General features: G+C 65.5%; 451 protein-coding genes, 8 tRNA genes, 3 rRNA genes, 1 other RNA gene and 10 pseudogenes (2 of these 473 running past the window's edge). 206 read left to right on the plus strand and 267 right to left on the minus strand.

The window, feature by feature from the left end; translation table 11 throughout:
- The 3 genes from P1K32_RS06425 to P1K32_RS06435 form a co-directional block, all read left to right on the plus strand.
- Positions 1-22: the 3' end of a 50S ribosomal protein L16 gene (locus tag P1K32_RS06425; protein ID WP_276251858.1), read on the plus strand. 512 nt of this gene lie to the left of the window's left edge; only the last 22 of its 534 coding nucleotides appear in the window; its start codon lies off the left edge, out of view; its stop codon occupies positions 20-22.
- Between the two features lie 764 nt (positions 23-786).
- Positions 787-987, plus strand: coding sequence for a hypothetical protein (locus P1K32_RS06430; protein WP_276251859.1), 201 nt, complete (start codon positions 787-789; stop codon positions 985-987).
- A 50-nt stretch (positions 988-1,037) separates the two neighbouring features.
- Entirely contained in the window at positions 1,038-1,901 is an 864-nt protein-coding gene (locus P1K32_RS06435; RefSeq protein ID WP_276251860.1) for an ATP-grasp domain-containing protein, read from the plus strand.
- Between the two features lie 28 nt (positions 1,902-1,929).
- Here P1K32_RS06435 and P1K32_RS06440 read toward each other — a convergent pair whose 3' ends face one another.
- Entirely contained in the window at positions 1,930-2,316 is a 387-nt protein-coding gene (locus tag P1K32_RS06440) for an Hsp20/alpha crystallin family protein (protein ID WP_276251861.1), read from the minus strand.
- A gap of 187 nt (positions 2,317-2,503) precedes the next feature.
- Here P1K32_RS06440 and gap point away from each other — a divergent pair, with 187 nt between their 5' ends.
- A complete protein-coding gene (gene gap / locus P1K32_RS06445) occupies positions 2,504-3,511 on the plus strand; it encodes a type I glyceraldehyde-3-phosphate dehydrogenase (protein ID WP_276251862.1) in 1,008 nt (335 codons plus the stop codon).
- Between the two features lie 113 nt (positions 3,512-3,624).
- A complete protein-coding gene (locus P1K32_RS06450) occupies positions 3,625-4,833 on the plus strand; it encodes a phosphoglycerate kinase (protein WP_276251863.1) in 1,209 nt (402 codons plus the stop codon).
- 66 nt (positions 4,834-4,899) lie between these two features.
- On the opposite strand, the gene P1K32_RS06455 is transcribed toward P1K32_RS06450, so the two are convergent.
- On the minus strand, positions 4,900-5,058 hold the full coding sequence (locus P1K32_RS06455; RefSeq protein WP_276251864.1) for a hypothetical protein: 159 nt from the start codon (positions 5,056-5,058) through the stop codon (positions 4,900-4,902).
- Between the two features lie 139 nt (positions 5,059-5,197).
- Here P1K32_RS06455 and P1K32_RS06460 point away from each other — a divergent pair, with 139 nt between their 5' ends.
- Together P1K32_RS06460 and P1K32_RS06465 are read left to right on the plus strand one after the other, a co-directional pair.
- Positions 5,198-5,719 carry a DUF6789 family protein gene (locus P1K32_RS06460; protein WP_276251865.1) on the plus strand — a complete coding sequence of 174 codons (522 nt, stop codon included), beginning with the start codon at positions 5,198-5,200 and terminating at the stop codon, positions 5,717-5,719.
- 51 nt (positions 5,720-5,770) lie between these two features.
- Entirely contained in the window at positions 5,771-6,478 is a 708-nt protein-coding gene (locus P1K32_RS06465) for a creatininase family protein (protein WP_276251866.1), read from the plus strand.
- Here the strand turns inward: P1K32_RS06465 and P1K32_RS06470 are convergent, their stop codons facing one another.
- The 3 genes from P1K32_RS06470 to P1K32_RS06480 form a co-directional block, all read right to left on the minus strand.
- A complete protein-coding gene (locus P1K32_RS06470; RefSeq protein WP_276251867.1) occupies positions 6,479-6,925 on the minus strand; it encodes a DUF5790 family protein in 447 nt (148 codons plus the stop codon).
- Between the two features lie 103 nt (positions 6,926-7,028).
- Positions 7,029-8,096, minus strand: a complete 1,068-nt coding sequence (locus tag P1K32_RS06475) for a DUF7544 domain-containing protein (protein ID WP_276251868.1) — start codon at positions 8,094-8,096, stop codon at positions 7,029-7,031.
- 39 nt (positions 8,097-8,135) lie between these two features.
- Positions 8,136-8,492, minus strand: coding sequence for a dihydroneopterin aldolase family protein (locus P1K32_RS06480; RefSeq protein ID WP_276251869.1), 357 nt, complete (start codon positions 8,490-8,492; stop codon positions 8,136-8,138).
- Between the two features lie 129 nt (positions 8,493-8,621).
- Here P1K32_RS06480 and azf point away from each other — a divergent pair, with 129 nt between their 5' ends.
- Positions 8,622-9,395 (plus strand): NAD-dependent glucose-6-phosphate dehydrogenase Azf, encoded by a 774-nt coding sequence (azf, locus tag P1K32_RS06485; RefSeq protein ID WP_276251870.1) that lies wholly within the window; start codon positions 8,622-8,624, stop codon positions 9,393-9,395.
- Positions 9,396-9,423: 28 nt separating this feature from the next.
- Here the strand turns inward: azf and P1K32_RS06490 are convergent, their stop codons facing one another.
- Positions 9,424-9,996, minus strand: coding sequence for a type IV pilin domain-containing protein (locus tag P1K32_RS06490; protein ID WP_276251871.1), 573 nt, complete (start codon positions 9,994-9,996; stop codon positions 9,424-9,426).
- An 86-nt stretch (positions 9,997-10,082) separates the two neighbouring features.
- Positions 10,083-10,574, minus strand: a complete 492-nt coding sequence (locus tag P1K32_RS06495; RefSeq protein ID WP_276251872.1) for a metallophosphoesterase — start codon at positions 10,572-10,574, stop codon at positions 10,083-10,085.
- Positions 10,575-10,874: 300 nt separating this feature from the next.
- On the opposite strand from P1K32_RS06495, the gene P1K32_RS06500 reads away from it, so the two are divergent.
- Positions 10,875-11,135: a DUF7533 family protein gene (locus tag P1K32_RS06500; protein WP_276251873.1), complete on the plus strand. Its 261-nt coding sequence runs from the start codon at positions 10,875-10,877 to the stop codon at positions 11,133-11,135.
- Here the strand turns inward: P1K32_RS06500 and P1K32_RS06505 are convergent, their stop codons facing one another.
- From P1K32_RS06505 to P1K32_RS06515, 4 genes are all read right to left on the minus strand, one after another.
- A complete protein-coding gene (locus P1K32_RS06505) occupies positions 11,136-12,977 on the minus strand; it encodes a UvrD-helicase domain-containing protein (protein ID WP_276251874.1) in 1,842 nt (613 codons plus the stop codon).
- A 140-nt stretch (positions 12,978-13,117) separates the two neighbouring features.
- Positions 13,118-13,276 (minus strand): DUF7563 family protein, encoded by a 159-nt coding sequence (locus P1K32_RS17775; protein ID WP_419181063.1) that lies wholly within the window; start codon positions 13,274-13,276, stop codon positions 13,118-13,120.
- A gap of 88 nt (positions 13,277-13,364) precedes the next feature.
- Positions 13,365-13,664, minus strand: a complete 300-nt coding sequence (locus P1K32_RS06510) for a DUF7521 family protein (RefSeq protein ID WP_276251875.1) — start codon at positions 13,662-13,664, stop codon at positions 13,365-13,367.
- Positions 13,665-13,687: 23 nt separating this feature from the next.
- Positions 13,688-14,038, minus strand: coding sequence for a winged helix-turn-helix domain-containing protein (locus tag P1K32_RS06515; protein ID WP_220589469.1), 351 nt, complete (start codon positions 14,036-14,038; stop codon positions 13,688-13,690).
- Positions 14,039-14,169: 131 nt separating this feature from the next.
- On the opposite strand from P1K32_RS06515, the gene P1K32_RS06520 reads away from it, so the two are divergent.
- Positions 14,170-14,667, plus strand: coding sequence for a PadR family transcriptional regulator (locus P1K32_RS06520; protein ID WP_276251876.1), 498 nt, complete (start codon positions 14,170-14,172; stop codon positions 14,665-14,667).
- Positions 14,668-14,842: 175 nt separating this feature from the next.
- On the opposite strand, the gene P1K32_RS06525 is transcribed toward P1K32_RS06520, so the two are convergent.
- The 9 genes from P1K32_RS06525 to rnpB all read right to left on the minus strand — a co-directional run bounded on the left by P1K32_RS06525 (position 14,843) and on the right by rnpB (position 21,707).
- A complete protein-coding gene (locus tag P1K32_RS06525; RefSeq protein WP_220589468.1) occupies positions 14,843-15,022 on the minus strand; it encodes an HVO_0416 family zinc finger protein in 180 nt (59 codons plus the stop codon).
- Between the two features lie 86 nt (positions 15,023-15,108).
- Positions 15,109-16,296 (minus strand): cation:proton antiporter, encoded by a 1,188-nt coding sequence (locus tag P1K32_RS06530; RefSeq protein WP_276251877.1) that lies wholly within the window; start codon positions 16,294-16,296, stop codon positions 15,109-15,111.
- A gap of 1 nt (position 16,297) precedes the next feature.
- Positions 16,298-16,786 (minus strand): cation:proton antiporter regulatory subunit, encoded by a 489-nt coding sequence (locus P1K32_RS06535; RefSeq protein ID WP_276251878.1) that lies wholly within the window; start codon positions 16,784-16,786, stop codon positions 16,298-16,300.
- Positions 16,787-16,847: 61 nt separating this feature from the next.
- Positions 16,848-18,911, minus strand: coding sequence for an excinuclease ABC subunit UvrB (uvrB, locus tag P1K32_RS06540; protein WP_276251879.1), 2,064 nt, complete (start codon positions 18,909-18,911; stop codon positions 16,848-16,850).
- Between the two features lie 55 nt (positions 18,912-18,966).
- Positions 18,967-19,392, minus strand: coding sequence for a type II toxin-antitoxin system VapC family toxin (locus P1K32_RS06545; protein ID WP_276251880.1), 426 nt, complete (start codon positions 19,390-19,392; stop codon positions 18,967-18,969).
- Positions 19,392-19,655 carry an AbrB/MazE/SpoVT family DNA-binding domain-containing protein gene (locus tag P1K32_RS06550; protein WP_276251881.1) on the minus strand — a complete coding sequence of 88 codons (264 nt, stop codon included), beginning with the start codon at positions 19,653-19,655 and terminating at the stop codon, positions 19,392-19,394. The genes P1K32_RS06545 and P1K32_RS06550 overlap by 1 nt, the downstream gene beginning before the upstream one ends.
- 38 nt (positions 19,656-19,693) lie before the next feature.
- The gene (locus P1K32_RS06555) at positions 19,694-20,299 is read right to left on the minus strand and encodes a rubrerythrin family protein (protein ID WP_276251882.1); all 606 of its coding nucleotides are present in this window, start codon (positions 20,297-20,299) and stop codon (positions 19,694-19,696) included.
- A gap of 45 nt (positions 20,300-20,344) precedes the next feature.
- Positions 20,345-21,313: a hypothetical protein gene (locus tag P1K32_RS06560; RefSeq protein WP_276251883.1), complete on the minus strand. Its 969-nt coding sequence runs from the start codon at positions 21,311-21,313 to the stop codon at positions 20,345-20,347.
- 36 nt (positions 21,314-21,349) lie between these two features.
- Positions 21,350-21,707: RNase P RNA component (gene rnpB / locus P1K32_RS06565), an RNA gene on the minus strand.
- A 90-nt stretch (positions 21,708-21,797) separates the two neighbouring features.
- Between rnpB and P1K32_RS06570 the strand changes: the two genes are divergently transcribed.
- The gene (locus P1K32_RS06570; RefSeq protein WP_276251884.1) at positions 21,798-22,274 is read left to right on the plus strand and encodes a DUF7979 domain-containing protein; all 477 of its coding nucleotides are present in this window, start codon (positions 21,798-21,800) and stop codon (positions 22,272-22,274) included.
- A 30-nt stretch (positions 22,275-22,304) separates the two neighbouring features.
- On the opposite strand, the gene P1K32_RS06575 is transcribed toward P1K32_RS06570, so the two are convergent.
- Positions 22,305-24,068 carry a nitrite/sulfite reductase gene (locus P1K32_RS06575; protein WP_276251885.1) on the minus strand — a complete coding sequence of 588 codons (1,764 nt, stop codon included), beginning with the start codon at positions 24,066-24,068 and terminating at the stop codon, positions 22,305-22,307.
- Positions 24,069-24,164: 96 nt separating this feature from the next.
- On the minus strand, positions 24,165-24,503 hold the full coding sequence (locus P1K32_RS06580) for a DUF8134 family protein (protein WP_276251886.1): 339 nt from the start codon (positions 24,501-24,503) through the stop codon (positions 24,165-24,167).
- A 266-nt stretch (positions 24,504-24,769) separates the two neighbouring features.
- Here P1K32_RS06580 and P1K32_RS06585 point away from each other — a divergent pair, with 266 nt between their 5' ends.
- From P1K32_RS06585 to P1K32_RS06600, 4 genes are all read left to right on the plus strand, one after another.
- Positions 24,770-24,919: a hypothetical protein gene (locus P1K32_RS06585; protein WP_220589458.1), complete on the plus strand. Its 150-nt coding sequence runs from the start codon at positions 24,770-24,772 to the stop codon at positions 24,917-24,919.
- Between the two features lie 102 nt (positions 24,920-25,021).
- Positions 25,022-25,687, plus strand: a complete 666-nt coding sequence (locus P1K32_RS06590) for a DUF7119 family protein (protein ID WP_276251887.1) — start codon at positions 25,022-25,024, stop codon at positions 25,685-25,687.
- Between the two features lie 34 nt (positions 25,688-25,721).
- Positions 25,722-25,795, plus strand: a tRNA-Lys gene (locus P1K32_RS06595).
- A gap of 392 nt (positions 25,796-26,187) precedes the next feature.
- Positions 26,188-26,400: a DUF8123 family protein gene (locus P1K32_RS06600; protein WP_276251888.1), complete on the plus strand. Its 213-nt coding sequence runs from the start codon at positions 26,188-26,190 to the stop codon at positions 26,398-26,400.
- Positions 26,401-26,518: 118 nt separating this feature from the next.
- On the opposite strand, the gene P1K32_RS06605 is transcribed toward P1K32_RS06600, so the two are convergent.
- Both P1K32_RS06605 and P1K32_RS06610 read right to left on the minus strand, forming a co-directional pair.
- A complete protein-coding gene (locus P1K32_RS06605; RefSeq protein ID WP_276251889.1) occupies positions 26,519-27,358 on the minus strand; it encodes a hypothetical protein in 840 nt (279 codons plus the stop codon).
- 157 nt (positions 27,359-27,515) lie between these two features.
- The gene (locus P1K32_RS06610; protein WP_276251890.1) at positions 27,516-27,974 is read right to left on the minus strand and encodes a DUF7311 family protein; all 459 of its coding nucleotides are present in this window, start codon (positions 27,972-27,974) and stop codon (positions 27,516-27,518) included.
- Between the two features lie 202 nt (positions 27,975-28,176).
- On the opposite strand from P1K32_RS06610, the gene P1K32_RS06615 reads away from it, so the two are divergent.
- The gene (locus tag P1K32_RS06615; RefSeq protein WP_276251891.1) at positions 28,177-28,992 is read left to right on the plus strand and encodes a DUF7310 family coiled-coil domain-containing protein; all 816 of its coding nucleotides are present in this window, start codon (positions 28,177-28,179) and stop codon (positions 28,990-28,992) included.
- Between the two features lie 78 nt (positions 28,993-29,070).
- On the opposite strand, the gene P1K32_RS06620 is transcribed toward P1K32_RS06615, so the two are convergent.
- A complete protein-coding gene (locus P1K32_RS06620; RefSeq protein ID WP_276251892.1) occupies positions 29,071-30,792 on the minus strand; it encodes a secretion system protein in 1,722 nt (573 codons plus the stop codon).
- Between the two features lie 5 nt (positions 30,793-30,797).
- Positions 30,798-32,714 (minus strand): type II/IV secretion system ATPase subunit, encoded by a 1,917-nt coding sequence (locus P1K32_RS06625; protein WP_276251893.1) that lies wholly within the window; start codon positions 32,712-32,714, stop codon positions 30,798-30,800.
- A 146-nt stretch (positions 32,715-32,860) separates the two neighbouring features.
- Here P1K32_RS06625 and P1K32_RS06630 point away from each other — a divergent pair, with 146 nt between their 5' ends.
- From P1K32_RS06630 to P1K32_RS06655, 6 genes are all read left to right on the plus strand, one after another.
- Complete coding sequence (locus P1K32_RS06630; protein ID WP_276251894.1) at positions 32,861-33,217, plus strand: DUF7857 domain-containing protein; 357 nt, start codon at positions 32,861-32,863, stop codon at positions 33,215-33,217.
- Between the two features lies 1 nt (position 33,218).
- Complete coding sequence (locus tag P1K32_RS06635; RefSeq protein ID WP_276251895.1) at positions 33,219-33,908, plus strand: MinD/ParA family ATP-binding protein; 690 nt, start codon at positions 33,219-33,221, stop codon at positions 33,906-33,908.
- A 64-nt stretch (positions 33,909-33,972) separates the two neighbouring features.
- Positions 33,973-34,461, plus strand: a complete 489-nt coding sequence (locus P1K32_RS06640) for a DUF7283 family protein (protein WP_276251896.1) — start codon at positions 33,973-33,975, stop codon at positions 34,459-34,461.
- On the plus strand, positions 34,433-34,903 hold the full coding sequence (locus P1K32_RS06645; protein WP_276251897.1) for a DUF7285 family protein: 471 nt from the start codon (positions 34,433-34,435) through the stop codon (positions 34,901-34,903). The genes P1K32_RS06640 and P1K32_RS06645 overlap by 29 nt, the downstream gene beginning before the upstream one ends.
- 269 nt (positions 34,904-35,172) lie before the next feature.
- Positions 35,173-36,534, plus strand: coding sequence for a DUF7284 family protein (locus tag P1K32_RS06650; protein ID WP_276251898.1), 1,362 nt, complete (start codon positions 35,173-35,175; stop codon positions 36,532-36,534).
- Positions 36,531-40,922 carry a DUF7286 family protein gene (locus P1K32_RS06655; RefSeq protein WP_276251899.1) on the plus strand — a complete coding sequence of 1,464 codons (4,392 nt, stop codon included), beginning with the start codon at positions 36,531-36,533 and terminating at the stop codon, positions 40,920-40,922. Before P1K32_RS06650 ends, P1K32_RS06655 begins: the two co-directional genes overlap by 4 nt.
- A 190-nt stretch (positions 40,923-41,112) precedes the next feature.
- On the opposite strand, the gene P1K32_RS06660 is transcribed toward P1K32_RS06655, so the two are convergent.
- From P1K32_RS06660 to P1K32_RS06700, 9 genes are all read right to left on the minus strand, one after another.
- Entirely contained in the window at positions 41,113-42,417 is a 1,305-nt protein-coding gene (locus P1K32_RS06660) for a DUF7125 family protein (protein ID WP_276251900.1), read from the minus strand.
- A gap of 69 nt (positions 42,418-42,486) precedes the next feature.
- On the minus strand, positions 42,487-43,392 hold the full coding sequence (locus P1K32_RS06665; RefSeq protein ID WP_276251901.1) for a transcription initiation factor IIB: 906 nt from the start codon (positions 43,390-43,392) through the stop codon (positions 42,487-42,489).
- A gap of 659 nt (positions 43,393-44,051) precedes the next feature.
- A tRNA-Cys gene (locus P1K32_RS06670) sits at positions 44,052-44,127 on the minus strand.
- A 46-nt stretch (positions 44,128-44,173) separates the two neighbouring features.
- A complete protein-coding gene (locus tag P1K32_RS06675; protein ID WP_276251902.1) occupies positions 44,174-44,431 on the minus strand; it encodes a DUF5789 family protein in 258 nt (85 codons plus the stop codon).
- A 94-nt stretch (positions 44,432-44,525) separates the two neighbouring features.
- A 5S ribosomal RNA gene (gene rrf, locus P1K32_RS06680) occupies positions 44,526-44,648 on the minus strand.
- A 134-nt stretch (positions 44,649-44,782) separates the two neighbouring features.
- A 23S ribosomal RNA gene (locus P1K32_RS06685) occupies positions 44,783-47,712 on the minus strand.
- A 202-nt stretch (positions 47,713-47,914) separates the two neighbouring features.
- A tRNA-Ala gene (locus P1K32_RS06690) sits at positions 47,915-47,986 on the minus strand.
- A 108-nt stretch (positions 47,987-48,094) separates the two neighbouring features.
- A 16S ribosomal RNA gene (locus P1K32_RS06695) occupies positions 48,095-49,565 on the minus strand.
- The 16S, 23S and 5S rRNA genes sit together here with 1 tRNA gene alongside, the layout of an rRNA operon.
- Positions 49,566-50,256: 691 nt before the next feature.
- On the minus strand, positions 50,257-50,565 hold the full coding sequence (locus tag P1K32_RS06700) for a non-histone chromosomal MC1 family protein (protein WP_220588064.1): 309 nt from the start codon (positions 50,563-50,565) through the stop codon (positions 50,257-50,259).
- Positions 50,566-50,793: 228 nt separating this feature from the next.
- Between P1K32_RS06700 and P1K32_RS06705 the strand changes: the two genes are divergently transcribed.
- From P1K32_RS06705 to P1K32_RS06715, 3 genes are read left to right on the plus strand one after another with little or no spacing between them, the layout of a single operon-like run.
- Positions 50,794-50,991, plus strand: coding sequence for a hypothetical protein (locus P1K32_RS06705; RefSeq protein WP_004516407.1), 198 nt, complete (start codon positions 50,794-50,796; stop codon positions 50,989-50,991).
- Between the two features lie 50 nt (positions 50,992-51,041).
- Positions 51,042-52,094: a quinone-dependent dihydroorotate dehydrogenase gene (locus tag P1K32_RS06710; protein WP_276251903.1), complete on the plus strand. Its 1,053-nt coding sequence runs from the start codon at positions 51,042-51,044 to the stop codon at positions 52,092-52,094.
- Positions 52,095-52,144: 50 nt separating this feature from the next.
- Complete coding sequence (locus P1K32_RS06715; protein ID WP_276251904.1) at positions 52,145-52,900, plus strand: alpha/beta fold hydrolase; 756 nt, start codon at positions 52,145-52,147, stop codon at positions 52,898-52,900.
- Positions 52,901-52,942: 42 nt separating this feature from the next.
- Here P1K32_RS06715 and P1K32_RS06720 read toward each other — a convergent pair whose 3' ends face one another.
- Both P1K32_RS06720 and pheT read right to left on the minus strand, forming a co-directional pair.
- Entirely contained in the window at positions 52,943-53,155 is a 213-nt protein-coding gene (locus P1K32_RS06720; protein WP_276251905.1) for a hypothetical protein, read from the minus strand.
- Positions 53,156-53,368: 213 nt separating this feature from the next.
- A complete protein-coding gene (gene pheT, locus P1K32_RS06725; RefSeq protein ID WP_276251906.1) occupies positions 53,369-55,225 on the minus strand; it encodes a phenylalanine--tRNA ligase subunit beta in 1,857 nt (618 codons plus the stop codon).
- 433 nt (positions 55,226-55,658) lie between these two features.
- On the opposite strand from pheT, the gene P1K32_RS06730 reads away from it, so the two are divergent.
- Complete coding sequence (locus P1K32_RS06730; protein WP_276251907.1) at positions 55,659-56,903, plus strand: MFS transporter; 1,245 nt, start codon at positions 55,659-55,661, stop codon at positions 56,901-56,903.
- A 133-nt stretch (positions 56,904-57,036) separates the two neighbouring features.
- Here the strand turns inward: P1K32_RS06730 and pheS are convergent, their stop codons facing one another.
- The 5 genes from pheS to P1K32_RS06755 form a co-directional block, all read right to left on the minus strand.
- Positions 57,037-58,548 (minus strand): phenylalanine--tRNA ligase subunit alpha, encoded by a 1,512-nt coding sequence (pheS, locus tag P1K32_RS06735; RefSeq protein WP_276251908.1) that lies wholly within the window; start codon positions 58,546-58,548, stop codon positions 57,037-57,039.
- Positions 58,549-59,188: 640 nt separating this feature from the next.
- Complete coding sequence (locus P1K32_RS06740) at positions 59,189-60,814, minus strand: tryptophan--tRNA ligase (RefSeq protein ID WP_276251909.1); 1,626 nt, start codon at positions 60,812-60,814, stop codon at positions 59,189-59,191.
- Between the two features lie 207 nt (positions 60,815-61,021).
- Entirely contained in the window at positions 61,022-61,414 is a 393-nt protein-coding gene (locus tag P1K32_RS06745) for a response regulator (RefSeq protein WP_276251910.1), read from the minus strand.
- 175 nt (positions 61,415-61,589) lie between these two features.
- The gene (endA, locus tag P1K32_RS06750) at positions 61,590-62,585 is read right to left on the minus strand and encodes a tRNA-intron lyase (RefSeq protein ID WP_276251911.1); all 996 of its coding nucleotides are present in this window, start codon (positions 62,583-62,585) and stop codon (positions 61,590-61,592) included.
- Positions 62,586-62,646: 61 nt separating this feature from the next.
- Positions 62,647-63,369, minus strand: coding sequence for a PDDEXK family nuclease (locus P1K32_RS06755; RefSeq protein WP_276251912.1), 723 nt, complete (start codon positions 63,367-63,369; stop codon positions 62,647-62,649).
- A gap of 97 nt (positions 63,370-63,466) precedes the next feature.
- Here P1K32_RS06755 and P1K32_RS06760 point away from each other — a divergent pair, with 97 nt between their 5' ends.
- Positions 63,467-63,973: a hypothetical protein gene (locus tag P1K32_RS06760; protein ID WP_276251913.1), complete on the plus strand. Its 507-nt coding sequence runs from the start codon at positions 63,467-63,469 to the stop codon at positions 63,971-63,973.
- Between the two features lie 63 nt (positions 63,974-64,036).
- Positions 64,037-64,687 (plus strand): HAD family hydrolase, encoded by a 651-nt coding sequence (locus tag P1K32_RS06765; protein ID WP_276251914.1) that lies wholly within the window; start codon positions 64,037-64,039, stop codon positions 64,685-64,687.
- 48 nt (positions 64,688-64,735) lie between these two features.
- On the opposite strand, the gene P1K32_RS06770 is transcribed toward P1K32_RS06765, so the two are convergent.
- Together P1K32_RS06770 and P1K32_RS06775 are read right to left on the minus strand one after the other, a co-directional pair.
- Positions 64,736-64,984 (minus strand): DUF8028 family protein, encoded by a 249-nt coding sequence (locus P1K32_RS06770; protein WP_276251915.1) that lies wholly within the window; start codon positions 64,982-64,984, stop codon positions 64,736-64,738.
- A gap of 225 nt (positions 64,985-65,209) precedes the next feature.
- Positions 65,210-67,579 (minus strand): DEAD/DEAH box helicase, encoded by a 2,370-nt coding sequence (locus tag P1K32_RS06775; protein WP_276252175.1) that lies wholly within the window; start codon positions 67,577-67,579, stop codon positions 65,210-65,212.
- A gap of 168 nt (positions 67,580-67,747) precedes the next feature.
- Between P1K32_RS06775 and P1K32_RS06780 the strand changes: the two genes are divergently transcribed.
- From P1K32_RS06780 to P1K32_RS06830, 11 genes are all read left to right on the plus strand, one after another.
- Positions 67,748-67,891, plus strand: coding sequence for a hypothetical protein (locus P1K32_RS06780; RefSeq protein WP_276251916.1), 144 nt, complete (start codon positions 67,748-67,750; stop codon positions 67,889-67,891).
- A 192-nt stretch (positions 67,892-68,083) separates the two neighbouring features.
- On the plus strand, positions 68,084-69,238 hold the full coding sequence (locus P1K32_RS06785; RefSeq protein WP_276251917.1) for a hypothetical protein: 1,155 nt from the start codon (positions 68,084-68,086) through the stop codon (positions 69,236-69,238).
- Positions 69,239-69,277: 39 nt separating this feature from the next.
- Entirely contained in the window at positions 69,278-70,207 is a 930-nt protein-coding gene (lipA, locus tag P1K32_RS06790) for a lipoyl synthase (RefSeq protein ID WP_276251918.1), read from the plus strand.
- Between the two features lie 91 nt (positions 70,208-70,298).
- The gene (pdhA, locus tag P1K32_RS06795; protein WP_276252176.1) at positions 70,299-71,405 is read left to right on the plus strand and encodes a pyruvate dehydrogenase (acetyl-transferring) E1 component subunit alpha; all 1,107 of its coding nucleotides are present in this window, start codon (positions 70,299-70,301) and stop codon (positions 71,403-71,405) included.
- The gene (locus P1K32_RS06800; protein ID WP_419181065.1) at positions 71,396-72,385 is read left to right on the plus strand and encodes an alpha-ketoacid dehydrogenase subunit beta; all 990 of its coding nucleotides are present in this window, start codon (positions 71,396-71,398) and stop codon (positions 72,383-72,385) included. Before pdhA ends, P1K32_RS06800 begins: the two co-directional genes overlap by 10 nt.
- A 2-nt stretch (positions 72,386-72,387) precedes the next feature.
- Complete coding sequence (locus P1K32_RS06805) at positions 72,388-74,094, plus strand: 2-oxo acid dehydrogenase subunit E2 (RefSeq protein ID WP_276251920.1); 1,707 nt, start codon at positions 72,388-72,390, stop codon at positions 74,092-74,094.
- Positions 74,095-74,173: 79 nt separating this feature from the next.
- Complete coding sequence (locus tag P1K32_RS06810; RefSeq protein WP_276251921.1) at positions 74,174-75,151, plus strand: replication factor C small subunit; 978 nt, start codon at positions 74,174-74,176, stop codon at positions 75,149-75,151.
- A gap of 91 nt (positions 75,152-75,242) precedes the next feature.
- Positions 75,243-75,860, plus strand: a complete 618-nt coding sequence (locus P1K32_RS06815) for an archaellin/type IV pilin N-terminal domain-containing protein (protein ID WP_276251922.1) — start codon at positions 75,243-75,245, stop codon at positions 75,858-75,860.
- Positions 75,861-75,972: 112 nt separating this feature from the next.
- Entirely contained in the window at positions 75,973-78,756 is a 2,784-nt protein-coding gene (alaS, locus tag P1K32_RS06820; protein ID WP_276251923.1) for an alanine--tRNA ligase, read from the plus strand.
- A 114-nt stretch (positions 78,757-78,870) separates the two neighbouring features.
- Positions 78,871-79,647 carry an alpha/beta fold hydrolase gene (locus P1K32_RS06825; RefSeq protein ID WP_276251924.1) on the plus strand — a complete coding sequence of 259 codons (777 nt, stop codon included), beginning with the start codon at positions 78,871-78,873 and terminating at the stop codon, positions 79,645-79,647.
- A 79-nt stretch (positions 79,648-79,726) separates the two neighbouring features.
- Positions 79,727-80,440, plus strand: a complete 714-nt coding sequence (locus P1K32_RS06830; protein ID WP_276251925.1) for a type 1 glutamine amidotransferase — start codon at positions 79,727-79,729, stop codon at positions 80,438-80,440.
- Here P1K32_RS06830 and P1K32_RS06835 read toward each other — a convergent pair.
- The 3 genes from P1K32_RS06835 to P1K32_RS06845 form a co-directional block, all read right to left on the minus strand.
- The gene (locus P1K32_RS06835; protein ID WP_276251926.1) at positions 80,437-80,916 is read right to left on the minus strand and encodes an HPP family protein; all 480 of its coding nucleotides are present in this window, start codon (positions 80,914-80,916) and stop codon (positions 80,437-80,439) included. The genes P1K32_RS06830 and P1K32_RS06835 overlap by 4 nt on opposite strands.
- Before the next feature lie 113 nt (positions 80,917-81,029).
- A complete protein-coding gene (locus P1K32_RS06840; protein WP_220588098.1) occupies positions 81,030-81,194 on the minus strand; it encodes a DUF6757 family protein in 165 nt (54 codons plus the stop codon).
- Between the two features lie 83 nt (positions 81,195-81,277).
- The gene (locus P1K32_RS06845) at positions 81,278-82,051 is read right to left on the minus strand and encodes a PHP domain-containing protein (RefSeq protein ID WP_276251927.1); all 774 of its coding nucleotides are present in this window, start codon (positions 82,049-82,051) and stop codon (positions 81,278-81,280) included.
- A gap of 132 nt (positions 82,052-82,183) precedes the next feature.
- On the opposite strand from P1K32_RS06845, the gene P1K32_RS06850 reads away from it, so the two are divergent.
- On the plus strand, positions 82,184-82,471 hold the full coding sequence (locus tag P1K32_RS06850; protein WP_276251928.1) for a DUF5789 family protein: 288 nt from the start codon (positions 82,184-82,186) through the stop codon (positions 82,469-82,471).
- A 56-nt stretch (positions 82,472-82,527) separates the two neighbouring features.
- On the opposite strand, the gene P1K32_RS06855 is transcribed toward P1K32_RS06850, so the two are convergent.
- The 6 genes from P1K32_RS06855 to P1K32_RS06880 all read right to left on the minus strand — a co-directional run bounded on the left by P1K32_RS06855 (position 82,528) and on the right by P1K32_RS06880 (position 86,169).
- On the minus strand, positions 82,528-82,764 hold the full coding sequence (locus P1K32_RS06855) for a ribbon-helix-helix domain-containing protein (RefSeq protein WP_220588101.1): 237 nt from the start codon (positions 82,762-82,764) through the stop codon (positions 82,528-82,530).
- Positions 82,765-82,957: 193 nt separating this feature from the next.
- Positions 82,958-83,368 (minus strand): DUF8057 family protein, encoded by a 411-nt coding sequence (locus P1K32_RS06860; protein ID WP_276251929.1) that lies wholly within the window; start codon positions 83,366-83,368, stop codon positions 82,958-82,960.
- Positions 83,369-83,435: 67 nt separating this feature from the next.
- The gene (locus tag P1K32_RS06865) at positions 83,436-84,122 is read right to left on the minus strand and encodes an RAD55 family ATPase (RefSeq protein WP_276251930.1); all 687 of its coding nucleotides are present in this window, start codon (positions 84,120-84,122) and stop codon (positions 83,436-83,438) included.
- 76 nt (positions 84,123-84,198) lie between these two features.
- Positions 84,199-84,906 (minus strand): Nmad3 family putative nucleotide modification protein, encoded by a 708-nt coding sequence (locus tag P1K32_RS06870; RefSeq protein ID WP_276251931.1) that lies wholly within the window; start codon positions 84,904-84,906, stop codon positions 84,199-84,201.
- 30 nt (positions 84,907-84,936) lie between these two features.
- Positions 84,937-85,185, minus strand: a complete 249-nt coding sequence (locus P1K32_RS06875; RefSeq protein ID WP_276251932.1) for a DUF7577 domain-containing protein — start codon at positions 85,183-85,185, stop codon at positions 84,937-84,939.
- Between the two features lie 81 nt (positions 85,186-85,266).
- Positions 85,267-86,169 (minus strand): acyltransferase, encoded by a 903-nt coding sequence (locus P1K32_RS06880; protein WP_276251933.1) that lies wholly within the window; start codon positions 86,167-86,169, stop codon positions 85,267-85,269.
- A gap of 150 nt (positions 86,170-86,319) precedes the next feature.
- On the opposite strand from P1K32_RS06880, the gene P1K32_RS06885 reads away from it, so the two are divergent.
- Positions 86,320-87,330 (plus strand): CPBP family intramembrane glutamic endopeptidase, encoded by a 1,011-nt coding sequence (locus tag P1K32_RS06885; RefSeq protein WP_276251934.1) that lies wholly within the window; start codon positions 86,320-86,322, stop codon positions 87,328-87,330.
- Positions 87,331-87,400: 70 nt separating this feature from the next.
- Positions 87,401-88,453 (plus strand): aldo/keto reductase, encoded by a 1,053-nt coding sequence (locus P1K32_RS06890; protein WP_276251935.1) that lies wholly within the window; start codon positions 87,401-87,403, stop codon positions 88,451-88,453.
- Between the two features lie 341 nt (positions 88,454-88,794).
- Here P1K32_RS06890 and radA read toward each other — a convergent pair whose 3' ends face one another.
- The 5 genes from radA to htpX form a co-directional block, all read right to left on the minus strand.
- A complete protein-coding gene (gene radA, locus P1K32_RS06895; RefSeq protein ID WP_276251936.1) occupies positions 88,795-89,844 on the minus strand; it encodes a DNA repair and recombination protein RadA in 1,050 nt (349 codons plus the stop codon).
- A 129-nt stretch (positions 89,845-89,973) separates the two neighbouring features.
- A complete protein-coding gene (locus P1K32_RS06900) occupies positions 89,974-90,390 on the minus strand; it encodes a hypothetical protein (RefSeq protein WP_276251937.1) in 417 nt (138 codons plus the stop codon).
- A 2-nt stretch (positions 90,391-90,392) separates the two neighbouring features.
- On the minus strand, positions 90,393-91,010 hold the full coding sequence (gene pspAB / locus P1K32_RS06905) for a PspA-associated protein PspAB (RefSeq protein ID WP_276251938.1): 618 nt from the start codon (positions 91,008-91,010) through the stop codon (positions 90,393-90,395).
- 123 nt (positions 91,011-91,133) lie between these two features.
- Entirely contained in the window at positions 91,134-91,418 is a 285-nt protein-coding gene (locus P1K32_RS06910; RefSeq protein WP_276251939.1) for a HalOD1 output domain-containing protein, read from the minus strand.
- A gap of 82 nt (positions 91,419-91,500) precedes the next feature.
- Positions 91,501-92,373 (minus strand): zinc metalloprotease HtpX, encoded by an 873-nt coding sequence (htpX, locus tag P1K32_RS06915; RefSeq protein ID WP_276251940.1) that lies wholly within the window; start codon positions 92,371-92,373, stop codon positions 91,501-91,503.
- A gap of 107 nt (positions 92,374-92,480) precedes the next feature.
- Here htpX and P1K32_RS06920 point away from each other — a divergent pair, with 107 nt between their 5' ends.
- Complete coding sequence (locus tag P1K32_RS06920) at positions 92,481-93,374, plus strand: NAD-dependent epimerase/dehydratase family protein (protein WP_276251941.1); 894 nt, start codon at positions 92,481-92,483, stop codon at positions 93,372-93,374.
- Positions 93,375-93,414: 40 nt separating this feature from the next.
- On the opposite strand, the gene P1K32_RS06925 is transcribed toward P1K32_RS06920, so the two are convergent.
- Positions 93,415-94,116 carry a TVP38/TMEM64 family protein gene (locus P1K32_RS06925; RefSeq protein ID WP_276251942.1) on the minus strand — a complete coding sequence of 234 codons (702 nt, stop codon included), beginning with the start codon at positions 94,114-94,116 and terminating at the stop codon, positions 93,415-93,417.
- A 122-nt stretch (positions 94,117-94,238) separates the two neighbouring features.
- On the opposite strand from P1K32_RS06925, the gene P1K32_RS06930 reads away from it, so the two are divergent.
- Both P1K32_RS06930 and P1K32_RS06935 read left to right on the plus strand, forming a co-directional pair.
- Positions 94,239-95,366, plus strand: a complete 1,128-nt coding sequence (locus P1K32_RS06930) for a 60S ribosomal export protein NMD3 (protein WP_276251943.1) — start codon at positions 94,239-94,241, stop codon at positions 95,364-95,366.
- Positions 95,359-96,448: pseudogene (locus tag P1K32_RS06935) on the plus strand (class I SAM-dependent methyltransferase). Before P1K32_RS06930 ends, P1K32_RS06935 begins: the two are co-directional and overlap by 8 nt.
- Before the next feature lie 183 nt (positions 96,449-96,631).
- On the opposite strand, the gene P1K32_RS06940 reads toward P1K32_RS06935, so the two are convergent.
- Entirely contained in the window at positions 96,632-98,356 is a 1,725-nt protein-coding gene (locus tag P1K32_RS06940; protein WP_276251944.1) for a helicase C-terminal domain-containing protein, read from the minus strand.
- A 122-nt stretch (positions 98,357-98,478) separates the two neighbouring features.
- Here P1K32_RS06940 and P1K32_RS06945 point away from each other — a divergent pair, with 122 nt between their 5' ends.
- The 4 genes from P1K32_RS06945 (at position 98,479) to P1K32_RS06960 (ending at position 100,085) form a co-directional block, all read left to right on the plus strand.
- Positions 98,479-98,751 carry a zinc ribbon domain-containing protein gene (locus P1K32_RS06945; RefSeq protein WP_276251945.1) on the plus strand — a complete coding sequence of 91 codons (273 nt, stop codon included), beginning with the start codon at positions 98,479-98,481 and terminating at the stop codon, positions 98,749-98,751.
- Positions 98,752-98,905: 154 nt separating this feature from the next.
- Complete coding sequence (locus P1K32_RS06950; RefSeq protein ID WP_166967680.1) at positions 98,906-99,100, plus strand: cold-shock protein; 195 nt, start codon at positions 98,906-98,908, stop codon at positions 99,098-99,100.
- A gap of 278 nt (positions 99,101-99,378) precedes the next feature.
- A complete protein-coding gene (locus P1K32_RS06955) occupies positions 99,379-99,678 on the plus strand; it encodes an amphi-Trp domain-containing protein (protein WP_276251946.1) in 300 nt (99 codons plus the stop codon).
- The gene (locus P1K32_RS06960) at positions 99,678-100,085 is read left to right on the plus strand and encodes a hypothetical protein (protein WP_276251947.1); all 408 of its coding nucleotides are present in this window, start codon (positions 99,678-99,680) and stop codon (positions 100,083-100,085) included. The genes P1K32_RS06955 and P1K32_RS06960 overlap by 1 nt, the downstream gene beginning before the upstream one ends.
- A gap of 1 nt (position 100,086) precedes the next feature.
- Here P1K32_RS06960 and P1K32_RS06965 read toward each other — a convergent pair whose 3' ends face one another.
- Positions 100,087-100,296 (minus strand): DUF7561 family protein, encoded by a 210-nt coding sequence (locus tag P1K32_RS06965; protein WP_276251948.1) that lies wholly within the window; start codon positions 100,294-100,296, stop codon positions 100,087-100,089.
- A 75-nt stretch (positions 100,297-100,371) separates the two neighbouring features.
- Here P1K32_RS06965 and P1K32_RS06975 point away from each other — a divergent pair.
- Together P1K32_RS06975 and P1K32_RS06980 are read left to right on the plus strand one after the other, a co-directional pair.
- Positions 100,372-101,282 (plus strand): annotated as a pseudogene (locus P1K32_RS06975) (YkgJ family cysteine cluster protein).
- A gap of 75 nt (positions 101,283-101,357) precedes the next feature.
- The gene (locus P1K32_RS06980) at positions 101,358-102,089 is read left to right on the plus strand and encodes a DUF7530 family protein (RefSeq protein ID WP_276251951.1); all 732 of its coding nucleotides are present in this window, start codon (positions 101,358-101,360) and stop codon (positions 102,087-102,089) included.
- Here P1K32_RS06980 and P1K32_RS06985 read toward each other — a convergent pair.
- On the minus strand, positions 102,076-102,249 hold the full coding sequence (locus tag P1K32_RS06985) for a DUF5786 family protein (RefSeq protein WP_276251952.1): 174 nt from the start codon (positions 102,247-102,249) through the stop codon (positions 102,076-102,078). The genes P1K32_RS06980 and P1K32_RS06985 overlap by 14 nt on opposite strands.
- Before the next feature lie 1,374 nt (positions 102,250-103,623).
- On the opposite strand from P1K32_RS06985, the gene P1K32_RS06990 reads away from it, so the two are divergent.
- The 3 genes from P1K32_RS06990 to P1K32_RS07000 all read left to right on the plus strand — a co-directional run bounded on the left by P1K32_RS06990 (position 103,624) and on the right by P1K32_RS07000 (position 105,880).
- Positions 103,624-104,598, plus strand: coding sequence for a DUF5784 family protein (locus P1K32_RS06990; RefSeq protein ID WP_276251953.1), 975 nt, complete (start codon positions 103,624-103,626; stop codon positions 104,596-104,598).
- A 127-nt stretch (positions 104,599-104,725) separates the two neighbouring features.
- The gene (locus P1K32_RS06995) at positions 104,726-105,394 is read left to right on the plus strand and encodes an AIM24 family protein (RefSeq protein WP_276251954.1); all 669 of its coding nucleotides are present in this window, start codon (positions 104,726-104,728) and stop codon (positions 105,392-105,394) included.
- 42 nt (positions 105,395-105,436) lie between these two features.
- Positions 105,437-105,880, plus strand: coding sequence for an acyl-CoA thioesterase (locus P1K32_RS07000; RefSeq protein ID WP_276251955.1), 444 nt, complete (start codon positions 105,437-105,439; stop codon positions 105,878-105,880).
- 2 nt (positions 105,881-105,882) lie between these two features.
- Here the strand turns inward: P1K32_RS07000 and P1K32_RS07005 are convergent, their stop codons facing one another.
- The 5 genes from P1K32_RS07005 to P1K32_RS07025 all read right to left on the minus strand — a co-directional run bounded on the left by P1K32_RS07005 (position 105,883) and on the right by P1K32_RS07025 (position 108,394).
- Complete coding sequence (locus P1K32_RS07005) at positions 105,883-106,035, minus strand: hypothetical protein (protein WP_276251956.1); 153 nt, start codon at positions 106,033-106,035, stop codon at positions 105,883-105,885.
- Between the two features lie 25 nt (positions 106,036-106,060).
- Positions 106,061-106,246: a hypothetical protein gene (locus P1K32_RS07010; RefSeq protein WP_276251957.1), complete on the minus strand. Its 186-nt coding sequence runs from the start codon at positions 106,244-106,246 to the stop codon at positions 106,061-106,063.
- Positions 106,247-106,254: 8 nt separating this feature from the next.
- Entirely contained in the window at positions 106,255-107,262 is a 1,008-nt protein-coding gene (locus tag P1K32_RS07015) for a restriction endonuclease (RefSeq protein ID WP_276251958.1), read from the minus strand.
- Positions 107,263-107,630: 368 nt separating this feature from the next.
- Positions 107,631-107,702, minus strand: a tRNA-Thr gene (locus P1K32_RS07020).
- A 53-nt stretch (positions 107,703-107,755) separates the two neighbouring features.
- Positions 107,756-108,394 (minus strand): DUF7114 family protein, encoded by a 639-nt coding sequence (locus P1K32_RS07025; protein WP_276251959.1) that lies wholly within the window; start codon positions 108,392-108,394, stop codon positions 107,756-107,758.
- 60 nt (positions 108,395-108,454) lie between these two features.
- On the opposite strand from P1K32_RS07025, the gene P1K32_RS07030 reads away from it, so the two are divergent.
- From P1K32_RS07030 to P1K32_RS07040, 3 genes are all read left to right on the plus strand, one after another.
- On the plus strand, positions 108,455-109,132 hold the full coding sequence (locus P1K32_RS07030; protein ID WP_276251960.1) for an enoyl-CoA hydratase/isomerase family protein: 678 nt from the start codon (positions 108,455-108,457) through the stop codon (positions 109,130-109,132).
- A gap of 43 nt (positions 109,133-109,175) precedes the next feature.
- Positions 109,176-109,898, plus strand: coding sequence for a DUF3105 domain-containing protein (locus tag P1K32_RS07035; RefSeq protein WP_276251961.1), 723 nt, complete (start codon positions 109,176-109,178; stop codon positions 109,896-109,898).
- Between the two features lie 618 nt (positions 109,899-110,516).
- Positions 110,517-112,493: a DUF460 domain-containing protein gene (locus tag P1K32_RS07040; RefSeq protein WP_276251962.1), complete on the plus strand. Its 1,977-nt coding sequence runs from the start codon at positions 110,517-110,519 to the stop codon at positions 112,491-112,493.
- A 206-nt stretch (positions 112,494-112,699) separates the two neighbouring features.
- Here the strand turns inward: P1K32_RS07040 and P1K32_RS07045 are convergent, their stop codons facing one another.
- Positions 112,700-113,239: a hypothetical protein gene (locus tag P1K32_RS07045; RefSeq protein ID WP_276251963.1), complete on the minus strand. Its 540-nt coding sequence runs from the start codon at positions 113,237-113,239 to the stop codon at positions 112,700-112,702.
- Positions 113,240-113,396: 157 nt separating this feature from the next.
- Between P1K32_RS07045 and P1K32_RS07050 the strand changes: the two genes are divergently transcribed.
- Positions 113,397-114,419 (plus strand): AAA family ATPase, encoded by a 1,023-nt coding sequence (locus P1K32_RS07050; RefSeq protein WP_276251964.1) that lies wholly within the window; start codon positions 113,397-113,399, stop codon positions 114,417-114,419.
- Positions 114,420-114,436: 17 nt separating this feature from the next.
- On the opposite strand, the gene P1K32_RS07055 is transcribed toward P1K32_RS07050, so the two are convergent.
- The gene (locus P1K32_RS07055; protein WP_276251965.1) at positions 114,437-114,790 is read right to left on the minus strand and encodes a hypothetical protein; all 354 of its coding nucleotides are present in this window, start codon (positions 114,788-114,790) and stop codon (positions 114,437-114,439) included.
- 244 nt (positions 114,791-115,034) lie between these two features.
- On the opposite strand from P1K32_RS07055, the gene P1K32_RS07060 reads away from it, so the two are divergent.
- The 8 genes from P1K32_RS07060 (at position 115,035) to P1K32_RS07095 (ending at position 121,856) form a co-directional block, all read left to right on the plus strand.
- Complete coding sequence (locus P1K32_RS07060; protein ID WP_276251966.1) at positions 115,035-115,343, plus strand: 30S ribosomal protein S24e; 309 nt, start codon at positions 115,035-115,037, stop codon at positions 115,341-115,343.
- On the plus strand, positions 115,344-115,475 hold the full coding sequence (locus P1K32_RS07065) for a 30S ribosomal protein S27ae (RefSeq protein WP_276251967.1): 132 nt from the start codon (positions 115,344-115,346) through the stop codon (positions 115,473-115,475).
- Positions 115,476-115,481: 6 nt separating this feature from the next.
- Entirely contained in the window at positions 115,482-117,230 is a 1,749-nt protein-coding gene (locus P1K32_RS07070; protein ID WP_276251968.1) for a bifunctional N(6)-L-threonylcarbamoyladenine synthase/serine/threonine protein kinase, read from the plus strand.
- Positions 117,231-117,283: 53 nt separating this feature from the next.
- Positions 117,284-117,700, plus strand: a complete 417-nt coding sequence (locus P1K32_RS07075; RefSeq protein WP_276251969.1) for an EamA family transporter — start codon at positions 117,284-117,286, stop codon at positions 117,698-117,700.
- Positions 117,701-117,969: 269 nt separating this feature from the next.
- Positions 117,970-118,245 carry a DUF5808 domain-containing protein gene (locus P1K32_RS07080; protein WP_276251970.1) on the plus strand — a complete coding sequence of 92 codons (276 nt, stop codon included), beginning with the start codon at positions 117,970-117,972 and terminating at the stop codon, positions 118,243-118,245.
- A 170-nt stretch (positions 118,246-118,415) separates the two neighbouring features.
- Positions 118,416-119,066 (plus strand): non-canonical purine NTP pyrophosphatase, encoded by a 651-nt coding sequence (locus P1K32_RS07085; RefSeq protein WP_276251971.1) that lies wholly within the window; start codon positions 118,416-118,418, stop codon positions 119,064-119,066.
- A 228-nt stretch (positions 119,067-119,294) separates the two neighbouring features.
- Positions 119,295-120,056: an SDR family NAD(P)-dependent oxidoreductase gene (locus P1K32_RS07090; RefSeq protein ID WP_276251972.1), complete on the plus strand. Its 762-nt coding sequence runs from the start codon at positions 119,295-119,297 to the stop codon at positions 120,054-120,056.
- 96 nt (positions 120,057-120,152) lie between these two features.
- The gene (locus P1K32_RS07095; RefSeq protein ID WP_276251973.1) at positions 120,153-121,856 is read left to right on the plus strand and encodes a methyl-accepting chemotaxis protein; all 1,704 of its coding nucleotides are present in this window, start codon (positions 120,153-120,155) and stop codon (positions 121,854-121,856) included.
- On the opposite strand, the gene P1K32_RS07100 is transcribed toward P1K32_RS07095, so the two are convergent.
- The 3 genes from P1K32_RS07100 to P1K32_RS07110 form a co-directional block, all read right to left on the minus strand.
- A complete protein-coding gene (locus tag P1K32_RS07100) occupies positions 121,853-122,323 on the minus strand; it encodes a DUF7384 family protein (protein WP_276251974.1) in 471 nt (156 codons plus the stop codon). The two genes, P1K32_RS07095 and P1K32_RS07100, sit on opposite strands and share 4 nt — an antisense overlap.
- 549 nt (positions 122,324-122,872) lie before the next feature.
- Positions 122,873-123,532 (minus strand): potassium channel family protein, encoded by a 660-nt coding sequence (locus P1K32_RS07105; protein WP_276251975.1) that lies wholly within the window; start codon positions 123,530-123,532, stop codon positions 122,873-122,875.
- Positions 123,533-123,722: 190 nt separating this feature from the next.
- Positions 123,723-124,715, minus strand: coding sequence for a DUF7282 domain-containing protein (locus tag P1K32_RS07110; RefSeq protein ID WP_276251976.1), 993 nt, complete (start codon positions 124,713-124,715; stop codon positions 123,723-123,725).
- A gap of 168 nt (positions 124,716-124,883) precedes the next feature.
- Here P1K32_RS07110 and rnz point away from each other — a divergent pair, with 168 nt between their 5' ends.
- The 3 genes from rnz (at position 124,884) to P1K32_RS07125 (ending at position 128,515) form a co-directional block, all read left to right on the plus strand.
- A complete protein-coding gene (rnz, locus tag P1K32_RS07115) occupies positions 124,884-125,801 on the plus strand; it encodes a ribonuclease Z (RefSeq protein WP_276251977.1) in 918 nt (305 codons plus the stop codon).
- Positions 125,802-126,131: 330 nt separating this feature from the next.
- Positions 126,132-127,208 (plus strand): Gfo/Idh/MocA family protein, encoded by a 1,077-nt coding sequence (locus P1K32_RS07120; protein WP_276251978.1) that lies wholly within the window; start codon positions 126,132-126,134, stop codon positions 127,206-127,208.
- 134 nt (positions 127,209-127,342) lie between these two features.
- Entirely contained in the window at positions 127,343-128,515 is a 1,173-nt protein-coding gene (locus tag P1K32_RS07125) for a tubulin/FtsZ family protein (RefSeq protein ID WP_276251979.1), read from the plus strand.
- A 17-nt stretch (positions 128,516-128,532) separates the two neighbouring features.
- On the opposite strand, the gene P1K32_RS07130 is transcribed toward P1K32_RS07125, so the two are convergent.
- Positions 128,533-129,507 carry an aldo/keto reductase gene (locus P1K32_RS07130; protein WP_276251980.1) on the minus strand — a complete coding sequence of 325 codons (975 nt, stop codon included), beginning with the start codon at positions 129,505-129,507 and terminating at the stop codon, positions 128,533-128,535.
- Between the two features lie 76 nt (positions 129,508-129,583).
- Between P1K32_RS07130 and P1K32_RS07135 the strand changes: the two genes are divergently transcribed.
- On the plus strand, positions 129,584-129,955 hold the full coding sequence (locus P1K32_RS07135; protein ID WP_276251981.1) for a VOC family protein: 372 nt from the start codon (positions 129,584-129,586) through the stop codon (positions 129,953-129,955).
- Positions 129,956-129,994: 39 nt separating this feature from the next.
- On the plus strand, positions 129,995-130,240 hold the full coding sequence (locus tag P1K32_RS07140; RefSeq protein WP_276251982.1) for a DUF7577 domain-containing protein: 246 nt from the start codon (positions 129,995-129,997) through the stop codon (positions 130,238-130,240).
- 225 nt (positions 130,241-130,465) lie between these two features.
- On the opposite strand, the gene P1K32_RS07145 is transcribed toward P1K32_RS07140, so the two are convergent.
- The 4 genes from P1K32_RS07145 to ilvA form a co-directional block, all read right to left on the minus strand.
- Positions 130,466-130,547: transfer RNA gene (locus tag P1K32_RS07145), tRNA-Ser, on the minus strand.
- Between the two features lie 26 nt (positions 130,548-130,573).
- The gene (locus P1K32_RS07150; RefSeq protein WP_276251983.1) at positions 130,574-130,777 is read right to left on the minus strand and encodes a DUF7981 family protein; all 204 of its coding nucleotides are present in this window, start codon (positions 130,775-130,777) and stop codon (positions 130,574-130,576) included.
- Positions 130,777-131,154 (minus strand): Rid family detoxifying hydrolase, encoded by a 378-nt coding sequence (locus tag P1K32_RS07155; RefSeq protein WP_276251984.1) that lies wholly within the window; start codon positions 131,152-131,154, stop codon positions 130,777-130,779. The genes P1K32_RS07150 and P1K32_RS07155 overlap by 1 nt, the downstream gene beginning before the upstream one ends.
- Positions 131,155-131,191: 37 nt before the next feature.
- Complete coding sequence (ilvA, locus tag P1K32_RS07160; RefSeq protein ID WP_276251985.1) at positions 131,192-132,403, minus strand: threonine ammonia-lyase; 1,212 nt, start codon at positions 132,401-132,403, stop codon at positions 131,192-131,194.
- 245 nt (positions 132,404-132,648) lie between these two features.
- On the opposite strand from ilvA, the gene P1K32_RS07165 reads away from it, so the two are divergent.
- Positions 132,649-134,280, plus strand: coding sequence for a potassium channel family protein (locus P1K32_RS07165; protein ID WP_276251986.1), 1,632 nt, complete (start codon positions 132,649-132,651; stop codon positions 134,278-134,280).
- Positions 134,281-134,603: 323 nt separating this feature from the next.
- Here P1K32_RS07165 and P1K32_RS07170 read toward each other — a convergent pair whose 3' ends face one another.
- The 4 genes from P1K32_RS07170 to citZ all read right to left on the minus strand — a co-directional run bounded on the left by P1K32_RS07170 (position 134,604) and on the right by citZ (position 136,744).
- Positions 134,604-134,849, minus strand: a complete 246-nt coding sequence (locus P1K32_RS07170; RefSeq protein ID WP_276251987.1) for a type II toxin-antitoxin system HicA family toxin — start codon at positions 134,847-134,849, stop codon at positions 134,604-134,606.
- Positions 134,850-135,056 carry a type II toxin-antitoxin system HicB family antitoxin gene (locus P1K32_RS07175; protein WP_276251988.1) on the minus strand — a complete coding sequence of 69 codons (207 nt, stop codon included), beginning with the start codon at positions 135,054-135,056 and terminating at the stop codon, positions 134,850-134,852.
- Positions 135,057-135,192: 136 nt separating this feature from the next.
- On the minus strand, positions 135,193-135,582 hold the full coding sequence (locus P1K32_RS07180; protein ID WP_276251989.1) for a hypothetical protein: 390 nt from the start codon (positions 135,580-135,582) through the stop codon (positions 135,193-135,195).
- 16 nt (positions 135,583-135,598) lie between these two features.
- The gene (gene citZ, locus P1K32_RS07185; RefSeq protein ID WP_276251990.1) at positions 135,599-136,744 is read right to left on the minus strand and encodes a citrate synthase; all 1,146 of its coding nucleotides are present in this window, start codon (positions 136,742-136,744) and stop codon (positions 135,599-135,601) included.
- A 282-nt stretch (positions 136,745-137,026) separates the two neighbouring features.
- On the opposite strand from citZ, the gene P1K32_RS07190 reads away from it, so the two are divergent.
- Positions 137,027-138,259 carry a potassium channel family protein gene (locus tag P1K32_RS07190; protein WP_276251991.1) on the plus strand — a complete coding sequence of 411 codons (1,233 nt, stop codon included), beginning with the start codon at positions 137,027-137,029 and terminating at the stop codon, positions 138,257-138,259.
- Here P1K32_RS07190 and P1K32_RS07195 read toward each other — a convergent pair.
- Together P1K32_RS07195 and P1K32_RS07200 are read right to left on the minus strand one after the other, a co-directional pair.
- The gene (locus tag P1K32_RS07195; RefSeq protein WP_379690945.1) at positions 138,234-138,491 is read right to left on the minus strand and encodes a DUF7536 family protein; all 258 of its coding nucleotides are present in this window, start codon (positions 138,489-138,491) and stop codon (positions 138,234-138,236) included. The two genes, P1K32_RS07190 and P1K32_RS07195, sit on opposite strands and share 26 nt — an antisense overlap.
- Before the next feature lie 91 nt (positions 138,492-138,582).
- Positions 138,583-140,394, minus strand: a complete 1,812-nt coding sequence (locus tag P1K32_RS07200) for a type IV pilin N-terminal domain-containing protein (RefSeq protein ID WP_276251992.1) — start codon at positions 140,392-140,394, stop codon at positions 138,583-138,585.
- A gap of 233 nt (positions 140,395-140,627) precedes the next feature.
- Between P1K32_RS07200 and P1K32_RS07205 the strand changes: the two genes are divergently transcribed.
- Entirely contained in the window at positions 140,628-141,584 is a 957-nt protein-coding gene (locus P1K32_RS07205) for a succinylglutamate desuccinylase/aspartoacylase family protein (RefSeq protein WP_276251993.1), read from the plus strand.
- On the opposite strand, the gene P1K32_RS07210 is transcribed toward P1K32_RS07205, so the two are convergent.
- The 3 genes from P1K32_RS07210 to P1K32_RS07220 all read right to left on the minus strand — a co-directional run bounded on the left by P1K32_RS07210 (position 141,581) and on the right by P1K32_RS07220 (position 143,476).
- The gene (locus tag P1K32_RS07210) at positions 141,581-141,784 is read right to left on the minus strand and encodes a hypothetical protein (protein WP_276251994.1); all 204 of its coding nucleotides are present in this window, start codon (positions 141,782-141,784) and stop codon (positions 141,581-141,583) included. The genes P1K32_RS07205 and P1K32_RS07210 overlap by 4 nt on opposite strands.
- Positions 141,785-141,841: 57 nt before the next feature.
- Positions 141,842-142,057, minus strand: coding sequence for a DUF7511 domain-containing protein (locus tag P1K32_RS07215; RefSeq protein ID WP_276251995.1), 216 nt, complete (start codon positions 142,055-142,057; stop codon positions 141,842-141,844).
- Between the two features lie 153 nt (positions 142,058-142,210).
- Positions 142,211-143,476: a tRNA(Ile)(2)-agmatinylcytidine synthase gene (locus tag P1K32_RS07220; RefSeq protein WP_276251996.1), complete on the minus strand. Its 1,266-nt coding sequence runs from the start codon at positions 143,474-143,476 to the stop codon at positions 142,211-142,213.
- 223 nt (positions 143,477-143,699) lie between these two features.
- Between P1K32_RS07220 and P1K32_RS07225 the strand changes: the two genes are divergently transcribed.
- Entirely contained in the window at positions 143,700-144,671 is a 972-nt protein-coding gene (locus P1K32_RS07225; RefSeq protein ID WP_276251997.1) for a transcriptional regulator, read from the plus strand.
- 107 nt (positions 144,672-144,778) lie between these two features.
- Here the strand turns inward: P1K32_RS07225 and P1K32_RS07230 are convergent, their stop codons facing one another.
- Entirely contained in the window at positions 144,779-145,027 is a 249-nt protein-coding gene (locus P1K32_RS07230) for a glutathione S-transferase N-terminal domain-containing protein (protein ID WP_276251998.1), read from the minus strand.
- A gap of 149 nt (positions 145,028-145,176) precedes the next feature.
- Positions 145,177-145,701, minus strand: coding sequence for an orotate phosphoribosyltransferase (gene pyrE, locus P1K32_RS07235; RefSeq protein WP_276251999.1), 525 nt, complete (start codon positions 145,699-145,701; stop codon positions 145,177-145,179).
- Positions 145,702-145,817: 116 nt separating this feature from the next.
- Here pyrE and glmM point away from each other — a divergent pair, with 116 nt between their 5' ends.
- Together glmM and P1K32_RS07245 are read left to right on the plus strand one after the other, a co-directional pair.
- Entirely contained in the window at positions 145,818-147,176 is a 1,359-nt protein-coding gene (gene glmM, locus P1K32_RS07240) for a phosphoglucosamine mutase (protein WP_276252000.1), read from the plus strand.
- 155 nt (positions 147,177-147,331) lie between these two features.
- Positions 147,332-147,649: an RPA12/RPB9/RPC11 RNA polymerase family protein gene (locus P1K32_RS07245; protein ID WP_276252001.1), complete on the plus strand. Its 318-nt coding sequence runs from the start codon at positions 147,332-147,334 to the stop codon at positions 147,647-147,649.
- A gap of 166 nt (positions 147,650-147,815) precedes the next feature.
- Here P1K32_RS07245 and P1K32_RS07250 read toward each other — a convergent pair whose 3' ends face one another.
- From P1K32_RS07250 to P1K32_RS07260, 3 genes are read right to left on the minus strand one after another with little or no spacing between them, the layout of a single operon-like run.
- Positions 147,816-148,928 carry a DUF7118 family protein gene (locus P1K32_RS07250; RefSeq protein WP_276252002.1) on the minus strand — a complete coding sequence of 371 codons (1,113 nt, stop codon included), beginning with the start codon at positions 148,926-148,928 and terminating at the stop codon, positions 147,816-147,818.
- The gene (gene hisI, locus P1K32_RS07255; RefSeq protein ID WP_276252003.1) at positions 148,928-149,290 is read right to left on the minus strand and encodes a phosphoribosyl-AMP cyclohydrolase; all 363 of its coding nucleotides are present in this window, start codon (positions 149,288-149,290) and stop codon (positions 148,928-148,930) included. Before hisI ends, P1K32_RS07250 begins: the two co-directional genes overlap by 1 nt.
- A 58-nt stretch (positions 149,291-149,348) precedes the next feature.
- Positions 149,349-150,353 (minus strand): A24 family peptidase, encoded by a 1,005-nt coding sequence (locus tag P1K32_RS07260; protein ID WP_276252004.1) that lies wholly within the window; start codon positions 150,351-150,353, stop codon positions 149,349-149,351.
- A gap of 296 nt (positions 150,354-150,649) precedes the next feature.
- On the opposite strand from P1K32_RS07260, the gene P1K32_RS07265 reads away from it, so the two are divergent.
- The gene (locus P1K32_RS07265) at positions 150,650-151,384 is read left to right on the plus strand and encodes a hypothetical protein (protein WP_276252005.1); all 735 of its coding nucleotides are present in this window, start codon (positions 150,650-150,652) and stop codon (positions 151,382-151,384) included.
- 84 nt (positions 151,385-151,468) lie between these two features.
- Here P1K32_RS07265 and fer read toward each other — a convergent pair whose 3' ends face one another.
- The 3 genes from fer to P1K32_RS07280 form a co-directional block, all read right to left on the minus strand.
- Positions 151,469-151,858 carry a ferredoxin Fer gene (gene fer, locus P1K32_RS07270; RefSeq protein ID WP_276252177.1) on the minus strand — a complete coding sequence of 130 codons (390 nt, stop codon included), beginning with the start codon at positions 151,856-151,858 and terminating at the stop codon, positions 151,469-151,471.
- 81 nt (positions 151,859-151,939) lie between these two features.
- Positions 151,940-153,145, minus strand: a complete 1,206-nt coding sequence (locus tag P1K32_RS07275) for an inorganic phosphate transporter (protein ID WP_276252006.1) — start codon at positions 153,143-153,145, stop codon at positions 151,940-151,942.
- A 78-nt stretch (positions 153,146-153,223) separates the two neighbouring features.
- Positions 153,224-154,051 (minus strand): hypothetical protein, encoded by an 828-nt coding sequence (locus tag P1K32_RS07280; RefSeq protein ID WP_276252007.1) that lies wholly within the window; start codon positions 154,049-154,051, stop codon positions 153,224-153,226.
- Between the two features lie 120 nt (positions 154,052-154,171).
- Here P1K32_RS07280 and hisA point away from each other — a divergent pair, with 120 nt between their 5' ends.
- Positions 154,172-154,906 carry a 1-(5-phosphoribosyl)-5-[(5-phosphoribosylamino)methylideneamino]imidazole-4-carboxamide isomerase gene (gene hisA, locus P1K32_RS07285; RefSeq protein ID WP_276252008.1) on the plus strand — a complete coding sequence of 245 codons (735 nt, stop codon included), beginning with the start codon at positions 154,172-154,174 and terminating at the stop codon, positions 154,904-154,906.
- Between the two features lie 4 nt (positions 154,907-154,910).
- On the opposite strand, the gene P1K32_RS07290 is transcribed toward hisA, so the two are convergent.
- Entirely contained in the window at positions 154,911-155,975 is a 1,065-nt protein-coding gene (locus P1K32_RS07290; protein WP_276252009.1) for a TrmB family transcriptional regulator sugar-binding domain-containing protein, read from the minus strand.
- Positions 155,976-156,035: 60 nt separating this feature from the next.
- Between P1K32_RS07290 and P1K32_RS07295 the strand changes: the two genes are divergently transcribed.
- A complete protein-coding gene (locus P1K32_RS07295) occupies positions 156,036-157,238 on the plus strand; it encodes an MFS transporter (protein ID WP_276252010.1) in 1,203 nt (400 codons plus the stop codon).
- Between the two features lie 76 nt (positions 157,239-157,314).
- Positions 157,315-158,193 (plus strand): universal stress protein, encoded by an 879-nt coding sequence (locus P1K32_RS07300; protein ID WP_276252011.1) that lies wholly within the window; start codon positions 157,315-157,317, stop codon positions 158,191-158,193.
- On the opposite strand, the gene P1K32_RS07305 is transcribed toward P1K32_RS07300, so the two are convergent.
- Both P1K32_RS07305 and P1K32_RS07310 read right to left on the minus strand, forming a co-directional pair.
- On the minus strand, positions 158,190-158,618 hold the full coding sequence (locus P1K32_RS07305; protein WP_276252012.1) for a GIY-YIG nuclease family protein: 429 nt from the start codon (positions 158,616-158,618) through the stop codon (positions 158,190-158,192). The two genes, P1K32_RS07300 and P1K32_RS07305, sit on opposite strands and share 4 nt — an antisense overlap.
- A gap of 9 nt (positions 158,619-158,627) precedes the next feature.
- Complete coding sequence (locus tag P1K32_RS07310; RefSeq protein ID WP_276252013.1) at positions 158,628-158,918, minus strand: hypothetical protein; 291 nt, start codon at positions 158,916-158,918, stop codon at positions 158,628-158,630.
- A 132-nt stretch (positions 158,919-159,050) separates the two neighbouring features.
- Between P1K32_RS07310 and P1K32_RS07315 the strand changes: the two genes are divergently transcribed.
- Both P1K32_RS07315 and P1K32_RS07320 read left to right on the plus strand, forming a co-directional pair.
- Positions 159,051-160,307: an MFS transporter gene (locus P1K32_RS07315; protein WP_276252014.1), complete on the plus strand. Its 1,257-nt coding sequence runs from the start codon at positions 159,051-159,053 to the stop codon at positions 160,305-160,307.
- 55 nt (positions 160,308-160,362) lie between these two features.
- A complete protein-coding gene (locus P1K32_RS07320; RefSeq protein ID WP_276252015.1) occupies positions 160,363-160,992 on the plus strand; it encodes a rhomboid family intramembrane serine protease in 630 nt (209 codons plus the stop codon).
- A gap of 226 nt (positions 160,993-161,218) precedes the next feature.
- On the opposite strand, the gene P1K32_RS07325 is transcribed toward P1K32_RS07320, so the two are convergent.
- Positions 161,219-161,956 carry a ribonuclease H-like domain-containing protein gene (locus tag P1K32_RS07325; protein ID WP_276252016.1) on the minus strand — a complete coding sequence of 246 codons (738 nt, stop codon included), beginning with the start codon at positions 161,954-161,956 and terminating at the stop codon, positions 161,219-161,221.
- A gap of 287 nt (positions 161,957-162,243) precedes the next feature.
- Here P1K32_RS07325 and P1K32_RS07330 point away from each other — a divergent pair, with 287 nt between their 5' ends.
- Entirely contained in the window at positions 162,244-162,621 is a 378-nt protein-coding gene (locus tag P1K32_RS07330; protein ID WP_276252017.1) for a universal stress protein, read from the plus strand.
- Here P1K32_RS07330 and P1K32_RS07335 read toward each other — a convergent pair.
- Both P1K32_RS07335 and P1K32_RS07340 read right to left on the minus strand, forming a co-directional pair.
- Positions 162,618-163,346: an AAA family ATPase gene (locus P1K32_RS07335; protein ID WP_276252018.1), complete on the minus strand. Its 729-nt coding sequence runs from the start codon at positions 163,344-163,346 to the stop codon at positions 162,618-162,620. The two genes, P1K32_RS07330 and P1K32_RS07335, sit on opposite strands and share 4 nt — an antisense overlap.
- 85 nt (positions 163,347-163,431) lie before the next feature.
- Positions 163,432-163,854, minus strand: a complete 423-nt coding sequence (locus P1K32_RS07340) for an HIT family protein (RefSeq protein WP_276252019.1) — start codon at positions 163,852-163,854, stop codon at positions 163,432-163,434.
- Positions 163,855-163,947: 93 nt separating this feature from the next.
- Between P1K32_RS07340 and P1K32_RS07345 the strand changes: the two genes are divergently transcribed.
- On the plus strand, positions 163,948-164,316 hold the full coding sequence (locus P1K32_RS07345; RefSeq protein ID WP_276252020.1) for a MarR family transcriptional regulator: 369 nt from the start codon (positions 163,948-163,950) through the stop codon (positions 164,314-164,316).
- Positions 164,309-164,650, plus strand: coding sequence for a hypothetical protein (locus P1K32_RS07350; protein ID WP_276252021.1), 342 nt, complete (start codon positions 164,309-164,311; stop codon positions 164,648-164,650). The genes P1K32_RS07345 and P1K32_RS07350 overlap by 8 nt, the downstream gene beginning before the upstream one ends.
- Positions 164,651-164,673: 23 nt before the next feature.
- On the opposite strand, the pseudogene P1K32_RS07355 reads toward P1K32_RS07350, so the two are convergent.
- The 8 genes and pseudogenes from P1K32_RS07355 to P1K32_RS07390 form a co-directional block, all read right to left on the minus strand.
- A pseudogene (locus P1K32_RS07355) lies at positions 164,674-165,290 on the minus strand (uracil-DNA glycosylase).
- Between the two features lie 129 nt (positions 165,291-165,419).
- Positions 165,420-166,022, minus strand: a complete 603-nt coding sequence (locus P1K32_RS07360; RefSeq protein ID WP_276252022.1) for a type IV pilin domain-containing protein — start codon at positions 166,020-166,022, stop codon at positions 165,420-165,422.
- 114 nt (positions 166,023-166,136) lie between these two features.
- Complete coding sequence (locus P1K32_RS07365; protein ID WP_276252023.1) at positions 166,137-167,468, minus strand: glutamate-5-semialdehyde dehydrogenase; 1,332 nt, start codon at positions 167,466-167,468, stop codon at positions 166,137-166,139.
- On the minus strand, positions 167,461-168,300 hold the full coding sequence (gene proB / locus P1K32_RS07370; RefSeq protein ID WP_276252024.1) for a glutamate 5-kinase: 840 nt from the start codon (positions 168,298-168,300) through the stop codon (positions 167,461-167,463). Before proB ends, P1K32_RS07365 begins: the two co-directional genes overlap by 8 nt.
- A complete protein-coding gene (gene proC / locus P1K32_RS07375; protein WP_379690953.1) occupies positions 168,293-169,066 on the minus strand; it encodes a pyrroline-5-carboxylate reductase in 774 nt (257 codons plus the stop codon). Before proC ends, proB begins: the two co-directional genes overlap by 8 nt.
- Positions 169,067-169,416: 350 nt before the next feature.
- Complete coding sequence (locus tag P1K32_RS07380; RefSeq protein ID WP_276252026.1) at positions 169,417-169,785, minus strand: DUF7344 domain-containing protein; 369 nt, start codon at positions 169,783-169,785, stop codon at positions 169,417-169,419.
- A gap of 63 nt (positions 169,786-169,848) precedes the next feature.
- Entirely contained in the window at positions 169,849-170,133 is a 285-nt protein-coding gene (locus P1K32_RS07385) for a helix-turn-helix domain-containing protein (protein ID WP_276252027.1), read from the minus strand.
- Positions 170,055-172,892 carry a PAS domain-containing protein gene (locus P1K32_RS07390; protein WP_276252028.1) on the minus strand — a complete coding sequence of 946 codons (2,838 nt, stop codon included), beginning with the start codon at positions 172,890-172,892 and terminating at the stop codon, positions 170,055-170,057. Before P1K32_RS07390 ends, P1K32_RS07385 begins: the two co-directional genes overlap by 79 nt.
- A gap of 182 nt (positions 172,893-173,074) precedes the next feature.
- On the opposite strand from P1K32_RS07390, the gene ileS reads away from it, so the two are divergent.
- A complete protein-coding gene (ileS, locus tag P1K32_RS07395; protein ID WP_276252029.1) occupies positions 173,075-176,278 on the plus strand; it encodes an isoleucine--tRNA ligase in 3,204 nt (1,067 codons plus the stop codon).
- Between the two features lie 12 nt (positions 176,279-176,290).
- On the opposite strand, the gene P1K32_RS07400 is transcribed toward ileS, so the two are convergent.
- The 5 genes from P1K32_RS07400 to P1K32_RS07420 all read right to left on the minus strand — a co-directional run bounded on the left by P1K32_RS07400 (position 176,291) and on the right by P1K32_RS07420 (position 181,456).
- The gene (locus P1K32_RS07400; RefSeq protein ID WP_276252030.1) at positions 176,291-177,145 is read right to left on the minus strand and encodes a ribose-phosphate diphosphokinase; all 855 of its coding nucleotides are present in this window, start codon (positions 177,143-177,145) and stop codon (positions 176,291-176,293) included.
- A gap of 72 nt (positions 177,146-177,217) precedes the next feature.
- Positions 177,218-178,177 carry a methyl-accepting chemotaxis protein gene (locus tag P1K32_RS07405; RefSeq protein WP_276252031.1) on the minus strand — a complete coding sequence of 320 codons (960 nt, stop codon included), beginning with the start codon at positions 178,175-178,177 and terminating at the stop codon, positions 177,218-177,220.
- An 81-nt stretch (positions 178,178-178,258) separates the two neighbouring features.
- Positions 178,259-179,104, minus strand: coding sequence for an HVO_0234 family beta-propeller protein (locus tag P1K32_RS07410; protein ID WP_276252032.1), 846 nt, complete (start codon positions 179,102-179,104; stop codon positions 178,259-178,261).
- Complete coding sequence (hemL, locus tag P1K32_RS07415) at positions 179,101-180,480, minus strand: glutamate-1-semialdehyde 2,1-aminomutase (protein ID WP_276252033.1); 1,380 nt, start codon at positions 180,478-180,480, stop codon at positions 179,101-179,103. Before hemL ends, P1K32_RS07410 begins: the two co-directional genes overlap by 4 nt.
- A 145-nt stretch (positions 180,481-180,625) precedes the next feature.
- A complete protein-coding gene (locus tag P1K32_RS07420) occupies positions 180,626-181,456 on the minus strand; it encodes a formate/nitrite transporter family protein (RefSeq protein ID WP_379690956.1) in 831 nt (276 codons plus the stop codon).
- 551 nt (positions 181,457-182,007) lie between these two features.
- Between P1K32_RS07420 and cynS the strand changes: the two genes are divergently transcribed.
- Entirely contained in the window at positions 182,008-182,445 is a 438-nt protein-coding gene (gene cynS / locus P1K32_RS07425; protein WP_276252035.1) for a cyanase, read from the plus strand.
- Between the two features lie 374 nt (positions 182,446-182,819).
- Here cynS and P1K32_RS07430 read toward each other — a convergent pair whose 3' ends face one another.
- Positions 182,820-185,258 (minus strand): DUF2309 domain-containing protein, encoded by a 2,439-nt coding sequence (locus P1K32_RS07430; protein WP_276252036.1) that lies wholly within the window; start codon positions 185,256-185,258, stop codon positions 182,820-182,822.
- A 270-nt stretch (positions 185,259-185,528) separates the two neighbouring features.
- Here P1K32_RS07430 and P1K32_RS07435 point away from each other — a divergent pair, with 270 nt between their 5' ends.
- The 3 genes from P1K32_RS07435 to P1K32_RS07445 all read left to right on the plus strand — a co-directional run bounded on the left by P1K32_RS07435 (position 185,529) and on the right by P1K32_RS07445 (position 190,170).
- Positions 185,529-186,977, plus strand: a complete 1,449-nt coding sequence (locus P1K32_RS07435; protein WP_276252037.1) for a proton-conducting transporter transmembrane domain-containing protein — start codon at positions 185,529-185,531, stop codon at positions 186,975-186,977.
- Between the two features lie 233 nt (positions 186,978-187,210).
- Entirely contained in the window at positions 187,211-188,977 is a 1,767-nt protein-coding gene (locus tag P1K32_RS07440; protein WP_276252038.1) for a nitrite/sulfite reductase, read from the plus strand.
- Positions 188,978-189,465: 488 nt separating this feature from the next.
- Positions 189,466-190,170, plus strand: a complete 705-nt coding sequence (locus P1K32_RS07445; protein WP_276252039.1) for a hypothetical protein — start codon at positions 189,466-189,468, stop codon at positions 190,168-190,170.
- A 31-nt stretch (positions 190,171-190,201) separates the two neighbouring features.
- Here the strand turns inward: P1K32_RS07445 and P1K32_RS07450 are convergent, their stop codons facing one another.
- From P1K32_RS07450 to P1K32_RS07465, 4 genes are all read right to left on the minus strand, one after another.
- Positions 190,202-190,843, minus strand: a complete 642-nt coding sequence (locus tag P1K32_RS07450) for a chemotaxis protein CheC (protein ID WP_276252040.1) — start codon at positions 190,841-190,843, stop codon at positions 190,202-190,204.
- Positions 190,844-191,056: 213 nt separating this feature from the next.
- Positions 191,057-191,515 carry an HTH-type transcriptional regulator Lrp gene (gene lrp, locus P1K32_RS07455; RefSeq protein ID WP_276252041.1) on the minus strand — a complete coding sequence of 153 codons (459 nt, stop codon included), beginning with the start codon at positions 191,513-191,515 and terminating at the stop codon, positions 191,057-191,059.
- 10 nt (positions 191,516-191,525) lie between these two features.
- Entirely contained in the window at positions 191,526-191,882 is a 357-nt protein-coding gene (locus P1K32_RS07460; protein ID WP_276252042.1) for a nitrogen regulatory protein GlnK1, read from the minus strand.
- Entirely contained in the window at positions 191,875-193,206 is a 1,332-nt protein-coding gene (locus tag P1K32_RS07465; protein ID WP_276252043.1) for an ammonium transporter, read from the minus strand. Before P1K32_RS07465 ends, P1K32_RS07460 begins: the two co-directional genes overlap by 8 nt.
- A 952-nt stretch (positions 193,207-194,158) precedes the next feature.
- On the opposite strand from P1K32_RS07465, the gene P1K32_RS07470 reads away from it, so the two are divergent.
- Both P1K32_RS07470 and P1K32_RS07475 read left to right on the plus strand, forming a co-directional pair.
- Positions 194,159-195,751, plus strand: coding sequence for a methyl-accepting chemotaxis protein (locus P1K32_RS07470; protein WP_276252044.1), 1,593 nt, complete (start codon positions 194,159-194,161; stop codon positions 195,749-195,751).
- Positions 195,751-197,094: a PAS domain-containing sensor histidine kinase gene (locus P1K32_RS07475; protein ID WP_276252045.1), complete on the plus strand. Its 1,344-nt coding sequence runs from the start codon at positions 195,751-195,753 to the stop codon at positions 197,092-197,094. Before P1K32_RS07470 ends, P1K32_RS07475 begins: the two co-directional genes overlap by 1 nt.
- Before the next feature lie 2 nt (positions 197,095-197,096).
- Here the strand turns inward: P1K32_RS07475 and hemB are convergent, their stop codons facing one another.
- A complete protein-coding gene (gene hemB / locus P1K32_RS07480; RefSeq protein ID WP_276252046.1) occupies positions 197,097-198,077 on the minus strand; it encodes a porphobilinogen synthase in 981 nt (326 codons plus the stop codon).
- 85 nt (positions 198,078-198,162) lie between these two features.
- On the opposite strand from hemB, the gene P1K32_RS07485 reads away from it, so the two are divergent.
- Positions 198,163-198,789, plus strand: coding sequence for a DedA family protein (locus P1K32_RS07485; protein ID WP_276252047.1), 627 nt, complete (start codon positions 198,163-198,165; stop codon positions 198,787-198,789).
- On the opposite strand, the gene P1K32_RS07490 is transcribed toward P1K32_RS07485, so the two are convergent.
- Complete coding sequence (locus tag P1K32_RS07490) at positions 198,786-199,709, minus strand: hypothetical protein (RefSeq protein ID WP_276252048.1); 924 nt, start codon at positions 199,707-199,709, stop codon at positions 198,786-198,788. The two genes, P1K32_RS07485 and P1K32_RS07490, sit on opposite strands and share 4 nt — an antisense overlap.
- A 59-nt stretch (positions 199,710-199,768) precedes the next feature.
- Entirely contained in the window at positions 199,769-200,689 is a 921-nt protein-coding gene (locus P1K32_RS07495) for a hypothetical protein (protein WP_276252049.1), read from the minus strand.
- Between the two features lie 201 nt (positions 200,690-200,890).
- On the opposite strand from P1K32_RS07495, the gene P1K32_RS07500 reads away from it, so the two are divergent.
- The 3 genes from P1K32_RS07500 (at position 200,891) to P1K32_RS07510 (ending at position 202,795) form a co-directional block, all read left to right on the plus strand.
- Positions 200,891-201,511 carry a conditioned medium-induced protein 4 gene (locus P1K32_RS07500; RefSeq protein ID WP_276252050.1) on the plus strand — a complete coding sequence of 207 codons (621 nt, stop codon included), beginning with the start codon at positions 200,891-200,893 and terminating at the stop codon, positions 201,509-201,511.
- A gap of 45 nt (positions 201,512-201,556) precedes the next feature.
- Positions 201,557-202,216, plus strand: coding sequence for a CRISPR-associated protein Cas4 (locus P1K32_RS07505; protein ID WP_276252051.1), 660 nt, complete (start codon positions 201,557-201,559; stop codon positions 202,214-202,216).
- Positions 202,217-202,336: 120 nt separating this feature from the next.
- Complete coding sequence (locus P1K32_RS07510) at positions 202,337-202,795, plus strand: HalOD1 output domain-containing protein (RefSeq protein WP_276252052.1); 459 nt, start codon at positions 202,337-202,339, stop codon at positions 202,793-202,795.
- 28 nt (positions 202,796-202,823) lie between these two features.
- On the opposite strand, the gene P1K32_RS07515 is transcribed toward P1K32_RS07510, so the two are convergent.
- The 3 genes from P1K32_RS07515 to P1K32_RS07525 are packed head-to-tail and all read right to left on the minus strand — an operon-like array spanning position 202,824 to position 204,210.
- Positions 202,824-203,420: an L-threonylcarbamoyladenylate synthase gene (locus tag P1K32_RS07515; protein WP_276252053.1), complete on the minus strand. Its 597-nt coding sequence runs from the start codon at positions 203,418-203,420 to the stop codon at positions 202,824-202,826.
- Positions 203,417-203,932, minus strand: coding sequence for a redoxin domain-containing protein (locus tag P1K32_RS07520; RefSeq protein ID WP_276252054.1), 516 nt, complete (start codon positions 203,930-203,932; stop codon positions 203,417-203,419). Before P1K32_RS07520 ends, P1K32_RS07515 begins: the two co-directional genes overlap by 4 nt.
- Positions 203,932-204,210 carry a glutaredoxin family protein gene (locus P1K32_RS07525; protein WP_276252055.1) on the minus strand — a complete coding sequence of 93 codons (279 nt, stop codon included), beginning with the start codon at positions 204,208-204,210 and terminating at the stop codon, positions 203,932-203,934. Before P1K32_RS07525 ends, P1K32_RS07520 begins: the two co-directional genes overlap by 1 nt.
- Before the next feature lie 90 nt (positions 204,211-204,300).
- Between P1K32_RS07525 and P1K32_RS07530 the strand changes: the two genes are divergently transcribed.
- The gene (locus tag P1K32_RS07530) at positions 204,301-205,674 is read left to right on the plus strand and encodes a hemolysin family protein (protein ID WP_276252056.1); all 1,374 of its coding nucleotides are present in this window, start codon (positions 204,301-204,303) and stop codon (positions 205,672-205,674) included.
- Between the two features lie 146 nt (positions 205,675-205,820).
- Here the strand turns inward: P1K32_RS07530 and P1K32_RS07535 are convergent, their stop codons facing one another.
- Both P1K32_RS07535 and P1K32_RS07540 read right to left on the minus strand, forming a co-directional pair.
- Positions 205,821-207,020, minus strand: coding sequence for an inorganic phosphate transporter (locus tag P1K32_RS07535; protein WP_276252057.1), 1,200 nt, complete (start codon positions 207,018-207,020; stop codon positions 205,821-205,823).
- 73 nt (positions 207,021-207,093) lie between these two features.
- Positions 207,094-207,333 carry a hypothetical protein gene (locus P1K32_RS07540; RefSeq protein ID WP_276252058.1) on the minus strand — a complete coding sequence of 80 codons (240 nt, stop codon included), beginning with the start codon at positions 207,331-207,333 and terminating at the stop codon, positions 207,094-207,096.
- A gap of 142 nt (positions 207,334-207,475) precedes the next feature.
- On the opposite strand from P1K32_RS07540, the gene P1K32_RS07545 reads away from it, so the two are divergent.
- The 3 genes from P1K32_RS07545 to P1K32_RS07555 all read left to right on the plus strand — a co-directional run bounded on the left by P1K32_RS07545 (position 207,476) and on the right by P1K32_RS07555 (position 208,925).
- A complete protein-coding gene (locus P1K32_RS07545; RefSeq protein ID WP_276252059.1) occupies positions 207,476-207,931 on the plus strand; it encodes a hypothetical protein in 456 nt (151 codons plus the stop codon).
- 114 nt (positions 207,932-208,045) lie between these two features.
- Positions 208,046-208,684: a helix-turn-helix domain-containing protein gene (locus P1K32_RS07550; protein ID WP_276252060.1), complete on the plus strand. Its 639-nt coding sequence runs from the start codon at positions 208,046-208,048 to the stop codon at positions 208,682-208,684.
- Positions 208,685-208,718: 34 nt separating this feature from the next.
- On the plus strand, positions 208,719-208,925 hold the full coding sequence (locus tag P1K32_RS07555) for a hypothetical protein (protein ID WP_276252061.1): 207 nt from the start codon (positions 208,719-208,721) through the stop codon (positions 208,923-208,925).
- Positions 208,926-208,929: 4 nt separating this feature from the next.
- Here the strand turns inward: P1K32_RS07555 and P1K32_RS07560 are convergent, their stop codons facing one another.
- Positions 208,930-209,640 (minus strand): DUF5828 family protein, encoded by a 711-nt coding sequence (locus tag P1K32_RS07560; RefSeq protein WP_276252062.1) that lies wholly within the window; start codon positions 209,638-209,640, stop codon positions 208,930-208,932.
- A 173-nt stretch (positions 209,641-209,813) separates the two neighbouring features.
- Between P1K32_RS07560 and P1K32_RS07565 the strand changes: the two genes are divergently transcribed.
- Positions 209,814-210,506, plus strand: a complete 693-nt coding sequence (locus P1K32_RS07565) for a type 1 glutamine amidotransferase domain-containing protein (protein ID WP_276252063.1) — start codon at positions 209,814-209,816, stop codon at positions 210,504-210,506.
- Positions 210,507-210,517: 11 nt separating this feature from the next.
- Here the strand turns inward: P1K32_RS07565 and P1K32_RS07570 are convergent.
- Positions 210,518-211,201, minus strand: a pseudogene (locus P1K32_RS07570) (RNA-guided endonuclease InsQ/TnpB family protein); the annotation flags it as partial.
- Positions 211,202-211,375: 174 nt separating this feature from the next.
- Here P1K32_RS07570 and upp point away from each other — a divergent pair.
- Positions 211,376-212,053: a uracil phosphoribosyltransferase gene (upp, locus tag P1K32_RS07575; protein ID WP_276252064.1), complete on the plus strand. Its 678-nt coding sequence runs from the start codon at positions 211,376-211,378 to the stop codon at positions 212,051-212,053.
- Positions 212,054-212,269: 216 nt separating this feature from the next.
- Here upp and P1K32_RS07580 read toward each other — a convergent pair whose 3' ends face one another.
- The 8 genes and pseudogenes from P1K32_RS07580 to leuS all read right to left on the minus strand — a co-directional run bounded on the left by P1K32_RS07580 (position 212,270) and on the right by leuS (position 219,155).
- Positions 212,270-212,875, minus strand: a complete 606-nt coding sequence (locus P1K32_RS07580; RefSeq protein WP_276252065.1) for an IMPACT family protein — start codon at positions 212,873-212,875, stop codon at positions 212,270-212,272.
- Positions 212,876-212,907: 32 nt separating this feature from the next.
- A pseudogene (locus P1K32_RS07585) lies at positions 212,908-213,269 on the minus strand (2Fe-2S iron-sulfur cluster-binding protein).
- Positions 213,270-213,773, minus strand: a complete 504-nt coding sequence (locus tag P1K32_RS07590) for a TrpY family transcription regulator (RefSeq protein WP_276252066.1) — start codon at positions 213,771-213,773, stop codon at positions 213,270-213,272.
- A 40-nt stretch (positions 213,774-213,813) separates the two neighbouring features.
- Positions 213,814-214,716, minus strand: coding sequence for a hypothetical protein (locus P1K32_RS07595; RefSeq protein WP_276252067.1), 903 nt, complete (start codon positions 214,714-214,716; stop codon positions 213,814-213,816).
- Between the two features lie 320 nt (positions 214,717-215,036).
- On the minus strand, positions 215,037-215,624 hold the full coding sequence (gene hisB / locus P1K32_RS07600) for an imidazoleglycerol-phosphate dehydratase HisB (protein ID WP_276252068.1): 588 nt from the start codon (positions 215,622-215,624) through the stop codon (positions 215,037-215,039).
- Positions 215,625-215,698: 74 nt separating this feature from the next.
- Positions 215,699-216,127, minus strand: coding sequence for a type II toxin-antitoxin system VapC family toxin (locus P1K32_RS07605; protein WP_276252069.1), 429 nt, complete (start codon positions 216,125-216,127; stop codon positions 215,699-215,701).
- Positions 216,127-216,375: an AbrB/MazE/SpoVT family DNA-binding domain-containing protein gene (locus P1K32_RS07610; protein ID WP_276252070.1), complete on the minus strand. Its 249-nt coding sequence runs from the start codon at positions 216,373-216,375 to the stop codon at positions 216,127-216,129. The genes P1K32_RS07605 and P1K32_RS07610 overlap by 1 nt, the downstream gene beginning before the upstream one ends.
- Before the next feature lie 62 nt (positions 216,376-216,437).
- Complete coding sequence (gene leuS, locus P1K32_RS07615) at positions 216,438-219,155, minus strand: leucine--tRNA ligase (RefSeq protein ID WP_276252071.1); 2,718 nt, start codon at positions 219,153-219,155, stop codon at positions 216,438-216,440.
- 147 nt (positions 219,156-219,302) lie between these two features.
- Between leuS and P1K32_RS07620 the strand changes: the two genes are divergently transcribed.
- Positions 219,303-219,956 (plus strand): lactate utilization protein, encoded by a 654-nt coding sequence (locus tag P1K32_RS07620; RefSeq protein ID WP_276252072.1) that lies wholly within the window; start codon positions 219,303-219,305, stop codon positions 219,954-219,956.
- 106 nt (positions 219,957-220,062) lie between these two features.
- A complete protein-coding gene (locus P1K32_RS07625) occupies positions 220,063-221,247 on the plus strand; it encodes an inorganic phosphate transporter (protein WP_276252073.1) in 1,185 nt (394 codons plus the stop codon).
- Between the two features lie 5 nt (positions 221,248-221,252).
- Here the strand turns inward: P1K32_RS07625 and P1K32_RS07630 are convergent, their stop codons facing one another.
- From P1K32_RS07630 to P1K32_RS07640, 3 genes are all read right to left on the minus strand, one after another.
- Positions 221,253-221,684 carry a universal stress protein gene (locus tag P1K32_RS07630; RefSeq protein WP_276252074.1) on the minus strand — a complete coding sequence of 144 codons (432 nt, stop codon included), beginning with the start codon at positions 221,682-221,684 and terminating at the stop codon, positions 221,253-221,255.
- Positions 221,685-222,003: 319 nt separating this feature from the next.
- Positions 222,004-222,076, minus strand: a tRNA-Gln gene (locus P1K32_RS07635).
- A 90-nt stretch (positions 222,077-222,166) separates the two neighbouring features.
- Entirely contained in the window at positions 222,167-222,784 is a 618-nt protein-coding gene (locus P1K32_RS07640) for a homing endonuclease associated repeat-containing protein (protein ID WP_276252075.1), read from the minus strand.
- 67 nt (positions 222,785-222,851) lie between these two features.
- Between P1K32_RS07640 and P1K32_RS07645 the strand changes: the two genes are divergently transcribed.
- Together P1K32_RS07645 and P1K32_RS07650 are read left to right on the plus strand one after the other, a co-directional pair.
- Positions 222,852-223,460 carry an IMP cyclohydrolase gene (locus P1K32_RS07645; protein ID WP_276252076.1) on the plus strand — a complete coding sequence of 203 codons (609 nt, stop codon included), beginning with the start codon at positions 222,852-222,854 and terminating at the stop codon, positions 223,458-223,460.
- 74 nt (positions 223,461-223,534) lie between these two features.
- Positions 223,535-224,230: a metallophosphoesterase family protein gene (locus P1K32_RS07650; protein ID WP_276252077.1), complete on the plus strand. Its 696-nt coding sequence runs from the start codon at positions 223,535-223,537 to the stop codon at positions 224,228-224,230.
- 59 nt (positions 224,231-224,289) lie between these two features.
- On the opposite strand, the gene P1K32_RS07655 is transcribed toward P1K32_RS07650, so the two are convergent.
- Entirely contained in the window at positions 224,290-224,463 is a 174-nt protein-coding gene (locus P1K32_RS07655) for a hypothetical protein (protein WP_276252078.1), read from the minus strand.
- Between the two features lie 131 nt (positions 224,464-224,594).
- Here P1K32_RS07655 and P1K32_RS07660 point away from each other — a divergent pair, with 131 nt between their 5' ends.
- On the plus strand, positions 224,595-224,927 hold the full coding sequence (locus P1K32_RS07660) for a DMT family transporter (RefSeq protein ID WP_276252079.1): 333 nt from the start codon (positions 224,595-224,597) through the stop codon (positions 224,925-224,927).
- Between the two features lie 205 nt (positions 224,928-225,132).
- On the opposite strand, the gene P1K32_RS07665 is transcribed toward P1K32_RS07660, so the two are convergent.
- On the minus strand, positions 225,133-226,308 hold the full coding sequence (locus P1K32_RS07665) for an aspartate kinase (protein ID WP_276252080.1): 1,176 nt from the start codon (positions 226,306-226,308) through the stop codon (positions 225,133-225,135).
- A 142-nt stretch (positions 226,309-226,450) separates the two neighbouring features.
- Here P1K32_RS07665 and P1K32_RS07670 point away from each other — a divergent pair, with 142 nt between their 5' ends.
- Positions 226,451-226,852, plus strand: coding sequence for a hypothetical protein (locus P1K32_RS07670; protein ID WP_276252081.1), 402 nt, complete (start codon positions 226,451-226,453; stop codon positions 226,850-226,852).
- Positions 226,853-227,009: 157 nt separating this feature from the next.
- Here the strand turns inward: P1K32_RS07670 and P1K32_RS07675 are convergent, their stop codons facing one another.
- Both P1K32_RS07675 and P1K32_RS07680 read right to left on the minus strand, forming a co-directional pair.
- Positions 227,010-227,972: a YndJ family protein gene (locus tag P1K32_RS07675; RefSeq protein WP_276252082.1), complete on the minus strand. Its 963-nt coding sequence runs from the start codon at positions 227,970-227,972 to the stop codon at positions 227,010-227,012.
- Positions 227,969-228,640, minus strand: a complete 672-nt coding sequence (locus tag P1K32_RS07680) for a DUF4166 domain-containing protein (RefSeq protein WP_276252083.1) — start codon at positions 228,638-228,640, stop codon at positions 227,969-227,971. The genes P1K32_RS07675 and P1K32_RS07680 overlap by 4 nt, the downstream gene beginning before the upstream one ends.
- Before the next feature lie 213 nt (positions 228,641-228,853).
- Here P1K32_RS07680 and P1K32_RS07685 point away from each other — a divergent pair, with 213 nt between their 5' ends.
- Positions 228,854-229,012 carry a hypothetical protein gene (locus P1K32_RS07685; RefSeq protein WP_276252084.1) on the plus strand — a complete coding sequence of 53 codons (159 nt, stop codon included), beginning with the start codon at positions 228,854-228,856 and terminating at the stop codon, positions 229,010-229,012.
- A gap of 32 nt (positions 229,013-229,044) precedes the next feature.
- Here P1K32_RS07685 and P1K32_RS07690 read toward each other — a convergent pair whose 3' ends face one another.
- The 5 genes from P1K32_RS07690 to P1K32_RS07710 form a co-directional block, all read right to left on the minus strand.
- Positions 229,045-230,787 carry a histidine kinase N-terminal 7TM domain-containing protein gene (locus P1K32_RS07690; RefSeq protein WP_276252085.1) on the minus strand — a complete coding sequence of 581 codons (1,743 nt, stop codon included), beginning with the start codon at positions 230,785-230,787 and terminating at the stop codon, positions 229,045-229,047.
- A gap of 95 nt (positions 230,788-230,882) precedes the next feature.
- Positions 230,883-232,259, minus strand: a complete 1,377-nt coding sequence (gene thrC / locus P1K32_RS07695) for a threonine synthase (RefSeq protein ID WP_276252086.1) — start codon at positions 232,257-232,259, stop codon at positions 230,883-230,885.
- A gap of 282 nt (positions 232,260-232,541) precedes the next feature.
- Complete coding sequence (locus P1K32_RS07700; RefSeq protein ID WP_276252087.1) at positions 232,542-233,525, minus strand: CapA family protein; 984 nt, start codon at positions 233,523-233,525, stop codon at positions 232,542-232,544.
- Between the two features lie 69 nt (positions 233,526-233,594).
- Positions 233,595-233,981: a helix-turn-helix domain-containing protein gene (locus P1K32_RS07705; protein WP_276252088.1), complete on the minus strand. Its 387-nt coding sequence runs from the start codon at positions 233,979-233,981 to the stop codon at positions 233,595-233,597.
- 51 nt (positions 233,982-234,032) lie between these two features.
- Positions 234,033-234,269, minus strand: a complete 237-nt coding sequence (locus P1K32_RS07710; protein ID WP_276252089.1) for a DUF8001 family protein — start codon at positions 234,267-234,269, stop codon at positions 234,033-234,035.
- Positions 234,270-234,759: 490 nt separating this feature from the next.
- Between P1K32_RS07710 and P1K32_RS07715 the strand changes: the two genes are divergently transcribed.
- The gene (locus P1K32_RS07715; protein WP_276252090.1) at positions 234,760-235,488 is read left to right on the plus strand and encodes an SDR family oxidoreductase; all 729 of its coding nucleotides are present in this window, start codon (positions 234,760-234,762) and stop codon (positions 235,486-235,488) included.
- Between the two features lie 73 nt (positions 235,489-235,561).
- On the opposite strand, the gene P1K32_RS07720 is transcribed toward P1K32_RS07715, so the two are convergent.
- The 13 genes from P1K32_RS07720 to P1K32_RS07780 form a co-directional block, all read right to left on the minus strand.
- Entirely contained in the window at positions 235,562-235,711 is a 150-nt protein-coding gene (locus P1K32_RS07720) for a hypothetical protein (RefSeq protein WP_276252091.1), read from the minus strand.
- A gap of 449 nt (positions 235,712-236,160) precedes the next feature.
- Positions 236,161-237,054 (minus strand): ornithine carbamoyltransferase, encoded by an 894-nt coding sequence (argF, locus tag P1K32_RS07725; protein ID WP_276252092.1) that lies wholly within the window; start codon positions 237,052-237,054, stop codon positions 236,161-236,163.
- Positions 237,055-237,056: 2 nt separating this feature from the next.
- Positions 237,057-238,112 carry a [LysW]-lysine hydrolase gene (locus P1K32_RS07730; RefSeq protein WP_276252093.1) on the minus strand — a complete coding sequence of 352 codons (1,056 nt, stop codon included), beginning with the start codon at positions 238,110-238,112 and terminating at the stop codon, positions 237,057-237,059.
- Positions 238,109-239,236, minus strand: coding sequence for an aspartate aminotransferase family protein (locus P1K32_RS07735; protein WP_276252094.1), 1,128 nt, complete (start codon positions 239,234-239,236; stop codon positions 238,109-238,111). The genes P1K32_RS07730 and P1K32_RS07735 overlap by 4 nt, the downstream gene beginning before the upstream one ends.
- A 46-nt stretch (positions 239,237-239,282) precedes the next feature.
- Positions 239,283-240,119 carry an acetylglutamate/acetylaminoadipate kinase gene (locus P1K32_RS07740; RefSeq protein ID WP_276252095.1) on the minus strand — a complete coding sequence of 279 codons (837 nt, stop codon included), beginning with the start codon at positions 240,117-240,119 and terminating at the stop codon, positions 239,283-239,285.
- An 18-nt stretch (positions 240,120-240,137) separates the two neighbouring features.
- Positions 240,138-241,175, minus strand: coding sequence for an N-acetyl-gamma-glutamyl-phosphate reductase (gene argC / locus P1K32_RS07745; protein WP_276252096.1), 1,038 nt, complete (start codon positions 241,173-241,175; stop codon positions 240,138-240,140).
- Positions 241,172-242,107: a lysine biosynthesis protein LysX gene (gene lysX, locus P1K32_RS07750; protein ID WP_276252097.1), complete on the minus strand. Its 936-nt coding sequence runs from the start codon at positions 242,105-242,107 to the stop codon at positions 241,172-241,174. The genes argC and lysX overlap by 4 nt, the downstream gene beginning before the upstream one ends.
- 51 nt (positions 242,108-242,158) lie before the next feature.
- Entirely contained in the window at positions 242,159-242,323 is a 165-nt protein-coding gene (lysW, locus tag P1K32_RS07755; RefSeq protein ID WP_262179133.1) for a lysine biosynthesis protein LysW, read from the minus strand.
- A gap of 162 nt (positions 242,324-242,485) precedes the next feature.
- The gene (gene argH / locus P1K32_RS07760; RefSeq protein WP_276252098.1) at positions 242,486-243,985 is read right to left on the minus strand and encodes an argininosuccinate lyase; all 1,500 of its coding nucleotides are present in this window, start codon (positions 243,983-243,985) and stop codon (positions 242,486-242,488) included.
- Positions 243,986-243,989: 4 nt separating this feature from the next.
- Positions 243,990-245,237, minus strand: coding sequence for an argininosuccinate synthase (locus tag P1K32_RS07765; RefSeq protein WP_276252099.1), 1,248 nt, complete (start codon positions 245,235-245,237; stop codon positions 243,990-243,992).
- Between the two features lie 380 nt (positions 245,238-245,617).
- Positions 245,618-246,367 (minus strand): DUF7345 domain-containing protein, encoded by a 750-nt coding sequence (locus tag P1K32_RS07770; RefSeq protein WP_276252100.1) that lies wholly within the window; start codon positions 246,365-246,367, stop codon positions 245,618-245,620.
- 3 nt (positions 246,368-246,370) lie between these two features.
- Positions 246,371-247,114 (minus strand): hypothetical protein, encoded by a 744-nt coding sequence (locus P1K32_RS07775; protein ID WP_276252101.1) that lies wholly within the window; start codon positions 247,112-247,114, stop codon positions 246,371-246,373.
- A 134-nt stretch (positions 247,115-247,248) separates the two neighbouring features.
- The gene (locus tag P1K32_RS07780) at positions 247,249-248,322 is read right to left on the minus strand and encodes a helix-turn-helix transcriptional regulator (protein ID WP_276252102.1); all 1,074 of its coding nucleotides are present in this window, start codon (positions 248,320-248,322) and stop codon (positions 247,249-247,251) included.
- 91 nt (positions 248,323-248,413) lie between these two features.
- Between P1K32_RS07780 and P1K32_RS07785 the strand changes: the two genes are divergently transcribed.
- The gene (locus tag P1K32_RS07785) at positions 248,414-248,602 is read left to right on the plus strand and encodes a DUF7554 family protein (protein WP_276252103.1); all 189 of its coding nucleotides are present in this window, start codon (positions 248,414-248,416) and stop codon (positions 248,600-248,602) included.
- Positions 248,603-248,694: 92 nt separating this feature from the next.
- Positions 248,695-249,204: a 2'-5' RNA ligase family protein gene (locus P1K32_RS07790; RefSeq protein WP_276252104.1), complete on the plus strand. Its 510-nt coding sequence runs from the start codon at positions 248,695-248,697 to the stop codon at positions 249,202-249,204.
- Between the two features lie 109 nt (positions 249,205-249,313).
- On the opposite strand, the gene P1K32_RS07795 is transcribed toward P1K32_RS07790, so the two are convergent.
- Positions 249,314-249,679, minus strand: a complete 366-nt coding sequence (locus tag P1K32_RS07795; RefSeq protein WP_276252105.1) for a hypothetical protein — start codon at positions 249,677-249,679, stop codon at positions 249,314-249,316.
- Positions 249,680-249,847: 168 nt separating this feature from the next.
- Here P1K32_RS07795 and P1K32_RS07800 point away from each other — a divergent pair, with 168 nt between their 5' ends.
- The 3 genes from P1K32_RS07800 to P1K32_RS07810 all read left to right on the plus strand — a co-directional run bounded on the left by P1K32_RS07800 (position 249,848) and on the right by P1K32_RS07810 (position 254,206).
- Complete coding sequence (locus P1K32_RS07800) at positions 249,848-250,270, plus strand: PPC domain-containing DNA-binding protein (protein ID WP_276252106.1); 423 nt, start codon at positions 249,848-249,850, stop codon at positions 250,268-250,270.
- The gene (locus P1K32_RS07805; protein WP_276252107.1) at positions 250,270-253,899 is read left to right on the plus strand and encodes a DNA polymerase II large subunit; all 3,630 of its coding nucleotides are present in this window, start codon (positions 250,270-250,272) and stop codon (positions 253,897-253,899) included. Before P1K32_RS07800 ends, P1K32_RS07805 begins: the two co-directional genes overlap by 1 nt.
- A gap of 97 nt (positions 253,900-253,996) precedes the next feature.
- On the plus strand, positions 253,997-254,206 hold the full coding sequence (locus P1K32_RS07810) for a hypothetical protein (protein ID WP_276252108.1): 210 nt from the start codon (positions 253,997-253,999) through the stop codon (positions 254,204-254,206).
- Between the two features lie 22 nt (positions 254,207-254,228).
- Here the strand turns inward: P1K32_RS07810 and serA are convergent, their stop codons facing one another.
- Together serA and P1K32_RS07820 are read right to left on the minus strand one after the other, a co-directional pair.
- Positions 254,229-255,815, minus strand: coding sequence for a phosphoglycerate dehydrogenase (gene serA, locus P1K32_RS07815; protein ID WP_276252109.1), 1,587 nt, complete (start codon positions 255,813-255,815; stop codon positions 254,229-254,231).
- Between the two features lie 92 nt (positions 255,816-255,907).
- Positions 255,908-256,075, minus strand: a complete 168-nt coding sequence (locus P1K32_RS07820) for a DUF7556 family protein (RefSeq protein ID WP_220588286.1) — start codon at positions 256,073-256,075, stop codon at positions 255,908-255,910.
- 414 nt (positions 256,076-256,489) lie between these two features.
- Here P1K32_RS07820 and P1K32_RS07825 point away from each other — a divergent pair, with 414 nt between their 5' ends.
- Genes P1K32_RS07825 through P1K32_RS07835 form a run of 3 tightly spaced genes read left to right on the plus strand, consistent with a single transcriptional unit; the run spans position 256,490 to position 259,696 of the window.
- The gene (locus P1K32_RS07825) at positions 256,490-257,335 is read left to right on the plus strand and encodes a CBS domain-containing protein (protein ID WP_276252110.1); all 846 of its coding nucleotides are present in this window, start codon (positions 256,490-256,492) and stop codon (positions 257,333-257,335) included.
- A complete protein-coding gene (gene glyS, locus P1K32_RS07830; RefSeq protein ID WP_276252111.1) occupies positions 257,332-259,104 on the plus strand; it encodes a glycine--tRNA ligase in 1,773 nt (590 codons plus the stop codon). Before P1K32_RS07825 ends, glyS begins: the two co-directional genes overlap by 4 nt.
- Position 259,105: 1 nt before the next feature.
- On the plus strand, positions 259,106-259,696 hold the full coding sequence (locus P1K32_RS07835; protein ID WP_276252112.1) for a dolichol kinase: 591 nt from the start codon (positions 259,106-259,108) through the stop codon (positions 259,694-259,696).
- Here the strand turns inward: P1K32_RS07835 and P1K32_RS07840 are convergent.
- Both P1K32_RS07840 and P1K32_RS07845 read right to left on the minus strand, forming a co-directional pair.
- On the minus strand, positions 259,693-260,571 hold the full coding sequence (locus P1K32_RS07840; RefSeq protein ID WP_276252113.1) for a UbiA family prenyltransferase: 879 nt from the start codon (positions 260,569-260,571) through the stop codon (positions 259,693-259,695). The two genes, P1K32_RS07835 and P1K32_RS07840, sit on opposite strands and share 4 nt — an antisense overlap.
- 39 nt (positions 260,572-260,610) lie before the next feature.
- Positions 260,611-262,299, minus strand: a complete 1,689-nt coding sequence (locus tag P1K32_RS07845) for a histidine kinase N-terminal 7TM domain-containing protein (RefSeq protein ID WP_276252114.1) — start codon at positions 262,297-262,299, stop codon at positions 260,611-260,613.
- Positions 262,300-262,435: 136 nt separating this feature from the next.
- On the opposite strand from P1K32_RS07845, the gene P1K32_RS07850 reads away from it, so the two are divergent.
- Positions 262,436-264,925, plus strand: a complete 2,490-nt coding sequence (locus P1K32_RS07850) for a DEAD/DEAH box helicase (RefSeq protein ID WP_276252115.1) — start codon at positions 262,436-262,438, stop codon at positions 264,923-264,925.
- An 88-nt stretch (positions 264,926-265,013) separates the two neighbouring features.
- The gene (locus P1K32_RS07855) at positions 265,014-265,562 is read left to right on the plus strand and encodes a redoxin domain-containing protein (RefSeq protein WP_276252116.1); all 549 of its coding nucleotides are present in this window, start codon (positions 265,014-265,016) and stop codon (positions 265,560-265,562) included.
- Here P1K32_RS07855 and P1K32_RS07860 read toward each other — a convergent pair.
- Positions 265,559-266,368, minus strand: a complete 810-nt coding sequence (locus P1K32_RS07860; protein WP_276252117.1) for an Sjogren's syndrome/scleroderma autoantigen 1 family protein — start codon at positions 266,366-266,368, stop codon at positions 265,559-265,561. The two genes, P1K32_RS07855 and P1K32_RS07860, sit on opposite strands and share 4 nt — an antisense overlap.
- Positions 266,369-266,508: 140 nt before the next feature.
- On the opposite strand from P1K32_RS07860, the gene mdh reads away from it, so the two are divergent.
- On the plus strand, positions 266,509-267,423 hold the full coding sequence (gene mdh / locus P1K32_RS07865) for a malate dehydrogenase (RefSeq protein ID WP_276252118.1): 915 nt from the start codon (positions 266,509-266,511) through the stop codon (positions 267,421-267,423).
- Between the two features lie 111 nt (positions 267,424-267,534).
- Here mdh and P1K32_RS07870 read toward each other — a convergent pair whose 3' ends face one another.
- From P1K32_RS07870 to P1K32_RS07880, 3 genes are read right to left on the minus strand one after another with little or no spacing between them, the layout of a single operon-like run.
- Positions 267,535-268,167, minus strand: coding sequence for an OapC/ArvC family zinc-ribbon domain-containing protein (locus P1K32_RS07870; RefSeq protein WP_276252119.1), 633 nt, complete (start codon positions 268,165-268,167; stop codon positions 267,535-267,537).
- Positions 268,167-268,550 (minus strand): DUF2073 domain-containing protein, encoded by a 384-nt coding sequence (locus tag P1K32_RS07875; RefSeq protein ID WP_220588297.1) that lies wholly within the window; start codon positions 268,548-268,550, stop codon positions 268,167-268,169. The genes P1K32_RS07870 and P1K32_RS07875 overlap by 1 nt, the downstream gene beginning before the upstream one ends.
- 4 nt (positions 268,551-268,554) lie before the next feature.
- Positions 268,555-269,196, minus strand: coding sequence for an Era-like GTP-binding protein (locus P1K32_RS07880; RefSeq protein ID WP_135303491.1), 642 nt, complete (start codon positions 269,194-269,196; stop codon positions 268,555-268,557).
- 1,122 nt (positions 269,197-270,318) lie between these two features.
- Between P1K32_RS07880 and P1K32_RS07885 the strand changes: the two genes are divergently transcribed.
- Positions 270,319-271,863 (plus strand): Cdc6/Cdc18 family protein, encoded by a 1,545-nt coding sequence (locus P1K32_RS07885; RefSeq protein ID WP_276252120.1) that lies wholly within the window; start codon positions 270,319-270,321, stop codon positions 271,861-271,863.
- Between the two features lie 25 nt (positions 271,864-271,888).
- Here the strand turns inward: P1K32_RS07885 and P1K32_RS07890 are convergent, their stop codons facing one another.
- Both P1K32_RS07890 and P1K32_RS07895 read right to left on the minus strand, forming a co-directional pair.
- Positions 271,889-272,509, minus strand: a complete 621-nt coding sequence (locus tag P1K32_RS07890) for a S26 family signal peptidase (protein WP_276252121.1) — start codon at positions 272,507-272,509, stop codon at positions 271,889-271,891.
- Between the two features lie 60 nt (positions 272,510-272,569).
- A complete protein-coding gene (locus P1K32_RS07895; RefSeq protein WP_276252122.1) occupies positions 272,570-273,184 on the minus strand; it encodes a S26 family signal peptidase in 615 nt (204 codons plus the stop codon).
- Between the two features lie 97 nt (positions 273,185-273,281).
- On the opposite strand from P1K32_RS07895, the gene P1K32_RS07900 reads away from it, so the two are divergent.
- Together P1K32_RS07900 and P1K32_RS07905 are read left to right on the plus strand one after the other, a co-directional pair.
- Positions 273,282-274,862: a DNA-directed DNA polymerase II small subunit gene (locus P1K32_RS07900; RefSeq protein ID WP_276252123.1), complete on the plus strand. Its 1,581-nt coding sequence runs from the start codon at positions 273,282-273,284 to the stop codon at positions 274,860-274,862.
- A 329-nt stretch (positions 274,863-275,191) separates the two neighbouring features.
- Entirely contained in the window at positions 275,192-276,484 is a 1,293-nt protein-coding gene (locus tag P1K32_RS07905) for an O-acetylhomoserine aminocarboxypropyltransferase/cysteine synthase family protein (RefSeq protein ID WP_276252124.1), read from the plus strand.
- 16 nt (positions 276,485-276,500) lie between these two features.
- Here the strand turns inward: P1K32_RS07905 and serB are convergent, their stop codons facing one another.
- Genes serB through P1K32_RS07925 form a run of 4 tightly spaced genes read right to left on the minus strand, consistent with a single transcriptional unit; the run spans position 276,501 to position 280,124 of the window.
- Positions 276,501-277,133, minus strand: a complete 633-nt coding sequence (gene serB, locus P1K32_RS07910) for a phosphoserine phosphatase SerB (protein ID WP_276252125.1) — start codon at positions 277,131-277,133, stop codon at positions 276,501-276,503.
- Between the two features lie 54 nt (positions 277,134-277,187).
- Complete coding sequence (locus P1K32_RS07915) at positions 277,188-277,592, minus strand: PIN domain-containing protein (RefSeq protein WP_276252126.1); 405 nt, start codon at positions 277,590-277,592, stop codon at positions 277,188-277,190.
- Positions 277,592-277,819, minus strand: coding sequence for a DUF7557 family protein (locus P1K32_RS07920; RefSeq protein ID WP_276252127.1), 228 nt, complete (start codon positions 277,817-277,819; stop codon positions 277,592-277,594). The genes P1K32_RS07915 and P1K32_RS07920 overlap by 1 nt, the downstream gene beginning before the upstream one ends.
- A gap of 58 nt (positions 277,820-277,877) precedes the next feature.
- A complete protein-coding gene (locus P1K32_RS07925; RefSeq protein WP_276252128.1) occupies positions 277,878-280,124 on the minus strand; it encodes an ATP-dependent DNA helicase in 2,247 nt (748 codons plus the stop codon).
- A gap of 309 nt (positions 280,125-280,433) precedes the next feature.
- Between P1K32_RS07925 and P1K32_RS07930 the strand changes: the two genes are divergently transcribed.
- Positions 280,434-281,162 carry a hypothetical protein gene (locus tag P1K32_RS07930; RefSeq protein WP_276252129.1) on the plus strand — a complete coding sequence of 243 codons (729 nt, stop codon included), beginning with the start codon at positions 280,434-280,436 and terminating at the stop codon, positions 281,160-281,162.
- A gap of 6 nt (positions 281,163-281,168) precedes the next feature.
- Here the strand turns inward: P1K32_RS07930 and P1K32_RS07935 are convergent, their stop codons facing one another.
- The 3 genes from P1K32_RS07935 to P1K32_RS07945 all read right to left on the minus strand — a co-directional run bounded on the left by P1K32_RS07935 (position 281,169) and on the right by P1K32_RS07945 (position 284,029).
- Positions 281,169-282,563: a permease gene (locus P1K32_RS07935; protein WP_276252130.1), complete on the minus strand. Its 1,395-nt coding sequence runs from the start codon at positions 282,561-282,563 to the stop codon at positions 281,169-281,171.
- A gap of 13 nt (positions 282,564-282,576) precedes the next feature.
- Complete coding sequence (locus tag P1K32_RS07940) at positions 282,577-282,945, minus strand: SHOCT domain-containing protein (protein WP_276252131.1); 369 nt, start codon at positions 282,943-282,945, stop codon at positions 282,577-282,579.
- A 103-nt stretch (positions 282,946-283,048) separates the two neighbouring features.
- Entirely contained in the window at positions 283,049-284,029 is a 981-nt protein-coding gene (locus tag P1K32_RS07945) for a cation diffusion facilitator family transporter (RefSeq protein ID WP_276252132.1), read from the minus strand.
- A gap of 66 nt (positions 284,030-284,095) precedes the next feature.
- Here P1K32_RS07945 and P1K32_RS07950 point away from each other — a divergent pair, with 66 nt between their 5' ends.
- The 4 genes from P1K32_RS07950 (at position 284,096) to P1K32_RS07965 (ending at position 286,524) form a co-directional block, all read left to right on the plus strand.
- On the plus strand, positions 284,096-284,605 hold the full coding sequence (locus tag P1K32_RS07950; protein WP_276252133.1) for a metallophosphoesterase: 510 nt from the start codon (positions 284,096-284,098) through the stop codon (positions 284,603-284,605).
- 113 nt (positions 284,606-284,718) lie between these two features.
- Complete coding sequence (locus P1K32_RS07955) at positions 284,719-284,850, plus strand: DUF7859 family protein (protein WP_268899159.1); 132 nt, start codon at positions 284,719-284,721, stop codon at positions 284,848-284,850.
- 43 nt (positions 284,851-284,893) lie between these two features.
- Entirely contained in the window at positions 284,894-285,973 is a 1,080-nt protein-coding gene (locus tag P1K32_RS07960; protein ID WP_276252134.1) for an aminopeptidase, read from the plus strand.
- Positions 285,974-286,149: 176 nt separating this feature from the next.
- Positions 286,150-286,524, plus strand: coding sequence for a YccF domain-containing protein (locus P1K32_RS07965; protein ID WP_276252135.1), 375 nt, complete (start codon positions 286,150-286,152; stop codon positions 286,522-286,524).
- Positions 286,525-286,538: 14 nt separating this feature from the next.
- Here P1K32_RS07965 and P1K32_RS07970 read toward each other — a convergent pair whose 3' ends face one another.
- Both P1K32_RS07970 and P1K32_RS07975 read right to left on the minus strand, forming a co-directional pair.
- Complete coding sequence (locus P1K32_RS07970; RefSeq protein WP_276252136.1) at positions 286,539-287,507, minus strand: J domain-containing protein; 969 nt, start codon at positions 287,505-287,507, stop codon at positions 286,539-286,541.
- Between the two features lie 488 nt (positions 287,508-287,995).
- Positions 287,996-289,024 (minus strand): radical SAM protein, encoded by a 1,029-nt coding sequence (locus tag P1K32_RS07975; RefSeq protein ID WP_276252137.1) that lies wholly within the window; start codon positions 289,022-289,024, stop codon positions 287,996-287,998.
- Between the two features lie 124 nt (positions 289,025-289,148).
- Between P1K32_RS07975 and P1K32_RS07980 the strand changes: the two genes are divergently transcribed.
- From P1K32_RS07980 to P1K32_RS08015, 8 genes are all read left to right on the plus strand, one after another.
- On the plus strand, positions 289,149-290,954 hold the full coding sequence (locus P1K32_RS07980) for a vWA domain-containing protein (RefSeq protein WP_276252138.1): 1,806 nt from the start codon (positions 289,149-289,151) through the stop codon (positions 290,952-290,954).
- Positions 290,955-291,002: 48 nt separating this feature from the next.
- A complete protein-coding gene (locus P1K32_RS07985) occupies positions 291,003-292,331 on the plus strand; it encodes an MFS transporter (RefSeq protein WP_276252139.1) in 1,329 nt (442 codons plus the stop codon).
- Between the two features lie 37 nt (positions 292,332-292,368).
- On the plus strand, positions 292,369-292,848 hold the full coding sequence (locus P1K32_RS07990) for a phosphate-starvation-inducible PsiE family protein (protein WP_276252140.1): 480 nt from the start codon (positions 292,369-292,371) through the stop codon (positions 292,846-292,848).
- A gap of 58 nt (positions 292,849-292,906) precedes the next feature.
- Positions 292,907-294,007: a DUF373 family protein gene (locus P1K32_RS07995; protein WP_276252141.1), complete on the plus strand. Its 1,101-nt coding sequence runs from the start codon at positions 292,907-292,909 to the stop codon at positions 294,005-294,007.
- Positions 294,007-294,303 (plus strand): hypothetical protein, encoded by a 297-nt coding sequence (locus P1K32_RS08000; protein WP_276252142.1) that lies wholly within the window; start codon positions 294,007-294,009, stop codon positions 294,301-294,303. The genes P1K32_RS07995 and P1K32_RS08000 overlap by 1 nt, the downstream gene beginning before the upstream one ends.
- Positions 294,284-294,967: a glycosyltransferase gene (locus tag P1K32_RS08005; protein ID WP_276252143.1), complete on the plus strand. Its 684-nt coding sequence runs from the start codon at positions 294,284-294,286 to the stop codon at positions 294,965-294,967. The genes P1K32_RS08000 and P1K32_RS08005 overlap by 20 nt, the downstream gene beginning before the upstream one ends.
- Positions 294,968-294,994: 27 nt before the next feature.
- Positions 294,995-296,764 (plus strand): sensor histidine kinase, encoded by a 1,770-nt coding sequence (locus P1K32_RS08010; RefSeq protein WP_276252144.1) that lies wholly within the window; start codon positions 294,995-294,997, stop codon positions 296,762-296,764.
- 411 nt (positions 296,765-297,175) lie between these two features.
- Positions 297,176-297,250, plus strand: a tRNA-Arg gene (locus P1K32_RS08015).
- A 228-nt stretch (positions 297,251-297,478) separates the two neighbouring features.
- Here the strand turns inward: P1K32_RS08015 and P1K32_RS08020 are convergent.
- The gene (locus P1K32_RS08020; RefSeq protein WP_276252145.1) at positions 297,479-298,816 is read right to left on the minus strand and encodes a type IV pilin N-terminal domain-containing protein; all 1,338 of its coding nucleotides are present in this window, start codon (positions 298,814-298,816) and stop codon (positions 297,479-297,481) included.
- Positions 298,817-298,884: 68 nt separating this feature from the next.
- Positions 298,885-300,459 (minus strand): globin-coupled sensor protein, encoded by a 1,575-nt coding sequence (locus P1K32_RS08025; RefSeq protein WP_276252146.1) that lies wholly within the window; start codon positions 300,457-300,459, stop codon positions 298,885-298,887.
- 255 nt (positions 300,460-300,714) lie between these two features.
- Between P1K32_RS08025 and P1K32_RS08030 the strand changes: the two genes are divergently transcribed.
- Both P1K32_RS08030 and P1K32_RS08035 read left to right on the plus strand, forming a co-directional pair.
- Positions 300,715-301,164: a TRAM domain-containing protein gene (locus P1K32_RS08030; protein ID WP_276252147.1), complete on the plus strand. Its 450-nt coding sequence runs from the start codon at positions 300,715-300,717 to the stop codon at positions 301,162-301,164.
- A gap of 40 nt (positions 301,165-301,204) precedes the next feature.
- Complete coding sequence (locus tag P1K32_RS08035) at positions 301,205-301,987, plus strand: SDR family oxidoreductase (protein ID WP_276252148.1); 783 nt, start codon at positions 301,205-301,207, stop codon at positions 301,985-301,987.
- A gap of 328 nt (positions 301,988-302,315) precedes the next feature.
- Here the strand turns inward: P1K32_RS08035 and P1K32_RS08040 are convergent, their stop codons facing one another.
- Positions 302,316-302,543, minus strand: a complete 228-nt coding sequence (locus P1K32_RS08040) for a hypothetical protein (RefSeq protein WP_276249227.1) — start codon at positions 302,541-302,543, stop codon at positions 302,316-302,318.
- A 49-nt stretch (positions 302,544-302,592) separates the two neighbouring features.
- Entirely contained in the window at positions 302,593-302,880 is a 288-nt protein-coding gene (locus P1K32_RS08045) for a DUF7091 family protein (protein ID WP_276249228.1), read from the minus strand.
- A 169-nt stretch (positions 302,881-303,049) separates the two neighbouring features.
- Here P1K32_RS08045 and P1K32_RS08050 point away from each other — a divergent pair, with 169 nt between their 5' ends.
- Both P1K32_RS08050 and P1K32_RS08055 read left to right on the plus strand, forming a co-directional pair.
- Entirely contained in the window at positions 303,050-303,991 is a 942-nt protein-coding gene (locus P1K32_RS08050) for a replication factor A (RefSeq protein ID WP_276249229.1), read from the plus strand.
- Positions 303,992-304,600 carry an RPA family protein gene (locus P1K32_RS08055; protein ID WP_276249230.1) on the plus strand — a complete coding sequence of 203 codons (609 nt, stop codon included), beginning with the start codon at positions 303,992-303,994 and terminating at the stop codon, positions 304,598-304,600.
- Here P1K32_RS08055 and P1K32_RS08060 read toward each other — a convergent pair.
- Entirely contained in the window at positions 304,597-305,013 is a 417-nt protein-coding gene (locus P1K32_RS08060) for a VOC family protein (protein ID WP_276249231.1), read from the minus strand. The genes P1K32_RS08055 and P1K32_RS08060 overlap by 4 nt on opposite strands.
- A gap of 294 nt (positions 305,014-305,307) precedes the next feature.
- Between P1K32_RS08060 and P1K32_RS08065 the strand changes: the two genes are divergently transcribed.
- Both P1K32_RS08065 and P1K32_RS08070 read left to right on the plus strand, forming a co-directional pair.
- Positions 305,308-305,748, plus strand: a complete 441-nt coding sequence (locus P1K32_RS08065) for a DUF8146 domain-containing protein (RefSeq protein ID WP_220588336.1) — start codon at positions 305,308-305,310, stop codon at positions 305,746-305,748.
- Positions 305,749-305,877: 129 nt separating this feature from the next.
- Entirely contained in the window at positions 305,878-306,369 is a 492-nt protein-coding gene (locus P1K32_RS08070; protein ID WP_276249232.1) for a hypothetical protein, read from the plus strand.
- A 50-nt stretch (positions 306,370-306,419) separates the two neighbouring features.
- On the opposite strand, the gene P1K32_RS08075 is transcribed toward P1K32_RS08070, so the two are convergent.
- Positions 306,420-307,082 carry a helix-turn-helix domain-containing protein gene (locus P1K32_RS08075; protein ID WP_276249233.1) on the minus strand — a complete coding sequence of 221 codons (663 nt, stop codon included), beginning with the start codon at positions 307,080-307,082 and terminating at the stop codon, positions 306,420-306,422.
- A gap of 86 nt (positions 307,083-307,168) precedes the next feature.
- Between P1K32_RS08075 and P1K32_RS08080 the strand changes: the two genes are divergently transcribed.
- Positions 307,169-307,987: an SDR family oxidoreductase gene (locus P1K32_RS08080; protein WP_276249234.1), complete on the plus strand. Its 819-nt coding sequence runs from the start codon at positions 307,169-307,171 to the stop codon at positions 307,985-307,987.
- On the opposite strand, the gene P1K32_RS08085 is transcribed toward P1K32_RS08080, so the two are convergent.
- The 3 genes and pseudogenes from P1K32_RS08085 to P1K32_RS08095 all read right to left on the minus strand — a co-directional run bounded on the left by P1K32_RS08085 (position 307,980) and on the right by P1K32_RS08095 (position 309,147).
- On the minus strand, positions 307,980-308,435 hold the full coding sequence (locus P1K32_RS08085) for a DUF5814 domain-containing protein (RefSeq protein ID WP_276249235.1): 456 nt from the start codon (positions 308,433-308,435) through the stop codon (positions 307,980-307,982). The genes P1K32_RS08080 and P1K32_RS08085 overlap by 8 nt on opposite strands.
- 49 nt (positions 308,436-308,484) lie before the next feature.
- Positions 308,485-308,652: pseudogene (locus tag P1K32_RS08090) on the minus strand (helix-turn-helix domain-containing protein); the annotation flags it as partial.
- 27 nt (positions 308,653-308,679) lie between these two features.
- Complete coding sequence (locus tag P1K32_RS08095; protein ID WP_276249236.1) at positions 308,680-309,147, minus strand: hypothetical protein; 468 nt, start codon at positions 309,145-309,147, stop codon at positions 308,680-308,682.
- Between the two features lie 86 nt (positions 309,148-309,233).
- Between P1K32_RS08095 and P1K32_RS08100 the strand changes: the two genes are divergently transcribed.
- Positions 309,234-310,274 carry an ABC transporter ATP-binding protein gene (locus tag P1K32_RS08100; RefSeq protein WP_276249237.1) on the plus strand — a complete coding sequence of 347 codons (1,041 nt, stop codon included), beginning with the start codon at positions 309,234-309,236 and terminating at the stop codon, positions 310,272-310,274.
- Positions 310,271-311,128, plus strand: coding sequence for an ABC transporter permease (locus P1K32_RS08105; RefSeq protein WP_276249238.1), 858 nt, complete (start codon positions 310,271-310,273; stop codon positions 311,126-311,128). The genes P1K32_RS08100 and P1K32_RS08105 overlap by 4 nt, the downstream gene beginning before the upstream one ends.
- Positions 311,129-311,198: 70 nt before the next feature.
- Here P1K32_RS08105 and P1K32_RS08110 read toward each other — a convergent pair whose 3' ends face one another.
- From P1K32_RS08110 to P1K32_RS08125, 4 genes are all read right to left on the minus strand, one after another.
- Positions 311,199-311,771: a hypothetical protein gene (locus tag P1K32_RS08110; RefSeq protein WP_276249239.1), complete on the minus strand. Its 573-nt coding sequence runs from the start codon at positions 311,769-311,771 to the stop codon at positions 311,199-311,201.
- A 124-nt stretch (positions 311,772-311,895) separates the two neighbouring features.
- A complete protein-coding gene (locus P1K32_RS08115) occupies positions 311,896-312,777 on the minus strand; it encodes a halocarboxylic acid dehydrogenase DehI family protein (protein WP_276249240.1) in 882 nt (293 codons plus the stop codon).
- A gap of 127 nt (positions 312,778-312,904) precedes the next feature.
- The gene (locus P1K32_RS08120; protein WP_276249241.1) at positions 312,905-313,519 is read right to left on the minus strand and encodes an OsmC family protein; all 615 of its coding nucleotides are present in this window, start codon (positions 313,517-313,519) and stop codon (positions 312,905-312,907) included.
- 195 nt (positions 313,520-313,714) lie between these two features.
- A complete protein-coding gene (locus P1K32_RS08125; protein WP_276249242.1) occupies positions 313,715-314,272 on the minus strand; it encodes a sugar O-acetyltransferase in 558 nt (185 codons plus the stop codon).
- Between the two features lie 128 nt (positions 314,273-314,400).
- Here P1K32_RS08125 and P1K32_RS08130 point away from each other — a divergent pair, with 128 nt between their 5' ends.
- The 3 genes from P1K32_RS08130 (at position 314,401) to P1K32_RS08140 (ending at position 317,141) form a co-directional block, all read left to right on the plus strand.
- Positions 314,401-315,492, plus strand: a complete 1,092-nt coding sequence (locus tag P1K32_RS08130; RefSeq protein ID WP_276249243.1) for a DUF7537 family lipoprotein — start codon at positions 314,401-314,403, stop codon at positions 315,490-315,492.
- Positions 315,493-315,619: 127 nt separating this feature from the next.
- A complete protein-coding gene (locus tag P1K32_RS08135) occupies positions 315,620-316,636 on the plus strand; it encodes an amidohydrolase family protein (protein ID WP_276249244.1) in 1,017 nt (338 codons plus the stop codon).
- A 91-nt stretch (positions 316,637-316,727) separates the two neighbouring features.
- The gene (locus P1K32_RS08140; RefSeq protein WP_276249245.1) at positions 316,728-317,141 is read left to right on the plus strand and encodes a DUF7979 domain-containing protein; all 414 of its coding nucleotides are present in this window, start codon (positions 316,728-316,730) and stop codon (positions 317,139-317,141) included.
- Positions 317,142-317,227: 86 nt separating this feature from the next.
- On the opposite strand, the gene P1K32_RS08145 is transcribed toward P1K32_RS08140, so the two are convergent.
- The 3 genes from P1K32_RS08145 to P1K32_RS08155 form a co-directional block, all read right to left on the minus strand.
- Positions 317,228-317,689, minus strand: a complete 462-nt coding sequence (locus P1K32_RS08145) for a type II toxin-antitoxin system VapC family toxin (RefSeq protein ID WP_276249246.1) — start codon at positions 317,687-317,689, stop codon at positions 317,228-317,230.
- Positions 317,682-317,966, minus strand: a complete 285-nt coding sequence (locus P1K32_RS08150) for an AbrB/MazE/SpoVT family DNA-binding domain-containing protein (RefSeq protein ID WP_276249247.1) — start codon at positions 317,964-317,966, stop codon at positions 317,682-317,684. Before P1K32_RS08150 ends, P1K32_RS08145 begins: the two co-directional genes overlap by 8 nt.
- 104 nt (positions 317,967-318,070) lie before the next feature.
- Positions 318,071-318,877, minus strand: coding sequence for an aldo/keto reductase (locus P1K32_RS08155; protein WP_276249248.1), 807 nt, complete (start codon positions 318,875-318,877; stop codon positions 318,071-318,073).
- Positions 318,878-318,980: 103 nt separating this feature from the next.
- Here P1K32_RS08155 and P1K32_RS08160 point away from each other — a divergent pair, with 103 nt between their 5' ends.
- Together P1K32_RS08160 and P1K32_RS08165 are read left to right on the plus strand one after the other, a co-directional pair.
- Positions 318,981-319,709 carry a competence/damage-inducible protein A gene (locus tag P1K32_RS08160; RefSeq protein WP_276249249.1) on the plus strand — a complete coding sequence of 243 codons (729 nt, stop codon included), beginning with the start codon at positions 318,981-318,983 and terminating at the stop codon, positions 319,707-319,709.
- A 116-nt stretch (positions 319,710-319,825) separates the two neighbouring features.
- The gene (locus P1K32_RS08165) at positions 319,826-319,993 is read left to right on the plus strand and encodes a DUF1289 domain-containing protein (RefSeq protein ID WP_276249250.1); all 168 of its coding nucleotides are present in this window, start codon (positions 319,826-319,828) and stop codon (positions 319,991-319,993) included.
- Between the two features lie 73 nt (positions 319,994-320,066).
- Here the strand turns inward: P1K32_RS08165 and P1K32_RS08170 are convergent, their stop codons facing one another.
- The 3 genes from P1K32_RS08170 to P1K32_RS08180 all read right to left on the minus strand — a co-directional run bounded on the left by P1K32_RS08170 (position 320,067) and on the right by P1K32_RS08180 (position 323,257).
- Positions 320,067-320,822, minus strand: a complete 756-nt coding sequence (locus P1K32_RS08170) for a DUF4397 domain-containing protein (RefSeq protein ID WP_276249251.1) — start codon at positions 320,820-320,822, stop codon at positions 320,067-320,069.
- A gap of 393 nt (positions 320,823-321,215) precedes the next feature.
- Positions 321,216-322,721: a phosphoenolpyruvate carboxykinase (ATP) gene (locus P1K32_RS08175; RefSeq protein ID WP_276249252.1), complete on the minus strand. Its 1,506-nt coding sequence runs from the start codon at positions 322,719-322,721 to the stop codon at positions 321,216-321,218.
- 158 nt (positions 322,722-322,879) lie between these two features.
- On the minus strand, positions 322,880-323,257 hold the full coding sequence (locus P1K32_RS08180) for a tautomerase family protein (RefSeq protein ID WP_276249253.1): 378 nt from the start codon (positions 323,255-323,257) through the stop codon (positions 322,880-322,882).
- A gap of 270 nt (positions 323,258-323,527) precedes the next feature.
- On the opposite strand from P1K32_RS08180, the gene P1K32_RS08185 reads away from it, so the two are divergent.
- The 6 genes from P1K32_RS08185 (at position 323,528) to trmB (ending at position 330,589) form a co-directional block, all read left to right on the plus strand.
- Positions 323,528-323,749: a hypothetical protein gene (locus P1K32_RS08185; RefSeq protein ID WP_276249254.1), complete on the plus strand. Its 222-nt coding sequence runs from the start codon at positions 323,528-323,530 to the stop codon at positions 323,747-323,749.
- Positions 323,750-323,820: 71 nt separating this feature from the next.
- The gene (locus tag P1K32_RS08190; RefSeq protein ID WP_276249255.1) at positions 323,821-325,437 is read left to right on the plus strand and encodes an SLC13 family permease; all 1,617 of its coding nucleotides are present in this window, start codon (positions 323,821-323,823) and stop codon (positions 325,435-325,437) included.
- Between the two features lie 14 nt (positions 325,438-325,451).
- Positions 325,452-326,693 carry an MFS transporter gene (locus P1K32_RS08195; RefSeq protein ID WP_419181066.1) on the plus strand — a complete coding sequence of 414 codons (1,242 nt, stop codon included), beginning with the start codon at positions 325,452-325,454 and terminating at the stop codon, positions 326,691-326,693.
- A 24-nt stretch (positions 326,694-326,717) separates the two neighbouring features.
- Entirely contained in the window at positions 326,718-328,985 is a 2,268-nt protein-coding gene (locus P1K32_RS08200; protein ID WP_276249257.1) for an NADP-dependent malic enzyme, read from the plus strand.
- 77 nt (positions 328,986-329,062) lie between these two features.
- On the plus strand, positions 329,063-329,506 hold the full coding sequence (locus P1K32_RS08205; protein ID WP_276249258.1) for a universal stress protein: 444 nt from the start codon (positions 329,063-329,065) through the stop codon (positions 329,504-329,506).
- Positions 329,507-329,536: 30 nt separating this feature from the next.
- Complete coding sequence (trmB, locus tag P1K32_RS08210; RefSeq protein WP_276249259.1) at positions 329,537-330,589, plus strand: HTH-type sugar sensing transcriptional regulator TrmB; 1,053 nt, start codon at positions 329,537-329,539, stop codon at positions 330,587-330,589.
- A 43-nt stretch (positions 330,590-330,632) separates the two neighbouring features.
- On the opposite strand, the gene P1K32_RS08215 is transcribed toward trmB, so the two are convergent.
- The 3 genes from P1K32_RS08215 to P1K32_RS08225 form a co-directional block, all read right to left on the minus strand.
- Positions 330,633-331,664, minus strand: coding sequence for a family 43 glycosylhydrolase (locus P1K32_RS08215; RefSeq protein ID WP_276249260.1), 1,032 nt, complete (start codon positions 331,662-331,664; stop codon positions 330,633-330,635).
- A 378-nt stretch (positions 331,665-332,042) separates the two neighbouring features.
- A complete protein-coding gene (locus P1K32_RS08220; protein WP_276249261.1) occupies positions 332,043-332,909 on the minus strand; it encodes a DUF6920 family protein in 867 nt (288 codons plus the stop codon).
- Positions 332,910-333,005: 96 nt separating this feature from the next.
- Positions 333,006-333,962 carry a CPBP family intramembrane glutamic endopeptidase gene (locus tag P1K32_RS08225; protein WP_276249262.1) on the minus strand — a complete coding sequence of 319 codons (957 nt, stop codon included), beginning with the start codon at positions 333,960-333,962 and terminating at the stop codon, positions 333,006-333,008.
- 100 nt (positions 333,963-334,062) lie between these two features.
- Here P1K32_RS08225 and P1K32_RS08230 point away from each other — a divergent pair, with 100 nt between their 5' ends.
- From P1K32_RS08230 to P1K32_RS08240, 3 genes are read left to right on the plus strand one after another with little or no spacing between them, the layout of a single operon-like run.
- Complete coding sequence (locus P1K32_RS08230; protein WP_276249263.1) at positions 334,063-334,404, plus strand: helix-turn-helix domain-containing protein; 342 nt, start codon at positions 334,063-334,065, stop codon at positions 334,402-334,404.
- A 1-nt stretch (position 334,405) separates the two neighbouring features.
- Positions 334,406-334,726, plus strand: coding sequence for a hypothetical protein (locus P1K32_RS08235; protein ID WP_276249264.1), 321 nt, complete (start codon positions 334,406-334,408; stop codon positions 334,724-334,726).
- Positions 334,727-334,746: 20 nt separating this feature from the next.
- Positions 334,747-335,028 (plus strand): DUF7521 family protein, encoded by a 282-nt coding sequence (locus P1K32_RS08240; protein ID WP_276249265.1) that lies wholly within the window; start codon positions 334,747-334,749, stop codon positions 335,026-335,028.
- Between the two features lie 116 nt (positions 335,029-335,144).
- Here the strand turns inward: P1K32_RS08240 and P1K32_RS08245 are convergent, their stop codons facing one another.
- The 10 genes from P1K32_RS08245 to P1K32_RS08290 form a co-directional block, all read right to left on the minus strand.
- Positions 335,145-335,924 carry an ATP-grasp domain-containing protein gene (locus P1K32_RS08245; RefSeq protein ID WP_276249266.1) on the minus strand — a complete coding sequence of 260 codons (780 nt, stop codon included), beginning with the start codon at positions 335,922-335,924 and terminating at the stop codon, positions 335,145-335,147.
- Positions 335,925-336,089: 165 nt separating this feature from the next.
- Positions 336,090-336,779, minus strand: coding sequence for a glycerophosphodiester phosphodiesterase (locus P1K32_RS08250; protein ID WP_276249267.1), 690 nt, complete (start codon positions 336,777-336,779; stop codon positions 336,090-336,092).
- 94 nt (positions 336,780-336,873) lie between these two features.
- Positions 336,874-337,554, minus strand: a complete 681-nt coding sequence (locus P1K32_RS08255) for an NTP transferase domain-containing protein (protein WP_276249268.1) — start codon at positions 337,552-337,554, stop codon at positions 336,874-336,876.
- Positions 337,542-338,528: a CDP-glycerol glycerophosphotransferase family protein gene (locus tag P1K32_RS08260; RefSeq protein WP_276249269.1), complete on the minus strand. Its 987-nt coding sequence runs from the start codon at positions 338,526-338,528 to the stop codon at positions 337,542-337,544. The genes P1K32_RS08255 and P1K32_RS08260 overlap by 13 nt, the downstream gene beginning before the upstream one ends.
- A 622-nt stretch (positions 338,529-339,150) precedes the next feature.
- Positions 339,151-339,909, minus strand: coding sequence for an HNH endonuclease (locus tag P1K32_RS17670; RefSeq protein WP_349682115.1), 759 nt, complete (start codon positions 339,907-339,909; stop codon positions 339,151-339,153).
- A 219-nt stretch (positions 339,910-340,128) separates the two neighbouring features.
- Complete coding sequence (locus P1K32_RS08270) at positions 340,129-342,165, minus strand: ATP-binding protein (RefSeq protein WP_276249271.1); 2,037 nt, start codon at positions 342,163-342,165, stop codon at positions 340,129-340,131.
- Positions 342,166-342,345: 180 nt separating this feature from the next.
- Positions 342,346-343,437 (minus strand): DNA cytosine methyltransferase, encoded by a 1,092-nt coding sequence (locus P1K32_RS08275; protein ID WP_276249272.1) that lies wholly within the window; start codon positions 343,435-343,437, stop codon positions 342,346-342,348.
- A 78-nt stretch (positions 343,438-343,515) separates the two neighbouring features.
- Positions 343,516-344,145, minus strand: a complete 630-nt coding sequence (locus P1K32_RS08280; RefSeq protein ID WP_276249273.1) for an HhH-GPD family protein — start codon at positions 344,143-344,145, stop codon at positions 343,516-343,518.
- Between the two features lie 69 nt (positions 344,146-344,214).
- Positions 344,215-344,991 (minus strand): hypothetical protein, encoded by a 777-nt coding sequence (locus P1K32_RS08285; protein ID WP_276249274.1) that lies wholly within the window; start codon positions 344,989-344,991, stop codon positions 344,215-344,217.
- 245 nt (positions 344,992-345,236) lie between these two features.
- The gene (locus P1K32_RS08290) at positions 345,237-346,349 is read right to left on the minus strand and encodes a DNA cytosine methyltransferase (RefSeq protein WP_276249275.1); all 1,113 of its coding nucleotides are present in this window, start codon (positions 346,347-346,349) and stop codon (positions 345,237-345,239) included.
- A gap of 170 nt (positions 346,350-346,519) precedes the next feature.
- Here P1K32_RS08290 and P1K32_RS08295 point away from each other — a divergent pair, with 170 nt between their 5' ends.
- From P1K32_RS08295 to P1K32_RS08305, 3 genes are all read left to right on the plus strand, one after another.
- The gene (locus P1K32_RS08295) at positions 346,520-348,427 is read left to right on the plus strand and encodes a hypothetical protein (protein ID WP_276249276.1); all 1,908 of its coding nucleotides are present in this window, start codon (positions 346,520-346,522) and stop codon (positions 348,425-348,427) included.
- Between the two features lie 80 nt (positions 348,428-348,507).
- Positions 348,508-349,452 (plus strand): hypothetical protein, encoded by a 945-nt coding sequence (locus P1K32_RS08300; protein WP_276249277.1) that lies wholly within the window; start codon positions 348,508-348,510, stop codon positions 349,450-349,452.
- A 1-nt stretch (position 349,453) separates the two neighbouring features.
- A complete protein-coding gene (locus P1K32_RS08305; RefSeq protein WP_276249278.1) occupies positions 349,454-350,152 on the plus strand; it encodes a DUF6339 family protein in 699 nt (232 codons plus the stop codon).
- Between the two features lie 22 nt (positions 350,153-350,174).
- On the opposite strand, the gene P1K32_RS08310 is transcribed toward P1K32_RS08305, so the two are convergent.
- The 7 genes from P1K32_RS08310 to P1K32_RS08335 all read right to left on the minus strand — a co-directional run bounded on the left by P1K32_RS08310 (position 350,175) and on the right by P1K32_RS08335 (position 361,964).
- Positions 350,175-350,909, minus strand: a complete 735-nt coding sequence (locus P1K32_RS08310) for a DUF6339 family protein (RefSeq protein ID WP_276249279.1) — start codon at positions 350,907-350,909, stop codon at positions 350,175-350,177.
- 31 nt (positions 350,910-350,940) lie between these two features.
- A complete protein-coding gene (locus P1K32_RS08315) occupies positions 350,941-352,002 on the minus strand; it encodes a hypothetical protein (protein WP_276249280.1) in 1,062 nt (353 codons plus the stop codon).
- Positions 352,002-353,897: a hypothetical protein gene (locus P1K32_RS08320; protein ID WP_276249281.1), complete on the minus strand. Its 1,896-nt coding sequence runs from the start codon at positions 353,895-353,897 to the stop codon at positions 352,002-352,004. Before P1K32_RS08320 ends, P1K32_RS08315 begins: the two co-directional genes overlap by 1 nt.
- Before the next feature lie 180 nt (positions 353,898-354,077).
- The gene (locus tag P1K32_RS17865) at positions 354,078-355,598 is read right to left on the minus strand and encodes a DUF8048 family protein (RefSeq protein WP_473092375.1); all 1,521 of its coding nucleotides are present in this window, start codon (positions 355,596-355,598) and stop codon (positions 354,078-354,080) included.
- 530 nt (positions 355,599-356,128) lie between these two features.
- Positions 356,129-356,386 (minus strand): hypothetical protein, encoded by a 258-nt coding sequence (locus P1K32_RS08325; protein WP_276249282.1) that lies wholly within the window; start codon positions 356,384-356,386, stop codon positions 356,129-356,131.
- A gap of 86 nt (positions 356,387-356,472) precedes the next feature.
- Positions 356,473-359,340: a UvrD-helicase domain-containing protein gene (locus tag P1K32_RS08330; protein WP_276249283.1), complete on the minus strand. Its 2,868-nt coding sequence runs from the start codon at positions 359,338-359,340 to the stop codon at positions 356,473-356,475.
- Entirely contained in the window at positions 359,337-361,964 is a 2,628-nt protein-coding gene (locus P1K32_RS08335) for a PD-(D/E)XK nuclease family protein (RefSeq protein ID WP_276249284.1), read from the minus strand. Before P1K32_RS08335 ends, P1K32_RS08330 begins: the two co-directional genes overlap by 4 nt.
- Positions 361,965-362,114: 150 nt before the next feature.
- Between P1K32_RS08335 and P1K32_RS08340 the strand changes: the two genes are divergently transcribed.
- Positions 362,115-363,485: an NAD(P)/FAD-dependent oxidoreductase gene (locus tag P1K32_RS08340; protein WP_276249285.1), complete on the plus strand. Its 1,371-nt coding sequence runs from the start codon at positions 362,115-362,117 to the stop codon at positions 363,483-363,485.
- Between the two features lie 18 nt (positions 363,486-363,503).
- On the opposite strand, the gene P1K32_RS08345 is transcribed toward P1K32_RS08340, so the two are convergent.
- Positions 363,504-363,797: a hypothetical protein gene (locus P1K32_RS08345; RefSeq protein WP_276249286.1), complete on the minus strand. Its 294-nt coding sequence runs from the start codon at positions 363,795-363,797 to the stop codon at positions 363,504-363,506.
- A 106-nt stretch (positions 363,798-363,903) separates the two neighbouring features.
- Here P1K32_RS08345 and P1K32_RS08350 point away from each other — a divergent pair, with 106 nt between their 5' ends.
- A complete protein-coding gene (locus tag P1K32_RS08350) occupies positions 363,904-364,314 on the plus strand; it encodes a DoxX family protein (RefSeq protein ID WP_276249287.1) in 411 nt (136 codons plus the stop codon).
- 13 nt (positions 364,315-364,327) lie between these two features.
- Here P1K32_RS08350 and P1K32_RS08355 read toward each other — a convergent pair whose 3' ends face one another.
- Together P1K32_RS08355 and P1K32_RS08360 are read right to left on the minus strand one after the other, a co-directional pair.
- On the minus strand, positions 364,328-364,537 hold the full coding sequence (locus P1K32_RS08355; RefSeq protein WP_276249288.1) for a hypothetical protein: 210 nt from the start codon (positions 364,535-364,537) through the stop codon (positions 364,328-364,330).
- 130 nt (positions 364,538-364,667) lie between these two features.
- On the minus strand, positions 364,668-365,138 hold the full coding sequence (locus tag P1K32_RS08360) for a plastocyanin/azurin family copper-binding protein (RefSeq protein WP_419181045.1): 471 nt from the start codon (positions 365,136-365,138) through the stop codon (positions 364,668-364,670).
- 229 nt (positions 365,139-365,367) lie between these two features.
- Between P1K32_RS08360 and P1K32_RS08365 the strand changes: the two genes are divergently transcribed.
- Entirely contained in the window at positions 365,368-366,048 is a 681-nt protein-coding gene (locus P1K32_RS08365; protein WP_276249290.1) for a class I SAM-dependent methyltransferase, read from the plus strand.
- Between the two features lie 98 nt (positions 366,049-366,146).
- Positions 366,147-366,878: a halocyanin domain-containing protein gene (locus tag P1K32_RS08370; protein ID WP_276249291.1), complete on the plus strand. Its 732-nt coding sequence runs from the start codon at positions 366,147-366,149 to the stop codon at positions 366,876-366,878.
- Positions 366,879-367,014: 136 nt separating this feature from the next.
- Here P1K32_RS08370 and P1K32_RS08375 read toward each other — a convergent pair whose 3' ends face one another.
- Positions 367,015-367,764, minus strand: a complete 750-nt coding sequence (locus tag P1K32_RS08375) for a sugar phosphate isomerase/epimerase family protein (protein ID WP_276249292.1) — start codon at positions 367,762-367,764, stop codon at positions 367,015-367,017.
- Between the two features lie 83 nt (positions 367,765-367,847).
- Here P1K32_RS08375 and P1K32_RS08380 point away from each other — a divergent pair, with 83 nt between their 5' ends.
- On the plus strand, positions 367,848-368,465 hold the full coding sequence (locus P1K32_RS08380; protein WP_276249293.1) for a class I SAM-dependent methyltransferase: 618 nt from the start codon (positions 367,848-367,850) through the stop codon (positions 368,463-368,465).
- Between the two features lie 9 nt (positions 368,466-368,474).
- Here the strand turns inward: P1K32_RS08380 and P1K32_RS08385 are convergent, their stop codons facing one another.
- From P1K32_RS08385 to P1K32_RS08400, 4 genes are all read right to left on the minus strand, one after another.
- Positions 368,475-369,326 (minus strand): eIF2B alpha/beta/delta subunit family protein, encoded by an 852-nt coding sequence (locus P1K32_RS08385; RefSeq protein WP_276249294.1) that lies wholly within the window; start codon positions 369,324-369,326, stop codon positions 368,475-368,477.
- 550 nt (positions 369,327-369,876) lie between these two features.
- On the minus strand, positions 369,877-371,058 hold the full coding sequence (locus tag P1K32_RS08390; RefSeq protein ID WP_276249295.1) for a site-2 protease family protein: 1,182 nt from the start codon (positions 371,056-371,058) through the stop codon (positions 369,877-369,879).
- Positions 371,059-371,105: 47 nt separating this feature from the next.
- Positions 371,106-371,810: a DUF7504 family protein gene (locus P1K32_RS08395; RefSeq protein ID WP_276249296.1), complete on the minus strand. Its 705-nt coding sequence runs from the start codon at positions 371,808-371,810 to the stop codon at positions 371,106-371,108.
- On the minus strand, positions 371,807-372,709 hold the full coding sequence (locus P1K32_RS08400; RefSeq protein WP_276249297.1) for a GAF domain-containing protein: 903 nt from the start codon (positions 372,707-372,709) through the stop codon (positions 371,807-371,809). Before P1K32_RS08400 ends, P1K32_RS08395 begins: the two co-directional genes overlap by 4 nt.
- Before the next feature lie 157 nt (positions 372,710-372,866).
- On the opposite strand from P1K32_RS08400, the gene P1K32_RS08405 reads away from it, so the two are divergent.
- Positions 372,867-374,900, plus strand: coding sequence for a DEAD/DEAH box helicase (locus P1K32_RS08405; RefSeq protein WP_276249298.1), 2,034 nt, complete (start codon positions 372,867-372,869; stop codon positions 374,898-374,900).
- Positions 374,901-374,925: 25 nt separating this feature from the next.
- Here the strand turns inward: P1K32_RS08405 and P1K32_RS08410 are convergent, their stop codons facing one another.
- Together P1K32_RS08410 and P1K32_RS08415 are read right to left on the minus strand one after the other, a co-directional pair.
- On the minus strand, positions 374,926-375,063 hold the full coding sequence (locus P1K32_RS08410) for a hypothetical protein (protein ID WP_276249299.1): 138 nt from the start codon (positions 375,061-375,063) through the stop codon (positions 374,926-374,928).
- Positions 375,064-375,272: 209 nt separating this feature from the next.
- Positions 375,273-375,950: a hypothetical protein gene (locus tag P1K32_RS08415; protein ID WP_276249300.1), complete on the minus strand. Its 678-nt coding sequence runs from the start codon at positions 375,948-375,950 to the stop codon at positions 375,273-375,275.
- A gap of 519 nt (positions 375,951-376,469) precedes the next feature.
- Between P1K32_RS08415 and P1K32_RS08420 the strand changes: the two genes are divergently transcribed.
- From P1K32_RS08420 to P1K32_RS08430, 3 genes are all read left to right on the plus strand, one after another.
- Complete coding sequence (locus tag P1K32_RS08420; RefSeq protein WP_276249301.1) at positions 376,470-376,694, plus strand: hypothetical protein; 225 nt, start codon at positions 376,470-376,472, stop codon at positions 376,692-376,694.
- A gap of 74 nt (positions 376,695-376,768) precedes the next feature.
- On the plus strand, positions 376,769-378,628 hold the full coding sequence (locus P1K32_RS08425; RefSeq protein ID WP_276252179.1) for an SLC13 family permease: 1,860 nt from the start codon (positions 376,769-376,771) through the stop codon (positions 378,626-378,628).
- A gap of 56 nt (positions 378,629-378,684) precedes the next feature.
- Positions 378,685-378,757: transfer RNA gene (locus tag P1K32_RS08430), tRNA-Pro, on the plus strand.
- Between the two features lie 337 nt (positions 378,758-379,094).
- Here P1K32_RS08430 and P1K32_RS08435 read toward each other — a convergent pair.
- Genes P1K32_RS08435 through P1K32_RS08445 form a run of 3 tightly spaced genes read right to left on the minus strand, consistent with a single transcriptional unit; the run spans position 379,095 to position 380,086 of the window.
- Positions 379,095-379,373: a hypothetical protein gene (locus P1K32_RS08435; RefSeq protein WP_276249302.1), complete on the minus strand. Its 279-nt coding sequence runs from the start codon at positions 379,371-379,373 to the stop codon at positions 379,095-379,097.
- A 54-nt stretch (positions 379,374-379,427) separates the two neighbouring features.
- Entirely contained in the window at positions 379,428-379,730 is a 303-nt protein-coding gene (locus tag P1K32_RS08440) for a DUF7521 family protein (protein WP_276249303.1), read from the minus strand.
- Positions 379,727-380,086, minus strand: a complete 360-nt coding sequence (locus P1K32_RS08445; RefSeq protein ID WP_276249304.1) for a helix-turn-helix domain-containing protein — start codon at positions 380,084-380,086, stop codon at positions 379,727-379,729. The genes P1K32_RS08440 and P1K32_RS08445 overlap by 4 nt, the downstream gene beginning before the upstream one ends.
- A 205-nt stretch (positions 380,087-380,291) precedes the next feature.
- On the opposite strand from P1K32_RS08445, the gene P1K32_RS08450 reads away from it, so the two are divergent.
- From P1K32_RS08450 to P1K32_RS08470, 5 genes are all read left to right on the plus strand, one after another.
- The gene (locus tag P1K32_RS08450; protein WP_276249305.1) at positions 380,292-381,143 is read left to right on the plus strand and encodes a halocyanin domain-containing protein; all 852 of its coding nucleotides are present in this window, start codon (positions 380,292-380,294) and stop codon (positions 381,141-381,143) included.
- A gap of 657 nt (positions 381,144-381,800) precedes the next feature.
- Entirely contained in the window at positions 381,801-382,367 is a 567-nt protein-coding gene (locus P1K32_RS08455) for a metal-dependent hydrolase (protein WP_276249306.1), read from the plus strand.
- 251 nt (positions 382,368-382,618) lie between these two features.
- Complete coding sequence (locus P1K32_RS08460) at positions 382,619-386,803, plus strand: LAGLIDADG family homing endonuclease (protein ID WP_276249307.1); 4,185 nt, start codon at positions 382,619-382,621, stop codon at positions 386,801-386,803.
- Positions 386,803-387,075, plus strand: coding sequence for a DUF7854 family protein (locus P1K32_RS08465; RefSeq protein ID WP_276249308.1), 273 nt, complete (start codon positions 386,803-386,805; stop codon positions 387,073-387,075). The genes P1K32_RS08460 and P1K32_RS08465 overlap by 1 nt, the downstream gene beginning before the upstream one ends.
- A gap of 51 nt (positions 387,076-387,126) precedes the next feature.
- Complete coding sequence (locus P1K32_RS08470) at positions 387,127-387,690, plus strand: DUF7504 family protein (protein ID WP_276249309.1); 564 nt, start codon at positions 387,127-387,129, stop codon at positions 387,688-387,690.
- 47 nt (positions 387,691-387,737) lie between these two features.
- Here the strand turns inward: P1K32_RS08470 and P1K32_RS08475 are convergent, their stop codons facing one another.
- Positions 387,738-389,054: an outer membrane protein assembly factor BamB family protein gene (locus P1K32_RS08475; RefSeq protein WP_276249310.1), complete on the minus strand. Its 1,317-nt coding sequence runs from the start codon at positions 389,052-389,054 to the stop codon at positions 387,738-387,740.
- Between the two features lie 248 nt (positions 389,055-389,302).
- On the opposite strand from P1K32_RS08475, the gene P1K32_RS08480 reads away from it, so the two are divergent.
- The 5 genes and pseudogenes from P1K32_RS08480 to P1K32_RS08495 all read left to right on the plus strand — a co-directional run bounded on the left by P1K32_RS08480 (position 389,303) and on the right by P1K32_RS08495 (position 391,956).
- Positions 389,303-389,638, plus strand: coding sequence for a DUF7855 family protein (locus tag P1K32_RS08480; RefSeq protein WP_276249311.1), 336 nt, complete (start codon positions 389,303-389,305; stop codon positions 389,636-389,638).
- Entirely contained in the window at positions 389,635-390,456 is an 822-nt protein-coding gene (locus P1K32_RS08485) for a DUF7856 family protein (protein ID WP_276249312.1), read from the plus strand. Before P1K32_RS08480 ends, P1K32_RS08485 begins: the two co-directional genes overlap by 4 nt.
- 33 nt (positions 390,457-390,489) lie before the next feature.
- Positions 390,490-390,702: pseudogene (locus tag P1K32_RS17870) on the plus strand (DUF7857 domain-containing protein); the annotation flags it as partial.
- Positions 390,703-391,073: 371 nt separating this feature from the next.
- On the plus strand, positions 391,074-391,295 hold the full coding sequence (locus P1K32_RS17875) for a DUF8080 domain-containing protein (RefSeq protein ID WP_473092380.1): 222 nt from the start codon (positions 391,074-391,076) through the stop codon (positions 391,293-391,295).
- Positions 391,249-391,956 (plus strand): MinD/ParA family ATP-binding protein, encoded by a 708-nt coding sequence (locus P1K32_RS08495; RefSeq protein ID WP_379691016.1) that lies wholly within the window; start codon positions 391,249-391,251, stop codon positions 391,954-391,956. The genes P1K32_RS17875 and P1K32_RS08495 overlap by 47 nt, the downstream gene beginning before the upstream one ends.
- On the opposite strand, the gene P1K32_RS08500 is transcribed toward P1K32_RS08495, so the two are convergent.
- Positions 391,935-392,795 (minus strand): transcription initiation factor IIB, encoded by an 861-nt coding sequence (locus tag P1K32_RS08500; RefSeq protein WP_276249314.1) that lies wholly within the window; start codon positions 392,793-392,795, stop codon positions 391,935-391,937. The two genes, P1K32_RS08495 and P1K32_RS08500, sit on opposite strands and share 22 nt — an antisense overlap.
- 170 nt (positions 392,796-392,965) lie before the next feature.
- Between P1K32_RS08500 and P1K32_RS08505 the strand changes: the two genes are divergently transcribed.
- From P1K32_RS08505 to P1K32_RS08515, 3 genes are all read left to right on the plus strand, one after another.
- On the plus strand, positions 392,966-393,460 hold the full coding sequence (locus tag P1K32_RS08505; RefSeq protein ID WP_276249315.1) for a DUF7858 family protein: 495 nt from the start codon (positions 392,966-392,968) through the stop codon (positions 393,458-393,460).
- Positions 393,461-393,615: 155 nt separating this feature from the next.
- Entirely contained in the window at positions 393,616-395,139 is a 1,524-nt protein-coding gene (locus P1K32_RS08510) for a glutamate-cysteine ligase family protein (protein ID WP_276249316.1), read from the plus strand.
- Entirely contained in the window at positions 395,136-395,363 is a 228-nt protein-coding gene (locus P1K32_RS08515) for a hypothetical protein (protein WP_276249317.1), read from the plus strand. Before P1K32_RS08510 ends, P1K32_RS08515 begins: the two co-directional genes overlap by 4 nt.
- On the opposite strand, the gene P1K32_RS08520 is transcribed toward P1K32_RS08515, so the two are convergent.
- Genes P1K32_RS08520 through P1K32_RS08540 form a run of 5 tightly spaced genes read right to left on the minus strand, consistent with a single transcriptional unit; the run spans position 395,349 to position 398,756 of the window.
- Positions 395,349-395,798, minus strand: a complete 450-nt coding sequence (locus tag P1K32_RS08520) for a TIGR00725 family protein (protein WP_276249318.1) — start codon at positions 395,796-395,798, stop codon at positions 395,349-395,351. The genes P1K32_RS08515 and P1K32_RS08520 overlap by 15 nt on opposite strands.
- Before the next feature lie 40 nt (positions 395,799-395,838).
- A complete protein-coding gene (gene phaC / locus P1K32_RS08525) occupies positions 395,839-397,305 on the minus strand; it encodes a class III poly(R)-hydroxyalkanoic acid synthase subunit PhaC (protein ID WP_276249319.1) in 1,467 nt (488 codons plus the stop codon).
- 4 nt (positions 397,306-397,309) lie between these two features.
- Positions 397,310-397,852 (minus strand): poly(R)-hydroxyalkanoic acid synthase subunit PhaE, encoded by a 543-nt coding sequence (locus tag P1K32_RS08530; protein WP_276249320.1) that lies wholly within the window; start codon positions 397,850-397,852, stop codon positions 397,310-397,312.
- Positions 397,853-397,900: 48 nt separating this feature from the next.
- Positions 397,901-398,452 carry a hypothetical protein gene (locus P1K32_RS08535; RefSeq protein WP_276249321.1) on the minus strand — a complete coding sequence of 184 codons (552 nt, stop codon included), beginning with the start codon at positions 398,450-398,452 and terminating at the stop codon, positions 397,901-397,903.
- A 7-nt stretch (positions 398,453-398,459) separates the two neighbouring features.
- A complete protein-coding gene (locus tag P1K32_RS08540; protein ID WP_220588406.1) occupies positions 398,460-398,756 on the minus strand; it encodes an AbrB/MazE/SpoVT family DNA-binding domain-containing protein in 297 nt (98 codons plus the stop codon).
- A gap of 299 nt (positions 398,757-399,055) precedes the next feature.
- Here P1K32_RS08540 and P1K32_RS08545 point away from each other — a divergent pair, with 299 nt between their 5' ends.
- Positions 399,056-399,604, plus strand: coding sequence for a MaoC family dehydratase (locus P1K32_RS08545; RefSeq protein ID WP_276252180.1), 549 nt, complete (start codon positions 399,056-399,058; stop codon positions 399,602-399,604).
- On the opposite strand, the gene P1K32_RS08550 is transcribed toward P1K32_RS08545, so the two are convergent.
- The 4 genes from P1K32_RS08550 to P1K32_RS08565 form a co-directional block, all read right to left on the minus strand.
- Positions 399,601-400,449 (minus strand): alpha/beta fold hydrolase, encoded by an 849-nt coding sequence (locus P1K32_RS08550; protein ID WP_276249322.1) that lies wholly within the window; start codon positions 400,447-400,449, stop codon positions 399,601-399,603. The two genes, P1K32_RS08545 and P1K32_RS08550, sit on opposite strands and share 4 nt — an antisense overlap.
- 69 nt (positions 400,450-400,518) lie before the next feature.
- Positions 400,519-401,841, minus strand: a complete 1,323-nt coding sequence (locus P1K32_RS08555; RefSeq protein ID WP_276249323.1) for an oxidoreductase — start codon at positions 401,839-401,841, stop codon at positions 400,519-400,521.
- A 227-nt stretch (positions 401,842-402,068) separates the two neighbouring features.
- Positions 402,069-402,575 (minus strand): KEOPS complex subunit Cgi121, encoded by a 507-nt coding sequence (gene cgi121, locus P1K32_RS08560; RefSeq protein ID WP_276249324.1) that lies wholly within the window; start codon positions 402,573-402,575, stop codon positions 402,069-402,071.
- Positions 402,575-404,995, minus strand: a complete 2,421-nt coding sequence (locus tag P1K32_RS08565) for an ATP-dependent DNA helicase (RefSeq protein WP_276249325.1) — start codon at positions 404,993-404,995, stop codon at positions 402,575-402,577. Before P1K32_RS08565 ends, cgi121 begins: the two co-directional genes overlap by 1 nt.
- A gap of 86 nt (positions 404,996-405,081) precedes the next feature.
- On the opposite strand from P1K32_RS08565, the gene P1K32_RS08570 reads away from it, so the two are divergent.
- The 6 genes from P1K32_RS08570 to thsA all read left to right on the plus strand — a co-directional run bounded on the left by P1K32_RS08570 (position 405,082) and on the right by thsA (position 412,270).
- A complete protein-coding gene (locus tag P1K32_RS08570; RefSeq protein ID WP_276249326.1) occupies positions 405,082-406,329 on the plus strand; it encodes a response regulator in 1,248 nt (415 codons plus the stop codon).
- Positions 406,330-406,435: 106 nt separating this feature from the next.
- The gene (locus P1K32_RS08575; protein WP_220588413.1) at positions 406,436-406,681 is read left to right on the plus strand and encodes a ferredoxin; all 246 of its coding nucleotides are present in this window, start codon (positions 406,436-406,438) and stop codon (positions 406,679-406,681) included.
- A gap of 71 nt (positions 406,682-406,752) precedes the next feature.
- Complete coding sequence (locus P1K32_RS08580; RefSeq protein WP_276249327.1) at positions 406,753-408,231, plus strand: MATE family efflux transporter; 1,479 nt, start codon at positions 406,753-406,755, stop codon at positions 408,229-408,231.
- Positions 408,232-408,674: 443 nt separating this feature from the next.
- Positions 408,675-409,223, plus strand: coding sequence for a KH domain-containing protein (locus P1K32_RS08585; protein ID WP_276249328.1), 549 nt, complete (start codon positions 408,675-408,677; stop codon positions 409,221-409,223).
- 199 nt (positions 409,224-409,422) lie between these two features.
- A complete protein-coding gene (locus P1K32_RS08590; protein ID WP_349682135.1) occupies positions 409,423-410,418 on the plus strand; it encodes an ATP-binding protein in 996 nt (331 codons plus the stop codon).
- 172 nt (positions 410,419-410,590) lie between these two features.
- Positions 410,591-412,270 carry a thermosome subunit alpha gene (thsA, locus tag P1K32_RS08595; RefSeq protein WP_276252181.1) on the plus strand — a complete coding sequence of 560 codons (1,680 nt, stop codon included), beginning with the start codon at positions 410,591-410,593 and terminating at the stop codon, positions 412,268-412,270.
- Positions 412,271-412,714: 444 nt separating this feature from the next.
- Here the strand turns inward: thsA and P1K32_RS08600 are convergent, their stop codons facing one another.
- The 5 genes and pseudogenes from P1K32_RS08600 to P1K32_RS08615 form a co-directional block, all read right to left on the minus strand.
- Positions 412,715-412,975, minus strand: coding sequence for a hypothetical protein (locus P1K32_RS08600; protein WP_276249330.1), 261 nt, complete (start codon positions 412,973-412,975; stop codon positions 412,715-412,717).
- A 179-nt stretch (positions 412,976-413,154) separates the two neighbouring features.
- Positions 413,155-414,483 (minus strand): pentapeptide repeat-containing protein, encoded by a 1,329-nt coding sequence (locus P1K32_RS08605; RefSeq protein ID WP_473092376.1) that lies wholly within the window; start codon positions 414,481-414,483, stop codon positions 413,155-413,157.
- A 12-nt stretch (positions 414,484-414,495) separates the two neighbouring features.
- A pseudogene (locus P1K32_RS17880) lies at positions 414,496-414,693 on the minus strand (pentapeptide repeat-containing protein); the annotation flags it as partial.
- On the minus strand, positions 414,600-414,992 hold the full coding sequence (locus tag P1K32_RS08610; RefSeq protein ID WP_276249331.1) for a hypothetical protein: 393 nt from the start codon (positions 414,990-414,992) through the stop codon (positions 414,600-414,602). The gene P1K32_RS08610 and the pseudogene P1K32_RS17880, both read right to left, overlap by 94 nt.
- A 366-nt stretch (positions 414,993-415,358) precedes the next feature.
- Entirely contained in the window at positions 415,359-415,889 is a 531-nt protein-coding gene (locus P1K32_RS08615) for a pyridoxamine 5'-phosphate oxidase family protein (protein ID WP_276249332.1), read from the minus strand.
- Positions 415,890-415,998: 109 nt separating this feature from the next.
- On the opposite strand from P1K32_RS08615, the pseudogene P1K32_RS08620 reads away from it, so the two are divergent.
- Positions 415,999-416,937 (plus strand): annotated as a pseudogene (locus P1K32_RS08620) (AEC family transporter); the annotation flags it as partial.
- An 11-nt stretch (positions 416,938-416,948) separates the two neighbouring features.
- On the opposite strand, the pseudogene P1K32_RS08625 reads toward P1K32_RS08620, so the two are convergent.
- From P1K32_RS08625 to lrp (P1K32_RS08635), 3 genes and pseudogenes are all read right to left on the minus strand, one after another.
- A pseudogene (locus tag P1K32_RS08625) lies at positions 416,949-418,465 on the minus strand (MATE family efflux transporter); the annotation flags it as partial.
- On the minus strand, positions 418,462-419,055 hold the full coding sequence (locus tag P1K32_RS08630) for a TetR/AcrR family transcriptional regulator (RefSeq protein ID WP_276249333.1): 594 nt from the start codon (positions 419,053-419,055) through the stop codon (positions 418,462-418,464). The gene P1K32_RS08630 and the pseudogene P1K32_RS08625, both read right to left, overlap by 4 nt.
- A 276-nt stretch (positions 419,056-419,331) precedes the next feature.
- Positions 419,332-419,787, minus strand: coding sequence for an HTH-type transcriptional regulator Lrp (lrp, locus tag P1K32_RS08635; RefSeq protein WP_276249334.1), 456 nt, complete (start codon positions 419,785-419,787; stop codon positions 419,332-419,334).
- 126 nt (positions 419,788-419,913) lie between these two features.
- Between lrp (P1K32_RS08635) and glnA the strand changes: the two genes are divergently transcribed.
- Positions 419,914-421,269, plus strand: coding sequence for a type I glutamate--ammonia ligase (glnA, locus tag P1K32_RS08640; RefSeq protein WP_276249335.1), 1,356 nt, complete (start codon positions 419,914-419,916; stop codon positions 421,267-421,269).
- Here glnA and P1K32_RS08645 read toward each other — a convergent pair.
- Entirely contained in the window at positions 421,266-422,174 is a 909-nt protein-coding gene (locus tag P1K32_RS08645) for a phosphatase PAP2 family protein (protein ID WP_276249336.1), read from the minus strand. The genes glnA and P1K32_RS08645 overlap by 4 nt on opposite strands.
- Positions 422,171-423,400: a YihY/virulence factor BrkB family protein gene (locus P1K32_RS08650; protein WP_276249337.1), complete on the minus strand. Its 1,230-nt coding sequence runs from the start codon at positions 423,398-423,400 to the stop codon at positions 422,171-422,173. Before P1K32_RS08650 ends, P1K32_RS08645 begins: the two co-directional genes overlap by 4 nt.
- A gap of 193 nt (positions 423,401-423,593) precedes the next feature.
- Between P1K32_RS08650 and P1K32_RS08655 the strand changes: the two genes are divergently transcribed.
- On the plus strand, positions 423,594-424,001 hold the full coding sequence (locus P1K32_RS08655) for a hypothetical protein (RefSeq protein ID WP_276249338.1): 408 nt from the start codon (positions 423,594-423,596) through the stop codon (positions 423,999-424,001).
- Between the two features lie 52 nt (positions 424,002-424,053).
- Here P1K32_RS08655 and P1K32_RS08660 read toward each other — a convergent pair whose 3' ends face one another.
- Both P1K32_RS08660 and P1K32_RS08665 read right to left on the minus strand, forming a co-directional pair.
- Positions 424,054-425,157, minus strand: coding sequence for a tRNA (guanine(26)-N(2))-dimethyltransferase (locus tag P1K32_RS08660; RefSeq protein WP_276249339.1), 1,104 nt, complete (start codon positions 425,155-425,157; stop codon positions 424,054-424,056).
- A gap of 309 nt (positions 425,158-425,466) precedes the next feature.
- Positions 425,467-427,149, minus strand: a complete 1,683-nt coding sequence (locus P1K32_RS08665) for a histidine kinase N-terminal 7TM domain-containing protein (protein ID WP_276249340.1) — start codon at positions 427,147-427,149, stop codon at positions 425,467-425,469.
- Between the two features lie 463 nt (positions 427,150-427,612).
- On the opposite strand from P1K32_RS08665, the gene P1K32_RS08670 reads away from it, so the two are divergent.
- Entirely contained in the window at positions 427,613-427,960 is a 348-nt protein-coding gene (locus tag P1K32_RS08670) for a hypothetical protein (protein ID WP_276249341.1), read from the plus strand.
- A gap of 279 nt (positions 427,961-428,239) precedes the next feature.
- On the opposite strand, the gene P1K32_RS08675 is transcribed toward P1K32_RS08670, so the two are convergent.
- The 7 genes from P1K32_RS08675 to P1K32_RS08705 all read right to left on the minus strand — a co-directional run bounded on the left by P1K32_RS08675 (position 428,240) and on the right by P1K32_RS08705 (position 433,527).
- Positions 428,240-428,974, minus strand: a complete 735-nt coding sequence (locus P1K32_RS08675) for an acetoacetate decarboxylase family protein (protein ID WP_276249342.1) — start codon at positions 428,972-428,974, stop codon at positions 428,240-428,242.
- Positions 428,974-429,819 (minus strand): SDR family NAD(P)-dependent oxidoreductase, encoded by an 846-nt coding sequence (locus P1K32_RS08680; protein ID WP_276249343.1) that lies wholly within the window; start codon positions 429,817-429,819, stop codon positions 428,974-428,976. The genes P1K32_RS08675 and P1K32_RS08680 overlap by 1 nt, the downstream gene beginning before the upstream one ends.
- Positions 429,820-430,116: 297 nt before the next feature.
- The gene (gene hisH / locus P1K32_RS08685) at positions 430,117-430,767 is read right to left on the minus strand and encodes an imidazole glycerol phosphate synthase subunit HisH (protein ID WP_276249344.1); all 651 of its coding nucleotides are present in this window, start codon (positions 430,765-430,767) and stop codon (positions 430,117-430,119) included.
- Positions 430,768-431,281: 514 nt separating this feature from the next.
- On the minus strand, positions 431,282-431,869 hold the full coding sequence (locus P1K32_RS08690; protein WP_276249345.1) for a uracil-DNA glycosylase: 588 nt from the start codon (positions 431,867-431,869) through the stop codon (positions 431,282-431,284).
- A 25-nt stretch (positions 431,870-431,894) separates the two neighbouring features.
- The gene (locus P1K32_RS08695) at positions 431,895-432,458 is read right to left on the minus strand and encodes an endonuclease dU (RefSeq protein WP_276249346.1); all 564 of its coding nucleotides are present in this window, start codon (positions 432,456-432,458) and stop codon (positions 431,895-431,897) included.
- The gene (locus P1K32_RS08700; protein WP_276249347.1) at positions 432,455-432,646 is read right to left on the minus strand and encodes a DUF5786 family protein; all 192 of its coding nucleotides are present in this window, start codon (positions 432,644-432,646) and stop codon (positions 432,455-432,457) included. The genes P1K32_RS08695 and P1K32_RS08700 overlap by 4 nt, the downstream gene beginning before the upstream one ends.
- Positions 432,647-432,807: 161 nt before the next feature.
- Positions 432,808-433,527 carry a ThuA domain-containing protein gene (locus P1K32_RS08705; RefSeq protein WP_276249348.1) on the minus strand — a complete coding sequence of 240 codons (720 nt, stop codon included), beginning with the start codon at positions 433,525-433,527 and terminating at the stop codon, positions 432,808-432,810.
- Between the two features lie 738 nt (positions 433,528-434,265).
- Here P1K32_RS08705 and P1K32_RS08710 point away from each other — a divergent pair.
- On the plus strand, positions 434,266-434,874 hold the full coding sequence (locus P1K32_RS08710) for an MBL fold metallo-hydrolase (protein WP_276249349.1): 609 nt from the start codon (positions 434,266-434,268) through the stop codon (positions 434,872-434,874).
- Positions 434,875-434,924: 50 nt separating this feature from the next.
- Positions 434,925-435,809, plus strand: a complete 885-nt coding sequence (locus P1K32_RS08715; RefSeq protein ID WP_276249350.1) for a hypothetical protein — start codon at positions 434,925-434,927, stop codon at positions 435,807-435,809.
- A 142-nt stretch (positions 435,810-435,951) separates the two neighbouring features.
- Here the strand turns inward: P1K32_RS08715 and P1K32_RS08720 are convergent, their stop codons facing one another.
- Complete coding sequence (locus P1K32_RS08720; protein WP_220588446.1) at positions 435,952-436,101, minus strand: 50S ribosomal protein L40e; 150 nt, start codon at positions 436,099-436,101, stop codon at positions 435,952-435,954.
- A gap of 81 nt (positions 436,102-436,182) precedes the next feature.
- On the opposite strand from P1K32_RS08720, the gene P1K32_RS08725 reads away from it, so the two are divergent.
- Complete coding sequence (locus P1K32_RS08725; RefSeq protein ID WP_276249351.1) at positions 436,183-437,244, plus strand: enolase-like domain-containing protein; 1,062 nt, start codon at positions 436,183-436,185, stop codon at positions 437,242-437,244.
- Positions 437,245-437,400: 156 nt separating this feature from the next.
- Here P1K32_RS08725 and P1K32_RS08730 read toward each other — a convergent pair whose 3' ends face one another.
- Entirely contained in the window at positions 437,401-437,910 is a 510-nt protein-coding gene (locus P1K32_RS08730) for a DUF367 family protein (protein WP_276249352.1), read from the minus strand.
- Positions 437,911-438,037: 127 nt separating this feature from the next.
- Here P1K32_RS08730 and P1K32_RS08735 point away from each other — a divergent pair, with 127 nt between their 5' ends.
- From P1K32_RS08735 to P1K32_RS08745, 3 genes are all read left to right on the plus strand, one after another.
- Positions 438,038-439,795, plus strand: coding sequence for a redoxin domain-containing protein (locus tag P1K32_RS08735; protein ID WP_276249353.1), 1,758 nt, complete (start codon positions 438,038-438,040; stop codon positions 439,793-439,795).
- Positions 439,788-440,177: a nuclear transport factor 2 family protein gene (locus P1K32_RS08740; RefSeq protein ID WP_276249354.1), complete on the plus strand. Its 390-nt coding sequence runs from the start codon at positions 439,788-439,790 to the stop codon at positions 440,175-440,177. The genes P1K32_RS08735 and P1K32_RS08740 overlap by 8 nt, the downstream gene beginning before the upstream one ends.
- A 153-nt stretch (positions 440,178-440,330) precedes the next feature.
- Positions 440,331-440,786, plus strand: coding sequence for an NUDIX hydrolase (locus P1K32_RS08745; RefSeq protein ID WP_276249355.1), 456 nt, complete (start codon positions 440,331-440,333; stop codon positions 440,784-440,786).
- On the opposite strand, the gene serS is transcribed toward P1K32_RS08745, so the two are convergent.
- Positions 440,783-442,165: a serine--tRNA ligase gene (serS, locus tag P1K32_RS08750; RefSeq protein WP_276249356.1), complete on the minus strand. Its 1,383-nt coding sequence runs from the start codon at positions 442,163-442,165 to the stop codon at positions 440,783-440,785. The genes P1K32_RS08745 and serS overlap by 4 nt on opposite strands.
- A 220-nt stretch (positions 442,166-442,385) precedes the next feature.
- On the opposite strand from serS, the gene P1K32_RS08755 reads away from it, so the two are divergent.
- The 3 genes from P1K32_RS08755 (at position 442,386) to P1K32_RS08765 (ending at position 445,957) form a co-directional block, all read left to right on the plus strand.
- Positions 442,386-443,291 carry an MBL fold metallo-hydrolase gene (locus tag P1K32_RS08755; RefSeq protein ID WP_276249357.1) on the plus strand — a complete coding sequence of 302 codons (906 nt, stop codon included), beginning with the start codon at positions 442,386-442,388 and terminating at the stop codon, positions 443,289-443,291.
- A 107-nt stretch (positions 443,292-443,398) separates the two neighbouring features.
- Complete coding sequence (locus P1K32_RS08760; RefSeq protein WP_276249358.1) at positions 443,399-445,279, plus strand: cation:proton antiporter domain-containing protein; 1,881 nt, start codon at positions 443,399-443,401, stop codon at positions 445,277-445,279.
- 90 nt (positions 445,280-445,369) lie between these two features.
- Positions 445,370-445,957 (plus strand): DUF5789 family protein, encoded by a 588-nt coding sequence (locus tag P1K32_RS08765; RefSeq protein WP_276249359.1) that lies wholly within the window; start codon positions 445,370-445,372, stop codon positions 445,955-445,957.
- Positions 445,958-445,966: 9 nt separating this feature from the next.
- On the opposite strand, the gene P1K32_RS08770 is transcribed toward P1K32_RS08765, so the two are convergent.
- A protein-coding gene (locus P1K32_RS08770; RefSeq protein ID WP_276249360.1) for a thiolase family protein crosses the window boundary here: on the minus strand, positions 445,967-446,501 show its end. The gene runs 596 nt beyond the window's last position; 535 of the gene's 1,131 nt are visible here — the last part of the coding sequence; its start codon lies off the right edge, out of view — the gene reads right to left on this strand; the stop codon is at positions 445,967-445,969.

Consider the following 446,501-nt stretch of genomic DNA (forward strand, 5'->3'; position numbering starts at 1 on the left):
CGAAGAGCTGCTTATCTCCTAGCTCTTTTTGCACCGTCACGAGCGCCGCGAAGCGGCGCTCGTTCGGGCAAAAACGCGCAGAAAAATCGCGTCGTGTCTGTTCACGGGCGCGAAGCGCCCGTTCACACGGTCCGAGGGACCTTCGGTCCCTCGCTACTCCCTTCGCGCACCTGCGGTGCGCGGCAGTCCGCGCGCCGCGGTAGAACCGGCGGCGATGCCGCCGGATGCTTCTTGCTCACTGACTTGTCTTTTTTAACAGCAGGCCTGCCCTTCCCCGTCGACGCGCAATGAAACGCGCGTCCCGGCCACAGCAACCGCCACCAGTACGCAGGACGCGTGTCGCTCGCGTCCGCGAGCGACCGGGGAGAGCGAGGAATCGAGCGCAGCGAGATTCCTCGTAACGGAACGGTGAACGTAGCGAGGGGCGTGCGTAGCACGGCCCTCGATGTGGAACGGGGAACGAAGTGACCCGTGGAACAAAGTGAACCGTGGAGGACTGGGGGCCGATACGTGAGCGCGCTCCGTCGCGCTGGCACCTGCGGGCCTGGTGGACTGAAAGGGCGAACGCGCTCGGGGTCGCTGGGCGACCCCTGTCGAGCGAGCGCCGCGAGCGAGATATGTCGCCCAGCGGGCGCGAGCGGGTGAGGGCTTTCGAGCGGTCGTGAGTGTCGCGGTAGCAAGAGCACGGACAGGGGAGGGCTCGTAGGAGAATACTGGACGGACCGAACACATCGTCTGAGGCCGCCTTGGAGAAATAGTATTCAGCTAGCAGAACGTAGCAACAGTATGGCACTCAGATTACTGCTGCTCGCGCTGGGGCTGGCCGAATTGCTCGCGCCGCGGAAAGTCGTCGACTTCTGGATGAATCTGGCGACGACGGAGTCGGACGTGGAACTGCGGTCGTGGGTGTACACCGTCGCGCGCCTGGAGGGGCTCGTCATCGTCCTGTGGGTGCTGGCGGCGAGGCGCGGTGACGACGACGAGTAGGAGCGCGCGACCACAGCCTTTGATGCGGTGACGGGTCCAAGAGAGAGCGAATGCTACGCCTCGCGGTCGCCACGAACAGCGAGACCTTCGAGCGGATGGGCGAGCCCCTGGCTGACCGGGGCATCGAGGTCGGTCACGTCGCCACCAGCGAGCGGGCGATGCCACTCACGGAGAATCCCTTCGAGGCGTACGACGTGGGCTTCGTCTACCCCTCGCGAATCATGGAGGGGGCCGTCGCTGACGCGTTTCTGGACGTGCCCTGGGTCAACGACCGCGAGGCCATCCTCCGCTCGCGCAACAAGGCCGACGTGTTGACGCGTCTGGGCCGGGCCGACGTGCCGGTCCCCGAGTCGGTCGTGGTGTCGAACCCGGCCGACGAGTCGGCGCTGGTGGCGGCCTTCGAGCGAGTGGAGCCGCCAGTGGTCGTCAAGCCAAATTCGACGACCCGCGGGGTCGGCGTGACGACCGCGCACGACCTCGATTCCTTCCTGGGTATCGCGGACTATCTTGACCTGGTCCACGACTACCGGGCGACCGGCGACCAGTCGTTCCTGGTCCAGGAGTACCTCCCCGACGCGACCGACTACCGGGCGATGGTCGTCGACGGCGACTACGTCGGCGCGGTCGAGCGCAGACTGCCGGAGGACGAACGCGAGCGGGGCCGCTGGAAACACAACGTCCACCGCGGTGCGGTGGCCGAAGGGGTCGAACTCCCGGACGAACTCCGGCGGCTTGCCGAACGGACCGCCGAGGTCCTCGACATCGACTACCTGGGCGTGGACCTGCTCGTGAGCGGCGACCGAGCGGTGGTCAACGAGACCAACGCCCGACCGACCATCGACAGCGCGACGAAGTACGAGGATGGGTTCTGGGACCGACTGGCGGCGCTGATTCGGGAGACGGCGGAACGATAAAACGGACTGCGAAAGCGCGGAGACGGGGCTACAGTTCGATGTCGGCCGAGTCCTCTTCGCGGTCGAAGGTGACCTCGAGGACACCGTTGTTGTAGGTCGCCGAGGCGGAGTGTTCGTCGACGCGGCTGGGGAGGGTGAGACGTTCGTGGTACTCGCGGTGGTGTGTCCCGGCGTCGATGGTGAGGACGCTCCCGTCGCATTTCAGGTCGATACCGTCTTTCTCGACGCCGGGAATGTCGGCGACGACGCGGACTTCGTCGCTCGTCTCGTGGACATCGACGTGGAGGTCACCGCCGTCGGCGGCGCCGTCGCGGTCGATGTGGACGTCCCCTTCCGAGCCCATCATCTCGTCCATCATCCGCTCTATCTCCCGGAAGAACTCGTCGAAGGGGTCGTCGTTATCGTCCCGTCTCATCAGTAGCGAGTGGTATGTGCGACGGTCCCAAAAGCCTTCTGACGGCCCCAGATTGTGAGCCGGATGCCAGAACTGTCCAGCGACTGGGCCAAAGCCGTGACAAACCACCGCATCGATAGACAGAACGGCTGGTATCCCGAACTAACTTCGAAAACCCTTTACTCGGGGTCAGCGCTTGTCTAGAGGAATGAGTGACCCAGTTCGCGTCGGTCTGAACGGCTTCGGCCGTATCGGTCGCAACGTAATGCGTGCCTCGCTGGACAACGACAACGTCGAGATCGTCGGTATCAACGACGTCATCGACGACGAGGAAGTCGAGTACTTCGCCAAGTACGACACCGTCATGGGCGAGCTGCCCGGTGCAAGTGTCGACGACGGCGTTCTGACCGTCGAGGGAACCGACTTCGAGGCGGGCGTCTTCCACGAGACAGACCCGACCCAGCTCCCCTGGGACGACCTCGACGTCGACGTCGCCTTCGAGTGTACCGGCATCTTCCGCACGTACGACGACGCGGCCCAGCACCTCGAGGCGGGCGCCGACAAGGTGCTCATCTCCGCGCCGCCCAAGGGCGAGAAAGAGGTCAAGCAGATCGTCTACGGCGTCAACCAGGACGAGTACGACGGCGAAGACGTCGTCTCGAACGCCTCCTGTACGACGAACTCCATCACGCCGGTCGCGAAGGTGCTCGACGACGAGTTCGGCATCGTGTCCGGCCAGCTGACGACCGTCCACGCTTACACGGGCTCGCAGAACCTCATCGACGGCCCCAACAGCAAGCCCCGCCGGCGCCGCGCCGCCGCGGAAAACATCATCCCGACCTCGACGGGCGCCGCACAGGCGACCACCGAGGTCCTCCCACAGCTCGAGGGCAAGCTCGACGGGATGGCCATCCGCGTCCCGGTCCCGAACGGCTCCATCACCGAGCTGGTCGTCGACCTCGAGGACGACGTGACCGAGGAAGACGTCAACGCCGCCTTCGAGGACGCCGCCACCGGCGAGCTCGAGGGCGTCCTGGGTGTCACGAACGACGAACTCGTCTCGACTGACATCCTGGGTGACCCCTACTCCACGCAGGTCGACCTCGGCCAGACGAACAACGTCAACGGCCTGACGAAGATCCTGACCTGGTACGACAACGAGTACGGCTTCTCGAACCGCATGCTCGACGTCGCCGGGTACATCACCGAGGCGTAACGCGGTCCGACTTCTGTTATTTTTCGCGGCGTTGAGTTGCAACTGTCGTGTTTTTTCGTACCAAATAGTCACACTCGGAAACGGTTAAACGGTCGGCGGGAGAGTTTTCGGGTATGACGTTCCAGACGCTCGACGACCTCGACGACGGACAGCGCGTCCTCATCCGCCTCGACCTCAACTCGCCGGTCGAGGACGGGGAGGTACAGGACAACCGGCGTTTCGGTCGCCACGCCACCACCATCAGCGAACTCGTCGACCGCGACTTCGCCGTCGCCGTCATGGCCCACCAGGGCCGCCCGGGCGACGACGACTTCGTCTCACTCGACCAGCACGCCGAGATTCTCTCGGACCACATCGATTCCGACGTCGACCACGTCGCGGACACCTTCGGCGACGAGGCCGTAGACGCCATCGACGACCTCGAGGGCGGCGACGTGCTCGTGCTCGAGAACACACGGATGGCCGACGGCGAGCTCCCCGAAGAGGAGCCCGAGGTCAAGGCCGAGACTGAGTTCGTCCAGGCGCTGGCCCCGGAGTTCGACGCCTACATCAACGACGCCTACTCGGCGGCCCATCGCTCCCACGCTTCGCTCGTGGGCTTCCCGGTCGTGATGGACGCCTACGCCGGCCGCGTGATGGAGACCGAGTACGAGGCAAACACCGCCATCGCCGAGAAGGAGTTCGACGGCCAGGTCACCATGGCCATGGGCGGGACGAAAGCCACCGACGTCATCGGCGTCATCGACCACATCGGCGACAAGATAGACGACTTCGTCCTGGGCGGTATCGCCGGCCAGCTGTTCCTGCGGGCCCAGGGGTATCCCATCGGCTACGACGTCGGCGACATGGACCTCTTTACCACCCAGTGGGAGAACAACCAGGAGATAATCGAGGAGATTCTCGAAGAGCGCGGCGACCAGATCACGGTCGCACACGACGTGGCCTACGGCGAGGACGACGAGCGCGTCGAGGTCGACGTCGATGACATAGACGAGAAGGGCCTGGGCATCATGGACATCGGCACCGACACCGCCGAGGAGTACGCCGACCTGGCCCGGGAATCGGACGCCGTCTTCGTGAAGGGCGCACTGGGCGTCTTCGAGGACGAGAATTTCTCGACGGGCACCGTCACCGTACTGGAGGCCATCGCCGAGACGGACTGTTTCTCCGTCGTCGGCGGCGGTGACACTTCTCGCGCTATCACGATGTACGGAATGAGCGAGGATTCGTTCGACCACGTCTCCATCGCCGGGGGCGCCTACATCCGCGCGCTCACCGGCGACGAGCTCGTCGGCGTCGAAGCGCTGCGCAACTACGCGTAGAGAGCGGTTGCACCGACGGTCATTCGATACCCGCGACACGTCCGAACGATGGCGGTGGCAAACGGCTCAGCTGGGACGGGACCGCCGCGTCTCCGCGTGACGACGCTCCCAGTCGTCGTCGAGGTCCTCGACGACGACCGCTCGTCGGTCGTCGTCTGAGCGACAGCGGGCGTGGCGGGCTATCCAGTCGTTGCCGTCGTCTGTCGTTGTCGGCCGCTGTGACATATCACGCGATAGGACCACCCACAGTAAATTTCTTCCGGCAACATTTGCTACAAATTCACTCGGACCTGAGTGAGTGACAGTAGTCGTTGCCGGAGTGGGTGCGCGAACGTTTTTCTCCGTTGACACGCTATAACAACCCATGCCAGACACGCCACCGGAGTTTCAGGAATCACCAGACAGCGACGCCGTTACCGAGGACGACGAGTTCGACAATCTCCGGGGGATTCTCGCCGACGGCGTGGTGGGTGCGGCCGGTGGGCTGGTCGGGACGGCGATGATGACCGTCGTCTTTCTCATCGCCCAGTCTGTCGGGGCCTTCGAGTTGACCGACTTCGCCATCCTCATGGAACTGCTCGGGCTGAGCGAGGTCGTACCGCCGGTCCTGTTTGGCTTCCTGCTCTTTCTCGGCGGCGGGATGGTCCCGTGGCCCCTTCTCTTTGCGTCGCTGAAGGCCTACCTCCCCGGCGAGTCCAGTCCGGTCTCCGGGGCGTTCTTCGGTGCGGCGATGTGGACCGGCTTCGTGCTGGCCTTTTACACCGGCCAGACCGGACTGGCGCTCGTGCTGTACGCTCTCCTGACGCTGGTGGCCCACGTCGTCTACGGAATCGGCCTCGGTGCCGTCTTCGACTACTTCGAGACCCGGTCGGACTCTATCGTCTGAGCGGGCGACCGGGACCCCTACGTTTGTGTGCCCCCGCGCCCACGTCGGCGTATGCACCTCAGCGACGCCACGTGGCCCGAAACCGAGGCCACAGATACCGACCTCGCACTGTTGCCGGTCGGCAGCACCGAACAACACGGCCCCCAGGCCCCGCTGGGAACTGACTCGCTGACTGCACAGGCCGTGGCCGACGCAGCCGAAACCGAATACGACGACGAAGTCGTCGTCGCCCCGCCCATCCAGGTCGGCGTCGCCGAGGAACACCGCGACTTCCCGGGGACGCTGTGGGTCAGCGAGGACACCTTCCGTGATTACGTGCGCGAGACAGTCGCTAGCCTGGCCCACCACGGCTGGACCCGCGTGATTGTCGTCAACGGCCACGGCGGCAACGTCGACCCGCTACGGGAGGTCTGTGCCCGAATCACGCGCCACGACGAGGCGGACGCGTGGGCGTTCACCTGGTTCGACGCCATCGACGCGCCGGATATGGGCCACGGCGGACCCGTCGAGACGAGCCTCCTGCAGGCGACCCACCCCGACCTCGTGCGCGATGACCGCATCGAGGCGGCGGCCGAGGGCGGAGCCGACAGCTGGGGCGAGTGGGTAAGCGGCGTGAACCTGGCCTACGACACGAGCGAGTTCAGCGAGAACGGCTGCGTCGGCGACCCCGGTGCGGGGAGTCGAGAACGGGGCGAGCAGCTGCTGGACGAGGCGACGACGGCGCTGCTGGCGCTGCTGGACCGCGTTTCGGAGCGATAATTACGCTTCGGCCTCTCCGGCGTCCGCGTCTGTGTCGGCGTCCGCGTCAGCGCTCTCGTCCTCGAACTCCTCTAGGGTACTCCGGAGCTGCGGGATGGTCGAGGTCAGGTCACCCACCTGCTCGCGGGCGTCTTCGACGTCGCTGATGAGGTCCTCGACGGTCTCTATCTCCTCGGCCAGGTCGTCGGCATCCTCGAAGGCGTCAGCGCGTTCGCCCATCGTGTACCACTTTTTCGCGTCCCGCAAGCTGTCCTCGGCATCGACGACGTCCAGCGCGCCCTTGAGCGCGTTGAGCACGCCCAGTGTGTTGTCGGCGTCGACGTCCCAGACGGCGTCGCCGTCCGGGAGCGCCCCGCGGGCCTCGGCGAGCGACGCCTCGACGTCGCTGCGCATCTCGTTTGCCGCCTCGCCGAACAGCTCGTCGTCGTCCAGACTGGTCTGACTCATAGGTAGCACTTGACGTGGGAAGGGATTAAAAGCCCGCCTGAAAGTGAAAGTGAAACCGCACGACACGAGTGGGCCGGTTTTCCAGAAACCGAAACTATCCTTATCAGACACCTTCGGACGGCACCGCGTCGACATCGGGCTCGTCCACTCTGATATCCTCCCGAACCTCGGGCACCGGGTCCAGCTCCTCGTCAATGTCGCCCAGCACGAGCATCGCGTAGTAGCGCATGAACGCCTGCAGGGGCACCTGGATGAGGTTGGTCGCCAGCAAAAAGAGGAGGGCGAACAGCACCCCGGTTATACCGAGTATGGCCAGCCCGAGCGTCGTTCCGTGGAGGGCGAACCAAGCCACCGCGCCGATCAGGACGAACGGAATCGCCAGGAGCAACATCGCGACGACGCCGAGAAGACTCCCGACAATACCGACGCCGATGGCCAGTACGATAGAGAAGACGAGATAGCCGAGATACTGCTTGAGGTTGCGACGCATCGAGCCCAGCAGTCGCTTCCAGCTCCCGAGCAAACCGCGTTCGCTCGTGAGCATCATCGGAACGACGAAAACGTTGGTAAAGCCCGTGAGCAGCCCCTGGAAAAGCCCTATCACGAGGAAGAAGACGATAGCCAGCGGAAGCAGCCCCAGCACTGCCCCAGCAGTGACGTTGTCGAGACTCCCGCTGAAGGCGGTGGCGAAGATGGCAAACAGGAGGCCGACGACGAGGGTGAGCGATACCAGGGAGACGACCAGTCGGAACACGAACAGACGCAGGCCGTTGCCGACGTTCTCTCGGAGGGACTGCCGGACGTGGACCTCCCGGGTGATGAGCGACTGGGCGAAGACGAACTCCATGAAGTTACTCAGGAGTCCAAACACCAGCACGAGGAGGAACGCCAGGCCGACGATGACGAGCAGTTCCGTCCCGAACTCGGCAAGAAACCCGTCGAGCGTCGAGGGCACTCCGTCGGGGAAGGTCTGGCCGGCCCCGTCACCTGCGGGCTGGTCCTCGCCCCCGAAGTTCCCGGTGTTCTGGAGCCCGTTGAACCCGCCGCCACCGCCGCCGATGAAGAAGACGACGACCGCCAGCTTGAGCCAGGTCCGGGCGGCGAAGGGCAACAGGAACGACTTCGTCGCGTCTATCGCGTCGCCGATATCGTCGATCGCGTGGAGGGACATTATCGTGAGTGCACAGCGGTCGCGTGTAAAATTTTCGCACTACTGAGACGGTTTCGCAACCGAATCGACCTGCATCAGCGGATACCCGTCTTCCATCGCCATGCTCGTCTCCACGACACAGCCCTCGTAGTCGATGGTCATCGAGACGTCAAGGAAGCGCCCGGTCAACTCGGTGTAGTCGGCGCCCGATTCGTCGAGGGCCACCCGAAGGGGCTCCTCGCGGACGGAGACGGTCACTGACTCGCAGTGTGGCTGGTTCTCGATGGCCTCCGCCATCGCCCTGGCCAGCGAGTCGGCGCTGTCGGGGCTCACCGGCGTCCCGGCGAACTGGTGGTAGAGCGAGCCGAACTTGATACCCGCCTCGAAGCAGGCGACCTGCGGGGCCGTGGGGTCCATACCGGTACAGTGAGTGGGGCCGGCCCAAGAAGGTCGTGTTCTCGGCCCCGCCCGGACGGGTCGCCGGCACACCGGAACATAGCCGAACCGCAAGCTACCTATTGTGTCATGACTATCCACCCTATACGAATGGACGACCCGGTTCTACTCACAGGTGCGGGCGGCGCGGTCGGGGAGGCCATCCTCGAAGGCCTCGAAGAGGATTATTACTGGAAGCTGATGTTCCACAATCCGCCCGCAGAGCAGCCCAACCACGAGTACCTCATCGGCGACGTCGACAACCCCGACGACGTCAGAGAGGCCGTCGAGGGCGTCGGCGCGGTCATCCACCTCGCGGGCGACCCCCGCCCGGAGGCGCCGTGGGACTCGGTGCTGTCGAACAACATCGACGGGACCCAGAAGCTCTACGAGGCCGCCGTCGAGGAGGGCGTCGAGAAGTTCGTCTTCGCCTCCTCGAACCACGCCGTCGGCTCCTTCGAGACACCGGACCGCACGCCGGATATGTACCGCCCCGAGGACGACTTCCGCCTCGACGGGACGGAGTTTCCCCGCCCCGGGAACCTCTATGGCGTCTCGAAGGCCACCGGCGAGGTGCTGGGCCGGTACTACCACGACACGTACGGCATCAAGGTGTGTAACATCCGCATCGGCAATCTGACCCGGGGCCACCCGCCCATCGACTACGAGCGCGGCCAGGCGATGTGGCTCTCCTACCCCGACTGCGCCCACATCCACCAGTGTGCCCTGGAGGCCGACTACGAGTACGAGACCGTCTACGGGATTTCGGACAACGACCGGAAGTACTACTCCATCGAGCGCGCCAAAGAGGCCCTCAACTACCGCCCGCAGGACAACTCCGCGCACTTCGAGGGCGAAGACCGAGTCGTCGAACCGGACGTTTGAGCGACGAATCACCGCATCTCGTAACTAGCTACGTTGCCGTCAGTTCCTGTTTGATGACGATAGAGTTTGTCGGCGTGTGAATCACGCGAACGGTCACCTCGTCGCCAGAGTCCAGTCGACAGCCACCCTCGTCTTCGTCGTTTTTGATACGGAATTCGAACGACGAACCCGCAGTAAACGTATCGCCCGTGTCCTCGTGGAGTGCCCCAGCATCCCACGCCTGTCCCGGCTGTCCCTGACTGATGAGTTCGCCCCGGAGATTGCTGTCGGCGAACGGTATGAATGTCGGCGTGTTTCGGGTCGCGGGGAGATTGACGAGACGGCTCGTCTTGCTACAGGCCCGGACGGCGATTTCGAGTTCCGACACCGGGATGGAGTCGCCCGCGACGTGGGTAATGCGGACAATCTGGTCGTCAGACCCGGCCCTATCGCCGGCGAACTCGCCGCTCGACTCGGATACCGCCGGGCCCGGGTCCCGAGTATCTTCGGCGACGCCGAGCGCGAACACCGAGACGACCGCCGCGAGTACCACGACGATAGCGACGAAGAGGAGGTTCGAGACGACGGGCGTGGCGGCACGCGTCGAAGGAGGGAGCCGCATCTGGCCACACCAACCAGCGTCGCACACTAAGTGGTTCGTCTGGTTTCAGGAACTGAGACGGCTCGGCCGGCGAGCCAGGGGCACCCTTACCCCAGTTCGTGAAACTCTAGTTCGCCGCTCTCGGTGTCCAGCGTTGCGACAGAGAACGCGCCCGGCGCCGGCGGAATCGCAATCCCGCCGGGATTGACCCGTACCGTCCCCTCGTACTCCTCGGTCCCCGCCTCGTGGGAGTGGCCGTGGAAGACGTAGTCGTAGGTGCCACACTCGACCAGGGCGTCGACGATGGCCCCGCTGGTGCCGTGATACACCGCGATTTCCTGGCCATCCAGCGTGAGTTCGCCCATCTCGCCCATGTAGGTGCCAAAGTCGTCGACGGTGGCTTCGACGACCCACTCGCCGTCGTTGTTGCCCCGCACTGCGTAAAAGTCCCAGTCGCCGTCGAACGGCGTCACCGAGAACGGGGCGACGAAATCGCCACAGTGGACGACCGTCTCGACGCCCAACTCTTCGAACGTTGTGACCGCCGCGTCGACCTGTTCGCCGTTGTCGTGCGTGTCCGAGACGATACCGACTAGCATAATTCGTCGTTCTGTGTCTGAGGATAAGAACGTATGGCCCGCTAGCAACGGTCTCTAGTGATTGGGCTACTGAAACTGTGAACAGCCAGAAAGCCCCGCTAGCATCCCTCAGTGTCGGAGCCGCTGAGATTCAGAACAGCCAGAAAGCCCCGGCACGCTCGGGGCTTTCTGGCTACTCTAAGTCGCGGCTATCCATTCACCAGCAACTGCTAGCGGGGCTGTCAGTGGAGTCCGTGCTGTCAGGAACACTGGTCGCTACGTGACGCTGACCTTTTCTCCCGTCGTCGCAAGCACCTAGTCATGGCACGGGGAATCCTGGAGACGATCGGACTCGCGGCCACACTCGTTCTGGCCATCCCGATAGCGCTCTTTGGCGCTGAGCACCTGATTCGCGGGGAACTACTCGCAGGCGCGCTGTACGTCGGCATCGCGGTCGGGCTCGTCCTCGTCGAGCAGTATCTCACGACGCCGACGGACGTGCCGGGGATGGTCGCAGAGGAGACGGTGGGGAAAGTGGTCGAGACCGAGACGTCCGACGCCGAGCGGACAGAAGGTGAGTAATTAGTCGGCGACGACGGCTTCGCCGGCCTCGTCTAACAGTTCCTCGATAGAGCGCTCGGAGGGCGCGTTCTCCAGCAACACGTCGATGGGCAGGGTCGGCGCGCCGTCGACGAGGTTCTCCATGAGGACGAGGCGTTCGCGGGCGCGGGACATCCCCACGTAGAAGACCCGGCGCTCGTTGTCGGTCAGCGTGGGCACGGGGCTCGTGTGTTTGGTGAACTCCTCGACGTCGGGGACCTCGATACCGCGCTGTTCGACCGTGGCGGCCATCTGCTCTACGACCTTCTCGGTGAGGTCGGTGGCGACGAAGACGTGGTCGGCCTCGCGACCCTTCGCGGAGTGGATGGTGCCCAGACGGACGCGGTTGGGGTCCATCCCCTGGTAGTCACCCGCGAAGTAGGCGCCGACGGTTCGCTCCTGGAAGTTGGTGACCTTCCGGAGCATGTCGCTGGCGGAGGCGGGGTCGGGGACGAAGGGGACGTGGTCGGTGACGACGTCGGGCTCGATATCGATTTCGGCGATGTCGTCGGCCTCGCTCTCTTCCTCGATGTCTTCGAGCGCGTCGAAGAAGTCGTCGCGCTCGCCGGTGCCGAAGGCCGAATCGGCGAGCATATCGGCGAGGCGGCGGGCCTCCAGCACGGAGAGGGGCTCGTCGTTCTCTACGGCCTCGACGGCAGCGACGTACTGGCTGAGGCGGTCGGTCCACATCCGCTGGTCGGTCAGACACGAGAACGGTATCCCCTCGTCGATGAACTCATCGATGAACTGGAACATCTGGTAGCGGGCCCGAAAGAGGACCATCACAGTCTCGTCAGCCTGGTCGACGGTGCCGATGACGTTCCGTGCCAGGTCGAACATCGAGGGGTTCTGGACCGCCTCGACGCGGCCGCCCTCCTTGCGAGGGTTAAGGTCTTTCTCCTGGCGCTTCTCGATGTGGCGGACCTCGCGATTGACGACGTTGAGAATGCGCGAGGGCAACCGGTAGGAGTTGGGGAGAATTTCGTCGGTCGTGACGTCTTCTTCGAGCAGGAGGTCGGGGTCGGCGCCCTGCCAGGCGTAGACGACCTGGTCGTCGTCGCCGGCGATGAGCACCCGCTTCATGTGGGGTTTCCACTCCTCGTAGACGTCGTACTGCAGCGTCGTGATGTCCTGGAACTCGTCGATGATGAGGTAGTCGACGTTCGGGAGCAGGGAGCGCTGGGCGACCCGTTCGAGCATGTCGGCAAAGCCGGTGAGGTCGTTGTCGCCCTTGTAGGTCCGCCAGCCCCGGATGGCGGCGGGGACGTCGACGCGGTCGTCGTCGGTCGGCCACGTCGGCGTGTACTTGTTGCCGGTCTGGGCGTTGTCGTCGATTTCGGGGGGGAGCCGGACCTCCTCGTCGTCCCACTTGAACGGGACGTCGTACCAGTCAGCGACGTCACGGCGGGTGCGCTGGAGCCACTGGCTCGTCGCGATAATCTTGTTGCCGAGCGTGGTCGAGCGGGCCGACCGCCGGCGTGACCCCTCGTACTCGTCCTCGAACTCGATGCCGAACTGGTCGCAAAAGTCCTCTTTGTCGCTCTCGCCGACCACGTCGCCCCGCGAGAGATTGAGCAGTTCGTACGCCTTGGCGTGCATCGTACAGACGTTCCCCTGCAGCGCCCGGGGGGTCACGTCGAGGCGCTCGGCCAGCCGTTCGCGTATCTCGGCGGCCGCCGCACGCGTGTACGAGACCACCAGTACGTCGCGAAAGTCGACGGTCTCGTCTTCGAGCAGCTCCTCGACTCGGTCCAGCAGGGCAGTCGTCTTCCCGCTCCCCGGCCCACCGAACAGGCGGACTACCTCGGTGGTCGAATCAGTCATTGCACATATACTAGGGGTCCGGCCCAATAAACAACGTGCTTTGGAAAAACGGCGGAAACACTGTCGACGGTCGGTCGGTTGCGGCCCACCCGCACCGGCGAGTGCGGGGGACCGAGCGACAGCGTAGTCGTGTGACGATGCTACGGTTGCCGTGGTGAGCGTGCTTCTCGAATCTCCGCCCCGTCCCGGATCATATCCTCACAGGCGGGACAGACCCGGGGGTCATCAGTGTCGGACGGCGTGAACACACGGACGTAGTCCTTCGTTACGAAGGACCCACAGTTCTGGCACTCTGGCATACCCTCTCTCCGATACTGTCCCGGCGGCGGACAGCATCTACTGAGACGTTGCTGTCAACTGATATATAACTATGCTATGTCACATCTCCTACCGGTACAGCGAGACGTACAACATGGCAAAGCCGATGATAAAGGGAATCGTCTCGGCCATCTGGAAGAACACGTCGGCGAGGGCCCCGGTCTGGCCGGTCGAGAGCTGGGTGATGACGCTGGTGATGGCGACGCCCATGCTGATAAAGGCAAAGCCGACGAAGGCGTACTGGAGGCGTTCGGAGGGCCGTTTCCGGTAGGCCTGGAAGCTGATGAGCGTGATCCCGAGGGTGAGCCCGAACACGACCATCCGCATCAGTACGAGCGCTCCGCGCGCGATGGCGACCCCGGTTTGCATCGGTTAGTGCCCTCTGTGCATGGTTATTCGGGGTTTAGCTCGTCCCACAGCTGACTAAATCGGTCGGGGAGGTTCTCCTCGCGGTAGATGCGGACCTTGTACTCCTCGTCCTCTAACGAGATGACCGTCGACTCGAAGTTGGACTCGTACACCTTGTAGTGGTTGCCGTCCTCCGCGACGAGCGTGTGGTCTTTCACCAGGTCGTACTCGTCCAGGAGCTCGATACGTCGATAGACGGTCGGCAGGGAGAGGTCGCACTGCTCGGCGAGATCTTTCGCAGATTGGGCCTCCCGACTGATGGCGGCCAGCACGCGCCGGGCGTGCTGGTCACCGATTGTATCGAGGATCTCCTCGATGCTCTTGTCCTCTGCCACTACCCATTCCTACTCCCCATCTCATATAAGCGTTTACGAGCATGGAGGTTGTTTCACGCTCGGAAAACGCTGAGGGGTTTATATCATGACGGCGCCGCTACACTCTGGTGCGGATTGCGTCCAGATAAACGATGTCCGGAGACAACCTCCGTCGCGTGACGACGGGCAAGACGATGGGTGACCGAGCCGACGAGCGACTGACCCCCCTCGTCGGGTCGACCGACCCAACCGCCCATGGTAGCGCCAGTCGTGACGCCATCCCGGAGTCGGTGTTGGCTTCGGTCATCGACGATATCGCCGACGGCGACCTCGCCGTCGACGACGGGCTCGTGACCCAGAGTCTGGACGAAATCCTGCTCGCGATGATAGCGTTGTCGGACGATGAGACACACGGGACAGGGCTCATGGAGGCACTGTCGCGTCTGTTCGACGCGCAGTTGAGTCCGGGCACGGTGTATCCGCGTCTGCACGACCTCGAAGCGGATGACACGCTTACCGTTCACGAACTGGTGCAGACCAAACAGTACTCGATCGACGACGCCGAAACGGCAGCGTCACAGATCGAGGAAGCGGCATACAGGCATTTCGTCATCGGGATGTTCCTGCACGCGTCGCTCGACGCTGTCTGACATCCCACGTCTCTCTCTATCCACGCCTGGGCCGGCTCCTGACCCCAGCCGGCCCGGGTTTGGCTCCACGGAACCGAGCGAGAGCGGCCGTGCCGTCGTAGGCACGACGCGAGTACCGTGACAGTCGCGACTCACGGTGAGTCGCGTCGAGAACGAAACCGAGAGAAGGCGCAGTTCAGTTTACGGGTGTCCAGCCACACACCGAGCACTCGCTTGCGGCCGACCCGTGAAGCCCACCGCAGTCTGGACACTGTTTCTTGTTGTAGTTTTCCTCCCATCCAACGTCGTCGACCTCGTGACCGCGCTGCGAAAGGAACTCGTCGAACATCTCGTCGGATCTCGGTGCGCTCGCCATACGTGCTATGGTATACCACACCAGCATATAGAACTATCGATTGTGAGAAACGTTGCCACATCTTACCGGTCGACTCGGTCGGGAGTTCACCCGGATGAGGGGCCCAGCACGTCGGTGATAGTGTCAGCCTGTTGGATCAATATCGACCCGAGGACGCTCATCACGAGGACGTAGCCGACGGTAAAAGCCGGCAGGACCGAGGCCAGCCGGCCGGTTCCGATACCGGCCGCCAGCGTGGCGATGACGAGCGAGAACTCCCCGCGGGGGACCAGTCCCAGCCCCACGCGCAGCGAGCGACGTCGGTCGAGGCCGTAGAACCGTCCCGAGAAGGTACCACTGAGGAACTTGCCGACGGTCGTCGCGACGACCGCGACCGCGAGAAGCACGGCCACACCCGCGATGAGGGTCACGTCGGTCGTCAGCCCGATACTGAAGAAAAACACCGCCGCGAATATGTCGCGAGCGGGGGCGACGATATGTTCGATGCGTTCGACGTGGGCAGTCTGGCTGATTCCAGTACCCAGGAAGAAGGCGGCGACGGCCTCGCTGACGCCCAGTGCCAGGGCCGCGCCGGCGACCAGCGTGGTCACGCCGACGATGCGAAGGATGAACAGTTCGTCGGAGCTGGTCCGGAAGAAGCGGTCGAGCCAGCCCGAGCCGTACCACGCGATGGCGGTGAGACCGCCCAGAAAGAGGAAGGCGGTCCCGACGGAGATAGCTGCGGATTCGAGATCGCCGCCGCCGGCGACCGCCGAGAGTATCGCGAGATACACCGCGATGAGGATGTCCTCGAAGACGAGTGTCCCGAGTATCGGGCCGCTCTCGTCGTTGGCGATCCACCCCTCCTCGATAAGCGACTTGGTGATGACGGCGCTCGAAGAGATGTAGACGACGCCGGCCAGAAACAGCGTCTCCAGCAGCGTCCAGCCGAAGAGCAGTCCGATAGCCACGCCGAGACCGAAGTTGACGGCGAAGTCGACGCCACCGGCGGCGCTGATGCGCCCGCGGTCGCGCAGCAGCTGGTCGACGCTGAACTCCAGCCCGAGGAAAAAGAGGAGGAAAACGATACCGAGCTCCGCGAGCACCTGGATGAACTCGCTGTCGCTGACCAGATTGAGTGAGACCCCAAGCACCGACGAGGGCGGGTTCGGCCCGACGAGGATGCCGACCACGATGTACGCGGGGATGACCGACAGCCCCACGCGGTTGGCGAGCGCACCGGCGAGTGCAACGGCAGTCAGCGCGATGCCGACTTCGAGCAGCAGCTCGGCCATCTCAGCTGTCGTCCGACTCGACGAGCGCTTCGAATTCGGCCAGCTCCTCGCGGGTCCCGAGCGTGACGAGGATGTCGCCGGCGGTTATCGTCTCTCCCGGACCGGGGTTGGGGACGGTGTCCGAGCCGCGCTGGATAGCGATGACCGAGACACCGGTCCGCTGGCGGAGATTCGCTTCACCGAGCGTCTGCCCGGCGAGGTCGCTTTCCTGGCCCACGTCGAGCCACTCGATGACGGCCTCGCCAAGTGGCACCTCCACCTCGTCGGTCTCGACTGGCTGGAAGTACGCCCCCTGGAGGATGGCCCCGACCTCGCGGGCCAGTTGCCCCGAGAGGGTAACGAGCCGCTCGGCGTCCGCGTCGGGGTCGGGCTTGTGGAACACCTCCCGCTTGCCGTCGTGGTGTAACAGGACGACGAGCCGTTCGTCGCTGCCGATCTCCACCTCGAACTTCTTGCCGACGCCGGGGACGTCTGTCTCGTAGACCGTCATATCGGGACAACGAGCGGAGGCTGAATAAACCCGGGTGGCCCGGAAACCCGCAGCTACCCGCTCAGAAGTCGGGGCCGGGCGCCGGGACACCACCGCCCTCCTCGCCACCGCCGTCGAGGTCGAACTCCTCACGTAGCTCCCGGATGCGGTCGCGGATGTCCGCCGCGAGTTCGAACTCCAGGTTGCTGGCGGCCTCTTCCATGCGCTCTTCGAGTTGCTGTATCTGTGCCGTGGCCTCGTCCTCGTCGGCGGGCCCCTCGCCCGCGACCCCGCCAGTGTCGGTCTTGCTCCCCGGAAGGTTGGTCTCGCCGACCGCCTTCTCGATGGTGGTGGGCTCGAAGCCGTGGTCCTCGTTGTACTGCTGCTGAATGTGCCGGCGGCGCTGGGTCTCCTCGATGGCGGCGTCCATCGCTGAACTGCGCTCGTCGGCGTACAGCACGACCTCGCCGTTGACGTTGCGGGCCGCCCGGCCCATCGTCTGGACGAGCGTGGTCTCCGAGCGGAGAAAGCCCTCCTGGTCGGCGTCGAGAATGGCGACGAGCGAGACTTCCGGAATGTCCAGCCCCTCGCGCAGGAGGTTGATACCGACGAGCACGTCGATATCGCCCAGCCGCAGCGAGCGGATGAGCTCGTGCCGTTCCAGCGTGTCGGTCTCGTCGTGCATGTAGGCGACGTCGACGCCCGCTTCCTCCAGATACTCGGTGAGGTCCTCGGCCATCCGCTTTGTCAGGGTAGTCACCAGCACCCGCTCGTCGCGCTCGGTCCGCTCGTCGATGCGGCCCATGAGGTCCTCGACCTGGCCGGTCGCCGAGGCCACCTCGACGGCGGGGTCGACGAGGTGGGTCGGCCGGACAATCTGCTCGACTATCTGCTCGCTCTCCTCGCGCTCGTAGTCGGCCGGCGTCGCCGAGACGTACAGCGTCTGGTCGGTCTTTGCCTCGAACTCCTCGAAGGTGAGCGGCCGGTTGTCAAAGGCGGTGGGCAGCCGGAAACCGTTCTCGACGAGGCTCTCCTTCCTGCTTTTGTCGCCCGCGAACTGCCCGCGAATCTGGGGGAGCGTCTGGTGGGACTCGTCGACGACGGTGAGGAAGTCCTCGGGGAAGTAATCCAGCAACGTGTAGGGTGCCTCGCCGCTCTCGCGGTCCGAGAGGTGGACGGAGTAGTTCTCGATGCCCGAGCAGTAGCCCGTCTCCTGCATCATCTCGATGTCGAAGGTGGTCCGCTCCTCGATGCGCTGGGCGGCGACGGCGTCGCCCTTGCGGTCGAAGTACCGGATGCGCTGTTCGAGCAGCGCCTCTATCTCCTCGATAGCCCGCTCTAACCGTTGCTCCGGGATGGAGTAGTGCTCGGCGGGGTGAATCAACGCGGCGGGCTCCTCGCTCTTGACCTCGCCCTCCAGGGGGTCGACCTTCAGCATCCGGTCTATCTCGTCGCCCCAGAACTCCACGCGGATGGCGTAGCGCCCGTACATCGGGTAGATCTCGAGCGTGTCCCCGCGCACGCGGAACGTCCCCTGGGTGAAGTCCACGTCGTTGCGCTCGTAGTTCAGGTCCACGAGTTGCCCGAGTAGCTCGTCGCGGTCTATCTCCTGGCCCACCTCGATAGAGAGGGACATGTCGATGTAGTTGCGCGGGTCACCCAGCCCGTAGATGGCCGAGACCGAGGCGACGACGATGACGTCGTCCCGGGTGAGCAGCGACCGGGTCGCGGAGTGGCGCAACCGGTCGATTTCGTCGTTGATGGAGGCGTCCTTGTCGATGAACGTGTCCGTCTGTTCGACGTAGGCCTCGGGCTGGTAGTAGTCGTAGTAGCTGACGAAGTACTCGACGGCGTTATCCGGGAACAGGTTCCGGAACTCCTCGTACAATTGGGCCGCGAGCGTCTTGTTGTGGGCGATGACCAGCGTTGGCTTCTGTATCTCCTCGACGACCCAGGAGACGGTGTTGGTCTTGCCCGACCCCGTCACGCCCAGCAGGGTCTGGGTGTCCATCCCTTGCTCGAACCCCTCGGCCAGCTGCTCGATGGCCTCGGGCTGGTCGCCGGCGGGGTCGAAGGGCGCGTCGACGCGGAACTCGGTGTCGGCGTCCGGACGGTCGATGGAGAGGGGGCCGCCTGCGTCGCTCATTGTCTGTGGGTAGGGCTGGAGGGACTTGAGGCGCTCGCTCGCAGTTCCGGGCCCGTTATACACTGTCTTCGACAGGGTCCGTAACCGTCAGCCAGCCGAGACTGTCACCGAGGCGTTTCAGCCCCTCGTCGTGTGTCCAGAGTCGAGATACGTCGTGTCGTTCCATAGCAGCCAGGACGGTCGCGTCACGACCACCGATACCGGACTGAGCGTGTGTCTCCAGCAGGTTCGCTCCAGCGGCAACGTCACGTTCGGTCAAGTCGGCGGTCGTGACGTTCGAGAGTCGGAGGAATCGGTCGACAGTCTCCCCACTGTCCGCGAGCTGGTTCGACAGATAGTGTACAACCTCCATCTGGAGGACAGTCGTGGTAAATATCGGTTCGTTCTGGAGTACATCGTCGACGGGCTCTCGAACAGCCTCGTGCTCGTCGAGGCTTTCATCGAAATAGGATATCCAGATGTTCGCGTCGAGACAGTACATCAGGGCAGGTCGCTCGTCCAGTCCGTTTTCATCTCAAGCGGGTCGCGCGGACTCGCATCTTCCGCACGCGTCTCGTCGTTGATACACCCGGCCATCGTTTCGACGAACGATTCGCGGGAGATGCGCGGTCGGATGACGATGTGCCCGTCCGCCCGTTCGATTTCGACAGTCTCTCCGGGGCCGATGTGTAGCGACTCGCGGATGGACTGTGGAATGGTGACGCGCCCTTTCTCGTCAACGCGTCGTTCGTCGCTCGTCCCCATATTTCCCACTACAGTGGGATGTCAGATAAATATTCGGCTCAGCAGACGTCCTTCGGGTTCACACCAAGCTCTTCGAGCGTCTCGACGTAGTCGTCGTAGGCCGCCGCGACCACGTCGATGGCTGCGCCCTCCGCGGCCTCCCAGTCGTCGTCATCCTCGCAGGTCTCGTCCAGCAGGTCGGCGGCGTCCTCGCGTAGTGTCTCGACCTCGCTGCCCGCGCTGCGGTAGGTACTCGCGGTCTGGGGGTCCGCCTGCCCGGTGAAGAAGCCGGTGAGCTGCTCTTTGACCTTCTTGTCGACGAGCGTCCAGCCGACGAGCCCGCCCAGCCGCTCGACCGTGTCGTCCAGCGCGTCGAGCGTCTCGTGCATGTGGAACTCCCGGTCGGCGGGTTCGGTCTCGCCCTGTCGGTCGCCCGCGTCGCTCGCGGCGTCGGCAAAGAGGTCGCCGGCCGCGTCGGCAGCGTCGTCGGCCCACGCCTCGAAGGTCGCGGCGGCGGCGGCCTCGCGGGCCGCGGCGGCGGCGTGGATACTGTCGGGCTCCATCTCCCCGCGCGTGTCCGCGTACAGTGTCTTCGAGGAGCCCAGTCGGGAGAGCTCGGTCTGCTGGTCGTCTCGGACGGCATCGATGAGGTCGTCGGCGGTCATACCCGCGACTGGGCCCGGCGCGGGCTTGTAACCATCGGAGCCAGGTCAGCCGTGCCACGCGCCGCGTCGGTCGCTGTGGCTGGCGTCGTCCAGCCGGTCGGGGCTGTCGCCGGTGTGGAACGTCTCCACGAGCTGGGAGGCAACGTGCCAGCTCGCGGCGTCGGTGTCGAGCCCGACGAGCCGTATCTCGGCGCTCGTGTAGCTCTCGATGGCGCCGTCCTGGTCCGGGTCGGTCCCTTCGAGCAACAGACACGACCCCTCGCCTGCCGTGCAGTCGTCGGCCGAGACGCTGCTGACGGTGACGGCTGCGGCCTCGGGGTCCTCGACGACGCGGACGGAGACGTCGGCGGGAACCGCTCCGTCGGCCCCCTCGCGAACGTAATCGAGCGCGTAGTCGAGTTCCGCCCGATAGTCTTCGCCCGGCTCAGCCAGCGCAACCGTCAGTTCCGTGTCGTTCCACGGGTTCTCGCGCTCGGTGGCGTTGGGCTGTGGCAGTGTCGCCAGGTCACGCTCGTGGGCCATCACCTCGCGCGGTCGGTCGGTGTGGCCGAGGCCCAGCAGGTGGCCGGCCTCGTGGCGGACGACCAGCCGGGTCGACTCGTCAGCCAGCCCGCGCCTGACCTCGACCCTCGCCGGTCGGTCGACCCCGGTCGAGGCGTCGATACGGGGCGCACAGCCGGCCGGGAACTCGGTGTCACCGCAGTCGCCCACTGTCTCGACGAAGCGCAGGCTGACATCGACCCCGTTTTCCGACGTCTCCCCCGGTTCCAGCACCCGGAAGGCGACGTCGAAGCCGGCGTACTCGCCGGCGTTTTGCTCCCAGTAGGCGAGCCCGTCCTCGACCAGCGCCCGCTCGCGGTCGGTACCCTCGACGGCGACGGTCACGGTTTCGCCGTCGAAGGGATGCTCGTCGCTACCCGTCAACGACTCCGCCTGGTCGACGAGCGCACCACAGCCGGCCAGCCCGCCCAGGAGGACGAGGAGTGCGAGCGCGCCGGCGCGTCGGCTATCCATTGGCTATCGGTCGGACTCGGTGCACGTGTAGATTGTGGCTGCGGGGAGTAAGCCCCCTTCTGTTCGGGCCGGCATTCGGCTGAGCGACCGCGTCCAGCGCTCGCGCGCAGTGTCGGACTACCTGTCGACGCGGTCTTGCACCGGTGAGGATTCGCCGTTCCATCGGTCCGTCCAGGGGAGCGCAGTGGGCGTCAGCACACCGCGATGGCCCTCGGTGGGTTAACTCTCCCTCGCTTGCGTTCGGGATTCGCGCACCTCATCGGTCCCCGGACGACGTGTCGTTGCTGTTCCAGAGCCGACGGTCTCCCGCCCCGGGCTTGTGCCCGGTCACCTGTCCGACGGGTGGGGGGACTTTCCTCATGCCTCTCGGCACGGGGGCCGGCCTCCCGCTGCCGGTCGAACGTAGTCGAGTGGCGCTGATTAAGCTTGCTTCTCGGTCAGCGCCGGCACAAGACAGTTACCTCGGGTGGCTGAACACCCTCCAATGCCGTCGTTCCATCGGCCGGGTGGCCGGGCCGTCGTCCTGCTAGTCGTCGGTGCCGTCCTCCTCGTCGGCGGGGCCCTCGCCTACGATGCGGTCCCGGGTGAGGACTACCGCGTTGTCGTCACGGCGACCGACATCGACAACCCAGAGAACGTCACCACGCGAGAGGTTGACGTGTACACCTACGCGGAGCTATCGTCGGACGCGCAGTCGGTGTTCCGCGACGGACGGGCCGCCGACGGCGAGGCCATCATCGTCGACGCCCGCCGGTGGACCGACGAGTTCGAGTACGGAACCGACACCGACGGGTTAACTGTCGTCACGGATGACGAGACCAACTACCTCGTCATCGCCTCCCAGGAGCAGTGTCTCGGGGCGCTGTGTGACATCATCCGGGGGCTGTGTGCGCTCGTGTCGGCCGTGGGAGCGGTGGCCGTCGCCGTCGGCTGTAGACGCTGTGTCGACTGGACGACGTGAGTCGGACCGATCCCCGAGAAGACAGCGGTATCAGTCGTCGGCTTCGAGGGGCTGGCCGTTGCCGTCGGTCGGCGCGGGCGAGGACTGCATGTCGTCGTCCTCGGCGTAGGGGTACCACGTCATCTTCGTGTTGTGCATGTAGGGGTCGTGGTAGTCGGTCTCCTCGGGCTCGACGAGGTCGGCCAGCGTCTCCTCGTCGCGCGCTTCGACGAAGTCACGGAACGTCTCGCCGTCCTCGCGAAGCTCTTTGAAGTTGTTCACGAGGTTGCGGATGGCGCCGGGCACCTCGTCGGCGGGGACGCGCATCTCGACCCAGTCGGCAAAGCGGGGGTCCTCACCGAGGCCGCCACCGAGGCCGATGTCGAGGGCCTCGACCGGCTCGCCGTCCTTGCGGGTCTTCATGCCGCGCAGGGAGACGTCGGCGATCTGGGGCTGGGCACAGGAGGCGGTACAGCCCGAGAGGTGGATGTGGAAGTCTTCGTGGTCGGCGGGGAGCTCGACGTTGTCCTTGAGCCAGCGGGCATACCGAACTTGACGGTTCTTCGTCTCGACGATAGAGAGCGAGCAGTACTCGGTGCCGGTACAGGCGATAGAGCCACGCATGAACGGCGAGGGGTTCGGCGAGTAGTCAGAGAGCAGTGGCTCGCTTTTGAGGTCCGCTAAGTTCTCCTCGGGGACGTCCATGATGATGACGTTCTGGCGCTGGGTGAGTCGGACCTCGCCGGAGCCGTACTCGTCTGCGAGTTCGGCCAGTTCCAGCGTGTCCTCGGCGCCCATCCGGCCGACGAGGACGTTCAGGCCGACGTAGTAGTTGCCGTCGGGCTGTTCGTGGATGCCGACGTGGTCGTTGTGCCCCGTCTGGCCGCCGGAGTTGTAGGTGTACTTCTCGCGCATGTCCTCGCCGGCGGTCTCGAGTTCGAAGTCGACGAACTCGTCCTGGAGAACCTGGCGCATCTTCTCGGGGCCCCACTCGTCCATGAGGAACTTGATTCGGGCGTTGAAGCGGTCCTCGCGGTCCCCGTACTCGCGAAACAGCGCGGACATCCCGTGGGCGACGTCGGCGGCCTGGTCGGCCGGGACCCAGACGTCGATGTCGCGGGCGAGGCGGGCCTCCTTGCGGGAGAGGCCGCCGCCGACGCGGACGTTGAAGCCGACTTCGCCGTGCTTCTCGGCGGGCTCGAAGGCGAGGTCGTTGATGTCGCCCTGGCCACAGCCCTCGTCACAGCCGGTGATGGCGACTTTCCACTTGCGCGGGAGGTTCGAGTAGTCGTCGTTGCCCTTGAAGGTCTCGTGGAGCTCCTCGGCGACGGGCCAGGCGTCGACGTGTTCGTGTTTGTCCTTGCCGGCGACCGGGCAGCCGACGATGTTGCGCCAGGAGTCACCGCAGGCCTGCTGGGTAGAGAGGCCGACAGATTCGAGCTTCTCGAAGATATCCGGGATGTCCTCCAGCTTGATCCAGTGGAGCTGGATGGACTGCCGTGTCGTCCAGTCACAGACGGCCGGCCCGAACTCTGGGTTTTCGGCGGGACCGCGGGCGTAGTCGCGGGCGATTTCACCGATGACCTCGAGCTGGCCGGGCTTGATGACGCCGTTTGGCGTCCCGATGCGCATCATGAAATAGGACTCCTGGCCCGAGCGCTGGTGGTACAGCCCCCACCACTTGAAGCGCTCGAACCACGCGTCGTGCTCGTCCTCCGGGATGGCCTCCCATCCCTGCTCTGCGAACTCCATGAGATGCTCGCGAATCTCGTTCCCGTAGACCTCGTCTTTCCATCCTTCGACTTTGCTGGGCATGGATAGTTCTGTCTGTTGCCTAGAGAGCCACCCTTATACGACACGCCTTCTCGTCAACCGTCTCCCCCACTACCCGAAACAGGAGATTGTTGCCACCTATTCCGGGTCGCCATCAGCGGCGTGTTTGCCCGGGAAGTGGACGCTCTCGTGGACGACACCGTAGAATTCCCCCGAATCGGGGTCGACGACACGCCCGACGGTCAGCCAGTCCGTAACGCCGCTCTCGCCACAGGCGATACACTGACCGGCGATACGAGCCTCGATATTCGGGTAATCGACGCCGACTTTCACGAACCCCTCGGCGAGGAAATCGGCCAGTTCACACCCGCAGAAGTCCGTCTGCGCGAGGAGCCACAGGTCCGAGACGTTCACCTCCCGGGAGTCGTTGACGGAGATCCACGCGCCGTCGTCGAGCTGGTGAACGTCGGTTGTCATTACATCTCATTAGATTTCCGTGACACCTGAGGGCATCGGCGCTGTCAACTTTCGCCGGTGCCGGAATTATCCGGCCGCCGTCTTGCGGTGTGTGCGACTAGCCACCACGACGCTCGATCTGTCAGCAGCCGTACAAGGTAGCTGCACACGTTGCCGGTAAGCCGCAGTGTGGGTTGTTCTTACAGGAGGGTGCGGCCTTAAGGTAAGAGGGCTGTTACGAGGGAGTAGCGACACGCGACGACGTCCTCGTCGCTCCAACAGAAACGATGACGAACGCAAACCAGACGCACGACGAACCCGACGCCGAAGTAGACGAACCAACCACCGACCACCTCGACAACGTCGAGGACGGCTGTGGCTGCACCGAGATCTGGGAACACATGTCCGAGGAGCGCGAGAGCGCATCGGACGACTAGCGCTGTTTTCACTACCGTCCAGATGTGCCCGGGAGCGCCGGAGCATCGCGGCCGCACAGCCGGACGGGATACTTTTGTGCTGGGACCGCTAACGCCGTACTGATGCCAGACGACGCACCGTCGACCGACCGGGAGTCGCCGGTCGGGAAACCGGTCATCCGCGGCGACCCGACCTTCACCGGGCAACACGCCGAGGAGGCCGTCGAGTTCGACCCCGACGACCCCGAGAGCCTCGAACTCGCCGCCCGAACTGTGCGGCGCTTCTCCGAGAACACCGCCGGCGCGGACGACAACGTCTACATGCTTCGGGGCGCCGCGGCGTGTGCCGCACTCGTCCGCGGCGAGGGGTCCTACAAGGCCGCAGCCGAGCGAGCGGGCGGCGACGCCACCGTTTCCTTTATCCGAAAGTGGTCCCGCGTCCACGACCTGCCGCGCTCGGTTCGCGTCCACGTCGCCAAAGGAGAGATCGCCCCCACCGCCGCGAAACACATCGCCCGCCTGGCAGGTGAAGCCCGTCTCCTGCTTGCCTGGGCCGCGCTGGACCACGACCTGACCGTCCGGCAGATTCGCGCCGTCGCCAGCGGCGTCAACGACGGTGCGACCATCGAAGCGGCGCTCGCGGCCGAGGGCTACCGCCTCGGCGAGCTCACCATCGACATCGACGTCGACGCCTACTGCAAACTCCGACGGCGCGCCGCGCTCGATTCGACCGAGCCGAGTTCGGTCGTCACCGACTCGCTGGAATCGACGCTCGGCGACGGACCGTAAGTACTTAGCCGCCTGTTCCCCCACCTGCTATCGAGGGCCGGTAGCTCAGTTAGGCAGAGCGTCTGGCTTTTAACCAGATGGTCGGGGGTTCAACTCCCTCCCGGCCCGTGAGATATCCGCGAGCGACAGCGAGCGGTATCGAACGACCGAGGGAGGGAGTTGAACCCTGGGAGTCGCAGCGGCCGAGGGAACCGAGGCCGACCGTCTCCCTCCGGTTCAACTCCCGACGGACCGAGTCCGTCGTAGCTCGCAGTCGCTCCGCGACTGCTCACTCCCGAAAGACGCCCATGGCGTCTTTCGACCCTCGCTAACGCATGGCGTTCGCTCAGCCTCCCGACCCGCTTCGACGGCGGTCTCACGAACAACGTGAGTGAGACGTCGGAGCGACAGCATCGCTCCGGTAAACGGACGTGAGGAGTGAAGCGGCCCCGGAGTCAGAACGATGTCTCGCTGGAGCCCAGACCGGATGATTTACCACCCTCACCGTCCAGCGGTGGAACATGAACGCACTCACCGACGGACTCGACGACCCGCTGAAGCCACTGGGCGTTGCGGGTGGTATCTTCCTCGTGCTCGCTGCGGCGGGCACCGTCATCGGCGCGCCGTGGGCAACGCAGGCGACTATGGGCGGCGCAGTCGTCCAGATTTTCGGCTCGCTGCTGATGGCCGTCCTCGGGGCCGTACTCGCCTACGTCAGCTGGAACGACGAGTAGAAAAACGGGGTTTCCGGCGCAGAAACGACGAGTAGAAAAACGGGGTTCGCAGACGGACTGGCGTCGCGCAGGGACGGGAGCACCGACACCGGGTCGGCGCCGACCGCAGCAACCCGTCTCAGCCGCGGTTCGGGAGGTATGCCATCCCGAGCATCAGCACGGACGCGATGCCGCTGAGTATCGAGATGCCCCAAAGGCCGTTCTTGCGCTCGTGGAAGTAGTCCTGTGCGGCGAGAGTCTCCTGGTACTGCGAATACTTGTCGCTGCTGATAATCTTAACTGTACTCTGGTCGGGGAAGTACGCGAAGTACTGCCCGTCAGCGAGCGTGACGTTGCCACCCTCGCTGAGTTCGGCCGTCTCCTCACGCGACGCGGTCCACTCGACTGTCGCGCTGCTGTTGGTCACCTCGGAGAGAGTCGTCGTTTGCGTGCCGTCATCGGCCTCGTACGGATACTGGTCGCCGGTCGTGTACGTCACAGTCTCCGGTTCCGGGAGCCACTCCTCGACCGGCTGGGTCGAATTGTCCGCGCGATAGACGACGTAGTCGGTACCGTCCCGGGTCGCAAGCGAATTGTACACCTCGCTGTCTTCCTGGAGCAGCTGGGTCACGTTCTGCTGGGCAGTGAGTGTCAGCGTGCCCGTGGCGTTGTCGGTACTGACATCATAGGTCGTGTTGTTCCGTGTGACCTCCGACCCGTCGTCGACCGTTTCGGTGTACTGCGAGGAGTTGTTCGTCCAGGCTAGCTCGGCAGCCATCGTCCCGTCGTCGCCGGTCGGCTGGATGTTCGAGACGGTGTATGTCTGGTCCCCGCTGCTAAATTCGCTGTCGTTGGTCAGTTCCGGCCCTTCGATGTCCACCGCCGGCCGCTGACTCTCCGCGACGCCAATGTACGCGTAGGCTGCGACACTGACGACGAGGAAGAACAGGAAGTACGCCGCCGCGGCTCGTCGTTGCATACCCGGACGGTCAGTCGCGGCACGGTTTAATGATTACTTTTCGGAGGTCCCGGAGGCTGAGACCGTCACCAGCGAGACGGCGCCAGTACCGACGGGTCCCAGACAATCGGCTGTCCGTTCACAGCAGCGAGTTCGGGCAGTTGCGACAGTCGGCCGGTCAGTTGAGCCGGGTGAACCGGACGACTTTCTGGTTCGCGTTGTCCCGCTTGAGTTCGAGGACGAACGTCCGTCGCTCGCTGCCACTGAGGCGATAGGTCCCGTTATCCGGCCCGGTGATGACAGCGTCGACGCGCATCTCTCGGGAGCTACTGCCCTCGACAGCGTAGCTGATTACCGTCGTCGAGGAGCGGTGGTTAGGTTCGATTGTGACCGTCTCGACAGGGACCGACGTGAACGAGTCCTCAGGGAAATCGAGTTCAACGAGCCGCTGTGGGCCTTTCTCGCTGTTTCGCCCGATTTCCTCCTCGGTGTGCAGTGACTCCGCGGATTTTTGTACCTTGCTCAGCTCTTGACCGACGTTTTTCTGACTTCGATCGACGGCGGCGTCGTTGATAACCGGCATCGCGACGGCTACGAGCGCGATCAGCATCAGGATGGCCACGACGTGTCGCATCATGGTTTGGTTCGCGGGCGATATGACATCGGGGAGTCAGTCGGCCGTATCATACACAATTATATACCCACATTTAAATCTATACAGTGTGTACGTAACGTGTCGGCAGGTGGATAGCGTTACGGGAAATCTCCGCTGGGCGTGGTGTTTTACTTTCCTAATTTCGGCGTTTACATTTAAATGGTATTGGCTAAATAATATAGGCATGAGTAACATCGAACAGCTCGAACAACGGGTGGAGGCGGTCGAGAACGCCGTGACCCACGGGAAGACGGAATTCGAGGATATCAAGGAGGTCGCGGAGCTGACGGCAGAACTCGAGTCGATGGCGAAGAAGCTGGAGAAAATGGAGCAGCGGCTGGCGGCCGTCGAGGGGGCGACACAGTCCCTGGAGGGATACGTGGGCAACGTCAAATCGGTCAACAGTGAGACCGAAAAGCAGGCAGACGCCGCGGTCGCAGCCGTCGACCGCCTCGAATCGAAGATCGAGACGTTCGAGCGGCAGGTCAGTGTCGAGGCCTTCGAATCGCTCGCCCAGCAGGTGGAGGAACTTAACCGGGACCAGCAGCGACTGGCCGCGGAGCTGTCCAAGGCGTCCGGAACCACCGGGGAGTTCGTCTTTGGCGACCAGACCGGTGGACCCGAGCCCAGTCAGAACGGACACCCCAAGAGCGCGGTATCGACGAACGGGTCGGCGCCCACAGACCACGCGAACGGGTCGGCACCCACAGACCACGCGAACGGGTCAGCGCCCACAGACCACGCGAACGGGTCAGCGCCCACAGACCACGCGAACGGGTCGGCACCCACAGACCACGCGAACGGGAGCCGCCCGATCGACCCCGCGGCGAGCGCCCAGAACCGACACCGCCAGAGTGAGCGAGATGATCGACTCCCGCCACAGCAACAGCGCGTCGACAAACGGTACGGGACCACGTCTGACGGGGACGACGAACAGCCCGAAGAGAAGGGGGCGATGGCGAAGTTGCTGGAGAGTCTTCCCGACTGGATGACAAAGTAGTCGGCGATCCACCGGACGCTGGGGTCTCGTTCTGTCTGCTGTTCCACGGCGAGAGCGGATTCGAGACGGTGGAGAAGGTTAGATAATCAGCCCGGCCAGGACCACGGTCAGGACGTATATCGGCGTGGCGACGAGGATGGATTTCCCGGTCTCGAAGCCGATCAGTGGCGCGTCGAGCCCGTTTCTGAGGCCGATCGACAGCGGCTGCAACAGGAGGCTGAGGATGACGATATAGAGGCCGACGACGACCGCGAGCGGCTCGACGGAGAGTTTCGCGGCGTCGGCCGAGAGGTTCGCGAACGTCACACCCTGACTGACCATCGCGTTCGCCAGCGCGACAGTCGCACCGGCGACGACCGGCCCGAATATCATGGCCGTGTTCTGGAGCGTGGCGGTGACCTGCGCCAGGTCACGCTGTGTTTTCTTTTCGACTTCCTGGAGTTCTTCGATGTGTTTCGACATCGAAACGATCGTCTCGCCGGCCGGTTGCCCCTCCTCTGCCGCGATCGCGAGCAGTGCGGCGGTCGCCCGGGCGCGCGCACTCGGCACGTCCTGAAGGACGCCGTACCGACCGAGAAACGCCTGCTTGACCGTGAGGTGGAGGCGGTGCTGACGGCCAGCTGCCTTCTCGAAAATGTCGCCTGTCCGGCCTGTCAGCCGGTCACCGGCGGTCGCGATAGCCGATTCGACCGCCTCGTTGTCGTCGACCTGTCGGCCGACCGTATACAGGGCGTCCGTCAGGTGACGCTCGACGTCGCGCACCGAATCGCGGACCTCGACGACCGGTTCGTAGTGGAGATAGAGGAACAGCCCGAGCCCGATACCGAGCGCCGCTATCGGCCCGAGATACGGAACGCCGAGCGGAATCGTGACCGCGTAGGCAGGGACGGCGGCGAACACTGCGAGACCGACGCCGACAGACCAGTGTCTGTCGACATCCGGGTGAGCCCGCGTCAGGTCCGGCGGCGGAAACGCCACCGGCCGTCGGGTGAGCAGCCACACGGCCGCGACGACGACGATGCCCGGCAGGACGAGTAGATAGACGATAGCGAACACCTCGACGGTGACCGAGACCCCCGCGATCGATATCGCCGGCATCAGTGCCACGAGCGCCAGTGGGAGCATGATACCGAAGGCGTACAGCGCCGTCGTCGGCCGTCGAATCGACTCGATGAACTCGGCCATTTCGTCGCGGGTCCCGGTGAGCATCGCTTCGAGCGCGCGATCCAGCGTCTCGTCGCGTTTGTCCGGACTGGCGTCCTGGGCCGTGTTGAGCAGGTGTGCCGAACGCTGGACAGAGGGGAAGTGTTCGGCCCACTCGTTAGCGAACGTCAACAGCCCGCTCCGGGGCGAGCCGACCGAGCGCTCGATATGGTCCTCCAGATGGCCATACAGGGGCTGCTCCCCGGTGTTGGCAGCGAACCGGACCGCGCTCTCGAGGGACGGCTCTATCTTCATCCGGAGGACGATACGGCCGATGAGATTCGGTGCCTGGCCGAGCGCCTCGGTCCGGTGGACGGCGGCCATGATCGGCGGGAGCGAATGGACGACGTGGATCGTCGCCGCCGAAAGCGCAAGCATGACGGCGAAGATCGCCGGCATCGGGAAGCCGAGCAACAGTAGCGGCGCGCTGAGAAAGAACACGGCTATCCCGGCACCGAAGCCCGCTCTGACGACCGTCTCGGGCGACTCCGACCAGCGGAGATACTCTATCGCTTCCAGGAGGTCCTCGCTCGTGTCGACCTCCCACGGGTAGAGCGTGGCGAGCAGCGGTATCGCGGTCCGAAAGTACCCTGCCATCGTTCTCACCGGTTGTGGACGTAGGACCGGGCGACCTCGTCCGGTGCGACGCGGCCGTCGAGCGCCAGCGCCTCCAGATGGTCGGCGCGCTCGTCGACGGCGGTCAGGAGGTCCGAGTACGTCTCGTTCGGGCCGCTTATCTTGTCCAGAAAGCGGCTCTCGCCGCGCCGGACCCGCCCGGTCGGTTTCGCCCGGTCGCCGTCGTAGCTGTACAGTGACTCGAACCGGATATCGTCGCCAGTGGCGGTGACGCCCTCGATGGCGGACAGTCGCCGCTTGCGGCCCTCAGGGGTGTCGTAGGCCTGCATCGTCACGACCAGGTCGGTCGCCCCGAACGACGACGGCGGGACCCCAAGGTCGGAGACGACGCGCTCGTAGACCTCGTCGGCCCCGTTGCCGTGTATCGTCCCGAGGACGGCGTTCGCGTTGGCACCGACGCGCATCGCCTCATAGAGGACCTGTGCTTCCTCGCCGCGTATCTCGCCGACGACGAGCGCGCCGTCGCCCAGCCTGAGCGCCGTCTTCAGCGCGTCCGCGGGCGACAGTTCGAGTCCGTCACCGTCGCCGGTCCGGAGCGCCTGGATGTCGCGACCAACCTCCTGAAGCGGTGTGACCGGCAGCTCAGGCGTGTCCTCGATGATTACGGTTCGCGTCTCCGGGGGAAGTTCATAGAGGAGTGTCCCGAGCAGCGTCGTCTTTCCGGCACCCCGCGTGCCGGCGATGAGCGCCGCAGCGTTGCGATCGATCGCAAGCGAGAGGAACGCGGCGGCCTCCGGTGAGAGCGTGCCGTTTTTCACCAGTGCCGGCAGCGTGAATCGGTCGTCGGACTTCTCACGGAACGCGAAGCCGGTTCCGTCTGCGACCGGGTCGGTGACGCCGGAGACGCGGAGTCCGACGCCGTTGTTCAGGTCCGCTGTCGCGTCGACCGTCGGTGCGGCCCGTGAGAACGCTCGGCCGCTGGTCCGGCGGATACGAGAGCCCAGCGCGCCGACACCAGTCGGCGAGAAGCGGACGTTCGTATCCATCGATTCCCCGTCGACGGTGACTCGAACCGGGTTCCGCTCGACCGGCGACGTCGCGAACACGTCGGTGATCCGGTCGTCGGCGAAGAAGTCCTCCAGGATACCGTAGCCAGTCGTGTGTTTCTTCAGAACGGACGCCAGAAGCGGGTCGTCGGGCTCCTCGGTGACGTGTTCGATCGCGTTCGACGACGCTTTATCACCGGTGATGTCACCGTAGGCGATCGCTTCGTACCCGTCGATGACGTGGGCGCGCTGTGTCGGAGAGAGGTTCAGATCGATCGTGTCGATGTAGTAAAGCGGGATATCGTCGGGCCGGTCGTAAATCCGTGCCTCGCTCTGTGTCTCGAGCGGTCGCGTGTTCCGCAGCTGGGCTCCCGAGGGCAGCGACGTGTCGACGTGGTGGCCGGCGATCACCAGCCCGACGAGCGGGTCGATGAGACTCTCGTAGCTGTCGATATCTCTGACAGCGTCCAACAGCCCGGACTCCATGCCGATCTCGACGAGCGGCCCGGTCCGAGCCCGCAACGTCGCGCCGACCCCGAGCGGATCTCGGAGGGCCTCTTCGGCCAGCTGTTCGTCGCGTCCCTTTGACCGTTTGTGATACCGCGCGGCCGACGAGAACAGTTCGAGCGTCTGTTCGTCATAGACGTACTCGATACCGTCTGATTCGGCGGCCAGATGTGTCGCGGTCTTTTCCGTGAGCGCCTCGGTGACCAGCCGTCTGGCCGCCGGGTCTCGCACGAGGTCCCACTCGAGCCCGTTGGCGTCGACGATCAACTTCGCCTCGTCCCACCTGACAGTCATCGGGGTCGAATCCGGTGAATCGTCCCCGAGATACGCTTCGAGCCCCGCTTTCGCGACGAGCGAATCGACGGAGAGCCCCGAGTCGGTATCCGACATGACAACAGTGGTACCGTGATACAATTTAAACCTGGACCCGCGACACGCTTCGAGACCATATTATTTCAATTTATATATATAATAAAATAAGTAACACTATTTTGTTGAATCGAAGAATCTATACTCTATTACAATATGTAGTATCCATGGTTCAGGTAGAAACTGACTGCCGGCAAGTAGGCGAGATCACGCTCGTCGAAGCAGCAGTCACGAACAACCGGTCGACGCCGCATACGGCCCGTCTCGAGAGCACGCTCGACGGGCCGACGTGGCCGCCTGTTCGGGACGGGGCTGTCCTCCCGGAGTGGAACGACGGGGTGTGGGAAACGACGATCAGACCGGGTGCGACAGTCGGTGTCGGGTTCGCTACGTCGGCCGAACCACAGATACCCGCAATGGAAGTCACGTCGCTGGAGCGGGTCGAAAGAGGAGGGGAATCCGACCGGGTCGCCTCGCTGCAGGACTGGTCGCCACCCCGAGATACACAGCCGGTAGACCGGTAAGATGATTCTGGCAGTGGCCGGCGGCAAGGGTGGTGTCGGAAAGACGACTGTCTCGATGAACCTGGGGGTGGAACTAGACGCGATAGTCGTGGACGGAGATCTGACGAACGCGGATCTACCCCACACCACCGGGCCGGACCTACACGACGTCCTCGCCGGCCACGCCGAGCCGTCGGAGGCGGTGACGGAGTTCGGCCCGCTCCACTTGCTCCCCTGTGGGCGCTCGCTGGAAGGGGCCCGTGCCGCTGACCTCTCCAGGCTAGAAACCGTGGTCGAGTCGCTCGAACGACGACACGGAAACGTGCTCATCGACAGTCCCGCGGGACTGGCCCAGGACGTCGGGACGATACTCGAGATCGCCGACGCGACGGTCCTCGTAACGACGCCAGAGGAGACGGCACTGGCCGACGCGACCAGGACCAAGGAGCTGGCGCTGGAACTGGACAGCCAGATCGCAGCCGTGGCGCTCAACAAGGTGCAGGGAGACGAGACGACGGTCGAGACACGCAAGGCGGAGGTTAGGGACCGGTTCAACGTGTCGACAGTCCCGATTCCGCAGACGCCCGCAATTGCCGAGTCACAGCAGGACGAACGGCTGCTAACGGAGTTCGCTCCGGAGAATCAGGCCGTAGATTGCTTCGCCGAGCTCGGCTGGATACTGCAGCGAAACCGCGACTGGATTGTGGGGTAGAGGTCTGCCGAGCGACCGCGCCAGTCGGTCTTTGATTTATATACGATAGCGAGGCAGTCTCGGTATGGAGGCTTTCGCCGATCGGTGGGTCATGTTCATGGGACTGACACTGTTTACCACTGCCGTACTCGGTCTCGTCCTCTCGATGCAGACAGTCCCGGCACCGGATGCGAACGAGGCCGCCAACACGATCGATTCGGCCGCCGGGAGCAAGGGCGGGACCCACGCGGAGTACGACCACGACGCAGAGGAGGTTCGGGTTCGAGCACAGAGCTTCAGCCTCAGAAACGAGGGGGGAACGTCCAGCGCGACAGTCGCGTTCGGCTCGCTGGTGCCAGTGAACGTCGGTGACAACCACTACGACCGGCTCGAACAGATACTGCTGGGCGAGCAGTGGCAGGACGTGTTCGACGACGAGGCGGCGTTCCGCGAGACCAGTGAGGAAGCGACCCAGAACGCGGTCGGCAACGAGGAGTGGAGAGAGACCAGCGGGACACTCAGAGTGACCACGGAGGTAGTCGACGGTGAGCAAATCACGATCGTGGCCTTCTGAGGACGAGCGCGGGGTGTCCTCGCCAGTCGTCGTCCTCATTTCCGTGGCGATGTTCTCGCTTGCGCTCTCGATGTATATGGGCTACTCGGAGAGTGTCGTCGATATGGGCGAGAGCGAGCGCGAGATAAGCGAACCGGCACTCGAACGCGTCTGGGACGAGATTTCGGACGACGGTGCGTACAACGTCGACGAGGACCTGGAGAACGCACTCTCGGTCGAAGCGCTCCCCAGGGGTCGAGACGTGTTAGTGGCGATTACCTACGTCGATGACAGTGGCGACACAGAGGTAGTCGATAACGTCGAGTTCGCAGCCGACGGGACGGCGAGTTCCTACAGCGAGACGCCGATGCCCGACCACGTCAACGCCTCGTCCCGGCCGATCGGCGTCAGATACAATCCACAGGATGTCAGGGGCGCACGGCTTCACGTCGGTGTGGTCTGATACCGCCGGCAGTTTGCGCAGGCACACGCTCGGGGGGTAGACAGCCAATATATTTCTATGTTTTTTGTTTTAGTTTAAGTAATATAGAGCTGTAACTACAGTATGCTTGCGTTCGGAGCACGTGACACAGGATTCGGCTGCCCTCCAGCGGTCGGGGCGGGCGCCGAACAGCCGTGGAAGCGGTCCGCCGGTATCGATGCGGGTTCGGGTGAGCGAGTGACCGATAGGACTTCGGTGAGTGCGCTCCGATGAAACCCTCGAACCGCGCAGTGAGTACCTCGATCGACGTGATCATCGCGCTGGTGGTGCTGAGTGGTGCCATCACGATGCTGTTCGTCTACGGTGGGTCGTCGTCGACGCAATCACCACGGGACGAAGAGGAGGCCGACCAGCTTGCCGACCTGCTCTCTACAGCGACAGTCGAGGTCAACTACACCGTCTGGATTACCGTCGGCCAGAGTACGAACAAATACGAGTTTACCGAGAGCGGCACTATCCTCCATCATCTCCGGCGCGCGACGATGCTAAACGCGACGTTCAGAACGGACGGCACACCGCAGGCGCTGTCGCTCCTTCCGCCGTGTGAAGCTGTCGCAAATGACTACCAGGGAGTTGTCAAAGAAGAGTACCTGGACGAGAAATCTGTCAACAACGAATCGCTCGACGACGACTGGTACTCGAACAACAGGCGATTCCCGCCCCGGTTCTACAACGAGAGCACCGGGAAAATAAAACACAAGTACCAGAAGTACAGGTTCAGGGCGTTCAAACCCAAGTACATCAACGACAGCGCCGAGAACGTCACGTTCGCCGACGAGTACACCGACGCGTCGGGCAATCTGTCCGAGGCGTATCTGAACGACGACGACAAGCCGAAGATGGAGCTCTCTATCGACGTCCTGCGCTCCGAAGTCGAAGACCAGCCGTGTAATCCGACCGGAGAACTTCACCCCGAGGTTCGACAGAAGTACAACGCGACCGAGCCGGCGTCACTGGACAGCGGGGCCGACGGGCGCACACCGTTTGTCAGGACCAATTACATGCAGAAGATAGACGCGGCAATCGACCAGCGGCTCCGGACCGAACTCGAGGAGTACCGGATCGAAACCACGTGGCAGCCGTTCGACAGAGCCGACGGCAACCGACCGTACATCGCCAGCCGGAACGTCATCGGCGACACGCCTGACCGAGACCAGGAGACGAACTCCGCGCGGCTTGTCGTCCCGAGCGGGTTTCCGGATGCCACGGAGATAGCGGAGCGACAGCGCAATAGCGGTCTCGCGGGCGCACTGGGGGCAGCCATCGCCGAGGGGTATTTCCCACGTGCCGATTCGAAGTACGCACTCGAGCGCGGGGAGGTCTCCCAGGCGTACGTCACGGACCGGTATCTCCGGATAGCGTCTATCGCAGTCGATAGCGAGGAGTCACAGGTAGGCCGCGAAATAGCCGAAGGCGTCGACAAGCCGTATGAGGCCGATACGAACAGACTCAGGACGGTAATCGCCGCCCTGTTGACCCAGAAGTTCTCCGAGCAAGACATCGCGACGGCCGACGAGGACCACGTCCGACAGACGCTCTCGACGGGCAAAGTAGACGTCGTCGTCATGACGTGGGAGGAAGAAGACGAATGACGAGGACAATCAGCCTCGCGTCGGACCAGCGAGCGCGTATCCCGTTTGCGGTTATCGCAGCGCTGCTGTTGGTCTCGAGTGGCACGGTCCTGTTCTTGCTCGAGAGCCGTGACGAGCCGAAAAAGACCAAGGACCCTGCCGAATCGGCCACCGAAACCAGAAGCGCCGTCAAGTCGGCTATGAAGATGGCGGCACGGGAGTCACTCGAAAAAGCAGGTGAGAAACCGGTCACGAAGACGGCAGACACACCCGCCGGGCAGGCGATATCCGACAGTAACACGTTCGAAGAGTACGTCAAGCTGCGCTACTATCTCAACCTGCAGCGCCGCCTCGAACGTATCGAGCGCCAGCAGTCCCGTATCCGTGGTGAGAACGTCACGGTCGAGATAGCGCTTCCGAGCGCGAGATACGAGGAGGACAGCATCGACGAGGCGATCGGCCGAATCGAAATAGATAGAGAGGACAAGCCGAATCCTGATGACAGCCCGACGGACGGGACGGCGGTGGAGTACGTCGAGCTAGACGCCGGGTCGGTCCCGATAGTCATCTACGAGGACGGCGAGGAGGTCTACCGGGAGAGGATGGATATGAGCGTGACGAGCCAGTCGGCCGTCTTCGACCTCCACGAGAAGACCAGGGAGTTCGAAACGTCGTACAACGAGAACCTCTACGCCAAGATGTACCCCGCGCTGACCGGGATGATATACATGAAAGCCATCCCCGAGCGGTTCCTCGGGGACCCCACCCAGCCCTTTGCCTTCGATAAACAGCTCACAAATCTGGAAATTCGCGAGTTGGCCAACCAGTTCGCTTACGACGAGATGCGCAACGTCTACGGCACCACGCCCGGAGATACCAACGCTCGCGAGGTCTCGGGTGGCTGTCTCGCGGTCTTCTATGCGTCCCGTCTCGGCTCGCCCGTCGGTGCGGACGTAGCCCCGCCGGACACTATCTGTACGGCGATATACCAGGAGGGGCTCGAGAGCGATAACTTCCCCAGGGGCGAGAGCATCACGGCGAACTTCGAGGAGATGAAAAACGAACGGGCACAGAACCCGAAAGGTGGCGCGAAACCGCCGTTCGACGACGGGAACTACTCCGACACGACGCGAGACCTCCGTGATGAGGTGGAGTCGGTCGACGGCACCGACCTCGAGTCCCGACTGGAGAACGAATCCGAGTTCACGTTGGACCGGGATACGATTACGCGGATAGCCTTCCAGAACGTCACTGGCAGGCCCTACAGCCCAAAGCAGGGTGACGCCGACAGGATTGCCGAGGTCCAGCAGAACATCAACGCGAGCGAGGAGTTCGGCGGTGAGAGTATCGACCAGCCGACCGACCAGCCCTGGCGGGGCGGGTCCTTCTCCGACGAGGTGCGCGATGTCATAAACGACACCTATACTGTCGCGTCCGCCGTCGAGGAGGTCCACCTCGCCGAGGGGTCGCTGAACGAGTCCTCGGACAAGCGGGTCGTCGAGACCGGGGATTTCAGCGTCGAGAAACAGCCAGACGGGGCCGACGGTTCGGTCCTCGTCAGACTGCCAGTGCGAATCGAAGAGGACGGCAACTGGACCAAACGGGTCGTGTTCAACGCGACTATCTCGGCTACGGGCAACTACAACTACAACACCACAATAAAAGAGCGGGGAATCAAGTACCCGGTGTCGCCGCCGGCATACGTCGAGACGTCCCAGTATCCGACGTTCATTGGTGGACTCTGGGGCTCGACGTTCGAGGCGAGCGTGACCGGCGACGACAACGCCAACGAGTCCGAGATCGAAGGGTATCTCGAGGACACTGTCAACACTAGCGTCACCACGACAGGCGAGTTCGAGAGTGCTCTCGCGGAGGGGGTCAACAGCGAGGGGACGAAGCTGGCCCACGAGCCGGAGATGGCCTCACGAAGCGCCTTCCAGAACTGGCTCATCGGAGAACTCCAAGACACTGTCAACGAAAGCAACAACGTCACCGTCGAGCGGAACATGACCACGTACCTCGACAACGACCAGCCGACCTTCAGAAAGCTGAAGATAAACGAGTCGGAACGGTCGACGCTGGTCTACGACAGTACGCTGAACGACGGCCAGTACGAGACACCGGCCGAGCGCTCGCTCGCGGAGCTCCGAAACCGGTGGGTGAACACGACGAACTGGTATCTCGAGAAGGCGGCCCAGCGAAAGCAAAACCGGGTCGATATGCTGGAAGAGAAACTCAATGACGGCCCCGGCCCGGACGAGATAGACGAGGCCTACGAACAGGGAATCGATAACGCCAGCAGCTGGGACGACAGTTTGTACAACGACTCCCGGGGGCCCGATTCCAGTTCGCCGTACCAGATTAACGTCGAGCCCGCGTGGATGGGGTACTTCCCGGAGACAGGCGACAACATGCAGTTTTCGAACCCCCGCGACGAAGTCAGAGAGGACACCGAGAACGTCCGGTTTACCGCGATGGCGAACCGGGAGGTGTTCATGCTGCCGACGCCTGGAATGCCCATCATTCCGCTCCCGGGCTTCTGGTACGTCTCGGCCAACAACTACTACGCCCACTCGAAAGGCGAGTATGCCAGGTTCCAGGTCAAGCCACGCGCCCCCGAGAACCACATCGCTAACACGTCGTACGTCAAGCAGCCGGGACCCGTCTCGCTCGAGTTCAACGGTCTCCGGCGGCCGGTCGGTCGGGTCACCCCCATCGACTACAGCATGCACTACGAGATGCCGGTGTTGATGGTCGGGAAGACGCCGGTCCAGGACGGCAACTGGGGCATCGGTGACTACATCTTCTCGAACCTGAACCCATTCATCGACTGTACGCCGACCTTCCCCAAGACGGGGACCGGCTCACACGACGAGGACCGACACAACACGGAGTGTGGCTCCGCCGGGACCATCGGTGAGACCGTCGGTGCAGTGCTGAGTATCGGGGCCGGCTCCTTCGGCGGCGGGAAACTCACCAGGAACCTGAAACGCCACGAACACATGAAGGCGACCAGACGGCAAGACGAGGCCATCGCCAGGAACCGAGGGTTCAACGACGAGATACGCCGGCTGCAACGCGAGATAGACGAGATAGACGGACAGTTGGGGGCCCTCGACCGCCAGAACCCGCGAAGCCTCGCCCGTCGGAGTGACCCCTCCCACTACAGACCGGCAGGGGACGTCCATACCAGACTCCGCGCGCGCCAGGCCGACCAGCGACGGGACCTCACCGCCCGGCGGGAGCAGTTAGAAGACCAGATGTACGACTACAACGGGATACATGCGAGAATCGAGCATTCCCAGGCAGGTCGGTACAGAGACGTACGGAGAGAGCGGCGAGATAACTTCAACAGACAGTACGAGTACAACACGTTGGGCCACCCGAGATATCACAAAGACCTGACTCAGAACACACGAATCAAGGTCATCCGCAACGGCTGGGACGACATCCCCGAAAACGACCGACCGGAGCTGTCGTCAGATTTCAAACGGTGGCGGAAGGTGTCCAAGACCGGTATCGTGCAAGGGACGGAACGGGCGGTAGACCACGGCGTCGCGATGGCGCTTCGGGACGGCAGCTACGACCGGGTCGAATGCCCCCGGAACGCGTACAAGGACCGGGACGACTACACCACCGGCTGTGACGACGACCAGCTCGAGGTCGAGGTGTATCCGGCCGACGACGGGACCGTCGTCAGCATCGAGAGCGAGATTCAGGAGGAGCTCGGCGACAGGACGCTGCACTTCCAGACGCGGCCGGACGTGCCGGGTCCGGAGGACGAGCGCCTGCTCCTGGGCGGCAACGACGATATCGTCTACGACAACATCGACTACTCCGCCAAACAGGACACCGTTACCTTCCCGATGCCACAGAGCGTCGGCAGCTACCAGGACACCGAGTTCCAGACCAACTACAGCGTCTACCTGAACCAGACCGCGGACGGCGACTACGCCTTCCAGAACAAGACCGGCGTCGTGAAGCCGGCCAGCGGTGCCCAGGAGGCCGCCCTGGCCGATACCAACATCACGGTCGTCGAACCACAGGTCGCCGGAAACGCCCCGATGCTGCGGGTCGTCTACGACGGGTACACCTTCCTCATCGCCCTGATGGAGGGTGAAGACGTCGACTGGGAGCGCTACCGGGACGCGCTCTCGGCCGGCCCCTTCGACCCCGACGCGGTCAACGTCTTCATCGGGTCGACCCAGGCACAAAAGGAGCTGAGCAGCGAGGTCTCGCCCCGGAGCAGCGTCGTCGTCGACGAGGGCGGCGTGTCGCCGGACCACGACTGCGTCGGCGACCCCATGAGCGTCTACTACGGCGACGAGACGGGCGAGCGCATCAAGTTCCGCGTCGACGAATCGGACCGCCTCTTCGGCCCCGAGGACGAACCAAACGAGTTCTGCTGACAGCGCCGCTTTTCGTTTCAGACGCCGAATAGCCGCCGGAGCTGACGTCTCGGTGTGGTCTCGGCATCGTCGCTCCTCGAAACTGTCGACATCGAGTCTGACACACACTGCCGACAGCGACGCCACTCTGTCACATGGAGAGGATTTCCGAATTGAACCGACACCAACAGCCCGGAAACGCACTGCCGTGTCAGTCGCTCTCTTTGAGAACTGCTTCCGGCGCCGACCTCGGCCGCCGCGTGAACTGCTCGGTGACGTCGACCCACTCCGCCTGGTCGATGAGCCCATCGCCAGACTCCTTCGAAACCGATATCTGATACGTCTGCCTGGCGCCGTGCTCTGTCGTCTCACAGCGCAGTATGAGATCGGCGAAACGCTCTGTCGTCACTCGGTTTCGCGGCGTGGGCGTCCGGTCCAGCGTGTGCAACAGCGCGACGCTGTCGGTCGCACGCACCGCGTCCGACACCATCTGTAAGAACTCGTAGTAGGCCTCCCGATCCTGTTGCTCCAGCCGGTCCATGGGGTCGATGACGACGTTTATCTGGTGGGGAAGCCGCCCGAGCAGCTCGCTCCCGCGCGTGAGCAGCGCCCTCTCGTCGAGCTCACGGACCGTCGGGTCACCAGTCTGAACCAGCGACGTCTTCAGGGCCTGACGAACGTCTTCCCGGGACCGCCCGACGGGGAGATAGAGGGTCCCGCGTTCCCGCGTGATAGCGTGCAACAGCAGTTCGGACCGGCTCCCCTGTTCGGCGCTGAGCGCGACGACACTACCCGCAGGAATCCCCCCCTGGAGCTCTCTGTCGACCGGTGCGAGCCCGGTCGGGAGCCGGATATCCGGATGTCGTCGGGCGGGTGCTGAAGGGCGATTCCGGTTCGAGAGCAGTTCGGCGGCGATGTGATCGTAGGCCTCGCGGGCCTGTCTGTCACGCTCGGCCGACTGAAAGGGCGGGACCCGTCCGAGGAGCGGAACGTCGAACCGCGCTCGAAACCCGATTGGCAGCTGCTCGCTCTGGTTCAGGACGACACCCGCGACCGGCGTGCCCTGTCGCTTGGCGAGGTCGATCGTCTTCCCGGCCGACGTGAGACTCCGCTCGGTCCCCGTCGTCACGACGACGACGCGGTCGGCCGCGTCGATTGGCCCGGCAACATCGGGACCCGCGCCCGCCGGACAGTCCACGAGCGCCTCGCCAGCCGATGTCGAGAACCGGTCGAGCAAGTCTGCCAGGTCGACCATCTCTGAATCCAGCGGCGCCGGGAGCACGCCCGCCTTCGTCGCTCCCGGCAACGGTTGTGCGATCGCCGCGGCATCGTTGTTCTCCTCGACCGTGGCAACGGTCGGTTCTCGGTCGATGTCAGCGGCCACGTGAAGATTGGGGAGCTGCTGGTCGGCGTCGATAACGAACGACAGCCGCCCCGCTCTATCGAACGCCCGAGCGAGTCCGAGCGTCGTCGTGGTCTTGCCACACCCGCCTTTGGCTCCGGCAATCGCTATCATACTAGCTCTGTGTCCTCATCGTTTTTGAACCCGAACATCCGCTGTTCGGCCACGCGATAGCAACAGAGCTCACGATTCATCCCCCAGTGACTCGAGATCCGAGAGGGTAGAACGCAACGTCAGCCGGGCAACATCCGCTAGCTCACACAGGTCCTCCTGCCTGACAGCAACGCCGGACTGCTGTGCGGCCTGATAGAGACAGGCAGCCGCTACGCCGCTCGGGTTCTTCCCGCCGATGAGTGACTGCTCTCGAAGCGCAGTGACGTAGTCGCTGGCGCGCTGCTCGACAGCCACCCCCAGGTCGAGTGCCGACGCGTACCGGGTCAGGTACTCCCGCGGGTCGATCGGCCCGACCTGTAACCCGAGTTCCCGGTTCATCGCGTCGTAGGCGACCCGCAACTCGTCGCGCGTCGCCGAGGAAACCGTCGCAATCTCGTGTCGGGTCCGAGTGAGCGACTGGGTCCGACAGACGGCATAGACCGACGCCGCGGCAAACCCCTCGATAGAGCGACCGTAGAGCAGCTCCTCCTCCTGGGCAGAATCGAACAGCGCACAGGCCTGGTCGCGAATCGAGTCCGGAAGCGAGAGCGACGACGTCACCTGGCGAATCTCCGTATACGCATACAGCTTGTTTCGGTCGCTCTTCGAAGACAGGTGGGCCCGCGTGTGCTGGCGGCGCAACCGGGCGAACTGACGCTGTTTCTCGCTCGACACCTCCGCACCCGTTCCGTAGCCGATCTCCGTCGATAGTCCGTTATCGTGGCGCGCGTCTGTCGTCGGCGCGCCCGTCCGACGTTCCTGCGTCTCGCCGTCTGAACGCCCCCAGTCGGGCCCCAGATCGAGTTCGACGCCTCCGACCACGAGACCGCAGTCAGAGCAGACGACCTCGGACTGCTCCTGTCGCAGGTCGCCACCACACTCTGTACACCTTCGCGCGTCGTGTGAGTAACTGACTACTCTATTCGTGTTATGCATGTGAACCCCTCTGGTTGCTGCCTCTGAAATTTCCTCATCTAATGAAGATGAATAAATCATATACTTTCTCGATATTAAACCCACCTATTATAGTTATATTTTTTATGAATTGGGTGGCAGACGAGCACATAGTGAGACGTCGATAAATCGACTTGCCAGTAAAGGACAGCTATAGCCGGAAATCAGCCGCCACAGATTCGGTTCGGCTACGACAGTACAGGGTGGGACGAGTCGTTTTTTGTCCCTCATGCGATATTACCAGCGGTAAAATCATACCTGTCCGCGGTCGGCTGCCAACTTGATAACCACCGCGACAGGAGCAACTAACGACGATCAGTCCGCCCAGCGAAATCCGCGAGAGCACAGTAGCGAGAAGGCCACTCTGTCCGTTGCCCTCCGGTCACGCCGATATCGCGCTACTCGTCGTCAACATCGTCGCAGCCTGTTCGCGACACAGAAGGCCAAGCGCCAGATTTGAACCGGAGCGAGACTCCTCCGTTCGTCTCTCATGACTCAAATCGGCGTGGCTTCCACTCCTCACGTCCGTTTGTCGCAAAAAGCCAAGGGCCGGATTTGAACCGCGGTCACAGCGAAGCTGTTCCCTGCTTCAAATCACGACCGTTCTATGGATGTCGCTCACGACTTTGTTCGCGACAGCAAGCCAAGGGCCGGATTTGAACCGGCGATGGGCGGCTCTGCAGGCCGCTGCGTTAGGCCGGACTCTGCCACCTTGGCGCACTTGTTCGTAAACGAGTCGCTCGCTTAAGGGTAGCGAATTCCGCTAGCCCTCACCTTCAGACTGCCCGGGCTCGCCGACACCTTCGACGGGGACCGTGTTGAAAATCGACGACTGTGCCTCTTCGGCGGAGTCGAACTGGTCGTCTTCCAGACGGCCCAGCACCTCATCGAGGGGTTCGGAGCCGTCCGCGTACACGAGCTCCACGTCGTCGAACTCCTGTCGGGCAGCATCGACCGACAGCGGATACGTCGCAGATTCGAGCAGTTCCGTGAGTTCGTTCAGTTTGACATCGCGAGTCATACAGAGATGATTCTACGCGCAGCAACTTAGCTACTCGCTGTCATAAATACGAAAAGCCACCGGGGAGAGATGACTCTCCTCGGTGGCTAATGAATGGTGGCGGCGAATCGGATTTCCCAGAGGCTCGCGCACTCCAGTACTCACCGAAACGCTGGTGAGCTTATCTTCCGTGTTCGGGATGGGTACGGGAGGCAACCTCACCGCTATGGCCGCCTAACGCCGAGTCGTGGAGTCGAACCACGATGGTATACCCTTCTCGGTTGGCAGATGTTTCAGTACGTGCGATCCAGTTTGCGCCTGGACTCGGTCAGTCGACGAGATAATCGTCGGTGAATCGAGTCACAGTGCGTATGAATGATGGCTTTGAGTTGTTAGTGCTCGTGGGCTAAACGCCTCGTTACCTCGGCGCGTACACCCCGAGTCTATCGACCGCGTCTTCTACGCGGACTCTCGGCGGTGTCTCTTTTCCAAGTGGGTTTCGAGCTTAGATGCGTTCAGCTCTTACCCCGTGCTGCGTGGCTACCCGGCACGTGCTCTCTCGAACAACCGGTACACCAGTGGCAGCCAATCGTAGTTCCTCTCGTACTATACGATCGTTCTTGTCAGACACCATTACACACCCAGTAGATAGCAGCCGACCTGTCTCACGACGGTCTAAACCCAGCTCACGACCTCCTTTAATAGGCGAACAACCTCACCCTTGCCCGCTTCTGCACGGGCAGGATGGAGGGAACCGACATCGAGGTAGCAAGCCACTCGGTCGATATGTGCTCTTGCGAGTGACGACTCTGTTATCCCTAGGGTAGCTTTTCTGTCATCAATTGCCCGCATCAAGCAGGCTAATTGGTTCGCTAAGACCACGCTTTCGCGTCAGCGTTCCTCGTTGGGAAGAACACTGTCAAGTCATCTTTTGCTCTTGCACTCTTCGCCGGGTCTCTGTCCCGGCTGAGATGACCTTAGGGCGCGCTCGATATCTTTTCGAGCGCGTACCGCCCCAGTCAAACTGCCCGGCTACCGGTGTCCTCCTCCCGGAGTGAGAGTCGCAGTCACCGACGGGTAGTATTTCACTGTTGCCTCGGTGGCCCGCTAGCGCGGGTACCTGTGTAATGGCTCCTACCTATGCTGCACATCGGCGACCACGTCTCAGCGACAGCCTGCAGTAAAGCTCCATAGGGTCTTCGCTTCCCCCTGGGTGTCTCCAGACTCCGCACTGGAATGTACAGTTCACCGGGCCCAACGTTGGGACAGTGATGCTCTGGTTAATCCATTCATGCAAGCCGCTACTGATGCGGCAAGGTACTACGCTACCTTAAGAGGGTCATAGTTACCCCCGCCGTTGACAGGTCCTTCGTCCTCTTGTACGAGGTGTTCAGATACCTGCACTGGGCAGGATTCAGTGACTGTACGAGTCCTTGCGGATTTGCAGTCACCTGTGTTGTTACTAGACAGTCCGAGCATCCGAGTCACTGCGACCTGCTCCGTTCCGGAGCAGGCATCCCTTATTCCGAAGGTACGGGACTAACTTGCCGAATTCCCTAACGTCGGTTGCTCCCGACAGGCCTTAGCTTTCGCCGCTATGGACACCTGTGTCGGTTCTCGGTACGGATATCATACTCGCCTTTTCACGGGCCCCAGGTTGAACCATATTTCTCTATCTCGCCGTTCGTCCGCTTCGTGCCATTACGGCTTCCACGGAGTTTGACGATTCGACCGGGCGAAAGCCCGGCATGGTCGACCCCAGGGCGTCAGCTTTGGATGTATGATAGCACGGGAATATTAACCCGTTTCCCATTTCGTCTCAGTCGAGTTACGGTGAGACTTAGGACCGGCTAACCCTCAGCTGATCAGCAGTGCTGAGGAACCCTTATCCATTAGGCCGTCGGGGTTCTCACCCGACTATCGCTGCTACTATGGCCAGGATTTTCGTCACTAATCGGTCCACAGGAGTTCTCACCCCTGCTTCCATCCAATTAGAGCGCCAATCTACTCGATTGCCCGATAAAGGGCACGGATAGGTCTCGGTGGTGGATTTGAGTCCCGATCATTTTGGGCGCCTCAAACCTCGGCCGGTAAGCTGTTACGCTTTTCTTAGAGGGTAGCTGCTTCTAAGCTCACCTCCCGGCTGTCTAGGGCTCGAGACCACCTTCAGAGGATTACACTTAATCCACACTTGGGGACCTTAACCTATCTCTGGGTTGTTCCCCTCCTGGTGCACAGGCTTACCCCGCACACCGGAATCCCCGCGTCAAACGGCGTTCGTAGGTTTGGAGTTTGACAGGTGTGCCGACTCCTCTCGGAGGCGGTCACACCAATCGGTCGCTCTACCCCACGAACTACCTCGGCGGAGGTCATGCTTCGACATGTTTCGATTGGAACCAGCTGTTGCCGGACTCGATGGGCCTTTCACCCCTACACATAGATCACGAGAGGGTATTGTAGGACACCAACTCTAACAGGCCTCCACGTGCCTTTCGGCACGCTTCACCTTGTCCATGCGTAGATCGTCCGGATTCGGGTCGTGTCAGTGTGGCTCCCCGCCCTTGAAGACGGCGGCCCTCGTCGTAAGACTGCGGCCATGTCGGTTTCCCTGTGCCTCCCCCGATGCTCGGGTTAGACTTGCCATACAGACACACTCCCTGGCTCGTTTTTCAAAACGTACGACAGAACATCGGCTTCCCGTGAGTCTTACTGGAGACTCGCGTCTCGGTCATTCGTCAAGGGACCTTGTATGCCCTGTCGCTCCATCGCCAACTGAGTTCATGCTCTATTTCACCTCCCTTCTGAGGGTACTTTGCAGCGTTCGTTCACACTACTTGTGCACTATCGGTCTCGAGGAGTGTTTAGCCTTCGCAGTCGATGCCTGCGTTGTTCGCGAGGGATTTCCAACCCCCGCTACTCCGGAACTGACGCACAACGTACTGGCCTCGTGTACGGGGTTGTCACCCTGTATCACGCCCTGTTCCAAGGGACTTCTACGAGACGGTCTGTTGCTGAGAGTCAGTCCAAACACCACATTGGTCGTGAGACCTTCGGTTTGGGCTGTATCGCGTTCACTCGCGGTTACTGACGACATCACGTTGCGTTTTCTTGTCCTCCCGATACTGAGATGTTTCAGTTCTCGGGGTTCCTCATTGCGCGAAGCAATTGTTGAAGAGATTCTCATTCGGAGATCCTGAGTTCTTAGCCTCCGTGCGGCTCCCTCAGGCTTTTCGCAGCTTGGCACGTCCTTCTTCAGCTCTCGAGCCGAGCAATCCACCAGCTGGCATAGTAGCCAACGTCGTTGTGACTCGTATAACTGAACGAGTCCAGTGGACGCCTGGATCGCACGTACACGCGGTTTCATACTCGCCCCCAAGGTGGTAGATGGTGGGCGAATCGACCCTTCCCAACCTCGGTTTTACCCGGGATGGTGCATCTGTCGTCGTACCAGATTCGAGCGCCGTCCCACACTTAAGGGGCTCGGTTCGGAGCTGGTACGTCGTATGGACCCACTGGGATTTGAACCCAGGGCTTCCTCCTTGCAAAGGAGGTGCTCTGCCGCTGAGCTATGGGCCCGGCAGATCCGCAGGCGTGAGCCCTGATAGTTCATAGGTGCCCGGTCGGCGAGATAGTCATCGAACATCCATGTAGGTGGGTCAGGCCAGAGGCCTGATCCCGATCAGTAGGAGGTGATCCAGCCACAGATTCCTCTACGGCTACCTTGTTACGACTTAAGCCCCCTTGCGGAGCCCAGATTCGACCATCGCATGATGGCCTCATCCGGACCCCACTCGGGTGCTTTGACGGGCGGTGTGTGCAAGGAGCAGGGACGTATTCACCGCGCACTTATGATACGCGATTACTACCGAATCCAGCTTCATGCGGGCGAGTTTCAGCCCGCAATCCGAACTACGACTGCGTTTAGAGATTAGCTTCGCCTCTCGGCGTTGCATCCCTCTGTCACAGCCATTGTAGCCCGCGTGTTGCCCGGTCCATTCGGGGCATACTGACCTACCGTTGCCCGTTCCTTCCTCCGCTTTAGCAGCGGCAGTCCTCCTAGTGTACCCAACTACCTCAAGGGTATTGCTGGCAACTAGAAGTGCGGGTCTCGCTCGTTGCCTGACTTAACAGGACGCCTCACGGTACGAGCTGACGGCGGCCATGCACCTCCTCTCAACAGCTCGGGTAAGTTCGTCAAACTGACCGTCGTTACTGTTGTCGGGACCGGTGAGATGTCCGGCGTTGAGTCCAATTAAACCGCAGGCTCCTCCGGTTGTGGTGCTCCCCCGCCAATTCCTTTAAGTTTCATCCTTGCGGACGTACTTCCCAGGCGGCTCGCTTCTCGGCTTCCCTAGGGCGCAGCGCAGGCTCGTAGCCTACGGCACACCTAGCGAGCATCGTTTACAGCTAGGACTACCCGGGTATCTAATCCGGTTCGAGACCCTAGCTTTCGTCCCTCACTGTCGGGTCCATTCTCCTGAGGTGGTTTCCCCATTGGTGGTCCGTCCAGGATTACAGGATTTCACTCCTACCCCGGACGTACCCCTCAGGTCTTCTGGCCCCAAGCCAAACAGTTTCCACCGGACGCCCACGCGTTGAGCGCGTGGATTTCCCAATGGACTTGCTTGGCCAGCTACGGACGCTTTAGGCCCAATAATATCGGTCATCACTCGTGCTGCCGGTATTACCGCGGCGGCTGGCACCGGTCTTGCCCAGCACTTGTTCCTGTACCTCCCTACGGTACAGAAAAGCGAGGACTATATGCCCTCGCACTCGGAGTCCCCTTATCGCACTGTCGTGCAGTGTAAAGGTTTCGCGCCTGCTGCGCCCCGTAGGGCCCGGTATCTTGTCTCAGATACCGTCTCCAGGCTCTTGCTCTCACAACCTGTACCGATTATTGGCATGGTGGGCCATTACCCCACCATCTACCTAATCGGCCGCAGCCACATCCTATGGCGCCGGAGCGTTTCTCACTCTCTGCACTCCAGCATGAGAGTGATATCAGGGATTAGCCTCAGTTTCCCGAGGTTGTCCCTGTCCATAGGGTAGTTTGGCCACGTGTTACTGAGCTATATGCCGCGGGTCTAAACCCGCGCGACTAGCATGGCTAAATCGGACTCCAATAGCAATGACCTCCGGCAGGATCAACCGGAATGTATCCCGGCACGAAGCCGGGGGGTTAGGCGGGTCACACTCCAGATGGAGTGTGGTCGCTATCGAAGGGTGTTCGAGGACACTCGCCGACCGAGTGTCACCGAACTATCAGGGCTCACATCAGATCCCATCTTGACGGCGGACCGCAGGGGTGGAATCCTCATTTCTCCGGACCTGCATGTTCTCCCGAAGCCATCTTAAAGGCTTCGAGTTCCGGTAGCGAGTTGCCTCGCCGCAGTGTGGTGGCCGGGTTTCGTCGGCCCCGGCCAGGCCTCGTTCGCGTTCGATCCGAATACCCTGTTACACTTAAGGGCATCGGAGTTCGCTCGCGTCGAACCGCACGACGTGAGCGACCTTCGCGTTCCATCCGAACACCCTGTTACAATTAAGGGCGTCGGTTGGGACGAGGCCCGACCGGGGAAGTGTCGTCCCCGACCTCGTTCGCATTAGACTCGATGGGAGTGTCATACTTAACCTCGTCGGACGACGGCCGCTTCGGCAGGCGATTACACGGGTGAGTGACCCCCATACGGTAGACAGCAACACGGTAGCAGAACTGCAGACTTCGAACAGCTGGTACCCAATTAGTGTACGCTCTTCGTGTGCGCGCTCACGCGCGCGATAGTTCTGACACACACTGGCCACAGCGAACAGGCGCACTATCGTCCACAAAAAGTCCGTACAGAAGGGAACTAGATGTCGTCGAGGTGTTCGACGCCCTCTTTCGAGACGTTCCCTTTCGTGATGTCGCCCGGCATCCAGTCCGGTTTGTCGTCGGGCGCTGTTTCGACCCAGGCCCACGCCTCGTAGATGTGGACCTTGTGGGTGCCCTTCTCCCGGAGCCGTATCTCCTGTCGGTCTGCTTCGTCCTCGCTGTCGGCCGGGTCGAGCCGCCGGGCGGCCTTCAACGCAGCCTGCCGGGGCGTCCCGCCTGAGAAGACGCTCGATTCGTCACCATCCTCACGGAGCGCAAAGTTGCGCTTGTCGCTGTCGCGTGCCATGGTTTTCTCCGCTCCATGTCAACTCAAAACATGGCACAACATAAATATACCCCCCGAATGAGCCTCCGTCGCGGGGTACGTTTATATATTAGAACTCGAGAGATGCTGTATTCGGCCACGATTGGGCCGGAAGCGCCGCCCTGAAAGCGCGTGCGCACTCGGGTCCGGGACACGCCGCACGGTAGACTTAAGTGTATCCTACGGCGATGCACGGAATAGGATAGCGCGATGGTGCGAAAGAAGAAGCTTAGCCCGAGTGGCGCCAAAGACGAAGACGGCGAGTACCACAACGTACATATCAACATCCACGAAGACGAACTCGCCGTCGCCGGCATGGAGATCGGTGACGAGGTGTTCGTCCGGGTGCGTGACAACAAGATCATCATTCAAAAAGCCGACCCCGAAGAGGTCGAACACGATTTCTGACGTGCTGTCGCTACCCCCGGCTGCTGCCGGGAGGCGACTCGAACACCCCAATGAGACTCTACGATATCGCCAAGCCGGTTCTGTTCTCGCTCCCGGCCGAGACGGCCCACACTACCGTCCACAGCCTGCTGGAGACGGCACAGGGGACCCCGGTAGCGAGCGCAATGGCCCACCGGTACACGGTCGAGGACGAGCGCCTCGCCATCTCTGCGTTCGGTCAGGACTTTGCCAACCCCGTCGGCGTCGCCGCAGGCTTTGATAAGAACGCCACAGTGCCAACAGCCCTGGCCGCGATGGGCTTTGGCTTCGCCGAGGTCGGCGGCGTCACGGCCGAACCACAGGCCGGCAACGCCCGGCCCAGGATGTTTCGCCTGCGCGAGGACGGCGGTCTCATCAACCGGATGGGGCTGAACAACGAGGGCGCGGCCGCCGTCGGCGAGCGGCTGGCGAAGACGGACGCCCCGTTCCCGCTGGGCGTCAACATCGCAAAAAGCGAGCACGTTGGCACCGACGCGGCCCCGGCAGACTACCGCGAGACGTACGAACACGTCGCCGAGGGCGGCGATTTCTTCGTCGTCAACGTCTCCTGTCCCAACTCACAGGGGTTCGAAGAGCTCCAGAACCGCGATGCGATGACCGCCATCTTCGAAGAGCTCCAGGACGCGGGCGCCGCGCCGCTTCTGGTGAAGCTCTCGCCGGACCTCCCCGAGCCGGCGGTCGAGGACACGCTGGACCTCGTGACCGAACTCGACCTCGACGGCGTCGTCGCGACCAACACGACGACCGAGCGCCCCGAGGGGCTGCGCTCGCCCAACGCCAGCGAGACGGGTGGGCTCTCCGGGAGACCGATCGAGGACAGAGCGACAGACATGGTCCGGTTCGTCGCCGAGCGCGTCGACGTTCCCGTCGTCGGCGTCGGCGGCGTCGCCTCGGCCGAGGGCGCCTACCGGAAGCTTCGTGCCGGCGCCTCACTCGTCCAGCTCTACACCGGACTGGTCTACGAAGGGCCCTCGCTCGCCCGGGACATCAACGAGGGGCTACTCGAGTTGCTGGAGCGGGACGGCTTCGACAGCGTCGACGAGGCCGTCGGCGCGGACCTGTAGCGGATCGCAGTAGCGGGGGGTTTTAGCACCGAGGAGCGAACACGTCGAGTGTGAGCCGCGACGCTATCTCCCGATACGCCCGCCGGGCGCTCGTCTGGCTGGTCGTCGTCGGCGTCCTCACTGCGGGGGCAGGCGTCCTCTATTTCGGCACGCCACACCGCGCGTCCGACGGGAGCGTCGCCAGCGTCGAGGCGGACCCGAACGTGACAGTCACCGAGCAGGGCGGGACGTACACGCTCGAACCGTCGGGTCGGGAATCGACCGCGGGGCTCGTCTTCTACCCGGGTGCGAGGGTCCACCCGGACGCCTACGTCGCGTCGCTCGCACCGCTTGCCAGCGAGGCCAACGTGACTGTCGTCGTCCCGAAGCTACGGCTGAACCTGGCCGTGCTCGACCAGGGCGCCGCAAGCGGCTACGTGACCGATGCCGGGGTCGAGAACTGGTACGTGGGCGGCCACTCGCTGGGCGGGGCGATGGCCTGTCGATACGCGGCCGAGAACCCCGAGGCAATCGAGGGCGTGGTGCTGTACGCCTCGTACTGCGACCGTGACATCTCCGGGACCGGACTCGCGGCCATGAGCGTCACCGGCAGCGCGGACACGGTACTCGATAGCGATTCCTACGAGGAAAACCGCGAGAACCTCCCCAGCGACGCCACGATTCGGGAACTCCCGCTGAACCACACCCAGTTCGGGAGCTATCGGGGCCAGCGCGGCGACAAACCGAGCGACCGCAGCTACGCCACCGCCCACGACCGCCTGGCCAACGTCACCGTCGCGTGGTTCCGGTCCCAGAGAGGCACCTGAACCGAACTATCGGGACCCCATCGTGGCAGTCGGCGCGGACCGCTATCGGCACTCCTCGATCGGCATCGCGGTTTGGATATCGGCCGACAGCCACGCCGTCTGGCTGTCACCGGTCCCCGGACAGATGGTGAGCGTCGACGGCGCGTCGGGGTCGTCGACCATCCAATCGAGGCAGAACCACGGATACGTCTCACAGGCCGGGTTGCCGTAGCGGTCCGGGTCGCCACAGTCGGAGTGTTTCTCGGTGCTACTCATTGTCCCTCTATGTGATACTACGTGGCAATAACCCAAAAACACCCTGTAACGAGCCGGTAAGTCGGTTACGAACGGGTAACGGTACTCGAAGGCGGCGACTGGCAGTTCCAGGTCGTGCTGCTACCACCTTTTTCCGCTCGAGTCGTCTCCGACGACCACTCGCGGAAAAACGTGGGCGAAAAAGCGCTCGCTCCCGCTCCGGTCGCTCGCGGACTATTCGAGAGCGTCCAGCCGGAACTCGAAGGCGGCGACTGGCAGTTCCAGGTCGTGCTCGACGAGCACTTTCGGATGCACTTCGCCGATGACGCCGACCGTCTCCCCGTCCAGCACGACATCGGCCGCGCGCCCGTCGATGAACGTCGGGTGACTCGTCGCGGGCGTTTCGAGGTCTTTCCCGAACGCCTCAGCGATGGCCTGGAGGCGGGCCTTGGCGTCCTCGTAGGAGGCGTCGGTGCGGGCAAGCGCCCCGGCGACGGTGCGGTGTTCGCTGACGCCGGTGTTCTGTCCCTCGTCCAGGCCCGCGGCGAGCCCGATTTCGGCGAGGTCCTGCGGGTAGCGCCGGTGAGTGTTGTTCTCCAGGACCATCATGAGCGACGGGAGCGCCCACGTCCGGAGGATAGTGTAGTCCTCGCTGTAGGGCTCCTGGATGGTGACCGGGTCCGAAAGGCCAACGAGGGTATCGTCAGCGTCTGCTGCCTCCGGGTTCGGGAGATTCATTCGCTCGTAGTTCTCCGCCTCGTTAGTCATGTGGAAGTTAAGCAGGTCCTCGAAGCCCAGTCCCACGAGGGTATCGCGGGCGGCGTCTTCCAGCACGGAGCGGTCGTGGCGGCCGCCGACGGTCGAGACGTCGGGGTAGGTCGGTTCGAGGCTGTTGAACCCCAGCGCCCGGCCGATGTCGTCGACGATGTCCAGTGGGTGGATGACGTCGACCCGGTAGGGCGGAATCTCGACCTCGAAGGCGACCCCGTCGTCGGTCACGACCCGCGTGGCGTCCAGCCCGGCCCGTTCCGCGTAGTCGATAATCTGCTCGGGCTCGAGGACGACACCGAGCAGGGACTCGATGCGGTCCTTGCTGACTGTCTTCGTCCGGGTCTCGAAGTCGGGACGTTCCAGTGTCCGGCCGGCGTACTCGCCGGCGGCGTTGTCGGCGTACTCGACGTTCACGCGCTCGATGGTGCCGCCGCGGGCCTCCAGCGCGTAGCAGACGATATTGCACATATGGTCGATGGTCCACTGGTCGGTCCCGGTCAACTCGATGAAGAGGTCCCGGGAGTCCTCGCTGACCTCCGTCCGGCGGCCGTTGATGACCGGCGGGAACGAGAACAGGCCGATGGCGTCGTAGATGGCGGGCACACGGTCGAACTCGGCGACGAGGTCGCCGTATTGCTGGCCGGTGTCGTGGCGCTCGATGACCTCGTTCGGGGTCATCTCGGCGTCGGATTCCAGCGGGACGAAGGTGGCCTCGTCGGGGTCTGCGCTCGTGTAGGTAATCGCGTTGGCGCCGGTGGTTTCGACGGTGGCGTCGCCGACCATTTCGTCCTGGGGCTCCTCGCTGGCTTCGGTCGGGTCCTGTCCACCCGAGAGATCCAGACTGCTCGAGTTGCTGTCGGTCGGGCGGAGGTCGGTCCCTTTCAGCATCGTCAGGTCGTGGACCCCGATAGCGCCTTTCGCACGCTTGCGGCCCATCGTCGCGTGGAGCTTCTCCTGCAGTTGAATCAGCGATTCGAGGGCACCGTCGGAGAGGTCCAGCCCGCGGACGACCGCGCCGGTGACGTAGGGTCGGTCCTCTGGCTGGTCCTCGACCTCGATGGTCCAGTCGGCGCTGTTGGTGTTGGGGACGTAGACGCCCCGGTCGTCGCCGTAGTGATACCGGAGCGAGCGGGCCACGCCCTCGACTGAGAGGCGGTCGAGCCGGTCGGGCGCGAACTCGAGCTGGAACTCGTCGTCCTCGGTCCAGCCCTCGAACTCCAGGCCGAGGTCGAACAGGTCCGATTTGAGTTCGTCGTCGTCTTTCTCGTCGTGGCCGGTCAGGTATCGCAGTTCGTCGGGGTCGACGTCGACGACTGGCATCAGTGACGCACCTCCGGCGGACCGACGGTGCCGACCCGCCACCCCGGTGTGGACAGCCGCGACGCCGTGGGTTCGTCGTGCGGGCCGGTGACTGGTGATTGAGACGACCAGCGGGTGACACCCAGCAGAGAAGCCACAGCTAACATTAGGCCAGAGTATTCTACAGTACCAGTTAACAGTTCTTACTTCGCGGAGACAGCGGATGCGAACACCCCTGGTCGGGTCGAACTGCCGTGGACTGCCCCAGCTGCGAGTGGGACCGCCGTACCCGAAATCCCTACCGACGGAGTAGACGGCTCGATACGCCACCGTAGACCACGAGACGCCCGGCTCCAACATATTTTGCCCAGGCGACAATAGTTTTATTTATCTATATAATATCTAAATTGTGAAACGTAGCAAGCTGCATATATCTGTATTGGCTACTGCTCGTTTGGCAGACACAACAGGGAACGGGTTTCTAATCGTCCTCCTGCCGGCCTACCTCGCTGCGGGTTCGTTCTCACTGCACTACACGCTCGGCCCGATTACACTCGCCGAGAGCGCACTGATAGGGTTCGGACTCGGTATATACAGTTTGGTCAGCGCTGGCCTGCAGCGATACACGGGGCGCCTCTCGGATGCGGTCGTCCGACGTCGGCTGTTCGTCCTCGCTGGCCTGTCCATCGTCGGTATCGGGAGTTTTTGCTATCCGTTCGTCGACAGGTACCCCGCTGTCGTCGCCGTACGCGCCATGCAGGGTTTCGGGGCGGCGCTTGCCCTCCCCGCGTCGATGGCTATCGTCAGCGAGGTCTCGGAGACGGGTGACCGCGGCGAGAACATGGGCCTGTTCAACAGCGTGCGACTGACCGGGTACGTGATAGGACCGTCTGCCGGGGGCCTGTTGCTCGCCAACGGACCGTACTGGCTCACCATCGGGGGCGAGGCGAAACAGATATCCGGTTTCACAGCCGCGTTCTTCGCGGCCGGGATGTTGGCCGCTACCGGGATACTGCTGGTTGCGCTGGTCGTCCCCGAAACGGTGGGTGGGAAACGGGACAGTGACTCGGATAGCCTCGGCTCGCTTACCGGCAAAAAACAGTTCTTACACCCGGTCATCGCACTTGGCATCGCCTCGTTTTTCATCGCTATCACCCCCGATTTGATCGTCGCGTTACAGCCGGCTATCAACGAACGACTCGGCCAGAGCGAGGCGATGTTCGGGCTTGAGTACTCGGCGCTCATCCTCGCGCTCACACTGTTGATGATGCCCTTTGGCCGCGCCAGCGATAAGTTCGGTCGACGTCCGTTACTCCTGCTCGGAACAATGCTGCTCGTCCCGGCGATACTCGTCCAGGCGGTCATCACCTCGCCAGTGATGATGATCGGAGCGCGGCTGTTCCAGGGGGTGGCGATAGCCATGGGGTTCTCGCCGGCACTGGCGTTTGTCGGCGATCTCGCCGAGTCGGGCAACAGTGGGCACAGTTTGGCAATCGTCACGACGGCGTACGGATTTGGTCGCGCACTCGGCCCGATACTCGGCGGTTTCTTCGGCGGGTTCGGATACAAGTGGCCGTTCATCGCAGGCGGACTCCTGACGACGATGTCGCTCGTCATCATAGCCACACAGGTACGGAAGCCAGAGTGGGCAGCGAGCGACGAGAACCGGCTACAGAGTGACACCGACGTTATGACGTGACACGGACTCCTGGCGGAGAGTGACCCATGCGTCCCGCTCGGCCTGAAACGTCTCCACTTGTCCAACGACCACTCTGGGGCCCACTGGCAAAGAAAACAGCGGGTCCGCTACGAGAGCGACGCTCCGAACGTTCTCACCGGACGAGGGGCGTCTCACGCAGCAGCTCTAAGTCACACAGCGTCCCGTGGACGTCGCGGATGTCCTCGAAGCCGTACATCAGCATGAGCAGGCGTTCGAGCGAGAGCCCCCACGCCATCACGTCACAGTCGACACCGAGCGGCGAGAGCACCTCCTCGCGGAAGATACCCGAGTTGCCGACTTCGACGACCTCGCCGGTCTCGGGGTGGGTGCCAAAGAGTTCGAAGCTGGGCTCCGTGTACGGGTTGTAGTGGGGCTTGAACTCCAGGTCGGTGATGCCGAACTGCTCGTAGAATTCGGTAAAGGTGCCCATCAGGTCACGCACGGAGAGGTCCTCGGCCATGACCCATCCCTCAATCTGGAAGAACTCCAGTAAGTGCGTCGGGTCGAGCGTGTCGTTCCGGTAGACCTTCTCGACGCTGAAAAAGCGCTGGGGCGGTTCGAGCTCGCCGATCTCCTCGCCGGAGAGATACCGCATCGACAGCGACGTGGTGTGGCCCCGCAGGTCCAGCCCGCGTGCGACATCTTCCTCCCACGGCGAGTGGTACCCCTCACCGTCGGGGCCGACGCCCTCCCTGTGTGCCGAGCGGACGCGGGAAACGAGGTCCTCGGGGATGTCCCCGATTTCGTCCGGTCGCTCGAGGGCGAACTGGTCCCAGTGCGTGCGCGCGGGGTGGTCCTGGGGCATGAACAGGCAGTCGTTGATCCAGAACTGGGCGTCGACGTGTGGGCCTTCCATCTCCTGGAACCCCATTCCCACGAGGGTATCTTTGACCCTGTTTGCGGTCTGGCGGAGGATGTGTTCTTTCCCGTGGCTCACGTCCTCGGCGTCGGCCGCGACATTGTACTCGGTGAACTCGACGTCCGCCCACTCGCCGCTGGTGAGCAACTCGGCGGTGAGCTGGTCGACGGTCTCGGCGGCCTCGACGCCGGCCATCAGCGCGGTGACGCCCTCGTCGGTCAGCTGCACGGAGCGGACGGTCTCCTCACGGACCTCCAGCAGGCCACGCCGTTCGAGCTGGTCGAGCGCGTCGGCGTCGACCTCCTCGAGCTGGTCGTCGGCGACCGCTTCGAGCGCGTACATTTCCGTGTCCTGGCCCGGTTTCGCGTCCGGGTCGGCGGTTATCTCGCCACTGTCTATCTGGCCGTACCCCTTGCGGGCGTAGTTCGACAGCGCGATATCGACGGCGGGGCCTTCGAGCCCGGAGGCGCCGATGACCTGGCCCAGCTGGACCGGCTCCTCGTCGGCGCCGGCGTCGACAGCGGCCTCATAGAGGTCCTGTTCGGGGAGGCTCTCAAAGACGTACTGGGTGCCCTCCTCGGTCAGCGTGTAGTGTTCGATAGTCTCCTCGGTGACGGTCAGCAGGCCGTCGTCTTCGAGTTCGAACGCGGCCCGTGTCGCCGTCTCGGGTTTGAGGCCGGCCTCGTCAGCCACCTCGTCGATGCGCCTTGGGTCGTCTGCGTCGGCGGCCTGGAGGACGGCCACCTGTGCCTGTGGTCGCTTCATATGCGTGTCTCGGTCGTTGTCGGGAGTACCGCGGGTCGCTCAGTTAACGGTTCTTACTTGTTGTTCGCGGGTCGCCGCTCCCCGCTCACTTCGAGGGGCGTCCGCCAGACGCCCCTCGCTCCGGGCGGTTTCGTCCGGGCCACCGCAGCCCTGACTCCACCGCCCGTCAGAATCCGAAAAAGAACCCGAACCCCGGGCGACGCGACGGCTTGACGGCGACACTGGCAGCGTGGGATTCGGATGCCATATGCGAGCGATTGGCGCGCTGGAAAATAAGAATTGTGACCTGGGCGGCTAGTGGACGTCGTATTTGCTGGACTGAGCTTCGGCGATGCTAACAGACAGAAAGCCCCGAGCGGCGACGGTCCCGCGCCTCGCTGTGCGCGCTCGCTTCGCTCGCGTGCTTGCGTCGGCGGGGTTCCCGTAGCCGCTCGCCCCTTTCAGTCCCACCCATACCGGCTGGCCAACCGGCTACGGGTGGACTGAAAGGGGCGGCGGGCTGAACGAAGGCGGACGAAGCAAGCACCGAAGCCGACCAACGGGAGGCGAGGCGCGCAGCGAGTCCCCCGAGTTCAGCCCGCCGGGGCTTTCTGGCTCTCAGCAGTCGCCGAAGTTTCGAAAACACCGAGTCCAGTAGTTCCTAGTCCCGCGTTCGGTGCGAGTCCAGGTCGATGTCCAGCTCGTCGAGCTTGTCTTCCCACTCGGCGCGTTTTGCCTGGTGCTCTTCCAGGAAGGCTTCCATCAGCTCCGCCGCTTGCTCCTTGCAGCCGCCACAGAGCCGTTCGCCGCCGACACACTCCTCGTAGACCTCCTCGGCAAAGTCGTCGTCGTCGCCCGAGAGGAGGTACGCGTACAGTTCGTAGACGGGGCACTCGTCGGCCTTCCCGCCCTTCTCGCGCTGTTCCTCGGCGGTGGCCCGACCGCCCGTGGTGGCGGATTTGACCTTGTCGTAGCCCGCCTCGGGGTCGTCGAGCAGCGAGATGTGGGAGGCCGGAATCGAGGAGGACATCTTCCCGCCGGTCAGCCCGGTCATGAAGCGGTGGTAAATCGAGGAGGGCGGGAGGAAGCCGTAGCCGCCGGTGTCGAGTTCGACCTGGCGGGCCAGTTCGTCGGCCTCGGCGTGGTCCAGGTCGAAGGCGTCGACGTGTTCGTCGTAGACCCGTTTCTCGCCGTCGACGGCCTCGATGAGCGCCTCGAAGGCTTCGTCGGTGGCGTTGCGGTCGAAGATTCGGGTTCGGGGCCGAATCGGCTCCTTCCCGGCGTTTTCGAGTTTCTCGACGGCGGATTCGCGGGCGTCGGCGGGCGCCAGCTCGTGTTCGCGCAGCCAGTCAGCGGCCTCGACACAGCGGGGCATCTCGGGGTCCTCGGCGTAGGACTCGCGGGCGTCGTAGGCCTGGCGCAGGAGGGTCCGTTCGACGGCCTCGGCCTCGAAGCTGGCGAAGGCCTCGGTCACGCCGAAGTAGCGCATCCGCGCCGCGAGGTCCCGAGCGAGCCGCATATGGGGGTCCTGGTCCGGGCCGACCGGAATCACCGTCGGCTTGGGCTCGTCCAGTTGCGGATAGAGGATGTCGGCCATCTGCGTGACCACCGACTGCATGTGCGAGACGTCGGTCTCGCCGTCGAAGTCGTAGATGGCCTGGAGCTCCGAGAAGTTGGTCTCGGCGCCGAGTTCGAACGCGAGGTCCTGCAGTTCGCGGTTGTCGGACTGGCGGTAGAGCTCCCCTTCCTCGGGGTCGAAGCCCAGCGCGAGCAGGGAGAGGATGTAGCTCTCCGCGTGCTCGTCGATCTCGCTCCAGGAGAGCTCGCGGGCGGCGTGGGCCTCCAGGTCGGCGATAAGCGCGTAGGCGTCGGCGCCCTGCTCCTGGTGCCAGATTATCTCGTCGAACACCATCTTGTGGCCGATGTGCGGGTCGCCGGTCGGCATAAAGCCCGACAGCGAGGCGAAGGGCTCGTCGTTGCGCATCGCCTCGGCGACCGGGTCGTAGTCCCGGTGGCCGAAGATGACGCCCCGGCGCATCAGGTAGTGGGGGTTCGGGACCCCCGGGAGCACGTCGTCGAACTCCTCGATACCGAACTGCTCGAAGAGCTTGCGGTAGTCCTCGACGGTCGAGGAGCCCCACGGGTCGAGGACGGCCTCGTCGGCGCCGGCGGCGTCGGTGCCGCCATCAGTTACCGGAACAGCATCCGACTCCCGCCACGCGGCTCCCGACTGGCGGCGGTCCTCGTCGGGCGATGCGTCGTCGTGGTAGGAGTCGCGGTCGGTCATGGTTTCGGACACGGCCGGGCCGTGTTACTACACCCTTGGCTCCGGTCGGCGCAAAAAGGGTTCGCTTCCGGTGCTCGCCATCAGGTCGGAGTGGCGGTGGTTCCCAGCGCCGGAACGCCCACGGTACCACAGCGAGACCCGACCGCCTTCGCGTACTGTTCCAGCGTGCCCCCGCTTCTGTTCGCCTGGCGCGCCCGGTAGGTAGTTTTAATCGGCCATAGGGAGGTCTGTCTCGGGCACGTGGTCCATCACAGACTGCGTGAGTGTCTCTCCATCTACTGGTTTCGTTAGATAGCCCTGATACTCCTCGTCAATCCGGACAATTTCATCGACCGCGGAGATGAAGACGACCGGCACGTCCAGGCCGGCGTCGCGAATCCGTTTGAGGAACTCCTCACCGGACTGTTTTGGCATACGACGGTCACAGAAGACGATGTCGGCGTCGTCGACTGTTTCGACCGGGACGTCGCCGTCGCTTGCCGTCTGGACAGTGTATCTTTGACCGAGGTACAACGCGTAGAGTTCCCTGACCTCTTTCTCGTCGTCGATGAGTAACACAGAGGTCGTTTGCGCTGATGTATCGGGCTCTTCAGCGGTCATATACACGGTAACGGCCTGACGAATCAATACGGTTCAGCGAAACTAGTAAGGTGTTTTCTCCGGTAGCCCGTTCCGTCACCGACGTCTGTTAGACAGGCGAGCGCGACACCTGCCAAACAGGAGATATACCCACGGCAATCCAGAAATCGGGAGTGGTACGGTCTTCGTACCGTCCTCACGGCGTCAGCCGCTCGACCTGCACCCACTCGATGCCGTCGCCCACCAAGGCGAACACCATCGTCTTCCGGACGCCGTGGGCCAGCCGCACGTCCAGCGCGAGGTCCCGCGGTTCGAAGTGGTGGTCGGCGGGCACCACTCGGACGAGCAGTTCCGAGTGGCCCAGGTCGTCGACTGACTCGACGTCGGCGTAGGTCCGGAAATCAGCGCCGAACTTGAAGCCAGTCTTGGGGACGACACCCGAGTCCCGCAGGGCGGCGTAGACGGCCAGCCGGCGGTCGAAGCGCTCGCCCTCGACGTCGCGGCCCCGTTCCACCACGGCACTCTCGCCGCCATCGACACTTAGCACCCCCTCGCGTGCCATATACGCCGCCTCGACGAGCGAGAGCTGGACGGCGTCCTCGTCCAGCCGTTGCCCGTAAAAGGCCTGCTGGTAGAGCGTTTCGGGCGGGTCCCAGCACAGCACCCGCTCGGCCAGCAGCGTGCCGTGAACCTCGGGTACGTCGGCAGCGCTGGTCCCCTCGATGGACCGCCGGCCCGTGTCCAGATACGTGAGTTCGCTCTCCTCGTCGACGACGGCCAGCACGCACTCGCCCAGCGACGCCGCGGGCACGTCGTCGCGCTCGCCGACGACCCGGACGCGGTGGGCCACCGCGTCGTCCCACGGCCCCTTGCCGCGCGGGTAGACGACGAAGTCCACGCCCACGGGGTCGTCGACCCACCCCTCGCGGGCGGGCGTGAGATAGAACCCCCGGTCGCGTAGGTCCTTGTAGACCAGAAAGTCCACGGCCGAGACGGCCCCGGAGGCGAGGAGTTCCTGGACGCCCATCCCGTCGACGGCGTCGATGTCGCCGCGATAGCACAGATGGGCGGCCTCCACCGGCGCGAGGTCGAGGTCGCCGTCGCGAGCGCGGCCGTAGCCACGGGAGTCGTAGAACCGCTCGCGGGCGCGAGAACCTGCCCGGACGACGTCGCCGTCGAGCGTGAGTTGCATACAGGTGGGTGCTCGACCGAGGGTCAAATCCCCTGCGGGTCGCAGTCGCCGACCCCCGACGCTATCCCGTCTGCTCACAGCCGCTGTCCAGACACCGCCGGCCCCCGCTGGTCTCGAAAATCGGGAGCCCGCAGGCACACGTCCCGACTACGAGCCCCGACGGAACGGCGTAGCCGGTGTCACACTCGGGGTAGTTCTCACAGCCGACGATGAGGCCGCCACGGCGCAGAATCCGCAGGTCGCCGCCGCAGTGCTTGCAGTCCCATTCGCGGTCGAAGGCGGCCTGGACGCGGTCGTCGAGTGACTCGCAGTCCCGGTCGATACAGCACTCGATGGCCTCGCCGCGTTCGACCCGCATCGTCGGCAGCGAGCAATCCCCACAGCGCCCGCCGGTGACGGCGGCGTCGGTCGGCAGCCCGTAGCGGGCGCCACAGCCGGTGCAAGTCACGTCGCCGCCAGCGCGGACGAGCGTCCCCGGACAGTTCGGGCAGTCGCCGACCGGGACGCCGGCCTCCGAGGCCGGGAACCGGGCGCTACCGTGTTCCTCGTGGGCGACGACCCTGAGGAACTGCTCGCCGTCGCGGGCCGTGACGGTCCCGTCCTCGACGGCGACGCTCTCGGCCCTGGTGAGCCAGGCGACGGGCTGGTACCCCCCGGCGTCGTGGACCAGCACCGTGTTGTCGGGCTTGACCACCACCAGCACGTCACCGCGCTGTTCGCGCTCGCGGGACCCCTCGAAGACAGTCGTACACTCACCGGCCATCACGCGCGTTCCGTCGTGCATGGGACGGGCTGGTTCCGTCTCGGTATGTAAACTCTCGGCCGTGTGGCAACGTCGAGTATACGGATTTATATCACTGACCGGGCGATGACAGGAAACGATGGGCGAGAAAGAGCAATCTCCCGTGAACCCGGTCCTCGCGGGCGTCGTGCTAGTGCTTACGGCCCTGGGCTGGCTCGTTACCGAACTGTCTCCCCAGGGGCCGTTCACGACGGCAGTCGACGTCGGAACGGCACTCCTTCTCGTCGGCTTCAGCGTGTACGCGCTGATAACGGTGTACACAGAGGCCATCCCGGATATCGAGGTCGACGCGGCGAGGGCAGACTCGTCCGCCGACCAGTCCATACGACCCGAATCGAAGGCGCTCAGTGAGGCCGGCCCCAGAGACGTCGCTCGACTACTGCGTGCCGCCAGACCGCTCCCGGCGTTCGTACTTATCGCGTTGCTCCCGATTATCTTCCCACACGAGGGGCAGCTCACGGTCCCGGTCCTCGGCGTCGTTCCGTTCCCGTGGTATGGGTTCCCGATAGCGGCGCTTTTCGCGTGTATCGCCTTCTACTGGTGGTTCCTATGGATGAGTCCGCTGCCGCTCGTTCGGGGGAAATGAGAGACCGGCAGCGTCAGGGAGCGAACGCAACACGCAAACCGCTCGGGCGAGTGAGTGAACGTAATGAGCGACGCGCCGACGGCAATCTGTTTCGACATGGACGGCGTCCTGGTCCAGTCCGAGGACCACTGGGTCAGTATCCAGCGCGAGCACATCCTCCCGACCGTCGCACCCGACGACGACATCCCGCTGTCGGCCATCACCGGCCGCGATTACACCGAGGTGTATCCCGACCTCGACGGGGAGTACGACCTCGCCGTCACCCGCGAGGAGTACGAGCGACTCTTCGAAGAGGCGGGCAGGGAGATATACAGCGAACACGCCACGATGCTCGAGGGCGTCGACGACCTGCTCGCGGAGCTCCGGGCTTCGGGCACGTCGCTGGCGCTGACGACCTCGGCGCCGTGGGACTGGATCGACGTCATCGAGGACCGCTTTGGGCTGCTCCATCACTTCGACGCCGCCGTCAGCGCACAGGACATCGATGCGCCGGGCAAGCCCGAACCGCACATCTACGAACACGGCGCGAGCAGGCTGGGCGTCGAACCGGCCGACTGCTGGGCCGTAGAGGACTCCCAGGCTGGCGCTCGCGCGGCGGTGGCCGCCGGGATGACAACCGTCGGCTTCCAGGGCGACGGCGAAGAGACGGAACTCCCGATGGTCCACCATCTGGCCGGTGACGCGGCGGAGCTACGCGACGTGCTGTTCGGGTAGCGTTTCCAGTGAAGGGGAGAGTCAAAGACCGTACCCGCCCGAGGGGAGTCAGGCGTCGGCACGGTACCCTCGGCCCACAATGAGACCGAAGACGTTGGCGAAGAACACACCGGTTAGCAGGAGGAGGCGGCTCCGTCCGTCCAGTGGACTCGCGAGAAGCGCCAGATACGCCAGTGGGGCCACGACGGCGGTCCAGAACCCGACGAACCGGACCGGCCGGACGGCCATCGTTCGGAAGTCGGCACGTCCGCTGGGGAGTACGTCAGTGGGCAACCGAAGGGGCGAAGCACTGGACATTGGGTTCCTCCTCACGCCACTGTATGACCCATACCAACATATAAACGAACGACGGTTGTGGTTAATTCGCTCGGATACGTTTCGTTTGATTGATTTTAGCTGGTTTCACTGGGACCATTTACACTCGATTAGACCGAGTTAGATAGCGTTATAAATTTTATTCGTTTCTCTGAGCCCGTTATCCAGAACCGGGGTAATTTCCGGCGAGACATCCTCCACAACGGCTCACTCGACGCTGACCGTCCGAGTGGAGGTGACCGGATCGAGGGGCTGGTCCGGGAACGTCACTTCGACGGTGAAGGTCAGCTCGTCGGCGTCGGCGCCGAAGACGGCGACCGGAAGGTTGGTCTGGCCGAGATAGGCGGGTTTGGCCGTCATCTCGCGGCCGTTGACCGTCACGCGCAGGCCGGCGCGGGCGCCGCCGCCGTTGTTCGCGACAGTCACTTCACGCATATCGTGGTCGCCGGCGGCGATAGCGTCGGGGAAATCGCCCCAGTCGACGACGACGACGGGGAGGTCGCGGGCGTTCGAGACGACCTGCTCGGCGACGCCCTCGGAGAGCCCGGCCGAGACCAGTCCGGAGACGCCGGCCCGAACGATGTCGCCCGGGCTGGACAGCCCCGCGGCGGCGAGTTTGCCGGCCCGTCCCGAGCCGACGCCGTCGATGGCCGTCAGCCCGACCGCGTCGTCACTGATGCCGTGTTCGACGCGGGCCTCGACCCGGCAGGCCAGGTTGGCGAAGCGACCCGGCGCGAGGTTGTCGAGAAAGTCCCGAAGCGCCGCCAGCAGGCGCAGGGCGTTCTGACGGATGACCCAGGCGTCGCTCTTGAGTTCCGTCGGCGTGGTGCCGGTCATCCCCGAGCGCAGTATCGCCAGCACCTTCCGCTGGCCGGCGTCGAGCTCCTCGGGGGCGTCGCCACCTACCACGGCGCTGACAGCGTCCTGCTCGTCCGACCGGGCGCTGACGCTGTCGAACTCCGTCGCGCCCGCCACCGTCGAGAGCAGGGTCTCGGCGTCGATTCGGTCGGCGTCGTCCTCGCTTGCGGCCGCCTCGCAGCGCTCCGCCAGGTCGGCAAAGCGGCGGGCGGTGTCGAGTCGCAGGTAGAACTTCGAGGCGAGCTGACCCAGTCGGGTGGCCTCGATACGGAGGCCGTCCCGTTCGACGAAGCCGTCGGCGACGAGCTTGGAGAGCTCGTTGGACACCCGTTCCCGGAGGTCGCTGCCGGCGTCGTAGGCGTCGGGGGCCGATTTGGCGCGGGCGTAGTAGAACGTCGTCTCGAGCCAGCGCATCACGTCGTCGATGTCCCGGATCGTCCCCAGCGCGATTTCGGCGTTGAGGTGGGCGTCGAGTTCGCCCGCCAGCCGCGACTCTATCTCCTTGCCATCCCGCAGCAGGCGCCGGTACTTGTCCGCGTCCGAGCGGTCACAGACGACCCAGGCGTAGCCCATGTCGTCGTAGCCAGGTCGGCCCGCCCGGCCGAGCATCTGGAGGACGTCCAGCGGGCTCATGTCCACCTCGCCCTCCAGGGGGTCGTGGAGCTTGGTATCCCGGATGACGACACAGCGGGCGGGGAGGTTCACGCCCCACGCGAGCGTCGAGGTCGAGAACAGCAGCTGAATCTTCCCCTGCTTGAACCACTCCTCGACGCGGTTCTTGTCCTCCCGCGAGAGCCCCGCGTGGTGAAAGCCAACACCGTCGAGCACCGACTGGCGGAGCGTGTCGTTACTCAGGTCCGCAGCGTCGTTATGGAAGTCGTAGTCCCCGCGTGCGCCCATCGGGATGTCCCGCTCGGTGAGTTCGTCGCGGGCCTTCTTTGCGGCCTGGACGGTGTCCTGCCGCGAGGAGACGAAGACCAGCGACTGGCCCTCGTCGCGGATGTGTGGCTCCGCGAGGTCGAGCGCCCGGTAGAGCCGCCGGTACTTGTCCGCGAAGGCGTTCTCGCCGTGAGAGTAGGTCTTCACGTCGGCGTTGAGCGGCACCGGGCGGTAGTCCTCGCCGAAGGCGAAGGTCGTCTCGTCGGGAGCATCGAGCCAGTCGGCCACGTCGTCGATGTTCGGCATCGTCGCCGAGAGGGCGACGACGCGGGGGTCACAGAGCCGGCGAAGTCTGGAAACGGTGACTTCGAGCACTGCCCCGCGTCGGTCCGAATCCAGCAGGTGGACCTCGTCGATGACACAGCAGTCCACGTCGGTGATAAAGGAGTAGCGAGCGGTCTCGTGTTTGCGGGTGGCCGAATCGGCCTTCTCGGGGGTCATCACGAGGATGTCGGCGCGTTCGGCCCGGCGTGGCGAGAGGTCGCGTTCGCCGGTGACGACGTAGACGGAGTAGCCAAGCTCCTCGAAGCGCTCCCACTCGCTCTCTTTCTCGTTGGTGAGCGCGCGCAGCGGCGCGAGAAAGAGCGCCGTCCCGCCCTCGGCGAGGGTCTTGCAGATGGCCAGCTCCGCCAGGGCGGTCTTCCCGCTGGCGGTGGGCGCGCTGACGACGACGTTGTCCTCGCGGTTCAACAGGGCGGGCAGTGCCGCCGATTGCATCTCGTTGAACCGCTCGAAGGGGAAGGCGCCGACAAAGTCCGGCAGGACCTCCTCGACCGCCACCGTCGGCTCGCTGTCGGCTCTGCGTGGCACGTCAGATGGGCGGCACCGCGACGGCAAAGGCGTTTCTATGGCGGAGTGGAAGTGGTCGGCGCCGGGTGTCGGCCCGCTGGGCTTGCACTCGCCGGCCGCGAGACCACCACCGACCGGCTCGACGGTGCGAGTGGAGCCATGTCAGACCAGAACACAGCTGATTCCGAAGTGAGCCGCGAATGCGAGGAGTGCGGGAACGCCTTCCACACGGACAGGAACGACTCACCACCGTTCACCTGTCCGAACTGCAAGTCCGACAACGCGAGCCCGCTGAACGGCTGAACGGCGCGGAAGTGCCACCGGACGCTACGACCGCCGGTTGACGGTCGCCGTGATATCCTGCTCGAGCCGGAGTAACAGCGAGAGCGTGAAGGTCAGTGGGCCGTCGACATCGACGCCCAGCGCCACTCGACCGACCATCGTCGCCAGTTCGAGCTCCGGTTTTAAATACTCCCCACCCCTCCCGGAAATAAGATGGGAATTTTCGACGTACTCCGAGAGCTGCTCGGCGGAGGGCAGGCGTCGGCTGACGACGGCCGAGCGGCGGCGGTCGACGATAGCGGGACAGATGCGACCGACCGCGGAGCAGGGACAACCAACGGCGGAGCAGAGACGACCGACGACGACGGGTTCAGGATACCGGAAAACGCCACGCGGGGCGAGCGCGTCCCCTTTGGTGCACTGGCGGCCACGAGCCGGCCGGAGCTTCGCGAGAACGCCGAGGAGTTCGCCGAGTTCTGGAGCGAGTACGAGCTGGATTTCACGCCGTCGTCGATACCGGCGGTCGACGAGCTGTTCGCGACACAGCAAGACCGCGCGAACTACCTCTCTATCGACCTCGGTGACGGCTACGAGGGCGCGGTGGCACCCATGGCCAGCGAGCCGGCCTGCTACTTCGGCGAGGTGATGGTGCGCAACTACGACGCGGAGTGGACGTTCGACGAGGACTTCGGCTGGGCGCTCCAGTTCGGCAACGGCCAGATAGTCAACGTCTTCAAGACCGCCCATCAGGCCCTCGAGGGCGACCCGCCCTTCGTCATGCTCCATGACACGTTCGTCGAGGATATCGGCCTCGACGGAGCGCCCCTCGACGCCAGCGGCGGGCGCGCCACGGTCGCGGACGTCGACGAGGGTATCGACCCCGACGACTTCGACGACGAGGCGATAGCGGCGGCCGCCGGCGAGCGGGACTCCGAGGAACTAATCGCAGACGTTCGAGGCGACGCCGAGGACCTCGTCGAGGCGTGGCCGGCCTACGAGTTCGACTACTCTGTCGAGTCGCTCGAGCGGCTGGACGAACTCGTCACAGCGGAGTTCTCCGGGCCGGCCTTTGCCGACGCCGAGGTCGGGTCGACCGACGACGAGGTCTCTATACTGCTGACGGCCCACACGGTCAACGCCGGGTCCTACTTCGGGGAAGTGCTGCGGCGCGAATACGGCGGGAACTGGCGTCACACGGAGACGGACGGGTTGCAACTCGAACTCCCCATCTCGGACGGTGCGGCGCGTGTCAGCCCGATTGCGATGGCCGAGGCCTGCCTGGCAGGTGACGATACGTTCACCGAGAGATACGCGGGGGTCAGCGAGGTCCTCGAGGAGGTCGGCGACCAGCTAGAGAGTGGCGACTGAACCCAACGGCTTTTGTCCCGACAGACCTCACCTCCGACAATGAGTCGTTCGCGCAAGCCCGACTGGCTCAAGATGCGGCCGCCGTCGGGCGAGCGGTTCACCGACATCAAGCGGAGCCTCCGCGAGCGGGACCTCCACACGGTCTGTGAGGAGGCCAACTGCCCGAACATGGGCGAGTGCTGGAGCGGCGAGTCGGGCCCGGGGACGGCGACGTTCATGCTGATGGGCGACCGCTGCTCGCGAGGGTGTAACTTCTGTGACGTCGAGACCGGCGGCATGGAGGCGCTGGACCAAGACGAGCCGGAAAACGTCGCCGACGCCGTCGCCGACATCGGCCTCGATTACGTCGTCCTCACGTCGGTCGACCGCGACGACCTCCCCGACCAGGGCGCGGGCCACTTCGCCGAGACCATTCGCGAGATAAAGCGGCGCGACGACGACATCCTCGTCGAGTGTCTGATTCCCGATTTCCGGGGCGAGCCCGACCTCGTCCGGAAGATTATCGACGCCGAGCCGGACGTGCTGGCCCACAACATCGAGACCGTCGACCGACTCCAGTGGCCGGTTCGGGACCGCCGGGCGGGCTACGAGCAGTCGCTGTCGGTGCTCCGGCAAGCAAACAGAGAGAGCGATATCTTCACCAAGACCAGTCTCATGCTGGGCGTCGGCGAGTACGCCCACGAGGTGTACCAGACCCTCTCGGACCTCCGGCAGGTCGGCACCGATATCGTCACCTTCGGGCAGTATCTCCAGCCCTCGCGGTCCCATCTCGAGGTCTCTGAGTACGTCCACCCGGACGTCTTCGACACGTGGCAGCGGGTGGCCGAGGACGAGTTCGACTTTGCGTACTGTGCCTCGGGGCCGATGGTCCGGTCCTCGTACCGGGCCGGCGAACTTTTCGTCGAATCGGTACTCAGGGACGGAGAGTCGCTCGAAGACGCCCAACAGCGAGCGCAGGCGAGCGACTGATTCCCACGAAGGAAGCGGCACGGCTCGCCGCGAAAACCCTAAGCGTGCTGCGTGCCAACGTCTAGCGTATGTATCGCGCAGGGTGGTCCCACTGAGCGTCCTACAGGGCGAGCCCGGCGACCGGGTACAGATACTCGACGAAGACGGGCAGGTCGTCGACGGCGCGACCGTCCCCGACCTCTCCGACGATGCGCTCGTCGAGATGTACCGCTATCTCAAGCTCGGTCGGCACTTCGACCAGCGCGCCGTCAGTCTCCAGCGGCAGGGTCGGATGGGGACCTATCCGCCGATGGCCGGCCAGGAGGCGTCCCAGGTCGGCAGCGCGATGGCCCTCGCCGAGGGCGACTGGACGTTCCCGAGCTATCGCGAACACCTCGCGCTCGCCGTGCAGGGCTGGTCACTCGCCGACGACCTGCTGTACTGGATGGGCAACGAGGCCGGCAACGCCCCGCCCGAGGAGCTCAACGTGTTCTCGATGGCGGTGCCCATCGCCACACAGATACCCCACGCGACGGGGGCGGCCTGGGCCGCCAAGCTCCGGGGCGAGGACACCGTCGTCCTCACCTACTTCGGCGACGGTGCGACCAGCGAGGGGGACTTCCACGAGGGGCTGAACTTCGCCGGCGTCTTCGACGTGCCCGCGGTCTTCTTCTGTAACAACAACCAGTGGGCCATCTCCTTGCCCCGGGAGCGCCAGACGGCGAGCGCAACACTCGCAGGGAAGGCCGCGGCCTACGGCTTCGACGGCGTGCAGGTCGACGGGATGGACCCGCTGGCGGTGTACCAGGTCACGAGCGAGGCCGTCGCGAAGGCGCGGGACCCCCCTGACGGCGACCTGCGACCGACGCTCGTCGAGGCGGTGCAGTACCGCTTTGGCGCCCACACGACCGCCGACGACCCCTCGGTCTACCGCGGGGACGAGGAGGTCGAGCGCTGGAAGCGCAAGGACCCAATCCCGCGCCTGGAGACGTTCCTGCGCGAGCGGGGGGTGCTGGGCGACGAGCGCGTCGCGGCCATCGAGGAGTCCGTGGCCGGCGAGGTTGCCGACGCCATCGAGACGGCCGAGTCGACCGAGCGGCCCAGCCCCGAGGAACTGTTCGCCCACGTCTACGCGGAGATGCCACAGCGGTTAGAACAGCAACTCCAGTATCTGCGCGACCTGCGAGCGCGTCACGGCGACGAGGAGCTATTCCAGTGAGTACCCAGAACCTGACGCTCGTCCAGGCGGTGCGGGACGGCCTGTACGGCGAGCTGGAGCGGGACGAGGACGTCCTCGTCATGGGTGAGGACGTGGGGAAGAACGGCGGCGTCTTCCGGGCCACGCAGGGACTGTACGAGGAGTTCGGCGCCGACCGCGTCGTCGACACGCCGCTTGCCGAGTCGGGCATCGTCGGCACCGCCATCGGGATGGCGGCCTACGGCCTGCGGCCGGTCCCCGAACTCCAGTTTGCCGGCTTCATGTACCCCGGCTTCGACCAGCTAGTGAGCCACGCCGCCCGGCTGCGCACCCGGAGCCGTGGCCGCTACACCTGCCCGATGACGGTTCGGGCGCCCTACGGCGGCGGCATCCGCGCGCCCGAACACCACTCGGAGTCCAAGGAGGCCTTCTACGCCCACGAACCCGGCCTGAAAGTCGTCGTGCCGTCGACGCCGCGCGATGCGAAGGGGTTGCTCGCCGCCGCCATCCGTGACCCCGACCCCGTCGTCTTCCTCGAACCGAAGCTCATCTACCGGGCGTTTCGCGAGGCCGTCCCCGAGGAGCCCTACACTGTCGAGTTAGGTACGGCCGAAATCCGCCGCGAGGGGACGGACGTGTCGGTGTTCACCTGGGGCGCGATGGTCCGGCCGGCGATGGACGCCGCCGCGGAGCTGGCCGAGACGGGTGTCGACGTCGAGGTCGTCGACCTGCGGACGCTCGCGCCGATGGACACCGACACCATCGTCGCCTCCTTCGAGAAGACCGGCCGCGCCGCCGTGGTCCACGAGGCGCCCAAGACCGGCGGGCTGGCCGGCGAGATAATCGCCACCATCCAGGAGGCGGCGCTGCTGTACCAGGAAGCCCCCATCACGCGAGTTACGGGCTTCGACGTGCCGTTCCCGCTGTACGCGCTAGAGGACTACTACCTCCCGGAGACTGCCCGCATCAAAGACGGTATCACCCAGGCCGTCGAGTTCTGACCATGTTCGAGTTCGAGTTGCCCGACCTGGGCGAAGGGGTCGCGGAGGGCGAAGTGCTTTCCTGGCACGTCGCGGTCGGCGACGCGGTCGCCGAGGACCAGGTGCTGGCGGAAGTAGAGACCGACAAGGCCGCCGTCGACGTGCCGTCGCCGGTCGACGGCGTCGTCCGCGAACTGCACGCCGAGGTCGGCGACATCGTCGCCACCGGCGAGGTGCTGGTTACCATCGAGGAGGGCGTCGAAGCAGAGAGCGACGAAACCGAGTCAGCTGACGAGCCCTCGGAGACGGGCGAGGACGGTGATGCGACCGCCGAGGGTCGCGTCTTCGCCCCACCGAGCGTCCGCCGACTCGCCCGCGAGCAGGGCGTCGACCTCACCGCCGTCGAGGGGTCGGGGCCGAGCGGTCGCATCACCGAGGCCGACGTGGACGCGGCCGCCAGCGGGGCGGCCGACGACGACGGCCCCACGTCGGTCGTTTCGCGGGTCGATGACGGCGAGAACGACGACGGTTCGGGACCGAAATCAGTTGTTTCGAAGGTGGGCGACGATGACGCGGACGACGACAGTGGCCCGACCTCCGTGGTATCGAAAGTGAGCGACGACGAGAGCGAGGACGGCCCGACCTCCGTCATCTCGAAGGTCGACGACCAGAGCGAGGACGGCCCGACCGTCGTCGTCGACGTTCGGGGGCGCGGCGAGGGGACGGGCGACGCTGTCGACAGCGAGGGGGGCCTGACCACGATGGCCGAACCCCGAGACAACACGCTGGCGACGCCGGCCACCCGTCGGCTCGCCCGCGAACTGGGTGTCGACATCGACGCGGTGCCGACCGACGAGACCCGGGACGGCGAGCCCTACGTCGACGCGGCGGCCGTACGGGCAATCGCAGAGCGCGAGTCGGGGAGCGACAAAATCACCGACGAGGACGTCCGCGAGGTAGCCGAGCGCGTGGTCTCGGAACTCCGGGCAACGGCAGACGAGGCCGATGTGGAGCCGACGCCGGTCGCGGCGAGCGACGGGGACCGTCGGGAGCCCTATCGCGGCGTCCGCCGGACCATCGGCGAGCAGATGGCTCGCTCCCGGCGCGAGGTCCCCCACGCGACCCACCACGACAGAGTGGCCGTCCCCGGTCTCGTCGAGGCACGCGAGCGACTGCAACCCCTCGCGGAAGAGCGGGGCGTCCACCTCACCTACACGCCGCTGGTGCTGCAATGCGTCGCCGCCGCGCTGGAGGAACACCCGATTCTCGCGACGCAACTGGACACCGAGGCCGAGGAAATCGTCTACCGGAGCGACCGCGATATCGGGGTGGCGACGGCAACCGACCACGGGCTCGTGGTTCCGGTCGTGGAGAACGTCGACGAGAAGGGGCTGCTGGAACTCACAGGGGAGGTTAACGATCTGGTCTCGCGCGCGCGCAGCCGCGACATCGACCGCGAGGAGATGCAGGGCGGTGTCTTCACCGTCACGAACTTCGGCGCTATCGGCGGGGAGTACGCCGACCCCGTCATCAACGTCCCCGAAACGGCCATCCTGGGCGTCGGCGCGCTGAAAGAGCGCCCCGTCGTGGAAGGTGGGGAGGTCGTCGCAAAGCCGACGCTGACGCTGTCGCTGGCCATCGACCACCGGGTCATCGACGGTGCCGACGCCGCACGCTTCGTCGGGACACTGAAAGAGTATCTCGCGGACCCGACGCGGCTGCTGGCGTAGCGACGCCCTCGGGTCGGCAGCCAGCTCTGGCTGGCGAGCGAACGGTTCGTTTATGCCGGGCCCACGCCACCCCTGACACATGAGTGAGGCCGACGCCGAGTCGCGGGCGGGACGGGAGGAAGTGTGGATAGAGAAGTACCGTCCGCAGTCGCTCGACGACGTGATGGGTCACGAGGACATCGTCGGGCGCCTGCAGAGCTACGTCTCGCGGGACGACCTGAGCCACATGCTCTTTTCCGGGCCAGCCGGCACCGGGAAAACCACCTGTGCGACCGCTATCGCCCGCGAACTGTACGGTGAGGACTGGCGCGATAACTTCCTGGAGCTGAACGCCTCAGACGAGCGGGGTATCGACGTGGTCCGGGACCGAATCAAGAACTTCGCACGGACTAGCTTCGGCGGCTACAACTACCGCATCATCTTCCTCGACGAGGCAGACGCCCTCACGAGTGATGCCCAGTCGGCGCTGCGCCGGACGATGGAGCAGTTCTCGAACAACGTCCGTTTTATCCTCTCGTGTAACTACTCCAGCCAGATCATCGACCCCATCCAGTCTCGGTGTGCCGTCTTCCGCTTCTCGCCGCTGTCGGACGATGCGGTCGAAGAAGAGATTCGCCACATCGCGAGCGAAGAGGCAATCGAACTGACCGACGACGGGCTGGCGGCGTTAGTCTACGCCGCCGGCGGGGACATGCGCAAGGCCATCAACGGGCTGCAGGCCGCCTCGGTCAGCGGCGACGTGGTCGACGAGTCGGCGGTGTACGCCATCACCTCCACCGCGCGGCCCGAGGAGATACACGGGATGGTCCAGTCGGCGCTTTCCGGGGACTTCACCGCGGCGCGGGCGACCCTCGACCGCCTGCTGACCGAGGAGGGCATCGCCGGCGGCGACATCATCGACCAGTTGCACCGCTCCATCTGGGAGTTCGAGGTCGAGGACCGCGCGGCGGTTCGCATCCTCGAACGCGTCGGCGAGACCGATTATCGAATCACGCAAGGGGCGAACGAACGGGTCCAGCTGGAAGCGATGTTGGCCTCGCTGGCGAACCCGGAATAGGCAACAGGAGTCCGCTGAGAGTCGTTTTCACCGCCGATAATTGCTCACGCAGTTTTATACAGGTGTAGTCACCAAGCTATCAATAACTGAAATGTATGGCTTGAATAACCAAGCAGCCGACGACCGCGGGCAGGTCGGTATCGGCACGCTCATCGTGTTCATCGCGATGGTGCTGGTGGCGGCGATCGCCGCGGGCGTCCTCATCAACACGGCCGGGTTCCTGCAGAGTTCTTCCGAAGCGACCGGCGAAGGTGCGGCCGACAGCACGTCGAATCGCCTGCAAGTAGTCAGCGCGACCGGAGGGTTCCTCGAGAACGACAGCGTGGGCGTCGTGAACCTCACTGTCAAGAAAGGCCCCGGCGCGAGCAACGTCGACCTCGAAACGACGACAGTACAGTGGGTCGGGCCCTCCGGCTCGTTCTACCAGCTCGCCGAGAACGGCTCCGAAGGGAACCCCGATGGCCGATTTAGCATCGAGACCGTACAGGACACGGACGGCTCCTCGCCGGTGTTGAACGACCAAGAGGACCGCCTGAAAATACAATTGGACCTCGGCGAGGAAGACCTGAGCAGTGGCACCCCATTTGGCAACGAGATAGCGGAAGGAGAGAGCGCGACCGTGCGCATCACGACGGCGTCTGGCTCGCAAATCACGGAGGAGATTATCGTCCCGAAAACCATATCCGGTACGTCCGCGGTGCAGCTATAGTAGCATCTTTCGAGGCGGATCCTCGGACCGCAAGGAGTGAAGTAGGGCGGGGTCGGTCACGTGCTGACCCCTTCGGAACAGTTTTACCCGCTGCTGGGCCAACACTACCCCAATGAGCGACCTCGACGAGGCCTACCAACTCGACTACTTCGAGGAGGCGGGATTCCACCGGCAGGAGTGTGCCGAGTGTGGCGATATGTTCTGGTCGCGGGCCGACCGCGACACCTGTGGCGAGCCCCCGTGTGCCGAGTACGGCTTCATCGACACGCCCGGATTCGACGAGGAGTACGCCCTCGGCGAGATGCGCGAGGCGTTCCTCTCCTTCTTCGAGAAGCGAGACCACGAGCGCATCGACCCGTACCCGGTCGCGGCCAACCGCTGGCGCGACGACGTCCTGCTGACCCAGGCGTCTATCTACGACTTCCAGCCACTGGTGACCAGCGGGACGACGCCACCGCCGGCCAACCCCCTCTGTATCTCCCAGCCCTGCATCCGGATGCAGGACATCGACAACGTCGGCAAGACCGGCCGGCACACGATGGCCTTCGAGATGATGGCCCACCACGCGTTCAACGCCAAGGAGGACATCGAAGATCCCGGAGAGTACGCCTACGAGGGCGAGGTGTACTGGAAAGAGGACACGGTCCGGTACTGCGTCGAGCTGTTCGAGGAACTGGGCGCGGACGTCGACGAGCTCACCCTCATCGAGGACCCGTGGGTCGGCGGCGGCAACGCCGGCCCCGCCTTCGAGGTCATCTACCAGGGCGCCGAGCTGGCGACGCTCGTGTTCATGTCCTTAGAGCAGGACCCCGACGGCGAGTACGAGATGAAAGACGGGAACCGCTACTCGGAGATGGACACCTACGTCGTCGACACCGGCTACGGGCTGGAGCGGTGGACCTGGGTCTCCCAGGGCACCCCGACGGTGTACGAGGCCGTCTACCCCGAGATGATAGCCTTCCTCAAGGACAACGCCGGCATCGAACTCACCGACGAGGAGGCCGCCATCGTCCACAACGCCGCGAAGCTCGCGGGCCGGATGGACATCGACGAGGCCGAGGACATCGAAGCGGAGCGCGACACAATCGCCGAACAGGTCGGCGTCGACGTCTCCGAGCTGCGCGACCTCGTCGCCCCGCTGGAGGAGATATACGCCATCGCCGACCACTCCCGCACCCTCGCCTATATGCTCGGCGACGGCATCGTCCCGTCGAACGTCGGGACGGGCTATCTCGCGCGGATGGTCCTCCGACGAACCAAGCGCCTGGTCGACAGCGTCGGCGTCGACGCCCCACTCGACGAACTCGTCGATATGCAGGCCGACCGGCTGGGCTACGAGAACCGCGACACGATTCGGGACATCGTCCGGACCGAGGTCGAGAAGTACCGCGAGACCCTCGACCGCGGGGGGCGCCGCGTGCGCCAGCTCGCCGACGACTACGCCGAGAAAGGCGAGCCAATCCCGACTGCCGAACTCGTCGAGCTGTACGACTCCCACGGCATCCAGCCGGACATGGTCGAGGAGATAGCCGCAGAGCGCGGGGTCGACGTCGACGTCCCCGACGACTTCTACGCCGTCGTCGCGGACCGACACGGCGGGGAGACTGGCGACCACGAGGAGTCCGGGACCCCGTACGCCGACCGGCTCGCCGAACTGCCCGACACCGACCGGCTCTACTACGAGGACCAGCAGCGAATGGAGTTCGAGGCCGTCGTCCTGGAAGTCTTCGACCGGGACGACGACGGCTTCGACGTGGTGTTAGACCAGACGATGTTCTACCCCGAGGGCGGTGGCCAGCCGCCGGACCACGGCCACCTGTCGACCGACGACGTCACCGTCGAAGTCGAGGACGTCCAGCGGTACGACGGCGTCATCCTCCACACCGTCGACGACGACCCCGGCAAGGGAGAGTTCGTCCGCGGGCAGGTCGAAGCCACCCGGCGCAAACGGCTGATGCAACACCACACGGCGACCCACATCGTCGTCCACGCCGCCCGGCAGGTGCTGGGCGAGCACATCCGCCAGGCCGGCGCCCAGAAGGGCGTCGACTCCTCGCGCATCGACGTCTCCCACTACGACTCCGTCTCCCGCGAGCAGGTCAAGGAAATCGAGTCCGCGGCCAACGACATCGTCCAGGACAACGTCCCGGTGACCCAGCAGTGGCCCGACCGCAACGAGGCCGAGGCCAAACACGGCTTCGACCTCTACCAGGGCGGTATCCCCGCGGGCGAGCAGATTCGACTCATCCAGGTGGCCGACGACATCCAGGCCTGCGGTGGCACCCACGTCGCCCGCACCGGCGACATCGGGACCATCAAGCTGCTGAACACGGAACGGGTCCAGGACGGCGTCATCCGGCTCACGTTCGCGGCCGGCGACGCGGCCATCGAGGCCACCCACCGAACCGAGGACGCCCTCTACGAGGCCGCCGACGTGCTCGACGTGGCCCCCGACGACGTCCCCGACACCGCGGCCCGCTTCTTCGACGAGTGGAAGGCCCGCGGCAAGGAGATAGAGGAGCTGAAAGAACAGCTCGCACAGGCCCGCGCGGCCGGCGGCGCGGACACCGAAGAGGTCGACGTGGCCGGGACCACCGCAGTCGTCCAGCGCATCGACGCCGACATGGACGAACTCCGCGCCCAGGCCAACGCCGTCGTCGAGCAGGGCCAGATAGCCGTCCTCGGCTCCGGTGCCTCGGGCGCCCAGTTCGTCGTCGCCGTGCCCGACGGCGTCGAGGTCGACGCCGGCGAGGTCGTCGGCGAACTCGCCGGTCGCGTCGGCGGCGGCGGTGGCGGCCCCGCGGACTTCGCCCAGGGCGGCGGTCCGGACGGCGAGAAACTCGACGACGCGCTCGACGACGCCGAGGCGATTCTCCAGTCCGTCGCGAACGTGTAGCACGCCGGTTTTCGCGTTTTCTGCCGTGGGGCACGTGTCGAGCAGCGGCGGACGCCAGCTGGAGTATCGTCGAACCGAAACACCCACCCGGTCGCCGGGCCAACTCGCTGCCAGATGCCGACAGCAACCAACGACGGCGTCTCGCTGCACTACGAGACGACTGGCGACGGCCCCACCGTGGTCTTCGTGGGCGACGTCTCTTACGGCGCGTGGCTGTGGGGCTGGCACCACGACGCCGTCGCGGGCCCCTACGAGGCGCTCGTGTGGGACCTCCGCGGGACCGGCGAGTCCGACGCGCCGGCGGGCCCCTACGACGTGGGGACGCTGGCGGCGGACCTCGAAGCCGTCCTGGCCGACCACGGGGTCCGGAGCGGCCACCTCGTCGGCGCGGGGCTGGGCGGGATGGTCGCCCTGCAGTACGCCCACGAGTACGCCAGAGCGCGAACGCTGACACTGTACAACACGACGGCAAGCGGGAGCGACGTCGACGCCGACGCGCTCGACTCGCTCGCGCTGGGCAACGGCCCCGAGCAGTCGCTCGACGGCGCGTTCTCCCCGCAGTTCCGCGAGAACGCGACGGCGGTCGTCGACCGCATCACCGACTGGCGACAGACCGAGGACGCGACCGGGGACGCTTTCGCCGCCCAGGCGACGGCGATGACCGACTTTTCGGCGCCGCCGCTGTACGAGGTGACCGAGCCCGCCGAGGTGTACTACGGTGTCGACGACACCGTCGTCCCCGGTGACGCGGCCGAGCGGCTCGGGGCGGACCTTCCTCGCGGCGAGGCCACGGCCGTCGAGGGACGCCACCTCTCCTTCGTCGAGCACTCGCGAGCGGTGACCGACCGGTTGGTCGCGTTTCTCGACGAACACACCGAGAGCGAGCGGTGACGCGGCAGGCGTCACCGACCGTGGCAGATATGCCCGTCGAAACGTGGCCTTTTAGTGCTCGAACCGCTGGATACACCCAATGAGTCTGCGTATCGCCCTGCTGAACGCGGCCCACGACGGCGAGGACAACCGCCGGAACTTCCGGCGGGAACTCGATGCCGACCTCGTGGAGTACGACGTGACCGAACGTGAACTGCCCGACCACTTCGCGTTCGACGCCTGTCTCGTCACCGGCTCGCGGGCCTCTGTCTACTGGGACGAGCCGTGGATCGCCGACCTCGAGTCGTGGGTCGACGACGCCATCGACGAAGGCGTGCCCTTCCTTGGAGTGTGTTTCGGCCACCAGCTGCTTGCGCATACGCTGGGCGGTACCGTCGCGCCGATGGACGACTACGAGATCGGCTACCGAACCGTCGAACACGACGGGGCGAACCCGCTGCTTTCCGGCGTCGGCGAGGAGTTCACCGTCTTCACGACCCACTCGGACCACGTCGCGGAGCTGCCGCCGGGCGCGAGGCAGTTCGCCGAGAACGACTATGGCGTCCACGGCTTCCGCAAGGGGGACGTCTTCGCGGTGCAATTCCACCCCGAGTACGACCCTGCGACCGCCGAGGACGTGGCCTCGGGCAAGGACCTTCCCGACGAGCGTATCGAGCGCGTCCTCGACGGCATCACCGAGGAGAACTACCAGGCCGCCTGTGAGGCCAAGCAGCTGTTCGACAACTTCACCGACTACGTCCGCCGGCAGCGCGTCGCCGCCGCCGAGAGCGAGCAAGTCGCGAGCGACGACTAGGCAAGACGGTTCAACAGCGCCTGTTCTCCGACCAGCACGCCCACCGCCAGCATAATAATCGCGCCCTCCAGCGGCGCGGCGATGATACCCAGCCCGACGATGAGCGTCGTCGCACAGGCCGGGGCGTGGCCGGTGTCGGTGAGGGCCATCCCGGCCGTGGTGAGCGCGACGGCGGCGACGCCGCTGGCCGCGAGTCTGAGACCGGCCATCGAGGCGGCGCCCACCGACGCGGTGATGACGACACCGCTGGCGATGGCGTGATACGCCACGAGTCCGGCGACGACGCCGACAGCGTGCCCGCCCAGCACCCGCCGGGGCGCCGACTGCCGGGCCGACGGCTGGGTGGCAAAGAGGTACGCCGTGGGGCCGAGACTCGGGAAGAGAAAGGGCAGCCCGCTGAGCCAGACGACCGCGCCCAGCGCCGCCAGCAGAGCGCCGGCGTGGCTCGCCCGTCGGACCCAGGAACCGTCGGACACTGTGGCGAAGGTCCCCCTGGGAAGGGAAAGATGTAGCGTTCGACGGAAGTCAGTTCGGGCAGTACAGAATCGACAGATTGGCCGGACTGACGTTACGAGCGGACGACCGGACGTTACTCTCGCCGGTCGATGTCGAGCTCCTCGTCGAGGTCCTCGAGCCAGTCGGCGTTTTCGAGTTCGGCCATCTGCTCGCGGAAGTGCGTCTTGCAGACGCCGACCTTGACCCCGTCGCTGTCGACGGCGATGTCCGCGTCGCGGTCGCAGTAGTGACACTGCATACACGAACCATTGACCCGTGGGGCATTGAACCCTCGGATTCCGTCTGCCGGCCGTCAGACGGAGGGCGGTGGCGATACCCGTATCAGCTGATGGCGTCCCGGACCCGCGCCCAGGCATCGCCGTCGAGACCCGCAACACCGAGTCGCTCGTCGTGGGCGTCACTCCCGCCCGTCGGGACCAGGTCGTACCGCTCGATGGCGTCGTCGAGCCGTTCGGTGTCGACGGAACGGCCGTAGGGATACCACCGCTCGACGGCGTCCAGGTCCTCACAGCGGGCAAGCGCGGCCACGGTGTCGCGGTACCGGAAGGGGTGGGCCAGCCCGACCAGTCCGCAGGCGTCGGAAAGCAGCTCGCGGCCCCGGTCGAAGTCGGGGACCTCGCGGGGGACATAGCAGGGGCAGTCGACACCGACGAGGTCGTCGAACGCCCCCTGGTAGCTGTAGTCGGTCGCCTCGGCGATGGCCCGGGCGATGTGGGGCCGGCCCAGCCCCGCACGGGGTTCGACCGGCAGCGAGACGTCCAGGCGGGCCTCGACGCAGTCGATGATAGCCCGACCGCGCTCCCGACGGTTGTGCTGGATGCGCTCGCACTCTTCGACGAGCGAGTCAGTGGGCTCGACGCCGTAGCCCAGCAGGTCGAGTCGCTGCTCGCCGGCGTCGACGCGGAGCTCGATGCCGTGGACGATGGTGAGACCGTCGCGGGTCGTCACCGGGCCCTCGAGGGCGGGCTGGACTCGGTCGTGGTCCGTGACGGCGACTATCTCGACCCCGGCGTCGGCGGCCGCGTCCGGGAGCGTCGAGAGCGTGAGCGCGCCGTCCGAGCGCGTCGTGTGTACGTGGAGGTCCGCGACGACCATATCCCGACATCGGCGTCCAGCGGCAAGCCAGTTGCTCTCCGGTCCGTGTCACACTGACCCAATTAATGCAATTAAGGAATATTATCATTATAAACCATGAGGTTTATGTCCCATGAGTCGCTTCCCTGTGGTATGACGATGTGGACAGACGCGGAGGAGGCGTTCAACGCACAGCAGTACCCGATCACCACCGAGGAACTCATCGAGGCCGAGGGCGACCTGACCCTCGAACTCCCAAACGGCACTGAGAAACTGGCCGACGTGCTCTCCCGGTCGGCCCCGGAGACGTTCGAGTCGGCCGAAGATGCCCGCCTGACGGCGCTCGCCGGCGTCTCGGGCAAGGCCATCGGTCGGAAGGGCTACTCGGACCGGGACCCGGTCTGCATGGGCGAGGACGGCCCGGAAGAAGTCTCGTTTTAGAGCGGCAGCGGCCCCAGCTCAACGTTTTTTCCGAAGCGATACCCGACCAGCGGCGCCTAGAACCCGTAGTCGTCGTCCATCTGGGCGGGGTCCTGCTGCTCGGCCGCGGTCTGGCCGAACATCTCGTCGTCGACCGGCTCCTCGGACTCCTCTGTGGTGACGTTGTACGCCGAGATACCGCGTTTCAGCAGGTCCTCGACGGCCTGGTCGCGGTTCAGGAACTCCCCCTGGTCGACGAGACGCTGGATGTCGGAGTCGACCTGGTCCGGCAGCGACAGTTTGATTCGGCTCATGTGAGCCGGCTTATCCTGTCGAGTATATAACCCTGTTGCCGAGGGCGGCCTGGCGCACCGCGCGGCTCTGCGGTTCACTTCGTTCGCCGGTTCGCTTCGAGACGCTTCACTACGTTCAGCGTCTCGCTAGTCCTCCGCGGGTCACTTCGTCCCCCGCGTCGGTATCCGAGATATCGACTGAGTCGATATCTCGCTATCTATCCAGAAAGTCGGGGCGGTCGACCGTCTCGGTGCTGTCGACCTCCTGCTTGTCGAGTAACTCGCCCGAGTCGAGCGCCTCGGGAAGGCTGTCGCGCTTGGGCTCGGGGATATCGTCGGGGTCGACCGTCGTCACCTCGCCCTGTACCAGTTCGGCCCAGACGGCGTCGGCGTCGTCGCTGTCGGGGTCGGCGGCGGCTTTCGCCTCGTTGCGACCCTCCTCGTAGGCGAGTTCGACCATACTGCGGTGGTACGCCGAGTCCATCTCGGCGTAGATGGCTTCGAGCTCCTCGCGATTGAGTTCGCCCAGCCGCTCTGCGACGCCGATGGCGTAGGCCCGGGTCGTCGCCTCGTCTTTCCCCAGTGTCTCCCACTCGGTGTCGAACTCCGCCTCGTAGCGGCTCATAGTGATCCTTGCAGTGAATTACCGGGACGCGCTGACCCTGTCCGGAAACAATCTGGGACTATCACTATCATGAGTCTATTTTCTCGTCGGCGTGGACCTGCAGGCCGCGGTCGGAGAAGGATATCTTGCGGATGTCACAGTCGATGGCCGTGCCACGCATCTTGATAACCTGTACGCCGCGGGTCATGCTGCCGCCCTCGAGGAAGTTGTGGAAGAAGATGACGCCGTGGGCCAGATAGTGCTCGTCGCTGTAAGAGGAGGGGTCGGTCATCTCCGAGATGAGCAGGGTGGTCGCGTCGGTCTGTTTCAGCGCCGAGAGAAAGCCCGTTATCTCGCTGTCGATGTCGTTCATGAAGTGTTGCAACAGCATGGTCGAGTCGATGACCACCCGCTGGATGTCGTTCTGTTCGATGTAGGCCACCAGCCGGTTCGTCAGGCCGCCCTCGGTCCCGAACTGGGTGATGGTGCGCTTGCCGCTCTCGGTGACGAGGTTGAGAAACTGGACGGCGTCGGACTGCATCGCCCGGTCGAACCCGAACTCGTAGCCGGCCATGTCCTGCATCAGTTCCTCTTTGGTCTCGTGCATCGTGACGTAGAGACAGGTCTCGCCTTCCTTGGCGCCCTGTGTCATGAACTGCGAGCAGAAGGTGGTCTTCCCGCTGCCTGGCGGGCCGCTGACGACGTACAGTCGGTCGGGCAGCAAGCCCCCCTCGACGAGTGTGTCGAACCCGGGGACCCCCGTGGAGAGTCGCATAGTCTCAGCATCTACTCCTCTGGACATATGTGTTGGTGTCACGTTTTCACTGGTGATAACTCTCCCGGCCGGCGCGTCAGTCGAAGACGGCGCCGGGGTGGTCGTCGGCGAAGGCGAGCAGTTCCGCCGTGGCGTCGGCGTCGAACCGCATCGGCCGGCGCCACCAGGGCCCCTTTCCGGAGTCCGAGGATCGCTCGGTCACGAGCCAGTTGGCGTCGGTCCCCCCGGAGGGCGCCGACAGCGGGACGACCGTCTCGTATAGTCGCGAGCCGTCTGGGTCGCCCAGCAGGAGGATGCGGGCGTCGAAGTCGGCCCGCTTGACGTGGGCGTTCGAGTCGAAGACGGCCCGCTCGGCGGCCGGGAGGTCGCGATACGCCTCGCCCGTGACCGGGTCCCGGGCCAGCCGGAAGTGGCCGATGACGTGGGCACCCCACTGGGGCGATGCCCAGTCAGGTGGCTCGCCGGTCGTCGACAGCGTCGCGTAGAAGACGAGGTAGTCGCCGGCCGACAGTTCCGAGAGCGGGCCGGCCTTGACGCCGTGTTCGTCGCCGTAGGTGTAGCGCTCCCCGCCGACCTCGGGGAACTCGGGGTCGAAATGGACGGGGCGGTCGGCGACGCCGCTCACGTCGGTATCCAGCTCGAGGTCGGCGTAGGTCGGCACCGGGTCGGCGGTCGGTTTCGCCTCGGGAATCGGGATGTACTCGAAGGAACCGTCAGGGAAGAGTGGGCCGCGAAAGCCGGGCTCGTTGGTGTTGGCACCGACATTGATGGCGATAGCCCGCATAGTCGCCAGTCGACGCCACCGGAAAAAGGCCTACCGGAGGGACTCGGCACAGCTCCCACAGTACCGAATCATCCGGTGGGACTCGTTGACAGCGCCGCAGTGCTCGCAAGCGATGGTCTCGGCCGTATCGCTGGTGACCCGCCGGCCGCCGTCGGCCCGCGTGGCGCGCCCGTCCGTGGGCTGTGGAGATGTCGTCTGCGCGCTGAAATGCCGGTAGAGCAGCACCTGCAACAGCCCGAACCCGAGGACGTACGCCGTGAGCCACACCCAGGGTTGCATGAGTGATACTGGGCGAAATTACTACTTTGGTGTTCCCCACCAGTTTTCAGATGTGATACTTGGGCGGGAGGTTTCCCGTCCTCAGCGGTCCGGCGGCGAGAGGTCCCGCTGGAACTCGTCGAAGACCGTGATATCGTCGGGAATCTCGACGTCGAGCTCGCGCTCGGCGCGGCGGTCGACGTTGGCGTCCTCCAGCGGGTCGGCGACCGACTCCCAGCCGTCCTTGACGGCGATGGACCTGGCAGGTGTCCCGGCCGCGATGTGGTGGGCCGGGATGTCCTTCCCGGCGATGGATTTGGCCGCGAGGATGGCGTTTTCCCCTACCCGGACACCCGCACGGACCATCGAGTCGTAGGTCAGGCGCACGTCGTCCTCGACGATGGTGTGGTAGTTGTCGACGTGGGTCTGGTCGACGCCGTCGTGGTCGTGGCTGTAGATGTGCGTATCGTCAGAGATAGAGACGCGGTCCCCGATGGTGAGCTTCCCGCGGTCGTCGAGGTGGACGTCGTCGTGGACGACGACGTTGTCGCCGATCTCGATGTTGTGACCGTACGTAAAGGAGATGTTCTTGAAAAATCGGCAGTTCTCACCGCAGGACTCGAAGAGATGGTCGGCGAGCATCCGCCGGAATCGAAGGGCGAACTCGACGTTGTCGGCCATCGGCGTCGCGTCGAACTGCCGCCAGAGCCACTGGAGGTGTTTCGAGCGTTTGAACTTGGCCTCGTCTTTCTCGGCGTAGTACTCGCTTTCCAGGGTCGTGTTGCAGGGGTCATACCCCTGGAGGCGGACGCGTTCTGCAGGCGAGATGTCCTCGCCGGATTGCCAGCGCTCGTAGGCCTCGCGGTCGCCGTGGAGGTCGATGAGCACGTCGGTGACCACGTCACAGGTGTCCTCCTCGCCCGAGAGTCGCTCGTCGACCTCGTCGATAAAGGCGCGGAGTCCCTCCTCGGCCAGCGGCGGCAGCGACACGTGGCGCTTCGTCATGTCACAAGCCTGGCCGCGAGGGCAGATAGTGGTTTCCGTTACGTCGCCACCAGTGAGTTACACCAGTGTCACCACCCCGCTGTCGGCGGGCCAGTGGCCGCGCGTCGTCGGAGCATATCTTATAAACCGCCCCCGGCCCTCTCCACCGGCATGGCCAGGTCGGATTTTATCATGGAGGTGCGGGGCTACTTCGTCAACCCCGCCGAGAAGCGGCTCCGGGCGCCGTGGCGAATCGGCCTCTGGATACTACTTGCCGGCTTCGTGGCCGTCCTGTTCACGCTTCTCTTTGCCGTCGTCCCCGCGCCGACCGGGGAGACCGGACTGGTCGGGGCGGTGTACGCGCTGGCCGAACTCGGCTGGGGCTTTCTCGCGATGGGCGCGGCCGGGCTCGGCGTCGGCTATCTGCTGGACCGGCGCACGCTCGCCGACTTCGGGCTGGGGCTTGACGGCCAGTGGTGGCGCGACGCCGGCTTCGGTATCGCGCTCGGCGTCGCCCTCCCGACGCTCGTGCTGGCGGTCCAGCTCGCCGTCGGCTGGACCGCTGTCACCGCCGTCCTGCCGACGACAACGGGCGGGACCTTCGGCCTCGGCTCCACCAGCGCCGCCCTCGGGCTGGCGCTGCTGGTCCCCTTTTTCATCGTCCAGGCCACCGCCGAGGAGATTCTCGTCCGGGGGTACCTCCTGACGAACCTCGCGGAGGGCGCCGCCGGCGCCGTCGGCAAGGCGGCCTCAACGGCGGCCGCCACCGTCCTGACCGGCGCGCTCTTTGGCCTCCTCCACTGGACCAACCCCAGCGCCACACTGCTGTCGGTGACGAACATCACGCTTTACGGCGTCCTGCTCGGGGCCTGTTACGTTCTCACCGGCCGGCTGGGTATTGCCTGTGGCTTCCACGTCGCCTGGAACTACGCGCTCTCGCTGTGGAACTTCCCGGTCAGCGGCCTCGAAACCGGCGTCGCCCTGGTCGGCACCGAATCGACGGGGCCCGAACTGGTGACGGGCGGTTCCTTCGGCCCCGAAGGCGGGCTCGTCGCGCTCCCGCTACTGGCGCTGGGGTCGGGGGCGCTCTACTGGTGGGTCCGCCGGGAGTACGGCCGCGTCGAGATTCTGGGCAGTATCGCCATCCCCGACCTCCGGATTCCGACGCGGGGCGGTAAGTAGCGACACCGGCGCGGCTGTTTTCGACAGACAAACCACGACCGATAAGTGTGGACCGCCCTAACACGCCCCTATGAAGTACGATACGCTCGGGTCGACGGGAATCGAAGTCTCGGAAGTCGGCTTCGGTGCCTGGGTCGTCGGGACGGACTGGTGGGGCGACCGAACGCACGAGCAAGCTATCGAAATGGTGCAACACGCCGTCGACCAGGACGTCACGTTCTTCGACACCGGCGACGTCTACGGCCACGGCGACAGCGAGAAGCTCGTTGGCGAGGCCCTCGCCGAGGTCCGGGACGAAGTCACCGTCTCCACCAAGGTCGGCTACGACTTCTACAACAATCCGCAGGCGGGCCACGGCGAGCTCCCGAAGAAAGTCACGCCCGAGTGGATTCGCACCGCCCTCGACCGCTCGCTCGACCGGCTCGACATGGACCACGTGGAACTCCTGATGCTCCACAACGCCAACGTCGACGAGGTCACGCCGGACGTCCTGGAGACGCTCGACGAACTCCGCGAGGAGGGGAAAGTCGAGGCCATCGGCTGGGCGCTTGGTCCCTCTATCGGCTGGCTGGCCGACGGCGACGCGGCTGTCGCCGAGGAGTTCGACGCACTCCAGACCGTCTTCAACCTCTTCGAGCAGACGCCCGGCCAGCATTTCATCGACACCATCCGCGAGCACGAGGCGGACACGTCGGTACTCGCTCGGGTCCCCCACTCCTCGGGGCTGTTGAACGAGCAGGTCACCCCCGACACCGAACTCGAAGAAGGCGACCACCGCGGCCACCGACCCACCGAGTGGTACGAGACCGGCTGGGAGAAGGTGGAGACGCTGCGCTTTTTGGAGCGTGACGGCGAGCGCACCATGGGCCAGGCCGCCATCCAGTGGCTGCTCGCTCACGACGAAGTGGCGTCGGTCACCCCCACCTTCCGCACGAACGGCGACATCGACGAGTGGGCCGGCGCGCCCGACACCCCACCGCTGTCGGACGAGGAGTACGACCGCGTCCAGGAGCTGTACGCGGACAACTTCGGTATCGACCGCGACGACGGGATGGACGCCCTGCGTTCCTCGGTCGGCGGCGAAGATTTAGACGGCACCGGGATGAAGTCTGCCGGGGACTAGCCGCGGACGTTTCATCGCCGACTTACCGCGCGAGGAACGCACCGAATCTGCAGTCGACAATCCACCCCTCGGGACACGGTCGAGTCAGTTCGCCGTCGTGTGGTTTTCGGTCACAACCCCCTCGTTTCGACAGGAGATGTATCGCCGTCCGGCGGTTTGCTGTCGTGAAGACTACTTTCACCACGGTGCGTCAGACGCCCGAAAGACGCGGGACTGCGGCGGGTTCCACGTGAAACGAAGGGGTTCGGGGTACGGGGACACGACCCAAGACGGCACACCGACCGGCACTGCCGCTGACCGAGACAGCACAGAAAAAGGACCCGAGCGGAAACAGCGTCTCGCTACTCGTTTTTCAGGCCGGCGCCCTCGACGCGCATAACGCCCTCGCCGTCGGGGAGGTTCGGCGCGTCGACGAGTTTGACGATGCGCTTGTTCCCCTTGGACTTGCGGAGGTAGATACGGAAGGTGGAGGTGTGACCGAGGATGTTCCCACCGATGGGCTGGGTCGGGTCGCCGAAGAAGGAGTCGGGGTTCGACGCGACCTGGTTGGTGACCAGCACGGCGGTGTTGTTGAGGTCGCCCACGCGCATCAGGTCGTGGAGGTGCTTGTTGAGCTTCTGCTGGCGGTCGGCGAGCTGGCCACGACCGACGTACTCGGCACGGAAGTGCGCGGTCAGGGAGTCCACCGCGAGTAGGCGGACCGGGAACTCGTCGTCCTGGCTCTGGCTGGCAATCTCCTGGGCCTTCTCGGCCAGCAGAATCTGGTGGTTGGAGTTGAACGCCTTCGCGACGTGGATCTTGTCCAGCACCGACTCGACGAGGTCGGCCATCAGGTCGTCGTCGGTCGCGTCGGCGGCCTCGTCCTCGCCGACGACGCCGTGGAGCTTCATCATGTCTTCGAGCGCCTCGTCGGTCTGGCCCTCGACCATCTGCTCGATACGCTCGGGGCGGAACGTGTCCTCGGAGTCGATGAAGATGGCACTGCCCTCGAGCCCGCCGTGTTCGGCGGGGAGCTGGACGTTGACGGCGAGCTGGTGGGTCACCTGGGACTTCCCGGCCCCGAACTCGCCGTACACCTCGGTGATGGACTGGGTCTCGACGCCGCCGCCGAGCAGCTCGTCGACCTCGTCGACGCCCCAGGAGAGCTTGCCGATCTGTTCCCGGCGCTCTAGTACTGTGGCGCCCGTCTCGAAGCCGCCGATGTCGGCGGCGTCGCGGGCCGCGTTGATGATGTCGGAGGCCGAAGACTCGCCGATGTCGGCGGTGTTCGACAGCTCGCTCGGGGAGGCGACGGCGATCCCCTGGTAGGAGTCGAATCCGTTCTCTTTGAGCTTCTCCGCTGTTGCTGGCCCCACACCCGGCAGGTCTTCGAGGTCTGCTGCTTCGGACATGAACGTGGCTTACGCCCGATGGGATATAAACCCCCGTTAACAGTGTGGTGAAAGTGAAACTGCCAGACTGCGGCGGGAGACGGGAGCACGATATCGGGACTTTTAGAAGCGAAGGGGCGACACGGCGGGTCAGCCGACGACCAGCGAGACGACGATACACGCAAAGCCGAGGAAGACGAGCCCGTTGACGGCCAGCGCCGACAGGGGCAACAGTCCCACGTTGCCGAGCGTGCCCAGAACGGCGAGGACGACGCCGACGGTCAGCAACGGACCGCCCGCCCGGAGCGCCCAGTAGCCCCCGCTGACCACCGAACGTAGCGTGGTGAGGGCACCGCCGTCGGGGTTTGTCGCCGATTCGAAGCCGTCGAGCGCCTCGCGGGAGATAGTGAGGACTTCCCCCGTGTTCGCCCGCCGGCCGTCGCCGTCGGAGACGCGAAGGAGCGTCACGCTCTCGGGGCGGGTGCCGACGACGCGGTAGACGGCATCGTCGTCGTCGGGGTCGGTCGAGCGCAGGTGGTCGTAGACAGCGATGTCAGGGGCTGACATCGTCACTCCCACGGGTGGTCGCCCGCGCGGTCAGGCCACAGCGGGTACCAGAAGGCCTTGTCCTCCTCGACGCTGAGTTCGCCGTCGAGCTTGCTCTCCAGTTTGAACTCCGTCGCCTGGTCGCGCTCGTGGTCGGTGTCGGGGTCCGGGGCGAACGGGTAGTACGCCCCCCGGCGGAAAGAGTAGACCCAGTACGCCGGGTCGCCGCTGCGTTCGTCCTCGAAAGCAAACAGCGCCGCCAGCAGCCGGGAGCCGTAGCGCCGTTCGATGAGCGTGTCGGCGGCGAAATGGATAGAAGTGACGAGGTCGTCGAAGTCCCCGTCGTGGAGGACGACCCAGCGGTAGCCGTGGCTGTCGCCGACAAAGTCGGCCTCGGTGCCGGTCTCGGCCTCGCCGGCGTCGAGGATGGCCTCGACTTCGTCGGTGGCCGCCTGGAAGTCGGTGCTGTCCACGTCACCGAAACACAGCGCCGCCTCGCCGGTCGGCTCGTAGCCCAGCTCGGCCTCCATCGTGACGTGGGCCGTCGACATCCCGAAGAGGTCGTCGGGGTCGGCGTCCCGGGTCGCATCGGCCTCCGCGCGCATCCCGAGGACGCTCTTGAGTCCGGAAAGCAGTCCCATACCGATACATCGGGTGCGAGCGGTAAGGCGGTTGCCGTCCCGGCGGTACCGAGGGGCGGACTGCGAACTATCGAAGCAGGTTCCCTGTCAGTGTCGGACCGTCACTCGGGGCCGGTGGTGGCCTCAGTTGCGGCGTCGGTGTCGCCGCTGTCCGGCGGTATCTATCGGCGCGTCCCCGAGACGGCGACGACTGACGCGAATCCGGCCGTGACCACCGACACGGACCTCACAGTCGGCGTAGGTGAACGCACAGGTCCCCGAGAACTGCCCGTCAAGGAGCGCGTCGAGCGAGTCGACGTCGATGGTCTCCTGCAGCGGCGGGAGGGCCGTCGGTTCCACGTCTCGAATCGCCGCGACACGGGTGACTATCTTGTGGGCGGCGTCCTCCGGAGGGGTAGCTGTCGCCATCGTGGATTACTATTGACAACTGTTCACATATGAAAATGTCGCTCGGATTGTAAATTTTGATAACTGGACCGGCGCTGTATGATTACAGTTCCCGCTCCAGCTGTCGGAGCCGTTCGATTCGCTTCTCGGTCGAGGGATGCGTACTGAACAGGCGGCCGATAAAGCCCGAGCGGATTGGGATGATGAAGAACGCGTTCATCTCCGACTGGCCCCGGAGGTCCTTCTCGGGAACTTTCTCCATCCCGCTGTCTATCTTCATCAGCGCGGTCGCCAGCGCCGCGGGGCGACCCGTAATCGAGGCGCCGCCGCGGTCGGCGGCGAACTCACGGTACCGGGAGAGCGCGCGGATGAGCAGGAACGAGATAATCCACACCACCAGCGAGAGGAGGATGGCGACGAAGACGGGGGCCTGCTGCTGGCCGCCACGCGAGCGCCCGCCCGAGAACAGCCAGCCCCACCGGACCACGAGGAAGGCGATGGTCGAGAGGAACGACGCGATGGTCATCACCATCACGTCGCGGTTCTTGATGTGGGCGAGCTCGTGGGCCAGCACCCCCTCCAGTTCCTCGTCGTCGAGGAGGTTCATGATGCCCGTCGTCACGGCGACGGCGGCGCTGTCCTGGGAGCGGCCCGTCGCGAAGGCGTTGGGTGTCCGGGAGTCGGCGACAGCAATCGTTGGCTTGGGGAGGTCGGCCTGCTGGGCCAGCCGCTCGACTTGCCGGTGGAGCTCGGGGTACTCGTCGGGGTCGACCTCGCGAGCGCCCATCGAGTACAGCGCGAGCTTGTCGCTGAAGAAAAACTGCGCGCCCATGAACAGCGCCATAACGAGAATGATGAGCGCGATGCTATCGAAATACAGCACGAGGACGCCGAGGAAGACGATGTAGAGCCCAAAGAGGAGGAACATCGTCAGGGCCATCCGCCCGCGGAGTCCCCAGTCGGTTTGCCACTGCATATGTTAGCTAGGTGACCAAGCGGCTAAAACCCCGCTATCGTGTGCACATGACACACTCTCCGGACGACGCCCGCAGGCATATGTACGAACGCCTACAACGACAGCCCATGACCGAGACAGTCGTCGTCACGGGCGGGCTGGGTCGCTCGGGCCGCTGGATATGTGACCGCCTCGCCGAGGACTACCGCGTCGTCTGCGTCGACCTGGACCACCCCGGCTGGGAGATAGCGACGCGGGACCGCATCGACTTCCGGGCGGTAGACGTGACCGACGGGGGCGAGGTCCGGGACCTCGTGAGCGAACTCTCCCCCGCCGCTGTCGTCCACTGGGCGGCGCTCCCCTCGCCAGAGCGCCACGCCGGGAGCCGCGTGTTCGAGACCAATATCGAGGCGACTTACACTGTCCTCGACGCGGCCGGCCGCGCGGGCGCCGATATCGTCTGGGCGTCCTCCGAGAGCGCTTACGGCCTGGCGTTCGCCGCGGAGACGCCGCTCCCCGCCTACCTCCCGATGGACGAGGACCACCCGATGGTCCCCGAGGACCCCTACGGTACCTCGAAGGTGGCCGGCGAGGAAGTCGCGAAGATGGTCGCCCGCCGCGACGGCGTCAGCGTGGCGTCCATCCGGCCCTCCTGGATCCAGTACCCCGGCGAGTACACCTGTCGCGACGTGGCCGAGGGCGATTTAGCGGGGGGTGCGGGCAACTGCTGGTCCTACGTCGACGTGCGGGACGTGGCGGGTATCGTCGCTGCGGCGCTGGACGCCGAGTTCGACGGCCACAAGGCGTTCCACGCCGCCGCGGCCGAGAACTACGTCGGCCGCCCGACCGCCGACCTCGTCGAAGAGTGCTGGGGCGAGGTGCCCGCCCGGTGTGAACTGACCGGCGAGCAGTCGGCGCTGTCGACGGCGAAAGCTGACGGTCTGCTGGACTGGACGCCCGAGTACTCCTGGCGGGAGGCGGCCGACGCGGACGTCGACGAACCGAGCCTGCTGGCCGAGTGAGCCGACCGCCACGACACCGTGCCCGCACAGAGGGAGCGTCTCAGAACGGACTGCGCTCCCGCAGGCGCACCACCCCGTCACGTATCGCCTCGCGCTTGTAGTAACCGACGGCGGAGGCGGCGATCAGACCCCCGAGTATCGCGATTCCCTCGAGGAACTCGCCGCTCGCGAGTTCGCCGCCGGCGTAGACGGTGAGCACGTACGCCGGGAGGCGGCCGATAGCGATGGCGAACATGAACGTCCGGAGCCGCCACTCGGTCAGTCCGGCGAGAAAGCAGACGGCGTCGTCCGGGAGTCCGGGGATGACGACGAAGACGACCAGTCCCGGGACGCCGACGCGGTCGACGAACCCGTCGAAGCGGGCCACGACGTCGTCGTGGAGGACGTCTTCGACGAACGTCCGGCCGTACCGGTCCGCGAGCGAGAACGCGATAGCACTCCCGAGAAGCACGCCAGTGACGCTGTAGACGGTACCGGCCAGCGGCCCGAAGAGGTAGCCGGCGACGAGCGCGACTACCTGGCCGGGAATCGGCGCGAAGATGACCTGGCCGGCCTGAACGACGATGAAGACGGCCGGAGCCAGCGCGCCGAAGCTGTCTATCCAGGCGCGGAGTTCGACCGGGTCGAAGAGGAACGGGGCGTATCGTCGAACCGACAGGTAGAGGACGAGGAAGCCAGTCAGGACGAGAAGCGAGACCAGGACGCCGCGTTTCCGGGACTCGGCGGACGAGAATAGCTGCATCCCGTGTCGGATATGTCCTTTCGTTGACTTGAGTGTTCGCAGGGCTGTCTGCACTGTCGACGGCGAGCGCCGACGGCCGACAGAACGCAATACGTAACAGCCCGAATCCAGTACACAGGGTAATGAGCCGGTCTGGAGCCTTCTGTCCGAAGTGTGGCGACGAGTTCGAGCCACCCGAGGACCGCCCCGCGCTCCCGGGCGCACAGCGGGACTCCGAGCGAGTCCTCTGTGACGCCTGTTACTTCGAGGAGTTCGACCTGGTGGACGCCCCCGAGACCATCGAGGTTCGGGTGTGTAGCCAGTGTGGGGCGGTCCACAAGGGGAACCGCTGGGTCGACGTGGGCGCGGACGACTACACCGACATCGCCGTCGAGCAGGTCAGCGAGGCCCTGGGCGTCCACGTCGACGCCGAGGCCGTCGACTGGCAGGTCGCGCCCGAACAGCTCGACCGCAACAACATCCGCATGCACACCGAATTCTCGGGCGTGGTTCGGGGGACGCCGGTCCACGAGCAGGTGAGTGTCCCGGTGCGCATCTCGCGGCAGACCTGCAAACGCTGCGGGAAGATAGCCGGCGGCTCCTTTGCCAGTGTCGTCCAGGTGCGCGCGGACGGCCGGAACCCGACCGGCGAGGAGGTCGAGCGGGCAAAGACCATCGCACAGGAGTACATCGCCGAACGCGAGGCGACGGGGGACCGCAACGCCTTCATCACGGAGACCAACGAGGTCGACGACGGGCTGAACATGAAGATATCGACGAACCAGATGGGCCACGGCATCGCCAAGCGCATCACGGCCCAGCTGGGCGGGGGCTACTCCGACTCGAAACGACTCATCACCGAAGACGAGGACGGCCAGAAGCTCTACCGGATGACCTACGCGGTGCGGCTGCCCCGGTATCGCCAGGGCGAGATAATCGACCCCGAGGACGGCGACGGTCCCGTCCTCGTGCGCTCGGTGCAGGGGAACCTGAAGGGCGTTCGCCTGGCGACCGGCGAGCCCTACGAGGCCCGCTTCGAGGAGGGCGAGGCGCCCGACGCCCGCCGGCTGGGCTTTCGCGAGGACGGCGAGCCGACGACGCTCGTGGCCGTCGAGGACGACAACGCCGTCCAGGTGTTAGACCCCGAGACCTTCGAGAGCGTGACCGTCCCTCGACCTTCGTATATGGACACCGACGCCGACGAGGTGCCGGTCGTCAAGAGCCACGCGGGGCTGCACGTCCTGCCGGCGGCCGAGCGCGACGATGAGTGAGGAGCCGGCGGAGACGGGTTCCGAGGACGACTCCGATGCGTCCGACACGGCGGCCGGGGCCGACCTCGGTACCCGCCACCTGGCCGTCGTCGTCGCAAAGCCCCGCGCGGAGTCGGTCATCGACGCACTGGAAACGGAGGGCGTCTACGACGACGGCCGGAGCGTCCAGTCGTGGGACGACGACGGCGTCGCCGTCCCGGTGACCGCGCCGCCCGAGACCGTCGAGGTGCGCGAAATCGTCCAGCAGGTCGGCGAACGCCGCCTGCGCTCGCTGTCGGACCACCTCCGCCAGCGCGGGTGGAGCGACGACGAACTCGACGCCGCGCCCGCCTCGTGGGCGGTCGTCGGCAGCGTCGTCCTGGTGGCGATGGGGAGGCCCCCGACCCGCCGAGGTCGGCGAGGCGCTGCTCGCGCTCCACGGCGAGGCCGACACCGTACTGGCCCGCAACGGTATCAGCGGTGCCCACCGCGAACCCGACGTGACCGTCGTCGCCGGTGAGGGCGACACCGAGACGGTCCACACCGAACACGGCACCGAGTACGCGCTGGACCTCGCCGAGGTGATGTTCTCGCCGGGCAACAAGGCCGAGCGGGTCCGGGTGGGCGACCGAGTGGAGACAGGCGAGCGCGTGCTGGATATGTTCGCCGGCATCGGCTACTTCACGCTGCCGATGGCACGGGCCGGCGCCGAGGTCACCGCCGTCGAGCGCAATCCGACGGCGTTTCGCTATCTCGTCGAGAACACGATGCGCAACGGCGTCGACGGGCTGGTCCATCCCTACCGGGCGGACTGCCGCGAGGTAATCGACGCGGGTCTCGACGGCGGCCCCGTCGACCGCGTGGTGATGGGCTACTACGAGTCCTGGGAGTATCTCGACCACGCGCTGGCCGCGCTCGCACCGGGCGGGACGCTCCACATGCACGAGACCACGCCCGAGCAACTGGTCTTCGAGCGGCCCGTCGAGCGACTGGAAGCGGCCGCGTCCGAGGCCGGCCGCTCGGTCGAGATACTCGATACCAGGCGGGTCAAGAGCCACAGCGAGGGAGTCTCACACGTCGTCGTGGACGCGAGGGTGTCGTGAGAGCACCTCCCCAGTGGATACGCCACGGCTGGCCGGTCGCACAGCACAGCGATGTTGGGAGTGTCGCAACGCCTAATTGGGTGTCCGCGAAAGGAGCGGTATGGACAGACAGCAGATACTCGCCATCATCCTGGTCTTTCTGATGGTCGGCTCGTCGTTCGTCTACGGCGCGGCCTTCCTCATCTAATCCCAGACGTCGGAGAGGGGGTGACTGCCGCTGGATCGGGACTGCGAGCGGTCGCGGCGCCGTTTCGCGCTCGCCGAGACGCCCGCGAGCGCCCGGTCCGGTGCGAACTCGGGCAGGTCGGGCTCGGAGAGGCGGTCGACCTGCTCGGCGAACCAGTCGGGCATATCGGGGCGGGCGCGCTCGAATAGGTCGAGCAGCGACGCGTCGGCCAGATAGGTCGCGCCGTGGTCGTCGGGCGCACGCACCACGCGCCCGCAGGCCTGGATGACGGTCCGCAACGCCGTCCGGTAGTACCAGCCCCACTGACCGTCCTCCAGGCGCTGGGCCACCCGTGAGTCGCGGGTGTTCGGATACGGCGCCTTGCACAGCACCTGCCACCGGCAGAGGTCCCCCTCCAGATCGAGGGCCTCCTCCATCTTCACCGAGAGGAAGCAGTCGGGGTTGTCGCTGCGCTTCCAGGCCGACAGCGCCCCGTCGCGGTCCTCGGAGTCGTGGCTCCGGACGCGGGGCCCGACACCGAACTCCGTGAGCAGTTCGTCCAGTCGCTCCTGAATCGCATACGAGTGACAGTGGACCAGCCCCTTCTCGTCGGGGTGGCGGGCCATCGCCCGGACGATGGCGCGGGCGACCTTCGGGAGCGTCTCGTCGCGGTGCTCGTAGGTCATCTTCCCCTGTGTGATATCGTACAGCGGGCGGTTCTGGACGGGGAACGTGTGGCCCACCTCGACGAGGGCGACATCTGCCGGGTCCAGTCCGACGTTCCGACAGAAGGCGTCCTTGTTCAGGATGGTGGCCGACAGGAGGGCGAACTGGTTACCGCGGTCCCAGACGGTGTGTTTGAGGTACTTCTCGGGGTTCATCGGCTTGACCGTCACCGGCGCGCCCTCGCCGCCGTTCTGGTCGACGACCCACGTGGTCGCGCTCTCGGGGTCCCGGTAGTCCTCCTGGAACCACGAGAGGTCGCTTCGGAGCTTATTCAGCGAGTCCCGCTCGGCCACCTCGTCGGGGGAGAGCTCGGCGTTGCCCCGTAGCTCCTTCACCCGGCGCTCGGTGACGTGTTCGATGCGCTCGGCAAATTTGACGGCCTCGTCGAGCCCGTCCAGGTCGGGGACGTCAAGGTCGCCCCAGAACGGAATCGTCGAGGGCGACAGCTCGATGGTGGCGTACATCTCGGCCCACTCGCCCAGGCCGTGGGCCTCGTCGATGACGACCACGTCCCGCTTGCCGAAGACGTCGCTGCCGGCAGTCTGCATGAAGTAAGCCAGCGTCATGGCGGCGATGCGCCGGTTCGAGGCGATAGCGCGGTCCGAGAAGTACGGACACCGATGCTTGACCTGGCAGTCGAACTCCCGTTCACGGACACAGGGTGCCTGGTCGACCGGCGTGTCCGTCTCGCCCGGCAGGATGCAGTCGTAGTTGTTCTTCCCGCGGATGACACAGAGGTCTTCTAACAGACTGTCTTCGGCCACGTCGTCGAGCTGTGAGACCTGCGGCGTGGTGTAGTAGGCGTCGACGACCTGTTCGGGGGCGGCCTCACCGGCGGTGCGGGCCGTGCCCGCGATGGCTCTGGCGAGCAGGGACTTGCCGCTCCCGGTCGGTGCCCGCACCAGCACCACGTCCTTGCCGCGCTCGAAGGCCGCGCGGATGTCCGAGAGGGCCTGCTTCTGGTTGCCCCGGTAGCTCGGAGCCGGGAACTCGTCGTGAATCCGCGCCGGGTACACGAGCGAAGCGAACGGCCGGGTGGGGGTAAACCTTTCTTGTCGGTCGGCGACGTGGAGTGTGACACCCGAGACCAGAAATCAGGCTCCAGAAGGATTATTGAAATCAGTCGAGAACGCCCGGTATGAGTGGGAACGGCGGCTGGTCGAGAGGCTACGAGAAGGAGTCGCCCACGGAACCGGCGGAAGAGCCGCCCGACGGCCACTGCCCGAAGTGCGAACACGAGGAGGTAGACGTCAGCACTATTTCGATGACAGAAGGGACAGCACAGCGGCTGGTCGGCATGGACGCAAGCGCGTTCAGCGTCGTCTCCTGTACGCGCTGTGGCTACTCGGAGTTCTATCGCGGCGGCGGGCGTCGGAACCCCGTCAGGTATTTTCTGGTGACCGACGAGTGATGGCGGCATATCGCTGTGCCGGGCCGTCGGTTCCCGTGGGCGGCCACGACCACTGGCCGCTCCGACCGGTCGTGGCGCCTGTTCACACACGCACGGTCGTGTGAGTGGTACCCTCGGAACTCTTATACATATACCCCCTGTACATTTGTTTGTAATGGCAAACGGTAAGGTTGATTTCTTCAACGACACAGGCGGCTACGGTTTCATCTCGACTGAGGACGCGGACGAGGACGTTTTCTTCCACATGGAGGACGTTGGCGGTCCGGACCTCGAAGAAGGCGAGGAGATCGAATTCGACATCGAACAGGCCGACAAGGGCCCCCGCGCGACGAACGTCGTCCGCAACTAACTCGGATTTCCGGTCGCCTCGGCGACCTCATCTGATACTTTGTTTTATCGACGCTGACCGGCGAGCAGTGGCGCAGACCTGATACGACCAATTAAAACACGGGGTTGGACTGCCGGGCCAGCAACTGGCCAGCCCGATATACGGCCATCGACCACGAACCCGGAACCGCCGGACCAGTCCCCGCGGCCGGCCCTCCACCCCCTGGCGACGGTTCCCCACCGTCGTCCGCTCCGTCCGAACACAGTTTAATTAGTTGACAGCTCGTAGCAACCTGTACGATGTCAGACACGACCAGCCACGAGACGCAGTTGACCAGAGCGGAGACCGCACAGTTCCTGCGTTCCATCGCGGACGAACTGGACGCCGACAAGGACCGCATCCGTGTCGCTATCGGGAACAAGCGCGTCCAGCTCTCGCCGCCCGAGCGCATCGCCACAGAGGCGACGGTGACCGAGCGCTCACGCCGCCTCCGGAAGGACGTCGAGGAGCTGGAACTGCGGTTCAAGTGGACCCCCACGAAGGCGACGGCGGAGGCGGCGGCGGACGGAGGGACGCCGGACGACACCCGGTCAGAGTGATGGCCGGACCAGTGGCAGCGCCGGTCCTGCAGGGAGCGGTCGCGACGGCGTCCATCGTCAGCGGCGTCCTGGTCTTCCTCGTGAGCCTGCTCGTCGGCACGGTAGCGATAGCGCTCGGTGCACAGGTACTCGTCGACCGGGACACCGGGTTCCGGCGAGCGGCCGTCACCGCCCTGTTCGGCGCGCTCGTCTACGCGCTGGTGGGCGTCTTCTTCGGCTGGATTCCGCTGCTGGGTCCGATACTGATGTTGCTCGCCTGGGTCGGCGTCATCAACTGGCAGTACCCCGGCGGCTGGGGGACGGCGCTGGGTATCGCCTTCGTCGCCTGGATCGTGGCAGTGCTGATACTGTACGGGCTCGCCCTGCTGGGTATCGCGACCGACGCCTTCGGGATTCCTGGTGTGTAGTTCAGTCCTCCAGCGCCGCGACGTCGCTTGCCGTCACCTCGCGGTCGTCTGGCAGCCTGTCGATGCAGTCATAACAGAGCAGGTGCTCGGTGCCGTCGCCCAGTTCCAGGATAATCCCCTCGGTCGGGCGGCTCTCCTGTGTCCAGATGTTGGCGATACCGCCGCCGATGGACACCGAGTCGTCACAGCCGTCACAGGTGTCCGATGCCATGCCCTGACTTGCGGCCTCGCGCCTAAGGACCTTCCTTTTGGTGTCGGCCCACCTACACGAACACAGGGACGTCGACTGCGAGGGGTGTGTATCGACTGGCGGCCCCTCACCGACTGCGATATCGACCACGAGCGGACCGGGCCGTTCGACCCGCTGGACGACACGTACAACCTCGTTCCGCTCACGCGTGGGGAGATTCGGCGGTTCGTCGAGGCGGGGCACGGCGACGCCTTGCGCCCGCGGCTCTGGCGGGCCAACGACGACCGGAGTGTCACGCTCGGCGGGGTCGACGTGGCGGCCATCGACGGGCGGCCGGTGTTCTTCGTGGGCCTTCGGAAGCCACCCAAACCAGTCGCCCCTTTCGACCGGCCGACGACGTGGCTCCGGAGCTGTGTCTTTCTGGACCCGACGACGCTGCAGTTACTGGTGGCTGTAAGTTCGTAACGATATTCGCCACCCGGGGTGGCGAATTACGTCAGTTTGTTACAGCCACCAGTAAGTGTCGCATCCACGGCGGCGACCTGTACCCAGACGCCTGCAACACCTACCCCGGCGAGAACCTGCTGCTTGCGACCGAGACCGAGTGTGAACGCGTCGAGGCGGTCCACGGCGGCCGACGGCTGCTCGACGACGAGCCGCCCGACGTCTCCCCCCTGTTCGGCCCCGGCGCGGTCGGCGAGCGCGTCTTCGCCCACCCCGACCCCGACCGGGTGACCGGACGCATCGAGCGGTTCCGCGACGGGGAACTGACCCGTGAGGACCGCGCGGAGTTCGTCGCCGTCGCCGCCGCCTCGAGTCCCGGAACGCTCGCGGTCAACGACGACCGCTACGAGCAGGCGCTCGAACGGATTCTGCGGGCCGACTCGTGGGTCGGTCGCGCTATCGACCGGTGGGGTGGGGCGGCCGACGCGGTGGGCGAACGCGCCGCCGACGCTCCCGAGCCCGGTGACGTGGAGGACGGCGCACCCCCGACACCCGGGTGGTGAGCGGGGCGACAGGGCATTTTAACAGCCTGCGGCCCTCCCTGTGGGTATGCACGCACAGCCGGGCGGGGGCAAGTGGTGAGCAACGAGACCCCCCGTCCCGACTACGGCGAGACGTGGGTGTACGAGAGCATCGTCGGCGCCTTACCGGGTATCCGCCTGCCGACGTGGGCCGCTCTGGCCATCCAGCTGGTCGTCTTCGAGGTCGCCGTCGTCGGTCTCTCGTGGTACTACGACACCTGGAACGTCGCCATCGCGGCGACAGCGGTCATCTTCGTCGCCACCGTCGGCAGCGTCGAGATGCTCCGCATCAGCACGCTCGTCCGCCGTATCGACGTCCCGCCGACCTACCGGGCGCTGCTCTTTTCCTCGAACATGGAGGTCGTCCTCTCGGTGCTCGCCTACATCGCCCTGCTGACCCACATCTTCGTCTTCGATCCCCAGACTGCGAGTTCGCCGCTGCTGAACACGCTCTTTGGCCCGGAGCCGCCGGTGCTGGTGGTATATCTCATGTTGCTCATCCTCTGGGACATCTGCTACCGCATCGGCACCGGCTGGTGGGCCAGCGTCACCGGCCTCTGGCGGTCGCTGCGCTTCCAGTTCGAGCCCGACACTGCCCGGGTGTTCCAGCGTGCCGACATCGAGACGTGGGGCTTTGGCGTCCTCCAGCTCGTGCTCGTCCCGTTCGTCCTGAACCAGCCGGTGTTGCTCGCGGCCCTGCTGGCTCACGTGACCGCCGTCACAGTCGTCACTGGCGTCTCCGTGGCGCTGTTGCAGGTCAGGTCCAGAAACGGCTTTAGTCTGAGTTGATCTGTTTGAACTGGTCCAGGAGCTCCTCGGTCGACTCGTCGCCGTCGTAGCTCACCTTGCCGTGGTAGGCTGTCCGGTCGTCGTCCTCCGAGAGGTCGACCTCGTTGTTCTTTCGCTCACGGCGTTCGTGTTCGTCGTCGTCGTATGCTCCCATCGACATAACTTACCACACCTAACGTAGTGTGGTAGAGATTATCAATCTAACGCCGAACCTTTTTGTGTCGTTCGAGAGAGCGAAGTCGTCCGAGAGAGCGGAGCTCTCTCGTGATGCTGCAAGACCGGAGGTCTTGCACAGATCGCGAATCTCCGATTCGCTCACTTCCGAAAATCTTCAATTTTCGGACGACTCTCTCGTGATGACGAAAGGCGCGAAGCGCCTTCCGAACCACGTCGGGTGTCCTCGCGAGCCAGAGGCTCGCTGCGGGCACCCTGCTTAAAAAACGTCCTCAGAAATCAGAGATTTCTGATGGGCTGCGGTAGAGCTTCGCTCTCCCGAACGTTCCTGAAAAAGCCGCGAATCGCCAGAGGCGATTCGCGTGAACCGCGCTCGCTGTGCTCACGGGTCACGCTGTTCCCCGTTCGCAACGAGGGTTCGCGTTGCTCACCCTCGCTGTGCTCGCGCGGACAGAAGCAACCTCATAGCGGCGGCTGCAGGGACATGTAACTTCATGTATCACGAGCCACACACTTACCGCGACCACGCATCAGAGTTCGATCAGAGCCATCATGCAAGATACAGAGGGTATATCTTGTACGTCAGTCGGTGCCAATATCACAAGGCTGAATTCTGTTTCACCAAATTAATCGAGAGCCATTTTGAGAACCCCACCGGTAAGAACGCTTCTCGGAAAGGTTGTGTAGCGAACGGTTTCGTCGGATGCGACAAAAGCTACTCACTCCGATCCATTAGGGTTCTCGCTACGGCTAGAGCCCTCCCGTAATGTTTAGCAAAGTGGTGTCCGAAGGTGGCGATAACGAATAAGGATGATTACAGAAGGTCCTAGTATTGGCTACACTGTGGCTCTTGGTGTTGTAATAGGTATATACGCCTGGAATAAAATCAGGTCCCATTTTGCTGATTCTTCGGACAGTTCGGAAAATGTCGACAGCCGGTAACTACCGGTTGTCAGCATCCAAGAGACCTTCGCGCAGTGATTAGTGATGCTTTCGCTGAGTGTTATCAACGCAACAATAGAGTTCGGTGCGCATTACCGCATTAATGAAAACCCAGTGAAGGTTCGCAAGACATTCGCTGGTATCACCGGGTGTCGCGGCGCTGGTCGTCGGTGAGGGTGTGGCCACAATCTGTACTGATCGATCAGCACCGGTCAAATCTGACGGTTCTCAACTGCAAGATACGCGCGCTGCATCTTGCACGGCGCTCAGAGAATCTACTGACATTGTCAGGACTGCTGGCGGTCCATACACAAGCGTCCCGTCCATCCGCTCTATGGTATACTGGATGGGACAAATAAAGCGGCCACAGTGCCGACCCAACGGAACGCACAAGACCACTGACCGGGTATACCACAACGTGGCTGGCCCGATTCGATTTCGACATTCGACGGAACGCTGGAACGAAGACCGTGTCCGGCGTGATTTACTCTCCCCGCTTGACGATACGTTCGGCGCGGAACTGAACGGCCCGTGGTTCGCCCCACCAGAGGGGTGGGCGGCCCGCAGGCTGGAGATGGACAACGGCGACCTGGCACTCTTTATCTGGAACGGCCAGGAGGCCTACTGGCTGGGCAACACCCAGACCCCCGAGACCCTCTGGCGGACGGACAAGCAGCGCTTCGAGCGCAGTCCCGAGGCCATTTCGGCGTGGGCCCAGCGGGAACTGTTCGCCCAGCTGGAGGTCGAGGACCCGTGGCTCACCGAGTACGAGGCGCTCGCGTACTTCTTCCTCCCCGTGTTTCTCTCGAAGGACGGCCGCGACTCCACGCGGACGTTCTTCCGTGACCACGCCGCCGGGTTCCCCGACGCCGACCGCGAGGCGGGGTTGCAGTTCTACGACGATTTCCTGGCGACGGGCGTCCTCGACGACTACCGCTACACGATGGCCAGCAAACTCGGCACGAGCCAGGGATTCGACCTCGCGCGGATGCAGGCGACGATGGGGGAGTTCAACACCGCGAAGCTGCTCGTCGACGCGGGCAACGACATCGTCCCCGAGGTCGAGCTCAAATCCGGTCACTCCGTGGACTTCCGCGTCGAGGACACCCTCGTCGAGGTGACACGCCCCCGGCCGCCCAACCGGCGGAAAGTCGACACCGCCATCGGGGCGCTGAAGGTCTCCGGTGACGCCAAGACACGCGACCAGCTGGCGGCCCACCCCGGGGCCGTGCTGGTCGTCGACTGCAGTTCCTTCCACGACGACGAGTGGGCGCGGGTGCTCGCCGAGAGACCGAGCGTCGGCTACGAGCCCCTCGTCGCCTTCCGCTACCGCCCCGACGGCCGCCTCGAGGGGTACGCACGGGGCTCTGTCCCCTTCCCGCTCCCGTTCTGACGGTCCAGACGACAGTCCGCGTTCGTATTCGGCCAGCCGGCGGTAAATCCACGCTCGAATAAGGCAAAATTTTCGTACGTCCACAGTGAACCGGGCGGTAGCGGCCGACCACTCGGCCGGGAGACACATGGACGTAGACCAATTCATCAGCGATAACAGGCCCGACGAGGGTGGCGACACCTTCCAGCTAGAGAACAGCAAGCTCCTTGATATCGCCGTCGACGGCTCGGTCACGGCAAAGGCCGGCTCGATGGTCGCCTACGAGGGCGACCTCTCCTTTACCGGCAGCTCGAACGCCGAGGGCGGCATCACGGGGTTCATCAAGTCGAAGGCGACCAGCGAGGGGACGCCCGTCATGGAAGTGGAGGGGACCGGCCACCTCTACGTCGCCGACCAGGCCAAGGATATCCAGGTGCTGGACCTCGACGCCGGAGAGTCCATCTCGATAAACGGCAACGACGTGCTGGCCTTCGAGTCGAGTGTCGACTACAGCATCTCGACCATCGGCAGCCTCTCCGCGAGCTCCGCGGGCGGCCTGACGAACGTCTTCCTCGAAGGGCCGGGGAGCATCGCTATCACGACCCACGGCACCCCGCTCGTGCTCACGCCGCCGGTCAAGACCGACCCGCAGGCGACGGTGGCCTGGAGCGCCAACAACTCCCCGTCCAGCAGCGTCAACCGCAACCTCACGGACATGATAGGCCAGTCTTCCGGCGAGCGCTACCAGCTGGAGTTTACGAACCCCGACGGGTTCGTCGTCGTCCAGCCGTTCGAGGAAGCCAACCCGCAGCAGTAGCGACACAGCCCGCTTTTATCTCTGGCCGCTGTATGCCGTCCCATGCCCCACGTCGCCGAGACCCACATCGTCAACCGCGAGCGCGTCCAGCCGACCCACGCCAACAACTACAACTCTGCCCACGGAGGACTCGTGATGAAGTGGATGGACGAAATCGGCGCGATGTCGGCCATGCGAGCCGCCCAGCAGTCCTGTGTCACCGCCCAGATGTCTCGCGTCGACTTCGAGCGTCCAATCCCCATCGGCGACAACGCGCTCGTGGAGTCCTACGCCTACGAAACCGGCCGGACGAGCGTGCGGGTGCGGATAGACGTCAGCGCGGAGAACCCCCACACCGGCGAGACCGAGCCGACCACCTCCGCCTACGCCACCTTCGTCGCCGTCGAGGACGGCAAGCCGACGCCGGTCCCCGACCTCGACGTCAAGGGCGAACGCTGCAAGGAACTCAAGGAGAAGGCGCTGGCCGAGGAACCGAACCGAGAGTGAGGTCAGGTTCGCAGTTCCCGACCCAGCGCGGAGCCACTGGCCCCGCCCAGCGCGCCCAGGACCGCGCCGACAGCGAACCCTATCGCCGCACCGTTTCTCGTAAAGGTGGCCGCGATATCCGAAAAATCGGCCGTCGCCGCTCCGTGGGCCGGCATCGCTACCATCATGACCGATACCGACTCAGCCGCCTTCGTCGTGACTCCCAGCTTCCAGGGCAGCGTCAAGCGACGCAACGACATCTCGGATCTCCTGTGTGTACTCTCCCTCTGTACCGGCGTCTTCGAGTTCGTCCCTGTAATCGCGGAGCGTGTCGGCGGCCGAAGCGACGGTCATCCGCGAGAGCGTGACACTGTTCGATTGGGCCATGCGATAATCTATGTCAGGACGAACGTTTTGCTGTGTCCATCGGCAACCGTGTCGACGTCTGGCAACACTGTGAGCCACTGCGCGACGGTGCTCGACCGACGTGCGACGCTCGATTGAGACAGTGTCGTCTCCGCCGCCAGCGTCGCTTTCAGACCGTCGTAGGATAGTTCGCCGTCCCGCTTGAGTTCCTCGTATACGCGCGTGACAATCTCGACCTCGCGGACTGCGTCAACCAGCAGCTTCTCGGCGGCCTGCGTGTCATCGCGTTCGTGCAGCCTGAGATACTTCGTCCCAGCACTCGTGAGTCCCCAGCGGCGTACTTCGCGGCCGTCCACCAGTTTCGGTGTGTCCTTGTGAACGAACCCCAGCAGCCATCCCGCAGTCCCGTACAGGTCGGCGTGTCTCGAGTCGAACTCCGCGACCTCGCCGTGTATCGCGCTCTTCGTGCCGTCCGTCGTCTCGATGGCGTTCAGGAACCGACGGAGTGTCTCGAAACTGTTCGCGAGCGGGACTTCGCTCGAGGGGACCGTCGCTTCCTGTTCTGGCTCTTCGAGTGCGTCCCAGAACTCGCCGTCGACCTCGTACCCAGATTGCTGTTCGCTCACCCCGATCTGATGCTGTACCATCGTCTTCGCGAGACGCTCGCCATCGACAAGCTGAATCTGCAGCTCGTCGGCTGCCGCCACGGCGGGTTCGGTGAACGAACTGGACGTGATATACGTCCCGGTCTGATAGTTCGCCTGCGTCAACGCACCGCTGAACCGCTGGATGTAGCTGTTCCCGACAGTGTTTCCCTCGGCGTACCGCTTGACCTGTGCCCCGAACAGCGCGGTAAAGACGTCCTCGTCGATACGGCCCTCGATATCGATCCCCTCGTCCTGGCGGAACGCCGTCACCTGCACAGACTCCGTCTGCAACCGACGAGCGAGAACCATCTTGCACAGAACTTCGAACAGCTCCGGCGTCGTCTCGTACATCCGGTCGCGGAGATGGTCTCGCATAGACGCCGCCTTCATGCGTTACTGCTGCGTCTACGCGCATATAAGCATGTACGCCGATATTGGGGTGTCACTTCGCGCAGTTTACGCTAGCGGCTCGTGGTGACGGGGTAGTGGCCGGAATTTGAACGACGCGAAGACGGTCGCTCGCTCCGCTCACGCTGCCTCTTCTCTCGATTCAAATCCCGCTTCAGCTTCGTACAGCGACACGGGACGCGGCGCGATGAAACGCGCCGCTCGTAGTTTGTGTGCAGAAAGAGCCTAGGCCGGAATTTGAACCAGAGGAAGACTCACTGCGTTCGTCTTCCAGGGATTCAAATTCCGTGTCCGGCTTTCCACGCGCGACGGACCCGTCGCTGTCGCTTCCGGGTCAGTCGCTTAGAGAAAGCCTAGGCCGGAATTTGAATCCGGGGTCTCGTCCTTACCAAGGACGCGCTTTACCGCTAAGCTACCCAGGCGCACTTTTCTCTATCCGGCAATTGTCTTTAGGCGTTTCGATTCGTGCCCGCAGTCAGTGGTCGGCGGCGGCTTCGGTCCCCTGATTTGCCCCGGTGTGACCGGCCAGTTCCTCGGCCACCCCACCGCTCAGCACGGTCTCGGCCTCGGGCAGCCCGTCGGCGGCCAGGTCGACGCCGACCGCGCGCAGTTCGGGCGTCGGTTCCTGGCCACCAGCGGTGAGGCCCGCGACGACGGCGAGGTCGCAGATGTCGACCTCCAGATTGCCGTCCAGGTCGTCGTCGCCAGTCGTCCGCAGTTCGGTCTGGTCCTTCCCGAACTCGCGGACCACGTCGACGGCGGCCGCGGCGGCGTCGGTCCGGGCCAGCAGGTAGAACCCGCGGGAGACGAGGATGTCGGCGATGAGAATGTCCAGGTCGGCGGCGTCGCGGTCGCCGGTGGTCCAAGGGTCGTCGCGGGCGAGCCGTCGGGTCAGCGTGAGGCCCTCGTAGATGAGCTGGACGCCGGCGGCGCGGTCCGCGTCGCTGTCGGCGGCCGGGATGCCGCGAGCGGCCGCCTCGGCGACGAGCGTCAGCACGCCCGGGGCGAGCGAGGCGTCGTCGAGCCGGGCGGTGAGACGGTCACGGAGTCGCTCGGGTTCGACGTCGTCGACACCCGCCAGCGCGGCACGGCGGACCGCCGCCACTTCCTCCATTGCCGAATGGTAGCGGTGGCAAGGGCAAAGACCTTTGGAAACACCACCGTCAGCGGTGACATGATACGGACGACGGTCGAGGGCGACGTCTGCGTACTGACGCTCGCGCGACCGGGACAGCGCAACGCGCTCGACAGCGAGGCCCTTCGTGATCTGGAACGGGCCGTCGCGGACGCGACCGAGCCGGTCATCTATCTCCGCGGAGAGGGGACGGCCTTCTGTGCCGGCGCGGACCTGGCGGAGGTACGCGCGCTCGATGCGGACGCGGCGGCCGACTTCGCCGCGCTGGGCCAGCGGGTCGCGAACGCGCTGGAAGGCTACGACGGCGCGGTCGTGGCCGGTATCGACGGCGCGGCCAGAGGCGGGGGCGTCGAGCTGGCGCTTGCCTGCGATATCAGAGTCGCCACGCCCGCGGCGACGTTCGCCGAGACGGGCGTGAAACTCGGGCTCTTTGGCGCGTGGGGCGGGACGACGCGCCTGCCCCGCGTCGTCGGCGAGGGCGAGGCGCTCGACCTCGCGCTGTCGGGCCGGACCGTCGACGCCGAGGCGGCCCTGCGGATGGGACTGGTCTCGCGGGTCACCGAGGACCCCCGTGCCGTGGCCGACGAACTGGCCGCCGTCGACGGCGGCGCGCTCCGGAGGCTGAAGGGACGACTGCGGGACGACGCCGACCAGGCGGCCGGCGACGAGCGCGAGCGCGCGGCGTTCGCCGAGCTCGTCGAATCCGCTGCGTTCTAGGTAGCAGTACGTTCAAAACCCCCCGCTGCATACGGTAGTCCCAATGGTGGACTGCGATTACTGCGGGGAGTCGTTCGACGGCGAGGATTCGTACCTGGACCATCTCGCCGACGACCACGACGGAGAACTCGGCGCCATCGACCAGCGGCGCGTCGACAGCCGAAAGAGCGACGACGAGTCGGGCATCTCGCTGATGGCGCTGGCGGTTGCCATCGGCGCCGCCATCGCCGTCGGCGCGACGCTCTACCTGTCGTTCTTCTCGGGCGGCGGCGGCGATGGCGTCTCGCCCGACGGCATCGAGAGCGAGTCGCTGAAAGACTCGGGCGACAGCGAGACCCTCTCCTCGGTCGAAGAGTTCGAGAGTGAAGGGAGCGAGCACGTAAGCGAGGGCCAGAACATCGACTATGAGCGGTCACCGCCGCTTTCGGGCCCCCACTACGACAGGCCGACCGAGGGCGGGTTCTACGAGGAGTCCCAGTCGGCAGGTAACATCGTGCACTCGCTGGAACACGGTGCCGTCGTCATCTACTACGACGAGGGCGCGCTGAACGAGTCCAGCCGGACCAGCCTCCAGGAGTTCGCTGCGACCCACACCGGTACCTGGCGTAGCGTCATCGTCCTCCCGAACCCCAACGAGAACCCAGAGTCCGACTTCGTCCTGACCGCGTGGCGCAACCGGATGTACATGGACAGCTACGACGCACAGACCGTCTACGAGTTCCTCTCCGAGTTCATCGGCCGCGGTCCCGAGAATCCGGTTCGCTAGGCTGGTTTCGTTTTACAGTTGAGGTTTGAATCGAGGGTATTACTGGACCAGATACTGTTGTGCACAGCCAGAAAGCCCCGGCTGTCATCGGAAGCGAAGCTTCCGATTGCCCGCGAGAGCTACGCTCTCGCCCTGGCTAGACTCGGGGGCCTCGCTGTGCTCCTCGGCCTTCGGCCTGCGGTGTCTGCTCACGGGCCGAAGGCCCGTGAGCACGTGCCGAGGCGCGTAGCGCCTCGCGCCTTGCGTCGGCCGCCTTCGTCTAGCCAGCCGCCCCTTTCAGTCCCACCCAGCGTTGTTTGACCAACTGGCTACGGGTGGGACTGAAAGGGGCCGCCCGCTCGACGCACGAGGTCGCTCGAAAGGCGCAAAGCGCCTTTCGTGATGACGAGAGAGCGAAGCTCTCTCGAACCACGAAGTAAGCACCGCAGGGAACGAAGTGACCGAGGAGCACAACGAGCCGCAGTAGTCGAGCGGGCGGGGGCTTTCTGGCTGTCCGCAGTGCTGTCGATGTCCAATCGTACCGTGGCTTTCTCGCTCTCAGCACCAACTACCGCGACACCAACCACAACCCCTGGCCGCGGAACGACATTTATTATCACGCACCCCCTTGCCGCCCCCGTGAACCGTACGGCAGCGCTCGACGCCGTCATCTTCGGGGTAGATATCCAGAGCGGTGACGTCCGCGGGGACGCGCCCTCCTACGCGCTCGTGGTGTTCAACGGCGACGAACTCAAGCGGGACGTCGTCTCACGGCGGAAACTCAGGCGGCGAATCGAGAGCGAGGAACCCGCCATCGTGGCGACGGACAACATGTACGAACTGGCCGCCGACAAGGACCAGCTGGTCCACTTCCTCGGGTCGCTGCCAGACGAGACGAAACTGGTGCAGGTGACCGGCGACGAGCGACCGGAACCGCTCTCGCGGGTGGCCAAGCGCCACGGTGTCCCCTACGGCAAAGAGCCCATGAAGGAAGCGGAGGCCGCCGCCAGGCTCGCCGCCGCCAACGTCGGCCAGGAAGTCTCTGCCTTCACCGACACGACGGAAGTGAAGGTCTCTCGGGGCCGCTCGACCGGAAAAGGAGGGTGGTCGGAGGACCGCTACACGCGACGCATCCACGGCGCGGTCAAGACCCAGGCCCGCGAGGTCGAGTCCGAACTCGACGCGGCCGGCCTGGCGTACGAACGGGACGTGACCGAGAAGTACGGCGGCTTCTCGAACGCCGTCTTCCGGGTCGAGGGGCGGCCCCAGGATATCCCCGTCTCCACCCATCGGTCGGGCGACACCCGCGTCGAAATCGAGCGGGTGCGCCGGGACGGGATCGAGTTCCGCCCGCTGGCGAAACGGCGGGACCACGTCGTCGTCGGCGTCGACCCCGGCACCACGACGGCGGTCGCCATCGTCGGGTTGGACGGCGAAGTTTTGGACGTCTACTCCTCGCGGACCAGCGACCAGGCCGACGTCATCGAGTGGATAATCGAGCGCGGCCGGCCGGTCGTCGTCGCCGCCGACGTGACGCCGATACCCGAGACCGTCGAGAAGTTCCGCCGCTCGTTCGACGCGGCGGGCTGGGCGCCCGAACGCGACTTGCCGGTCGACGAGAAGAAACACCGGACCCGCGAGGAGGGGTACGACAACGACCACGAGCGGGACGCGATGGCCGCCGCGCTCTATGCCTTCGACGGCCACGAGAGCCAGTTCGAGCGAGTCGCACAGAAGGTGCCCGCGCGCCACGAGGTCGGCCCCGTCGTCGCCCGGGTCGTCGCCGGCGAGGAGTCAGTCGAGTCGGTGCTGCGGGACATCGAGGGCGAGGACGAACCCGAAGAGGACGCCGCCAGCCACCAGCCGCGGGAACTCACCGCCGACGAGAAGAAGATAAAACGGCTACAGGCCCGCATCGACCGGCTGGAAGACCACGTCGAGGAGCTCAAGGGGACCATCCAGCAGAAGGACGAGCAACTGCAGGAGAAGGACAAACAGCTGGAGAAAGCGAGACAGGAGGGGCGCCGGGAGGTCCGCAAGGACCGCGAGGTAACCAGACTGGAGCGACGCAACGAGGCCCTCGAACGCACGGTCGAGGAAGAGAAACAAAAGCGCAAACAACTGGGCGAGAAACTGGAGCGGCTCAAGGAGCTCTGGAAGCTCGACCACTCGAACTTCGCCGACGTCTCCGAACACGAGGAGGGGCTGGTCCCGGTGAAGGTCGTCGAGCAGTTCACCCGCAGCGCCATCGACGAGGCCGACGAGCAGTTCGGGCTCGCGGCGGGCGATATCGTCATGTTCCGGGACGCCTCCGGGGCCGGGAAATCCACGGCCGAGCGGCTGGCCGACGTCGACCCGCGGCTGGTGCTGCGCAACGAGAATCTCTCCGAGGCCGCCGACGAGGTGCTGTTCGACCACGAGATTCCCGTCGCCCCGGCCGAGATGGTTCCCGTCCAGGAGGTCGACGAACTCGCCATCGCCCGCGAGGAGGCCGTCGAGGACGCTATCGAGGACTGGCACGAGCGAGCCGAGGAGCGCCGCCAGGAACAGAACGCCGAGATGGTCGACCAGATTATCAGCGAGCATCGGGCCGACAGGCCCGTGAGTGGGGAGTAGTCGGCACGGGGGCAACGAATCCGATGACAGCAGCGCAGAGTGACGTGTCACTCGGCGCATCCGACGGACAGACGACCGTGCGCCGATGTCGAGACGGAAGCCATGCGGCCTCCGGTCGGAGAGAGCCCCGAACCACCGTGAGGGGGAGACGGGACTCACCGATGGGCCGGCCGCTGACAATGCTGAGAGACCCGATAGCGGCGAGCTTAGCTGACCACTCTGTAGAGCAAGTCCCCGACAGCGTCGAAGAACCATATATAAAAGAAGTACCCCGCGAGCCCCAGCAGCGGATACAGATACCAGACGAGTGAGACAGAACCGACCACGGGCAGACTGAACGGCACGCTCACCCCGATAAGCGTAGCAGTCGAAGTCATACCAGCGACCCCAGCCAGTAGTTTGACGGTTGATAGGTATCCGGCCGGCAGGCCGCCCTTCGCAAGCGCCGTTACCTCGGCAGTCTCTGAGGGGGGCTCACGCGAGTGTGGGTCGTCATCCTCGGCGGTAGAAGCCTCACGACGAATCTTCGCCCGCTTTCGCGATTCGGAGTTCCTGTAGCGATACCACAGGAGGAGGGGGCTGGTGCCGAAGACGCCGAGCGAATAGACGAGCCGTGCGAGCGGGGTGAAGACGGCTATGTCCGGATACACCAGTGCGAACAAGAGCCCCCAGAACGCGAGCGCGACAGAGAGCGCTGCAACGACGACGAAGCCTTTGGTCACCGTCCCAGTCGATTCCTCGGCCACCGTATTGTTCGACATTCGAATCTTATTAAAAAAAACATAGCGCATCAGTCTGTGGAGACAACCTGCGACGCCACACGTCGTAACGAGTGTCGCGGGACTCGGAAAGCCGACCAACCGCGGAATATTTGACGGCCCCTCGCCTACGCCCAGCCAACAGATGGACGCGCCGCTGTGGACCGAGACGCACGCGCCGGCACTCGAAGACATCCCACAGCCGGAGGCTCGCGAGCACCTCCAGGGAGCGCTTCAGGAACCCATGAACCTGCTGGTCCACGGGCCGAAAGGGGCGGGCAAGACCGCCGCCGTTCGGGCCTACGCCCGCGAGGTCCACGAGAACCCCGACGCCGACTTCACCGAACTCAACGTCGCCGACGTGTTCGACATGACAAAAAAGGAGGTCGCCAACGACCCCCGGTTTTCGTCCTTTATCGACAGCAAGCGCCGCCGGGACTCCTCGAAGGCCGACCTCATCAACCACGTGCTGAAGGAGTCGGCCAGCTACACGCCGATGTCTGGGTCCTACAAGACCATCCTTCTCGACAACGCCGAGGGGATGCGCGAGGACTTCCAGCAGGCCCTGCGCCGGGTGATGGAACAGTACTACGAGGCGACGCAGTTCGTCATCGCCACGCGCCAGCCCTCCGCACTGATTCCGCCGATTCGCTCGCGCTGTTTCCCGGTCGTGATGCGCGGCCCGACCCACGCCGAGGCCGTCGGCGTGCTGGAAACTATCGTCACCGAGGAGGGCGTCGACCACGACGACGACGGGCTGGAGTACGTCGCCGGCTACGCAGAAGGGGACCTCCGGACAGCGGTGCTTGCCGCCCAGACCACCTACGAGGAGACCGGCGAGGTGACGATGGAGACGGCCTACGAGACGCTCACGGGACTGGAAGCGGACGACGCCGTCGAGTCGATGGTCGAGGCCGCCGAGGAGGGGCGGTTCACCGACGCGCGCTCCGAGCTCGATGACCTGCTCGTCGACGAGGGCTATGGAGCTGATGACGTAATTGAAGAACTGCTCGACGTGGCCCGCTCGCGGTACTCGGGAAAGCGGCTGGCAGCGGTCCACGAACTCGCCGGCGAGGCCGACATGGCGCTGACCGAAGCGGCCAACGAGCGGATTCACCTCTCGCGACTGCTTGCGGATATCGGCCAGCTCCGATACGGGCAGGGGTGAACGGCCTCGGACCAGCCTCAGCCCAGCGACCCGGTTCCGGCCCGCACGTCCCGGATGTCCTGGACCAGGTCGGCGACGACGTGGACGTACAGCGACGCGGCGGCCAGGGCCGCGAGCGTCGGTGCGAGCGCCCAGAGCACAGCGACTACGGGTCCACCGACGAGCATGTGGCTGAGCAGGCGGTCGAGCTTACCGAGTTCGCACTCGTAGAAGATGGACTCCTGGTCGACGAACACCGCCTTCGGGTTCCGGAGACAGTAGCGAATCGCCCGCGGGTCGCCCGTGTTGTACCAGGCGACGAGGAAGTGGTCGAAGTCGATGCCGACCCCGACGACTGCAGCGAAGGTGACCCAGCCGAGTCCGGTCAGCAAGTCCAGCCCGGCGTAGAGGCCGGCGGCCAGGCCGACGGCGACGGAGAGAAGGAAGTGGTGTTTCGAGTAGATAGGAACTCCCTCGGGAGTCTGTTCGCACAGCCAACACTTATCGGATGGGGTCGGCGATGGCAGTTACGAGTGTCGTCGCTGGGCGACCGTGGTAGCACGAAGCGTGTGAGAGCGGAGTAGTGGCTTCGAAATCCTTTTAGGCGCTACGACGGGAATCTATGGACAACGAACCATGGAAATCGACATCATCGAGGAAGACGAGAATCCCATGTTGCACCGAACGGACGTCCGCTTCGAGGTCGTCCACGAGGAGGCCACGCCCTCCCGACTCTCCGTGCGTGACTCCCTCGCAGCCACGCTGAACAAGGACGCCGAAGAGGTCGTCATCCACAAGCTCGACACGAAGTTCGGGATGCGAAAGACCATCGGCTACGCGAAGGTCTACGAGAGCCCCGAGCACGCCCGCGACGTCGAGCAGGACCACATGCTCGAGCGCAACAAGATTGTCGCCGACGGCGAAGAAGAGGCGGAGGAAGCATAGATGCCCCGCTCCGATTACTACGAGGACGGCGAGCTAACGAAGGAGATGTGCCCGCGCTGCGGTGACACGGTGCTTGCCGACCACGACGACCGCCAGCACTGCGGGAAGTGCGGCTACACCGAGTGGAAGTAGGGCGCGATGCGGATTCTCGGTATCGAGGGAACCGCCTGGGCAGCCAGCGCTGCGGTCTTCGAAACTGACGATCTGGACGACCCCAGCGACGACCACGTCTTCATCGAGACCGACGCCTACCAGCCCGATAGCGGCGGCATCCACCCGCGTGAGGCCGCCGAACACATGGGCGAGAAGATTCCGCAGGTGGTCGAGACGGCCATTTCCCACGCCCGAGAGCGTTCCGGCGCCGACGAGGACGCCCCGTTCGACGCGGTCGCCTTCTCGCGTGGGCCCGGCCTCGGTCCCTGCCTGCGCATCGTCGCCACCGCGGCGCGAGCGGTCGCCCAGCGCTTTGACGTGCCGCTGGTCGGCGTCAACCACATGGTTGCCCACCTGGAGGTGGGCCGGCACCGCTCGGGCTTTGACTCGCCCGTCTGCCTGAACGCTTCCGGCGCGAACGCCCACGTGCTGGGGTATCGCAACGGCCGCTACCGGGTACTGGGCGAGACGATGGACACCGGTGCGGGCAACGCCATCGACAAATTCACTCGGCATATCGGCTGGCAACACCCCGGCGGCCCGAAGGTCGAACAGCACGCCAGAGAGGGCGAGTACCACCCGCTACCCTACGTCGTCAAGGGGATGGACTTCTCCTTTTCGGGGGTCATGAGCGCCGCGAAGCAAGCGGTAGACGACGGGGTCTCCGCGAGCGATGTGAGCGGAGGCTCGTCAGACGAGCGTCGCGAGTCTGACGGCGTGCCCGTCGATAACGTCTGCCGCGGCCTCGAAGAGACCATCTTCGGGATGCTCACCGAGGTCTCCGAGCGGGCGCTCTCCCTTACCGGCGCGGACGAGCTGGTGCTGGGCGGCGGCGTCGGCCAGAACCAGCGCCTCCAGGGGATGCTCGAAGCGATGTGCGAGCAACGCGGCGCAGCGTTTTATGCCCCGGAGAACCGCTTCCTGCGGGACAACGCCGGGATGATAGCGATGCTGGGCGCGAAGATGTACGCCGCCGGCGACACCCTCGAAATCGCCGAGTCGGCCATCGACTCGAACTTCCGGCCAGACGAGGTCGAAGTGACGTGGCGAGGGCGGGACCCCGTGGGTCCCGCCGGACAGGCGAGCGGGCGACGCCCGCGAGCAGACCAGGAGTCCGTCGACCGACGCGACCGGAGTGAAAGCGAGGTCCAGGGGGCGGAGGCGACGGTCACCATCGAGGCCGACCGCGTCATCAAGGAGCGCAACCCCAGGAGCTACCGGCATCCCGCGCTCGACGAGCGGCTGCGGACCGAGCGCACCCGGCAGGAAGTACGGCTGACAAGCGAGGCTCGGCGCAGCGGCGTTCCGACGCCACTCGTGCTGGACGTCGACCCAGAGTCGGCCCGCATCGTCTTCCAGCGCGTCGGGGCGGCCGACCTGCGCGAGCGCCTCGGCGCCGAGACCGTAGCCGCAGTCGGCGGACATCTCGCCCGCATCCACGACGCCGGCTTCGTCCACGGCGACCCGACGACGCGGAACGTCAGAGTCGGGGGCAACGGGACGGCTGACGGTCGGTCGGTGTTCCTCATCGACTTCGGGCTGGGCTACGCCACTGGCGAGCCGGAAGACCACGCGATGGACCTCCACGTGCTGTCCCAGTCACTCGCCGGCACCGCCGATGACCCCGAAGCGCTGTTTTCGGCGGCACGCGAGGCCTACCGCGACGAGAGCGACCACGCGGACGCCGTCTTCGCCAGCCTGGCCGACATCGAGGGTCGCGGCCGCTACCAGTAGGGCGGACGACCGAGCCGGAACGCACACCTTTCTGGCCGCCGTAGCCGCGCCAGATGCGCTATCTCGTCTGGGCTATCATCGCGCTGCTTGGCTACACGGCGGTCCCGCCGCTGGTGAAACTCGCGACCGCGGACATCCCCAGTGACGTGGTCCTGTTGATATCCAACGGCATCCTCGTCATCGCCGCCGCGGGCATCATCCTCACCGCGGACGTCTCGGTGACACCGTATCTCACCCACGAGCGGTCCATCTACGCCTACGGTGCGGGCATCGCACTGACGGTGGGTATCATCTCGTACTACCGGGCGCTCGCGGCCGGCCCGGTCAGCGTCGTCGTCCCCATCTTCGGGATGTTCATCGCCACCAGTTCCATCCTCGGTATCGCCTTCCTCGACGAACCCCTGACCGGCCGCAAAGTCGCCGGTATCGGGCTGGCCGTCGCCGCTATCTACCTGACTTCGGTGGAGTAAGGCGGTCGCGGTGGCCGTGGCAGCGCTCCGTCGCTGCCACCGGGGAAGGGCAGGGCTGCCGAGAGAGCAAACCAGAGCGAGGCGGTAGTAGCATCCGGCGGCCTCCGGCCGCCGGTTCACGCGAATCGCCGCTGTGCGGCGATTCGCGCCTTTTTCATCGACGTTTTTCAAGGAGTGGTGCCCACAGGGCCGCGAAGCGGCCCGAGGACACCCGACGCAGAAAAAGGTCGGGGGGAAGGAATTTAGTCCACCCGCGAGTACAGTCGCATATGGTAGACAAACCCCAGTCTGGGGAACTGTTCGGCGTCCCGTACAACTTCGAGCGGCCCAGCCTGAAACGGCTCGTGTCGTCGTACTGGAAGCCCGGCGAGGACATGCTCGTCGAGAAGCCCTTTGGCATCGGGTACACGCTGAACCTGGCAAACTGGCGCGCGTGGATCGTACTGGCGGTCGCCGGCGCGATGCTGTATCAGGAGCGCCGGGGCGACGGCGAGGAGTTCGAGGGCGAAGAAGCCGACGAGCCAGTCGAAGTCGTCGTCGACTGATACTGCCGGCTGTAAGTTCGTAACGATATTCGCCACCCGGGGTGGCGAATTACGTCAGTTTGTTACAGCTGGCAGTATGACCCGCCAACTCGTCGGCGGGTAGATGCGACCGGCGCAGCCGGGAGCCAGTTTTCGACGCCTCTTTTGTGTGGGACCGCCCTGGTAGCGGTATGCTCAACTTCGTAACGACCAACCCCGGGAAGGTCCGGGAGGCGACGGCCTACCTGGACGACGAGGTGGTCCAGTTCGACTTCGACTACCCCGAGGTACAGGCCGACGAGCTCGGGGCGGTGGCGGCCCACGGCGCCCGCGAGGCCTATCGGGCGGCCGACGGACCGGTCATCGTCGACGACGCCGGCCTCTTTATCGACGCCTTCGACGGGTTTCCGGGGCCCTATTCCTCCTACGTCGAGGACAGAGTCGGCATCGAGCGCGTCTGGCGCATGACCGAGCCCGAGAACGACCACGGTGCGGCGTTCAAGACTGTCATCGCCTACTGTGACGGGGACGATTTCGCCGCGACCCCCGAACCAGTCGACCGCGACGAGCGGCGCGGCCAGGACATCGCCGCCGCCGACCGCGGCGGGGCGACGACGGACGCACAGGTCGAGGGCGGCGAGGACGCGCTGCCGGTCAAGCTGTTCGAAGGGCGGGTCCCTGGCGAAATCGTCGCCCCGCGCGGCGAGGGCGGCTTCGGCTTCGACCCCATCTTCGAGCACGACGGGACCACGTTCGCGGAGATGAGCACCGACGAGAAAAACGCCGTCTCCCACCGCGGGCGGGCGCTGGCGAAGTTCGCGGAGTGGTACGCCGAGCGATGAGCGAGGCGTCCGTCGAAAGACGCGCCAGCGTCTTTCGGAAGTTGCAACGCCGGAGCGACGCGACGGCGTTGCACCCCGAACCGCGACCACGCGGTGAGTGGGAGGCCGTACGATGAGCGAGGCGTCCGTCGACAGATGGGACAGCGTCTGTCGGACGTTGCGGCGACGGCGCGACGTGGCGCTGTTGCAACGCCGCCGGCGCGTCCGACGTGACGGGGCGGTGGAACGATGAGCGAGCCCGGCACCGCGCTCGTCACGGGCGCCTCGGCGGGCATCGGCGCGGCGCTGGCCCGGGAGTTCGCCGCCCACGGGCACGACGTGGTGCTTGTGGCCCGGCGGGAGGAGCGCCTGGAGCGGCTCGCCGGAGAGCTGGAAGCCCAGGGCGTGACGGCCACGCCGATCGCAATGGACTTAGACGATGCGGCGGCGGCGATGGACCTCCACGAGGCCGTCACCGACCGTGGGCTCGATATCGACATCCTCGTCAACAACGTCGGCGTCGGCACGTACGGGCCCTTCGCCGACAGCGACATAGACGCCGAGCGGACCCAGCTCCGGCTCAACGTCGTGTTGCCGGTCGAGCTCACGCGGCTCTTCCTCGACGACTGCCGAAAAGTGCTGAACGTCGGGTCGATGGCGGGGATGGCACCCGGCCCCGGACTCTCGACGTACTACGCGAGCAAGGCCTACGTCAACAGTTTCACCGAGGCCATCGCCGAGGAGCTCCGGGGCGAGGTCGACGTGACGCTGGTCTGTCCCGGGCCGGTCGATACGGAGTTCGCCGACCGGGCGGGGATGGGCGAGTCGTCGGTGGGGTCGGTCAGCTCGAACACGCCCGAGAACGTCGCTGAAGCGGCCTACAGGGGCCTGATGGGCGGCGAAACCGTCGTCATCCCGAGCCGGGCGATGCGCGCCGTGGACCTGCTGTCCCGGGTCGCGCCACGGCCAGTCGTCCGGCGTGTGACCCAGTGGGTCAACAGCGGGCGGTAACGCGTTTGCCCCCACGAGAGTCGTGTCTGGCCCTGCATTATCATGTATTGATAATAGCGGTCGAGATTGAAGTAGGACAAGCTGAGATATCTCAGTATGGCAGCACCAGTCGTCGAACAGTACAAGCAGCTGATACGCCGCTCACTTGACCTCGTCGGGGTGTCCGGCTCGATAGAGCGGAAAGTGCTCGCAGCGGTGGGGCTCCAGTTTGGCGCCTCGGTGGGGCTGGCCGTCGTCGCGTTCACGCTCACCGGCCTCGCACAGTTCGTGCTCACCGGCCTCCTGCTGACCGGGGCCATCGTCGCCTTCGCCAACACCGTCTTCATCACGCGCGAGGACATGGTCGACCCGATAGTCACCCTCTCGGAGCGGGCCGACCGCATCGCGGCCGGCGAAATCGACGTCGACGTCCCCGACAGCGAGCGAGGCGACGAGGTGGCGAGCCTCCTCGCCTCTTTCGGGGCGATGCAGGCGAGCCTGGCGACGGTGGCCCGACAGGCCGACGCGCTGGCCGCCCAGGAGTTCGACGACCCGGTGCTCGAGGCGGACGTGCCCGGCACGTTCGGCGAGTCACTGGACCGGATGGCGACCAACATGGACGAGTACACCACGGAGCTCCAGGAGATGACCGCCGACCTGGAAGAACGGTCGGCGGCGCTCTCCGAGCTGGTGACCGCCTTCGGCGACGCCGCCGAGCGGGCGAAGGGCGGCGACCTCACCGCGACCATCGACGCGGAGTTCGAGGACGTCGACGAGCAGTTCCAGCAGGTCGTCACCGACTACAACGACCTGCTTGAGACGCTCGGGGACACCGTCGGCGAGGTGACGACGTTCGCGGACGAGGTCGCCGGAACCAGCGACCGCGTCACCGAGAGCGTCAGTGAGATAGACCGCGCGAGCGACGAGATAGCGCGTTCGGTCCAGGACATCTCCGCGGACGCCAGTCGGCAGGCCGAGCGCCACGACGCCGTGGCGGGCGATATGAACACGCTGTCGGCCACCGTCGAGGAGATCGCGGCGACGGCGACCGACGCCGCCGAGACCGCCGAACGAGCCGCCGAGCGGGGCCGCGACGGACGGGCAGAGGCCGCCGCGGCCATCGACGAACTGGAGCTGATGACCGCGCGCATCGACGAGATTGCGGTGTCGGTCGAGGGGCTGGTCGAGGAGATAGCCGAGATAGACGAAGTGGTCGACCTCATCACCGAGGTGGCCGAGCAGACGAACATGCTGGCGCTGAACGCCTCTATCGAGGCCGCCCGCGCAGACGCCGGCGGCGACGGCTTCGCCGTCGTCGCCGAGGAGGTCAAATCCCTGGCCGAGGAGACCCGGGACGCCGCCGGGGAGATATCGGAGCGCATCGAGGCGGTCCAGGAGAGCGCCAACGAGACGGTCGCGGACGTGGAGGCGACCAACGAGCGCGTGGCCGGCAGCACCGACAGCATCGAGGCGACGCTGCGGGACTTCGAGGACATCGTCGACGTGCTCGGGGAGGTCAACGCCGCCATCCAGGAGATATCCGACGCGACGGGCGAGCAGGCCGAGACGACCCAGGACGTGGTCGCCGCCGTCGACGAGGTGGCCGAGGTCAGCGACCAGACAAAGCGGGAGGCCGAGTCCGTCGCCGCCGCGACGGAAGAACAGACCGCGACTATCTCGGAGGTGACCGGCGAGGTCCAGTCGGTCGCCGAGCGGACCGACGACCTCCACGACCTGCTCCAGCAGTTCGACGTGACCGAGGCCCAGGCACCCACCGCCGGCGAGACCACCGAGGTCTTCGCGCCCAGCGCCGACGACTAGGCTCGCGGGTCCTGGTCCGGGCCCGGATACTCGCCGCCCTCGACCAGGTCGTACAGCGACTCGGGGTCGAACAGTTTCGCGAAGGCGTCGGGTGTCCGGACGCTGACCCGCATATGTTCTTGCAGCGCCAGCCCCGTCTTCGCGCTCCGCAGGGACTCGTTGTAGCTGAGCACGTGGGCGGCCTCGCCCCGGTAGGCCGAGGCAAGCGCCGGGTGGTCGCCCTCGGGATGGTCGACCGGCTCGCGCTCGCGCTCGATTCGCTCGCGCCAGTCGGCCGCGAGGTCGGGGTCGGCCAGGTCGGCGATGATGGCCGCTGTGTCGGCAAGCAAGGCGTCGCTGGCCACGAGCCGGACCCACGAGTGCCGGCGGACGTGGTCAAGCGCTTCCCGGGCGTCACCGCCACACAGCAGGTCTGCCGCGAGCACGTCTGCATCGGCGACGACGCGGGCGGGCGAGGCCTCAGTCATCCTCACCCTCCCGGCGCCGCGCCGCGAGCGCCTCCCGGACAGTTTCGACGCTTGTCTCGTGGTCGCTGGCGCGCTCAAACAGGTCGGCCCAGTCCATACGTCGCGTAGGAAGCGGTGACAAAAAGCCGTGCCGTCTGCCATCTGTCTGACGGGAGTTTATATTCAATCCCGTCCTCGCCCGAGATACGGGCGCGAACTGGCAGCTTACGTTCGCTACGTCTGTAGCACGTCCCATCCTCCTGTCACGCGCCCGGTTACTTGCACCCCCTTTTGCGAGACGCTGTCCCAATAGCTGCGGGAGTCTGAACAGTACCGCTGCTAGCTATAAATCCGCCAACAACGGCCGCGAATAGTGTTCTGTACAGCCAGAAACCTCCCAGTCGCTCGGCGACAGCGAGCCCCCGAGTTCAGCCAGGGCGAGAGCGTAGCTCTCGCGGGCAATCGGGCGCTTCGCGCCCGATGACAGCTGGGGCTTTCTGGCTCTGCGAATCGGCGCTGCAGCAGGAAGCAACGACCGTCCAGTTCCCGAAGCGCGTGATAGACGTAACTTCAGGCCTCGGCACGGAGCGCCGAGCGCACCTCGTCGATACCGTCGTGGCTCGTCATCACCGCCAGGCTGTCGCCGGCCTCGATGGTGGTCTGGGGGAGCGGAATCGTCATCGACTCGTGAGCGCGGCCGTGGGCGTAGATGTGCGCGTCGCCCGGGAGCTCGACCTCGACGACGCGCTTGCCGATGACCGCCGAGTCCTCGGGCACGTCGATGCTGGCGATAGAGAGCTGTTCGGTCAGGTCAGCGAGGACGTTGAAGTCCCCGCCCAGCAGCGCGGTCTTGGCACCGGCGGCGCCCAGCCGTTCGGGGTAGATGATGTCGTCGACGTCGGCGGCGTACTTCTCGTATATCTCCTCGCGGTAGTCGGCGTCGATGCGGAGGACGGTGCGACAGCCGTGCTCCTTGGCAATCATGCAGGCGGTGAAGTTGGTGTTCAGGTCGCCGGTGAGCGCGCCGATGGCGTCGGCGTCGTCGATGCCCGCCGCCTCGAGCGTCGACTCCTCGCTCCCGTCGCCGGTGACGACCTCGAAGCCGGCTTCGGTCGCCCGGTCAACCTTCGCCTGGTCCCGCTCGACGATGGCGACCTCGTGACCCTCGCTCTGGAGAATGTGTGCGGTCCGGGTCCCGACACGACCGTAGCCGACGATGACGAACTTCATGCGAGTCGATACGACAGCCAGCACCAAAAATGTGAACGTGTGACAGGGCGTCGGCGTAGCTGTGTCCCAACGGGGACCCGATTCTGGCGGTCTGAAAAGAGAAAAGAGCGATTGGTCGGCCGACTTCGGCGGTCGGGCCGAGTGATTCGAGCAGCGAAGCGAGCGGTGGCGGCTCACCGCGCCGACAGTGTTACGACGTCCCCGTAGGCGTCTCCGTCCCCTCGGTCGGCGTCGCGGTCTCGTTCTCGGTCGGCGTCGCGGTCTCGTTCTCGGTCGGCGTCGCGGTCTCGTTCTCGGTCGGCGTCGCGGTCTCGTTCTCGTCGGTGTCCTCGGCCACGGTCACGTTCGCAGTGTCCGTGACGGGCGTGTCGTTGACGAGGACGGGGCGGTCAAGCAGGCTGCCGGATTCGACGAATTCGAACATCGGTTCCTCCACATCCATCGTCTGGTTGTCGGACTCCGGGGTCTCGTTGGCCGGCGTCTCGTTAGTCGGCGTCTCGGGCGTCTCAGGCGTCTCGTTGGCCGCCATCATCCGCACCGCGTCGGTCTCGACGTGGAGCATCGCGGTGAGTTCCGCCGGGCCCTGTAGGCTCGGTTCGGTGTCGTTTGTCGTCTCGTTGGCCGACTCGTTTGCCGTTTCGTTGGGGACCGGGGCGGACGTCTGGGCCCCCTCCTCGGTGTAGTTGGCCCCCGGGACGTCGAACAGCGTGATGGTCACGTTGTTGTACTCACCGGCGGGGAGGTAATCAGAGACGCCGATGACGCTGTCGGTGGCGCTGTTTTCGAGGGTCTCGTCGTGGATGGCGACGTAGCCGGGCTGGGTCAGCGTCACGTTCGAGACGGTGACGGTCGTGCCGTTGGTCTCCTGGTCCTCGAAGGTAAGCGACGGACCGTCCTCAGTGGTCTCGTTGTCCGTCGGCACGACGCCGTCCTCAGTGGTCTCGTTGTCCGTCGGCACGACGCCGTCCTCAGTGGTCTCGTTCTCAGGCGTCAGTGGTTCGTCCTCGGTCGGCGTCTCGTTGGTCGGCGTCTCGTTGGTCGGCGTCTCCTCTGGCGACGGTGTCGGGCTCTCCGTCGGTGTCTCCTGCTGTGCTATCGGGCCGGGTACGGCACCGGCCTGTGCTGTGAGTGCCGCTGTCACGACCGCGACAGCGACGGCGACGAGTAACGTGGTCCGTTTCATGTTGTAACGCAAGCGAGGGCACAGAAGGCGGATTGATAAACTAAGCTGACAGTTCAGAATCGAAGGAACAGCCAACCGAGGAGTAATCGCCCCACAACGTGCGAAGCCGGCGATTACACGGCTGCCTTTCGACACGCGTTTACGCGGGGGCGGCCGACACCTGACAGTATGCGAGTGACGTTCCTCGGGACGAGCGGGGCCATCCCGACGACCCAGCGCAACACGAGCAGTATCTTCTGTAACCGGGACGGCGACTATCTCCTCTTCGACTGCGGCGAGGGCACCCAGCGCCAGATGATGCGCTACGGCACCGGCTTCGCCGTCGACCACCTGTTCGTGACGCACCTGCACGGTGACCACGTCCTCGGGATTCCGGGGCTGCTACAGACGTTCGACTTCAACGACCGCGAACGCCCGATAGCTATCCACACCCCGATGGGCACGCGGGGGAACGTCAAACAGCTCATCGAAGCCAACGGCACCACCCCGTCCTATCCGGTTCGTATCAACGAGGTTTCGGCCGGCGACACGGTGCTTTCTCGCCCGGAGTACGAAGTGCGGGCAATCGCGACCGAGCACCGCTGTGCCTCCGTCGGCTACGTCCTCGCCGAAGACGACCGCAAGGGGGAGTTCGACCGCGAGAAAGCCGAGGCAGAACTCGGCATCCCACCGGGACCGAAGTACTCGAAGCTCCACCGCGGCGAGGCCATCGAACACGACGGCCGGACCATCGAGCCCGAGGAAGTCGTCGGGCCGCCCCGCCCCGGCCGCACGTTCGTCTACACCGGCGACACCCTGCCGACGGACAGCGTCGTCGCGGCCAGCGACGGCGCGGACCTGCTCGTCCACGACGCGACCTTCGCCGAGGACCGACGAGACCGCGCCGAAGCGACGGCCCACTCCACTGCCCGGGAGGCTGCCGAGGTGGCCCGCGACGCCGGCGTCCGGACGCTGGCCCTGACACATATCTCGACGCGCTACGCCGGCCAGGCCGACAAGCTGGGCGCCGAAGCCCGCGAGGTCTTCGATGGCGAGGTCGTCGTCGCCGAAGACGGAATGGAGCGGCACGTGCAGTTTTCGGGGTAGGCGAGGTTCCGACCGAAGGGAGGAACCTCGACAATGCGAGCGGCGAAGCCGCGAGCAGAGCGAGGCGATGAGCAGCGAGGGACCGCCTGGCGGTCCCTCGGGCAGTCGGGCGGCTCTGGCGCCCGACGACGAAGCGAATCGCCTCGGTGCGGAACGGTGACCGATGCGGGACCGACGGTCCCGCAGGCAGTCGGGCGGCAGCGCCGCCCGACGACGCAGGGAGATTCTTCCAGGGGCGCGAGCGGGGGGAGCCACGGTGCTTTCAGGAACAATAATGCATGACAGCGGTCCAATAGTGCGAGCTTTATGCCTCCAGACGCATCGATATGCATGACTTACCGGATGGTGCACGTCGGGCTCGGTGGCCAGGGAGAGACCTGGCTCACCGAGGCGATTCCACCGAACGTCGAGGCGGGCCGAATCGAAGTCGTCGCTGCGGTCGATACCGACCCCGAGCGACACGAGCTGGCCCAGGACGAACTCGGGTTGCCCGCCGAGCGCTGTTACACCGACCTCGACGCCGCACTGACCGACCACGACGCCGACTTCTGTTCGGTCGTCACACCGCCGGCGGCCCACGAGTCGGTCGTCGACACCGCCCTCTCCCACGGGCTGGATATCCTCTCGGAGAAACCCATCGCCGACACCCTCGAGGGGTCGGTCCGCATCGCGCGGGCGGTCGAGGCCGCCGGGGCGAAGATGGGGCTGACGATGACCCACCGCTTCGACCAGGACAAGACGACGTTCCGCCGGGCCGTCGAGGACGCCAGTCCCGTGGACTACCTCACGGCCCGGTTCACCGGCAACGTCCGCGAGCGGGGCCACTACTCGCAGTACGTCCACGAGATGGAGAACATGCTCCTGCTTGACGGGGCCATCCACCATCTGGATATGCTCGCGGCGATGGTCGATGCCCCCTGTGAACGGGTGTCCGCCGAGACCTGGGTGCCGGATGGCGCGGACTACCAGGGCGACTGCACCGGACTGGTGACGCTTACCTTCGCCGACGGCACTCGCGCTCAGTACGAGGGGAGTTACGCCAACGCGACCACGCTCAACGGCTGGGGCCACGAGCAGTTCCGCGCCGAGTGTGCCGACGAGACTGTTATCCTGGACAACCGGAACGTCGAGCGGTTCGGCCGCGACGACGAGCGGGCCGGGGAGAGCGCGGGGCGGGACGACGGACACCACGTCCCGCCGGTCGAGCGGGAGACGTGGACCAACGCCTGGCTCATCGAGCAGTTCTGTGCCTGGCTCGACGGCGGCGAACCCATGCCGACCGACGTCCAGTCGACGCTGCAGTCGATGGCCATCGTCTTTGCCGCCATCCAGAGCAGCGAGACCGGCGAAGCGGTCAACGTGCCGGCCCTGCTGGAGGAGGCCCACGGCGTCACGCAGGTACAGTAGCGGGCGACGCGCGGCCGTCCGGAACGGTCGGGGCAGCGTCGGCGCCAGCGGCGTGGCCAGTAAGCAGACCTTACAGCTCGCGAGCGCCGGTAACCGAATCATAGTTAACAGACGGAGCGACGGAGCCACGGCGTATGCACGTCGCCGTCATCGGCTTCGGGAACGCCGGGGGAAAGATAGCAGACGCCATCCTGGAGTTCGAGGCCGACACCGGCCGCTCGCTGTGCAAGGACGTTCTCGCGGTCAACTCCGCCGAGATAGACCTCGCGAAACCCGACCGCATCCCCGAGGAGCGACGGCTGCTCATCGGACAGACCCACGAGCGAGTGAAGGGCCGTGGCGTCGGTGCGGACCCCGAACTGGGCGCTGAGGTGGCCCGCAGGGACCTGGGCGAAATCGACCGGGCGCTGGACAGCGTTCCGGTGTACGAGGTCGACGCCTTCCTCGTCGTCGCCGGCCTCGGCGGGGGCACCGGCAGCGGCGGTGCGCCCGTCGTCAGCCGACACCTCCGGGAGATGTACGCCGAGCCGGTGTACGGGCTCGGCGTCCTGCCGAGCACGGACGAGGGCGGGCGGGCCTCGCTGAACGCCGCCCGCTCGCTGCAGGCCTTTACCGACGCCACCGACAGCCTCGTACTCTTCGACAACGACGCCTGGCGACAGGCCGGGGAGACGCTACAGGGCGGCTACGACCACACCAACACCGAGCTGGCGCGCCGAATCACGACACTGCTCGGTGCGGGCGCGATGGACAATTCGAAAGTCTCCGAGACGGCGATGGACGCCAGTGACATCAACCGGACGCTGTCGACAGACGGGGTGAGTACTGTCGCCTACGCGAGCGCCGAGTTGGACCGGGAGAGGAAATCGGGACTGCTCGACCAGTTTCGCGCCAACGGCCACGCCGAGAGCGACACCGACTACGCCCAGAAGGTCCACGGTCTCGTGCGCCGGGCCGTCAACGCCCGGCTGACCTGCCCCGCCGACGTGGCGTCGGCCGAGCGCTCGCTCGTCGTCGTCTCCGGCCCGCCCGAGGAGCTCTCGCGCAAGGGGCTCCAGCACGCCCGCCAGTGGCTCGAATCAGAGACCGACAGCGTGGAAGTGCTGGCCGGTGACGACCCCCGGGAAGAGGCCGACCGGCTCTCGGTGGCCGTGCTCCTCTCGAACGTGACCGACGTCCCCCGCGTCGACGCCCTCCAGGAACGAGCCGTCGACGCCCAGGAGCGAATCGAGGCCGAGGAGACCGCCCGCGACGACGCGGTCGCGGAGCTGATTACCGACGAGAACGACCAGCTCGACCCGCTCTGAGACGGTTCTGTCGGGCGTTACTGGTGACCGTACACTGGAACGGGCTCGTAGGGCTCTTCCAGATACGCCACGTCCGACGCCGAGAGGTCCACGTCCAGCGCCTCGACGGCGGCCTCCAGATGCTCGATGCTCGACGTGCCGACGATGGGCGCGGTGACGTTGTCGTTCTGGAACTGCCAGGCGAGCGCTATCTGGGCCATCGTCACGCCGTAGTCGGCAGCCAGTTCCTGGACGCGTTCGTTAATCTCCTGGCTGCCCGGCCCCTCGGCGTAGGGCACCTCGGCGTTCTCCGTCTCGTGAACGCCCCGTGTCGTCGACGTGAACTCCTCGTGGGGCCGCGTGAGATAGCCAGCACCCAGCGGACTCCACGGAATCGTACCGACGTTCTCGCGGTCACAGAGCGGGTACATCTCGCGTTCCTCCTCGCGGTAGGCCAGGTGGTAGAGGTTCTGCATCGTCTCGAAGCGCGCCAGCCCCTCGCAGTCGCTCACGTGCAGGGCGCGCTGGAACTGGTGGGCCCACATCGAGGAGGCCCCGATGTGGCGGACCTGCCCGCGGGCTACAGCGTCGTCCAGTGCCCGCAGCGTCGTCTCGATGGGCGTTTCGTCGTCCCAGCGGTGAATCTGGTAGAGGTCGACGGTGTCCATCCCCAGCCTGTCGAGCGAGTTCGACAGCTCCTGCTCGATTGTCTTCCGTGAGAGTCCGCGGGCGTTTCGGTGGTCGCTCGCGCCCGGGAACCGGACTTTGGTGGCGACGACCTGCTCGTCGCGGTCGTAGTCGGCGAGCACGTCGCCCAGTATTGCCTCGCTCTCGCCCGCCGAGTAGACGTTCGCGGTGTCGAAGAAATTGACACCGAGGTCCATGGCCCGCTCGATGAGCTCGCGGCTCTCTCCCTCGTCTAACATCCACTCGCGCCCGCTCCCGAAGCTCATACAGCCCAGACAGATCTTGCTGACTTCGATACCGGTCGACCCAAGCGTTGTGTACTCCATAAAATACAACGCACATTGTAAACACAAATGCGTTCGGACCGGTACAGTCATTCCGCGGCCGACCCCATCGGCCGGTATGGAGCTTGCACACGTCGCCATCTGCGTCTCGGACCTCGACCGCGCGCTCGAGTTCTACGGCGAACTCGGCTTCGAGGAGAGTCATCGGTTCAGCCTGAACGGCGTCGAGAACGTCTACGTCGGTCGCGAGGGCGACGGGGACCTGCAACTCCGCTACGACCCGGACCGCACGACGCCTATCGCCCCCTCGCGGGCCGACACCGACCACATCGCCTTCACCGTCGACGACGTCGAAGCGACGTTCGAGACCGCGCTCGAGGCCGGCGGGTCGGCGGTGCTGGAACCCACGGAAATCGAGCCGGCGGACGCCTACGCCGCCTTCGTCGAGGACCCCGAGGGGTACACCCTGGAGTTCTACCGCGAGCTGTAGCGACCGAGGAGCTACCTCTCTGGGGACCGAAGGCGCCGCATGGTCACGGCCGGCGATCTGTACCTTCTCGCGGTGACTGTGATGGCCCTCGTCGCGCTCGCGGTGGCGATTCCGGTGTTACTCGACATCGTGCGCGAGGGGCGCGAGCGACTGCGACAGGGGCGGCCCGAGCCGCCGGTGGAGGCCGAGGAGCCGGACGATATCGACGGCGTTCAGTGTCGACACTGCGGGACGGTGAACGACGACGGCTACGCCTACTGTGAGGAGTGTTCACGGCAGCTATAGCCAGGACTAAATCCCAGTCGTTGCGGCGCTGTAGCATCCGGCGGCAAAGCCACCGGTTCACCGAGCGGGAGGAGAGCGAGCGCTCGGCCTTTTTCGCCCACGTTTTTCGAGGAGTGGGTTGCGGGCCTATGGCCCGCAACCGTATGACGTGGCGGCGAAGCCGCCACGCTGTTCCCGCAGCGAGCCGAAGGCTCGCGAGGACACCCGACGAAGTAAAAAGTGGTACGCCAGGACTGGGATTTGAACCCAGAATCCCGAAAGGGAACACGCTTTCCAGGCGTGCGCCTTACCGTTCGGCCATCCTGGCTCACCAGAGAGTCCGACGGCGTTCGGTTAAGGGCTTTCGTTTCCGGGCAGGCGGTCTCGGGCCGTGTAAGTGAGCGCCGTGGCACCGACCAGCACAGCAACGGCGACGCCGGCCTTCGCGGCGACGGTCACCCGCTGGCCGGTCGCCAGTTCGAACCCCTGCAGCAGGACGAGGAAGGCGAGGCCGCCGACGACGCCCCACAGCAGACTGGATTTCGTTCGGGGCTCCATCACTTGGCCGCGACGGCCTCGATTTCGACGGCGACACCTTTCGGGAGCGCGTCGACGCCGACGGCCGAGCGGGCGGGGGGTTCCGCGTCGAAGAAGTCGGCGTAGGTGTCGTTCATCGCGTCGAAGTCGTCGATGTCGTCGAGGAAGACGGTGACCTTCAGCACGTCGTCCATTCCGGCGCCGGCCCCCTCAAGGACCGCTTCGATGTTCTGCAGGGCCTGCTCGGTCTGTTCAGCGACGGGCGCGTCATCCAGTAGCTCGCCGTCGGGCGTCAGCGGAATCTGTCCGGCGGTAAAGACGAGGTCGTCGGTCGTCGTCGCCTGGCTGTACGCGCCGACGGCGGCGGGCGCGTCGTCGGTGTGGACGATGTCTTTCATACCAGTGAGCGGGCGGCCGAGGGGTAAAAAAGCGCCGTCAGACGAGCACCTCGACGGGGTAGCCGTGCTCGCGCAGCGCGGCGAGCAACTCGTCGACGTGGTCCGGTCCCCGCGTCTCCAGGTCCAGTTCCACCTCGGCGTCGTTCATCGCCACGTCCCGGTTGGTGCGGTCGTGCTCGATGGCGTAGATGTTGACCTGTTGCTCCGAGAGCACGCCCACGAGTTCCTCCAGGGCGCCGGGGCGGTCCTTGAGAACGGTCTTGATGCGGAGATAGCGGCCGGTCTCGACCAGCCCGCGGACGATGACGTTCGTCAGCGTGTTGAGGTCGATGTTCCCGCCACAGAGCGCCGGGACGATGACCTCGTCGTCCGCATAGTCGAACTTCTCCTCGATGACGGCGGCCAGCGCCACCGCACCGGCGCCCTCCGCGAGTGTCTTCGACCGTTCAAGCAGGGTGGTCAAAGCCACCGCTATCTCCGAGTCCGAGACGGTGACGACGCTGTCGACGCGGTCGCGGATGATCTCGAAGGTACGCTCGCCGACGGTGCGGGTGGCGATGCCGTCGGCGATGGTCTCGACGCTGTCGCGTTCGATTCGCTCGCCCTTGCGCAGTGACTCGGCCACGCTGGAGGCCCCCTCGGCCTGGACGCCGACGACGCGAATCGAGGGGTCCAGCCCCTTCAGCGCCGTGGCGATGCCGCTGATGAGCCCCCCGCCGCCGATGGGGACCACGACGGTGTTGACCTCGGGGAGTTCGTCGTAGATTTCCAGGCCGATGGTCCCCTGGCCGGCCATCACGTAGTCGTCGTCGAAGGCGTGGACGTAGGTCCGACCCTCATCGCGCTCTATCTCGTGGGCGCGCTCGGCGGCCTCGTCGTAGTCCTCGCCGTACAGCACCACGTCACCCCCGTAGCTCCGGGTCGCTTTCACCTTCGAGATGGGGGCGTGTTCGGGCATCACGATGGTCGAGTCGACGCCGATGCGGGTAGCCGCCAGCGCGACCCCCTGGGCGTGGTTGCCCGCGCTGGCCGTGACGACGCCGTTTGCGCGCTGGTCTTCGGAGAGCGTCGCGATTCGGTTAGTCGCGCCACGGAGCTTGAACGAGCCGGTGCGCTGGAACAGTTCGAGCTTCAGGTGGACCTCGGCGCCGGTCATCGCGGAGAAGGTATGGGAGTACTCGAGCGGTGTCTGCCGGGTCGTCTCGGCGACCCGGTCACGCGCCGCCTGCACGTCCTCGAGAGAGATCATGCCACCGGCTACTGCCTGTGGCGTGTTATACTGTTTGGACCGGCAAAAACGGATAGGGAGGAGCGTGTGACTGCACTCGATTCGAGCAGCCCAGGATACTTAAACCCAGCCGAAGCGGAGTGAAAGTGTAACCGCAGGGCTAGAACGCGGTCGTCCAATTTATCAGCGTATTACCATGAGAGGCCGTATTTATAAATAGCCGACCGGCAGAACTGTTTTAGGCCGCCTCGGCAACGTATGGGTAGATGGACACGTGGCAGCGGCGGACGCTGATATACGTCGTCGGGCTTGTCGGCGTGATGCTGGCGTACGCGGTGGCCTACGACTACCTGATGGCGACTGTCGAGAACAGTCCACAGCCGTTCACCCGTTCGCTTCGCGTCGTCGTCGAGACGTTCACCACGACGGGGTATGGCTCCGACGCCCCTTGGTCGACGACCGTACTGCGGTTGTTCATCGTCGTGATGGACCTCACCGGTGTGGTTCTCATTTTCATGGCGCTTCCCGTCCTCGTCTTCCCGCTGTTCGAGGAGGCGATGGCCACGACGACCCCCACCAGCCTCGAGCGCGATATCACGGACCACGTCGTCATCTGTGAGTTCACGCCACGGGGCGAGACGCTCGTCACCGAACTGGAATCCTGGGACGTCGACTACGTCATCGTCGAACCCGACAGTGACCGCGCCGACGACCTCTACGAGGACGGTTACCACGTCATCCACGCCGACCCCCAGTCCGTCGACGGGTTAGAGCGGGCCCATCTCACCGACGCGCGAGCGCTCGTCGCCGACGCCTCCGACCAGGTCAACACCAGTATCGTCCTCACTGCCCGTGAGGTCGACGAACACGTTCGCACGGTGAGCGTCGTCAAAGAGCCCGACCGCGCGAGATACCACGACCTCGCCGGGGCCGACGCCGTCCTCTCGCCGCGGCAACTGCTGGGCGAGAGCCTCGCCAGCAAGGTGACGACGGGCGTCTCGACGACGCTCGGGGACTCTATCGAGGTCGGCGAGGACTTCGACATCGCCGAACTGCCCATCCACCGCGGGAGCGACCTCGTCGGCACGACGCTGGCCGACAGCGGCATCCGCGAGGAGACCGGCGTCAACGTCATCGGCGCGTGGTTCCGCGGGCAGTTCGTCAGCCCGCCCTCCCCCGACGCCGAACTCGACGGTTCGACGGTCCTGCTGGCCTCCGGGACGGCGCGACAGCTCGAATCGCTCAAGTCGATGACCCTCTCCAGTGTCCGTGGCTTTCGCCGCGGCGAGACGGTCATCGTCGGCTACGGCGAGGTCGGCCAGACCATCGCCGACGAGCTCCAGACGGCGCGGGTCCCACACACAGTCCTGGACCGACAGGAGACGGACGGCATCGACGTCGTCGGCGACGCCACCGAACCAGCGGACCTGCGAGCGGCCGGCGTCGAGGACGCCCGCACGGTCATCCTCGCGCTCTCGGAGGACACCGACACGGAGTTCGCCACACTGGTAATCCGGGACCTCAATCCCGAGGTCGAGATTATCGCCCGCGCCGAGGAGACCGAGAACGTCACCAAAATGTACCGTGCGGGGGCCGACTACGTCCTCTCGCTGGCGACCGTCAGCGGCCGAATGCTCGCCTCCACTATCCTGGAGGACGAGGACGTCATCTCGATGGACCAGCAGGTCGAGATTATCCGGACCGACGCCGGCGAGCTCGCGGGGACGACACTAGGCGAGGCCGACGTCCGCTCGCGGACCGGCTGTACCGTCCTCGCCCTAGAGCGCAACGGCACCGTGCTGACCGATCTCGGGCCGGACGTGCGTATCCAGTACGGCGACAGCATCGTCATCGCCGGGACGGATGCGGGTGTGACGCGGTTCAAGCAACTGTACTAAAGTACCTTTTTCCCGCTCGGGTTCGCGCTCCGCGCGAACCTCTCGCGGCAAAAATCTACGCTAAAAAGGCCGGAATCTCGGCCTCCGGCCTCGATTCCGGTGAAACCGCTCGCCGACGGCGAGCGGTATGCTCGACTGCCTGCCCTTCCCCGTTCTCGTGAGCAGCGAGGGCGCACAGCGACCTCGACGCGAGCGGGCTTGCCCGCGAGCGAAGCGAACGAGAGCTCGTCAGAGCTCGCTCTGACGGCGTGTTCGCGACATAGACGCCGCTCACGGCCAGGTAGCGGACAGTTCGGCGGAAAACACGGCCGTGGCGCCGATACTCACCGGTGGTCGTCAATCCACCGGCACCACGCGCGAAAGTCGTTCGCACCACACTGTTCGGCGATGCTCTGGAGGGTTCCAATTCGGACACGGTCGTGGAGCGGCACGGTGACCGTTCGTTTCTCGCCGGTCTCGGGATGCGTGTATTTCAGAATGACGTGGTCGCCCCGGGTCCGGTCACGTCGATACCCGAACGCACGCAGCACACTGACGATTTCGCGGCCCGAGAAATCCCGGGAACCCATCTATTCGTCGTCGAACCACGGCGCGTCCGGTTCAGGAGCAGTAGTGTCGTCCCTGCGTGCCTCCTGTGTCAGTTCGACCGCTTCATCGAGGTTTTCGAGGGCCTTCTGGCGTGTTTCGCCCTGGCTTGCGACACCGGTGTCGGCATCGATAGCCGACCACCAGCCGTCGTCTTCCTCGATAAGACGAATCTCACGCCCGGTACTCATACGACAGGATAGGCCGGAATGTCGGATAAACGTTCGGCCACGACTGTGACCACTGTCGATAGCGGACTGTCTGCCAGCAGGACAGCGTCGGTAATCGGGGTTTGGGATGTCCGTTCGAGAACGGACACGGCTGTAGTTACAGCGCCCGGACCAACGAGGCCAGGCCGACGAGCAGGAGGCCGCCGACCGCACCCGCCACGACCGCGGCGAGCGTCCCCGTGACCGCGTCGCGGACGCCGGGCGCGATAGTCCCGAGGCCGAACTCGAACAGGGCTATCGCGGCGAGAGAGACGACAAACGACAGCAGTGGTCGAGAGTCACTGTCCGCCGTCCCGGCCGTCGACGACCAGTCGCGAGCTGAGAGGGCAGCGACAGTCAGCCCTGCGGCCGCGAGCGCGCCGACCTGCTGGGAGAGCGACGACGCCATGGCTGCTGGGACGACGAGGACGGCATACACCAGTCCAGCACCGACGAGTGCCAGGGCTCGAACCGTCGGGTCCTGAAAATCGGTCGACGAATCTGGCATTCCGCGGTAATGACCGCTACCGTTCCTCAAGCGACACGAACGTCGTCTCTTCGGGGTCCGGGCCGACGTAGCGGGCGCGCGGACGAATCAGCCGGTTGTCCTCGATGTACTCGACGACGTGGGCGACCCAGCCACCGACACGCGACATCGCGAAGATGGGGGTGTAGATGTCGATGGGGATGCCCATCTGGTAGTACGTCGAGGCGGAGTAGAAGTCGACGTTGGGGGCCAGGCCCTTCTCCTCCATGAGATACGCCTCGATGGTCGTGGACATCTCGTACCACTTCAGCGAGCCAGCGGCCTCGCCGAGCTCCTTCGAGCGCTCGCCGAGAATCTTCGCGCGGGGGTCCTTGACGTTGTAGACGCGGTGGCCGAATCCGGAGACACGACGCCCCTCGTCGAGGGCTGTCTTGACCCAGTCCAGCGGGTCCTGCTCGGCGTCGTCGACCTCTTTCAGCATCTCCATGACGTCCTGGTTGGCGCCGCCGTGGAGCGGGCCCTTGAGGGTGCCGATGGCAGCGGTGACGGCGCTGTGGAGGTCCGACAGGGTGGAGGCTGTGACCATCGCCGAGAACGTCGAGGCGTTGATGCCGTGGTCGGCGTGGAGCACCAGCGCCTGGTCGAAGACGTCGGCCAGCACGTCGTCTGGCACCTCGTCGTTGAGCATGTAGAGGAAGTTCTCGGCGTGGCCCAAGTCCTCGCGGGGGGCGACGGGGTCGTCGCCGTTGCGGATGCGGGTGAAGGCGGCGATGATGGTCGGAACCTTCGCGGTGATGCGCCGGCCGCGTGCGAGGTTCACGTCCTCGTCGGTCGGGTCGGCGTCCTCGGGCGCGGGGTCGTAGCCCGAGAGCATCGAGACGGCGGTCCGCAGCGCGGCCATCGGGTTCTCGTCGGCCTCGGCCATCGCGCGGACCGTCGCGAGCACGGCCTCGTCGACCTCGCGCTCTCCCGCCATCTCCGACGCAAACGCGTCGAGTTCGTCGCTGTCGGGCAGATGGCCGTACCAGAGCAGGTACAGCACCTCCTCGTAGCTGGCGCCGTTCGCGAGGTCCTCGATGGTGTACCCCCTGTAAACGAGTTCGCCCGCGTCACCGTCTATCACACTGAGACCGGATTCGGTGACGAGGACTCCCTCCAGCCCTTTCTTGAGGTCGTCGGACATACCCAAACCGTATCCGACCTGCCGGGAAAAGCATTTTCTTTCCGGGCGTTCCTGTCACACGGTCGCCGGTTCGAAACTGGACGTTCAGTCACCGCTTTGCCGACCAGGTATTCGTCTTCTAACGTATTTCGGCAGGAATGTCGGTTCTGTCGGCGGTGAGCCGAGGGCGACGAGGCGAGGTTCGTCAGAACGTCGTTCTGACGGCGCACCGCGGGAGAGGCTATCGTGAGAGAAGATACCACAGAGCGAACGCTTTTCAACGGCGGTGTCAAATCGGGAGCTATGGAGCCCACGGGGACGGTCGAGTACGAGCCGGTGAGTGTCAAGGGAGTGCTGTCGGAGATGAAAGACACCGCCGAGTTGCTCATCGACCTCTCGTATTCGGCCGTCCTGCTGGGCAGCGACGACGTGGCGGGCGAGGTACTGGAACTGGAGGCGAAGATGGATGTCCTCCAGCTTCGCGCGCGGATGAGCCTCCTGATGGCCTGCCGGTCGCCCGACGACGCCGAGTCGCTGGCCCCCGTCCTGGGGATGGTCGGGGCCGCCGAGAAGATAAGCGACGCCGCCGGCGACATCGCAAAAGTCGTCCTGGAGGATATCGGTCTGCCGGACACGATGCGTGCCGCGCTGCCCGAGGCCGTCGAGACGCTCGTTCGAGCGACCGTCACCGCCGATTCGCCCCTCGCCGGCCAGAGCCTCGGCGCGCTGAACTTAGAGACCGAGACCGGCGTGCGCGCCCTGGCTATCCGCCGCCAGGGGAGCTGGCTGCTCAACCCCACCCGGGAGACGCAGTTGCAGGGCGAGGACGTCGTGTTGCTGCGCGGCCCCGAGGACGGCGTCAGCGACGTGTATCAGGACGCCACCGGCGACGCTTACGAACCCCCCGAGCCGCCGGAGGGCGACACGCAGGACCTCGAACGCGCCGTCGACTCCATCGTCCTCATGAAGGACATGGGCGAACTCGCGGTCGACCTGGCCTACGGCGCGGTGCTGTTCGACAGCGAGGCCGTCGCCGAGGAAGTGGTCGAACTGGAAGCCGAGGTCGACGCCCTCCAGTCGCGGTTCGAGGCGTGGACGCTGCGTGCGGCCGCGGACATGGACGATCCCGTCTCGCTGCGCGGACTGGTCCATCTTGCCCGCTCGACGGAGGTCATCTCCGACGCCGCCCTCGAAATCAGCGAGGGCGTGTTACGCGGCCTGTCGACACACCCCGTCGTCGCCGAAGCGGTCCGCGAGTCCGACGAGATAATCGTCCGTGCGACCGTCGACGACGAAAGCGAGCTGGCGGACCGGACCATCGGCGACGTCGCCGTCAAGACCGAGACCGGGATGCGCATTATCGCCATCCGGCGGGGGGCCGGAGAGAGCGACCGCACGGGGAGAGAAGGCGGCGAGTGGGTCGTCTCGCCCGGCCCCGAGACGCCGCTTATGGCCGGTGACGTGTTGCTCGCGAAAGGGACCCGCACCGGCGCCGACCGCCTCGACGCGCTCACGGGGCCGAGCGAGCGAGCCTGACCGCCGAGACGACCGTAAAGAGCGCCGTCAGCAGGCCGCCAAGCGAGACGAGCAAGACAAAGGCCAGCGCGCCGTAGAGGTAGGTCGGACGGGTCGTTCCAGGGAGGACGAACAGCGCGACCAGCCCCGCCGTCACGAGGGCGGCGAGGCTGAAGCCGTACTTCGCGTTGCGCGGAACGTTCAGCGCGGCGACCATCGCCGCGGCACCGCTCTCCGGTTCGGACTCGGTCACATCCATCGGTAGGGACGGGTACAAAAAGACCCCATCGGTATCACTGCACGATAGCCGGCACGGATATCGGACGTTCGGGCCGGTCAGACAGTTAGTTGCCGTTCCCGTTTCCGTTCCCGTTCCCGCTTCCGTTTCCGTTCCCGTTCCCGTTCCCGTCAGAGTCGTCGCCCTCGTCGTCTTCCTCTTTTTCCTCGTCATCGCCGTCGCCTTCGTCACCGTTACCCTCACTGCTGTTGTCGTTCGTTCGCTCGTCTGGTGGGACACAGTTCCCGTCCGAATCGAGGACCTCACCGGGCCCTCCGACACCCTCACAGGTAATCGTCTCGTCGGCCTCGCCGGACCCGACGGTGCCACTCTCGGGGTCGAAGTCCGGGTGGACGTACGTCGTGTTCGTCGCGTTCAGGTAAACGGCCGCAATGGTGCCAGAGTTCCCTTTCCCGCCGACATCGGGTCTAATGTTGCCGCCCGAATCGTTTACCAGCACCTGCTCGGACTCCATCGTCCCGCTGTCGTCCAGCCAGACGACTGCGTCCATGCTGTCGAGTTCTTCGTAGTCGTTGACCTGCGCGTTGCCCTTACCCTTGAACTCCACGCGGTCGGCGTCGTTCGAGTCACCGTCCGATTCGTCACTCTCGTTGGGAACGTATAGCTCGTACTCGTCCTCGCTAATCGACCCCTCGAAGGGAGACGTGCTGTCGTTCTCCGGGTCAGGATCGGGATCGGGGTTCGGGTCAACTCTGTCACCGACGAGGTCAATCGCGCTCGCATTGTACGCCGGCTCGGGGTTCGGGTCCGGGTTCTGGTCAACGTCTTCAGACCACGTGTACGAGTAACAGTACGAGTAGTAGTAGTTACCGTACTCGTACTCGTACGTGTAGTTGTACGTGTACTCGTACTCGCCGTCCTCTTCTTCCTCTTCTTCTTCCTCTTCTTCCTCTTCTTCTTCCTCTGCCTCACCGTCGTCGTATCCAGGCACGCTGTCTTCTGGGGCCGAGCAGGGACCCATCGTGATATCGCCATCGTCGCTGTCATCGCTGTCGTCACCATCGTCGCTGTCGTCACCATCGTCGCTGTCGTCACCATCGTCGCTGTCATCGCTGTCGTCACCATCGTCGCTGTCATCGCTGTCATCGCTGTCGTCACCATCGTCGCTGTCATCGCTGTCATCGCTGTCGTCACCATCGTCGCTGTCATCGCTGTCGTCACCATCGTCGCTGTCATCGCTGTCATCGCTGTCGTCACCATCGTCGCTGTCATCGCTGTCATCGCTGTCGTCACCATCGTCGCTGTCATCGCTGTCATCGCTGTCGTCACCATCGTCGCTGTCATCGCTGTCGTCGCTGTCGTCACCATCGTCGCTGTCATCGCTGTCGTCGCTGTCGTCACCATCGTCGCTGTCGTCGCTATCGTCGCTGGGAGTGTCCGTTTCAGGCACCGTGAACTCGCCCAGCAGCTCGGACTGGCTGTCCTCCGTCGACATCCAGGCCACGGTCACCGTCTCCGAGCTGTTCGCCCAGACGGTCACCGTGTCACCGGACGAGAGGTCCTCGCCCGCGCTGTAGGCCGTCTCATCGGCCAGGGTGCCGCCGCTCGTCGAACTGTTGACGACGATCTGGTCCGCCGTGAGGTCGTCCGACGCCCATTCGACCGTTATCTCTATTACCCCATCGGCGTGCACGTCGGAGCCGACAGTCCCGAAGCTATCGGTCTCCGACAGCGTGTGGCTTCCCTCGTACGAGAACGCCAGGTCCGCGTTCTCGCTCGACAGCTGCGGCGTGTCGACGACACCCATAACCACGGGCGTCGCGACAGCGATACCGATCACAGTGATACCGAGCAACAGCGCGACCGCGACCACGGGACTGACCGCTCGGTCGTCAGAACGGTCCGCTCGTGAATACATAAAGGCCCCCACCTTTATTTTGAGTCGTTGTGCTAACGATAGTTCTCATTGTCTATTACTTTATATTCAGTTTTACTTAATATTTTCCCATGTGCTCGCGCTCGTCCGATCGGGTCTGGTCAGCCCCGTTCGCTGGTCGGCCGTTCCCAGTGCAGACACGGGCCCATCTGGCAGACAGGACTGGGCATACGGAATCCGAACCAGTAAAGTCGGACAACCCGAATGGACGCGTAATGGTAACTCTCGGTACGGCGAGTGCCGCTCCCGGTGAGATAGACACCGGGCGTCTGGAGGTCGGCGAGAGCCGCGACGGTAGCCCCGTCGGCCTGCCCGTCGCGGTCGTCAACGGGTCACAGGACGGCAAGACGCTCTATATGCAGGCCGCGAGCGACGGCGACGAACTGAACGGCGTCGGCGTCGTCCAGCGTGTCGTCCCGCAACTGGACCCGAGCGAGCTCTCGGGGACGATTCTCGTCTGTGGCATCGTCAACTACCACGCGTTCCAGGTGGCCGAACACCGCAACCCCATCGACGACACGAAGATGAACCGGGCCTACCCCGGCGACGCCTCGGGCACCTCCAGCGAGCGCATCGCCGCGGCGACACACGACGCCGCCGTCAGCGCCGACCTCGTCGTCGACCTCCACCAGGGGTCGACCTCGCAGATGATAGAGGAGGTGCGTGTCCGATGTGGCTCCCGGCACCGGCTCCACGAGGAGTGTCTCGAACTCGCGAAGGTGTTCGACTGTGGCTACATTTTAGACCAGAAGGGTCCCGACGGCCAGCTGGCCCGGGCCGCGCCCGACGAGGGCGTCCCGACCATCGACCCGGAACTGGGCGGCTGTGTCGGCTGGGACGGGGACTCGATTCGAAAGGGCGTCGACGGCGTCTTCAACGTGCTTCGCTACTACGACTTCCTGCCCGGCGGGTACACGCCCTCGCCACAGGCCCGCGCCACCGGGTTCGAGCAGTACGGCTCACCGGTCGGCGGGCTCGTGGACTTCCACCCGAACCTGGGGGACCGCGTGAGCCGCGGGGACACGCTGTTCGAGGTGACCGACGTCTTCGGCGAGCGGAAAGCCGAGATAGCCGCCGACTCGGCCGGTATCTTCTGGCGCTCTCGGCGCCTCCCGCAGGTCGCCACTGGCGAGTACGTCTGTTCGATCGGGACGAACATCGACACGTACTAGCGCCACAACACCAGCGACACGGGTGTGTCGGCATCGACCGAGACCCACTGTGAGTCGACCGCTGCCGGGTCGACGTCGGAGGCATAGCAGATGTACCGCTCCGTCCCGTCCGAGCGGCTCCTGACGACCGCCGGCAAGACGCCTTCGTCGGGGTCCGGCGACGGCGTCCCGCCGGACGGGGACTGGTGTTCAGTGCTCATAGACGGGCTGTGACGGGGAAACAGTATTGTTACCGGTCGGTTATCCGACCGAAGGCGTCACCGAATGTCACCGAGGTCGACGAGAAGTCCCTCGGGAACCGCCAGCCAGTGCGTCGCCTTCTCGACGTCCGGCCGGTCGTCAGGATACAGCAGGGCACGCTGGCCACCGTCGGCGGTGGGTTCCAGTTCGCTGGTGAGCAGTGCCTCGCTGAACTCGTCCTGTGGTAACGGTGGCCGCGTCTCGATATCCGATGGCGGCGACTCGCTGCTCATAAAGTCTCTACCAGTACGGAACGTATTGTTATACAATCCATAATCCGGTCCGGTGATGAGTTCGGTCGGCCTACCAGGCCCTCCGTCGAGATTACCGCGCCGGATGCAGCTCTCTGTCGAGACTACCGCGCCGGGCGTGACACTGCGCCGAAACTACCGCTCCGGATGTGTCGCCCCGTCGAATCCGCCTCGAACCAGCGGTTTCGCGATGTGGCGCCGCGCGACCGGCGGGACCTCGTACCAGCCCGGTTCGAGGTCGCGCTCGATAGGTCGGTCTACCTTGCCGTCGGCGCTGGTCGAGCAGTCCCGACAGCGATAGCCCTGGTTCCGGCCGGCCGAGGACATTGTCGCCCCGCAGTCGGGACAGGTCGGGGTCGCCGGTTCAGTCCGCACGAGCTCCCGGACCACGAACTTCTCCAGTTTCAGGGTCCCGTCGGTCACCTCGCCACAGACGGTAATCTCGTCGCCCTCACGCAGCGCCCGCACGCGGTCGCGGAACCGTTTGGTTGGTTCGAACGCGGCACACTGGAGCCGGGTCTCGCCATCGGCGATGGGGACGAAGACGTGGCCGCCCTCGCGGGTCTCGGGGGCCGCGGCGACGGTGCCGTCGACGCGGTAGGCGCTGTCCTCGGCCACCGCACCCACGGTGCCGTCCTGCAGGTGGACGTCAGTCCCCTGGTTGGTCACGAACGTCGCGGCCCGGTCGATCGGCTCGCTGTCGATGGCGTCGGCGACGGCTCGGCAAGCGTCGGGGTCGTCGCCCCGAATCCCGTAGAGAATCGGACACGGCGTCCTCGGGACGCAAACGGGGTAGCCCGACGCACGGTCGACGGTGTCCCACACCGCCGAGTAGTGTCTGTCTGCCGCCGCACGGACGCTCTCCGCATCGACGTCGCGCTCCGTCCCCCAGCGGTCGGGCTCGCGGTAGGCGATGTGTTCGTACGTCCAGTCGTCGAGTGCAGCCCAGGCGCCGACAGCAGCCAGCGCGCCGACCAGCCCCCGACCGTTGCCCCGCTGGAGCCGGGCAAAGCCCGCGGTGTCCGCGAGCAGCGTCGCAGTCGTCCGGTCCTGAATCTGCCGAATGGCCTCGACGGCGAAGTCGGCCACCCGCGGTGGGACGTCGTCTGGCGCGCAGTCGGCGACAACGGCGCCGGGGTTGGTCTTCGGGTCGTCGGTCTGTGCCAGCCCGAGGACGTCGCGGGCCAGCGAGCGCGCGCGGTCGGCGTCGAGGTCCGTGTGGACTGCGAGTGCGGCGTTCCCGCGGGTCTTGTGCTCGACGGCCGGGTTGAGCCGGACGAGCAGCAGTCGCTCGACGCGCCCGCCGCTGTCGCGTATCCGGTCGGCCAGCTCGGCGGCCGCGTAGGTCGTACACATCCCCGTCTCCCGGGAATCGGTATCGTCCAGTCCGACGACAGTCACAGACTCGGCTACTGGATTCGACGGGATAGCGGTTTCGTCGCTAGCTCGGACGGGGCTCACTTCGGGACCAGCGAAAAACAACCAGAACGCCCCGGGCGGCCGCGTTCAGACGACAGCACCGCGTCTCCAGTACTGATACCGCAGTCAGGGCGCGACTAACCCAGATTTCAGGACGGCACAACGCATATATGGGGTGAATGGCTTAAGCCCCAGTAGAGAGCAGATGTCACGGTCCGCACTGGTAGGCAACGTAACCGCCATGCTCGAGGACGCCGGGTTCCTCGTGAGCGACCGGTGTGCGATTCGACCGAAGAGCTTCGACATCGCGGCTCGTCGCGGCGAGGACGTGTTGCTCGTGAAGATTCTGGGCAATATCGACGCCTTCGACGCCCGGACCGGCGCGGAGATGCGACGGCTGGGCACCTACCTCAACGCGACGCCCATCGTCGTCGGACTACGAACGCGCGACGAGGAGCTGAAACCGGGGGTGGTCTACTTCCGCAACGGCGTCCCGGTCCTCTCGCCCGATACGGCGATGGACCTGTTCGTCGAGGAGGTGCCGCCGCTCATCTACGCGGCGCCGGGCGGGCTGTACGTCAACATCGACTCGGAGGTCCTCGCGGACGTCCGCGAGGCAAAAGAGTGGTCGCTTGGCAAGCTCGCAAAGGAACTGGGCGTCTCCAGACGGACGGTCTCGAAGTACGAGGACGGGATGGACGCGTCCGTCGAGGTCGCGGCAGAACTCGAGGAACTGTTCGACGCGCCCCTCACGTCGCCGGTCAGCGTACTCGACGGCGCCGAGGAGATACGCGACGAGGAGCCGACGCCGGACGACCCCGACGTGGCGCCCGAGGACGAACCCATCGCCACCGTCTTCACGCGCATCGGCTTCGAGGTCCACCCGACCAACCGCGCACCGTTCAAGACCGTCAACGAGAACGCCCGCCGACGCGAGCAGGTGCTGACGGGCCACTCCGCGTTCACCGAGGCCGCCGAGAAGCGCGCCCGCATCATGTCCTCTGTCGGCCAGGTGACGAAGACGCGGTCAGTGTACGTCGTCGACGAGCTGACACGGGAGTCCGTCGACGGGACGGCGCTAATCGAGGAAGGCGAAATGGAGGATATTCAGGACGCCGACGACCTGCGGGACCTCATCATGGAACGCGGTGAGGAACCCCAGGAGGACGCGGCCTGACAGTCGGTGGGTCCCACGAGGCACGCAGCGTGTCACCGAACAGCGTTGGTCGGATGCGGAAAAAGGCCGGTCACTCACGCCGTACGTGGCCGGGTCAAGAGAGAACCTTACGACCCGTACGTCTCTTCGAGATACTCGACGATATCGTCGGACTCGGGCATGCCCTCGACGCCGTTTTCGTTGTCGACGAGCACCGGGACACCGGTCTGGCCCGATAGCGCCTCGACTTCCGTGCGTTCGCCGTGGGAGCGGGGGACCATATGCGAGTCGTAGTCAAGCCCCAGCTCGTCGAGTTTCTTCGTTACCTTCGCACAGTACGGACACCCCTCCAGCTCGTAGAGTTCGAGATTCGCCATTACGCAACTATCTACACGGTCAATCGGAAAAAGCGCGTCGGTGGTGTGTCCGGACGGTGCCAGACTGCGTCGAGACGTAGGACCCCTGCTCCGCGGATCGCTCCGCTCCCCGCTTCACTTCGAGGTCGCTCCCTGCGGTCGCGACCTCGCTACGGTGCGTCGGCAAGCAGCTCCGAGGCGGTCACGAGCGATTCGAGTTCGAGGTCGGCCTCGGCGAGGTTCTCGCTGGCCCCTTCCTCGCGGTCGACGACGACGAGCACGCCCTCGACGACCGCGCCGGCGTCGCGAAGCGCCTCGGCGGCGTCGATGGCGCTCTGGCCGGTCGTTGCGATGTCCTCGATGACGACGACCGACTCGCCCTCAGTCAGGTCGCCCTCGATGAGATTCCCGGTACCGTACTCCTTCTGACTCTTGCGGGCGATGACGTAGGGCAGCCCCGTCTCGACGCTGGTGACCGCGACCAGCGGGACCCCACCCAGTGCGACGCCGGCAAGTTTGTCGTCGCCGAGGCGCTCGGCGAAGGCCGCGGCGATGAGCTCCAGACAGCGAGGGTTCGTCTCGAAGACGTACTTGTCGACGTAGTAGTTCGAGGTGCCGCCATGGGAGAGCTCGAACTCCCCGTACTTGACGGCATCAGCGTCCCGCAGCGCCGCGATGAGTTCCTGGTTGGCCATACCTGCCGTGAACGGCGAGACGGCTAATGGCTGTTGGAATCGGTGCGTGTCAGCCCGCCGATACCGTCTACAGGTGTCGACATTCATAAGCCGGTCGGCGACGCAGTTCTCCTCGAATGCACGTGTTCGGGTCGAGCGGCGTCCGGGGCGTCGCCGGCGAGGAACTGACGCCAGCAGACGCCATGCAGGTCGCACAGGCGGCGGGGAGCGTGTGGGCCGCTGACACAGACCGGGTCGCTATCGCCCGGGACACCCGGACTACCGGGCGGACCTACGAGAACGCCGCGACGAGCGGCTTCACCGGGCTGGGGTTCGACGTCGACAGGCTGGGCGTCGTCCCGACACCGGGACTGCAGGCCTACTGCGAGGCCGAGGCCGTCCCGGGGTTGATGGTGACGGCGAGTCACAACCCCCCGGCGTACAACGGTATCAAGCTCATCGGCGCCGACGGGGTCGAACTGAGCCGGGCGACCTTAGACGAGGTCGAGCGCGCGCTGGCCGCGGAGCCGAGCCACGCGTCCTGGGACCGGATGGGGACCGACCGCCGGGTCGAGCGCGCCCGACGCGACTACAGGGCCGGCGTCCTCGAGTCCGTCGACCGCGAGCGCATCGCCGGCGCCGACCTCACGGTCGTCGTCGACCCCGGCCACGGCGCGGGGTCGCTCGTCAGCCCGGACCTCTTCCGGGAGCTTGGCTGTACGGTCCACACGGTCAACGCCCAGCCCGACGGCCACTTCCCCGGCCGGAACCCAGAGCCCGTGGCGGCCACGCTCGGGGACCTGCGGAGCTACGTCAGGGCGACCGACGCCGACCTCGGCATCGCCCACGACGGCGACGGGGACAGAGCGATGTTCGTCGACGAGCGCGGCGAGCATATCGACGGCAGCGCGATGTTCGCGGCACTCGCCGCCGCGGAGCTACACGAGGGCGACGGTGTCGTCAGCGCGGTCAACGTCTCCCAGCGTATCGTCGACGTTGTCGAAGACGCTGGCGCCACCCTCTCGCTGACCCCCATCGGCTCGACGTACATCGTCAGTCGCATCGCGGAGCGCCAGGCCGAGGGAACCCACGTCGCGATCGCCGGCGAGGGCAACGGCGGCATCCTCTTTCCGGACTACCGCATCGCCCGCGACGGCGCCTACACCGCCGCCCGCTTCTGCGAACTGCTCGCGGACCACACGGCCAGCGAGCTGGTCGCGCCCTACGACGACTACTACAACGTCCGGCGGAACCTCCACGTCGACGACGAGGCCGCCCGGGAGTCGATGCTCGCCGGCATCGAGGCCCACGCCACCGAGGCGGCGGGCGACCTCGACACGACCGACGGCTGGCGGCTGGACTACGGCGACGGCTGGGTGCTGGCCCGGCCCTCCGGTACTGAGCCCGTAGTCCGGGTGTACGCCGAGGCCCGCACCCCCGAGCGGGCCGAGGAACTCGCCGGCCAGATGGTCGGCGCGGCCGAGCGTGGCGACTAGTCGTCGCCGGTGGTGTGTTCGAGGTGACCTCTCGTCCGGAGAGACGTTCCAGCGGCCTGCTGAATTCGGCCAGTACAGCCACCACGGGCAGTTGCCTGAGACTCACGACGCGGAAGTTAACACATATATCCGACACCAGTGTCTGCCCACGGTATATGCAATTCTGTGACGAGTGTGGTTCGCTGATGCACACGGAGGGCGACACGTGGGTGTGTCGCTCCTGTGAGAACGAGGCGCCGCGGGACTCGAAAGCAGAAGCGGCGATGGCGACCCAGGACGGACAGCGGGACGACGGGGCGCCCGCCGTGGCCGACGCGACCCAGGACGCCACCGAGACGATGCAGGAGCCCTGTCCGGCCGAGGACTGCGAGAGCGACCGGGCCTACTACGAGATGATGCCGAAGCCGGGCGGCTCCTACGAGGTTCGGCTGTTCACCTGCGTCGAGTGCGGCCAGAAGTGGCGCGAGTCCTGACAGCGCACGCGCTATCCAGAAACGGAGCCGAAGACCGGGCAGTGTTCGGCCCCATCGATACCCGAGAACACTCGATTCACAGGCGCAGTGAGCGGCTGGTTCGGCGTCGCCGGTACGAAAGCGGCGAAGCTGCCGCGCTGTATCCAGCGTCCAGTTCCGCACAGCACTACAAGGGGTCGTGCTCCTCGAGCGCGTCCTCGATAGCCGCTTTCTCGTCGCGAGCATCCTGCAGCTCCTCGTCGACGGCGCCGCTCGCCAGGCGCTCGCGTTCGTCGTCGGCCAGTTCCGCCCGTGCGAGCGCGCTCTCTCGGAGGCGCTCGTAGTCTTCCCGGCGGGCCAATGTGCGCACGTCCCGCAGCGCCGTGACGACGTCATCGTCGGCAAAGCCAGAGAGCACCGAGCGGTACTCGCGGACGAGCCACGGGAGGTGGTCGGCCGGCGGCGGGGGCCACCCAACAGTGAGCGGCTCGGCGTCGAGGTTGCGGAGGTAGGTCCGCCGGGTGCCGATGGCCCGCTTGAGCGCAGCGGTGTCGTCGACGTAGTGGTCGAGCTTCGAGGCGGAGTAGTCGGCGTAGTCGAGAAGCTGGGGAATCGTCTCGCTGCCGGCGTCGTAGCGCTGCACGTAGCCAAGCAGGTCCTCGGGCGGGGACTGGAACTCGACAAGCGGGTACGCGTCGGCACGGGCCACTGCCGACAGCACCTCACGGGCCGGCGCCGACGAGCGGAACTCCCGGAACGCCGCCTCGACGGCCTCGTCGTACGTTTCAATGGGGTCTCTGAGGCGCTCGACCGGCGCTTCGAGGTCCGCCTCCCCCAGCCGCTGGAGGCGCTCCAGCTCGTCGATGCGGTCGTCGAGTTCGCCCAGCCGCTTGCTGGCGTCACGGCGGGCCTCCCGGTACCGCTCGCGGGCGTCTTCCCACTCGTCCAGTCGGCCGACCACGTCGCCGACGGGTTCGAGTTTGCGCCGGGCGGTCTCGAAGTCCGACGCGCTGAGCCGGCGCTGCTGGAGGTAGTCGTCGACGGCCTCGAACGTCTCCTTCTCGGGGAGGTCGTCGTCTAAGTCCTCGGCCAGATTCGCGACCCGCCCCTCGAACTCCGTGTAGGCCTGGAAGTTCCCGCTGCCGGTGGCGGTGTCCTCGTAGCGGTCGAGCAGGTCGTGTAGTTCGCGGTACAGCTCCCGGCAGCGACGGAGCTCGTCCTCACCGACGGCCTCGACTCGCTCGCGGGCCTGGCGGCGCTGCGCGGCGGCCGCTTCCAGCCGCTTGGCAGCGTCCGGCATCAGTAGACGTCGTCGGGGTCGAACACTTCTTCGCCGACCGCCTCGCCGTCGACGGTCCGGTAGAAACAGGACTCGTAGCCGGTGTGGCAGGCGCCGCCGGACTGCTCGACCAGATACAGCAAGGCGTCGCCGTCGCAGTCGACCCGCACCTCCTGGATTTCCTGAGTGTGCCCGCTCGTTCCCCCTTTCTTCCAGAGTTCGTCGCGGCTGCGCGAGTAGTAGTGGGCGTAGCCGGTCTCACGTGTCTTCTCGAGGGCCTCCTCGGTGACGTACGCGAGCATCAGCACCTCGCCCGAGTCGGCGTCCTGGGCGACAGCGGGGATGTACTCGTTGTCGTCGAAGGCGAGCGTGACGTCAGTCATGGTCGGAGGGTCGCCTGTCGCTAGTATAGGTCTTTTGCACGGTCGTCCGACGGCACAGTCACGCGAAGCCAAGCGCCGAGAGCAAGGCATACAGCACGTCGCCGTAGGTAAGCGCCGCGACCAGCCCGACGAACATCGGGACGAGGAAGGGGATGCCCGGCGACACCCACACCTCGTCGGCGTCGGCGAGCAGCTCCAGGCCCTCCCGGAGCGTCTCGGGGTCGGTCCCGTAGGCCGACCCGTCGATGTCGTCGAGGAACCGTTCGGCGCCCCAGGGGTCGGCCGTGCCGGCGGTACCGAACTGGTTGGCAGAGCCCGCAATGGGGACGCCCCCGTCCGTCACGAACGAGCCGTCGCCGGGTGGGTTCGGCTCCTCGGGCAGCGAGTCAGGGTTTCTGTACGTCTCCGGGTCGGCCCGGAGTTCCGCCAGCGAGCCGCCGCGCCACTGGAGGTACATCCGGAGGGCGTCGAGGTCCAGTCCCGCACGCGTAAAGCCGTCGGGCGTCTCCAGCAGGCGGCCGTACTCCTCGGGGACGCGCTCGATGGCCACCGGTTTGCCGAGGAACATCGCCCAGGAGAACCGCCCCCGAACGAGGTTGCTCGCCGCGACGCCGAGCGGGTAGACCACCCCAGCCAGCACGGTGTTCGAGAGGATGGTCAGCGAGAAGACGCCGATGCGCGAGGGCTCCAGCGGGAGCGCCATCGAGGTGAGGTAGTAGGTGGGGTACACCGGGAAGAGGCCGGCGATGAGCATGAACGCCTTGGCGTCGGCCCCGCCGAAGCCGCCGATGAGCCAGAACCCGTACGCCAGCGGTGCGACGAAGCCCAGGCTGATGGCGACGCGGATGAAGAACAGGCGGTCGGGTGTCACCCCGGCCGGCCGGCCGAACGCGCCACCGTTCAGGACGGCGTAGGTGTCCCAGCACAACAGTACGACGGCCAATGCGGCCAGCGGGACCCACGTCCTGTTGGGGACGCGACGAGTCTCGATGTCGCGGTAGGCCGCCCAGCCGAAGACGGGGACGGCGAGCAGTCGCAACAGGTCCGGTATCGACCCCTGCACGACTCCCCATCCCACGTCGACTGTCCTAATGGTTCCGGTCGGTCCAGTGCTGAAAGCGAGCGCGTCGGGACGGCGAGCATCGCGAGACGGGACAACGGAGCCAGGCCGCGGGATGGGGCCGCGAGAGCGAGAATCGTACATTGTCATATATTAACGTTCCCGGTAGATTGATTACCATAGCTTGATGTTGAAAGCTGTATGGGCGGGAGACTGGCACGAATTAAACGGCGAATCGGTGGGACCGGCGAGCGGACCAGCAACCACACGAGCGACACGTCGTCCGGGAGGGCGTGAGGATGGGAATCGACAACCCGACACCGACCCAGCAGTACGTCCTCGACCTGCTGGACTCCGAGCCGGGGCTGTCGAACGCCGACATCGCCGAGGAGACGGGAACACACACCGCCGTAGTCCGGGACCTCCGGAAGGCAAAACGGGCGGCCGCGGAAAGCGACGACGACGATGAGAGCCCGGGCACGCTCTCGTCGCGGACGCGAGTGCTCGACGACCTCTCGGGAACGCAGGCGGCCGTACTCCAGCGGTTGGCGAACGACCCCGACCGGTCGAACGCAGAACTGGCCGAGGCAGTGGGGACCCACACCGCGCTGGTCCGTGACCTGCGCAGCGACGTGCAGGCGGAAGTGCTCGCCCACACCCTCCGCAATCCGGCGGCGACGAACGCCGAAATCGCCGATGAGCTGGGGACCCTCACCGCCGTCGTCAGAGACGCCCGGAGCGGGCTCGAGGCGGAGATTCTCGAACGGTCGGTGCGAAACCCCGAGCTGTCCAACGCCGAGCTGGCCGAGGAGCTCGGGGTTCACATCGCCACCGTCAGGGACGCGAGAGCGACCTACGAAGACGGCATCGAGGACATCGACCTCACGCCGAACGACGACGGGGCGACGACGGAGCCGACGGCCGAGGCACCCTCGGCGACGGCCGACGGCGCCTCGGGGATGGGGACCGAGACGATTGTCGCGGTGCTGGTGGGCGTGTTGTTGCTGGTCGCGGTCGTCCTGCTGCTGGTGTGAGGGGCCCAGCAGCTATCCAGTCTGAGAAGCCAGGGACGGATATCCCCGGAAAACCGTGCGTTCAGCGAACGCACGTGTCGGTGATTATATGACGCGGTTCTGCAGGTAGTCGAGGTGCTTGGCGTTGTAGACGATCTTGACCTCGTCGGCGTCGGGACTGCCGATACAGGTCAGTCGGACGTTCTTTTCTTCGACTTCCTCGTCGCTGAGAATCTGCTGCATGTCCATGTCGATCTCGCCTTCGAGGACGATGGCGGCACAGTTCGCACAGGCGCCGGCGCGACAGGAGAAGGGCCAGTCGTAGCCCTGGGCCTCCGCCGCTTCGAGGATATATTCGCCCTCGTTGACTTCGACGGTTCCGTGGTCCTCGTCGTCGAGGTCCAGGTCGCCCGCCTCAGCGAAGACGTCGTCGTCGTACATGTCCCAGCCGTTGTGGTCCACTACTTCGTAGTTTAGGTACTCTACCGTGGGCATCATAGCCGGGTTCGAACCCCGTCCTGTTAGACTTTGCCCTTCGAACAGCCCGGATGTACGATTATGATAGACGCAGCGTCCTCAAAACACTGGAAGAAACCGAAAGACCAGATACGCGGCGACAGTCGCGATGGAGGGAACGACGTTCTGGAGGAAGATGACGCGGGCCGTCGTCGCCGGTTCGAACAGGTCCGAGGCCTTCGGGAGGTCCTCGCGGGACTCCTCGCCGATTGGCTCGGTATCCTTCGGCTCGGGCGTCCCTTTCTTCCCGCCGACGGTCGGGGCGTCGTCGGCGTCGGCGGTCAGCGCCCCGACCGAGACGTCGGGCGCCTCGCGCTTGGTCACCGTATCCGAGAGGCGGGTCATCCGTGTCGCCCGACCCCACCCCAGCCCGACGATGCTCATCGTGGCGATGATGACGAAGCTGGCGGGGATACCGAGCGCAGAGAGGAAGGTGACGATAGTGGAGGCGACCGTGGCGACGACGATTGCGGCCACCAGCGGGAGGTCGGTGAGATCGTTGCCGACGGTGTCCATCGTCCGCCGAGCGATAGTAAAGGCCCCCAGCCCGATGGCGGCCCCGCCCAGCACGATAGCCGGGTAGAGGTCCAGCGAGCCGTTGCCGACAAGCGGCGCGACGGCGTTAGCGACGTTCGACGCCCCCGCCGAAAAGCCCATGTAACAGCCGATACCGATGACGACGGTCGTCCCGACGAACTCGCGGCGGGTCGTGTTCTCGCCCAGCGAGGGGCGGGGAATCACTCCCGAACGGTCGTACGTCAGCAGGGCGCCCTCGCTCTGGGAGACGGCGAACCACGCGACCAGTTTGGGATAGAAGTACCGCCCGATGACGCCGCTGACCCAGAACGCGAGGATGGGTGAGACGAGCCACCAGACGACGATTTCGAGCATCAGGCCGGCGTTGAGCGTCCCTTTCGCGAGTCCCAGCCCGGCGATGGCTCCCACTGCGGTCATCGACGTCGAGGCGGGGACGCCGACGACGTTCGAGAGGAACAGCGCGACGCCGATGAAAAACAGCACGACGATGCTGATAAGCGGCGAGAACTGCGTGGCCACGAGATTGCTCCCGAGGTTCTCGACGACGGCGGGGCCCACGATGAGCCCGCCGGCCATCGCGAACACTGTCATCAGCGCCGCCGCCGAGAATTTCGTGAGGGTGTTCGACCCGACGGCCGGGCCGAACGCCACCCCTGTCGAGGAGCCCCCGATGTTGAAACCGACGAAGATAGCGACGACAACGCCGAGCGCGAAGAGAACCTCGACCATACTGGGCGGTGGCCGTGACGCCGTTAAAGATTACCGACCGCGCGGCCCCCTTGTGGCGAGTGAGCAGTCCACAGACAGTTACGACTCGTCGTCACTGTCCGTCTCTGCCAGCCGCTCGCGCTTCTCGGCGGCGGTCTCCTCGACCTCGCTCGCGGTCTCCTTTGCCGCCTCGACCTCGTCGGTGACGGATTCGGCCGTTTGCTTCGCGTCGCTGGTCTTGTCCTTGACCTCGCTCGTCTTGTCTTTTACTTCGGCCGTCCTGTCCTTGACCTCGGTCGTCTTGTCCCTGGCCTCGGTCGTCGTGTCCTTGGCCTCGCTTGTCTTGTCCCTGGCCTCGGTAACCGTCTCGACGGCGTCGTCGTCACCGGTCTGTGCCGCGGTCTGTTCGACCTCTTCGGCGGACTTCTCGACGTCCTTGGCCGACCGTTCGACGTCCTCGGCGGAGCGCTCGACCTCTTCGGCGGTCTGTTCGACCTCCTCGACAGTCTGTTCGACGTCCTCGGCGGCCTCGTCGACGGTCTCGACGGCCGTCTCGACCTCGTCGGCGGTCGACTCCAGCTCCTCGGCGGTCTGTTCGAGCTGTTCGGCGGCCTCCTCGAGTTCGGCGGCCTTGGTCGCGACGTCCTCGTTCGACCGTTCGAGCACGTCCGCCATCACGAGGAACTGCAGGATGCCGACGACGACGTACGCCGAGATGGCGACGCTCGCGGCGGTCGTGATTACCGACGCGGTGGTCGCAGCGACCGGAACGATGCCGAGGGCGACGGCCCCCCAGGCGAGTGCCAGCCCGATGGCGACGACGGTGACGGCCTGTTCGAACAGCCGGTACTTCTTCTCGTGTGGACCGAACATCACGGCTTCCAACCGGCGAGCGAGCGGGGTGAGAATCAGGATTCCAGCGGACATGGTAGGGAATTCCTCTCGGGCCGGATAAGGGTGTGGGCTGGGCTGCCGGTCGAATGTGCGTGGCGAGACGGCCCCGCCGGGACCGACACCCTTTCGACGGGTCCCGCCCCACTGCCGGTCATGTTCCCGACGTTCGAGGTCGTTCCCGCGGTCGACATGCAGGACGGACAGGTGGTCCAGCTCGTCGGTGGCGAGCGCGGCACCGAGAAGACCTACGGCGACCCCGTCGTAGCGGCCAAGCGGTGGGTCGAGGCCGGGGCCCGGACGCTGCACCTGGTCGACCTCGACGGCGCCTTCGAGGGCGAACGCGAGAACGCCGACGCCATCGACGCGGTTCTCGAGGCGGTCGACGACGACGTCGACGTGCAACTCGGCGGGGGCATCCGCACCGCGGAGGACGCCATCTCCCTGCTAGAGCGGGGCGTCGACCGCGTTATTCTGGGGACCGCAGCCGTCGAGAACCCCGATATCGTCGCCGAGATAAGTGACGAGTACGCCGACAGCGTCCTCGTCAGCCTCGACGCGAAAGACGGCGAGGTCGTCGTCTCCGGCTGGACCGAAGGCACGGGGCTGGACCCGGCCGAGGCCGCACAGCGCTACGCCGACCTGGGCGCCGCGGGAATTCTGTTCACCGACGTCGACGTCGAGGGCCAGCTGGAGGGGGTGCGGACCGACCCCGTCGCGCGGCTGGTCGACGCCGTCGACATCCCCGTTATCGCCAGCGGCGGCGTCGCGACCGTCGAAGACGTGCTGGCGCTGGCGGAGGCGGGCGCGGCGGCCGTCGTCGTCGGCAGCGCGCTGTACGAGGGCGAGTTCACACTGGAAGCGGCACAGAACGCCGTCGACGAGCGGTAGCCGGCTATCCCTTGTACAGCGTGACCGACTGCGCGCCGTACCCCTCGTAGAACGGGCCGATACCGCCGCCGGGGTTGCCCGCGGCGACGCGGCCGTCGGGCGTCTCGAAGACGAGGCTGTTCTCCATCGGGAAGTCGTTCGTGGGGTCGCCGACGAGGTTCTGTCGCACCGCGACGACGGGGACCCGCTCGTAGCGTCGGTCCCCGTCCGCGTCGAGGGTCGCCAGTGTCACGTCGGCGAGCAGCTCCCGACCGGCGGCCCGGTGGAGCGCGGCGTTGGTCGCGGCGGTCCGGAGGTGGTCGTACGTCGCCGGGAGCTCGTCCGGGTCGGTGACGTAGCGGTCCTCGCCCATCGGCCAGAAGTTGGCCACGGCGTTGCCGAAGAAGCCGCCGGCGACCTCCCGCTGGGCGAACGAGAGGGCGTACTCGCGGCCGTGCCGACCGGCGAGGATGCCGTGGGCGCCGAGGACGCCGGTCGTCTCGTCGACGACGACGGTGACCGGCGGCGTGGCGTCCCAGGTGCGAACCACGTCCGCACAGGCCGCCCAGTCGGGCTCCGTCTCCGAGGACAGCGGCGAGACGGCGAGCAGGTAGACGAAGACGCCGCGGTCCCGGGCGGCGACGAGCGCCGCTTCGAGGTTCGCGAGTTCCGATTCGGGGAGGACGAGAAACGCCTCGCGCTGGGCGTCGGCCAGATACCGCCGGATGCGCTTGCGGACCGTCGCGCGGGAGTGGACGACCTCGACCGCGGCGCCGTCGTCGTCCGGCGCGGTGTACAGCGATTCGACGCTCTCCCGGAGGTCGTCCAGCCGCTCGGTGAACGACCCCAGCGCCTCGTCGGGCGGGCGCGCCCGGATGACGGTCGGGCTGGCTGTCTCGTCGATGGTGACCATCTCCCGGTCGGCGAGCCCCTCGGCGAGTTCGTAGACGTACCCCTGTGAGACGTCGGCCGCCCGCGAGACCTCGCCGGTAGTCGCCGCGCCGGACCGGAGAACGGCCAGATAGGCGTCGACTTCCTTCGCCGAGAGGCCGAAGGCACCGAGATGGTCTCGCACTGTGTCCGCAGACATGGCCGAGTATTGTGATAGAATATACAAAATATTTTTCCCTCCCTGCGGAGAGAGTCACGTATGAGCGAGGCGGCCGCCACGCAGGCACCGGACACGGAGGCAGACGGCGAGCCCGACCGGTCGGGCCGGCGCTGGTGGACGGTCGCCGTCTTCGCGTACATCACGCTGGAGGGCGCCGGGCTGCAGATGCGCGGCGCTGTCATCCCGGCGCTCCGGCGGACCTTCGACGTGCCCGAGTGGCAGCTGGGGCTGGTCGCACCTGCAGGGACCGTCGGCTACGTGCTGGCCGTGGTCGTCGTCGGCGCCGTGGCGGGCCGTCTCGACACCAGACGGCTCCTGCTGGTCGGTATCGTCGGCACCGGCGCCGGCATCCTGGTGATGGGCGTCGCGCCCTCCTTCGGGCTCTTTCTGGCGGCGCTGCTGGGCCGCGGGCTCTTTACTGGCGTCGGCCGGGGGACCGACCGGCCGCTGCTCTCGCATCTCTACCCCCGCCAGCGCGGCCGAATCTTCGGCTTCTACGATATGATGTGGGCCGTCGGCGCGACGGCTGGCCCGCTCCTCGTCGCGGCCGCCGTCGCCGCCGGGAACTGGCGACTGGCCTACTACGCGCTCGCGCTGGCCTTCGTCCCGGTCGTGGCGCTCGCCCTCCGGCTGCCGACGCCAGATATCGACGGCGGCGACGACCCGCTCGACCGGGCCGAGCTGCGTCGCATCACCCGCCAGCCGGCGGTCCTGACGATGGCGGTCGCGCTCTTTTGCTCGACGGGCTTCGAGGGCGGGCTGTTCACGTGGGTGACCACCTACGCGCAGGGACGGCTGCCCAGCTCGCTCGCGACGGCGTCGCTGTCGGTCATGCTCGCGGCCTACATCCCCGGCCGCTTTGCCTCGGGCTGGCTCTCCGAACGGCTCGGCTACGTCCGCCTGGCCGTCGGACTGGTCGGGCTGACGATTCCGGCCTTCGTCTATACGTTCTTCCTCGCGGAGGGGTACGGCCTGCTGGTCGGCCTCTTCACCATCGGGCTGGCGCTCTCGGGGATGTATCCGACGCTGCTTGCCTACGCCACCGAGGCGGTCCCCGAACACAGCGCGCCGGTCAACGCGACCGCCGCCGTCACGAGCGCCGCCGGCATCGCCGTCGTCCCCGCCGCGATGGGCTTTGTGATCAGCGACACGGGCGTCGCCGGGGCGATGCAGCTGCTCGCGCTCCCACTCGCCCTGCTCGCCGTGGTCCTGTCGTACGCGCTGTACCGGGCCGCCCGGTGAGATGCTGTGGGTTCGTCAGCCGACGGGCAGCCGGTGACAAGCCATTTAGACGTGTTTGCCATAGTCACACGTATAGATGTACGACGACGTTCTGCTTCCGTTCGACGGGAGTGATGGGGCAGCGGCGGCACTGCACCACGCCGCCGAAATCGCTCACTGGGCCGATGCGACGATTCATCTCCTGTTCGTCGCGGATACGACACGAGAGAGCGTCACTGTCGTGGAAACGGAGGTCGTCGACGCCCTCGTCCAGGAGGGCGAGGACGTGCTCGAGGACGCGGCGGAGACGCTGCGCACGCTCGGTGCGGACCACGATACTGACGTCGTCCAGGGGAATCCGGCGTCGACAATAGTCGAGTACGCCGAGCGATACGACCACGACCTGATCGTGATGCCGACACACGGTCGGACGGGGATATCACGATACCTCCTCGGGAGCGTCACCGAGAAGGTCGTCCGCCTGGCGTCTGTCCCGGTGCTCTCGGCCCGGATGCAGCCCGACGAGCAGCTGGCGTTCCCCTACGAGGATATTCTGATACCCACGGATGGGAGTGTCAGTGCCGCACACGCCGCGGCGTACGGGGTCTCCCTTGCAGCGGCGCTCGATGCGACCGTACACGTGGTATCCGTCGCCGAGAAGCGGTCGCTCGGTGTGGACGTTCGTTCGACGGTCTCTGACGAGGGACGTGAGCAGGCGGCGACCGAGGCCGTCGAGGCTGTCGCGTCCGAGGCAGCGACACAGGGGGTTACGGACACTGTCAGCCACATCGAACACGGGACACCGCTTTCGAAGATACTCGATACTATCGACTCGGCGGACATCGACGCCGTCGTGATGGGAACGACGGGAAAGCGCGGGACCGAGCGAATCCTGCTTGGCGGCGTCACGGAAAAGACCGTCCGCGCTGCGCCAGTTCCCGTCATCACAGTGAGAGACGGCGAAAACTCGAACTAACCACGCTCACTGGAAGCCACGTCGTGGGCCCGCTCGACAGCCGCCACCAGCTCCTCGCAGCCCGCACAGCCGACGAGATGCGAGCGACAGCCACAGTCAGAACAGCCGAAGTCGGGGACGGCATCGCCCACAGCGTCGACCAGCCGCCGGGCGACGACACACTCGATATCCGCGGCAGTCGTCACGACGGTCCCGACGCTGGTCGCGTCGTCGCCCAGCAGATAATCGATATGCCAGTGGCGGGCACCGTTCTCGCCGCTCGCGACGGCGCGATGGCGCTCGACGCGGGAGAAGCCGCCCGAGCCCAGCGCGCTGCCGGTGTAGGCGTACCAGCCCGCGGGGAAGGCGATATCGCCCAGCGCGCCCACCTGGATGGGGCCGTCGGTTTCGCGTTCGAGGACGAGCGTGTACGTCCCGCCGTCCATACGGCGGCGTCAGCCTGTGATAGTGGGGTCGGCGGCGTGGTCGCCGAAGCCCTGGATACGGAACTCGCGGGAGTCTGTACAGTCCTCGTTGTCGGCGGCGAGGTCACCCACGAGCCAGTTGAACGCCTTGCGGAAGTCGGCGTAGGGGGCGTCCTCGAAGCGGCCGAGGACGGCCTCGGCGGTGAGGTCTTCGTCGTACGCCTCGGCGAAGGCGGCGACGTTCTCCGCGGCGGTCTGTGCGAGGTCGGCGTCGGTGTGCTCGCCGAAGGCGTCGGCGAGGTCGTCGGTGCGGCCTGACATACGCGACGATACCGACTGGAGCCACCTATTCGTTCTGGAACCGGGAAGCGGCCCGAGAAGCGCGCATCTCACGGCCGTTTCCAAATCCTTTTGCGCCGAATCGGCCTACCCGCTCGCAGGGATGCGAGACGCATGGTGACCGAGCCATCGAGCGGTCTGGGCGCGGTCCTCGACCGGGTTCGCGGCCAGCGAGCCGTCGTCTGGGCAGTCATCACGAGCACCTTCTTCATCGGCTTCGGCGGTGGCGTCGTCTACCCCATCTTGCCGAACCTGGGTGCCGTGCTGGGGATTTCCCCGTTTCTCGTCGGCCTGATTCTCTCCGCCAACCGGTTCTCGCGGCTGGTCGCGAACGCACCGGCCGGCGGACTCGTCGACCGCGTTGGCACGCGAACGCCGTTCGTCGTCGGCATGGGAATCCAGGCTGTCGCGACCGCCGGCTACGTCGTCGCGATGGTCGCACCCGCCCCCGAGGCGTGGTTCATGATCGCCCGCATCGGCTGGGGCATCGGAAGCGCACTCGTCTTTGCGACGGCCTACACCATCGCCTCGGACGTCAGCGACGGCGGCTCCCGTGGCGCGAACATGGGCCTCATCCGCGGCGGCGTCCTCTTTGGCTTCCCGACGGGCGTGGTCATCGGCGGCGTCGTGAGCGAGGTCGCCGGCACGGTCACGGCCTTTAGCGTCGCCGCGGCCTTCGCCGTCCTCGCCAGCGCCGTGGCGTACTGGACCGTCCCGGAGACCCACGTCGAGAGCGACGCGAACCAGTCGGTCAAGCCCTGGGACGTCAACACCAGCCTGCCGGCGCTGACCGTCGGCGCGGTGAACTTCGCCGTCTTCTTCGTCTACATCGGTGCTTTCTTCGCCACGCTCGTCCTCTTCCTCGGCCAGGCCCAGCTGCGGGTGTTCGGCTTCGATGCGCAGGGCTCGTCGGGCATCTTCATGGGCGTCACCGTCGTCGCCGCCGGCCTCTCGATGTACGCCGGCGGTGCCATCAGCGACCGTCGGGGGTCGCGGGTCCCGACGCTGCTCGTCTTCCTGGTCGCCACGTCGGTCGGCTTCGCACTCCTTGCCGTCACAGAGAGCGTCCCCGTCCTCGTCGTCGCCTGCCTCCTAATCGGCGGCGGACAGGGCGGGTCGAGCGGGCCGCTGATGGCGCTGCTGGGCGACCTCGTCCCCGACGGCCAGATGGGGCGCGCCGTCGGGACGAACAACGTGCTGGGCGACCTCGGCGGGGGCTTTGGGCCCATCGTCACGCTCCCGCTGGTCGATGCCGTCGGCTTCGACCCCATCTACGTCGCCTGTGCGGCCCTCCCGCTACTGGCCGGGCTGGTCCTGCTGGCCGGCGTACGACAGGAGACAGGGGAGTTCGTCCCGCGAGTCGACTCCTGACTACGGCTCGAATGGCGGCCCGACATTCATGTACGCTGACGGCTAACAGTGGAGTATGCGCGCCCTCCGACGCAGTCCGACGCTCGTGACCCTGGCGCTCGTCCTGGCGGTGTTTGCCTGCCAGGAACTGGCCGGGCTCCTCGGCTGGCGGGGGCTGTTCGCGCTGTCGAACCCCCTGCTTTCCCGGCCCTGGACGGTGGTGACGAGCGTCTACGCCCACGCGAGCGTCTCACATCTGGTCGCCAACGCCGTCGCGCTGGCGCTTGGCGGCCTGCTCGTCGAGCGACTGACCACGAGCGCACGCTTTCACGCCTTTTTCGTCTCCGTGGGCGCACTCGCGGGCGTGACACAGGTGGCCCTCGTCGGCGTCGTCGGTCCGCTCGTTCCCGGCATGCCCGCGCAGGTCGCCGTGCTGGGCGCGAGCGGGGCCATCCTGGGGCTGTACGGCTATCTGCTCGGAGCGAATCGGGTCACGGAGCTACTCGTGGGCGGCATCGAGCTGGAACCGCGGTTCCAGCTCGCGCTCGGCGTCCTGCTGGCAGGGCTGGTAACGGTGTTGACGGCCAATCCCGGTGCGGCGCTCATCGCACATTTCACCGGGCTACTGCTCGGATTCCTCGCCGGGCGAGCGCACCTGCTGGCACCGGGAGAGAACACGCAAGGGCGTCCCCCAGCGGTAGAGTGAGACCGCGGCTCCGCGGGTCACTTCGTTCGCGGCTACGCCGCTCACTACCGAGGTGGTCACTCCGTTCCCACCTCGCTTTCCCCGCTCCGCTTCGAGGAAGGTCGCTGACTCACGGCGCTTCGCCCCGTCGTCGGGCGGCAGCGCCGCCCGACTGCTTGAGGGACCGCTGGTCCCTCTCCGTTCGTCACTCGCGGTCGCAAGCGACCGCGCACCGCTCGCTGCCTCGCTAGTACTGAAAGAGCCGTTCGTCGAGCCGCGTCGTGACTTCGTCGGCCAGCGTCTGCAGGTTGACGGTGTCCTCGCGGTTGTAGGAGATGAGCGTCTCGAGGGAGCCGTCCTGGCCGCGCTCGTGTTCGCGCCAGAGCCGGACCGCGTCTTTCCCGGAGATGTCGGGTCGGTCGCGCTCGATACCGATGTCCTGTTCTACCTGCTTGAGCCCGCCCGAGAGGCCGAGCTTCTTGCAGGTGTACATGAGGTCGAGGTGGGGGCGCTGGAGGTCGACGTCGAAGTTCGCTTCCAGGAAGGGCACGTCGAAGCGCTTGCCGTTGAACGTGACGAGCAGGTCGGCGTCGGCGAAGGCCGCCCGGAGGTTGTCGGCGGTGAGGTCGTCACCGGCGACCAGCGTCTCGGTCTCGCCGGCCTGATGCAAGGAGACGGTCGTCACCTGGTTGCGATGTTCGTCCAGTCCGGTGGTCTCGATGTCGAAGAAACAGGCCCGCTCGTCGAAGGTCTCGTAGAGGCGCCACTGCTCGCTGCTGGGGAACTGCCGGTCGAAGTAGGCCACGTCGGCGGCGTCGAGATACGCCCGGCTCTGGCGGATGAACTGGTCGATGCGGTCGCCCCGCTTGCCGCCGACGACGCTCGGTTCGAACTCGTCCCAGTGGGTGACACCCTGCTCCCAGATGGACTGTTCGGTCTGCTCGCCGACGCCGTCGACCCCGATGAAACTGTTCTCGACGCGCACGCTACTCGGTAGCGCGTGAGGGCTATGTAAATGTCTCGGGTAGCGAGGTCGCGAGCCTGCGAGCGACCTCGAAGCGGAGCGGGGAACACAGTGACCCGCGGAGCAACGCGAGGTGTCTCGAATCGCGAGCGGCGTAGCCGCGAGCAGTAGCGAGGTCCCGAACGGAGTGAGGGACCTCGATAAAGCGCAGCGATGAGCGGAGCGAACCGCGAGCAGGGCAAGGCGCGTAGCCCCTCGATAGCGAGACGGTCGAAACCCCGAAATCCTCGGGCGACCCACACGGAACCATGACAGACTACCTCATCGCCACCGCGTCGGTCCACGTGACCGCCGCGGCGGCCGACTACCTGCAGGGGCGACTCGACCCGAGCGAAGACAGCGTCGTCGTGGTCGGCGTTCGAGAACCCGGGCGCCACGAACGGGACGCCGGCGACGCGGCCAACGTCGCCCGGTCGCGGCTGGCGGCGGCGATGCCCGAGACCGAGGTCCGGGAGGGCGACCCCACGACGGAGCTGCTGGCAGCGATCAACGACCACGACCCCGACGTGGTCATCGCCGGTGCCAACGCCGGCACCGAGGGCGCGTCGGGTGTTGGGTCGACGACGGCGACGCTGCTGGAGCGACTCGACCGGCCAGTCGTGGTCGTTCCGCTGCCCGACCTCTAGCCGAGTCGCTCGAACAGCCCCGGCTCCTCGAACTCCAGGCCCAGCTCCGTGTCGAACAGGCCCTCGACAGCGGCGGCGACGGCGGGCGCGAGCTCCGTCTCCGGGTCCAGCGCGGTCGGACCGACCGGGTCGCCAGCGGGGAGTTCGTGGTCGGCGTCCGCGACGGCGACGGCGTCGGGCGCGTCGGTGCGGGTGGCGACGACGGCGTCGGCCGGGGCGTCGAGGTCCCGCAGCCGGCCGCGGTGTCTGGGCAGCAGGTCGACGCCGCGCTGGGTCGCGGGCGCGACGAGCGCGCGCCGGTCGGCGGTCGTGAGCGCGGCGACGGCCTGGTTGGCCGCGACGGGCGGCACGTCAAGCAGGACGTGGTCGAACCGGTCGGCGACGTCGGCGACGGCGGTCTCGAGGGCCCGGGCCGCGTCGGGCGCCTTCGCGCGGGCGATGCGCTCGAAGGGGGCGTGGGCCGGGCCGAACGCGACCCGACCCGACACGTCGTAGTCGGCGTCGTACAGCGCCGCCTCGACGGTGCTCTCGCCGACGGCGACGGCGGTCATATCGTCAGTGATGCGGCCCTCGACGTACGTCGCCAGTCCCTGTGTCCCGAAGGCGGCGTCGACGACCGCGACCGAGCGGTCGGCTCGGGCGAGCGTCGCCGCCGTCTCTACGGCCGTTCTGGTCGTCCCGGCGCCGCCGGCGACGCCGACCAGCGCGAGCGTCGGTGTATCCATACTGTACGTGGGACGCGGCCCGAAATAAAAAGTTCAGGACGAGCGGCGTGGTCGACCGAACGCCCGGTCGATAGCGATCAGTAAGTCACGTGCCGTCGCTGATTTCCGCCGCGATATCGTCCAGTTCGTCGTCGGAGAGGTCCGGGCGGTCGCTGACCAGCGCGTGGATGGGGCGGCCGCCGTCGTCTTCGAACCGCGGGACGATGTGGCCGTGGACGTGTGGGACCTCCTGACCGGCGGCCTCACCGTTGTTGAACGCCACCGTGCTCGCGGGCGCGTCGACCGCGTCCTCGACGGCCGGCGTCAGGCGATGTAGCGCCGCCATGACCTCGCTGCCGAGCTCCTCGGGCAGGTCGTTCAGCGACTCGTGGTGGGCTTTCGGGATGACGAGCGTGTGGGCCGGCGAGAGCGGGTTCGCATCGAGGAAGGCCAGCACGTCGTCGTCCTCGTAGACGGTGCGGCTCGGGATGTCACCGGCGACTATCTGACAGAAGATGCAGTCGTCCATAGTCGGCGGTGTGTCCGGCGCGTGCAAGAAAGTTACTCCGAGAGCCACACCGACGGCAATACATTCAATACAGTATGATACAGAGTGTGGGATATGCCTATCAGTGCGGATAGATTCGAAGATATCGAAGACGGGGCACCGGACCCGAAACCGGGGACGAACGCCGAGGCAATTCTTTCTTTCCTCGCTGCCCACGCCGACCAGGCGTTCACCCAGAGCGAAATCGCCGACGCGACAGACGTCGCGACCGGCTCCGTCGGACCGACGCTCGTACGACTCCGGGAGCGCGGCCGAGTCGACCACCGGGGAACCTACTGGCGGGTCAGCGACCACGTCGAGAGTGTCGAGCAGACGGTATCGCACGCCAGTGGCGTTGCAGCGAGCCACGAGGCAGAGCAGTTCGACTACGAAGGCTGGCAAGCCCACGCTGTCGACCCACGCGAGGAACGGAGCGGTGAGTAGTGCCGACCCGTACCAACCCGGCGACGTGGTCTGGGCGCCCGACCCGTTTCGGGACGGCAGAAATCCGCGACTGTGGCTGGTGCTGGCCAGCGATGGCCTCCCCTACAGCGGCGAGGAGTACATCTGTGTCGCCCTGACCACGAGCGACCTATCGGCGAACGTCGAAGTTGGCGACGCCTGGATAACCGGACAGCATCCGGAGAAGCGTTCCTACTGCTCACCGTGGGTGGTCGCAACGGTCAAACACGACGATATCGCGAACCCACAGGGCCGGGTCACAGCGGCGTTCACAGACCGTGTTCGTGCCGACTGCATCGAGTTCGTCTCGGACTGAAACAGTCAGTCGTGGCGGTTCGGTCACCCGTCCGTCGCTCGCTCGACAGGCTCCCGAATCGCGGCGACGTATTCCTCGCGGCTGTACCCGAGTCGCGACAGCCACAGCGCCTGGTAACTCGGTGGAGCACAGGAATCACCGGCACCCCGAGCGCGTCGCTCTTTCGCGGGTCGAGCACACTGTCCAGAAAGCCATCGAACGAGTCGTCGTCCAGTACCGTCTCCGTGGCGTGTTTCCCGGTCGTGAGAACGGCCCATGGTTCCACCGTCTCGATTTCCTCTACCAGATACGGTCGGCAGTTGGCCAGTTCCTCGCTCGTCGGGTTGCGATTGGCCGGCGGGTGGCATTTCACCGCGTTCGTGTAGTAGCAGTCGTCGTGGTCGAACCCGGCGTCGGCGAGCAGGTCGCGTATCTTCCGGCCCGACGCGCGGGAGGTGTAGGCCATCCCGGTTAGATTGCCGCCCCGCCACTGGTCGGCCTCGGGGTCGCCCGCGGTCGGGGCCTCGCCGACGACGACCACGTCGGCGTCCAGCGAGCCGTTACCCCACGAGATGCAGCTTCGGCTCTTGGAGAGCCCAGAACAGCGCCGGCAGTCCTCGGCGAGTTCGTGGCGGCTGTCGGGATCGGGGTACGTCGGCATCGCGCTCTGTATGCGGTTGGGGAGCGTATGAAGCTTGGTTCAGGCGGGAGAAGCTCTCGAGCTACGGTTGCGAACGGTGGAAATTTGCCCGGGCCGCTGACTGCTGGCGGAACCGCAAGCAGCCGCTGTTCAGGCCCCCGGTCCCTCCCACGTGTCGATCACAGCACTCCGCTCGTCTCCTTCGTAGATCACTCTGACAGTCGCGTTTCGCAGCATCGACCCGGGCGAGTACGGGTCGGGATTCCGTTTGTAGTCGACGAAGTTCGTCACCAGCGTAGTGTTGTCCGTGGCGGAAACGTCCGACGAGAATCCCATCTGTTCGTACGTGTATTCCGACTGGTACTCCCCACTGGCAGCGCCACCGTAATCTTGCAGCGCACCCGTCTGATTGATGTATTTCACCTTCGGTCCCGAGACAGATACTGTCAGATGCTCGCTGGCTATCCGGTCCCCACCGATGTGGGTTATGGTCAACATATCGCCGGTGAATCCGTCGAGCGGTGCTGTGTAGTTCGTCCCGGTGCCATCGGAGACATCGAAGTTCGATGCGCTGTAGCTCTCGTTTTGTTCGAATTCGAATTCGAATGTCGCCGACGGTATCGACTCTGTGGTCCCGATGCTGGTGAAGGTGACCGCGGCGACGGCCGCGAGGACGGCCACGATAGCAACCAGCAGTGTGACACCGACCACCTTGCTGACTGCCCGTTCGTCGCGAAGGGCTCGTTCTATCATGCGCAAATATGTGCAGTTGCCCCTATTGGCTACTCTGGCGATATCGAGAGCTGTGTCCGAAATCGGCACCCACAGCCGTCTGGCGTGACGATATCGGAAGGAAAAGTGAGGGGGCTACTCCTCGGCCAGGTGGCCCGGGTTCCACTCGCCGTTGAACTCCCGGTGGGTGAAAGGCAGCGCGTCATCGCCGGCATAGCTGGCGACCAGCTGGCCGTCGCCCTCCAGGTAGTACTTGTAGGTCGTCAGGCCTTCCAGCCCGACGGGGCCGCGGGCGTGAATCTTGCCCGTGGAGATGCCGACCTCGGCGCCCAGCCCGTAGCGGTAGCCGTCGGCGAAGCGGGTCGAGGCGTTGTGGAAGACGCTGGCGGCGTCGATCCCGGTCATGAACGTCTCGGCGGTGTCGGCGTCCTCGGTGACGATTGACTCGGTGTGTTTCGAGCCGTTCTCGTTGATGTGGGAAACGGCGTCGTAGACGTCCTCGACGACCTTGATGGCGAGTTCGAGGTCACCGTACTCGGCCCGCCAGTCGTCGTCGGTGACGGGGTCGACGTCGACGATATCCCGGGTGGCGGCGTCACCCCGGAGCGTGACGCCCTCCTCGCGGTAGCGTTCCACGGCGCCGGGGAGGAAGTCGGCAGCCACGTCCTCGTTGACGAGTAAGGTCTCGACGGCGTTGCAGACGGCGGGATACTGGACCTTCGCGTCGAGCGCGATATCTTCGGCCATCTCGAGGTCGGCCGCCTCGTCGACGTAGACGTGACAGACGCCCTCGGTGTGACCGAGCACCGGAATCTGGGTGTTCTCTTCGATGTAGGAGACGAACTCCGATGAGCCACGGGGCATCACGAGGTCGACCATGTCGTCCATCTCGAGGAGCCGGTCGACCTCTTCGTGGGCCTCGATGAGGGTGGCCCACCCCTCGGGCAGGTCGGCGGTCGCCTCGACGATGGTCTCGTAGAGGACGCGGTTGGACTCGCTGGCCTCGCTGCCACCCTTCAGGATGACGGCGTTGCCCGACTTGAGCGCGAGCGCGGCAATCTGGACCAGGGCGTCGGGCCGGGACTCGAAGATAGTGCCGACGACGCCGATGGGCACCGAGAGCTTGTACAGTTCGAGGTCCTCGTCGAGTTCGCGCGCCGCGAGGGTCTCCCCGAGCGGGTCCTCCTGCTCGGCGACGGACTCGACCATCCCGGCAATGCTCTCGAGTTTGCCCTCGTCGAGTTTGAGCCGGTCGACCAGGGCCTGTGTGTACTCGCCCTCGGCGAGCATCCGTTCGGCCTCTTCGACGTCGGTCTCGTTCGCGGCGAGGATGGCCTCGCTATTCGACCTGATGGCGTCGGCGATGTCGGCGAGCGCGGCGTTTCGCCGTGTCTCGTCGACGTTCGCGAGGCGCAGGGCTGCGCGGTTGGCCTGTGCCACCTGTTCGTGCGTGTCTGTCTCAGTCATCTAGCCCACCGTTGATAGGGACGAATATTGTGCCCACCGATTCCGCGTCGGCAACCTTCTCCAGAACCCGGGGTTCAGCCGACCCGGCGATTATCGCGGGGATGCCGTGTTCGGCCGCGTCGCGGGCGCCCCGGACCTTGGTCTGGATGCCGCCGAAGCTGTCCGTCGAACTCGCGGTGACGATGTCCTCGACGTCGGCGTAGTTGCGGCCGACGGCCTCGATGCGCTCGGCGTCGGGGTCCTCCTTGGGGTTGCCGGTGTAGACGCCGCCGACGTCGGTGAGCGTCACCAGCAGGTCGACCTCGACGCCGATGGCGATAGAGGCCGATATCATGTCGTTGTCGCCGATACGGAGCTCCTCCGTGGCGATAGCGTCGTTCTCGTTGATGATGGGGACGATGCCCCACTCCAGCAAGGTCTCGACGGTGTTGCGGAAGTTGGTGAACCGCTCGGGGTTGTCCAGGTCGTGTTCGGTGATGAGTATCTGGGCGACTTTCCGGTCGTAGCGCTCGAAGCTCTCGGTGTAGCGACGCATCAGATGGCTCTGACCCACCGTCGAGAGCGCCTGGGACTCCTCGACGGTCTCGGTGTCAGTACCGTTGCCGACCCGGCCGATGCCGGCCCCCACGGCGCCCGAGGAGACCAGCAGCACCTCCTTGCCCCGCGAGAGGAGGGCCTCGATGTCGTCGACCAGCTTGTCCAGCTTGGCGTCGTCCAGATTCGAGTCGTCGTCCGTCAGGGAGTTCGTCCCGGCCTTGACGATGACCCGGTCGGCCTCGGCCGCGAGCTGTCGGGTCGCCGCGAGCGTCTCCGTATCGACGGCCTCACTCATCGTCGAAGTCGGCCGCCAGCTCCTCGGACCGGCGTTCGGCGGCGGCGACGGCGTCGGTCATCGCCTGGTCGGCGTCGCTGTCCCACAGCACCTCCATCCCCTCGATGGTGGTCCCGTTGGGCGAGCAGACGGCGTCGATGAGCTCGTCGGCCGAGCGGTCGTCCTGGAGCACGGTCTCGGCGGCGCCCTTGAACGTCTGGGCGGCCAGCGTCTGGGCTTCCTCGTGGTCGAGCCCGCCCGCGACGCCGGCCTCGGTCATGGCCTTCACGAAGTAGAAGACGAAGGCCGGACCGCTGCCGTTGACCGCGGTGGCGATGTCCATCTGGGACTCCTCGATTTCGGCGAACTCACCGACGTCGTCGAGCAGTTCGCGGACCTCGTCGGTGAGGGCACCGGTCGCGGCGGCGGCCATGTCCCGTGTTTCGGCGGCCAGATTCGGCATGATGCGGACGACGCGGGCGTCGGTGTGAGCCTCGACAAAGTCCGTGGGGACGCCGGCGGCGATCGTGACGAGCGTCTGGTCGGCCGAGAGGTCGAGTTCGCCGAGAACGGCCTCGACGATGTCCGGTTTGACCGCGACGAAGACCACGTCGGCCTCGCCCGCCCGCGAGACGTCGTCGGTCGTCTCGTCGGCGTAGTCGGCGACGGCGGCGAGTGCGTCCGGGTCGAGGTCGCACGCGACGATAGTGTGGCCCCCGGCTTTCGAGAGCCCCGTGACCAGCGCACTGCCCATGTTTCCACAACCGATGACGCTCGTGTGTACCATTAGTAGTAGTCAAAGACAGGAACGACAGAAAGTAACTACGTTTTCCGGTGAGCGAGGGCGACCAGCGGGAGCCCTCGAAAGCGACGCGGTGACCACAGGGAACCGCGGAGCCGTGGCGAGGTGCGCGCCCGCGCGCACCTCGAAGCGAAACCGGGGAGGGACCTCCGGTCCCTCAAGCAGTCGGGCGGCAAGGCCGCCCGACGACGGGGAACACAGTGACCCGTGGAGCGAAGCGAACCGCGGAGCAACGCTTCGAACAGTAAGGAGCCTCGGACAGAGCGAGCGGAGAGGAACGAGCCGCGAGCAGCGAAACTGGCGGTCACCGCGCCGGTTCCGCCGCCGGAACTACCTCAGTGGCGGTTCCAGGCTTCCAGCGCCTCGACGACGGGCATCTCGAGCCACTCCTCGCCCTCCAGTGGCAGCTCACCCGCCGAGACCAGCCGGCGCTGCGGGTTGTAGTGGACGAGCCCGGCGGCCGCGAGCGCCGGGATGTCCGCGTGGTGGAGCCGGACCTTGTTGCGGTCGCGTTCGGCCATGGTCACGGCTTCCAGGGGCTTTTCCCCCTCGGCCGAAGCCAGTTCCGTGGCGAGTCGGCCGATGGGGACGGCCTCGTCGACGCCGCTGACGCGGGCGAGCACGAGGCGACGGCGGTGGCTGCCGAGGATGTCGAACGCGTCACCGAGGTCGCGGTCGGTAGTTGCAGTCTGTGATATCGTCATCAACAGAGACCAGGCCGGTCACGGGTATGAATTGTCTACCGGAAGAATGCGGTAGCTGAACTGTCATGGTCCGGCTTCCGACGAGCCGAACGGGTCGCCGTCGAAGTACTGCTCGAAGACCTTCCCGGAGGCGACCCGGAGGTGCTGGTGGAGCGTCGACGTGGCGATATCCAGCGTGTCGGCCAGTTCCGCGCCGGTCGTCCGACGCCGGGGCCAGTCGAAGTAGCCCGACAGGTAGGCGGCCTCGAGGACAGTCCGCTGGCGCGCGGTCAGTCCGGTGTCGGTCGTCGCGCCGGTCCGGGCCGCCGGGGCGGTGCGCTCGACCTCGCGCTTTGCGAGCAGGTCCACGTCGAGCCCGCGCTGTTCGAGCCGGTCGAGGTAGCCCCGCACGTCGGTGTCGAGCGTGACGTCGACGACGAACCGGCTTCCCCATGTTCGATAGTGCCGTCGCGTATCCGGCCGCCGGCGTCGAGCAGCCCGCAGACGGGCGTGTCGTCCTCGACGCGCAGTTCGACCAATGGGGTATCGACGCGCCGGAGCCCGGCCAGACCGGGCACGTCGTCGGCCGCTCGTTCGACGGCCGCGACCGACGTCTCGCCCACGTCGACGTACAGCAGGTCCCGGCCCGATTCGACCGGGACGACGCCGTCGAGGCGCCACTGCCCGCCGACGCGGTCGTTCAGCGCCGCGAGGGGTTCGACGTCGGCCGACACCGAGAGGTCGAGTTCGAGGAAGCCGGTCGCATAGAGGAGCCGCTTGGTCCGGATGGCCTCGATTGCCGTCCCGAGCAGCTGGCCGAGCTCGGTAAAGAGCGTCCGTTCCCGGCCGGCGAAGGCCCCGGCGTGGGTCGAGCCGACCGTCAGCACCCCGTGGACGACGCCGTCGGACTCGATGGGGATGTTGGCCAGCGTCCGGAGCCCGTGGTCGGCGGCCAGCTCGCGCAGCGCCGGGTGATGTGTCTCGTCGGTCGCCAGTCCCGAGAGGACGGTCACCGTGTTCGCCGCGCCCGCCCGTGTAATCGCCGATTCGAGGCAGGTCGCGCCCTCGGCCCGCAGCGCCGCCAGCACGTCGTCGGCGAGCCCGGCGGCGTGTTCGACCCGCTGGGTCTCGCCGCCGGTCAGCCGGGTGGTCAGCGCGACGGGGTGGCTGTCCGAGGTGGCGAGCCCGTCACAGACGGCTCGCTCGACGGTCTCTCGGTCGGTCGCACCGACGACGGTCCGGTGGACACCCCGGATGAGCGCGTTGATATCGTTCAACCGGGCGAGCTCGTCGCGCTGGGCCGCCAGCTGCTCCTCGTCGGCCTTTCGCTCGGTGATGTCCCGGAGCGCCGAGAGGTGCAGGCCGGGAGCGATGTTCGCCGTGGCCACGAAGTCCGTCACGCGGGTCTCCCCGTCCGGCCGGACGAGCGGGAACTCCCCCCGGAGCGTCCCAGTCTCGATGAAGGCCGCCCAGGCGGCCGCCACGTCGTACCCCGGCGGGGAGAAGTCGGCGACGTTCCGGCCGACGAGTTCGTCTTCGTCCAGCCCGTAGAGGTCGCAGGCGGCCTGGTTGACGTCGACATAGGTGCCTTCGTCGTCGGCGAGTACCAGTGTGTCCAGGGTCCCCTGGAAGACGGCGCGGAACTGCTGTTCGCTCTCGCGGAGCTCCTGTTCGTACTGTTTGCGCTCGGTTATCTCCTCGAAGGCGACGATGACCCGTTCGATGTCGCCGTCGCCGTTGAGCAGCGGTGCGGCGCTGACCGAGAGCCATATCTGGGTGCCGTCCCGTCGTCGGATGGTCATCTCGGTGCCGAACGTCGGCTCGCCGGTCCGGAGCACGACGTTGAACGGGAACGCCTCGTCGGGGAACGGGTCGCCGTCGGGACCGTACGACTCCCACTCCGGTTCGACCAGTTCCTCGCCGACCAGCTCACCGGGTTCGACGCCCAGAAGCTCCTCGGCCCGCTCGTTGACGCGGACGAACCGTCCGTCCGGTGTGTGGACGGCGATGCCCATGGGACTCACCCGCAGGAGCTGTTCGGTCAGGTCCCGTTCGCGCTTCAGGTCGGCCTCCCGCTGTTTGCGTTCGGTAATCTCCTCGAACGAGACGATGACGCGCTCGGTGTCGCCATCGTCGTTCAGGACGGGTGCGGCACTGACCGAAATCCAGAACCTGTCGTCCTCGCCCCGCTGGACGGACATCTCGGTTCCAAAGCAGGGTTCGCCGGTCGCGAGAACGACGTTCAACGGGAACTGCTCGTCGGGGAACGGTTCGCCGTCCGGCCCGCGTGCGTCCCATATCGGTTCCTCCAACACCACGTCGAGGAGGTCCTCGCGGTCGACTCCGATGATGTCCTCGGCGCGTTCGTTGAGGCGGACGAACCGACCGTCGGGCGTATGGACGGCGATTCCCATGGGACTCAACCGAAAGAGCTGTTCGGTCAGGTCCTGTTCTCGCCGCAGCTGGGCCTCGCGGGCCTTGCGGGAGGAGATGTCTCGGAAGTAGACCGACGCCCCCGTCGACGAGGGGAAGACACGCACCTCGACCCATCGTTCGAGGGAGTTGGTGTACGTCTCCAACGTCGACGGCTCCTGTGTCGCCATCGCGCGGCGGAACGTCTCCTCGACATCTGTCCCGGCCGTTTTTGGGAACAGGTCCCAGACGACTTCGCCGAGCAGCTCCGCACTGGAGCGGCCGATGAGTTCTTCCGCCTTCCCGTTGACGTAGGTGTAGCGCCACTCCGTGTCGAAGGCGACGACCCCGTCCTCGACGCGCGAGAGGACGTCGTAGACGCCGAGTTGCTCGTCGACGGTCCGGTGGCAGCGGTATACGGTCGCCGCCCCGGAGGCGTCGATGGCGTCGACGGTCACCGTGGTGTCCCAGACCTCGCCGTCGTCGGCCGGGATTGCGAGCGAGTCGGTTATTGGTGCGGCGCCCCGCTGGGGCGGGTCCGGGACGGAGGGCCCGAGCAGCGACGCCACCGTCCTCCCGGTGATGCTGGCCTCCGGTCGACCGAGCACGTCGGCGGCGTCGGGTCCGCTCCAGACGATAGTCCCCTCGCCGTCGCCCAGCAGCACGCACTCGCCGGTGGTCGGTCCGTTGGTCTGTGGGTCGATATCGGAATGCATAGTGGCTCGTGGTGGCACGACGTGACTACCCCCCGGTGCCTAGCCCGTGCCGATAGAGATAGGTGCAGTCCAGTACACCGACAAACATTAGTATTCTGATATGAGCGTCGAAATGATACGTATTCGGAGACAGGCTCGTCCTAACCGATTCCCCTTTAATGCCGGCGGCGAATAAGCCCGGTATGGAACGGTTCGCCGCGGTCGACGACCAGTACGACCCCGAGCGCGTGGAATCGGGGGTCTTCGACTACTGGGACGACGTCGACGCCTACGAACAGACGGTCGAGCACCGGGCCGACGGGGAGGACTTCTTCTTCGTCGACGGGCCGCCCTACACCTCCGGGGCCGCCCACATGGGCACGACGTGGAACAAGACGCTGAAAGACTGCTACATCCGCTACCTGCGGATGCAGGGCTATGCCGTCACGGACCGGCCGGGTTACGACATGCACGGCCTGCCCATCGAGACCAAGGTCGAGGAGCGCCTGGACTTCGAGAACAAGAAGGACATCGAGCGCTTCGGCGAGGAGAACTTCATCGAGGAGTGCAAGAAATTCGCCAACGAGCAACTGGAAGGCCTCCAGAGCGACTTCCAGGACTTCGGCGTCTGGATGGACTGGGACAACCCATACAAAACGCTCTCGCCGGAGTACATGGAGGCCGCCTGGTGGGGGTTCCAGCAGGCCCACGAGCGCGGGCTGGTCGAGCAGGGCAAACGCTCCATCAACCAGTGTCCCCGCTGTGAGACCGCCATCGCCAACAACGAGGTCGAGTACCACGACGTCGGCAAGCCCTCTATCTACGTGAAGTTTCCATTGAGTGAGCGGGACGGCTCGCTGGTTATCTGGACGACGACCCCCTGGACCATCGTCGCCAACACCTTCGTCGCCGTCGACGGCGACCTCGACTACGTCGGCGTCGACGCCGAGAGAGATGGCGAAACGGAGCGACTCTACGTCGCCGAACCCTGCGTCGAGGACGTGCTGAAGGCGGGCCGTTACGACGACTACGAGGTCGTCGAGGAGCTGTCCGGCGAGGACCTCGTGGGCTGGGCGTACGACCACCCGCTGGCCGAGGAAGTGCCCGACCACGCACAGGCCGAGGGGTCCGGCCAGGTGTACACCGCAGAGTACGTCGAGGCCGACCGCACCGGCCTCGTCCACTCCGCGCCGGGCCACGGTGAGGAGGACTTCGAGCGCGGGCAGGAACTGGACCTGGAGATATTCTGTCCGGTCGACGGCGACGGCACCTACACCGACGCCGCCGGAAAATACGCCGGCACCTTCGTCCGCGACGCTAACGACGACGTCATCGCCGACCTCGACGCGAACGGTCACCTGCTCTCCAGCGAACAGGGCCACTCCGTCCGCGAGGGACAGTGCTGGCGCTGTGACACGGACATCGTCCGCATCGTCACCGACCAGTGGTTCATCACGGTCACCGACATCAAAGACGAGTTACTCGAGAACATCGAGGACAGCGAGTGGCACCCACAGTGGGCCCGCGACAACCGCTTCCGGGACTTCGTCGAGGACGCCCCCGACTGGAACGTCTCGCGACAGCGCTACTGGGGGATTCCGATTCCCATCTGGCTGCCCGAAAACTGGTCGGGCGACATGGACGACGCCATCGTCGTCGGCGACCGCGAGGAGCTGGCCGAGCGCGTCGACCAGGATATCGACCCCGAGGACGTGGACATCCACAAGGGGACCGTCGACGAGCTGACCATCACCGAGGACGGTACCACCTACAGCCGCGTGGGCGACGTCTTCGACGTCTGGCTCGACTCCTCCGTGGCGACGTGGGGGACCGTCGACTACCCCGCCGAGACCGAGGATTTCGACGAGCTGTGGCCCGCCGACCTCATCATGGAGGCCCACGACCAGACCCGCGGGTGGTTCTGGTCCCAGCTGGGCATGTCCACGGCGGCGACCGGCGAGATTCCCTACAAGCAGGTGCTGATGCACGGCTACGCCAACATGCCCGACGGCCGCGGGATGTCCAAATCGAAGGGCATCCTCGTGGACCCCCACGAGGTCATCGAGGAGTACGGCCGGGACCCGATGCGGCTGTTCCTGCTCTCCCAGACCGCCCAGGGCGTCGACATGAACTTCTCCTGGGACGAGACCGCCGAGATGCAACGGCGGCTCAACATCCTCTGGAACGTCGCCCGGTTCCCGCTGCCGTACATGCGGGCGGACGATTTCGACCCGGAGGCGACGACCGTCGAGGATGTCCGAGACTCGCTCGAACTCGCCGACGAGTGGGTCCTCTCCCGGCTTCAAACTGTGAAGACGGCCATGACCGAGCACATGGACGCCTACGAGAACGACAAGGCCGCCGGCGAACTGCTCGATTTCGTCGTCGAGGACGTCTCCCGGTTCTACATCCAGGTCGTCCGCGAGCGGATGTGGGAGGAGGAGGACTCCGACTCCAAGCAGGCCGCCTACGCGACCCTCTACCGCGTGCTGGAGGAGGTCGCCGCCCTGTTTGCGCCCTTTACCCCGTTCGTCGCCGAGGAAGTGTACAGCTCGCTGACCGGCGACGCGGGTCACCCGACGGTCCACATGTGTGACTGGCCCGAGCCCGACGACGCGTTCCACGACCCCGCGCTGGAGGACGAAATCGAGGTCGTCCGCGAGGTCGAGGAGGCCGGCTCGAACGCCCGCCAGCAGGCCGAGCGCAAGCTGCGCTGGCCCGTCACCCGCGTCGTGGTCGACACGGACAGCGACGACGTGGCCGCGGCGGTCCGCTCGCAGTCGGCTATCGTCGCCGACCGGCTGAACTCGCGTGCCGTCGAAGTCGTCGGCGCCGACGACCAGTGGGGCGAACTCCACTATTCGGCCGCAGCCGACATGAGCGAACTCGGCCCGGCCTTCGGCGACGACGCCGGCCGCGTGATGAACGCGATGAACGAGGCCAGCATCGCGGAGCCGTCGCTCGACGCACTCGAAACCGAGGTGGCCGAGTCGCTCGGCGGGGACGTCGAGCTGACCGACGAGATGGTCGAGTTCCGCCGGGAGACGCCCGAGGGCGTCAGCGGCACCGAGTTTACCGCCCTCGACGGCGGCGGCACCGTCTACGTCGACACCGCCCTCACCGAGGACATCGAGAGCGAGGGCTACGCACGGGAGGTCATCCGTCGCATCCAAGAGATGCGGAAAGACCTCGAACTGGATATCGAGGCCCGTATCATCGTGGACCTCGCTATCGACGACGAGCGCGTCGACAAACTCGTTCGCGAGCACGAGGCACTAATCAAGGAAGAGGTCCGCGCCGACGAACTCGACGGCGTCGAGGACGGCCACCGCAAGACCTGGGACGTCGAGGGCGTCGAGATGGAGATTGCCGTGGCACCCGTCGCCGCTGCTGAGGCGTCGGACTGAGTTCCGCAGGAACTACAGCTCCCGGGCCACGACCGGCGCGGCGGAGACCTCGGAGACCACCCGCTCCAGCGTGTCGGTGCCGTAGACGGCCTCGACGCCCGCACTCGACAGCTTCGTCAGGGCGTTGCTCGCGAGCATCGGGTGGACGCAGGTGACGTAGACCCGCTCGGCGTCGCGGTCGTCGAGCACGGCGACGGACTCGCTCATCGTCGAGCCGGTCGCGATGATGTCGTCGACCAGCACCACGTCCCGCCCGGCGACGGCGGCATCACTGGGGCGAATCTCGATGTCGCCGCTGTCGTAGTCCCGCTCTTTCTCGAAGAAGTCCGTCTCGCCGGTCCCGTAGGCGTCCCGCACCGTCTCGGACAGTTCGATGGCGCCCTCGTCGGGCGAGAGAAAGAGTGGGTCCGTCAGGTCGGCCGGGAGCGGCGCCGCGAGCACCGACGCGGCGTCGACGTTGGTCGCGGGAACGGTAAAGAAGTCACAGACGGCGGGCTCGTGGGGGTTGACCGTGACGACGCGGTCAGTGCCCGTCGAGATGGCACGGGCCATCGCCCGCGAGGAGACAGGCTCGCCCGGTTTGAACGCCTCGTCCTGGCGAGCATAGCCCATGTACGGGACGACGGTGACGACCTCGCTGGCGCCGGCCTCGCGGACCGCGTCCTGGAGCTGAAGCAACTGGACGTGGGCGTCCGAATCGACCGTCGAGGCGACGACGACCGCGCGCTCGCCCGCGACCGCCTCGGGCACGCGGACGACGTGCTCCCCGTCGGGGAACCGTTCGTACTCGACCCGCCCGAGCGGTTCGTCGGCCGCCTCCGAGAGCGCCGCCGCAAACGCCTGTGTCTCCGCGCCGGGGATAATCATGTGTGAGGGGTAACTGGCCGGGCTAAACCGCTTTTCGATTCGGCGTGCCACCGCCGGTCAGGAGCCGACAGCTCAGGCCGTCGCGGCGTCGAGCTCCCGGGTGAGTTCCTCGACGGACTCGTTGATAGCCGCTATCTGGTCTGTCTGCTGGCTCACCTGCTGAGCGATCTGGGCCGTCTCGGTGGATATCTGGTTCGCGGCCGCCGTGGACTGGTCGACCATGCTCGCCACCTCCTCGGTGGAGGCGGCCTGCTCGTCGGTCGCGTCGGCGACCTCGGCGATGCCGGCGTTGACCTCGCTGACCGCGTCGTGTATCTCGTCGAGAATCGCGACCGCGTCGTCGACGGACTCGCGTCCGACCTCGACCCGGTCCGTGTTCGCCGAAAGCGAGTCGACGGCGCTGCCCGTCTGGTCCTTTATCTCGTGGACCATCAGCTCTATCTCGCTGGCGTGGTCCTGTGACTCCTCGGCGAGGCTCTTGACCTCGTCGGCGACGACGGCAAAGCCCTCGCCGGCCTCGCCGGCGCGAGCAGCCTCGATGGAGGCGTTCAGCGCCAGCATATTCGTCTGGTCGGCGATGTCGTTGATGACCTCGACGATTTCGTCTATCTCGCTGACGCTCTGTTGTATCTCCCGGACCTCCGAGGAGACCTCGTCGACGGCCGACTGGATGTCGGACATCGAGTCTTTGACCTCGCCGGCCCGCTCCTTGCCCTCGGCCGCCAGGTCCTTCGCCTGCGTGCTGGCCGCCGAGACCTCCTCGGAAGAGGAGGCAATCTCCTCGACGGAGGCAGAGAGGTTCGACACCTCCGAGGCGACCTGGTCCATCCCCTCGTACTGCTCGGTCGTCCCCTCGCGAATCTCGCCGATGCGGTCGGCGATGTCGAGCGCCGACTCCTGGAGCTCCGCGAGCGAGGTCTGGACCTCGTTGGCCGCGTCGTGGTCGTACTCGTCGTCGGCGGCGATATCCACGTCCGCGTCGGCCTCGATATCGTCGACCGCGTCGTCGATGTCCTGCAGTTCAGAACTCATTAATCACCCTACTATTCAGGGTTCAATATCTGATACACCACACTGGTTAGGCAGAGGTGGGTGGGAAGCCAGGGCGACCGGTCACGCCACCGCGATACCCGACACGTCTGGCACGCCCAGCGAGCGGGAGCGCCAGCCGCCGCGGCCGTCGGCGGTGGCGTCGTCGGCCGTGTTCACGAGGAAGGTCCCGTCCTCGGTGATGGCGTAGACGTCTTCGCCGTAGGTCACGTCGACGACGCGCTCGCGGACCGGGAGGTCACAGGGACGCCAGTGCGGGTCCGGGCTCCCGCCGCCGTCGTCGGCCAGTTCGTAGAGCCCGTCCGTGTCGGCGGCATGGGTTCGGTCACCGTCGGTAGCGACGGCGCCGTGTGCGCCCGACCGGACGACCGCCCAGTTCTCCCTGGGGCCGACGGTGCCCTCCGTGGCGTCCCGTCGGTAGAGCCCGTCAGCGGTGGCGGCGAAGGGGCCGGCCACGTCGGCGGCGTCGTGCAGCCCCAGATACGCACAGCCGGGCAGGCCGTAGACGCCGTCGGCGGCCGCGACGAGGTCGTCGGCCAGCGCTCGGACCGCCTCGACGGCCCCCATCTCCCACCACTCGCCGTCCTCGTAGCGGGCGACCCGTCCCTCGCCCGCGGCGACCAGCCCGTCGGCGTCGTAGCCCACCGCCGTCGCGGGGCCAAACCCCGTCTCCGCGAAGCCGTCGTCGGTCGAGACCAGCACCGCGTCGTCGGTGGCGACGGCGATTTCACCGTGCGCGCCGGCGATGTCGCGGGCCGAACATCGGTGGGAGAGACTGAACCGTCCAATCTGCCCGCCGGCAGTCTCGACGCGGGTCACGCCCAGCCCCGACGCGACGTAGGCGTGGGTCTCCGGGCGCGTCTGGCCGTACATCCGCTTCTCGGAGATCGAGATGTCGTCGTCGCTCATATGGCCTGCTTGTAGGCCTCTAAGGTCTCTTCGATGTCCTCGTCGGTGTGGGCGTCACAGACGAACTGGGACTCGAACTGGTTGGCAGTGAGGAAGACGCCCTGCTCTTTCATCGCGGGCCAGAACAGCCGCTCCCAGCGCTCGGTCTCCGCTCGCTTGACGTCGCCCCCGTTCTTCGGGCAGTGGTCGTACCGGGGACAGTCCTCGCGCTGGGTGCAACCGGCCTCGCAGTGGCCCGCGAAGGTGTCCGGCGCATCGCGGTTGTCACCGCTCGCTCGTTCCGACGTGCGTGGCACGTCGCGGGTGAAGATGACCTTGAACATCGAGTCGGTCCCGACCACGGTGTACTCGGGGGCATGGTCCTCGAGGATGTCCTGCAGGCCCGACCGGAGCTGCTCGGCAAGGCCGTTGACGTGACTGTACACGTCGTTCTCGGCGGCGTACCGCAGCGTCTCCAGGCCGGCGGCCATCGTCACGGGGTGGCCGGAGAAGGTGCCCGACTGGAAGACGTCGCCGGCGGGCGTGAACTGCTCGATTATCTCGCTCTTGCCGCCGATAGCGCCGACGGGGAAGCCGCCGCCGACGATCTTCCCGAAGGTCGTGATGTCTGGGTCGATGTCGAACTTCCCCTGGGCACACTGGAGCCCGCCGACGCGGAAGCCGGTGATGACCTCGTCGAAGATGAGCAGGGAGCCGTGGTCCTCACACAGCTCTTCGAGGGTTTCGTGAAAGCCCTCGACGGGGTGGACGATGCCGTAGTTCCCGAGGATTGGCTCGGTGAGCACCGCCGCGATGTCGTCGCCGTGTTCGGCGAACACCTCTCGGGCTGCCTCGCTGTCGTTGAACGGAATCGTGAGGGTGTGCTCGGCGAAGCTCTCGGGGATGCCCGGACTGGAGGGCGCGGTGTGGTCGCCCTCGCCCTCGACGAGCGTGGACTCCTGGGCGCCGTGGTAGCCGCTCTGCATCACGACGATTTTATCGCGGCCGGTGTAGCCACGAGCCAGCCGGACCGCCGAGACGGTCGCCTCGGTCCCGGAGTTGACGAAGCGAGTCATCTCGACACTGGGGACGTGGCGGGCGACGAACTCCGCCAGTTCGACCTCGACCTCCGTCGGGGCGCCGTACATCGGTCCCTCGGCGGCGCGTTGCTGGACCGCAGACTGGACCGAGTCGGGCATATCGTGGCCCAGCAGCAACGGGCCATACCCCATCACGTAGTCGATGTAGCGGTTGCCGTCGGCGTCGACGACGTGGCCGCCGTCGCCTTTCTGGACGAAGAACGGATAGGGACGGATGGCCCGCACCGACGAGTTGACGCCGCCGGGCATCACGGAGAGGGCCCGGTCGTACAGGTCGCGTGACTGCTCGTGGTTCATACCGCCGGCTTCGGCGCCGGGGTGAAAGAAACTGTTGGGTCAGGCCCGGAACAGACGATATCGCGTCGAGACGGCGCGGTACGCAGTGGCCGTCGCTCGGTACAGCAGTGGGCCCCGGAAAAGCGAATGCGCTACACGAAGTCGATTAGTCGTCGCTGACGGCGCCGGTGACGACGTTGTCGTCCATGCTCCAGTCCCACTCGAAGCCGTACGAGGAGGAGATGTAGTAGTACGCCGCGCCCATGAACAGGATACCGCTGGCCATGTTCCCGGCGGTGACGACGGCGAGGTTGTACCCCATACCGGCCCAGGAGACACCCTCGGCGGCCGGGGCGGCGACGTTTGCCCCGTACAGGATGGTCATGTTGGCGATGCTGTGCTCGTAGCCCGAGCCGATGAACGCGAGCAGGCACCACCAGATCATGATGAGCTTCGCCGACGTGTTCTCCAGCTGGAAGTTGCTCCAGACGGCGAGACAGACGAGCCAGTTACACAGCATCGCTCGCAGGAACAGCGGGACGAGGTCCATGGACATCTTCGAGCCGCCGATGGTACCCAGCAGCGCCTCGGCGCCCCCGAGGACGCCCGCCTGCCAGGCCATCGCACCCACGAGGATGGAGCCGAGGAAGTTCCCGACCCAGGACCAAGTCCACACTTTCATCGTGCCGGGGAGCCCGACGCGGCCCGAGAGCATTCCCATCGTCATTATCATGTTGTTCCCGGTAAACAGCTCGGAGCCCGCGACGATGACCAGACTCAGTGCCCCGCCGAACACCGCTGCCATGACGAAGCCGCGGAGCGGTTCGAACGTCGTCTGGTACATCGCGCCGCCAAAGAGGAACGTCATGACGACGATGAGCCCGAGATAGGCCCCGGCCATCATCGAGTGGACGATGTACGCCGGAAGACTCTTCTCTATCAGTTCCACCTGCGCCGCGGCCGCCTTACTGATCGAAGTAACACTTTCCTGATACATTTACGCTTCCCCCGCAGTGTTGTATTCAAAAGCTTTGTTTTTACCGCTAATTACTGAACGTTTAGCTGGATTTCTCGCCGATAACCCATTGATACGCTTGCTGACTTCGGTCATTGTGCAACAAGACTCTGTTCGAAAGAGGTGATATATAAGCGTGGTTCTTCGATTGGGTTTCATACTTTAGAATGTACTAGGAATATGGTCGGATGTCGATTTAAACATCGCCATATTTCAGAATAATTTCTCAAATGTCTCAATTTTAGGTTTTTGCGAGCGTATTTTCAACCACGATTTTCCGAGTCGGGCGCGTTCAGGCCGAGCAGTTCGGGAAACGGAAATCCTGCAACTCGTTTTAACAAAATTCCAGTTTCACACAATATTATCGTATTATGTTCTTTGATTATTCCTATCTCTTGTCTGTATTTCCACCAGTATTAGGAAAATAGTTTAATATCACCTTACTCACTCTCCAAGCGGGACAACCTCCCACGACACAACCAATGACAATCGATCGCAACACCATGGAGCCGTACGCGGAAGTTCGAAAAGATATGCGACGGAAACTGGTCGATGCCAAGGAGATGCGGGACCTCACCTTCTCCGACCTCGAAGAGGAGACCGGCATCGACAAGACGTACATCGCGTCGGCCGTCTACGATGGCGCGAGCACGACCGAGGAAGAGGCCATCGCTATCGCCGAAGCAGTGGGACTGGGCGGCGAGGAAGACGTCATCGAGGGGCTCCAGACGCCGCCGATGAAAGGGCAGGAAGAGCCGTCGATTCCGTCCGACCCCGCACTGTATCGGTTCTACGAGGTACCACAGGTGTACGGGCCCGCGATGAAGGCCATCATGCACGAGGAGTTCGGCGACGGCATCATGAGCGCCATCGACTTCGAGGTCAGCGTCGACAAGGAGATTCAGGACGGCGAGGAACACGTCGTCATCACCTACGACGGCAAGTTCCTGCCGTACAAGAAGTTCCCGTAGGCTCGTCGACCGCGACCGACCGATTTTCGACCGTATTTTCGACGACCGTGAAACGCGGTTTTCGCCGCGACGAACCGCTGGCTGCCGACGTCAGTGACGACGGGGCTTGGCGGGGTAGTGGTGCTGTCAGACAGATTTACTTTCTGCTCGGACGGGAACAGACCCATCGACCAGTTCTACAGGCTGAGCAGGCCGAATGCCTCGGGGCTTGACCCCGAGGCGGTTCACGAGCAAGCGGGCTACGAGAGATGGGGAGACGTCCTCGAGACGGACCGCTGAGAGCGGCCCCGACCGCGGCAGCTCATACTGTCGGCTGTACGTTCGTACAGATATTCGCCACCGCGAATTCCTTCAGTTTGTTACAGCCGGCAGTATCAGTCCGTGCTCGCGACCGTGATCTTGGTCGTGAGCGTCGCGTCCAGTGGCTCCCACTCCAGGCCCGGCTGGTACCGGAAGGTCGCGTCGTCCTGGGTGGGGTCGATGACCAGCAGGGAGAGCCAGTTGTTATCGAGCAGCGTGGCCAGGTCGGGGTTGCGGTCGAGGATGTCCGTGACGGTGTCGACGGGCGCGTGGATGACCGTCGACAGCCGGATGGGCGTGTGGAGGGCCTGCCGGTCGTCGGCGTACAGCGACTGCAGGGGCAACCCCATCATGAGGTCGCCGCCGTTGCCCTGCAAGACGCCGACGTTGCCCACGGCGTTGTGGGTGGTCTTTGAGCCGCTGCCGTATATCTCGTTGTCGACCGTCGAGAAGTAGTACTGGGCGTTTATCATCTGACAGACGACCAGCGGCCCCGCCATGATGTTCTCCAGGGCCTCGCCCTCGGGGTCGCCGTCCCAGTCGTACGAATGGAGGAACGAGCGCCCCGCGAGGTCGACGGCTTCGGTCAACTCCCGGGGGCCGATGACGAAGCCGGCGTTGCCCGACAGCCCGATCTCGGGTCGTGGCTGGGCCCAGTCGTCCGTGCGGGTCTCGGTCTCGCGGACGGGGTCGTCGGCCTCGATACCGAGCGTCTCCAGTCGCTCCTCGGCGGCGGCGGCCTGGGCCGTCTCCAGGTCACCCTGCAGGTCCTCGACGACGGCCTGCTGGCGCTCGGTGAGGTCGACGCCCTCGGTGAAGACAGTCACGTCGTCGGTCGTGGTGTTGTGCCGCCCGGGGAGGAAGACGGTGTCGTCGGGGACGTCGATGCCGCGTTCGGCGAGTTCCTCGCGGACCTCGGGGTTATTGCAGATTGTCGCGAGCACGCGCGCGTTCGGCGTGCCGGGACTGCCCGAACAGGCGCCACAGTCGATACTCGACTTGTAGGGGTTGTTGACGGTCTGGCTCTCGTGGCCGGTGAACACGACCACGGGGGCAAAGTCGTCCCACCCCATGAGGTCGAACGCGGCCTCCGCGTAGAACGCCTTCTGCCCGGTCGAGATGCCGATAGCCGGAGACTCGGGGCCCTCGTCGTCGGCCGTCTCGGAAAGCGTCAGCGACGAGAACGTCGCCGGGTCGCCCGGGCCGACGCTCCCGCGGGCGTCGTGGACCTTCGACGGGAACAGCGTCCGGGAGGCCAGCGCGGCCCCGAAGAAGGTCCCGGAGGCCTCGACGAAGCCGAAGGCGGCCGCCAGGTCGTTTTTCAGCGACTTGAGGAACTTGTTGCCGTCCGTCTTCAGCCGGTCCCACCGTTCGTAGGACGTCGTCGCCGGGTCGTCGGCCGGCGGCTCCTCGGTGACGTGGTGTTTCGGGTCGACCATCACCGGACAGGAGTCGGTCTGGACCTTGGACTGGTGGCCCCTGTACTCGATGGGGACGCCGAAGAAGCCGGCGTAGCCGTGGGTCTCGTAGTCGCCGGTCGCTTCGAGATGTCGGCGGATAATCTCAGAGCGGGTGTCGATACAGAAGACCAGCTGGGCGTCGGGCCGGTTGCCGTCCATCTGCGTACTCGACGTGGCAAGCCCCTTGTTGATGTCCTCCAGCAGGCCGTCCTGATAGCTGCGCTCCCACGCTGTCAGCCATATCTCCTGCAGCCGGAAGTCGACCTGTTTGGGCCGCTCGGTGCCGTCGGTCTCCGGCAGGATGTCGACGCCCATGTGTTTGGCGAGGATGAGTCGGACGCCGAGATAGTCGACCAGCGTGACGGGATACTTCTCCTGCCAGGGGTTGTTGTTCGCCTCGGCCCGCTGTTTGATGAGCCCGACCCAGCCCGGCAGAGCCGCCAGGTGGTGTTCGAAGATGTCCTCCCACTCGGACTCGTCGTAGCCGCTGAGGACTGCATACAGGGCCTCAATCGCCGTCTCCGGGGCGTCAGTCAGGCGCTTGCGGTAGTACGTCGCGATGTTGGTCTCCGACTCCGGAATTTGGCGGTCGTAGGGTGCGATTGCCCGCCAGGACCGGTAGAAACCCTGCTCGCGGTCGGGCATGGGCCAGCCGGCCTGTCCCTGGTCGAGGAAGGCCGCGAGCCACTTCGAGCACAGTCTGTTCAGCCGCTCGTCGTGGGTGTCGGCGGTCGAGCGTTCCGCCGCCTCGTGGGCCATCCGCCGCAAGAGCACCCCCGGCTCCTCGTCGATACCGTGTTCCTCGAGCAGGTCATTGAGGATGGTCGCGTCTATCTCCCCCGACTCCCAGGCCTGGCGGAACTGGTCGGCGGTCGGATAGCCACGCCCGTCGAACAGTGTCTCGGCGTCCTCGACAGCCTGCCGGAAGGGCCTGTCCTCGAACCCGGAGAGGGGGTTGGCGGCCACGTCGGAGTACAGCGGCCAGACCCGACCCAGGCGGTCCGCCGCGTGCTCTATGTGCGTCCGAACAGTCGTCGGATCGATATCGACCATCGTATAGATTACACCAGTTGGAGTTGAAAAGCGAGAGCTATATCTTAATATCTTCGCATATATGTAGACATATCTGGCTACATTCCTAAAATAATTCAAAGACACTAGGGCGGTTTCGGACCGGCAAGACCGCTACGCGCCGCCAAATCCGTGGTAAGATGTTTGTTCAGCAATTCGAGCTAATTCTTTGTGTTTTAGGAATTATACCACCACTTACCAGTCGCACACAGAAATTTTAAACGTATAAGTGGTCATCCTCCGATACCATAGATGTCCCATACGAGTCAACAGTACAGCGCCGTTCCGGTCGTCTCGACGACCCTCGTCTGGACGCTGTTTGTCGGTAGCATCGTCCTCGTCGCAGCCACCACCTGGTTCAGCATCGAGCTCGCGGCCGAACCGCTGGTCCGTATCGACGGGTTGACGAAGGTGATGTGGGTCGCAGTAACCTTCTTCAGCGGTATCGTCCAGAGCTTCTCCCGCCGGTATATGCGGGCAAACAGGGACGAGGACCTGTTTTTCGCACGCATCATGCTGTTTACCCTGGTGGTGATGGCGCTGGTCGCGGCCGACCACGTCGTCCTGTTCCTCCTCGCCTGGACGCTGATGGGGCTACTGATGGCGGAGCTCATCGGCCACGTCAGGGCCTGGCCGCAGGCGCGGGCTGCCAAGCGTCTCTCGCGACGGTACTTCCTCGCCGGGAGCGGGGTGCTGGGAATCGGCCTGCTCGCGCTGTCTGCGGGGACCGGTAGCGCCACCATCTCGGGGATACTGGCGTCGGTCGAGACGCTCCCGCGGTCGACGCTGCTGCTGGGCGCCGCGCCCATTCTGCTCGGGGCGCTCGTCCAGTCGGCGCTGGTCCCGTTCCACGGCTGGCTGCTCTCCTCGATGACGGGGCCGACGCCGGCAAGCGCCATCATGCACGCCGGGTTCGTCAACGCCGGCGGCGTCTTGCTCGCGCGGCTGGCGCCGGTCTTTGCGATACAGCAAAACGTCATGTTGCTCATCGTCGCCCTCGGTGCGGTCAGCTCCGTCCTCGCGCAGGCGATGATGCTCGTCAAGGCCGACTACAAGGGCCGGCTTGGCTGCTCGACCGTGGCCCAGATGGGCTTCATGATACTGCAGTGTGGGCTGGGCTTTTTCGCCGCGGCGGTGGCCCACCTCATCATCCACGGGTTCTACAAGGCGTATCTGTTCCTCTCGACGGGGTCGCAGGTCGTCAAGAAAGCGCCCAAGAAGAAAAAACATGGCTACCCCTCCGTCGTCACCACGGGCGTGGCGCTGGTGACGGCCGTCGCCGGCGGCGCGGTCTTTGCCCTCCTGACCGGGAAGGGAACCACGCTCACCGACACCGGCATCTTCCTCGCGGTCATCGTCGTCGTGAGCGTCTTTCGCGGCGCGACCGAGCTGCTCGACAACGAGTCACTTCCGGCCATCGTCCGGCTGGGCGGGATGCCGCTTATCATGATACCGGCGCTGGCGCTGTACGCGGGCGTGTACAACGGCGTCTACTACCTGTTGAAGGACCTCCCGATGGTCAAGGCCGGCATGGCGATGACGCCCGTTCACTGGGCGCTGCTCGGGCTCTTCCTGCTCGGTCACCTGTCGGTCCAGCTGGGCTGGCTCCAGCGCAGCCGGCGCCTCTACGTGACGCTGCTGAACGCGGCACAGGCCGACCCCGCCACGATTCCGGGCCAGGCCAGCGAGTACGAGAACTAGACGGGCTGGCCAGCCCGCCGAACAGTCGAATGTTTGTTTTTTCACAAAGACAACTAAACTCCTTAAACTCCTGTAGGCAGCTATAATTTTGAACATTTAGTTGATTCTCCGCATTACAGCATGATTGTTTCAATAGTCAGGTTTTTACTTTGCCAGTCAGTTGATTTATCCGAGTATAAGCGCATAGAGCTAAACTACGTTGTGCGGAAAATCGCTATACGAGGTAACCAACAATGGGCAACAAAGCAGAAGAAGTCAAAGGCGAGATGTACGGGGACGAGGTACGGGAGAAAATAGAGGAGTTCGCGGAGCGCGGCTGGGAGTCGATTCCGGAAGACGAGCGCGACGAGTGGTTCAAGCGGTTCCTGTTCTGGGGCGTGTTCCACCACCGCGAGGGCCAGGAGTCCTATTTCATGATGCGCCTGACCAACTGCGGGGGCGTCCTGGAGCCGGGCCAGCTCCGCGCAGTGGGTGAGGTCGCCGAGGAGTACGCCAGCGGGCCCGTCGAGAACCCCGAGTTCGGTGACGCGTGGATAGACTTCACCACCCGTCAGTCCATCCAGATGCACTGGCTGAAACTCGAGGACGTCCCGGAGATATGGGACAAGCTCGAGGGCGTCGGGCTGACCAGTCGGTCGGCCGGCGGCGACACGATGCGAAACATCTCCGGCTGTCCGGTCGCGGGCAAAGGCGAGGAGTACATCGAGTCCCGACCAATCCTGGACGAGATTCAGGAGACCATCCGCGGGGACGACGACCTCTGTAACATGCCCCGGAAGTTCAACATCTCGGTGTCGGGCTGCAAGCAGGGGTGTGCCCAGGACGCCATCAACGACATCGGGCTGGAGCCGGCCCACAAGTTCATCGACGGCGAGGAGGTCAAGGGGTTCAACGTCCGCGTCGGCGGGGGACTGGGCGGCCGCGAGCCGCGCAACGCCCGCCCGCTGAACCTGTTCATCAGGCCCGAACACGCCGTCGAGACGGTCCGGGAGTTCGTGGAGTACTACCACGAAGAGGGCAACCGGACGAACCGCTCGAAGAACCGCGCGCGCTTCTTCGTCGACGAGCACGGCACCGAGAAGATCCGCGAGGACCTGGACGAACGGCTCGACTTCGAGTTCGAGACCGCCGGCACGGACTTCCGTGGCGAGTACACCTACAACGCCGGCAAGAACAGCGAGTTCGGCGCCCACGACCACGTCGGCGTCTACGACCAGAAAGACGGCAAGAACTACGTGGGCCTCTCGGTGCCTGTCGGTCGGCTCCCCGCCGAGGACGTCGTCAAACTGGCTGACCTGGCCGAGGCCTACGGCTCCGGCGCGGTGCGGCTCACCCGCCGGCAGAACCCGCTCATCATGGACGTGCCTGACGGCAACCTGGCGAACCTGCTGAACGAGCCGTTCTTAGAGAAGTACTCGCCGGAGCCGAACCCGTTCACGCAGGGCGCGGTTGCCTGTACCGGGACGGAGTTCTGTTCGCTGGCGCTGACCGAGACCAAGGCCCGGATGGCCCGGATGCTGCGCTGGCTTGGCGACAACGTCGAGCTGCCAGGCGACGTCGACCGCATCAAGATGCACTACTCGGGCTGTACCGCCGACTGCGGCCAGGCCATGACCGGCGACATCGGGCTCCAGGGGATGCGCGCCCGCAAGGACGGCGAGATGGTCGAAGCCCTGGACGTCGGTGTCGGCGGCGGCATGGGCGAGGAGGCGGAGTTCACCGAGTGGGTCCGCCAGCGCGTCCCGGCGGACGAGGTGCCCGGCATGATTCGCAACATCGCCGAGGCCTACGCGGCGCTGCGCTCGGAGGGCCAGACCTTCAGCGACTGGGTCGCCGCCACCGGCCACGAGACCCTCGTCGAACTCGCCGAGCCCGAAGAGGTCGAGGGGTACGAGGACCCCTGCCTCAACGACGCCAAACAGTCGTGGTACCCCTTCGAGGACGGCGAGAGCCCGGCCCCGACTGACGCCGACGGCCAGCCCATCTCTGCGGACGACTGACCATGCACGAGCCTGAACCGCCCGAGACGGAGCCAGAGCACGTCCAGGAGGTGGCCTACGACGCCGCGCCGGAGCTCATCGAGTAGACGGGCCACCGCGGCTTGTCAGTGCGGCCACCGGTCCGAAGCCGGAACCCCGACGTTCGGTAGAGCGAAGTCGTTCGAAAGGCGCTTAGCGCCTTTCGTGATGAGCGTGGGACCAACGGTCCCACGAACCTGCGAACGGGCGGCTCTGCCGCCCGTGAGCAGATGACGAGAGACGCCACCGGCGTCTCTCGAACCACCCATCAGATATCTCCGATTTCTGAGGACGGCACCGCTCGTGTCCACCTGTGCCGTCGGCTCGCTTTCTGCGAGTGATACGCGGCTGTACGTTCGTACAGCTATTCTCGGTGGCGTGCGTTTGGTACAGCCGGCAGTATGGGCATCGTTCCGATACGTGCCTCTTCCTGACGGGCATTTTTGTACCGTTACAGTGATGGATTTCGTATGACCGAGGAGTTCGATACAGCCAACTCGCTGCTGGACCCGCTGCCCGGCGAAAAAGTCCCGTATGACAAACGCGAGGCTATCTGCGACGAACTCCCGCTCGGTGTCCCGACCAGCGCCGTCGTGCCCGATGCCGCTCTGGAACTCGAAACGATTCTCGACGATATCCACGTCAACGGGGGCGCCCATCTCGGAGCAGTGCGTGTCTTGCCGGACGAGCGATTCGACTGGGCCCTCTCACGGGGCTCCAGTCGACTGCTCCGTCGTCGCGTCCTCTCTTCGGCGGCGCTTGCCGAGACGCTCCCGGAACTGGAACTCTCAGCCGACCGCAAGCACGAGGCGTTCGACGATATCGAGTGGGAGCACTACCCGTCGTACACGCTTGATGGCTACCTCACGGAAAATCTCGTTGCCGGCGGGGCGTACTACAGTTTCCTAGAGCCGCCGTTTCAGGACATCGACGAGACCGTACCCGGTTACGAGCACGTTCCTGAATCCTACGGGGACCGAAAGGACGCCAAACGGCTCGCCGAGCGGTTCGTCGAAGCCGTCTTCGGCGAGCGATACGGGGAGTTCACCGTGGCGTTCACCGACGAGGGGTGGTGTGACTGGTTCCAAAATATAAGCGTCTGGAACCGGACGTACTTCTGTTTCGACCGCCGAACGCGACTGGTGTGGGTGCTGGCCGTAACGGGAAGCGATTGATACACCGGCAGTACGTTCCCAGACCGGACACTTACACCAGGTCGTCGGCCTGCGTGTCGGCTTCGACGTCGGTGTCGAGGTCGATACCCTGGATGAGGGCGACCAGGTCCGCCAGCTCTGGAAAGGTGTAGACCGTCATCCCCAGGTCGCCGTCCTCGACGGTAATCTGTGAATCGATGACGAAGACGAGTTCCGAGTCGGGCCAGCCGCCCATCTTCTCGATGATGTTTGCGGCCGGACCGAGCACGAAGTTCGGCGTCCCCATGTCGATGGTCGTGTCCAGCACGTTCGCCCAGCCGTCGATGAAGGCGGAGGTCATGATGTTGCCGATCTCCTGCATCGCGGAGCGCTCCATCTCCGAAAAGCCCTCGTCGTCGCCGCCCCCACCCATCCCGCCCATCATCGCGCCGGCGAGTCGCTTGCTGTCGGCCGGGTCGAGCATGAACAGGACGTAGCCGTAGGGCGGTTCGTTCAGCTCGACGTAGATGCCGACCTGCCGCTCGTCGCCGATGTGTGTCGTGACGTCGTCGATATCGAGGAAGTTAATCTGAGACGTGTGGACCGACGCGGAAAGCCCCGTGAGCTGTCCGAGGTGGTCCGCGACGGTCCCCGACCCCTCCTTTGCCATCTGGTTGAAGAGGTCGAGCTTTCGCACGTCGACTTGCAGGCCCATACCCCATCGAACGAGTGGACCGGCTTAATGGCACCGTCGCCACTATCAGAAGTGGTTCCTGTGGCTGTCGCTCGTCGGTGTCGGAGAACGGAGAACACACGGAGACCGTGTGTCCACCCTGCGCGGCAGTACAGCCGCGCAGGTGTGTCACACGACGCGGCTGTGTGCCGCGTCGGTAGTGCGACGCTGCGGCAATGCAGCCGCAGCGGTAGTTTACTCGCCGGTGTCGTCGACCGGGAACTGTTCGTGTTCGCGGACCGTATTCAGCACGACGGAGGTGGCTGCGGAGCGGATATCAGGGTCGGTCAGCAGTTCCTTGATGTGTGCGTTCATCTCTTCGGTGTCACGGAACTTCCCAACGGCGACGATGTCGTGGCTGCCGGTCACCTCGTACACCGCGACCATGTTGTCAAGGTCGCGGAGCCGCTCTGTCACCGTCTCGAGCCCGCTGCCATCGACCGACAGCTGGAAGACGGCAGTCACGTCGTACCCCAGTGCCTCGTAGTCGACGCGAGCGGTGTACTCCTCGATGACGCCGGTCTCGACCAGCTGGTCCATCCGTCGCGACACGGTCGTCGCGGCGACGCCGGTCTCGGCGGCGACATCGCGGGCACTCGCCCGCCCGTCGCGGAGTAGGGCGTTCACCACCTGTCTGTCGATATCGTCGACCATCGCCCGCCGCTCAGACGGCCTCGGGACCGGTCTTGCCTGTTCGGACCTGGTAGGCGTCGTCGACCGGGAGGACGAAGATCTTGCCGTCGCCCTTCTCGCCCGTGTGGGCGCCCTCGGCGATGGCTTCGACCACGTCCTCGGCGGGGATGTCCGCGACGACCGTCTCGATTTTGACCTTCTGGTGGAGGTCGACGACGTACTCCTCGCCGCGCCACTGCCCTTTCTTCGCGGGCTGTGAGCCGCGGCCGGAGACGTTCGTCACTGTCAGCGAGGGCGCGCCGACTTCCGCGAGCGACTGTTTCACGTCGCCGAGTTTGTCTGGACGGACCATTGCAACGATCATCTTGATGTCAGTTTCGTCAGTCATCTTTGGAACCTCCGTCAGTTCGCACGTCTTCGGTCATGATACCACCGTCTGCCACGACGCTCTCACCCGAGCCGAACTCGGGGTAGGTCTCGACGCCGTGTTCGCTGACGTCGAGACCTTCCTGTTCGTGTTCGGGCGTGACGCGGGCCTGACCGATGGCCTTGAGCACGGCCCAGACCGCACCGGTCGCGACAATCGTCCACGCCGCGATGGCCGTGACGCCGATGAGCTGTGCGACGAACGCGTTCGCGATGGAGTCGACGGTGCCGGGCACGGCGACGAACGGGAACATCAGCGTCCCGAGCACACCGGCGCTCCCGTGGACCGGGAAGACGGCACAGACGTCGTCGATCTTCAGGCGCTTCTCGATGAAGCTGAAGACGATGGGCAGCTGAGCGCCCGCGAGGCCACCGACGAGGAACGCGCCCCACCAGGTGGTGGTGTCCGGAATCGCGGTGATGCCGACCAGGCCGGCCAGCAGCCCGTTGGCCACGTAGAGGGTGTCGACCTTGCCGGTCTTGGCCCAGGCGACGGCCGCGGCGCCGATGGCACCGCAGGCCATCGCGATGGTCGTCGTCATCGCGACGCGACCGACGTAGGAGAACGCACCGAGCGAGAGCGCACCGTCCTCGAGGGCGAACACCGTCGCGGCGGTGCCGACGTTGAACCCGTACCAGCCGAACGCGAGGATGAGCGTCCCGAGCACGGCGAAGGTCAGCGAGTGACCGGGGATGACGTTCGCGCTCCCGTCCTCGTTGTACCGGCCCATGCGCGGACCGAGGACGTAGGCGGCGGTGAGGCCGGCGATGCCGCCCATGCCGTGGACGATCATCCCGCCGGCGAAGTCGTGGAACGCCTCGCCGCCGAAGCTGATGTACGCGCCGGACCACGTGATGCCCGTCACGAACGGGTAGATGACCGCGGCCAGCAGGAACGTGTAGGTCACGTAGGCGCGGAGTTTCGCGCGGCCGGCGACGGCCCCGGAGACGATGGTCGCCGCCGTCATCGCGAAGACGGCGCCGAACAGCCAGCTGACCCAGCTGTTGGGGTCAGAGGTCTCGAACGCCGGGACGAAGCCGCCACCGCCGACCAGTGACGAGAACCCGGCGCCGATGAGGAAGAACACCGTCACCCCGACCGACCAGGTGAGCAGGTTCTTCGTGAGCTGGTTCGCGACGTTCTTCGAGCGCACCTGCCCCGCCTCGAGCATGGCGAAGCCGGCGTGCATGAAGAAGATCAGGAACGTTACGACTAGGACCCACAGGAGGTTTACTCCCGTGACTATCGTTTCGAGGTCGCTTGCTTGGAGTGGTTCGAGTACCATGATTTCTGTCTGATTATTGCGTTTGAACGTCCAACTTTATCGGCGCGAGCGCCAACTTCGTCAAGTCGTTCACGGAGAAATCTCTGGCAAGACCAGTACATAAAGATTGGCTTTACGAAATCAGATAGTACGCGATTTAAGCATACGAACGTCCATAGTATTGCATGATATAATGGATTTAAGGTTGTTCTCCGTCAAGAAACTCGGCATCTGTCTACTGAGATTTTGGACGTTCGTAAACCCCGATTTCGCCGCTTCGAGGCCACAGCGGGGTGTTTTGCTTGCGCGCGCCGGCCCCGAGACTATCTGACCCAGTACACAGGCGGAGAACGGTCGACAAACGGTCACGAGCGGGCATCAATCTCACAATCGGCGATTCGGTGGCCGGGCGACGGTGGCGAGACTGTCAGTTCGAAAGATAACCCCGGCTAAAAATTTACGTTCGGTCAGTGTCGGTCGGCGATATCCTCGGCGAAATACGCGAGGATACGGTCGGCACCGGCCCGTCTGATACTGACGCGGCATCGAAAGCTGTGCCCAGCCGCCCCACCAGCGACGAGATGCCGGAGCCGTGAGAGACTACTGTCACTTGACCGGCAGGCCGGTTGTGGTACGGGACACGTTCGAGCGCACCGAGCCGGTCCAGCATGACGAGGGTCGCGTGCGTGAAGTGGGATGTCCGTTGCAGATAAATTTGGCATCTGTCAAGATTTCAGTCGCTAATTAGCTGGGCGATTGAACGTCCGTAAACAAATTTTTGCTAGATATTACCAAGTTTGTCCCGGAATAGGCCGTATACAGTCAATAAACTGGACCGTTATCACCCATTAGTATTATAATTCTCGGCGTAATTGAATATTCCGTACAATGACGAGAGTATATGGACGCGCGTTGTGTTGTCGTCGACAGCTGTTAATTGAACAGGGTCGGACTTCGGAGGAAAGTTGCGGGAATGCGTGACAGCCTCCGACAGTCCGCCGAAGCAGCCACCGGAGACCGCACGGTCGCGAACGCGCAGGGCGCTCTCGACGTGATTCAGACCACCTCCGCGACGGTCGACGACGAACTCGCTGCAATCGACGACCGTGCGAGCGAGCAGGCGGCCGACGCACAGTGGGTCGTCGAAGAGATATCGACGCTCTCGGCGACGATCGAAGAGATCGCTGCCACCACCAACGAAGTCAGCGAACAGAGCGAGCGGGCAAGCGCCGAGGCCGCAGAGGGCCGTGCGGCCGCACAGGATGCGATGGAGACGATGGGCGACGTCCGGGAAGTCAGTCAGGTCGTCGCCGAGGAGGTCGACGCGCTCCGAGAGCGGATCGACCGCATCGCCGATGCACTGGCCGGAATCGACCGCATCGCGGACCAGACGAACATGCTCGCGCTGAACGCCTCCATCGAGGCTGCCCGCAGCGACACTGACGCCGACGGGTTCGCCGTCGTCGCCGACGAAATCAAACAGCTCGCCGCCGAGTCACAGGAGCAGGCGGACGACATCGATGCCGCGCTGGATGCGGTCCGGGAGGCGACGGACGAAACGGTCGAACAGCTCGAATCGGCTGCCCTAGAGATCGACAACGGGGCCGAACAGGTATCGGAGGCCATGGCGAGTCTCGACGCGGTCGCGGAGACGGTTACCGAAACCGCCGAGGGCGTCAGTTCGGTCTCGAAAGCGACCGACGAACAGGCCAGTACGAGCGAGGCCATCGCACAGCGGTGTGAGACGCTTGCCGACCGTGCGACGGCCATCGACGACGACCTCGCATCGATTCGAGACGCCCGCTCAGAACAGACGAATATGCTCGGGGAAATCGACGACGTGCTGGCCGCCGTCGACGCCGACCGGCGCTCGGCGATGGCCGACGAGCCGACGCTCGAGAGCGGGGTACCGGGGTTCGACGAGCTCTGTGACGGCGGGTTCGTCGTCGGCGGACAGGCAGTCGTCCGGTACGACCCGGAGACCCCGGTCGACGGAGCGCTGGCCCAGCTCTGTGCGACGGCGCTCGCCGCCGGAACGGCGGTGTCGCTGACGCCGACGCCGACGCTCGACCGAACGACCCTCGCCGCGGCCATCGCGTCGACGGGCGGGACGCTCGACGACGCCCTCGCGGAGGACCGACTGTTCATCCTCGACGCGTTCGACAGTTGGGCCGACCGATACAACGTCTTCGACCTCGGCAGCAGTTCGCTGGGCGTGGTCAACGAAACGACCGTCAGCCGGCGCGACGACCCGCTACTCGTGGTCGGAAACATCGAGGGGGAAGTCGCCACCATCGGCGAGCAGGCGGCCCGGGAGGCCCGGTACGAGAACGACAGCGGCGTGTTCAAGCCGGACGATACGGTGCTGAACGTCATCGCGGACGATCCGGTCCCCGAGACGCTAGCCGCGTTCTACGGCGGTTCGGCGGACACGGTTGTCTCGCTCCGGCGGGAGGACGGCCGAGCGTACGTCGAACTCGCCACGGCGACGTTCGGCGCAGACGGGGAGCGACGGCCCGTCACGACCCTCTCGAACCCGCCGTTCCTCCGAGTCGGGAGCCAGTGATGTTCGCCGTCGATGGGGACTCTCGAATCTCGTTTGCCACGGAGGGGTTCGCGTCCCGACTGAATACGACGCCCGGCGCACTCGCCGGGAGGCCGGTCGATACGGTGCTTGAGACGGAGGACAGCAGTGGTATCGCCGCCGTCATCTCGGAGCTCCAGACGGCCAGGGCGGGGGTGTCACGCCGCCGTTATCTCACGCTCGTGAAACAGTGCGATTCCGTCCCCGCAACTGTCGAGTTCGCAGCCACGGGGAGCCAGCGGGTCATCGGAACAGTCCGGAAACAGCCGGACGTCGACGGGCGGTACCGACACCTGTTCCAACAGTCGACCGACGCGATTGTCTCGTTCGAGATCGTCGATATGGAGCCGGTCGTTCGGGCGGTCAACACCGCGTTCGTGGAGACGTTCGGCTACGACAAAGACGAGGTCAACGGCGAATCGCTCAACGATTTCATCGTCCCGGAGGAAGACGCCGAAGAGGCGGCCAACTACGACCGGCGGACTGCGGCTGGCGAGACCAACCAGGCGATGATTACCCGAAAGACGGTCGACGGGAAGCGGGCCTTCCTCTATCGCGGGCTGTCGTACCAGACGGCGGACAACCGGCGCTGTGGGTTCGCCATCTACACTGACGTGACCGACGACAGGCAGCTTCGCCGGCGACTACAGGTGCTCCATCGCGTGTTGCGACACAACCTTCGAAACGAGCTGACGGTGGTCGCCGGGATGGCCGACCATATCCGCAAGATAGCCGATGGGCCGGAACAGCGCCAGGCCGCCGAACGGATTCTTTCGACCACCGACCGTCTCAGCTCCGTCAGCGAACAGGCCCGAGCCCTCGAGGTCGCACTCGACAGCGACAGCGACCAGGACGTCGACGCGGCAGAGCTGGTCCGGTCAGTCGTGGCGACGTACCCCGAGCAGGGGATCGAGACGGACGTCCCCGATTCGGCACCGGTGACCGGCGGCACTGCGGTGTACGACGCGGTCGACAATCTCGTGGAAAACGCCGTCGTCCACACCCCGGCCGGGACCGATATCCGCGTCACCGTCGACAACGAGGGCAACGAGACATCCATCCGCGTCGCCGACGATGGCCCGGGAATCGCACCAATGGAGCGTGCGGCCGTCTTCGAGGACGAGGACATCACCAGCCTCAAACACGGCTCCGGCCTCGGGCTCTGGCTTGCCCGCTGGGTCGCGGAATCCGCTGGCGGCGAGTGTCAGTACGAACGGGTCGGCGGGTGGACCGTCATCGAGCTGTGGCTCCCGTCCGTCGACTGTTGCGCTCCGCTCGTGCCCGATGGTGTCGGGGAGCTGGAATCGGTCTCGACCGGACAGTAGCGTTACAGCCGGTCGGCGATGTCCTCGGCGAAGTACGTGAGGACGAGGTCGGCCCCGGCCCGTTTGATGGAGAGCAGGGACTCGTAGGCCACCGCCTCGAGCTGGAGCCACCCCTTGTCGGCGGCGGCGTGTAACATTGCGTACTCCCCGGAGACGTTGTAGGCGGCGACCGGGTGGTCGTAGTCCTCGCGGACCTGCGCGACGACATCCAGATACGGCAGGGCGGGTTTGACCATCAGCACGTCCGCGCCCTGTTCCACGTCGAGTTCGACCTCGCGGCGGGCCTCGCGGGCGTTAGCGGGGTCCATCTGGTAGTGCCGTCGGTCGCCGAAGGCGGGCGCGCCGTCGGCGGCGTCCCGGAAGGGGCCGTAAAAGGCCGACTCGAACTTGGCCGCGTAGCTCATGATGGGCACCTGGCTGTGGCCGTCGGCGTCCAGTGCCGCCCGTAACGCGGCGACCATCCCGTCTATCATCCCGGAGGGCGCGACCATATCCGCTCCCGCGCGTGCGTGGCTCACCGCAATCTTCCCGAGCAAGTCGAGCGTCTCGTCGTTGCGGACGGTGAGGTCGGGGTCAACCTGTGCGTGGTCCTCCAGGAGGCCACAGTGGCCGTGACTCGTGTACTCACAGAGACAGACGTCCGTGATGACGTAGGCGTCGGTCGCCTCGGCGATACGCCGGACCGCCTCCTGGACGACGCCGTCCTCGGCCCAGGCCCGCGAGCCCCGCTCGTCTTTCGATTCGGGGATACCGAAGACCATGACGGCCTCCACACCGGTTTCGAGCACTTCCTCGACGCGGGCGACGGCCTGCTCGACCGGCACCCGCTCGTGGCCCGGCATCGTCTCTATCGGGACCCGCTCGTCGGTCGTCGCGTCGACGAACACCGGGGCGATAAGGTCCGACGCCGATACCTCGGTCTCACGCACCAGGGGCCGCACGCCGTCGGTCCGGAGCCGGCGCGGGCGACGTGTCATATCCATATCCGACTCTGTGACCCTGAGGGCCATGAACCCACCGCTGTCCGGAGCGCAAGTAATATGTCGCCGTCAGGATATGTTTGGGACGATGGCACCCGCCACGAGCCGCAGTCCGGTCAGCGTGTTCGTCGAGGACTACGGGCTCCTGGTCGTCGCCGGGCTCTTTGCCGTACTCGGCGTCGCGGGCATCGCGCTGTACGTCTTCGGCGACACCAGCTACGCCCAGTCGCTGCTTCGGCGGTACGGACTGGTGGCGCTCCTGTTCGTATTCGTCCTCGAAGGAGCGATGTTACTCTACTTCGCCCCCAGCGAGGCGCTCGTCCCGGCGGCGGTCACAGTGTTAGCCGGGCGAGCCGAGGGGTACCACGTCCCGACAGTCGGCGCTATCCTGGCGGTGGCCGTCGTCGGCGCCACCGTCGGGCAGACGACGCTGTTCCTGCTGGCCAAGCGAGGCGGCCGGGAGTGGCTGCTCGAACGGCCGTGGTTTCGGGTCGAAGAGGCGCGGCTGGACCGCTTCGGCGAGGCCTTCGACAGGTACGGCGTCCTGGCCGTCCCGGTGAGCAACACACTGCTTTTCACTCGCGGTATGTTGACCGTGCCCGCGGGGGTGGCGGGCATGACGACCCGCCGATTCGTCGCACTCTCGGCGCTGGGAACCCTCTCGTTCGAACTGGTACTCGCAGGGACCGCGATGGGCGTGCTCGAACTGCTCTAGTCGTAGTACTCGGCGGCATCCCGCGTCCCGGTGATGATACCCTTGCGCCCTTCCTGTGTGTAGGAGATGTCCTCGACCGCCGCGAACTGCGCGTCCACGCCCCCGGAGCGGTCATCGTTTTCCTCGACGTACCGTTCGAGCGTCGCCGTGTCCACGTCACGCGGGCGGTCGTAGAGGTAGACCCACGTCTCCTCGACAGTCCCGCCGTCGAGGACACTCCGTGCGCCCTCGGCGACCAGGTTCTCGAATCGGCCGCTCCTGGCCGCGGCCGCGTCGGGGTCGTCCATCGCCGTCCCGCGGACCAGCGTGCCCGCCCCCAGCGCCTCGACGAGTGCGCCCATGTCCTCGCTCGCCTCGGCGTACCGGTCGACGTCGCCGGTCCGAGCGTCGACCACCGTCTGGAGGCGGTCGCTCGGGTCGACCGCGTCGGGGGCGTACCGGTCCACCGCCGAGACGAGCATCGTGCCGTCGGTAACCGCGAAGACCCGCCCCGTCTCGGGGTTGCGATAGCGGACGTACCCCTTGTACTCGCCGGCGCGGTCGTACCCCTCCCCGCGCAAGTCCGAGACGGCGGCCTCGCGGTCGAACTCGCCGGTGACGACGTCGACCGAGTCGACGGTGACGACGGCCGTCGCGTCGGCCCAGCCCAGCCCGACCGGCTGCCACGTCTGCTCGAAGACAGTGGGCTCGCCCCCGAGGCTGTCCCGATTGGCCGCGAGCGTTGCCACGTCGTAGTAGTCAAACCGGTAGTGGTCGGCGTTGTTCAGGGCGGCCGGCGCCGGCAGCCACTGGGTGAACACGGTCGTATCGTCGCTGTCGGACCCGAACAGGCTCGAACAGCCGGCGGTCCCCACCACGGCGCCAGCGGCGACTCCGCTCCGGGCGAGCAGGGCGCGCCTCGTCAGATTGCCGCCGGACATAGGCACTGAGAAAACTGCGAGGCAATTGATGTTTGTGATACGGCGACGAGGCCAGCGAGCTATAGCTCGTCGGTGTCGCCCGTTCCGGTGATGATGCCTTTCCGACCGTTGCTATCGTAGCTGATGTCCTCGAGGTTTTCGAACTGTCCGTCGTCACCGTCGTTCTCAGTGACCCACTCCTCTAGGTCGTCCGTGTCGACGTCGTCTTCGCTCTCGTAGACGACGACGTGCTTCAGGTCGGTGCTCTCCCCGTTAATCTTCGCCCGCTGCCCGCTGGCAACCATCGCGTCGAAGGTCCCCTCGGCCGGCTCGGCCTCGTCCGGTTCGTCCATGGTTCGCCCGTCGATTATCGTTCCGCCACCGAGCGCGTCGATGAGCTCTCCCATGTCGTCGTTTTCGTCGCCGTAGCGGTCGCCGTTTCCGGTCTTTGCGTCGACGATAGCTTCGACGGTCCCTGTGTCACCCTCCGACGCAGGTGCCGACACGAGGGCCCCGTCACCGACGGCGTACGCCTGTGACTCCTCCGGACCGAGCATGAGAGTGTACCCCTCGTGTTCGCTGTCCTCCTCGAAATCCTCGTCTTCCAGGTCCGAGATAGCGTCGTCCCGGTCGAACTCCGCTTCGACGATGAGTCCACCGAGTCCCAAGAATCCGCCGATTCCGATGGTCGTCACCCCCGAAACGTCCTCCCAGTCGATATCTACGGGGGCCCAGGTCCCCTCGAAGTTCGAGGTGTCGAAGCTCTCGTCGTCCAGTTCGTCCTCGTTGGACTCGATATCGTCCAGGTTGAGGTAGGTGAAGCTGTAGTGGTCGTCGTCACTGATGTCGTCTGGAACCGGGAGCCAGTTCGCGTACGGCGTGTTACCACCCAGCGGATTCGGGATGCTCGAACAGCCGGCGGCACCGACCAGCGCCCCGGCGCCAGCCGTCGCCAGACTCCGCCGTAACATCGTCCGTCTCGTGAAGGTCCTCTCGGTCATGACTACTGCATTAGTGACGTGATAGATTACCTTTGCGCTTCTGTTGACTACCCCATACCTTAGAAAAAGTGTCTGCAGACGGGTAGTGGTGAATATTGACGCTGAGTCGGTCGTTAGTCCAGAAAGACAATATTTTCCGAGACGGACCCTCGCCGGGCCACCAAACAGCTATATACGTCGACGTGGTAGCCTCGGGGTTGGATGGACGAGAAAACCGAACAGCTCCGAGACATCTTCATGGACGTCTCCGACGAGGCGTCGGTGACGGAGTCACAGGCGGCCGGGCGGGGGTCGCTGACCGATACCGACGAGGCGACGGTCGAGGAGCGGCTGGGCGAGACCGTCGCGCGGATGCGCGAGCGGTACGACTTCCGGACGGCCCTGGACGACCCGGCACTGGTAGGGCTGGTCCGGGGGTTCTACGCGGGCCACGAGGACGCGGCGCTTGCCGAGGAACTCGGTGTGGACGAGTCGACGGTCGTCGAAGCCCGGCTCGACCTGCATCTCCTGCGGGAGACCGACGACGACGCCGACTTCGACGTGACCGCGTTCCGGAAACGCGTCGTCGGCGGAGACGCGACCGACGAGGAGCTGGCCGCGGCGTTCGACACCGACGCCGAGACCGCGTCCCGCTACCGACGCGTGGTCGAGGCCCAGGCTGCCGCTCGGGGCGTGAGCCACCGCTTCACCAGCGAGTTCGAGGACGCACTGACCGAGGCAGGACTGGCCACACACATGACCGCCGGCGTCCAGGAGACGGGACTGGACGAGGCCACCGAGGACATCGACTCGCTGGATTCGGACGCCGACGTCTCGATGTAGCGACGCTCCGAACCTTTTTGCCCGATACCGGAACCAGCCCGGTCCATGGCCGACCACACGTTCCGCGACCTCGAGACAGCGGCCTACTGCCCGCGAAAGCTCTACTACCGCCGGCGGGACGGCCCGCCCGAGGTCCCCGAGGACATCGAGCGGATACGCCGGCTCGCCTGCGAGTACGAGCGACTGCTGACCGACGACGCGGCGCTGCTTTCCGCACCCATCGAACCCGACCCGGCGACCGTTCGCGAGCGGCTTCGGGGGGCCCGTGAGCGACTCGATGCCTGGGACGGGCTGGCCGACCCCGCCGAGACGGACGTCTATCTCGCCGGCAAGGACGCCCGCGGCATGGCTCACAAACTCGTCGCGACGGGCGAGGGGACGGTCCCGTCGCTGGTCTTCGCCGGGCGCCCGCCCGAACAGGGCGTCTGGGAGCCACAATCCGTCCGGCTGGTCGCCGCCGCGAAGGCGCTGTCCTGGGAGCGCGAACGACCGGTCGAACGGGCCTTCGCGGAGTATCCGACCTACGGCGTCGTCCGGTCGGTCGGCGTGACGGCGCGACGGGCCGGCCAGTACCGGCGAGCGCTGCGGGTCGCAGAGAGCATCGACGGCCCACCGGCCAGAACGGCCAACGACGCCAAGTGCGGACCCTGCGACTACCGCGAGCAGTGTGGCGTCAGGACGCGGTCGCTTCGCTCGCTCCTGTGATCGGAGCGCTCCGGGCCACCGAGCGAACGACTGCCACACTGAGACAGCGAGTATCGCGCCACGGCGGTGGCGATATCAATGGCGCAAAACACTACACCCCACCATAGCCTCTACTAGAGCATGGACCCCACCACGAACCGAGCGGAGAACGAAACGCCCGACAGCGCCTCTCTTGCGGCCGATGTCGTCACCGCCGTCGCCGGGAGCGCCGGCGTCGACCCGCTCGAGCTCCCGCCGCTCCACGACGCGGTCGACGCGGAGTGTCTGGCCGATTATCTCGAATACGACCAGGACGGCCAGGACGTCGCCTTCCCCTACGCGGGCTACTGCGTCACCGTGACCGCGGCCGGCGCGGTGACGGCCGTCCCGCTATCTGCCATCGCCTCGCCCGCGTCCATAGCGTCCAGACTCGCCGACTCGACGGCTGTCGACACGTCCCGCGGGTGGCAGTGGGAACCGTTCGGCGGCTACCACTCGGCACAGTACAACCGCGGGGCGGGCGAGCGGACGCTCGTCTACGGCGAGCACGGTGGGGGCGACTGGATCGAGTCGGACGAGGCCGTCCCGGTCGAAACGTAGGGCCGGACGCGTCGCCGGCGCGCGATTATTACTCGTCGAGCCAGCGCTCGACAGCGTCGGCGTTCGCGCCGCGTCGGTGAATCGTCTCGGCCTCGACGTCCACCACCGTCGAGCCGGTCCCGCCGGTCTCGCCGCCGTCGAGGACGACGGCCGCCATCTCGGTGATGTCGTCCAGCTCGTCGGCGGCGGTAGCACTGGGATTCCCCGAGATGTTCGCGCTGGTCGCGGTCACGGCCCCGGCTGCCTCGAGGAGAGCGAGCGCGATGGGGTGGTCCGGAATCCGGATGCCGACCTTCGGTTTCCCGGCCGTCAGACCGTCGGGGAGGGCCTCCCAGCGGTCGACGACCACCGTGACGGGGCCGGGGAGAAACTCGCGCATGAACCGCTCCTCGCGCTCCGTGGGACAGGTGTACGCGAGCGCGGTCCCTACGTCCGGGACCGCCATCGACAGCGGTTTGTCCCGCGAGCGGCCCTTGGCTTCGAACACCCGCTCGACGGCGTCCGGGTCAGTGGCGTCCCCGGCCAGCCCGTACACCGTCTCGGTGGGGTAGATGACTAGGTCACCGTCGCGGATGGCCGCGGTCGCCGCGTCGATGGCGTCTCCGGATTCGAACTCGTCGCTCACAGCTGTGCTTCGACGTCGTCGTAGTCGGGGAACGCGGGCCACTCCTCGCCCACCCACGCGTACTCGACGGTGCGGTCCGAATCGAGGACGAAGATAGCGGGCCGTGGCTCGGCGACGCCCGCCATCCCGTCGAGTTCCATGTCGATGCCGTAGGCCTCGGCGACGCCGTTTTTCGGGTCCGAGAACAGCCGGGCCTGCCCCTCGATGCCCCGCTCGGCCAGCAGGTCCTTGTGCGCGTAGGGCGTCGAGATGGAGAGACCGACGACGGTGGCGCCCTCGTGCCACGCCCGGTCCCGGACCTCGTTCCAGAGGTACGTCGCCGGGAACGCCCCGTCCATGGCGTGGAATATGAGGACGACAGGATCGTCGCTGTCGGCACAGACCTCGGCGAGCGAGACGTCCGCCCAGTACTCCTCGTTGACAAGGGGTCGCGTGAAGTCGGGTGCGGTCTCGCCGACCGCCGGGTGGTCGGCCGGCCCGAGTTCCACCACGTCGAAATCCAGCTCGACCATCAGGCGGCCCCCGCGTCGACGCCGGCGTCCTGTCCATACGTCCGCTCCAGATACGCGACGATGTTGGCGCTCTCGCTCATCGTGACGCCGGTCTCCTCGTCGACGATAGCCGGGACGGTGCGCTTGCCGGTGAGTCGCTTGACCACGTCACGTTCGGAGTGCATCGGTTCGACGAATCGCGACCGATAGTCGAGGCCGAGGTCGTCGAGCATCCGGACGACCCGCTCACAGAACGGGCAGGCCTGCAGTCGATAGAGTGTGATGGCTGGCTCGCTCATACGGCCGCGAGTAGGGGCGAGACGCTGGTAAGCGCTTCGCCATCGGTGACGACAAGGCTTAATCCCCGGCGATGACAACTCGGACTGTTGATGGCCTTACCCATGGCGGTCACGTTGCCCGCGGTGGCGCTCCAGACGTTCGACGTCGTCGGCGTCGCCGTCCCCGAGAGTGCCGTCCTCGTCGGCGGCATCGCCACGATACTCCTCCTCATCGTCCTGTCGGCCTTTTTCTCCTCCTCGGAGATCGCGATGTTCTCGCTGCCGGCCCACCGAACCGAGGCACTGGTCGAAGACGGCGTGCCGGGGTCGCGCACCCTCCAGCAGCTCAAGGCCGACCCGCACCGCCTGCTCGTGACCATCCTCGTCGGGAACAACCTCGTCAACATCGCGATGTCCTCGATCGCGACCGGACTCCTGGGCTTTTACCTCTCGCGAGGGCAGGCGGTGCTGGCGGCGACGTTCGGCATCACCGCTATCGTCCTGCTCTTTGGCGAGAGCGCCCCCAAGAGCTACGCCGTCGAGAACACGGAGTCGTGGGCGCTTCGCATCGCGAAGCCGCTGAAAGCATCCGAGAAGGTCCTGCTCCCGCTCATCCTCTTTTTCGACTACCTGACCCGCATCGTCAACAAGATAACCGGCGGCCGCTCGGCCATCGAGACCTCCTACGTCACCCGCGAGGAGATACAGGACATCATCGAGACGGGCGAACGCGAGGGAGTCTTAGACGAAGAGGAACGCGAGATGCTCCAGCGCACGCTGCGTTTCAACGACACCATCGCCAAGGAGGTGATGACCCCTCGACTAGACATGACCGCCGTCGCCAAGGACGCCTCCGTCCGCGAGGCCCTCGAGACGGCTATCCAGAGCGGCCACGCCCGGCTGCCCGTCTACGAGGGGAGCCTGGACAACGTCATCGGCGTCGTCCACATCCGCGACCTGGTCCGGGACTTAGACTACGGCGAGAAGTTCGCCGACGACATCGTCCTCGAGGAGCTCATCGAGCCGACCCTGCACGTCCCCGAGTCCAAGAACGTCGACGACCTGCTGACGGAGATGCGGGCCGAACGCCTGCACATGGTCATCGTCATCGACGAGTTCGGGACGACGGAGGGGCTCGTGACGATGGAGGATTTGACCGAGGAGATCGTCGGCGAGATACTCGAAGGCGAGGAGGAAGAGCCCATCGAGTACATCGGCGACGACACCGTCACCGTCAAAGGCGAGGTCAACATCGAGGAGGTCAACGAGGCGCTGGACCTCGAACTACCGGAGGGCGAGGAGTTCGAGACCATCGCCGGCTTCATCTTCAACCGCGCCGGCCGACTCGTCGAGGAAGGCGAGACCATCACCTACGAGGGCGTCGAGATACGCATCGAGCAGGTCGAGAACACCCGCATCATGAAAGCCCGCATCCTCAAGCTCGACCTCGACGAAGACGAGGCCGAGGAAGCGCAGGTCGAATAGCGAGGTTCTGACCGTAGGGAAGAACCTCGACAAAGCGATGTGGTGAGCGCAGCAAGGACCAGACCGAAAGAAGTCCTCGTAACGGAACGGGGAACGGAGTGACCCGTGGTGCAAAGTGAGCCCCAGAGCAGTAGCGATAGCCAGCCTCAGAGCAGCGAGTCGACGGCGAAGAAGACACCGTACGAGAGCGCGAAGGCGAGCACGAGCGAACCGAGCCACGCAAGCACCGTCTTGCCCATCTTGCCGCGACTGACTTCGCCGTCGCCGGCGGCGGCGCCGGAACCGACGATAGCCGAGACGATAATCTCGTTGAACGAGACCGGGAGACCGAAGAAGACGGCCGACTGCGCGATGATGAAACTCGGGATGAGCGCGGCGATAGAGCGCCGGGGGCCAAGCGACGAGTAGTCCTGTGCGATGGCCTTTATCATCCGCGGCGCGCCGGTCCAGGAGCCGATGAGCAGGCCGAGCCCGCCAAAGAGGAGCACGCCCGTAATCGGGATGACCGCGGCCGGACCGGAATCGAGCAGCGGGAGCAGCGGGCCCAGCGCGAGCCCGACCTGGCTCCCGCCGGCCGAGAAGGCGACCAGGCCGCCGAGCACGAGCAGGAAGTGCCGTTGCCCGGCCGCGGGGTCGGCGCGCACGTCCCGGTAGAGCAGGCCGCCACCGACCAGCGCCGAAAGGAGGGTGACGGCAGCTATCGTCGGCAGTATCGGCGTCCCGAGCGCCCGGCCGACCGCCCGCGCGACGGAGGCCTGGTCGGAACCGGGCGCCAGGAGGACAAAGCGGACGTTCGCAAGCAGCGCGGCGACCAACCCCCCGAGTACCGGGACGCTCACGTCTTCGGCCACGGACTCGTGGCGCAGCAGCGACGCTGTCGCGTAGGCGATACCGCCGCCGACGAAGGGAGTAGCTACCCACAGGGAGACAATCTCGATGTACTTGGCCGTCGCCGGCTGGCCGCCCATCGCCAGCCCGACGCCGACGACGGCACCGGTGACGGTGAAGGCCGTCGCAATCGGGTAGCCCGTGAAGATACCGATAGCGACGAGCAGGGCCGCCGTCACGAGCGCGACGATGGCCGCTATCGCCGAGAGACCGCCGCCGTCCGGGAACAGCACGAGACCGCCACCGACGGTCTCGGTGACGTTCGCGCCCTGCAACACCGCGCCGGCCAGCCCGAGGATGCCGACGAAAAAGCCCGCCCGCATCACTGATATCGCGTTGGCTCCGACCGCCGGGGCAAAGGGTGTCGAGCCGGACGAACCGGCCCCTATTGCCCACGCCATGAACAGACTCGCCGCCGACGCTACGATGAGCGTCACAATCACACTCGTCGCTACCATCTATAGCGGCGTTTGCACTTCCGCCCCATGAGCCTACCGTTCGACACGTGCGGTGAGCGAGCGAAAAGCGCGGTCACAGCCGGGCCGCGCAGGCCGGCGCGGCGAGTGTGACCGTCTCGGCCTCGGGGTGGATGCGCTCGACGAACCCCGCCAGGGTGCCCGCGGGCGGGACGACGACGGACCGGTCGACGCCGCGGTCGGCCAGTAGCTCGACGACGCCATGCCAGTCGACGGCATCAGGAACCGCCTCCCGCGGTCGCTGGTGCCAGGGTTCGACTGACGGGAACGGGCCGGGTGCGGCTGTTTCCGGCATCGCCGCGACCGCCGGACGCCGATTCGCCGTGGAACCTCCAGTCGAAGTAGAGGGGTATGTAAACACGTGTCATGCCAGAGCCGGCAGCTGTGCCCAACATGTTGGTCAAAATCACAACTCCCTGTCGGGCGTCGCCGGTAGTATGCAGCAATCAGACGACTCGACGACCCGGACGGCAGATAGCGTCGCCGTCTCGCGTGGCCTCTACCTGACGATGGCCGTCTCGACGCTGCTGGGGCTGGCCCACCACGTCGACCACATCGTCAGGGGTAACCACGTCGGCTGGCCGATAACGAGCCACGTCAACGCCTTCACGTACAGCCTCGCCATCTATCCGCTCATCGCCGTCGGACTCGCCCTGACGCTGTCGGGCCGGGCCGGCAACCGGTACTGGGCTGGGTTTTTCGCGTTCAGTACGGCGATGCTGGCGTACTTACACGTCAGCCCCTGGGCCATCGAGCCACCGGGCGACGTGATACTGCCATACGCCGACCCGACGCTTGGCTATCTCGCCTTTACCGTCCTGCTCGCGCTCATCGCGTCGGTCTGTCTCGGCTCACTGTACGCGGCCGTCGCGTACTACAGGGAGACAGCATGACCGATAGCCCAGCGAGGCGCTCGTCCCGACGGCGACCGGCCCGACGTTTATTCGAGGGCGGGTCGAACAGCCGACAGCGATGGCCACGAGAGAGCGAAAGCGGGGGAGCGCGTCGTGATACGCGCGCGCTTCCGCCTGGCGCTGCAGGAGGGGATGTGGGTCACGGCAGTGTCCGGGCGGTTCCCGGACGCGACGCTGCGCCTGCTGACCGGCGTCCCCATGGGCGACCGAGCACTGGAACTGGGCGAGGTCCGGGCCGACGACCCCGAACCGGTGGTCGCGGCCATCAGGAACCATCCGGACATCTCCGCGTACGAGCCCCTCTGGAGCGGCGACGGGCGCGCCATCGCCCAGTACGAGGCCAGCGAGCAGCGCCTCTACGAGTTCCTCTGGTCGTCCTCGCTCCCGCCGGAGTTCCCCATCGTCGTCCAGAACGGCGTCATGGAGTTCGACCTCACCGCGACACGCGAGCAGTTCGAGGCCTTCGGCGACGCGCTCGAGGCGGGCGAGCAGGAGTACGAGCTGCTCTCGGTCGTCCACGCGACGGACGACGGGGCGTTGCTGACCGAACGCCAGCGCGAGTCGGCCACCACCGCGCTCCGGCTGGGCTACTTCGAGGTCCCGCGGGGCGCCACCCTCGCCGAGGTCGCCCAGACCCTCGACGTGGACAAGTCGACCGCCAGCGAGACCATCCGCCGCGCCGTCGCCCGGGTGATGGGGCAGTTCCTGCTGGGCGAGGAGTCGGTGGCGTAACTGGGCGACAGATGCCGGCCGGGGGTGTGTCGGCGTGAGCCCGCTCGGACGCCGCTCGACACAGCGGACGCTGCACCTCCTGCTTTCGGTCGGGCTGGGTGCGTTCGTCTACTCGCCGCTGCGGACGGCACCGGCGGCCGTCCTCGCCGTCCAGACCGTTCTCTTCCCGCTGCTGGTGCTCTCGGGCGCCCTCATGTGGACGGGGCCAGCGCTCCGACAGCGGTTTCGGGGGCGGACCTAGGCCGCTAGTTCGTGTTGGGGTCGCCGTCCTCGCCGGGTTCGACCGCGTCGACGCCCTCGGCGGCCTCGGCCGCCTCGGTCACCTTCTCGGTGTCGACGTGCCAGCGGTCGACGTCGGAGTCGAAGTCGGCTAGCCGGTTCGAAACTCGGACCTTCAGGTCGTCGTCGTTGACGTTGACCTCGAAGACGTACTCCGGGTCCTCCTCGTCGCCGATGCGGCGGAGGTTCGCGCTCACGAGCGGGTTGTCGAAGTAGTAGGGCGCGATCTGTGTCATCACGTTGCGGTAGACGGTGTCCTCGACCTTGCGCAGGGCCTTCCGTCCGGCCGAGTCGGCCGCGCGAGCGACGTAATCGACTGACTCGCCCCACTTGTCGATTGCCTCGTCGGGTTCGTCCAGGTTCTCGTAGGACTCCGAAAGTTTCTCGCCGGCTTTCTGGAGGTCCTCGTCGGGCTCCTTGCCGGCCTGTTCGCCCTTGCCCTCGGCGACGCTTGCCTGCTCGGCCGTCTTCTCGTTGACGTCCTCGTCGAGCCGTTCGTGGGTCTTGGGTCGCCAGTCGTCGAACTCCTCGAGGGCGGCGTCGTCGATATCCGCGTCGACCTCCTCGTCGCCCAGCACATCCTGTAGTGCCTGCGTGATGCGCTCGCCGTGCTCGACAACGTCGACCCAGCCGCCGTGTGTCTTGAATCCTGAGACGCTCTCTTCGATATCTGCCATTGTAGAAAGTCGGACGGTTGGTACCGTGTGTTCGGCTGTTGACGCTGAGAGTGGTTAAGCGTTTCCGCCGCGGCGCCGGCGGACGGGCAGGCGGCCGGCGAGCGTGTTGACGAGTGTCACGACGGGGCGGCCGGTTGTTCCGTTTATCCGTCTCGCTCGCCTATTCGGTACTGATGACAACTGCACTATTCGTAGTCAGCGAGGAAGGCTACTGGGGCGAGGAATGTATCGAGCCGCTCACCACGCTCACTGACGCGGGCGTCGACATCGAGGTCACCACACCGAGTGGCAGCCCGCCGGTCATCGACGAGCGCTCCGTCGACCCCGAGGAGGTCGGCGAGGAGACCGCCGAGCGCTGTCTGTCGGTCCACGAGAACGACGAGCGCCTGAACGACCCGACGCCTATCGCGCAGGTCGACGCCGCCGACTACGACGCCGTCGTCTTCCCGGGCGGCCACGGGACCGAGTGGGACGTCAACCAGGACCGACACGCCCGGGCGCTGCTGCGGGACGCGGTCGAGGGCGACGACGGCAAGGCGATGGTCGTCTGTCACGCTGTCGGGATTCTCGGGTTCACCTGGGGCAGCGACGGCGACAGAATCGTCGACGGGCGCTCGGTCACCGGCTTCCCCAACGCGTGGGAGGAGGGCATCGTCGACGAGAACGACCGGATGCCCGACGGCCGCAAGCTCCCCTACTGGGTCGAGGACGAGGTGAAAGCCGCCGGGGGCGAGTGGGACGCCGAACTCGACGCAGACACCAGTGTCACCGTCGACGGCGACCTCGTCACGGCACGGGGTCCGCCCTCCTCGGCCGCGGCCGCCCGGACGCTGCTCGAGGAGCTTGGCGTCGAGCAGCCGGCGTAAACTACCCCACCCTACTCGCTCACGGCTTCGCCGTTCGCTTCGTTGAGGGTTCCGTCAGACTTCGTCTGACGACGTGCAGACTGTGAGTCTGCACTGGGGCTTTCGCGTGGACTCCCGCTCTGGCCGGAATCCCCGGCAGGAGGTTCATACACTCCGTTCGCGTTCGACGTCCCGCGATTCGAGCGCACGCCTACGGGTGCGCCTCCGCCGTCCCCAGTTTGGTTACGGCGGAGATACCGCAGTCCAATATTCTTCGCGGCGTTGTAGTCGGCGTGGTTCTCGTAGCCGCATTTCAGACACCCGAAGTCCTCGCCCTTGCGGTTGTCCGGGTGCGTGAACCCACAGTGTGAGCAACGACGTGACGTATTCTCCGGGTCAACCTGCTCCACGTCGATGCCGTGGAGTTCGGCTTTGTATTCGACGTACTCGTACAACCGCTCGAAGGCCCACTCGTGCCCCCACGAGGCACCCGAGAGGCGGTCGCGGATGCCGGTCAACTCCTCGAAGGCGATGACCGTACAACCGTTCTCGGTGGCTTCTTCGATGATGCCGTTGGCAATCCGGTGGAGCATCATCTTGAACCGTCCCGTCTCTTTTTTCCCAACAGACTGGATGTTCTCGTGAGCGTGACGGCTTCCGCATTGCTGGAGTGAGGCCCGCCGCTTTTCGTACTCCCGTCGCCAGTGGTCGAACTCGTGCTCTCTCCTCACGGGCCGCAGGCCCGTTCGGATGGTCAGCGGAACCTTCGGTTCCGCACGACTTGAGGCCGGAGGCTCCGCCTCGAAACTGCTGAACCGGGCACACCGCCGCCGCACGCTTTCGACTCCGTCCCCGTCAGCGTTTACTCCCCACCCGCCGAGGACCACCGTATGGCACTCGAACGGCGCGGTGACGCCTCGCTGGTCACGCACGCGCTCGCGAAGGACGAGCTCTCACGGTTGCGCGAGAAGGACACCGAACAGGTCGAGTTCCGGAAGGGGCTCGTCCGGCTGGGCCACCTCTGTGGCTACGAGATAATCGACGGCCGCATGGAGACCGAGTACGTCGAGATAGAGACGCCCCTGACCACGACGATGGGCGAGCGCGTGACGGGGCTGGACGATGTGGTCATCGTCAACGTCCTCCGGGCCGCGACCCCCTTCGTCGAGGGGTTACTCAAGGCGTTCCCCCGGGCCCGCCAGGGCGTCATCTCGGCCAGTCGGGACGAGTCGGCCGGGATGAACGAGGACGGTCAGTTCCCCATCTCCGTCGACTACGTGAAACTGCCCGACATCGACCCCGACGACACCGTCATCGTCGCCGACCCGATGCTGGCGACGGGCTCGACCATGGCGGCGGTCCTCGAACACATCACCGACCAGGGGGCCGACCCCGAGAACCTCGTCGTCCTCTCGGCGGTGGCGGCGCCGCCCGGCATCGTCCGTGTCTCGGAGGCGTTCCCCGACGTCGACCTGCTGACCGTCGCTATCGACGACGAACTCAACGAGGAGGGATTCATCGTTCCGGGGCTGGGCGACGCCGGAGACCGGGCGTTCCGGACGACGTGAGTTCGTCGGCCACACCAATCCCGGGCTGGGCGACGCCGGAGACCGGGCGTTCCGGACGACGTGAGTCGAAACGGCTTTTAGGTGGGTCCGACTATGACGGATATCTCGGGGGGCGACGGAATCGTCAACCCCCTCTTTTCCGCTGGAAACCACTAGACAGCAGTGGTATTTTTCTCCACCTGAAATAAATCTGGGCGCTGGCGCTGCTAGCCCCAGTCAGCGGTCGGTCTCGATGTCGGCCCGGCCGCTGGTCGCGCTGCGGACGCGGTCCCGCAACTCGCTGCCCTCGGCCGTCGGCACCCGGACGGCGAAGGTCACGTCGGTCTCGTACGCCGCTTCGAACTCCACGTCGGCGGACTCGAGCAGGCTCCGCACGCTACCCGAGTCGTCGTATTCGACGGTGACGACGAAGCGCTCGTGGGGGACCGACTCGACGACGCCGGCGGCGTCGACCCCCTCCTTGACCGCCCGCGAATAGGAGCGGGCCAGCCCGCCGACACCGAGGTTCGTCCCGCCATAGTATCTGGTGACGACGGCGACGACGTTCTCGATGTCCCGTTGCTGGAGGACGTTCAGCGCCGGCTTGCCCGCGCTCCCGCTGGGTTCGGCATCGTCGCTCGAATACTCACGGAACGGCGAGGCCCGGACCCGGTAGGCCGGCACGTTGTGGGTCGCGTCGGCGTACTGCCCGCGAATCTCCTCGACGAACGCCTCGGCCGCGTCGACGGTCTCGACGGGCGCGACGTGGCCGATGAACTCCGAGCCCTGTACCTCGAAGCTGGCGGCGGCCCGCTCGGCGACGGTCCGATAGCTGTCTGCCACGCCCGGCGGTAGTCGCGCCCGCCGAATAGCCCTTACCGTTGCTCGTCCCGGGTCGGCCCCGCGCCGCCACCGGTCTCCCGACTGCCCCACACCCGCTTGTCGAGCAACTGTACGCGCACCCCCTCGCGAACCCGGAGCTGGCAGGACAGGCGGGGATAGCCAAAGCGGTCGGCGAGGTCGTCGTGCCAGTGGTCGGGCTCGGGGGCTCGGCCAGCCGGACCCCACAGGTCGCACAGAGCCCGTTGCCGCCGCAGTTGAGCCGCCGCGCGTAGCGGCCGTGCGGGGACAGGTCGGCATCCAGCAGGACGTCGCGGAGAATCGACCCCTCGGGCGCGGTCAGTTCCCGGGTCTCGCCGTCGGGTGTTTCGACGGTGATGGTGACAGGGCGGGACATTTAGGCCAGCTCGATAGTCCGGACGAAGGCCATCTCCCGCAGCTCGTTGATGAGCTCGCCGGGAAGCGATTCGTCGGTGATGACGTACAGTCTGGGGTCGTCGGTGAACTCCGGGTCCTCGGAGAGGACCTGCCGGATGGAGATGTCCCGCTCGGCGATGGCCCCCGTCACCCGCGAGACGATGCCGGACTCGTCGGCCGCCCGCACGGAGATGGTGATGGCGGTCAAATCGAGCACCGGGGCGAGGTCCAGCAAACTGGGAACGGCAGAGATATTCCGAAAGATGCGCCGCAGCTCGTCGTCGGCGAGGATGGCGTCGGTCGTGGCGTTGACGACCCGGCGGTCGACGCCGACCTCACGAGCGATGCCGGTGTTGGGTATCTCGATGCCGCCCGAGACCACCCGCCCCTCCTCGTTGACCGAGAACCCCCGTTCGAGCAGCAGGCGGATGACAGCCTGCTGGCCCGGGGAGTCCTCGAACTTCTCCATAATCTCGTCGAACATGGGAGACCAATCGTGAGCAGTGCGTTTCGCTCTTGGGGTCCTAGAACTCGAAGGTGTCAGACGAGACAGTAAACACGATCCGCTTGCCCTGCTGTTCGAGACTCTCCAGAGTCTGGTCGGCGTCGGGTGCGTCCGCCCGTATCTCGTCCTCGTTGTTTTCGAATACCTCCGCAGCTCTGCTCTCGGAGTCAAACATCAGGTGGGCCGTGATGGTGGCGCCGCCGCCGCTGGCCGCGTTGATAGCGATCCCGCTTGGGGAGACGCTGACCGACAGCGAGTCGACGAACGAACCGGTCTGGACACCGGAGAGCGTCCCAAAGCTGACCACCGAGAGCAGCGTCTCCCAGCCCGTCCCGGCTGCATCGATAGACTGGGTGTCCCCGAATCGCGTGTCCAGCACCGTCTGGTAGTTGCTCGTGACGATAGCGTCCGGTCCCCAGGCGACTCCATCGTAGACGGTGTACCCCTGATACGACTCGGTGTCCGACTCCGAGACCCCGAGGTTCGAACGAATCTCGTCCTGGTCGAACGTCCCCGTCAGAAAGACGAGCCCGGAATCGTCCGACCGTTCCGTCCCGCCAAGATAGTCGATGTCCGACTGTTCGATACCGAACGTGTCGGCGATGTTTTGTATCTCGTAACGCTCGTACTCCGCCTGCGGGAACTCCGCTCGCGCCCCCTGTACGTCGAGCGCAAATGTCTCCGCAGTACCCGAGACGACCGGGTCGGACGGAATCCACCGGGCCCAGGCAGACGTCTCGGTCTGTTCGCTCGTCTCGGTCTGTTCGCTCGTCTCGGTCTGTTCGCTCGTCTCGGTTCCCGTCGACTGGTCGGTGGGGGCCCCTGTCTCCGACTCACTCAGGCGGAGACAACCAGCCATCGCACCGACACCGGCGCCCCCGAGCCCGGTGAGTAGTGCCCGCCGCGACTGTTGCTGTGTCATGGTTTGGTCTGCTTTCCAATCAGTATAAATTTTCTTTATTCAGGGTAGAATTATCGCGTTGCAGCGCCAGTCACCCGAACATAGCGGGACGCCCCGGTTCGGGACCGGACTGGAAGTCGAACGTGTCCTGTTCGGTGGCGACGACGAGCCCGCGTCCCCGCTGTTCGATACGACGGACAGCTCCCGAACTGCTCGGTGAGCGCCGGTCGGTGTCGTAGACAGTGCCGGCATGGACCTCGGAGACGAAGAGACACTGCGCCAGAAGTACTCGGTGCCGCGTCGAACACACGTCTCGTCCGTCGACATCACCGTGAGACAGCCTACAGCTCGCCTTTCGTGCTGGCCACGTCGCTGCGCCGTTCGTCGATGCGGGTCGCGTCGTCTAAGGCCCGCGCCAGTCCCTTAAACAGCGCCTCTATCTCGTGGTGGGCGTTCTCGCCGGAGACGCCACAGTGCAGCGTCAGCCCGGCGTTCATGGCGAGCGAGCGCCCGAAGTGTTTCGCCATGTGGCTGGTCATCCCGCCGACCTCGGCCTGGGAAAACTCGCCCTCGAAGCCGTAGTACGGGCGCCCGGAGATATCCACGACGACGCTGGCGACGGCCTCGTCCAAGGGCACCTTGCGGTCGGCGAAGCGGACGATACCGCGCTTCTCTCCCAGGGCGTCGGTGAACGCCTCCCCGAGCGTGATTGCCACGTCCTCGACAGTGTGGTGGTCGTCGATTTCGAGGTCGCCATCGCACTGGACCGTGAGGTCGAACAGGCCGTGGGTCGCAAAGGAATCGAGCATGTGGTCGAAAAATCCGATGCCCGTATCGATAGTCGAGTCGCCGTCGCCGTCGATGTCCAGCGTCACCTCGATGTCCGTCTCGGCCGTTTCCCGGGTGACGGCCGCCGTGCGGTCGGTCATACCCCAACGCTCGCGGGCCGGCTATTTGGGGGTTTTGTCCGTTCGGGACCAGAGCCGACAACAGGAGCGGTCCACTACTCGAACGGGTCGTCAGCAGTCGTGAGACGAGTGATATCGTCGACGCCATCGAAGCCGTCGTCGAAACTGTAGAGATACTCGATATCGAGTCGCTGCATCGCAGCGACGATGACAGCGTCAGTTAGCGAGAGCGACTCGTGACGGCGAAACAGCGAGCGACCGGCATCGAAATCCGATTTCGGTGTGTGAGTGAGGACGAAGCCACTGCTTTCGATGAGGGCATCGAGCGTCTCTGTCGCAGTCTCATGTCCGGCCCTGGCCTGGAGATAGTTTACGACTTCTTCGAGGACATCACTCAGGATAACCCCCGTCGGGAGTGTCCCCGTATCTACGCCTCGAGAAATAGCAGCGCCCCGCTCGTGATGCTGGTCCCGCGAGAGGCGGGCAGCGATGAGCACGTTCGCATCAACGACCACCCGCTCCATCAGTAGTCTCCGGCAATGAAGTCGTGGTCTGACGCCGCGTCGGTCGGTTCCTCGGTGTCGACGGGCTCTAGCTCGGAAAACGCACCGTACTGCTGTTTGACGACCTGTACGGACAGCGTCCCGTCCTCGTCGACGTGCCATCGGATCTTGTCGCCCGCTTCGAGACCGGCCTCCCGTCGAACTGCCGCCGGGACAGTGACCGAGTAGCTATCGTTCACCGTCGTTTCATCCTCCACCTCGTGGGACATATGCGTGACTCCGGGTTCCCGAAACAAATAATTTGACCCCTAATTTGGACGACTGCGTCGCGTCAGGAGATGTGAATCGCTGGCTTGTTCGGCTTCGCCTTCTCGGCCATGTCGTCGTCCTCGGTCGCACGCCGCACGGTCACCTCGGCGTCGAACTCGTCCTCGAAGAGCCAGACGGCCTGCTGGAGCACCTCTAGCTCTTGCTCGCCGTCGACGATGGGCTCAAGTCCGGCCGAGCGGTCGGCCAGGTCCGCGGCGTAGTCGGCGGCGGCGTCGCCGTGGGCCTGCATCGCCTCGTCGCTCATGATCTCGCCGACGATGGCGTCCTCTGGGTCGGCCCGCTGGGCGATACGGTAGGCCTCGTACTTCCACTCGGCGGCGACGACGAGCTCGATATGGTCGGGGTCTTCGATGTCGACGACGTCGGTGATGTCCCGGACGTCGGCAAGCGTCGTCCGGACCAGCTGGCGCTCGATGCGGTGGTCCGAGACGTCACGCAAGGGTTCGGGCCAGTCGGCCTCGGCGACCAGTCCGCCTTCCTCCAGCAGGTGCCACAGCTCCTCGGCCAGGTAGGGGGCGATGGGCGCGAGCAGTTGCGTCAGCACCCGCAGGCCGCGGCTGTAGGCGAACAGGTAGGGCGGCTCGTAGCTCGCGTACCGGCGCAGCAGGCGGGCAAAGCGCTGGAGCTCGCCGACGACCCGATGGAAGCGAAAGCGGTCGTACTCCTCGGTGACGGCCGCGATGGTGCGGTCTATCTCGCGTTCGAGATAGGCGTCGTGGGGCGCACTCTCCGTGCGGACCGGCCCGGCCGCCTGCGAGCGGCGGCGTCGGTCCCGCTGGTCGGCGAAGTCGGCGACCAGGTCGTAGCAGTCCTGCTGGAAGTCATAGGCCGTCGAGACGTCCTTGACCGTCCACTCGAAGTCCTGGGCGGGGTGGGCCGCCGAGAGGACGAACAGGCGCGTGGTCTCGGCGCCGTACTCGTGGGGGGCAACAGCGTTGCCCGCCGATTTGGACATCTTCTTGCCGCTGTGTAACACCGTCCCCTGGTTGATGAGCCGCTCGACGGGTTCGCGCCGGGAAAGCAGCCCCAGGTCCGCGAGCGCCCGCGTGAAAAAGCGGATGTAGAGCAGATGCAAGACGGCGTGTTCCTCGCCGCCGACGTAGACGTCGACGGGGAGCCACTCGTCGGCGGTCTCCTGGTCGAAGGGGGCGTCCTCGAAGTGGGGACTGAGGAACCGCAGGAAGTACCACGAGGAGTCGACGAACGTATCCATCGTGTCGGTCTCGCGGGTGGCGTCGGCCCCACAGTCCGGGCAGGTCGTCTGTTTCCACTCCTCGGCCGCATCGAGGGGGTTCCCCGTCGTCTGGACGTACTCGGGCAGTTCGACCGGCAGGTCCTCGTCGGGGACGGGGACCGCCCCACACTGGGGGCAGTGGACGATGGGGATGGGCGTCCCCCAGTAGCGCTGTCGGGAGATGAGCCAGTCCCGCAGCCGGTAGGTCGTCGCTTCCTCGACCCCGTCGTGGTCGAGCAGGCGCTCGCGGGCGGCCGTACTCGCGAGCCCGTCGTACTCGCCGCTTTCGGTCAGCATCCCGTCCGCGGTGTAGGGCTCGTCGGGCAGGTCGGTCCCGCTGCCGTCGACGGGTTCGACGACCTGCTCGACGGGGAGGTCGTGCTCGTCGGCGAAGGCGTGGTCACGGTCGTTGTGGGCGGGCACGCCCATCACCGCGCCGGTGCCAACGTCGTCTAGCACGTAGGCGGCGACGTAGACGGGAATCGACTCACCGGTGAAGGGGTGGGTCGCGGTCAGGTCGGTCTCGACGCCGGAGAGGCCGGCGTCGTCGGTGCGTGCGACTTCCTCGAGATAGGCCGCCACGTCCGGGTCGTCGTCGGCCAGTTCGTCCACGAGGTCATGTCCCGGCGCCAGCGCGAGATAGGTCGCGCCGTAGACGGTGTCCAGCCGGGTCGTAAAGGCCGACACGTCGCCGTACTCGCCCACGTCGAACGTGACGCTGGCACCCTCCTGGCGGCCAATCCAGTTGCGCTGGCTGTCCCTGACGCCCTCGGGCCACCCGTCGAGGTCGTCCAGCCCGTCGTAGAGCTCGTCGGCGTAGTCGGTGATGGTGAAGAACCACTGGTCGAGGTCCCGCTGTTCGACGGGCGTGCCACAGCGCCAGCAGACGCCGCCGGCCGCGTGGCCGTGCGTGGCCCCCTCGTAGTCGACGGCTTCGCCGTCTCCCCGTTTCGTCTCCGCCGCAACGCTGGTCTCGACCTGCGCGTCCGCGAGGACGGTCTCACAATCCGGACACCAGTTGACCGTCGCCGAGTCGTACTCGACGAGGCCCTCGTCGAGAAACCGGGTGAACAGCCACTGGTTCCACTGGTAGTACTCGGGGTCGCAGGTCGTTATCTCGCGGGACCAGTCGTAGCCAAAGCCCATCTCCGCCAGGTCGTCGCGCATCCGCTCGATACAGGCGCGGGTCCACGATTCGGGGTCCGTGTCGCGCTCGTAGGCGGCGTTCTCGGCGGGCAGGCCGAAGGCGTCCCACCCCATCGGATGGAGCACGTCGTCGCCCGCCATCCGACGGTAGCGGGCGTGGGCGTCGGTGATGGCGTAGTTCCGGATGTGGCCCATATGCAACGAGCCGGAGGTGTAGGGGAACATCCCCAGGACGTACGTCGGACTCGTGACCTCGTCGGGCGTCTCGTAGACCTCCTCCCGGTCCCAGACGTGCTGCCAGTACTCCTTGACCCGTGCGTGGTCGTAGCGGCGCGACATTCGATAGTGAGAGTGGGTCGCCGTGACACATGAGTGTTCGGCCCATGACGGTCGCCGACCCGCCCCTGGGATGGTGGTGACCCCGGTGTTACCCGGTGACGGCGGTGTCCGCGAGCGCTTTTCCCCGGCGGCCGCGACCCACTCCCTATGGCGAACAAGGACGGCTACGCCGAGACAGTCGACTACGACGAATCACTGGACACCCATCCCACCGACGACGAACTCGACGCCGCCGTCGAGAACCTCGAAGCGAGCGGCTTCGACGTGGTCGTCGTCGACGACGCGACCGCTGCGCTGGACGAACTTACGGGGCAGATTCCCGCCGGCGCCGGCGTGATGGACGGCCACTCCACGACCCTCGAAGAGATCGGCTTCATGGACCACCTGATGGAGGGCGACCACGAGTGGGAGAACCGCCACGGGGAGGTGTACGGCATCGACGACGACGCCGAGCGCCTGCGCGCCCGCCGGGAGGCCCAGGCCAGCGACTACTTCGTCGGCAGCGTCAACGCCATCGCCGCCACCGGCGAACTCGTCGCCGCCGACGCCTCCGGTAGCCGCGTCGGGGCCTACCCCTTCGCCGCCGCGAACCTCCTGCTCGTCGCCGGCACCAACAAGATAGTCGAGGACTTAGACGCCGCGCTGGACCGCCTTGAGGACGTGGCCTACCCACTGGAGAACGCCCGTGCACAGGAGGCCTACGGCCAGGGGAGCATGATCGGCAAGCAGCTTATCTACCGCCAGGAGGCCGAAGAGGGGCGCACGACGCTGGTGCTCGTCCGCGAATCGCTGGGGTACTGAACCGGCAACCAGCGCTGTATCGCGCGGCCCGTCGCGAACGCTTATCCACGCAGCGTGTCAACCTCGGGTAATGACAGCGCCAGCACGCTGGGAGGCCTGATACCCAGTGGCAGACGTCCTCTTCTGGGCGCTCGTCGTCGTGGCGACACTGACCGGGCTGGTCACAGCCTGGACCCTGGGCGCCAACAGCAACTCACCGCCCTTTGCCCCGGCTATCGGGGCCAACGCCATCTCGACGATGCGCGCGGCGTTTCTCATCGGTATCCTCGCCGCGCTGGGAGCGCTCGCCCAGGGCGGCGCTATCTCCGAGACCGTGGGCGCCGGCCTCATCGACGGCGTCCAGATAACGTCGCTGGCCGCGACCGCCGGACTGCTGACGGCGACGCTTTTCATGGGCTTTGGCATCTACAGCGGCTACCCCGTCCCGGCCGCGTTCGCGACGACCGGCGCGATGGTCGGCGTCGGGCTCTCGCTGGGCGGTGCCCCCGTCTTCGGCACCTACCAGCGCATCGTCACCTTCTGGGCGCTCGTCCCGCCGGTCTCCGGTGGGCTGGCCTACCTCACCGCGACCATCCTGCGCCGAGACGACATCCCCGAGACCGTGGGCGTGCCGCTGCTGGCGGCCGTCGTCGGCGGTATCGTCGCCAACGTCCAGCTGAGCATCCTCCCGTCCCCGCCGGGGGCGACACAGAACTCGCTTGCCGGCTTCGCCGCCATGGTCGTCCCGCTGCCCGGCGTGGTCGTCGTCGCGACGCTGCTGTTCGCGGCGGGCAGTTTCGCCTACATCCGCAAGAAGACACAGGCGTCGGTCGACGAGGGCATCAGGACCTTTCTCGTAGTGCTTGGCAGCGTCGTGGCCTTCTCCAGCGGCGGGAGCCAGGTCGGCCTGGCGACCGGGCCACTGGAAAATCTCTACGGGACAGAACTCGGACTGCCCAGTATCCTCCTGCTGGGCCTTGGCGCTCTCGGAATCCTGGGCGGCGCGTGGATGGGGGCACCGCGGCTGTTACAGGCCACAGCGCGGGAGTACGCCCAGCTCGGGGTCCGCCGGTCCATCGCCGCCCTGGTCCCGGGCTTTATCATCGCTCAGGCCGCCATCGCGCTGGGCATCCCCATCTCTTTCAACAACATCATCATCTCCGGCGTCATCGGCGGCGGGCTCGCCGGCGGGTCGGCGGGCGTCTCCCGGCGGAAAATCGGCGTCACCGTCGGCTTCTGGCTCGTCACGCTCGTCACCTCTATCGTCGTCGGCTTCGTGCTCTACCGGGGGCTCGCGCTGGTGTTGGCCTGAGTTCGCTACCGCACGACCGTCACCGTCACCGGCGCCTCGCCCACGACGGCCATCGCGACCGTCCCGAGCAACCGCCGCGTGAGGCCACTGGCCGGGCCGCCGTGGCCGCCCATCACCACGTGGTCGATGTCGTGGTCGTCGACGTACGCGAGGATGATATCGGCCGGGTCGCCCGTCTCCACGGCCGTCTCGACGGGCTGGTCGACCGCGGCGGCCTGCTCGCGGGCGCGAGCGACGAGCCGGTCGGCCCTCTCTATCGCCGCTTCGTGGCGGTCCTCGCCCGGCTCCAGCACGCCGCCCTCGCTCATCCCCGCGTCCAGCGGCGCGACGACGTCCAGTACCGTGACCCGGCAGTCGAACGTCTCCAGGGCGTGTTCGAGCGCGTCATCGGCCAGCGGCGAACCGTCCAGCGGGACGAGGACGTGGGCTGGTGGCATGGGTGTAGTGGGTCGGCGAGGGACAAGTAAGGCAGTGGCTGTCAGAGGGATGGGAACTGGTTCCGCTCCCGAGTTGGTCGCGACAAGAATAGTCCATCCTGGATTCGAACCGGACTCAGACGTGCTCGCTCACTGCGTTCGCTGTGCGCGACTGATAGGGTTCGAATCCACTAATTCCGATACTGTCGCTCCCGAGTTGGTCGCGACAAGAATAGTTCCACCAGGATTCGAACCGCCTGCAGACTCGCTACGCTCGTCTGCCGTGCTTCGAATCCCTAATCAACGAGACAGCGGCTCGCGAGTTTGCTCGCCGCAGAAATAGTTCCACCAGGATTCGAACCTGGGTCGAAGCCCCCAGAAGGCTTCAGGATTGGCCGCTACCCCATGGAACTCTGACATATTCGCCACCGTTCTGAGTTGGCAGCGTGTACACCAAGATACCAGTGTGTCGTATTTCAGTGTTGCGGAGTGGGTGGATTATGTTATTCGTCGACATCCCCCACTTCACCGTCCGGCTGCCCGACGTGCTCCGGCACCTCGTGGTGTTCCCTTCTGTGGCAGTTCGCACAGAGTAGCTCGCATTTGTCCATCTCGGCGCGGAGTTTCTCCTTCGAGTAGCCGTACGTGACCATCTCACAAATGGACATCTGCTTGCCCACGTCATCACGGTGGTGATAGTCGAGACAGGCTGGGTCGCCCTCACCACAGCGGATACAGCCCTCGCTCTGCCGTTTCCGTTCGTACACCCACGCTCGATGGCGTTCGCGTCTATCGAGTGTCCGTTCCCGATTCCACTCCCGATTCTTGTAGTGCCAGCGCTGGTCCTGGCTCAACTCCGCCCACTCCAGCCCCTCGGGTAACTCGACGTCGTCGGGTTTCGGCTCGACGCGGGTCCCCGTCGACGGATTCGTCGCCAGCCCGGCCGCCTCCTTCGCTTCGTTCCAGCCACCCATCACGCGCTGGATGGTCGCCGAGGCAGGCGTCAGTCCGAGTTCCTCGTATGCCACCTTCGTCGGCGATTCGCCCAACCTGTCGGCCGCCTCGCGAAGCGCCCGAATACACTCCTCCTCGCTCGCCACGGCGAGGGGTGGCCCCACCATCGCATTTCAACGTTCGGGCCAGGGCGACATCGACACGGCTTTGCCACGCTGGGCGCGAGAGGCCTGTATGTACGTCGGACGCTTCGTCGTCGTCGGCCCCACGGTCGGCGCCTACCGTGTCTCCTCGCGCTCGTTCCCGAACCGCCAGGCGGTGCGTCGAGACGACACCGTCACCGTCGAACCGACCCCGGACGCCCCGGAGACGGACAACCCCTATATCTCCTACAACGGGGTCCGGCTCACCGACCGCGGTGCCGTGGTCGGCAACGGCTCACACGTCGACCCCATCGCGGAGAAACTGGAACTGGGCTACCCCGCACGGGACGCACTCGCCCAGGTGTTGCTCTCGCTTGACTTCGAGAAAGACGACTACGACACCCCCCGCATCGCGGGTGTCGTCGGCGTCGACGCGGCGGACCCGACGACCGCCACCGACGGGCCGGGTGCGGTCATCGGCACCGTCCGCCGAGACGCTCTGCTGGTCGAGGAGGTCACCGAGCCGACGCTGGTGGCGACCTACGAGGAAGACAGCCCCACGGCCTTCGACCTCGCGGCCGAGAGCGCCGAGTCGGCCGCCCGTGAGGTGTACGACCACGAGTTCGAGCACGCCGTCTGTTCGGCCGGTGTCGCGGGCGAAGCGGGCGATTTCGACCTCTCGGTATACAACGGAGCGTAACTCGCCGTGGGCCTCTCACTCAGCCCCCGAGCGATGGCTGAAACTCAAGACCCCTCACACGTTATTACCACAGCATGAAGGTTGGCGTCATCTCCGACATCCACGGCAACCGCGTCGCCCTCCGGGAGGTGCTCGCCGAGATGCCCGACGTCGACCGTCTCGTCTGTGCCGGCGACGTCGTCGGGTACAACCCGTGGCACGCCGAGTGCGTCGACGCGATCCGGGGCGAGCCAGCCGCCCTCCCCGAGGGCCCCTGGCCAACCGTCCCCATCCCGACAGTGATGGGCAACCACGACCGGGCGGTGGCCGGTGAAACCCCCTTCACGTTCAACGGGATGGCACAGGCCGGCGTCGAACACGCCAGAGACCAACTCGGCGAGAAACAGCTGTCCTGGCTCGCGGACCTCCCCGCGGAGCGCCTGCTGTTCGACGACCGCGTGAAGATAGTCCACGGCCACCCCGAGGACCCCGACCACTACACCTACCCCGAGGAGTTCGGCCCCGACCTGCTCGGCGACGAGGAGTTGCTCATCATGGGCCACACCCACCACCAGCACCACGAGGTGTACGACGACGGTATCGTCTGTAATCCCGGCAGCGTGGGCCAGCCCCGGGACGGGAACTATCGGGCGGCCTTCGCCGTCGTCGACCTCGCGGAACGGACCGTCCACGAACACCGCGTCGCCTACGACACGACGGCGGTCATCGAGGCCGTCGAGGCGGCCGGCCTGCCCCGGGAGATCGGCTTCCGGCTGACGCAGGGCCGGTAGTCGTCCCCGACATCGTCGGGGAGGCCGTGTCGCGAACGCGACGATACGTCAGTTCGGTATCAGAGCACGGACCGGTCCTCGGTGGTCTCGGTCTCCTCGTCGACCACGGCGAGCAGGTTCTCGTAGGGGACGAACGCGACGAAATCGCCGTCCTCGTACAGTTCGACGCCGTGGTCACCCAGGTCGTACTCCGCGCACTCGATACTCCCGTTCTGAATGACGACGCGATACATAGTCGGGACTAGTCGGCCGATTCTTGTCACTCTTGTGTGGGTCGGCCGCGACGCGGTCGACGGAACGAGACGCCCTGCTGGGACGGCTGTCACAAGGAATATTATCTGCGGAGGTGAAATCGCCCTGTCATATGAATCCCTACGCCCTCCTCGCGGCCGGGATACTGTCCGAACTGGTCGGCACGACCGCCCTGAAACTCTCCGATGGCTTCTCGAAGCCACTGCCGAGTCTCGGCGTCCTCGTCGGCTACGGACTGGCCTTCTACCTCGTCTCGCTGACCCTCGAAGAGCTCCCGCTCGGGCTGGTCTACGGGACGTGGGCCGCTCTCGGTATCGTCGGCGTGACGGCCATCGGTATCGTCGCCTTCGGCGAACAGCTCGACCCAGCCGGTGCCGTCGGGGTCGTGCTCATCGTCGCCGGCGTCTACTGTATCAACGTCGTCTCGGAGATGTCGGTGCACTGAGCGCGGCACCGTTGTCGGGGCCGTGAAGCGCGTTTCATCGCGCGAAGACGGGGAAGGGCAGGCAGTCACCGGAAGCATCCGGCGAGCGAAGCGAGCCGGTTCACCGGCCACGAGCGTAGCGAGTGGCCGGCCGTTTTTCCCCAAGTTTTTGCGACGGGGGGTGCCCGCAGCGAAGCGAGGACACCCCCCGAAGTAAAAAGTGGGTTTAAAAGACGCCCTGGACCAGGTTCAGGGCCTGCTCGCGGTCGTCCCAGGGGACGAAGACGGAGACGGAGGTCGCGGAGGTGACCACGTCGTAAATCTGGATGTGGGCGTCGGCGAGCGGTTCGATGACCCGATAGGGCAGCGCGTGCTCGCTGGGGTCGCCGCCGGTGACGCGGATGACGGCGATGCCGTCCTCGACCGTGACCGAGGAGAGCGTGTCGTCGTCGACGATACGGTCGTGCAACAGTGCCTCGACCTCGTCGGCGTCGTCCTCGGCGACGTAGAAGGTAAGCGAGTCCATCCCCGAGGAGTTGGCGTCGATGTTGATGCCGGCGTCGCCGATAGCGGAGGCCAGGTCCGCGAGGATGCCGGGGCTGTTGCGGATGGCGCGACCGGCAACCGTCACGCAGGCCACGGGCCCCTCGTGGAGGTCGATTAGGTTCTGGAACTGGCCCTCGATGGAGGTCCCCCCAGTGAGGAGGTCACCGTGCTGGTAGTGGGCGACCCGCACACCGAGGTTCGCGGTTTTATACGAGAGCGCGGAGGGCGCCACCACTTCGGCACCGCGAAAAGAGAGCGAGCGCAGTTCGTCCACACTGATTTCGCCGACGTTGCGGGCACCCTCGACGACGCGGGGATCGCCGGTCATGACGCCCTCGACGTCGGTGACGATGACGACCTCGTCGGCGTCCATGTAGTTGCCCAGCATGACGGCGGTGGTGTCGGAGCCACCGCGACCGAGCGTCGTGATGTTGCCCTCGTGGTCCTCGGCCAGGAAGCCGGTGATAACCGGAACGACGTCTTTCATCTGGCCGGCCAGCGCGTGCGCTCGCTTTTTCGTCTCCTCGATGTCGACCTCGCCGTACTCGTCGGTGATGATGGGCCAGTCCTCGCTGCCGGGTTCGAGGAAGACGGCCTCGATACCGCGGGCGTTCAGCGCGCCTTTCAGCATCCGGACGGAGATGCGCTCGCCCATGGAGACGATCTCGGCGCGGTCCTCGGCGGCGGCGTCGTACTCGATGCCCTCGAGTAGCTCGTCGGTCGTGTTACCCATCGCCGAGGCGACGACGCCGACCTCGTGGCCCTGCTGGACCGCGGCCGCGATAGAGTCTGCGGCCCGGTTGATTCGGTCGCCACTGCCCAGACTCGTCCCGCCGAACTTCGCGATTACGCGCATCCAACCACCCGTGCTGTGTGTCCGTGAGTCATGCACGCGGGTTTGCCGTCGCTCGGGATAACTGTGTCCATCTGCCCTGCCTGCCCCAGTCATGGGACTGTCCGACACACCGTTTATTTGCGTGGGGCACACACTGTCGGGCATGGAGATACGTGACGCCGTCGAGGCCGACGCCGGGCGTCTCGCCGACCTCGCGGACAGCCCGCCCGACGTGATGCGTAACCTCGTCCACGACCGGACAGTCCGGGTGGCGACCGAGGGGGAAGACGACGTAGTGGGCTTTGTCAGCTACGACGCCAAACAGGGGACGGTCCACGTGACACAGCTGGCCGGCTCGAGGGAGGTCTGCGAGCGGTTACTGAAAGAGCCCATCGCCTTCGCCGAGCGCGAGCACATGGCCGTCGAGTTGCTGGTCACGGCCGACCAGTCCGAGGTCGAGGCCGCCGTCGAGGCCGCCGGATTCACCGATTCGGGGTCGGGGCCGAAGTTCGCCGGGGAGTCGACGGTCCGGTATCGATTGGAGCCCGAAGCCGCAGAGCAGTAGGGCGGTATCGAGCGAAGCGAGATACCGCCGAACAGGCGAGCGGTGAACGCAGTGAACCGCAAGTAGCGAGGTGTTCGCACCGCGCGCACCTCGAAGCGAACCGGCGACCGATGGGAGCCGGAGAGCAGCGAGGGTTCTCCCGTCAGTCGCTTCTCCCCTACGGGACCGCGAGCCGCCACCCGACCAGCCCGCCCAGTGCGAAGCCGAAGGCGTTGAGCGAGCCGTGCAAGGCGACCATCGTCGCGATGTCCAGTCCGAGGTCGAGCCCGGAGAAGGTCGAAACGCCGTAGCCAAGCGCCAGCGCCATCGACACCGGCAGCGCGACCGCCGACGCGCCCAGCAAGACAGCCTGGCCCCGTGGACGGGTCGGCGCGATACAGACGAGGACGTACCAGCCAAACAGTGCGACAGCGACGGTGAAGCCGCCGACGGCAACCACCTCGACCAGCGGCGAGAAGGAGATGCCCACGGCGATGATGGCCGGACCAAGGAGGATGACGCCGACGAGCGCCTGCCAGCGCGTCGAGTCCAGATGGCCGCTGCGGCCGGTGAGACCGGTGACCACGGGGAGGACGAAACCCGCGTAGTGGAAGTGCACCGCCGTCAGGAGGATGATGGTCGAACCGAACCAGAAGGTGGTATTCAGGTGATACAGCAGCAGGGCGACGGCGCCGACGGAGACGTACGCCAGCCCGGCGTCGATAGCGGTCTCCGGGAGGGCGAGGCCACCGCGGTCGAGGGTGCGAACGAGCGCGGCCAGTCCCAGCAGGCCAGTGACCAGCAGCCACGGCGCAGCGAGTGTGGCGGCCGTGGTGCCGTCGACGGCGAGTGCGAGCGACGCGGTAAAGCCCAGCGCGCCGACGGGCTGGAGCCACACCGCCGCACGGAGACACTGCCCGGCGAGGCCCGGAAACGGCGCGCGGCCGGCCATCCCCACGCCGAGGGGCACGAGTACTAAGGGAGCGAGCGCGAGTGCTCGCGGCACCGTACCCAGCGTCCCCGCCAACACCGCACCGACCCAGACGGCGGTCCCCAGGAGCGCGCTCGCGTCGGGGACGGCGACGCCGCGGACGGCGGGAACGGACCCGGTGGCGCCGGCGGTCCGCCGAGTGGTGCTCATACCGGCGGCAGCTTCGGCAGTCCCCGCGTCGGTTTGAGCGTCTCGAGGTCGTGGTCCCCGCGGCCCTCGTCGGCCTGCGTGAACGTCCCGCGGTAGCTGAGGATATGGCCCGCCAGCGGGTTCTCGACGGTCGCCAGCACGTGGTAGCGCTCGCCGGCCTCGTCGTAGCGGTCACGGACCTCGACGCCCGCGGCCATCGCGTCGGGCAGGGCGACGTAGCGGCCCTTGCGGTGGAGCCACTGGCGGCCGGCCTCGACGACTAAGGCGCCGTCCTCGACGCGGGGGTGGAGTTCGGTGGCGACGAGCCCTCCCCTGCCGAGGTAGTCCAGCAAGCGCTCGTTGCGCTCGTCCCACACCGTCACGCTATCGAAACGGCGGCGGGTGCCGTCGAAGTTGAACACCCGGCGGGTCGTCATCGCTTCGTGACCACTGAGTTCGTAGCCGACGGTCGTCACGGCGAATCGGACGTCGTGGCCGGCTTCGGGAAAGAGCATATCCCGACTCGTCATCGCGTACAGCGCGGGTAACGTGTGGACGCCACGGGAGATGTCCATCCGGCCGCGCCCGACCGTAACGCCGTCCTCGGGGCCGAGACTGTAGCGGTCCCGAACCTTCGGATGGAGGTCCGCGGCCGCTTCGCCCAGCGCCCGCTCGTAGACGCCCGTCATACGTCCCTCCGGGCACCAGCGGGAGTTGTCGGCATTGTGCGGCGCGGAGCGGGCCGGCAGTGCGCGACCATAACGTCTTGATTTCGACAGGAGCGAAAATAAGAATTTCCTGTGAAGGAGTGTCAAATGCGAGAGCCGAGACACGACAACCACAGCCCGGAAAGAGTCCGTCAACTCGTGAACGTTTATCTATCAGACACAAGTAGGGTTGGCATGGGCAGAGAGGACGCCGCAGTGCTGCTAGCCATGGCAGGAGCGTTTACCGTCGGTACTGTCGTGTTCGAACCGGTCGGCGGGGCGCTTCTCGCGTTCGTCGTCGGCTTCTACGTGATGTACGTCCGCCGCTACGAGCACAAGTACATCCCGCGGTAGCGGCCGAGCTGAGCCTGCTCGCTCGTACCGCCTCACTCGGTCAGGTCGACACCTGTTATCTCGAAGCGCGCGCCCCCGTCTGCGCCGTCGGTCACCTGGATGTCCCACCCGTGGTTCTCGGCCATGTCCCGGGCGATAGCGAGGCCGACGCCGGTGCCGTCGCCGGCGGTGGTGTACCCCTGTTCGAAGACGGCGTCGCGGTCGGCCGCCGGGATACCGTCGCCGTCGTCCTCGATGAAGAAGCCGGTCCGGTGGCCGCCGTCGGTGGCCGGCGAGCCGTCGAGCAGGCCGACGCGGACGGTCACCGGGTCGTCGTTGTGGTCGGCCGCGTTCCGGTACACGTTCTCGAAGATGTGCAACAGCCGGTCGCGGTCAGCCTGGACAGTGACGGGGTCGTCGGCGGCGACGTCGACGGTACACTCGCCCGTCTGTGCGTACCCCCAGGCCTCACGCGCACTCTCGGCGAGCGAGATCGGTCGGGTCTCCTCGACGGTCTGGCCGGCCGCCGCTATCGTCCGGAGGTCCTCGACCATCGTCTCCATGCGCTCGACCGTGCCCTCGATGGCGTCGATATGTTCCTCCCTGGGGTCGTCCCGCAGGAGTTCGAGGCGACCGCTGGCGACGGTCAGGGGGTTACGGAGGTCGTGGGAGACGACATCGGCGAACTGGTCTAACCGTTCGTTCTGCCGTTCGAGCTGTCGCCGTCGCTCGTTCTGGGCGGTGATATCGCGGAGCACGATGAGCTGGCCCGCCCGCCCCCCGGCATCCGTGTGAATCGGCGAGATGTTCAGGTGGAAGGTCCGCTCCTCGCCCCCGGTGGTGGTCGATACCTCCGCCTCGGCGTCCGTGGTGTCGCGGAACCGCTCGACCTGCTCGGGGAAGGGGCTGAAAAAGTCCGCACCGGCCATGCCGCGCCACTCCACCGGCGCGTCGACCAGCGAGCGGGCCGCGGGGTTGCAGTCGACGACCCGCCCCGCGTCGTCGAGCATGACCACGGGGTCGTCCATCGAGTTCACGAGTTGCTGGCGGCCGACGGGCGCGAGTCCCAGCAGCCGGTACCGGAAGATGGCGACGGCAAAGCCGACGCCGGTCACGCCCATCGCCATCTCGGTGAGATTCAGTTCCGGCGGGAGCAGCCCGGCAAACAGCAGGCTGTTGACCAGTGTCGGCGTCCCGACGGCGACCGCGAGGGCGGCCGCCTGGCCGTTCGAGAGGTCGCTACGATTACGGACGAGATACCGGGCCAGCACCGCGCTTCCGGCAAACAGGACCACATACGCGTGGAGCTGGAACAGGTGGAACGGCGTCCGGAACGTCCGGTCCAGGGCCACCCACTCGTCGAACATGAGCCCGAGCACCGTCACCGGGCCGCGGGTCACGAGCGTCCCGTCGAACATGAACGCCGGGTCGAGGAGCAGGATGGCACAGACGGTCGCCGTCAGGAACCCCACGTAGCCGACCGTCCACCGGTGCACCCACCCCTCTGTGTCGGTGTAGGCCAGCGCGAACCACAGGAAGGCGTAGGTCATCGGCAACACGCCGAGTGCGTTGCCCATGTTGACACCCAGCATCTTCAGCTCGGCCGTCGTCGTCACGCCGGCGAAGATGGAGCCGAGTTCCCACACCGCGATGGCGCCCATCAGGACGACGAAGGCGAGCAGTTCCGATTTGTGGCCGCGGCGGTGGTACTGCAGCGCACCGTAGCCCCCCAGTCCCACGACGAGGACGAAAACGAGAGCGTTGGCCAGCAAAATCGGGGTTATCTGGTACGCCATCGATGTGCAAGCCAGAACATACACGCTATTGAAACTAGTGCCCCAGCGCCCCCACGGCGTCAGGAGGACACCGGCTGGGTGCTTGGCCCCGGAAATCAGTCCTTCGAGCGGAGTTTCCGGAGGAGATACGCGAGCCCGAGACCGCCGGCGACCAGCGCCAGCGGCGATTTTACGGCCTTCGACGCCCCTCGCCGGACCGTCCCGCCGACGGAGCCGTCGTCGATGTGGGCCAGGATGGCGTCGGTGTCGTTTGGCACCGGCTCGGGGTCGGCGCCGGCCGCGGCGGCTGCGTCGGGGTCTTTGAGCATATGCCCCGTGGTCAGGCAGACGACGGACTCGTCGTCCTCGACGACGCCCGCCTCGCGGAGCTTGTGCAGGCCCGCGACGGAGGCGGCCGATGCGGGTTCGACGCCGACGCCCTCGCCGGCGAGTTCGCGCTGGGCCTCGGTTATCTCCTCGTCGGAGACGGCGACGGCGGTGCCGCCGGTCTCGCGGATGCCGGGCAGGGCCTTGGGCGCGTTGACCGGGTTACCGATGCGGATGGCGGTTGCGCGGGTCTCGACGTCTTCCCAGCGGTTGGTCTCGTCGTACCCTTCCTCGATGGCCTCGACCATCGGCGCGGCCCCCTCGGCCTGTGCGCCGGTGAGTTTGGGCACCTGGTCTTCGGTGATGGCGCCCGACTTGACGAGTTCGCGGAAGCACTTGTACAGCGCCGCGGTGTTGCCGGCGTTGCCCACGGGCAGGATGATGCGGTCCGGGTACTCGCCGTAGTCCTGGTAATGCTCCTCCATGATTTCGAGGCCGATGGTCTTCTGGCCCTCCAGGCGGAAGGGGTTCAGGGAGTTCAGGAGGTAGGCCTCGCCCCGGCCCGCGAGGTCCTGGACGCGGTCGAGACACTGGTCGAAGTTCCCGTCGACCTCCAGAATTCGGGCCTGGTGGAGCGCGGCCTGGGCTATCTTCCCGGCGGCGACCTTCCCGGCCGGCAGGAGGACCAGCGTCTCCAGCCCGGCGCGGGCGCCGTAGGCCGCGAGTGCCGCGGAGGTGTTCCCCGTCGAGGCACAGGCCAGCCGGTCGACGCCGACCTCCTCTGCCACGCGGACGCCGACGGTCATCCCGCGGTCCTTGAACGACCCGGTCGGGTTCATGCCCTCGTGTTTCACGCGGAGGCTGTCGACACCGGCCGACTCCTCGATTCGCGGCACCTCGTGCAGCGGGGTGTCGCCCTCTGGGAGGGTGACGCCCACGTCGAAGGGCAAGGCAGCGTGGTAGCGCCAGACGCCCGACCCCTCGCCCTCGAACTCGTCGAAGGTCGGCAGGTCGGCGTAGCGCACCTCGAGCAGCCCATCGCAGTGGTCGCAGGTGTAGCGAATCGCATCGAACGGGGCGAAGGTCTCCCCACACTCGATGCAGGTCAGCCAGACGCCATCGTCAGCCTCCGGCGGCACGTCGTCGGTGAGTTCCAGGTCAGCCATTATCGAACGGATGGCCCCATCCGGCAAAAGTCGGACGGTTACGGGCTAGGAGGGGGATTCGGATTGGACGTCGGTACAGGAGCCACCACGGAATACACGAGGGCGAAGCCAAACAGCGAACACGCCGTGCAGACCGACGACACCGCCAACAGCCAGAAAGCCCCGACAGGCTGGACTCGGGAGGCTCGCTGTGCGCTTCGTCACTCCCTCCGGTCGCTCCTGCAGTGCTTCAGCCTGTCGCCCCTTTCTGGCTATGGCTAGCTATTGGAGATACGACCGCGGTCAGCACTCCACTAACAGCGCCTCGCCCTCGCGTTCAAACGCCGTCCCGAACTCACGACTCCGCTGTCGAATCGCCTCGCGACACCACCGAGCCACGTCGCCAGCAGCCAGGTGGACGGCGCAGTTCCGTATCTCGACGGGGACGAGCCGGAGGTCCTGTGGCGTTCCGGCGTCCGAGACGGTCAGTTCGAACAGGAAGCTGTGGTCGTTACGCAGCGCGTCGTCGACGGCGTAGTCGTCGACGAAGTCGCCACAGTCGTACATGAGGAGGCCGTCGTCTGCGACCTCGATGGCTTTGAACACGTGGGCGCTGTGACCGTGGACGACGTCGACGCCCCGGTCCAGCAGCCAGTGGCCAACCTCGTGGTGGTGGTCGAACACCTCGGTGGTCATGTTTGGCCCCCAGTGCAGCGAGGCGACCAGCAGGTCGGGGTCGGTCACCAGGGCGTTGTCGACGGCAGTCGCCAGTGTCTCCCACTCAGTGGGGTCGTCGAGCGCCGTCCGGGCGACGCCGGGGCTGTCCGGACCGGCAGCGTACTCGGGAGTGTTGTCGGTCGCCGAGACGAACGCGACCGTGAGGTCGCCGACGGCCACCGTCGCGGGCGCCCACGCCTCGCCCTCGTCACGGCCCGCGCCGCTGTGGGCGATGTCGGCCGCCGAGAGCGCATCGAGCGTGTCCAGGAGCGCGGACTCCTCGAAGTCAAGCAGGTGGTTGTTCGCCAGCGTCGCCCAGTCGACGCCGGCGGCGGTGAGCGCGGGCACCGCCCACTCGGGGTCGGCACGGAAGTGGAAGGGGCGACGGGTGCGCTGCCAGGGCCGGCCCCGCGTCGACAGCGCACACTCCAGATTGACAAACAGCGCATCCAGCGCCTGCAGGCGCGACAGCACGCCGTCCCAGACGGCATCGACCGCGCGCGTCCCCTGGCGCTCAGAGACGTTGCGCCCGAGCATCACGTCACCCGTGAAACCGAGCGTGAATGGCATATGCTACCGTACGACTCGCTCGGGAAAATGACCATCGGTCGCGTCGCCGTCAGGCAGACAGGACCGCCGTCAGACCGTATCACCGTCGAAGGAATCGATGCTGTCGTGGACCGCCGCCGCCCACCCGTCCAGGGCCTCGTGCATCAGTTCGCGGGCCTCCTCGAGCGGAGTCGCAGTGTACTGATAGACGTGGCCGCCGCCGTCGAGCAGGCGGCGCTCGCGCTTTGCCAGCCCCTTCTCACGCAGTGTCGACAGCGAGCGGTTGACGTTCGAGCGGTCCCGCTCCAGGGCGCTGGCCAGCTCCTCGACGGTGCTGCCCGGCGTCGAGAGCAGCGTCCGATAGGTGCGAACCTCGTGGCTCTGGACGCCGAAGACACACGCCATCACCTCCGCGAAGTCCGGGTCGTCGGTGGCCATCAGGTCGCGGAACTGTTCGGGTGAGGGGTCGAGACTCATGTGTGAGCGGATAGACACGCCGGGCGCATAAACGGGGTCGTTACCTCGAACTCACCCGTCGTCACGCCCGTACCCCTGCTTCTGGAGGCAGCTGCGCATCTCTTCGCGGGAGTGGTGTTTGTGCAGCCGCGTCGGCGTATCGCAGTACCAGACGCCGTCATAGCGCAGTGTCACCTCGTGTGACGACCCCAGGAACTCCGTCCGGACGACGACACGCTGGCCCGACTCCAGTGCGTCCAGCAGCTCCTCGATGTCCGCCTCTCCGGCGTCGACGACAAGTGGCTCCATCGTCTGTCGGTACCGGGGCCAGAAACTTATACTGGTGGCTGTACCAAACTGACGTAATTTGCCACCCCGGGGTGGCAAATAGCGTTCCGAACGTACAGCCACCAGTAGCAGCCTCGGGAGAATGTGCCGACCTGTCACGAACGGCACAGAGGGTACCGTTTCGGGTGGAACGACTGTGTGTACTGTTCCCGAACGGAGGGGAAAGGGTGTGGTTTCGAGTGGAAACGGCGCCCTGACGGGTGGCCCGGGACTCCGCTCAGCCGAATCACGTCGACGACACAGATGACGTACACCAGCGGCGCAAAGAGGAGAAAGAGGAAGCCGATGGGGACGAACCTCAGGATAGTGGTTCCAGACGCGGCGTGGTGGCGTCGTCCCGCTCCGCGACCCGCCGGCGCCACTGGCCCGCACCCGCCGCTGACGCGGTCGCACTTCTGGTGCCCGCCGAACTGACACAACTTCTATACTCGTCTCGGTCGGGGATGTCACTATGAAAGACGACACTGTCCTGGTCACGGGCGCGAGTTCGGGTATCGGCGCAGCGACGGTCCGGCGGGTCGCCGCCGACGGAGCGGACGTGGCGCTGCTGGCCCGCAGCGAGGACCTGCTCCAGGAACTGGCCGACGAGGTCGCCGCCGACCACGGCGTCGAGACCCACGTCGTCCCGGCCGACGTTCGCGACAGCGCCGAGGTCGCGGCCGCCGTCGAGTCCACCGTCGAGACGCTCGGCCCGCTCACCGGTGTCGTCGTCAACGCCGGGCTCGCCCGCGGCAGCGACATCGAGACGATGACCGACGAGGCGTTCCAGACGATGCAGGGTGTCAACGTCGACGGCGCCTTCTTTACCGCCCGCGAGTCGCTTGCCCCGCTCCGCGAGACGGCCGGCAACATCGTCTTCATCGGGAGCTTCGCCGGGAAGTACCCCCGGCCGTTCAACCCGGTCTACGCCGCGACGAAGTGGTGGGTTCGCGGCTTCGCGATGAGCCTCGCCGCACAGGTCGGCGAGGACGACATCGGCGTCACCGTCGTCAATCCGTCTGAGGTCCGCACGGAGTTCGAGAGCGCCGACGGCACCCCCTTCGAGGAGGTGTTCGCGGAAGGCGAGGTGACCGAACCCGAGGAAGTCGCCGACGCCGTCGCCTTCGCGCTCGGGCAAGAGACGCCGACGACGGTCAACGAACTCGACGTCTATCGCCGCGACAAGTTCTCCCACTTCTGAGACCGCGGCCGTCGTCGTTCACCCGGTCGTTGGGCCGGCGCCGGGAGCGTGGCACCGACCACGCCGCCGTCCGTCAGGACTGCCCGTCGCCGCGCAGTGTGGCCTCGAAACACAGTGGACAGAGCGAGACGAACCCCGGAAGACGCTGGACCTCGCGATACGGTTTGCCGCAGTCCTCGCAATACGTCGGCGTCCCGTCGGGGAGCGAGTTCCGGCCACTCATCTGGCGGCCCCCTCTGGCAACCGCTCGCGTAGTTCGGGACGAACGGCGTCGTGACGTGTCCGGCCCTCAGACGGCGGTGACCCGTGCCGTATCTGGTTGGGAAGTTGCCACGTATTCTGACAGTTGTTGTAGCTTATAGTACGTTGCTGGGCACTCGATTCGTCCATCAATTCCATATGTACTCAGCGTCGTACTAATACCATTCTTAGAATAACTATAACAACGTATCCGATATGTATTCTTATCCAATAAGATAGAATAAGTGCGAGAGTTCCCCAGCGGCTATCGGAGAGACACGCTGTATCTGGCCCGCTAGGCTGAGACCGTTCTGAACGGACACTGCCACACAGAACGTGGGAAATAGCCGCTCGCGTCGCTCCACGGGTCACTCCGTTCCCCGTTCCGCATCGAGGGGCGTGCTACGCACGCCCCTCGCTTCGCTCGCGGTACTAGCCCTGTTCGGACAGCCACGCCAGCAGCCCTTTCTGGGCGTGCAATCGATTCTCCGCCTGGTCCCACACCACCGCGTTCTCGGACTCGATGGCGTCGTCGGTGACCTCCTCGCCGCGATGAGCTGGCAGGCAGTGCATCAGTTTGCGGTCGCCAAGCAGGTCGGTCGTGACCTGGAAGCCGTCGAACTCCGCGAGTTTCGCATCGCGTTTGTCCTCCTCGCCCATGCTGACGAAGACGTCGGTGTAGACCACGTCAGCGCCGGACACGGCCGCCTCGGGGTCGTGAGTGGTCTCTGGGGCGGTACCAAGGTCGTCGGCGCGAGCGAGCACGTCGTCGTCGACCTCGTACCCCTCGGGCGTGGCGACGGTCAGCTCGAGGTCGACCATCGCCGCGCCCAGGACGAACGACTGGCAGACGTTGTTGCCGTCGCCGACCCAGGCCACGGAGACGTCATCGAAGCCGCCGAACTGCTCTCGCACTGTCAGCAGGTCCGCGAGCGTCTGGCAGGGGTGGGCGTCGTCGGTCAGGGCGTTGATGACCGGGACGTCGCTGTACTCGGCCAGCTCCTCGACGTCCGCGTGGTCGTAGACGCGAGCCATGACGAAATCGACGTACCGCGCCAGCGCGCGGGCGGTGTCCTTGACCGGCTCGCCGTGGCCGAGATGGATGTCGTCGGGGCCCAGGAAGATGGCGTGACCGCCAAGCTGTGTCATCCCCGTCTCGAAGGAGACCCGCGTCCGCGTCGAGGGTTTCTCGAATATCATCCCCAGTGTCTGCTGGTCAAGCAGGTCGCTGGCGTCCTCGCCGTCCGGACCTTTGATATCGGCAGCGCGGTCCAGCACGGCGGTCAGTTCGTCGGTCGTGAGGTCGTCGACGTCGAGTAGGTGCATGGTTACAGCAGGCGTTCGGTCACGTCCGTGAGGACGCTGACTGCGCGGTCGTACTCCGCGAGGTCGATGTGTTCGTTCGGCGCGTGGTCGAGGTCGGAGTCGCCGGGCCCGTAGGTCACCATCGGGCAGTCCCAGGCCCGCGCGTAGACGTTCATGTCGCTGGTCCCGGTCTTTCGCAACAGTGTGGGGTCACCGCCGTGGTCCCGGATGGCCGCTCGGAACGCCCGCGCGACGCCGGTTCGAGGGCTCTGCATGACGGGCTCGACCTTGTCGTCCCAGTTGACGGTGCCGTTGCCCAGGTGGCCATCGGCCATCTCGCGTATCTCGTCGGTCGAATACTCCGGGGGCACCCGGAGTTGGACCTGCATGGTGGCCTCGACGGAGAGGCCGTCCTCGGAGGTCCCCCCGCGGAAGTCCACGGGCTTGCAGGTGACCCGCTCGAAGACAGGGTGCCACTCGTCCTTGGCGAACTCGTCTTCCACCGCGGCCCACCAGTCCATCGCGTCCTGGATGGCGTTGTTCTCCGGCCGCGAGGAGTGACCGGACTCGCTCGTAGCGACGTACGTGCCACCCAGCAGGCCACGGTAGCCAAGCGTGATACCCTCCCAGCCGGAGGGCTCGCCGTTGATGACGGCGTCGGGCTCGCTGTCCCTGTCTTCGACGAGGTAGCGCCCGCCCTTCGAGTCCACTTCCTCGCCGACGACACCGACGAAGGAGGCCCCGGTGCGGACGGCGGCGACGGCCATCGAGCACAGCGGCCCCTTCGCGTCGACGGAGCCACGGCCCCACAGCACCTCGCCGTCGTCGGTCTCCTCGACCCGGACCGGGATGTCGCCCGGCACAGTGTCGATGTGAGAGGTCAGGAGAACGCCGTCGTCGGCCGGCGCGCGGACGTTGCCGACCTCGTCTAGCCACACCTCGCGGTCGTGGGCCTCGAAGAACGCTTTGAGCCGTTCGGCGGCCTCGGCCTCGTTGCGCGAGACCGAGGGGATGCGAACGACGTCCTCCAGCAGTTCACGGGCCTCGCCGTCGGCCTCGCTGGCGACCGCCTCGCTCATCCCACGACCTCCGTCATCGCTTCGACCACGTCGTCGGCGTGGCTCTCGTCGATGGTCAGGGGCGGGAGCAGGCGGACGACCGTTCGACCGGCCGGCAGCGCGAGGATACCGTGGTTCAGCGCGAGTTGCTTGAGCGCCTTGTTCGCGCCCCGACCCACCTCGACACCGATCATCAGGCCCTCACCGCGAATCTCGCGGACCTCGTCGCCGATGGCGGCTTCGAGTTCGGTCTGGAGGTACTCGCCCATCGCGGCGGCGTTCTCGGGGACATCGTCCTCGACGATGGTCGAGACGGTCGCGCCGGCGGCCGCGGAGATGACCGGCCCGCCGGAAAACGTCGAAGCGTGGGAGCCGTAGTTCTCTGCAATCCAGTCCCGACACAGCGTCGCGCCGATGGGGAGGCCGTTGCCCAGCCCCTTGGCAGACGTTATCATGTCCGGGGCGACGTCGGCCCGCAGGGAGTTCCACAGCGCTCCCGTTCTACCCATCCCGGTCTGGACCTCGTCGAAGACGAGCGCCGCGCCGGCCTCGGCGGTTATCTCGCGGGCCGCCTCGAGGTAGCCCGGCGAGGTCGGGTTGATGCCGCCCTCGCCCTGGACGGGTTCGACGATGAACGCGGCGGTGTCCTCGTCGACGGCCTCGGAGAGCGCCTCGGCGTCGTCGTAGGGGACAAACTCCACGTCGCCGATGAGCGGCTCGTAGGGCTTCTTGTACTTGTTCTTCCAGGTGGTCGCGAGCGCCCCCATGGTGCGGCCGTGAAAGCCCTGCATCGTCGCGACAATCTTCGAGTTGCCCGTCGCCGACCGGGCGAATTTGAGCGCCGCTTCGTTGGCTTCGGTCCCCGAGTTACAGAGCCAGGTCTTCTCTATTGGGTCGGGCGCGGTGTCCGCGAGCAGGTCGTACAGCGCCGTCCGCTCGGCGTTGGGGTAGGAGGCCTGCACGTAGGTTATCTTCTCCAGTTGCTCGGCGACGGCGGACTGGACGGCCTCGTGGCCGTGGCCAAGCGGGACACAGGCGTAGGAGGCGCCCATATCGAGGTACTCGGTGCCGCTTTCGTCGTAGACGTAGGCACCGTCGCCGCGTGCTATCTGAATCGGCTTCTCGTTGAAGACGAAGCCGCTCACAGCGACGCACCTCCGGCCGTCGCGCCGTCGACGCGTGTCTCGGGAGTCATTGTTCCTCCGTTACAGCCTCGGCCTTGATATGTGTCCCGTCACCGGAGAGCGCCGACAGAATCGGTTCGTCGGCGTTGGCGTCGGCGACAACGACCTCTGGCGACCCTCCTGAAAGGGCCTCCTCGGCGGCCATTATCTTCCGGCCCATGAACCCCTCGGCGGCGTCCTCCAGGTCGGCCCAGTCGTCGCTCGTCTCGACGGACTCGATGAGCGTCGACGGGTCCTCGGGGTCCTCGTAGACCCCGGAGACGTCGGTCAGCAGGACGAGCGTCGCGTCGAGTTCGCCGGCGATGGCGGCCGCCGAGCGGTCGGCGTCCGTATTCACTGGAATCACCTCGCCGTCGTCGTCTCCGGCCATGGGTGGCGCGGCGACCGGCGTGTAGCCATCAGACAGGAGCGACTCCAGCAGGTCGCCGTTGACCTGCTTGATGGTGCCCGAGTGGTCGCCCCGCTTGATTTTCTTTTTCCCGTCCTCGACGACGCGGACGGCGGACTTCCGGGGGCCGTAGAGCAGTTTGCCGTCGACGCCGTTCAGTCCCACCGCCTCGACGCCTTCGCTCTGGAGCCCGGCGACCAGCTGGGTGTTGAGGTGGCCAAAGGCCATCTCGAACACCTCCATGGTCGTCTCGTCAGTGAACCGGCCGACGACGCCGCTTGGCGTCTCGACGTACTCCGGCTCGATGCCGAGCCGTTCGAGCGTCTCGTCGACCTTGGTGGAGCCGCCGTGAACCACGACGACGTCCTCACCATCGGATACTAACGATGCGACGTCCGCGAGCGCCCCTGCTGGGTCAACAGCACGAGCACCGCCTACCTTGATTACTACAGTCATGAAAATCCTCTCCAGGTGTTACGGTGCGCCGACGGGGTGGAGTCCCTGGAACTCCAGGCCCGCCGTCTCCTCGATGCCGAGCGCGATGTTGGCTGCGTGGACGGCCTGTCCGGCCGACCCCTTCATCATGTTGTCGATGGCCGAGAACACAACCAGCCGCTTGTTCCCGGGGTCGAGCTCGAAGCCGACCTCCGCGCGATTCGTGCCCGCGACGGCCTTCGGTTCGGGGTAGCGGTAGACGCCGCCACCGCCGGAGACGAGTTCGACGAACGGTTCGTCCTCGTACTGGCCCCGATAGGCGCCCCAGAGGTCGCCCTTCGAGACGGGGCCGTCGGGGAAGACGTGACAGGTCGCGCTGGCGCCACGGACCATGTCGACGGCGTGGACAGTAAAGGAAACGTCGACGCCGAGGAACTGCTGAATCTCGGCCTCGTGGCGGTGGCCCGTCGGAGCATACGGGCGGACGACGCCCGAGCGTTCCGGATGCGAGGAGGCCTCGCCGCCGCCGGCGCCGCCCTCGCTGGAGCCGACCTTCACGTCGACGACGATCTGCTCGTCGCCGCTCAGAATCCCGTGCTCGAAGAGGGGAAGCAGGCCCAGGATTGTGGCCGTGGCGTTACAGCCGCCCGACGCGATGAGCTCCGCTCCTTCGAGGTTCTCGCGGTTGAGTTCCGGCAAGGCGTACTCCGAGTCGGCCAGCAGCTCCGGCCGGGTGTGGCCGTCGTACCACTCGTCGTACTGGGCCTCGCTGTCGAGGCGGAAGTCCGCCGAGAGGTCGACGACGGTGTCTGCGGCGTCCTGGAATTCGTCTATCTGCTCCATCGAGACGCCGTGGGGCGTCGCCGCAAAGAGGACGTCGACGCTTTCGAGCTCCGCCGGGTCCGAAAAGCGCATCTCGGAGTGACGCAGGTTCGGGTGGGTGTTCCCGATGGTCTTGTTCTCCTTCGAGCGGCTGGTGGCCTGTGCGAGTTCGAACTCGGGGTGGCCATCGATGAGGCGAAGCAACTCGCCGCCGGTGAAACCTGAGCCACCGACGACGCTGGCCGAGTATGTCATGCAGTGGTCTCTGTGCCGCTCTTGCTTTGTGCCTTCGATTCGAGCCAGTCGACGACCTCGCCTGGCACGTCGACGTCGCTGACTTCGTTGAGCGCCTTGAACTCGACGGTGTGGTTGACCTCGTGGACCGTGTAGTCGTCGAATTCGTAGTCTCGCGGGTCGCTCTGCTCCCCGCTCGACGTCTGGGTGTCGCTTCGCGACACCCCAGTCTCCATCAGGTCGATGCCGAGCAGGCCGCCACCCACTGCGTCGGATGCCTTCTCGACCAGTTCCAAGGCCCGGTCGTCCAGTTCGAAGGTGTCGGTCTCAGCGCCCTTCGCGGCGTTGGTGAGCCAGTGGTCCGACGAGCGGACCATCGCGGCGACCGGCTCGCCGTCGACGGCCAGCACGCGGATGTCGCGGCCGGGCTTGTCGACGAACTCCTGGACGTAGAATATCTTGTGCTCGTAGTGGCCCAGCGTCTCCTTGTGCTCCAGGATGGCCTCGGCAGCGTCGCGGGAGTCGATTTTCGCCATCAGCCGGCCCCACGAGCCGACGACGGGTTTGAGCACGCAGGGGTAGCCAAAGTCCTCGATGGACTGGAGTGCGGCGTCCTTGGTGAAGGCCACGTCGGTGTCCGGCGTCGGGACGCCGGCCTCGACCAGGGCGAGGCTGTTCTTGACCTTGTCCGCACAGACCTCGGCCACGTCGGGGCCGTTGACGACGGGGACGTCGTAGGCCTCCGCGAACTTCGTCGCGTAGACGCTACGGGAGGTCGATAAGCAGCGGTCGACGACGATGTCGAGGTCCTCGAAGGCCTCGGGGGCCTCGCTGATGTTGAACTGCTGTTTGCGAACGTCGATCTTCGTGATATCGTGGTCGCGCTCGCGCAGTTCCGAGAGCAGGAGCTTCTCGTCCTTGCGGATACGCGAGTAGAGGAGTCCGATGTTCATGCTGTTTCCTCCGTGTGCGTCACGGCGGCGCCTCGCGCCACCGCCACCACCTCACTCACCCCAGTCCTCTTCGAGCTCGGGGGCGCTGTCGAGCTCGACGGGGTCGGTACCGATGACTTCGAGCTCGGCGCCACAGGTGGAACAGTCGACTATCTCTCCGACTTCGAGGCTGTCGTGCAGGGAGACCTCCGCCCCGCACTCGATGCAGTCTGCCATTGTACCTTGCTATGACCGACGTATCTACTTAAAACCATCGAACCTATCAGATAAAATTACACACCCACACTCCACTCTAATGGCGTTAGAAGTCCGTCATCCGCATGTGTCCGATTTCTGTATCAGATTTCTGGTATAATAGCCCCGCGAGGGGGTCGTCGTTCAGACATACTCCTCGACCTCCGTCTGTAGACGGTCACGTGCGCCGGAGACCGCCGCCTCGGCCGCCGCTATCTGTTCACTGTGGCTCGCCAACACGTCGTCGGCCGCCGAGAGCTGTGCCGCGACCGCTTCTGGGGCCGGGCCGCCTCTGGAGTTCCGCATCGCGACGCTCTCGGTCGGGTCGAGCGCAGCCTCGACTGCCTCTCGGTCGACGTACTCGGAGAGTGGGTCGCCCAGCACGTCCTCGGCGACCGCAGAGAGTTCGTCGTAGTCGGGGGCGTCCCGGTCTGGACCGAGTTGGGCCGCCACCTCGGCGACCACCTCGTGTGCGGTGCGGAACGGCACCCCGGCCATCGCCAGGAGGTCCGCGACGCCGGTCGCGGTGGCAAAGCCCTCGCTCGCTGCGGCTTCGAGCCGCTCGGCGGGCCAGTCGGCCGTCCCGACGGCGCCCGCCGCGACTTTGACGCTCTCGCTGGCGCTGTCGATGGCGTCCCAGGCGTGCCGTCCCGCCCGCTGCAGGTCGCGGTTGTACGCGCGGGGCTGGCCCTTGAGGTTGGTCAGTAGCCCGTTGAGTCCCGCGGTCGCGTCGCCCGTGCGCCCACGGACCAGTTCCAGCGTGTCGGGGTTCTTCTTCTGGGGCATGATGGAACTCGTCGAGGCGTAGTCGTCGTCGAGTTCGACGTGGCCCTTGCTCGCCATCACGACCACGTCCTCTGCCAGTTGCGAGAGCGTCGTCGCCAGCCCCGCGACGGCGCTGGTCACCTCGACGAGGAAGTCCCGCGTCGCCGAGGCGTCCATGGAGTTCTCCGCGACACCCTCGAACCCCAGCAGTTCGGCCGTGCGCTCCCGGTCCACGTCGAAGGGCGTCCCGGCGAAAGCCGCCGCGCCAAGCGGGTTCCGGTTGACGCGCTCGTAGGCGTCGAACAGCCGGGCAGTGTCCCGTTGCAGGGCCTGCTCGTAGGAGCATATCCAGTGAGCCACCGTCGTCGGCTGGGCGGGCTGGAGATGCGTATAGCCCGGCATCACCGTCTCGGTCTCGGCGCGAGCGACCTCGAGCAACTGCTCGCGCGCGCCCACGAGCGTCTCGAGGAGTTCGAGGACGTCCTCGCGCAGACGGTAGCGGATACACGCTGCGACCTCGTCGTTGCGCGAGCGCGCGGTGTGCATCTTCCCGCCGTCGGGGCCGACGCGGTCGATGACCGCGCTCTCGATGGCCTCGTGGACGTCCTCGCCGTCCGGCAGTTCGCCGTGGCCGGCGTCCTCGATGTCCTCGAGAGCGGCCAGAATCTCGCCGGCGGTCCCGGCGTCGACGATGTCCTGCTCTACGAGCATCACGACGTGGGCGCGGTCGACGGCCAGGTCCGCCGCGAAGATGCGCTCGTCGTCGGCAAGCGAGGAGAGAAACGAGCGGGCGGGGCCGCCGCTGAAGCGGTCGCGGCGGACGGCCGTCTGGTCGGCCCCCGCGTCAGTGCCGTCGTCGGCCTCGTGCTCCTCGCTCATCCGCTTATTCCTCCGATTCGTCGCCCGAACCGTCCGCAGCGGCCGTCCCCGTCTTTGCGTCTTCGAGGATGTCGTTTGCCAGACGCGACTGGAAGCCGTGGTACTTCGCGACGCCGGTGGCGTCCTGCTGGGTGATCCCACCGGTGATGGCCTCCTCGTCGAAGGACGCGGCGGACTCGCTGTAGACGGCGTACGCCGATTCGCGCGAGACCGGGCGGCAGTGGCCACCCTCCATCTTCACGGTCACCGTGCCGGTGACGCGCTCGTTCGTGTCGTCGATGAAGGCCTCCAGCGCGCCGGTCAGGGGCGCGTCGACGAGGCCCTCGTAGGCCTTCTGGGACCACTGCTGGTCGACCTGGGCCTTGAACTGGCGCTCTTCCTGGGTGAGCACGAGCCCTTCGAGGGCCTCGTGAGCGGTCAGGAGCACGGTCGCGGCGGGGTGTTCGTAGTTCTCGCGGACCTTCAGCCCGAGCATGCGGTCCTCCATCATGTCCGTGCGGCCGATGCCGTGGGCGCCGGCCTGCTCGTTGAGCTGTTCGACCAGTTCGACCGAGCCCAGCTCCTCGCCGTCGACGGCGACCGGTTCGCCGTCCTCGAAGGTGATTTCGACGAGTTCGGGGGACTTGCCCGAGGGGTTCTCGGTCCACTTGTAGATGTCGTCGGACGGAATCGTGCTGGGGTCCTCGAGTTCGGAGCCCTCGATAGAGCGGCTCCAGAGGTTCGTGTCGATGGAGTAGCGACCGCCGTCACCGCCCTCGACGGGCAGGCCCTGCTCGCGGGCGTACTCGTTTTCCCACTCGCGGGTCAGGCCCAGTTCGCGCACCGGGGCGATGACCTCCAGGTCCGAGTCGCGCCAGATGGCCTCGAAGCGCAGCTGGTCGTTGCCCTTCCCGGTACAGCCGTGGGCGATGCCGTCACAGCCCTCCTCCTCGGCGACCGAGAGGATGGCCTTCGCGATGACGGGACGGGCAAGCGCGGTGCCCAGCGGGTAGCCCTGGTAGTCGGCGTTGGCCTTGACGGCCTTGAGACAGAGGTCGGCGAACTCCTCTTTGGCGTCGACGACGTACTGCTCGACGCCGAGCGCTTCGGCCGTCTCCGCGGCCTCCTCGAACTCGTAGTCGGGCTGGCCGACGTCGACCGTGACGCCGATGACCTCGTCGTAGCCGTACTCCTCTTTGAGCAGCGATACGCAGACCGTGGTGTCGAGCCCGCCCGAGAAGGCGAGCGCGACGGTGCCGTTTCCGTCTGTCATGGATGTGTAGTCGGTTGTTACCGTGGTGTGACTGTCGGTTTTAGATGCGAAGGGTCGTTGTACCGAATTCGCGGTGTTCGCCGACTTCAACTCGGCGATATCCCGAAATGGTTACAACGACCCTTCGACGCGCCGGACAGCCGACCGGCCGTGGTTTGAAACGAGTCGAACCGTGGAGAGGAGAGGTAGTAGTGGGCCTAACGGGGGGCCCGCCGTCGGTTCCGGCGTCGGATAGCATCCGACCGAGCGGCGAAAACGCGAGCAGACCCGTCGCTGGCGGCGGCGAGCGCCCCAGTATCGACAGTCCGCGTCATGTATCAGCGACTACTGTAGGTCGCGTACAAATAGCTTCCGAGTCGAAAGGAGCATGTGCCGTGTTCTCACTCGCGACGACGGGCCAGCAGCGCTGTCGCGAACAGGGCGATAAGCGCACCGACTGCGCCGAATCCAGGGCCGTTCCCATCCGTGGTTGTGACCGGCGTCCGGTCAGAGGCAGGCGTCACGCTCGTCTCCCCATCCGGTGTGACGGCCGGCCCAGTCGTCGAGGTCGCGACCATGCTGAACCCGTTCAGGTCCGCGTCGGCGTCGTAGACCACTCGCCCGTCAGTCGTGTTCGACGGCCCGGGCGAGACGCTCTCCAGATTGTATTCCCCCGGCAGGACGACGACGAACTGCCGGTCGGGCTCGAAGCCGCTGGCGAAGGGTTCATCGAGCGTCAACATCCCATCTTCGGCCGCGGCGAGCCCCTCCCAGGTGACCGAGAACGTGGCGACACCGGTCGAGTCCGACTTCGAGAGGGAAAGCGAGCTGTCGGTCACGGCCATCTCGCGGTCGGTCCGGTTCTCGGTGCTGTCGGCGACGCTCGCCCAGCGGCTACTCTGGCGGGCCTCGTAGACGCTCCGGGCGGTCTCGTTCGTCTGGAGCTCTTCGAAGGCGGCCTGCTCGCTCTCCTCGTCCAGGTCGAACGTCGAGACGACCGTTATCGCCGCGTCACCGTCAGTAGCGAGGTCGACAGTCAACGACTCCTCCGGGGCGTCACCGGTCTGGACCGCACCGGCCGGCGCCACGGCCGCACCGACCAGCACGGCCGCGAGCACGACACTCGTCAGCAGCGTCTGTCTGACACGCATTACCTAGGGTTTGGGGTCGGGGTTTGTAGTTTCGTTGGCCGACTCGGTTCCCGAGCGGTCCGTGTCGCCGACCGTCGAGCCGTCAGTGTCGCTCCGGTCGGTCCCCGCGTCGGTCCGGTTGCTATCGCCCGCGGAGCGGTCGGCGGCCTCGCCGGCGCCGATGTCTTTACCCGCGCTGTCGCCGGCGACCGACCGGGCTATCTCGGCCGTCTCCGGGCCGGTCAGGTTCGCCGCGCGGTCCGAGAGCGCCCGGATGGCGTCGACGTTGACGCCGTTTTCCTCGAGCGTCTCGGCGGGGAGTTCACTCGCCGTCGCGTTGGTCTGGTTGACGAGTCGCTCGGCGTTCTTGCTCTCGGCGTGGAGCGTAGCGGTGCGGGACCGGTACTCGCCCTCGCTCATCGAACCGTTGTCGCGCGCCTCCTTGAGTCGGTCTCGCCGCTCTTCGAGCTCGCCGAGCCGCTCGCTCGTCCGGTTGAGTTGGTCGGCCAGGACGGCGGCCTTCGCGTCCGAGCTGTTGGCCCGGTCGACGCGGATGTCGTAGGCGCGTGAGTCGACGTCGCCGTCGAGTTCGGCGTCACCGACGGCGACGACGCCCGAGAGCTGGGCGCCGGGTGCGGCGGTGTCGTTCTCGCTGGTCTGGTTGGTCTCCGTTTCGGCCTCGGTCTGCTGTGCCATGACCGCCGGGACGGCGGCGACGGCGCTCACCACGAGCAGGAGCGCCAGCACAGCGGCAGTGGGTCGTCTCATCACATCCACTGCTTGGCCCCCGACCAGTATATAAACAGCCGACGTTCACTCCGCTTTGGCGCCGATTAAGTCGGATTAAACCGGCTGACAGCGGTGGGTTCCGCTGAGAGTGGGGGTGAAGCGACGATAGCGTATTATTGGTCTTCGGGTCCGTCGTCCACGTCGTCGGTGAGGTCCGTGTCCGGAAGGGTCACCACGTTCTCCCGCCCGATGCGGAACGTCTCCACGTCGTCGTCCTCGCGGAGGCCGCCGATGACCTGGCTGGTCTTCGCGGCCGTCCAGTCCAGTTCGCTCGCGACGCGCTGTTGCTTGATGCGGCCGCCGTTCTCGCGGAGGAGTTTGAGCACCTGTTCCTCGTTGCTGAGTAGCTCCGCGGGCGGCGACTCGTCGGGGTCGCTGTCCCCATCAGTCGCCGCCGGCTCGCCGCCCGACTCACCGGCCGTACCGCCAGCAGCGCTGTCGCTGTCGTCGGCGCGGACGTACCGGTGGACGGCGTACCCGAGGGCGGCGAGCACCAGCAGCGGCAGCAGTACCCCGAGAACGAGCGGCCACACGCCAGTCTGCATGACGTCGTCCTGGAACGGCTGGGACTCGTTGGTGACGACGACGCTGGGTTCGTCGTCGCCGAAGGACTGGCGCCCGCGCCAGGTGACCGACCGGTCGCGCTCCTCGTCGGGCGACGGCCGGACGTTCGCGGACCGGTACTCGGCGGGCCACCGCATCGTCAGGGAGGTGTTGCGGTCGAGATACAGCCCGGCGACGGCGTCACCGGCCCGAATGTTGGTGTCGTTGACAGCGGCGAAGTTCGTCCACCGGAACTCGTAGGTGACGACACCGTAGGACTGGCCGACGCTCTCCTGGGCGGTCTCGACGGCAACGTCGTCGATAGCCATCTCCCGACCGGTGGCGTCCTCGCCGACCCGGACAGTGGTGGTCATCCGGTCGCGGAACCGGTCGGTGTAGACGGATTCGTTCGCCCGGATGTCCGCCTGTAGCTCCTCGAAGGCCTGCTCCTCGCTGTCGTCGGCCAGACGAACGCGATAGTCGATGGTCCAGACCGCGTCGCCGTTGGCCGCGATATCGGCCGTCATCACGACCACGTCTGCGTCGACGGACTGCTGGGAGAGGCCGCCGAAACCGGCGCCGGCAGCCGTCGGTGCCAGTGCCGCAAGCACCAGGACCACCGCGACCGCGCTCACTTGTCGCATGTGTTTGTTCCGTTTTCCCGTCACCAACTATAGGGCTTGTTGCCACCGGCGGGCCACAAGGGGTTTGCCCGTTCCGCGGAAACTGCCGGCAATGGCACGTGGCAAAATCGACGTCGACACACTGTTGAAGATACTGCTGGTCCTGATTGTGGTGTGGATAGCGCTGGAGGTCGTCGGCGAGGTGCTCGGCCTGTTCGCGTGGCTGCTCGGCCCGCTCCAGCCCCTGCTCGGAGTCGTGCTGATTATCCTCATCGTCCTCTATCTGACCGGCCGGCTCTGAGCGGAGCCTCCGGCTCGGCGAGGGTCGGGAGACGCACGGCGTCTCCAGGAACTGAGCGGGCGCTTTTTAGCCTCGCCGCGACTCGCTCCGGTGTGTACAGCCTGAACGTCTCGCTTCCGTCGTCGGTGACCCGGCTCGCGGGCCGGCTGGCGCGTGAGCTCCCCCGGGCGCAGGCCCGACCGCGCGGGGAGCATACCCTCGTTGTCAAGCGCCTCGGCGGCGGGGACCACGCGGCCTACGCCCGGCTCGAGGCCCGCGCTCGCGACGTCGTCCGCGGGACCGCCCCCTTCGAGGTGCGTGTCACCGGCGTCGACTGCTTCGAGACGGCCGAAACCGGCCCCTCGCCGGTCGTCTACCTGGCCGTCGAGAGTCCCCCGCTCCGGGCGCTCCACGAGCGGTGCTGTGGGGCGTTCGACCCCGTCGCGGGGATGGAAGGCCCAGAGTACGTCCCCCACGTGACGATCGCGCGCGGGGGCGACCCCGCGGCGGCCCGGCGGCTGGTCGAGCGGGATATCGACCCCGTCACGTGGACCGTCGAGGAACTGGTCTTCTTCGACGCCGAACGGGGCCAGCCGGTGAGTCGAGTCTCGCTGCCGGCCTGATACTGGCGGCTGTCGGAGACGAACCGATGGCACCGTTTCCCGGGAGGCGACAGACCGAGCGACGATATCGGCACAACGGACGGTCCGGATGCGCGCTGTCCGCCGGCGTTCAGGCGGGCTGGGCGCGTATCGAGCGGTCGTCGACGACCACCGCGGCGTCGACAGCGGGAAGCGCACGCGCTACCGCGGTCGCCTTGCACTCGTACTCGGCGACGACGCGCCACTCCGTCACGCCGCTGGCCGCGGCCGCCCGGGCGCCCCGGACCACCGCGTCGTGGAGGGCATCACCCAGCGGGTGTTCGACGTCGACGAGCATCGCCACCCGGTCGACGCCGCCCCTCGAGACGGCTCGCTCGATAGCGCCGTACAGCCGGTCGGCCCCCCGCTCGTCGAGCGTGAGCCGTCGCGGCAGGTCGACGACAGCGGTCCCCTCTTCCACCCTGACTTCCCATTCCAATTCCCCCACGTTTGCCATCGTTTCAGGGCTAACGTCCCGGATATATAAAATTATTCTATAATAATAAATCAGGAAAACATCATATTTCGTACCGACTAGCGGACCGTCCGAGAGCGCGCCGGAGACCGACGAGGCGCCACCGGAACGTAGCAACGTTTTTCCCGTCGCCCACCTTCCCAGTCGTGTATGGATTATCGGTCCGTCGAGACAGCACAGGAGTTCGTCTGCCGGCTGGACCACGGCGCGGACTGGCGCGCCGAAATCGAATCGCTGGCCGACGCCGAAGGGATCGACGCGGCCTTCTTCTACGGGCTGGGTGCGGTCGAAGACGCCGAAGTGTGGTTCTACGACCAGGATAGACAGGAGTACGACTCGATGGTCTTCAGCGAGCCCCTGGAGGTCGCCGCCTGCGTTGGCAACATTTCGTGGCTCGAAGACGAACGCTTCGCCCACACCCACGCCGTCCTCTCGCGGCCCGACGGCGAGGCCATCGCGGGGCATCTCGACAGCGCGACCGTCTGGGCCGGGGAGCTGTACGTCAGGGCCTTCGAGACGACACTGGAGCGGGCCCACGACGAACCGACCGACCTCGACCTCTGGGAGCTATAATGCGAGAGGCCGACGAGCGCTACTTCGAGCGGCTGGAAAGCGAGCTCGACACGGCCATGGACGTCGCCGAGCGCGCCCGCGAGCGCGGGGGCGACCCGAAACCCGAAGTCGAGATACCGACCGCCCGCGACATGGCCGACCGCGTCGAGAACATCCTCGGCATCGACGGCGTCGCCGAACGCGTTCGCGAACTTGAAGGCGAGATGTCCCGAGAGGAGGCCGCCCTGGAGCTCGTCGACGACTTCGTCGAGGGCACCGTCGGCGACTACGACACCCGCGAGGGGAAAGTCGAGGGTGCGGTCCGGACCGCGGTCGCCCTGCTGACCGAGGGTGTAGTCGCGGCCCCCATCGAGGGTATCGACCGCGTCGAGTTGCTCGAGAACGACGACGGCACTGAGTTCATCAACGTCTACTACGCCGGGCCCATCCGCTCTGCGGGTGGGACCGCACAGGCACTCTCTGTGCTCGTGGCCGACTACGCCCGCGCGCTGCTTGGCATCGAGCAGTACGAGGCCCGCAAGGAGGAGATCGGTCGCTACGCCGAGGAGATAGACCTCTACGACAAGGACACCGGGCTCCAGTACTCGCCAAAGGAGAAGGAGACGAAGTTCATCGCCGAGCACATGCCCATCATGCTCGACGGCGAGGCCACCGGTGACGAGGAGGTCTCGGGCTATCGCGACCTCGAACGAGTGGACTCGAACTCCGCCCGCGGCGGGATGTGTCTCGTCCTCGCCGAGGGTATCGCGCTGAAAGCGCCCAAGATTCAGCGCTACACCCGCAACTTAGACGAGGTCGACTGGCCGTGGCTCCAGGACCTCATCGACGGGACGATAGGGGAAGACAGCGGGGGCGAGGCCGGGGAGGCAGAGGACGGCGGCGACGGTGAGGGAGAGAGCGACGGCGAGACCGCCGACGGTGACGACGGCGAGGAGCGGGCCGGCCCACCGCGGGTCGAACCGGCCAAGAAGTACCTCCGGGACCTCATCGCCGGCCGCCCGGTCTTCTCCCATCCCTCGAAATCCGGCGGCTTCCGGCTGCGCTACGGCCGCGCACGGAACCACGGGTTCGCGACCGCCGGGGTGCACCCGGCGACGATGCATCTGGTCGACGACTTCCTCGCGACGGGCACACAGATAAAGACCGAGCGGCCCGGGAAAGCCGCCGGCGTGGTCCCCGTCGACAGCATCGAGGGGCCAACAGTGCGGTTAGCGAACGGCGACGTCCGCCGCATCGACGACGTCGCGGAGGCCCGCGAGGTCGGCAACGGCGTCGAGAAGATTCTGGACCTGGGCGAGTATCTCGTCAACTACGGCGAGTTCGTCGAGAACAACCACCCGCTCGCGCCGGCCTCCTACACCGTCGAGTGGTGGGAACAGGACTTCGAGGCCGCCGGCGCGGACGTCCAGGCGATGCGGGACGATCCCGGCATAGACCTGGCCGACCCGAGCGCCGCCGAGGCGCTTGCCTGGGCCAGCGACTACGATGCGCCGCTGCACCCGAAGTACACCTACCTCTGGCACGACGTGACCATAGAGCAGTTCGGGGCACTGGCCGAGGCCGTCGAACTGGCGGACGTGACCGCGACGGATGGCGCCGTCATGGAAGACGGCGCGGCGGCCGCCGACGGCGACCTCGTCCTCGAGAACACCGACCTCGTCCGGCAGGCACTCGAACGCCTGCTGGTCGAACACACGCAGGCCGAGGACCGGCTGGTCGTCACAGACTGGCTCCCGCTGGTCCGGACACTCGGCTTCTCGCGGTCCCTGGAACGGGACTGGACTCTCGAGGATATCTCCGAGCACGCGAAGACCTACGGCGAGCAGGAGGCGGCCGACGCCATCGGCTACGTCGACGACGAACTCGGCGACGAGGCGGGCCGCAACGCCATCGAGGCGGTCAACGAGATATCCCCCTTCGAGGTCCGCGAACGGGCGCCCACTCGCATCGGCAATCGGATGGGGCGCCCCGAAAAGTCCGAGAGCCGGGACCTCTCGCCGGCCGTCCACACGCTCTTTCCCATCGGTGAGGCCGGCGGCTCCCAGCGGGACGTGGCCGCCGCGACCAAACACTCCGAATCGATGACGGAGACGCCGGGCCGCGTCGAGGTCGAGGTGGCGAGACGGCGCTGTCCGGAGTGTGGGACCGAGAGCCACGAGGCCCGCTGTCCCGACTGCGATTCGCTTTCCGAGACCATCTACGTCTGTCCGGACTGTGAGATGGAGGTCGAGCCCGACGAGTCCGGCCGCGCGGAGTGCGACCGGTGCGAGACGCTCGCCTCACCGACCCAGTACACGGAACTCGACTTGCAGGCGATATACCGCGACGCACTCGAAAACGCCGAGGAGCGCGAGACGGCCTTCGAGACGCTCAAGGCGGTGAAGGGACTCACCAGCGAGGCAAAACTCCCCGAGCCCATGGAGAAGGGTATCCTCCGGGCGAAACACGACGTCTCGGCGTTCAAGGACGGGACGGTGCGCTACGACATGACCGACCTCCCCGTCACGGCGCTCAGACCCGCGGAACTCGACGTCGACCCCGACCGGTTGCGCGCGCTGGGCTACGGGACCGACATCCACGGCGACCCCCTGACCCATCCGGACCAGCTGTTCGAACTCAAGGTCCAGGACATCGTCCTCTCGAACGGCGCCGCCGAACACATGCTCCAGACCGCCGACTTCGTCGACGACCTCCTGGCGCAGTACTACGACCTCGAGAGGTACTACGAGTTCGACGACCGCGACGACCTCGTCGGCGAGCTCGTCTTCGGGATGGCGCCACACACCAGCGCGGCGACAGTTGGCCGAGTTGTCGGATTTACGAGTGCTGCCGTCGGCTATGCGCATCCGTACTTTCACGCCGCTAAGAGGCGCAACTGCGATGGTGATGAAGATTGTGTGATGCTTCTCATGGATGGTTTGTTGAATTTCAGTAAATCATATCTTCCTGATAAAAGAGGCGGCCGCATGGACGCCCCGCTGGTCATGTCCTCCCGTATCGACCCGAGCGAAATCGACGACGAGGCCCACAACATGGACATCATGGAGCGGTACCCACGGGAGTTCTACGAGGCCACGCGGGAACTCACCGCCCCCGAGGAGGTCGAGGACATCATGACCATCGCCGAGGAGAACCTCGGGACCGACCGCGAGTACACCGACTTCCGGCACACCCACGACACCACGAACATCGCCGCGGGGCCGGACCTGTCGGCGTACAAGACGCTGGGGTCGATGGAGGAGAAGATGGACGCCCAGTTGCACCTCTCGCGGAAACTGCGCGCGGTCGTCGAAAGCGACGTGGCCGAACGCATCATCGAGTACCACTTCCTGCCGGACCTCATCGGCAACCTGCGGGCCTTTTCGCGCCAGGAGGTGCGCTGTCTGGACTGCGGCGAGAAGTACCGGCGGATGCCCCTGACCGGGGACTGCCGGGAGTGTGGCGGCCGGGTGAACCTCACGGTTCACGAGGGCTCGGTCAACAAGTACATCGACACAGCCATCCGGGTCGCCGACGAGTTCGGCGCCCGGGACTACACTAAACAGCGGCTCCAGATTCTGGAGACGAAAATCGAGTCGGTGTTTCAGAACGACCACAATAAACAGTCGGGCATCGCCGACTTCATGTGACCCGACCCTGCCAACACAGGCCGCTGACGGCCGCAAGACGACCGTACGACGGCCGTCCGATGGGTGCTTTAGTCACTCGAATCTAATCAGTCATGGTATGACAACCCACCCCGAGAGAGTGGCATCACCCCAGTCACCGAGCCTCCCCGACCGCCGCGAACGGCGGGCCGTTTCGACCACTGTCCAGGAGTTACAGGTGGCGATTCTGGAGTGCCACGTCGCCGCGCTGGAGCAGGAACTGGAGGCCGAGCGAGAGCGTCGGCAGGCCGTCGTCGACCGCTACGAGCGGCTGCTGGCCGAGCGGTGAGCACGAAAACAGAGTGCTGGGCCTACTCGTCGCCCAGCGCGACGTAGGTGGTCTCGATGATACGGCTGTCGTCGTTCAGTCGGTCGATGAGGTCGCCGGCGGGCTTCTCGTCCAGATTGTAGATGGACAGCGCCTCGCCGCCGATGGTCTCGCGGCCGTTGAACATCCCGGCGATGTTGATGTTCGCTTCACCGAGCGCGGTGCCGATGAAGCCGATGGTGCCCGGCTCGTCCTTGTTCCGGACGACGAGCATGTGGCCGTGGGGGACCGCCTCGATGCGGTGACCGTCGATGCGGACGATGCGGGACTCCTCGCCGCCGAACTGGGTCCCACAGACCGACACCGACTCCTCGCCGTCGGAGACGGCGACGGTGATGAGGCTCTGGTAGTCCTCGGCCGAGGAGGTCTTGGACTCGGTCACGTCGATGCCCCGTTCCTCGGCGATCTGGGGCGCGTTGACGGCGTTGACCTGGATATCCGAGGGCGCGAAGACGCCTTCGAGCGCGCTGGCGGTGACGTACTCCACGTCCTCGTCGGCGATGTCACCGGCGTAGGTGACCTCGACGCTGCTCATGTGGCCGTCGAACAGCTGGACGGCGATGCGACCCGCCGTGCTGGCGAGTTCGAGATAGGGCTCGACCTGTTCGAAGGTGGCCCGGTCCAGCGACGGGGCGTTGAGCGCGTTGGCGACCGGCTGGCCGTTGGCCGCGGCGATAATCTGGTCGGCCGTGGAGGTCGCGACGTTCTCCTGGGCGGCCTCGGTCGAAGCCCCGAGGTGGGGCGTGACGATGATGTCGTCGACGGAAAGGAGCGGCGAGTCCTCGGGCAGGGGTTCCTCGCCGAAGACGTCCAGTGCGGCGCCGTTGAGGATGCCGTCTTCGACGGCCTCGGCGAGCGCGGGCTCGTCGATGATGCCGCCGCGGGCGCAGTTGACGACGTAGCCGTCCTCGAGCAGGGCGAGTTCCTCCTCGCCGATCATGTTCTCGGTCTCGGGGGTCAGGGGCGTGTGGATGGTGACGAAGTCCGCCGCCTCGAGGCAGTCCTCGAGGTCGTCGACGAGTTCGGCGCCGAACTGCTTTGCTCGCTCCTCGCTGATGTAGGGGTCAAAGGTGACGATGTCCATCCCGAGGTTGCCCAGGCGCTTGGCGACCTGCTGGCCGACGCGGCCGAAGCCGACGACGCCCAGGGTCTTGTTGTTGACCTCGGTGCCGAGGAACTCCCCTTTGGCCCACTCGCCGCCCTTGAGGCGGTCGTGAGCCTGCGGGATGGAGCGAGCGGTGGCGAAAGCCATCGCGACGCTGTGTTCGGCGGCGGCGCGGACGTTCCCGTCTGGGGCGTTCGCGACGATGACGCCGTGTTCGGTGGCGGCGTCGATGTCGATGTTGTCGACGCCGATACCGGCGCGACCGACGATGATGAGCTCGGAGGCGGCCGAGAACACCGCGTCAGTGACCTCGGTGCCAGAGCGGACGATGAGCGCGTTGGCGTCCGAGACCGCGTCGAGCAGCGCGTCGCCCTCGACGTCGTAGGCTGTGACAACTTCGTGGCCCGCCTCGCGTAACCGGTCGAGTCCGGCGTCTGCGATGGGGTCTGTAACGAGTACCTTCATACCGGACCGAACTTACTGGGACGGCATAACGCTTGTTTTCTGCGCGCGTTGTTGCCACTGCTGGCGGTGGAACGGAGAGAAAACGAGACGAGCTACCGCCACTCGGGGAGCGAGGCGGCGTCTACGAGCGGGAGTGTCATGTACGCGTCGTCGGTCGAGACGTCGGCGATGATGAACGTGTCAGTCGGCCCTTCCTCGACGGAAGCCATGACCTCCGATTCGGCAGCAACCTTCGCTGGGGCAACCGTATCCGGCTCCATGCATGAGAATATGTAACACCCGTATATAAAAACTGCGGAATCCATGGACAACGCGGCGGTAGTATCACAGATATGAGTTATATCCGGTGATAATCAATGACTGAAACGAGTGGCTGATTCGACCCAAGTAGTCGATTTCTGGGACCGACACTGGAGTATCACGTTCTTATCGATAGTATCTGGGCCCTGTCGGGCGCGTCCGCTCTGTCGAGTCGACAGGTCAGTCTCCCGGCCAGAACAGCGGGTCAAGAGCGGACAGCGGGGGGATTCGGTCGATGTAGGGCACCTCCGACCGGCCGGCGTCGACGGGTCCGACCGGTCAGCGTCGGGTGCGTCACCGCGGGGGGCGAGTTCGGCGACGGCACGGCCCCGATGTTAACTACTTAGTAGGTGCGGGGCGGAGCTTTGGCCAGTATGAACGTCGCAGACGCTATGACGCCGCGCTCGGAGGTCGTCACGGTCGAAATCCCGGGCACCCGTGACGACGTGCTGGAGTATCTCCAGGAACGGAAGTTCTCCTCGGTCCCCGTCATCAAGGAGACCGACGACGGCGAACAGTTCCGCGGGCTCATCTCCCGGGACGCGCTCATCGACCGGCCCGACGAGGACCAGCTCGCGATGCTGGTCGAGGAGGTCCCGACCATCACTGCCGACGCCACCATCGAGGCGGCGGCCAAGCTGATGCTCACCGAGGAGGAGCGACGCGTCCCGGTCGTCGACGGGCGGCTGGAAGGCATCATCACGATAACGGACGTCGTCCACGCCATCGCCAACGGCGACACCGACGGCGACAGCGAGGTCGGCGACCTGGCCCGCAGCGACATCAACTGCCTCTATGCCGGCTCGCCCCTGACCGTCGCCGAACGGGAGCTGTCCTACGCCGAAGTGCCCTACGGCGTCGTGCTCGACGACGAGGGCGAGATGACCGGGATGCTCACGGTCGTCGACATCATCGACGTCGCCCGCGTCGTGGAGGGGGAGGACGACACCGGCGACTCCATCGCCAACCAGGACGACGACTGGGCCTGGGAGGGCATCAAGGCCGTCGGCGGGCGCTACATGCCAACCCGGAACGTCGAGATTCCGGTCGAGCCCGTCAGCGAGTTCATGACCGGTGACGTCGTCACCGTGTCCCGGCGTCGCACGGCCATGGAGGCCGCCCAGCTGATGATAGAGCACGACATCGAGCAGATTCCGCTCGTCTCCGGGGACGAGCTCGTCGGCATCGTCCGGGACGTGGACCTCCTGGAGGGCCTATGAACGAGGGCGATCGCCTGACAGAGCTGGCCAAACGACGAGGGTTCTACTTCCCCGCTGCGGGCGCCTACGGGGGCGCCGCCGGCTTCTGGACCTACGGCCCGCAGGGCGCCGCGCTGAAAGACAACGTCGAGGACGCCTGGCGGGACCGCTTCGTCGTCCAGGCCGGCCACCAGGAGATATCCGCGCCGGACGTGATGCCCGAGCCCGTCTTCGAGGCCTCTGGCCATCTGGACGGTTTCGACGATATGATACTCGAATGCAGCGAGTGTGGCGCCACCCACCGGGCCGACCACATCGTCGAGGACAACACCGACATCGAGGAGGCCGAGTCCCTGCCCAACGAGGAGGTCATGGATATCATCGCCCAGCAAGGCATCGAGTGTCCCTCCTGTCAGGCCTCCCTGGCCGGCGAGCCGGTCGACAACTTCAATCTCATGTTCGAGACGAACATCGGCCCCGGCACCTCCTCGCCGGGCTACCTGCGCCCCGAGACCGCCCAGGGCATCTTCGTCGAGTTCCCCCAGCTCGCCGAGTACGCCCGCAACCAGCTCCCATTCGGGGTCGCCCAGATAGGCAAGGCCTACCGCAACGAGATCTCCCCGCGCAAGTCGCTCGTACGCGTACGCGAGTTCACACAGGCGGAACTCGAACACTTCGTCGACCCCGAGGAAGACGAGCCGCCGCTGGAGACCGTCGAAGACGTCGAGCTACCCCTCTACTCGGGCGAGAGCCAGCAGGCCGACGACGGCGGCGTCGAGCAGCTGACGGTGCGTGAGGCCGTCGATTCCGGCGTCATCACCAGCGACTGGGTCGCCTACTATCTTGGCATCGCCCGGGACTGGTACGAGCGCATCGGTATCGACATGGACCGGTTCCGCTTCCGCCAGCACCTGCCCGGCGAACTGGCCCACTACGCCTCTGACTGCTGGGACGCCGAGGCCGAGATCGACGGCGACTGGATCGAGATTACCGGCTTCGCCTACCGGGGCGACTACGACCTGCAGAAACACGCCGAACACTCGGGCCAGGACTACACCGTGTTCAAACAGTACGACGAGCCCATCACGGTCGAGCGGCCCACCGTCGACCCCGAGATGAGCTACCTCGGGCCGGAGTTCGGCGGCGACGCACAGGCGGTCGCCGACGCACTCGAAGCGCTGGCCGAGAGCGACCCGGATGCCTTCGAGGGCGAGGAAGTCAGTGTCGAACTGGACGGGGAGACGGTCACGGTTCCGGTCGAGCAGACCGGTTTCAGCGTCGAGGAGATGACCGAGAACGGCGAACACATCACCCCTCACGTCGTCGAACCCTCCTTCGGCGTCGGCCGGCTCATCTACACCGTGCTGGCCCACGCCTACCGGGAGGACGAGGTCGACGGCGAGGAGCGGACCTACCTCGAACTCCCGCCCGAGCAGGCCCCGACCACGGTTGGCGTCTTCCCGCTGATGGATCGGGACGGCCTGGGCGAGTACGCCCGGGAACTGGCCGAGGCGCTCCGACGGGCCGGCCACTCGGTCACCTACGACGATTCGGGCGCCATCGGCCGTCGGTATCGTCGGCAGGACGAGATCGGGACGCCGTACTGCGTGACGGTGGACTACGAGTCGCTGGGCGAGCCGGAGGGCGACGCCGACTCCGACGACCTGCAGGCCGACACCGTCACGCTCAGGGAACGGGACTCCACGGCACAGAAGCGGGTTCCAATCGACGGCCTGGCCGAGGCCGTCCAGCAACTGGTCGACGGCGACCTGTCGTTCGACGACCTGTAATATGACCGACGAGGTCGCCAGACGGCTCGTCCACGCAACGGGCGCAGCGGTGCCGCTGGGCTATCTGTTCGGTGGCGACCTCGTGAACTGGCGGGTCGTGCAGCTGTTTCTTTCGGTCGCCCTGGTCGTCGTCGTCGTCCTCGAGTTCCTGCGGCTGTCGGTCGGGCTGGACTGGGCCATCTACGAGCGGCTCACCCGCGAGTACGAACAGGACAACCCGGCGGGATACGCGCTGTACATCGTCGGGATGGCGGTGGTCGCCTGGGCTGTCGCCGTCGGCCTGCCGATTTCGGTCGCCGTCCCGGCGATGCTAATGCTCGCCATCGGGGACCCCATCAGCGGGCTGCTCGGGTCGACCGAGGCAAGCAGCGTCAAGCAGCTGTGGGTGTTGCTCGTGATGTTCGGGGTCTGTACGCTGCTTGCGGCGCCGTTCGTCCCGATGGCGGCGGCGGTACTGGGCGGGGTCGCGGCCACCTTCGCCGACGGCGTCAAACCCACTATCGCCGGCTACGTCGTCGACGACAACCTCTCGATTCCGGTGCTTGGCGCCGTCGCGATGTGGGTCGGCCTCGTCGCCGTGCCCGGGCTCTAGGCCAGCGCAAGCGCTACCAGCCCAAGCAGGAGATACTCGCCGTCCTTGGCCAGACAGAGCGCGTCCATCCGGCCGGTCTCGCCGAGGAACCACGTCAGGCCCAGCGAGTAGCCCAGCACGGGGAGGGCACCGAGCGCGACCAGCGCCACCGGCGGAACAGTCATCAGGGTGACGAGCAGCGCCAGTGAGCAGCCCTCGAACAGCGCCAGGAGTTGCCTGGTACGGGGAACGCCCAGCACGACCGGGAGCGTGTCGACACCGGTTGCGGCGTCGCCAGTGACGTCACGGACGTTGAACACCTCGACCGAGACGAACGTGCGCAGGTAGACGAACAGACAGACCGCAATCGCGACCGGGCCGACCGCCCGACCCGCAAAAATCAGAGGGACACCAGTCACGGTCACGGCCCAGGCGAGGGCGACGAGCGTTGTGTTGACACCGAGGACGTCCTTCAGCCGCCGGCCGCCGAATGTGACGGGGAGACTGTACAACAGGGAGGCCCCGAGCGGGACACAGGCGACGGCCAGCGCGACCGGCCCACCGCCCAACCACGCGATGGCGGCGCCGAGCGCGAACGTTCCGACGGCGAGGAACGCGACGACGGCCGGATGGCTGGCGACGAACGAGGAGTGGTCGGGGCTGTTGATGGCGTCCTCTTCGAGGTCCGCGAGGTCGTTGGCGGTGTAGACGGCGAAAGAGACCAGGCCGACGACGACCGCGGGCAGCGGCGTGGCGACGCCCAGCAGCGCGCTCGCGAATCCGGTCTTGGCCGCCGCGACGGCGCCCTGGACCAGGCGGAACTGCTGGGCCCAGCGGACGAGTGCCCCGAGTTGTGCCCAGTCCCGGTCGGTCTGGTATTCACTGTGTGCTTGCATCGTCTCGCGGTACGCGTCGGGGGACCGTCATTACCGCCCCTAAGCGTTGGGGTCGGTCTCGACGGGCGAGAGGGCGCGGTCGAGGGCGAATCGGACCTCGCTCCCGCCCGCGGCCGAGGGCTCGAAAGTGAGCTCGTGGCCCGCCTGCTCGACGAAGCAGTAGACCAGCCAGAGCCCCACGCCGGCGCTGTGCTGGAGCGGGGTCTCCCCGTCTTCCAGGATGCGGCGTTCAGTTTCGGGGATACCGGGCCCGTCGTCGGCGACGGCGACGTGGACCAGTCGTTCGCTGACAGTGACAGTGACGGAGACCGAGGGCGCGGAATCGTGGTTATGCTGGATGGCGTTCTCGACGAGGTTGGAGAGCGCCGCCTGGAACCCTGTGGGACACCGGGCGAACACGCCGTCCGGGCAGTCAGTCGTCACCGCGGCGTCGGGGTACCGGTCGGCGTACCGGGTCGCGACGGCCCTGACGGTGCGGGTGACGTCGGTCGGACGGGCGGGTCGGCCGCCGGTGACGATATCCTGAATCGTCCGGAGCTTCCCGCTCGTCTCGATGATGTCGGTCGCGCTGGCGTCGATGGCCTCGAGATGCGGTCGGTCGGTCTCGTCGGCGCCGTCGCCCAGCAACTCGACGTGGCCCACGATGATGTTGATGCGGTTGGCCATGTTGTGCCGGAGGACGCGAGAGACCAGCTGGAGGTGTCGTTCCCGGCGCTGCTGTTCGGTGACGTCCGAGAGGACGACCGTCCAGCCCAGATGGTGGGGGCCGTCGGTTATCGGCGAGAGCTGCACGGAGAGGTAGGTCGCCTCCTCGCCGTCGGCGTCAGCGATTGTCGTCGGCGTGGTCGTATCGAAGAGGTCGCTCGCGTCGTCGACGACCGTCTCGATGTGGTCGCCCCGATGGGCCGACAGCGCCGGGAGCAGCGACGCGGCAGTCGGGTTGTAGTCCCGGACCCGGCGCTTCGAGTCGAGGATGACCATCCCCTCGCTACTCTGCTCGACGGCGGTATCCCGGGCCACGGGGATGATGTCGAACAGGTCCAGTTGCATCGAGACGGTGGTCGCGACGCCGAAGATAGCCAGTCCGACGGGGGTGTAGTCCAGTCCCGGTATCGGTGCCCGGTCGAACACCGAGACGAGGTTGACCAGCAGCGGGAGCGAGGCCCCGACAGTGACGAGCATCATCGGCGTCGTGTTGTAACGGCTCCGGAGGTGGAGGTTCACCAGCGCGTACACGCCCGCCGCGAAGTGACAGTAGGCCAGTCCCACGTAGAGGAAATACAGCGGCCCGAGCCCCTCGTGGACGTAGTGGGGGAAGACGGCCGTCGAGAGGGTTATCCGGTCCCAGAACAGTCCGTGGACCGGGTTCGTCAACAGCCCGACGGCGAGCGCGAGCAGCGAGACGACGACGTAGGCGGTGAGGGCGCGCTGGCGGTGCCACCGCCGGCCCGTGTACTGGGAGGCAAACACCAGAAAGAGCAGAGCGAAGGCGACGCCCATCGGCAGTTCGAGCGCGACCAGAAACCGCTCGACGATGGGGGGCATGGTCAGCTTCGCGACGGCGCTGAACGACCACAGCGCCATCAGCACCAGCAGGGAGATAAACGAGCGGATGCCGCGGTTGGGGAGCTGCGAGGCGCGGAGATACAGTGCCAGTCCGAGGAGAGCGAGCCCGGAGACGACGAAGAACGCGACGAGCGCCGCCTCGACCGGCGTTACCGGGACCATGCAATCTATACAGTACAGCCGGGCAAAACTCTTTCCGACAACTGTATTATTGAACGATTGTGCATATACATCGACCGTTTCCACTTCCACCGCGCTACCTGAACCCTTAACCTCCGCCGGGGACTACGCCACGCCAATGGCGACCACCGCCGACGGGGAGTTCCTCGAGCAGCCGCTTGTCACTGACGGCTTTCTGGAGAACCGCCGGTACCAGGTCGAACTCGCCGACACGGCGAGCGGAGACCACGCGCTGGTCTGTCTCCCGACGGGGCTGGGCAAGACGGCCGTCTCCCTGCTGGTGACGGCCCGGCGACTGCACGAGGTGGGCGGGAAATCGCTCCTGCTCGCACCGACCAAGCCCCTGGTACAACAGCACGCCGAGTTCTACCGCGAGGCCCTGACGATTCCAGACGAGGAGATCGTCGTCTTCACCGGCGAGGTCCGCCCCGACGACCGGGCCGCCCTGTTCGAGGACGCCACCGTGGTCATCGCGACCCCGCAGGTCGTCGAGAACGACCTCGTGGGCAACCGCATCGACCTGGCGCACGTGACACACTGCACCTTCGACGAGTGCCACCGCGCGACCGGCGACTACGCCTACAACTACATCGCCGACCGCTACCACGCCGACGCCGCCGACCCGCTCGTCACCGCGATGAGCGCCTCGCCGGGCGACGACGAGGAGGCCATTCTCCAGGTGTGTGAGAACCTCGGGCTCTCGGAGGTCGCGGTGATGACCGAGGACGACGCCGACGTCGCCGAGTACACCCACGACACGGACGTCGACTGGAAACGCATCGACCTCCCGGAGGTCGTCATCGAAATCCGGGACGCCATCAACGAGGTCGTCGCGGACCGGCTGGCACAACTCAAGGAGCTCGGCGTGACGAACAAGTCCTCGCCGGACCTCTCGGAGCGGGACATCCAGGGGATGCAAGCGGAGCTCCGGAAGCTGATGAACAACGACCAGAGCGAGGGGTACCAGGGGATGAGCCTGCTCGCCGAGATACGCAAACTGCGGACCGCCGTCACCTACGTCGAGACCCAGAGCGTCGAGTCCCTGCGGCGGTACTTCGAGCGGCTGAAGGAGGCCGCCCGCTCGTCGGGGGCCTCGAAAGCCGACCAGCGCCTCGTCAGCGAGCCCAAGATTCGGGAGGCGATACGGAAAGCCGAGCGCTACGACGACCTCCACCCCAAGTTCCGCCAGACCAGAATGCTGCTGGCCGAGACGCTCGGCATCGAGAACGGGGAGCGCGTCATCGTCTTCACGGAGTCCCGGGACACGGCCGAGACGCTGGTCGAGTTCCTCTCGAATCACTTCACGACCCAGAAGTTCGTCGGGCAGTCAGACACCGACGGCAGCGAGGGGATGACACAGACCGAACAACAGGAGACCCTGGAACGGTTCCGCAGCGGCGAGTTCGAGGTGCTGGTCTCGACGTCGGTCGCCGAGGAGGGACTGGACGTCCCGGAGGTCGACCTCGTGCTCTTCTACGAACCGGTTCCGACCGCGATTCGGGCCATCCAGCGCAAGGGCCGGACCGGCCGCCAGGCCGAGGGGCGGGTCGTCGTCCTGCTGGCGACCGACACCCGCGACGAGGCGTACTTCTGGAAGGCCCGCAACGACCAGAAGCGAATGAAAACGGAGCTCAACGAGCTGAAAAGTGTGGCCGGGGAACTCTCGGCCGAGCTGGACCAGACCGGGCTGGACGACTACGAGGACAGCGGGGCCGAACAGCAGGCGGGCTCGGAACCGGGAAGCGAGGCGACTGGGGCCGCCACCAACGGCGGTGCCAGCGCCGACGGCGGGCAGGCCGGACTGGACGCCTTCGCCGGCGAGGATATGACGGCCCAACAGCGCGAAGCCAGCGCCGACAGCGACGCCGCGGACGGCGAAAGCGCGGCCGACAGCGACACCGCAGACGACGGGGGAGACGACGACGGGCTGGTCGCCAAACCGGTCGGCGACGACGAGGCCGTCGAAATCGTCGCCGACCAGCGCGAGCTGGACTCGACCATCGCCCGGGACCTCTCGACGCGGGCGGGCATCGAGACGCGCCTGGAGACGCTGGCCGTCGGCGACTACGTCCTCTCGGACCGCGTCGTCGTCGAGCGAAAGACCGTCTCGGACTTCCTGGATACGCTGACCGGCGGCGACCGGTCGATGTTCGAGCAGGTCGGCGACGCCACCCGCAACTACGCGCGCCCCGTGGTCGTCATCGAGGGCGGGGACCTCTACGGCGAGCGCAACGTCCACGCGAAATCCATCAACGGCGCGCTGGCCTCCCTGGCCGTGGACTTCGGGGCGAGCGTCCTCCGGACCGACGACGAGGCCGAGACCGCCGACCTGCTGGAGACCATCGCGACCCGCGAACAGGACGACGGCGACCGCGAGGTCAGCGTCCACGGGGAGAAACAGTCCAAGACGGTCGCCGAGCAACAGGAGTACGTCGTCGCCTCGGTCGCGGAGGTCGGTCCGGTGACCGCCCGCAGTCTGCTCGAACACTTCGGCAGCGTCGAGGCGGTGATGACCGCCACCCACGACGACCTGCTCGCGGTCGACGGTATCGGCGAGGTCACGGCCGAGCGCATCCGCTCGGTCGTCGGCAGCGCGTACGAACCCTGATATATCAGACAAAAGCGTCTCCCTGTCCGCTAGCTGATAGGAAGTTTCATTTGCCAGTGCGTTCCAGGCGCACGGGAGGGGTCAGACCGTGGACGAACACGACAGTCACCAGTTCGATTTCGAACTCCCGAACGTGGGTCGCGGGGGCGAGACGGTACAGTGCTGCGAGCTGTTCGCCGACAGTGACTCCCTGCTCGTGGTGTTGCTGGGGAGTCACTACTGTTCACGGTCCCGAGAGCTCGTCCGAGCCCTGTCCGAGCGCAACGACGCGTTCCGCAGGCGAGCCACGACGGTCGTTCCCGTGTTGCCCGACATCCGCGAGCGGGCCAGGCTGTGGGACCGGCAGTACGACCTGCCGTTCCCGATGCTGGTGGACCCGGCGACCGACGGGGACAGCGAACCGGCGAGCGAGCGTGACGACACCGACACCTTCGAGACGTTCGGGCCGCTTCAGCAGTCGGTGGCGTCGCTCCCGGCCGTCGCGCTCTGTCGCCCCGAGGACGACGGGCTCCGGGTCGTCGCGACCGCGACCGAAGCGGAGCAGGACGTGCCAGTCGTCGAGTCACTCCTGGGATTCCTCGACCGTCACCGAACCGCGGACGCGACGTCGACCGGCAATACGCCGGTCGACAGCTAGAAGCGGACGGCGTCGAGCGCCTCGGCGGCCTCGCGGGCCGCTTTGAGATGTTCGCGAGCGGTGCGTGGGTCGTCGGTGTCGGCGGCCCGCTGTGCGAACCGATGGACCGTCTCCGCGAGTCGCGACTCGGCAGCCGACAGCTCCGCCGTCACCGAGTCCTCGGCGCCGCGGGCGGCGCGCTGGCCAGGGGTGGGGCTGTCGGGGGCCGGCGCCGTCTGTTCGCTGCCGGCGTCTGCCTCCGTCGGTCGCGACGCCCCGGGCGTCCGGTCCGGGTCCGCCGAGGGAATCTCCCGGGGAGTGTCACCCGTCGACCCCGCGGCGGGCGGCTGTCCGGCTGCGTCTGTCGACGTGTTGGCCGCGTCCGCATCGCCGTTCGGAGCGGTTCGGTCGGCTGTCTCCGCATCACCGTTTGCGCCGGTTCCGTCGGCTGTCTCCGCATCACCGTTTGCGCCGGTTCCGTCGGCCGTCTTCGGAGCCCCGTTCGCGGACTGTTCGTCGGCGCCGTCTCCGAACTGGACCGTGGCCTCGTCGCTGGGGTCGGCCACCTCGATGTGGTCGGCCTGGTCGTCCACGTCCTCGTCACTCTCGCCCTGGTCGCGAGCGACCGGTTTCTGACAGGTGGGGCAGAACTCCTGGCCATCGTAGCGGAAGATAGGGTCGCCACAGTCCGTACAGTGGGCGTTGGTCATCGTCGCGCCCTTCAACAGCAACTCGCTCATCTGCTCGGTCGCTTTGCGCTTTTCCTCCTCTTTCCCGTACTTCTCGCGGAGTTTCTCGCGCTCGGCTTCCTTGTCGAAGTCGCTCATATGCGTGGACAGACGGGCGAGCGGATTAGGGCTTGCGGGCCGGCGACGCGCCGTGACGAGCGGCCGGAACGGACCACCCAGCCCGGGACCGAAAGCGAGGAGAAGTGTTTACGTTCACTCGGCTACCAGTGCAACACGGCATGACAAAGGTAAGCATTGTCGGTGCGGCCGGAACCGTCGGTGCCGCTGCGGGCTACAGCATCGCCCTTCGTGACATCGCCGACGAACTCGTCTTCGTGGACATTCCCGACAAGGAGGAAGACACCGTCGGGCAGGCCGCGGACACGAACCACGGAATCGCCTACGACTCGAACACCCGGGTTCGACAGGGCGACTACGCCGACACCGCCGGCTCCGACGTGGTGGTCATCACGGCCGGCATCCCGCGCCAGCCTGGTCAGACCCGCATCGACCTCGCGGGCGATAACGCCCCCATCATGGAGGACATCCAGTCGTCGCTGGACGAGCACAACGACGACTACGTCTCCCTGACGACGTCCAACCCCGTCGACCTGCTGAACCGCCACCTCTACGAGGCCGGCGACCGGCCCCGCGAGCAGGTCATCGGCTTTGGCGGCCGGCTGGATTCGGCTCGCTTCCGCTACGTGCTGGCCGAGCGCTTCGACGCACCGACTACCAACGTCGAGGCCACGATTCTGGGCGAGCACGGCGACGCACAGGTCCCCGTCTTCTCGAAGGTCCGCGTCGACGGCCGCGACCCCGACTTTTCGGCCGACGAGCGCGAGGAGATTCTGGGCGACCTCCAGGAATCGGCCATGGACGTCATCGAGCGCAAGGGCGCGACCGAGTGGGGGCCGGCCCGGGGCGTCGCCCACATGGTCGAGGCCATCCTCCGGGACACGGGCGCGGTGTTCCCGGCGTCGGTCAAACTCGACGGCGAGTTCGGCCACGAGGACACCGCCTTCGGTGTACCGGTCCGCCTGGGAAGTAACGGTGTCGAGGAGGTAATCGAGTGGGGGCTGGACGACTACGAGCAGGAGCTGATGGCCGAGGCCGCCGAGAAGCTCCAGGAGCAATACGACAAGATAGCCTGAGGGCACCACTCGGAGAGAGCGGCCCCCGGTTTCAAGTCGAACCGGAAACCGACCGCTATAGAACTGATTCGAGCCACACACGACAGCACGGAAAGCGAACGGCGGCCCAGTTTACTCCTGAATCGGCTCGGGCACCTGAATGGAGTAGCGGCCGTCTTCCTCCAGTGCGACGATGTACTCCTCGCGGTCGTACAGCTCCATCAGGTTCAGCTCGTACTGGCCCGGCGCGACGACCTTGACCGACTCGAACTGGTTGTTCAGCTCCTCGCGCAGCTCCTTGAGGTCAGGCCGGTCGCGCGTGTCGTCGGCCGACGACTCCGAGGCTGCCGCGTCGGCGCCTGCCGGCTCGAACTGGTGGTCGCCCTCGGGAGTGTGGTCCGGAAGCTCGTCCGGCGAGACGACCTCGCCGCGGGCGCTCGCCTGCGCGGCGTCTTCGGTGTCTGTCGGACCGGCGGCTATCTGGCTGTCCGCTGTCTCGGGCTGGTCGGCACCGACGGAGGGCTCGTCGGTGCCCCCGACGATGTCCCGGACCGTCGCCGCCGTCTTCCCGACCGTCTTCGCGACGGTGCTGTTTCCGCCCGGCGGTTCGGGCGGCTCGGGTGGTTCCGTGTCCGTCGGCGGCGAGTTGTCGGCCCCCTCCGGCCGGAACTGGAACTTGTTGCCGCCGCAGTTCGGACAGCCAGAGAGCATCTCCTGGGAGCCGTCCTCGAACCCGCGGCCGCAGTTCGTACACTGGTGTGGCATTATTTCCGTGAGACCAGCGCGCTGATGAGGTTCTTGTCCTTGTGGAGCGTCTCTATCTGGTTTGCCGGACCGATGACCGTGAGCTTCTTCGTCGACTCCTTGCCCATGATGCGGTCGAGCAGGCTCGCGTCGGCGGCCTCGGACTTGGGGTAGGTCTCTATCTCGATGCCGTTGAACTCGTCGGGGCTGATCTCAGTCATCGTCACTTCGATGAGCCGGGACTCCTCGTCTGGCGAGAGCCCCTCCTCGAGAATGACGATGTTGCCATCGCGCACGCCGTCGAGGATGAGCCGAATCTTCTCCATGGACGTAAGCCCGTCCATGCGCTCCCCGCTGATGAGGTCGATCTGGACGCCGTCGCTTGGGTCTTTCACTTCTGCCATTGTATCACCCGAAGTACTCCGCTATCTTGTCGTAGACCTCGTCCATGTTGTCCCCTTCCAGGGCCGACAGCGGGATGGTCTCGTGCTGTGGGTAGGCGTTGCGGATGCGCTGGACCGACGAGTCCTCGAGGTCGATCTTGTTCGCGAGAATCAGGACCGGGAGGTCCTGGCTCTCGATGATACCGATGAGCATCGTGTTGACCTGCGTGAAGGGGTCCGTCGAGGAGTCGAGCACGTAGATGACGCCGTCGACGTCCTCGCGGAGCCAGTGCATCGCCTCGGCGACGCCCTCGGTGGCCTCGCGGGAGCGACGCACCGCGTCGTCTTTCTCCATGTCGTGTTCGAGGAACTCGGTGTAGTCGACTTTCGTCGTCACGCCGGGCGTGTCGACGATGTCGATGGTCACCTTCTTGCCGTCGCGCTCGATTTCGACGTTCTCTTTCCGGCGGGCCCGACGGGTCTCGTGGGGCACGTGACTCTCCGGGCCGACGGCGTCGCCGGTCCAGTCGCGTGCGATGCGGTTCGCGAGGGTCGTCTTGCCCGCGTTTGGCGGTCCGTAGATGCCGATACGCTTGGGGTCTTCTTCCGAGAACAGCGTCGATGCCGCCCTCGAAATGCTGTCTTTGAGATTTGTGAGCAGTCCCATCCTATCCTCCCGCCGCCCGGACGTGCCGGTATGGCGGCTTCTACCTCCAAGAGATGCGGGAATTCACTTAAGGCTACGTCAGACAAACAAAACTAATCTGACACGATTGTTGTAGGGAGTCGTCGAAGAAGGTCGGCGTCTGGAGAGTGGTCGTTCCACGCGAAACAGGGGGTGAACTAGTACGTATCTGGTAGCGTTAGTGTCCATACTGAGTACCTACCCCGCGAAAACGCGACTCAGACGGAACAGGTGACTCCGGGAAGAGAGTGAGTCGGACTGGAAACAGTCCCCCGCGGGCGAGAGCGAAACCTCGCATCTGGTCTAGGAACCGACAAGAGTGCATCACTGCCGGGAGCTGACGAGGACAAGGGGATGCCCCCCCCCACCCCTTCGTTTCAGGTGGAACGGGGAACGGGCCCGGGTGGGGACCCAGCGCGATGGGTGTTCGACGGGGTGACGGGCCGGGACGGGCGCGAGCCAGACTAGGGATTTCACGGTGGAAACTCGCTCTAGGAACAGTCTAGAAGTGTACTAGCTAGCTGAGTTATTTTTTCTTTCCAGTACGGGTTTGGTTGTATAGTATGTGATATAAATCTTTCCCAGTCCAGAGCACAACTCCAGCTCGCGCTGACCCCCACCCACCATTCTTGGCCGTTCCACCCGAAACGAAGGGGTGGGGGGGTCTAGTGGATATCGTGGTACCCCCTCGCACACCCCTCACGAGAACGCCGGTCTCGTTCCCCTACCGTTACCGATAGCACGGTCCGCAGCTCCGAACTGACTGGACCGACCCGCCCCGAGTTCCCGTGCAACACGATTCGCCCCTTTCGATTCGAACTGAAACACACCTGCCCCACACTGTGCCAGCGTCTGGTATCGGCGTCGACTATGTCGGCTAGTAGGCCCGCTGTGACGGTTGAGAACCTCCACTTCCGGTCCAGCGCCGAGGTCCGTCGGACCGAAATATTTAATATCTATTCAGCCACGGGTTCATGTGGTTCAACTGGACGCACCCGCCCGTGTGGAAACGCCCGGAGGGTGGCTGTAACACGCTCCTCACGTCCGAGCTAGCGGTTCGCAGGCGACACTCCACCTGAAACGGTGGGGTCACAGATCTCGAGAATGACTGACTCAAACGACGACCCGGAGGCGACTATCGACCCGGACGAGGACACCGATACCTCGACGGGACTCGGTTCGACAGACGACCAGCCGTCGCCCGATCTGGACGACGTCGTTCTGGACAATCTCGACACTGGTACGGGTGACGCCTCTGACGAGGCATCCCGGGGGCTGTTCGACGACCTGCTGGAAGGCGAGCCCATCTTCGAGAACAAGGAGGTGCTGCGGCCGTCCTACACGCCCCACAAGCTCCCCCACCGCGAGGAACAAATAAACAACATGGCGACCATTCTCGTCACCGCCCTGCGCGGGGATACGCCGTCGAACATCCTCATCTACGGGAAGACCGGGACGGGCAAGACCGCGAGCGCGAAGTTCGTCAGCGAGGAACTGGAGACGACCTCCCAGAAGTACGAGGTCCCCTGCGAGGTCGAATACATCAACTGCGAGGTGACCGACACCCAGTACCGGGTGCTCGCCCAGCTTGCGAACAAGTTCATCAACAAGAACGTCGACGTCATCGACGAGCGCATCGAGGAACTGGAAGACCTCCAGGCCCGTGCACGCGAAGACACGAGCGAACTCGCCGACAGCGACTACGACTCGCTTGAGGCTCTCGAAGACGCCATCGACGACCTCGAAGCCGACAAGGAGGAGTTCGAGGAAGTCCCCATGACCGGGTGGCCGACCGACCGGGTCTACAGCTCCTTCTTCGACGCCGTCGACTACCACGAACGGGTCGTCGTCATCATGCTCGACGAGATAGACAAGCTCGTCGAGAAGTCGGGCGACGACACGCTCTACAATCTCTCGCGGATGAACTCCGAACTGGAGAACTCGCGGGTCTCCATCATGGGCATCTCGAACGACCTGAAGTTCACCGACTTCCTGGATCCACGGGTCAAGTCCAGCCTCGGCGAGGAGGAAATCGTCTTCCCGCCATACGACGCGAACCAGCTCCGGGATATCCTCCAGGCCCGCGCCGACGTGGCGTTTAAAGGTAACGCGCTCACCGACGACGTCATCCCGCTGTGTGCGGCATTCGCCGCACAGGAACACGGGGACGCCCGCCGGGCACTTGACCTCCTCCGGACTGCCGGCGAACTCGCCGAACGCGACCAGATCGACAACGTCGAGGAGGACCACGTCAGACAGGCCCAGGAGAAGATCGAACTCGACCGCGTGGTCGAGGTGGTCCGCACCCTGCCCACGCAGTCGAAGATCGTCCTCTTCGCTATCATCCTCCTGGAGAAAAACGGCGTCCACAACATCAACACCGGCGAGGTGTTCAACATCTACAAGAACCTCTGTGCGGAGATAGACGCCGACGTCCTCACACAGCGTCGGGTCACTGATCTCATCTCCGAGCTGGATATGCTGGGCATCGTCAACGCCGTCGTCGTCTCGAAGGGCCGCTACGGCCGGACCAAGGAAATCTCCCTGTCGGTGCCGACCGAGGAGACCGAGGCTGTCCTGCTCAGCGACTCTCGACTCGGCGATATCGACGACGTCCAGCCGTTTGTCCAGGCCCGCTTCGACAACTGACGCCACCTGCCCCCGCGTCGAGTCGCTATGACGCCTGATTCCAGCCCAACCGAATCTCGCCCAGCAGCGGGACGCGGTACTCGGCGGTGCCGATGACCCACTCGGGTTCGACCGGCTCGCTGATGGGGCTGGAGCCGACCTGGTCGTACTGGTTGTTGTTGTCGCCTTTGGTGATGAAGCCGGCGTGGGGCGCCGGGCAGTTGGCCAGTTCGTCACAGTTGTCGGCCCCGCCGAGATGGTCGGGGTCGGTCCGACTGTACCAGTTCTCCCCCTCCTCGACGTAGAACATCGCCCGGTGGATGATGGGCGTTCGTCTGTCGCTCCCGTCGGGTTGGAAGACGATGACGTCGCCGGGGCGCTGGAACTTCCTGTAGCCGTCGGCGTCTGCCGCGGTCACGACCCCGTCTCTCTCGTTCGGTCCGGCGAAGCGCTCTTCCTCCATGACGAACACGAGGTCGCCCTTCTCTATCTGTGGGTCCATGCTCGGGCTCTCGATGGCCACGAGTGGCGGCCAGACGCCACTGACAGTAAAGAGCAATAGCCCGACCAGGATAACGGCGCCGGCGCTGCCGACGATGTCCAGCCCGTACTGGACGAACTGTGGCGGCTCGTCGTCACTGGAAGATGGCCCGTCGTCACCGGACATTCGTACACCGACTACCGGGAGCCGAGCAATCAACGTTCCGTTGTGGCTACACCCGACCAGTCAGCGGGCAGACAGCCGTACCAACCCCAGTCCGGGGACCCGAACCTCGGCGGTCCCGATGACCCACCTGGGTCGGACCACGGTGCTCTTGGTCGGCTGCACCTGGTCGTATCTCCCGTTGGCGTCGCCTTTCGTGATGAACCCCGCGTGTGGTGCCGGGCAGTTAGCCAGTTCCTCGCAGTTGTCGGCGTCGCCGATGGACTCCGGGTCGGCCCGGCTGTACCACTTCTCATCTTCTTCGACGTAGAACATCGCTCGGTGGATGATGGGCGTCCGCTGGTCGCTCCCGTTGGGAGCGAACGCGATGACGTCTCCGGGTCGTCCGAAGCGAGTATAGCCCGACGACTCGGCTGTCGCTGCGGTGACCACGCCGTCTCTGGCGCCCGGACCCGGGAAGCGCTCTTCTGCCATCACGAACACCATATCTCCCCGTTCCATCTGTGGCTCCATACTTCCGCTCTCGATGGCGACCAGTGGGGGCCAGATTCCGCTGACGGTAAGGACCAACACCCCGACGAGGACGACAGCGCCAGCACTCCCGAGGATGTCCATGCCGTACCGGACGGACTGTGGCGGCTCGTCGTCACTCGCCACCGGCTCGTCGGCACCGGTCATTCGTGGGGCCATACCGGGAGCCGAACAATCAACATTCCGCTCGGCCGACCGGTTACCGTCCGCTAGCCTTTTGCGGACCGGCCCGCTGAGAGATACTGTGCCACTCTCGACGCCGGCCCGTATCGTCAGCGAGCTGGCCAGCCGCGGCTACAACGCAGAACCGGCGGCAGTGACGCGTCTGGCCGGCGCGCCGGAGTCCGAGACAGCGCTCGAACGCGCACTGGAAACGATGCCCGACGACGCGCTGAAGCTCACCGTCGACCACGTCGATTCGGTGCTCGACCGGTCGGAATCACGGGCCGCCGCCACGTCGCCACCGGGCCAGGATGCCGAGACCGGGGGGAGCCCAGCCACGTCGACGACCGACACCGAAGACCCCTCTGTTTCAACTGGAACGGCGCCGCCGAACCCGCCCGACGTGGGGGACGGTGTTCCAGTCGAAACGAAGGGGTCTCGCGACGTCGACATCTCCCAGCGCGCCATCGAGGTCGCCAACGACATGACCGGCGACTCGACGGGCACCGGGGAGTACAACGACTTCGTGCAGGTGTTCCGGGACCGTTACGAGAAGCTCGCGAGCAAGCTGCGTGGCCGGGTGAACCACCGCCCGACCGACGCCATCGAGAACATGGCCGGGGGAAGCGAGGCCGCCCTCATCGGGATGGTTTCCGATATCCGCTCGACGGCCAGCGGTCACTGGCTGGTCGAACTCGAAGACACCAACGGAACCTTCCCCTGTCTCGTGATGAAAGACCGACCCATCGCCGACCTTGTCCAGCAGCTCCTGCTGGACGAGGTCATCGCGGTCGATGGGACCCTGGCCGACGATTCCGGGATTCTGTTCGTCGACTCGCTGCACTTCCCGGACGTCCCCCGGACCCACAGCCCCTCCACCGCGGACCGCCACGTCCAGGCCGCGCTCATCTCCGACGTCCACGTCGGCAGTCAGGAGTTCATGGCCGACGCCTGGCACCGCTTTACCGACTGGCTCCACACTGAGGAAGCCCAACACGTCGAGTACCTGCTCATCGCCGGCGACATGGTCGAGGGCGTCGGCATCTACCCCGAGCAGGACAAAGAGCTCGATATCATCGACATCTACGACCAGTACGAGCAGTTCTCGGAGTACCTCAAGGAGGTGCCCGGCGACATGGAGATTCGCATGATTCCGGGCAACCACGACGCCGTCCGGCTGGCCGAGCCCCAGCCCGGCTTCGACGAGGAACTGCGGGATATCATGTCCGTCCACGACGCCGCTGTCCACTCGAACCCCGCGCTGGTCACTGTCGAGGGCGTCACTATCCTGATGTACCACGGCGTCTCGCTGGACGAGGTCATCGCCGAACTGCCGGACGAGGAGGCCAGTTACGAGGAGCCCCACAAGGCGATGTACCACCTCCTGAAAAAGCGCCACGTCGCCCCGCAGTACGGCGGCCATACCCGACTCGCACCCGAAGACCGGGACTACCTGGTGATGGAGGAGGTCCCCGACGTCTTCCACACCGGCCACGTCCACAAGCTGGGCTGGGGGAAGTACCACAACGTCCTCGCGCTGAATTCGGGCTGCTGGCAGGCCCAGACGGAGTTCCAGAAGTCCGTCAACATCGACCCCGACTCGGGCTATGCCCCGATTCTGGATCTGGACACGCTGGATATGACGGTCCGTAAATTCGCCTGAACCTTTTTGCTGCGGGGGGGGTTCGCGATGCGAACCCCCGCTTGCAAAAACGTTCATGAAAAAAGGCCGGAAGCGCGCCAGCGGCGCGCTTCCGGTGAACCGGCGGCGGAGCCGCCGGATGCTTTCCTCGAAAGCCTTCCCTTCCCCGTCTTCGCGCGATAGAACGCGCTCACGGCCACAGCATCGGTGGCTCGGACTGGCACACTCAACCGGCGGGATGCACCTTCTGTCGTCGTCAACTCACACCCAATTTCGCCGCGACCCCGGACCACCAGCGCCCTTCGCCGGTCAGTATGGAATTAAGAGGCTCCACGCTCAGTATTGTCTGTATGAGCGACGAGGACCGCGGATTCGAGACAGACGCACTACACGTCGGCCAGGAAGAGCCCGACAGCGAAGCCCGCGCACGGGCGCCGCCCATCTACCAGACGACCTCCTACGTCTTCGAGGACGCCGAGGACGCCGCCGCCCAGTTTGCACTCGAAAAACCGGGCCACATCTACTCGCGGCTGATGAACCCCACCGTCTCCCAGCTCCAGGAGCGGCTGGCCGCACTCGAAGGCGGGGTGGGTGGCGTCGCCACCGCGTCGGGGATGGGCGCGCTGAACCTCGCGACCTTCCTGCTCGCTGACGTCGGCGACAACGTCGTCACCGCCTCCTCACTCTATGGTGGCACCTACACCTACTACACCCACACCGCGCCACGAAACGGCGTCGAGACCCGCTTCGTCGACACGCTGGATTACGACGCCTACGAAGAGGCCATCGACGAGGACACCGCCTACGTCCACTGCGAGACCATCGGCAACCCCGCCCTGGTGACGCCGGACCTCCAGCGGCTGGCCGACATCGCCCACGACCACGGCTGTCCGTTCTTCGTCGACAACACCTTCGCGACGCCGTACCTCTGTAACCCCATCGAGCACGGCGCGGACCTCGTCTGGGAATCGACGACCAAGTGGATACACGGCCACGGCACGACGGTGGGCGGTATCCTGGTCGACGGCGGTTCGTTCCCGTGGGACGAGCACGCCGAGAAGTACCCGGAAATCGGCGGCGACAACCCCGCCTACCACGGCGTCAACTTCGAGGAGCGATTCGGCGACGCCGCCTTCACCTACGCCGCCATCGCCCGCGGGCTGCGTGACCTTGGCTGCCAGCAGTCGCCCTTCGACGCCTGGCAGACGATGCAGGGCCTCGAGAGTCTCCCCGCGCGGATGGACCGCCACTGTGACAACGCCATGGCCGTCGCGGAGTTCCTCTCCGACCACCCCGAGGTCTCCTGGGTCACCTATCCCGGCCTCTCCGACCACGAGACCCACGCGGCCGCAAGCGAGTATCTGGACGGCGGCTACGGCGGCATGATAACCTTCGGACTGGAGGCGGGCTACGACGCCGCCCGCTCGACGGTGGAGTCGACCGAAATCGCGAGCCTGCTCGCCAACGTCGGCGACGCGAAGACGCTCATCATCCACCCCGCCAGCACGACCCACCAGCAGCTCACCGACGAGGAGCAGGCCGCCGCCGGCGTCAGTGGCGACATGGTTCGACTCTCCGTCGGGACGGAGGCCGTCGACGACATCATCGCCGACCTCGACCAGGCCATCGCCCAGTCGTCGTAGTCGCGGTCCGGGTCGGCTACAGCACGTCTCGCTCTTCGAGCAGCGTGTACAGCTCGTCCATCGTCGAGACGGTCACGTCACAGGCCGGCTCGACGGCGGGTTTCGGCTCGAAGCCGATAGCCAGGCCGGCGACTTCGAGCATCGGGAGGTCGTTGGCGCCGTCGCCGATGGCGATGGTCTCCTCGCGGTCCTCGCCGACGATGGCGGTCGCGACCTCCAGGGCGTCGTCTTTGGTGCCCTCGATGAGCGGCCCGCGGACGTTGCCGGTGAGCTTCTCTTCGACCACGGGCAGGCGGTTGGCGACGATGGCATCGACCTCGACGCCCTCCGCTTCGAGTGCAGCTTCGACCCCGCGGTCGAATCCGCCGGTCAGAATGGCGACGTAGACGCCGGCCTCCCGCAGCGCCGCGATGACCTCGGCTGCGCCGGGGCGCAACTGGACCTCGTCGAAGGCCGCCTGGGCCTGCTCGTCGGGCAGGTCGGCGAGCAGCTCACAGCGCTGGCGGAGGCTCTCGGCGTACTCGATCTCGTTGTTCATCGCCCGCTCGGTGATATCGGCCATGTCCTGGGCGGTGCCGTTCTGGTTGCCCAGCAGCACGGTCATCTCCGAGTCGGAGAGGGTCCCGTCGAAGTCGAAGGCGACTAGCATTGCCCGGTGGTTTCCAGTGGAGGGCCTTCTATCCTCCTCTTTCTCCCGCACAGGCTAGTAGGGGTCATAGCGAGCGATATCGAGTACCTCCTGTACCCGCTCCTCCCAGAAGTGTTTCTCCGCGGTCGCGAACGTCCCGCCGTGTTCTCGGGCGCTCGCGGCGATGAGTGTGTCCGGATGGTCCGCGGGGACGCCCCGTTCGAGTAACTGTTCCTGGACGTGCGCTGCTTCCTGTGCCGTGCGGTCTGTGATAGCGAGCACGTCCATCGAGGTCGTGACTGCCTCTCGTATCGTCTCGACGTCGCCGTCGATGTAGCCATGCACGCTCCCCATGTACGCCTCGTAGAGGACGATTCCCGACACCGCCCACGGTTCCGATTCGTGCCCGCGGAGAAACGCTTGTGCGCTCTCCTTTCCGTCTAGATAGTCACTCAGGAGATTGTTGTCGAGAACGAGCATCAGCCGTCTTCTCCGATGTCGTCGTCGAGACCGCTCTGCATCTCTGCTCTGACTCGCTCCATTCCGTCGCTCGTGTCAGTCTCGGCCCCCCCGAGTACACCGAAGCCGGCCCACTTGTCGGTCTCCGTGAGCCGCATGATGACGTCCTCGTAGCTCTCTCCCTTCCGTTTCAGGAGGGTGAGCCGTTCTTTGGCCTCCTCCGAGAGCCGAATCGTCGTCCCGCTCATAGTGGTGTATACGAACCTGCATACAATAAGCGTGTGGCCGGACCACTGGAACGGTGTCTCAGGGCTTCGGCGGCGGCCCGTCGTAGGCGTCCATATCCTGATAGAAGTTCAGCAGGGCGAACTTCAGCTTCTCGGGACCGATGTCGACCATCTCCGTTCGCTCTTCGGGCGGGAACCGGCCACGGACGGCGTAGTCGTGCATCTCCATCTCCGCCGCTTCGGTGTAGCGCTTATCGAGCAGGATGCGCGCGCCGAAGTCCTCGGGCGAGCGGACCACCCGGCCCAGGGCCTGCCTGGTCTTGCGGACCGTGGGAATCTCGACGGCGTAGCGCCAGCCGGCCTCGTCGCCGTCGACCGGTTTCCCGTGGTCGGTCTCGCCAAAGGCCGTCTGGTAGGCGTCCTGGACCGCTTCCATACGGTCGTCCAGATGCGGATAGGGCACGCCCAGCACGACGACGGTCCGGGCGTCGTCCCCGTCGTAGCTCACGCCCTCGCCCAGCGTCCCCCACAGCGACGTAAAGAGGACGGCGCCGTCGTCGTCGGTGAAGGCCTCCCGCAGGTCGCGGGCCTGTTTGCCCGGTTCGTCCAGATACCGGGTGCCCGAGACGGCGACCATCTGGTGGTAGCGCTCGGCCTCGCTGTAGGAGGGGCAAAAGACGAGCGTGTTCCCGGGGGTAAAGCGGATGATATCCTCCAGGGTTCGCGCTATCGTGCGCTGGGTCTCGGGGTCGTCCCGTTCGCTCGAAAACAGCGCCGGCCCGGAGACGGCGTAGGTCCGCCGGCGGTCCTCGGGGAACTGGTCGCCGTAGGCCATCGTCACCGGGTCGTCCAGGCCGACGACGTCTTCGGTCACGTCGAAGGGCCGGACGGTGGCACTCATCAACACGGCGGCGTGGAGGTCGTCGAACAGCTCGCGGGTCACCTGCTCCGGGATGCAGGTGTACAGCTCCGCGCGGCCGTAGACCTCGCTTGTGGACTCGTCCCGGCGGACGCTGACGACGGGGTACTGCCCGGTGGCGTCCGACTCGGAGAGCCAGTCGGCCAGAAAGCCCGCGGCCTGGAGCGTCTGGCACTCCTTTCGGGTGTCAAGCTCCCCCTCTTTGAACTGCTCCTCGTAGCGCTCGTCGAGCTCCCGACCGAGGTCCAGCGCCAGGTCGACCTCCTCGTGAAAGCCTGGCCCGCTGTAGGCCTGGAAGAACGCGAGGGTCAAATCGTCTTTCCGGTCGTCGTTCGCGATGGTGATGTCGTCCCAGTGCTCGTCGACCGCGTCGCGCGTCAGCGGGCCTTGCCCGCTTCCGTTATTCGCGGCGCTTCGCGCCGCGCTATCCCCGAACCCGAAACTCTCCTCGTAGGTCTCGACCAGCGCATCCCGGAACGTTCCCAGCACGTTCGCGGCGTTCTCGGCCCGCGAGTCTTCGACACCCGACAGCTCCTCGATGGCCTGGTCGAGGGTGTTTTCGGTCAGCGTGCGGCGGGCGTGGTCGCGGGCCGCCGACTCGACGTTATGGGCCTCGTCGAAGACGGCGATGATATCCTCTGGGTCCCGGCCGATCCAGCGGAAGAACTGCTCGCGGATGGTCGGGTCCAGCAGGTGATGATAGTTACAGACGACGAGGTCGACCCCCTCCATCCCCTCCTTGAGTAACTCGTAGCCACACAGCCCCCGGTCGCCGGCGTACTCGTAGACGTCGTCGGGCGTGCGAACGTCGTCGTAGAGCCACGCGTAGAAGTCGCTGGTGTCGACGGTGAGGTTCCGGTAGTAGTGGTCACAGGTCGACCGTTCGCTCTCGAGCTCGTCCATCTCCTCTTGCAGGTCCCGCAGCTCCTCGACGACGGCGTTGCGGGCCTCCATCGCCTCGCCGTCGCCGTCCTGGCCCGCAGCCAGCAGCTCCCCCTCGCGCTCTTCCAGCTGGGCGATGTCGTCCTCCACGTCGACGAGCTCCCGGGTGGTGTCCCGAAGGGCCTGACACTCCTCGTAGTCCACGTCGATGTGGCACATCGACCCCTTCCCGCGGAAGACGACCGCGCGAAGCCGCTCCTGTTCGGTGATAGCGCGGGCGTCCTCGACGAACTGGCGCATCTGCTGGTGGACGTTGGTCGTGATGACGACGGTCTTGCCCGTCTCGCGGGCGTGTTCCAGCGCCGGGACCAGCGACGCCAGCGTCTTCCCGGTGCCACAGGCCCCCTCGAAGAGGACGTCGTCGCCCTCCCCGAGGGCCTCGTAGATGGTAGCCATCGCCTCCCGCTGGTGGTCGTAGGGCTCCTCGAAGGGGAAAAAGCGCAGATAGCCGTCGTCTGTCGTCACTGTGGGACAGTTGGCCGCTAACGGGCAAAAGGGTTCGGCCCTAGCAACCGAATTTAGAACTGTAACTGCTGACGTCGAAGACACCTCGAACCGCTTGAAAGCCCCGACCCGCTCGACTCGGGGTCTCGCTGTGGTCCTCGTCACTCACTCCGTTCGTTCCTGCGGTCCTTACGTCGACCGCCTTTGTCGAGCGGGTCGCCCCTTTCAGTCCCGCCCACGTGGGTCGCTCGATTGGCTACAAGCTGGCTCTTTGACCGGTTGTCGTGAATCCCCCGGCAGCCACTTGCCGCAGCAGTCCTTCGTTCGCATATGCATCGCTCCCTCCTCGTCGTCACGCTCGTCGTGCTGGCGGGGTGTAGCGGCCTCGGGTTCGGGCCGAGCGCCGACGAGCCAGCAGTGACGCCCGTCCCCGTCACGACGCCGGACGCCTCGGCCGTCGAGCTGGCGCGAGCGAACGGGAGCGTCGACATCGACGCGCTCCTGGCGCGCCACGACGGGGCGCTTGCCGACCGGAGCTTCCACCGCCGCGTCGTGCGCGAGGGGCCACAGAACACCCGGGACGTGTGGGTAGACCACGAGCGTGATGTCGTTCGCGTCCAGCGGACGTTCGGCCCGGTCGTCGACGACGCTATCCTCGCCGACGGACGGCTGTATCGGGCGGCCAGCGACGACCCCGACCGGGCCTACACCAGCGAGCCGAGTAACGTCACGGTCCCGTACGTTCCCACCCGGTCCGGCGAGGCCCGCCTCCGACAGGTGCTGCTTGAGGACGGTTACCAGCGGGTCGACACGGTCCGCCGTGGCGGCCGAGACCTGGCGGTCGTCGCCGTCAACGCCACCGGACGGGGGTCGGGCGTGGACCCCTCTATCTCCGTGCAGTCGCGGCTCGCCGTCGACGCCGACGGCGTCGTCAGGGAGGTCGACCACTGGGAGCGCCGGCCCGACGGCACGGTCGTCGAGTTCGAGATGCGAGTCACCACGGGCGAGGAGCGCGTGCCGGTTCCGTGGTGGGCCGAGGATATCGGGGTGTACCGCTGACCGTCGTCAGTGGTGGTCGTGGGCCGTCCCATCGGCCGGCGGCGAGTGGTCGGCGGTGTACGCACCGGGCGCCCCCTCGAAGGCCCGTCGACACGTCTCCGAACAGAAGTGGTAGGTTTCGCCGTCGACCGTCGCACTGGGTCCGTCCTCGCCGACTCGCATCCCACAGACGGGGTCGCGGTACTGGCCGGGCGCGCCGAGACCGTGGCGGTAGACGTACAGCAGGAACCCGGAGAGCCCGAACGCAAGCAGGTTGAGTACGAGCGTGTAATCGACCGCGAAGAACTCCTGTTCGGTGGCCGTCTGCCCGCCGGCGAGGTCCGGGACGATACCCAGCAGGTCGAACAGCTGTTCCATCAGAAAGCCCGTAAACGCCATCGTCACGAAGAAGACGCCGAGGATGTACAGCATCACTTTCCAGCCGTAGTACTTCCGGTAGACGTTCAGGACTGGAATCGTGATGAGGTCGGCGTAGACGAACGCGATGACGCCGGCGAAGCTGACGCCGCCACCCCACAGGGCGACGGCGAAGGGGACGTTCCCCATGCTGCCGACGAAGCTCACCACGGCGATTGCCACCCCCATCACGGCGTTCTCGGCGCTCACGAGGACGCCGTCGCCGCCGAGGAACAGGCTGTTCCACACCCACTGCGGGACGAAGACGATGACGAACCCGGAGACGAGGAAGCCGGCGATAACGTCCGTCCAGAGCATCGACCACTCCTTGCGGTACTGGTTTGCGACCTTGTACCACCCGCCCCACGAGCGCAACTCCTCGCGCCAGCTTCCCCGGCCCGCGACTGCCTGCTCGTAGGTTTCCATACAACCCGCCGAACAGAACTGGAGCCGCTCGCCGCCGTCAGTGACGACCGTGAACTCCTCGCTGCCTTCCATCCCGCAGGTCGGGTCCTCCGTGGTCCCGTGCTCGCGGTCGCGTTCGGCCAGCTCCGCGCGCACCCGCTCGAAGAGCGCCTCGGGCAGCGTCAGGTGGACCAGCACCGCCATCACGCCGATGAGGATTACTCCGCCGAGCAGCTCCGCGAGCAGGAACTCCCAGCCAAGCAAGACGAGTATCATCAGCCCAAGCTCGACGATGAGATTGGTCGAGGCGAACATGAACGCGAGGAAGGAAACCACGTGGGCCCCCTTCTTGAATAGCCCCTTGCCGATGGCCACGGCGCCGAAGCTACAGCCGCTGCTGGCCGCGCCAAAAAGCGTCGCCCGCGTGACACCCTGGATGTCCCCGTTCCCCAGCAGGTCGGCCATCCGCTCTTTCGAGACGTACACCTGGACGAGGCTGGTGATGACCAGCCCCATGATGATGGCCCAGGCCGCCGTCCAGAGGAAGCCGACGCCGATGCGGAGCGCTTCGAGCACCCCGTCGGTGACTGCCGCCTGCATCCAGACTCACTCCTTACGACTCCCCACGTTGCAGCGTCTGGCGCCGCTGTTCGAACTCCTCCTCGTCGATGTCGCCCCGGGCGTACCGCTCCCGGAGCGCCGACATCGCGTCGTCGCTACCGGCGGTGCCGCCGTTGGCCTGCCTGAGGAGTGCGTAGGCGGCGACCCCGCCCAGCAGGAGGAGCGCGGGCCACAGGAACCAGGCGCCCCAGCCCATGCCCCACCCCATCCCGCCGTGGGTGCCCATCCAGCCGTCGTGGTGATGCGTGCCGTCGTCGCCGGCGTGGGCGGCGGCCGGGCCGGTGGCCGCGAGCACGACGACCAGCGCGACGAGTGCGAGCCGGGCGATACGACCGAGCGCCGCTGTCGACCTGTCGTTCATGCTAGTAGATACACGGTACTCGTTCACCACTGTTGTCGTTCAGAATCCAAAGGACACCGGCACCAGAACTGTGGGTTCCAAAACGTCGTGCGGTCCGCTCGTTTCAGGCCTCGTCCGGGGCCGCCTCGGGCTCGATGTACACCTTCCGGATGTCGCCGTTGGTAGCTTTCAGCTCGTCCTCGATACCGCTGATGATGTCGTCCATCTCCTCGGTCCCGAGACCGTTACGGAAGGCGATATCCGCGGAGACGATGACCTCGTTGGGACCGAAATACACCGTCCGGAAGTCGACGATGGAGTCGACGTGCTCGTTGTCGGTGATGACCTCGCGCAGTCGCGTGCCCTCGTCTTTCGGCAGGCTCTCGCCCAGCAGGAGCCGCTTGTTCTCCCAGGCCAGCGCCAGCGCGAAGCCCATCAGCATGATGCCGATGAGCACTGCCGAAATCTGGTCGTAGATGGGGTTGTCGGTCAGCTGTGCGAGGACCAGTCCCACGAGCGCGATGACGATACCCAGCAGTGCGATAGTGTCCTCGGTCAGCGCTGTCAGCGTGGTCACGTCGCTGGTCTTGCGGAACGCCTCCCTGTAACTGTCCCAGTCGTTGCGCTTCATCTGCCGTTGCATCTCCGCGCGAGCCTTGTACAGCGCCCACGTCTCGAAGGCAAAGGCGCCAAGCAGGACCGAGTAGTTGACCCACAGCGGGTCGAGCCACGCCGGCGGCGTGTACTGGATGAACAGGAAATCGATGCCCCCGCTACCCCCGCCGTGGCCGCCGTGGCTGGTTATTTCGCTGTAGCCGTGTTTCAGGCTTTCCCAGCCCGCGATACCGAAGAGGAACACGGAGACGAGGAAGCTGTAGAAGAACTGTGACTTCCCGTAGCCGAAGGGGTGCTTTCGGGTGGCTTTCCGCTCGGAAAAGCGGATACCGATGAGGAGGAACACCTGGTTGCCGGTGTCAGAGAGGGAGTGGTAGGTCTCCGACAGCATCGCTGCGCTCCCGGTCAACAAGAAGCCGAAGAACTTCAGGATAGCAATGGCTCCGTTTGCGACCAGGGCGGCTAAGACGACTGATTTGCTGCCTGCCATTACCGGCCACTCACGATGGGGGCTGAAAGTGGTTCTGGATTTATATCTGGAGCGACCAGTGGGGGTATGCTCACCGTCATCTCCGATACGCACGGCACTAACTCCCATCGACTGACTGGCCACACTCTCGATGCGGTCCGGGCCGCCGACCACGTCGTCCACGCCGGGGATTTTACGACCGAGGCCGTCTACGACGCCATCGAGGCCGAAGCGAACGCCCTCACCGCCGTCACCGGCAACAACGAGCGGCCGGCGCTTCGCGAGCGCTTGCCAGCCGAGGCGACCGTCGAGTGGGCCGGCTACCGGGTTCTGGTCGTCCACGGCCACCGCCACTCCGATACCGCCCTGGCCATGCTCGCCCGCCAGGAGGACGCCGACGTCGTCGTCGTCGGCCACTCTCATCGGCCCGAACTCGGCGAACTCGACGGTCGGTTGCTCGTCAATCCCGGGAGCTACGCCGACCCGCGCCGCTACCGCCCGGCCCACGCCGAACTCGACGTCGACGAGGGGACGCTCCGGGCCCGCCTGCGTTCGCCCGACGGCGAGACGTTCGAGACGGTCACACAGCCGCGGTGACTTGCTCTTCTGGCCGGGGCTTTCTGGCTGTTAGCACTCTAACTCTCTCAACTAAACTCGACGGGTCGTAGCGCCCCGAAACCTCTTTGTCCGGTGGCCGTCAACCGCCGGCTATGATAGAGGTCGGGCTGCTCACGTGGGTGCTTCTCGCGCTCGTCCTGGGCTTTTTCTTCTTCATGTACCTGATGGTCCGACGGTCCATCCTCGGGTTCAAAGAGGGGATGCAGGGCGGCCGCGAGAAGTAGCCGCCGGCGAAAAGGGTTTGGGCGCGACGCCGGAGTTGCAGGTATGGACCCGCGAATCCGCGAACACGCGTCTGTCATCGTCGACCACTCCATCGATCTCTCCGAGGGTGACGACCTCGTCATCGACGCCCATCCCGTCGCCGAGGACCTCGTCGTCGCGCTCCACGAACTCGCCGCCGACCGCGGCGCGAACCCGCTCGTCGTCCAGGACCGGCTGGGCGAGCGCTATCAACGTGCCTTCCTCCGGAACCGCGACGAGTTCGAGACCCCCGGTCACATGGAGGCGCTCTACGAGGCGATGGACTGCTACATCGCCATTCGGGCCAACGCGAACGTCACCGAGACCAGCGACGTCGACCCCGAGACAAACGCCGCCTACCAGCAGGCGATGCAGCCGCTGCTCGCCGAGCGCCTCTCCAAGCCGTGGTGTCTCACCCAGTACCCCGCCGCCGCCAACGCCCAGCTGGCGGGGATGTCCACCGAGGCCTACGAGGACTTCGTCTGGGACGCCGTCAACAAGGACTGGGACGCCGTTCGGGAACACCAGTCACAGATGGTCGACATCTTAGACCCCGCCGACGAGGTTCGCATCGTCTCGGGGGACACCACCGACGTGACGATGTCCGTCGCCGGCAACCCGACGCTCAACGACTACGGCGAGAAGAACCTCCCCGGCGGCGAGGTCTTTACCGCGCCCGTCGCCGACAGCGTCGAGGGCGAGGTGCTGTTCGACAAGCCACTCTACCACCAGGGCCGGGAAATTACCGACGTCTTCCTCCGCTTTTCCGGCGGCGACGTGGTCGAACACAGCGCCGGGAAAAACGAGGACCTGCTCACCGAAGTACTGAACACCGACGGGGGCGCGAGCCGGCTGGGCGAGCTCGGTATCGGGATGAACCGAGATATCGATCGCTTCACCTACAATATGCTCTTCGACGAGAAGATGGGCGACACCGTCCACATGGCCGTGGGCCGGGCCTACGAGGAGACCGTCGGCGAGGACAACGAGCAGAACGACTCGGCGGTCCACGTCGACATGATCGTCGACATGAGCGAGGACAGCTATATCGAGGTCGACGGTGAGCGGGTACAGGAAGATGGAACGTTCGTGTTCGAAGAGTAGCGAGGCGTCGAATAGTGTGAGCTCGGTTCACCGGAATCGCAACCCAGAGTCCGGCCTTCTATCGACGAAAAAGGTCGGTGGACACGACCGAAGATAGCATCACCGAGTAGTGCCGAGTCAGCGTCATTGACCCGCTCAGACGTGTTACTTATCTCCGTCTGCACCCTACCTGTCGTATGGCTGACCACCCCTCCCTCCTCGTCCGGGCCGTCTGGTTCGTCTTCGTCGGCTGGTGGCTCACCGGCCTCTGGCTCTCGATAGCCTGGCTGTTGAACGTCACTATCATCGGCATCCCGCTGGGTATCAAGATGATAAACAAAGTGCCGTACGTCCTCTCGCTGAAGCGACGCGAGCGGTACGTCGAGGAAGGCACCGGCACGTCACAGTACTCGATTCCGGTGCGGGCGCTGTGGTTCCTCCTGGTCGGCTGGTGGGCCAGCGGCGTCTGGACCGGTATCGCCTACACGCTGACGCTCTCTATCGTCGGTATCCCGCTTGCGGTGTGGATGTACGGCAAGCTCCCCTTCGTGGTGTCGCTGTACAACTACTAAGCCGACTGGTCGGTCTAGCGCTCGCTGTCGCGAACCGCCGTCCCGTACGCGATACCGGCCGCCGCCGCGGTTATCGGGAGGACGAGCAGCATATCGATTCCCAGCGGGCTGTACGTCGCGATACCTGGCATCGTTCCCGATTGGGAATATACCGACCCAACCGGCAGGACACCGACGGCTGACAGTCCGAGCAGCCCAATCGTCCCCGCCGTCGAGAGCGGATGCCGGCTTCCGGCCCACGCTAGCCCACCCGCCCCAGCGACGAATGCCACAGCCGCCGCCGTCGGGAGCAGCGACGCGGTCCCGACCAGTGCGAGCAGAAAGGCGAGATACATCACCGACCCGATACCCGCCGCGTACCCCACTCGAGCCCCCAGTGGCCTGTTCGTCTGTTCGGCATCGTCGGCCGTGGTCGCTGCCTGGTCTTCGCTCCCTCGGCGCCGGCTCCGACTTGTACGGCTGGCTGTTCGCTCCCCGCGCCGGGTGACGCTTCTGGACCCGGTTCCGCTGACGCCATCGGCGGTCCACGAGGCGCTGTGTCGACTCGTCGCGGACTCGTAGTGCCATTCGCCCTCGGCTGTCCGATCGTCCCTCTCGCGGTCCACCCACCGGTCGGCATGTCCCGGCGTCGACCGCGAGCGCTCGGACCACTGTGGGTCGTACTGGCTTGCACGTGCCGTCCGCTCGGTACGGGACTGTCGGTCGGTTTGCCCCCGGCCCGCGTTAGACCAGTCGGGCCGCCGTCGCTCACGCCGCCGCCCGGAGTCGCCGGACCTCGCCAGGTCGCCGTTTCGCTCTCGCTGTCGGAACTGTTCGAGGGTCTCTTTCGCTTCCTGGACCTTGCGGAACTTGCCTGCAGCGTCCGGGTCGTCGGTCACGTCGGGGTGGTGTGTTTTCACCTTCTCCCGATATGCCGCTTCCAGTTCCTCGTCGTCGTCGGAAATCGACACCCCGAGAATCTCACGCGCACGGTCCGTATCCATCTAGAGTCTCTCCATAGCAATAGTCCGCGCCGCCGAGTTCAGCCCGACATGGTTGCTGTTATTCGTCCCATGCGCAGTATCTGTCCGTTGTGGGCGTATACAACACAGAGAGAAAATATAAAAATTTCCAAATATACTATGGAAATTAATAGCCAACGTCGGGTACTGCACGAGCACCTTTTTCTGCGTTGGGTGCGCTCGCTTCGCTCGCCCACCGCGCCTTGAAAAACGTGCGCGAAAAAGGCGGGACCTCCCTCCGGTCGGTCCCGTGAAACCGCGCCTTCGGCGCGGTATGCTCAGTCGTCCGCGGTCGCCCGACTGCCACTCGCCCCGCCCGATAGCGGCGTCCGCTCTAGCACGTTTTTCATCGTCGCCCTTCCTCGCTCACTCCGTTCGCTGTGGGGAGGGCTCCTCGAAAAACGTGCGCGAAAAAGGCCGGCCTCCTTCCAGTCGGGCCGGTGAAACGGCTCCCTACGGTCGCCGTACAGTTAATCGTCCGCGGTCGCCCGACTGCCACTCGCCCCGCCCGATAGCGGCGTCCGTTCGACGACCGTGCCGTCGTAGGTCGGGTACTGCTCGACGATTTCGCCCTTTGGCACGTCGCCTTCCTCGACCATCTCTTCCAGGAGCCACCAGGCGAGTTCGACGTGGTCGGACTTGGCGACGTAGAACTCTTCGGGGACGCCCAGTTCGTCGAGGCGGGCCTCGCTCACCCACGCCTTCCCGTAGACGAGCGTGCCGTCCTCGGTGACGTCGTCGAACTCCCGGCGGATGTTCCGGGCCATCCGTTTCAGTCGGGAGCGGTGCTGGGCGGCGTCTTTGAAGACGCTGGTACAGAAGTAGACCTTCTCGTGGTCGCCCATCGTCTCGAGGATGTCGTGGCTCCCCTCGACGGCGCTCATGTGGTCTTCCTTGAGTTCGAAGCCTTCCTCCTGCATCCGGCGGTAGTTGCCGTCGGACATTTCGAACTCGTTGATATTGCAGAAGTCCGCGGCACCCTCGTCGAGGAACTCCAGAAACTCCGGTTCGGCGCGGATGCCCGGAATCTCGAAGGCCGGGGTGAGCCCTTCCTCGCGGGCGATGTAGAGAATCTCCTCCCACTCGGTGCCGTGCATGTCGCCCCAGAGTTCAAGCGGCGGGTGGAAGCGAATCTCGTCCAGTCCCGCTTCCGAGAGGCGGCGCATGTTCTCGCGGCCGCCGGTGATACCGGTGTAGAGGTGCGTGTGGTGGTCTTCGCCGAACTCGTCTTTGAGGAGTTCGAGGTAGTGACAGGTCCGGTCGAGCACTTCCTGTGGTTCCCCGCCCGTGATAGAGGTCCCCAGCGCGCTCATGCGCTTTGCCTCCTCGATGACGTCGCTGTCGTCCTCGATGGGACGCTCGTTGGCGTACATCTGGGTGACGTTCTTGCGATTTTCCCCGAGCGGACAGTAGAAGCAGTCCCGCTGGTCGCAGTAGCCGTAGACGAATAGCACCATCTTACCGCCTTTGGCGCACTGCTCGCAGCCCTCGGAGATCATTGAGTACCAATCCTTGCTCGTGGAGTGACAAAAAGCGTGCGAAACTGGCCGAGCGGATGGCGACGCTCAAACGCGGGTTTGAGCGAACGTCGCCTATAGGGTCCGCACCCGTGTCGGCCCACGTATGGTCGACGGTAACTCCCGACGCTCGTACATCAAACTGCTCGCGGCGGGCGCTGGAACCGCGCTGGCGGGCTGTTCGTCGCTTGGCTCCCCCGAGGACCGGGACGACCCGACGCCCGACACGACGACCGAGACGCCGACTCCCGGCGACCCGTCGGTGGCAAAAATCGACGACTGGCAGTACGAGCCGGGCGAGACGGCCGGTGGCCACTCCCAGTCGTCGGGTGGCGGCCAGGCCACCGCGACGAGCGCCCCGGCGCCCGCCAGCAGCGCGAGTGGCAGTACCGAGAGCATCGGGCTCTCGGCCGGCGGCGCGAAGGATATCGCTACGTTCCGCCGGAACGTCGAGGAGGGGTATCTCCCCCAGCCACAGAGTCTGGCCTACGAGGGGCTGTTCTACGACTACTACTTCGATACCGGCTCGGCGGGGAGCTGCTCGTCGACGTTCTGTCCGGCGTACTCGCCGGCCGTCACGCCCGACCCCCTGTCGGGCGAGACGGAGCGGTACTTCACCGTCGGGCTGCACTCCGGCATCGACGAGAGCGAGTTCGAGCGCAAGCAGCTGAACCTGGTCGTCGTCCTCGACATCTCCGGTTCGATGGGGAGTTCCTTCTCGGAGTACTACTACGACCGGTTCGGGAACCGCCACGAACCCGAGGGCGACACCGACACGGAGAAAATCGAGGTGGCCCGTCAGGCGCTCGTCGACCTCACCGAGCAGCTCCGCCCCGACGACCGGCTCGGCGTCGTTCTCTATGGCTCGGACGCGAGCCTGGCAAAGCCGCTCCGAGCGGTCGAGCGGACGGATATGGACGCGATTCGCGACCACATCAGGGAGGACATCGAGGCCGGGGGCGGGACAAATCTCGACGCCGGGCTGTCGACGGCGACCGACCAGCTCACGGAGTACAGCGACGCCGACCAGTCGACGACCGAGAACCGGATGCTCGTCCTGACCGACGCGATGCCGAACCTGGGACAGACCGACGACGACGGGCTGGCAGACCGGCTGGCCGACCACGCCGAAGACAACAACATCCACACGACGTTCGTCGGGGTCGGCGTCGACTTCAACACCGAACTTGTCGACGAACTCACGGCTATCCGGGGGGCGAACTACTACGGCGTCCACTCGACCGAGGAGTTCACCGAGCGGCTCAGCGACGGGTTCAAATACATGGTGACGCCGCTGGTCTTCGACCTCTCCGTCGAGCTGGACGCCGACGGCTACGAGATAGCGCAGGTGTACGGCTCGACGGCGGCCGAGGCAGCGACCGGCGAGCTCATGCAGGTCAACACGCTGTTTGCGTCGCCAACGGAGGACGGGGGGACCCGGGGCGGGGTCGTACTGGTCCAGGTCGACCGGCAGTCGTCGGCGGGGACGATGGAGCTCAAAGCGAGCTGGGAGGACCGGACGGGAAGCGAGCACGAGACGACGAAGACTATCACCTTCCCGTCGGGCTCGTCGTCGTTCGACACCACGGGCGTTCGGAAGGCCGTCCTGCTCTCGCGGTACGCCGACCTCCTGAAAAACTGGATGGCGACCGAACGGGACCTATCGCTCGAACCGGACGAAGACGGTGTCGCCGTCCCGCCCGACCCGTCGGCGCTGGGCGAGTGGGAACAGCGGTCCGAGCCGCTGACGCTCTCCGGGGACCACCGGGACCAGCTCGGCGAGTTCCGCGACCACTTCGCGACCGAGGCCGACGCCATCGGTGACGACGCGCTCAACACCGAACTCGAGACGATAGACACGATTCTGGAGACGGCCGAAGACCCGTCGAGCGAGACGGACGACGGGACCTGACTCCGCTCTCGCCGCCGGGCTTATACCTCCGCCACGGCCAGTCAGCGTATGTCGGATACCGCCCGCAGACGCGGGCTCGCCATCGTACTGGCCGTGGTCTTTCTGGACCTGCTTGGCTTCGGTATCATCGTCCCCATCCTCCCCTACTACACGCGTTCGTTCCCCGGCGGGACGGAGTTCGTCATCGGCCTGCTGGCGGCCTCCTACTCGGCGATGCAGTTCGTCTTCGCGCCGCTTTTGGGGTCTGTGTCGGACCGCGTCGGCCGGCGTCCGGTGCTGGTGCTCTCCCTGGTGGGCTCGGTCGTCGCCTGGACCCTCTTCGGGCTGGCCGACGCGCTGTGGCTCCTCTTTGCCGCCCGGATGCTGGCCGGCGCGATGGGCGGGAACCTCTCGACGGCCCAGGCGTACGTCGCCGACGTGACGCCGCCCGAGAAGCGGGCCGCGGCGCTTGGCTACATCGGCGCCGCCTTCGGGCTCGGATTCATCTTCGGGCCCGGTATCGGCGCCGTGTTGAGCTTCGACGCGACCATCGCCGCCGTCGACGCCGTGGCGCCCGCGGCGATACCCATCACTCGCTTTTCCCTGCCGAGCTTCGCGGCCGCCCTCTTCAGCCTCTGTGGCGTCGTCGTCGCACTCCTGTTCCTGCCCGAGTCGCGGACGCCCGACCGTGACACCGGGGCCGGCCGCGTCGACCGCCCGTCGGCCATCGCCCAGCTCCGGGCCGCCGTCACCACCGCCGGGCTGCGGGAGCTGCTCACCGCCTTCTTCCTCGTCTCCTTCGCGTTCTCGGGCGTGACAGTCATGTTCATCCCCTACGTCGCCGACGTCTACGGCTACACGGCGACCCAGAGCGCGCTCCTGTTGACCTACATCGGCCTGCTCGCCGTCCTCACCCAGGGGGTGCTCATCGGCCGCCTGACCGCCCGCTACGGCCCGGTGCCTCTCGCCGTCGCGGGCGCGGCGGCGCTCGCCACCGCTGTGGGGGCACTCCCCTTCTCCCGGTCGCTCGGGTGGGTGCTGCCGGACCTCTCCGGGCTCGTCCCCCTTCTCACGCCGGACCTGCTGGGCCTGCTGGCGATACTCACGCTGTTGCCGGTCGGCAACGGTATCCTCTCGGTGACGCTGACGGCGCTGGTCTCACAGCGGGCCAGCGCGGACCTGCAGGGCAGCGCCTTCGGCGTCACGCAGGGGGCGGGCAGTCTCGCCCGGGCGGTCGGTCCGCCGGTGATGGGCGGGCTCTACGCCGCCGTCGGCTTCTGGGCCCCGTTCGTCGTCGGGGGACTGCTCCTGCTCCCGGTCGTCGCCCTCGTCGCCCGGCTGGGCCCAACGGAGCAGCCGCCCGAGGCTCGGCCGGCCGACCCCGGCCACGCTAGATAGGCACGCCGTTGATACGTGTCAGATTCCAAGAGACTGTATGGACGACGAGGAGGCCGACCCGGTCGGCGGGTCGCTCCCGATGGGTGACTCACTCGACGAGCGGGTCCTGGCAGCCAGTGAGGAACTCATCCGCTACGTCGAGGTCATCGCCGCGCTGGTCATCGTGTTGCTGTTTGCCATCGGCGTGTTCGACCTCGGGCTCCAGATATTCAGGAGCGCTCTCTCTGGGCGTATCACCGACCCGCTGGTCGTCGTCGGCTTCATCGACACCGCCCTGCTCCTGTTTATCATCGTCGAGGTGTACCAGACCGTCGTCGCCTACACCCAGGAGAGCGAGACCCGCCGCATCGTCCGGCTGGTCATCTACACGGGCGTCATCGCGATGGTCCGGAAGGCCATCATCTTCCGGACCGGCGAGTACGCCGACGAGGGGGCGGCGCTGATGGCCGCCGGCTCGTACACCCTGCTCATCGTCGGGCTCGCCGTGTTGCTCGTCGTGGAACGTCGCACCAACTAGTACGAGAAACTGTCCCACGCCCGAAGACAGTTAAAGGCCGCTGGCATACCACCGACCAATGCTGCTGGTGCTGTGCGTGGACCTGGACGACGACCTCGGGCGCAAGACCGACGTGGAGACGCCCGTCGTCGGCCGCGACAACGTCGTCGACGCAGCCGTCGCGCTGGCCAGCGCGGACCCGGAGGACTCTGACGTGAACGTCCTCTTCGAGGGGGTCCACATCGCCGACGAGATCGACGACGAACCCGTCGAGGTCGCGGCGGTCACGGGCGTCGACGCCGGCGACGTGGCCGCCAACCGTGCCGTCGGCGAGGAGGTCGACACAGTGCTTGCGTCACTGTCCGCGAGCGAGGACGTCCGGGCCATCGTCGTCACCGACGGCGCCCAGGACGAGTCCGTCGTGCCGGTCATCCGCTCGCGTATCCGCATCGACGGGGTCCGCCGCGTCGTCGTTCGGCAGGCACAGGACCTCGAATCGATGTACTACACCATCAAACAGGTGCTCAACGACCCCGAGACGCGGGGGACGATTCTCGTCCCGCTGGGCATCCTCTTGCTCATCTACCCGATGACGATCGCGGTCGAGTCGCTGGGCTATCCGGGGTCGGCGCTGGGTATCATCTCCGGACTGCTGGGGCTGTACGTCCTCGGCCGTGGGCTCGGCGTCGAGCGCATCCTCGACGAGGCCGTCGACCGCGCCACCTCCGGCTTCTACGGCGGCCGCATCACCATCATCACCTACGTCGTCGCCGCGGCCCTGCTGGCCATCGGTGGGCTCAGCGGTGTCACCGCCTACGAGAATCAGCCCAAACCCCTCTCGGCCGTCGAGGTGCTGGCGGCCCTGGTCTACGGCGCAGTCCAGTGGTTCGCCGCCGCCGGCATCACCTCCAGCCTTGGTCGGGTCACCGACGAGTACCTCAACGGGAGCTTCGAGTGGCGCTACCTCAATGCGCCCTTTTACGTGCTGGCCATCGGCGGCGTCCTCCACGGACTCAGCGCCTTCTTTCTCGGTAGCCGCACCCTGGAGTATCTCGCCGTCGTCCTCACCGGCGGGACGCTGCTGGGACTGGCGAGTACGCTCGCCTTCGCCATCGCCGAGTCCCGCCTCGACGGCGCCGAGCGCCACAACCAAGGCCCCGGCGGCCCCTCCTCGGAGTAATGTACGTCTCCCGAGCCGTCCGAAGTATCCGCGCCGAGCCCATCGAGGGCGAGTCGGTCGCGCTGGCGCTGACAACGGCCGACGATACGGACCCGGACGCCGTCGCCGCGGCCGCCGAAGCCGCCGGCGCCACCGTCGAACGCCGCCTCCAGTTCGACGACCTCTCCGTCTCGGTCCCCCAAGAGGGCGTCGCCGACGTCTGTGCCATCGACGGGGTAGACGCCGTCGAGACGACCGATACCATCGCTATCACGACCGCCGACGCCACCGACGAGGATGTCGAGTTCGACGGGTGACCCCACGGTCAGTTTCGTCGTGCCCGCCAGGAACGAGGCCGACTATCTCCCCGCGACGCTGTCCTCGATTCGGTCGGCGGCGGCGTCGGTCGACCACGAGTGTCTGGTCGTCGACGGCGATAGCGACGACGCCACCCGAGCTATCGCTCGCGACCACGGCGCTCGCGTCCTCACCGGCCCGGCGACGGGCCAGGGCGACGCCAGACACCGCGGCGCCCGCCACGCCAGTGGCCGGTGGCTCGCCTTCGTCGACGCCGACACCCGCCTGCGACCCGACTACGTCGAGGCTTTGCTCGCGTTCGTCCGCGACCGGGACCTCGCCGGGGCCAACAGCCGCTGTCGCGTCACCGGCGGCTGGCGCACTGTTCCGTTCGAATGCCTCTTCAACCACGGGTTACCCGGACTGTCGCCGCCGCCGTTCCCGGGGTTCAACGTCTTCGTCTCCCGGCCGGCGTACTTCGACGTGGGAGGGTTCGCGAGCGGCCCCAACGAGGACGTGACCTTCAGCCACCGACTGGGCCGGGCCTACGACACCGCCACCTGTCCCCGTGTTCTCGTCGAGACCTCCGGCCGGCGGATGACGGGCGACGGAATCTGCCGCACGGTCGCCCACTACACGAGACTCGAGTATCGGCGCCTGCGCGCCGCCGAAAGCCGTAACTGACTCGTAATACTTGCAGTATAATGGAGTATGAGCGCGCTCACCCATCCCGTCGTCGTCCTCGGGATGCTCTCGACAGCGCTCGCGCTGCTCATCGCGGGGGTGGCCTGGCAACAGCGAGCGACGCGGGGCGCGCGGACCTACACACTCTTGATGGTCACACTGGCCGTGTGGTCGTCACTGTACGTCGGGCAGTTGCTCCCGCCGACGGTGGCCGGCAAGCGCCCGTGGTTCGTCGCCCGGCACGCGATGAGCCCGCTGTTCGCGATGGCGTTCTGGGTGTTCGCCGCCCAGTACACCGACCGCCGGGAACTGCTCGACCGCCGGCTTCTGGTCCCGCTCGTCGGCGTCGGCGTCGCGTTCGTCGCGCTGGTGCTCCTCAACCCCGGCGAGCTGTACTGGTCGGCGCTCGCGCTCGACTCCATGGGCGAGCTCCGTCTGCTCGAACTCACGCTTGGCCCGCTGTTCTGGCTCAACTGCGTCTACATCTTCGGCGTCGTCGGCGTCGCCCACGTCGTCATCGTCTCCACGTGGAAACGCACCTTCGCCAGCTACCGGCCCCAGCTGCTCGTGATGACGGTCGTCGGCTCCATCGAGTTCGGCCTCTCCGTGCTCTTTCTCTCGGAACACACGACGTTGCTCCCGGCGCTAAACCCCTGGCCTAACGTCCAGCTCATCACCTACGGCGCGACCATCGCCGCCATCCCCATCGGCTGGTCGTACGTCAACGACTTCTTCTTCGACATCCAGCCCCTGGCCCGGCAGGCCGTCATCGAGAGCATGGACGACGCCGTCTACATCGTCGACCGTGAGGGGACGATTCGGTACACGAACCCGCCGGGGAACCGGCTGCTGGGCCGGCCCCCCGACGCCGACGCCCCGACCGAACCCGTCGAGGCGGCCTTTGCCGCCCGGCCGACGCTGTTGTCCTGCTACGAGCAGTCCGTCGCCGGCGCCCCGGTCGCCGACGACACCATCCTCGCCTGCGAGATAGACGGCGACCAGCGCTTCTACGACATCGGCGTCTCGACGATAGAAAACTCCACGGGGGAGGACGCCGGGGTCGTCGTCGTCGCCCGCGACATCACCGAGGAACGCCGCCAGCGCGGCCAGCTCCAGGTCCGCACCGCCCAGCTCGAACGCCAGAACGAACGCCTAGAGGAGTTCGGCCAGTTCGTCTCTCACGACCTGCGCAACCCTATCCAGGTCGCCTCGGGCTACCTCGAACTCGCCCGCGAGACGGAGGACCTCTCCCGGCTCGACGACGTCGACCGCGCCATCCGCCGGATGAGCGAGATGGTCGAGGAGCTGCGCGAGCTGACCACCGTCGACCGCGACAGCCTCGACGCGGACCGCGTCAACGTCGCCAGCGCCGCCCACACCGCCTGGGCCCACGTCGACACCGGCGGCGCCGCCCTGCAGGTCCCCGAGAACGCCATCATTCTCGCCGACATCGACTACCTGCTCCACGTCTTCGAGAACCTTTTTCGAAACGCGATAGAACACGGACGTCCCGACGAGGCCGAAGCGATGCTGGGCGATGGCGGCGGTCTCACTGTCACCGTCGGCCCGCTCGAGGGCGGCGGATTCTTCGTCGAAGACGACGGCGTCGGCATCCCCGAAAACGAACGCGACGCCGTCCTCGACCACGGCTACACCACTACCGACGAGGGCACCGGCCTCGGGATGTCCATCGTCCGCACCATCGCCGACGCCCACGAGTGGACGGTCTCCGTAACGGAGAGCGACGCCGGCGGGGCGCGGTTCGAGTTCCGGAACGTGGACCGGCCCGGGGAGTGAGGGGTCGTGGTTGTGTACGGTGCCGCGGGTGTGAACAGCCAGAAAGCCCCCGGACTCTCGACTACTGCGACTCGCTGCGCGCTTCGCTCACTTCGTTCGCTCCAGTGCTTGCGTCGTCTCGAACGTCGAGAGTCCGGCCCCTTTCAGTCCCACCCAGTGCTGTTTGACCAACCGGCTACGGGTGGACTGAAAGGGGCGGGCTGCTACACGAAGGCGGGCAACGTAAGCACGCGAACGGAGTGAGCGCGCGCAGCGAGCCCCCCGAGTGTAGCAGCCCGGGGCTTTCTGGCTGTTAGTATCGGCCGCTGTCGAGGCGCAGGCAACCCGCGATATTCGCACTGGAGAATTACTGCCCACCGTAGCCGTCCGATTCGCACGGTTTTTGACGGTGCCCTGTTTTATCCCCGATGAGGGCACGTAGCTCAGCCCGGATAGAGCGTCGGACTTCTAATCCGACGGTCGTGGGTTCGAATCCCACCGTGCCCGCTTCTGCGAGGAGCACGAGACGTGACCAACGGGAACGTCTCGCCCGCGACGAGCGAAGCGGCCAGTGGATTCGAACCCTGAAAGCCGCACCCCGGTCGGATACAACGGTGGCATCCGCTCACCGAGGTCCCTGTGCGAACACCACTGTGTCCGCACTGACGCGTCGATTACGTCGACAACCTGCCTACGGCGGCTATGATATGCCAGTCACGTCACGGCAGGTCGTGTTCAGGTGTTGTCGATGACGGTTTCCTGGTACAGTACATCGTTACTGGTGCCTTCTATGATCGCCATTCGAATCTTGACGACCTCTACATCGGAGTTATCGGAATCTATTATGGCCTCCATTCTGTCGCCCGAACTGAAGTCCTCGTCAGAGCCGGTAAAGGCCGTGTACGTGCCCGACGCGCCTCCGACCTTGTGGAACGACGGGTCACCATCAACCGCCGCACTATAGAGGAACGAATCTACTTTGGCCCGTTCTTGGAACACTTCACTGTCGGTCGTGCCGGTCGAAGTGTCTTCTAGCGTATATTCGAGACTGATGTAATTGTCGTAGCCGTCGAAGCTCCCACTGGTGACCTCCATGGTGAGCTTTGACGGGGCGCTCGTACTGTTCACACTGTTGCTGATGGCCAGGCTGCCGTCACCATCGCCGTCGCCGTCGCCATCGCCGTCGCCATCGCCGTCGCCGTCACCATCGTCGTCACCGTCACCGTCGCCATCACCGTCGCCGCCACTGCTTGCGGAGAGTTGACTGCTATAGGTGTCGGAGTAGAGTACCTGTGAGGAGTCGTCGGACGTAGACCGGACGACACTCGTGTCGTAGCCGGCGATTTCGATGTCGCTCTCTCCGCCGCTGAGTGAGACTTTGAACGAGTCCCCTGCGGTCACTTCGTCCCCGTCGATGCTGGGCGTGTACTCGACGTCAACATCCGTGCCGTCGACGGTGACTGTCTTGGTCTTGCTCCCGTCGAGCGACGTCGAGAAACTCGTTGTTTTACTGGCTCCGCTGGCCGTGTCCGCGACGGTCACCTCGACCTCCATTTTCGCGTCACTGGGGTCGAACGATTTCCCGCCGTCGATACTGAACGTGACTTGCTGGTCGTCGACCGTCGAATCGACAGCTGGTGCGGGTGAGCTTTCCTGTTGCTTATCCCCGAATCCGAGCGCGAAGGCTCCGACACCCGCCGCCAGTACGACCGATATGGCGACCAGCAGTATCACGCCGATAACTGGACTCACCCCCCTTTCATTCTCACTCACGAAATTAATATTGCTTTTCATTACTATGCAATTATATATAGGTGCGGTTAATATTTTCCCACACTCTACTGGTGTACTTATAGAAAGTGCGAGGCGAAAACCCACGGCTTTAGCCGTGGGTAGCTCAATCGGGCCACGTGGGGGTCGGTTCCAGCGACGGCACCACCGACCGCTCTGTCGACTGGGGAACGGTCGGACGACCCTCGTCGACCTGCCGACGGCATCGAGAAGAGCTTCGGTGACGTAGCGACCGAAAAAGCCGATATCGCCGTCAGTGAGTCGGTAGCGGGCCAGCCGCACCTCGACTGCCGGGTGCCGATAGTGTCACCGACTCGACGATATTCGGCTGGTGGAGTGGTCGACGCTCCCTAGTTCTCCGTCAACCGACCCACGGCCTGGGAGACTTCCTCTATCGTCGCGGCCTGTTCCTCGTTGGCGGCGGCGATTTGCTCGGCTTCGGCGGCGACGGTGTCGGCCTGGGCGACGAGTTCGTCGAGCATACTCGCGACCTCCTCGGTGCTTGCGGCCTGTTCGTCGGTGGCGTCGGAGACCTCGCGGATGCCCTGGGCGGTCTCGGCGACGGCGTCGGCGATGTCGTCGAGCAGCTCCATCGCCTCGGAGACGCGCTCGACGCCGGCCTCTATCTGTTCGGTCGTCTCGTCCAGGCTCTCGACGGTGTCCTCGGTGTCGGCCTCGATGGCGTGGACGAGCGTCTCTATCTCCTGGGCGCGCTCCTGTGAGTCGCCGGCCAGGGACTTCACCTCGTCGGCGACGACGGCGAAGCCGCTGCCGGCCTCGCCGGCGCGGGCGGCCTCGATGGAGGCGTTCAGCGCGAGGATGTTGGTCTGTTCGGCGATGTCGTTGATGACCTCGACGACGGCGTCGATTTCCCCGACGCGGTCCTGTAGTTCGTCCACGTCGTCGCTTACGTCGTCGACGGCGTCACCGACGTCGTCCATCACGCCCATGGCGTCGTCGGCGGCCGACTGGCCGTCCTCGGCGAGTTCGCGTGCCCGCTGACTGTTGCCCTCGACCTCGCTGGCGCTGGCGGCGACCTCCTCGACGGTGGCGCTCATGTTCGACACCTCGCTGGCGATGGACTGGACGCGTTCGGACTGTTCGCCGGTCAGGTCAGATATCTGCTGGGAGGACTGGGCGACGCCGTCGGAGGACTCTTTGAGCTCGGACATCGGTGCTTCGAGGTCGTCCTCGACCTCCGCGGCGAGCCGTTCGCGCTCCTCGATTTCCGCCTCGAGCTTCTGGCTGTAGGAGTGGATGTACGTGTCCGCGACGACCTGCATGTCCAGATTGATGATGCGCAGGACCGACGTGATATCCTCCCGGAGGTCGGTGACCTCGTCCTCGACCACCGCTTCGACGGCGTCGAGCACGTCCCCGTCTGACACATCTCCGCCGGCTGTGGCGGTGCCGCCGTCCGTCGCGGTGTCCCCGAGTGCGGTCTGCAGCCGCTCGGTGATGCGTTCGCTCGCCCGGTCGGTCAGCAAGGGGAGGATGAGGTCGTAGTAGACCCCGTACTGGCCGATGTAGTGTTTCATCGGCATCTCGAGGATATCGTGGAGCTTGCCGATGCGGGCGCGGTTCTTGAAGTAGTCGTCGTCGTACTCCCCGTCGGCCAGCGTGACGAAATACGCTCGCTGGGTGTCTTTCAGGGCGTCGACGGCTTTGGGCGACCGACTGATGACCTCGACCGTCTCGTCGTACTGCGTGAGGTTCTCGTAGAACGCCTCGGCGATGGCGTCGGCGTTGTCTTCGAACAGCGGCCGGAGCGCCGCCAGTCGCTCCCGGTCGCTGTCGTCGAAGTTCACGAACTCCTTCCGCCACTGAATCTCCGTCCGGTCAAGCCCGATCTCTCGGACGAGCGCGTCGATATCGACCTGGTCGTTCAAGCCGCCCTGGCCGAATCTGGAAGCGTAGTCCGCCATACGAGGACTGAGAGTAATCTATTACTTATACTTATAGCGGCAGTATTCACGTTTGATAGCAGTCTCACCGACAGCGGCGGGGTGGCCGGCCATCTCACTGGGAACCGCCGAGGGTACTGCGAGCGCCTGCCGCTGGCCCCACCACAACCTGGTGTCGGTCAGTGATGCCGTCGACTGCGCGACCGTCTCGGCGTCGCTTCCCGTCCCTTCTGGCAGGTCGCAAGCGTTTTGCCGGCGGCCACTGTACCCCGACGCATGCCCGACTGTCCGCTCGCCGACGACTGCCCGAGCTTCACAGAACGCATCGAGGGGATGGGCTGTACGCACTACGGCGACCGCGGGGGTGCCGAGTGGTGTAACCACTACAACCAGCCCATCTCGGACCTGAAGAGCCAGCCCGTCAAGCCGGGTCAGGAGGTCGTCGTCGAGGTGGACGACATCCACGAGAGCGGGGCCGGCGTCGGCCGGACCGAGGACGGCTTCATCGTCATGGTCGACGGCGTCCTGCCGCCGGCCAGGTCGAAGGTCCAGATAACCAAGGTCCGGTCGAACCACGCGCGGGCGGACGAACTCGAACGGCTCGAACTGGACGAGGACGACGAGGCAGACGGCGACGACGCGGACGAGGGCGGCTATCAGGGCGACGACGATGACGAGGACGACGGCGAGCGCCTGGGCAGCCGCGACAACTTCTGGGGCAGCTAGGGCACCGAGTTTTTTGGCCGACTCGCCCGTCTACTGTGGTATGGACCTCGAACTTGCGGGCAACGCTGTACTGTGTACGGCCGCGACGAGCGGACTCGGACGAGCGAGCGCCGAGCGGTTCGCACGCGAGGGCTGTGACGTGGCCGTCTGTGGGACGACACCGGCCCACGTCGAGGAGACGCGTTCGGCCCTCGAGGATATCGGTGACGGCGACGTCCTGGCCGTCGAGGCCGACATCACCGACCCGGACGAGGTCGAAGCCTTCGTCGAGGAGACCGTCGAGACCTTCGGCGGCCTGGACCACGTCGTCACGAGCGCCGGCGGGCCCGAGCCGGGGCCGTTCATCGAGACGACCGAGCGCGAGTGGTACACCGCCTACGACCTGCTGGTGATGAGCGTCGTCTGGACGACTCGCCACGCCTACCCCTACCTCAAAGAGTCCGACGCCGGCACTATCGTCAACATCACCTCCCGGTCGGTCCGGGAGGTCATCGACGACCTCGTCCTCTCGAACTCGGTACGGCGAGCGGTCATCGGGCTGATGAAGACCCAGGCCCGCGAGTTCGCCCCCGAGGTCCGGGTCAACGCGGTGCTCCCTGGGGCCCACGAGACACCGCGTATCGAGGAGCTCGTCGAGGCCGCTGTTTCCCGCGGGGAGTACGACTCCTACGAGGAGGGCATCGCGGCGTGGGCCGACGCGCCGCTGGGCCGGGTCGGACAGCCCGAGGAACTCGGCGACGTAGTGGCGTATCTGTCCTCGGCCCGGTCGTCGTATGTCACCGGGACCGCGCTGCCGGTTGATGGTGGGGCGATGAGAAGCTAGGGCGACTCCGAGCAGCGCGAGGAGTCTCCAGGCGACGCGGGGAGCGAAGCGACCCGCGGAGCATAGCGAGGTTCTGAGCGCAGCGAAGAACCTCGGCGGAACGGGGAGAGCGAGGCGTGACCGGAGGACGCCTCGATCGCAAACGGAGAGGGGCCTCCGGTCCCGCAAGCAGTCGAGCGGCGGTGCCGCCCGACGACGGCGACCCACGGGAGCCGTGGAGCACAGCGGGACATCGCTGAACGACGAAGCTGAAGCGACCCACAGCAGCTCTGCGGTTCACTCCGTTCACCGCGTCGCGTTCGAGGTTTCGACCGGGGGCGAAACCTCGCTATTGAGGCGGCTGGAATCGGTCCCGAGCCGACCCGGTCCCGGTCGCGAGCTGCCAGACCAGCACGCCGAGACAGACGAGCGCGACGGCGGCCGTGGCGATGTACCCGACGCTGTCGACGGCAAACAGCTGCTCGGGAAAGAGCGCGGCCAGGACGAGCAGGCCGACAGCGGAGAAGCCGACTAGCAGCGGCACGACGGTGAGCCAGAACTGCCGGAGAACGCCCATACGCCGCCAGAAGTCGCCAGCGGTAATGACGGTTTTGTCCGCTCGACTGTCACCACGTCTCGATACTGCCGGCCTCGATGTCCTCCACACAGCCCTGGCAGTCGGGGTGGTCGGGGTCGAAACACTCGGGCCGTGCCTGCTCGTCGAGCGAGACCGCGCGGCGGTCGGCGTGGCGACGACAGACGATTCTGGCGCGACCATCGTCGTCGCGTGGGAGCCCGGCCATCGCGGCTCGCTTCCCGTCGCTGTAGGCGCGTTTGGCCTCGGAGAGCTGGTTCCCGACCGACCTGATGGTTCCGCTGATAAAGCGCTCCAGCCGGGCGTCGTCGTCGGCCATACCCACGCTATCGGCCGACGCCAAATCAATCTTCCCGACGGGGCCACGTGGCACCCAGATGGCCGTCCCGGACTTTCACTTTCGCCACGCCAGACGAGAGTTTATAACCGAACGCGACCAACCGTCGATTGTCTCCCACCGAAAAACAAAGCGGAGACAGTGAAAGCCAATGTCAGAGACAGATTTGCGTACCCACGCTGAAGAGATACACGAGCAGTTTACCGACCAGCTCGACATCGACGTCGACGACGTCGAGGAGCGCCTCGACACGCTGGTCAACGAGTACAAGGTGCCCGCGAGCGAGGCCCGCCGGAGCGTCGTCAACACGTACTTAGACGAGGCCGGGATGGAGCGCGACCAGCTCGGCGGCGGTGGCGGCGGCAACGAACAGGTCGACCTGGCGGACGTCGACGCCCCCGAGGAGTGGGTCGACGTCCGCGCGACGGTCGTCGAGCTGTGGGACCCCCGCGCCGACGCCGTGGCCCAGGTCGGGCTGCTTGGCGACGAGACGGGCACTATCAAGTTCACCAAGTGGTCCAAATCCGACCTGCCCGAACTGGAGGAGGGCAAATCTTACAGCCTTCGCAACGTCGTCACCGACGAGTACCAGGGCCGTTTTTCGGTCAAACTCAACCGGACGACGACTATCGAGGAGCTGGACGAGGAAATCGAGGTCGGCGACGACAGCGTCGAGGTCGAGGGCGCGCTGGTGGACATCCAGTCGGGCTCGGGGCTCATCAAGCGCTGTCCGGAGGAGGAGTGCACCCGCGTCCTCCAGAACGGCCGCTGCAGCGAGCACGGCGAGGTCGAAGGGGAGTTCGACCTCCGTATCAAGGGCGTGCTCGACGACGGCCAGGAGGTCACAGAGGTCATCTTCGACGAGGAAGCCACCGAGAAACTCACCGGAATCACGCTGGAGGAGGCAAAAGAGATGGCGATGGACGCGCTCGACACGACGGTCGTCGCCGACGAGATGCGCGCCGATATCCTCGGGCGCTACTACAGGGTCACCGGCCCGACGTTCGGTCGCTACGTCCTGGCGGACGACCAGGAGCGACTGACCGGGACCGTGGATGCGGACGAACTACTCATCAAAGCGAGGTCGATATAGATGGCTACTACCCCAACCCGCGAAGTCGCCCGACGCGTCTTCGCCCGCGAGTTCAACGACGCGAGTTACACGTTCAAGGAATCCGACGACGACCGAGCGCCGGTGTACGTCCTGTTGCCGACCGGCCAGCGCGCCAACCGGGTGTTCCTCGTCGGCACCCTCACGGAAACCGAAGACGTCGGCGAGGACAGCGAGTACTGGCAGGGCCGGGTCGTCGACCCGAACGGCGATACGTTCTTCATGTACGCCGGGCAGTACCAGCCCGACGCGGCCTCGATGCTGCGCGAGCTGGAGCCGCCAGCGTACGTCTCCGTCGTGGGCAAACCACGGACCTACGAGACCGACGAGGGCGACGTGAACGTCTCCGTCCGTCCGGAGTCCATCTCGCAGGTCGACGAGGCCACCCGCGACCGCTGGGTCGTCGAGGCGGCCGAGCGTACGTTAGAGCGCATCCGCCGGTTCAATGAGGCAGACCCGGAGGACCCGGACATCGACGAGTACATCCAGATGGCTCACGAGGAGTACGGCGACGACGTCGAGCCGTACCGCCAGTCCGTGGTCGGGGCCCTCGAGAGCATGGAAGACGCCGCGGAAGCCAGCGCCGACTAGAGTTCGAGCAGTTCGACCAGCGTCCCGTCCGGGTCCCGGACGAACAGGATGCGCGTCCCGCTCTCGGTCGTCTGCGGTTCGGCGATAGTTTCCACCCCGCCGGAGAGTTCTTCGTACACTGCATCGAGGTCCTCGACTTCCAGCCCCAGATGGGTCGCTCCGGGCTGGTTGAGGCCGCCCTCGGGGCGCTCGTCGCCTTCGGGCGTGTACTCGACGAGTTCGACGCGGGCGTCACCGGCGTCCAGGTGGACGAACTCGGCGCTCGCGCCGTCGATACCGACGCCGGTGGCGAAGGCCTCGCCGCCGACGGCGAACTCGCTCAGGACGTCGAGCCCGAGCGTGTCCCGGTAGAAGGCGACGGCGCGGTCGAGATTGCTGACGGTGATAGCGTAGTGGTGTGCTGTGGGGTCCATACCGGACGCTCTTTTCCCGCTGGTAAACAGTTTGGCGTGTTTTCGTCGGCCGTGTTTAGTCAGGAGATTTGGAGTTCAAACAGCCAGAAAGCCCCGGCTGGCTCCGGTCGAGGGCCTCGCTGCGGTCCTCACTACGTTGCGGTCCTTGCGTCGGCCGTCGTCCCGGAGCCAGCCGCCCCTTTCTGGCTCTCCGAACCAATCTCTGCTAAAGTAAACACTGCCGTTTTCGTCTGCTGTGCCGTGCGAGCGTCTGACAAACCATTAAATACGATGAGAGACGAATAGGTCACAACCATGGGGAACAAAAACAAGACTATCTCGTTCCGGGTCAGCGAGGACAAGTTCGAGACGCTCCGGGAGATCGCCGAGGAGCGCGACATCTCGCTGTCGGCGGTCTTTCGCGACTACGTCGACACGCTCGTCGACCACGACGGCCAGGTGACGGTCGCGCCGGACCACGAGATAGAGGCCGCGACGACCGAGGAGACCAGTTCCGAGAGCTTCCCGCCGAAAGTCGAGGTCCCGAAGAGTTTCGTCCGCGAGCACGAGCGCCTCGAACTGGAGGCCGAGCATCTCCGCGAGCAACTGGAAGAGCACAAGCGCTACGTCACGAAGCTGCGCACCCAGCTAGACGAGATGGACCAGGACGAGGTCATCCATCTCGAAGACCTAGACGAGGGCGAAGAGGAGGAGGACGCCTCCTACCGCATCGGTAGCTTCGACGACGAGTTCTAATCTTTCTCGCGATTCCGACAGCTCGCTCTGGGGAGGGACCGCAGTGTTTTATTCGAGTGTCTATCTACAGAAAATATAGCTGAAGGTTCGTTTTTCGCTGCGATAGGGACGCTGATACCCGGTCTCGTGATGCTGAGCTCCGGGTTCGGTCTCCGCCCGACCGACCGTCTCGACTCCGCCGGGCGGGCTGATATCGTCGCCGGATGCGTGCTGAGCAGCTACGCGGCGCTCGCGCTGCTGGTCGCGCGGGGCGAATACTGGGTTTTCTCTCCGTATTTCTATCTCTTTTTCGTCGTGGGGTTCCTACTGTTCCGCCAGTACTACCTGGTCGTCAGCCCTGCTGACCGGCGCCAGCGAGACGCCATCAACGCAGCCATCGTGGGCGTTCCGGGCGCGGCGGCGATGGTCGGGCTGCTCGTCTCGACGGATGCCATGTTCGGGCTATTTCTGACCGCTATCCCGGCAACCCTCGCTGGCTGTGGGTTGCTTCTCCGAGACGCTGCCGGGGCTTTCCGCGGCGAGGCTGTCTACGTTCGTGACGTGACCGCCGCGCTACTGTCACTCTTGCTGGGACCGATGTGGCTGTTTCTGGCGTTGACTGCGATTATCCCGGGACAGTAGCGGTTTGACCGACCAGCTAAACTCGGGTTCTGCTATCCCGGCCCGACTCGCTACTGTCGCGCGATGACTGACTGGATGACCTTCCGTTCCCCTTTCCGCAGGTGTTCGGCCGCTGTACTCGGCGCACAGGAAAGCGCCGCGGCGACGTCTTCCTGGTCGGATTCTCGCGGGATGGCGTAGTAGCCCAGTTCCAGCGCGGTTTCGAGGGCCGCCTGCTGGCGCTCGCTCAGGTAGCTCTCGGTGACCTGCGGGAGCCCGGTCAGGCCGCCGACGGACTGGACGGTGGCCTCGACCGGGTCCGGCACCGACTCGATGGCGTGCTGTATCACCTCGGCCGGTCCGAAGGCGGACATCGACACCGTCCCGTCCGCGTGGTAGACGATAGGTGGCACGACGACGAGCCCGCGGTAGCTGACGGGCTCGAACGTCGCCCGCGAGGTCGGCGTCATCTCGTCGAAGATGTACGCGTAAAAGGCGTCGTCGCCGGCGGGCTCCAGTTCGTAGTCGATGACTGCCTCGATGTCGCTTGCCGCCGCGTCGTAGGCGTCGATGTCGCCGACGACGTAGTGGAGTATCCCCAGCGTTCCGTCCGCCCAGTTCCACTGCAGCGCGGTCGCCCGCTCGATGTAGGGGGCGTTCATGAGCACGTCGAACATCGGGTGAATCTCGGATTCGCGGCCGCCGGCGTCGAGCTCCAGCCGGACGTGTTTCATAGCCGAACGTTCCAGCGACGGCTCACTTAAACCCACCGTGCAAGTCCGGCAGGACCGACTCCTGGCACCGGGCAGTACGTCGAGATATGCAGACACTGGTGACAGGTGCGACGGGGACGCTCGGAACGGCACTCGTCTCACGGCTGCAGGCCGCAGGACACGAGGTCAGGGCGGCCAGCCGGTCGCCGCCCGCGGACGGGACCGCCGACTGGGTCGAACTGGACCTCGCGAGCGGCGACGGCCTCCCGGCCGCCCTGGAGGGTGTCGACGCTGTCGTCCACGCCGCGACGGCGCCGACGGGCGACACCAAGGCGGTCGATGTCGAGGGAACGAGACGGCTGCTCGAGGCGGCGGCCGACGCCGCCGTCGAGAACGTGGTCTACCCCTCCATCGTCGGCATCGAGTCGATTCCGTACTCCTACTACGAGCACAAACTCGCGGCCGAACGCGTCATCGAGGATAGCGACGTGCCACACACGATCTTGCGGGCGACGCAGTTCCACGAGTTCGTCGCCGACAGCTTCGACACGCTGTCGAAGCTGCCGGTGTGGCCACTGCCGACCGAGATGCGGATACAGCCGGTCGCCGTCGGTGAGGTCGCCGACGTGCTCGTCGAGGCGGCAGTTCCCGACCCGCGCGGGCGGATGGCGCCGATGGGCGGCCCCGAGGTCCACTCCGTCGGCGCCCTGGCTCGGGGCTACCGGACGGCAAAGGGACTGCGCCGTCCCGTCGTTCGGCTTCCGATACCCACCGCGACGTTCCGGGCCTTCCGGGACGGCGAGGCCACCTGTCCGGACCGGGCGGTCGGCACTGTCACCTGGCAGGAGTGGCTGCAGGCGGATGGTTTCTCATCGGGGACGCCGACTTCGGCGTCCGGGTCCGGCTCGCCCGCTGACACTACCTGACGAGGTGATTCCGTCGCTCGCCGGCCAGGCGCTCTATCTCGCGGTTGCCGTCGACGCCCGCGAGCGTCTCGATGGCTTCGAGCGTGCGGACGCTGTCGTCCAGAAAGGAGAGGATGTCGCCGGGGTAGGCATACAGCATGTAGTCGTCGGTCATCACGTCGACGATGGCGTCGGGGCCAAGGCCCTGCTCGCGCAGCTCCAGCAGGTAGCTGACGAACTTCCGTTCCGGGCAGCCACAGTGGGGGGCGGCCTGGCAGTCACAGTCCATGAAGTCCTCCGCGAAATCGAGCACCCGCTCGCGGGAGGCGTCGTCGAGTTTCGCCAGCCCCTCGCCCTGGAAGAGGATATCGAGCGTCGCTCCCTTGAACGCCCCCTTGGGGAAGCTCGTCTCCAGCTGGGAGGCGAGTTGCTGGTGATTCTTGACGTATATCTTGTCTGTGATGGCCACGCGTGGGCGTTCGTAGTCGCTGCCGGAGTAAAAGCGTCTCGGGACGCCCTCAGAACGCCGCCAGCACGGCCCGCATCACCTTCGATTCGGCCTTCCGGAGGTGGGTGCCGGCGGTCTGGGGCGAGCAGTCGAGTACCTCGGCCACGTCGGCCTGGGTCGCCCCGCGGGGCTGGTCGTAGTAGCCCAGTTCCAGCGCGGCTTCGACGGCCTCGCGCTGGCGCTCGGAAAGTGTGGTCGCCGGTTCCTAGAGTGTTCCGCGGAACCGCCCGATTTCCTTGACCTCGATGTCGAAGACCTCGGGCATATCTGCGAAGGCACGCTGTAATGCCTCGGGATCGCCGACGACGCGACCGTGCATGGCTCCGTCGCGATATATCATCGGCGTCCGGAAGACGAACCCCGACAGCGGGTCCGCCCGGTGAAGCGCGTCGAACAGTGACGTTTCGAGGGGGCGCATCACCAGCAGGGCGTAGCTCGGCCCCTCGTCGTAGTCGGCCACCTCGACCGATTCGACGCCGGGCGTCTCGGCGGCCCCCGACGCGAAGGCGTCGGTGTCGCCGTCGATGGCGAACAGGAACGTCTCGACGCCGTCGACCGTCGTGTTCACTTCCAGCACTCGTGCCTCCTCGATGGCGTCGGAATTCGCCAGGAGATTGAAGAAGGTCGGCGCCGCCTCGGGGTCGATGCGGGCCGTCGCCCGAATTGTCCGCATGTACTGTGGCCCGCGAGCCCAGTACATAAACCCCACTTCTATACCCCACAGCAGCTACTCGGCCGTGTCCACGCTCGTATACGGTGATGTCATCGAACGCAGCACGACAGGACGCGACAGCGGACAGCCAGGGGCCGCCGGCAGTCGACAGCGAGGGGCTCTCGCTGACCTACGCCGACGGTACCGAGGCCGTCCGGGACGTCTCGCTCACGATTCCGCGCGGGGAGTTCTTCGGCTTCCTCGGACCCAACGGCGCGGGCAAGACGACGACTATCAAGCTGCTCTCGACGCTGCTCGCCCCCACCGGTGGGACGGCGCGCATCAACGGCTACGACGTGGTCGACGAGCGCTCCGCCGTCCGTGGAACCGTCGGCTACATGGCCCAGCATATCAGCGTCGACACGGAGCTCACCGCCCGCGAGAACCTCCGGTTCGCCTGTGAGGCCTACGGCGTGACCGGCGGTGACCGCATCGACGAACTGCTGGACCTCGTGGACCTCGCCGACGTGGCCGACACCCCCGCAGGCAACTTCTCCGGTGGGATGCAAAAGCGCCTCGACGCCGCGATGGCGCTCGTCCACGACCCGGCGCTCGTCTTCCTCGACGAACCCACCACCGGGCTGGACCCGAAGGCCCGCAACCGCCTGTGGGACTACTTCGAGCGCATCAACGACGCGGGCACCACGATTTTCCTCACGACGCAGTACCTGGAGGAGGCAGACGCTTTATGTGACCGGCTCGCGGTCATCCGCGACGGCGAACTCGTCGCAGACGACTCGCCGTCGGCGCTGAAACGCCGCCTCGGTCCGTCCAGACTCACTATCGACGTCGCGGGCGGTCAAGAGGCCGCCGAGAACGCCGCACGGGCCGCCCGCCAGAGCGGCCTGGTGACCGACGAGACCGTCCTCGAGACGACCGCCGACGGGCTGGACGTCGCCACGCCTGCCCCGACCGAGGACGGCCCCGACCTCCTGGTGGCGCTCCGGGACGCCGGCGTCTCGGTCACCGGATTCGATATCGAGAAAGCCACACTCGACGACGTGTTCCTCGCTATCGCCGACGACGGGACGACGGGACTCGACGTGGAGCGCCCACAGCCGACGGCCGCCGCGGGGGAGTCGGCATGAGCGCCGCCACACCCGACCGTCCCACGCCGGCGGGCAACGGCCTCCCGAGAGACGTCTGGGTCAATTTCAAGCGCTGGTCCCGGAAGGCGATGCGGAACCCGACAGCCTTCTTCCTCGAAATCGCCGTCGGCGTCCTCTCACTGCTGTTGTTCTCGGCGGTGTTCGGCGACGTAGGCGAACTCGCACTCGAAGCGGCGGGGTACGGCGGCGTGGAGTATCTGACCTACCTGGTCCCAGCGGTGTTCATGCAGGCGACGATGGGTTCTGCTTTCACGTCCGGCGTGGGGCTGGTCGGGGACCTGGAGAGCGGGATGTTCGAGAAGGTCACCGTCACGCCGATGGGGTGGACCGCCGTGTTGCTGGGGAAGGCAGCAGCTGACCTGTTGCGTATCCTCGTCCAGGTGGTGGTCGTCCTCGCGCTGGCTGTCGCGCTGGGGGCGTCCGTCGAGACCGGTGTCTCGGGCGTGGTCGGAATCGCGGCCGTCTGTCTGCTCGTCGGCCTGCTGTTCATGTCCGTCGCCAACATCCTCGGCGTGCTCGTCCGCGACGAGGAGGCCATCAACGCCGCCTCGATGCTGTTCATGTTCCCCTTGCTCTTCCTCTCACCGGCCTATATCCCGGTCGCCGACGACGTCGCGTGGCTCGCTCGACTTAACCCGATAACCTACGGCGTCGACGCGACTCGTGCGCTCGTGCTGGGTGAGGACGTCTCGACGGTACTCTCCGTGACCCGCTTCGGCGGTATCTACGACACACTCGTCCCGTCGGTGGCGATACTCGTCGGGCTGAACGTCCTCGTCGGCGCCCTCGCCGTCTGGGTCCTTCGGCGGGCCAGTAGCGCCGACGCCGGCTGATACTACCGGCTGTTCCAAACTGACGGAATCCGCGGTGCCGAATCGCTCCAGGGACGTACGGCCAACCGTATCAGCTATCCGTGGCGGTCCCTGTGGTCTCCCGGTTACGTGTCGCCCGCGGTGTACTCTCGGTTCCAGTGGGAGTTTCCCCGCAGTGAATCTCGTCGTAGGACCAGTAGTCTCCGATGGTCCCCGTCTGTCCCGGGGTGTGCTCCTCCCTGAATTCGACGGCCGAAATCCGGATATCGTCCTCGCATGCCGCTTCAGCGGGAGTCTGGAGCTCGATTCTGTACGGAAACGCCGACGCGGTGAGTTCCAGCGGCACGTCCAGCCGGCGACCGCCACACGGCTCACCGGTATCCGTCGCCGCTTCGCTCCTGATGTCGCCGAGGTCGCGATGAGCTATCGGGTCGCCGTTCTCGTCGAAGACGACCGCTCGGACGCCCGCTAAGGTCCGCTCGCTCCCGAGGTAGAACGTGGCCCTGACCGCGCCGTCGATGGTCCACGTGTCTTCGGCGACTGTGATCTCTGTCTCCACCGTTGGCCGGAGGCGGACCTCGTACTCCGGGGGAGCGCAACAGCCAGCGAGCGCGAGCGGCCCGATTCCGACGGCACCGAGCAGTCGCCGACGTGTCATGTCCATAGTTCTGTCTCTCCTGTGGTGACCGCTCACTCGTCGTCGAGCCTACCTGCTATTCAGCGATAACTGGTAAAATATTTGGGCAGAATCTATGCGGAGAACGGCGCACCGTCGACACTGTCCAGCCCTACCACTCGCGCTCGCCGACCGCGTCGACGGTCGCGGCCCAGAGGTGCAGCCCGGGGATGACGTCGTCGAGCATTTCCTCGTCGAACTCGCGAAACAGCTCCTGGACGTCCCCGACGAGTTCCTCGTCGAACCCCTGCGAGGCGAGCGCGTCGGGCGCGAGCCGCGGTGCGTACGGGACCGAATCGACGAACGCGTCGGTCAGGTCGTCGGCGCGGGCACACGCGCTCTCGTAGGTCTCGCTCTGCAGTACCGGCCCGAGGTCAGCCCAGAGCGTCTCAAACAGCGCCGGCCACTGGGCGAGACACCGATAGATGCTCGGCAAGCCGTCGTCGAAGCCGTGGAACTGCTGGAATCGTTCGGCCGTCTCGGCGATGTCCTCGTCGAACTCGTCGACGGGGACCATCGACGGCTGCCGGCCCCGGTCCGCATCGAGCCAGTCCGGAAACGGCGCCGTCGCCGCGCGCTCGGGTTGGAGGTCGCTGCCGACCGGGTCGTCGTGGAGCGCGCGCTTTGTCACCCGAAAGAGGACCGCGAGCCGCGGGGCGACGACATCGAACGTGGCCAGCTGTTCCCGTAGCTCGGTGTACTCGGCGGGCGTCACACCGAGCTCGCTCCGCCGATACGTCGGTATCCCGACGTCGCGCTCGATGGTCGACAGCACCGTCTCGCGGTAGCGAACGGTGTATCGTGCGAACGCTTTCGTCTCGAAGAGCGGCTTCACCTGCGACCACAGATACCGACAGAACTCGGGGTCGTTCGCCATCGTCGTCCGCCATATCCAGTTGACGAAGGGCGCCCGGAACGTCCGCTGTATGTCGTCGTAGACGCCCCGCTGCCACCCGCTCGCATCCATCTCGTAGCGCTGGTCGCTTCTGTCCATGTCGAGACGACGGGGTCCGGACTGTTAATTGTCCGACCGCGACGCTCATACTGGTGGCTCTACCGAACTGCCGTAATTCGCCATCCCGGGGGTGGCGAACTATCTCAGTTCGGTACAGCCACCGGTATCAGCGGGCGGCTTCCGGCGTTCGTTCCACGGTGACGGCCGGCTCCATGTCGTGGGCGAACCGCAGCAGGCTCCAGACGGGCGAGCGCTTCGCGCCCTCGGCCAGAATAGCGGCGTCTTCGTCCGAGAGGTCCTCGCCGTCGATAGCTATCTCGACGCGGATATCGTCGAACATCTCCGCGGATTGCTCGACGTCGTGGATCATCAGTACGACGCGGGGGTCGAAATCGAGCCGGACGCTCGTCTCGAGGTCGTCCAGCTCGATATCGTTCGCTATCGCGGTGACGCCGACCGCCACGTTCAGGCAGCCACTGAGTGCTGCGAGCGCGACTTCTATCGGCTCCATGCGGTCGGTCGGGTCGACGAACCCGGATGCTTCCTCCATCTCCTTCCAGGCCCCCAGCGGGAGCGTGTACTCGCGGGTCTCCCGGCGGATCTCCTCGCCGCCGAGCGTGTATTCGTCGACCTTCGCCAGGCTGTGAAAGAGCCGCCCCTCGTAGGGGGCGCGGGCGCCCAGCTCCATCTGGACGTCGTCGGGGTTCGCTGTCGCGTGCTCGACGAACTCGTGGAACTTCTCGCGGTCGATGCCCTGTGTTACGGTTTGGTGCTCTGTCATTGCAGTTTCACTCCGTTCGTATCCACGGCAAAATCACGTCGGTGCCGACCCCGCCAACCGCCCGGACGACTTTCGGCTGTGGATCACGTTCGAGTACGCTCGAAATCATAATGAACGTTCGTGATAGTTACGTCAGTTTACCGTCGTAGTAGTTGCCCAGTACGGCCGTCGCTCCCCGGAAGCCAGCGACGCTCGTCAGTAGAGTTCTTTGACCACTTCCGCGGGGTTGCCCTGGACCACGACGTCGCTCGGAACGTCCCGGGTGACCACCGCGCCCGACGCCACCACCGACCGGTCGCCGACCTCGACGCCCGGATTGAGGACTGCCTGGCCGCCGAGCCAGACGTCGTCGCCGACGCTGACCGGCTTGCCGTACTCCTTACCTTCCGCTCGCTCGCTCGCGTCGAGCGGATGGGTCGCCGTGTACACGTGGACCGACGGTCCCAGCAGGCAGCGGTCGCCGAATTCTATCGGACAGACGTCCAGGAAGACACAGCCGAAGTTCGCGAAGAAGCGGTCGCCGACGGCAATCTGCTCCCCGTAGTCACACCGGAACGGTGGCTCGACGGTCGGATTCTCGCCGACCGACCCGAACAGTTCCTCGAGGAGGAGTTCCCGGCTCTCCCGGTCGGTCGCGACGGTCTGGTTGTACAGCCCGACCAGCTCTCGGGCGCGTTCGCGGTCGGCGACGAGTTCGGGAGCTCGCGGGTTGTAGAGTTCCCCGGCGAGCATCTTTGCTTTCTCACTGGGCATAGGGGCCGTTCCGGCGACGAACGGATAGCACTGGTGCCCGCCGATTCTCCGCATGCGAGTCGGTGACGCACAAAGCGCCGTTTTATCCTTCCGAACTGTTAATTTATATCCGGTTGACAATCGGCGTGATGACACGAAAACTGCTGGTACTCCTCGTCCTCGTCTCGGTGACGATAGCGGGCTGTTCCGGCGGCCAGAGCCCGGCCACACCGACGGCGGAGCAGACTGACGACCCACCCGACGAGGTACCGGGGGTTTCGAACGGGACGCTGACGAACGCCACCGCGCTCACGACGGCGAACGGCGCCGGCATCGTCGCGGACGGCGCAGAGATACGTATCAGACAGACCGCCCCGGACAGCGAAGCACAGAGCCACCTGACAGTGGCTGCGGACGGCACGTCCGAGTTCTCGCGGACGGTCTCGGCCGACGGCAACGAATCCGGCGTCGCGTACTACACCAACGGCACGGGGACCTACGTACGCGCGGACCGCGACGGCGAGACCAACTACCGCGTCGTGGAGCGCTCGGTCCGGCCGCTCGATGGCGTCAACTCGTCGCTCGAAGCCGTTCTGGCTGCCGGCAATTTCACCGTTGCTACCGAGTCGACCGATTCGGCGACCGTCGTGTTGACCGCCGACGAGTTCACCACGTCGCCGGACAGTGACGTCCTCGAGGGCGCGACGCCACAGGACGCTCGGCTGGTACTGACCCGGGACGGCGCGGTCCGTAATCTCACGGTCACCGGACAGCGGGACGGCCAGACGGTGACCTACACGTACGAGCGCAACCGGGCCGCCGTCGATACTGTCCCCGCTCCCGACTGGCTTGCCGACGTGCCACGGACTGCCGACCTGCAGGCCGACCTCTCCGCGACCGTCGTGAACGACTCTGTGCTCCGTATTGAGCACGGTGGCGGTGATACGGTCCCCGCGAACACCACCCTTCAGTTCACCGCGAACAACACCGCCGGCACCGTCACTTTCGACGCCCCGCTCGAAGCCGGCGACACCCGGTACGCCTACTTCGCGGCAGGCAACGAGTCACTCGTACTGGCCGACGACCGACCGGCCGCGGACGCGACCACGTCCGTCGACAGTCCCGCCTCGGTCACGATTTCGACGACCGACGGCGTGACCCTGCTCAGTGTCGGTATGGGCTGGGGGTCCGAATCCGCGAGTGGGGGGTCCACGGGCGAGGCCGGCGGGAGCGATGCGTAGCCGGTAGCCCGTCGCCGCGCCGGACCGACTTCGATGTCGAACTGGGAGGGCCCAGGCGCCCCCAGTACCGAGATGGTCGAATTGCACACGTAGCAACCAATATCCGTTCCCACGCCGGACCCAGCCTATGGAGGAACTAGCCGGGACCGTTCTCGTCGGGGAGTCGTTCGAGCCGATTCGGGGCCGCGTTGTCGTCGAAGACGGCCGAATAGAGGCCATCGAGGAAGCTGAGACGGATTCGACTGACATCGTCCTCCCGACGTTCGTCAACGCACACACCCACATCGGCGACAGTGTCGCCAAGGACGCGGCCGTCGGGCTGTCGCTCGAAGACGCCGTGGTGCCGCCGGAGAGCCTGAAACACCGCCGGCTGCAGGCGGCCGACAGGGCCGAGCTCGTGACGGCCATGCGCCGGACGCTCCGATATATGCACCGGACCGGGACGATAACCTGTCTCGACTTCCGGGAGTTCGGGGTCAAAGGCGCACGGGCGCTCCGTGACGCCGCCGCCCCGCTCGATATCGAGCCGTTCATCTTCGGGAGCGACGACACGGCCGTCCTCGAGGTCGCCGACGGCTACGGGGCCTCGGGTGCGAACGACGCCGACTTCACCGACGAGCGGGCCGCGTGCGCCGAACGCGGGGTTCCCTTTGCCATCCACGCCGGCGAGCCCGACGCCACCGACATCCACCCCGCGCTCGACCTGGACCCGGACCTGCTCGTCCACATGGTCCACGCCCGGCAGGAGCATCTCGACCGGGTCACAGCGCAGTCGGTCCCCGTCGTGGCCTGCCCGCGGACGAACGCCGTCCTCGAGGTCGGTCGCCCGCCGATACGGGACCTGCTCGACCACACGACGGTCGCGCTCGGGACGGACAACGTAATGCTTAATCCGCCGAACATGTTCCGCGAGATGGCCTACGTCGCGACCCACTTCGACGTGAGCGCGCCGGAGGTCCTGGGGATGGCGACGACGGCCGGCGCCGACATCGCCGGCCTCGACTGCGGCGTCGTCGTGCCTGGCAAGCGGGCGTCGCTGACCGTCATCGACGGCGACTCGGACAATCTGGCCGGGTCGGCCGACCCGGTGGAAGCGGTCGTCCGGCGCGCCACCCCGGCCGACGTCGAGCGGGTGCTGGTCTGACGGTCGGTCGGCAGGTCCGCCGCCCTCGCCCGCGTGCTCCCCGTCGTTCTCAGCCACAAGAAATTTTAGTATATCTATCACGATGTGCCGTATGCGCAAGCAGCTGGGTACTGTGGCCCTCGCAGCGCTGTTCCTCCCCGCCGGCTGTGGCGGTGCCGTCAGTACCGACGGTCCCGGAACAGGAGAACCACCGACTCCGTCGCCGACCGAGAGTGGGACGGCGACCCAGTCCGTGACGCAGACCCCCAGTTCTGTCGACTCGTCGCGAGTCCTGGCATATACCGCGCTGAACGACGAGCAGCAGTCGGCCGTTAGAAAGGCCACCGACGGCGAGTCGACCTTCGTCCCGAACTCGTCGTATATCGACGACTCCGCGGGGTACGTCTCCGAGGATACCCCGTTCCGATTGCACGACTACGTCCGCTACGAGAACCAGACGTACGAAGTGGAGTACGTCGCCGGCGACACGCGAGCGACGGTGTTGCACCTCGAGCGGACCGAGTGACTACTGCAGTCACCGGACCTCTGTTGTCCGCCGGTTCTGATACACCTCGAAGCTAGCTCACCGACAGATCCCGTCCGGCGGCCCCGTTACCCTCCGAGATAGCTGTTCAGTTCTCGAAACTCCTCTGCCGAGAGGATAACGTCAGTCTCGAACGCGTCGAACCGCTCGAAATCGTCGTCTATCGTCAGCACCGTATTGACACCTTCGGTCATCGCCACCCGGGCGTAGTAGCCGTCCCAGCCACCCACGTTCGCATCGCTCGCCTGCGCAAACCCGCCTCGAACAGTGTCCTCGTCCATCCCGTCGTACCAGTGGATTCGCTTCGCGTCCATGAAGTTCCCCAGCAGTCGGGACGCCTCGTCGTTCGACCGTCCGTAGTACGTCGTCAGGACGTTGTGCGCACCGACCACTGCCGGATACGGGACGACGGCGTCGATGTCGCCACTGATAGCCCGTTTCACGTACGAGAGTGCCGTCTCACGAACCGGGGCGTCCGTGTGCGCCAGCGCGATTACCCCGACGTCGAACAGATACGGCCCTTCACTCATCGTCGGCCTGCTCGGCACCGCGTCGAATAGCGTCTCTGTGCTTCTTCGCGACGGGGTCATCGGCCGCCTCGCCCGGCGGCGTCTCGGTCCCACGCCCGGATGTCTCTGCGACGAGCCGTTCCATGCGTTCGATAATCTCGTCGGGCCCGTCTTCGGGTTCGACGACCGCCTTCCCGTCTTCTTCGCGGACCTCGACCTCCGTGCCCGGTGTAATTCCCAGTCGCTCTCGCAGCTCCTGTGGGAGGACGACCCGACCCTTGGAATCCACTTTCGCCATAATCCCACCTACGGTGGGAATAGATATGGCTGTTTCGGTCACCCCTCCACGGACGGACGCTGTCGGTCTCCGCTCAGGTCACAGACAGCGACGCTATCGGCACCTCACCACGGCGCGAAGCCGGGGTCGATGAGCCGCTCGTCGTAGTCGAGGTCGTCTATCGTCGCGAGGTCGCCGTCGTCGAGCGCAAGGTCCTGACTCTCCCAGTTCGCCCGGACGTGGGCCTCGCTGGTCGCTTTCGGAATCGCCGCGACGTCGCGCTGGCGGAGCCACGCCAGGCTGACCTGGACCTCGCTTACGTCGTGTTTCGCGGCGACGTCGCTCAGCTCTGGCACGTCGAAGACCTTCCCGCGGGCGATTGGCGCGTAGGCGACGACGGCGACGTCCTCGTCCGCGCAGTACGTCCGGAGCTCCGCTTGCTGGAGGAGTGGGTGGCACTCGACCTGGTTCGCGACGATAGGGGCCGCCGAGTGGTCCTGTGCCGTCGCTACCTGCTCGGGCGTGAAGTTACTCACCGCGATGTTGTCGACGAGCCCCCCGTCGTAGAGGTCGTTCAACGCCGCCATCGTCTCGCCGGCCTCGTAGCTGCCCGCCGGCCAGTGGACGTAGAGGACGTCGACGTAGTCCAGCCCGAGTCGGTCGAGACTCGCCTTCGCGGCCGGGACGACGTCGTCGCCGGCGAGCTCGTCGTACCAGAGTTTCGTCGCGACGACGACCTTCTCGCGGGGCACCGACGACGCCTCGATACCGGCGCCGACGGCCGCCTCGTTGTCGTACATGGTCGCGGTGTCTATGTGGCGATACCCCATCTCCAGTGCCGTCCTGACGCTCTCGGTGGCCTGCTCGCCCGTGTTCTTGTACGTGCCCAGTCCGAGTGCCGGAATCCCGTTTTCGACGGTCGGAACGTCCATAGTGGCTGGTGGGCGAGCAGGCCCGTTAGCCCCTCGGTCGCGCGCTCGACTCGACAGCCACGGGGCCAAACGCTTACCCCCGCCAAACACTCATGGGAACCAGATGGAGGTCGCACTGCTGACCGTCGGCGACGAACTGCTCTCCGGCGATACGGAGAACACGAACGCGTCGTGGCTGGGCCGACAGCTTACCGCGGCCGGAGCGACCGTCACCCGCGTGTTGACGGTCCCCGACAGCGAGCCGGTCATCGCCGACGCCGTTGCCCGGTACCACGAGGCCTTCGACGCGGTCGTCGTCACCGGCGGTATCGGCGGGACGCCCGACGACGTGACGAAAGCTGGCGTTGCACAGGCCTTCGGCCGCGACCTCGTCGTCCCCGAGGACGTTCGAGCCCATCTCGAAGCGAAGGCCGAACAGTTCGCCGCGGACAACCCCGAGACGGTCGACCGGTACGACATGGACCTGGACCTCGACGCGTGGGCGTCGATACCAGCGGGCGGTCAGGCGTTGCTGACCGACGAGAGCTTCGCCGCCGGCTGTGTGGTCGAAAGCGTCTACGTCCTGCCCGGCATCCCCGCGGAACTGAAAGCGATGTACGCGACCGTCGCCGACGACTTCGACGGCGACCGGACGACGGAGACGATTCACACGCCCGCGCCGGAGGGCGCGCTGGTCGGGGCGGTCACCACGGCCAGCGAGCAGTTCGACGTCGCCGTCGGGAGCTATCCCCGGAAAGACGACGCGCCGGGGCGGGTGACGGTCACCGGCGACGACCCGGCCGCCGTCGCCGACGCGGCGGCGTGGCTGCGTGAGCGAATCGAGACGGAGTGAACCGGACGTGGGCGTGTCGGACGGCCGACGGTGTCTCCAGCGTGGACTGCGACGCGCCCGCTGCTGTGGCCCCATCCGAATCTATAGATATCCCCGCCTGCTAGCTGGTGCAGATGGTGGACAGTCCCTGCACGAGCGTCTGTGCTCTCGAAGACGGGCTCTGTGTCGGCTGTGGGCGAACCGTCGCCGAAATCGCCTCTTGGCAATCGATGAGCGACGAGGAACGGGAGCAGGTCGTCCAGGCGATTCAGCAGGGCGAGCGGGCGTACCCGAAGGCCGACTAGCCGGCGAGCGGTCGGCGCCTGTCTCAGCATCGGCCGGCCGTTCAGGAACGAAAAATTCTGCGTGCTCCAGCGTCTACTCGGTGCTGTTCGCCGTCCTGTCCTCGTATACCTCGACGGTGAACGGTTCGTCGACGGGTGCGTCCTCGGTGTCGAGATAGCCCGTGGCGACCGCGGTGTAGGCCGTCCCGTTCTCGACAGTGACGTTGACCGTCTCGACGACTTCGCCGTCGTCACTGTCCGTCGCGTTCCGGACCTCCAGCGTGTAGTTGCCTGCCGGAACCGTCTCGTACTCGGTCGCGTCGTTGAATTCGACGTCGTCGAAGAGCACGTCGCCGGTCTCGGCGACGGTCACGTCGACTGCGGGCGCCTCGGGCGCGAGGTGGGCGAGTCGGACCGCCGATTCGTTGTCGGCCGGGGCCGCATCGTCAGCGAGCACTCTCGCGATGAAGTCCCCGCCGTTCTCGGTGCGTTCGCCGCCGACTGCAACCGTGGCCTGGCCGGGTTCGATGTCTATCTCGTCTTCGAACACGATCGTCTCAGAATCGTTCGCCGGCGTCACTGTGACGTTCTGTGTTCCCACCGGGACCGTCTGGTACTCACTTTCCTCCCTGAACTCGACGTCTTCGTAGACCAGTTCGCCGTCGACGTAGACGTCGACCGCCGGTGCATCAGCGACCGCGTGGATGACTCGTACCTCCGCGTCAGACTGGTCTTCCTGTGCCGCCGCGACGCCGGCACTGGCGACGACCATGCTTCCGAACACGGCCGCTGCCAGCGCGAGCGCGAGTACTCGTGTTACTGTTGTGCTACGTGTCGCGTTGTCTATCATACACGGAGACACCAATTCATATCAATATTGTTATATGTGGCGTACGGGAGCGCTGTCTCCGGCTGTCGACCGACGGCGACCGGAAAGACCGGCCTGTCCCACGACTGTGGTACCTTACTCTGCATCGGGTCTCCCCTATCCACGGCATATCTGTGAGTAAGTACCGCGACCACATCGTGACGGAGTGACCGCTGTCGGACGAACGACGCGAACGACCGCCGACCAGAACCCGGCGACAGCGGGGAAACGACGAGACCTCGGGCCGGCGTCCGCTTCCCCGGCTGTCGCGCTGCTTGTCCCGAAACCAGGCGAGTGGGTTCTGCGCTCTCACCGCTCTTTCGACCGTCGCCCACAGGATATCCGCGTCTGTGAGCGGCGGGCTCTCCTGGTGACTCAGTACCGGGCGTCCCTGATTGCCGGGTCGAGCTCGTCGAACTGGGCCAGGTAGCTATCGCGTTCCGCACGGAGCTCCGAAAGCGTCGACTGGGGGTCCGGGAGCGCCGACCCCACGTCGAACTCGTCGACGTCCATTCCGGGGACGTCGCTCGGGACGGTGAGCCCCGTCGTTTCGTCGCGCTGCCACTCGAGCGATTCGCGCGCGATACCCCGTAACAGCGTTACCGTCTCCTCGACGCCGACGTCGACCGGGCCGACGCTGCCGGTGTTCAACACGAAACAGTCGACGTCGAGGTCGGCTATCAGCTCGCGGAATCGGTTGCCCTCCCGCCCGTCCGACCCGATGATGAACGGGTTCGTCCCGACGACGCGAATCGACTCGCCGGCGGCACTCGGGTCGCCAGCACTCGTCTGGACCGACTCACCGAGCATGAACGCCGCCGCGGCTTCTTCCGGGGAGAGCTGCGCGACCGGTGGCATCGCCGGGTTGCGCGTGATGAAGAATATCTGGTCGACCTCGGCCAGGTCGATTGCCGCCCCGGCGGAGGGGAGTTGCTCGCGCTGGATGATGGCCCGCCCGTTCGTCGTGTAGCGGTCACTGTCGAAATCGACGGCCCCGTCTTCGTCGACGTCGACGTTTTCGAGCACTGCCGACTCGGCGCTCACGGCGTCGTACATCGCGGGTTCGGTCTCGCTGTCGAGGCCGTGGGTTTTCACGAACAGCCCCCGGCCTTCGCTGCCGGCCACGGTACCGTCGGGGAGCAGCGCGCAGACGTCGTCCTGAAGCATCGCTGCGTTCTCGGGTTCGTCGAGCCACAGCCCGTGGGCAGTCAGCGTGGACTTGCCGGTTCCCGAGAGGCCGAGAAACAGCTGCCCGACGGTTTCGAGCCCGTCCTCGGTCTGTAGTTCGACCCGTTTGCTCCCCGCGTGGAGGCCGAGCCCGCCCTGTTCTTTCGCGTAGTACATGAACAGCCTGAGAAACGACTTCTTGGCTTCGCCGGTGTAGTCGCTGCCGATGACGGCGGTGAATCCCGCGTCCGGGAAGACGCGAACGGCGACTTCGTCCCGGTCCGGGAGCTGGACGGTGTAGAAATCCGGCTCACGTTCGCCATCGGCGGGTTCGAAGAGCTTCGCCAGCCCCAGCGCGACGTGGCTGTATTCCCTGGGGACGTAGTACCGGCAGACGTAGGTGTTGTCGGGATGGCGACCCATCTGCCGGTCCAGACAGACGAGCGCTCTGTCATCGAGGGCCGAGAGAGCGTCGTCGACGAGTTCGTAATCCGCGCCGTCGAACTCGTGGTCGACGGCGTTTTTCGTTTTGTCGGCGTTCCGCGAGCGCTCCCGGCTTACGTACGACGGCGAACCGAACGCCGTGGTCGTCTCGAGGTGCCGAGAGTACGCCCGCAGCTGGCTCTCTGACGGGTTATACGCCACGTTGTCGGACGTCTTCGGATCTGGCAGCGCAGCCACGTACGCCGCGGCTGGTACCGATGGCTGTTGCATCCGTACGAGAGGAGCCAGCCCACGCGCCAATAAATATGATAGGATTGTGATAGTAGTAAACATCTACAGCGCCGGACGGCCGGCGTACGGGTCCGACGCTCTGGCTGGCCACGGCAGCCGGTCGCACCGACGCAGTGCCGGCAGGGACTAGCCGTCTCTCACGTCTCGGGGTTCCACTCGCCACCGACTCTATCGACGCCCATCATCGATTGCCCCGGGTGTTCGGTGAACACGACTTTCATGTTCTCCTCGGGGAGGTCGAACGCCGCGGCCGCGTGTTCCATCGTGGCAAGCGCGAACGCGCGTTTCCGGTCGACGGACCGCCCCTGACGGATTTCGGCGTCGAGAAACAGCAGTGGCCCATCGACGGCCCGCCCGAGATGCATCTCGGCCCGGTCGCGTTCCCGAATCGTGACCGCGACGTGACCGCTGGTCGTCGCCATCTCGGCCGTGTACAGGTCCGTCACGTGTTCGGCAAACGACGCTTTCTCCGCGTCCGACAGCGACAGCGAGACATCGAACTGTAACAACGGCATACCGGCAATCCACCCGAGCGTGACTTTTAGTTTGTGACGGTAGCCCAATAGCACTCCTGTGGAGTCGTCGCTCCGGATATGTCCAGTGACACTCGCGTACTCCCGTGGTACCCCAAGCAACACCATTTAAAGTGCGGGTGCACTTACTGGAGACTGATTGAGTACATTGCACAGGTGTCTCGAATCCGGACCAATATCCGGTACGTTGTCTGTGAGCACTCGGTGGTGACTGTGTCTACAGATAACTCCGAAACTGTCGAATATGCGGACATGGACGGTATCTCGCCGATGGCGTGGCGGCTACTCCGGGTCGCCGCCGGGTACGAGCAACGGGGGGTCGAACGGGAAGTCGACGATCTCATGCAGGCACACCTCTCGATGCTCGAAAACGGAACCCGTGGCCTATCAGAAGCCCGCCGCCGAGTTCTGTTCGACCTGTACACTGCTGACCTCGGTGCCGACCAGGTCGAGGCGATAGTTGACAACTTCTAGAAACGTAATAATTCATAATTCACGTTTCCCGCAAAACTTAATAGCGCCGGCTGGAGATTACGGCTGTATCAATGATACACCGCACGCTGAGCGAGGCACAGCAACGATTGGTGAAGTTCGGCATCGCCTCCCTCGGGACCGTCCTCATCGCGGTCGCACCGACCCCGGAGGGGCTGTCGCTGGCTGGCCAGTACACGCTTGCGACGATGTTTTTCGCCGGGTCGCTGTGGGTGACTGGCACGCTGCCACTCGCTGTGACCGCGCTGTCGATTCCGGTGTTGCTCACCGGCACCGGGGTCTACGACAGCATGGACGCCGCACTCGTCGGGTTCGCGGACCACCTCATCTTCCTGTTTATGGCGGGGTTCATGCTGGCAAACGCGCTCCAGAAGTACGACATCGACCGGCGGATCGCCCTGTACACCATGGCGAAGATGGGCAGCTCACCCCGTCGCCTGATCGGAGCCGTCATGATATCCACTGCGGGGCTGTCTATGTGGGTCTCGAACACGGCGACGACAGCGATGATGACACCGATCGCTGTCGGTGTCCTCGCGCAGGTCCTCAGCGGTGAGAAGGTCGCAGCCGTCGGTGACTCGGCCACAGACGAGACCACCTCTGGCGCGATGACGGACGGCGGAATCGGAACCGCTGACGACTTTACCAACATGCAGATCGGGATGTTGCTCGGGACGGCATACGCCGCCAGTATCGGCGGCGTCGGGACGATAATCGGGACGCCGCCAAACGCCGTGCTCGTCGGGCAGCTCAACGCGATTCTGGGATACGAGATCGGATTCGTCGACTGGCTGCTTATCGGTCTGCCGGTCGTGCTCGTCACGCTCCCCATCGTCTGGTATCTCCTCACGTACGTCCTGTACCCGCCACAGGTCGACAACGTGGACGATGCACAGGCACAGGCCCGGGCCTATCTCGACGAGGAGGACAGCCTCGACGCGCGGGGCCGACGTGTCGCGTACATCTTCGGGGCCACGGCCGGTCTCTGGGTGCTTGGCGGCCTCGGGACGTTCCTGTCCGGGTATCTGCCGGACGTGTGGATGACCACGCTCTTTGGCGGCGACGGGATGACGGTGTTCGGGGTCGAAGGGCATCAGGGGCTCCTCTACTACGTGATGGTCGGCGTGATGGCGATTCCCGCGCTCGTGCTCGCAGACACCATGGAGTGGGACGAACTCGTCGACATCGACTGGGGGACGCTGCTGCTGTTCGGTGGCGGTATCGCGCTCGCGGACGCGCTCGCGAACACCGGAACGACGGAGTGGATCGCCAACACGGTGTTCGGCGGGCTGACCGGGCTGCCGGTGCTTGTCATCATCGCCGCCGTTGTCCTGCTCGTCGTCTTCCTGACCGAGATGACCTCCAACACCGCGACGACGACCATCCTCGCGCCGATACTCATCGGCCTGGGTAGCGTCTTCGCGGCCACGCTCGGCCTGACGGAGTTCAAGACGGCCATCTTCCTGTCCGTCGCCGGAACCATCGCCGCCAGTTTCGCGTTCGCGTTACCGGTGGCGACCCCGCCAAACGCGATCGTCTTCGGGAGCGGCTACATCAAACAGGAGCACATGTTGCGAACCGGCGTGATTCTCAACATCATCATGACGGCGATACTGACGGGGCTTATCTGGCTCCTCTTTACCTTCGTCTGGCCACACCTGCTCTGGTGACGCGTGCGAATCTCTTGTCCGACGGATTCTCCTCTACGATGACCCAGCACCGAACGATTTCGCTCGTCTTCCTGTGGCAACTGGCCGCGAGTATCTGTTACTACGCCGTGTTCGCTGCCACACCGTTTCTCCGCGACGAATTCGGTCTGACCGGCACGACGGTCGGCATCGTGGTGACGGTACTGACGCTCGGCTACGCGGTGTTTCTCCTCCCGCTCGGGGCGCTCACGGACCGCTACGGTGAACACCGCGTCCTCACTACGGGGCTCGTTGGCCTCGCCGGTGGCACACTGCTCGTCTCGCTCGCAGGGACGTACGCGACGTTGCTCGGGAGTGTCTTCGTCCTCGGTGCGCTGTACGGAACGGCGATGCCGGGCACGAACAAGGCGATATTCGACACCGTGCCGACCGGCCGGCAGAACCTCGCGACGGGCATCAAACAGGTCGGTGTCACCGCGGGAAGCGGCGTCAGCGCGGTCCTCCTGACGAACGTGGCCGCGGCCCGCTCCTGGGAGACCGGCTTTCACGTCGCCGGGGCCCTCGCCGTCGCAGTCGCGCTGCTGTTCGCTGTCACCTACACCCCGGCGACGACGGACCGAGCGATGGCGTTTCCCGACTTCCGGGCCCTGCTTCGAAACCGGCCGTACCGGTCGCTCTGTCTCGCGGGGTGGTTCCTCGGTGCGGCGCTGTTTACCACCGTCGGCTACACGATACTCTACCTCGAGGCGTCGGTCGGCCTGTCGGTCGCAATAAGCGGCCTCGTCCTCGCCGGGCTCCAGGTGTCCGGCAGTGTCGGCCGACTCCTCACCGGCTGGCTGAGCGACACGTTGCCCGGGGAGCCGCGCCGACGTATCGGCGCGATTCTCACCGTCCAGGCACTCGGGAGCAGTGGCCTGTTCGTGGCCGTCGCGTTCGTCGACCGGCGACTCACGGCGATAGCGGCGTTCGTAACGCTCGGGTTCTTCGTTCTCGGGTGCACCGGCGTCTACTACTCCTGTATGGCGACGCTCGTCCCGACCGAGAAGATGGGCGGTGCGACGGCCGGCGGGCAGCTGGCACTCACGTCCGGGGCGCTTCTCGCACCGCCGGCGTTTGGCTTTCTCGGGGACGCTGTCGGCTATCGAGCGAGCTGGCTGCTGCTTGCCGGACTGACGGCGGTCGCTGCGGTTTTCGTCGTTCGCGTCGTTCGCACGCCCGCTCCGAACCGCGCTGGGAGCGGTGAAACAGCCTGTTGCGGTAGTTCGTCCGACGACTAGGACTCACAACGGAGACAGAACACAGTGACACTCGACGAAGACGCACTCGAATATCACCGACGGTCGCCGTCGGGAAAGGTAGCGATTTCGACGACCAAATCGACCAACACACAGCGGGACCTCTCGCTCGCGTACTCGCCCGGTGTGGCGGCGCCCTGTCGGGAGATAGACGAGGACGGGACCCGGGCCTACGACTACACGGCGAAGGGGAACCTCGTCGGCGTCGTCTCGAACGGGTCGGCCGTACTCGGGCTCGGTGACATCGGCGCGCAGGCGTCGAAGCCGGTGATGGAGGGCAAAGGCGTCCTCTTCAAGCGCTTCGCCGATATCGACGTCTTCGACATCGAACTGGAACTCGACGACCCCGACGCGTTCGTCCAGGCAGTTGCGGCCATGGAGTCGACCTTCGGCGGTATCAACCTCGAAGACATCAGCGCGCCCGACTGCTTCGAGATAGAACAGCGCCTGGGCGAGCGGATGGATATCCCCGTCTTCCACGACGACCAGCACGGGACCGCGATAATTTCCGGCGCGGCACTGCTCAACGCCGCCGAAATCGTCGGCAAGGATCTCTCGGAACTGCAGGTCACGTTCGCCGGGGCGGGGGCGGCCGCGACGGCGACGGCCCGATTTTACGTCTCACTCGGGATTCCACGTGAGAACATCACGATGTGTGACGAAGACGGGGTGCTCTCGGAGCGACGCGCCCGTGCCGACGAGCTCAGCGAGTACACCGACCCCTTCGCCCGCGGGGTCGAGGACGGCGACCTCGCGGACGCGATGGCCGGTGCGGACGTCTTCGTCGGGCTCTCAGTCGGCGGCATCGTCAGCCCGGATATGGTCCGTTCGATGGCGCCCGACCCCATCATCTTCGCGATGGCCAACCCGGAGCCCGAGATAGCGTACGAGACGGCGAAAGCGGCCCGGGAGGACACGGTCATCATGGCCACTGGACGGTCAGACTACCCCAATCAGGTTAACAACGTCCTCGGCTTCCCCTTTATATTCCGTGGCGCGCTCGACGTGCGTGCAACCGAAATCAACGAGCCGATGAAACGCGCGGCGGCGAAAGCGCTTGCGAAGCTCGCCCGGGAAGACGTCCCCGATGCGGTGGTCAAGGCCTACGACGACGACGTGTTGCAGTTCGGCCCCGACTATCTCATCCCGAAGCCGCTCGACCAGCGGGTCCTCTACGAGGTGACGCCGGCGGTCGCGGAGGCGGCGATGGAGAGCGGTACGGCGCGCCGCGAACTCGACCTCGACGACTACCGCGAGCAGCTGGAGGCCCGGCTGGGCAAATCCCGCGAGATGATGCGTGTCGTGCTCAACAAGGCGAAGTCGGAGCCGAAGCGGGTCGCTCTCGCGGAGGGGGAAGACGAGAAGATAATCCGGGCGGCGAGCCGGATGTCCGAGGACGGCATCGCCGACCCCGTCCTCGTCGGGGCGGCGTCGGACATCCGCCGGACAGTCGGCGAGCTCGGGCTGGACTTCGAGCCAGTCGTCGCAGACCCGACCGGCCCCGAGTGGGACCACTACGCCGAGCAACTGTACCAGCGCCGACGGCGGGACGGCCTCACGCAGCGAGAAGCGACCGAACTCGTCCGCAGTGACCCCGACTATTTCGCCAGTATGATGGTCGAGATGGACGACGCCGACGCGATGCTCAGCGGGCTCACACACCAGTATCCGTCCGCACTCCGTCCGCCGCTGGAGGTCATTGGCACCGCCGACGACGCCGACTACGCCGCCGGCGTCTACATGCTGACGTTCCGGAACCGGGTCATCTTCTGTGCGGACACGACAGTGAACCTCGACCCGTCACCGGAGGTGCTGGCGGAGGTGACCAAACACACCGCAGAGCTCGCCCGTCGGTTCAACGTCGAACCGCGCGCGGCGCTGCTCTCGTATTCGGACTTCGGGAGCGTCGATAACGACGGGGCCGCGAAACCACGGGACGCCGTCTCGATACTCCACGAGGACCCACAGGTCGAGTTCGACGTCGACGGCGAGATGCAGGCCGACACCGCCGTCGTCGAGGAGATGCTCGCCGGGACCTACGGCTTCGCGGACCTCGATGGCCCCGCGAACGTCCTCATCTTCCCGAACCTCGAAGCGGGGAACATCGGCTACAAGCTCCTCCAGCGCCTGGGCGGCGCCGAGGCCATCGGCCCGATGCTCGTCGGGATGGACAAGCCGGCCCACGTCCTCCAGCGCGGTGACGAGGTCAAGGACATCGTCAACCTCGCCGCCGTCGCCGTCGCCGACGCCCAACACCGGGACAGCGACGACTAGCCGTTGGACCGCCCCGAACGCAGTTTCGACACTGAAGCACCGGTACGTTTACCTTCCGGCCGATGTATCAATGATACATGGCGCTCGAAACAGTGCTCCTCGTCGGTCGGCCCGGCGACGAGGGCCACGGCGCGAAGCTCGCAGAGGCGGCAATCGAGATAGCGAAGCCGGCCGGGGCCCGCGTAATCGTCGGCCAGATATTCACCGACGAGGAATACGACACCGCTCTCACGAGTCTGGGCATCGAAGACGAGACCGGGGACCGCTCCGAGGAGATAGCGCTCGAACACGGGATATTCAGTTCGATGGTCGCCCGGCTGGACGACGAGGGCGTCGACTACGACCTGCGAACTGCCGTCGGCCGACACAAAAGTAGCATCGTCGACCTGGCAGCCGAGGCGGACCTCCTCGTCATCGGTGGCACGAAGCGGTCACCGGCGGGGAAAGCGGTTTTCGGGTCGTCGACCCAGGACGTCCTCCTCGAAGCGCCCTGCCCGGTGGTGTTTGTCCGCCGAGAATGACCGCCATGGTACGCCGGACTCCTGTCCCCGATGTCGTCTGACGACCTCGAAGCGGCGCTCGACGGGCTCGTCTCGCGGTTCAACCTCGGCGAGTACGAGATAACCGCGTATCTGGCGGTGCTCCAGCACGGTGAGCTGACCGCCTCGGAGATAGCCGACCGGACGGACATCCCCCAGCCCCGGGTGTACGACACCGTCCGGAGTCTCGGGGACGTCGGGCTGGTCGAACTCAAGGAGTCCCGACCGATGAAAGTGCTCGCGCTGGACCCGCGGTCGGCGTTCGGGGACATCCAGGACTCCCTCGACAACCTGGTCTCGGACCTCTCCGCTCGCTACACCGCGCCGGCCCGCGAGCCCGAAGCCGTCTCCCTGGTCAAATCGCGGCCGACCATCCTGCGCTATCTGGCGGACATCATCGACGCTGCCGAGTACGAACTCCTGCTGTCGCTGACACCCGACCTGCTCTCTCGCTTCGAGGAGAACCTGCGGCGCCGACGGGCGGCCGGTATCGCGACCGAAATCCTGCTGTCGCCGGCCGCCGACGCGCCCGAGCCAGCCGAGTTCGACTACGACGCCGTCGCAACCACCGTGAAGGGGCGCCGGGGTATCACGACCCCCGTGGTGGCCGTCGCTGACGGGGACTACTCGATGTACGCCACCCGGGAGTCGGTCCGGGGCAACAACGACCGCTACGGCGTCATCTTCAACCGCACCGAGCTCGGCTTTCTGGTCTCGGGCTTTCTCAACACCGTCCTCTGGACGACAGCGGAGCCCATCGCGACCGACGACTCGGAACGCTCGTTCCCGCGCCGCTACGGGACCATCAGGCGGTGTATCTCCGACCTCGCCGCGCTGGAGGGGGCGTTCCACGCGACCATCGAAGGCCGGGACGTCCAGTCGGGCGAGCACTGGGTGGTCGAGGGCCGGGTCGGCGAGGTATCCTTCGGCCCGAACCGCGAGGTCGCGACGCTCGTCGTCGAGACCGAGGACGGCCCGGTCGACGTCGGCGGCCAGGTCGCCGCTTACGAGGACATCGAGGCCTACGAAATCAGGGTCGGTCGGGGTGACCCACCGGGCGCGTAGCGGCGCTCTCTCGACACACCGTCCGCCGCCCCTGCGGGAACCATCACCCCTCGACCGGCGGGGCCCGCCCGACGCAGCTCGGCGTCCCGTCCGCGCCCACCACCGGCCACCCCTCGCGCCAGCGAATCCGGTCGAGCATGAGGACCCGCCGCGGCGTCGCCCCGACCCACGCCCTGCCCCCGACGTAGGCGTGATAGTGCAGCCACCAGCCGCCCGCTGCGTCCCGGACCACCGCACAGTGGCCGGGTCCGGGAAACGCCTGGTCGCCCTGCAGGACGGTCGTCCCAGTCGCGCCGTCGGCCGTGAGCCGGTCCCCAGCGCGGTTCCGGTACGGGCCACGTAGCTCCTCGGCCCGCCCCACGACGACGTGGTAGGTGCTCTCGGCGCCCGCACAGCAGGTCCCACGCGACCCGAAAAAGTAGAACTGGCCGTCGCGCTCGACGACGTAGGGCGCCTCGACGCCCTCGCCCGCTATCTGGAACGTCTCGCCCGCAGTCGAGAGGCCGTCGTCGGCCAGCCGGACGCCGTAGATACCCCGATGGCTCCCCCAGAACAGGGTGGGAGTCTCGCCCTCGAACAGCATCGGGTCGATGGCGTTGGGAACGCCGACGGCTTCGCTCCGGAAGAGGCCGCCCCGGGGCTCGAAGGGACCGGCGGGGTCTGACGCAGTCGCGACACCGATGCCCGGGTTGTCGGCGCCGAACTCCGAGTCGGCGTAATAGAGGCGGCTCCGGCCATCGTGTCGGCCGACGCCGGGCGCCCACAGCCCCCGATAGCGCGACCACGCCGGCTCCGTCTCGAAGGCGGGTCCGACCGACTCCCAGTCGACGAGGTTCGGCGACCGTAGTACGGGTATCAGCTGGCGCTCGATGCCGTCAGGCCCCCACTGGTGGTAGGTCCCGTAGGCGTAGTAGCTCTCCCCGACCCGGCACACGTCGGGGTCCGGGAAGACCCGGTCGTAGACCGGATTGTGGTAGGTCGCTGCCGACTGTCCCGCTCGCCGGACAGTCCCGACGAGGGCCGCGCCGACCAGCCCGACAGTGCCGACGCCGGCGAGCAGTTCGCGCCGGTTCACACCGGAGCTTCGCTAACGGGTGAAAAAAGGGCGCTGCCGGCGTTTGCAACGCGTTTCTACGGTCGCGCAGTCGTCGGTCGTCGTGGGGCGAGTCGCCGCTGTGCGATGGCGGCCCACACCACTGGGGGGACCGTTCGTCCGGTCTTCCGCGCGCGAGAACAGACACCGGAGTGCCCCGGTACGTGCTATCCAACCACCAATTCAGTACGTCTCTGGCCGCCTTCGAGAATCCCGAAGCTTTCCCTGGCGCGACACTCCCGGTTGCACTCCTGGTCGGTGACCTCTCCGAGCACGCCCTCGTCTTGCAGGGTCTCGATGGCTCGGCACGCGGTCGACCGCGTCTCTCGCGCCCGCTCAGGTACAGGCGTGGGCAGCCTGCTAGCCGTCCGCTCTTGTCTCTCCCCCGTCGTACTCGACGTCGGTGACGCGGCCCTCCCACGCCCGCAGGTCGCCCTCGGGGAGTCCCCAGACCACCTCGCCCGACAGCGGGATTCGCAGGCCGTCTCGGCGCTGATACTCGTCCCACTGGCCCGTCCACGGCGTCCGTTCGAACCCGTCCTCGACGCGTCGGTAGCGCTCGCCCTCGACCCGCCGCACCTCGTCGCTGTCGAACGCGAACGTCAGCGAGGCCGAGACGCCGCCACACTCGACGGTCGCCTCGGCCGTCCGGTCGTCCACCGGTTCCCACTGGACGCCCTCCCGCGGGAGCAGCGCCGTGGGATACCACACCGCCTCGGCGAGATAGCGCTGGAGCTGTGCCTCGACCAGCGCCGGACTCGTCCCGGTGCCATCGAGCGGGACGACCCCCCACAGCGAGACGGTCCCAGCGCCCTCGCCGTCACGGAAGCTATCCCGTACCGAGACGGTGACCAGCGGCGCAAACCGAACGGTCGCGTCCCACAGGAACCCCGGCGGGGAGACCGTGACGTGATGGGTCGCCGAGAACGGGTACCACGGCGAGGTCGCATCTCCGGTACGCAACCGGCCGGTCTGCTCGATTCGCGCCGTGTCGACGAGCGCTCGCCCCTCGGGAATCACGCTTTGCAGGTACCGACGGACTGGCGTCGGCAGCCCCTCGAAAGCGGCCGGGCTGAACGTTTCTTCCCGGCCCGTCGTCGCCTCTCGTTCGAGTGCGGCGACCCGCTGGCTCGACCGACGGGCTCGAAGGCGGCGGGCGGCGAGCATCCCTGTCAGGAGGACGCCCGCTCCGACGGCCACGCGCTTCGGCGTCCGGCTGTACTGCATAGCCATCGGTTGGTCGCTCGACCTGAAGAAGATTCACCCGCGCCGCCGGTCACCCTCTCCCGGAACCGCCTCACCCAGCGCCGCGCCGGCTGTCAGTTATCGCGGCGTCCAGCGGGTGACGCTGTCTGCGAGCGCGAGCCGGCCGTGGTGCCAGCGGACGTATCCCAGCAGGGCGATGCCCCCGAGCGCGGCGAACCCGACGAAGACGAGTCCTTCCTCGCCGACCCACACTGTGGGTCCGACGATGTCGACAGCGAGCAGCTCGGGCGTCTGCTGGGAGTGTCCGAGCCCGAACACTGCGCTCTGTGTGACGTTGTAGAAGACGTGGAACCCGACCGAAAGCGCCAGCTCGCCGGTCAGCACGTACGCGCCGGCGAGAATCAGGCCGGCGAGCAGGTAGTAGCCGTACTGACTCGCGTGGGTGACTTTCCCGCCGTGGAGGACGGCGAAGACGAGCGTGCTACAGAGGACCGCGAGTCCGATGGCGCCCCATCGCGGGAGGAACCCGTCGGCGCCTTCGGCGATGTTCTTGAGCAACACCCCCCGCATGACGAACTCCTCCCACGTCGCCGCCACCGCGACGTAGCCGAACACGACCGCCATCGCGAGCGCGAACGGCAGGTCACCCGCTCCCCGAGTGACGCCGACGACCCTCGCCCATCCCGCCCACAGCGAGACGAGCAGCGCGCCGGCGTTGATAGCCGTCGCAACCGCCGCCCCGGCGGCGAACGAGCGCCACCACGAGCGGTCGAGTGACAGCCCGAACTCGCTGACCGGCCGCCGGTCGAGCGCTCGGGCACTGACCAGCACCGCACCCAGGAGAACCACCGCGAATCCGACTGCTTCGAGCGGTTCCCGTATCGGATGGGCGAATCGGCCCCGAACCGCCGTCTGGACGACCGCGAAGGCGAGGAAGGTCACGACGGTCGGCAGGAGCGCCCGCAACGGGGCCCGGAGCCGTCGCTGTCTGCCGTTCCACACCGGCCACGTCAGCCACCGCCAGAGCTGTCGCGTCGTCGTCTCGGTCCGTCGTCCCGTCGGTTCCTCGGGCATATCCCGACCCACGAGCGAGCGCGACGTATCACCACGCCCAGAGCTTCCGGCCCGGAAGTCGTGGTGGGATTTTTATACTATCTCGACCGGTGCAACCAGTATGGACGGGGATGAGGACGAACTCCTCGCGTTGCTCGACGACGAGTACGCGCGGGCCATCCTCGCCGAACTCACCACCGAACCGATGTCCGTCACCGAACTGTGTGCGGCCTGTGAGATGTCTGATGCGACGGCCTACCGGCGTCTCGACAGGCTCCAGGACGCGAATCTCGTCACCGACCGACAGGAACTGGACCCCGACGGCCACCACTACAAGTGCTACGTGGCGACGGTCGAAGACGTGACTGTCACCTTCGCCGACGGGAGCTACGACGTGGCCGTCACCCGCTCGTCGACCGACCCGTCAGACAGATTCACCGACCTGTTCGAGGGGTTGTCCTGAGATGTTGTTCCAGTTGCGTGCGACCGGGACCGAGCCGACGGTCGCTCTGGCTGTGGTGGCGCTCTCGGCGCTCGCTATTGTCCTCTCACTGGCTATCGCGGCGGTGCTCGTTCGGGGGTACAGACGGGGGCCCGGAGGGCGAGACCTGCTCGTCCTCGCCGTCGGGTTGCTGTTGCTCACCACGCTCCCGGAGCTCCTCCGCGTCGGGCTCCCGACGGCCACCGGCGTCGGGACGGTGGGCCGTTCGGTCCTCGTCAGCGGCTGTGAACTGCTCGGGCTCGGGACCATCCTGTGGGCCGTCTACGGGGGTGGGTCGAAGTGACGCTGTCCCCCGCTGTGCTCATGGTCACTCTCACGCCGGAGACGGTCGCGTTCCTCTCGCGCGGGCTGACGGCCGCCGTCGGCCTGTTCGTCGCCGCGCTCGCGTATCGTGGCTTCCGACGGAACGGCGTCCGGAAGATGCGGTGGCTCGCCCTCGGGATTGCGCTTCTCACCACGGGCGCGTTTCTCGCCGTCGCCGTCGCCGAGCGACTCGGTGCCGATGTCGGGTACATTCTGCTCGCCCGAAACCTCGTGACCGTCGCGGGTCTCGGTGCCGTGCTGTACGCCCTGCTCGTCGACTGACGTGTCTCCCGAGTCGGTCGTCCCGGTTGCGCCGTCTGCCGAGAGACGTTCCCCATCGGCTGCGGGAGGGGAACTGGCGTATCTGCACCCGACCAGCGGTCGTCCCGTGCGCCCCGTCAGCTCGTCTGGACCGACCGCTTTAGCACCGTGTCGTAAATCTCGACGGCGTCAGAGACGCCGTCGAGGCTCACCACCGGGTTGACGTCGAGCACGTAGACGCTCTTGTGGACCACCACGTCGAGTTCGAACAGCGTCAGCTCGAAGAGCCCGGCCACGGCAGCGAGGAGTCGCTCGAACTTGGCCGTCGTCGCCGTCTCCCGGGCCAGCGACCGCATCGACCGGTCCACACCGCTTCTGGGGGGATGTCGCGTCGAGCGGCTGTGCTCGCCGACCTGGAAGAGCTTGAAGCTCATTTTCGGGGCGATATACCGCTGGACGAACCGTTCGCCGGGGAAGTCGATGTCGCCCGCGACGATAACGGACAACTCGTGGCTCCCCGGGGCGAACTCGTCTCGCGTCTTTACCACCACAGGCGGGTCCAGAGATATCTCCTCGGCCGTGCCAAAGTCGTAGCGCGGGACGTGGATTCCGGCTGTCTCGATCCGCCGGCACTTCGCGAGCCGGTCCACCGTCGTCGCCGCTCCATGGTGGCTGTTTACCGTCGGGATTCCGCCCGCTTCGGCGCGCTGTAAGTCCCGCAGCGAGTGGGGTGTCCAGCGAGCCATATGGTAGAGGTCGAGTCCCATCTCGGCCAGGTCGGGGTGGTCCCGCTCTGGGTCGAGAAGCCACAGGTCAGCCCAGGTCCGGACCCGGTCGTAGACCTCCTGCTTGCGCTCGCTCGTGGCGTCCCTGTAGGCAGCAACGCCGACGGTCGGCCTGGCGTCTGGCTGGGCCATGTGTTGCTGTAGGTTCTCAGACACTATAGCACGTGGCCCGGATTCGTCGGTGGCGAGAGCTCATATGCGATGGCGGCTCACACCACAGGGGTCAGATTCACGCTTACACCGGACGAGCGCGGGGTGCAAGCCCGAGTAAAGCAACGCACCCTCTCAGCGCAGTTGTTAGTCGTCGCTGGCCGAACGCGTCTGTGGCGCGATATCCCATCGATCTGCAGTCACGCCGTCGACGCCGACGTCCCGCAGCGCGCGGACGTCGTCGACCGTCCGTGCTGCCTTCCAGGCGATGACGTCCAGTCCGTGCTTGCGGGCGGCGGAAACGACGTCGGTTTCGAGGCAGAGTTCGTAGTGCGGGAACACGTGCGTACAGTCCAGATCGACAGCACGTGACAGGTTCGTACGGGGACCTTGCTCGAACAGGAGTCCGTTCGGCACGTCGAGGTGGCTCGTTTCGATTTCCTCGATAGCCTCCGGGAGAAACGACGACACGCGAACGTCGGAACCGGCCGCCGTTGCCAACTGCAGCGTCTCTACCGCGATATCGGGTTCTTTCAGCTCGAGCTGAACGGTCACGCCATCCGGAACGGTCCGAAGGGCCGCTTCCAGGCTCGGAATCGGTTCGCCAGAATCGCACACGGACAACTCGCGGAGTTCTGACAACGGCGTCTCCGAGAGACGTCCCTCGGCGTCGGTGACGCGGTCGAGCGTCGCGTCGTGGAACACGACGAGCTCTCCCGAGCCGCACCGACGAACGTCGATTTCGACCGCGGAGAGCCGGCGGGCGGCTTCACGGATGGCGAGAAGGGTGTTCTCCGGAACGTGCTCTGCACAGCCACGATGGCCGATTATTTCCATCTAGTCGGTTCCGAACTGCCAGCACGCATCAACATTGTGTTTCCCCGCCGCCCCCTCTCTATGATTGACAGTACTCTCTCGTCGCAATCGTCACTCACGCACGAGAGCTGCGTTCGGATGCGAGCCACGCCCGAGCGTGTTCGAGGTCGGACGGGCGATTCACTTCGATGTGTCGCTCTGCGGGTATCTGGAGGGGTCTGGTCGGTGTCTGCGGGTAGACGCAGGGATACCACTCGTCCAATCGCTCTCGGAGCACCTGGATCGCCACCGTCCTGTGCGTGCGGCTCACGATCCCGAGTCCAGCGTGTTGGTGGCCTTCGATGAGCCCGTACGCCGTCACGAATCCGGACCCGCCACAGCGAATTGCCGTCTCCGTGTCCTGCATCCCCGGCAGACAGCCGACGAGGTTGTACCGTCCGTCGAGTGCCCTGAATTGCTCGGTCAACCGGCCGATTTCGCGCTCGTCGACCAGCACGTCGCCGTTGAGTACCAGGAGATCGTCGTCGATTCGTTCGAGGACGAGCAGCAACGACGCGGCGTTCTCGTAGCGCTCCCACGCTGGGAACACGACCGGATCGTCGGGATCGTACCTGTCGAGAACGACGTCGTGGCGATACCCGAGGACGACGCTCGTTCCATCTGCGTACCGCTCGAGCAGCGCTCGCTGGCGGTCGTAAAGCGTGCGACCGTCCAGCTCGATGAAAGCTTTCGGGACGTCGTCGGTGTGGTGACCCATTCGCCGTCCCCGACCGGCAGCGAGGATCACGCCCTGCATTCGAGCACCTCCCGGGCCGTGCGTTCGCCGGCCCGACCGTCCATCGGAATCCCGAGACACTCGAGCCACGATGCTCGCCGGCGTTTCGTGGATTCCGGCTCGCCGTTCCGGTACAGTTCGTCGACGAGTTCGCGGGTGAGCGTCTCCGTCGTCACTCCGATTGGGGGCACCGTCTTGCCCGCTGCATCGACGTCCGTCAGTTGAATCAGCGGTCGACCAGTGTGCAGCCACTCGGCGATCGTGCCCGAGAAATCCGAGACGAGGATGTCCGACCGTCGCATGCTCTCGGTCGGCGTCGTGGCGGTATCGAAGACCACGTTCGGTATCTCGGCGATTCGCGTTCGACAGGCACGAGTAACGGCCAGCCCCGGTCCTTCCCGTCTATCGGTCGGATGCGGTCGAAACAGGAGTTCGTACTCCGTCCCAGCAAAGCACTCGATAACCGACCGGGCAGTGTTCGCGTACGCTCCCCGGCCGACGAGATAGTTGGTCGGCGCGTACAACACACGGCGCTCACGGGGTGACGGCGCGTCGACGAGTTCGTCAGCTTCCGGGATGCCGACGGTGACGACCCGCACGTCGTCGGGCGCGACGGCTCGGTAGGCTCTCGTGCATCGCTCGCCTGGTGCCAGTGCGGCCGAGACGTGCTCGAGAATCGTTTCCGTCGTCACAGTGACCTCACCGCGACCGATAGACGCCCCGTGTCGGAGATGGACGAGTGGATACTCCTCGTAGAACGAGAACCGGTCGATACCGAAGCGATGGTTGTACACGACGACGCCAGGGTCAACCTTCCGGACGTTCGCGTCGACTGCGTCCGGATCTCGAACACTGATTTCGGCGATGGAGTCACTACAGTCCCGGGCATCCTCGCGGACCGGCACGTAGGCCGATTCGACGTCCACGTGTCGGTCGACCGCTTCGAACGTTTTCCGCATGAACGGCCGTTCGATAGCGTACAGGACGTCTACCATTCTCGTGACTGTCGTAGCGACCGCCGTTGGGTCCTGAATCGAATCCCGACCGAAAGCGTGGCTGAGCGGCGAAATATAGCGTGCCCTCTACGCATAGACCAGCTATCGCAGTCACAGTAGTAAGACTGTCATGCCGACGACAGCAAGCCACTCTTTTACCACCGTGCTACCTGATTGCATATACCGAGGTACTCGATACGGAGACCGGTGGGTCAGCGTTCATATGCGATGGCGGCTCACACCACAGGGGGTCCGATTCGTAACGTATTTCTGTGCCAGCGGGATACCTACGAATGCTTCAGCCAGCGTGTCCGGGCTGGGGTAGTGGCATCCTTTAGCCTTGTGGTGGCTAAGAGGCGGGTTCGATTCCCGCGCCCGGACTTTTCTTTCAACAGACTTTCCACGGAATTTCTACTTGAGTGGACAATCCACTACTTTCCTCTCACTCCCGATGAGCGAAGTGTCTCCCTGATATCTCGTAGCCTTCCGCTTGTCGGTGTTAGGCTCGACACAGCGAAATCACGCTGTCGGGAAGGCAGAATCTCGGCGCTCGTGGTCGTCTGAATCAACGAACCAGCGTTTTAGAGAGAACCTCGATAGTTCAATATCTCTTCTAGCCGGTCTATGGTTCCTTGATCAACGACCTGAGATACTCTGGTTCTATCTTGCCAAACTCGGCTTTTCGATGACAGCTGATACAGAGCGAGATGACGTTCTCTAGGTAGTGCGCATCTTCGCGATTGTGGTCGTCCGAGGCGACAAACCACTTTACAGGTGTGATGTGGTGGACGTCTGGATTCCTGCCCATCTCTTCGTCTGTCCGTCCACAGACGACGCACTGATGCCCATCTCGCTCAAGTGCCTGCTGTCGAATCGCTCTCCAACCTTTGCCGTAGTCCTCGTTTCCACCACCCTCCCAGTTCGGATGGCCTTCTCCACTGAATTCGTCCGAGAGCCACGTACTGTGACAGGCTTTGCTACAGAGAACAGTCTCACCAATCTGGCTTGGATACCGTTCGACTCGTGCTCCACACACTGCACACTGACAGACTCTCTTTCCGCCGTTCCATCGGGGATTCGCGGTTTCTGTTAACCGCGTAACCGTCTCTTTGTCTTCGTCCGCGTAACATGGTGAGCAGTACTTTCCAGTGCGTCTGGATGGGTAGTACTCGAAGGTCTCACCACAACTCGCACATTGTGTTTGTGCTTTGGCTCCCTGTGACCTGCCTTCACGCAGACACTCGTCTGAGCAATATTTTTCCTGCCCGCTCTGGTCGAACTGCTCGCCGCAGTTTTCACATTTCACCGTCACAAGCGACACTCCGGGGTTGCGCCCATGGTGGGGTTGCTCCCCTTTTCCGATTTGAACCCACGCCCACATTCCGGACAGACATAGTCTCCCATCACAACCCCTCCGTTTCGGGTGTGGACCGTCCGCACACTCGCTTTCTAGACAGTACAACCGCTATTCGTTGCAATCGTATTCGTGCCATAATCGATGACGGGCACTATGTGCGCCCGCACCCGTCGCGGGCGCACTGATAAAATTGGGCGCTACTGCATAGGGGCAGAAATAGTGGGTGATGTTAAGTAAGATGCGTCATAGCTGATTGATCAGGTCTTTCAGCGCGATCGTTCTGAGAGGAACTTGGCCCGCCGATGAAAGGGTTCCAATATGAGTTACTCCAGCATATCGACGATCTTCAGAGGAAGTCGGACGCCGGAATGTAACTGTCTTGCCGGCCAATTCACGTTGAGCAGCAAAATTTTCCGTGGCTGTGCTGTCCCCATCGCTGTTGCCGTCGTTTTCATCTTCTTCGGCATTGTCTATACTGTCTTCAAGCTCCCAGCAAACTAATAGGTCCATCTCTTGCCATTCTTTGGTGTTGTTAACGATATGTTCAATTATGTCCACGCCTCTTCGCTTGAATTCTAAAGTGATAGCTGATTGCTGTCCCGTGATCGAACTAGATCCAGGAAATACTTCATGGAGCCGACTCGGTACAGATTCTGGGTCATATCGTACGAATCCGTCAAATGCTCCGATCCCGGTGAAATAGCTAGGTTTATAACAATTTAGGAGCCCCATCCCTGCTAATTGATTAAACACACCAATCACATCCTGTTCCTCGTGTGGTTCTTTAAGGTGTGGAATTGGTCCTACTCCCTCAATTGGATCCACTGATATGTCGTCCATCTCTAACTCCCGCTCCAGAGGCGTTTTTTGAAGCTCAGAATCTCTAGCAGATTGCGGGGGCGCGGCACGAAGGTAATCTTCAGCCCTACTAACCACATCGCTATGTAGGAACTGCTTCGTGCCATGGATCACGTCCTTCGTTTCGTTTGGGAAATCATTGCGTCCAGAATCTGGAGCTACATCAGTAGTAAAATGATAAAGGAACCAAAGTCGCTGGTTTCTACCGCCACTATATGACAAATTAGTATTCTCATGCCATAGTGAAATCATTCCGTCAGATGCAATCCTTATTCCAGGCTTGTGGAAACTCCAATTACCACGGATATTCCAACGCTTTTTCAGCTTATCTCTGTATTCGTTCGAATAAGTATAGAGAACATAGACCTCCAGTTCGTGCTCACGAATATATTCCTTGATATCTTCTGCCTCAGTTAAATATTCCCCAGTGTGACTATCAGTAATCCTCTCGGCTATCTCTTCGGAATCAAAGAAACTGTAGACCCCATGGTGGGCATTCCGTAATGTGGCGTCTACCTCCGCATCACTCTCAGTATCTACCTCAATAGTTTCAAGTGGTGCCTGTCCGTCCTCTAAGTCTTCGTTCAGTTTCTCATGTGGGTAGCGATAGCGGTCCTGTATATCAAGTTCTTCAGTCTCAGCATTAGCGGTATATTTCAACGTAATATCTACTGGTGGATGATTTTCATCAGCAGGCGGGACAACTCCAGCTGCAGTCTGTGTCTCGAGGATTGTCTTCATCATCTTTGCCGTGTTGAAGACATGTGAGAGATTGCTGGGCCGCGTAGTATCGTCAGTTTGGATAGTTACCTTTGTCCCCCTCTCAAAATCCTCTTCGAGTTCTTCTGGAGCGGCTTTTGGACGGGTATCGGCCCCTACATCTTCACTTTCCACCCACTCACGACCTCCGGTAAGTTTCAGACGGTACGGCTCTTCACCAGGCACCTTTGATACTACTTCAAAATGGTTGAACCCGTAAGCTAAAAACGTAAGTCCAACTCCCTTGTGACCCCTGACAGTTCCGTTATCATATAAATCGCGTTTATTAGTCGCTTCTGGAGCTATAAATTCCTGTAACTCACCTATTGGGAAACCTCGCCCGTTGTCTCTCACCGCGATGATTCCTTCATCAGTATCAATTTCAACAGTCACCTTTGCGGGAATCACCGAATCTTCATTATCACTGGGAGAATCTGATTCAGCCTCCGCTTCCGATTCAATCTCTGGAAACAAATCTCTGTTATTAGCTCTCACGATCGCGTCCATCGCATTCTGCACTGGCTCAGCAAGAACATCTATTGAATCATTATAGTCTTCGATGATGTGCTCGAGCCGCCGCTTTGTTGACGCTTCTGCTCTTTCCCCTTCTTGATAACTTAACGGATCAAATTCCGAAAACTCATCCCCATCTTCTGATGACATGAACGCTAAAACAGGACCCTGATACTTAACCGTGAGTACTTAGCAACTGAACATCATATAATCAGCAGTGCATCTATCTTGATATAGCTGACCAGTGAACGATATATAATAAGTCAATGACTTCAAATAGGAACATAAATTTCACAGCTTAACAGTGGTCGCTAGCTCAATAGTCAGAAATCAAAAATCTCCGATGGTAGCTTGCCTGTCCGACCATTGTAAGAACTCGAATATGCGTTTTCCAACTATTTCTCCCAGTTTCGGAGGAACAGCATTGCCTATCAGACGCCCAATCTTGTGGATACCTACGTCGCTGATGTCGTCGGCGAATCGGTAATCTTCGGGAAACGTTTGGATCATCGCACCTTCACGAAGCGAAAGCGCTCGGTCTTGATCGGTGTCGTAATGGCCGAATCGCCCACTCCCTAGGTTGTAGAACTGTGTCGTAATCGTAGGGGCAGGCTCGTCAGGAACCATCCGACCATACACCGATTGATACGTCTGTCCACTCGCTTTCTTGTGACACTCCAGCCGTAGCCGCTCTGGCCACGTCTCCCAACTCTTTCCTGGCTCCGAGTGGTTCACACGCTCTACGTTCGTTTCTGACAAATCTCGAGTACTGTGTAGAGAATCGTGGGCTGATTTTTCTCCAGGACCTAATGGTTCGAGATCATCGATACAGCTTCGAACGCTCGGGTAATCCTCCGGAGAAGCGTGTATCGGAGAACCGAGGTCAATCCTACCCTGCCGTGAACCGAGCACAACCCAGCGCCGGCGTGTCTGCGGGATATCGTACTCCGGGCAGTATACGCGCTTGTCGCTGTCCGGGTTGAGATTATAGCCGAATTCGTCCAACCCCTCTATGAATTCGTCGTACACCTCTGCATGACGTATTTCATAGACGTTCTCCATCACGACAAAGTCGGGTTCAACGTATCTAACAATCTCCAGAAACGCTCTCAACATCCCGTACTTCTTGTGGTCAGAACTGTCTGTACCGTGTGTCAGTGGCGAGAAGGGCTGACATGGGGCGCAACCCGCCAACAACGTTGCGTCCGCATCGTCGTCTAAATATTCGGAAACAGATTCGGGGTCTTCACGTGCGAGTTTCCCGATATCTCGGGCGACGAATTCTGAGTCGTTATTCTGCTCGTAGGGGTACCGGCAATCGGAGTCAACGTCGAAACCCGCTTCGACAGAGACGCCAGCCTGCTCCAACCCCTTCGTCAGCCCACCAGCGCCACAGAAGAGGTCTACAGCAGAGACGTGCATACAATCAATCGTACAAGCTTACCACTCCAAGGGTCTAAAGATTTTACTACTAATCGCCTGACGTTACCCTTCCAACCGCTACGAAGTTTGGTTATAGTATTCACAGTACTCGCTCGCGAAGCACCGTTGACAGAGTGGATCGGGCTGGCAGACGCTCGCTCCGAAATCGAGGAGTGCCAGATTGTACGTTCGGGCGTCGTCCTTCGGAACGAGGCGAGTTGCGAACTGAAGCTGATCTGAGGGACTATCCGGCCACTCTTCACCGAACACTCGTCCGTAGATCCGCTCTACGTTTCGGTCGAGTACTGGTAACGGTTCTCCGTCAGCGAAACAGAGGGTCGCGTTGGCGACGTACTGGCCTACTCGCTGGAGATCGGATAGTTCGTCTGCCTCGTCTGGAAGACTATCACATTCTGCAGCGATGGTTTTGAGCGCGTCAGCACGGATGTTGTAGAATCCGAGTGGTTCGATAATCTCTACGAGTTCGTCTCGTGTCGCCTCGTCGATAGCGTCCAGAGACGGGAACCGTTCCAAGAACGTCGGGTACACCGAAGCTACGTTTTCGGCAGGCGTCTGCGTCAGGAAGAATTCGGCGACGAACACCTCGTAGAGGGAACGGTTTGGTTCTCGCCACGCAAAATCTCGGAGATTCTGTGCACTCCACTCAAGTAACGACGAGCGGAAGCGAGCTTCTTTTTCCGTAGTCACGCTTCGAGTTGGTTCCGCTTCGATATTTAATACGAGGCGGCGACCCTCTTCAGCTCGATATTGTCGGGGTCAGAACTCTTCCAACGTTCTGTTGTTCGCCCGTTTCCGTTTGAGGTCCATCTCCTCGTCGTAGTTCGAGTAGTCTACTCTCCCTTCGTCGATACCGTGTTCTTCTTCGTAGACCTTCAGCCACGCTCGGCAGACGTGGTGGATGTACGGTGCTGGGATACAATTCTTCGCCAGATGCTGTTTCGGGTAGGGTTTTGGAGAGTAGTGCTTGGCCGACGCCCACCATCGCTTCGAACGCTCCGAAAAGAAGAACGACGACGTCTCTGCCGTCTTATCCGACCCAGAGTCGGTCCAGAACCGTTCGTGCCGAGGTGGCTGGGGGACACGAAAACTCGTCTCGAAGGCTCGTTCGTACTCAATCGGTAGACCGAACATTCGACCGTTCAACACGACGGGATCGTTCAGTGGTGCCCGTGGCACGTTCTCGATGACGTGGTGATCACAGAACTCCTCGGCCAAATTGCGGGCACTGGGAATCATATTCTCGTGTGCGTCGGGGTCTCCAGAGATACTAGTCGTATCTGCCCACTTGGAACAGACGGGGTGGAAGACACCGAGGTCGAAAGTCACGTCGTCTGAGATTGGAAAGTACCAATCTTTATCGGGGACGTCGAGGTGTGCGTCCGCTTTGATAGGGAGGCTCTCGTTGGTGTCACGAGGAGCGATGCCGACACGGACGACGTCACCGTAATTCGTCAAGACCTCGGACTCTGTTCCCATATCTGCGAAGCAGTGTAGGATCTTCGGCGTCTCTGTCGACGACCTACTGCCGCTCATAGGGCCACCTCTGTGGAGCCGTCTCGATAAGATTCGACACGGACTGGTGTCCCCTCTCTATCGGAGTACAGCTGAGGCCGTTGTACACTACCACGTCGGCAGCCATCGTATCCGAATATCCCTCCGAGAGTGATAAGTCCATATCCTGTTGCTAGTCGAAGCCACTTCGAGATTCAAAAGGCGACTGGCCGTCCTGCCAGGATTACAGGCTCGAAACCAACTTCTAAATCCCACTCCCCGGGGTTTCAGTCGTCTGCGACCCCAGTCTCGGGTGCTGGTACTTCTACATCGACGTGTTCGAGTATCCCACGCCCGATGTGTTCTGCGAGTAACGGTGGCACCGCGTTCCCGATCAGACGTCCCAGATTCTTCACACCGACGTCGTCCCACTCGTCGTAGAAGTCGTAATCTTCGGGGAACGTCTGCAGGAGTGCTCCCTCGAGGAGCGAAATCGCTCGGTTTTGGTCAGTGTCGTAGTGACCGAACCGTCCACTCCCGTAGTTGTAAAACTGTGTAGTGATAGTCGGTGCAGGCTCGTCCGGTCGCATTCTGCTGTACGGGGCTTTGTACGAGCGGCCACTGGCCTTCTTGTGACAATCTGCGAGTAAGTGTTCCAGTCCACGTTCCTCCCAGACTCGCCAATCTTCTCCTGGCTCGATATTTTCGATACGCTCTAAGTTCTTCTTGGAAAGTGTCCGTGACCGGTGGAGATCGTGGTCTGGATGGGTCTCCCCAGCTTGGAGCGACGGGAGATGACCGATCGCCTCGCGAGCTGTAGGGTACTCCGATTCGTCCTCGTACATCGGATCGGGCAGCGAGATGGGCCCGACTTTCGAAGCCATGACGACCCAACGCTTGCGTTTCTGTGGGATGCCGTACTCTGGACAGTAGACTTTCTTGTTTTCGTCACTGTTGACGAAGTATCCGCTATCCTCGAGAAACTCTATGAACTCTTCGTAGACGCTGTCATTTCGCACCTGGAGAACGTTCTCTGTGACGACGACGTCTGGTTCTACGTACTCTACGATCTTCTTGACGTCTTTCAAACGACCCCACTTGTCGTGATCCTCGTGGCTCTTGTCTTTCTCGTGTCCCATAGTGGAGTAGGGCTGACATGGAGCACACGCCGCTAGAACCTTCACGTCCGAATCCCAGGGGAACATTCTCGCGATAGGTTCCGGGTCCTGAGCGAGGGACTCTGCATTGAGTTGCCTGAATTCCCCATCGAGATTCTGCTCGTAAGGGTAGGCACAGTCGGGGTCGTAGTCGATACCTTTGAGAACAGATATTCCTGCTTGCTCTAACCCGTAACTGAGTCCGCCAGAACCACAGAAGAGATCTACTGCGGTAATCTTCATGCATTCACTTTCCAACAACCTCATATAAATGGTTGGTACGTTATGTTGGTATAAATAATTAGACACTTCCGCTTTGAGCCCGCGCGGTCACTGGATATATATCACGTGACGCGGAACAGTGCGTATGATTGAGGGTCGGATGTGAACGAAGTGAGACGCATTCTGCAAATATGAGTGGAAAGCACAGGACAGAGATGGACGATAGGGGATGGTTCTTCTTCAGCGGTGGTCCCGGTGCGCCCCGCTACGGAGACGACCCGACGAAACACGCCGTCGATCACGACTCTGAGGCTTTCGTTCGTGAGGTCTTACAGAACGCGAACGATCAGGCGTTAGACAACGACGAGCCAGTCGAAGTCACGTTCCGATTCGTTACCCTCACCGGCGAAGAGAAACGGCTGTTTCTCGAAGGATTGGAGTGGCAAGACGGACTCCGAGAACGATTAGAATCTGTCACCGCTGCCGATCGCGGTCGTAGCTACGATCGCCTTCTGAGTCGCATAGACGACTCGGAAGCAGAGCTGCGGTTACTGATCGTCGAAGATCGTAACACCACAGGTCTGACTGGAGACTGGGACGAAGACTCGAACTATGCAGCACTCGTACGCGACGAACTCTACAGCAGTAAGCAAGACGACACTGCGGGGGGCTCCTATGGACTAGGGAAGTCTGTCTTGTGGACTTTCTCGGGTGCGTCTACGGTGGTATTCAACTCGTTCCTGTCGGGGGACGGAGACGCCGACCGCTCACCGAGACTGATAGCGAGATCGAAATTCCCGACCCACGAACTGACGAGCGACGACGTGACTTATCAAGGAGCAGGCTGGCTTTGCCGCTCGAAGGACACCGAGAACGGCGTCAGACCGGAGTCGTTCTGGGGAGAAGAAGCTTCAGAGCTCGCAGAGCGACTCCAGATAGAGCGACCAGCAGTCGACGGGACGAGCGCTCTGGTCGTCGACTTCCGCGATCCTACTCGTGACGAGCGTCCGGATCTCGATCAACTAGCCGACGAATTCGTCGAGGCATCGGTGAAGTACTTTTGGCCAGCGATCTATAGAGGCGACCTCAAAGTCGAGGTCGAGACGCCCGACGAGACGGTCGAAGCTGACGTCGACAGTGTTCCGGCGATCACACCGTTCGTCGAATGCTACTCCTCACGCTTCACAGAAGAGGAACAACTCGAAAATGCAGGGGACGTCGCAGGATTAGATATCCCGCTGAGCGTGCCACCTCGTGCCGATGGCAGTGAGACTCCCGATGGTACCGTTCGGTTAGCGGCACGACTCGCGTCGCCTGCCGACGACGACACGTATCTCAACACGGTCGCGTTGTTCAGAGGCGCGGGGATGGTCGTCAAGTATTACGACCAGAGCCGTGTCGCGTTCGGTGACCGGAACTTCTACGGTGTCCTCGCTGCCGGGGAAGCCAGGACAGATCACCCATCGTCCGAGAGTGACGAAGAGATCGACCGCTTCTTACGATTTGCGGAACCTCCCGAACACGACGAGTGGGAGTCGACAGAGAACCTCAGAGAACAGTACCAGAGGGGGTTCAGAACGGCTATCGAAGATATGTTCGGAACGCTACGAGATGGCCTTCGGCACCTGTTAGCGAAAAGTAACGGCGGAACTGATGCACTCTCGGATAGTGTGTTGAACCGATTCCCGATTCACGGCAGCGGAGCCCCGCGTGTACGGAATCCACCAGACCTCTCCCGTGTGTTCGAAATCGACAGCACGTCTCGGTTCGACGGCGACAGATGGGTGTTCTCGGGCCGGGTCGAACCGATCGTAGACGAATACGAGGGTTGGTCTACCGAGATTTCGCTGACCAGCATCGGCGAAGATGGCTCGAGATACGACGATGTCGCGATCGAAACTTTGTCTGTCGAAGACGAAGACGTCGCTATTTCGTTTGAGGAGGATACAGTTAGCGTGGTCGCAGACTCGACGACCGGTGAGATTCGGTTCGAGGGGAGCTCCTACGCTACTAACGAGAACGATTTATTGAGTGGTGACGTCGGCGAGACACAATTGGAGATACGTGCCGAACTGGACTCTCCAGAAGGTGATCGATAGTGGTGCGACGCTCCCAAAGGCACCGTAGCACCGCACTCCCGTTCGCGTACCTGGACTCTGGACTCGACTTCGAGATAGATATGTACTCTGTCGACGGAAAGAAACCCGTCGATCTCGAACTCAAAGCGGGCCAGACTCAGATCGATCTATCCTCCGCGTTGGAGGCCGAGATGGAATCTGGAGACTGGGAGAAAGTGGTCTTGTACGGCCAGTTGGAAGTTCCTGAGACAACCGTCGAAGCTGTCTTTCCTCAGGAGGAACGTGAGTCACCACCAGCGAAACTCTACGTGGCTGTCCGCTGTCACAGTACGATATACCGAGATCGGACCATCGTATCGAAGTCACCGACCGACGACGGGGTATACGACGTAACGATAGTACTACACAAAGATGTCGTTCGAGACGAGGTCGAACTCCGACCGTACCTCGTTCGGGCGAGTGACCGGTCACGTGATGGCCAGTACGCCTATAAAAAGAACTTCCGTGTCTCGAGCGGCGACATCTACACCGTCGTCGTAGATAGACCGTCTGACGAGCAACCGCCTGCTATCGACGGTGAAGAGATCAGTTTCTCACAGGCATCTCACCTCCCTGAGGGTGAGAAACTGTACTACCTCGATTTCCGGAACGAGGCGCGGCCGAAGCTCTGGATCAACTCAGACCACCCGAGGATCACTGATGTCTTGCAGAGTCGTGGTTCGGTAGGTGCAGAAGCACGGATGCGCGACGTGATTTTGGATCAGATCAGCTACGGAGTTTGGATCCAGCTATTGATCAGAGCGGGGAGTGCTATCGACGGGGACGGTGACGTCGATTTCGAGTGGCAACAAACCGTCTTGGAGACGTTCGCTCGCAACCTGTACGAAGTCGACGATCTCTCTGAGGCGATGCAGAGATTGCGAACTGACCTCGGTGAGAAGGAGTCACTACCACACGTCTTGGAGTTGGCAGACCGCGAGCTCCAAGAGTACATAGATCACCGCACACAGTTGATCAATCTCATGGAAGAGGGACTCAGCATCTAACATGGCCGAAGAACAAACACTATATCGGTTGACAGAGGATGGCCGTCGACTCGTCGGTGAGCAATTTCTCAAAGGTGAAGCGACGATAGACGAGGACGACCTCTCAGAGCACGTCGAACCGATGCCTGGTGAACCGACAGCAGACCTGGAGAGTCTAGACACCGCTGTCGACACGGTACTCTCTGAGTACTCGGAGTTCGAGACAGCGATGGATGGCGCTCTTGCGAGGGGAGTCCATCAGTGTCTGGATATTACTCGTCGTACCGCGGGTGACCCTGGACTCTGGCACTGGCTCGCAGTCGTTCGATACCCTGAGTTCGTTCGACACCGATGGAAGTATCGCTCAGAAGAAGCGATGCGAGAGAAGTTCCTCGGTGCTGGCTCTGACCTATATTCGAACGCGATCCACCGATTGTGGTGGATCGCCGAATTGACCGCTGTCGACGGAGACTACACTGTGACCGAGGACGTCTTCACGAACCAAACGATGGTCAACAAGGTCTTCGATCGCTGGTTTGCTCGATATCGTCCAGCTGTCGTAGCGGTCTGTCGTGCGCTGTCAGACGAACCATCCTGGGTGATAGACGAATCGACACGTCGCTTCAACCACGCTCTTACGAACATCCAACTCGAAGGGCTGTCTGAGCGTGAGGCCGAAGACCTCATCCGACGGATTATAACAGAAGTAAAATCGTCGTAACGTATCTCAGACTACGTTTCTCTCATTCGTCGTTACGCATGACATCGTCCCGTAGTGACTCGATCGTGTCGACGATATCTTCTTTGTCCATCGATTCGACCCGCCGAACGGTCAACTCTTCTCTGAGGCGAGTCGTGGTGTCGCTCACTATCTCACTGTTCGACGGTGGGTCGGCGTAGTCTCCTCTGAGATCCTCTAACGCCTCGTGACACAGGAGGTCGACACAAGCAGTGGCGACCGGGCGGTATCGCGCGAACCACCTGTCGAACACGTCGTTCGCGAGTTCCTGGAATTCCAAGGCTCGTCTCGTTCGCTCGTAGTCTCGGTCTTTAGGGTCGTCGGACTCTGCTGGCTCGTAAGTTAGCTCGGCCGCCCACCAGAGCCTATGGAGTGCGTTCGAGTATATGTCGGCTCCTGCCTTCAGGAACTTCTCTTCCATGTTTCCAGGCTTTTCAGGATTGTAGACGTGGTCCCACCGATAGTGGACGAAGTCTGGGAACCTAACGATGCAGAGGTAGTGCCACAATCCAGCATCTGCAGCTTGATTTCTGGTCAAAGATAGACTACGATGTAGTGTCGGGGCGAGCTCGGCGTCGATATCACTGCTTTGGGGGTCGATATCGTCGTCGGCTTCTATCTCTTGAATCCGCTCGTCTACGGCACCGAGGTCTACAGATATGCCGAGTGGAGTCAGATACGGTTTGAGATCGTCGTGAGTGAGCTCACGTTCACCCGCGAGGAACGACTCGTCGACCATCGGTCTCCCTGCACTCTGCAGTCTGTACAGATCAGTTGTCATTCTGGATCGCCTCCTCGATCAACTTGGTCGTATCTGTCGGTAGATCGTACCGCTGGTGGACCGCGCGTTCGATGTCCTGCATGAGTGTCGGCAGGTCTTCGACGCTTCGTATGTCGGTGGCCAACTGAACAGCCGCTTTTTCGTCTTCGAGCTCTGGGTAGAGATATTCTAAGAAGAGATCTAAGACGTCTTCTTGCCAGTTGTGTTTCGTCTCACCGGTATCCGTGTCGGTGTCCCGCGCTGTCTGAACGAGCAGTTGCGTCCAAACCGAGTGTTCGATGTAATCGTAGAGAACGTCACGGAGACGCGGAGGGCCCCCCGTCGCTCCTTCGTTTTCTAGCACTTTGACCACCTGTGGGTGACCACGGTTGAGATACAACTGTGGATTCTGAGGTTCGTCTAAACTGAGGTAGTGGATATGATTCTCGTTGGGAAATTTGTCGTTGTCCTCGAAGTCCTCGATGATCGGCATGAGGAGCCCACCACCATCGTTCGGCTCGTCGAGTTGAATCGACCATTCGAGGCCGTTGGACAGGCGTGACCCTGCTTTCGACGCACAATTAGTCGCGCCTGCTTCTCGTCCGCTAGCTCTCGTCAAGAACGGCTCTAACTTGACCGTCCCTCGATGTTCAGAGCGTTCGATGTCTACCTCGAACGATTCTATTCCATCCTCTACAGGCGGTTCCTTCAGAACTCTCCGTGACCGGTGGATCGCGAGAGGGTTGGTCTTGACGAGTACGAGTCTCCCGGCAGGGCTATCCCACTCGTCGGGAGGAAACACCTCCTGGATCGTCTCTGATTCTAACGTGACCGTTCCAGTGATTGTCAGAGTGTGCCAACCACTCTCGTCGACGAGTGAGAGGAACCTCTCGTCCGCATCCAGCTCACCACGTTCGTCTAGTGGCTCCCCGTCTATGAGGAATTCTTCCACGTCGAAACCGATAGCCTCTCGTTCGTAATTGTGGGGCAGTGATTGGGTGACCAGGCTCCCCCTCTGGATCTCTTCTTCCTCTCCAGCTTCTTCTTCAGCGTCCTCGTCCGTAGCTGACATCACTCGTCACCTCGTTTGGCGATGTCCACAGAGACTTTGAGTCGAGTCTCGACACGTCGCTGGTCGAGATCAGAAGAACCTTCGAAAGTTACCGAAGTGGTCCCAGGACTCGGATTTAATCGTCCGACCTGGACGTCGTTTTCTTCGGGAAGGGACACTCCAACCCCGGGCGTGTTCGAAGAGACATTGGCGACGGGTAACCGATCGTTAGTCGCACGTTCCTCTCCCATACGGACGAGCGAGACTGTCACTTCTCGGATCTCGTAACCGTCGCTCAACGGTTCTATGTTACCTTCGAACACCCAGTGATCGTACGTCTCGTCGAACGAAATATCGGTCTCACCTGACACACGTTGGCTACTCGGCGACTCTCGCTTCGACCGGCCACTCTTCGCCTCGTTACCTATCTTGAATCGGTTTCCAAGACGTTCTGGGCCGGTTGCTCCACGGTCGACGTTCGGTGCGACGAGACTTCTGAGTTTGTCTGTGACGTCGGGCTTGATACCTTCTACCGCTTTCTTGAACCCTCGCGAGTACGTGTTCGCGAGTGTCTCTGTCCGCTCCCATTGATTATGCCGCGGTGGTTCCGCAGCGGTTAGGAACTCTTCGACGACTCGATCCGTTTCTGTCGCTTCGGTTCCAGTACCCCACGGTCTTGCTTTCCCTCCCAACAATACACCGTGGAAGTCCTCGTTACCCACTACGATTTTGTCACGGTCGTAGTATTCGACTACCATACCTGCTCCCCGAACGAATGCTACCGAGTTGCGCTTGTGTACCTCGTCAGGCTGTGCTCTACGGACGAGGAGTGCCAATTCACCATCTGTTTCCCCAGAGTCACCGGTTTTGGGTGGTACAGTGAGGTCTATACTGGTGTCTGTGATGTCTCCCGGTTCTTCGAGTTCTTCGACTGCCTCTCCTCGTTCGCTGAGACAAGATGTGAAGGGAGTGTACTTCGGATGTACATCTAAACTCGCCTCGCGAGTTTCTGTCTCCGTTTCGACGTTTACTTTTAAGTTATCATTGTAAATTGCAGGCCAGAACCACTCTAGCGTCAGATCGGTGATCTCCTCGGCTAACTCTGTATCGTCCAAGCGCTCCTCTGCGGTTGGCACTCTAAAATCGACCACCTGGATACTCGTCCCGGAACTGTCCGGGCGGGTGAGTCGAAGTGGGTCGGCCCGATCGGCTGCGGCTTCTCCCCAGAGAGACTCTGGTCTGGACCTTCCTGCCCCCTCAGATTCCTCTGCCTTTCCGTACCAGCCGTGGCCTTGGAACACAGTCTCTCCATCGGCCGATTTGTGGGTCGGTAACCGAGTACGGCCGATGAGGCGTGGAGAATCGTCTCTCGGATCCGGTTCACTGAGGGTCGAATTGAATAACACCATCGAGAGTCCAGAGAAGAGCCACAGTACTGCCTTCCCGAGACCGTAGCTTCCACCTGCCGTGTCGCCCGATTTGCTACTAAAGAGTACGTCACGAACGAGTGCTGTGAAGTTCGATTCGTCCGCAGTTTCAGCTCCCAAGAGCCCAGCCGTATTTTTGTCCTCTATCGTGAGTATCCGCAAAGCGTCTTCTTCTTCGATTCTGGACATCGCGTCGACGATATGCTCTCCACTTTCGGTTTCACCAGATAGACCGGCGTGCTCCGACCACGTCGATATGTCTAGGGCTTCGAGGTACGATCTCAGCTCGTCGCCTTCCAACGTCTCGAGTCGAAAAGTTACTTCTGCGGGTTCGTCATTTTCTAACCTCGCGTCGTTGGAGTTCTGCAGTACCTCTCTGACGAAAGTTTTCAGCCCTTGCTCACCATCTGACATCGCGTACTTCGCGACGTCGTCACCGTAACGTGCATCGGTCGGACGGGAGGTAGTAAATCCCCACTCCGCAGTCATACGCCGATCACACTGTGAGTGCTATTTCCGTAGACACCTTTAGTGAGAAGGGATCCGGTTACGGGATACATGCCACATATGTATCTGTGGAAATGTGATAAAAATTTGCCTTTCGGATACCGCCGATATCCGGTGGTTTGACAACTCTCTCGACCCCCAAGTGATGCTATGTGCGGATATTCAATACTGATCCGTAGGCGGCTGGCCAGTTGCGATATAGTGGGCACCGATGAGGTCGTACCGAATTTCACTGAACTGCCTCTGCCGTTCTACATTATCCGGGCTTACACCCGCTGGTTCGACGAGTGAGAAAACCGCCTGTGAGCCATACTCCTTCTCTAGGTTGAAAAGCCGACTCGTTGGGGTTTCAGACGTCCCTATACTGGTGAGGACTCGCTCCCACTCACTCAGTCCACTCTGACCTTCCCACACTCGATAAACGCAAGTCGACACCTCTTTGACCCGATCACGCTCGGAGAGTGGCCGTGGTTCCGTCCAATCGAGCCCCATCCAATGGCTATCTGTCGTAGTGTGCCAAGATTTCCAATCAGGGACCTGGTATCCTTGGTTATTCCAACGACGATCTGGGGTTTGACTGGTCCCTCCAGCTGTGCTATCTAAGTCCGGACACCGATTCAACATCACGTCGGGGGTCCGACCCGATTCACGCCGGCAAACTGCTACGAGAGCGGCCTCTAGAGAGCGCCGATGACGCTTGTTCGCGGCTATTGCTGGATTCGCCACCGAGACTTCTATCGAACCACCGATTGACTCTCTGAGCTTCCAGAGGGGAGCTGTCGCGTCGTGATTCCCTCCTTGTGGGCACGTACCCGAATCGAAATCAGATGCCAGTCCAAGTCCGACTCGCTCTCGGAGACCCCCTTCCGAGCCTGATTCGCCGATGTACAACAATCCGGAAATGTTTGTATGTCGGACTCTGTACACTCCCGGTGTTTCAGGAAGTTCTTCGAGTAACTGTTCCCGGTTAGATAGATTAACCCAATGTGACCAATCCAGCCCCAGCCAGGTGTCTGATGTAGGATCGGGCTCTAGCCGGGAGATACTCCGATTGGGTGTATCTAATATCTGTGCTGCTTGAATCACTCGACTCGTCTCACAGTTGACCGCGACCAACTCCGATTCTATTACCCCTTCTGGGAGATCCAAGATATTCGCTACTGCAGGTTCGGTCAATTCGTCTTGGGTGAGCGCGTATACCGTCGCTTGTCGTGACGTCAGGTCAGTGTGATCTACCAGTGTCTGGATGCGAGGTACGACGCTCGAGGGAAATTCGGGACATGGGACGACGAAACCCGCTCCTGTACCTCGATATTGATGGTGTTTTTTAATCTGCCTATCGTGGGCCAGACTAATCGCTTCGCGGCCATCTTTGGTCAAACCGAGGCGGTTAGCCACTACGTCCCAATACTGGCCAGACTCTACGAGTAAATGTAGATGTCCGTTGTCGTCTTTCCTGACTGGGATCGGATCGAATTGAGTGAACAGCACACCTATCTCTAGAAGATTTGGTGCCTGTTCCACGTCTCTCAGAGTTCTTGCGAGTACGTCCGCCCCCAGGTTGTATTCTGTCGCGACTGATTCGACAATCTCCTGATCGACTGGGACTCCGGCGAATGTATCACCACGTTGAGCGCCGACCGACTCATTATCTCTGAACACTCTGTTTCTGTCGTCAGCCATTACTTTGTCGTACTCGTATGTGGTTGTGTATTATACTCACGCTTCGACTTTCGATGGTTCCTGGATGTGCAGTATCGAGTGTATCTATTCTTCCAACCACACCATCCCCTCGTATACTCCCGCAGATACGCCGTCTCAACGCCACCGTCAGGAATCGTCACCTGTTCGCCTTCGGCCCACAATTGACCGCTGCAAGAGTTCACTCTCGGTCTCGAATGTCGGCGACACCCATAACCGATACTCCGCGTCGATCGTAAACAGCTCCCTATCGAACGTTGGGCTGGGGACTCGAAATCCCGCTATAGTCGGACTTAACCAACAAACACGCTTTAGCCCGCTGTCTGTTGGTTATAAAATTCATCTCGAGAATGCCCTATCTTGCTTCTCCCCTCGCTGACTCAACCTTGGACATTAGCCCCGCTTGTAGAGAGTACTGAAGATAGAAATGCGCCTAGACGGCCGGGTTCCCGTGGAGGCCAGCGCATGCATGCGCGCCGTGGCGTCGACTGAAAGAGCGGAGAGCGCCATGCTCACAGGTAGATGCAGACGATGCCGGACTCACTCACAAGATATGCCTCCCCAGAGAAACAGACAGATTCGATATAGTTCCCTTCAGATACCCTTCCAAGGTTAGTAACGTATGGCGGTTTGCCTAACCTTGGGACCTCTATGAGTTCTGGTATATCGACCACTTCTGTGAACGCCGAGATACTCACACTGTCGTAGTCCGCCCGCTCGCTGGGTACTGGTTCCGCCGTCTCAGCTACGGCTTCTTTCGCCCCGTCCAAGGACTGTCTCGCACTCGTTCTCTCACTACTAGCGGTGGAGTTCTCCAAGGTTGGGCTGAAGAGTTACCACGACTGCGTCCTGACTCCTACGCTGCCTGCACGAGTGCCCGAATATCCGCCTTCGACAACGGTTCGACCTCGACCCGGTCCCCGGTCGCCGAGTAGAACAGACTCGTCGTCACCGCACGGTCGGGATACACACTCGACAGCACGTGGTAGTACACGCTCAGTTGCTTGCGGTACTCCGCCTGGGCGCGCCGGCTCCCGTCGGTCTTGTAGTCGATAATCTCGACGCGGTCGTCGGTCACGCACACGAGGTCGACCACGCCGGTAATCGAGACACGCTCGCCGTCGACTTCCAGCGGTAACACGGCGTCTTCCTCGGCGAACAGCTCACCCTCCAGCCCGTCGAGTAGCGCCCGAATCCGCTCTTCGTGCTCGTTCGAGGGCGTCACGCCCGCCCCCAGAACGTAGTCCTCGGCGAAGTCGTGGACCTGCGTTCCAAAACCCATCCCGCCGTCGCCGTCTCGCTCCGGGTCGCCAGACACGTCCCCGTCCTCGAAGACGCTGTCGTCCATGAGCGAGTGGGGACTGTATCCGACGGGTCCCTCCGGTGGGGAGATAGTGAACGGTAACTGCAACTGTTCCGTCTCACCGGCCGCTACACGCTCGACGTCCGTGCGTCCCGCCTGTATCTCGACGGGCAGCTCCTGGAGGAACGTGTTGGGCTTGTCTCCACCGGCAAACACCACGTGGTGCTCGGCACGGGTAATCGCGACGTACAGCAGTCGCCGTTCCTCGTCGTACCCGTCGGGCAGACAGCGCCTGTAGACGTCGTAGCGCCAGTTGTCGTAGGCGTGTGGGTAGCGCCCATCTTCTCCGTACACCTTCCGCTGACGGACGCCGACGGACTCCTCGTAGCGAAGCACACCCGAGCTTCGCGTCCGGGGTGGGAATCGCCCCTCGTTCATGTTCGCCAAAATCACGATGGGATACTCCAGTCCCTTCGCCGAGTGGATGGTCTGGACGGTCACCGAGTCCGCGCTGGCGCTGGTGTGGATGCCGTGCGTACTCCCGTTCTCGATGCCCTGCTCGACGAAGCGAATCAGGTCGCCGCGCGTGAACGTCGTCGAGTCGTGGACCGACTGGACGAGGTGGAGGATGACGTCGGCGTACTCCCCGGTTATCCCGTAGCACTCGAAGACACGCCGAGTGAGCGAGCCGACGTTTGCCAGCGACCGGAGGGAGTCACGGAACGCTGCCATGTTCTCGGGGTAGCGCTCGTCTTCGAGAATCGCGTCGATCTCGTCGATGGTGTAGCCTGCCCGTTCGAGGACGACGGCCCACCCGCGCTCGGCGTCGCTGTCGGCGATTCGAAGCCAGGCGAGCAACAGCTTCGCGGGGTCGCTGCGGAACAGTTCCACGTCGCCGTCGTAGGCCATCGGGAAGTCGTACGCCGTAGCGACGTCTAGCAACTCACGACCGAAATCACGCGTTCGCGTGAGGACGGCGATATCACCGAAGCTCGGCGCTCGGGGCTCGCCGTCCTCGCCTTCGACTGGATAGGCCTCGTTGCCGACGATGTCCTGCACCTTCGCGAGGACGGCAACGTGTTCATCTTCGTGTGCAATCGCCTCGATAGTGGTCTCGTCGAACGGCGCGTTCGACTGGAGCGATTCGATTTCGCCAAGCGCTCCGACGTCGACGCTGTCGGAACTCGTCGCGGGCGTCTCCAGGGCGTGTTCGGAGAAATCCAGAATCGACTGCGTCGAGCGGTAGTTCTCCGTCAGCGAGATTCGCTCGACGTCCGTAGTCTGGAAGCCGACCCGAGTGTCCCCGTCCTCGTTCAGCTCCGCAGCGAACTGTTCGAGCCGCGTCTCGAACTCGGTGATGTTCTCGACGTCTGCGTACTGGAAGGAGTAGATGCTCTGCTTCCAGTCGCCGACGACCGAGAGGTTGTCCGTGTCGGCGAGCAACAGGGCGAGTTTGAACTGTATCTCGCTTGAGTCCTGGAACTCGTCGACCATCACGTACTCGAAGCCCACTCGCTCGCGGAGGGCGGGCGATTCACACAGTTGGACGAAGGCTAGCAACTGGAGGAAGCCGAAGTTGAGGTAGTTCCGCCCGAGCGCGAACTCGAGGTACTCGAAGTAGAGGTCGTGGACGAAGGCTTTGAGTTCGCTTCTGTCGGCCTCGAAGACGTCGCTGGCGACGCTTTTGTCGAGCTGTTTCGTCCCGCGACTCCCGCGAAGCTCCGTCTTCGAGGGTGCGTCAGGGAGATAGGTCTTCGACCGGCCGAACCCGGAGAGTGCCTCCCGGAGCTTCGACTGCTTGCTGCCGCCGTTGCGGGGCTCGTTCACCGCGTCGAACTGAGCTTTGAAGCTCTCGAAGGAGCCATGCAGCGCGTCTGCTCCATCGCGATACCACCCCTCGGCGGTCGGAAAGACGCCCTTCGACGCCAGTTCGTTGATGAGTTCCAGTCCTTCCAGCGGATTCGAGAGCACGCGAAAGCGGTTCGTGTACTCCGGATGGCGGTCCCGGAACTGCCCGTAGAACTCCCTGAAGTACTCGTGCTCGACGAACTCGTCCTCGATGATTCGCGTCGACCCGGTGATTCGGTCGTCGATGCCCAGGTGCGTGGGTGCACGATAGCCGTGTTCGGAGAGCAGGTCGTAACAGTACGAGTGAAACGTCTGAATCGGGGCATCAGCTAGCTCACGCATGCCATACGAGCAGTTGTCCACGATGCGTTCTCGCATCTCCGTGGCCGCGCTGTTGGTGAAGGTCACCAGCAGGACGTCGTCGGGTTCCACGTCGGACTGCTCGACGATGTTCGCGTACCGGCGGGTGATGGTGAACGTCTTCCCGGTCCCGGCCCCGGCGTCGACGTGGTAGATGCCCTCCGTCCCGTCGATGAGTCGCTGCTGGGCGTCGTTGGGCGAGGGGTCGCTCATCGCTCGCCCTCCAGGAGGAGGTCGCGGTGGTCGACTCGGCGGTAGTTCGGCTCCCCGCCGAGGCCGTCGATGGGGAACCGTTCCTCCCCCGTCCGTCGGCGGTTGAGCTCTGCTAGCCGCTCCTCGACGAACGTCTCGAAGCGGTCCAGGTCCTCGCGGAAGTAGGCCCGCTTTCGCACGCCGTCGAGAGCGCGAATCGCCTGGTCGCTCCCCTTCTCGGCGTCGACGTCGCCCGAGGTACCTACGACGACGGCCTCGGTGAACGCGTCGGCGAACTCGGAGTCTCGGAGTTCGGACTTCTCGGTCGTCTCGGGGAAGGACAGTTCGGCGACGATGTCGGTGTACGCCTCGAACCCGAGGTCTTCGAACGTCGCGACACAGTCCTTGTAGCCGTCGAGCAACTCCTCGTAGGCGGCCCGCGACGCGACGTACTCGTCGAAGGACTCCGGGTAGTACGTGACCGTCGTAAGCGTATCCGAGACCGTTGCGTCGCCAGCGATGACGTCGTCCAGATTGTCGAGGAAGTGAAAGAAGGTAAAGTCCAGTCGCTCCTCCGGGCGGACGGTTCGATAGTGCGTGAGATACAGCAGTGCCTGGTAGTCGACGGTGTCACTCGGCGGGTCGATGGCCGATTGTTTGACCACGTCGTAGGCCGACTTCTTCGACCCGCTCTTGTAGTCCAGCAGGTGGTCCGGCGCGTACACCAGGTCGATGAGCCCCTTGATGCCCAGTTCGGTGTTCTCGAACCACCGCTCCGTTATCGGTGCGTCGACCGGCTTCTCGAAGCGCTCGGCGAACGTGTTGGTCCCGAAGCCGGACGCTGCGGTGAGAAACGCCCCCGCCTCGGGTCGGTTCGAATCGAGGAACGCCATAATCGTCTCCAGTCCGATTCGATACCGTCGCTCGCGGAGAACGCGGTCGTGCTCCGGGTAGAACGGGCGGACCTCCGAACACATCAGTTCGACCGCCTCGTCGACGACTGCACTGTCCACGCTGTCGGGATGGTTCACGTAGAACTCGGCGAAGTCGTGGAACAGCCGTCCCTCCTGGAAGTAATCGGCGTCCGGGCTGTCGAGCAGCCGGCTGAACAGGTAGTCACGCGGCGAGTTCACGTAGGTGTTGAGGCTGGACTGGCTGATGGTCTCGACGCGGTCGGGTTCGACCGGTGGGTCCAGCGATTCTTTCTCGAAGCCCACTCCGACGTCGTTCAGCGACCGACTGTAGCTGACCGACTCGAGGTCACTGAACTGGCTGCACTCTCCGTCCAGTAGCTCGTTGAAGTACAGACACGGCGTCACCGGCTGTCCACCGGCCGTATCCTGGACGAGGTAGTACTGCTCGGTCCCGCTCTGGAGCAGCAACTGGAACTGTCTGATGTAGCGTTCGAACTGTGCGGCCGTGTCGACCCACGGTCGCTGTGGCGCCGAGTGCGTCCACCCCTCGTCGAGGCCGAGATAGAAGACGATAGGCCGACCGACGTAGCCCGAAGATTTTGCGTCGGCGAGCAACACGCCGCTGTTCTCGCGGTCGACCGGCACCTCGTAGGTATCGAGGTAGTATTCGAGACGCCCGAGTGCCTCGGCCGTGACCGGTGTATCCAGCAGCCCCAGTGTCTCCAGTTCGGCACGGAACCGTTCGAGCGTCGCGTTTGCCTTCGATTCGTAGGTCACGAGCAGCTCCCGGAACGTCCGTGACGCGACCGCCCCACAGCACGCCTGTATCCACTCGAGGTCGGGGTGGGTGACTACCGAGAGCCGCTTTTGGTCGTGGGAGACACCGACGTCGACGCCACAGTGTGTCAGGATGGGTTTGACGTCCGCGATGGTGGTTTCGGTCCCGCGGTGTGCGACCCGGAGCAGCCGAAGTAGCGCTCGGTGGTCGGGGTCGTCGACGAAGCCCGGTCCGCCGTAGTACGGAACGCCCGCCGACTCGAACGCTGACTCGACGAGCGAGGAGTACTGACTGCCGTTCTCGAGGACGACCGCGATGTCGTCTGCGTGCTCCTCGTCGATGGATTCGAGCAGTGCGTCGACGATGTGACCGGGCGAGTCAAAGATGTTGAACGCCGGCAGTTCGAAGGGCTCGTCGACGAACAGGGAATAGCTGTCGTACGCCTCGGGGAGAATCGACCGTTCGAGTTCGGTGAACTGCGATTCGCCGACGACTGCGACGTTCTGGGACGCCGACACCGTGTACTCGGTCAGCTGTTGTGAGGTCGTCTGGAGAGTAGATAGCTGCTCGACCACCGCTTCGGTCGTCGAATCCGCGAAGGTCTCGTAGGATAGTATCGAGTCAGCCGCTCCCTGGTGTTCCCAGCACTGCAGGACGTTCCCGATGGCGTACGCGAACGCTTTCCAGTTGTCGTCAGACCCGGCGGGTCTCTCTGCCCGTGTGGTCGACGACTCCACGCTGCCGACGACGTCGAGGAAGGCGACGCGGTCTTCGGCCTGTTCACGACGGCCCGCAGCCAGCCGGCGCGGCGTGGTCGCGAAGGTTCCGAAGTGTGGCCGGTCGAGTCGTCGGTTGAGAGCACTGGAAAGCGGCGCGTCGGGGACGAGAACGAGGTCGTAGTCTGCGACGTCCGCGTAGAGCTGGTGGAGCGGCTTCGCGCGTTGAATCGGCACACAGTATACAGTGAAACGGGACGCAAAAAGCTACCTCCGACCGATGTCTCGTCCCGTCTGCACGAGGACACTCACACCGGTCACCCGGTGCTACGCCCTCACCGTCGGTCTTTTTTACTCGCCACGACCCTATGAGTAATAGATGGCGCAATGACGCTGGCACGACTGGACCGGTACGAACAGTCCCGGGTGGGCCAGTGTGGGCACCGGGCTGTCGTCGTGGGTGGGAGTATGGCGGGCCTCTGTGCGGCCCGTGTCCTCAGCGACGCCTTCACTGAGGTCGTCGTTCTCGAACGCGACCGGCTCCCCAGCGAGCCGGTGGCCCGTGACGGGGCGCCACAGACCAGCCAGCCACACGCCATGCTCGAAGCCGGGCGGCTCACGCTCAACGACCTCTTTCCGGGATTCGACAGGGAGGTCCGGGCCCTGGGCGGGTTGAAACTGAACATGGCCGAGGCCGTGGACTGGTACGACCGCGGCGGCGTCGTCGCCGATGCGGACGCCGACTTGCCGGCGCTGTATGCGAGTCGGCCGCTGTTCGAGCACGTCGTGCGCGAGCGGCTCCGGGACCGCGACGGCATCGTCCTCCGGGACGACTGTCACTTCATCGGGTGCGAGCACGACGCCGCCGCCGGGCGAATCACGGGCGTTCGCTTCCGGGACGGCGGGGCGGAGACGACACTCGATGCGCAACTCACCGTCGATGCGACCGGCCGGACGAGCCGGACGCCGACGTGGCTCGCGGACCACGGGTATCCCACCCCTGAGGTCGAGCGGGTCACCGTCGACATCACCTACAGTACCGTCCGAATCACGCGGCCACCGGAGCGCCAGCGGGCCGTCCTCATCGCACCGGAACCGGCGCGACCACGCGGCGCCGCCATGGTTCCCGTCGAGGGGAATCGATGGGAAGTGGTCCTGCAGGGCCTCCACGGTGAACGCTCTCCCGTCGACCGCGAGACGTTCCTCGACTGGGCGGCGGCGTTACCGCTCGACGCCGTCGCCGACCGACTCCGGAGCCAGGAGTGGGTCTCCGACATCCAGCGCTATCCGTTCCCGGCCAGTATCCGTCGACGCTACGATACCCTCTCGGCGTTCCCGGACGGACTGGCCGTGACCGGCGACGCGATAGCCAGTTTCAATCCCGTCTACGGACAGGGGATGTCGGTCGCAGCGCTCGATGCACTCGCGCTCCATCTGGAACTCCCCGACGGAATCGACGGGCTCGGGCTCCGGCTGTTCGATCGGGTGGGGCCCATCGTCGACGAAGCGTGGCAGACAGCGGTCAGGAACGACTTCGTCTTCGAGGCGACGACGGGACCGAAACCGTTCGGCACAGCCTTGCTCAACAGGTACATGGACCGACTCGTCACCCGCGCACAGGACGACGGCGAACTGACGGAGGCGTTCCAGCGGGTCTTCAGACTGGAGCGGCCGTCTACGAGTCTGCTCCACCCGCGCATTCTCTGGCGAGTGTTCCGCCCTCGGCTCGGAAGCGAGACCGAGCAGTCGACCACCTGACCCGGGAGAGCGCGCCGCTCACTCCGAGTCGAACATCTCGTGGTCGTTGATGAGGGTGACGACTTGGAGGGCCTTTCTGGAGGCGTCGCCCTCGCCGTCCACGGCGGTGACGGGCACGCGGACGCTCTGGATGCGCCACTCGTCGCTCTCCTCCAGTCCCATCCGGACGTCGCTGCCCGGCAGTTCCGACTCGGCGAGTTCTCTTGCCCAGTCGGGCGTCTCCAGGTCGTCGAACTCGTCGGCGTCGCGAAACTGCACGTGGTAGTGGTCGCCGTGTTCTTCGACGGCCTTCACTGTCAGCTGTGAGGTCATGCGTACGTGGTGGCGCTCCGTGCGGATAGGCAGGCGACTTGCGAGTGCAACCGCCACCGTCTCGTACCCCAAACTGCTTCACTGCCGTCGCCGTAGCGAGCGACAGATGTCTGGTCGCCTGACGAAGCTCAAACGCCCGCTGCTGTACGTCATGGGTCCCGCCTACGTCGTCGCGGGCCTCTTGCATTTCGTCGTCCCGGACCTGTACGCCCAGATTATCCCGCCGGTCCTGCCCGCGCCGCTCGCGCTGGTTTACCTCTCGGGCGTCGCCGAGGTCGCCGTGGGACTCGGACTCCTGTGGCCGCGGACGCGACAGTACGCGGCGTGGGCGACCATTGCCCTCCTCGTCGCTATCTTTCCCGCGAACGTCTACATGGCGACCAGCGGCGTCGTCGTCACGGGGATGCCCGGCGGGGGTGACCCGTCCGCGGTCGTTCGATGGGGACGGCTGCCGCTCCAGGGCGTGTTGATTCTGTGGGCGTACTGGTACACCGACCCCGAGCTGGCGACACCGTAGCGCCCGACCCACGCTACTCGGTCTCGAACTCCTCCTGGAGCGTTTCGAGCCTTGCCTGCACGTCCCAGACGTCCTGTGTCAGTTCCTCGATGGGGGCACTGACGTCGTCGGCACTGCTCTCCGTGGCGGCGGCCCACAGCAGGTCTTCGGCCTCGTCGAGATACCCGTCCGCGAGTTCGAGGGCTCGGAGCACGTCCTGGTCGGGCGATGGCGGGTCCCCCATGAATGGTACGGTGGGCTCCGGCGTCAAGTCCGTTCAGGTAGGCTCGATATTTGTCGCTGTGTGCCGGGTGGGGAACTGCGAACTGGGGCCTGTGTGGGATAGCGGCGGCGCTCCCCGATTCCACTCTCCCTCATTCGAACTGCAGGTCACCCCGCATCGTCGTCGCGTGGGGGGCACAGACGTACTGGGCCATCTCACTGCTCGCCGTGAGAGTCAGCAGCTGGGCCTCGTCGGGTTCGGAGACCACTGGGGTCGACAGGTCACCGACAATCTCGTCGTTTTCGTTTCGAATCTCGATGTTGTGGCTGCCGCCGTCGCTTTCCGTCCAGCCGATGGTGTACTCTTCGCCCTCCTGCAGGACCAGCGTTGGATTCTCTGTGCCTTCGATTGGCGCCGGCGCCAGGCCTTCCCAGTGACTGGTCTGTGCGCTGAACTCGATAGTGGTTCCCGGGTCGATTGTAACGCCGTCACCTCCGCCGTCAGTCCCGTCGTCGTCGGCACCACCGCCGCCCCCGGGACCGCCGCCTGGACCGCCACCGCCAGGGCTGCGCATACACCCGGCGAGCAGGGAGCCAGCGGCCGTTGCTACGCTCAATCGCATGATTCTGCGCCGTGTGACTAGATAGTTTTCTGACACTATCACCCGTTTGCGACGAGGCGGGATAGGCCTTCGTCAGTCTGTGTCGTTCTGGAGACAAAGCGTCAGTATTCGACATCGAACTTCCAGCGGTCTCGATAGCCGCTGTAGGTGCCAGTGGTCACCGTCGTATCACGTGGACAGGATATATGCCGTCGGTCGACGGAGATACGCATAATCCCCACGCACAACGATGTCCCGAACCAGCTCCTCGAACGCGATCGACTCGGCGGACAGCCACGCGGCCGACGCTCGCTCGATGTCCACGGGAGACATCGCCGACCTCTATGACGACATGGCCGACCAGTACGAACGCTGGGACTGGGCCAACCGGCTGTTCAGCGGCCCGCTCCGGAAGCGAGCCTTCGCCGACGCGCGCGGCCGCGTGCTCGACGTCGCCTGCGGGACCGGGACGAACTTCCGGTATCTACCGCCCACCGCCCAACTGGTCGGCGTCGACGTCAGCGCGGAGATGGTCGAGTCGGCGCGGGCTGAACTCGACGCGCTCCGCCGGGGCGGGACGGTGTATCGGATGGACGCCCAGGACCTGGAGTTCCCTGACGACAGCTTCGATACGGTGATATCGGCGCTCTCGACGTGTACCTTCCCCGACCCGGTCGCGGCGCTGTCGGAGATGGCGCGGGTCTGCCGGCCAGCGGGCCGTGTCCTACTGTTCGAACACGGTCGCAGCGACGTCGAACTCCTCGGCCGGTTCCAGGATTGGCGCGCCGACGCCCACTACGAGCAACACGGCTGCAGGTGGACCCAGGACCCGCTCGCACACTTCGAGGAGACGGAGCTGACCGTCCACGAGAGCGAGACGCTCTTTCTCGGCATGGTCACTATCATCGAGGCACGGCCGAGTGCGGACTGACGGCCGCGCTTCGATACGCCGCCCGTCGGGTAAACACTACCAGCCGAAATAGTAACTTATCCAATATATACAGGGCAGTCGGTGCCCTACTGAACCGTATGGCATCTCGTAGTACGACCGTCTCCCGTCGGGCGTTCATGCTGGGCACCGCGGGGACGACGGCGACCGCAGCCACGGGTACCGCGGCCGCACAGGAAGCGACGCCCACGGAGGGTGGCAACGAGACCGGCGGCGAGGCCGGCAACGAGACCGGTACCGAGGCCGGCGGCGACGGCGGTGGCGGTGACGCCGGCCCGCCGGACTTCGGCGGCTTCCTCGACGACGTGGGGAACTTCGACGGCAGCGTCACCGACGCCCGGGGAGAGGACCAGGTCTCGGTGGCGGTCGGCGCCCAGGGCAACGGCGGCGCCTTCGCTTTCGACCCGCCGGCGGTCCACGTCGACAACGGGGCGACGGTCGTCTGGGAGTGGACCGGCGAGGGCGGCGGCCACAACGTCGTCTCCGAGGGCGAGGACCCGCTGGATTCGGGGGAACCCGTCGAGACCGAGGGGGAAACCTACGAGTACACCTTCGAGGAAGACGGCATCTATAACTACGTCTGTGAGCCACACGAGAGCCTGGGTATGAAGGCGTCGGTCGTCGTCGGCACCGACTACCCGACGGCCAGCGGCGGGGACGGTGGCGGTGGTGGGGGCGGTGGTGACGGCGTCCCACGGCTGCCGGACAGCGCGAAGACGCTAGGCGTCGCGACCACGGTCGTGATGGCCGCGACGCTGGGGATGACGTACGTCTTCATGCGCTACGGCGGCGACTACGAGACACCGGAGTAGCGAGGCGCCGAACGGAGTGAGGCGCCTCGAGGCGGAGCGGGGAACGCAGTGACCCGCGAAGCAGTAGCGAGGTCGGCGCAGCGAGCCGACCTCGAAGCGAAGCGGAGCGCGAGGTGGCTCCCGAGGGCCGACGCCTCTAGGTCGTCTCGCCGAACCATGCCGCCGCACGGTCGGCACTGTCGTGTAAGAGCGCCACGTCGTCGGTGAACACCTCGACGGCGACGGTGCCGTCGAAGCCGTCGAGATACTGCCCGACGACGTCGCCGTCGACCTCGCCCGCGCCCAGTGGCATGTGGGTGTCGCCACGGCCGCGCACGTCGTGGACGTGCAGGTGCGAGACGAGGTCGCCGTGGTACTTGCAAAAGCGCTTGATGCCGTCGTTGCCGGCCTCCATGTACGCGTGGCCCACGTCGAAACAGACCGAGGCGCCCACGTCCTCGGCCAGCTCGCCGAGCACGGAGAGCTGGAGCCCGTGGCGCTGGTGGCCGACGTTCTCGACGACGACCTCCACGCCGCGGGCCTCGCCCGCCGCGACGATGCGTGACAGCTGCTCGGCGGCCGTCTCACGAAGCCCGGTGTCGTAGGGGTCTCTCACTGTCGCGTGCAGTACCGCTTTGCGGGCGCCCCGGTCGCTCGCCCACTCCAGCAGCCGCTCCTGGTAGGCGACGATGGCGTCGTTGATTTCGGCCACCGGCGTCGCCACGTCCTGTTTGAACGGGAGGTGGACGACGAGGTCCCGGTCTGAAAGTGCCGCGTCGAGTCGCTCGTCGTCGAGCGACTCTGGGATATCCAGCGCCTCGCTCAGCCCGAACTCAGCGAACGCAAAGCCCGCGGCGGTCGCTTCGAGGCGGTCCAGCGAGTCGCCGACGGTCACGCCGAACTCCATACCCCGCCTTCTCGCGCCGTCGACATGAGCCGTTCGCCGCCGCAACCGCCACCGCTTTCATCCACAGCCCCCTCCCTGACGATATGGACCCTGAGGACGTCCGTCGGGACTGGGCCGAACGGTCGGGCAAGTACTCCCCGGAGTACTACGCCGACATCGGACCCAACGAGGTCAGCGAGACGCTCCGTGACGTGCTGGGCCACTACGTCACCGACGACGCCGCAATCCTGGAGGTCGGCTGTGGCTCCGGCCGGCACCTCGAACAGCTCCGACGGCAGGGCTACGAGAATCTCACCGGCATCGACATCAACGAGGACGCCTTCGACGTGCTGGCCGAGCAGTACCCCCGGCTCGACGAGACCGGGACGTTCCACGCCGGGGCGATAGAGGACCTCGTCGGGGAGTTCGACGACGACGCCTTCGACGTGGTGTACACCGTCGAGACGCTCCAGCACATCCACCCCGACGACGTGTGGGTGTTTGAGGAACTGGCACGGATAACGGGCGACCTCCTCATTACCGCCGAGAACGAAGGCAACAGCCCACAGCGTGGCCGAGGCGAGACCGCGGTGAGCTACGTCGACGACGAGTTCCCGCTCTATCACCGCAACTGGAAAGACGTCTTCTCCGAACTGGGACTGGCGCAACTAATCCGCGAGCCGACCGACCGGGACACGATTCGCGTCTTTCGGACGCTGTAGTGGCGCCGCTCAGAACTCCATGACGGCGTTCTCGGTGACGACCGAGTCGATGAGCCGCGTCGGCGTCGCGTCGTAGCCGGGGTTCGCGACCTCGAACCCCTCGGCGGGTTCGAGCATGACCTCGCTGGCCGGGCGGAAGGTGTTCTCGAAGGTAAAGCCGCTGCCGATGAACTTCGAGGACGACCCCACGACCGTGACGGGGACGTCGTGGCTGGCCGCCGAGGCGACGACCGAGTGGGTACCGATGCGGTTGTACACCACGTCGTCGATGACGCAGTTCATCCCGACGAGCACGCGGTCGACTTCTTCCAGGTAGTGACCGGCGGCGCCGTCGGTGATGAGCGTCGCACTGACGCCGTCGCGCTCTGCGAGCTGTCGGGCGGTCTTCCGGCCCAGAAAGCGGGGCCGGGACTCGGTGACGAACGCCTCGACTTCCTTGCCCGCACCCACTACCTCGTCGAAGGTCGCCATCACGGTCGAGGAGTTCTCGTGGGTCAGCAGGACGTCGCCGTCGTCGACGAGTTCGGCGGCGCGCTCGGCGGCGCGCTGCTTGCTCGATTCGACCTCCTCGACCACGTCCTCGATGGCCTCGACCAGCGCATCTTTCGCCTCCTCGACGCTGTCGGCGTCGGACTCCGTGACGGCCTCGACGATGCGGTGCTGGGTCGTATAGAGGGGGGCGTGAGAGCGGTTGGCCCGCTGGAGCGCCGAGGAGTTGCGCTCGACGACGCGGTTGAAGTCCTCGACGGTGTGGCACTCCCGCTCGGTCAGCTCGCGCAGCGCCTGGGCGGCCTTGACGGCCACGATAGAGGAGCTCTGGGTCTGCATCTCCTCTATCTCCCTGACTGTTTCGTCTATCATGCGTACATCTGCGGCCGTCGGGAATAAGGACCTTCCCCCATCCAGTCGCCGTTCTCGTGGTGACTGGCTCGGGACGCTCGAACGGTACGACATAGCAACGACTGACCACGACACTGCGAACCGCCAGAAAGCCCCCGCGTTCTCGACTCGCGCGACTCGCTGTGCGCTTCACTCCTCACTACGTTCGTCGTTCCAGTGCTTGTGATCTGAAAATCGCTCCGCGATTTTCATCATCTCGGAAGACGCTACGCGTCTTCCGGCGACGTCGTCGTGCTTCGTCGAGAACGCGGCCCCTTTCAGTCCCACCCGTACCCGGTTGGTCAAACAGCGCTGGGTGGGACTGAAAGGGGCGGCTGGCTAGACGAAGGCGGACGATGCAAGCACCGCAGGAGTGAGTATCTCGAACGACGAGGAGCGCAGCGAGTCCCCCGAGTCTAGCCAGCCGGGGCTTTCCGGCGGTTGGCGGTGCCGGTGACACTGGCTGCTGCTAGCGGGGCGTTCCGGCCGTTCGCTACAGCGCTCACGAGTGGAAATCGGTCTTCACTGCGTGCTAGGACTCCGTCCGGAGCCGGCTCGCGCCGAGGCCACTCTCCTCGCTGGAGCGCAGGATTGAGAGCGCGGTCATGATGTCAGAGCGGGTGAGTAGCCCCCGGAACTCGCCGTCGGCGTCGGTGACGACCAGCCGCCCGACGGAGTTGTCCTGCAGTTCGTTCAGCGCGTCCATCACGTCCAGATTGGGCTCGACGGTGACCAGTTCGGTGGTCATCACGTCGCCGACGGTGTAGGCGTCGCGTTCGACCTCCTTGACTGCGCGGGCGTCTTCCAGCGTGACCAGGCCGACGACCTCGCCGTTGACCTCGACGGGGTAGCCGGTGTGGCGCTCGCGGAACATCGTCCCGATGAGCTCACGGACCGACACGTCTGGCGTGACCGTGGTGACGTGGTCCGCCGGCGTCATCACGTCCCGGACCTGGACCCCCTCGAGGTCGGCCCGCATCGACGTCTCGCGGGCCTCCCCCGCGGCGCCGATGTAGATGAAGAAGGCCAGTCCGGCGAGGAAGATGTTGCCCGCGACAAAGAGGCCAAAGAGGCCAAGCATGATGGCAAAGACCTTGCCGACCTCCGCGGCGATCTGCGTCGCTCGCGCGTACGGCCGGGTGCGGGCCAGCAGCGCCCGCAGCACGCGCCCGCCGTCCATGGGGAATCCCGGGAGCATGTTGAATATCGCCAGCGCGACGTTCATGAGCGCGAGATAGGCGAAGACGAAGCGAGCGGACTCGACGACGGTCGACTCCGTGCCCGGCAGGACTAAGAAGGCAACGTACGATAGCACGCCGAGCCCGACGCTGACGATGGGACCGGCGACGGCGATAGCGAGTTCCTGTTTCCAGTCTTCGGGCATCTCGGTGAGCTGGGCGACGCCGCCGAAGAGCCACAGCGTAATGGACTCGATGGGGAAGCCGTAGCGTATCGCCACCAGCGAGTGACCCAGCTCGTGGAGGACGACGCCGGTAAAGAGGCCGACGGCGGCGACGATACCCAGCACCCAGACGAGACTCCCGTCGCTCAGGAGCGCGGGGTCCAGCCCGGTACCGAGTGACCTGTTCAGCAGGTCCGCCGTCTGCTCGACCTGGCTCGCGATGATCCACGCGAACAGGGGCAGGACGAGCAGAAAGGTCAGGTCGAGCTGGATGGGGATACCGAAGGCGCTCCCGATACGGAACCGTCGCATACCCGCCATTGGCGGGCAACGGTGATAAGGCCGGTGTGCCAGCGCCGCTACGAGCGGCGCTGCGGACTGCTGGTCGTGAGCGGATTGACCGAGTGCCACTCGTCCAGTTCGGCTCCGGGAGCACCGGTACGCACTTGCACCTCGCCCTCGTCTGTCCGGCGGACCTCGACGCGCAGGTCACAGAAGTGCTCGAAGACGTCGACCGCGACGTCCGGGTGCAGCGAGCTATCGATGTGAAACACCCCTAGGTCGCCGGTCCCGATGACTCGCCCCGTCAGCATGTGGACGAACCGGGAGACGGTCTGGAGGTCCGAGTGGGCGAGCAGCGACGAGATAGAGAAGACGCCGATACGAATCCGCGCGTAGCCGCTCTGACGGAGTTTCTCGTAGAGCGTTCCGAACTCGGTCTCGATGGCGATGAGGTCACCGGGGCCGTCGATTGGTGCGGCGAGCTGGTCGAACCGGTGGTCCTCGTCTGCCGTCCCCGAACAGTCGATGACGGCGGTCCGGCTCGGGTCCAGGGTATCGGTCACCATGTCGGCCTCCTCGAGCAGTTCACGGCCGCAGACGTCCGCCGACAGCAGGAGCTGGCTCTCGTTGCGGTAGCTCTCGACAGCCGTCAGTCCCAGGGCGACCGACCGAGCACCGGACGCTGTCGCCCCCGACACGAGGATGTTGGTGCCGGGCGCGACGCCGTCTGGGAGCAGGGGCGCCGGGAACCCGAAGCGTATCCCGGGCCGGTTCGCGGTCACGTCACACCTCCGCTGGGAGCCTCGACCCCCCTGGGGCGGCGAACCACCTCCAGCCAGTCCATCACGTCGGCCGCCAGCAGCGAAAGGTACTGGCGGTCGGACTCCGTGAACTCGCGGGGCTCCTCGTCGTAGATACACACCGTCCCGACGGGGTACCCCTCGCTCGTGTTGATTGTCGCCCCCGCGTAGAAGCGGATCTCACCGTCGTCGGCGTCGATAGTCGCCTCGAACCGCGGGTCGGTCAGGGTGTCTTCCACGACAGAGACGCCGTCGTGCAGAATCGTGTAGGTACACACCGACCCCTCGCGCGGGGTCCGGTCCCACGAGGTGCCAGTACAGGCCAGAATTTCCTGGGTCCGTTCGGTGAGGATGGCTACGGAACTGTACGGGGTCTCGAAGTGGTCGGCCGCGAGGTCGCTGACGCGTTCGACCGCCCTGACCAATCGCTCGTCGTCCAGCTTGTAGGACTCCAGCACTTCGAGTCGCTCCGTTTCGCTTGGCGGAACGGGATAGGCCGTCTGGCTCCGGTTTTCCGCCGTGCTCTTGACGAGCTGGACGACTCGGCTCCCCGTCGCCGGCTGGTCGCCGGGAACGAACTCCAGCACCAGCCCGGGACTGGCCTCGTCGGTGACCTGGTCCAGGGAGGCGTCGGCCACGAGAATCGCCCCGGTGTCGGGGGCCGTCTCCCGGAGGTGGGTAATAACGTCGATGCCCGTCCCGTCGGGGAGGTCGTAGGCCGTGACCACGCAGTCGACGATGTTGTCCGCGATGAACGCCTTGGCCGCCTCGACCGTCGTCTTACAGACGACGCTGATGTCGGTGTCGCTGACGAGCTCCCGGAGGGGCGACGTGGCGGCGGTGGTGTCCGGTGAGACGAAGAGCGTCGTTATCTCGTCCATCGGCCCGCCTCCTCGGGAGCCTCTCGTCTCACAGCTAGCAGTGGAGAACTACGCATAGCTCACCTTCTCGCCCGACCAATAAAAGTTGATTGTCTGACACCTAGGCGAGTGGTCGATGCCGAGCCAGTAAAGTAGCTCCCCGAGCGTAGTCACGCCCGTGTCGAAGCAGGCTGGGAAGGTCGAGACGCTGTTCCTCCACGAACACGGCGAGGACGTCCGCGTCGTCGGCCAGCGCGACGGCTCGCGGCTCTTTCGCGGGGTCCTCGAACTGAAGGAAACGGACGCGGGGCCACGCCCCCGACGGCTCCGCATCGAGGACGGCTCCGGCGAGCAGCTGCGCTCGCCAGACCAGTTCGTCGAACTGGCCCGGCGTGCGACCCGCATCCGCATCTCCCAGCAGACGTCCGCGAGGGCCCGCGACCGCATCAAAGAGATGCTCGACGGCTACCAGCTGGAGGCGAAGGTCGTCCGGACCTGCCGGTTTTGCGCCTCGGCGGGGCGATACTCGCCGATTACGAGCGAGACGGCCATCGAGGCCGACGGGGAGTCCATCTGCCCGGAGTGTGCGAGCCAGGAGCTTGACCGCCAGCTCGCGTTCGACGGCGCCATCACGGGCGACGCCCGCGAGCGGCTGGAGGAGCTGCTGCTCGAGGTCCAGGACCTGGACCGCATCACGAACTTGCTTTCGGGCCAGCTGGACCCCGACCTCACCAAGTTCGACGAGATCTCCGCGACCACCGAGAACGTCGACCCCGTCAGCGTGGACTCGCTGGGGCTCCATCCGGGCATCCAGGACCACCTGGAATCCCGGTTCGATACCCTGCTGCCCGTCCAGAGTCTGGCTGTCGAACACGGCGCGACCGATGGCGAAGACCAGCTCGTCGTCTCTGCGACTGCGACCGGGAAGACGCTGGTCGGCGAGATGGCCGGGCTGGACAGGGTGCTCAACGGGGAGGGCAAGATGCTCTTTCTCGTGCCGCTGGTCGCCCTGGCCAACCAGAAGTACAACGATTTCAAGGACCGCTACGGCGACATGGTCGAGGTCTCACTGCGCGTGGGCGCGAGCCGCATCGCCGACGAGGGCGGCCGGTTCGACCCAGGCGCGGACATCATCGTCGGTACCTACGAAGGAATCGACCACGCGCTCCGGACCGGCAAGGACCTCGGCAACGTCGGCACAGTGGTCATCGACGAGGTCCACACGCTGGGCGAGGACGAACGGGGCCACCGACTGGACGGCCTGATTTCGCGGCTGAAATACTACTGCGAAGAGGCCGACACCGACACCCAGTGGATATACCTCTCGGCGACGGTCGGCAACCCCTCCCAGTTGGCCAAGAAGCTCCGGGCGAAACTCATCGAGTTCGAGGAGCGTCCGGTCCCTATCGAACGCCACGTCACCTTCGCCGACGGCCGCGAGAAGATAGAGACCGAGAAGAAGCTGGTCAAGCGGGCCTTCGACTCGAAATCGAGCAAGGGGTATCGGGGCCAGACCATCATCTTCACCAACTCCCGGCGGCGCTGTCACCAGATATCCCGGAAGCTGCACTACGACTCCGCCCCCTACCACGCCGGACTGGACAACCGCAAGCGCAAGCGCGTCGAGAAGCAGTTCGCCGACCAGGAGCTGGCGGCGGTCGTCACCACGGCCGCCCTGGCCGCCGGGGTCGACTTCCCGGCCTCGCAGGTCGTCTTCGACTCGCTGGCGATGGGTATCGAGTGGCTCACCGTCCAGGAGTTCAGCCAGATGCTGGGCCGGGCCGGTCGGCCCGACTACCACGACAAGGGGACCGTCTACGTCCTCGTCGAACCCGACTGCACCTACCACAACAGCATGGAGATGACCGAGGACGAGGTGGCGTTCAAACTGTTGAAGGGGGAGATGGAGCCCGTCATCACCCGCTACGACGAGGGCGCGGCCGTCGAGGAGACGCTCGCGAACGTCACCGTTGCCGGGAACGCCGCAAAGCGGCTCAACGACCGGATGGTCGGCGAGGTGCCCACGAAACACGCGCTGGGCAAGCTGCTCGAGTACGACTTTATCGACGGCCTGGAACCGACGCCGCTGGGTCGCGCCGTAACCAGACACTTCCTGGCGCCCGACGAGTCGTTCCAGCTGCTCGACGGGATTCGGAAGGGAACGGACCCGTACGACATCGTCGCCGAGATGGAGCTGCGTGACGAGCACTGATATTCGGGCCCCCACCTTCTTGTAGTCACACAGTCTTGCGGTGTGCATGGGGCTGTTCGATAGTATCCGGCGCGTGGTCGGCGGCGGCGACGCCAGCGACGCCAGTGACGCCGACGACACCGACGACGACGTGGCGACACAGCCTGACGTAATCGACACGCACGACTTCGATGAGGCCGCGCTCCGCGAACGGGCGTCCGGTGTCGCCGGCGAAGTCGACGTCCTCGATTTCTCGCTCGCCTCGCTGGAACAGTTCGACGACGCTATCGACGCTGGCTACGACGAGGACCTCGCGACCTCTGACACACCGGGGGTCTACGCCACCGATACGGTTCGATTCGGCTGCTATCTCGGTGAGGTGCTCGTCCGGGCCTACGACGGCGAGTGGACACAGAACCCGGACTGGGGAGTCACCGTCTCCGGGCCCGACGGCACCACCACCGTCGCCGTCTTCGACGTGGCGGAACGCTCGATAACCACGGGTGCGGTGTTCGCCGCTGTCGCCGACCGGGCCGCCGTCGAGGTCGGGCTCGACGGTGCCGAACCAGTCGCCGCCCCGGACGCGGGGACGGACCAGCCGACAGACACTGGCGCTGCCGAGGACGAATCGGCGACCGCGGACCCGGCCGACGGCGAGCCGCTGACGGACGACCAGACCGCCGAGGACCTGGGCGAGGAACTGACCGCCGAGACACCGAGTGACGACGCAACCGCCGAGACACCGAGTGACGACGCAACCGCCGAGACACCGAGTGACGACGCGACCGCCGAGACAGCCGACGACGAACCGGCCACCGAGACACCGAGTGACGACGTGACCGCCGAGACAGCCGACGACGAACCGGCCACCGAGACACCGAGTGACGACGCGACCGCCGAGACAGCGGACGAACCGGCCGCCGAGGCATGGAGTGACGACGAATCGGCCGACGAGACAGCGGACGACGAACCGGCCGGCGAGACGGCGGACACGGGGACCGACGTTCCCGACCCGGCGTCGGCCGACTCGTCCCTGAGCGAGGCCGCCCGCGAGGCCGTCGGGCGCGTCATGGAAGAGGAAGGCACTGACTCGCTCATCGAGGAGGCGGAGCCGGGGACAGCGGCGGACGACACTGGCGCCGACGCGACGCCAGCGGACGGGCCTGCCGACCCGGAGAGCCCGGCAGACTCCTCAGAGTCACAGCCACAGACCGTCGACGCACCCGACCCCTCGGAGTCGCTGTTCGACGACGAGACCGCCGGAGCGGGACCGACGGTGGCCGACGCCCCCTCGGCGGCAGACGGCCCCCGGCGGGCTCGTCCGAATCCGGGTCCGCCGACGCCGCTGCCGACGCGCCGTCCGACGACCGGGGCGAGGAGCCAGCCGACGGCTCGGACCCGACAGACGGCGACGGCCTCCGCGCGACCTACGCGGAATCGGCCGAGGAACTCGTCTCGTTCTGGACGGAGTACGACCTCGACTACTCCCCCGACTCGCTGGAGCGACTCGACGCGCTGGTCAGCGCGGAGTGGGACGACGACCGGTTCGACGACGCCGACTTTGGCAGCGACGACTCCTTCGACGACCGCGTGTTCACCAGCGTGTCCACGGAGCTGGGCAGCTACTTCGGCGAGGTGCTCGTCCGGGAGCTCGACGCCGAGTGGAGCGACGAGACGGCCACCGACGGCGTCGTCGTCGAGGGCGCCGACGGCCCGCTGGCCATCCCGGTGTTCAAGGTCGCCGGCACCTCCATCAAGCAACAGCCGGTGTTCGCCCGGAGCTACGACTCGCTGCTTTCCGACCTGGAGAGGTAGCCCCCGCAATCCCCACGTTTTTGCTCGCTCCCGTCGACCAGGCAACTGTGTCGCTGCCTCCGATTACGCCCGCGATGGCGTTCGTCTTCGCGCTGATACTCGCGGCGCTCGTGCTCTTTGCGACCGAGCTCGTCCCCGTCGACGTGACCGCTATCGCCGTGATGGTGGCACTGCTTTCGGTCGAGCCGGTGACGGCCACCTTCGTCGACCTGAATCTGCTGGCGGAGCCGCTGTACGTCCTCCACCAGCCCGGGGACGACATCTCGCCGCTGGCCCAGGGACTGTCCGGCTTTGCCTCGACGGCGACGATTACCGTTCTCGCCATGTTCATCCTCTCGGACGGCGTCCAGCGGACCGGTATCGTCCAGTTGCTGGGCGCGAAACTCACCTCTCTGACCGGCGACAGCGAGACGAAACAACTGGGGGCGACAATCGGGCTGGTGGGTCCTATCTCCGGGTTCATCAACAACACCGCCGCGGTCGCTATCCTGCTCCCGATGGTGACCGATATCGCGCACGAAGGCAATATTTCGCCGTCGAAGCTGCTCCTGCCACTCTCATATGCCTCGATGTTCGGCGGAATGCTCACGCTCATCGGCACCTCGACGAACATCCTCGCCTCGCAGCTGTCGGCGGAGCTGCTGGGCCGTCCCTTCAGTATGTTCGAGTTCACCCAGCTCGGCATCGTCGTCACCATCGTCGGCACCGTCTACCTGCTGACGGTCGGCCGGTGGCTCGTCCCCGGGCGCATCCAGCCCCGCAAGGACCTCACCGAGGAGTTCGAGATGGCCGACTACCTCGCCGAGGTCGTCGTCCGCGAGGACTCGCCTATCATCGGCCAGACGGTCCGGGAGGCCCTGGCCGAGACCGACCTCGACGTCGACGTCGTCCAGCTGGTCCGCGACGGGCGGACTTTCCTCGAACCGCTCGACCAGAAGACGATACGCGCGGGCGACGTCTTCGCCATCCGGACTGACCGGGACACGCTCGTCGAACTGCTCGACCTGGACGGGCTGGACGTCGTCCCCGACGTCGAGGTCGACGACGACGAGCTCGAACAGGCCAGCGACCAGCAGAACCTCATCGAACTCGTCGTCGCCCCCGGCTCCGCCCTCGTCGCCGAGACGCTGGTCTCCTCGAACTTCCGCCAGCGCTACGACGCCACGGTGCTTGCGCTGCGGCGCGGCCGCGAACTGTTCCGCCAGCGGATGGACCGTATCCGGCTGAAGGTCGGGGACACGCTGCTGGTGCAGGCCACCGTCGACTCTATCGACCGCCTCGACGTGAGCCGCGATTTCATCGTCGCCCAGGAGGTCGAACGCCCAGACTACCGCAAGTCGAAGATTCCCGTCGCCATCGGCATCGTCGCCGCTGTCGTCGGCGTCGCCGCGCTCACGCAGGTCCACATCGTCGTCTCCGCGCTCGCCGGCGCGCTCGCGATGGTGCTTTCGGGCTGTCTCCGCCCCCAGGAGCTGTACGACGCCGTCCAGTGGGACGTCATCTTCCTGCTGGCTGGCGTCATCCCGCTCGGCATCGCCCTGCAGGAGACCGGCGGCGCCGACCTCATCGCCGACCTGTTCGTGCTGGCCGCGCCCGGCCTGCCCGCGATTCTGGTGCTCGGACTGATGTACGTCGTCACCGCCCTCCTGACCAACATCATCTCGAACAACGCCTCTGTGGTGTTGATGATTCCCGTCGCCGTCGAGGCCGCCGGTCAACTGGGCGCTAACGCATTCGCGTTCGTGCTCGCCGTGACCTTCGCCGCCTCGACGGCCTTCATGACGCCCGTGGGGTATCAGACCAATCTGCTCGTCTACGGCCCCGGCGGCTACCGCTTTACCGACTACTTGAAGGTCGGCGCGCCGCTGCAGGCGATATTTGCCGTCGTGACGACGCTGGGCATCGCGTACTTCTGGGGCCTTGCTCCGGCGTGACACGGGCCCGGGCGCAACGAAACCCTTTACTCGGTGACGGGCACAGATTGTGATACGGGATCGTGGGGTAGCTTGGTAACCTTTGGGCCTTGGGTGCCCATGCCCCTAGTTCAAATCTGGGCGATCCCATCCCACTTTTTACGGCGTCGGGTGTCCTCGCGAGCCTTCGGCTCGCTGCGGGCACCACTCCTTGCAAAAACTTGGGGAAAACTGCCGGACGCTCGTTTCACTCGCGTCCGGTGAAACGCCTCGCTCCGCTCGGCGTATGCTTTCCCGTGTGAGCAGGACCATAGATTCGCGAGTTGGCATCGTCCCGGTTCGCTCTTAGCTGCCATCCGACCGCGACTCGAACTTGACCTCCCAATTGGACCCACGGACGGGTCCATAGCCCCGTGTACGAACAGTAGCGACTGAGTCTTCTCCCATGCATCGGCCGGCACTCAGTCGTAGATAAATGAGCGTTCAATCACAATCTCATTACCGGGAACAGATACGCCTGCTCGACCAGATGATACGGCCGTCCCTCGTGTCCGCGTCGGTGCGTTCGCACGAACTGCCTCGGAGCGTAGCCCAGTAGCCGCACGTCGCTCGGACCGACGCGGGTGGCCAGGACGTAGTAGTCCGCACGGAGCCGGTCGTAGGCGTCGACGGTGAGGTCGGGGTCGGTGCGATGGCAACCGACGGTCTTGACGTCGATAGTGGCGCCGCGATAGCGGAGATCGTCGCCACCGTCGGTGTAGACCACGGGGACGTTAGGCCGCGCGTAGATGATGTGCCTGCCGAATAGGCGAATACAGGGCTACCGGCCGAGTAGCGTACTCCGGTCGGCGACGTACAGCGAGTACGCGATAATGGTAAATCCGGCAGCAGTGACGGCGTTTTCAAAAATCAACGACATGACCGTCGAGAAGGCGAACAATTGGTCTGCGAGGCCAGCCAACAATGACCCGAAAGTAATTGTACCGAAACCGACGGCGAGGTATCTCAGTGCCCGGGAACCTGTCTTCATCGCGGCTTTGGCAGCGAAGTAGGTAATAAGTCCCCCGAGCAGGAGCGTCACAGTTTTGAGTCCGATGACGATTGGAGAGATTGGGCTGTTCATAATTCCTCACGAATACGTGACCACAAGAGCGCTAACCGCTCATCCGCGGACTTTCGAGGGTGCAACCGCTCGACATCGAAGGCACTTTCTCCCTGAAGTGGAACAAAGATGCCGGTCGTGTTGCGGACATACATAGTGGCATGATGCCCGTCAGTACGCACTTCCGTCTCCTCGGCCACTAACCCCGCACCACTAAGCTGCTGCAGTTTGCGGTACGTGCTGGTCTGTGGAAGGTCACATATTGCCGCGATATCTTTGGCGGGCAGTGGCTCCTCGACAGCCGCGAGGATTTCGCGACAGTCGGGGTCCGCTAGCACTTCGAATACAGCTTGGTCGTCGACTTCATCTTCACTCACGGGGGCCTCCTGAGCGCGGCAGTGGACAGTTTCGTTCCAGGTGCTGTCGCTTGTGTCTGGTGAATCTAACGGTCGTGGGAGGGGGGATATGGTGACTACTCGGCTTGTGCTATTCCACGGATATACTAATTAATACGGTCCGATTTCCAAAATCTGGAAAGTGGTGGAATGTTTTAGCCAGCACCCTGTCCAATTAACTCCCGCAATGCAACGACCCTCCAACCGTCGCGAATTCCTGCTGGGTACCGCACTAACTGGAATCACTGCTACTGCCGGCTGTCTCTCTGCCGGAACTACATCTGAAGATGGGGAGACCCCAACCCCCACACCGGAAAAGACGCCGCCTGAGAACCTTGACACATGGCTTGAGGATGCCAACGGCTACGACGGCGACACACGTCGGTACGGACCGGCAGAACAGCCCACTATCTATGTGGGCGAGGAGACGGACGCTGGGTTCGCCTTTTCGCCGACAGTTATTGAGATATCACCGAACACAACAGTCGAGTGGGATTGGACCGGCCACGGCGGCCAACACAACGTCGTTGCGCTAGATGGGACCTTCGACAGTGGGAACTCGAACGCCCAAGCTGGGACGGTCTACGAGTACTTCTTCGAGGAGACCGGCGAGTACGCGTTCGTCAGTGAACACGATGATGGGATGCGAGGGGCAGTCATCGTCACTGAACCGCCGACGACGGGATACGAGGCCGTCGATAACTGGATGGCGAACGCTGGCAACTTCGACGGAACGGTCACCGATCGAACCGAGGCCAACACCGCCACTGTACGTGTCGGTGCTGAAGGCAACGGGGGGACTTTTGCCTTCGATCCGCCTGTCCTCCGTATTAGCACTGGCTCGACCGTCCGGTGGGAGTGGACCGGCGATGGCGGTGGGCACAACGTCTCATTCGACGAGGCTGACATCGACTCCGGCGAAGTGACGCATGAACCAGATAGCACCTTCGAACACACCTTCGATGAGACGGGGCAGTATCTCTATTCCTGTCTCCCGCACAAAGGGGTCGGGATGAAAGGCGCTGTCATCGTCGAATAAGCGTCGGCACTGCTCGTTATCGTTATCCTGTATTTCCTGTACTCACGGCACCTTCTTCGATTCCATAGTGAATGCCTGGAAGGGCGTGACCGATACAGAGCCTGAGTTATGCTGTAGTTCATGAGCGGAGCGCGTGAATCGTCGCGTCTGAGCACCCGGCGACTGTCCGGAATACGGCTCAGTCGGTCAGTACTAGCCACCCTGAGGAGGGCCTCCGGCGCGACCGAGATGACCAGTTCCTGACATCGCGTTGGCGGGTGGGGCGCTCGTCGTCGCCGCCATCGGGCCACAGAGTTGGGCATACAGTATCGGTCTGGGGCTGTTCTACGCTCCTCAGAACCGAACTGAATCTTCTACGCACGACCTTGCGGATAATCACTGCGCCACTGACACCCGTTCCAGACGGCCTCAACAGAACACCCGTCTCGCGGTACCACAGCCACGGCGCGCTCGTAGCTATCCCAGTAGTGGGCAGCGCCGTCACCTTTGACACCGATGAACGTCCCGGTTGACTGAGTGAGCAGTTGGCGTGCGGTACGTTCGGGGCGTTCCCACTTGGGATTCACCACCGGTAGCGACGCTAGACCGACAGACCAGCGACCGCCGAAACATATCTTATAGACAACACGTTTCCGACTCCAGCCCCTCGACGAGACCATGGTAGACGTCCTCGGCCACCTCGGGATGGCGCTGCTCTGGCTCGCGCCCGTCTGGTACTTCGTCGACCACCGGCGGACCGCGGCGCTGGTCGTCGCCGGCGGGTTCTGGTTCGGGATGCTCCCGGATATCGACCTCCCGCTTTCGGTCTGGGTCCCCGGGATTCACCATCACGGGGTCCTCCACACGGTGCTGGCCGCCACGGCATTCGCGGTGCTCCTCGGGCCGCTGGTCGGGCTGGTGTTTGCCCGTATCGGGGAGCGCACGGACCCGACGTGGTTCTACGCGGCGGCCCAGGAGCGCGCGACAGGCATCGGCGTCATCACCGTCTTCGTCACGGGTGTCGCACACGTCTTCGCCGATATGCTGTCGGCGCCCGACGTCTCGACGCGAATCGAACCGCTCTGGCCGGTGGTGAAAGGGCCCGTCGTGATGATGGACGTGCTCTGGTACCAGTCGTGGTGGGCGACCTGGGGGCTGTTCGTCCTCGGCGTCACGGTCAACGTGGCGGCGTGGTACCTGACCGACGGGCCGGCAGAATCGGCGGTGGGGGCGGCCACCGAGTGACTAGCGGGCTGGTGTGCTGCTACGGATTCTGCAGCCGTGAGCGGTTGACGATATCGGCGATGTTTCGGTAGGACTGCGAACAGCCAGAAAGCCTCCCGTAGCCGGTTGGCCAGCCGGCATGGGTGGGGCTTTCTGGCTCTCAGTAGCAATCGCTGCTAAGCTAACCGCCTCGAAACTCGGACCCACCACACCACTTCCACCACGCTACACGAACCTTCTTACGCGGGGCCGCACAAACCCTGTACACTCAGATGGCGACTGCCGAGAACACCGAGCTCATCGACCGCTTCGAGGAGTTCTATCGCAACTACTACCGCAACGAGATCGGTGAGCTCGCCCAGAAGTACCCCAACGACCAGAAGTCGCTGTACATCGACTGGGACGACCTCTACCGCTTCGACCAGGACCTGGCCGACGACTACCGTACGAAGCCCAGCCAGCTACAGGAGTTCGCCGAGGAGGCCCTTCGACTGTACGACCTGCCGGTCGACGTCTCGCTGGGCCAGGCCCACGTCCGGGTGCGCAATCTCCCCGAGTCCGAGGACATCCGGGAAATCCGCCACGAACACCACGGCAACCTCATCTCCGTGCAGGGCATCGTCCGCAAGGCCACGGACGTGCGGCCGAAGGTGACCGAGGCGGCCTTCGAGTGCCAGCGCTGTGGTACCCTCTCGCGTATCCCCCAGACCGCCGGCGACTTCCAGGAACCCCACGAGTGCCAGGGCTGTGAGCGACAGGGCCCCTTCCGGCTCAACACCGACCAGTCGCAGTTCATCGACGCCCAGAAGATTCGGGTCCAGGAGTCACCCGAAGGCCTGCGGGGCGGGGAGACGCCACAGTCTATCGACATCAACGTCGAGGACGACATCACCGGCACGGTGACCGCGGGCGACCACGTCCGCGCGACCGGCATCCTCAAGCTCGACCAGCAGGGGAGCGACCAGGACAAGTCCCCGATGTTCGACATCTACATGGACGGTGTCAGCATCGTCATCGAGGACGAGCAGTTCGAGGACATGGACATCACCGACGCCGACAAGAAAGAAATCGTCGAGCTCTCCAACGAGTCCGACATCTACGACCAGATGGTCGGGGCCATCGCGCCCTCCATCTACGGCTACGAGAAGGAGAAGCTCGCGATGATGCTCCAGCTGTTCTCCGGGGTGACAAAGGAGCTTCCTGACGGCTCGCGTATACGTGGGGACCTCCATATGCTCCTGATAGGGGACCCGGGTACGGGGAAATGCGTCAGTGGAGATACTCGGGTAACGCTGGCCGACGGCCGAGACGTGCCGATTCAAGATATCGTCGAATCGAACCTCGATGAGCCAAAACCGGTCGACGACGGCGTGTGGGACGCCGTCGACTTCGAGGTTCCATCGCTTCAAGACGACGGGACGATTGCCACACAGCGGGCGACGAAAGTCTGGAAACGCGAAGCGCCCGACCAGCTGTACCGGATTCGGACCGCGACCGGCCGAGAGGTCGAGGTTACACCGTCGCATCCGCTGTTCGTGCAGTCTGGTGGGCGTTTCAGCGCTGTCAAAGCGAGCGAATTGCGCGAAGGTGATTCGGTAGCAACCGCCCCAAGTGAGACCGTAGCTTCGTCAAAACCGTCGGTCGCTGCCGATGGCGGAACAGTTGTTGCAGACTGCGACCGTATCGAATCTATCGAACCGGTCGAACCGGATGAGGAGTGGGTCTACGACCTCGAAATAGAAGGCACGCACAACTACGTCTCGAACGGCGTCGTCTCGCACAACTCGCAGATGTTGTCATACATCGAACAAATCGCGCCCCGTTCCGTCTACACCTCGGGCAAGGGCTCTTCGAGCGCGGGTCTGTGCGTGACCGGTGACACCCGAATTCATACCGAAGATGGGTTCCGCAAGATACGCGACCTCGCGGTAGAGGCACATCCCGAACCGGTCGCCGAAGAGGCACGCGCACCGAAGAGTATTGGGCTACAGACATTCGACCGGGAGTCGGGTTCAGTTACCGAGCGCCAGTCCTCACACGTCTGGCGAATGCCGAAAAAACCATGCTGGAACATCGAAACTGCTCACGGAAAGTCGCTTACGGCTTCCGAGAACACGCCGGTGCTGACGTGTGGTGAGGACGGACTGGTGTGGGTCACGGTAGCCGACCTCGAACCGGGACAGCACGTCGCCGTTCCGAAATACGGGGAATTCGACCGAGAAGAAGTATCTGTCCGGGAATTCCTGGAACTTACGACCGAGAAAGTCAAACTCGCCGACGCGTCGGTCGAACGACTTCGAGAGGCGCTTTGTGACCGATTCGGGCACTTGCGAGCCGCTGCGTCGGCTCTCGACCTTTCGGAAGACTTCATTTATGACTCTCTCAGAAACCGCCACGTCCCGCTCTCGAAGCTCGATACGATTCTGGATGCCGTCGAGCTGTCCCGCACGGATGTCGATTTCGACCGGCTCATGGTCCGCCACGGCGACAGTATAGCCGTCCCTGAGACGTTCGATGACGACCTGATGTACTTGCTCGGTCTCGTCTTCGGCGATGGCGACATCTCGCTGGATCGGCGTGGCGGCAACCGTGGCATGGTTCGAATCTCTAACGGAGACGAGGAACTCTTAGAGCGTGCACAGGATATCTTCGCCGCGAAATTCGACAAGCGGCCCGATATCGAGCGTCAAGAGGGTCGTGTCTCCTGTATCCGAGTCGGCAGTGCGACTATCGCACGGCTCTTTTCGAACGCTGGGATGGAGACGCCGAAAGCCGATCTCCAACTGGCACCCGAACTGACGACTGCGGCGCACGCAGATGCCTTCGTTCGCGGACTGATGGACGCTGACGGCTCCGTCTCTGTCCGCGAAAACGGCGGTTCGAGCGTTCTCACCTCCACCATCAGCGAGACGCTGGCCGAACAGTTGCAGTTGATTCTGGAAACGTATGGCATCCGCGCACGTCGTCGTGAACGCGACCGCCGCGGGACGTACGAGCTCGACGACGGGCAAACCATCGAGTCCAAACACGTCCAACACTTTGTCGAATTATACGGAGCCGATATCGACCGGTACGCAGTGGAGATAGGGTTCGATATCGAGGCAAAGCAGCGCGCGCTACAGCAGATTACTGCTGATGTGGCCCGTCGCGGGGAGACGGTCCCGGTCGGTTCGGCGCTGATGGCGACCGACGGGGCTGGCGGTGAGTACCACTCGAATATCTCTCGCGGCGACAATCCTGGGCGGGAGCGTGCACGGGAGATACTCGACCACGTCGACCTCGGCGATACCGAAGCGCCGGTGCGCGAGGCTGTCGAGGCCGACCTCCGATGGGACCGCGTTGTCGAGGTGACAGATGTCGGTGAGCAGGAGGTGTTCGATCTGACGGTCCCAGAAACACACAACTTCGTCGGGAACGGTCTCGTGACCCACAACACCGCTGCGGCGGTTCGCGACGACTTCGGCGACGGCCAGCAGTGGACCCTCGAAGCCGGCGCGCTCGTTCTCGCGGATCAGGGTATCGCCGCCGTCGACGAGTTGGACAAGATGAGCCCGGAGGACCGCTCGGCGATGCACGAGGCCCTCGAGCAACAGCGCATCAGCGTCTCCAAAGCGGGTATCAACGCCACGCTCAAGAGCCGCTGTTCGCTGCTGGGCGCGGCAAACCCCAAGTACGGCCGCTTCGACCAGTACGAACCCATCGGCGAGCAGATAGACCTCGAACCCGCCCTCATCTCGCGGTTCGACCTCATCTTCACGGTCACCGACAAGCCCGACGAGGAGAAAGACCGGGACCTCGCCGAGCACATCGTCCAGACCAACTACGCGGGCGAGCTCCACACCCACCGGACCAACAACCCGACCTCGAACTACACCGAGGAGGAGGTCGACACCGTCACCGACGAGGTGGCCCCGACCATCGAGCCCGAACTCCTGCGGAAGTACATCGCCTACTCGAAGCGAAACTGTTTCCCGACGATGACCGAGGAGGCCAAAACGCGTATCGAGGACTTCTACGTGGAGCTGCGGATGAAAGGCCAGGACGAGGACGCGCCGGTGCCGGTCACCGCCCGGAAGCTGGAGGCGCTCGTCCGGCTGGCGGAGGCGTCGGCTCGCATCCGTCTCTCCGACACCGTCGAGGAGTCAGACGCCGACCGCGCAGTCGAGATCGCCCACTACTGCCTGAAAGAGATCGGTGTCGACCCCGAAACCGGCGAGTTCGACGCCGACGTGGTCGAGACGGGCACGTCGAAGACACAGCGTGACCGCATCCAGAACATCCGCGGCATCATCAACGACATCGAGGACGAGTACGACGAGGGCGCGCCCATCGACGTCGTCGTCGAGCGCGCCGAGGAGGTCGGTATCGACGAGTCCAAGGCCGAACACGAGATCGAGAAGCTCAAACAGCGCGGCGAGGTGTACGAACCCCGCACCGACCACCTCCGAACCACCTGATGGACCGAATTAGCGCTCTCAGAAACGTCGAAGACGCCCTCGCGGCCTTCGAGGCTGGGGACTGCTCGCTGTCGGAGCTTGAGGCTGACGTGCGTGCGATTTTGCGGACCTACGCGGCCGACTTCGAGGGCGACCTGCGGGCCTATCGGGCGAGTGGCGCCGGCTCGGTCGACGGGCTGGTCGTCCTCGCGACCTCGGTCCCGGAGGCCCGCGACCGGGTCGCCGCGCTGGTCGACGAACCCGGCGAGTTCACCGTCTCGCCGGTGGAGTGACGGGCGAGGCGAGGGAAGCTGTTTTGACGATGGGCGCCGAGCGACCACTCGATGAGCACACTCCGTGCGGCCGTTGGTGACGCCACTACGGCGCTGGTGTGTACGCCGCCGATGGAGCAAGGGGAACGCTGTGTCGACCTGCTCTCGGCGACGACACCGGAGACGATGGTGCTCTGGGTCACCTACACCACCCCGCCGGCAGCCTGTGTCGAACAGTTCCGGGCGGACGGCGCCGCTGGGTCGCTGTCGGTCATCGCCGTCGGCGATATGCCGACCGAGGCGCCCGACGGCGTGACGGTCAAGACGGTGTCGACGCCGGACGACCTCACCGGGCTGGGTATCACGCTCAGCCAGGCGCTCTCGACCCACGACGACGCCGTCGTCTGTTTCGACTCGCTGACCGTGTTGCTCCGGCACGTGGACACGGAGACGGCCTACGAGTTCCTCAACGCGCTCACCGGCCACCTCTACGCGGCCGACGCCAGGGCGCGCTTCCATATTGACCCCACTGCCCATGACACACAGACCGTCGACGCACTCGCGTCGCTGTTCGACGCTATCGTCGAGGGCGAGGACGGGGCGTGGGCGGTCCGGAAGAGACGACTGGTAGCGTAGGCCTGCAGTTCTTCTGGACGCTCTCCGGTGGCTGGTTTCCTGGCCGGTCAATCGTCGGAGACGAGGCGTCGAGCGGCGACCACTCCGCTGGCGAGTGCCGTCACGGCCCCACCGATACCGAAGCCCGGGCCGCTACCGCCTGACGTCTCCGTGGCGTCGTCGCTGTCGTCTGCCACCGTATCCGCTGTGTGCGTGTCAGGGGCTGCGGTCGGGGTGTTCTCGGCGCTCGTCGTCGACTGCGCTCCGGCAGCCTCCGCCCAGACGTGGTGGTGACCGTCGGTCCCCAGTTCGACCCGCGAGTCCGCACTGGAGCGCTCGTGGTCGGCCGCGAGCGCGAATATCGTCCCCGACGTGCTCCCGACGTAGACGGTCCCGTCGACCACTGTCGGCGACGGAACGTCTGCCCCCTCGGCCGCTGTCGACCACTGTTCGTCGCCGCTATCGGCGTCCACGGCGTAGACGGTGTCGCCACCCCCGAGATAGACAGTACCGCCTGCCACGGTCGGACCTGCGTACGTCCCTCCACCCATCTCGAAGCGCCACTGCTGCTCGCCGTCGTCGATTGCGTACAGGGTGCCCTCGGTGGTCCCGATGTACACGGTCCCGTCGGCGACGGTCGCCGGTGCCTGAATTCGCTCGCCGGTTTCGACACGCCAGCGTTCGTCACCGCTGTCCGCCTCGAGGGCGTAGACCACGCCGTCTTCGTCGCCTACGTAGACAGTGTCGTCGGCGACAGTCGGTGCAGAGGAGCCACCGGCCTCGACCGCCCACTGCCGGTCGCCGCTCTCGATGTCGACGGCAGTGACCGTCTCGTCGCCGTTTCCGGCGTAGACGGTGCCGTCCACGACGGTTGGGCTCGTCCATCCGCCCGCTCCGCTATCGCCGACTCGCCACTGCTCTTCGCCGTCCGCCGCCGAGAGTGCGACCAGCGGTCCATCGTTGCCGACGACGACTGTCCCGTCGGCGACGGTCGGGGCGTAAAAGATGCTGCCGCCGCTGTTGGCCCGCCACTGTTCGGTTCCGCTGTCGGCGTGCAGCGCGACTATCTCGGAGCTCGCACCGACGTAGACAGTCCCGTCGACGACCGACGGCGTCGGGAAGCTCTCCATCGAGTTCACTTCGACGTTCCACAGTTCGTCACCGCTGTCGGCGTCGAGCGCGTAGATTCCGTTTCGGACACTACCAACGTAGACGGTGCCGTCGACGACTGTGGCCGAGGAACTCCGACCGCCGCTATCGAATTCCCACAGCACGTCACCGCCTTCGGCCGACTGTGTGGCACCTGTCCCGATCGCCGTGACACCGGCGATTCCGGCCCCCGTCGCGAGCCCGGTCCTGAGCACGCTGCGTCTAGACCAGTTCATACCCAGACGGTAGTATCAGCAGCTCTATTTTAAAAATATCTACGAGTAACTGACAGGAAAACGTACTCGCCCGAATCGGTTCTGTCGATCCCCGCTCGCCGTCCCACTTGCCGGACAGTGTGACCCCCGCGGGCCTGCCCACCGAAGTAGTTCTCCTGTCGCAGTCGTGCGTTTCCATGGGTTGGAGAGAAAACTGTTACAGGCAAAATAACATAAATTTTAGAATCTTCAGTAGGTTATCTATCCACGTGCTACTGGTCGTCACCTACACGCGGGCGGCGCGGCGCGACCTGCGGAACGTCTGTCGAGCCCACGAGGATACGGTCGTCCGGCAGTTCGGCCGGGCGGCGCTGCTCTCGGCGACGGAGTTCGGCGCGTTCCAGGCGCTCAGGCTCCGCGAGAAACACGGCCTCGACGTCCAGATAGAGCGGGTTCGCCCGTTCGAGCCCGAGGACGTCCCCGACCGCGTTCGCGAGGCCGCACGGGCCTACGAAGCTCGGGAGACCGCCTCGATACCGTACCGACAGTTCGCCAGCGGGCGGGACCTTCCCGGGGCCGACCAGCTACGGGGTGAGGAGCTGTGAAACTCCGCGTCTGCGGGACGACCTACGAGGGCCGCGTCGTCGATTTGCGGTGTCGGTCGGTCGACGGCGCCACCGTTGCCGCGGCGATTCGAGGGGCCCGGCCCCTGCCGGCTGTCGACGCCCCGGCGCCGGGGCCGGTGTACGACTACTGCGGGCGCGTCCACCCGTCGATGGGGCTCCGGACGAAGACGGCGCTGGCCGCCGCCGCCCGCTCTATGGGCCACGAGACGGACCACGACGACACCATCGCCGAGTTGCGCGAGCGACTTGCCGACCTCGACGGGGCCGAACCCACCCTCCCGAGCGCTCGCGAGTCGGTCGACGACGCCACCGTCGCCGAGCTGCGGGAGTCGGCCGCAACGGCCCGTGGCCGGCTCGAAGCCCGCGAGCGGCTGGGGGCCGAGACGGCCGAGATACGGGCACAGGTGCGCGAGACCACCCGGACACTCGCAAAGCGGGAGACCGAACGCGCCGCCGCCCAGCAGAGCCGACAGCAGCGACGCGAGCGCGCTCGGGAGTACCGGGACCGACAGGCCAGGCGTCGCCGGCTGGCTGACCGGCTGGCCAATTGCCGGCGCGACGCCCGCCGCGAACTCGTCGACGCGGTCGCCGACGACTTTGTGGCTGCCCTCGCGGCCGTCCCCGGGTCGACGCCGGAGGAGCGACCTGACGACCCGTTCGACGCGCCGCCGGTCCCGGCCGCGCTGGCGACGCTGCGGCTCGCTCGGACCGACGCGCCGGTCGTCCTGGAGACCGACCGCTTCCGGTCCCCGGCGGCCGCGGCCGACTGGCTCGACGCGCCGGTCGTCCGGTGCTGAGGTTTAAATCCGAACCCGGGACCACCACACCCCATGGTTACGTTCGACTGTTCGGCCAGCCGCCACGACGGAGTGACGCTGGTCACCGTCCGCCTGCGGGATATCGCCGAGCCCACGCGGGTGACCGTTCGGAACTGCCTCGACGGCCCGGTGTGGCCCCCGCGCAGCGAGGGGCTCCCAGAGGCCGGCTGGACGGTGAGCGGGTTCTCGGGCATCCTCACGCCGGGTTCGCACGCGCTGGGGTACGCGACGCCCGCCCGACCCGAGCGCCGCCGGCCGAACTCGCCGACGCCGTCGCAGTCCCGGAAGCAGACACCGGGGAGACGCCCTCGACCAGTCCCGCCGAGGTGGTCCGCGAGCTGGGCGACCCGTCGCCGCCGGCCGACGCCGTACCGACCGCCGACCCGTCGCCGTCGTTTCCGGAGCCCACAGCGCCCGGCGAGGACAGCGGTCCACAGCCCCCAGCGGACAATGCGACGTCGCCGACTACGGCAGCGACTCGCGCCGCGGGCGACGACGGCCCTGCTGGCGACCGCGGGGCCGGCTCGCCCGACAGCGACGGCAAGGGCGACCATATCACAGGGCTCCCGCCGGAAATCGGTCCCTGGATGGCGGCCATGGAACGACGGACCGACACCGCCGAGGCGCTCGCGGCCGCCGAGACCCTCCCCGAGGCGACGAAGGCGGTCCACGAGGCCGGTGGCCTCGACGGGGTCCGGACGCTCGCCGACGCCGGGGACGAGGCACAGCTCAGACACCTCGCCCGGCGGGCGCGCCGGCTCGCCGACCGGCGTGCGGGAGCGACGATACCGGTCGAGACGCTGGCTGCGCTCGCATGATTCTGACCGTCACCGGGGGAAAGGCGGCGTCGGTAAGTCGACGGTCGCGTACAACCTCGCGGCCCAGCTCGACGGCGTCGTCGTCGACGGCGACCTCGCCATGGCCGACTTGCCGGCGGGTCACGGCCCGGACCTCCACGACGTGCTGGCGGGGCGGGCGACGCCTGCGGAGGCCGTCCGCGAAGACGGCCCGGTGACGATGGTCCCCTGTGGCCGGACCCTCGCCGGCGCCCGCGCGGTCGACCCGACCCTGCTGGCCGACACGCTGGAAACGCTCGACCGCACCCACCGCTGGGTCGTCGTGGACTCGCCCGCCGGGCTGCGCGCCGACGTGGGCCTCCCGCTCGCGGTCGCCGACGCGGCGGTGCTGGTGACGACCGACTCGACCGCCGCGCTGGCCGATGCACTCCGGGTGCGTGAACTCGCCAGAGAACTGGACGCCGGGCTCTGTCGGGTAGTCCTCAACCGGGTCCGGTCAGACCCGTCGACTGCCACCGTCGCCGACCGGTTCGGCGCCCCCGTGGTTACGGTTCCGGACAGCGACGCGCTGGCGACGGCCCAGCGCCACGGCTCCCCCGTCGACCGGACCGCGCCCGACTCCCCGGCGGCGACGGCCTTCGAGAATCTCGCGGCCGCCGTCTATTCCTGTAGCTCCGTGTAAGTGCTCCGCAGCGTCACCGGCGTCACGTCGGCCACGTCGGCGGCCTCGGCCTGCGTGAGTTCGACGTCCCGTTCCTGTGCCGCAGTGTAGAGACAGGCCGCGGCGACGCCCGCGGGGTTGCGGCCGCCGATGATACCCCGTTTGCGGGCCTCGTCGACGAGTTGCTCTGCTCGGTTCCGGATTTCCTCTGGCAGCTCCAGTTCGGTCGCAAAGCGCGGGACGTACTCACGCGGGTCGATGGGTCCGGTCGGCAAGCCCAGCTCGCGGTTCAGGGCGTCGTAGGCCGCCCGAAGCTCGTTCGGGTTCGCGCGAGCGGCCCGACACAGCTCCTCTACGGTCCGTGCGACCCCCTCGGTCCGGCAGGTGGCATACACCGTCGCCGCGGCAAAGCCCTCAAGCGAGCGCCCCTGGAGCAGGTCCTCTTTCTGGGCCGACTCGAAGAGCACGCAGGCCCGGTCGCGGATGGCCGCCGACAGGCCAAGCGACCCGACGATACGGCGTATCTCCGTGAAGGCGTACACTTGGTTGCGCTCGCGCTTGGAGCTGACCTGGGCCCGGCGGTGCTGGCGGCGCAGGCGCGCCATCTGTCGACGCTTGCGTCCCTTGAGCCGCGTCGACCGACCGATCTCCGTCGAGAGCCCGCGGTCGTGACGGGACCGGGTCAGCGGCGCACCGGTCCGTGCGCTGTCGGTCTCGTCGTCCTCGAAGCTGCGCCACTCGGGCCCCCGGTCGATGCTGTCCTCGCCGACGACCAGCCCGCAGTGGGCACAGACGGTCTCACAGCCGTCCTGTTTCAGCGACCCGTCGCACTCTGGACAACCAGCGGTTGTCGTAGACATACTCGGAGCTACGGCCGCCAGGCAGGTTAAAAAACTGGTGGGAGCGCGGCTCTGTGGCAGTTCTGGCGAATTTTAACCTACCGGTTACCGGTAGGTAAGAACTCCACACTCCCGACGACGCACCTGCGAGAACCCCAACCTTAAATTCGGAGGCGCCGAACACGGAACCAATGGGTCTTGCCGACATCGCCGCCGGCATCGAGGTGACTGACCGCCAGCGCGAGCGCGGCGTCGCGGCCGTCGACGACACCGACGGCTCACTCGCCGAGCGACTGGCCCCCTTCGCCGCCGACCTTCCCTGTGACCCCGACGCAGCGGCGACCGTCGTCGACGCGTACGCGGGCGGCCGTGCGGTCGACGATTGCGGCCACGTTGCCGACCTGCCGCCGGTCACGGCCGCCAAGACGCTTCACTTGCTGGGCGAGCAGGTCTCCCCGGTCGGTCCGACCGGGCGCGAGGTCGTCAGCGACTGGCTCGACGGCCGGCTCTCCCGCAGCGACGCGATGGCACTCGCCGGCGTCGGCGAGCGAACGTTCGCGCTTGCGGCCTACGTCGAGAGCACGGATCCGCTGCCGGAGGCCCGCGACGCCGTGGAGGGCGCCCTCGTGACCGAAGACGAGGACCCGCTGGGAGAGGCGCGCAGTGACGTCGGCGAGCTGCTGTGAATCTTCGTGTGAACGAACTCTCGGCTACATCGCTGGTGGGCGACGTCGGCGAGCTGCTGTCAATCTCCGTGTGAACACGATCTCGGTTATGCTAGTCGCTCTGTAACGCTGTCTGCTGGACCACGCTTTTTACCTCTGACCGAGAACCCGGGGATATGTCGGCATCCGAACTGGCGGCGGCGGTGGGTCGGGCCCTCGACGTGGACGGGGCGGCGTTCCACGAACGGGCACGCGAAGAGGCGACACAGCTCAAAGAGGAGATTCGCTCTGGGACCTTCGACAACACCGAGGCCATCGTCGGGATGGAGCTTGAGCTGTACGCCGTCGACGACCAGACCGATGCTCTTCGTCGGATGCCACGCCAACTGCTGGAGCTCATCGGCTTCGAGAAGGAGCTGGGACTGCACAACGCGGAGATGCAGACCAGCCCGCAGCCGCTGAACTCCCACGGGCTGGCCGCCCAGCGCGACGAGCTGAAGGCGTCGCTGTTACCGGCCCAGCAGCGGGTTCGCAGCGAGGGGATCCGGCTGGTCTCGGACGGGATGTGGACGGTCCCGCCCAACGGCGAGACCGCTCGGGACTACCTCTGTGACTGCGTCGAGGAGGGAGGAGTGCGCATCGGGACGAACATGACTGACGCGGTGCGGTACCACACGATGGCCAACACCGACTACCCGTCGGCGTTCGAACTCGACGCCCCGCACGTCTCCCTGCAGGCCGAGACGGTGATGCCCGAGGCGCTCATCACCTCCATCCAGCCCCACTACCAGATTCCACACGCTCCCGACCTCCCCGAATACTTCAGCTACGCGCTGCGCATCGCCGCGCCGGTGCTGGCGCTGGGGGTCAACTCGCCCTTTTTCCCGCCGGACCTCTACGACGACGCGCCAGACGAGGAGATCGTCGCCGACGCGCACATGGAGAACCGAATCGGCGTCTTCGAGTCCGTGCTGAACCCGCCCGAGGGCGATTCGACGCCGCCGAAGGTGTGTTTCCCGCCCGACTTCGACAGCGTCGAGGACGCCATCGACGACATCGTCGAGGACGACACCATCGTCCCCCGACAGCTCCAGTCGGGCACCCGCTTCGACGACGACTTCGTCCACTTCCGGCACAAACACGGCTCGTACTGGCGGTGGGTCCGCCCAGTCTTCGAGGGCCCCACTCGGTCGGCCGCCAACGCCCGCATCGAGTTCCGCCCGCTGCCCGCCCAGCCGACCGTCGACGACGCCATCGCCTTCGAGGCGCTCGTGGCCGGGCTGATGGAGAGCCTGGTCCGCTTCGAACACCCGATTCAGTCACAGGACTGGGAGACGGCGAAGGCGAACTTCTACGCGGCCACCCGCGACGGGCTCGAGGCCGACATCGAGTGGGTCACCGCCGACGGTGCGACGACGACGGCGACCGACGAGATATACGGCGAGCTGTTCGAACACGCCCGCGAGGGACTCGAACAGCGCGGGCTCTCGACGGAGGCCGCCCACGAGTATCTCCGACCGCTGCGCGAGCGGGTCGACCGCCGGATGACGCCGGCCCGCTGGAAACACGACTACGTCCGCAAGCGCGTCGAGGAGAACGTCCCGCTGGCCGAGGCTATCTGGGGAATGCAGAACGCCTACATCAGTCAGCAAGAACAGACCCTGCTCGAAGGGACTTTCCTCGACTGGCTCGACAGATGAAGCTCTCCGACACCGAGCGAACGGTGCTGTGGGTCGCCAGCGCGTTTGCCGGCCTCGTCCACCTCGCCCTCCCTGGCTTGCTCCTGTGGCTCGGTGGGCTGGCGTACCGGTGGGTCCTGCGGGTCGAGTTCGACCCGAAACCGGGTGCGAAGCGCCGGGTTCGCCTCGTCGGGCTGGGTTTTCTGGCGGTCGCTGTCGTCCTCCGCCGGCTACTGGACCGCTGATGCGGATTCGACGTACTCTACGGCGGCCTCGGCGCTCTCGACGTGTTCGATACCTTCGAGGGAATGTGTTCCGATGCCGGCAACCGGACGGTCCATGTCGAGTGCGTGCCCGATCTCCGAGAGCGTCCCGCTACTGCCGTCGACGGCAATAACTGCCTCGCCGTTCATCACCACGAGGACGTTCCGGGCGTTGCCAATCCCCGTCGCGACAGCGGTCTCGACGTACTCGTTTGCGGTGGCGCGGTCCTCGTTTGGCAGGATACCGATGGTGTGGCCGCCCGTCTCGCGGGCGCCGGCACAGACCGCTTCCATCACGCCGCCGAGGCCGCCACAGACGACTTCGTGGCCGTGCTCGCCGAGTACCCGACCCACGTCGCGGGCCTGTTCGTACTCCCTGTCTGTAACTGTCGAGCCGCCGATAACGGCAACGCGCATGTCCCGGCTACCACCCGGGAGATAGAAAAGAGACCGTTTCTCAGAGCTGGTCGAGCCAGTCCTGGGCCTGCGACGGCGACGCGTTGGTGATTTCGGCCAGCTCCGCGGCGTCGTGTGCTGCCAGTTCCTCGACTGTCTCGACGCCGGCGTCGTGGAGGCGGTCGGCGTAGGTCGGGCCGATGCCGGAGACGGTGTCGACGTCCGAGGAGCGCTCGCCACCGTCTTCGGCAGCGGCCTCGTCTACGGCGTCCTGGGAGTTTGCCTCGTCGGCCGTGTCTTCGGCGTCCGCTTCGGCGTCCTCGACAGCGTCGCTGGCGGCGTCGGCGACCTCTTCGACGGCTGCCTGGGACGCCTCGTCGGGGGACTCGACCTCGATGTCGACTTCGTCGTCGTGGTTGCGCTCGCTGTACCACTCGGCCACGTCGGGCCAGAGCTCGGCGTGGGTCGACGAGGAGACCGAGAGGCCGATGTGGCCCGTCGAGAACTCCATTATCTCCGTGTCGTCGCTCGGGATGACCTCGTTGAACGGCTTCGAGGCCGCCGCGGGAACGAGGTGGTCGTACTCGCCCATCAGCTGGAGGACGGGCATGTCGATGTTCCCGATGTCGACGTGCTCGTCGCCGACCTCGAGCTCGTTCTTATATAGCTTGTTCTCCTGGTAGATGTCCTCGAGGAACTGGACGTAGGTCTCGCCGGCGACGTCGATGCCGTCGCCGAGCCACTTCTCCATCCGGCCGAAGTTCTCGACGAACGACTCGTTTTCCATGTTCTCGGCGAACCGGATGTACTTCGAGACGTAGTTCTCGACGGGGTCCATCAGCGCAAAGCCCACGTCGAGCATCTCGGCGGGGACGTTGCCGAAGGTGTCGGTCACGTCCGAGGGCGAGTAGTACTCGCCGGCGCCCCACTCTTCGAGGACGCCGCCGGTCTGGTCGAAACAGAGCCCGGCGGCCATCAGCCCCAGCGCGTTGACCTTCTCCTTGTGGAGGGCGGTGTACATCACCGACATCGTCCCGCCCATACAGTAGCCGAGCAGGTTGATGGCGTCCTCGCCGGAGCGGTCTCGGACCACGTCGACGCAGTTGTCGATGTAGCGGTTGACGTAGTCGTCGAGGGTGAGATGCTGGTCGAGTCGCGATGGCTCGTTCCAGTCGATGAGGTAGACGTCGTGGCCGCCTTCGAGCAGGCGCCGTACCACGGAGCGTTCCTCCTGCAGGTCGAGGATGTACGGGCGGTTGATGAGGGCGTAGACGATGAGGATGGGGACCGACTCTTTCTCGTCCTCGTCGACCTCGATGCCCGCGGCCTCGGCATCGTAGTGGAGGAGTTCGAGCTTGTTCTCCTCGTAGACGACCTCGGAAGGCGTCTGGCCGACCTCGACGGACTCCATCAGGTCGAGGCGCTCGTCGGCGACCGACGACGTCTCGACGGCTTCGGTCATCGAGTCCAGTGCCTGGCGCTGGAAGTCGAGCGCGGCCGCAAAGGGGTTGAGGGGGTTGGATGACATTGTGTTACTCCAGCTCTTCGAGGATGCGGTCGAGCTTCTCCTCGACCGCGTGCTGACGGCGCTCAACTTCGACGAGGCGCTCGGCGACCTCGTCCATGTTCTCCTGGGTCGGGAAGCCCATCTGGGCGATGGCGTCCTGGCTCAGCTCCTCGGCCTCCTGTTGCATCTCCATCATCGACTCGACGAGCTGGCCGTTCGCCGCGGCGAAGGCCGACGTGCCCATCACCTGCTTGAACGCCTCGTTGGCGGACTTGAGCCAGATGTCGCGGAACTCGGCTGGGTCGACGTCCTCGCCCTGGGCGGCGGCTGTCGACCGTTCGACCATCTGTTCGGCGGCGTCGACCCACTCCTCGTAGGCCCGGTTGTACCCCTGGAGCCCCTCGGAAATCTCGTCTTCTTTGGGGATGGAGTCCTCGACAGCGTCGGCCCACGACTCGACGAAGGCGGCCTGTGCCTCCATGTTCTGTTCCATCGAGTCTGCGACCGCTTCGTTCATCTCCTCGACCATCTCCGTCCACTCGTCTTGCATCTGGTTTGTATCGCTCATTGGTGTACTAGTAGCTCGCGTCGTCGCGAACAAAAAACGGCTGGTTAGTTACGCCTCGACGGCGTCGGCGGCCTGGGCCTGCACTTCTTCGACCTGCGACTGAATCTCCTCGACCTGCTCTTGGACCTCTTCGAGCTGGTCACCGAACTGCTCGGCGACCTCGACGGACTGGGACTCCAGCTCCTCGTGGGCCTCGACGAGCATACCGACCTGCTCGTCGACGGCGGCGACGTAGTCCTCGGTCATCTCGTCGTAGGCCTCGACGCCCTCGAGCATCTCGCTCTCGACGTTGTCGAAGACTTCGGCGTGGTTCTCGAGCAGGAAGTCGTACTGCTCGTCGACGGTGGCACGCAGCTCGTCGATGGTGCCGCCCATGCCGGGGACGGTGGCCTCGACGGCGTCGAGGTAGCTGTGGAAGGCGGTCTTCGAGAGCTCGACACTGCGGCGCTGGGCCGACTCCTGCGTGTCGAGGCTGTCGATGAGCGCCTCGTTGACGTTCTGCTGGAAGCTGACGGTCTGTTCCAGGGCCTTCTGGCTCTGCTCGATAGTCGCGCGCTGCATCTCGAAAGCGGTCGTGACGGGGGTGGTGTAGTCTACCATTGGTGTATTACTCCGTGTTGTTTGTGACCGGGAGGACGACTGTCTGGACGATGTCGCCTTCCTCGATGCCGAGCGCCTCTCGCTCCGCGTCGGGAATGCTGATTCGTCCGCCGCTCTGGACGCGGGTCTTGAACGTCGCCATCTGGCTCATCGCACCCAGCTGATTCATATCGAAGCTGGGCATGCCGCCGCTCGCGAACAACTGTTTCATCATCTGTTGCTGCTGTTCCATCGCGTTCTCGCTCGCCTGCTGCATCCCCTTGAACATCGGGGGCCACATCAGACCATCGTCCTCATCGGCCATCGGTACCTCCCACTACACCGTTCAACGACTTAAAACTTTCCGTGATTTACCATCTGCTACCATTGAATGGTGTTGAGTGGTATCGGCGAGAGAGCGGTGCCGAACGCCCCGCTCGCCCTCGCTGCGTGCGTTAACTAAAATCAATACTGCCGTTGACGGGGGGTAGCAGCCGTCTCCTGCCTATTGAGTGGAATTTAACACCAAGGTTTAATAGCCCGACCCCTAAACACGATTTATCAATGAGTTCTGAATCATTGCGCAACCCGCTGCTCGATACGTGGACAGAGACCTCTTCTCACATGTTCAACAGCGTCGTCGCGGCCAACCGGGCGGCCTTTGCGGCCTTCGGCGTCAACCCCGACGACGAGCTCCCGGCGCCCGCAGAGCGCATCGAGCCCGACGAGGACCTCCCGGAGTGGCACGTAACTATCTCGGAGGACCATCCCGGCGAGATGGGCGTCGGCGACCACATCGAGTTCACCAAGACCATCTCCGAGAACGACGTCAGACAGTTCGCCGCCGCCAGCGGCGACACGAACCCGTTGCATCTGGACGACGAGTTCGCCGAGCAGACACGCTTCCGCGGCCGCATCGCCCACGGCACACTCGTCGGCAGTCTCATCAGCGCCGCGCTCGCGCGCCTGCCCGGACTGACCATCTATCTCTCCCAGGACCTGGAGTTCCACAACCCCGTCCGCATCGGCGACCGCCTCACCGCCGAGTGTGAGATCGTCGAGGACCTGGGCGACGAGCAGTACCGCCTCACGACCCGGGTCAAGGAAGACGACACGGTCGTCATCGACGGCGAGGCCGTCGTCCTCATCGACGACCTGCCCGAGGACAGCTAGACCGCACAGAACGACCGCACCGCGCTGTTGAACCACTCCGGACGCTCCCGGGGCGGGTTGTGACCGCAGTTTTTCACCAGTTTCAGTTCGCTCTCGGCCAGTTTCGTCGCCGCCTGCTGGGACCACGCCGGCGGAAACAGCGGGTCTTCGCTCCCGTGGATCAACAGCGTCGGCACCGACAGCTCGCTCAGTCTGTCGGCGTAGTTGGTCCGGAACCCGCGCTGGCGGAACTCGCTGCGCTGCCAGCGCCGCATCGCCCGCACGGTCTGGCGGTCGACGACGCTGTGTACGTCGTCGACGAGCTCCTGTGAGGGCTCGGTCGCGCCCATGCTCCGCAGCCCGGTCCTGATGGCCGGTTTCAATGTGCTCACGCCCTGCCACACCATGTTCCCCAGCAACGGCGTCTGGAACATCCCGCTCGCGGCCGTTCGCCAGTAGGCGTCCCCGCCCAGTCCGTAGCTGTTGACCAGCACCAGTCGCTCGACGCTGCCCCCATCCAGTGCGTGGCCAAGTGCCAGCGCCCCGCCCATCGAGAGGCCCGCTATCGCGGGCTCGTCCACGTCGACGGCGTCCAGAAACGCCTCGACGGCCTCGAGATAATAGTCGGTCGTGTACGCGCGGTCCGGTTTGTCGCTCTCGCCGTGGCCCGGCAGGTCCGGCGCGTAGACGGTCCGCTCCTGGGCCAGCGCGGGGAGCGCGTGCCGCCACGACACCGTCGCCGCGTCCAGTCCGATACCGTGCAGGAACACGAGTGGCGGCCCGCTGCCGCCGGTCTTGTAGTGGAGGTCCACGTCGTCGCCGTCGACGGACAGCTCGACGCGTTCGGACCCAATCTGGGGAGTCATTGGCTGGAGTCGGGGCGCGCGTCAGATGAGGCTTTCTTCATACTGGCTAGCACTGCCCGTACGGTTGGCTCACTCGCCGTCGGAGTTATTTCTCTCGTAGGCACCATCGCGTTCCAGTCGCCCTTTCGCCCGGACGACTGACGGCGTCCGACAGCGGCCGGGTTCGCCGGTCACCTGCGGAATCGTGCAATTGTTGCAGCTCGCACACAGCGCGTCCTCGCCGGCCAGCAGTCTGGCACCGAGTCGCGGCTCGGCGTAGAAGGGGCGGGCCATCCCGACCATGTCTGCCGCCGGTTCTCCGTCCCCCGAATCCCCGCTCAGACACCGGTCGCAGTCGGCCCGCGTCCGCAGCCCGCCTTCCAGCAACACCGGCACGTCGACGCGGTCGCCGACGCGCCGACAGAAGGCGGCGTTCCAGCCGGGCTCGCGGTCGAACCGGCGGGCCTGCAGGCGGTTGAGGAGCGCCACCGCTCGCGCGCGCCAGCGGCCGCCGAACGCCGCCGCGTAGTCGTCCTGCAACTCCGCGGCCGCCCACGCCCGGTCGGGATAGGCCCCACGGACGATGCTCATGTCCCAGAACGTCGAGACCTCGACGGGGACCAGGGCGTCGTAGCCGATATCGACCAGCCGCTTGGCCGTGTCGACCGCCTCGTCCATCGATATATGCCTTCGTACGAAACTGGGTGCGACGGTCTCGGCTGGCACCTTGGTCACCAGCGGCACGTCGCCCGCGTGCTCGCGGACGGCGTCGTGGACGGCTTCGAGAAATCGTACGCCGTCGGCGAACTCGTCGTCCCGGCGGTTGTAGAACGGCGAGAGGAACTGCTGGACGAGGCTCATGTTCGCCGCCGAGAGGTGGATACCGTCGTAGCCGGCGTCGACGGCGTAGCCCGCCGCGCGGCCGAACTGCTCGGCGAGGTCCCGCACTTCCGCTGTCGAGAGCACGTGCGGGGTCAGCGAAATCAGCCCCAGTCGGTCGAGTACCCGGAGTTGCCACGGCGACCGCGAGACGGCCAGCTGTCGCTCGTCGGGATTGCGTGCCCGATAGCCGGCGTGCCACGTCGCCATGCTCCGCAGCCCGCCGTGAGCGAGCTGGAGGAATATCTTGCCTTCGTGTGCATGAATCGCGTCGGTGAGTTGTTCCAGCCGGGCGACGAAGCCGGGGTCGTGGACACGGGTCATGTTCGGCGCGGCACAGCCGCCCTCGGGCGTGACGACGCTCGCACCCTGGAAGACGAGGCCGACACCGCTCTCGGCGGTCGGTTTGAGTTCGGAGACGAGGGTGTCGACCGCTCCCTCGCCGTTGCCCGCACACTCAAGGACCGGCGCGCGATAGAGGCGGTTCGGCAGCGTGCAGCCGCCGATTTCCAGCGGCTCGGTGAGCTCGGTCACGTGTTCCAGGCTGGGCGCCGTCCGTCGCCGTGCTGTCCGACCATGTGTGACACTGGCACGGCGTGGACAAAACGGCGTCGCTCGAACTGGGGCTACTGCTCTGCGGTTCCCTCCGGTCACCGCTTCGCTTCGAGGAATCTCCCTGCGGTCGATTCCTCGCCACTGCTCTGCGGGTCACTTCGTTCCCCGCTTCGCCTTCGAGAGTCTTCGACAAGCTCAGACTCTCGCTACTTTTCGACGACGAGCAGCGCGACTCGCTCGCGGACGGCGTCGGCCAGCGTCCCCTCGGTCGCGGCCAGTTCGGTGTCGCTCACGTCGAAGAAGTCCCGGACCAGCCGTTCGTCGTAGTCGCCGAGCGTCTCGGCGGGGGCAAGCTGGTCGCGGAGGTCGGCCGCGGCGGCCGCTTCGTCACTCTCCCCGTCGGTTTCACGTCCAACGACGACCGCCACGACCGGACACTCGCCATCGCTGACGCCCATCGCCAGCGCCCGGTTTATCTGGCGGCGACCGGCGGCGTACAGCAGTATCTCGACGCCGAAGTCCTCGGCGATGGTGTCCCCGCGCTCGCGGGCCCGACCGGCGAGGTCGACGGCCCGCGCAAGGTGGGCGCGGTCGACGACGTAGCGAGCGTCGAATGCCTGTATCGTCACACCGTGGGCGTCGCCGATGTCGTCCAGTTCGGCGACGAACGCGCCCACGTCGTCGATGTCGGCCAGGCCCTCGACGACCTCCATCAGAAGTCCCCCAGGCTGGACTGGTCTTCACCGACGTCGCTATCTTCGTCTTCCTCGCTGTCCCGCGGCGACGCCTCGCTCACCTCGACGTCGGGGTCGGGCTCGACGCCCTCCATCGAGGGGTCCCGGTGGCCGGCGTTCTCCAGGACGTTCTCGGCGGTCTTCCGGCGCCCGCGCAGGGCGGCCAGCACCACCGGTTTCGCGGCGTCCCGTAGCTCGGCGCGGTCGCCGATGCCGGCCTCGAACAGCCGGCGGGCGCGTTTGCGACCGACACCGCGGACGCCGGCCAGATCGACCAGCTCCTCACGGACCCCGTGTTCGACGCGGATGCGGGCCTCGCTGATGGCGCGGGCGGCGTCCGAATCCACTTCGCCGGCCAGGGACTCGGCGGCCCCCAGCAGCCACTGGGCCGTCTCGACCTTCCCGCGGATGTCGCCCGGGCCGACGCCGTAGCGCTCGGTGATGGTCTCCTCGTCGACCTCGCTGGCCCAGTCCTCCAGCAGGCGAGCAGTTTTGAGCGCCGAGAGCCAGTCCTCGAAGCGTTCGTCCTCGAACTCCGAGGGGGTGGGGCCGAGCAGTTCGTCTTCGCGTTCGTACAGCGCCATCTCGTACTCCTCGCGGTCGCCCGAGCGCAGGTAGAGCTGGTACATATCGGGGGTGCGCGAGACGAGGTGATAGAGCCCGAGCGCCGAGATGTCGTCGGGGTCGATATCGCCGCTTTCTTCGCGCTCCTCGGCCAGTTCGCTCGCCGTGCTGAACGCGCCGTCGGCCGTCGCATCTTCGGGCGTGTCCGGCTCGTCGCTCCCGTCGGGCTCGCCCGCGTGGCGCGCCCAGTACTCCAGGCCGTCGACGATTTCGGCGGCGCTCATCGGGTCCAGGTAGAGCCGCGAGACGGTGTGACCGAGCGAGGTCGCATCGAGTTCACCGGCCTCTACTTCCAAGAAGCCGTTCCGTTCCAGATACGTCAACACGTCGTCGACCACACGCTCCAGACGGCCGCTCTCGTCGGTCTGGCTGGCATACAGCGTCTGTTCGAGGAACTCGAGGAGTCCTTTGCGAGAGCGGGCAAACCCCGAGGAGACGGTCGCGAGGATGTGCGTCCGCAGGGCCGGTTCGGCGGCGAGTTTCGAGCGCACGGGCTCGGGGTCGGCCCAGACGTACCGCTCGAACAGCTCGTCCAGTTCGTCGTGGCTGCTGGCGACGAGGACGGCCTCGCCGTACGGGTCCAGCCCGGGGCGGCCGGCCCGCCCCATCATCTGGTGGACCTCCAGCACGGAGAGGGGGCCATCCCGCCCGCCGACCCGTCGTAGCGGCGCCAGTCCCGCACGACGACGCGCCGCGAGGGTGTTGACCCCGGCCGCGAGCGTCGGCGTGGCACAGACCACCTTCACCAGCCGGTCCTGGAACGCCTGTTCGACGAGTTCGCGGTGCCCGCGGGCGAGCCCGGCGTGGTGGAAGGCGGCGCCGTCTTTCACGGCGTCGGCCAGGTCGTCGCTCGTCTCCGTGTCGCTCACGTCACGGATTTCTGCGGCGATACCCTCTAACTGGGCTTTCTCGTCGGCGCTCAGGTGCGGCCGGACCGTACTCGCCAGCCGCCCGGCGGCGGCCTCGGCGTTGCGCCGGGAGTTGACGAACACGAGCGTCGAGCCGCCCTCCTCCGTGACCTCGCCGTCCTCGTCGTGGTCGTCCTGCAGCGTGTCCCGGACGATGGCGGCCGTGGGCTTCTCGCTGTTCTGGACGGCCAGCCGGTGCTGGCTCCCGTCCTCCAGATGCAGGGCCTGCCCGTAGTGGACTCCCTTCTGGAGCTCGATGGGGCGCCAGTCCGAGTCGACGAGTTCGGCGTCGAGCCAGCCGGCGAGCTCGCCGGCGTTGCCGATGGTCGCCGACAGCGCCACCGTCTGTAGGTCGGGGTTGAGCCGGCGGAGTTTGGCCAGCGTCACTTCCAGGGTCGGGCCGCGCTGGCCGTCGTCGACCAGGTGCACCTCGTCGCTGACGACGCAGGTCAGGTCCTCCAGCCACGGTGCGTCGTTTCGAACGAGCGAGTCGACCTTCTCGCTGGTGGCGACGACGATGTCCTTGTCGCCGAGCCAGCCGCCGTCGGACTCGTAGTTGCCCGTCGAGACCCCGACAGAGTGGCCGTACTGCTCGAACTGCTCGAACTCGGCTTGCTTCTCGCTTGCCAGCGCTCTGAGGGGGACGATATAGAGGGCCTTGCCGCCGCGGGCGACGGCCGACAGCATCGCCAGCTCGGCGACGAGTGTCTTGCCACTCGCCGTCGGGATGGCCGCGACGATGTTCTGTCCCTCGGTCACCCCCGATTCGACGGCCTCGGCCTGTGGCGGGTAGAGCTGTTCGATGCCGTCGTCACGCAGGTGGTCGGGGAGCCAGTCGGGCACGCCCGGCAGGTCCGCAACGTCCATTGGTCCGTGGTTGGGCCCCGCGATGATTTAAACTCTCGTCATCGATTGCCCGAATCGCTTTTATCCTTGCTTGGCCTCGCGGGTGTATGGATAGCAACGTCGGCGGTGGGCCCGACTCGCCGGCGTCCACGACGGTTCGGATACTGCTCGTCGACGACCAGCCCGACCTCGCGGAGGTCACCGGGCTCCACCTCGAAGACCGGCGCGACAGCTTCGACGTGACCTTTGCAACCGACGGGCCGACGGCGCTCGATACCCTCGCGGAGACGGACATCGACTGCGTCGTCAGCGACTACGAGATGCCGGAGATGGACGGTCTGGAGCTGTTGCGAGCGGTCAAAGACCGCGAGCCGTCGCTCCCCTTCATCCTCTATACGGGACGGGGCAGCGAGGAGATAGCCAGCGAGGCCATCAGCGCCGGCGTCACCGACTACCTCCAGAAGCGAACGACCAGCGACCAGTACGACGTGCTGGCCAACCGCGTCGAGAACGCCGTCGCCCGCCGCCGCTCCGAGCGGGCCCGCGAAGAGTCCGAGGGCCGCTACCGCACCCTCGTCGAGGCCTCGCCCCACGCAATCCTGGTCCACTACGGCGAGGACATCGTCTACGTCAACGACACGATGGTCCGGATGTTCGGCTTCGAGGACCAATCGCAGGCCCACGGCACCGAGGCCATGTCCTACGTCCACCCCGACGACCGCGACGCCGTCCGCGAGCGGATGCATCGGGTGTTAGAGGGCCGCGAGGAGTCCGACTGGATCGCCTGGCGGCTCCTGCGGGACGACGGCGAGATACGCGAGGTCGAGAGCCGCGGGACGCCGGTGGTCTACGACGGCCGGAACGCCGTCCAGGTCGTCGTTCGGGACCTGACCGAGCAACGTCGACGCGAGCGCCAGCTCGCCGCGCTCAACGGCGCCGTCCGCGACCTCGCCGCGGCGGACACCCGGCCCGCCGTCGCCGAGACGGCCGTCGACGCCGCCGTCACGCTGCTTTCGGACCCGACGGTCGCCGTCTTCGAGGACGTCGCGGGAGCCCTGCTCGAACTCGCCGCGGCGGGGGTCGACGACGGTGTCGACTTCCCACCCGACGGCCGGGGACTCCCCGCGGACAGCGTCGAGGTGGCCGCCTACCGGGCCGGCTCCGTCCGGACCGTCGAGTCCTACGACGTCGACGCGGACCGGCTCACCGACGGCGTCGCGTCGGTGTTCCTGTTTCCACTCGGCGACTACGGGCTCCTGTGGGTCGGTTCGACGGACTTTGCCTCGGCCGACCGGAACGCCCTGGCGATACTGGGTCGCTCGGTCGTGGCCGCCTTCGACCGGCTTGCCGACTGACGAGGTACGCGGCTGTTCTGCCGCGGCGAGGGGGGGCACAGTCGCGGCTGTTCTGCCGCGACTGGCGCAGGACAACGCCTTTGTCTATCACCATCGAAACCCGGGTATGAAAATCGAATACGACCGGGACACCTGCATCGGGATGTTCCAGTGTGTCGCGGAGTGGGACGGGTTCGAACGGGACGAGGACGCCGGCAAGGCCGTCCTCGTCGACGGTGAGGAGACCGACGAGGACATCTTCGTCCAGGAGGTGCCCGAGGACGCCGAGTTCGACGCGAAGTTCGCCGCGCGGGTCTGTCCGGTCGACGCCATCGCGGTGTACGACGACGACGGCGAGCAGCTGATTCCCTAGGTCGGCTGCGCCCACGCCCGCACGCGGGGGAGTCGAAAGCCACTCGGTCGTCACGCCCCCAGCACGAGTAGATGGTTCGCCGCTCGCTCGGCACCCTCTTGCGCCGACTCGTCCGCGCCGTCCCGGCGCTGCTGGCCCGCGCCGGCCTCGTCGACCGGAACAAGGCCACGGAGGCGACGGACCTGGCCGCGCCGGTGATGGTCACTGGCGGCCTGCGCATCCTCCTGCGGCTCGCGGACTTCCTGATGGTCGGCATCGCGCTCGGCGACGCGGCCATCGCCGGCCTGGAACTGGGCTTTCAGTACTACTTCGTCGGTTTCGGACTCTCCCTTGCGGTCTCCTCGGGGACGATTAGCGTCGTCTCGCGGCTCCAGGGGGGCGACCGGCCCGACCGGGCGGACCTGGCGGTCAAGCAGTCGCTGTGGCTGGCGCTCCTGCTATCGGCGCCGCTGACGCTGGTCTCGTGGCTCTACCCCGAGGCCCTTGTGGGCGTGCTCTCGAGCGACCCGACGACGATAGACTACGGCGCGACCTACCTCTCCATCGTGATGCTGTCGATGGCCCCGCGGTTCTGGAGCATGGTCGCCTCGCGGGCGCTCGCCGGCAGTGCGGACACTCGCACACCCATGTACGTCCGCCTGCTGACCCTGCCGACGAACGTCGCGCTCAATGGGCTCCTCATCTTCGGCCCCGGCCCGTTCCCCGAACTCGGTATCGCCGGCGCGGCCTGGGGCACCGCCGTCGCCAACACGCTCGCGGCGACCATCTTCCTCGGACTGCTCGTCTCGGGTCGCTACGCGGTCCGGTTGCCCCTTCGCGGGCCACAGTTTGACCTCGGCCTGCTCCGAGAAATTGTCCGGGTGGCCCTGCCGCTGTCGGGGATGCGTCTGCTCCAGAGCTTTGCGCGCTTTCCGTTCCTCTTTATTCTGGGCGTGCTCGGGACGCCGACGCTCGCGGCCTACGCCATCGGCCGCCGCGTCATGCTGCTCGCGCTCATGCCCGCGTGGGGATACGCGACCGCCGCGTCGACGCTCGTCGGCCAGCAGCTCGGCTCGGGTGACGAGGAGTCGGCGAGCGACTACGGCTGGCAGACGCTCAGAGTGGCCCTCGCTGTTCAGCTCGCCGTCGCCGCCGTCCTCGTCGCCTTTGCCCGCCCCATCGTCTCTCTCTTTGGCACCGCCTATCCCGGCCTCGCCGCCCAGTTCGTCCGCGTCTTCGGCCTGCTCGTCGCCGGCTTCTCCGTCTCCCGGACGATGCGTGGGAGCCTCCGGGGCGCCGGCGACACCCGCTGGCCGCTCTATGGCACTATCCTGGGCGGCTACTGCTTCCGGCTGCCGGTCGCGATGCTCGCGCTGCCCGCGGGCTTTGTCGTCACCGTGCCCCTTGTCGGCCTCTCCGTTGCGCCCGGCCTCGGCCTGGGACTGCCCGCCATCTTCGTCGCCCTCGTCGGGGACTTCTACCTGAAGGCGGCGGTGAACACGGGCCGCTTCTGGACCGGGAAATGGCGCGACGTGGCGCGGAAGTCGGCTGTGGGTGCTAGTGATGACTGATTCCGGCAGGGTCTTCTTCCCATCTACAGCTACCACCCTGACAGCAGTTCAGGACAGCCAGAAAGCCCCGGCCAGTTGCACTCCCGCGCCTCGCTGCGCGCTTCCTTCGCTCACTACGTTCGCTCAGTCCAGTGCTTTCGTCGTCGGGGTTCGTGCAACTGGCCGCCCCTTTCAGTCCCGCCCCGTGGAACAGCCGACCGGGCGGGACTGAAAGGGGCCGGACGCTCAGGGTGCGAGACGACGCAAGCACCGCAGCGAAGCGAGGAGCGCAGCGAGTCGGAGCCCCTGAGCGTCCGGGGGCTTTCTGGCTGTTCTCAACCCGGTTCGCAGGTCACTGTCTGGCGACTTTCGCTCGATTAGTACCCACACAGACACACCCACACACAGACGATACTAGCGCCGAAGTCTTAAACAGGCAGAACCACGTAAGCGCAACTATACTTATGAAACACGTGAAGATACCGCAGGACCGGATCGGTGTGCTGATCGGCGAGGGCGGTGAGACGATGCGCGAGATAGAGGAGCGTGCGGAGGTGCGTCTCGACATCGACTCGGAGGACGGCTCCGTCAAGATAGATACCGTCGGCGACCCCGTGACCGGGCTGAAGGGGCCGGACATCGTGAAGGCTATCGGCCGCGGGTTCAAGCCCGAGGACGCCCTGGCGCTGCTGGACGACGACATGATGATGTTCGAGATGATCGACATCGAGGCGGCTGCCCGGAACAAGAACGACCTCCGGCGCCAGAAGGGACGGCTCATCGGCGAAGGCGGCCGGACTCGCGAGCTGATGCAGGAGCTGACCGGCGCCGCCGTCGTCATCTACGGCTCGACGCTCTCCATCATCGGCGGGCCGGAACAGGTCGACGCGGTGCGGGAGGCCGCCGAGATGCTGCTCGACGGGGCGCCCCACGGCTCGGTCTACTCGTTCCTCGAACGCAAGCACAACGAGATGAAGCGCAACGAGATCGAGTACCACCAGTTCACGGGGTAGCCGACGGGCTGGCCGCGGTCTGGGCCGCCTGCCGTAGCCGAACTGACAGTGCAACGTCCCGTCGGCGTTTTTTCACGTTCTGGGCGTAACATATAACCCTTCGAGCGGTCAATAACTCCGGAAGACAACCGTGCCGAACAACACCGACGGCCAGGGCGGGACCACCGAGACGGAGAGTGGCCAGACCGTCACCGAGGTCATGAACCGGCTGGAAGAGCTCCGCGACGAGGAAGCGGACCGCTCGGCCGCGACGGACGAGGGAATCTTGCTCGACCAGCTCGAAGAGGTCGAGAGCCGGCTGCTGGCCTTCGGTGAGGGGCTGGGCGGGAACCCGGAGGACGTGACCGACCTGCCCTTCACCGAGGAGGCGGGGCTCGACCATATGCCCGAACCGCTCTACGTCCGTCACGACACGGAGATGCTGAATCAGGTGACGTCGTGGCTGTTGCAGGACCAGCATATCGGGCTCGTCAGTCCCTACGGAACCGGGAAATCCGCCTTCCGGGAAATCGTCCTGCGTGACCTCGACAAGCACGACGACTTCGTCGTGACACATCTGGACAACCCCCGTGAGACGACGGCCCGGTCGCTGTACCAGACGATACTGGAGGCCGCCTACGCGGCGGGCTACTCGGTCAATCCGGGTCGCTACTCGCAGGTCAGGAACGGCATCCCGTGGGCGACCTCGGAGGCGAAACAGGCGGTCCACGAGATCGTCGGGCGCGTGCGAGAAGACGGGAAGACGCTGCTGCTTGTCGTCGACGAGATAGAGGTGCTCACCGCCGACCTGCTGTCGCCGCTGCAGGTGGCCGGCGACGCCGGCGTCCGACTGTTCCTGACCGGCACCCCCGAAGGGAAGCGCCGCGTCGCCGAGATTCGGGGCACGCTCGACTCGCGCCTTCGCTACTACGAGCACATCGACCCCTTCTCGCCCGACGACATCGCCGAATACATCGCCCGCTCGCTGGCGTACTTCCGTGACGAGCCCTACAACGGCCAGGCGCCGGACCTCTTTACCCGCGAGGCCATCGAGGACATCCACGAACGGACCGACGGTAACCCCCGCGAGGTCCGCATCGAGTGTCGCGAACTGTTCACGCGAGCGGCCTTTGTCTGGTACCGCACCGGCCAGGACATCGACCGGATTCAGGTCACCCCCGAACTGCGCCACCGCCGCTTCGGGATGGGCTACTGACTTTCTCCCGTCGATATCGATTCTGACGCCCGCTCAGGGGCCTATATAAAGTGGGCACGACAACACGTCTCACACCACCTAGCGGGACCGCAGTGTAGCGGTCGAACGCTCGCCACCACAACATTTATATAGAATCACTTTCAATCATCGTGTGACTATGGCTCAACAGCAGATGGGCAACCAGCCCATGATCGTACTCTCCGAGGAGTCCCAGCGCACATCTGGGAAGGACGCCCAGTCGATGAACATCACGGCGGGCACGGCCGTCGCCGAGGCCGTTCGGACCACGCTCGGTCCGAAAGGCATGGACAAGATGCTCGTCGACAACTCCGGCTCTGTCGTCGTCACGAACGACGGCGTCACCATCTTAGACGAGATGGACATCGAGCACCCGGCGGCCAACATGATCGTCGAAGTCGCCCAGACCCAGGAGGACGAGGTCGGGGACGGCACGACGACGGCGGTCGTCATCTCGGGTGAACTGCTGTCGAAGGCCGAGGAACTCCTCGACCAGGACATCCACGCCACCATCCTGGCTCAGGGGTACCGCCAGGCCGCAGAGAAGGCAAAGGAGATTCTCGAGGAGAACGCCATCGACGTCGACGCCGACGACACCGAGACCCTAGAGAAGGTCGCCGGCACGGCGATGACCGGCAAGGGCGCCGAGTCCTCGAAGGACCTGCTGGGCGAGCTCGTCGTCCGCGCGGTCCAGTCCGTCGCCGACGACGACGGCACGGTCGACACCGACAACATCCAGATCGAGACCGTGGTCGGCGGCGCCACCGACGAGTCCGAACTCGTCGAGGGCGTCATCATCGACAAGGAGCGCGTCCACGACAACATGCCCTTCGCCGTCGAGGACGCCGACATCGCGCTCCTGGACACGGCCATCGAGGTCCCCGAGACCGAACTCGACACCGAGGTCTCGGTCACCGACCCCGACCAGCTCCAGGAGTTCCTCGACCAGGAAGAGAAACAGCTCAAGGAGTACGTCGACCAGATCGCCGCCACCGGCGCCGACGTCGTCATCTGCCAGAAGGGCATCGACGACATGGCCCAGCACTACCTCGCCCAGGAGGGCATCCTCGCGGTCCGACGCGCCAAGAAGTCCGACATCGAGGCCCTCTCCCGGTCGACGGGCGCCCGCATCGTCTCGAACATCAACGACATCGAGACCGACGACCTCGGCTTCGCCGGCTCCGTCGCACAGAAGGACATCGCCGGCGACGAGCGCATCTTCGTCGAGGACGTCGAGGACGCCAAGGCCGTCACGATGATTCTGCGCGGCGGTACCGAACACGTCGTCGACGAGGTCGAGCGCGCCATCGAGGACTCCCTCGGCGTCGTCGCCGCCACGCTGGAGGACGGCAAGGTCCTCCCCGGCGGCGGTGCCCCCGAGACCCAGCTCGCGCTCGGTCTGCGTGACTACGCCGACTCCGTCGGTGGGCGCGAACAGCTCGCCGTCGAGGCCTTCGCCGACGCCATCGACGTCATCCCGCGCACGCTCGCCGAGAACGCGGGCCACGACCCCATCGACTCCCTCGTGGACCTGCGCAGCAAGCACGACGGCGGCGACGTGACCAGCGGGCTCGACGCCTACACCGGCGAGGTCGTCGACATGGAGGAAGACGGCGTTGTTGAGCCGCTCCGTGTCAAGACCCAGGCCATCGAATCGGCCACCGAGGCCGCCGTGATGATCCTGCGCATCGACGACGTCATCGCCGCGGGCGACCTCAAGGGTGGCTCCGGCGACGACGACGAGGACGAAGGACCTGGCGGACCCGGCGGCGCCGGCGGCATGCCCGGCGGCGGCATGGGCGGCATGGGCGGCGGCATGGGCGGCATGATGTAGGCGAATCGAGGTAACGAGATTCGCCGAACAGGCGAACGGGCGTAGCCCGTGAGCCTTCCCACACTTCACTCGGGCGCTACGGCCCTCGTTCAGGCAAAAACGTGGGGAAAAATCGCTGCGTGCTCCCTTCGCGGGCCTCCGGCCCGCGGCGGTCCGCGCGCTGCGGTTGAACCGGCGCGCTGCGCGCGCCGGATGCTCGTCCCTACCGCAGTCCGCACCGCTCGCTAACCGATTTCTCTCTTTGCGTTTCGATTCGCCGAGTGCAGACAGTAGTGGCCTCAGTGCAACTGTAACTCGGGACCGTTCTCAGCGGCCGTGTTGCTGACAGGGAGCCAATTGATCAGAGCCGACTGCTGTGGATCGAGCGTAACCACTTTACAGGGTTGTTTTAATCAACAGGGTCTGATGCCGTCGTAAGTATTGCTGTAGTTCGTTGCAAGTGGGTCAGGACAGCCAGACGATTACCGCTCCGGCGGCAATTGCGACCACGTCACCCAGCAGGAAGATGCCGCTACCCTCCGAACCAACATACCCGATTGCCGGGACAGCTGCGACCCGAGTGGTATCTAGATACGGTTCTGCGAGCAGGTTGTACGCACCTATGAAGATCAAGACGATTCCTGCGACCATGAATAATATCTTCAGCTTCGCTCTCGCTTTAAGTCCGTAAATTTCCGCGTTGAGTCGCCATCTCTCCCAGTCCATATCATGATAAAACGGGGCAAATTAATTAATCGTGTTGGGGAGAGGATACAGTAATTAGCACTGTCAGCCTTGTTTGAAAGCTCCACGAGAGATACATCTCAGTAGACCTACTATATACACAGTTTGTATCTTGCAACCTTTTCGTATCAGACCCCGGCCATTTCCACAAACCACGGCAATCAGAACCGCTCCCGATTGCCCAGAATGTAGCCCAGTAACACGATGAGGAGTGTCCCGCCGAACGTTTCTATCAGCGCGATGGCGTCGACGAGCGGGAGCGTCGGTTCGCTGTCGACCGGCGGCGCCGTTGTGAAGGTCACCACGCTGTAGTAGATGGGCTCGGTGATGCCGGGGTCGAGTTCGTAGGCCACCGCCGCGACGGCGAAGAGCACGAGCATCCACACCGTGAGACGGAACGGGCGGACGCCGAAGCCGGTCGTCACTCGGGACGCCCACGAGCCCAGATAGGCCCCGTAAGCAGCGAGGTTGCCCTGCCCGGGGGTCACGCTCGGCCGGCCCTCACCCAGCTGCACGTAGCCAGTGAGCGACCCGTTTGCGCGGGCCTCGTACCCCCTGGCGCGGCGTTCGAGGACGTGCTGTCGGCGGGCTTTCCCCACGAGTCCGGCCTCGCTGTAAGCGCCTTTCAGGTCGTTGTAGGCCCGGGCGATGGCGTCCCACGCCGCGGCGTCGTCGGCCGCGTCTTCGGCGCTCGTCTGGGCCCCACAGCGGGTCCCCTGGCTCACGGTGATGTCAGTCAGCACGCTCTCGCGGAGGTCGCCGCCGCCCAGCCGCGCGCCGCGACAGTCTGCGTCAGTCAAGTCCGTGCCCGAGCAGTCCACTGCGGGGAGGTCGGCGTCGGCCAGCGTCGCGCCGGCCAGGTCTGCCTCCCTGAGCGTCAGTCGGGCGCCGCTGGTGGCTTCGAGGCTGGCGTCGGCCATGTCGGCGTTCCGGAACGTCGCGCCGTGCAGCGTCGCCCCGTCGAGCCGGACGCCCTCGAATCTGGCGTCCCGGCAGATGGCTCCGGCCAGGCTCGCCCCCTCGAGCACGCTGTCACTGAGGGTCGCCTCCCGCAGGTTCGCCCCGGTCAGGTCGACGTTGCGGAGGTTCGCTCCGCTCACCTCCGCCCGGCCGAGGTTCACGCCGGCGCAGTTCGCGTCCCTGAGGTTCGCCCCCTCGAGGTCGACCTGTGCGAGGTTCGCGCCGTCGAGCTCGGCGCTGTTGCAGTTCGCGCCCCGCAGGTCCGTCCGGCCGAGATACGCGTCGGTCAGGACGGCCTTGTACAGCGTCGTCCGCCGCAGCGTCGCCCGCCCGATAGAGGCGTCGGTCAGGTCCGCGCCCTGCAGGCTCGCCCGCGTCAGCGTGGCCCGACCCAGCACCGCCCCGGTCAGGTCCGCCCGTCCCAGATACGCTTTCGTCAGGTCGGCGCTCTCGACGTTCGCGTCGGTCAGGTCCGCCCGGCCGAGGTAGGCCTTGTGCATATCGGCCCGGTACAGTTTCACCTCGACCATCGTCGCGCGCCGGAAGTTCGCGTCGCGAACGTCCGCCTCCCGCAGGTTCGCGTCGGTCAGGTCCGCACCTTCCAGGGTCGCCTCCCGCAGGTCGGCTCCCCGGAGCGTGGCGTCGGTCAGGTCCGCACCCGCCAGGTTCGCCCCGCGGAGGTCGGTGTCCCGGAGCGAGGCCCCGCGGAGGTCGGCGTCGGTGAGCGTCGCCCCGCGCAGGTCGGCCCCCGCAGGGCGGTCCCGGCGAGGGCCGCCCCTCGCAGTGTGCAGCCGGCAAGCGCCGACCCGTCGAGCAGCTCGGTAAAGGGCCCGCGTCGTCCCGGGGCCGGCTGGGTCGCCGAGTCGACCGACTGTGCCGCGTCGCTGTCTTCGGGTAGTGTCTCACCGGCGTGCCAGCGACAGCGGTCGGCCCCGTCCGCAACTGGGCGCGCACAACAGGCGGCCTGGGCGGCTTCGTCGGCCCGCCGCTCAACCCGAAGGCACTCGGCCGGCCACTCGAATCCGCACCGCTCGACCATATGTCGATTTCACGACCAGTCGGTTTAGCTTCCAGGGCCGGCCTCGCCGTACTCGCGACGGCCGGCTCGCCACTGCTCTCCGACTCACTTCGCTCCCCGGGTCACTCCGCTCGCCGGTTCGCTTCGAGGCCTCCTGTTGGTCGGCCTCGCGACGTTCGCCGTCGTCGGGCGGCCATGCCGCCCGACTGCCTGCGGGACCCCCGGCCCCGCTCCGGTTCGCTTCGAGGAACCTCACTGTGTTCGGTTCCTCGCTACTGCTCGCGGCTTCGCCGTCGTCGGGCGGCCATGCCGCCCGACTGCTTGAGGGACCTCTGGTCCCTCCCCGCTGCGCTTCTTCGAGGAATCTCCTTTCAGTCGATTCCTCGCCTACTCCATCCGGCCCGACGAGTCGGGCTCTCTGAGTTCGGGCGGCAGCTCGAGCTGTTTGATACCGGCCCGCTCGTGGATGTCGAACCGATAGATGGCGGTTGTCTCCACTCCGCGGTTCGCTTCGCTTCGAGGCGCGTCGCGCCTCGCTTCGCCCGCTCGTTCGAACAGGTCCGGGCGCCAAGCGATGTCCATCCGCTCTTCGAGGGCTTCCCGCTCCGCCTCGGAGACCGCCTCGATTGTCCCGGTCAGCAGCACGCTGCGCCAGTTGAACGTCGTCTCCACGCTGTAGACGAGAAACTGGGCCACGCCGGCCTGGTCGGTCACGGTCGCCTTCTCGCTTTCCGAACCCAGCACGTAGATGAAATACAGCGCGTCGTCGCCGTCGTACCAGTAACTCAGGGGGCGAAGCATCGGCGCCCCGTCGGTGGGGACGCCGAGGACGCCGACGCTCTGGCTCGAGAGGGTCCCCTCGATGTCGTCGTCGTCCATCCGGTGCATCCCGAACGAGTCGAGGTCTTCGACTGTCATATTCTGGCTTGGTCTGTCTGTGATATAAGCGTACTAGGCTGGTCCACAGTCCTCGTCGGCCCGTCTCCGAGCCGAAACAGTTCTGGCCCTCGCCGCGTGACACCCACCAGTGTCGCTGTTCGGAATCTTCGCGACGGCCATCCTCCCCATCGTCGCCGTCGCGGCCGTGGGCTACGCGCTGGGTCGGTACCGCGACGTCGAGGCCGACGCCCTGAACACCATCACCGTCTACGTCCTCGCGCCGGCACTCGTCGTCCACAGTCTGGCCACCTCCGAACTGGGCGGGGGGACCATCCTCTCCGTCGTCGGGGCCGTCGGGCTCTTTACGGCCGTGATGCTCGCCGTCGGCGAGGCGGTGGGCCGACTCTCGGGCCAGCGGGAACCGATGCTGGGCGCGTTCGTCCTCGTCGCCGTCTTCCCTAACACCGGCAACTACGGCATCCCGCTCGCGGACTTCGTCTTCGGCCCCACCGGCCGCAGCGTCGCGGTGCTGGTCACCGCCCTCGAGGCCGTCATGATGTACACCGTCGGTATCTACATCGCGGCCCGGGGCGGCGAGAGCGACCCGCTCGCGGATATGCGGCGGGTGTTCGGCGTCCCGTTCGTCTACGCCGTCGTCGTCGCGCTCTCGGCCCGCTACGCGGGCGTCGTGCCGCCCGTCGAGTCGACGCTGATGCAGACCCTGGAACTCGTGGGCAACGCCTCGATTCCCGTAATGCTCCTCATCCTCGGGATTCAGCTGGCCGGCGTCGACATCGAGGGGACGCTCCGACCCGTGGGGGCGGCGGGCGCGTTGCGACTGCTGCTCGCGCCCCTGGTCGCGAGCGCGGCGGTGCTACTCGTCGGCGTCGGCGACACGACCGTGGCTCGTGCGGTCGTCCTCCTGCTTGCGACGCCGACCGGCGTAACCACTATCATTCTCGTCGGCGCGTTCAGCGACGTCGGCGACGGGCTGGCCCCCGGCGAGTTCACGAGTGCGACCGTCTTCGTCACGACGGTCGCGAGCGTCCTCACCGTGACTGCCCTCGTCGCGGTGCTGGAGGCGGGCTGGCTCGTCTGGTCGTCGGCCACCGCCGCGTCGGGGTCGGCCCGCGGGTCGGCGTCACGCCAGGTTCCGCGGGTGAACCACGCGAAGGCGAGCGCCGCGGCGACGACGTTCGAGACGCCGAAGAGAGCCAGATACCCTGCTCGGCCAGCGAGAACGACAGTGCGTCGACGACGCCCGTTCCGAGCGTCGCCGAGACCGCAAAGAGTGGGTCGGCCGCCCAGGCCGGCAGGGCGACGGGGCGGGACATGACCCACGCGACCGGCAGGCGAAGGACGCCGAGCATCGTCACCGCCAGCGCCGCCGCGGTGAGGGTCTTGCCCGCGCCCCGGAACCCGCCCGAGTAGGCCCGGACGATGCCGATGAAGCCGAAGGTGGGCGCGACCCACTGGAGGAACTCGGCGCCGACGCGGACGACCTCCGGGTCGTCGCTGAAGACGCTGACCACCGCGGGGGCGGCGAAGATGGTGACGACGCCCAGGATAGAGAGGAGGACGAAGGAGACTTTCGCCGCAAAGTGGTTGGCCCGCCCCGCCCGGTCGGGGTGGTCGGCCCCGAGGTTCTGGCCGGTCATCGTCTCGACGCCGCGGTCCATCGCGATGGCGGGCATGAACACGAGCGAGAACACGCGGATGCCGACGCCGAAGGCGGCGACGACGGTGACCGAGAACGTCCCGACGATAAACAGCATCGCGTTGACCGACAGCGCCCGGCCGGTCCCCTCGATGGAGGCCGGGACGCCGATGGCGAGTAGCTTCTTCAGGTACGTGAAGTCGGGCACCATGTCCCGCGGGTTGACCTGGATGCCGCGGTCCCCCCGCAGCATGATGGCGATGCCGACGGCGAAGGCCAGCCCCCGCGAGAAGATGGTCGCGACGGCGGCCCCGACCACGCCCAGCTCCGGGAACGGCCCCCAGCCGAAGATGAGGAACGGGTCGATGACGATGTTCAGGATGACGGTGCCGAGCATGACGAGCATCGGCGTGATGGTGTCGCCGGCCCCCCGCATCAGCGAGATGAACACGAAGAAGCCAAACATCGTCGTCAGCCCCAGCGAGACCACCTGCAGGTACCCCGTCGCGCCCGGCAGGACCTCCGGGGACGCCCCCAGCACCCGAAGGAAGTCCTCGACGAAGAAGTAGCCGACCGACCCCAGCAACAGGGAGCCGGCGACCGCGAACGTCAGCGTCTGGGAGGCGGCGTACTCGGCCTGGGCGTGTTCCTCGGCCCCGGTGTGCTGGGCGACCAGCACGCTCCCCGCGACAGAGAGGCCCATCCCCAGCGAGATGAGCAGGAATATCATCGGGAAGGCAAACGAGATGGCCGCCAGCGCGGTCGTGCTGTACTGGCCGAGCCAGAAGGTGTCGGCGAGGTTGTAGGCGACCTGCAGGAGGTTCGTGATGACGATGGGAAAGGAGAGATACAGCAGCGGCTTCCCGATGGGGCCGCTGGTCAGCTCCAGCTCCTCTTTCCCCTTGAACAGCCCGCCGAGGCGGGCTGCCAGGGCGCTCACGCGCTCGCGGGCGCTCATGCGCTGAGCGCCTCCGGGCCGGCCAGCAGGTTCGTCTCCACGTAGTCGGCGAGCATCCGCTGGCTACACTCGACGGGCTGGCCGGCGGTGACCCGCTGGGTCGACGTACCGGTCAGCACCGTCACGATGAACTGTGCGGTGTCTTCCGGGTCGACGTCGGCGTCGAAGGTCCCGTCCGCGACGCCCGCCTCCAGAATCCCGGTCAGTTCGGCCACGAGGTGGTCGTCGAACCGTGTCAGCCGGTCGCGAAACCTATCCTCGTACGGCGCTTGCGCGCGGATTTCGAGAATCGCGGTCTCGAACTCCTCGCGGTTGTCACGCTCGGTCAACACTGCGTCGACGAGGCCGAGTAGCCGCTCGTGTGCGTCGTCACCCTCGAGGTCGGCCGTCCGTTCGACGAACCGCTCGTAGAGGTAGTCGAGAAACGCACACAGCAGGTCGTGCTTGCTGTCGTAGTGGTAGTGCAGGGCGGCCTTGCTCTTTGAGGACTCGTCGGCGATGTCCTGCATCGTCAGGTCCGCGTAGCCGTGCGAGCAGAGCGCGCGATAGGTCGCACACATTATCTCCTCGGCGGCGTCGCCATCGCTCATTGACAGTACTAACTGACTGGTCAGTCAAGAACCCGTTGGTTCCGTGCCAGTTGCCGTGTCTGTCTCACACACTGGCCGGTCCACGGCGACCGTCCAGAACGCCGCAGGCAGATACCGCCCGTCGACTGGCTGCCGACCCGACAGTCTGTCCGGTCGCGGAGTCGCAGGTATCGGCGATCCGGAACGCGCTCGCCAAGCCACGGACAGCGCAGCCGCTGTGTGGGCGGTGTCTCCCTCCGCTCGCGACTTGCGGCCCCGTCCCGGTGTCGCTGTGCCTTACTTCAGGTCGAGCTCGAACTGCTCGTGTTCGCTGGCGGTGTTCAACACGACGGAGGTGTTGGACTCGTTGATCTCCGGGTCGGTGAGCAGCTCCTTGATCTGGGCGTTCATCCCGTCGGTGTCGGTGAACTTGCCGACGGCGATAATGTCGTAGTCGCCGGTGACCTCGTACACCGATATCATCTGCTTGTGCTCTTTGAGGCTCTCGGTCACGTCGGGCAGGGAGGACCCCTCGACCTTGAGCTGGATGATGGCCGTGACGTCGTAGCCCAGCGCGTCGTAGTCCACCTTCGGGGTGTAGCCGTTGATGATGCCCTCCTCTTCCAGGTCCGAGAGGTGGTTCGAGACGGTCGTCACCGACACGTCGAGGTCTTCTCCGAGGCTTCGGAGGCTGGCACGGCCGTCGCCCAACAGTGCATTCACTAACTTGCGGTCGAGATTTTCATACGTCATTACATCCACTCACGGTAGCGGGGGATTAGAATTTTACGAATGTCCAAATGCGGCCGAGCAGGCCGAAATCCTTGCGCATAACGGCAGGGTTTTAGTATTAGCAGTGTTCCTTCCCGGTGTCCAAGCATGACAAGCGAACTTTCCGCTGAGGCAGAGGAGGTACTCGACGAAATCGAAGAACAGAACGTCGACTTCCTTCGCCTCCAGTTCACCGACATCCTCGGTACGATCAAGAACGTCTCGATTACGGCCGACCAGGCCGAGAAAGCATTCACGGAGGGCATCTACTTCGACGGCTCCTCCATCAACGGCTTCGTCCGCATTCAGGAGTCCGACATGCGTCTGGACCCGGACCCGTCGACGTTCGAGATTCTGCCGTGGCGCGAGAACGTCGAGGGGGGCTCCAGCGCTCGCCTCATCTGTGACGTCATCGACACCTCGACCGGGAAGCCGTTCTCCGGCGACCCGCGAGGCGTCCTCAAGCGCGCCATCGACCGCGCCAACGAGATGGGCTACGAGGTCAACGCCGCTCCGGAACCGGAGTTCTTCCTGTTCGAGGAGGACGAAGAGGGCCGCGCGACCACGAAGACAAACGACGCCGGTGGCTACTTCGACCTCGCGCCGAAGGACCTCGCCTCCGACGTCCGACGTGACATCATCTACGGGCTGGAGGACATGGGCTTCGACATCGAAGCCTCCCACCACGAGGTCGCCCAGGGTCAGCACGAGATCAACTTCACGTACGACGACGCCCTGACCACGGCCGACAACGTCGCCACCTTCCGCTCTGTCGTTCGCGCTATCGCGGCAGAACACGACCTGCACGCGACGTTCATGCCAAAGCCCATCCCGCGCATCAACGGCTCCGGGATGCACACGCACATCTCGCTTTTCACCGAGGACGGCGAGAACGCGTTCCACGACGACGACGACGAGTTCAACCTCAGCGACACGGCAAAGAGCTTCACCGCCGGTATCCTCGACCACGCACCGGCCATCACGGCCGTCACCAACCCGACGGTGAACTCCTATAAGCGCCTGGTCCCCGGCTACGAGGCCCCCGTCTACGTCGCCTGGTCCGACCGGAACCGCTCGGCGCTCATCCGCAAGCCGGCCGCCCGCACCCCGGCCGCCTCGCGTATCGAGGCCCGCTTCCCCGACCCGTCCTGTAACCCGTATCTCGCCTTCGCGGCGCTCATCCACGCCGGGCTGGACGGCATCGAGCGCGACCTCGACTGCGAGGACCCGGTCCGCGAGAACATCTACGAGTTCGACGAGGAAAAGCGCGAAGAGTACGGCATCACCACGCTGCCGACGAACCTCGGCGAGGCCGTTGACGAACTCGAACAGGACGAGGTCGTCATCGACGCCCTCGGCGAACACGTCTTCGAGAACTTCGTCGAAGCCAAGCGCTCCGAGTTCAAGGACTACCTCGTCGACGTCTCCCAGTGGGAACTCGACCAGTACCTCGAGACGTTCTAACTGCCGCTACCACGACCGCTTTTTTTCGTGACGCGCTCACCGACCAGCGGCAGCGACAGCGCGATACCGGTGCCGGCGGCCGCGAGGATGCCAACCACGGCGTCCTGTGGGGACAGTGTGACCACCACGAGACCGATGGTTCCGAGCGAGACGCCCCCGAGAGCGGTCGTGACCACCCCGCCCCGGCGGGTCGGTGCCGGCACCCCGTCGAGGGCCGTCCACGCGACCAGCCCGCCGACGCCCATCCCCAGCACCCCGGCGGTGTCCCGGGTGAGCCCGCCCGCGACGACGCCGACGAGGGCCACGACCGTCACGAGAGCGAACACGCGCGTCGGCGTCTGCAGGCGCGTCAGGACCAGCCAGAGGGTGGCGGCGGCGATGGCCGCGCCGGCGACCACGTCGACGAGGTAGTGCACGCCCAGCACGAGCCGCGAGAGCGAGACGACCGCGACGACCGCGGCCGCGACGGCGTAGCGCTGTCGCCGGGTACCCACCCGCAGCGCCCACGCGAACCCGCCCCAGACCAGCACCGACGTGGTCGCGTGCCCGCTCGGGAAGCCATAGCCCTGGCCGGTGACGACCGACTCGTAGAACGGTTCGACGGGCCAGGGGAGGTCGGCGGCCGCGGCCACTATCTCGGAGTTGGGCGGCCGCGGAAACGCGAAGACGCCTTTCAGCGCGAAGCCGACGGCGGCGGCGGTAGCGACCAGCCCGACCAGCATCGCGCCCCGCTCGCGGGTGAGGCCCCGTCCCAGCCACGGCGTGGCCGAGCCCAGCCAGTACAAAAGCAGGCTCGCCGTCGAGACGAACCAGAAATCACCGAGCTGTGTGAGGACGGCAAAGAGCACGATGACGGCGGTCGGCAGCTCCGTCAGGAGCTCCGTGACGCCGACGCCGCGAGTCATTCACGCCAGTCGCGTACCTTATCGAGGGCGATACCCGGCAGCCCGGTGACCCGGAGTCCGAGCCCGACGACGACCATCACGACGTAGAGCCCGAGCGTCGACAGCCAGACGACCACCATTGCGAGCACCGCCCAGACGCCCTGCAGGTAGTAGAACGCGCCCAGGGTCATGATGGTCCCGTACAGCAAGACGAGATAGGGGCCCCAGCCGCGGGCGTGCCCCCGGCGCATCCGCCGACGGACGTACTGCTTGAGGTCGCTCTCGACGTCGTCGCGGTGGAGTGTGCGGTCCTCCACGTCGTCGCGGAACGCCTCGAACTCCTCGCGTAGCTCTTCGAGCTCTTCGTCGGTCAGGTCGTCGACCCCCCCGCTCTCGGTGGGCGGGGGTGTCTCGCTGTCGGCATCCTCGCTCATCGCTTTGTTGGCCCGTCGAAGGGAATCGTGTTGTAATTGCCGGTCCGTTCCCCCGCTCAATACGGCGTTGAGTACCGCCCCCAGCAACAGGAGCTGGCCGGCGAAGTAGAACCACGTCACCAGCAGGAGGGCGCCGCCGATGACGCCGTAGAGCTGGAACCCCCCAGCGACGGAGGCATAGAGGCTGAAGACGGTCGCAAGCACCGTCCACCCGACGGCCGCGAACACCGTGCCCGGGAGTACCCCCCGGACCGTCGTCTTCGTGTCGGGAAAGAGGTAGTACAGCGGGAGGAAGGCGACGACGAGGATGGGAATCAGCGCCAGCCCGCCCAGTGCGACGTCGACGCCGAAGACGGCGCCAAGCGAGCCGACGACGGCAAAGCCCACCAGGGCGAGGCCGATGCCGCCAAGCGCCGCGGCCGCGTCGACGAGGCTGTCGAGAAAGCCCCCGACCTCGTGGGTGTCGTAGATACGCGAAAAGGCCGTATCGACGCCGCGAAACACCTTCAGCGCCCCCCAGACCATCACGACGAGACTCACCGCGGTCGCCCCGCCCCGCCCGCTGGCGTTAGTGAGCGCGTTGCCGAGCAGCCGCGCCGACTCCGGCGTCAACGCCGCACCCACGGCCGAGACGACCTGATCCGCGAACGCCTCGTCGCCGACGAACGTGGCGATAGCGAGCGCGAGCAACAGGAGCGGCAACAGGGAGACGAACATATAGTAGGCGATACTGGCGGCGAGAAAGGAGACCTGCTGGGTCCGGACGGCACTGACGAGGTCCCGACCGACGCTGACGGTGCGGTTCCGGTTCACAGTCGGCTATCGAACGGCCCGCACATATATCGTAACAATCGAAACAGTTTACACATCGACCGCACGGGACCGTGTGGTCGCGTCTGCAGCGATGTTCGATGGCGAGATAGCACTGCGAGCGGCCGGTGTGTGCGGGTTCCGCGACACCGTTCTATCACAGAGGTATTATATCTCGCCACCCCGACCTCCGCCCATGGAGAGGGCGATACGGACGGGGACGATGCAGGTGACGGCGCTGTGTCTCGTCGCCGCCGGGATACTGCTCGCGCTCGGCGCCGCCGGGGTCCCCGGCTCGCTGCCGCTGCTCGGCCTCCTGCTCGCGCTGTCAGCGGGGCTGTACTACACGCGGCCCGACGCCCGTATGGGACGGGTGGCGGGTATCGACGTCGACAGCCTGCTGTCGACCCTGTGGCTGGCCCCCGCGCTTGCGGCGCTCGCCGTCGCCTTCGAATCGACCGCCTCGCCCGCGGAACTCCAGGCTCTGGGCGGACTCGTCGGGCTGGCTGGGATGCTTAACTACTTCCTCCGGCCGATGTACCTGCTTGCCTACTCGCTCGTCGAGGCGGTCCAGAACCGGGGCAGCGGGTCGGCCGACCGCTGACGGTCGGCTGTCGCCGCGCTGTTCGGCGCCGACAGTCCGGCGTCGACGGTGCCTACGCCGCGGTCGCCTCGCGTATCTCACCCACGTCGGCGTCGGTTTTGAACGATGTGCCACTGTAGTGCGTTCGCGATGCCTCGTAGCCCGCCGCCCGCAGTTTCTCGATGAAGGTGTCCATCGCCTCGGCACCGCGACCCCAGCGCTTGCACAGGCGGTGCTGGTCGTAGTGGGTCGGGGTATCGAGTTCGGCCGCCAGCGTCCCACACAGCTCCCGGGCCTTCTCGGCGGTCCCCATCTCCTCGGTGACGTGGTCGGCGACCGACCGGACGAACTCGGGCTCGCAGCTCCGGGCCAGCCAGATGGGGCCGGCGGTCTGGACGTGCTCGCCGCAGTGGGGGCAGGCCGCTGGGGCGTCCGCGATGAGGCCCCGTTCGGACTCGCGCCAGAGACAGCGCTGGCAGTAGTAGACGTGCCCCAGCTCGTCGATGCAGTCGTTGGCCACTTTCGCGCCGTGGTCGAACTCGAGGTAGGTGCGGACGTAGTGACTCGTGGCGTGCGAAAGGATAGGTCGGGCGGCGATGTCGTAGCGGGCGGCGGTCCGGACCATCGCTCCCAGCAGGACTCGCAGCCCCATCTCCGCGTGGAACTCCGTGTTCCGGGGCACCGCGCCGTAGCTCCGGACGCCGCTCTCGAAGTGGGCGCCACACAGCGGCGCAGTGTCGGTCGCGGTCACACAGAGCAGGTGTTTGGTGCCCTGGATGGCCGCGTCGGCGAACGGAATCGGCGTCCCGAACGGGTCCAGGTCCACCACGTCGAAGGCTTCGCTGTGCATGAGCACGTTGGCGTTCTCGTGGTGGACCGTCCCGTCGAGGCCGTTGTCGTCGAGGTTCTCGCGACAGAGCGCCACGGCGTCGTCGTCGACGTCACACAGGCTCGTCTCCCAGCCGTCGGCCGCCGCACGGACCCCACGGATGCCGCTGGCCGCGGTTGCGTCGAGATACGTCTCGACGCGGGGCGTTCGCTCCCGGTAGGCCCGCAGTGTCGCCACGGTCAGGTCCCGGTTCAGCTCCTGGACGGGGTTGAAGAACACGTCGGCGCCCTTCCCCGCGTCGGGCTGTTCGGGGACCGTCACCGCGACCTGCCCTTCGCTTACGCGCATACCTGAGCGTGCTCACGGGGGCCCGTAAGTCGTTCGAAGGTGCGCCAGGAGTATCCGTTTCTGTGGGTGGTTCAACTAACAACGATACGTACAGCCAGAAAGCCCCACCCAGCGCTGTTTGACCAACCGGCTACGGGTGGGACTGAAAGGGGCGTTCGCGGGCGGCACAGCCGCCCGCGAGCTCGGGCGACCTCCGGTCTCCCGGTGGCCTGCTACACGAAGGCGAGCGACGCAAGCACGCGAACGGAGTGAGCGCGCACAGCGAGCTCCCCGAGTGTAGCAGCCCGGGGCTTTCTGGCTGTTGACAACCTAGTCATCATCGGGAGCAGCAACGGCCGGGTCACTAGCCACGGGAATCCTGACCGTCACCGTCGTTCCGTCGCTCGTGTCGAATTCGAGGTCGGCCCCGAGCGTCGTCGTCGCCCAGTTGACGAGCCAGAGCCCGATGCCGCTCCCGTGGGACAGCGCCGTCTCCTCGCCGCGGTCAAGCACGCCGAGTTCGTGGTCGGGAATCCCGGGCCCGTCGTCGCTGACCGAGAGGGCCGCTTCGTCGCCGTCGGTCGCCGCCCGAACCGTCACCGCTGTGCCGCCGTGCTGGAGAGCGTTCTCGACGAGGTTCTCGACGACGACGCCGAGCAAGACTGGCTGGCTCCGCACCGTCAGGTCGTCCGGGACCGCGACGGTCACCGCCCCGTCGTTGTCGGCCGACAGCGAGTCGACGGTCTCGGTGACCATCTCGCGAACCGGGACGGGTTCGAGGTCGGCGTCGTCAGTGCCGGCCGCCGAGAGCGTGCGGGCCTTGTCACCCGAGGCGACGAGCCGGTTGACGGCCCGCTCGATGGTCGCGGCGTGGTCGGCCTCGTCGCCGTCGAGCGTCTCCGCGAGCAGCTCCGCACGGGCCTGGATGACGACGCTCTCGTTGCGGACGTTGTGTCGCAGGAACCGGTTCAGGACCTCCAGACGGCGCTCGCGGCGTATCTCGTCGGTGATGTCCTGGAAGACGACGGTGTAGCCGAGCCGGCTCCCGCCGCCGTCGGTGAGTTCGGTCTGCTGGAGCTTGTACTCCCGGCGGCGGCCGCCGTTTGCGACGCCAAAGCGGTCGTCGTCCTCCCCGGGGACGAACCGGTCGCCCTCGACGTGCTCGTCCAGTGGCTCGGTCAGTACCGACCGCTTTGCGACCCCGAGCATCGTCTCCGCGGCGGGGTTGCAGTTCACGATGCGGCCCGCCACGTCGACGATGGCCACCGGCGTCGCGATGTCATCGATGGCCGCCCGCTCGCCGGCGCGGCGCGTGGCGGGGTGGAACTCGAACATATCGCTGCCGAGGAAGGCGTAGGCGTCCAGCACCAGATGCGGGAGGAACGCGAGCGTCGTCAGGTTTACCGCCGGCCCGATATCGAGCGCCCACACCAGAACCGCAAGGCCCGGCGGGATGGGGCTCAGGCCGACCGCGATTGCCTCCCGGCGGTACAGCGGGCCGTAGCTGAGGACGGTGTCGAAGACGAGCATCGTCCCGAAGGAGACGAACAGCATGGCCGCGAATATCGCCAGATAGCCAAGCGGCTGGATGGCGTAGCTGACGATCGTCCCAGCCGTGGCCGTCGACACGACGGTTTCGGTCCACAGGAAGCCAGCCCGCCCGTTCGCAAGCGCCAGCACCGTCACGCCCGCCGGGACGAGCGCCGTTGCTCGAAACGCCGCACTCTCCAGCGTCTCTTGCCGCCCGGTGTACCCCAGCGCGAAGCCGACGAAGACGTAACCCAGCCAGCTGAGACAGCCCCACGTTATCGCCTCCAGGGCGAGCCGAACCGGTGGATTCGACGTCAGCAGTGCCGTGCCGTAGACCGCCGACCAGACGGTGATGAGTCCGATGGTCGCAACGAACCACCTCGCACCCGGCTTTTCCCAGTGCTCGCGGAGCTGTGCCAGCAGATACAGCGACCCGACTCCCGACGCGAACGACCCCAGCGCCACCCACGGCACGTCGGCCATGAATTAGACAGGGACTCCGGCCTGTTGATGCTTCCGGGCCAGCAGCGGCTGTCGACGGATTCATAGCCGACATGAACGGTCTGCAGGTCGCCCCAACAGCGAGTGAGAACAGCCAGAAAGCCCCGAGACGCTCGGGTCGGGGGGCTCGTTGTGCGCGCTCGCTTCGCTCGCGTGCTTACGTCGCCCGCCTTCCCCGAGCGTCCCGCCCCTTTTAGTCCCTCCCGGCGCTCTTCGACCAACCGGCTATGGGTGGGGCTGAAAGGGGCGGTCTGCTACACGAAGGCGGACGACGCAAGCACCGCAGGAACGAGCGTAGCGAGTGACGAGGAGCACAGCGAGGCCCCCGAGTGTAGCAGACCGGGGCTTTCTGGCTGTCGTGAACCGAATCTGCTGCGTGGACAATCCCAATTCACATTCTTCCTAGAGCCGACGCTGTTTTGTCGGGGCTATCCGTAGCGAGCGTGTGACCGCCGTCGAGGAGTGGGTGGCCCGATTAGCCGACGCCGGGGAGTTGACCCCCGACCTAGTGACGGCTATCGTCGACGTCCACGGCGACCGGGGCCGGCGGGCCATCGAGGCCGTCGGTGAGAGTCGCGTGAAAGGGTACCGGGACTTCATGGTCGTCGTCGGTTACAAGGACGAGTACATCGTCGAGGACGGCCAGTGTGACTGTGCCGACGCCGAGTACAACCTCGACCGGGATGACCCCGAACAGCTCTGCTGGCACGCTATCGCGGTGCGTATCGCCGACGCCATCGACGCCATCGACCACCACGACATGTGGTACTCTGACGTCCGGGATTTCCTCTAGAGATCCTTTTTCTGCGTCGGGTGGACTCGCTCCGCTCGTCCACCGCTCCTTGAAAAACGTTCGCGAAAAAGGCCGGACGCTCACTTCGCTCGCGTCCGGTGTCCTGCGGGAGCACCGCGACCGCAGGGCTCGAAAGACGAGCGAAGCGAGTCTTTCGGTGAACCGACGACTTCGTCGTCGGATGCTCCTCCAGACAGCCTCCCCTTCCCCGTCGGCGCTCGGCTGCGACAGCCGTCGCAGCCCTCGCGCCCGGCCACCGCAACCGCCGACCGCCGCCGCTCACGCCACCGGCTGTCCGGCGCCGTATGTCACCTCGCCTTCGAAGGCAAACTGTGCGAGCGAGCGGTCGCCCAGGTCCAGGTCCCGCAGCGTCGCCGAGCGGTCGTGGGTCCCGACCAGCACCTCGAAGTCCCTGGAGAGCGGTCGGACGCCGACGCGGCCGTCGAAACTGACCGGAAGCGCTTCGAGCTGTCTCTCACGGACGGCGTAGCTGGTGGTTCTGTGACTGGCAGGCCAGCTCCGGGGGCGGGCGATGTCGACGGTGAGGACGTGGTCGCCGTCCTCGACGACGCTCGTGGTACGCCGGCCCGCCTCGTCGTGGTGGCTGATACGCGCGACGGTCTTGGGCAGCCCCCACACCTCGTCACCGAGTGCGCGGGCGGGCTCGGTCGTCACCGGCAGCGAGTGGACGTAGCCGCCGTACTCGCCGGTCGCGAGCGGGGCAAGCGGTCGGGCGGGCGACTGTGGCGTCGCCGAAAGCACCACGGCGAGTTCGTCGTAGGGTCGCATGGTGTCGTCGCCGATGCGGTGGTATTCGACGGCCAGCACCGTGACGAGACCCCGGCTCGGCGTGACGCGAACGGGCTCGAGGTCCTCGGGGAGCAGGGCGGCGACGGCGTCGCTGTCGGCGGGGAGCAGTAGTCCCGTCACCGTCGCCGCCGTCTCAAGCGGGACCGTCACCGTCTGGCCCGTCGAGAGCGCCACGTCGGCGTGTTCCTCGTCCGCTTCGACCATCAGACCCACCCGCGAAGCTGCGTGCTCACCCGGCCGAACCATAGCTGAATCGGGTCGGCGAGCCGCGGCGGCAACCACTTGGTCAACTGGGCGACTCTCCCGGACGGCCCGACCGGATATCGGGCACGCGGCTCCGGGTCGGTCGCCGCCTCGAGGACGTGCTCGGCGACCGCTTCCGGCGGCTCGGCAAGCGGCTCGCATTCGAGTAGCCAGCCGTCTTCGAGGGCCTCGTAGGTCGCGTCGTACTCCGGGGTCCGCTCGTCCGGGAGCTTCGAGCGGGCGTGTTCTGCGAAGTTCGTCTCGCCCCACGCGGGCTCGACGAGCGCGACGTGGACGGCCGGATTGTCGGCAAGCTCCATCCGGAGCGCGTCGGTCATCGACGACAGGGCGGCCTTGCCGGCGCAGTACGCGCCCAGTCCCGAGTACGCACACTTCGCGAGGATGCTGGAGACGTTGACGATGCGGCCGCCGCTGTGGCGCATCTCCGGCAGTACGGCCTTCGCGAGCCGGTGTGGGCCCGCGGCGAGCACGTCGAACATCGCCCGGACGTCGTCGGTCGCCACGTCCTCCGTGGGTCCGGGCGCGGCGTAGCCGGCGTTGTTGACCAGACAGTCGATGCCGCCGGTTCTCTCGGTTATCTGGTCGACGACGGCCTGGCACTGCTCGTCGCTGGTCACGTCCAGTTCGAGACAGCGACAGCGCTCGCTCACCCGCTCGGGCAGCGGCGTCTCGACGTCGGTCGCGTAGACGGTCCACCCCGCCTCGGCGAAGGCCAGCGCCGTCGCGGCACCGATGTCGGAGCCGGCACCGGTCACGAGGCCCACTTGTTCGTCGTCGGCTGTCATACTCGCGGCCACTCCCGGCCGACACAAGAATCCACCTCTGTCGCTGTTTTTCGGCCCAGACCGCTACCGACGCGGTACAGTCCCCCTTACCGCTGCTCGACGCAGTAGTCGACGTAGTTCCGGAGAATCTGCAGCCCGGTCTCGCCCGATTTCTCCGGGCCACCTTTTTCGGCCTCGGGCCTCCTCGCTCACTCCGTTCGCTGCGGAGACCACTCGTTGAAAAACGTGGGCGAAAAAGGCGCGAATCGCCGATGGCGATTCGCGTGAAACCGCGCCTCCGGCGCGGTACAGTCCCCCTTACCGCTGCTCGACGCAGTAGTCGACGTAGTTCCGGAGAATCTGCAGCCCGGTCTCGCCCGATTTCTCTGGGTGGAACTGGGTGCCGAAGACGTTGCCTTCCTCTGAGGCGACGATAGAGGCGAAGTCGGTCCCGTAGTCGGTGGTGGCGACGACCGCCTCCTCGTCGTCGGGGACGGCGTAGTAGGAGTGGACGAAGTAGGCGTAGTCCCCGTCGATACCGTCGACGAGCGGGTGGTCGCGCTGGACGTCGAGTTCGTTCCAGCCCATATGGGGGACCGTCTGGTCGCGCGAGAAACGGACGTTCTTGCCGGGGACGAGCGCCAGCCCTTCGGCGTCGCCCTGGCCGGCGTGGTCGGCCTCTTCGCTCGTGGTCAGCAGCATCTGCATCCCCAGGCAGATGCCAAAGAGCGGCGTGCCCGCCTCGGCCTCTTCCTCGAGTGCGTCCCGGAAGGGGCCGGCGTTGTCCATCCCCTCGGAGAAGGCTCCGACGCCGGGCAGAACGATACCGTCGGCGCTACCAAACTCCGCCGGGTCCGCCGTAAGCCGCACCTCGGCGCCGGCCCGCTCCAGCCCGCGGGTCACGCTCCGGAGGTTCCCGAGCCCGTAATCGACGACGACCACCTCTGCGGTGGTCTGTCTGGCGTTCATACGCCGCGTTACGCCAAGCCCGGCTAAGTGGCTTCCCCTTCGGACAGGTGTTGCGGCTAGTCGTTGTCGTGCCTCTTTCGGGGACGATTTCCGCTGCGAACCCGACAGCCCAGCTAGCAGCGAGAATTAACAGCATCGCTGCAAACAGCCAGAAAGCCCCGGCGTGCTACACTCGGGGGTGGTTCGAGAGAGCAAAGCTCTCTCGTCATCCCGAAAATCTCGGATTTTCGGAGAACTCGCTGCGCTCCTCACTCGTTCACTACGTTCACTCGTTGCGGTGCTTACGTCGTCCGCCTTCGTGTAGCCCGCCGCCCCTTTCAGTCCCACCCGTGGCTGTTTGACCAACCGGCTACGGGCGGGACTGAAAGGGGCCGTGCGCTCGGCGAAGCACGGCGACGTAAGCACTGGAAGGAACGGAGTGACTGAAGCGCGCAACGAGCCGCGCGAGTCGAGCGCACGGGGGCTTTCTGGCTGTTCAAACTCGCATCCTGCTCGCTAACCGCCGCGATTCACCCTAATAGTCGCCCAATCGCTTCTGCCCGCTCTCCCCATCAGTAAATTCGGCGGCCTTCTCCAGCGTCGATTTGAACGTCTCCTTCTGGCTGGGGTCGTACAGCGTCGCGGCCGGATGGACGCAAATCATCACCGGCTGTGGGCCGCTGTCGACGGTCATATCGCTCACGTCGCCGGCCTCGGCCGTGACGGCCACGTCCCGCTGGAGTAGGTGCTCGCCGGGGACCTTCCCGAGCGTGACGACGAGCTCGGGGTCGACGCGCTCGATTTCGGTTTCCAGATAGCCTCGACAGTTCGCCAGCTCCTGCTTGTGCGGGTCGCGGTTCTCCGGCGGGCGACAGCGCACACAGTTGGTGATGCGCACGTCGCCCCGGTCCAGCCCGACCTCGCGCAGGGTCTCGTCTAGCACGTCGCCGCTGCGGCCGACGAACGGTTCGCCCTGCTCGTCCTCGTTGGCGCCGGGGCCCTCGCCGACGAACAGCAGGTCCGCGTCGGCCGGGCCGACGCCGTTGACGATCTGCGAGCGCGACGCACACAGCGCCTCGCAGCGCTCGCACTCGGTCACGGTGAGCCCGTCCATGTTGCTCATGGCCGGCGGTTGGGCCGGCGGTGTATCAAGCGCAACGGTCCCGCTCGACTGCCACCGCCCGGGCCGCGAGCCGGGCCACGCGGAGCGGCTCCGGTCGGCCACCAGTGGGCGTGTATGCTCGGACGACGGCGTCGGCCTCGTCCGCCTCGAGCCCGACGCTGCGGACGAACACCGTGTCGTCGTTGACCGACAGCTCGCGACGGGCGGGCTGGGCGCGGTAGGTCGCCAGACGGTCCGCGATGGTGTCATCGCTAGCAAACGCGTCACGAATCGCGTCGGCGAGGCCGGGCGAGGCCTCGAAAGAGACAGAGAGGGTCGCCAGCCCGGTGTGGTCGTGGATGGCGTGGAGGTCGAGCAGGTTGAACCACGCCGGCGCGATGCCGGACAGGAAGAGATAGCCGAGGTCTTCGCGGTCGAGTCGGTCGAACATATCGCAGACGGCGACCGTCGCGTCGCTCCCGCCGACGGTGCAGGTCCCGAAGACGAAGCCGTCGACCGCCCGGTCCGCGCGGACGACCGCCCCGGCGAGGTGACTCCGCTGGTCGCGGTCCGACGCTGCGATGCCCAGTGCGCGCCGCCCCGGTTTCACGTATTCTTCTTTTCGTCCTCCTTGATGTCTTTCAGCCGGTCGAGTAGTTCGTCGTTCGACGCGGTGAACTCGAATTCGACGTCCCCCTGATGGGCGTCCCCCTCAGTGTCGAGCCCATCGTCGTCGTCGAAATCTGTGTCATACTCCTGGTTCTCCTGTTCCGACTCGTCGTAGCTCCCGAACCCCATTGTATGAACAACTATGTAGTTCAGGGTCAAAAATCTCTCGGCGAAACCGGCAGACGGCATTCGCGTGTGCGCGCACGAAGCACGCGCGCGAGTGAGTAACGCCGGCCTACCGCGTGTCGACGTTCGCCGGCCTGCTGCGCGGCGCGTCGCCGCTCGTTGGCCTACCGCGACTCCGGCGCGTCGACGTTCCGGTTCCCGCCGTGGGCGTCGGCACCGTCACTCGGCGCGGCCCAGCGGACGGCGTTGTCAAGCACCCGCTGGATGTCCTCGCGGTGGTAGATTGGGTAGGTCTCGTGGCCCGGCCGGAAGTAGAAGATGCTGCCACGACCGCGTCGGTAACAACAGCCCGAGCGGAACACCTCGCCGCCCTCGAACCACGACGTAAAGACGAGGCGGTCCGGTTCCGGGATGCCGAAGGGTTCGCCGTAGGTCTCCGTCTCGTCGATGACGATGGAATCGCCAAGTCCGTCGACGATTGGGTGGCCGGGGTCCGTTATCCAGAGGCGCTCGCGCTCGTCGCCCTCGCGCCAGGTCAGGTCACACGGCGTCCCGAGCAGGCGGGTGAAGGGTTTCGAGGCGTGGGCCGAGTGGAGGACGACGAGGCCCATCCCTTCCTGAACTCGCTCGACGACTCGGTCGACGATAGCGTCGTCGACCTGGTCGTGGGCGGCGTGGCCCCACCAGAGCAACACGTCGGTGTCGTCGAGGACCGCGTCGGTGAGCCCGTGTTCGGGCTCCTCGAGTGTCGCCGTCCGTGCGTCGTGGCCACGTTCGGCCAGTGCCTCCGCGATGGTTGTGTGGATGCCGTCGGGGTAGACCTCGGAGACGGCGTCGTCCTCGCGCTCGTGGATGTACTCGTTCCAGACCGTGACTGATGGCATGGACGTGCTTCGGTGGGGGCGTGACTAAAGGTAGTGCTTGCTCGTGGTAACCGCTACCGTACTGGTCTGTGGCACTTGGAAGCCCTCACCCGCTCGACGCGGCTAGTAACCGTCTGTGATAGCTACTGCCCTCTCCAGTGGCACTTGGAAGCCCTCACCCGCTCGACGCGGCTGTGCGGGATATCCTCGCTGCGCTCGGATAGGGCCCGCGCACCCGCGTCGACCGGATTCGCCCTTCCAGTCCGCCAGGCTCCACTCCGCTGGCCTGCCCTTCCCCGACTCAGCCGATGAAACGGCTTTGCGGCCGGGAGTGCGCTCTGTCGCACGACCCGGGGAAGGGCAGGTGCTGCCTGGTGGACTGAAAGGGCGAGGCTGGTGGCGGGCGCTGTGGCGGCACTACCGAGCGAAGCGAGGTATCCGTCACAGCGCCCGCGAGCAGTCGAGGGCTTTCGGGGAGTGAGTAGTTCCGGTGGTAGCTGTGGAAGCAATCGCTAGCGAGCAGTCGAGGGCTTTCGGGGAGTGAGTAGTTCCGGTGGTAGCTGTGGAAGCAATCGCTAGCGAGCAGTCGAGGGCTTTCGGGGAGTGAGTAGTTCCGGTGGTAGCTGTGGAAGCAATCGCTAGCGAGCAGTCGAGGGCTTTCCGGGTGTGAGCAGTTAGAGTAGGAGTGGCGGGAATATTGACTGCTAGCGAGCAGTCGAGGGCTAGACACTCTTGCGCGTCCCGCCACTGGCGGTATATATGGAGGTCCACAACGTCACCGCCGACGCAGAGACGTTCACGTGCAACGCCTACCTCGCGCTGGGCGAGCGACCTACGCTGGTCGACGCGGGCGGGTGGGAGGGCGTCGTCGACGCCATCCGCGAGCACACCGACACCGTCGACGCGGTCGTGTTGACCCACCAGCACGGCGACCACGTCCAGGAGCTCGGGCGCGTCCTCGAGGCCTTCGACGCGGAGCTGTACGCCTACGCCGAGCATCCCGACCGGGACCACGCACTCGAAGATGGGGACGAGGTGCTGGTCGGCGACGAGACGTGCGAGGTCGTCTACACGCCGGGCCACGCCGACGACCACGTCTCGCTGGTCTCGTCGAACTCCCTGTTCTCGGGCGATGTGGTGGTCCACGACGACGGTGCCTTCGAAGGGGGCTCGTTCGGCCGGACCGACCGCCCCGGGCAGTCCCGCGAACGGGAGATAGAGAGCATCAGGGAGCTGCTCGACCGGATGCCCGACGGCGTCGAGGGGATGTACTCGGGCCACGGTGGCGTCTTCCACGGCGACGTCCGCAGTATCGTCGAGAAAGCGCTAGCGCGGGCCGAACGGCGCGAGCCGAAGTATCCAGAGTAAGTCGCCGATATCGCCGTAAGCTTCTACATATCGGAAAATAAGGGTAGCCCATGCATCGGCGGACACTCGCCGGGTCGGGTCTGGGCGCTGCCGGGCTCGTTCTGGCCGGCATCCAGCTCACCCACGCGATACAGCAGACGGACATTCCGGTGGCCATCGCGGTCGACGCCCTCCCCTTCGTCGCGATGGGGCTGGCGCTGGTCTACGCCGGCTACTGGCTGGCCCGTGACGACGCCTTCGAGGCGACGGCGACGCGGGTCGTCGTCTGGGGCGCCGGCGCGACGGTGGCCTTCGCCGCCGTCGCTGCGCTCTTGCTGTTCAGCCAGCAGGTGACGATGGGCGGGCTCGACCGGGCCGCCTTCCTCACCGTCGACATCGTCACCGTCGGCGCGCTGACCGGCGTCCTCGTGGGCCTGTACGACGCCCAGAGCCGACGCCGGCTACAGGAACTCGAGACCGAGCGCGACCGGGTCGAGGCCTTCGGCCGGAAGGCCGCGGACGTGAACAACTACGGTCGGGCCATCGCCACCGCGGGCAGCGACGACGCCATCGCCGCCTACATCACCGAGGCCATCAGCTCGCTGATGGGTATCGACGAGACCGCGGTGTTGCGGGTGCGTGACGACGAGGCCGAACTACTCTCGAACACGGTTCGGACTGCGGGCGCGGAGCGGGTCGCGGAACTCGCGCGGGCGGTCCGGGCGGAGCCACGGGGCGACGTGGTCGCCCACGGGCGAGCGCCGCCGGTCGACCTGGGCGAGACGGTCAGCGACGTGCTGACGGCCGTCGTCACCGAGCACGACGAGACGACCACCGTCGTGGTCGCGGTCGAGACGAGTGGGACGGCGACCGACGAGCGCGACCGGAAGCTGCTGGAACTCGTCGTCGCCCACGCGACCGTTCGGCTGGAGAGACTCGGCGCTCAGCCGGCGTAGTGGCGAGGAATCGACCAACGGGAGATTCCTCGAGGCGGAACGGAGCGGGACCGGAGGTCCCGCAGGCAGTCGGGCGGCTGTGCCGCCCGACGACGGTGAACCTAGTGAGCCGTGTAGCGGAAAACAGCGAGTACCGAGAAAATTACGCGCTACGGGTCTCTTTGGCCTTCGGGCGGAGGTTACCGTAGCCGCATTTCCGGCACTGCTGGGCGCGCTGTGGGTTGCGGGCGTTACATCGCATGCAGATCTGCTTGTTCAGAATCCGGTCTGACGCTTTCTCGAAGCTGGCCATGCCTGCCGGTTCCCTGTCTGGGCGTTTAAGCTTTGAGTTTTTCACCCGCCCGGTTTTCAGGCTGGCCCACCTCGTTCCGGTATGTACGACCGCGTCGCGGACCTCCCGCTCACCGTCGAGGACTGTGCGTTCGAGCTGCGCGAACGAGCGACCTCCAGCGGCTTCGACCGGGTGACGACCACGATAACGCTCTCGGGGAACGGGGAGACGGGCCGGGGCGAGGACGTGACCTACACGAACGCGGCTCACCACGCGCTGGTCGAGCACGACCTCGACCTCGCCGGCGAGTATACGGTCGAGGCGTTCTCGGCCGCCCTCGACGACGCCGACCTGTGGCCCGACCCACCGGAGGAAGAGCGGTTTCGCCACTACCGCCGCTGGGGGTTCGAGAGCGCGGCACTGGACCTGTCGCTCAAACAGGCCGACACGTCGCTTGGCGAGGCGCTCGGGCGGGCGTACGACCCCGTCGACTTCGTCGTCTCGACGCGGCTCTCGGACCCCGACAGCGACGACCCGCCGACGACCGACCGGCTCGACGCCCTACGTCGGATTCACGCCGACCTCGCGTTCAAGCTGGACCCGACGCCCGAGTGGGACGACGGCCTGCTGGAATCGCTTGCCGACTACGACGTGCGCGTCCTCGACCTGAAGGGACTGTACGAGGACGAACGCGTGAGCAACGACCCCGACGCCGACTTCTACCGACGGGTCGCCAACGCCGTGCCCGAGGCACTGCTGGAGGACCCGAATCTGACCGAGGAGACCCGCCCCGTCTTCGATGGGCGTGAGGAGCGTGTCACGTGGGACGTGCCCGTCACCGGCGTCGAGAGCATCGAGAATCTCCCCTTCGAGCCGAGCGTCCTCAACATGAAACCCTCCCGGTGTGGCAGTGTCGAGTCCGTGCTCGACACCATCGCCTACTGCGAGCGCGAGGGCATCCAGCCGTACGGCGGCGGCCAGTTCGAACTCGGTGTCGGCCGGGACCACATCCAGGCGCTGGCGTCGCTGTGCTATCCGGACGCCCCAAACGACGTGGCGCCGGGCGGCTACAACGACCCCGAAGCGGGCGTGGGGCTGCCGGCCAGTCCGCTGGCGCCGCCGGCCGAGCCGCGGGGTATCGGCGTCGGCTTCGGTCGACCCTGAAAAGTGAAGCTGAAGTTACATTAGTGGCGACGTGGTAGCTCCACCCATGTACTGTCCAGCCTGTGGCACCAAGATAGACGACGAACTCGAAGCCCACGCCCGACACGCCTGTCCGTACTGCGAAGCGGGGCTGCTCGAACCGACGGCCGGTCGCGCCTAGTCCTCGACGAGATAGTCGTCCTGCACGTCGACGACCTCGGTCGAATCGGCACAGTCGGCGTACCGTTCGAGGGGTTCTTCGTTGAGTTCGAGGAAGGTGTGGCCCCAGGAGAACTTCGAGAGGATTTCTTCGGCGTGGTCACGCTCGCCCAGGATACAGAGCGCGCCGGCAAAGGCCTCCACGGTGTTGAGCTGGAACGGGGTGCCGTAGTTGACCGGATTCCCGGCGACGAGGAAGGGGAGCGACCGGTGGATTCCCTGGAGGTCAAAGGCCTCGCGCTCGGCGGTCTCCCAGGAGCAGTCCAGCGCGACCAGGCGGTCGTGGCGCGCGCCCGAACCCATGGCGTCGGCGGGTGAGAGCGCCTGGTCGGCGAAGGGGTTGCAGACGATGCCCGGCGGCGTCGAGCGGGTCGCCCGGTGGAGCTCGGCCAGGTCGAAGCGGGCGAGCTTCCGGGCGCTGCACTTCTTTGGGTCGTCGTCGCCCTCGTAGCGAACGTGTAACTCCACAGCGGGCGTACCGGGCCAGCGGGCAAAAGGCGCTCGGTACCCCGTCGACCGGCCGGCAGCGGTGAGGGCCGTTTTGTCGTTCGATTTGGCAGCCACAATTAAGTACTGACGGGTCATTTACCGGTGTGTGCTTTCCGAGGGGGCCGACGCTCCGGGGTTCGAACTACCGGCGCTAGTCGACGGTTCGAAGCGCCGTGTCGCGCTCTCCGAGTATCTCGGTGACGACGTGGTTATCCTCGCCTTTTACCCCGGGGACTTCAATCCCGCCTGCGACGAGGAGTCCTGTGACCTGGACGAACTCGACCTCTTTACGATGCAAAAGGACGTGACTATCCTCGGTATCAGCCCCGATTCGGTGTACAGCCACGGGGCGTTCGCCGAGCGCTACGACCTCAAGATTCCGCTGCTTTCGGATACGGACGGCGAGGTCGCCGAGCGCTACGACATCGGCCTCGTCGACGACATCGGCCAGCGACTCGTAGAGCGGGCCGTCGCCGTCGTCGACCACGACGGGACCGTCACCTACAGCTGGAGCACCGACGACATGACCGAGCTGCCACGCGTAGAGGAGATAAAAGACGCGCTGGCCGAGACGGGCGGGGACGACACTGCCTTCGCCCGCTATCGGGTCGGCTACGCCCACTACACGGAGGGGCGCCGCTCCTTTACCTCGGCGATGGAGAGCTTCCAGAACACGGAGTGGGTGATGGCCCAGCACGACTTCCAGCAGGCCCGCGAGGAGTTCGAGGAGGCCGCCGACCGGTTCGACACCGCCGTCCGCTTCGTCGACGACGACGCGCTGGTCCCCATCTACGAGGGGGCAAACGAGAAGGCAACCGCGCTGTGGCAGGCCGCCGACTGGCTGACCCGGTCGGCCAGTGCCTACTCCAGCGGGAGCGGCAGCAAGGGCCAGGAACTCAGGGACGACGCGGAGGTTCCGCTGGCGACGGTCCGGGAGTACGAGGAACCCCCGGACCCCGACGGCGAGTGGCCGCCCGAGATGGAGAACCTGGAGAAGGCCGAGAGCGACGACCACAGTATCCTGCCGACGGAGCCCGACGTCGAAGACGCCGCCCTGGACCTCGATATCGACGACGCGGACGACGAGCCGACCGACGCGGCCCCGGACCCCGAGGAATCCGCCGACCCCGCAGAGCAGGCGGCGGCCTCGGCAGCGGGGACCGACGCGGCGCCGGCGACCGACGACGACATCGACGACGACGAACTGGCTGCGATTCAGGCCGAACTCGCCGCCAACAACCCCGAGTCAGAACCCTCGGTCGAGGAGCTGACCGAGGAATCGACGTCTATCGTCGACACGCCGCCGATGGGTGTGTCGGACGATGAGACCGAGTCGGCGGCGGCCGAAACGGCGGAGGCCGTCGACGGTGGTCCCGAGGAAGCGACGGCTGTCGGCGACACGCCGGCGACGGCCGGAGACACAGCGTCGGCGGACGAGCGCGAGGACCCGGCCGACGCGATGGACGAGTCACCAGACAGCGACCCGGCCGGTGAGAGCGATTTGGACGCGCCAGCCCAGGGCGGCGACGAGGCCGAGACGGCCGACGGGGCGGCCGGCGACGCTGCCGTCGCAGTCGAGGAGGCCCCAACCGATGAGTCGAGCGAGGGGCCGGCGGTGAGGGCCGACGAACAGTCGGACGGAGCGGCCCCCGATTCGGCGCCGGCGATGGCGACCGACGGCAGTGACGACGCAACTGCGAGGGGGAGTGACGGAACAGACGCCGGTGAGAGTGACGAAGCGGACGACGGCGGGCCGGAACTCCAGCTCGAACTGGCCGAACCGGACCCCGACCCAATCGACGGCGACGGCCCGCCGATACCCCCGGCCGAGGAGTCAGACGGGGAGTCCGGTTCGGATGAGTGAGCCGCCGACGGCGCCGGTCGAGCAGGCGCGGGCGTACTACCGGGCGATAGACGGCGGCGACTACGACCTGTTGGGTGCCTTGCTCACCGAGGCGTTCGTCCACGACCGTCCCGACCGGACCATCGAGGGCCGCGAGCGGTTCGTCCAGTTTATGCGCGAGGAGCGACCCCAGACCGACACGACCCACCCCGTCGACACCGTGTTCAGCGAGGGCGGGGGTGAGCCAAACGGAGCGGGGGCCTCGTCCGGCGACCGGTCGGACGGCACCGTCGCAGTGCGTGGGCGCCTGCTCGACGCCGACGGCGAGCCTATCGTGGGCTTTGTCGACGTCTTTTCGTTCGCCGCCGGGCGTATCGACCGCATCGAGACGTATACTCGTTGACCGGGACAAGACATATACCGGACCATCCGCGACAGTAGGTACTGCGTATCATGTGTATAGACACCATACCACGACCGGGCGACGGCTCGCGACCGACCCGACGAGCGGGTAGGAACCGAGTAGCTATGTCCCACAGACCGGAGTGATGTGTCCATGGTGAACGGGTTTACGTCGCGACAGGAGTACACGGCCGAGACGGTTGCCGGGCGCTACCAGCCCCGCTCAGGGGCGAAAGCACTCGTAACCAGCGACCGCGCGGTACTGCTCGTCAGGGAGCGCCACAGCGACGGCACGCCGTTCTGGACGCTCCCCGGCGGCGGCGTCTGCGCCCACGAGACCCCCACGGAGGGGTTGCGCCGGGAGCTGGTCGAGGAGCTCGGCTGTCGGGCGCGTATCGACGAGCCCGTCTCGACGTTCTGGTACGCCCACGACAGCCTGGCGGCGTCGGTGTCGGTGTACACGGTCTTCGACTGTGACCTGCTCACCGAGCCGGCGCCCAACCCCGCCGAGGGGGTCTTCGAGGCCCAGTGGGCCGAGCCCGGCGCGCTCCCGCCGGCGACGCTCCCGCAGGTCCGCTATCTGTGTGCGAACGCGGTCGCGAGCGACTAGTCCCGCTCGCCCGCGCCGACGGCGCTCTCGCCGATGGGCGCCGACCCCTCGATGGCTTCTTGACCGCCCATGTAGGGCCGCAGTGCTTCGGGGACGGTGACGGTGCCGTCCTCGTTCTGATAGTACTCCAGGATGGCGACCATCACGCGAGGGACCGCGAGCCCGGAGCCGTTCAGCGTGTGGAGGTAGTCCGCGGACTCGTGGCGCTCCGGTCGGTAGCGAAGCCCCGCGCGCCGGGCCTGGAAGTCCTCGAAGTTCGACACCGAAGAGACCTCCAGCCAGCGACCGCCCACGTCGGGGCCCTCCTCCATGTCGTCGCCCGGTGCCCACACCTCGATGTCGTACTTCTTGGCCTGGGTGAAGCCCATGTCACCGGTACACATATCGAGCACGCGGTAGGGCAGCCCGAGTTCGTCGAGCACCGAAGCTGCTTCCTCGAGCAGCGACTCCAGCCGGTCGTAGCTGTCCTCGGGCCGGACGAAGTTGACGAGTTCGACCTTGTGGAACTGGTGGACGCGGACGTATCCGCGGGTCTCGGTACCGTGTTCGCCGGCCTCCCGGCGGAAGTTCGGCGAGAACGCCTGGTGTTTGACGGGGAGGTCGTCGTCGAGCAGAATCTCGTCGCGGTACATATTCGTCACCGGGACCTCCGCCGTCGGCAGCAACCACAGGTCATCCTCGTCGATGTCGTCGTCCTGCCGGGCGCCGACGCGGTAGGCGTCCTCGTCGAATTTGGGGAGCTGCCCCGTCCCCTCCATCGACGCGGAGTTGACCGGGATGGGCGGCAGAATATCGGCGTACCCCTGCTCGCGGTGGAGGTCGAGCATGAACTGGACCAGGGCGTGTTCCAGCCGGGCGCCCTCGCCCTTGACGAACTGGAAGCCGCCGCCGCTGACTTTCGCCCCGCGCTCGAAGTCGAGGATGTCGAGTTCCTCCCCGAGGTCGTAGTGGGGGACGACGTCGTCGGGGAGTTCACGCAGGTCCGAAAAGCCCTCGCGGTAGCGCTCGACGTTGTCGCTCTCGTCCTCGCCCGTCGGCACCGACTCGTGGGGGACGTTCGGAATCTCGAGCAGCGCGTCCTCGAGCTGGGACTCCAGTTCGTCGGCCCGCTCCTCGACGTCCTGGAGCTCTGCTTTGAGTTCGCTGGAGCGGGAAATGGCCTCCTGCGCTTCCTCCTCTTTGCCCTCCTGTTTGAGCTTCCCAATCTTCGAGGACACCTCGTTGCGTTCCTGGCGCAGGCCGTCGCCTTTCGCCTTCAGCTCGCGCCACTCCTCGTCGATAGCCAGAATCTCGTCGAGGTCCACGCCCGTGACGCCCTTGCGCTCGATGGCGTCCCGGACCGTCTCGGGGTTCTCCCGGACGAACTGTCTCGATAACATGGTCGGCGGTTCTCGGGGGCGGAAATTAGGCGTGTCGGTCCTAGCATCTATGGCTGTGTGCGTCGTCTATGGATTTGCTACCGTTCAGAACAGCCAGAAAGCCCCGAGGTTAGCGTGCCGGGGCTTTCTGGCTGTGGTCAATCGCGGTCACACGAACAGTTGTCTCGGATCTACCCACCCCTAGCACAACCGTTTTCCACGCCGGCAGTCACGCTCTAGTATGGCAATTGGTGACGTGTACGACGCCGAGGACTGTGCGGACGTCCACTACGTCGACACCGGGATGTACGACGTGCCCGAGTACGGCTCCGTCTACATCGTCGACGCCGAGCGGCCGGCGCTCGTCGATACAGGCATCGGCGCTCGCTACGAGACCCTCCTCGAGGCGATGGAGACGGTCGGCGTCGCCCCCGAGGACCTCGAGGTCATCGCTATCACGCACGTCCACCTCGACCACGCCGGCGGCGTGGGCTATCTCCTCTCCGAGTGTCCCGACGCGACGGTGTACGTCCACGAAATCGGTGCGCCCCACCTCGTCGACCCGACGCGGCTGTGGGAGGGGACCAAGCAGGCCGTCGGCGACCAGGTACAGTACTACGCCGAGCCAAAGCCGGTCCCCGAGGAGCGCATCGTCGAACTCACCGATGGCGACGCTATCGACCTGGGGGACCACCGTCTCGAGGCCCACCACGCGCCGGGACATGCGCCCCATCAGGTCATCTTCTACGACCCGGCCATCGACGGCGTGTTCACGGCCGACGCCGCGGGGCTGTTCACTCCCTCGACCGACGAGGTCAACGTGACCAGCCCGCCGGTGAACTTCGACCTCGAGGGGGCGCTCGAGGACGTCGAGACGATTCGGGAGCTCGACCCGGAGACGCTGCTGTACGCCCACTTCGGCACCGAGCCGACGGGCGACCGACTCGGCGAGTACGCCGAGAAGCTGGACGCGTGGGTCCAGACAGTGCGCGAGAAGCGCGCCGAACTCGAGGACGACGACGCCGTCGTCGACCACTTCGTCGAGACCGTCGAGACGCCCGCGGTCTGGGGCGAGCACAAGGCCAGCGAGGAGGTCGCGCTCAACGTGCGGGGTGTGCTCGTCATGTTGGACCGCCAGGAGAGCTGAGGCGGACTCTCCGCAGCCAGACCCCGACTACCGAACCGTCGTCTGAGACCGAACTGGCGGCCGGATGACGGAACTTATACAACGGCCGCTCTTGGATTGCGTGTACGATGGCCGCAACGGAGCTGTTATTGCTTGTCGCGGGCATAATCGCGATCGGCGTTATCGCGCAGCTGCTCTCGAGTCGGCTTCAGGTCCCAAGTATTATCTTCTACATCGCTGCCGGGCTCGCGCTGGGTGAGCCCGGGCTGGAGATTCTCACGGCAGAGACGTTCGGGAGCGGTCTGCAGACTATCGTCGGCATCGCCGTCGCTATCATCGTCTTCGAGGGCGCGTTCCATCTCAAGATAGAGCGAATCAAAGAAGCGCCACAGGCCGCGGTCCGCCTGGTGACTATCGGCGCACTCATCGCGCTTGCGGGGACCGCCGCCACCGTCAAGTACGCCTTCGGCGTCCCGTGGAACCTCTCGCTGACCATCGGCGCGTTGCTGGTCGCGACCGGCCCGACCGTCGTCACGCCGATTCTCGACGTCGTGCCGGTCAGGGACCGGGTGGCGGCTGCACTGGAGACCGAGGGCATCATCAACGACGTCACCGCGGCCATCCTCGCTATCGTCTTCTTCAAGACTGTCAACCCAGAGGCCGTCGCGGAGGGGTTCCTGAACGCCTTCTTCAGACGGCTCGGCACGGGACTGCTCGTCGGGATTCTCGTCGCCGCCATCCTCTACTACCTGATTCGATACATCGACCTCTCGCCCGACAGCGCGCCCCGTAACGCGCGACTGCTGGTGCTTGCCGGCGCGCTGGTGGCCTACGCCGTCGCGAACTGGCAGGCCACCGAGGCCGGCGTCGCCGCCGTCGCCGTGGCCGGGTTCCTGCTGGGGAACGCCGATATCCCCTACGAGGCCGATATCGAGGACTTCAAGGGCGACATCACCTTGCTCGTGCTGTCTTTCGTCTTCATCGCGCTAGCGGCGCTGCTCGAGATAGACGTACTCGTCGGGCTGGGGCTCCCGGGACTGGCCGTCGTGGCCGTCGTCGCGCTGGTCCTCCGGCCGATTCTCGTGTTCATCTCGACGATGGGCGACCGCTTTACGCGGGAGGAGCGCGTGTTCATGAGCTTCGTCGGCCCGCGGGGTATCATCCCGGCCTCGGTCGCGACGCTCTTTGCGGTCGAGCTCCGAATCGCCGCCGAGGAGCTGAACAACCCAGTACTGGCCGAGCAAGCGAGCATACTGCTGGGCGTGGTCTTTCTCACTATCTTGCTGACGGCGGTCTTCGAGGGCGGTCTCGCCCGACATATCGCGGAGAAACTGGACGTGATACCAATGCGAGTAATCATCGTCGGCGGCGGACAGGTGGGCCGAGCGCTCGCCACGCGCCTCGAAGACAGAGGCGAGAACGTCGTCATCATCGAGGAGGACGAACAGGTCGTCGAACTCACCCGAAACGACGGGTTCAGCGTGAAGGCGGGCAACGGGACGGACACGGACGTGCTCCGGTCGGCCGGGGCAGAGAACGCAAAGACCGTCGTGGCCGCGACCGGCGACGACGACGCGAACCTGCTGGTCGCCCAGCTGGCGAACTCGAAGTTCGACATCGACCGAATCATCGCCCGGGCGAACAACCCCGACAACGTCGAGGCCTTCGAGGACCTCGGGGTGCGGACCATCTCCTCGGCGATGGCGACGGCGTGGGCCATCGACAACCAGATCGAACGCCCCGCCATCGCCCACTGGATGACCGACGTGGGCCGGACCGGCGACGTCCAGGAGGTGGAGGTCAAGAACCCCGACCTGCTGGGCAAGTCTGTCAGCGACGTCGGCCCGACGCTCCCCGAGGCCTGTCTCATCGCCCTGGTCAGCGGCGGCGACCACAAGGAGGCCGAGGTCCCCACCGCAGACTACGTCCTGCAGGAGGGCGACATGGTCACGCTGCTTGGCCGCAAGGAGTCGGTGCGAGACGGCATGAAGCTGGTCACCAAGACGTAGCCCACTGGGGCCACACGCTGGTTCGCTTCGCTCGACCCCGTCGCCACACCCAACCACAGCGTTATCTGGTTGGATGTCCAAACTTTCAGGATGGCAGATAATAAGAGCGGGCGAGACGAGCAAGCCGACAACGAGCAACGACGGCAGCGACAGCGCGACATCGTCGCGGAGCTAGAACGGGGCGACGAGACCGAACCCCCGATAGGTGCGGACGAACTCGAGAAACTCGAACCGGAGTTAGCGGCAGTGACGTTCCCGGCGACAGGCGCCGAGGTCGTCGAGACCGTGGGGGACCGTTCGCTCGGGCCCGCGACCATCGGGGATTTCCTTCCCGAAACCGAGACCGAGACGTTCGCGGACCCCCAGGCGGTCCAGCAACGGCTCCGTCGGCCCACCATCGCCAGCGCGATGAAGCGTCTCATCGAGGCCAACGCGGCTATCTCGAACGACCGGCTGCGGGACTCCCAGCGGGAGGCCTACGAGCGGACCTTCCGCGAACTCAGGGACATCGACGCCGTCGACGAGGACGAGGGTATCGGCGCCGTCGCGGACTGGGTCGTCGAGCAAATTGACGAGAAAGGCAAACTCCCCGGCTCGCGGGCGGTCCGCCGGCAGGCCGCGAAGGTCTGCCGGGAGAACGGCTACGAGGTCCGCAACGACGAGTGGCTCGGTATCTGAACGGCGCCCCTATCGATGGAACTCGATGGCTGCACCTTGGCCGAAGCCGACGCATTCGGTCGCCAGTCCCAGTTCGGCGTCCCGGCGGGCCATCTCGTGGACCAGCGTCACCGGGAGGCGCGCGCCCGAGGCGCCGAGCGGGTGGCCGATGGCGATGGCGCCGCCGTTGACGTTGAACGCGTCGTCGTCGAACCCTAGTTCACGCTGGCAGTAGACGGTCTGGGCGGCGAAGGCCTCGTTGAGCTCCACGAGGTCGTAGTCGTCGGTGGCCCGGCCGGTCCGCTCGGTGAGCTGGCGGACCGCCGGCACCGGGCCGATACCCATCACCGTCGGGTCGACGCCGACGACCTCGTGGGCACCGATCTCGGCGAGGACGTCCAGTCCGTTCGCGTCGGCGAACTCGCGGCTCGTGACCACGAGTCCGGCCGCGCCGTCAGAGACCTGCGAGGCGTTACCCGGCGTCACCGTCCCGTCTGATTTGAACACCGTGGGCAGGCCCGCGAGCGTCTCCAGCGAGGTGTCCCGACGGATACCCTCGTCCTCG

It is taken from the genome of Haloarcula rara, from assembly GCF_029338235.1.
Taxonomy (GTDB): domain Archaea; phylum Halobacteriota; class Halobacteria; order Halobacteriales; family Haloarculaceae; genus Haloarcula; species Haloarcula rara.

Coding starts and splice junctions, on each gene's coding strand:
- P1K32_RS06430 (WP_276251859.1), top strand. CDS start 787: ATGGCACTCAGATTACTGCTGCTCGCGCTGGGGCTGGCCGAATTGCTC.
- P1K32_RS06435 (WP_276251860.1), top strand. CDS start 1,038: ATGCTACGCCTCGCGGTCGCCACGAACAGCGAGACCTTCGAGCGGATG.
- P1K32_RS06440 (WP_276251861.1), bottom strand. CDS start 2,316: ATGAGACGGGACGATAACGACGACCCCTTCGACGAGTTCTTCCGGGAG.
- gap (WP_276251862.1), top strand. CDS start 2,504: ATGAGTGACCCAGTTCGCGTCGGTCTGAACGGCTTCGGCCGTATCGGT.
- P1K32_RS06450 (WP_276251863.1), top strand. CDS start 3,625: ATGACGTTCCAGACGCTCGACGACCTCGACGACGGACAGCGCGTCCTC.
- P1K32_RS06455 (WP_276251864.1), bottom strand. CDS start 5,058: ATGTCACAGCGGCCGACAACGACAGACGACGGCAACGACTGGATAGCC.
- P1K32_RS06460 (WP_276251865.1), top strand. CDS start 5,198: ATGCCAGACACGCCACCGGAGTTTCAGGAATCACCAGACAGCGACGCC.
- P1K32_RS06465 (WP_276251866.1), top strand. CDS start 5,771: ATGCACCTCAGCGACGCCACGTGGCCCGAAACCGAGGCCACAGATACC.
- P1K32_RS06470 (WP_276251867.1), bottom strand. CDS start 6,925: ATGAGTCAGACCAGTCTGGACGACGACGAGCTGTTCGGCGAGGCGGCA.
- P1K32_RS06475 (WP_276251868.1), bottom strand. CDS start 8,096: ATGTCCCTCCACGCGATCGACGATATCGGCGACGCGATAGACGCGACG.
- P1K32_RS06480 (WP_276251869.1), bottom strand. CDS start 8,492: ATGGACCCCACGGCCCCGCAGGTCGCCTGCTTCGAGGCGGGTATCAAG.
- azf (WP_276251870.1), top strand. CDS start 8,622: ATGGACGACCCGGTTCTACTCACAGGTGCGGGCGGCGCGGTCGGGGAG.
- P1K32_RS06490 (WP_276251871.1), bottom strand. CDS start 9,996: ATGCGGCTCCCTCCTTCGACGCGTGCCGCCACGCCCGTCGTCTCGAAC.
- P1K32_RS06495 (WP_276251872.1), bottom strand. CDS start 10,574: ATGCTAGTCGGTATCGTCTCGGACACGCACGACAACGGCGAACAGGTC.
- P1K32_RS06500 (WP_276251873.1), top strand. CDS start 10,875: ATGGCACGGGGAATCCTGGAGACGATCGGACTCGCGGCCACACTCGTT.
- P1K32_RS06505 (WP_276251874.1), bottom strand. CDS start 12,977: ATGACTGATTCGACCACCGAGGTAGTCCGCCTGTTCGGTGGGCCGGGG.
- P1K32_RS17775 (WP_419181063.1), bottom strand. CDS start 13,276: ATGCCAGAGTGCCAGAACTGTGGGTCCTTCGTAACGAAGGACTACGTC.
- P1K32_RS06510 (WP_276251875.1), bottom strand. CDS start 13,664: ATGCAAACCGGGGTCGCCATCGCGCGCGGAGCGCTCGTACTGATGCGG.
- P1K32_RS06520 (WP_276251876.1), top strand. CDS start 14,170: ATGTCCGGAGACAACCTCCGTCGCGTGACGACGGGCAAGACGATGGGT.
- P1K32_RS06525 (WP_220589468.1), bottom strand. CDS start 15,022: ATGGCGAGCGCACCGAGATCCGACGAGATGTTCGACGAGTTCCTTTCG.
- P1K32_RS06530 (WP_276251877.1), bottom strand. CDS start 16,296: ATGGCCGAGCTGCTGCTCGAAGTCGGCATCGCGCTGACTGCCGTTGCA.
- P1K32_RS06535 (WP_276251878.1), bottom strand. CDS start 16,786: ATGACGGTCTACGAGACAGACGTCCCCGGCGTCGGCAAGAAGTTCGAG.
- uvrB (WP_276251879.1), bottom strand. CDS start 18,911: ATGAGCGACGCAGGCGGCCCCCTCTCCATCGACCGTCCGGACGCCGAC.
- P1K32_RS06545 (WP_276251880.1), bottom strand. CDS start 19,392: ATGTACTGTCTCGACGCGAACATCTGGATATCCTATTTCGATGAAAGC.
- P1K32_RS06550 (WP_276251881.1), bottom strand. CDS start 19,655: ATGGGGACGAGCGACGAACGACGCGTTGACGAGAAAGGGCGCGTCACC.
- P1K32_RS06555 (WP_276251882.1), bottom strand. CDS start 20,299: ATGACCGCCGACGACCTCATCGATGCCGTCCGAGACGACCAGCAGACC.
- P1K32_RS06560 (WP_276251883.1), bottom strand. CDS start 21,313: ATGGATAGCCGACGCGCCGGCGCGCTCGCACTCCTCGTCCTCCTGGGC.
- P1K32_RS06570 (WP_276251884.1), top strand. CDS start 21,798: ATGCCGTCGTTCCATCGGCCGGGTGGCCGGGCCGTCGTCCTGCTAGTC.
- P1K32_RS06575 (WP_276251885.1), bottom strand. CDS start 24,068: ATGCCCAGCAAAGTCGAAGGATGGAAAGACGAGGTCTACGGGAACGAG.
- P1K32_RS06580 (WP_276251886.1), bottom strand. CDS start 24,503: ATGACAACCGACGTTCACCAGCTCGACGACGGCGCGTGGATCTCCGTC.
- P1K32_RS06585 (WP_220589458.1), top strand. CDS start 24,770: ATGACGAACGCAAACCAGACGCACGACGAACCCGACGCCGAAGTAGAC.
- P1K32_RS06590 (WP_276251887.1), top strand. CDS start 25,022: ATGCCAGACGACGCACCGTCGACCGACCGGGAGTCGCCGGTCGGGAAA.
- P1K32_RS06600 (WP_276251888.1), top strand. CDS start 26,188: ATGAACGCACTCACCGACGGACTCGACGACCCGCTGAAGCCACTGGGC.
- P1K32_RS06605 (WP_276251889.1), bottom strand. CDS start 27,358: ATGCAACGACGAGCCGCGGCGGCGTACTTCCTGTTCTTCCTCGTCGTC.
- P1K32_RS06610 (WP_276251890.1), bottom strand. CDS start 27,974: ATGATGCGACACGTCGTGGCCATCCTGATGCTGATCGCGCTCGTAGCC.
- P1K32_RS06615 (WP_276251891.1), top strand. CDS start 28,177: ATGAGTAACATCGAACAGCTCGAACAACGGGTGGAGGCGGTCGAGAAC.
- P1K32_RS06620 (WP_276251892.1), bottom strand. CDS start 30,792: ATGGCAGGGTACTTTCGGACCGCGATACCGCTGCTCGCCACGCTCTAC.
- P1K32_RS06625 (WP_276251893.1), bottom strand. CDS start 32,714: ATGTCGGATACCGACTCGGGGCTCTCCGTCGATTCGCTCGTCGCGAAA.
- P1K32_RS06630 (WP_276251894.1), top strand. CDS start 32,861: ATGGTTCAGGTAGAAACTGACTGCCGGCAAGTAGGCGAGATCACGCTC.
- P1K32_RS06635 (WP_276251895.1), top strand. CDS start 33,219: ATGATTCTGGCAGTGGCCGGCGGCAAGGGTGGTGTCGGAAAGACGACT.
- P1K32_RS06640 (WP_276251896.1), top strand. CDS start 33,973: ATGGAGGCTTTCGCCGATCGGTGGGTCATGTTCATGGGACTGACACTG.
- P1K32_RS06655 (WP_276251899.1), top strand. CDS start 36,531: ATGACGAGGACAATCAGCCTCGCGTCGGACCAGCGAGCGCGTATCCCG.
- P1K32_RS06660 (WP_276251900.1), bottom strand. CDS start 42,417: ATGATAGCGATTGCCGGAGCCAAAGGCGGGTGTGGCAAGACCACGACG.
- P1K32_RS06665 (WP_276251901.1), bottom strand. CDS start 43,392: ATGCATAACACGAATAGAGTAGTCAGTTACTCACACGACGCGCGAAGG.
- P1K32_RS06675 (WP_276251902.1), bottom strand. CDS start 44,431: ATGACTCGCGATGTCAAACTGAACGAACTCACGGAACTGCTCGAATCT.
- P1K32_RS06700 (WP_220588064.1), bottom strand. CDS start 50,565: ATGGCACGCGACAGCGACAAGCGCAACTTTGCGCTCCGTGAGGATGGT.
- P1K32_RS06705 (WP_004516407.1), top strand. CDS start 50,794: ATGGTGCGAAAGAAGAAGCTTAGCCCGAGTGGCGCCAAAGACGAAGAC.
- P1K32_RS06710 (WP_276251903.1), top strand. CDS start 51,042: ATGAGACTCTACGATATCGCCAAGCCGGTTCTGTTCTCGCTCCCGGCC.
- P1K32_RS06720 (WP_276251905.1), bottom strand. CDS start 53,155: ATGAGTAGCACCGAGAAACACTCCGACTGTGGCGACCCGGACCGCTAC.
- pheT (WP_276251906.1), bottom strand. CDS start 55,225: ATGCCAGTCGTCGACGTCGACCCCGACGAACTGCGATACCTGACCGGC.
- pheS (WP_276251908.1), bottom strand. CDS start 58,548: ATGAAGCGACCACAGGCACAGGTGGCCGTCCTCCAGGCCGCCGACGCA.
- P1K32_RS06740 (WP_276251909.1), bottom strand. CDS start 60,814: ATGACCGACCGCGACTCCTACCACGACGACGCATCGCCCGACGAGGAC.
- P1K32_RS06745 (WP_276251910.1), bottom strand. CDS start 61,414: ATGACCGCTGAAGAGCCCGATACATCAGCGCAAACGACCTCTGTGTTA.
- endA (WP_276251911.1), bottom strand. CDS start 62,585: ATGCAACTCACGCTCGACGGCGACGTCGTCCGGGCAGGTTCTCGCGCC.
- P1K32_RS06755 (WP_276251912.1), bottom strand. CDS start 63,369: ATGCACGACGGAACGCGCGTGATGGCCGGTGAGTGTACGACTGTCTTC.
- P1K32_RS06760 (WP_276251913.1), top strand. CDS start 63,467: ATGGGCGAGAAAGAGCAATCTCCCGTGAACCCGGTCCTCGCGGGCGTC.
- P1K32_RS06765 (WP_276251914.1), top strand. CDS start 64,037: ATGAGCGACGCGCCGACGGCAATCTGTTTCGACATGGACGGCGTCCTG.
- P1K32_RS06770 (WP_276251915.1), bottom strand. CDS start 64,984: ATGTCCAGTGCTTCGCCCCTTCGGTTGCCCACTGACGTACTCCCCAGC.
- P1K32_RS06780 (WP_276251916.1), top strand. CDS start 67,748: ATGTCAGACCAGAACACAGCTGATTCCGAAGTGAGCCGCGAATGCGAG.
- P1K32_RS06785 (WP_276251917.1), top strand. CDS start 68,084: ATGGGAATTTTCGACGTACTCCGAGAGCTGCTCGGCGGAGGGCAGGCG.
- lipA (WP_276251918.1), top strand. CDS start 69,278: ATGAGTCGTTCGCGCAAGCCCGACTGGCTCAAGATGCGGCCGCCGTCG.
- P1K32_RS06805 (WP_276251920.1), top strand. CDS start 72,388: ATGTTCGAGTTCGAGTTGCCCGACCTGGGCGAAGGGGTCGCGGAGGGC.
- P1K32_RS06810 (WP_276251921.1), top strand. CDS start 74,174: ATGAGTGAGGCCGACGCCGAGTCGCGGGCGGGACGGGAGGAAGTGTGG.
- P1K32_RS06815 (WP_276251922.1), top strand. CDS start 75,243: ATGTATGGCTTGAATAACCAAGCAGCCGACGACCGCGGGCAGGTCGGT.
- alaS (WP_276251923.1), top strand. CDS start 75,973: ATGAGCGACCTCGACGAGGCCTACCAACTCGACTACTTCGAGGAGGCG.
- P1K32_RS06825 (WP_276251924.1), top strand. CDS start 78,871: ATGCCGACAGCAACCAACGACGGCGTCTCGCTGCACTACGAGACGACT.
- P1K32_RS06830 (WP_276251925.1), top strand. CDS start 79,727: ATGAGTCTGCGTATCGCCCTGCTGAACGCGGCCCACGACGGCGAGGAC.
- P1K32_RS06840 (WP_220588098.1), bottom strand. CDS start 81,194: ATGCAGTGTCACTACTGCGACCGCGACGCGGACATCGCCGTCGACAGC.
- P1K32_RS06845 (WP_276251927.1), bottom strand. CDS start 82,051: ATGGTCGTCGCGGACCTCCACGTACACACGACGCGCTCGGACGGCGCG.
- P1K32_RS06850 (WP_276251928.1), top strand. CDS start 82,184: ATGACGATGTGGACAGACGCGGAGGAGGCGTTCAACGCACAGCAGTAC.
- P1K32_RS06855 (WP_220588101.1), bottom strand. CDS start 82,764: ATGAGCCGAATCAAACTGTCGCTGCCGGACCAGGTCGACTCCGACATC.
- P1K32_RS06860 (WP_276251929.1), bottom strand. CDS start 83,368: ATGAGCCGCTACGAGGCGGAGTTCGACACCGAGTGGGAGACACTGGGG.
- P1K32_RS06865 (WP_276251930.1), bottom strand. CDS start 84,122: ATGCGACTCTCCACGGGGGTCCCCGGGTTCGACACACTCGTCGAGGGG.
- P1K32_RS06870 (WP_276251931.1), bottom strand. CDS start 84,906: ATGCGGGCTATCGCCATCAATGTCGGTGCCAACACCAACGAGCCCGGC.
- P1K32_RS06875 (WP_276251932.1), bottom strand. CDS start 85,185: ATGCAACCCTGGGTGTGGCTCACGGCGTACGTCCTCGGGTTCGGGCTG.
- P1K32_RS06880 (WP_276251933.1), bottom strand. CDS start 86,169: ATGACGAAGCGCCACGTGTCGCTGCCGCCGCTGGCCGAGGAGGGACTC.
- P1K32_RS06885 (WP_276251934.1), top strand. CDS start 86,320: ATGGCCAGGTCGGATTTTATCATGGAGGTGCGGGGCTACTTCGTCAAC.
- P1K32_RS06890 (WP_276251935.1), top strand. CDS start 87,401: ATGAAGTACGATACGCTCGGGTCGACGGGAATCGAAGTCTCGGAAGTC.
- radA (WP_276251936.1), bottom strand. CDS start 89,844: ATGTCCGAAGCAGCAGACCTCGAAGACCTGCCGGGTGTGGGGCCAGCA.
- P1K32_RS06900 (WP_276251937.1), bottom strand. CDS start 90,390: ATGTCAGCCCCTGACATCGCTGTCTACGACCACCTGCGCTCGACCGAC.
- pspAB (WP_276251938.1), bottom strand. CDS start 91,010: ATGGGACTGCTTTCCGGACTCAAGAGCGTCCTCGGGATGCGCGCGGAG.
- P1K32_RS06910 (WP_276251939.1), bottom strand. CDS start 91,418: ATGGCGACAGCTACCCCTCCGGAGGACGCCGCCCACAAGATAGTCACC.
- htpX (WP_276251940.1), bottom strand. CDS start 92,373: ATGCAGTGGCAAACCGACTGGGGACTCCGCGGGCGGATGGCCCTGACG.
- P1K32_RS06920 (WP_276251941.1), top strand. CDS start 92,481: ATGACCGAGACAGTCGTCGTCACGGGCGGGCTGGGTCGCTCGGGCCGC.
- P1K32_RS06925 (WP_276251942.1), bottom strand. CDS start 94,116: ATGCAGCTATTCTCGTCCGCCGAGTCCCGGAAACGCGGCGTCCTGGTC.
- P1K32_RS06930 (WP_276251943.1), top strand. CDS start 94,239: ATGAGCCGGTCTGGAGCCTTCTGTCCGAAGTGTGGCGACGAGTTCGAG.
- P1K32_RS06945 (WP_276251945.1), top strand. CDS start 98,479: ATGAGTGGGAACGGCGGCTGGTCGAGAGGCTACGAGAAGGAGTCGCCC.
- P1K32_RS06950 (WP_166967680.1), top strand. CDS start 98,906: ATGGCAAACGGTAAGGTTGATTTCTTCAACGACACAGGCGGCTACGGT.
- P1K32_RS06955 (WP_276251946.1), top strand. CDS start 99,379: ATGTCAGACACGACCAGCCACGAGACGCAGTTGACCAGAGCGGAGACC.
- P1K32_RS06960 (WP_276251947.1), top strand. CDS start 99,678: ATGGCCGGACCAGTGGCAGCGCCGGTCCTGCAGGGAGCGGTCGCGACG.
- P1K32_RS06965 (WP_276251948.1), bottom strand. CDS start 100,296: ATGGCATCGGACACCTGTGACGGCTGTGACGACTCGGTGTCCATCGGC.
- P1K32_RS06985 (WP_276251952.1), bottom strand. CDS start 102,249: ATGTCGATGGGAGCATACGACGACGACGAACACGAACGCCGTGAGCGA.
- P1K32_RS06995 (WP_276251954.1), top strand. CDS start 104,726: ATGGACGTAGACCAATTCATCAGCGATAACAGGCCCGACGAGGGTGGC.
- P1K32_RS07000 (WP_276251955.1), top strand. CDS start 105,437: ATGCCCCACGTCGCCGAGACCCACATCGTCAACCGCGAGCGCGTCCAG.
- P1K32_RS07005 (WP_276251956.1), bottom strand. CDS start 106,035: ATGCCGGCCCACGGAGCGGCGACGGCCGATTTTTCGGATATCGCGGCC.
- P1K32_RS07010 (WP_276251957.1), bottom strand. CDS start 106,246: ATGGCCCAATCGAACAGTGTCACGCTCTCGCGGATGACCGTCGCTTCG.
- P1K32_RS07015 (WP_276251958.1), bottom strand. CDS start 107,262: ATGAAGGCGGCGTCTATGCGAGACCATCTCCGCGACCGGATGTACGAG.
- P1K32_RS07025 (WP_276251959.1), bottom strand. CDS start 108,394: ATGGAGGAAGTGGCGGCGGTCCGCCGTGCCGCGCTGGCGGGTGTCGAC.
- P1K32_RS07030 (WP_276251960.1), top strand. CDS start 108,455: ATGATACGGACGACGGTCGAGGGCGACGTCTGCGTACTGACGCTCGCG.
- P1K32_RS07035 (WP_276251961.1), top strand. CDS start 109,176: ATGGTGGACTGCGATTACTGCGGGGAGTCGTTCGACGGCGAGGATTCG.
- P1K32_RS07050 (WP_276251964.1), top strand. CDS start 113,397: ATGGACGCGCCGCTGTGGACCGAGACGCACGCGCCGGCACTCGAAGAC.
- P1K32_RS07060 (WP_276251966.1), top strand. CDS start 115,035: ATGGAAATCGACATCATCGAGGAAGACGAGAATCCCATGTTGCACCGA.
- P1K32_RS07065 (WP_276251967.1), top strand. CDS start 115,344: ATGCCCCGCTCCGATTACTACGAGGACGGCGAGCTAACGAAGGAGATG.
- P1K32_RS07070 (WP_276251968.1), top strand. CDS start 115,482: ATGCGGATTCTCGGTATCGAGGGAACCGCCTGGGCAGCCAGCGCTGCG.
- P1K32_RS07075 (WP_276251969.1), top strand. CDS start 117,284: ATGCGCTATCTCGTCTGGGCTATCATCGCGCTGCTTGGCTACACGGCG.
- P1K32_RS07080 (WP_276251970.1), top strand. CDS start 117,970: ATGGTAGACAAACCCCAGTCTGGGGAACTGTTCGGCGTCCCGTACAAC.
- P1K32_RS07085 (WP_276251971.1), top strand. CDS start 118,416: ATGCTCAACTTCGTAACGACCAACCCCGGGAAGGTCCGGGAGGCGACG.
- P1K32_RS07090 (WP_276251972.1), top strand. CDS start 119,295: ATGAGCGAGCCCGGCACCGCGCTCGTCACGGGCGCCTCGGCGGGCATC.
- P1K32_RS07095 (WP_276251973.1), top strand. CDS start 120,153: ATGGCAGCACCAGTCGTCGAACAGTACAAGCAGCTGATACGCCGCTCA.
- P1K32_RS07100 (WP_276251974.1), bottom strand. CDS start 122,323: ATGACTGAGGCCTCGCCCGCCCGCGTCGTCGCCGATGCAGACGTGCTC.
- P1K32_RS07105 (WP_276251975.1), bottom strand. CDS start 123,532: ATGAAGTTCGTCATCGTCGGCTACGGTCGTGTCGGGACCCGGACCGCA.
- P1K32_RS07110 (WP_276251976.1), bottom strand. CDS start 124,715: ATGAAACGGACCACGTTACTCGTCGCCGTCGCTGTCGCGGTCGTGACA.
- rnz (WP_276251977.1), top strand. CDS start 124,884: ATGCGAGTGACGTTCCTCGGGACGAGCGGGGCCATCCCGACGACCCAG.
- P1K32_RS07120 (WP_276251978.1), top strand. CDS start 126,132: ATGACTTACCGGATGGTGCACGTCGGGCTCGGTGGCCAGGGAGAGACC.
- P1K32_RS07125 (WP_276251979.1), top strand. CDS start 127,343: ATGCACGTCGCCGTCATCGGCTTCGGGAACGCCGGGGGAAAGATAGCA.
- P1K32_RS07130 (WP_276251980.1), bottom strand. CDS start 129,507: ATGGAGTACACAACGCTTGGGTCGACCGGTATCGAAGTCAGCAAGATC.
- P1K32_RS07135 (WP_276251981.1), top strand. CDS start 129,584: ATGGAGCTTGCACACGTCGCCATCTGCGTCTCGGACCTCGACCGCGCG.
- P1K32_RS07140 (WP_276251982.1), top strand. CDS start 129,995: ATGGTCACGGCCGGCGATCTGTACCTTCTCGCGGTGACTGTGATGGCC.
- P1K32_RS07150 (WP_276251983.1), bottom strand. CDS start 130,777: ATGGAGCCCCGAACGAAATCCAGTCTGCTGTGGGGCGTCGTCGGCGGC.
- P1K32_RS07155 (WP_276251984.1), bottom strand. CDS start 131,154: ATGAAAGACATCGTCCACACCGACGACGCGCCCGCCGCCGTCGGCGCG.
- ilvA (WP_276251985.1), bottom strand. CDS start 132,403: ATGATCTCTCTCGAGGACGTGCAGGCGGCGCGTGACCGGGTCGCCGAG.
- P1K32_RS07165 (WP_276251986.1), top strand. CDS start 132,649: ATGGACACGTGGCAGCGGCGGACGCTGATATACGTCGTCGGGCTTGTC.
- P1K32_RS07170 (WP_276251987.1), bottom strand. CDS start 134,849: ATGGGTTCCCGGGATTTCTCGGGCCGCGAAATCGTCAGTGTGCTGCGT.
- P1K32_RS07175 (WP_276251988.1), bottom strand. CDS start 135,056: ATGAGTACCGGGCGTGAGATTCGTCTTATCGAGGAAGACGACGGCTGG.
- P1K32_RS07180 (WP_276251989.1), bottom strand. CDS start 135,582: ATGCCAGATTCGTCGACCGATTTTCAGGACCCGACGGTTCGAGCCCTG.
- citZ (WP_276251990.1), bottom strand. CDS start 136,744: ATGTCCGACGACCTCAAGAAAGGGCTGGAGGGAGTCCTCGTCACCGAA.
- P1K32_RS07190 (WP_276251991.1), top strand. CDS start 137,027: ATGGAGCCCACGGGGACGGTCGAGTACGAGCCGGTGAGTGTCAAGGGA.
- P1K32_RS07200 (WP_276251992.1), bottom strand. CDS start 140,394: ATGTATTCACGAGCGGACCGTTCTGACGACCGAGCGGTCAGTCCCGTG.
- P1K32_RS07205 (WP_276251993.1), top strand. CDS start 140,628: ATGGTAACTCTCGGTACGGCGAGTGCCGCTCCCGGTGAGATAGACACC.
- P1K32_RS07210 (WP_276251994.1), bottom strand. CDS start 141,784: ATGAGCACTGAACACCAGTCCCCGTCCGGCGGGACGCCGTCGCCGGAC.
- P1K32_RS07215 (WP_276251995.1), bottom strand. CDS start 142,057: ATGAGCAGCGAGTCGCCGCCATCGGATATCGAGACGCGGCCACCGTTA.
- P1K32_RS07225 (WP_276251997.1), top strand. CDS start 143,700: ATGTCACGGTCCGCACTGGTAGGCAACGTAACCGCCATGCTCGAGGAC.
- P1K32_RS07230 (WP_276251998.1), bottom strand. CDS start 145,027: ATGGCGAATCTCGAACTCTACGAGCTGGAGGGGTGTCCGTACTGTGCG.
- pyrE (WP_276251999.1), bottom strand. CDS start 145,701: ATGGCCAACCAGGAACTCATCGCGGCGCTGCGGGACGCTGATGCCGTC.
- glmM (WP_276252000.1), top strand. CDS start 145,818: ATGCACGTGTTCGGGTCGAGCGGCGTCCGGGGCGTCGCCGGCGAGGAA.
- P1K32_RS07245 (WP_276252001.1), top strand. CDS start 147,332: ATGCAATTCTGTGACGAGTGTGGTTCGCTGATGCACACGGAGGGCGAC.
- P1K32_RS07250 (WP_276252002.1), bottom strand. CDS start 148,928: ATGCCGGACGCTGCCAAGCGGCTGGAAGCGGCCGCCGCGCAGCGCCGC.
- hisI (WP_276252003.1), bottom strand. CDS start 149,290: ATGACTGACGTCACGCTCGCCTTCGACGACAACGAGTACATCCCCGCT.
- P1K32_RS07265 (WP_276252005.1), top strand. CDS start 150,650: ATGGGAATCGACAACCCGACACCGACCCAGCAGTACGTCCTCGACCTG.
- fer (WP_276252177.1), bottom strand. CDS start 151,858: ATGCCCACGGTAGAGTACCTAAACTACGAAGTAGTGGACCACAACGGC.
- P1K32_RS07275 (WP_276252006.1), bottom strand. CDS start 153,145: ATGGTCGAGGTTCTCTTCGCGCTCGGCGTTGTCGTCGCTATCTTCGTC.
- P1K32_RS07280 (WP_276252007.1), bottom strand. CDS start 154,051: ATGTCCGCTGGAATCCTGATTCTCACCCCGCTCGCTCGCCGGTTGGAA.
- hisA (WP_276252008.1), top strand. CDS start 154,172: ATGTTCCCGACGTTCGAGGTCGTTCCCGCGGTCGACATGCAGGACGGA.
- P1K32_RS07290 (WP_276252009.1), bottom strand. CDS start 155,975: ATGTCTGCGGACACAGTGCGAGACCATCTCGGTGCCTTCGGCCTCTCG.
- P1K32_RS07295 (WP_276252010.1), top strand. CDS start 156,036: ATGAGCGAGGCGGCCGCCACGCAGGCACCGGACACGGAGGCAGACGGC.
- P1K32_RS07300 (WP_276252011.1), top strand. CDS start 157,315: ATGTACGACGACGTTCTGCTTCCGTTCGACGGGAGTGATGGGGCAGCG.
- P1K32_RS07305 (WP_276252012.1), bottom strand. CDS start 158,618: ATGGACGGCGGGACGTACACGCTCGTCCTCGAACGCGAAACCGACGGC.
- P1K32_RS07310 (WP_276252013.1), bottom strand. CDS start 158,918: ATGTCAGGCCGCACCGACGACCTCGCCGACGCCTTCGGCGAGCACACC.
- P1K32_RS07315 (WP_276252014.1), top strand. CDS start 159,051: ATGGTGACCGAGCCATCGAGCGGTCTGGGCGCGGTCCTCGACCGGGTT.
- P1K32_RS07320 (WP_276252015.1), top strand. CDS start 160,363: ATGCGCGCCCTCCGACGCAGTCCGACGCTCGTGACCCTGGCGCTCGTC.
- P1K32_RS07330 (WP_276252017.1), top strand. CDS start 162,244: ATGACAGACTACCTCATCGCCACCGCGTCGGTCCACGTGACCGCCGCG.
- P1K32_RS07335 (WP_276252018.1), bottom strand. CDS start 163,346: ATGGATACACCGACGCTCGCGCTGGTCGGCGTCGCCGGCGGCGCCGGG.
- P1K32_RS07340 (WP_276252019.1), bottom strand. CDS start 163,854: ATGGACGACTGCATCTTCTGTCAGATAGTCGCCGGTGACATCCCGAGC.
- P1K32_RS07345 (WP_276252020.1), top strand. CDS start 163,948: ATGCCTATCAGTGCGGATAGATTCGAAGATATCGAAGACGGGGCACCG.
- P1K32_RS07360 (WP_276252022.1), bottom strand. CDS start 166,022: ATGATAGAACGAGCCCTTCGCGACGAACGGGCAGTCAGCAAGGTGGTC.
- P1K32_RS07365 (WP_276252023.1), bottom strand. CDS start 167,468: ATGACTGAGACAGACACGCACGAACAGGTGGCACAGGCCAACCGCGCA.
- proB (WP_276252024.1), bottom strand. CDS start 168,300: ATGAGTGAGGCCGTCGATACGGAGACGCTCGCGGCGACCCGACAGCTC.
- proC (WP_379690953.1), bottom strand. CDS start 169,066: ATGGTACACACGAGCGTCATCGGTTGTGGAAACATGGGCAGTGCGCTG.
- P1K32_RS07380 (WP_276252026.1), bottom strand. CDS start 169,785: ATGACGATATCACAGACTGCAACTACCGACCGCGACCTCGGTGACGCG.
- P1K32_RS07390 (WP_276252028.1), bottom strand. CDS start 172,892: ATGCATTCCGATATCGACCCACAGACCAACGGACCGACCACCGGCGAG.
- ileS (WP_276252029.1), top strand. CDS start 173,075: ATGGAACGGTTCGCCGCGGTCGACGACCAGTACGACCCCGAGCGCGTG.
- P1K32_RS07400 (WP_276252030.1), bottom strand. CDS start 177,145: ATGATTATCCCCGGCGCGGAGACACAGGCGTTTGCGGCGGCGCTCTCG.
- P1K32_RS07405 (WP_276252031.1), bottom strand. CDS start 178,177: ATGAGTTCTGAACTGCAGGACATCGACGACGCGGTCGACGATATCGAG.
- P1K32_RS07410 (WP_276252032.1), bottom strand. CDS start 179,104: ATGAGCGACGACGACATCTCGATCTCCGAGAAGCGGATGTACGGCCAG.
- hemL (WP_276252033.1), bottom strand. CDS start 180,480: ATGAACCACGAGCAGTCACGCGACCTGTACGACCGGGCCCTCTCCGTG.
- P1K32_RS07420 (WP_379690956.1), bottom strand. CDS start 181,456: ATGTATCAGGAAAGTGTTACTTCGATCAGTAAGGCGGCCGCGGCGCAG.
- cynS (WP_276252035.1), top strand. CDS start 182,008: ATGCGACGGAAACTGGTCGATGCCAAGGAGATGCGGGACCTCACCTTC.
- P1K32_RS07430 (WP_276252036.1), bottom strand. CDS start 185,258: ATGGTCGATATCGATCCGACGACTGTTCGGACGCACATAGAGCACGCG.
- P1K32_RS07435 (WP_276252037.1), top strand. CDS start 185,529: ATGTCCCATACGAGTCAACAGTACAGCGCCGTTCCGGTCGTCTCGACG.
- P1K32_RS07440 (WP_276252038.1), top strand. CDS start 187,211: ATGGGCAACAAAGCAGAAGAAGTCAAAGGCGAGATGTACGGGGACGAG.
- P1K32_RS07445 (WP_276252039.1), top strand. CDS start 189,466: ATGACCGAGGAGTTCGATACAGCCAACTCGCTGCTGGACCCGCTGCCC.
- P1K32_RS07450 (WP_276252040.1), bottom strand. CDS start 190,843: ATGGGCCTGCAAGTCGACGTGCGAAAGCTCGACCTCTTCAACCAGATG.
- lrp (WP_276252041.1), bottom strand. CDS start 191,515: ATGGTCGACGATATCGACAGACAGGTGGTGAACGCCCTACTCCGCGAC.
- P1K32_RS07460 (WP_276252042.1), bottom strand. CDS start 191,882: ATGACTGACGAAACTGACATCAAGATGATCGTTGCAATGGTCCGTCCA.
- P1K32_RS07465 (WP_276252043.1), bottom strand. CDS start 193,206: ATGGTACTCGAACCACTCCAAGCAAGCGACCTCGAAACGATAGTCACG.
- P1K32_RS07470 (WP_276252044.1), top strand. CDS start 194,159: ATGCGTGACAGCCTCCGACAGTCCGCCGAAGCAGCCACCGGAGACCGC.
- P1K32_RS07475 (WP_276252045.1), top strand. CDS start 195,751: ATGTTCGCCGTCGATGGGGACTCTCGAATCTCGTTTGCCACGGAGGGG.
- hemB (WP_276252046.1), bottom strand. CDS start 198,077: ATGGATATGACACGTCGCCCGCGCCGGCTCCGGACCGACGGCGTGCGG.
- P1K32_RS07485 (WP_276252047.1), top strand. CDS start 198,163: ATGGCACCCGCCACGAGCCGCAGTCCGGTCAGCGTGTTCGTCGAGGAC.
- P1K32_RS07490 (WP_276252048.1), bottom strand. CDS start 199,709: ATGTCCGGCGGCAATCTGACGAGGCGCGCCCTGCTCGCCCGGAGCGGA.
- P1K32_RS07495 (WP_276252049.1), bottom strand. CDS start 200,689: ATGACCGAGAGGACCTTCACGAGACGGACGATGTTACGGCGGAGTCTG.
- P1K32_RS07500 (WP_276252050.1), top strand. CDS start 200,891: ATGGACGAGAAAACCGAACAGCTCCGAGACATCTTCATGGACGTCTCC.
- P1K32_RS07505 (WP_276252051.1), top strand. CDS start 201,557: ATGGCCGACCACACGTTCCGCGACCTCGAGACAGCGGCCTACTGCCCG.
- P1K32_RS07510 (WP_276252052.1), top strand. CDS start 202,337: ATGGACCCCACCACGAACCGAGCGGAGAACGAAACGCCCGACAGCGCC.
- P1K32_RS07520 (WP_276252054.1), bottom strand. CDS start 203,932: ATGGTCGAGCTGGATTTCGACGTGGTGGAACTCGGGCCGGCCGACCAC.
- P1K32_RS07525 (WP_276252055.1), bottom strand. CDS start 204,210: ATGAGCGAGCCAGCCATCACACTCTATCGACTGCAGGCCTGCCCGTTC.
- P1K32_RS07530 (WP_276252056.1), top strand. CDS start 204,301: ATGGCCTTACCCATGGCGGTCACGTTGCCCGCGGTGGCGCTCCAGACG.
- P1K32_RS07535 (WP_276252057.1), bottom strand. CDS start 207,020: ATGGTAGCGACGAGTGTGATTGTGACGCTCATCGTAGCGTCGGCGGCG.
- P1K32_RS07540 (WP_276252058.1), bottom strand. CDS start 207,333: ATGCCGGAAACAGCCGCACCCGGCCCGTTCCCGTCAGTCGAACCCTGG.
- P1K32_RS07545 (WP_276252059.1), top strand. CDS start 207,476: ATGCAGCAATCAGACGACTCGACGACCCGGACGGCAGATAGCGTCGCC.
- P1K32_RS07560 (WP_276252062.1), bottom strand. CDS start 209,640: ATGGCAGATATCGAAGAGAGCGTCTCAGGATTCAAGACACACGGCGGC.
- P1K32_RS07565 (WP_276252063.1), top strand. CDS start 209,814: ATGACAACTGCACTATTCGTAGTCAGCGAGGAAGGCTACTGGGGCGAG.
- upp (WP_276252064.1), top strand. CDS start 211,376: ATGGCACTCGAACGGCGCGGTGACGCCTCGCTGGTCACGCACGCGCTC.
- P1K32_RS07590 (WP_276252066.1), bottom strand. CDS start 213,773: ATGTTCGACGAGATTATGGAGAAGTTCGAGGACTCCCCGGGCCAGCAG.
- P1K32_RS07595 (WP_276252067.1), bottom strand. CDS start 214,716: ATGACACAGCAACAGTCGCGGCGGGCACTACTCACCGGGCTCGGGGGC.
- hisB (WP_276252068.1), bottom strand. CDS start 215,624: ATGACCGACCGCACGGCGGCCGTCACCCGGGAAACGGCCGAGACGGAC.
- P1K32_RS07605 (WP_276252069.1), bottom strand. CDS start 216,127: ATGGAGCGGGTGGTCGTTGATGCGAACGTGCTCATCGCTGCCCGCCTC.
- P1K32_RS07610 (WP_276252070.1), bottom strand. CDS start 216,375: ATGTCCCACGAGGTGGAGGATGAAACGACGGTGAACGATAGCTACTCG.
- leuS (WP_276252071.1), bottom strand. CDS start 219,155: ATGTCGCGCCGCTACGACCACGCACGGGTCAAGGAGTACTGGCAGCAC.
- P1K32_RS07620 (WP_276252072.1), top strand. CDS start 219,303: ATGGCGAACAAGGACGGCTACGCCGAGACAGTCGACTACGACGAATCA.
- P1K32_RS07630 (WP_276252074.1), bottom strand. CDS start 221,684: ATGCCACCAGCCCACGTCCTCGTCCCGCTGGACGGTTCGCCGCTGGCC.
- P1K32_RS07640 (WP_276252075.1), bottom strand. CDS start 222,784: ATGGTGGGGCCACCCCTCGCCGTGGCGAGCGAGGAGGAGTGTATTCGG.
- P1K32_RS07645 (WP_276252076.1), top strand. CDS start 222,852: ATGTACGTCGGACGCTTCGTCGTCGTCGGCCCCACGGTCGGCGCCTAC.
- P1K32_RS07650 (WP_276252077.1), top strand. CDS start 223,535: ATGAAGGTTGGCGTCATCTCCGACATCCACGGCAACCGCGTCGCCCTC.
- P1K32_RS07655 (WP_276252078.1), bottom strand. CDS start 224,463: ATGTATCGCGTCGTCATTCAGAACGGGAGTATCGAGTGCGCGGAGTAC.
- P1K32_RS07660 (WP_276252079.1), top strand. CDS start 224,595: ATGAATCCCTACGCCCTCCTCGCGGCCGGGATACTGTCCGAACTGGTC.
- P1K32_RS07665 (WP_276252080.1), bottom strand. CDS start 226,308: ATGCGCGTAATCGCGAAGTTCGGCGGGACGAGTCTGGGCAGTGGCGAC.
- P1K32_RS07670 (WP_276252081.1), top strand. CDS start 226,451: ATGGAGATACGTGACGCCGTCGAGGCCGACGCCGGGCGTCTCGCCGAC.
- P1K32_RS07675 (WP_276252082.1), bottom strand. CDS start 227,972: ATGAGCACCACTCGGCGGACCGCCGGCGCCACCGGGTCCGTTCCCGCC.
- P1K32_RS07680 (WP_276252083.1), bottom strand. CDS start 228,640: ATGACGGGCGTCTACGAGCGGGCGCTGGGCGAAGCGGCCGCGGACCTC.
- P1K32_RS07685 (WP_276252084.1), top strand. CDS start 228,854: ATGGGCAGAGAGGACGCCGCAGTGCTGCTAGCCATGGCAGGAGCGTTT.
- P1K32_RS07690 (WP_276252085.1), bottom strand. CDS start 230,787: ATGGCGTACCAGATAACCCCGATTTTGCTGGCCAACGCTCTCGTTTTC.
- thrC (WP_276252086.1), bottom strand. CDS start 232,259: ATGGCTGACCTGGAACTCACCGACGACGTGCCGCCGGAGGCTGACGAT.
- P1K32_RS07700 (WP_276252087.1), bottom strand. CDS start 233,525: ATGCCATTCACGCTCGGTTTCACGGGTGACGTGATGCTCGGGCGCAAC.
- P1K32_RS07705 (WP_276252088.1), bottom strand. CDS start 233,981: ATGAGTCTCGACCCCTCACCCGAACAGTTCCGCGACCTGATGGCCACC.
- P1K32_RS07710 (WP_276252089.1), bottom strand. CDS start 234,269: ATGGAGCCACTTGTCGTCGACGCCGGAGAGGCGGACATCGAGGAGCTG.
- P1K32_RS07715 (WP_276252090.1), top strand. CDS start 234,760: ATGAAAGACGACACTGTCCTGGTCACGGGCGCGAGTTCGGGTATCGGC.
- P1K32_RS07720 (WP_276252091.1), bottom strand. CDS start 235,711: ATGAGTGGCCGGAACTCGCTCCCCGACGGGACGCCGACGTATTGCGAG.
- argF (WP_276252092.1), bottom strand. CDS start 237,054: ATGCACCTACTCGACGTCGACGACCTCACGACCGACGAACTGACCGCC.
- P1K32_RS07730 (WP_276252093.1), bottom strand. CDS start 238,112: ATGAGCGAGGCGGTCGCCAGCGAGGCCGACGGCGAGGCCCGTGAACTG.
- P1K32_RS07740 (WP_276252095.1), bottom strand. CDS start 240,119: ATGACTGTAGTAATCAAGGTAGGCGGTGCTCGTGCTGTTGACCCAGCA.
- argC (WP_276252096.1), bottom strand. CDS start 241,175: ATGACATACTCGGCCAGCGTCGTCGGTGGCTCAGGTTTCACCGGCGGC.
- lysX (WP_276252097.1), bottom strand. CDS start 242,107: ATGAACATCGGACTCCTCTACTCGCGTATCCGCAAGGACGAGAAGCTC.
- lysW (WP_262179133.1), bottom strand. CDS start 242,323: ATGGCAGACTGCATCGAGTGCGGGGCGGAGGTCTCCCTGCACGACAGC.
- argH (WP_276252098.1), bottom strand. CDS start 243,985: ATGAGCGAGGAGCACGAGGCCGACGACGGCACTGACGCGGGGGCCGAC.
- P1K32_RS07765 (WP_276252099.1), bottom strand. CDS start 245,237: ATGACAGACGGAAACGGCACCGTCGCGCTCGCCTTCTCGGGCGGGCTC.
- P1K32_RS07770 (WP_276252100.1), bottom strand. CDS start 246,367: ATGCGTGTCAGACAGACGCTGCTGACGAGTGTCGTGCTCGCGGCCGTG.
- P1K32_RS07775 (WP_276252101.1), bottom strand. CDS start 247,114: ATGAGACGACCCACTGCCGCTGTGCTGGCGCTCCTGCTCGTGGTGAGC.
- P1K32_RS07780 (WP_276252102.1), bottom strand. CDS start 248,322: ATGCGACAAGTGAGCGCGGTCGCGGTGGTCCTGGTGCTTGCGGCACTG.
- P1K32_RS07785 (WP_276252103.1), top strand. CDS start 248,414: ATGGCACGTGGCAAAATCGACGTCGACACACTGTTGAAGATACTGCTG.
- P1K32_RS07795 (WP_276252105.1), bottom strand. CDS start 249,679: ATGGCAAACGTGGGGGAATTGGAATGGGAAGTCAGGGTGGAAGAGGGG.
- P1K32_RS07800 (WP_276252106.1), top strand. CDS start 249,848: ATGGATTATCGGTCCGTCGAGACAGCACAGGAGTTCGTCTGCCGGCTG.
- P1K32_RS07805 (WP_276252107.1), top strand. CDS start 250,270: ATGCGAGAGGCCGACGAGCGCTACTTCGAGCGGCTGGAAAGCGAGCTC.
- P1K32_RS07810 (WP_276252108.1), top strand. CDS start 253,997: ATGACAACCCACCCCGAGAGAGTGGCATCACCCCAGTCACCGAGCCTC.
- serA (WP_276252109.1), bottom strand. CDS start 255,815: ATGAAGGTACTCGTTACAGACCCCATCGCAGACGCCGGACTCGACCGG.
- P1K32_RS07820 (WP_220588286.1), bottom strand. CDS start 256,075: ATGGAGCCGGATACGGTTGCCCCAGCGAAGGTTGCTGCCGAATCGGAG.
- P1K32_RS07825 (WP_276252110.1), top strand. CDS start 256,490: ATGAACGTCGCAGACGCTATGACGCCGCGCTCGGAGGTCGTCACGGTC.
- glyS (WP_276252111.1), top strand. CDS start 257,332: ATGAACGAGGGCGATCGCCTGACAGAGCTGGCCAAACGACGAGGGTTC.
- P1K32_RS07835 (WP_276252112.1), top strand. CDS start 259,106: ATGACCGACGAGGTCGCCAGACGGCTCGTCCACGCAACGGGCGCAGCG.
- P1K32_RS07840 (WP_276252113.1), bottom strand. CDS start 260,571: ATGCAAGCACACAGTGAATACCAGACCGACCGGGACTGGGCACAACTC.
- P1K32_RS07845 (WP_276252114.1), bottom strand. CDS start 262,299: ATGGTCCCGGTAACGCCGGTCGAGGCGGCGCTCGTCGCGTTCTTCGTC.
- P1K32_RS07850 (WP_276252115.1), top strand. CDS start 262,436: ATGGCGACCACCGCCGACGGGGAGTTCCTCGAGCAGCCGCTTGTCACT.
- P1K32_RS07860 (WP_276252117.1), bottom strand. CDS start 266,368: ATGAGCGACTTCGACAAGGAAGCCGAGCGCGAGAAACTCCGCGAGAAG.
- mdh (WP_276252118.1), top strand. CDS start 266,509: ATGACAAAGGTAAGCATTGTCGGTGCGGCCGGAACCGTCGGTGCCGCT.
- P1K32_RS07870 (WP_276252119.1), bottom strand. CDS start 268,167: ATGCCACACCAGTGTACGAACTGCGGCCGCGGGTTCGAGGACGGCTCC.
- P1K32_RS07875 (WP_220588297.1), bottom strand. CDS start 268,550: ATGGCAGAAGTGAAAGACCCAAGCGACGGCGTCCAGATCGACCTCATC.
- P1K32_RS07880 (WP_135303491.1), bottom strand. CDS start 269,196: ATGGGACTGCTCACAAATCTCAAAGACAGCATTTCGAGGGCGGCATCG.
- P1K32_RS07885 (WP_276252120.1), top strand. CDS start 270,319: ATGACTGACTCAAACGACGACCCGGAGGCGACTATCGACCCGGACGAG.
- P1K32_RS07890 (WP_276252121.1), bottom strand. CDS start 272,509: ATGTCCGGTGACGACGGGCCATCTTCCAGTGACGACGAGCCGCCACAG.
- P1K32_RS07895 (WP_276252122.1), bottom strand. CDS start 273,184: ATGACCGGTGCCGACGAGCCGGTGGCGAGTGACGACGAGCCGCCACAG.
- P1K32_RS07905 (WP_276252124.1), top strand. CDS start 275,192: ATGAGCGACGAGGACCGCGGATTCGAGACAGACGCACTACACGTCGGC.
- serB (WP_276252125.1), bottom strand. CDS start 277,133: ATGCTAGTCGCCTTCGACTTCGACGGGACCCTCTCCGACTCGGAGATG.
- P1K32_RS07915 (WP_276252126.1), bottom strand. CDS start 277,592: ATGCTCGTTCTCGACAACAATCTCCTGAGTGACTATCTAGACGGAAAG.
- P1K32_RS07920 (WP_276252127.1), bottom strand. CDS start 277,819: ATGAGCGGGACGACGATTCGGCTCTCGGAGGAGGCCAAAGAACGGCTC.
- P1K32_RS07930 (WP_276252129.1), top strand. CDS start 280,434: ATGCATCGCTCCCTCCTCGTCGTCACGCTCGTCGTGCTGGCGGGGTGT.
- P1K32_RS07935 (WP_276252130.1), bottom strand. CDS start 282,563: ATGCAGGCGGCAGTCACCGACGGGGTGCTCGAAGCGCTCCGCATCGGC.
- P1K32_RS07940 (WP_276252131.1), bottom strand. CDS start 282,945: ATGAACGACAGGTCGACAGCGGCGCTCGGTCGTATCGCCCGGCTCGCA.
- P1K32_RS07945 (WP_276252132.1), bottom strand. CDS start 284,029: ATGGCAGGCAGCAAATCAGTCGTCTTAGCCGCCCTGGTCGCAAACGGA.
- P1K32_RS07950 (WP_276252133.1), top strand. CDS start 284,096: ATGCTCACCGTCATCTCCGATACGCACGGCACTAACTCCCATCGACTG.
- P1K32_RS07955 (WP_268899159.1), top strand. CDS start 284,719: ATGATAGAGGTCGGGCTGCTCACGTGGGTGCTTCTCGCGCTCGTCCTG.
- P1K32_RS07960 (WP_276252134.1), top strand. CDS start 284,894: ATGGACCCGCGAATCCGCGAACACGCGTCTGTCATCGTCGACCACTCC.
- P1K32_RS07965 (WP_276252135.1), top strand. CDS start 286,150: ATGGCTGACCACCCCTCCCTCCTCGTCCGGGCCGTCTGGTTCGTCTTC.
- P1K32_RS07970 (WP_276252136.1), bottom strand. CDS start 287,507: ATGGATACGGACCGTGCGCGTGAGATTCTCGGGGTGTCGATTTCCGAC.
- P1K32_RS07975 (WP_276252137.1), bottom strand. CDS start 289,024: ATGATCTCCGAGGGCTGCGAGCAGTGCGCCAAAGGCGGTAAGATGGTG.
- P1K32_RS07980 (WP_276252138.1), top strand. CDS start 289,149: ATGGTCGACGGTAACTCCCGACGCTCGTACATCAAACTGCTCGCGGCG.
- P1K32_RS07985 (WP_276252139.1), top strand. CDS start 291,003: ATGTCGGATACCGCCCGCAGACGCGGGCTCGCCATCGTACTGGCCGTG.
- P1K32_RS07990 (WP_276252140.1), top strand. CDS start 292,369: ATGGACGACGAGGAGGCCGACCCGGTCGGCGGGTCGCTCCCGATGGGT.
- P1K32_RS07995 (WP_276252141.1), top strand. CDS start 292,907: ATGCTGCTGGTGCTGTGCGTGGACCTGGACGACGACCTCGGGCGCAAG.
- P1K32_RS08000 (WP_276252142.1), top strand. CDS start 294,007: ATGTACGTCTCCCGAGCCGTCCGAAGTATCCGCGCCGAGCCCATCGAG.
- P1K32_RS08005 (WP_276252143.1), top strand. CDS start 294,284: ATGTCGAGTTCGACGGGTGACCCCACGGTCAGTTTCGTCGTGCCCGCC.
- P1K32_RS08010 (WP_276252144.1), top strand. CDS start 294,995: ATGAGCGCGCTCACCCATCCCGTCGTCGTCCTCGGGATGCTCTCGACA.
- P1K32_RS08025 (WP_276252146.1), bottom strand. CDS start 300,459: ATGGCGGACTACGCTTCCAGATTCGGCCAGGGCGGCTTGAACGACCAG.
- P1K32_RS08030 (WP_276252147.1), top strand. CDS start 300,715: ATGCCCGACTGTCCGCTCGCCGACGACTGCCCGAGCTTCACAGAACGC.
- P1K32_RS08035 (WP_276252148.1), top strand. CDS start 301,205: ATGGACCTCGAACTTGCGGGCAACGCTGTACTGTGTACGGCCGCGACG.
- P1K32_RS08040 (WP_276249227.1), bottom strand. CDS start 302,543: ATGGGCGTTCTCCGGCAGTTCTGGCTCACCGTCGTGCCGCTGCTAGTC.
- P1K32_RS08045 (WP_276249228.1), bottom strand. CDS start 302,880: ATGGCCGACGACGACGCCCGGCTGGAGCGCTTTATCAGCGGAACCATC.
- P1K32_RS08050 (WP_276249229.1), top strand. CDS start 303,050: ATGTCAGAGACAGATTTGCGTACCCACGCTGAAGAGATACACGAGCAG.
- P1K32_RS08055 (WP_276249230.1), top strand. CDS start 303,992: ATGGCTACTACCCCAACCCGCGAAGTCGCCCGACGCGTCTTCGCCCGC.
- P1K32_RS08060 (WP_276249231.1), bottom strand. CDS start 305,013: ATGGACCCCACAGCACACCACTACGCTATCACCGTCAGCAATCTCGAC.
- P1K32_RS08065 (WP_220588336.1), top strand. CDS start 305,308: ATGGGGAACAAAAACAAGACTATCTCGTTCCGGGTCAGCGAGGACAAG.
- P1K32_RS08070 (WP_276249232.1), top strand. CDS start 305,878: ATGCTGAGCTCCGGGTTCGGTCTCCGCCCGACCGACCGTCTCGACTCC.
- P1K32_RS08075 (WP_276249233.1), bottom strand. CDS start 307,082: ATGAAACACGTCCGGCTGGAGCTCGACGCCGGCGGCCGCGAATCCGAG.
- P1K32_RS08080 (WP_276249234.1), top strand. CDS start 307,169: ATGCAGACACTGGTGACAGGTGCGACGGGGACGCTCGGAACGGCACTC.
- P1K32_RS08095 (WP_276249236.1), bottom strand. CDS start 309,147: ATGCGGACAATTCGGGCGACGGCCCGCATCGACCCCGAGGCGGCGCCG.
- P1K32_RS08100 (WP_276249237.1), top strand. CDS start 309,234: ATGTCATCGAACGCAGCACGACAGGACGCGACAGCGGACAGCCAGGGG.
- P1K32_RS08105 (WP_276249238.1), top strand. CDS start 310,271: ATGAGCGCCGCCACACCCGACCGTCCCACGCCGGCGGGCAACGGCCTC.
- P1K32_RS08110 (WP_276249239.1), bottom strand. CDS start 311,771: ATGGACATGACACGTCGGCGACTGCTCGGTGCCGTCGGAATCGGGCCG.
- P1K32_RS08115 (WP_276249240.1), bottom strand. CDS start 312,777: ATGGACAGAAGCGACCAGCGCTACGAGATGGATGCGAGCGGGTGGCAG.
- P1K32_RS08120 (WP_276249241.1), bottom strand. CDS start 313,519: ATGACAGAGCACCAAACCGTAACACAGGGCATCGACCGCGAGAAGTTC.
- P1K32_RS08125 (WP_276249242.1), bottom strand. CDS start 314,272: ATGCCCAGTGAGAAAGCAAAGATGCTCGCCGGGGAACTCTACAACCCG.
- P1K32_RS08130 (WP_276249243.1), top strand. CDS start 314,401: ATGACACGAAAACTGCTGGTACTCCTCGTCCTCGTCTCGGTGACGATA.
- P1K32_RS08135 (WP_276249244.1), top strand. CDS start 315,620: ATGGAGGAACTAGCCGGGACCGTTCTCGTCGGGGAGTCGTTCGAGCCG.
- P1K32_RS08140 (WP_276249245.1), top strand. CDS start 316,728: ATGCGCAAGCAGCTGGGTACTGTGGCCCTCGCAGCGCTGTTCCTCCCC.
- P1K32_RS08145 (WP_276249246.1), bottom strand. CDS start 317,689: ATGAGTGAAGGGCCGTATCTGTTCGACGTCGGGGTAATCGCGCTGGCG.
- P1K32_RS08150 (WP_276249247.1), bottom strand. CDS start 317,966: ATGGCGAAAGTGGATTCCAAGGGTCGGGTCGTCCTCCCACAGGAGCTG.
- P1K32_RS08155 (WP_276249248.1), bottom strand. CDS start 318,877: ATGGACGTTCCGACCGTCGAAAACGGGATTCCGGCACTCGGACTGGGC.
- P1K32_RS08160 (WP_276249249.1), top strand. CDS start 318,981: ATGGAGGTCGCACTGCTGACCGTCGGCGACGAACTGCTCTCCGGCGAT.
- P1K32_RS08170 (WP_276249251.1), bottom strand. CDS start 320,822: ATGATAGACAACGCGACACGTAGCACAACAGTAACACGAGTACTCGCG.
- P1K32_RS08175 (WP_276249252.1), bottom strand. CDS start 322,721: ATGCAACAGCCATCGGTACCAGCCGCGGCGTACGTGGCTGCGCTGCCA.
- P1K32_RS08180 (WP_276249253.1), bottom strand. CDS start 323,257: ATGCCGTTGTTACAGTTCGATGTCTCGCTGTCGCTGTCGGACGCGGAG.
- P1K32_RS08185 (WP_276249254.1), top strand. CDS start 323,528: ATGGACGGTATCTCGCCGATGGCGTGGCGGCTACTCCGGGTCGCCGCC.
- P1K32_RS08190 (WP_276249255.1), top strand. CDS start 323,821: ATGATACACCGCACGCTGAGCGAGGCACAGCAACGATTGGTGAAGTTC.
- P1K32_RS08205 (WP_276249258.1), top strand. CDS start 329,063: ATGGCGCTCGAAACAGTGCTCCTCGTCGGTCGGCCCGGCGACGAGGGC.
- trmB (WP_276249259.1), top strand. CDS start 329,537: ATGTCGTCTGACGACCTCGAAGCGGCGCTCGACGGGCTCGTCTCGCGG.
- P1K32_RS08220 (WP_276249261.1), bottom strand. CDS start 332,909: ATGCAGTACAGCCGGACGCCGAAGCGCGTGGCCGTCGGAGCGGGCGTC.
- P1K32_RS08225 (WP_276249262.1), bottom strand. CDS start 333,962: ATGCCCGAGGAACCGACGGGACGACGGACCGAGACGACGACGCGACAG.
- P1K32_RS08230 (WP_276249263.1), top strand. CDS start 334,063: ATGGACGGGGATGAGGACGAACTCCTCGCGTTGCTCGACGACGAGTAC.
- P1K32_RS08235 (WP_276249264.1), top strand. CDS start 334,406: ATGTTGTTCCAGTTGCGTGCGACCGGGACCGAGCCGACGGTCGCTCTG.
- P1K32_RS08240 (WP_276249265.1), top strand. CDS start 334,747: ATGGTCACTCTCACGCCGGAGACGGTCGCGTTCCTCTCGCGCGGGCTG.
- P1K32_RS08245 (WP_276249266.1), bottom strand. CDS start 335,924: ATGGCCCAGCCAGACGCCAGGCCGACCGTCGGCGTTGCTGCCTACAGG.
- P1K32_RS08250 (WP_276249267.1), bottom strand. CDS start 336,779: ATGGAAATAATCGGCCATCGTGGCTGTGCAGAGCACGTTCCGGAGAAC.
- P1K32_RS08255 (WP_276249268.1), bottom strand. CDS start 337,554: ATGCAGGGCGTGATCCTCGCTGCCGGTCGGGGACGGCGAATGGGTCAC.
- P1K32_RS08260 (WP_276249269.1), bottom strand. CDS start 338,528: ATGGTAGACGTCCTGTACGCTATCGAACGGCCGTTCATGCGGAAAACG.
- P1K32_RS17670 (WP_349682115.1), bottom strand. CDS start 339,909: ATGTGGGCGTGGGTTCAAATCGGAAAAGGGGAGCAACCCCACCATGGG.
- P1K32_RS08270 (WP_276249271.1), bottom strand. CDS start 342,165: ATGTCATCAGAAGATGGGGATGAGTTTTCGGAATTTGATCCGTTAAGT.
- P1K32_RS08275 (WP_276249272.1), bottom strand. CDS start 343,437: ATGCACGTCTCTGCTGTAGACCTCTTCTGTGGCGCTGGTGGGCTGACG.
- P1K32_RS08285 (WP_276249274.1), bottom strand. CDS start 344,991: ATGAGCGGCAGTAGGTCGTCGACAGAGACGCCGAAGATCCTACACTGC.
- P1K32_RS08290 (WP_276249275.1), bottom strand. CDS start 346,349: ATGAAGATTACCGCAGTAGATCTCTTCTGTGGTTCTGGCGGACTCAGT.
- P1K32_RS08295 (WP_276249276.1), top strand. CDS start 346,520: ATGAGTGGAAAGCACAGGACAGAGATGGACGATAGGGGATGGTTCTTC.
- P1K32_RS08300 (WP_276249277.1), top strand. CDS start 348,508: ATGTACTCTGTCGACGGAAAGAAACCCGTCGATCTCGAACTCAAAGCG.
- P1K32_RS08305 (WP_276249278.1), top strand. CDS start 349,454: ATGGCCGAAGAACAAACACTATATCGGTTGACAGAGGATGGCCGTCGA.
- P1K32_RS08310 (WP_276249279.1), bottom strand. CDS start 350,909: ATGGTCGACGAGTCGTTCCTCGCGGGTGAACGTGAGCTCACTCACGAC.
- P1K32_RS08315 (WP_276249280.1), bottom strand. CDS start 352,002: ATGTCAGCTACGGACGAGGACGCTGAAGAAGAAGCTGGAGAGGAAGAA.
- P1K32_RS08320 (WP_276249281.1), bottom strand. CDS start 353,897: ATGACTGCGGAGTGGGGATTTACTACCTCCCGTCCGACCGATGCACGT.
- P1K32_RS17865 (WP_473092375.1), bottom strand. CDS start 355,598: ATGGCTGACGACAGAAACAGAGTGTTCAGAGATAATGAGTCGGTCGGC.
- P1K32_RS08330 (WP_276249283.1), bottom strand. CDS start 359,340: ATGAGCGACCCCTCGCCCAACGACGCCCAGCAGCGACTCATCGACGGG.
- P1K32_RS08340 (WP_276249285.1), top strand. CDS start 362,115: ATGACGCTGGCACGACTGGACCGGTACGAACAGTCCCGGGTGGGCCAG.
- P1K32_RS08345 (WP_276249286.1), bottom strand. CDS start 363,797: ATGACCTCACAGCTGACAGTGAAGGCCGTCGAAGAACACGGCGACCAC.
- P1K32_RS08350 (WP_276249287.1), top strand. CDS start 363,904: ATGTCTGGTCGCCTGACGAAGCTCAAACGCCCGCTGCTGTACGTCATG.
- P1K32_RS08355 (WP_276249288.1), bottom strand. CDS start 364,537: ATGGGGGACCCGCCATCGCCCGACCAGGACGTGCTCCGAGCCCTCGAA.
- P1K32_RS08360 (WP_419181045.1), bottom strand. CDS start 365,138: ATGCGATTGAGCGTAGCAACGGCCGCTGGCTCCCTGCTCGCCGGGTGT.
- P1K32_RS08365 (WP_276249290.1), top strand. CDS start 365,368: ATGTCCCGAACCAGCTCCTCGAACGCGATCGACTCGGCGGACAGCCAC.
- P1K32_RS08370 (WP_276249291.1), top strand. CDS start 366,147: ATGGCATCTCGTAGTACGACCGTCTCCCGTCGGGCGTTCATGCTGGGC.
- P1K32_RS08375 (WP_276249292.1), bottom strand. CDS start 367,764: ATGGAGTTCGGCGTGACCGTCGGCGACTCGCTGGACCGCCTCGAAGCG.
- P1K32_RS08380 (WP_276249293.1), top strand. CDS start 367,848: ATGGACCCTGAGGACGTCCGTCGGGACTGGGCCGAACGGTCGGGCAAG.
- P1K32_RS08385 (WP_276249294.1), bottom strand. CDS start 369,326: ATGATAGACGAAACAGTCAGGGAGATAGAGGAGATGCAGACCCAGAGC.
- P1K32_RS08390 (WP_276249295.1), bottom strand. CDS start 371,058: ATGCGACGGTTCCGTATCGGGAGCGCCTTCGGTATCCCCATCCAGCTC.
- P1K32_RS08400 (WP_276249297.1), bottom strand. CDS start 372,709: ATGGACGAGATAACGACGCTCTTCGTCTCACCGGACACCACCGCCGCC.
- P1K32_RS08415 (WP_276249300.1), bottom strand. CDS start 375,950: ATGACGCGCCCGACGGCCTCGCGGGCGGCCTCGCTCAGGGACGAGTCG.
- P1K32_RS08425 (WP_276252179.1), top strand. CDS start 376,769: ATGGCGTTCGTCTTCGCGCTGATACTCGCGGCGCTCGTGCTCTTTGCG.
- P1K32_RS08440 (WP_276249303.1), bottom strand. CDS start 379,730: ATGAACAGCCCAATCTCTCCAATCGTCATCGGACTCAAAACTGTGACG.
- P1K32_RS08450 (WP_276249305.1), top strand. CDS start 380,292: ATGCAACGACCCTCCAACCGTCGCGAATTCCTGCTGGGTACCGCACTA.
- P1K32_RS08455 (WP_276249306.1), top strand. CDS start 381,801: ATGGTAGACGTCCTCGGCCACCTCGGGATGGCGCTGCTCTGGCTCGCG.
- P1K32_RS08460 (WP_276249307.1), top strand. CDS start 382,619: ATGGCGACTGCCGAGAACACCGAGCTCATCGACCGCTTCGAGGAGTTC.
- P1K32_RS08465 (WP_276249308.1), top strand. CDS start 386,803: ATGGACCGAATTAGCGCTCTCAGAAACGTCGAAGACGCCCTCGCGGCC.
- P1K32_RS08470 (WP_276249309.1), top strand. CDS start 387,127: ATGAGCACACTCCGTGCGGCCGTTGGTGACGCCACTACGGCGCTGGTG.
- P1K32_RS08475 (WP_276249310.1), bottom strand. CDS start 389,054: ATGAACTGGTCTAGACGCAGCGTGCTCAGGACCGGGCTCGCGACGGGG.
- P1K32_RS17875 (WP_473092380.1), top strand. CDS start 391,074: ATGGAACGACGGACCGACACCGCCGAGGCGCTCGCGGCCGCCGAGACC.
- P1K32_RS08500 (WP_276249314.1), bottom strand. CDS start 392,795: ATGTCTACGACAACCGCTGGTTGTCCAGAGTGCGACGGGTCGCTGAAA.
- P1K32_RS08505 (WP_276249315.1), top strand. CDS start 392,966: ATGGGTCTTGCCGACATCGCCGCCGGCATCGAGGTGACTGACCGCCAG.
- P1K32_RS08510 (WP_276249316.1), top strand. CDS start 393,616: ATGTCGGCATCCGAACTGGCGGCGGCGGTGGGTCGGGCCCTCGACGTG.
- P1K32_RS08515 (WP_276249317.1), top strand. CDS start 395,136: ATGAAGCTCTCCGACACCGAGCGAACGGTGCTGTGGGTCGCCAGCGCG.
- P1K32_RS08520 (WP_276249318.1), bottom strand. CDS start 395,798: ATGCGCGTTGCCGTTATCGGCGGCTCGACAGTTACAGACAGGGAGTAC.
- phaC (WP_276249319.1), bottom strand. CDS start 397,305: ATGTCATCCAACCCCCTCAACCCCTTTGCGGCCGCGCTCGACTTCCAG.
- P1K32_RS08530 (WP_276249320.1), bottom strand. CDS start 397,852: ATGAGCGATACAAACCAGATGCAAGACGAGTGGACGGAGATGGTCGAG.
- P1K32_RS08535 (WP_276249321.1), bottom strand. CDS start 398,452: ATGGTAGACTACACCACCCCCGTCACGACCGCTTTCGAGATGCAGCGC.
- P1K32_RS08540 (WP_220588406.1), bottom strand. CDS start 398,756: ATGGCCGATGAGGACGATGGTCTGATGTGGCCCCCGATGTTCAAGGGG.
- P1K32_RS08545 (WP_276252180.1), top strand. CDS start 399,056: ATGTTCAACAGCGTCGTCGCGGCCAACCGGGCGGCCTTTGCGGCCTTC.
- P1K32_RS08550 (WP_276249322.1), bottom strand. CDS start 400,449: ATGACTCCCCAGATTGGGTCCGAACGCGTCGAGCTGTCCGTCGACGGC.
- cgi121 (WP_276249324.1), bottom strand. CDS start 402,575: ATGGAGGTCGTCGAGGGCCTGGCCGACATCGACGACGTGGGCGCGTTC.
- P1K32_RS08565 (WP_276249325.1), bottom strand. CDS start 404,995: ATGGACGTTGCGGACCTGCCGGGCGTGCCCGACTGGCTCCCCGACCAC.
- P1K32_RS08570 (WP_276249326.1), top strand. CDS start 405,082: ATGGATAGCAACGTCGGCGGTGGGCCCGACTCGCCGGCGTCCACGACG.
- P1K32_RS08575 (WP_220588413.1), top strand. CDS start 406,436: ATGAAAATCGAATACGACCGGGACACCTGCATCGGGATGTTCCAGTGT.
- P1K32_RS08580 (WP_276249327.1), top strand. CDS start 406,753: ATGGTTCGCCGCTCGCTCGGCACCCTCTTGCGCCGACTCGTCCGCGCC.
- P1K32_RS08585 (WP_276249328.1), top strand. CDS start 408,675: ATGAAACACGTGAAGATACCGCAGGACCGGATCGGTGTGCTGATCGGC.
- P1K32_RS08590 (WP_349682135.1), top strand. CDS start 409,423: ATGAACCGGCTGGAAGAGCTCCGCGACGAGGAAGCGGACCGCTCGGCC.
- thsA (WP_276252181.1), top strand. CDS start 410,591: ATGGGCAACCAGCCCATGATCGTACTCTCCGAGGAGTCCCAGCGCACA.
- P1K32_RS08600 (WP_276249330.1), bottom strand. CDS start 412,975: ATGGACTGGGAGAGATGGCGACTCAACGCGGAAATTTACGGACTTAAA.
- P1K32_RS08605 (WP_473092376.1), bottom strand. CDS start 414,483: ATGGTCGAGGTGAAACTGTACCGGGCCGATATGCACAAGGCCTACCTC.
- P1K32_RS08610 (WP_276249331.1), bottom strand. CDS start 414,992: ATGGTCGAGCGGTGCGGATTCGAGTGGCCGGCCGAGTGCCTTCGGGTT.
- P1K32_RS08615 (WP_276249332.1), bottom strand. CDS start 415,889: ATGACAGTCGAAGACCTCGACTCGTTCGGGATGCACCGGATGGACGAC.
- P1K32_RS08630 (WP_276249333.1), bottom strand. CDS start 419,055: ATGAGCGATGGCGACGCCGCCGAGGAGATAATGTGTGCGACCTATCGC.
- lrp (WP_276249334.1), bottom strand. CDS start 419,787: ATGACGTATGAAAATCTCGACCGCAAGTTAGTGAATGCACTGTTGGGC.
- glnA (WP_276249335.1), top strand. CDS start 419,914: ATGACAAGCGAACTTTCCGCTGAGGCAGAGGAGGTACTCGACGAAATC.
- P1K32_RS08645 (WP_276249336.1), bottom strand. CDS start 422,174: ATGACTCGCGGCGTCGGCGTCACGGAGCTCCTGACGGAGCTGCCGACC.
- P1K32_RS08655 (WP_276249338.1), top strand. CDS start 423,594: ATGGAGAGGGCGATACGGACGGGGACGATGCAGGTGACGGCGCTGTGT.
- P1K32_RS08660 (WP_276249339.1), bottom strand. CDS start 425,157: ATGCGCGTAAGCGAAGGGCAGGTCGCGGTGACGGTCCCCGAACAGCCC.
- P1K32_RS08665 (WP_276249340.1), bottom strand. CDS start 427,149: ATGGCCGACGTGCCGTGGGTGGCGCTGGGGTCGTTCGCGTCGGGAGTC.
- P1K32_RS08675 (WP_276249342.1), bottom strand. CDS start 428,974: ATGGTCGAAGCGGACGAGGAACACGCCGACGTGGCGCTCTCGACGGGC.
- P1K32_RS08680 (WP_276249343.1), bottom strand. CDS start 429,819: ATGACAGCCGACGACGAACAAGTGGGCCTCGTGACCGGTGCCGGCTCC.
- hisH (WP_276249344.1), bottom strand. CDS start 430,767: ATGAACGCCAGACAGACCACCGCAGAGGTGGTCGTCGTCGATTACGGG.
- P1K32_RS08690 (WP_276249345.1), bottom strand. CDS start 431,869: ATGAGCAACATGGACGGGCTCACCGTGACCGAGTGCGAGCGCTGCGAG.
- P1K32_RS08700 (WP_276249347.1), bottom strand. CDS start 432,646: ATGGGGTTCGGGAGCTACGACGAGTCGGAACAGGAGAACCAGGAGTAT.
- P1K32_RS08705 (WP_276249348.1), bottom strand. CDS start 433,527: ATGCCATCAGTCACGGTCTGGAACGAGTACATCCACGAGCGCGAGGAC.
- P1K32_RS08710 (WP_276249349.1), top strand. CDS start 434,266: ATGGAGGTCCACAACGTCACCGCCGACGCAGAGACGTTCACGTGCAAC.
- P1K32_RS08715 (WP_276249350.1), top strand. CDS start 434,925: ATGCATCGGCGGACACTCGCCGGGTCGGGTCTGGGCGCTGCCGGGCTC.
- P1K32_RS08720 (WP_220588446.1), bottom strand. CDS start 436,101: ATGGCCAGCTTCGAGAAAGCGTCAGACCGGATTCTGAACAAGCAGATC.
- P1K32_RS08725 (WP_276249351.1), top strand. CDS start 436,183: ATGTACGACCGCGTCGCGGACCTCCCGCTCACCGTCGAGGACTGTGCG.
- P1K32_RS08740 (WP_276249354.1), top strand. CDS start 439,788: ATGAGTGAGCCGCCGACGGCGCCGGTCGAGCAGGCGCGGGCGTACTAC.
- P1K32_RS08745 (WP_276249355.1), top strand. CDS start 440,331: ATGGTGAACGGGTTTACGTCGCGACAGGAGTACACGGCCGAGACGGTT.
- serS (WP_276249356.1), bottom strand. CDS start 442,165: ATGTTATCGAGACAGTTCGTCCGGGAGAACCCCGAGACGGTCCGGGAC.
- P1K32_RS08755 (WP_276249357.1), top strand. CDS start 442,386: ATGGCAATTGGTGACGTGTACGACGCCGAGGACTGTGCGGACGTCCAC.
- P1K32_RS08760 (WP_276249358.1), top strand. CDS start 443,399: ATGGCCGCAACGGAGCTGTTATTGCTTGTCGCGGGCATAATCGCGATC.
- P1K32_RS08765 (WP_276249359.1), top strand. CDS start 445,370: ATGGCAGATAATAAGAGCGGGCGAGACGAGCAAGCCGACAACGAGCAA.